General features: G+C 56.0%; 416 protein-coding genes, 2 pseudogenes and 1 riboswitch (2 of these 419 running past the window's edge). Of the genes and pseudogenes, 228 read left to right on the forward strand and 190 right to left on the reverse strand.

Going from position 1 to position 461,373, the window contains the following annotated elements; translation table 11 throughout:
• The 5 genes and pseudogenes from ACHZBS_RS16785 to ACHZBS_RS16805 all read left to right on the forward strand — a co-directional run.
• On the forward strand, positions 1-1,618 hold the 3' portion of the coding sequence (locus ACHZBS_RS16785) for a hypothetical protein (RefSeq protein WP_319407672.1). Its footprint begins 47 nt before the window's first position; 1,618 of the gene's 1,665 nt are visible here — the last part of the coding sequence; the start codon falls outside the window, past its left edge; it ends in the stop codon at positions 1,616-1,618.
• Positions 1,619-1,750: 132 nt separating this feature from the next.
• Positions 1,751-2,533 carry a DUF4198 domain-containing protein gene (locus ACHZBS_RS16790; protein WP_319407673.1) on the forward strand — a complete coding sequence of 261 codons (783 nt, stop codon included), beginning with the start codon at positions 1,751-1,753 and terminating at the stop codon, positions 2,531-2,533.
• Between the two features lie 193 nt (positions 2,534-2,726).
• The gene (locus ACHZBS_RS16795) at positions 2,727-3,362 is read left to right on the forward strand and encodes a hypothetical protein (RefSeq protein ID WP_319407674.1); all 636 of its coding nucleotides are present in this window, start codon (positions 2,727-2,729) and stop codon (positions 3,360-3,362) included.
• Between the two features lie 225 nt (positions 3,363-3,587).
• Positions 3,588-4,082, forward strand: a pseudogene (locus ACHZBS_RS16800) (NAD-dependent epimerase/dehydratase family protein); the annotation flags it as partial.
• A gap of 103 nt (positions 4,083-4,185) precedes the next feature.
• Positions 4,186-5,193 (forward strand): glycosyltransferase, encoded by a 1,008-nt coding sequence (locus tag ACHZBS_RS16805; RefSeq protein ID WP_319407675.1) that lies wholly within the window; start codon positions 4,186-4,188, stop codon positions 5,191-5,193.
• On the opposite strand, the gene ACHZBS_RS16810 is transcribed toward ACHZBS_RS16805, so the two are convergent.
• The 11 genes from ACHZBS_RS16810 to ACHZBS_RS16860 all read right to left on the reverse strand — a co-directional run bounded on the left by ACHZBS_RS16810 (position 5,103) and on the right by ACHZBS_RS16860 (position 13,619).
• Positions 5,103-5,822 carry an energy transducer TonB gene (locus ACHZBS_RS16810; RefSeq protein ID WP_319407676.1) on the reverse strand — a complete coding sequence of 240 codons (720 nt, stop codon included), beginning with the start codon at positions 5,820-5,822 and terminating at the stop codon, positions 5,103-5,105. The genes ACHZBS_RS16805 and ACHZBS_RS16810 overlap by 91 nt on opposite strands.
• Positions 5,823-5,827: 5 nt before the next feature.
• Entirely contained in the window at positions 5,828-6,235 is a 408-nt protein-coding gene (locus tag ACHZBS_RS16815) for a biopolymer transporter ExbD (protein WP_319407677.1), read from the reverse strand.
• A gap of 64 nt (positions 6,236-6,299) precedes the next feature.
• Positions 6,300-6,965, reverse strand: a complete 666-nt coding sequence (locus ACHZBS_RS16820) for a MotA/TolQ/ExbB proton channel family protein (RefSeq protein WP_319407678.1) — start codon at positions 6,963-6,965, stop codon at positions 6,300-6,302.
• Between the two features lie 88 nt (positions 6,966-7,053).
• Positions 7,054-8,832 carry a hypothetical protein gene (locus tag ACHZBS_RS16825; protein WP_319407679.1) on the reverse strand — a complete coding sequence of 593 codons (1,779 nt, stop codon included), beginning with the start codon at positions 8,830-8,832 and terminating at the stop codon, positions 7,054-7,056.
• Between the two features lie 305 nt (positions 8,833-9,137).
• Complete coding sequence (locus ACHZBS_RS16830; protein ID WP_319407680.1) at positions 9,138-9,452, reverse strand: IscA/HesB family protein; 315 nt, start codon at positions 9,450-9,452, stop codon at positions 9,138-9,140.
• Positions 9,453-9,518: 66 nt separating this feature from the next.
• The gene (locus ACHZBS_RS16835) at positions 9,519-10,007 is read right to left on the reverse strand and encodes a hypothetical protein (RefSeq protein WP_319407681.1); all 489 of its coding nucleotides are present in this window, start codon (positions 10,005-10,007) and stop codon (positions 9,519-9,521) included.
• Entirely contained in the window at positions 10,004-10,453 is a 450-nt protein-coding gene (locus ACHZBS_RS16840; protein ID WP_319407682.1) for a hydrogenase iron-sulfur subunit, read from the reverse strand. The genes ACHZBS_RS16835 and ACHZBS_RS16840 overlap by 4 nt, the downstream gene beginning before the upstream one ends.
• 23 nt (positions 10,454-10,476) lie before the next feature.
• Positions 10,477-10,908: a hydrogenase iron-sulfur subunit gene (locus ACHZBS_RS16845; protein ID WP_319407683.1), complete on the reverse strand. Its 432-nt coding sequence runs from the start codon at positions 10,906-10,908 to the stop codon at positions 10,477-10,479.
• A 26-nt stretch (positions 10,909-10,934) separates the two neighbouring features.
• A complete protein-coding gene (locus tag ACHZBS_RS16850; RefSeq protein WP_319407684.1) occupies positions 10,935-11,690 on the reverse strand; it encodes a DUF1573 domain-containing protein in 756 nt (251 codons plus the stop codon).
• Positions 11,691-11,724: 34 nt separating this feature from the next.
• Entirely contained in the window at positions 11,725-13,068 is a 1,344-nt protein-coding gene (locus tag ACHZBS_RS16855) for a heterodisulfide reductase-related iron-sulfur binding cluster (protein ID WP_319407685.1), read from the reverse strand.
• A gap of 413 nt (positions 13,069-13,481) precedes the next feature.
• A complete protein-coding gene (locus tag ACHZBS_RS16860) occupies positions 13,482-13,619 on the reverse strand; it encodes a hypothetical protein (RefSeq protein WP_319407686.1) in 138 nt (45 codons plus the stop codon).
• 144 nt (positions 13,620-13,763) lie between these two features.
• Here ACHZBS_RS16860 and ACHZBS_RS16865 point away from each other — a divergent pair, with 144 nt between their 5' ends.
• From ACHZBS_RS16865 to ACHZBS_RS16905, 9 genes are all read left to right on the forward strand, one after another.
• Positions 13,764-15,041: a double-cubane-cluster-containing anaerobic reductase gene (locus ACHZBS_RS16865; protein WP_319407687.1), complete on the forward strand. Its 1,278-nt coding sequence runs from the start codon at positions 13,764-13,766 to the stop codon at positions 15,039-15,041.
• The gene (locus ACHZBS_RS16870) at positions 15,038-15,802 is read left to right on the forward strand and encodes an acyl-CoA dehydratase activase (protein WP_319407688.1); all 765 of its coding nucleotides are present in this window, start codon (positions 15,038-15,040) and stop codon (positions 15,800-15,802) included. The genes ACHZBS_RS16865 and ACHZBS_RS16870 overlap by 4 nt, the downstream gene beginning before the upstream one ends.
• Positions 15,803-15,867: 65 nt before the next feature.
• Positions 15,868-16,647, forward strand: coding sequence for a phosphate ABC transporter substrate-binding protein (locus ACHZBS_RS16875; RefSeq protein ID WP_319407689.1), 780 nt, complete (start codon positions 15,868-15,870; stop codon positions 16,645-16,647).
• A complete protein-coding gene (locus tag ACHZBS_RS16880) occupies positions 16,644-17,492 on the forward strand; it encodes an ABC transporter permease subunit (protein ID WP_319407690.1) in 849 nt (282 codons plus the stop codon). The genes ACHZBS_RS16875 and ACHZBS_RS16880 overlap by 4 nt, the downstream gene beginning before the upstream one ends.
• Before the next feature lie 4 nt (positions 17,493-17,496).
• Positions 17,497-18,381, forward strand: coding sequence for an ABC transporter permease subunit (locus ACHZBS_RS16885; RefSeq protein ID WP_319407691.1), 885 nt, complete (start codon positions 17,497-17,499; stop codon positions 18,379-18,381).
• Positions 18,382-18,411: 30 nt separating this feature from the next.
• A complete protein-coding gene (locus tag ACHZBS_RS16890; protein WP_319407692.1) occupies positions 18,412-19,140 on the forward strand; it encodes an ATP-binding cassette domain-containing protein in 729 nt (242 codons plus the stop codon).
• Between the two features lie 268 nt (positions 19,141-19,408).
• The gene (locus ACHZBS_RS16895) at positions 19,409-20,257 is read left to right on the forward strand and encodes a C40 family peptidase (RefSeq protein ID WP_394708005.1); all 849 of its coding nucleotides are present in this window, start codon (positions 19,409-19,411) and stop codon (positions 20,255-20,257) included.
• 722 nt (positions 20,258-20,979) lie between these two features.
• Positions 20,980-22,212 carry an inorganic phosphate transporter gene (locus ACHZBS_RS16900; protein ID WP_319407694.1) on the forward strand — a complete coding sequence of 411 codons (1,233 nt, stop codon included), beginning with the start codon at positions 20,980-20,982 and terminating at the stop codon, positions 22,210-22,212.
• Positions 22,213-22,250: 38 nt separating this feature from the next.
• A complete protein-coding gene (locus ACHZBS_RS16905; protein WP_319409092.1) occupies positions 22,251-22,892 on the forward strand; it encodes a TIGR00153 family protein in 642 nt (213 codons plus the stop codon).
• A 527-nt stretch (positions 22,893-23,419) separates the two neighbouring features.
• On the opposite strand, the gene ACHZBS_RS16910 is transcribed toward ACHZBS_RS16905, so the two are convergent.
• From ACHZBS_RS16910 to ACHZBS_RS16970, 13 genes are all read right to left on the reverse strand, one after another.
• Positions 23,420-23,629 carry a TOBE domain-containing protein gene (locus ACHZBS_RS16910; RefSeq protein ID WP_319407695.1) on the reverse strand — a complete coding sequence of 70 codons (210 nt, stop codon included), beginning with the start codon at positions 23,627-23,629 and terminating at the stop codon, positions 23,420-23,422.
• Between the two features lie 75 nt (positions 23,630-23,704).
• The gene (locus tag ACHZBS_RS16915) at positions 23,705-24,571 is read right to left on the reverse strand and encodes an NAD(P)H-hydrate dehydratase (protein WP_319407696.1); all 867 of its coding nucleotides are present in this window, start codon (positions 24,569-24,571) and stop codon (positions 23,705-23,707) included.
• Complete coding sequence (locus ACHZBS_RS16920) at positions 24,556-25,122, reverse strand: DUF3343 domain-containing protein (protein WP_319407697.1); 567 nt, start codon at positions 25,120-25,122, stop codon at positions 24,556-24,558. The genes ACHZBS_RS16915 and ACHZBS_RS16920 overlap by 16 nt, the downstream gene beginning before the upstream one ends.
• 1 nt (position 25,123) lies before the next feature.
• The gene (locus ACHZBS_RS16925; protein ID WP_319407698.1) at positions 25,124-25,342 is read right to left on the reverse strand and encodes a sulfurtransferase TusA family protein; all 219 of its coding nucleotides are present in this window, start codon (positions 25,340-25,342) and stop codon (positions 25,124-25,126) included.
• Between the two features lie 43 nt (positions 25,343-25,385).
• Complete coding sequence (locus ACHZBS_RS16930; RefSeq protein WP_319407699.1) at positions 25,386-26,219, reverse strand: MBL fold metallo-hydrolase; 834 nt, start codon at positions 26,217-26,219, stop codon at positions 25,386-25,388.
• Positions 26,220-26,295: 76 nt separating this feature from the next.
• Positions 26,296-27,024: an amino acid ABC transporter ATP-binding protein gene (locus ACHZBS_RS16935; RefSeq protein WP_319407700.1), complete on the reverse strand. Its 729-nt coding sequence runs from the start codon at positions 27,022-27,024 to the stop codon at positions 26,296-26,298.
• Positions 26,978-27,679, reverse strand: a complete 702-nt coding sequence (locus ACHZBS_RS16940; protein WP_319407701.1) for an amino acid ABC transporter permease — start codon at positions 27,677-27,679, stop codon at positions 26,978-26,980. The genes ACHZBS_RS16935 and ACHZBS_RS16940 overlap by 47 nt, the downstream gene beginning before the upstream one ends.
• 3 nt (positions 27,680-27,682) lie before the next feature.
• Positions 27,683-28,411, reverse strand: coding sequence for an amino acid ABC transporter permease (locus tag ACHZBS_RS16945; protein WP_319407702.1), 729 nt, complete (start codon positions 28,409-28,411; stop codon positions 27,683-27,685).
• A gap of 87 nt (positions 28,412-28,498) precedes the next feature.
• Positions 28,499-29,404, reverse strand: coding sequence for an ABC transporter substrate-binding protein (locus ACHZBS_RS16950; protein WP_319407703.1), 906 nt, complete (start codon positions 29,402-29,404; stop codon positions 28,499-28,501).
• A gap of 33 nt (positions 29,405-29,437) precedes the next feature.
• Positions 29,438-30,523 (reverse strand): YedE family putative selenium transporter, encoded by a 1,086-nt coding sequence (yedE, locus tag ACHZBS_RS16955; RefSeq protein ID WP_324292408.1) that lies wholly within the window; start codon positions 30,521-30,523, stop codon positions 29,438-29,440.
• Between the two features lie 859 nt (positions 30,524-31,382).
• On the reverse strand, positions 31,383-31,547 hold the full coding sequence (locus ACHZBS_RS16960; RefSeq protein WP_394708045.1) for a hypothetical protein: 165 nt from the start codon (positions 31,545-31,547) through the stop codon (positions 31,383-31,385).
• Positions 31,478-31,708: a hypothetical protein gene (locus tag ACHZBS_RS16965; protein ID WP_319407704.1), complete on the reverse strand. Its 231-nt coding sequence runs from the start codon at positions 31,706-31,708 to the stop codon at positions 31,478-31,480. Before ACHZBS_RS16965 ends, ACHZBS_RS16960 begins: the two co-directional genes overlap by 70 nt.
• A 10-nt stretch (positions 31,709-31,718) precedes the next feature.
• Positions 31,719-32,153, reverse strand: coding sequence for an FAD-linked oxidase C-terminal domain-containing protein (locus tag ACHZBS_RS16970; protein ID WP_319407705.1), 435 nt, complete (start codon positions 32,151-32,153; stop codon positions 31,719-31,721).
• 481 nt (positions 32,154-32,634) lie between these two features.
• Here ACHZBS_RS16970 and ACHZBS_RS16975 point away from each other — a divergent pair, with 481 nt between their 5' ends.
• The 8 genes from ACHZBS_RS16975 (at position 32,635) to ACHZBS_RS17010 (ending at position 38,683) form a co-directional block, all read left to right on the forward strand.
• A complete protein-coding gene (locus tag ACHZBS_RS16975) occupies positions 32,635-33,723 on the forward strand; it encodes an iron ABC transporter permease (protein WP_319407706.1) in 1,089 nt (362 codons plus the stop codon).
• Complete coding sequence (locus tag ACHZBS_RS16980) at positions 33,720-34,472, forward strand: ABC transporter ATP-binding protein (protein ID WP_319407707.1); 753 nt, start codon at positions 33,720-33,722, stop codon at positions 34,470-34,472. The genes ACHZBS_RS16975 and ACHZBS_RS16980 overlap by 4 nt, the downstream gene beginning before the upstream one ends.
• A gap of 285 nt (positions 34,473-34,757) precedes the next feature.
• Positions 34,758-35,843 (forward strand): iron ABC transporter substrate-binding protein, encoded by a 1,086-nt coding sequence (locus ACHZBS_RS16985; RefSeq protein ID WP_319407708.1) that lies wholly within the window; start codon positions 34,758-34,760, stop codon positions 35,841-35,843.
• A gap of 40 nt (positions 35,844-35,883) precedes the next feature.
• Positions 35,884-36,435, forward strand: coding sequence for a tRNA (N6-threonylcarbamoyladenosine(37)-N6)-methyltransferase TrmO (gene tsaA, locus ACHZBS_RS16990; RefSeq protein ID WP_319407709.1), 552 nt, complete (start codon positions 35,884-35,886; stop codon positions 36,433-36,435).
• 96 nt (positions 36,436-36,531) lie between these two features.
• Complete coding sequence (locus tag ACHZBS_RS16995) at positions 36,532-36,864, forward strand: hypothetical protein (protein ID WP_319407710.1); 333 nt, start codon at positions 36,532-36,534, stop codon at positions 36,862-36,864.
• Entirely contained in the window at positions 36,846-37,256 is a 411-nt protein-coding gene (locus tag ACHZBS_RS17000; RefSeq protein WP_319407711.1) for a hypothetical protein, read from the forward strand. The genes ACHZBS_RS16995 and ACHZBS_RS17000 overlap by 19 nt, the downstream gene beginning before the upstream one ends.
• A 127-nt stretch (positions 37,257-37,383) precedes the next feature.
• Positions 37,384-38,001 carry an FmdE family protein gene (locus ACHZBS_RS17005; protein WP_319407712.1) on the forward strand — a complete coding sequence of 206 codons (618 nt, stop codon included), beginning with the start codon at positions 37,384-37,386 and terminating at the stop codon, positions 37,999-38,001.
• A gap of 46 nt (positions 38,002-38,047) precedes the next feature.
• Positions 38,048-38,683: a DUF3786 domain-containing protein gene (locus tag ACHZBS_RS17010; protein WP_319407713.1), complete on the forward strand. Its 636-nt coding sequence runs from the start codon at positions 38,048-38,050 to the stop codon at positions 38,681-38,683.
• Between the two features lie 101 nt (positions 38,684-38,784).
• On the opposite strand, the gene ACHZBS_RS17015 is transcribed toward ACHZBS_RS17010, so the two are convergent.
• Positions 38,785-39,225 (reverse strand): hypothetical protein, encoded by a 441-nt coding sequence (locus ACHZBS_RS17015; RefSeq protein WP_319407714.1) that lies wholly within the window; start codon positions 39,223-39,225, stop codon positions 38,785-38,787.
• Positions 39,226-39,741: 516 nt separating this feature from the next.
• Here ACHZBS_RS17015 and ACHZBS_RS17020 point away from each other — a divergent pair.
• Positions 39,742-40,692, forward strand: a complete 951-nt coding sequence (locus tag ACHZBS_RS17020; RefSeq protein WP_319407715.1) for a diguanylate cyclase — start codon at positions 39,742-39,744, stop codon at positions 40,690-40,692.
• A 168-nt stretch (positions 40,693-40,860) separates the two neighbouring features.
• Here the strand turns inward: ACHZBS_RS17020 and ACHZBS_RS17025 are convergent, their stop codons facing one another.
• On the reverse strand, positions 40,861-41,466 hold the full coding sequence (locus tag ACHZBS_RS17025; protein ID WP_394708006.1) for a superoxide dismutase: 606 nt from the start codon (positions 41,464-41,466) through the stop codon (positions 40,861-40,863).
• Positions 41,467-41,629: 163 nt separating this feature from the next.
• Here ACHZBS_RS17025 and ACHZBS_RS17030 point away from each other — a divergent pair, with 163 nt between their 5' ends.
• A complete protein-coding gene (locus ACHZBS_RS17030) occupies positions 41,630-42,586 on the forward strand; it encodes a hydrogen peroxide-inducible genes activator (RefSeq protein WP_319407716.1) in 957 nt (318 codons plus the stop codon).
• 162 nt (positions 42,587-42,748) lie between these two features.
• Positions 42,749-44,650, forward strand: coding sequence for an Nramp family divalent metal transporter (locus tag ACHZBS_RS17035; protein ID WP_319407717.1), 1,902 nt, complete (start codon positions 42,749-42,751; stop codon positions 44,648-44,650).
• 232 nt (positions 44,651-44,882) lie between these two features.
• On the opposite strand, the gene ACHZBS_RS17040 is transcribed toward ACHZBS_RS17035, so the two are convergent.
• The 5 genes from ACHZBS_RS17040 to ACHZBS_RS17060 all read right to left on the reverse strand — a co-directional run bounded on the left by ACHZBS_RS17040 (position 44,883) and on the right by ACHZBS_RS17060 (position 48,815).
• Positions 44,883-45,767: a sirohydrochlorin cobaltochelatase gene (locus ACHZBS_RS17040; RefSeq protein ID WP_319407718.1), complete on the reverse strand. Its 885-nt coding sequence runs from the start codon at positions 45,765-45,767 to the stop codon at positions 44,883-44,885.
• Positions 45,768-46,107: 340 nt separating this feature from the next.
• Positions 46,108-46,296, reverse strand: a riboswitch (cobalamin riboswitch).
• Between the two features lie 267 nt (positions 46,297-46,563).
• Positions 46,564-47,001 (reverse strand): rhodanese-like domain-containing protein, encoded by a 438-nt coding sequence (locus tag ACHZBS_RS17045; RefSeq protein ID WP_319407719.1) that lies wholly within the window; start codon positions 46,999-47,001, stop codon positions 46,564-46,566.
• Between the two features lie 97 nt (positions 47,002-47,098).
• Complete coding sequence (locus ACHZBS_RS17050) at positions 47,099-48,205, reverse strand: multiheme c-type cytochrome (RefSeq protein WP_394708007.1); 1,107 nt, start codon at positions 48,203-48,205, stop codon at positions 47,099-47,101.
• A gap of 18 nt (positions 48,206-48,223) precedes the next feature.
• Entirely contained in the window at positions 48,224-48,436 is a 213-nt protein-coding gene (locus ACHZBS_RS17055) for a hypothetical protein (protein ID WP_319407721.1), read from the reverse strand.
• On the reverse strand, positions 48,423-48,815 hold the full coding sequence (locus tag ACHZBS_RS17060; RefSeq protein WP_319407722.1) for a NifB/NifX family molybdenum-iron cluster-binding protein: 393 nt from the start codon (positions 48,813-48,815) through the stop codon (positions 48,423-48,425). The genes ACHZBS_RS17055 and ACHZBS_RS17060 overlap by 14 nt, the downstream gene beginning before the upstream one ends.
• Before the next feature lie 519 nt (positions 48,816-49,334).
• On the opposite strand from ACHZBS_RS17060, the gene ACHZBS_RS17065 reads away from it, so the two are divergent.
• Entirely contained in the window at positions 49,335-50,678 is a 1,344-nt protein-coding gene (locus ACHZBS_RS17065) for a sigma 54-interacting transcriptional regulator (RefSeq protein WP_319407723.1), read from the forward strand.
• A 57-nt stretch (positions 50,679-50,735) separates the two neighbouring features.
• Positions 50,736-51,470: an HAD family hydrolase gene (locus tag ACHZBS_RS17070; RefSeq protein ID WP_319407724.1), complete on the forward strand. Its 735-nt coding sequence runs from the start codon at positions 50,736-50,738 to the stop codon at positions 51,468-51,470.
• Between the two features lie 259 nt (positions 51,471-51,729).
• Here ACHZBS_RS17070 and ACHZBS_RS17075 read toward each other — a convergent pair whose 3' ends face one another.
• From ACHZBS_RS17075 to ACHZBS_RS17140, 14 genes are all read right to left on the reverse strand, one after another.
• Entirely contained in the window at positions 51,730-52,029 is a 300-nt protein-coding gene (locus ACHZBS_RS17075; protein ID WP_319407725.1) for a hypothetical protein, read from the reverse strand.
• A gap of 175 nt (positions 52,030-52,204) precedes the next feature.
• A complete protein-coding gene (locus ACHZBS_RS17080; protein WP_319407726.1) occupies positions 52,205-53,566 on the reverse strand; it encodes a sigma 54-interacting transcriptional regulator in 1,362 nt (453 codons plus the stop codon).
• A 509-nt stretch (positions 53,567-54,075) separates the two neighbouring features.
• Positions 54,076-55,635: a radical SAM protein gene (locus ACHZBS_RS17085; protein WP_319407727.1), complete on the reverse strand. Its 1,560-nt coding sequence runs from the start codon at positions 55,633-55,635 to the stop codon at positions 54,076-54,078.
• Positions 55,632-57,494, reverse strand: a complete 1,863-nt coding sequence (locus ACHZBS_RS17090; protein WP_319407728.1) for an ABC-F family ATP-binding cassette domain-containing protein — start codon at positions 57,492-57,494, stop codon at positions 55,632-55,634. Before ACHZBS_RS17090 ends, ACHZBS_RS17085 begins: the two co-directional genes overlap by 4 nt.
• 129 nt (positions 57,495-57,623) lie before the next feature.
• Positions 57,624-58,538: a M55 family metallopeptidase gene (locus tag ACHZBS_RS17095; RefSeq protein WP_319407729.1), complete on the reverse strand. Its 915-nt coding sequence runs from the start codon at positions 58,536-58,538 to the stop codon at positions 57,624-57,626.
• Positions 58,531-59,256, reverse strand: a complete 726-nt coding sequence (locus ACHZBS_RS17100) for a hypothetical protein (protein WP_319407730.1) — start codon at positions 59,254-59,256, stop codon at positions 58,531-58,533. Before ACHZBS_RS17100 ends, ACHZBS_RS17095 begins: the two co-directional genes overlap by 8 nt.
• A gap of 249 nt (positions 59,257-59,505) precedes the next feature.
• A complete protein-coding gene (locus ACHZBS_RS17105) occupies positions 59,506-60,165 on the reverse strand; it encodes a cytochrome b/b6 domain-containing protein (protein ID WP_319407731.1) in 660 nt (219 codons plus the stop codon).
• A gap of 2 nt (positions 60,166-60,167) precedes the next feature.
• Entirely contained in the window at positions 60,168-61,805 is a 1,638-nt protein-coding gene (locus ACHZBS_RS17110) for a tetrathionate reductase family octaheme c-type cytochrome (protein WP_319407732.1), read from the reverse strand.
• 34 nt (positions 61,806-61,839) lie between these two features.
• Entirely contained in the window at positions 61,840-62,991 is a 1,152-nt protein-coding gene (locus ACHZBS_RS17115) for a rhodanese-like domain-containing protein (protein ID WP_319407733.1), read from the reverse strand.
• Between the two features lie 80 nt (positions 62,992-63,071).
• Positions 63,072-63,416 (reverse strand): cytochrome c family protein, encoded by a 345-nt coding sequence (locus tag ACHZBS_RS17120; protein ID WP_319407734.1) that lies wholly within the window; start codon positions 63,414-63,416, stop codon positions 63,072-63,074.
• Between the two features lie 172 nt (positions 63,417-63,588).
• On the reverse strand, positions 63,589-63,936 hold the full coding sequence (locus ACHZBS_RS17125; protein WP_319407735.1) for a hypothetical protein: 348 nt from the start codon (positions 63,934-63,936) through the stop codon (positions 63,589-63,591).
• On the reverse strand, positions 63,930-64,061 hold the full coding sequence (locus tag ACHZBS_RS17130; protein ID WP_319407736.1) for a hypothetical protein: 132 nt from the start codon (positions 64,059-64,061) through the stop codon (positions 63,930-63,932). The genes ACHZBS_RS17125 and ACHZBS_RS17130 overlap by 7 nt, the downstream gene beginning before the upstream one ends.
• A gap of 77 nt (positions 64,062-64,138) precedes the next feature.
• Complete coding sequence (locus ACHZBS_RS17135) at positions 64,139-64,441, reverse strand: hypothetical protein (RefSeq protein WP_319407737.1); 303 nt, start codon at positions 64,439-64,441, stop codon at positions 64,139-64,141.
• Between the two features lie 87 nt (positions 64,442-64,528).
• Entirely contained in the window at positions 64,529-66,214 is a 1,686-nt protein-coding gene (locus tag ACHZBS_RS17140; protein WP_319407738.1) for a DUF3373 family protein, read from the reverse strand.
• A gap of 238 nt (positions 66,215-66,452) precedes the next feature.
• On the opposite strand from ACHZBS_RS17140, the gene ACHZBS_RS17145 reads away from it, so the two are divergent.
• From ACHZBS_RS17145 to ACHZBS_RS17195, 11 genes are all read left to right on the forward strand, one after another.
• Positions 66,453-67,820, forward strand: coding sequence for a sigma 54-interacting transcriptional regulator (locus ACHZBS_RS17145; RefSeq protein ID WP_319407739.1), 1,368 nt, complete (start codon positions 66,453-66,455; stop codon positions 67,818-67,820).
• Positions 67,821-68,034: 214 nt separating this feature from the next.
• The gene (locus ACHZBS_RS17150; RefSeq protein WP_319407740.1) at positions 68,035-68,427 is read left to right on the forward strand and encodes a helix-turn-helix domain-containing protein; all 393 of its coding nucleotides are present in this window, start codon (positions 68,035-68,037) and stop codon (positions 68,425-68,427) included.
• Positions 68,420-69,583, forward strand: a complete 1,164-nt coding sequence (locus tag ACHZBS_RS17155; RefSeq protein ID WP_319407741.1) for a homoserine O-acetyltransferase — start codon at positions 68,420-68,422, stop codon at positions 69,581-69,583. The genes ACHZBS_RS17150 and ACHZBS_RS17155 overlap by 8 nt, the downstream gene beginning before the upstream one ends.
• Positions 69,567-70,208 carry a methionine biosynthesis protein MetW gene (gene metW / locus ACHZBS_RS17160; protein WP_319407742.1) on the forward strand — a complete coding sequence of 214 codons (642 nt, stop codon included), beginning with the start codon at positions 69,567-69,569 and terminating at the stop codon, positions 70,206-70,208. The genes ACHZBS_RS17155 and metW overlap by 17 nt, the downstream gene beginning before the upstream one ends.
• A 144-nt stretch (positions 70,209-70,352) precedes the next feature.
• Entirely contained in the window at positions 70,353-70,823 is a 471-nt protein-coding gene (locus ACHZBS_RS17165; RefSeq protein ID WP_319407743.1) for an MOSC domain-containing protein, read from the forward strand.
• A 336-nt stretch (positions 70,824-71,159) separates the two neighbouring features.
• Positions 71,160-71,423: a phosphoribosyl-ATP diphosphatase gene (locus ACHZBS_RS17170; RefSeq protein ID WP_319407744.1), complete on the forward strand. Its 264-nt coding sequence runs from the start codon at positions 71,160-71,162 to the stop codon at positions 71,421-71,423.
• Positions 71,424-71,667: 244 nt separating this feature from the next.
• Positions 71,668-72,516, forward strand: a complete 849-nt coding sequence (gene hisG / locus ACHZBS_RS17175) for an ATP phosphoribosyltransferase (protein WP_319407745.1) — start codon at positions 71,668-71,670, stop codon at positions 72,514-72,516.
• 199 nt (positions 72,517-72,715) lie between these two features.
• On the forward strand, positions 72,716-73,132 hold the full coding sequence (locus ACHZBS_RS17180; RefSeq protein WP_319407746.1) for a rhodanese-like domain-containing protein: 417 nt from the start codon (positions 72,716-72,718) through the stop codon (positions 73,130-73,132).
• 22 nt (positions 73,133-73,154) lie between these two features.
• Positions 73,155-75,323: a thioredoxin domain-containing protein gene (locus ACHZBS_RS17185; protein ID WP_319407747.1), complete on the forward strand. Its 2,169-nt coding sequence runs from the start codon at positions 73,155-73,157 to the stop codon at positions 75,321-75,323.
• A 162-nt stretch (positions 75,324-75,485) separates the two neighbouring features.
• Positions 75,486-75,977, forward strand: a complete 492-nt coding sequence (locus tag ACHZBS_RS17190; protein ID WP_319407748.1) for a SoxR reducing system RseC family protein — start codon at positions 75,486-75,488, stop codon at positions 75,975-75,977.
• Positions 75,978-76,132: 155 nt separating this feature from the next.
• Entirely contained in the window at positions 76,133-78,949 is a 2,817-nt protein-coding gene (locus ACHZBS_RS17195; protein ID WP_319407749.1) for a PAS domain S-box protein, read from the forward strand.
• 164 nt (positions 78,950-79,113) lie between these two features.
• Here ACHZBS_RS17195 and mutY read toward each other — a convergent pair whose 3' ends face one another.
• Complete coding sequence (gene mutY, locus ACHZBS_RS17200) at positions 79,114-80,205, reverse strand: A/G-specific adenine glycosylase (protein ID WP_319407750.1); 1,092 nt, start codon at positions 80,203-80,205, stop codon at positions 79,114-79,116.
• 200 nt (positions 80,206-80,405) lie between these two features.
• Between mutY and ACHZBS_RS17205 the strand changes: the two genes are divergently transcribed.
• Entirely contained in the window at positions 80,406-82,067 is a 1,662-nt protein-coding gene (locus ACHZBS_RS17205; protein ID WP_319407751.1) for a HEAT repeat domain-containing protein, read from the forward strand.
• Between the two features lie 153 nt (positions 82,068-82,220).
• Here ACHZBS_RS17205 and ACHZBS_RS17210 read toward each other — a convergent pair whose 3' ends face one another.
• Positions 82,221-83,168, reverse strand: a complete 948-nt coding sequence (locus ACHZBS_RS17210; RefSeq protein WP_319407752.1) for a universal stress protein — start codon at positions 83,166-83,168, stop codon at positions 82,221-82,223.
• Positions 83,169-83,514: 346 nt separating this feature from the next.
• Here ACHZBS_RS17210 and rsxC point away from each other — a divergent pair, with 346 nt between their 5' ends.
• The 6 genes from rsxC to ACHZBS_RS17240 all read left to right on the forward strand — a co-directional run bounded on the left by rsxC (position 83,515) and on the right by ACHZBS_RS17240 (position 89,176).
• On the forward strand, positions 83,515-84,879 hold the full coding sequence (rsxC, locus tag ACHZBS_RS17215; protein ID WP_319407753.1) for an electron transport complex subunit RsxC: 1,365 nt from the start codon (positions 83,515-83,517) through the stop codon (positions 84,877-84,879).
• A 10-nt stretch (positions 84,880-84,889) separates the two neighbouring features.
• Complete coding sequence (locus ACHZBS_RS17220; protein WP_319407754.1) at positions 84,890-85,912, forward strand: RnfABCDGE type electron transport complex subunit D; 1,023 nt, start codon at positions 84,890-84,892, stop codon at positions 85,910-85,912.
• A gap of 215 nt (positions 85,913-86,127) precedes the next feature.
• Positions 86,128-86,817, forward strand: coding sequence for an FMN-binding protein (locus ACHZBS_RS17225; RefSeq protein ID WP_319407755.1), 690 nt, complete (start codon positions 86,128-86,130; stop codon positions 86,815-86,817).
• Positions 86,810-87,430: an electron transport complex subunit RsxE gene (rsxE, locus tag ACHZBS_RS17230; RefSeq protein ID WP_319407756.1), complete on the forward strand. Its 621-nt coding sequence runs from the start codon at positions 86,810-86,812 to the stop codon at positions 87,428-87,430. Before ACHZBS_RS17225 ends, rsxE begins: the two co-directional genes overlap by 8 nt.
• Positions 87,431-87,440: 10 nt before the next feature.
• Positions 87,441-88,277 (forward strand): Rnf-Nqr domain containing protein, encoded by an 837-nt coding sequence (locus ACHZBS_RS17235; protein WP_319407757.1) that lies wholly within the window; start codon positions 87,441-87,443, stop codon positions 88,275-88,277.
• The gene (locus ACHZBS_RS17240) at positions 88,265-89,176 is read left to right on the forward strand and encodes an RnfABCDGE type electron transport complex subunit B (RefSeq protein WP_319407758.1); all 912 of its coding nucleotides are present in this window, start codon (positions 88,265-88,267) and stop codon (positions 89,174-89,176) included. Before ACHZBS_RS17235 ends, ACHZBS_RS17240 begins: the two co-directional genes overlap by 13 nt.
• A gap of 168 nt (positions 89,177-89,344) precedes the next feature.
• Here the strand turns inward: ACHZBS_RS17240 and gdhA are convergent, their stop codons facing one another.
• The 7 genes from gdhA to ACHZBS_RS17275 form a co-directional block, all read right to left on the reverse strand.
• Positions 89,345-90,694, reverse strand: coding sequence for an NADP-specific glutamate dehydrogenase (gdhA, locus tag ACHZBS_RS17245; RefSeq protein WP_319407759.1), 1,350 nt, complete (start codon positions 90,692-90,694; stop codon positions 89,345-89,347).
• 131 nt (positions 90,695-90,825) lie between these two features.
• Positions 90,826-93,309 (reverse strand): PEP/pyruvate-binding domain-containing protein, encoded by a 2,484-nt coding sequence (locus ACHZBS_RS17250; RefSeq protein WP_319407760.1) that lies wholly within the window; start codon positions 93,307-93,309, stop codon positions 90,826-90,828.
• Positions 93,310-93,406: 97 nt separating this feature from the next.
• Complete coding sequence (locus ACHZBS_RS17255) at positions 93,407-93,796, reverse strand: response regulator (RefSeq protein WP_319407761.1); 390 nt, start codon at positions 93,794-93,796, stop codon at positions 93,407-93,409.
• A 190-nt stretch (positions 93,797-93,986) separates the two neighbouring features.
• Positions 93,987-95,570, reverse strand: coding sequence for an FMN-binding glutamate synthase family protein (locus tag ACHZBS_RS17260; protein ID WP_319407762.1), 1,584 nt, complete (start codon positions 95,568-95,570; stop codon positions 93,987-93,989).
• A gap of 284 nt (positions 95,571-95,854) precedes the next feature.
• The gene (locus ACHZBS_RS17265; protein ID WP_319407763.1) at positions 95,855-96,610 is read right to left on the reverse strand and encodes a GAF and ANTAR domain-containing protein; all 756 of its coding nucleotides are present in this window, start codon (positions 96,608-96,610) and stop codon (positions 95,855-95,857) included.
• 80 nt (positions 96,611-96,690) lie between these two features.
• Positions 96,691-97,836 (reverse strand): NAD(P)-dependent oxidoreductase, encoded by a 1,146-nt coding sequence (locus tag ACHZBS_RS17270; RefSeq protein WP_319407764.1) that lies wholly within the window; start codon positions 97,834-97,836, stop codon positions 96,691-96,693.
• 35 nt (positions 97,837-97,871) lie between these two features.
• On the reverse strand, positions 97,872-98,624 hold the full coding sequence (locus tag ACHZBS_RS17275) for a 16S rRNA (uracil(1498)-N(3))-methyltransferase (protein WP_319407765.1): 753 nt from the start codon (positions 98,622-98,624) through the stop codon (positions 97,872-97,874).
• 135 nt (positions 98,625-98,759) lie between these two features.
• Here ACHZBS_RS17275 and ACHZBS_RS17280 point away from each other — a divergent pair, with 135 nt between their 5' ends.
• Positions 98,760-99,410, forward strand: a complete 651-nt coding sequence (locus ACHZBS_RS17280; RefSeq protein ID WP_319407766.1) for a metallophosphoesterase — start codon at positions 98,760-98,762, stop codon at positions 99,408-99,410.
• A 138-nt stretch (positions 99,411-99,548) separates the two neighbouring features.
• On the opposite strand, the gene ACHZBS_RS17285 is transcribed toward ACHZBS_RS17280, so the two are convergent.
• On the reverse strand, positions 99,549-100,697 hold the full coding sequence (locus tag ACHZBS_RS17285; protein ID WP_319407767.1) for an HRDC domain-containing protein: 1,149 nt from the start codon (positions 100,695-100,697) through the stop codon (positions 99,549-99,551).
• Between the two features lie 135 nt (positions 100,698-100,832).
• On the opposite strand from ACHZBS_RS17285, the gene thrS reads away from it, so the two are divergent.
• The 3 genes from thrS (at position 100,833) to fdhF (ending at position 106,484) form a co-directional block, all read left to right on the forward strand.
• On the forward strand, positions 100,833-102,749 hold the full coding sequence (thrS, locus tag ACHZBS_RS17290) for a threonine--tRNA ligase (RefSeq protein ID WP_319407768.1): 1,917 nt from the start codon (positions 100,833-100,835) through the stop codon (positions 102,747-102,749).
• Between the two features lie 128 nt (positions 102,750-102,877).
• The gene (locus ACHZBS_RS17295) at positions 102,878-103,264 is read left to right on the forward strand and encodes a VanZ family protein (RefSeq protein ID WP_319407769.1); all 387 of its coding nucleotides are present in this window, start codon (positions 102,878-102,880) and stop codon (positions 103,262-103,264) included.
• 451 nt (positions 103,265-103,715) lie between these two features.
• A complete protein-coding gene (gene fdhF / locus ACHZBS_RS17300) occupies positions 103,716-106,484 on the forward strand; it encodes a formate dehydrogenase subunit alpha (RefSeq protein WP_394708008.1) in 2,769 nt (922 codons plus the stop codon).
• Positions 106,485-106,588: 104 nt separating this feature from the next.
• Here the strand turns inward: fdhF and ACHZBS_RS17305 are convergent, their stop codons facing one another.
• The 6 genes from ACHZBS_RS17305 to ACHZBS_RS17330 form a co-directional block, all read right to left on the reverse strand.
• Positions 106,589-107,911 (reverse strand): (Fe-S)-binding protein, encoded by a 1,323-nt coding sequence (locus tag ACHZBS_RS17305; protein ID WP_319407770.1) that lies wholly within the window; start codon positions 107,909-107,911, stop codon positions 106,589-106,591.
• A 163-nt stretch (positions 107,912-108,074) separates the two neighbouring features.
• Entirely contained in the window at positions 108,075-109,823 is a 1,749-nt protein-coding gene (locus ACHZBS_RS17310; RefSeq protein ID WP_319404994.1) for a transposase, read from the reverse strand.
• Between the two features lie 239 nt (positions 109,824-110,062).
• On the reverse strand, positions 110,063-111,706 hold the full coding sequence (locus ACHZBS_RS17315) for a hydrogenase iron-sulfur subunit (protein ID WP_319407771.1): 1,644 nt from the start codon (positions 111,704-111,706) through the stop codon (positions 110,063-110,065).
• Positions 111,706-113,001 (reverse strand): FAD-dependent oxidoreductase, encoded by a 1,296-nt coding sequence (locus ACHZBS_RS17320; RefSeq protein ID WP_324292409.1) that lies wholly within the window; start codon positions 112,999-113,001, stop codon positions 111,706-111,708. The genes ACHZBS_RS17315 and ACHZBS_RS17320 overlap by 1 nt, the downstream gene beginning before the upstream one ends.
• Positions 112,938-113,861, reverse strand: coding sequence for a methylenetetrahydrofolate reductase (locus ACHZBS_RS17325; RefSeq protein ID WP_319407773.1), 924 nt, complete (start codon positions 113,859-113,861; stop codon positions 112,938-112,940). Before ACHZBS_RS17325 ends, ACHZBS_RS17320 begins: the two co-directional genes overlap by 64 nt.
• 56 nt (positions 113,862-113,917) lie before the next feature.
• Positions 113,918-114,601 (reverse strand): methylenetetrahydrofolate reductase C-terminal domain-containing protein, encoded by a 684-nt coding sequence (locus ACHZBS_RS17330; protein WP_319407774.1) that lies wholly within the window; start codon positions 114,599-114,601, stop codon positions 113,918-113,920.
• Between the two features lie 458 nt (positions 114,602-115,059).
• Between ACHZBS_RS17330 and ACHZBS_RS17335 the strand changes: the two genes are divergently transcribed.
• Together ACHZBS_RS17335 and ACHZBS_RS17340 are read left to right on the forward strand one after the other, a co-directional pair.
• On the forward strand, positions 115,060-115,653 hold the full coding sequence (locus ACHZBS_RS17335; RefSeq protein WP_319407775.1) for a TetR/AcrR family transcriptional regulator: 594 nt from the start codon (positions 115,060-115,062) through the stop codon (positions 115,651-115,653).
• A gap of 73 nt (positions 115,654-115,726) precedes the next feature.
• The gene (locus tag ACHZBS_RS17340; RefSeq protein ID WP_319407776.1) at positions 115,727-117,544 is read left to right on the forward strand and encodes an acyl-CoA dehydrogenase; all 1,818 of its coding nucleotides are present in this window, start codon (positions 115,727-115,729) and stop codon (positions 117,542-117,544) included.
• 108 nt (positions 117,545-117,652) lie between these two features.
• On the opposite strand, the gene ACHZBS_RS17345 is transcribed toward ACHZBS_RS17340, so the two are convergent.
• Entirely contained in the window at positions 117,653-119,341 is a 1,689-nt protein-coding gene (locus tag ACHZBS_RS17345) for a long-chain fatty acid--CoA ligase (protein WP_319407777.1), read from the reverse strand.
• Between the two features lie 355 nt (positions 119,342-119,696).
• Between ACHZBS_RS17345 and ACHZBS_RS17350 the strand changes: the two genes are divergently transcribed.
• From ACHZBS_RS17350 to fusA, 6 genes are all read left to right on the forward strand, one after another.
• Positions 119,697-121,763, forward strand: coding sequence for a (Fe-S)-binding protein (locus ACHZBS_RS17350; protein WP_319407778.1), 2,067 nt, complete (start codon positions 119,697-119,699; stop codon positions 121,761-121,763).
• 27 nt (positions 121,764-121,790) lie between these two features.
• Positions 121,791-122,582, forward strand: a complete 792-nt coding sequence (locus ACHZBS_RS17355) for an electron transfer flavoprotein subunit beta/FixA family protein (protein ID WP_319407779.1) — start codon at positions 121,791-121,793, stop codon at positions 122,580-122,582.
• On the forward strand, positions 122,582-123,550 hold the full coding sequence (locus ACHZBS_RS17360; RefSeq protein ID WP_319407780.1) for an electron transfer flavoprotein subunit alpha/FixB family protein: 969 nt from the start codon (positions 122,582-122,584) through the stop codon (positions 123,548-123,550). Before ACHZBS_RS17355 ends, ACHZBS_RS17360 begins: the two co-directional genes overlap by 1 nt.
• A gap of 266 nt (positions 123,551-123,816) precedes the next feature.
• Entirely contained in the window at positions 123,817-124,704 is an 888-nt protein-coding gene (locus tag ACHZBS_RS17365) for a DegV family protein (RefSeq protein ID WP_319407781.1), read from the forward strand.
• 163 nt (positions 124,705-124,867) lie between these two features.
• A complete protein-coding gene (locus ACHZBS_RS17370; RefSeq protein ID WP_319407782.1) occupies positions 124,868-125,404 on the forward strand; it encodes a GerMN domain-containing protein in 537 nt (178 codons plus the stop codon).
• Positions 125,401-127,434: an elongation factor G gene (fusA, locus tag ACHZBS_RS17375; RefSeq protein WP_319407783.1), complete on the forward strand. Its 2,034-nt coding sequence runs from the start codon at positions 125,401-125,403 to the stop codon at positions 127,432-127,434. The genes ACHZBS_RS17370 and fusA overlap by 4 nt, the downstream gene beginning before the upstream one ends.
• Positions 127,435-127,572: 138 nt before the next feature.
• On the opposite strand, the gene ACHZBS_RS17380 is transcribed toward fusA, so the two are convergent.
• The 3 genes from ACHZBS_RS17380 to ACHZBS_RS17390 all read right to left on the reverse strand — a co-directional run bounded on the left by ACHZBS_RS17380 (position 127,573) and on the right by ACHZBS_RS17390 (position 131,370).
• Positions 127,573-128,976, reverse strand: a complete 1,404-nt coding sequence (locus ACHZBS_RS17380; protein WP_319407784.1) for a multiheme c-type cytochrome — start codon at positions 128,974-128,976, stop codon at positions 127,573-127,575.
• Positions 128,977-129,028: 52 nt separating this feature from the next.
• Positions 129,029-129,592, reverse strand: coding sequence for a NapC/NirT family cytochrome c (locus ACHZBS_RS17385; protein WP_319407785.1), 564 nt, complete (start codon positions 129,590-129,592; stop codon positions 129,029-129,031).
• A gap of 299 nt (positions 129,593-129,891) precedes the next feature.
• Positions 129,892-131,370, reverse strand: coding sequence for a M48 family metalloprotease (locus tag ACHZBS_RS17390; RefSeq protein ID WP_319407786.1), 1,479 nt, complete (start codon positions 131,368-131,370; stop codon positions 129,892-129,894).
• Between the two features lie 54 nt (positions 131,371-131,424).
• Here ACHZBS_RS17390 and ACHZBS_RS17395 point away from each other — a divergent pair, with 54 nt between their 5' ends.
• The 8 genes from ACHZBS_RS17395 (at position 131,425) to ACHZBS_RS17430 (ending at position 139,160) form a co-directional block, all read left to right on the forward strand.
• Positions 131,425-132,201 carry an AAA family ATPase gene (locus ACHZBS_RS17395; protein WP_319407787.1) on the forward strand — a complete coding sequence of 259 codons (777 nt, stop codon included), beginning with the start codon at positions 131,425-131,427 and terminating at the stop codon, positions 132,199-132,201.
• A gap of 77 nt (positions 132,202-132,278) precedes the next feature.
• Entirely contained in the window at positions 132,279-133,202 is a 924-nt protein-coding gene (locus ACHZBS_RS17400; protein ID WP_319407788.1) for a ParB/RepB/Spo0J family partition protein, read from the forward strand.
• Positions 133,203-133,334: 132 nt separating this feature from the next.
• A complete protein-coding gene (locus tag ACHZBS_RS17405) occupies positions 133,335-133,856 on the forward strand; it encodes an NYN domain-containing protein (protein ID WP_319407789.1) in 522 nt (173 codons plus the stop codon).
• 149 nt (positions 133,857-134,005) lie between these two features.
• On the forward strand, positions 134,006-134,449 hold the full coding sequence (locus tag ACHZBS_RS17410) for a DUF3842 family protein (RefSeq protein WP_319407790.1): 444 nt from the start codon (positions 134,006-134,008) through the stop codon (positions 134,447-134,449).
• Positions 134,450-134,647, forward strand: a complete 198-nt coding sequence (locus ACHZBS_RS17415; protein WP_319407791.1) for a hypothetical protein — start codon at positions 134,450-134,452, stop codon at positions 134,645-134,647.
• The gene (locus ACHZBS_RS17420; protein ID WP_319407792.1) at positions 134,640-134,834 is read left to right on the forward strand and encodes a CooT family nickel-binding protein; all 195 of its coding nucleotides are present in this window, start codon (positions 134,640-134,642) and stop codon (positions 134,832-134,834) included. Before ACHZBS_RS17415 ends, ACHZBS_RS17420 begins: the two co-directional genes overlap by 8 nt.
• A 19-nt stretch (positions 134,835-134,853) precedes the next feature.
• Positions 134,854-136,587: a 4-hydroxy-3-methylbut-2-enyl diphosphate reductase gene (gene ispH, locus ACHZBS_RS17425; protein ID WP_319407793.1), complete on the forward strand. Its 1,734-nt coding sequence runs from the start codon at positions 134,854-134,856 to the stop codon at positions 136,585-136,587.
• A 107-nt stretch (positions 136,588-136,694) separates the two neighbouring features.
• Complete coding sequence (locus ACHZBS_RS17430; RefSeq protein WP_319407794.1) at positions 136,695-139,160, forward strand: helix-turn-helix domain-containing protein; 2,466 nt, start codon at positions 136,695-136,697, stop codon at positions 139,158-139,160.
• Between the two features lie 136 nt (positions 139,161-139,296).
• Here the strand turns inward: ACHZBS_RS17430 and ACHZBS_RS17435 are convergent, their stop codons facing one another.
• Positions 139,297-141,462 (reverse strand): DEAD/DEAH box helicase, encoded by a 2,166-nt coding sequence (locus ACHZBS_RS17435; protein ID WP_319407795.1) that lies wholly within the window; start codon positions 141,460-141,462, stop codon positions 139,297-139,299.
• A 4-nt stretch (positions 141,463-141,466) separates the two neighbouring features.
• Positions 141,467-142,222, reverse strand: coding sequence for a carbon monoxide dehydrogenase accessory protein CooC (locus ACHZBS_RS17440; protein WP_319407796.1), 756 nt, complete (start codon positions 142,220-142,222; stop codon positions 141,467-141,469).
• 359 nt (positions 142,223-142,581) lie between these two features.
• Here ACHZBS_RS17440 and ACHZBS_RS17445 point away from each other — a divergent pair, with 359 nt between their 5' ends.
• A complete protein-coding gene (locus ACHZBS_RS17445; protein ID WP_319407797.1) occupies positions 142,582-144,546 on the forward strand; it encodes a peptidase U32 family protein in 1,965 nt (654 codons plus the stop codon).
• 105 nt (positions 144,547-144,651) lie between these two features.
• Here ACHZBS_RS17445 and ACHZBS_RS17450 read toward each other — a convergent pair whose 3' ends face one another.
• Genes ACHZBS_RS17450 through ACHZBS_RS17460 form a run of 3 tightly spaced genes read right to left on the reverse strand, consistent with a single transcriptional unit; the run spans position 144,652 to position 145,639 of the window.
• Entirely contained in the window at positions 144,652-145,188 is a 537-nt protein-coding gene (locus ACHZBS_RS17450) for a hypothetical protein (RefSeq protein WP_319407798.1), read from the reverse strand.
• A 23-nt stretch (positions 145,189-145,211) separates the two neighbouring features.
• Positions 145,212-145,484, reverse strand: a complete 273-nt coding sequence (locus ACHZBS_RS17455) for a YjbQ family protein (RefSeq protein ID WP_319407799.1) — start codon at positions 145,482-145,484, stop codon at positions 145,212-145,214.
• Positions 145,481-145,639, reverse strand: coding sequence for a hypothetical protein (locus ACHZBS_RS17460; RefSeq protein WP_319407800.1), 159 nt, complete (start codon positions 145,637-145,639; stop codon positions 145,481-145,483). Before ACHZBS_RS17460 ends, ACHZBS_RS17455 begins: the two co-directional genes overlap by 4 nt.
• Before the next feature lie 619 nt (positions 145,640-146,258).
• Here ACHZBS_RS17460 and ACHZBS_RS17465 point away from each other — a divergent pair.
• From ACHZBS_RS17465 to ACHZBS_RS17495, 7 genes are all read left to right on the forward strand, one after another.
• Entirely contained in the window at positions 146,259-148,769 is a 2,511-nt protein-coding gene (locus ACHZBS_RS17465; protein WP_319407801.1) for a DNA internalization-related competence protein ComEC/Rec2, read from the forward strand.
• Positions 148,770-148,948: 179 nt separating this feature from the next.
• Positions 148,949-149,401, forward strand: a complete 453-nt coding sequence (locus ACHZBS_RS17470) for a cyclic nucleotide-binding domain-containing protein (RefSeq protein WP_319407802.1) — start codon at positions 148,949-148,951, stop codon at positions 149,399-149,401.
• Positions 149,388-149,855, forward strand: coding sequence for a cyclic nucleotide-binding domain-containing protein (locus ACHZBS_RS17475; RefSeq protein WP_319407803.1), 468 nt, complete (start codon positions 149,388-149,390; stop codon positions 149,853-149,855). The genes ACHZBS_RS17470 and ACHZBS_RS17475 overlap by 14 nt, the downstream gene beginning before the upstream one ends.
• 204 nt (positions 149,856-150,059) lie before the next feature.
• Complete coding sequence (gene nuoE, locus ACHZBS_RS17480) at positions 150,060-150,581, forward strand: NADH-quinone oxidoreductase subunit NuoE (RefSeq protein WP_319407804.1); 522 nt, start codon at positions 150,060-150,062, stop codon at positions 150,579-150,581.
• Entirely contained in the window at positions 150,578-152,527 is a 1,950-nt protein-coding gene (locus ACHZBS_RS17485) for an NADH-ubiquinone oxidoreductase-F iron-sulfur binding region domain-containing protein (protein WP_319407805.1), read from the forward strand. Before nuoE ends, ACHZBS_RS17485 begins: the two co-directional genes overlap by 4 nt.
• Before the next feature lie 32 nt (positions 152,528-152,559).
• A complete protein-coding gene (locus tag ACHZBS_RS17490) occupies positions 152,560-153,216 on the forward strand; it encodes a 2Fe-2S iron-sulfur cluster-binding protein (protein ID WP_319407806.1) in 657 nt (218 codons plus the stop codon).
• Between the two features lie 3 nt (positions 153,217-153,219).
• Positions 153,220-153,597 (forward strand): response regulator, encoded by a 378-nt coding sequence (locus ACHZBS_RS17495; protein WP_319407807.1) that lies wholly within the window; start codon positions 153,220-153,222, stop codon positions 153,595-153,597.
• A 120-nt stretch (positions 153,598-153,717) separates the two neighbouring features.
• Here the strand turns inward: ACHZBS_RS17495 and ACHZBS_RS17500 are convergent, their stop codons facing one another.
• From ACHZBS_RS17500 to ACHZBS_RS17510, 3 genes are all read right to left on the reverse strand, one after another.
• Positions 153,718-154,167, reverse strand: coding sequence for a hypothetical protein (locus tag ACHZBS_RS17500; protein ID WP_319407808.1), 450 nt, complete (start codon positions 154,165-154,167; stop codon positions 153,718-153,720).
• Between the two features lie 116 nt (positions 154,168-154,283).
• Positions 154,284-155,393 carry a fructose 1,6-bisphosphatase gene (locus ACHZBS_RS17505; protein ID WP_319407809.1) on the reverse strand — a complete coding sequence of 370 codons (1,110 nt, stop codon included), beginning with the start codon at positions 155,391-155,393 and terminating at the stop codon, positions 154,284-154,286.
• 16 nt (positions 155,394-155,409) lie between these two features.
• Positions 155,410-156,579 carry a 6-phosphofructokinase gene (locus ACHZBS_RS17510; protein ID WP_319407810.1) on the reverse strand — a complete coding sequence of 390 codons (1,170 nt, stop codon included), beginning with the start codon at positions 156,577-156,579 and terminating at the stop codon, positions 155,410-155,412.
• A gap of 443 nt (positions 156,580-157,022) precedes the next feature.
• Here ACHZBS_RS17510 and ACHZBS_RS17515 point away from each other — a divergent pair, with 443 nt between their 5' ends.
• The 5 genes from ACHZBS_RS17515 (at position 157,023) to ACHZBS_RS17535 (ending at position 160,777) form a co-directional block, all read left to right on the forward strand.
• Positions 157,023-157,415 (forward strand): hypothetical protein, encoded by a 393-nt coding sequence (locus ACHZBS_RS17515; protein WP_319407811.1) that lies wholly within the window; start codon positions 157,023-157,025, stop codon positions 157,413-157,415.
• Between the two features lie 228 nt (positions 157,416-157,643).
• Positions 157,644-158,249, forward strand: a complete 606-nt coding sequence (locus tag ACHZBS_RS17520; protein ID WP_319407812.1) for a DUF922 domain-containing protein — start codon at positions 157,644-157,646, stop codon at positions 158,247-158,249.
• Between the two features lie 243 nt (positions 158,250-158,492).
• Entirely contained in the window at positions 158,493-158,822 is a 330-nt protein-coding gene (locus ACHZBS_RS17525; RefSeq protein WP_319407813.1) for a DHCW motif cupin fold protein, read from the forward strand.
• Positions 158,823-158,919: 97 nt separating this feature from the next.
• On the forward strand, positions 158,920-159,636 hold the full coding sequence (locus ACHZBS_RS17530; RefSeq protein ID WP_319407814.1) for a spermidine synthase: 717 nt from the start codon (positions 158,920-158,922) through the stop codon (positions 159,634-159,636).
• A gap of 145 nt (positions 159,637-159,781) precedes the next feature.
• The gene (locus ACHZBS_RS17535; RefSeq protein WP_319407815.1) at positions 159,782-160,777 is read left to right on the forward strand and encodes a uroporphyrinogen decarboxylase family protein; all 996 of its coding nucleotides are present in this window, start codon (positions 159,782-159,784) and stop codon (positions 160,775-160,777) included.
• A 260-nt stretch (positions 160,778-161,037) separates the two neighbouring features.
• On the opposite strand, the pseudogene ACHZBS_RS17540 reads toward ACHZBS_RS17535, so the two are convergent.
• Positions 161,038-162,147 (reverse strand): annotated as a pseudogene (locus ACHZBS_RS17540) (AMP-binding protein); the annotation flags it as partial.
• A gap of 660 nt (positions 162,148-162,807) precedes the next feature.
• Between ACHZBS_RS17540 and ACHZBS_RS17545 the strand changes: the two are divergent.
• Positions 162,808-164,544: a long-chain fatty acid--CoA ligase gene (locus tag ACHZBS_RS17545; RefSeq protein ID WP_319407816.1), complete on the forward strand. Its 1,737-nt coding sequence runs from the start codon at positions 162,808-162,810 to the stop codon at positions 164,542-164,544.
• Positions 164,545-164,734: 190 nt separating this feature from the next.
• Here the strand turns inward: ACHZBS_RS17545 and ACHZBS_RS17550 are convergent, their stop codons facing one another.
• Positions 164,735-165,133 (reverse strand): hypothetical protein, encoded by a 399-nt coding sequence (locus ACHZBS_RS17550; protein ID WP_319407817.1) that lies wholly within the window; start codon positions 165,131-165,133, stop codon positions 164,735-164,737.
• A gap of 916 nt (positions 165,134-166,049) precedes the next feature.
• Between ACHZBS_RS17550 and ACHZBS_RS17555 the strand changes: the two genes are divergently transcribed.
• Both ACHZBS_RS17555 and ACHZBS_RS17560 read left to right on the forward strand, forming a co-directional pair.
• Positions 166,050-167,456, forward strand: coding sequence for a sigma-54 dependent transcriptional regulator (locus ACHZBS_RS17555; RefSeq protein WP_319407818.1), 1,407 nt, complete (start codon positions 166,050-166,052; stop codon positions 167,454-167,456).
• A gap of 98 nt (positions 167,457-167,554) precedes the next feature.
• Positions 167,555-168,640, forward strand: coding sequence for a hypothetical protein (locus ACHZBS_RS17560; RefSeq protein WP_319407819.1), 1,086 nt, complete (start codon positions 167,555-167,557; stop codon positions 168,638-168,640).
• 183 nt (positions 168,641-168,823) lie between these two features.
• Here the strand turns inward: ACHZBS_RS17560 and ACHZBS_RS17565 are convergent, their stop codons facing one another.
• Positions 168,824-169,111 (reverse strand): Trp family transcriptional regulator, encoded by a 288-nt coding sequence (locus ACHZBS_RS17565; protein WP_319407820.1) that lies wholly within the window; start codon positions 169,109-169,111, stop codon positions 168,824-168,826.
• Positions 169,112-169,328: 217 nt separating this feature from the next.
• Between ACHZBS_RS17565 and ACHZBS_RS17570 the strand changes: the two genes are divergently transcribed.
• The 4 genes from ACHZBS_RS17570 to ACHZBS_RS17585 all read left to right on the forward strand — a co-directional run bounded on the left by ACHZBS_RS17570 (position 169,329) and on the right by ACHZBS_RS17585 (position 172,557).
• On the forward strand, positions 169,329-170,318 hold the full coding sequence (locus tag ACHZBS_RS17570; protein ID WP_319407821.1) for an ABC transporter substrate-binding protein: 990 nt from the start codon (positions 169,329-169,331) through the stop codon (positions 170,316-170,318).
• 96 nt (positions 170,319-170,414) lie between these two features.
• Complete coding sequence (locus ACHZBS_RS17575) at positions 170,415-171,311, forward strand: ABC transporter permease (RefSeq protein ID WP_319407822.1); 897 nt, start codon at positions 170,415-170,417, stop codon at positions 171,309-171,311.
• Entirely contained in the window at positions 171,308-172,105 is a 798-nt protein-coding gene (locus ACHZBS_RS17580; protein WP_319407823.1) for an ATP-binding cassette domain-containing protein, read from the forward strand. The genes ACHZBS_RS17575 and ACHZBS_RS17580 overlap by 4 nt, the downstream gene beginning before the upstream one ends.
• 284 nt (positions 172,106-172,389) lie before the next feature.
• A complete protein-coding gene (locus ACHZBS_RS17585) occupies positions 172,390-172,557 on the forward strand; it encodes a hypothetical protein (protein ID WP_319407824.1) in 168 nt (55 codons plus the stop codon).
• Between the two features lie 433 nt (positions 172,558-172,990).
• Here the strand turns inward: ACHZBS_RS17585 and ACHZBS_RS17590 are convergent, their stop codons facing one another.
• Positions 172,991-173,836: an amidohydrolase family protein gene (locus ACHZBS_RS17590; protein WP_319407825.1), complete on the reverse strand. Its 846-nt coding sequence runs from the start codon at positions 173,834-173,836 to the stop codon at positions 172,991-172,993.
• Between the two features lie 89 nt (positions 173,837-173,925).
• Positions 173,926-174,165, reverse strand: coding sequence for a hypothetical protein (locus ACHZBS_RS17595; RefSeq protein ID WP_319407826.1), 240 nt, complete (start codon positions 174,163-174,165; stop codon positions 173,926-173,928).
• 131 nt (positions 174,166-174,296) lie between these two features.
• On the opposite strand from ACHZBS_RS17595, the gene ACHZBS_RS17600 reads away from it, so the two are divergent.
• From ACHZBS_RS17600 to ACHZBS_RS17635, 8 genes are all read left to right on the forward strand, one after another.
• Complete coding sequence (locus ACHZBS_RS17600; protein ID WP_319407827.1) at positions 174,297-174,611, forward strand: zinc ribbon domain-containing protein; 315 nt, start codon at positions 174,297-174,299, stop codon at positions 174,609-174,611.
• A 192-nt stretch (positions 174,612-174,803) separates the two neighbouring features.
• Positions 174,804-176,135, forward strand: coding sequence for a M48 family metalloprotease (locus ACHZBS_RS17605; RefSeq protein ID WP_319407828.1), 1,332 nt, complete (start codon positions 174,804-174,806; stop codon positions 176,133-176,135).
• A gap of 242 nt (positions 176,136-176,377) precedes the next feature.
• Positions 176,378-176,869, forward strand: coding sequence for a tRNA (cytidine(34)-2'-O)-methyltransferase (locus tag ACHZBS_RS17610; RefSeq protein ID WP_319407829.1), 492 nt, complete (start codon positions 176,378-176,380; stop codon positions 176,867-176,869).
• 37 nt (positions 176,870-176,906) lie between these two features.
• Positions 176,907-177,845, forward strand: coding sequence for a multidrug resistance efflux transporter family protein (locus ACHZBS_RS17615; RefSeq protein ID WP_319407830.1), 939 nt, complete (start codon positions 176,907-176,909; stop codon positions 177,843-177,845).
• Between the two features lie 93 nt (positions 177,846-177,938).
• Entirely contained in the window at positions 177,939-178,664 is a 726-nt protein-coding gene (locus ACHZBS_RS17620) for a superoxide dismutase (RefSeq protein ID WP_319407831.1), read from the forward strand.
• Between the two features lie 118 nt (positions 178,665-178,782).
• The gene (gene thiM / locus ACHZBS_RS17625; protein WP_319407832.1) at positions 178,783-179,586 is read left to right on the forward strand and encodes a hydroxyethylthiazole kinase; all 804 of its coding nucleotides are present in this window, start codon (positions 178,783-178,785) and stop codon (positions 179,584-179,586) included.
• Between the two features lie 47 nt (positions 179,587-179,633).
• Positions 179,634-180,044 (forward strand): hypothetical protein, encoded by a 411-nt coding sequence (locus ACHZBS_RS17630; RefSeq protein WP_319407833.1) that lies wholly within the window; start codon positions 179,634-179,636, stop codon positions 180,042-180,044.
• Between the two features lie 16 nt (positions 180,045-180,060).
• Positions 180,061-180,813, forward strand: coding sequence for an aldolase/citrate lyase family protein (locus ACHZBS_RS17635; RefSeq protein ID WP_319407834.1), 753 nt, complete (start codon positions 180,061-180,063; stop codon positions 180,811-180,813).
• A 109-nt stretch (positions 180,814-180,922) separates the two neighbouring features.
• Here ACHZBS_RS17635 and ACHZBS_RS17640 read toward each other — a convergent pair whose 3' ends face one another.
• The 4 genes from ACHZBS_RS17640 to ACHZBS_RS17655 all read right to left on the reverse strand — a co-directional run bounded on the left by ACHZBS_RS17640 (position 180,923) and on the right by ACHZBS_RS17655 (position 187,726).
• Entirely contained in the window at positions 180,923-181,645 is a 723-nt protein-coding gene (locus ACHZBS_RS17640) for a hypothetical protein (RefSeq protein ID WP_319407835.1), read from the reverse strand.
• A 226-nt stretch (positions 181,646-181,871) separates the two neighbouring features.
• Positions 181,872-182,057: a hypothetical protein gene (locus ACHZBS_RS17645; RefSeq protein ID WP_319407836.1), complete on the reverse strand. Its 186-nt coding sequence runs from the start codon at positions 182,055-182,057 to the stop codon at positions 181,872-181,874.
• Between the two features lie 221 nt (positions 182,058-182,278).
• Positions 182,279-183,526: a glyceraldehyde 3-phosphate dehydrogenase NAD-binding domain-containing protein gene (locus ACHZBS_RS17650; protein ID WP_319407837.1), complete on the reverse strand. Its 1,248-nt coding sequence runs from the start codon at positions 183,524-183,526 to the stop codon at positions 182,279-182,281.
• Positions 183,527-183,541: 15 nt separating this feature from the next.
• Positions 183,542-187,726, reverse strand: coding sequence for a PEP/pyruvate-binding domain-containing protein (locus ACHZBS_RS17655; protein WP_319407838.1), 4,185 nt, complete (start codon positions 187,724-187,726; stop codon positions 183,542-183,544).
• Positions 187,727-187,983: 257 nt separating this feature from the next.
• On the opposite strand from ACHZBS_RS17655, the gene ACHZBS_RS17660 reads away from it, so the two are divergent.
• The 10 genes from ACHZBS_RS17660 to ACHZBS_RS17705 all read left to right on the forward strand — a co-directional run bounded on the left by ACHZBS_RS17660 (position 187,984) and on the right by ACHZBS_RS17705 (position 197,272).
• The gene (locus ACHZBS_RS17660; protein ID WP_319407839.1) at positions 187,984-190,230 is read left to right on the forward strand and encodes a hypothetical protein; all 2,247 of its coding nucleotides are present in this window, start codon (positions 187,984-187,986) and stop codon (positions 190,228-190,230) included.
• Positions 190,231-190,541: 311 nt separating this feature from the next.
• A complete protein-coding gene (locus ACHZBS_RS17665) occupies positions 190,542-191,396 on the forward strand; it encodes an ATP-binding protein (protein ID WP_319407840.1) in 855 nt (284 codons plus the stop codon).
• The gene (locus tag ACHZBS_RS17670; protein WP_319407841.1) at positions 191,393-192,268 is read left to right on the forward strand and encodes an ATP-binding protein; all 876 of its coding nucleotides are present in this window, start codon (positions 191,393-191,395) and stop codon (positions 192,266-192,268) included. The genes ACHZBS_RS17665 and ACHZBS_RS17670 overlap by 4 nt, the downstream gene beginning before the upstream one ends.
• Before the next feature lie 34 nt (positions 192,269-192,302).
• Entirely contained in the window at positions 192,303-192,692 is a 390-nt protein-coding gene (locus ACHZBS_RS17675) for a NifB/NifX family molybdenum-iron cluster-binding protein (RefSeq protein WP_319407842.1), read from the forward strand.
• A gap of 59 nt (positions 192,693-192,751) precedes the next feature.
• Complete coding sequence (locus ACHZBS_RS17680; protein ID WP_319407843.1) at positions 192,752-193,111, forward strand: NifB/NifX family molybdenum-iron cluster-binding protein; 360 nt, start codon at positions 192,752-192,754, stop codon at positions 193,109-193,111.
• 667 nt (positions 193,112-193,778) lie between these two features.
• Positions 193,779-193,916, forward strand: a complete 138-nt coding sequence (locus ACHZBS_RS17685) for a hypothetical protein (protein WP_319407844.1) — start codon at positions 193,779-193,781, stop codon at positions 193,914-193,916.
• Between the two features lie 49 nt (positions 193,917-193,965).
• Positions 193,966-194,841, forward strand: a complete 876-nt coding sequence (locus ACHZBS_RS17690; RefSeq protein ID WP_319407845.1) for a pirin family protein — start codon at positions 193,966-193,968, stop codon at positions 194,839-194,841.
• On the forward strand, positions 194,838-195,644 hold the full coding sequence (locus ACHZBS_RS17695; RefSeq protein ID WP_319407846.1) for an FRG domain-containing protein: 807 nt from the start codon (positions 194,838-194,840) through the stop codon (positions 195,642-195,644). The genes ACHZBS_RS17690 and ACHZBS_RS17695 overlap by 4 nt, the downstream gene beginning before the upstream one ends.
• Positions 195,645-195,681: 37 nt before the next feature.
• Positions 195,682-196,680, forward strand: a complete 999-nt coding sequence (locus ACHZBS_RS17700; protein WP_319407847.1) for a YhdH/YhfP family quinone oxidoreductase — start codon at positions 195,682-195,684, stop codon at positions 196,678-196,680.
• A 295-nt stretch (positions 196,681-196,975) separates the two neighbouring features.
• A complete protein-coding gene (locus tag ACHZBS_RS17705; RefSeq protein ID WP_319407848.1) occupies positions 196,976-197,272 on the forward strand; it encodes an antibiotic biosynthesis monooxygenase family protein in 297 nt (98 codons plus the stop codon).
• Between the two features lie 16 nt (positions 197,273-197,288).
• Here the strand turns inward: ACHZBS_RS17705 and ACHZBS_RS17710 are convergent, their stop codons facing one another.
• Positions 197,289-197,699, reverse strand: a complete 411-nt coding sequence (locus ACHZBS_RS17710; protein WP_319407849.1) for an STAS/SEC14 domain-containing protein — start codon at positions 197,697-197,699, stop codon at positions 197,289-197,291.
• Between the two features lie 187 nt (positions 197,700-197,886).
• On the opposite strand from ACHZBS_RS17710, the gene ACHZBS_RS17715 reads away from it, so the two are divergent.
• Positions 197,887-198,954: a TIGR00730 family Rossman fold protein gene (locus ACHZBS_RS17715; protein WP_319407850.1), complete on the forward strand. Its 1,068-nt coding sequence runs from the start codon at positions 197,887-197,889 to the stop codon at positions 198,952-198,954.
• Positions 198,955-198,959: 5 nt separating this feature from the next.
• Positions 198,960-199,316, forward strand: a complete 357-nt coding sequence (locus ACHZBS_RS17720) for a DUF2867 domain-containing protein (protein ID WP_319407851.1) — start codon at positions 198,960-198,962, stop codon at positions 199,314-199,316.
• Positions 199,317-199,339: 23 nt separating this feature from the next.
• On the opposite strand, the gene ACHZBS_RS17725 is transcribed toward ACHZBS_RS17720, so the two are convergent.
• The 6 genes from ACHZBS_RS17725 to ACHZBS_RS17750 form a co-directional block, all read right to left on the reverse strand.
• Positions 199,340-199,909 (reverse strand): GNAT family N-acetyltransferase, encoded by a 570-nt coding sequence (locus ACHZBS_RS17725; RefSeq protein WP_319407852.1) that lies wholly within the window; start codon positions 199,907-199,909, stop codon positions 199,340-199,342.
• A gap of 28 nt (positions 199,910-199,937) precedes the next feature.
• Positions 199,938-201,134 carry a histone deacetylase gene (locus ACHZBS_RS17730; protein WP_319407853.1) on the reverse strand — a complete coding sequence of 399 codons (1,197 nt, stop codon included), beginning with the start codon at positions 201,132-201,134 and terminating at the stop codon, positions 199,938-199,940.
• 309 nt (positions 201,135-201,443) lie between these two features.
• On the reverse strand, positions 201,444-202,607 hold the full coding sequence (locus ACHZBS_RS17735; RefSeq protein ID WP_319407854.1) for a multidrug effflux MFS transporter: 1,164 nt from the start codon (positions 202,605-202,607) through the stop codon (positions 201,444-201,446).
• Between the two features lie 215 nt (positions 202,608-202,822).
• A complete protein-coding gene (locus ACHZBS_RS17740) occupies positions 202,823-204,235 on the reverse strand; it encodes an efflux transporter outer membrane subunit (protein WP_319407855.1) in 1,413 nt (470 codons plus the stop codon).
• Position 204,236: 1 nt separating this feature from the next.
• Entirely contained in the window at positions 204,237-207,410 is a 3,174-nt protein-coding gene (locus ACHZBS_RS17745) for an efflux RND transporter permease subunit (RefSeq protein ID WP_319407856.1), read from the reverse strand.
• A 12-nt stretch (positions 207,411-207,422) separates the two neighbouring features.
• Positions 207,423-208,607: an efflux RND transporter periplasmic adaptor subunit gene (locus ACHZBS_RS17750; RefSeq protein WP_319407857.1), complete on the reverse strand. Its 1,185-nt coding sequence runs from the start codon at positions 208,605-208,607 to the stop codon at positions 207,423-207,425.
• 217 nt (positions 208,608-208,824) lie between these two features.
• On the opposite strand from ACHZBS_RS17750, the gene ACHZBS_RS17755 reads away from it, so the two are divergent.
• A complete protein-coding gene (locus tag ACHZBS_RS17755; RefSeq protein WP_319407858.1) occupies positions 208,825-209,469 on the forward strand; it encodes a CerR family C-terminal domain-containing protein in 645 nt (214 codons plus the stop codon).
• Here the strand turns inward: ACHZBS_RS17755 and ACHZBS_RS17760 are convergent.
• Complete coding sequence (locus ACHZBS_RS17760; protein ID WP_319407859.1) at positions 209,429-212,233, reverse strand: DUF1638 domain-containing protein; 2,805 nt, start codon at positions 212,231-212,233, stop codon at positions 209,429-209,431. The two genes, ACHZBS_RS17755 and ACHZBS_RS17760, sit on opposite strands and share 41 nt — an antisense overlap.
• Positions 212,234-212,459: 226 nt before the next feature.
• Between ACHZBS_RS17760 and ACHZBS_RS17765 the strand changes: the two genes are divergently transcribed.
• From ACHZBS_RS17765 to ACHZBS_RS17775, 3 genes are all read left to right on the forward strand, one after another.
• Positions 212,460-213,761: a helix-turn-helix domain-containing protein gene (locus tag ACHZBS_RS17765; protein WP_319407860.1), complete on the forward strand. Its 1,302-nt coding sequence runs from the start codon at positions 212,460-212,462 to the stop codon at positions 213,759-213,761.
• A gap of 12 nt (positions 213,762-213,773) precedes the next feature.
• The gene (locus tag ACHZBS_RS17770; protein ID WP_319407861.1) at positions 213,774-214,229 is read left to right on the forward strand and encodes a MaoC family dehydratase; all 456 of its coding nucleotides are present in this window, start codon (positions 213,774-213,776) and stop codon (positions 214,227-214,229) included.
• A gap of 68 nt (positions 214,230-214,297) precedes the next feature.
• A complete protein-coding gene (locus tag ACHZBS_RS17775) occupies positions 214,298-214,912 on the forward strand; it encodes a hypothetical protein (RefSeq protein ID WP_319407862.1) in 615 nt (204 codons plus the stop codon).
• Between the two features lie 75 nt (positions 214,913-214,987).
• On the opposite strand, the gene ACHZBS_RS17780 is transcribed toward ACHZBS_RS17775, so the two are convergent.
• The 3 genes from ACHZBS_RS17780 to ACHZBS_RS17790 form a co-directional block, all read right to left on the reverse strand.
• Positions 214,988-216,253, reverse strand: a complete 1,266-nt coding sequence (locus ACHZBS_RS17780) for an HDOD domain-containing protein (RefSeq protein WP_319407863.1) — start codon at positions 216,251-216,253, stop codon at positions 214,988-214,990.
• 41 nt (positions 216,254-216,294) lie between these two features.
• The gene (locus ACHZBS_RS17785) at positions 216,295-218,781 is read right to left on the reverse strand and encodes a glycogen/starch/alpha-glucan phosphorylase (RefSeq protein ID WP_319407864.1); all 2,487 of its coding nucleotides are present in this window, start codon (positions 218,779-218,781) and stop codon (positions 216,295-216,297) included.
• A gap of 271 nt (positions 218,782-219,052) precedes the next feature.
• Complete coding sequence (locus ACHZBS_RS17790) at positions 219,053-219,865, reverse strand: GIY-YIG nuclease family protein (protein WP_319407865.1); 813 nt, start codon at positions 219,863-219,865, stop codon at positions 219,053-219,055.
• 399 nt (positions 219,866-220,264) lie between these two features.
• On the opposite strand from ACHZBS_RS17790, the gene ACHZBS_RS17795 reads away from it, so the two are divergent.
• A complete protein-coding gene (locus ACHZBS_RS17795; RefSeq protein ID WP_319407866.1) occupies positions 220,265-220,621 on the forward strand; it encodes a VOC family protein in 357 nt (118 codons plus the stop codon).
• Between the two features lie 5 nt (positions 220,622-220,626).
• On the opposite strand, the gene ACHZBS_RS17800 is transcribed toward ACHZBS_RS17795, so the two are convergent.
• Positions 220,627-221,259, reverse strand: coding sequence for a hypothetical protein (locus tag ACHZBS_RS17800; RefSeq protein ID WP_319407867.1), 633 nt, complete (start codon positions 221,257-221,259; stop codon positions 220,627-220,629).
• Positions 221,260-221,446: 187 nt separating this feature from the next.
• Between ACHZBS_RS17800 and ACHZBS_RS17805 the strand changes: the two genes are divergently transcribed.
• The 4 genes from ACHZBS_RS17805 (at position 221,447) to ACHZBS_RS17820 (ending at position 225,191) form a co-directional block, all read left to right on the forward strand.
• Entirely contained in the window at positions 221,447-221,905 is a 459-nt protein-coding gene (locus tag ACHZBS_RS17805; RefSeq protein WP_319407868.1) for an Hsp20/alpha crystallin family protein, read from the forward strand.
• 27 nt (positions 221,906-221,932) lie between these two features.
• A complete protein-coding gene (locus ACHZBS_RS17810) occupies positions 221,933-222,337 on the forward strand; it encodes an Hsp20/alpha crystallin family protein (protein WP_319407869.1) in 405 nt (134 codons plus the stop codon).
• Positions 222,338-222,582: 245 nt separating this feature from the next.
• Positions 222,583-223,488: a MaoC/PaaZ C-terminal domain-containing protein gene (locus ACHZBS_RS17815; RefSeq protein WP_319407870.1), complete on the forward strand. Its 906-nt coding sequence runs from the start codon at positions 222,583-222,585 to the stop codon at positions 223,486-223,488.
• Positions 223,485-225,191 (forward strand): class I adenylate-forming enzyme family protein, encoded by a 1,707-nt coding sequence (locus ACHZBS_RS17820; protein WP_319407871.1) that lies wholly within the window; start codon positions 223,485-223,487, stop codon positions 225,189-225,191. Before ACHZBS_RS17815 ends, ACHZBS_RS17820 begins: the two co-directional genes overlap by 4 nt.
• A 52-nt stretch (positions 225,192-225,243) precedes the next feature.
• On the opposite strand, the gene ACHZBS_RS17825 is transcribed toward ACHZBS_RS17820, so the two are convergent.
• Together ACHZBS_RS17825 and ACHZBS_RS17830 are read right to left on the reverse strand one after the other, a co-directional pair.
• Positions 225,244-226,965 carry a methyl-accepting chemotaxis protein gene (locus tag ACHZBS_RS17825; RefSeq protein ID WP_319407872.1) on the reverse strand — a complete coding sequence of 574 codons (1,722 nt, stop codon included), beginning with the start codon at positions 226,963-226,965 and terminating at the stop codon, positions 225,244-225,246.
• A gap of 400 nt (positions 226,966-227,365) precedes the next feature.
• Positions 227,366-229,288 (reverse strand): aldehyde ferredoxin oxidoreductase family protein, encoded by a 1,923-nt coding sequence (locus ACHZBS_RS17830; RefSeq protein ID WP_319407873.1) that lies wholly within the window; start codon positions 229,286-229,288, stop codon positions 227,366-227,368.
• Between the two features lie 412 nt (positions 229,289-229,700).
• On the opposite strand from ACHZBS_RS17830, the gene ACHZBS_RS17835 reads away from it, so the two are divergent.
• The gene (locus ACHZBS_RS17835; RefSeq protein WP_319407874.1) at positions 229,701-230,462 is read left to right on the forward strand and encodes an SDR family oxidoreductase; all 762 of its coding nucleotides are present in this window, start codon (positions 229,701-229,703) and stop codon (positions 230,460-230,462) included.
• A gap of 256 nt (positions 230,463-230,718) precedes the next feature.
• Here ACHZBS_RS17835 and ACHZBS_RS17840 read toward each other — a convergent pair whose 3' ends face one another.
• Positions 230,719-232,044: a DUF362 domain-containing protein gene (locus tag ACHZBS_RS17840; protein ID WP_319407875.1), complete on the reverse strand. Its 1,326-nt coding sequence runs from the start codon at positions 232,042-232,044 to the stop codon at positions 230,719-230,721.
• A gap of 311 nt (positions 232,045-232,355) precedes the next feature.
• On the opposite strand from ACHZBS_RS17840, the gene ACHZBS_RS17845 reads away from it, so the two are divergent.
• Genes ACHZBS_RS17845 through ACHZBS_RS17865 form a run of 5 tightly spaced genes read left to right on the forward strand, consistent with a single transcriptional unit; the run spans position 232,356 to position 235,772 of the window.
• Complete coding sequence (locus tag ACHZBS_RS17845; protein ID WP_319407876.1) at positions 232,356-233,060, forward strand: histidine phosphatase family protein; 705 nt, start codon at positions 232,356-232,358, stop codon at positions 233,058-233,060.
• A 10-nt stretch (positions 233,061-233,070) separates the two neighbouring features.
• Complete coding sequence (locus tag ACHZBS_RS17850) at positions 233,071-233,280, forward strand: 4Fe-4S binding protein (RefSeq protein WP_319407877.1); 210 nt, start codon at positions 233,071-233,073, stop codon at positions 233,278-233,280.
• Positions 233,277-234,425: a 2-oxoacid:acceptor oxidoreductase subunit alpha gene (locus tag ACHZBS_RS17855; RefSeq protein WP_319407878.1), complete on the forward strand. Its 1,149-nt coding sequence runs from the start codon at positions 233,277-233,279 to the stop codon at positions 234,423-234,425. Before ACHZBS_RS17850 ends, ACHZBS_RS17855 begins: the two co-directional genes overlap by 4 nt.
• On the forward strand, positions 234,426-235,229 hold the full coding sequence (locus ACHZBS_RS17860; protein ID WP_319407879.1) for a 2-oxoacid:ferredoxin oxidoreductase subunit beta: 804 nt from the start codon (positions 234,426-234,428) through the stop codon (positions 235,227-235,229). It abuts the gene before it with no gap.
• Positions 235,230-235,772: a 2-oxoacid:acceptor oxidoreductase family protein gene (locus ACHZBS_RS17865; protein WP_319407880.1), complete on the forward strand. Its 543-nt coding sequence runs from the start codon at positions 235,230-235,232 to the stop codon at positions 235,770-235,772. It abuts the gene before it with no gap.
• Positions 235,773-235,975: 203 nt separating this feature from the next.
• Here the strand turns inward: ACHZBS_RS17865 and ACHZBS_RS17870 are convergent, their stop codons facing one another.
• The 3 genes from ACHZBS_RS17870 to ACHZBS_RS17880 all read right to left on the reverse strand — a co-directional run bounded on the left by ACHZBS_RS17870 (position 235,976) and on the right by ACHZBS_RS17880 (position 238,754).
• Positions 235,976-236,143: a hypothetical protein gene (locus ACHZBS_RS17870; RefSeq protein WP_319407881.1), complete on the reverse strand. Its 168-nt coding sequence runs from the start codon at positions 236,141-236,143 to the stop codon at positions 235,976-235,978.
• Positions 236,144-236,344: 201 nt separating this feature from the next.
• Positions 236,345-237,376, reverse strand: a complete 1,032-nt coding sequence (gene msrB, locus ACHZBS_RS17875) for a peptide-methionine (R)-S-oxide reductase MsrB (protein WP_394708046.1) — start codon at positions 237,374-237,376, stop codon at positions 236,345-236,347.
• A 259-nt stretch (positions 237,377-237,635) separates the two neighbouring features.
• Positions 237,636-238,754 carry a substrate-binding domain-containing protein gene (locus ACHZBS_RS17880; protein ID WP_319407883.1) on the reverse strand — a complete coding sequence of 373 codons (1,119 nt, stop codon included), beginning with the start codon at positions 238,752-238,754 and terminating at the stop codon, positions 237,636-237,638.
• A 185-nt stretch (positions 238,755-238,939) separates the two neighbouring features.
• Between ACHZBS_RS17880 and ACHZBS_RS17885 the strand changes: the two genes are divergently transcribed.
• The 9 genes from ACHZBS_RS17885 (at position 238,940) to ACHZBS_RS17925 (ending at position 246,479) form a co-directional block, all read left to right on the forward strand.
• Positions 238,940-239,665, forward strand: a complete 726-nt coding sequence (locus ACHZBS_RS17885) for a Rossmann-like domain-containing protein (RefSeq protein WP_319407884.1) — start codon at positions 238,940-238,942, stop codon at positions 239,663-239,665.
• A gap of 135 nt (positions 239,666-239,800) precedes the next feature.
• Positions 239,801-240,568 (forward strand): molybdate ABC transporter substrate-binding protein, encoded by a 768-nt coding sequence (gene modA / locus ACHZBS_RS17890; RefSeq protein WP_319407885.1) that lies wholly within the window; start codon positions 239,801-239,803, stop codon positions 240,566-240,568.
• Positions 240,519-241,376 carry an ABC transporter permease gene (locus ACHZBS_RS17895; protein ID WP_319407886.1) on the forward strand — a complete coding sequence of 286 codons (858 nt, stop codon included), beginning with the start codon at positions 240,519-240,521 and terminating at the stop codon, positions 241,374-241,376. The genes modA (ACHZBS_RS17890) and ACHZBS_RS17895 overlap by 50 nt, the downstream gene beginning before the upstream one ends.
• Positions 241,373-242,053 (forward strand): ABC transporter ATP-binding protein, encoded by a 681-nt coding sequence (locus ACHZBS_RS17900; RefSeq protein WP_319407887.1) that lies wholly within the window; start codon positions 241,373-241,375, stop codon positions 242,051-242,053. The genes ACHZBS_RS17895 and ACHZBS_RS17900 overlap by 4 nt, the downstream gene beginning before the upstream one ends.
• A gap of 28 nt (positions 242,054-242,081) precedes the next feature.
• Positions 242,082-242,975: a DUF169 domain-containing protein gene (locus ACHZBS_RS17905; RefSeq protein WP_319407888.1), complete on the forward strand. Its 894-nt coding sequence runs from the start codon at positions 242,082-242,084 to the stop codon at positions 242,973-242,975.
• A 180-nt stretch (positions 242,976-243,155) separates the two neighbouring features.
• A complete protein-coding gene (gene modA / locus ACHZBS_RS17910) occupies positions 243,156-243,956 on the forward strand; it encodes a molybdate ABC transporter substrate-binding protein (protein WP_319407889.1) in 801 nt (266 codons plus the stop codon).
• Positions 243,956-244,654 carry a molybdate ABC transporter permease subunit gene (gene modB / locus ACHZBS_RS17915; protein ID WP_319407890.1) on the forward strand — a complete coding sequence of 233 codons (699 nt, stop codon included), beginning with the start codon at positions 243,956-243,958 and terminating at the stop codon, positions 244,652-244,654. The genes modA (ACHZBS_RS17910) and modB overlap by 1 nt, the downstream gene beginning before the upstream one ends.
• Before the next feature lie 6 nt (positions 244,655-244,660).
• Positions 244,661-245,764 (forward strand): molybdenum ABC transporter ATP-binding protein, encoded by a 1,104-nt coding sequence (gene modC / locus ACHZBS_RS17920; RefSeq protein ID WP_319407891.1) that lies wholly within the window; start codon positions 244,661-244,663, stop codon positions 245,762-245,764.
• A 115-nt stretch (positions 245,765-245,879) separates the two neighbouring features.
• Positions 245,880-246,479, forward strand: coding sequence for a rhodanese-like domain-containing protein (locus ACHZBS_RS17925; protein ID WP_319407892.1), 600 nt, complete (start codon positions 245,880-245,882; stop codon positions 246,477-246,479).
• Between the two features lie 143 nt (positions 246,480-246,622).
• Here ACHZBS_RS17925 and ACHZBS_RS17930 read toward each other — a convergent pair whose 3' ends face one another.
• The 5 genes from ACHZBS_RS17930 to ACHZBS_RS17950 form a co-directional block, all read right to left on the reverse strand.
• A complete protein-coding gene (locus ACHZBS_RS17930; protein ID WP_319407893.1) occupies positions 246,623-247,720 on the reverse strand; it encodes an ATP-binding protein in 1,098 nt (365 codons plus the stop codon).
• Positions 247,721-247,733: 13 nt separating this feature from the next.
• Positions 247,734-248,444 carry a response regulator transcription factor gene (locus ACHZBS_RS17935; RefSeq protein ID WP_319407894.1) on the reverse strand — a complete coding sequence of 237 codons (711 nt, stop codon included), beginning with the start codon at positions 248,442-248,444 and terminating at the stop codon, positions 247,734-247,736.
• A 13-nt stretch (positions 248,445-248,457) separates the two neighbouring features.
• Positions 248,458-249,273: a DUF169 domain-containing protein gene (locus tag ACHZBS_RS17940; RefSeq protein ID WP_319407895.1), complete on the reverse strand. Its 816-nt coding sequence runs from the start codon at positions 249,271-249,273 to the stop codon at positions 248,458-248,460.
• 27 nt (positions 249,274-249,300) lie between these two features.
• Positions 249,301-249,891 (reverse strand): DNA-3-methyladenine glycosylase I, encoded by a 591-nt coding sequence (locus tag ACHZBS_RS17945; protein WP_319407896.1) that lies wholly within the window; start codon positions 249,889-249,891, stop codon positions 249,301-249,303.
• Positions 249,892-249,982: 91 nt separating this feature from the next.
• On the reverse strand, positions 249,983-250,531 hold the full coding sequence (locus ACHZBS_RS17950) for a GNAT family N-acetyltransferase (RefSeq protein WP_319407897.1): 549 nt from the start codon (positions 250,529-250,531) through the stop codon (positions 249,983-249,985).
• A 139-nt stretch (positions 250,532-250,670) separates the two neighbouring features.
• Between ACHZBS_RS17950 and ACHZBS_RS17955 the strand changes: the two genes are divergently transcribed.
• Both ACHZBS_RS17955 and mtgA read left to right on the forward strand, forming a co-directional pair.
• Positions 250,671-252,788 (forward strand): HDOD domain-containing protein, encoded by a 2,118-nt coding sequence (locus ACHZBS_RS17955; RefSeq protein WP_319407898.1) that lies wholly within the window; start codon positions 250,671-250,673, stop codon positions 252,786-252,788.
• Between the two features lie 93 nt (positions 252,789-252,881).
• Complete coding sequence (gene mtgA / locus ACHZBS_RS17960; protein ID WP_319407899.1) at positions 252,882-253,580, forward strand: monofunctional biosynthetic peptidoglycan transglycosylase; 699 nt, start codon at positions 252,882-252,884, stop codon at positions 253,578-253,580.
• Between the two features lie 25 nt (positions 253,581-253,605).
• On the opposite strand, the gene ACHZBS_RS17965 is transcribed toward mtgA, so the two are convergent.
• The 3 genes from ACHZBS_RS17965 to ACHZBS_RS17975 all read right to left on the reverse strand — a co-directional run bounded on the left by ACHZBS_RS17965 (position 253,606) and on the right by ACHZBS_RS17975 (position 255,993).
• Positions 253,606-253,998 carry a TM2 domain-containing protein gene (locus ACHZBS_RS17965; RefSeq protein WP_319407900.1) on the reverse strand — a complete coding sequence of 131 codons (393 nt, stop codon included), beginning with the start codon at positions 253,996-253,998 and terminating at the stop codon, positions 253,606-253,608.
• A 188-nt stretch (positions 253,999-254,186) separates the two neighbouring features.
• Positions 254,187-255,077 carry an alpha/beta fold hydrolase gene (locus tag ACHZBS_RS17970; RefSeq protein ID WP_319407901.1) on the reverse strand — a complete coding sequence of 297 codons (891 nt, stop codon included), beginning with the start codon at positions 255,075-255,077 and terminating at the stop codon, positions 254,187-254,189.
• A 97-nt stretch (positions 255,078-255,174) separates the two neighbouring features.
• Complete coding sequence (locus tag ACHZBS_RS17975) at positions 255,175-255,993, reverse strand: lipase family protein (protein WP_319407902.1); 819 nt, start codon at positions 255,991-255,993, stop codon at positions 255,175-255,177.
• 290 nt (positions 255,994-256,283) lie between these two features.
• Between ACHZBS_RS17975 and rmuC the strand changes: the two genes are divergently transcribed.
• Both rmuC and ACHZBS_RS17985 read left to right on the forward strand, forming a co-directional pair.
• Entirely contained in the window at positions 256,284-257,780 is a 1,497-nt protein-coding gene (gene rmuC, locus ACHZBS_RS17980; protein WP_319407903.1) for a DNA recombination protein RmuC, read from the forward strand.
• 37 nt (positions 257,781-257,817) lie between these two features.
• A complete protein-coding gene (locus ACHZBS_RS17985) occupies positions 257,818-258,141 on the forward strand; it encodes a cupin domain-containing protein (protein WP_319407904.1) in 324 nt (107 codons plus the stop codon).
• A gap of 123 nt (positions 258,142-258,264) precedes the next feature.
• Here the strand turns inward: ACHZBS_RS17985 and ACHZBS_RS17990 are convergent, their stop codons facing one another.
• Positions 258,265-259,485 (reverse strand): Fic family protein, encoded by a 1,221-nt coding sequence (locus ACHZBS_RS17990; RefSeq protein ID WP_319407905.1) that lies wholly within the window; start codon positions 259,483-259,485, stop codon positions 258,265-258,267.
• Between the two features lie 358 nt (positions 259,486-259,843).
• On the opposite strand from ACHZBS_RS17990, the gene ACHZBS_RS17995 reads away from it, so the two are divergent.
• Positions 259,844-259,978 carry a hypothetical protein gene (locus ACHZBS_RS17995; protein ID WP_319407906.1) on the forward strand — a complete coding sequence of 45 codons (135 nt, stop codon included), beginning with the start codon at positions 259,844-259,846 and terminating at the stop codon, positions 259,976-259,978.
• 323 nt (positions 259,979-260,301) lie between these two features.
• On the opposite strand, the gene ACHZBS_RS18000 is transcribed toward ACHZBS_RS17995, so the two are convergent.
• A complete protein-coding gene (locus tag ACHZBS_RS18000) occupies positions 260,302-261,516 on the reverse strand; it encodes an acetate kinase (RefSeq protein ID WP_319407907.1) in 1,215 nt (404 codons plus the stop codon).
• Positions 261,517-262,009: 493 nt separating this feature from the next.
• Here ACHZBS_RS18000 and ACHZBS_RS18005 point away from each other — a divergent pair, with 493 nt between their 5' ends.
• Both ACHZBS_RS18005 and ACHZBS_RS18010 read left to right on the forward strand, forming a co-directional pair.
• Positions 262,010-263,290, forward strand: a complete 1,281-nt coding sequence (locus ACHZBS_RS18005; protein WP_319407908.1) for a porin — start codon at positions 262,010-262,012, stop codon at positions 263,288-263,290.
• On the forward strand, positions 263,290-263,517 hold the full coding sequence (locus ACHZBS_RS18010) for a hypothetical protein (protein WP_319407909.1): 228 nt from the start codon (positions 263,290-263,292) through the stop codon (positions 263,515-263,517). Before ACHZBS_RS18005 ends, ACHZBS_RS18010 begins: the two co-directional genes overlap by 1 nt.
• Before the next feature lie 139 nt (positions 263,518-263,656).
• On the opposite strand, the gene ACHZBS_RS18015 is transcribed toward ACHZBS_RS18010, so the two are convergent.
• The gene (locus tag ACHZBS_RS18015; RefSeq protein ID WP_319407910.1) at positions 263,657-264,523 is read right to left on the reverse strand and encodes a YitT family protein; all 867 of its coding nucleotides are present in this window, start codon (positions 264,521-264,523) and stop codon (positions 263,657-263,659) included.
• Between the two features lie 152 nt (positions 264,524-264,675).
• Between ACHZBS_RS18015 and ACHZBS_RS18020 the strand changes: the two genes are divergently transcribed.
• From ACHZBS_RS18020 to ACHZBS_RS18030, 3 genes are all read left to right on the forward strand, one after another.
• Positions 264,676-265,620: a nitroreductase family protein gene (locus tag ACHZBS_RS18020; protein ID WP_319407911.1), complete on the forward strand. Its 945-nt coding sequence runs from the start codon at positions 264,676-264,678 to the stop codon at positions 265,618-265,620.
• A 157-nt stretch (positions 265,621-265,777) separates the two neighbouring features.
• The gene (locus ACHZBS_RS18025; protein ID WP_319407912.1) at positions 265,778-266,761 is read left to right on the forward strand and encodes a calcium/sodium antiporter; all 984 of its coding nucleotides are present in this window, start codon (positions 265,778-265,780) and stop codon (positions 266,759-266,761) included.
• Positions 266,762-266,947: 186 nt separating this feature from the next.
• Positions 266,948-268,018: an HD domain-containing phosphohydrolase gene (locus ACHZBS_RS18030; RefSeq protein ID WP_319407913.1), complete on the forward strand. Its 1,071-nt coding sequence runs from the start codon at positions 266,948-266,950 to the stop codon at positions 268,016-268,018.
• 90 nt (positions 268,019-268,108) lie between these two features.
• On the opposite strand, the gene ACHZBS_RS18035 is transcribed toward ACHZBS_RS18030, so the two are convergent.
• Positions 268,109-269,281, reverse strand: a complete 1,173-nt coding sequence (locus ACHZBS_RS18035) for an MFS transporter (protein WP_319407914.1) — start codon at positions 269,279-269,281, stop codon at positions 268,109-268,111.
• Between the two features lie 345 nt (positions 269,282-269,626).
• Here ACHZBS_RS18035 and ACHZBS_RS18040 point away from each other — a divergent pair, with 345 nt between their 5' ends.
• The 7 genes from ACHZBS_RS18040 to ACHZBS_RS18070 all read left to right on the forward strand — a co-directional run bounded on the left by ACHZBS_RS18040 (position 269,627) and on the right by ACHZBS_RS18070 (position 276,650).
• Positions 269,627-270,445 (forward strand): PstS family phosphate ABC transporter substrate-binding protein, encoded by an 819-nt coding sequence (locus tag ACHZBS_RS18040; RefSeq protein WP_319407915.1) that lies wholly within the window; start codon positions 269,627-269,629, stop codon positions 270,443-270,445.
• A 133-nt stretch (positions 270,446-270,578) separates the two neighbouring features.
• Complete coding sequence (gene pstC, locus ACHZBS_RS18045) at positions 270,579-271,472, forward strand: phosphate ABC transporter permease subunit PstC (RefSeq protein ID WP_319407916.1); 894 nt, start codon at positions 270,579-270,581, stop codon at positions 271,470-271,472.
• Positions 271,473-271,555: 83 nt separating this feature from the next.
• On the forward strand, positions 271,556-272,452 hold the full coding sequence (pstA, locus tag ACHZBS_RS18050; protein ID WP_319407917.1) for a phosphate ABC transporter permease PstA: 897 nt from the start codon (positions 271,556-271,558) through the stop codon (positions 272,450-272,452).
• A 154-nt stretch (positions 272,453-272,606) separates the two neighbouring features.
• Positions 272,607-273,368 carry a phosphate ABC transporter ATP-binding protein PstB gene (gene pstB, locus ACHZBS_RS18055; RefSeq protein ID WP_319409095.1) on the forward strand — a complete coding sequence of 254 codons (762 nt, stop codon included), beginning with the start codon at positions 272,607-272,609 and terminating at the stop codon, positions 273,366-273,368.
• Between the two features lie 76 nt (positions 273,369-273,444).
• Positions 273,445-274,104 (forward strand): phosphate signaling complex protein PhoU, encoded by a 660-nt coding sequence (gene phoU / locus ACHZBS_RS18060; RefSeq protein ID WP_319407918.1) that lies wholly within the window; start codon positions 273,445-273,447, stop codon positions 274,102-274,104.
• A gap of 72 nt (positions 274,105-274,176) precedes the next feature.
• Positions 274,177-274,866: a response regulator transcription factor gene (locus ACHZBS_RS18065; RefSeq protein WP_319407919.1), complete on the forward strand. Its 690-nt coding sequence runs from the start codon at positions 274,177-274,179 to the stop codon at positions 274,864-274,866.
• On the forward strand, positions 274,866-276,650 hold the full coding sequence (locus ACHZBS_RS18070; protein WP_319407920.1) for an ATP-binding protein: 1,785 nt from the start codon (positions 274,866-274,868) through the stop codon (positions 276,648-276,650). Before ACHZBS_RS18065 ends, ACHZBS_RS18070 begins: the two co-directional genes overlap by 1 nt.
• A 279-nt stretch (positions 276,651-276,929) precedes the next feature.
• Here the strand turns inward: ACHZBS_RS18070 and ACHZBS_RS18075 are convergent, their stop codons facing one another.
• The 4 genes from ACHZBS_RS18075 to ACHZBS_RS18090 form a co-directional block, all read right to left on the reverse strand.
• Positions 276,930-277,583: a hypothetical protein gene (locus tag ACHZBS_RS18075; RefSeq protein WP_319407921.1), complete on the reverse strand. Its 654-nt coding sequence runs from the start codon at positions 277,581-277,583 to the stop codon at positions 276,930-276,932.
• A complete protein-coding gene (locus ACHZBS_RS18080) occupies positions 277,573-278,556 on the reverse strand; it encodes an alpha-ketoacid dehydrogenase subunit beta (protein WP_319407922.1) in 984 nt (327 codons plus the stop codon). The genes ACHZBS_RS18075 and ACHZBS_RS18080 overlap by 11 nt, the downstream gene beginning before the upstream one ends.
• 33 nt (positions 278,557-278,589) lie before the next feature.
• Positions 278,590-279,552, reverse strand: a complete 963-nt coding sequence (locus tag ACHZBS_RS18085; RefSeq protein ID WP_319407923.1) for a thiamine pyrophosphate-dependent dehydrogenase E1 component subunit alpha — start codon at positions 279,550-279,552, stop codon at positions 278,590-278,592.
• Positions 279,553-279,719: 167 nt separating this feature from the next.
• Positions 279,720-280,001 (reverse strand): hypothetical protein, encoded by a 282-nt coding sequence (locus ACHZBS_RS18090; RefSeq protein WP_324292410.1) that lies wholly within the window; start codon positions 279,999-280,001, stop codon positions 279,720-279,722.
• 515 nt (positions 280,002-280,516) lie between these two features.
• Here ACHZBS_RS18090 and ACHZBS_RS18095 point away from each other — a divergent pair.
• A complete protein-coding gene (locus ACHZBS_RS18095; protein WP_319407925.1) occupies positions 280,517-281,533 on the forward strand; it encodes a D-cysteine desulfhydrase family protein in 1,017 nt (338 codons plus the stop codon).
• A 93-nt stretch (positions 281,534-281,626) separates the two neighbouring features.
• Here ACHZBS_RS18095 and ACHZBS_RS18100 read toward each other — a convergent pair whose 3' ends face one another.
• The gene (locus tag ACHZBS_RS18100) at positions 281,627-283,063 is read right to left on the reverse strand and encodes a glycoside hydrolase family 2 TIM barrel-domain containing protein (RefSeq protein WP_319407926.1); all 1,437 of its coding nucleotides are present in this window, start codon (positions 283,061-283,063) and stop codon (positions 281,627-281,629) included.
• Positions 283,064-283,310: 247 nt separating this feature from the next.
• Here ACHZBS_RS18100 and ACHZBS_RS18105 point away from each other — a divergent pair, with 247 nt between their 5' ends.
• The 4 genes from ACHZBS_RS18105 to ACHZBS_RS18120 all read left to right on the forward strand — a co-directional run bounded on the left by ACHZBS_RS18105 (position 283,311) and on the right by ACHZBS_RS18120 (position 288,833).
• Positions 283,311-285,905 carry a glycosyltransferase gene (locus ACHZBS_RS18105; protein WP_319407927.1) on the forward strand — a complete coding sequence of 865 codons (2,595 nt, stop codon included), beginning with the start codon at positions 283,311-283,313 and terminating at the stop codon, positions 285,903-285,905.
• Positions 285,906-285,961: 56 nt separating this feature from the next.
• Entirely contained in the window at positions 285,962-287,584 is a 1,623-nt protein-coding gene (locus ACHZBS_RS18110; RefSeq protein ID WP_319407928.1) for an acyl-CoA synthetase, read from the forward strand.
• A 12-nt stretch (positions 287,585-287,596) separates the two neighbouring features.
• Entirely contained in the window at positions 287,597-288,109 is a 513-nt protein-coding gene (locus tag ACHZBS_RS18115; RefSeq protein WP_319407929.1) for a cupin domain-containing protein, read from the forward strand.
• A 217-nt stretch (positions 288,110-288,326) separates the two neighbouring features.
• The gene (locus ACHZBS_RS18120; RefSeq protein WP_319407930.1) at positions 288,327-288,833 is read left to right on the forward strand and encodes a rubrerythrin family protein; all 507 of its coding nucleotides are present in this window, start codon (positions 288,327-288,329) and stop codon (positions 288,831-288,833) included.
• 163 nt (positions 288,834-288,996) lie between these two features.
• On the opposite strand, the gene ACHZBS_RS18125 is transcribed toward ACHZBS_RS18120, so the two are convergent.
• Positions 288,997-289,344 carry a DUF3024 domain-containing protein gene (locus ACHZBS_RS18125; protein WP_319407931.1) on the reverse strand — a complete coding sequence of 116 codons (348 nt, stop codon included), beginning with the start codon at positions 289,342-289,344 and terminating at the stop codon, positions 288,997-288,999.
• A 6-nt stretch (positions 289,345-289,350) separates the two neighbouring features.
• Positions 289,351-290,895 carry an SDR family oxidoreductase gene (locus ACHZBS_RS18130; RefSeq protein WP_319407932.1) on the reverse strand — a complete coding sequence of 515 codons (1,545 nt, stop codon included), beginning with the start codon at positions 290,893-290,895 and terminating at the stop codon, positions 289,351-289,353.
• Between the two features lie 397 nt (positions 290,896-291,292).
• On the opposite strand from ACHZBS_RS18130, the gene ACHZBS_RS18135 reads away from it, so the two are divergent.
• Positions 291,293-291,811: a hypothetical protein gene (locus ACHZBS_RS18135; RefSeq protein WP_319407933.1), complete on the forward strand. Its 519-nt coding sequence runs from the start codon at positions 291,293-291,295 to the stop codon at positions 291,809-291,811.
• Between the two features lie 181 nt (positions 291,812-291,992).
• Here the strand turns inward: ACHZBS_RS18135 and ACHZBS_RS18140 are convergent, their stop codons facing one another.
• Both ACHZBS_RS18140 and ACHZBS_RS18145 read right to left on the reverse strand, forming a co-directional pair.
• Positions 291,993-293,105: a YibE/F family protein gene (locus ACHZBS_RS18140; protein WP_319407934.1), complete on the reverse strand. Its 1,113-nt coding sequence runs from the start codon at positions 293,103-293,105 to the stop codon at positions 291,993-291,995.
• Positions 293,106-293,208: 103 nt separating this feature from the next.
• Positions 293,209-294,726 (reverse strand): alkaline phosphatase, encoded by a 1,518-nt coding sequence (locus tag ACHZBS_RS18145; RefSeq protein WP_319407935.1) that lies wholly within the window; start codon positions 294,724-294,726, stop codon positions 293,209-293,211.
• Between the two features lie 399 nt (positions 294,727-295,125).
• On the opposite strand from ACHZBS_RS18145, the gene ACHZBS_RS18150 reads away from it, so the two are divergent.
• The 4 genes from ACHZBS_RS18150 (at position 295,126) to ACHZBS_RS18165 (ending at position 298,149) form a co-directional block, all read left to right on the forward strand.
• The gene (locus ACHZBS_RS18150; RefSeq protein ID WP_319407936.1) at positions 295,126-295,581 is read left to right on the forward strand and encodes an arsenate reductase ArsC; all 456 of its coding nucleotides are present in this window, start codon (positions 295,126-295,128) and stop codon (positions 295,579-295,581) included.
• Positions 295,582-295,721: 140 nt separating this feature from the next.
• Positions 295,722-296,318, forward strand: coding sequence for a hypothetical protein (locus tag ACHZBS_RS18155; protein WP_319407937.1), 597 nt, complete (start codon positions 295,722-295,724; stop codon positions 296,316-296,318).
• 135 nt (positions 296,319-296,453) lie between these two features.
• Entirely contained in the window at positions 296,454-297,293 is an 840-nt protein-coding gene (ppk2, locus tag ACHZBS_RS18160; protein ID WP_319407938.1) for a polyphosphate kinase 2, read from the forward strand.
• Between the two features lie 562 nt (positions 297,294-297,855).
• Positions 297,856-298,149, forward strand: a complete 294-nt coding sequence (locus ACHZBS_RS18165; RefSeq protein WP_319407939.1) for a hypothetical protein — start codon at positions 297,856-297,858, stop codon at positions 298,147-298,149.
• A gap of 528 nt (positions 298,150-298,677) precedes the next feature.
• On the opposite strand, the gene ACHZBS_RS18170 is transcribed toward ACHZBS_RS18165, so the two are convergent.
• The 8 genes from ACHZBS_RS18170 to ACHZBS_RS18205 all read right to left on the reverse strand — a co-directional run bounded on the left by ACHZBS_RS18170 (position 298,678) and on the right by ACHZBS_RS18205 (position 307,873).
• Positions 298,678-299,448 (reverse strand): aminotransferase class III-fold pyridoxal phosphate-dependent enzyme, encoded by a 771-nt coding sequence (locus ACHZBS_RS18170; RefSeq protein WP_319407940.1) that lies wholly within the window; start codon positions 299,446-299,448, stop codon positions 298,678-298,680.
• Positions 299,409-300,545, reverse strand: coding sequence for a 2-aminoethylphosphonate--pyruvate transaminase (phnW, locus tag ACHZBS_RS18175; RefSeq protein WP_319407941.1), 1,137 nt, complete (start codon positions 300,543-300,545; stop codon positions 299,409-299,411). Before phnW ends, ACHZBS_RS18170 begins: the two co-directional genes overlap by 40 nt.
• A gap of 10 nt (positions 300,546-300,555) precedes the next feature.
• On the reverse strand, positions 300,556-301,932 hold the full coding sequence (locus ACHZBS_RS18180; RefSeq protein ID WP_319407942.1) for an aspartate aminotransferase family protein: 1,377 nt from the start codon (positions 301,930-301,932) through the stop codon (positions 300,556-300,558).
• Between the two features lie 2 nt (positions 301,933-301,934).
• Positions 301,935-302,813: a phosphonoacetaldehyde hydrolase gene (gene phnX, locus ACHZBS_RS18185; RefSeq protein WP_319407943.1), complete on the reverse strand. Its 879-nt coding sequence runs from the start codon at positions 302,811-302,813 to the stop codon at positions 301,935-301,937.
• Between the two features lie 26 nt (positions 302,814-302,839).
• Positions 302,840-304,642, reverse strand: coding sequence for a putative 2-aminoethylphosphonate ABC transporter permease subunit (locus ACHZBS_RS18190; protein WP_319407944.1), 1,803 nt, complete (start codon positions 304,640-304,642; stop codon positions 302,840-302,842).
• Positions 304,624-305,748 carry a putative 2-aminoethylphosphonate ABC transporter ATP-binding protein gene (locus ACHZBS_RS18195; protein ID WP_319407945.1) on the reverse strand — a complete coding sequence of 375 codons (1,125 nt, stop codon included), beginning with the start codon at positions 305,746-305,748 and terminating at the stop codon, positions 304,624-304,626. The genes ACHZBS_RS18190 and ACHZBS_RS18195 overlap by 19 nt, the downstream gene beginning before the upstream one ends.
• A 96-nt stretch (positions 305,749-305,844) precedes the next feature.
• Positions 305,845-306,879 carry a putative 2-aminoethylphosphonate ABC transporter substrate-binding protein gene (locus ACHZBS_RS18200; RefSeq protein ID WP_319407946.1) on the reverse strand — a complete coding sequence of 345 codons (1,035 nt, stop codon included), beginning with the start codon at positions 306,877-306,879 and terminating at the stop codon, positions 305,845-305,847.
• Between the two features lie 49 nt (positions 306,880-306,928).
• Positions 306,929-307,873 carry a LysR substrate-binding domain-containing protein gene (locus ACHZBS_RS18205; protein ID WP_319407947.1) on the reverse strand — a complete coding sequence of 315 codons (945 nt, stop codon included), beginning with the start codon at positions 307,871-307,873 and terminating at the stop codon, positions 306,929-306,931.
• A 314-nt stretch (positions 307,874-308,187) separates the two neighbouring features.
• Here ACHZBS_RS18205 and ACHZBS_RS18210 point away from each other — a divergent pair, with 314 nt between their 5' ends.
• The 3 genes from ACHZBS_RS18210 (at position 308,188) to ACHZBS_RS18220 (ending at position 309,325) form a co-directional block, all read left to right on the forward strand.
• Positions 308,188-308,373 (forward strand): hypothetical protein, encoded by a 186-nt coding sequence (locus ACHZBS_RS18210; protein ID WP_319407948.1) that lies wholly within the window; start codon positions 308,188-308,190, stop codon positions 308,371-308,373.
• Positions 308,374-308,503: 130 nt separating this feature from the next.
• Positions 308,504-308,626, forward strand: a complete 123-nt coding sequence (locus tag ACHZBS_RS18215; protein WP_319407949.1) for a hypothetical protein — start codon at positions 308,504-308,506, stop codon at positions 308,624-308,626.
• 225 nt (positions 308,627-308,851) lie between these two features.
• Positions 308,852-309,325, forward strand: coding sequence for a methylglyoxal synthase (locus ACHZBS_RS18220; protein ID WP_319407950.1), 474 nt, complete (start codon positions 308,852-308,854; stop codon positions 309,323-309,325).
• Positions 309,326-309,423: 98 nt separating this feature from the next.
• Here the strand turns inward: ACHZBS_RS18220 and ACHZBS_RS18225 are convergent, their stop codons facing one another.
• Complete coding sequence (locus tag ACHZBS_RS18225) at positions 309,424-310,086, reverse strand: hypothetical protein (protein ID WP_319407951.1); 663 nt, start codon at positions 310,084-310,086, stop codon at positions 309,424-309,426.
• Between the two features lie 350 nt (positions 310,087-310,436).
• Between ACHZBS_RS18225 and ACHZBS_RS18230 the strand changes: the two genes are divergently transcribed.
• From ACHZBS_RS18230 to ACHZBS_RS18245, 4 genes are all read left to right on the forward strand, one after another.
• On the forward strand, positions 310,437-312,614 hold the full coding sequence (locus ACHZBS_RS18230; RefSeq protein WP_319407952.1) for an RNA degradosome polyphosphate kinase: 2,178 nt from the start codon (positions 310,437-310,439) through the stop codon (positions 312,612-312,614).
• Entirely contained in the window at positions 312,611-313,102 is a 492-nt protein-coding gene (locus tag ACHZBS_RS18235; protein WP_319407953.1) for a histidine phosphatase family protein, read from the forward strand. Before ACHZBS_RS18230 ends, ACHZBS_RS18235 begins: the two co-directional genes overlap by 4 nt.
• Positions 313,103-313,232: 130 nt before the next feature.
• Positions 313,233-313,415: a hypothetical protein gene (locus ACHZBS_RS18240; RefSeq protein WP_319407954.1), complete on the forward strand. Its 183-nt coding sequence runs from the start codon at positions 313,233-313,235 to the stop codon at positions 313,413-313,415.
• A gap of 94 nt (positions 313,416-313,509) precedes the next feature.
• Positions 313,510-313,929 carry a helix-hairpin-helix domain-containing protein gene (locus tag ACHZBS_RS18245; protein ID WP_319407955.1) on the forward strand — a complete coding sequence of 140 codons (420 nt, stop codon included), beginning with the start codon at positions 313,510-313,512 and terminating at the stop codon, positions 313,927-313,929.
• 11 nt (positions 313,930-313,940) lie between these two features.
• Here the strand turns inward: ACHZBS_RS18245 and ACHZBS_RS18250 are convergent, their stop codons facing one another.
• The 6 genes from ACHZBS_RS18250 to ACHZBS_RS18275 all read right to left on the reverse strand — a co-directional run bounded on the left by ACHZBS_RS18250 (position 313,941) and on the right by ACHZBS_RS18275 (position 318,575).
• On the reverse strand, positions 313,941-314,366 hold the full coding sequence (locus tag ACHZBS_RS18250; RefSeq protein WP_319407956.1) for an NUDIX hydrolase: 426 nt from the start codon (positions 314,364-314,366) through the stop codon (positions 313,941-313,943).
• Complete coding sequence (locus tag ACHZBS_RS18255; protein WP_319407957.1) at positions 314,363-314,842, reverse strand: CYTH domain-containing protein; 480 nt, start codon at positions 314,840-314,842, stop codon at positions 314,363-314,365. Before ACHZBS_RS18255 ends, ACHZBS_RS18250 begins: the two co-directional genes overlap by 4 nt.
• Entirely contained in the window at positions 314,832-315,596 is a 765-nt protein-coding gene (locus ACHZBS_RS18260) for an AAA family ATPase (RefSeq protein WP_319407958.1), read from the reverse strand. The genes ACHZBS_RS18255 and ACHZBS_RS18260 overlap by 11 nt, the downstream gene beginning before the upstream one ends.
• 12 nt (positions 315,597-315,608) lie before the next feature.
• Positions 315,609-317,135: a CHAD domain-containing protein gene (locus ACHZBS_RS18265; protein ID WP_319407959.1), complete on the reverse strand. Its 1,527-nt coding sequence runs from the start codon at positions 317,133-317,135 to the stop codon at positions 315,609-315,611.
• Complete coding sequence (locus ACHZBS_RS18270) at positions 317,132-318,091, reverse strand: exopolyphosphatase (RefSeq protein ID WP_319407960.1); 960 nt, start codon at positions 318,089-318,091, stop codon at positions 317,132-317,134. Before ACHZBS_RS18270 ends, ACHZBS_RS18265 begins: the two co-directional genes overlap by 4 nt.
• A gap of 160 nt (positions 318,092-318,251) precedes the next feature.
• On the reverse strand, positions 318,252-318,575 hold the full coding sequence (locus ACHZBS_RS18275; RefSeq protein ID WP_319407961.1) for a hypothetical protein: 324 nt from the start codon (positions 318,573-318,575) through the stop codon (positions 318,252-318,254).
• Between the two features lie 385 nt (positions 318,576-318,960).
• On the opposite strand from ACHZBS_RS18275, the gene ACHZBS_RS18280 reads away from it, so the two are divergent.
• A complete protein-coding gene (locus tag ACHZBS_RS18280) occupies positions 318,961-319,119 on the forward strand; it encodes a hypothetical protein (RefSeq protein WP_319407962.1) in 159 nt (52 codons plus the stop codon).
• Between the two features lie 287 nt (positions 319,120-319,406).
• The gene (locus ACHZBS_RS18285; RefSeq protein ID WP_319407963.1) at positions 319,407-319,607 is read left to right on the forward strand and encodes a hypothetical protein; all 201 of its coding nucleotides are present in this window, start codon (positions 319,407-319,409) and stop codon (positions 319,605-319,607) included.
• Positions 319,608-319,645: 38 nt separating this feature from the next.
• On the opposite strand, the gene ACHZBS_RS18290 is transcribed toward ACHZBS_RS18285, so the two are convergent.
• Entirely contained in the window at positions 319,646-320,020 is a 375-nt protein-coding gene (locus tag ACHZBS_RS18290; RefSeq protein WP_319407964.1) for a hypothetical protein, read from the reverse strand.
• 406 nt (positions 320,021-320,426) lie between these two features.
• Here ACHZBS_RS18290 and ACHZBS_RS18295 point away from each other — a divergent pair, with 406 nt between their 5' ends.
• The 3 genes from ACHZBS_RS18295 to ACHZBS_RS18305 are packed head-to-tail and all read left to right on the forward strand — an operon-like array spanning position 320,427 to position 322,027.
• Complete coding sequence (locus ACHZBS_RS18295) at positions 320,427-321,071, forward strand: lysophospholipid acyltransferase family protein (protein WP_319407965.1); 645 nt, start codon at positions 320,427-320,429, stop codon at positions 321,069-321,071.
• Positions 321,072-321,087: 16 nt separating this feature from the next.
• A complete protein-coding gene (locus ACHZBS_RS18300) occupies positions 321,088-321,261 on the forward strand; it encodes a hypothetical protein (RefSeq protein ID WP_319407966.1) in 174 nt (57 codons plus the stop codon).
• A gap of 16 nt (positions 321,262-321,277) precedes the next feature.
• The gene (locus tag ACHZBS_RS18305; RefSeq protein WP_319407967.1) at positions 321,278-322,027 is read left to right on the forward strand and encodes a GNAT family N-acetyltransferase; all 750 of its coding nucleotides are present in this window, start codon (positions 321,278-321,280) and stop codon (positions 322,025-322,027) included.
• Here the strand turns inward: ACHZBS_RS18305 and ACHZBS_RS18310 are convergent.
• From ACHZBS_RS18310 to ACHZBS_RS18325, 4 genes are read right to left on the reverse strand one after another with little or no spacing between them, the layout of a single operon-like run.
• Positions 321,979-322,227, reverse strand: a complete 249-nt coding sequence (locus ACHZBS_RS18310; RefSeq protein WP_319407968.1) for a hypothetical protein — start codon at positions 322,225-322,227, stop codon at positions 321,979-321,981. The two genes, ACHZBS_RS18305 and ACHZBS_RS18310, sit on opposite strands and share 49 nt — an antisense overlap.
• Positions 322,209-322,382 (reverse strand): DUF2062 domain-containing protein, encoded by a 174-nt coding sequence (locus ACHZBS_RS18315; protein ID WP_394708009.1) that lies wholly within the window; start codon positions 322,380-322,382, stop codon positions 322,209-322,211. The genes ACHZBS_RS18310 and ACHZBS_RS18315 overlap by 19 nt, the downstream gene beginning before the upstream one ends.
• A gap of 24 nt (positions 322,383-322,406) precedes the next feature.
• Positions 322,407-324,146 (reverse strand): sigma 54-interacting transcriptional regulator, encoded by a 1,740-nt coding sequence (locus ACHZBS_RS18320; RefSeq protein WP_319407969.1) that lies wholly within the window; start codon positions 324,144-324,146, stop codon positions 322,407-322,409.
• Positions 324,143-325,723, reverse strand: coding sequence for a response regulator (locus ACHZBS_RS18325; RefSeq protein ID WP_319407970.1), 1,581 nt, complete (start codon positions 325,721-325,723; stop codon positions 324,143-324,145). The genes ACHZBS_RS18320 and ACHZBS_RS18325 overlap by 4 nt, the downstream gene beginning before the upstream one ends.
• Before the next feature lie 276 nt (positions 325,724-325,999).
• On the opposite strand from ACHZBS_RS18325, the gene ACHZBS_RS18330 reads away from it, so the two are divergent.
• The 6 genes from ACHZBS_RS18330 (at position 326,000) to ACHZBS_RS18355 (ending at position 331,620) form a co-directional block, all read left to right on the forward strand.
• Positions 326,000-326,731: a GntR family transcriptional regulator gene (locus tag ACHZBS_RS18330; RefSeq protein ID WP_319407971.1), complete on the forward strand. Its 732-nt coding sequence runs from the start codon at positions 326,000-326,002 to the stop codon at positions 326,729-326,731.
• Complete coding sequence (gene trpB, locus ACHZBS_RS18335) at positions 326,724-327,950, forward strand: tryptophan synthase subunit beta (RefSeq protein WP_319407972.1); 1,227 nt, start codon at positions 326,724-326,726, stop codon at positions 327,948-327,950. Before ACHZBS_RS18330 ends, trpB begins: the two co-directional genes overlap by 8 nt.
• On the forward strand, positions 327,943-328,713 hold the full coding sequence (gene trpA / locus ACHZBS_RS18340) for a tryptophan synthase subunit alpha (protein ID WP_319407973.1): 771 nt from the start codon (positions 327,943-327,945) through the stop codon (positions 328,711-328,713). Before trpB ends, trpA begins: the two co-directional genes overlap by 8 nt.
• 14 nt (positions 328,714-328,727) lie before the next feature.
• On the forward strand, positions 328,728-329,906 hold the full coding sequence (locus ACHZBS_RS18345; RefSeq protein ID WP_319407974.1) for an iron-containing alcohol dehydrogenase: 1,179 nt from the start codon (positions 328,728-328,730) through the stop codon (positions 329,904-329,906).
• Complete coding sequence (locus ACHZBS_RS18350; RefSeq protein ID WP_319407975.1) at positions 329,900-331,228, forward strand: TIGR03790 family protein; 1,329 nt, start codon at positions 329,900-329,902, stop codon at positions 331,226-331,228. Before ACHZBS_RS18345 ends, ACHZBS_RS18350 begins: the two co-directional genes overlap by 7 nt.
• A 215-nt stretch (positions 331,229-331,443) precedes the next feature.
• Entirely contained in the window at positions 331,444-331,620 is a 177-nt protein-coding gene (locus ACHZBS_RS18355; RefSeq protein ID WP_319407976.1) for a hypothetical protein, read from the forward strand.
• Positions 331,621-331,662: 42 nt separating this feature from the next.
• Here ACHZBS_RS18355 and ACHZBS_RS18360 read toward each other — a convergent pair whose 3' ends face one another.
• Complete coding sequence (locus tag ACHZBS_RS18360) at positions 331,663-331,893, reverse strand: KH domain-containing protein (RefSeq protein WP_319407977.1); 231 nt, start codon at positions 331,891-331,893, stop codon at positions 331,663-331,665.
• A 449-nt stretch (positions 331,894-332,342) separates the two neighbouring features.
• A complete protein-coding gene (locus ACHZBS_RS18365; protein ID WP_319407978.1) occupies positions 332,343-332,603 on the reverse strand; it encodes a hypothetical protein in 261 nt (86 codons plus the stop codon).
• Here ACHZBS_RS18365 and ACHZBS_RS18370 point away from each other — a divergent pair.
• From ACHZBS_RS18370 to ACHZBS_RS18390, 5 genes are all read left to right on the forward strand, one after another.
• Positions 332,591-333,973, forward strand: coding sequence for an efflux transporter outer membrane subunit (locus ACHZBS_RS18370; RefSeq protein WP_319407979.1), 1,383 nt, complete (start codon positions 332,591-332,593; stop codon positions 333,971-333,973). The two genes, ACHZBS_RS18365 and ACHZBS_RS18370, sit on opposite strands and share 13 nt — an antisense overlap.
• 7 nt (positions 333,974-333,980) lie before the next feature.
• Positions 333,981-335,249, forward strand: coding sequence for an efflux RND transporter periplasmic adaptor subunit (locus tag ACHZBS_RS18375; RefSeq protein WP_319407980.1), 1,269 nt, complete (start codon positions 333,981-333,983; stop codon positions 335,247-335,249).
• Positions 335,242-338,376, forward strand: a complete 3,135-nt coding sequence (locus ACHZBS_RS18380; protein WP_319407981.1) for an efflux RND transporter permease subunit — start codon at positions 335,242-335,244, stop codon at positions 338,374-338,376. Before ACHZBS_RS18375 ends, ACHZBS_RS18380 begins: the two co-directional genes overlap by 8 nt.
• Before the next feature lie 22 nt (positions 338,377-338,398).
• The gene (locus tag ACHZBS_RS18385) at positions 338,399-339,094 is read left to right on the forward strand and encodes a YkgJ family cysteine cluster protein (protein ID WP_319407982.1); all 696 of its coding nucleotides are present in this window, start codon (positions 338,399-338,401) and stop codon (positions 339,092-339,094) included.
• A 205-nt stretch (positions 339,095-339,299) separates the two neighbouring features.
• A complete protein-coding gene (locus ACHZBS_RS18390) occupies positions 339,300-339,698 on the forward strand; it encodes a DUF2914 domain-containing protein (RefSeq protein WP_319407983.1) in 399 nt (132 codons plus the stop codon).
• An 87-nt stretch (positions 339,699-339,785) separates the two neighbouring features.
• Here the strand turns inward: ACHZBS_RS18390 and ACHZBS_RS18395 are convergent, their stop codons facing one another.
• The 8 genes from ACHZBS_RS18395 to ACHZBS_RS18430 form a co-directional block, all read right to left on the reverse strand.
• Positions 339,786-340,622 carry a nitrilase-related carbon-nitrogen hydrolase gene (locus ACHZBS_RS18395; RefSeq protein WP_319407984.1) on the reverse strand — a complete coding sequence of 279 codons (837 nt, stop codon included), beginning with the start codon at positions 340,620-340,622 and terminating at the stop codon, positions 339,786-339,788.
• Positions 340,619-341,014, reverse strand: coding sequence for a secondary thiamine-phosphate synthase enzyme YjbQ (locus ACHZBS_RS18400; protein ID WP_319407985.1), 396 nt, complete (start codon positions 341,012-341,014; stop codon positions 340,619-340,621). The genes ACHZBS_RS18395 and ACHZBS_RS18400 overlap by 4 nt, the downstream gene beginning before the upstream one ends.
• A 180-nt stretch (positions 341,015-341,194) precedes the next feature.
• Positions 341,195-341,512, reverse strand: a complete 318-nt coding sequence (locus ACHZBS_RS18405; protein ID WP_319407986.1) for a TusE/DsrC/DsvC family sulfur relay protein — start codon at positions 341,510-341,512, stop codon at positions 341,195-341,197.
• A gap of 167 nt (positions 341,513-341,679) precedes the next feature.
• Positions 341,680-342,525, reverse strand: a complete 846-nt coding sequence (locus tag ACHZBS_RS18410; RefSeq protein ID WP_319407987.1) for an FAD/NAD(P)-binding protein — start codon at positions 342,523-342,525, stop codon at positions 341,680-341,682.
• Positions 342,526-342,540: 15 nt separating this feature from the next.
• Complete coding sequence (locus ACHZBS_RS18415; RefSeq protein WP_319407988.1) at positions 342,541-343,602, reverse strand: 4Fe-4S dicluster domain-containing protein; 1,062 nt, start codon at positions 343,600-343,602, stop codon at positions 342,541-342,543.
• 72 nt (positions 343,603-343,674) lie between these two features.
• Entirely contained in the window at positions 343,675-344,601 is a 927-nt protein-coding gene (locus ACHZBS_RS18420; RefSeq protein ID WP_319407989.1) for a 4Fe-4S dicluster domain-containing protein, read from the reverse strand.
• 22 nt (positions 344,602-344,623) lie between these two features.
• Positions 344,624-345,055: a hydrogenase iron-sulfur subunit gene (locus ACHZBS_RS18425; protein WP_319407990.1), complete on the reverse strand. Its 432-nt coding sequence runs from the start codon at positions 345,053-345,055 to the stop codon at positions 344,624-344,626.
• Positions 345,056-345,131: 76 nt separating this feature from the next.
• Positions 345,132-349,571, reverse strand: a complete 4,440-nt coding sequence (locus tag ACHZBS_RS18430) for an FAD-dependent oxidoreductase (RefSeq protein ID WP_319407991.1) — start codon at positions 349,569-349,571, stop codon at positions 345,132-345,134.
• Positions 349,572-350,070: 499 nt separating this feature from the next.
• On the opposite strand from ACHZBS_RS18430, the gene ACHZBS_RS18435 reads away from it, so the two are divergent.
• Genes ACHZBS_RS18435 through ACHZBS_RS18445 form a run of 3 tightly spaced genes read left to right on the forward strand, consistent with a single transcriptional unit; the run spans position 350,071 to position 353,598 of the window.
• Entirely contained in the window at positions 350,071-351,648 is a 1,578-nt protein-coding gene (locus ACHZBS_RS18435) for an ATP-binding protein (protein ID WP_319407992.1), read from the forward strand.
• A gap of 13 nt (positions 351,649-351,661) precedes the next feature.
• Positions 351,662-353,005 carry a sigma-54 dependent transcriptional regulator gene (locus ACHZBS_RS18440; protein WP_319407993.1) on the forward strand — a complete coding sequence of 448 codons (1,344 nt, stop codon included), beginning with the start codon at positions 351,662-351,664 and terminating at the stop codon, positions 353,003-353,005.
• The gene (locus ACHZBS_RS18445) at positions 353,002-353,598 is read left to right on the forward strand and encodes an archaemetzincin (RefSeq protein WP_319407994.1); all 597 of its coding nucleotides are present in this window, start codon (positions 353,002-353,004) and stop codon (positions 353,596-353,598) included. The genes ACHZBS_RS18440 and ACHZBS_RS18445 overlap by 4 nt, the downstream gene beginning before the upstream one ends.
• Before the next feature lie 25 nt (positions 353,599-353,623).
• On the opposite strand, the gene ACHZBS_RS18450 is transcribed toward ACHZBS_RS18445, so the two are convergent.
• Positions 353,624-354,568 carry a hypothetical protein gene (locus ACHZBS_RS18450; protein WP_319407995.1) on the reverse strand — a complete coding sequence of 315 codons (945 nt, stop codon included), beginning with the start codon at positions 354,566-354,568 and terminating at the stop codon, positions 353,624-353,626.
• A gap of 4 nt (positions 354,569-354,572) precedes the next feature.
• On the reverse strand, positions 354,573-355,574 hold the full coding sequence (locus tag ACHZBS_RS18455) for a glycine cleavage system protein H (RefSeq protein ID WP_319407996.1): 1,002 nt from the start codon (positions 355,572-355,574) through the stop codon (positions 354,573-354,575).
• Between the two features lie 466 nt (positions 355,575-356,040).
• Between ACHZBS_RS18455 and ACHZBS_RS18460 the strand changes: the two genes are divergently transcribed.
• The 4 genes from ACHZBS_RS18460 to ACHZBS_RS18475 all read left to right on the forward strand — a co-directional run bounded on the left by ACHZBS_RS18460 (position 356,041) and on the right by ACHZBS_RS18475 (position 361,238).
• Positions 356,041-356,508, forward strand: a complete 468-nt coding sequence (locus ACHZBS_RS18460) for a ferritin family protein (RefSeq protein ID WP_319407997.1) — start codon at positions 356,041-356,043, stop codon at positions 356,506-356,508.
• A 3-nt stretch (positions 356,509-356,511) separates the two neighbouring features.
• Entirely contained in the window at positions 356,512-357,441 is a 930-nt protein-coding gene (gene miaA / locus ACHZBS_RS18465; protein ID WP_319407998.1) for a tRNA (adenosine(37)-N6)-dimethylallyltransferase MiaA, read from the forward strand.
• A gap of 155 nt (positions 357,442-357,596) precedes the next feature.
• Positions 357,597-357,980, forward strand: a complete 384-nt coding sequence (locus ACHZBS_RS18470) for a response regulator (RefSeq protein ID WP_319407999.1) — start codon at positions 357,597-357,599, stop codon at positions 357,978-357,980.
• Positions 357,981-358,061: 81 nt separating this feature from the next.
• Positions 358,062-361,238, forward strand: coding sequence for an ATP-binding protein (locus ACHZBS_RS18475; RefSeq protein ID WP_319408000.1), 3,177 nt, complete (start codon positions 358,062-358,064; stop codon positions 361,236-361,238).
• Positions 361,239-361,247: 9 nt separating this feature from the next.
• Here ACHZBS_RS18475 and ACHZBS_RS18480 read toward each other — a convergent pair whose 3' ends face one another.
• The 10 genes from ACHZBS_RS18480 to ACHZBS_RS18525 all read right to left on the reverse strand — a co-directional run bounded on the left by ACHZBS_RS18480 (position 361,248) and on the right by ACHZBS_RS18525 (position 376,293).
• Positions 361,248-362,402, reverse strand: a complete 1,155-nt coding sequence (locus ACHZBS_RS18480; protein WP_319408001.1) for a hybrid sensor histidine kinase/response regulator — start codon at positions 362,400-362,402, stop codon at positions 361,248-361,250.
• A complete protein-coding gene (locus ACHZBS_RS18485; RefSeq protein ID WP_319408002.1) occupies positions 362,395-364,725 on the reverse strand; it encodes a PAS domain S-box protein in 2,331 nt (776 codons plus the stop codon). The genes ACHZBS_RS18480 and ACHZBS_RS18485 overlap by 8 nt, the downstream gene beginning before the upstream one ends.
• An 88-nt stretch (positions 364,726-364,813) precedes the next feature.
• Positions 364,814-365,686 (reverse strand): CoB--CoM heterodisulfide reductase iron-sulfur subunit B family protein, encoded by an 873-nt coding sequence (locus ACHZBS_RS18490; RefSeq protein ID WP_319408003.1) that lies wholly within the window; start codon positions 365,684-365,686, stop codon positions 364,814-364,816.
• On the reverse strand, positions 365,683-366,282 hold the full coding sequence (locus ACHZBS_RS18495; protein WP_319408004.1) for a 4Fe-4S dicluster domain-containing protein: 600 nt from the start codon (positions 366,280-366,282) through the stop codon (positions 365,683-365,685). Before ACHZBS_RS18495 ends, ACHZBS_RS18490 begins: the two co-directional genes overlap by 4 nt.
• Positions 366,283-366,336: 54 nt before the next feature.
• On the reverse strand, positions 366,337-369,747 hold the full coding sequence (locus tag ACHZBS_RS18500) for a response regulator (protein ID WP_319408005.1): 3,411 nt from the start codon (positions 369,745-369,747) through the stop codon (positions 366,337-366,339).
• A 41-nt stretch (positions 369,748-369,788) separates the two neighbouring features.
• On the reverse strand, positions 369,789-370,934 hold the full coding sequence (locus ACHZBS_RS18505; RefSeq protein WP_319408006.1) for a Coenzyme F420 hydrogenase/dehydrogenase, beta subunit C-terminal domain: 1,146 nt from the start codon (positions 370,932-370,934) through the stop codon (positions 369,789-369,791).
• A 41-nt stretch (positions 370,935-370,975) separates the two neighbouring features.
• Entirely contained in the window at positions 370,976-371,398 is a 423-nt protein-coding gene (locus tag ACHZBS_RS18510; RefSeq protein WP_319408007.1) for a hydrogenase iron-sulfur subunit, read from the reverse strand.
• Between the two features lie 114 nt (positions 371,399-371,512).
• Positions 371,513-374,920, reverse strand: coding sequence for an FAD-dependent oxidoreductase (locus ACHZBS_RS18515; RefSeq protein ID WP_319408008.1), 3,408 nt, complete (start codon positions 374,918-374,920; stop codon positions 371,513-371,515).
• Positions 374,921-374,962: 42 nt separating this feature from the next.
• Complete coding sequence (locus ACHZBS_RS18520; RefSeq protein WP_319408009.1) at positions 374,963-375,400, reverse strand: response regulator; 438 nt, start codon at positions 375,398-375,400, stop codon at positions 374,963-374,965.
• A gap of 395 nt (positions 375,401-375,795) precedes the next feature.
• Positions 375,796-376,293: an MFS transporter permease gene (locus ACHZBS_RS18525; protein ID WP_319408010.1), complete on the reverse strand. Its 498-nt coding sequence runs from the start codon at positions 376,291-376,293 to the stop codon at positions 375,796-375,798.
• 399 nt (positions 376,294-376,692) lie between these two features.
• Here ACHZBS_RS18525 and ACHZBS_RS18530 point away from each other — a divergent pair, with 399 nt between their 5' ends.
• Positions 376,693-377,637 (forward strand): glycine cleavage system protein H, encoded by a 945-nt coding sequence (locus ACHZBS_RS18530; protein ID WP_319408011.1) that lies wholly within the window; start codon positions 376,693-376,695, stop codon positions 377,635-377,637.
• Positions 377,638-377,647: 10 nt separating this feature from the next.
• Here ACHZBS_RS18530 and ACHZBS_RS18535 read toward each other — a convergent pair whose 3' ends face one another.
• Genes ACHZBS_RS18535 through ACHZBS_RS18545 form a run of 3 tightly spaced genes read right to left on the reverse strand, consistent with a single transcriptional unit; the run spans position 377,648 to position 381,170 of the window.
• On the reverse strand, positions 377,648-378,238 hold the full coding sequence (locus tag ACHZBS_RS18535; RefSeq protein WP_319408012.1) for an archaemetzincin family Zn-dependent metalloprotease: 591 nt from the start codon (positions 378,236-378,238) through the stop codon (positions 377,648-377,650).
• Positions 378,235-379,587 (reverse strand): sigma-54 dependent transcriptional regulator, encoded by a 1,353-nt coding sequence (locus ACHZBS_RS18540; RefSeq protein WP_319408013.1) that lies wholly within the window; start codon positions 379,585-379,587, stop codon positions 378,235-378,237. Before ACHZBS_RS18540 ends, ACHZBS_RS18535 begins: the two co-directional genes overlap by 4 nt.
• Before the next feature lie 53 nt (positions 379,588-379,640).
• A complete protein-coding gene (locus tag ACHZBS_RS18545; RefSeq protein ID WP_319408014.1) occupies positions 379,641-381,170 on the reverse strand; it encodes an ATP-binding protein in 1,530 nt (509 codons plus the stop codon).
• A gap of 521 nt (positions 381,171-381,691) precedes the next feature.
• On the opposite strand from ACHZBS_RS18545, the gene ACHZBS_RS18550 reads away from it, so the two are divergent.
• From ACHZBS_RS18550 to ACHZBS_RS18580, 7 genes are all read left to right on the forward strand, one after another.
• A complete protein-coding gene (locus ACHZBS_RS18550) occupies positions 381,692-382,165 on the forward strand; it encodes a thioesterase family protein (RefSeq protein ID WP_319408015.1) in 474 nt (157 codons plus the stop codon).
• An 87-nt stretch (positions 382,166-382,252) separates the two neighbouring features.
• On the forward strand, positions 382,253-382,585 hold the full coding sequence (locus ACHZBS_RS18555) for a hypothetical protein (protein WP_319408016.1): 333 nt from the start codon (positions 382,253-382,255) through the stop codon (positions 382,583-382,585).
• 21 nt (positions 382,586-382,606) lie between these two features.
• Entirely contained in the window at positions 382,607-383,344 is a 738-nt protein-coding gene (locus ACHZBS_RS18560) for a lysophospholipid acyltransferase family protein (protein ID WP_319408017.1), read from the forward strand.
• Between the two features lie 4 nt (positions 383,345-383,348).
• Positions 383,349-384,998 carry a ribonuclease J gene (locus ACHZBS_RS18565; RefSeq protein WP_319408018.1) on the forward strand — a complete coding sequence of 550 codons (1,650 nt, stop codon included), beginning with the start codon at positions 383,349-383,351 and terminating at the stop codon, positions 384,996-384,998.
• A gap of 2 nt (positions 384,999-385,000) precedes the next feature.
• Positions 385,001-387,172, forward strand: coding sequence for a DNA translocase FtsK 4TM domain-containing protein (locus tag ACHZBS_RS18570; RefSeq protein ID WP_319408019.1), 2,172 nt, complete (start codon positions 385,001-385,003; stop codon positions 387,170-387,172).
• A 438-nt stretch (positions 387,173-387,610) separates the two neighbouring features.
• Positions 387,611-388,234, forward strand: coding sequence for a class I SAM-dependent methyltransferase (locus ACHZBS_RS18575; protein WP_319408020.1), 624 nt, complete (start codon positions 387,611-387,613; stop codon positions 388,232-388,234).
• A gap of 149 nt (positions 388,235-388,383) precedes the next feature.
• Complete coding sequence (locus tag ACHZBS_RS18580) at positions 388,384-389,487, forward strand: PAS domain S-box protein (RefSeq protein WP_319408021.1); 1,104 nt, start codon at positions 388,384-388,386, stop codon at positions 389,485-389,487.
• A gap of 371 nt (positions 389,488-389,858) precedes the next feature.
• On the opposite strand, the gene ACHZBS_RS18585 is transcribed toward ACHZBS_RS18580, so the two are convergent.
• From ACHZBS_RS18585 to ACHZBS_RS18615, 7 genes are all read right to left on the reverse strand, one after another.
• Entirely contained in the window at positions 389,859-391,868 is a 2,010-nt protein-coding gene (locus tag ACHZBS_RS18585) for a PAS domain S-box protein (RefSeq protein WP_319408022.1), read from the reverse strand.
• A 40-nt stretch (positions 391,869-391,908) separates the two neighbouring features.
• Positions 391,909-393,078 (reverse strand): alcohol dehydrogenase-like regulatory protein ErcA, encoded by a 1,170-nt coding sequence (gene ercA, locus ACHZBS_RS18590; RefSeq protein WP_319408023.1) that lies wholly within the window; start codon positions 393,076-393,078, stop codon positions 391,909-391,911.
• A gap of 297 nt (positions 393,079-393,375) precedes the next feature.
• Positions 393,376-394,890, reverse strand: coding sequence for a DUF1302 family protein (locus ACHZBS_RS18595; protein ID WP_319408024.1), 1,515 nt, complete (start codon positions 394,888-394,890; stop codon positions 393,376-393,378).
• On the reverse strand, positions 394,872-395,684 hold the full coding sequence (locus tag ACHZBS_RS18600; protein WP_319408025.1) for an outer membrane lipoprotein-sorting protein: 813 nt from the start codon (positions 395,682-395,684) through the stop codon (positions 394,872-394,874). Before ACHZBS_RS18600 ends, ACHZBS_RS18595 begins: the two co-directional genes overlap by 19 nt.
• Before the next feature lie 3 nt (positions 395,685-395,687).
• The gene (locus ACHZBS_RS18605; protein WP_319408026.1) at positions 395,688-398,684 is read right to left on the reverse strand and encodes an MMPL family transporter; all 2,997 of its coding nucleotides are present in this window, start codon (positions 398,682-398,684) and stop codon (positions 395,688-395,690) included.
• A 125-nt stretch (positions 398,685-398,809) separates the two neighbouring features.
• Entirely contained in the window at positions 398,810-399,406 is a 597-nt protein-coding gene (locus tag ACHZBS_RS18610) for a TetR/AcrR family transcriptional regulator (protein WP_319408027.1), read from the reverse strand.
• A 172-nt stretch (positions 399,407-399,578) separates the two neighbouring features.
• A complete protein-coding gene (locus ACHZBS_RS18615; protein WP_319408028.1) occupies positions 399,579-401,942 on the reverse strand; it encodes an SLC13 family permease in 2,364 nt (787 codons plus the stop codon).
• A gap of 78 nt (positions 401,943-402,020) precedes the next feature.
• Between ACHZBS_RS18615 and ACHZBS_RS18620 the strand changes: the two genes are divergently transcribed.
• The 3 genes from ACHZBS_RS18620 to ACHZBS_RS18630 all read left to right on the forward strand — a co-directional run bounded on the left by ACHZBS_RS18620 (position 402,021) and on the right by ACHZBS_RS18630 (position 403,330).
• Positions 402,021-402,623: a zinc ribbon domain-containing protein gene (locus tag ACHZBS_RS18620; RefSeq protein ID WP_319408029.1), complete on the forward strand. Its 603-nt coding sequence runs from the start codon at positions 402,021-402,023 to the stop codon at positions 402,621-402,623.
• 118 nt (positions 402,624-402,741) lie between these two features.
• Entirely contained in the window at positions 402,742-402,927 is a 186-nt protein-coding gene (locus ACHZBS_RS18625; protein WP_319408030.1) for a hypothetical protein, read from the forward strand.
• A 178-nt stretch (positions 402,928-403,105) separates the two neighbouring features.
• Complete coding sequence (locus ACHZBS_RS18630) at positions 403,106-403,330, forward strand: hypothetical protein (protein WP_319408031.1); 225 nt, start codon at positions 403,106-403,108, stop codon at positions 403,328-403,330.
• Positions 403,331-403,358: 28 nt separating this feature from the next.
• Here ACHZBS_RS18630 and ACHZBS_RS18635 read toward each other — a convergent pair whose 3' ends face one another.
• Positions 403,359-403,556 carry a type II toxin-antitoxin system HicB family antitoxin gene (locus tag ACHZBS_RS18635; RefSeq protein ID WP_319408032.1) on the reverse strand — a complete coding sequence of 66 codons (198 nt, stop codon included), beginning with the start codon at positions 403,554-403,556 and terminating at the stop codon, positions 403,359-403,361.
• Positions 403,557-404,559: 1,003 nt separating this feature from the next.
• Here ACHZBS_RS18635 and ACHZBS_RS18640 point away from each other — a divergent pair.
• From ACHZBS_RS18640 to ACHZBS_RS18685, 10 genes are all read left to right on the forward strand, one after another.
• Complete coding sequence (locus ACHZBS_RS18640; protein WP_319408033.1) at positions 404,560-406,989, forward strand: CRISPR-associated endonuclease Cas3''; 2,430 nt, start codon at positions 404,560-404,562, stop codon at positions 406,987-406,989.
• A gap of 12 nt (positions 406,990-407,001) precedes the next feature.
• Complete coding sequence (cas5c, locus tag ACHZBS_RS18645; protein ID WP_319408034.1) at positions 407,002-407,706, forward strand: type I-C CRISPR-associated protein Cas5c; 705 nt, start codon at positions 407,002-407,004, stop codon at positions 407,704-407,706.
• On the forward strand, positions 407,703-409,661 hold the full coding sequence (cas8c, locus tag ACHZBS_RS18650; RefSeq protein ID WP_319408035.1) for a type I-C CRISPR-associated protein Cas8c/Csd1: 1,959 nt from the start codon (positions 407,703-407,705) through the stop codon (positions 409,659-409,661). The genes cas5c and cas8c overlap by 4 nt, the downstream gene beginning before the upstream one ends.
• Positions 409,651-410,490, forward strand: a complete 840-nt coding sequence (gene cas7c, locus ACHZBS_RS18655; RefSeq protein ID WP_319408036.1) for a type I-C CRISPR-associated protein Cas7/Csd2 — start codon at positions 409,651-409,653, stop codon at positions 410,488-410,490. Before cas8c ends, cas7c begins: the two co-directional genes overlap by 11 nt.
• Positions 410,491-410,505: 15 nt before the next feature.
• On the forward strand, positions 410,506-411,351 hold the full coding sequence (locus ACHZBS_RS18660; protein ID WP_319408037.1) for a Fic family protein: 846 nt from the start codon (positions 410,506-410,508) through the stop codon (positions 411,349-411,351).
• On the forward strand, positions 411,348-411,869 hold the full coding sequence (locus ACHZBS_RS18665) for a four helix bundle protein (protein ID WP_319408038.1): 522 nt from the start codon (positions 411,348-411,350) through the stop codon (positions 411,867-411,869). The genes ACHZBS_RS18660 and ACHZBS_RS18665 overlap by 4 nt, the downstream gene beginning before the upstream one ends.
• A gap of 96 nt (positions 411,870-411,965) precedes the next feature.
• Positions 411,966-412,610 carry a CRISPR-associated protein Cas4 gene (gene cas4 / locus ACHZBS_RS18670; RefSeq protein ID WP_319408039.1) on the forward strand — a complete coding sequence of 215 codons (645 nt, stop codon included), beginning with the start codon at positions 411,966-411,968 and terminating at the stop codon, positions 412,608-412,610.
• Positions 412,607-413,647 (forward strand): type I-C CRISPR-associated endonuclease Cas1c, encoded by a 1,041-nt coding sequence (gene cas1c / locus ACHZBS_RS18675; protein WP_319408040.1) that lies wholly within the window; start codon positions 412,607-412,609, stop codon positions 413,645-413,647. The genes cas4 and cas1c overlap by 4 nt, the downstream gene beginning before the upstream one ends.
• Positions 413,644-413,934: a CRISPR-associated endonuclease Cas2 gene (cas2, locus tag ACHZBS_RS18680; RefSeq protein WP_319408041.1), complete on the forward strand. Its 291-nt coding sequence runs from the start codon at positions 413,644-413,646 to the stop codon at positions 413,932-413,934. Before cas1c ends, cas2 begins: the two co-directional genes overlap by 4 nt.
• 542 nt (positions 413,935-414,476) lie before the next feature.
• Positions 414,477-415,253: an alpha/beta hydrolase gene (locus ACHZBS_RS18685; protein ID WP_319408042.1), complete on the forward strand. Its 777-nt coding sequence runs from the start codon at positions 414,477-414,479 to the stop codon at positions 415,251-415,253.
• Between the two features lie 239 nt (positions 415,254-415,492).
• Here ACHZBS_RS18685 and ACHZBS_RS18690 read toward each other — a convergent pair.
• Positions 415,493-416,628 (reverse strand): IS3 family transposase gene (locus ACHZBS_RS18690; RefSeq protein WP_319405970.1). Its coding sequence is split into 2 segments (ribosomal slippage): positions 415,493-416,349 and positions 416,349-416,628, totalling 1,137 coding nucleotides; the frame shifts between segments, so codons are not numbered across the junction.
• A 340-nt stretch (positions 416,629-416,968) separates the two neighbouring features.
• On the opposite strand from ACHZBS_RS18690, the gene ACHZBS_RS18695 reads away from it, so the two are divergent.
• The 10 genes from ACHZBS_RS18695 (at position 416,969) to ACHZBS_RS18740 (ending at position 428,154) form a co-directional block, all read left to right on the forward strand.
• Positions 416,969-418,840 (forward strand): PAS domain S-box protein, encoded by a 1,872-nt coding sequence (locus tag ACHZBS_RS18695; RefSeq protein ID WP_394708010.1) that lies wholly within the window; start codon positions 416,969-416,971, stop codon positions 418,838-418,840.
• A gap of 372 nt (positions 418,841-419,212) precedes the next feature.
• Positions 419,213-420,247, forward strand: a complete 1,035-nt coding sequence (gene iolC, locus ACHZBS_RS18700) for a 5-dehydro-2-deoxygluconokinase (protein WP_319408043.1) — start codon at positions 419,213-419,215, stop codon at positions 420,245-420,247.
• 71 nt (positions 420,248-420,318) lie between these two features.
• Positions 420,319-421,173, forward strand: coding sequence for an SDR family oxidoreductase (locus tag ACHZBS_RS18705; protein WP_319408044.1), 855 nt, complete (start codon positions 420,319-420,321; stop codon positions 421,171-421,173).
• Positions 421,174-421,218: 45 nt separating this feature from the next.
• Positions 421,219-422,322 carry a sn-glycerol-3-phosphate ABC transporter ATP-binding protein UgpC gene (locus tag ACHZBS_RS18710; protein WP_319408045.1) on the forward strand — a complete coding sequence of 368 codons (1,104 nt, stop codon included), beginning with the start codon at positions 421,219-421,221 and terminating at the stop codon, positions 422,320-422,322.
• Between the two features lie 158 nt (positions 422,323-422,480).
• Positions 422,481-423,785: a sugar ABC transporter substrate-binding protein gene (locus tag ACHZBS_RS18715; RefSeq protein WP_319408046.1), complete on the forward strand. Its 1,305-nt coding sequence runs from the start codon at positions 422,481-422,483 to the stop codon at positions 423,783-423,785.
• 79 nt (positions 423,786-423,864) lie between these two features.
• A complete protein-coding gene (locus tag ACHZBS_RS18720) occupies positions 423,865-424,758 on the forward strand; it encodes a sugar ABC transporter permease (protein WP_319408047.1) in 894 nt (297 codons plus the stop codon).
• A 37-nt stretch (positions 424,759-424,795) separates the two neighbouring features.
• Entirely contained in the window at positions 424,796-425,626 is an 831-nt protein-coding gene (locus ACHZBS_RS18725) for a carbohydrate ABC transporter permease (protein ID WP_319408048.1), read from the forward strand.
• Positions 425,627-425,649: 23 nt separating this feature from the next.
• Complete coding sequence (locus tag ACHZBS_RS18730; RefSeq protein WP_319408049.1) at positions 425,650-426,882, forward strand: lactate racemase domain-containing protein; 1,233 nt, start codon at positions 425,650-425,652, stop codon at positions 426,880-426,882.
• On the forward strand, positions 426,875-427,372 hold the full coding sequence (locus ACHZBS_RS18735; RefSeq protein ID WP_319408050.1) for a gluconokinase: 498 nt from the start codon (positions 426,875-426,877) through the stop codon (positions 427,370-427,372). Before ACHZBS_RS18730 ends, ACHZBS_RS18735 begins: the two co-directional genes overlap by 8 nt.
• 122 nt (positions 427,373-427,494) lie before the next feature.
• On the forward strand, positions 427,495-428,154 hold the full coding sequence (locus ACHZBS_RS18740) for an MBL fold metallo-hydrolase (RefSeq protein ID WP_319408051.1): 660 nt from the start codon (positions 427,495-427,497) through the stop codon (positions 428,152-428,154).
• Positions 428,155-428,257: 103 nt separating this feature from the next.
• Here ACHZBS_RS18740 and ACHZBS_RS18745 read toward each other — a convergent pair whose 3' ends face one another.
• The gene (locus ACHZBS_RS18745; protein ID WP_319408052.1) at positions 428,258-429,094 is read right to left on the reverse strand and encodes an enoyl-CoA hydratase/isomerase family protein; all 837 of its coding nucleotides are present in this window, start codon (positions 429,092-429,094) and stop codon (positions 428,258-428,260) included.
• 150 nt (positions 429,095-429,244) lie between these two features.
• Between ACHZBS_RS18745 and ACHZBS_RS18750 the strand changes: the two genes are divergently transcribed.
• Positions 429,245-430,453 carry an MFS transporter gene (locus ACHZBS_RS18750; protein WP_319408053.1) on the forward strand — a complete coding sequence of 403 codons (1,209 nt, stop codon included), beginning with the start codon at positions 429,245-429,247 and terminating at the stop codon, positions 430,451-430,453.
• 68 nt (positions 430,454-430,521) lie between these two features.
• Here the strand turns inward: ACHZBS_RS18750 and ACHZBS_RS18755 are convergent, their stop codons facing one another.
• Together ACHZBS_RS18755 and ACHZBS_RS18760 are read right to left on the reverse strand one after the other, a co-directional pair.
• Complete coding sequence (locus ACHZBS_RS18755; RefSeq protein WP_319408054.1) at positions 430,522-433,473, reverse strand: ATP-binding protein; 2,952 nt, start codon at positions 433,471-433,473, stop codon at positions 430,522-430,524.
• Between the two features lie 57 nt (positions 433,474-433,530).
• The gene (locus ACHZBS_RS18760; RefSeq protein ID WP_319408055.1) at positions 433,531-434,772 is read right to left on the reverse strand and encodes an ABC transporter substrate-binding protein; all 1,242 of its coding nucleotides are present in this window, start codon (positions 434,770-434,772) and stop codon (positions 433,531-433,533) included.
• 387 nt (positions 434,773-435,159) lie between these two features.
• Between ACHZBS_RS18760 and ACHZBS_RS18765 the strand changes: the two genes are divergently transcribed.
• On the forward strand, positions 435,160-435,921 hold the full coding sequence (locus ACHZBS_RS18765; RefSeq protein ID WP_319408056.1) for a sulfite exporter TauE/SafE family protein: 762 nt from the start codon (positions 435,160-435,162) through the stop codon (positions 435,919-435,921).
• A gap of 132 nt (positions 435,922-436,053) precedes the next feature.
• On the opposite strand, the gene ACHZBS_RS18770 is transcribed toward ACHZBS_RS18765, so the two are convergent.
• From ACHZBS_RS18770 to eno, 6 genes are all read right to left on the reverse strand, one after another.
• Positions 436,054-438,057, reverse strand: a complete 2,004-nt coding sequence (locus tag ACHZBS_RS18770; RefSeq protein ID WP_319408057.1) for a methyl-accepting chemotaxis protein — start codon at positions 438,055-438,057, stop codon at positions 436,054-436,056.
• Positions 438,058-438,089: 32 nt separating this feature from the next.
• Positions 438,090-438,311: a hypothetical protein gene (locus tag ACHZBS_RS18775; protein WP_319408058.1), complete on the reverse strand. Its 222-nt coding sequence runs from the start codon at positions 438,309-438,311 to the stop codon at positions 438,090-438,092.
• Between the two features lie 187 nt (positions 438,312-438,498).
• Positions 438,499-439,821 (reverse strand): PAS domain S-box protein, encoded by a 1,323-nt coding sequence (locus tag ACHZBS_RS18780; protein WP_319408059.1) that lies wholly within the window; start codon positions 439,819-439,821, stop codon positions 438,499-438,501.
• 327 nt (positions 439,822-440,148) lie between these two features.
• Positions 440,149-441,807, reverse strand: coding sequence for a CTP synthase (locus ACHZBS_RS18785; protein ID WP_319408060.1), 1,659 nt, complete (start codon positions 441,805-441,807; stop codon positions 440,149-440,151).
• Positions 441,808-441,951: 144 nt separating this feature from the next.
• On the reverse strand, positions 441,952-442,845 hold the full coding sequence (locus tag ACHZBS_RS18790; protein ID WP_319408061.1) for a hypothetical protein: 894 nt from the start codon (positions 442,843-442,845) through the stop codon (positions 441,952-441,954).
• Complete coding sequence (eno, locus tag ACHZBS_RS18795; RefSeq protein ID WP_319408062.1) at positions 442,835-444,112, reverse strand: phosphopyruvate hydratase; 1,278 nt, start codon at positions 444,110-444,112, stop codon at positions 442,835-442,837. The genes ACHZBS_RS18790 and eno overlap by 11 nt, the downstream gene beginning before the upstream one ends.
• A gap of 236 nt (positions 444,113-444,348) precedes the next feature.
• On the opposite strand from eno, the gene ACHZBS_RS18800 reads away from it, so the two are divergent.
• Both ACHZBS_RS18800 and ACHZBS_RS18805 read left to right on the forward strand, forming a co-directional pair.
• Positions 444,349-444,756: a hypothetical protein gene (locus ACHZBS_RS18800; RefSeq protein WP_319408063.1), complete on the forward strand. Its 408-nt coding sequence runs from the start codon at positions 444,349-444,351 to the stop codon at positions 444,754-444,756.
• A gap of 213 nt (positions 444,757-444,969) precedes the next feature.
• Positions 444,970-445,641 (forward strand): thiamine phosphate synthase, encoded by a 672-nt coding sequence (locus tag ACHZBS_RS18805; RefSeq protein ID WP_319408064.1) that lies wholly within the window; start codon positions 444,970-444,972, stop codon positions 445,639-445,641.
• Positions 445,642-445,710: 69 nt separating this feature from the next.
• On the opposite strand, the gene ACHZBS_RS18810 is transcribed toward ACHZBS_RS18805, so the two are convergent.
• A complete protein-coding gene (locus tag ACHZBS_RS18810) occupies positions 445,711-446,400 on the reverse strand; it encodes a Crp/Fnr family transcriptional regulator (RefSeq protein ID WP_319408065.1) in 690 nt (229 codons plus the stop codon).
• A 420-nt stretch (positions 446,401-446,820) separates the two neighbouring features.
• Between ACHZBS_RS18810 and hcp the strand changes: the two genes are divergently transcribed.
• The 3 genes from hcp (at position 446,821) to ACHZBS_RS18825 (ending at position 450,264) form a co-directional block, all read left to right on the forward strand.
• Positions 446,821-448,449: a hydroxylamine reductase gene (gene hcp / locus ACHZBS_RS18815; protein WP_319408066.1), complete on the forward strand. Its 1,629-nt coding sequence runs from the start codon at positions 446,821-446,823 to the stop codon at positions 448,447-448,449.
• Positions 448,450-448,718: 269 nt separating this feature from the next.
• Complete coding sequence (locus ACHZBS_RS18820; RefSeq protein WP_319408067.1) at positions 448,719-449,444, forward strand: HD domain-containing protein; 726 nt, start codon at positions 448,719-448,721, stop codon at positions 449,442-449,444.
• A gap of 82 nt (positions 449,445-449,526) precedes the next feature.
• Entirely contained in the window at positions 449,527-450,264 is a 738-nt protein-coding gene (locus tag ACHZBS_RS18825) for a 4Fe-4S binding protein (RefSeq protein ID WP_319408068.1), read from the forward strand.
• Between the two features lie 267 nt (positions 450,265-450,531).
• Here ACHZBS_RS18825 and ACHZBS_RS18830 read toward each other — a convergent pair whose 3' ends face one another.
• The 4 genes from ACHZBS_RS18830 to ACHZBS_RS18845 are packed head-to-tail and all read right to left on the reverse strand — an operon-like array spanning position 450,532 to position 455,243.
• The gene (locus ACHZBS_RS18830) at positions 450,532-451,746 is read right to left on the reverse strand and encodes an ABC transporter permease (RefSeq protein WP_319408069.1); all 1,215 of its coding nucleotides are present in this window, start codon (positions 451,744-451,746) and stop codon (positions 450,532-450,534) included.
• Positions 451,743-452,462, reverse strand: a complete 720-nt coding sequence (locus tag ACHZBS_RS18835) for an ABC transporter ATP-binding protein (protein WP_319408070.1) — start codon at positions 452,460-452,462, stop codon at positions 451,743-451,745. The genes ACHZBS_RS18830 and ACHZBS_RS18835 overlap by 4 nt, the downstream gene beginning before the upstream one ends.
• 4 nt (positions 452,463-452,466) lie before the next feature.
• On the reverse strand, positions 452,467-453,750 hold the full coding sequence (locus ACHZBS_RS18840; RefSeq protein ID WP_319408071.1) for an efflux RND transporter periplasmic adaptor subunit: 1,284 nt from the start codon (positions 453,748-453,750) through the stop codon (positions 452,467-452,469).
• A 5-nt stretch (positions 453,751-453,755) separates the two neighbouring features.
• Entirely contained in the window at positions 453,756-455,243 is a 1,488-nt protein-coding gene (locus ACHZBS_RS18845; protein WP_319408072.1) for an efflux transporter outer membrane subunit, read from the reverse strand.
• Between the two features lie 463 nt (positions 455,244-455,706).
• Between ACHZBS_RS18845 and ACHZBS_RS18850 the strand changes: the two genes are divergently transcribed.
• The 4 genes from ACHZBS_RS18850 to ACHZBS_RS18865 all read left to right on the forward strand — a co-directional run bounded on the left by ACHZBS_RS18850 (position 455,707) and on the right by ACHZBS_RS18865 (position 458,637).
• Positions 455,707-456,333: an RNA polymerase sigma factor gene (locus ACHZBS_RS18850; RefSeq protein ID WP_319408073.1), complete on the forward strand. Its 627-nt coding sequence runs from the start codon at positions 455,707-455,709 to the stop codon at positions 456,331-456,333.
• Positions 456,330-456,665: a hypothetical protein gene (locus ACHZBS_RS18855; protein ID WP_319408074.1), complete on the forward strand. Its 336-nt coding sequence runs from the start codon at positions 456,330-456,332 to the stop codon at positions 456,663-456,665. Before ACHZBS_RS18850 ends, ACHZBS_RS18855 begins: the two co-directional genes overlap by 4 nt.
• Positions 456,666-456,676: 11 nt before the next feature.
• Positions 456,677-457,342 (forward strand): hypothetical protein, encoded by a 666-nt coding sequence (locus ACHZBS_RS18860; RefSeq protein ID WP_319408075.1) that lies wholly within the window; start codon positions 456,677-456,679, stop codon positions 457,340-457,342.
• Positions 457,343-457,821: 479 nt separating this feature from the next.
• Positions 457,822-458,637, forward strand: a complete 816-nt coding sequence (locus ACHZBS_RS18865; protein WP_319408076.1) for a class I SAM-dependent methyltransferase — start codon at positions 457,822-457,824, stop codon at positions 458,635-458,637.
• Positions 458,638-458,713: 76 nt separating this feature from the next.
• On the opposite strand, the gene ACHZBS_RS18870 is transcribed toward ACHZBS_RS18865, so the two are convergent.
• Positions 458,714-461,373 carry the 3' portion of a CHASE2 domain-containing protein gene (locus tag ACHZBS_RS18870; RefSeq protein ID WP_319408077.1) on the reverse strand. 286 nt of this gene lie beyond the right edge of the window, so 2,660 of the gene's 2,946 nt are visible here — the last part of the coding sequence; its start codon lies off the right edge, out of view; the stop codon is at positions 458,714-458,716.

Here is a 461,373-nt window from a genome sequence, read left to right on the forward strand (position 1 = left end):
CCTGGTCGGTTCATGCCGATCCTGCCTTCCACTGGGCACGGAACCTGTGGCCACTGTGCCGCTGTTCAACGTGTGGACAATCTGGTGGAATGCGGACCGCGCGGCGGCAGGCTACCAAGGCTATTGGGACGCACCGATCTTTCACCCGGTCCGCCGGACTTTCGCCTTTTCCGAACCCATGCCGCTGACTGTGGCCGCGGCCCCGATCATTTGGATCACCGGCAATCGTATCCTGGCCTACAACTGCCTGCTGCTCGGCGCCCTGCTGTTCAACGGATGGATCACCTTCCGTTTGTTGCGCGGCATGCACTACCATTGGCTGGTTGCCTTGAGCGGCGGTGCGATGATGGAGTTGCTGCCGCTGGTTCATTCCTGGCTGGGGGTTCTGGAACTGGTTCCGCTTTTCGGTGTCCTCTGGTCGCTGCTGGCCCTGTACCGCATTAGCCGCCGGCCTACCGTGACGGGCGGTCTGGTGCTGGGAACGGCGCTGGCGTGCACTTACCTGATGTGTGCCTATTACGGTCTGATGATGTTTGTATTGTTGGCGGTCTGCGGACCTTGGCTGGTGTGGCGTCGCGCCGGCCGGCGGCGAATGTGGACGGCGCTGCTGCCAGGGGTGCTGGCCGGTGGGCTCCTCTGTTTTCCGGTCGTTTGGGGCCAGTATGCGGCAATCGGAGAAAAGGCGTTTCACCGGCCCGAAGCTTATCTGACGCGGCTTTCAGCCACCGTGGCGGACTATAACGCCGCCCCGTGGCGTCCGGCAGTCAACATCGGACTGCTGGCGGACGGAGACAGTCACCATGGCTTCAGGCTATGCCCGGGAACGATCAAGCTGATCCTTGCGGCTGCCGGACTCTTCTGGGGGCTGGCATCGTGGCGCCGTCGGGACTGGACTTTTTTCTGCCTGACCTTGATGGGCCTCGCCTTTTTGTTATCCCTGGGTCCCAGGGTGCAGGTTTGGGGGTGGAAACCCTATTTGCAGTTGGTCGACAGCGTGCCGGGTTTTGCACAGGTGCGCAATGTGTTCCGGGCGGCCGTTTTCGTGCAGGTGGCCGTGGTCTTGATGGCCGTCATGGCGTTGCAAGCTGGTGTGACGGTTACCGGTTACCTACACCATAGCCATTGGCGCCGGGGCCTGCGGGGGATTATTATCGCGGTTGGCATTCTCGCGGTTGTCGAAATATTGCCACCCGCCCAGCCGTTGTATGCCGTGCCGCCGCTCGCCCGCAATCGTGGTTGGATCGAATGGTTGCGCGACCAGACACCAGCCGAAAGCGTCGTGGTTTGCGTGCCCCTGCCGTTTATGCCTGATGTGGCATCGTACGAACGGGAGGCGTGTTGGATGTATTGGGGGACGTTCCACCGCCGCCGGATGGCCAATGGTTATTCCGGCTTCTTTCCTCCATCCTTTACTTCTTTGAAGATGCAAATGGCCGACTTCCCGGCGGCGGCAACCGTCGATCGACTGGCGGCCATCGGCGTGGATTATTGTGTCGTCAAAAGCGACACCTACCTTGGGCAGCAAACCCGGAACCGCCACGGATCCGACCGGCGCCTGATCCATGTGTTTCACGACCGCTTGGCGCAAATGGACATTTATCGTCTGATGCGGCCGTGAAGCTCTCCTTGGAGCACTGCCTGGTGCTGTCCATCCTTGATCGTGTCGCATTCCGATTCTGTTTGGCGGGGTATCGACAGAATCGTAATGACGTGCGCTAACGCATTACTAACGACTAACGGAGGTTGTAAAATGAAATGGGTTAAAAGTGCTTTTCAGATGGTTTTGGTTCTGGGTTATTGTTTGGTATTTTCCTCAAATGTGTCAGCCCATTCGCTTTGGCTGAATGTTACGGACTACTCACCTGAAATTTTTTCCCATCCCAAATATGCGCCTACACCCAGAGCAAAAACCGTGGTGTATTTTGGCTGGGGGCACCACTATCCTGTGGCCGATTTCTTGGATAACAAATATCTCGGAGACTGTTTTATAATCCAACCAAATGGCAGCAAGGAAAAATTGACACCTGGCGACAGTGGCTTTCGGGCCACGGAGCTTATCATGAAAAACGAGGGGGCAAGAATTGTCGCCGCCGCCCTCACACCCGGTTTTTACGGTGAGGTAAATGGTAAAAAAGACTTCTTCAAACTCTATTACGAACAATATGCCAAGGCCGTGATCAGTGTCGGAAAGGTTTCCGACGATGCGTTTTCAAAACCGGTGGGCCACAAGTTTGAAATCATTCCACTCACCAATCCCGATGAACTTCAATTGGGCGATTGGTTCAAGTTCAAGGTCTTGTTAGACGGCAAACCGGCCGAGCGCGCGGATATTACCGCTTGCTCGCTCTTTTCCTTCACCAACGAATCTTTCGAGGGCCGCACGGACAATAAGGGAGAGGCAAAGATTCGGGTTATTCGACATTATGGCCCATGGATTATAACAGCCAAAATGACGCAACCGCCCACCGAGGAATTGAAAAAGAAATGTAAAGAGCTTTCTTACACGGCAACGCTCACCTTTGCTGTGCCATAATCCGGGTTCGAAACCGATACGCTCGGAAAAATCGATAGAATAAGGCAACGATTCGATTTTACAATTAGTGTCGACTTAACGGGAAGTCACCCGAAAATGAAGGTGACTTCCTGTTAACTTCTATGATTCATGGACGATTTTTCGTTCATTCGCTAACTGAAATGAGTTCCGTAAAGCCAAACCCGAAACATTGATGGGACCAACCATGTGTCAACCGACGCACTTTGAGCAGCATATAAAATTCGAGAAATTTGCCGTCTTTTTTCTTTGTTTTTTGATGTCCATGTCAACATTTTTGCCGGATTGCCTTTCCCACGGTGTTTTTCTCAACGCCCATGTGGAAGGAGGCATGGTTTTTGTGGAAGGCGGTTTCAGTGACGGCACGTTATGCGAAAATGCGAAGATAGAGGTATTCGATCTTTCCGGAAATAAGCTTTTGGAAGGTAAAACCGGGGAAAATGGCGTCTTTTCTTTTACTCCGCCCCAAAAGATCGATCTGAAGGTGGTTCTCGATGCCGGAATGGGACATCGGGACGAATATACAATACTGGCCGATGAACTGCCGGCCATTGTCAATGAGCCAGTCGCCTCAACAGAAGCAATCCCTGTTTTTGCCGCAGATATCGCTGTTCAAATGAGTTCCGAAGAGATTGAAGCGATCGTTGACAAGGTCATTCAAGAAAGACTGCGACCCCTTACCCAACTTGTTGCAAAATTACAGCGTAACAAAGGGGTTTCGATCAATGAGATATTCGGCGGCATAGGGTACATCATTGGTCTTATGGGAATTACGATGTATTGTAAATCCCGGAAAGGTGGGGCGGCTTGAATCGTCTGCTGAATCTTCGCAGCTAATCGGAGAGTTGACAAGCGCCTATCCAGAAATGGCCATTTTGGCAGATATCTTTGTTGATCGAGAAATTTATGGCCCTATGATCAAGTGTCAACCTCCGAAGTCTATGGAGATCCGACGGTTCATCCACAATCGGAACGCTATGCCGGCAATGTAAATTGCATCGGCAGACGGTCGTGTTAAGACGAAGGCAAACGCTGCGCGGAAACGCTTTTCTTCGATTATCGCCGCCAACATGAACTTAGTATAAAAGTTGCGCGCGTATTCAATACTTATGGACCCAATATGCATTTCAACGATGGCAAGGTCATATCCAACTTCATCACTCAAGCACTTCAGAAAAAGCCCATTACGATCTTCGGTGATGGTTCTCAAACGCGTTCTTTCTGCTACATAGACGATATGATCGAAGCGATAACACGTCTCATGGCGACGGCAAACGATTGTACCGGGCCCATGAATCTGGGCAATCCGGTTGAACTTACAATCATCGAACTGGCTGAAAAGATCGTTAAATTGACCGGAACCCGGGCTGAAATCGTGTTTCGTCCACTGCCCATGGACGATCCCAGACAACGCTGTCCGGATATCTCCTTTGCCCAGCAGGTGTTAGACTGGCAACCCGTTACCGGCATTGAGGACGGTTTGAAAGAAACGATTCACTATTTTGACAAGCTATTGTCCCTCGCCACTTGAAGGCCGGAGATTTTTTGCAAATCGTAAATAACTGCCATCCCGGTCCTGTATATCCGGACGACTCGCCATCCAAGCGGCATTGCGGAATAAGGAACTATTCGTATTGAAACAAACCTGTGTAAAAACCGATCGAGAAACGCCAGTTAAGCTTTCCGTTATCATTCCCTGCTACAATGAAGAAGCCACGCTGAGTCGATGCGTTGACCGGGTTTTGGAAATCCGGGATGCCTCGCTGTCGATGGAGGTCATCATTGTGGACGACGCCTCTCAGGACAACAGCCTGAATATCGCCCGCGATCTTGCCGAATCCCATAAAGAAATCATCGTCGAGAAGCATCGCTCCAACAAAGGCAACGGTGCCGCCCTGAGAACCGGGTTCAAACACGCCACTGGCGATTTCGTGGCTGTACAGGATGCAGACCTGGAATACGATCCCATGGAATTGAAAACGATGCTGGTGCCGTTGCGAAATAACCGGGCCGATGTTGTTATCGGGTCGCGCTTTCTCGCTTCCAGCGCCCATCGCGTACTCTATTTCTGGCACTCCATCGGGAACCGTTTTCTCACTTTGGTGTCCAACCTGTTTACCGACCTGAACCTGACGGACATGGAATGCTGCTATAAAGTGTTCAGGCGGGAAATCATCCAGGGCATCGACCTGAAGGAAAACCGTTTTGGTTTTGAACCGGAAGTCGTTGCCAAAGTGGCGCAAATGCGTGTCCGCATATACGAAATCGGCATTACGTATTCCGGCAGGACGTATGAAGATGGCAAAAAGATCGGCGCAAGGGACGGTTTTCGGGCCCTATACTGCATTTTAAAGTACAATGCCCACAATGCGCCCCTGCCCATGCAGTTTCTCATTTTTCTTTTCATCGGCGGTGTTGCCGCGATATTCAATCTCATTTTGTTCCTTTCCCTCTACGATACAGGAATCCAAGCATCGATCAGCGCCCCGATTGCCTTTATTGTCGCCGCTATTGTTAATTATGTGCTTTGCGTTCTCATTTTATTCAAGCATCAGGTCAGTTCAAATACGATGGTCAATTCCAGGGGCAGATCGCCTTTGAACAGATTGCTCGGCGGCCGGGGAAACGGGGCGGCCCGCTGAATCGCATCCAAGGCGGCTACGTTCAGGGCCTTGCTGCGAGCCGATTTGGTGACAGTCAGATCCCGGACGTTGCCGTCGGTCAGCAGGATGAAACGGATCGTTACGCGACCCTCGATACTCCTGGACTTGGCGGAATCCGGGTAGCGTTTACGGCTTTCGATCTTCAGACGCACCATGTCCAGGTAGCTGGACGCGGTCATGAATTCACCGGTCGTTTCCTGAGCCTGGGGGCCGGGAACCCAGTCCGTGCTGTCCACACCGGGTGTCTGGGGCATGTCCGGGGCACTGATTTCTTCCATCAGGCTGTCCGGCAGGTTGCTCTCCACCGGCGCCATGGCCAGCGGCTTGAAGCGGGGCAGGGGGCGCTGGACCACGTTCAGTTTTTTTACCGGATCCGTGGGTGAGGGCATTTTGGGGCGCGGCCGGGGGCGGGGAATTTCCCGGGTTACCGGTCGGGCGATGTTCTGAAGGGTCATTTCAATATAGCTCAGGGTGCTCGAATGGTAAATTCCGGAGATATGGATAAAAATTCCGGTATGGGCCACCAGTGAGAAAATGATCAATGTCCTCAGAAGCCAGTTGGGTTCCGATGTCTGTTCCATCGATGACGGATGATGTTGCGGTTCCATGGCCGCTACAATTCCTTTTCCGTGGCCAGACAGAGCCTGCCGGCGCCGGCGGCCTTGGCAATGTCCATGACCTTGACGGCCTTGTTGAGGATCACCGCCCGGTCGGCCCGCACGACGACCAGTTCATCTTCTTTGTTTCCAATTTTTTCCTTGAGCCGATCGAACAGCCTTTCAAGAGAGATGGCTTCATCGCCAAGAAACGCCCGCCCCTGGGCATCCACGAAAACGGTGATGGTCTCTTCGGTCTGGGGGGCCGCGGCACTGGCCTGTGGCAGCTTGATCTTGATGCCCTCATCCACCATAAAGTTGGTGGTGAGCAGGAAATAGATCAGCAGCATGAAGATAATGTCGATGAGCGACGTCATGGGCATCTGTACTTGATAGCGCGCTTTGCGTTGGGCATGGACTAACAAGGTCAACTCCTTTTTAGATCGTGCTTATCCTGAAACGGTCTTGCTGCCTGCTTGTTGACGGACATTACGGATGTGCATGGGTGTGCGTGTGCGTATGGGCTTTTCCCGTGTGGACGTGGCCGTGGATCCGAAACCCGATGGACTTGAGAAAGGTCACGGTACCGTCCTGAAGCTGGGCTTCATAGCGGTCCACCCGGGCAACCAGATAGCTGTGGGCCACCATGGTGGGCAGGGCTACGGCCAGTCCCAGCGCCGTGGTGAGCATGGCCTCCCAGATGCCGCCGGCCAGTACGGCGGCATTGACCTTGCCCCCCATCTCCTGGATAACCATAAAGGCTTTGATCATGCCCAGTACGGTGCCGAGCAATCCCAGCAGGGGGGCGATGTTGCCGATGGTGGCCAGGGCCTGGAGGTAGCGGGAGAGGTTCCGGGTTTCCGCCTCGGTTGCATGCACCAGAACGGCCTCCAGGGTTTCCCGGTCCTGGTTCTTGACTTCCATGGCCTGGGTGAAAATTCTCCCCATGGGAGAGGTGTCCCGGCTGGCCACCTCATAGGCCTGGTGATCTTCTCCATTTCTCAGATGCGTGGAAATACCGGATACTAATCCATTGCCGCGTATCTTTACCCGGCTCAGCCGGACCAGGCGTTCCAGAAAAAGGGCCAGGGCCACCACGGAACACAGCAGAATGGGCCCCACCAGAACGCCCCCTTTGGCCAGAAAATCGAACATGGTATTACTCCTTGGTATCAGGTTGAAGGTAGAAGGTTGAAAAGCCCAAACCATTAAATCGAAGGCCAGCCGACCAAACGCAATACACTCAATAGGTTCCGGCCGCCTCCACGATATCCGGCGTGCCGTCGTAATTCAGGTCCCTGGACCTTGTGACCAGGGCTTCGGCTTCGTCGTATGCTTCCCACAGGTCGGGGTTGCCGTCGCCGTTGGTGTCCTCGGCCACGGCGGTCAGCCGGCTTTCGTCGTAGTCGTACCAGACGTCTGGCCGGCCGTCGCCGTCGCGGTCCTTTTCCGCCCGGACCGCCGATTCGCTGTCATCATAGATCCAGGCAAGGGTCAAGCGACCGGTGCCATCCGCATCTTCCTCGCTTCGGGTCAGCTTGCCCCGGTCGCTGTAGATCTCCTTGAGATCGAACAATCCGTCCCCGTTTTCGTCCACGCTCTTCTCCCTGAGGACGCCGTTGAGGTAGCAGTAGCGGCCATCGGGTGTGCCGTCCAGGCCCGTATCCAGTTCCATCACCATGGACCAGGGTGGCCGGTCGAACCATTGGGTGGTCTCGAAGCGCCCGTCGTTATCGCGATCCTGGATCAGCCGTTGGCGTTCGGCGTGCTGGTAATAGATTTTCAGGTCCACCTGACCGTCGCCGTTGCTGTCCCGTTCGGCCCGGACCAGGGCCTGATCCGCATAGTACTCCCAGGCATCGGGCTTGCCCGAAAAGTCCGTGTCGCTCTCCACGCGCGTTTTCTCACCTTTTTCGTTGAAGAAAATCGTTATATCCGCCTGGCCGTCCTTATTACTATCCTGGATCTGGGTAGAAATTTTTCCGTCTTTGAAAAAAGTCTGCGCTTCCATGAAACCGTCCCCATCACCGTCCGAGGTCACCTTTTCCACCACTCCCGTGCAGTAGTGGCGGACGCGGTCGATGTGCCCGGTGCAGCGGGTGTCTTCCTCCATTTTCAGGGGGTGGCCATCGTTGTCGAACACCACGAAGACATCGCTGGTGCCGTCATGATTGGTGTCTTTTTCCTCTCTGACCGGTTGACCGTCCGCATACCAGGTGGTGACGTCGAAGCGGCCGTCGAGGTCGGTGTCCCTTTTTTGAAGTGCCGGCAGGGCATTCTCGAAGTCAAGGACGGTGTCCGGGGTGCCGTCGCTGTTTTCGTCTTTTTCCTGGCGGACGATTTCGCCGTCGGCATAGTGGCGGAACGTTTCGAAGGTGCCGTCGGCGTCCAGGTCGTGACGGCTGACGCGCGGTTGCCCGGTGGCGTCAAAATTGACGATGCGTTCGATGCGACCGTCGCCGTCGCCGTCGGTTTGCTGCTCTACGAGAAGGTCGTTGCGGTAGGTCTGCCAGACGTTGACCCTGCCGTTACCGTCGGTATCGCGGGTGGAGCGGGCCAAACGGCCCTCCTCGAATTCGTGGCGGGTGTCGAAACGGCCGTCTCCGGTGGTATCCCGCTCCATGGTCACGGGGCGCTCATGATCGTCGAAGGTGACCACCTGCTCCAGTTTTCCGGTGCTATCGGACAGGCGTTCATGGCGGACCCGCTTCTCGGCTTCGAAAAAGTCACGGGCATCGATCGTCCCGTCGTGGTTGCGGTCGCTCTCAACGCGGACCAGCTTGCCCTCCTGGTAGAACTGGGTCTTGTCGAAATTACCATCCCCGTTGCTGTCGATCTCGAGGCGGATGAGGTTGCCTTTTTTATCGATGGTGGCGACCTGGTCGATATTACCGTCATTGTCGGTATCACGTTCGACCCGGCGATACTCGGGACCTTGGGCGAATCCCGGGGAGGTCGATATCAGCAGCGCCCCAATCAGAATCAATGCCATTGAATGGATGTCGAGATATTTCTGTCGCATGGTCCCTGAACGAAAAAAGCCGGGAAGAAAACGGACTTCTGCCCGTGTGCCTTCCTGGCTTAAAATGGTTAAATGCTGGATTGTCGATCAGTTGGGAGTTGGCACTTTCATAATGCCGATGGTAGCCCGTGATTGAAAGTGAAGAGACTATAGAAGGACAGGTCGGCTTTGTCAAGGTCCGCGTGCCCGCCGGATTCGTAAAAAGCAGTTCCACGGTGTGATCGCCGTCGGGCCACTTCTGCCATAAAGAAAAACAGCCCCCGATCTAAATCGGTCGGGGATTTTTTGTGCGCCTGGAAAACGCCTCAGGACGAGCAACAACCGCCGGCGGTTCCGCAACTTTCGCAGCCCCCGTCCAACTGAAGGCTGGAGAAGATCCTGAACCCCCTGTCGGCGTAGTCGATTTGTACCGGTTGCGCCTGATCAAGCAGCGTCTGGTCCATGACAAACTGAAATCCGCCCCTCTCGGCGACCGCATCCGAAGGCTTGGCCTCGTCCAGGGCCATGGCCAGTTGTCGGCCGCCGCATCCCTGGGTTAGAAAAATTCTTACAGGTTTGACATCCATGGTTTTGAAGTATTCGGCCACTGCCTGGACGGCGGATTCGGTGACGGTAAGCATGGCTTTCTCCTTTCGCAAAACTGATTAATCCCTGAATTCCAACATCCCTGATTCTCCAGTTTATTCCTATTTGCCCCCCACCAACCCACTGAAGATCATTCGCAGGTCGCGATCGCTCAGTGGCGGGATCCAATCTTCATCCGGCTCCCTGCCCGGCAGGCGGGATGGTTTTTCCGAAGGCACTTTTCTGCTTTCCGTCCGTTCTATGGTCATGCAGCGCTCGGCAATCATTTCAACGGGCAGATGTTCACGATTGTTTTCGATCCAGCGGGTGCAATCATCGTGGGTGCCGACAAACAACAGATACAGGTCCTCACCCTGCTTAAGGGTGATCAGACGGTATCCGGCGTTCAGGTCGTATTTGCGGCACCCTTTGATTCGCCCCTCGCCATTGCGGGTAAAGGTACACGTCTCTTCCGGCGGCAGTTTCCCGCGTTTGACTTCCTCGATGATGGTCTCCACCCGATCGACGGCCAGGCAGGCGCGGCGGCTTCCTTTTCTCAGCGTGGCCAGGCATTTTTCCAGTTTGGGATCGATGTGTATCCGTTCGATCATGATTTAATCCCCTCGGCGACTGTGGAAGTTGAATATTTGACGAACTCCGCCGCCGGTCCAAGTGTCCGGATTTTATCGGTCACGTCGTTGACGGCCCTGACGAATTTGGTGGACTCGGCGGATGATATCCACGAGAACTGAACCCGGTCCGGATCAACGCCCATGAAGGTGAGCAAGCTGGTCATCAGGGCGAATTTCCGGCGGGCGTAATAATTTCCCTCGATGTAGTGGCAATCGCCCGGGTGGCAGCCGGACACCCAGACTCCGTCGGCACCTTGCCTGAGAGCGGCCAGGATGAATTTCGGGCTCATGCGCCCGCTGCATGGCAGCCGGATGACACGGATGTTGGCCGGATACTGCATCCGGCCGACACCGGCCAGGTCGGCGGCGGCGTAGGTGCACCAATTGCAGAAAAAGGCGACGATTTTAGGCTCCCGGTCGGGCATTTTCCCTCCTCTGGCAAACGGACTCAGATGGTTGTCCATGCATTGACGACCGGTGTCGGCCCCAACGCCCGGATTTTTTCGGTCATCTCCGCGGCGATTTCGGCGAAGCGGGCACCCATGGCGGAGGATAAATTGAACATCTCGACCCGTTCCGGTTCGATTCCGGCCGAAGCCAGGGCTTTTTTAACGGCCTCGACCTTCTTCCGGGTCTTGAGGTTGCCTTCCACAAAATGGCATTCGCCTTCCAGGCATCCGGCGACAAGGACGCCGTCGGTGCCCTTTTCGACGGCTTTGAGCAGGTGCAGCATATCCACTCGGCCGCTGCAGGGCAGTTGAACCAGTTTCACGTTGGGCGGATAGTTCAGTCGCATGGAACCGGCCAGGTCTGCTGCGGCATACGCGCAGTACTTGCAGCAAAAAGCTAAAATCTGGGGTTGGAAAGGATCGGATTCCATTGGTGTCTTCCTTTCATCAATGAAACTCAATTGCTTTGGGCAGTGATGCGGCCGATGACAAAGAGGGTCAGTTGCGGCCGACGCGCGCTGTCAGTTTTCAATACAATCCTGCCCCGGTATTGGCCCGGTTGGGCCATGCGGTTGCGGACGACGATGGAATAGGACCCCTTGCGTTGTTCCATATATGCATCGATCTTATCGGCCAGGGGTGCATCCGGGATGATCTTTACGATGTGGAAAGGATATCGGGGGTCCGGAGAGATGGACGTTTCCGCCTGCAAATCCTCGCCGGCTTCTCCAAGCAAACTGATCCTGCTCGGTTCGATGCGGGCAAAAACGGCTACGGGACCGTTTAATCGTAACCGTATCCGCGGCTGAATTGCGTCGTTGGTGGTAACCGTGATGGTTTTATTAAAAAAACCGCCCCCATAACCATTCGTGTCGCCTTTTACCAAGATCTGGCCGCTTGTGCCGGGAGCAATGGCTTCCGGTCGCTGGGCCATCGTGCAACCGCAACTGGTGTGGACATCGCGAACCTTCAACCATGCGGTTCCCTGGTTTTCAATAATGAAAGCATGGGTGACCACTTCTCCTTCCAGGACTTCATCGAAGGTGAACGCTCTTTCCGCCACAACGGCTTTTGGGGCCTCGGCCATGGTCTGACTGACGGGTGGATCAGAAGCGACGGCAAGGTTGTTGTCCATAGGTGCGGCAGTAAAGATACAAAGTGTCGAAACAAAAATATAGATCCCGCACTTTTTCACTTCCGTCGCCAGAGTCATCTCTCATCCTTTTCTCTATATTGAGCGATAGTCCTTATTTTCTGTCTGCAAACGGGTTGGGCGTCCCCGGTTCACCGGGCAGCCATACGTCTTTCAGATCATCTCCCAGGTACTCGCGTTCGTTTTCGGCCAGGATGCCCAGGGACAGGGCGATGATCGTCCACATGTGAATCACATGATAGTTGCCATCATAGTGGTCGGCCAGTTCGTGAATCTGGGCATGGCAGTTGTGACAGGGCGTCAAGCAGTAATCCGCACCGGTGGCGATGATCTGATCGAATTTGATTTTGCCGTACTTGAAACGCGCCTCGGTATAGCCGGACTGCAGGTATCCGCCACCGCCTCCACAGCAGAAATTATTGGATTTGTTGGGAGTCATGTCCACAAAATTCTCTTCTCCCACGCAGGCCTTGACTACCTCGCGCATTTTAGCGGCCTGCTCGTCACCATAACTCTTGCGGATCTGGTTGCAGGGATCCTGGACGGTGAACTTGATCTTCAGATCCTTGTTCCAGGCGGAACTGACCTTCAGTTTCCCGGAATGGATCCACTCGTAGTAGTAAGCCACCATGGGGGCGATTTCCAATGGGGAGTTGAGGCCGTAGCGTTTATTGGCCTGCCAGACGGAAAAGGTGGAGTGGCCGCATTCGGTATTTAAATAGACTTTACAGCCGAGAGCTTCGGCCCGGTGCAGCGTATTGGAAGCGATTTTCTGCCAATTTTCATCATCGGCCAGGAACATACAATAGTTTTCGCCTCCCCAGCCCTGGTTGCTGTAAGTCCAATCGGCGCCGGCCAGATGCAGGATTTTCCACAAGGGTACCATCTCGTCCGGTTCGGTGACCGGCTCCCGGGAATTTTGGCTCACGAAGAAATGAGCTCCCTGTTTTTCCAGCGGCGCTTGAAGGTCTTCCCACCCCGGTTGGGTTTCGCGCACTTCTTCGAGCACATCCTCCACGACGAAGGTAAAATCCTCCGGCGGGGTGCCCATGGCGCTGCCGCTTTCATTGCGCAGGGCCATGTCGCAGGACCCCAGAATGCCCTTGGGCCGTTCCTCACGGGGCCACAGTTTGCGGGCCTCAAAAATCAGTCCGGAGATATTGATCTCCATGGGGCAGACGTAAGTGCAGCGGGTGCACATGGAGCACATCCATACCCAGGGGTGTTTGGTGATTTCTTCATCCATTCCCAGGGCCGCCAACCGCAGAAATTTGCGCGGATCCATCCCCTCAAGCCCGGTGGCCGGACAGCCGGAGGCGCAAGCCCCGCAGGTGAGGCACAGGTTCAGGTTGCCTCCTTCGGGAAGGAGTTCCTTTACTTTCTCGATGAACACGCTTTTTCGGTTGGGTTGGATTTTAATCGTTTTGGCTTCACTCATGGTTATTCCTCTCAAGCATCCTTTTGAAGTGGTTTGGACTCGATCTGCATCAATCAATTGCCATCAGGGGACCGCGCCAGGTCCCGACATTCCCATGGGCATGCCTGCGCTGCGGGCAAAGCTCGGATGAAATCGGCTCGGCAAGGCGCTTGCCCGAAAATCACTCGGCTTAAATTACAGAATGTCGCTCAGAAAGGCGGCCTTTCAGTCGTTTTCAATGCATACCGGCCCGGGCAGCAACCGGGCTCTGTCATGTGAAACCGAAAAACCGAAACATGGATGAAACCTTGGGATATGAGGTTAAGAATATCGGCTATCCATGCCTCAATCGCATGGGAAAATCAAATTTAAAATACCAATACGAACCTGCTTTCGCATAGAGATTAACAGTTTGATTAATTTATGATCTCAATTTATTCAGTCAGGCGGATGTGGACGATGGCCTCCCAGGCACTATTGGCGGGGAGCCGGTGCCGGTTCTCGTCACGCGTTGAGGCGGTTTTAAGCCGGGATCGGTGGAGATCGAACCGCTTGCCCCATTCGTTTCCCATATATAATTTGATCATGTACGCCGACAAGCATGGCATGCCGATGCCGACAGGGATGTAGCGATTTCTTGGCCAACCGGCAGTCGAGAATCGGCGATGCACTGCTGCGGCAGGCCCAACTTTTTTCACGATGAACTGGAGAAAATCATGAGCGAAGATTACCGGAAGATGTGGCAAGACCTCGGGTTGGATCTCGACGCCCACAATGCCCTTCTCAATGTCCTGGGCCAGGGTTACCAGCAGGTGTTTTTGTCTCAACAGGACCGACCGGAGGGCATGGGCTACTTCGACTTCGTGATGAGCGAAGTCCATGGCCTGCGCATCAAAGAGCTGCTGGATGAGAAAGCCGCCGGTCGCAAGATCATCGGGTCCTACTGTGTCTTTGTGCCCGAAGAAATTGTTCTGGCTGCCGATGCTACCCTGGTCGGATTGTGTTCCGGGGCCGATTTTGCCACCGAGGATGTGGAAAAACTGCTGCCCCGCAATACCTGTGCCCTGATCAAATCCTCATTCGGCTTTAAGATCGGCAAGGTCTGCCCTTATCTGGAAAGCGCGGACATGATTGTCGGTGAAAACACCTGCGACGGCAAGAAGAAGGCCTACGAATCCTTGGACGGTTTGATCGACAATCTTTTTATCATGGACCTGCCTCAGGTCAAATCGGAAAACGGCAGGGTTTTGCTCAAGGCCGAATACCAGCGCTTCAAGGCGTCCCTCGAGACGCTTACCGGCGTTACCGTCACCGCCGACGCTTTGAAATCGTCGATCTGCACGGTCAACGCCAAACGCGCAGCCCTCCATCGGCTATCCTCCCTGCGCAAGGCCGATCCGGCGCCGATTTCCGGTCTGGACGCCCTGTTGGCCAACCAGGTGTTCTTTTACGATAACCCGGCCCGATTCACCGACTCGGTGAATAAAATCTGCGATGAACTGGAGCAGCGCATCGCGTCCAAACAGGGCGTGTTCCCGGAAAAGACACCCCGGATTCTCGTTTCCGGCTGTCCCCAGGCGGTCCCCAACTGGAAACTGCCCATGATTGTCGAGGCCGCCGGCGCGGTGATCGTCGGCGAGGAGTCCTGCGTAGGCGAGCGGGGTACCCGCAACCTGACGGACGCATCCGGGGAGACCGTGGACGAGATGATTGAGGCCATTGTCGACCGCTATTTCAAGGTGGACTGCGCCATCTTCACGCCCAATCCGGAGCGCCTGGATCACATCCAACAGATGGTCGCCGATTACAAGGCCGATGGCGTGATATACTATGGCCTGCAGTTCTGCCAGCCCTATCTGATGGAGTCCATGCCGGTTGAAAAAGCCCTCGAGGAAAAGAATATTCCCTGCCTGCGCATCGAGACCGATTACAGCATGGAAGACGTCGGCCAGTTGACGACGCGGGTGGAGGCGTTTGTGGAGCAATTGCGGTGACCAGCCGTTTCGCCGGCATCGATATCGGCTCGCGTACCATCGAACTGGTGGTGGTGAACGATGGGGAAGAGATCGTCGACAGTTTTCAGACCGACACCGGGTTCGACCCCATGGCCGAAGCCAAACGGCTCGTCGATGATGTGGCCTTTGATCGCATCATGGCCACGGGCTACGGGCGCAATCTGTTCGAGATCGCCTTCGACGCGGCGACGGTCACCGAGATCAAGGCCCATGCCGTGGGGGTACGGGCGCTGTTTCCCGACATCCAGGCGATCATCGACATCGGCGGGCAGGACAGCAAGGCCATCGCCCTGTTCGAAAACGGCAGGGTCAAAAAGTTCGAGATGAACGACCGCTGCGCCGCCGGTACCGGCAAATTCCTGGAAATCATGGCCAGGACGCTGGGCTTTATCATCGAAGATTTCGGCAAAGAGGCCCTGCTGGCCGAAACCGGCCTCAATATCTCCAGCATGTGCACGGTCTTCGCCGAATCCGAAGTCACCTCCCTGATCGCCAAGGGAGAAAGCCGCCGGGAGATTGCCCGGGGACTGCACGCCAGCGTCGTCCGCCGGGTCGCCGGAATGGTCAACCGGGTCGCATCCCAAGGGGATATCGCCTTTACCGGCGGCGTGGCCAAGAACCCCTGCATGCAGGCCCTGCTTTCGCATAAGCTGAATCGCAGGGTACTTGTGCCTGACGATCCTCAGTTTGTCGGGGCATTTGGCGCGGCGTTGTTGGCCATGGAAAGCAACCATTCATAAGGAGTGAAAAGACAATGACAAAAAAATGGTTTCGATTGGCTGGCATTTTCCTAGGATTGTATTTCATGGCGTCGCTCTGTTTTGCCGGGGCCCTGGACACGTTTGACGGACAACGGGGAACCATCAAGATCGCCGGCGGCACGGCCCACATCCCGGTCATGCAGGAAGCGGCCAGGCGGATCATGACGTACAACAAAGATATTGTCATCACCATCGCGGGCGGCGGTTCCGGTGTGGGCATCAAGCAGGTGGGCGAAGGGCTCGTGGACATCGGCAACTCGGGGCGCAAACCCAAGCCGGAAGAGATCGACCGCTATCAGCTTTCCATGTTCAAATGGGCCATTGACGGCGTCGCTGTCGTGGTCAACCCGAAAAATCCCGTTCGATCGCTGACCAAGGACCAGTTGAAAGCCGTGTTCTCGGGCAGCGTCGACAACTGGGCCGCCCTGGGCGGCGCCGGTCATGCCATCACGCTGTACACGCGCGACGAGGCCAGCGGAACCCGCGAGGTGTTCTGGCAAAAAGCGCTGGACAAGGGGGACATCCACAGCCAAGCGCTGTTCACGCCTTCCAACGGGGCCATGAAAACCGCCGTCGCCAATGACCCCTTTGCCATCGGCTATGTCTCCGTCGGCCACATAGACCCGAGCGTCGCCCCGGTCGCCATCGACGGTGTAATGCCGACGCTCGAGGCCGTCAAAAGCGATCAGTACCGGATATCCCGGGGACTCTACAGCAATACCAAGGGGGAACCCACGGGGCTGACCCGCCTGTTCATCGACTATCTGTTTACCGCTGAAGGGCAGCAAATCGCGGCGGACAAGGGTTTCATTCCGGTGAAATGAGCGCTTTCAGGGAAAAGGTCGCCGAGCGGATTTTCATGCTGTGTGCCACCGCCAGCGCGGTCATGACCTCGTCGGTGCTTTTGTTCATGATCGTCCTGGGCCTGCCCGTTTTCCGTAAGGTATCGATTTTTGAGGTGTTTTCCGCCCCCTGGTCTCCCCACCAGGGGATTTACGGAATCGGGCCCATGGTTTCCGGCACCCTTTGGATCGCCTTTTCCGCCACCGTTATCGCCCTGCCCATGTCCCTGGGTACGGCCTTCGTGGTCACGAGCCTGGGCGGGCCGGGCCTGCGTCGATTTCTATGGGCGCTGGTGCGTTTCATGACCGGAATCCCTACCGTGATTTACGGCTTTGTCGGCATCTTCCTGATCGTTCCTTTAGTTCGAAATGGATTGGGTGGGCCGGGGATGAGCGTGATTGCGGCCGCCCTCATGCTGGCCGTCATGATCAGCCCCACCATGATTCTCTTTTTTTCAGACAGCCTGCAGGCGGTCGATCCGGCTTATTGCCAGGCGGCCAAAGCCCTCGGCGCCACCCGGATGCAGCGGCTGCTGTACGTCATGCTGCCCAAGGCCCTTGGCGGGATGACATCGGGGTTCATTCTTGCCTTGGGACGCGCCCTGGGAGATACGCTCATCGCCTTGATGCTGGCCGGGAACGCCATCGCCGCACCCGAAAGCCTGCTGGACCCGGCCAGGACGCTGACCGCGCATATCGCCCTGGTCAAGGCCGCCGATTACGACAGCCTCGAATTCCGGTCCATCTTCGCCTGCGGCATCGCCCTTTACCTGTTTACCACCGTCGCCGTAGTTTCCGTGCGGCTGCTGGATCGCAAAAAAAGCTGATGCCATGATCCGGGATTTTACCGAAAAATTGATTTTCGTGCTTTCCTGGGCCATGACGGCTGCCTTGTGCGCGGTTGTTCTGGTGTTTGTCGGGTATCTGTTCTACAACGCGCTGCCGAGCCTCGGCATAGAATTGATTTTCGGCACGGTGCCGCCCCTGGAGGCACTATTGGGTCGTGCGCGGGTCTTTGACGGGATTTTTGCTGCGCTTGCCGGCACCCTTCTTCTGGTGACATGGTCGACAGTCCTTGCCATACCCACCGGCGTGGCCGCGGGCATCTATCTTGCCGAATACGCAAGACCCGCCATCAAGGGGCTTTTCGGTTTTTTCTTCGATTTGCTGGCCGGCGTTCCATCCATTGTCATCGGCCTGTTCGGTTTCAGCATCGCCATTTTCCTGCACCAGCAGTTTCCCGGCAGGCTTGGCCCCTGCCTGCTCATCAGTGCGATGTCCCTGGCGTTTCTCGTCCTTCCCTACATCATCCGCAGCACTCAGGTCGCTCTGGAAAACCTGCCGCCAACTATCCGTAACACCGCTCCCGCTTTAGGGGCCACCAAACTCCAGAATATCGCCCATGTGCTGCTTCCGCGCGCGCTGGCCGGCATTGTTTCCGGGATCATGCTCGCCATCGGCCGATGTGCCGAGGACACGGCCGTGATCATGCTCACCGGTGTTGTTGCCATCGCCGGCGTGCCGCGCTCTCCCTTGTCGCCATACGAGGCCCTGCCTTTTTACATTTACTATATTTCCAGTCAGTATACCGACCCGGCCGAGCTTTCCAGGGGATATGGCGCCTGCCTCATTCTGCTGGCAACCTGTGCCATTCTCTTCATGCTGGCCTATTATATCCAGCGCAGCCTCACCTATCGGTCGCTTTACAGACTGTAGATCGGAATAAACTGTGCTATATCGGACGCGATGCAACCACAGGATAAAATAATCGTTGACGGAGTCAGCTTTTTCTATGGCCGGCACCCGGTTTTGAAGGACATCCGGGTGACTTTTGCCGAAAACGCCATCACGGCCGTCATGGGGCCTTCCGGACAAGGCAAATCCACGTTTCTGGGGCTTTTCAATCGTCTTTGGGATGACGTACCCGGCGTCCGGGTGGAAGGCGACATCCGGATTCGGCTGGGTGGTCGGTGGGTTTCTCCGTTTTCGGCGGATTTGCCCCTGCCGATTTTGCGCCGCAAGGTGGGAATGATTTTCCAGGAGCCCAACCCATTGCCGATGAGTATCGCCAGGAACATGGCGTTCCCTTTGAAACTGGCCGGCCTGCGCGACAAAGCCATCATTGCGGAAAAAATACAGAAGGCGCTGGCGCAGGCTTTTTTATGGGAGGAGGTGAAAGACCGTCTGGAAAAGAGCGCAATGGACCTCTCCGGCGGGCAGAAGCAGCGGCTTTGCATCGCCCGGGCATTGGTCCTGGAGCCTGAGGTGCTTTTGTGTGACGAACCCACCAGCTCATTGGACACGAAAGCCGCCGGGGTTATCGAAGATCTTCTCAAGCAACTCAAAAAGCAGTGCACGATCCTGGCGGTTTCCCACAACCCGAAACAGGTCGGCCGGATTGCCGACCGCATCCTGATGCTCCGGGATGGCCGAATGACACCGATGGCGCCAGGTGCCGTCGAATACGACGCCTGAGCATCATCATCCCACCCCCAATTTTGATGGATTCGCCAAAAGTCGAACGTGGCCTGTCGATGTCATCCCCGCGCAGTTATTCCGCAGTTCCTCCGTCCGATAAGCCAGATTATCTCATCAGGGGCAATGGCCACCCCATGGTTGAGGACGGCGGTGGTACCTGATTGGATGATCGTTTCCCGCCCACAGTCCCTAAAAAGGCAACAGCGGTTGAAGAGAAAATCGATTCCCATTAAATGCCGTCAACCAATATTTAAGAGGCAACCCGGTGGATAATCCAACAATTGAACAATCGGCGCCGACAGGGTACAATAAACGAATGAAAGCGTCATCCACTCGTCGACAAGTCCATTTGACGCGCCTGTTGCTGGTAGTCTTCCTGACCTGGGTTTGGGGTTGTTCCACTGTCAACAGCGGCACGCCATCGACGGAACCGTCCGGAACGGTCGGCAAAAGGGCGCATTTGCCGCGTCCGCCTATCCAGACCATCGGCTTCACCATTCAGGTGGGCGCTTTCGCCAGTGAGCGCAATGCTTCGGCCTATTCCCAGCTGTTGCAATCTCAGGGGTTGGACGCCTACCATTTCATCGATGCGGACGGTCTGTACAAAGTGCGCTTCGATCGTTTCCTCACCCCGGCAGCTGCCCTGAACCGCGCCCGAACGCTGCAATCCGACGGTATTATCGAAGTCTACTACATCGTGCGCGCCTTGCTGTACGAGGATATTGCCGGTGCGACACCGCAATTGCAGCATGATTTGATTCAGACGGCACAGCGCTTCATCGGCATCGAATACCACTGGGGCGGCACCACCGTGGAAACCGGGATGGATTGCAGCGGGTTGACCCAGACGGTCTACCGCCTTAACGGCATCGATCTGCCCCGCAGCGCCCGTGAGCAGTGTGCCGCCGGCGATCCGGTATCGCGTGACGATCTGGCCAAGGGAGACCTGGTTTTTTTCGATACCCGCCGCTGGGGAAAAATCAACCATGTCGGCATCTATTGCGGCAACAACATCTTCATTCACGCCCCCGGCAGCGGCAAGCGCATTCAGACGGCTTCATTGTCCGATGCCTATTACCGTAAGCACTTTGCCGCCGCCCGTCGCTATTTTTGATGGTGGAATGATTTATTGATGCCCCCTTATTGTCCATGCCTCGGATTTAATGCCGGGAGCAAAAAGCAAGCTTTTGCAACAATGAAAACAACGTTCCGATACCCCTTTTTAGCAACCGGATAGAACCCTTTAATCCTTTTGATATAGTGGTGTATCGATGTTTTTTCTAACATCATGAACTTGAATATAGCCTGAACTAAGCACAACGCAAGCTACCCGTGTGATTATCAGCCATGTATCTGGCGTCCGGGGAAATTACAAATATGATTTTATAATCTGTTGGGCGGAACAAAAAATAAAGTGACTGGAATTTGATATATCTGTATTAGTACTTACTCGACGTAAAGTTCCAATAATCTGCAAATCCTGAATCGATAATTTCATACAGATTGATCGACCTAATCACCGGTCAGGCTAAATTTCAGATACGGTATTGTAATCAAACGTTTTGGTGGGGTTAAAAACCGGTGATACATCGACCTAATCACAACCTATTCCAACATACAGATATGTTGGAGTTATCGGCATACAGCCGCTATCAGTTTTCCTCTGTGATATCAATTTCAAAGCCAATACATTCAGGAAAAGGCCAACCCTTCTTTCAAAAACTATTCATGTATTAATTAATCTATTCCAACATCGTCCAATGAATCGTTTCTTAAATTGCCCTTGCCTTCGCCAAATGGTATGTACCGTGTGACTCTGACCAATAAAAGTGCAACATGACTGCTGAATACCTGATTCTCATCATCGGCTTTGTTTTTGGATTTTACATGGCATGGAACATCGGTGCCAACGATGTTGCCAATTCCATGGCTCCGGCTGTGGGTGCCAAGGCGATCACCATTCGCCAGGCTGTATTGATTGCAGGCATTCTGAATATTGTCGGCGCAACGTTTATCGGTTCTCACGTCACCAACACCATTCGAAAAGGCATCGTTTCCACCGAGGTGATGTCGGATCCCCATGTCGTATTAGCGGGCGCACTTGCAGCGATGCTCGCAGCCGCGCTATGGGTCAGTTTTGCCACCTGGCGCTCCCTCCCGGTTTCAACAACCCATTCCATCGTCGGCGCCATGATCGGCTTTGGCATTACAGCGGGCGGCTTTTCTGCAATCAAATGGGAAAAACTGGGCGCCATCGTCATGAGTTGGATCATCTCGCCGGTATTCAGCCTCATTATCGGCTTTATTCTGTTCAAGGTGATAATCAAGGTCATTCTTTCACGCGATTTTGTGTTCGAACAGTCCATCCGGACATCGCCCTATTTCATCGGCAGCACCGTTTTTGTGGTGATTCTTTCGTTTGTTTTTAAAACCCCGCTCGGCAAAAAGCTGGCCATATCAACGCCAATGGCCCTGATCGCAGCATTTATTTCTGCAGTCCTGTTCGGATACCTTGGAAAGGTGCTGCTGCAGAAATTTCTTTCTCAAAAAGAAGGAAACGCCAACGGTGCCGAAGAGGTTTTCCGAAGGATTCAAATCGGTACCGCCTGCTATATTTCCCTGGCTCACGGTGCAAATGATGTGGCCAATGCCATCGGCCCCCTGGCTGTGATTTATTTTCTGGTCCAGACGGGAACGGTCGGCGCCCAGGTCCCTGTGCCGATCTTTTTATTATTGTTCGGTGGGGTTGGTATTGCCCTGGGCATCGGTATGGCAGGGAAAAGGGTAATGACAACCATCGGAACCAAAATTACGACGCTGACCAACTCCCGTGGATTCGCTGTCAGTTTTTCTGCAGCCACAACGGTTTTGGTGGCTTCAAAGTTGGGATTACCCGTTTCCACAACCCATGCAGCCGTGGGCGGGGTTATGGGGGTCGGTCTGGCGAGAGGCCTCGATGCCGTCAATTTCAGAATTATTTTTCAGATCATGATCTACTGGGTTCTGACGGTTCCGGCATCTGCCATAACCAGCATGATTGTCTATAAAATTATCCGTATTTTTTACTAGGGGAGATGGCCATGAGAATACCCTTATTGTCCATGTTCATGACGTCACCGTTTGAGGGGATGCAGGAGCATGCAGAAGTCATAAAGGATTGTTCGTGGGCATTTCAGGAAGCAGTGGAATGCCAGATCTCCAAAAAGTGTTCCCGATTTGACTCCCTCAGGGGAGACATCATCGAGATGGAAAGAGCCGCCGATGCCATCAAGAGGAGAATCCGGGGACACCTTCCAAGAGGCACACTCATGCCGATCGATAAATTCCAGCTGTTTCGATATCTGAGGGAGCAGGACAGTGTGCTGGACTCCATGGAGGAGGTGCTGGACTGGCTTTCGGTCAGACCCGATGCAGCAATTCCAGAAGCGCTTCACAAAGATATTTTCTTCCTGGTCGACACGGTGCTGGATCCGGTTGAAGAACTGAGCAGCATGGTATCGGAAGCCAGGAAATATTTTAATACCTATAAAGAAGAACAACGGGTTATCGTTAAAGAAATTATTCGAACGCTGCGTCTCCAGGAGCGTGAAGCCGATAGGATTGAACACACCATCAAGGCAAAAGTATTTAACATGGAAGTCGATCCAGTTACCGTTTTTCATGTGGTCAGATTGGCCGAGATTATCGGTTCAATCGCAGATCATGCAGAAAACGCAGGTGATATGATGCGGGCTATGGTGGCGAAATAGAATACAACTGCAAAAATGAGCCTGTAAGTCTACGGCAAAATGGCATCTTGCGCCCTTATGGCGCACCTACATCTTGTGGTCTGGCCAAACTTCGGGTGGGTGGTGATTACACATCAGGTAATGGAAATATCTGAAATACTGATTGCCTGGAGATACACTGAGAATATGCAAAGAAAAAATGAAGCCATAAAGCCTTTGGTTACATCCCACTAAATTGAGCGTTTCCCATTTTGTTGTTGCTGAAATGCAATAGGAATAGAATGGGTTATTTCAAAAACAGTTGACAAAATGGGAAACCCTCCGGGATTGCCGAGCTTACCCCATCTACGGCGTCAGATGTCGTCCCGCATAGCCTGCTATAGCGGAACGACACCTTCCTTGGATCTGCCGCAAGCTCGACAATCGCTCAACTTAGGCACTATTTTCAAATTGTGCAGCCACCCCACTACCACGGGTGAGACTCCCCATTGGTCAGCCGAAGTTAGAAAATAGGCCTTAAGGAGGACCGGGTGTAATCAAAGTGCAGCTTATGGCTTGACCGGAAGCACGTGAATGGCTTTGATGACCAGGAGCACCTCGTCACCGGGAGCCAGGTTTAGATCTTTTACCGATTCGGTGGTCAGTACCGACCCCATTTCCACCGGCCCGTCGACCCGGTACTTGACCAGGGACATGATTTCGTCACTCTTGATGGATTCGACCTTGGCCTTAATTTTATTTCTGGCGCCGTATTTCATTGCTTACCCCTCCTGTTGTTGATTCGTTATTCTTTTTATGTCCGATAATATATTCTTTCAACAGGTTGTGACCTGTTAGGCTCCGCAGGTGTCGAGCACTTGCTTCAGCGCCATCGGAATTTTGCGCACGATGGCCTCGATCTGGGTGGCGGGCGTGGGGCTGGCCAATTGTCCGGCCAGGCGGTTGGCCCGGGCGGCCAGGATGGCGGCCCGGTCGATGGGCATGCCGGCGGCCGCTAAAGCGGAGGCCAGTCCGGTCAGGGTATCGCCGGTACCGCCCATGGCTTCCATGGCCGGGCTGGCCGGGGTGTCTACGGTTTCGCGGATTCCCCGGGCATCGGCCAGACAGTCCCTGCGGCCTTTGACCAATAGCCATCGGGCCGCGTTGGCATTTGTGTAGGTCCGGTCGATCAACTCGGCCACCTTGTCTTCCTGATGCAGGATAAACCCGCGGGTGTAGAAAGGATGCGGCGCCTCTTCATCCGCCAGAAAGGCCAGCTCGCCCACATCCGGGGTGAACAGATCGTAGCTTTCGGCCTGCCCGCTCATCTTGGCCGCGTACATGAATCCGGCGTCGGCGATCAGGACAGGGCGGGGGAGTATCTTTTCAACGGTGAACAGCACACGGTTGTGCCAATCCACATCCGGTTGCAGGTAATGGAAGACCAGCACCGTCCAGGGAAACCCGGCCAACGCCTGTTCCAGGTGGGCATAAAGCCTGCGGCTGCCTTCGCCACGGCCGATGTCGCCTACCAGCCAGGCCTCCACCGGCGGCAGGTGCAGAACCGTCCCGGCTGCCAGGACCGCGCCCACCAGGGCCGGGGTCCCGCGATGGATTTCGATGGTGCGGTCGGCAACCGCCAGCCGGCCCTCTTCCAGGTGTACCGGTCCACTGACCAATGGAAAATCGGCGTCCGGAACCGTGCCTACGATGCAGAGCATTGGCGGCAGATCTCCTCATGGGCGAGTGCCAGGGCGTAACCGCAGAGGGTGTGGCCGATATCGCGTGGTTTCGGGGCTTCGCAAAGGGATTTGCCAACCATTGCCTGCGCCAGATAGGGGACGTCCGGACACCCGCCGCCGGAAACGTTCACGATGGTTTGAGAACGCTTTTCGATGCAGATTTTCATGTTGGCGGCCCGCACCATCAGCCAGGCCCCGTAGTCGACGGTCTGAAACAGATTCACCGGCGTCAGCAGCGGTCCGGTCACCGGCACCATCTCCAGCGGCGGCACGCCGGCCTCGTCCAGCAGGCGCATGATGTCGAGCCGCTCGATGAGGGGAAACTCGATCACCAGGTCGCAGCCGCGCCGGATTTCCGGCGGCGGTCCCATCACCCGCACCGGCCAGCCGGCCGCCTTCAGGCAGTTTTCGGCCTGAATCACCTCGCTGGTGTTCTCAAAGATCAGAATGCCGCGGTCAGCCCGGGGAGGTGTGGCGGTTTTTCCCGCGGCACCCCTATGGCCGTTTTTCAAAAACGAGAAAAAGCCCATTTTAACTTCTTACCACCGTGATCTTATAGCCGTCACCGTCGGGCTGGATCTCCTTGACGCTGCATCCCTGGCTGACGGCCGCACGGCTCACGTTTTCCTTGGACGTGTCGGTATCCACCAATACGACGATTTCATTCTCAGCGCCTTTTTTGATTTCGTCAAGGGTCAGCAGAACCGGTTGCGGACAGGAAAGCCCGCGGGCATCGACAATTTTCGACATTGTAAACCTCCTTATGCAGTCTTCATGTATATCGTTTGATATATCACGCCATATCGATCACGATCGAGTCCCCGGCGCACAGCTTGCGGATCCCGAATTCCTGATAAAAGCGGGTCAGGGCCGGTAAATCGGTACAGTGCATCGGATAGAGATGCGCAACCCGGTTGGCTTTGAAGAAATCGATCGTTCGTTCCAGTTGAAGCGTTTCTCCCATCAGGTGAAAGCCGCCCAAAACGGTGTGCAGTCGGTCCTGGCCCATGACCTTGCGGGCATGATCGACAATATTGCAGATACCGGCGTGCGAACATCCCGAAACGATCACCAGCCCTTTGGGGGTATCGATGACCAGGGCCGAATCGTCCAGGATGAAATCCGGAAACCGTTCGCCTTCCGCCACATGGTAGAAATTCGTCCTGAGGGCCTCGAAATCGTTGGTGCGCGGGATTTGCCCGAGGAAATAAATTCCCTTTGCGATGCGGTAAGGCGCTTCGGACAGGAGCAGATCGAACCGTGCCGCGACTTCTTCGCGGTGCCAGCCGATTCCGTTGTATTCCCCCGATGCCTTGTGCCGGTCGACGAAGACACCGGGATGGGCCAATAAGCGGAACTTGGCGCTCGACGTTTCGCAAAGCGCCTTCAGTCCGTCGGCATGGTCCCAGTGGCCATGGCTCAGCACGACCCGGTCGGTCGTCTTCAGGTCGATTCCCGAAAGGGCGGCATTGTGCAAAAAAACGTCCGTGGCCCCGGTGTCGAAGAGGATCCTGCGATCGGCTTCGATAAAGGCGCAAAAACCGTGCTGGGCCAGGAAGATCTTGTCCCGGTAACCCATTCGGGCCTGGTCCTCGCATAGGATGGTAATTTTGATGCTGTCGTTCATCGCCAAAACGCTCTTTGTGATTCGAGATCGCCTGCAGATCGTTGCCAATCGACGCCGCCCATCCGGCAAAAGCCGCCTATATCAGGATCCGATCGAGAAACTGGCGGGTTCTTTCATTTTTCGGCCGCTCGAAAAAGTCGCGTCCGGTGCCCGTTTCGACGACCTTGGCCGCGCTCATGAAAACGATGCGATCGGCCACTCCCCGGGCAAACCCCATCTCATGGGTGACCACGACCATGGTCATGCCCTCCTTGGCCAGATCGCTCATGACATCGAGGACCTCTTTGATCATCTCCGGATCCAGGGCCGAGGTCGGCTCGTCGAAGAGCATGATCTTCGGTTCCATCGCCAGGGCGCGAGCGATGGCCACCCGCTGTTTCTGGCCGCCGGACAACTCCTCCGGGTAGCGCGACGCCTTTTCCGGGATGCCGACGCGTTCGAGCAACGCCGTTGCCTTTTTTTCGGCCGCCGCGGGAGACGTTTTGCGCACCCGTATCGGCGCCAGGGTAATATTCCGCATCACCGTCATGTGGGGGTAGAGTTCGAAATGCTGGAATACCATGCCGATATCGGCGCGCAGTTTGTGGATATCGGTCCGCGGGTCGCCGACAGACACGCCGTCCACCAGGATTCTACCCTCCTGAAACCCTTCCAGGCCGTTGATGCACCTGAGCAGCGAACTTTTCCCCGAGCCGCTCGGCCCGCAGATGACGACCGTTTGGCCGCGTCCGATGGTTTCACTGACATCGTCGAGCGCTTTATGCGCCCTGTCGTACCACAGACTGACATGCTGAATCTCGATCAAGCGCAAACGTCCTTTGCCGACCCCTTTCCAGGCGTTGACTGGCCAGTGAACCGGCCGAACAGACCGCAAAATAAACCACACCGGCGAAAAGATAGAGTTCCACGGATCTCGCCTCCCTGGCGTCCACCAGGTTGACCCGTCGTAAAAATTCCCTCAGGCCGATCACATAGGCCAGTGACGTATCCTGAAAAATCACCACCGACTGGGTGACCAACGCCGGCACCATGTTGCGCAGGGCCTGGGGCAGGATCACATAACGGGCCGTCTGGACGTTGGTCAAACCGCTGGCCCTGGCCGCCATGGATTGCCCTTTGGGAATGGACTGGATCCCGGCGCGGATGATCTCCGCAAAGTAGGCTGCCTCGAAGACGATGAAGGAAACGATGGCGGCGGCAAAGGCCCCCATCGATTTGCCCGTGATGACCGGAAAGAGAAAATAGAGCCAGAAAATGACCAGGATCAAGGGGAGGCCCCGGAAGAAATGGATGTACAGCGTTGCCGGCCAATAGAGCCAGAACCGGGAAGAAAGCCGGGCCGAGGCCAGCAGGGTGCCGAGTATCAGGCCGCATGCGATGGTGATGGCTGCCAGCTGAACGGTCAGTCCCAAGCCCCCCATCATGAAATCGAAGTTGTCGACAATGACGCCCGTGTCCATGGCCTACCGTCCCCTGCCGATCATTCCGGGAATCCGGAAGCGTTTCTCGACAAATGCCATGCACGCGACAATGCCGATCGCAATGCATAGGTACACCGTGCTGGCCGCGGTGGTCGTTTCCAGGCCGCGCCAGGTGAAGGAATCGATATAATACGCCGTGTGGGTGACCTCCATCACGCCGATGGTCATCGTCAGGGCCGAATTCTTGAAACAGGTCAGAAATTCGGTGGTGAACGGGGGCAGGATGAGTCGAAGGGCGAACGGTGCGATCACGTAACGGTAAACTTGAAACGTCGTCAACCCGGTGGCGTAGGAGGCGCGGTACTGATCCCGCGGAATCGACAGCAGACCGGCACGAAACTGTTCCGCGACCCGGGACGCCGTGTAGGTGCCCAGGGCCACCACACCGGCCCAGAAAGCATAATTGGGCACATTGTCGTACAACCACGCCTGGGCTGGTTTGGGAAGCAGCAGCGGCGCGGCGAAGTACCAGAAAAAGAGCTGAACCAGAAACGGGGTGTTGCGAAAGACCTGCACATAGACGCCGCCGGCCAAACTGGCCGAACGCAGGGGCAGGACCCGGCAAATGCCGACCATCAGCCCCAGCGCAAGCGCGATGAGCCAGGCCAGCAGCGACAGGTGAACGGTCGTGGCAATCCCCTTGGCCAGCATGCCGCCATAGGGGTGGCGCCACAGAACGCTCCAGTCGAAGGTGTAATTCAAGATCCCCATGGCTACCCATAGGCCCCCTTGAATGTCGTTCCCGGTGGTTCGAACCGGGGTAGCCTCATGGGAGCCTGTTTTTTCCGTAAACCTTCTTTAATCCGGATAACTCAACGCCTTGAGCAGGGTTTTATACTCGGTGCTCATCGGCAGGGGGACTTCGCCGTCGGGGCCGAACCACTTGTCATAGATCCGCTCGAATTCGCCGCTTTTAATGCTCCGGATGAGGGTATCGTTGACGAAATCGCGCCACTCCCCTTGCCCTTCCGGCAGAATGATCCCGTAAGGCTCGTAGGTCAGGTATTTTCCGACGATTTTCCAGTCCCCGGGGGTTTGCGCCTTGGCCTTCATTCCGGCCAGGATGCTCGCATCGGTGAAATAGGCGTGGATCTTGCCCTGTTGCAGTGCCAGAAACCCCTTGTTGTGCTCTTCGAAGAGGATCTTCTCGCAAGCCGGCTGAATCAATCCCGATTCGATGGCCCTGTCCAGGCCCTTGATGTTGGCGGTGGAGCCGCTGCCCATACCGACGCGCTTGCCGGCCAAGTCCGGAAAGTCGGCTATCGGACTGTCCTTGGGCACCAGGAGCATTGTTCCGGTGAGAAAATAAGGCAGGCTGAAATCGACCACTTTCTCTCGTTCCAGAGTAATGGTCGTCGATCCGATGCCGATATCCACCGTGCCGTTGACAACCAGCGGGATGCGGGTTTTCGGGTTGATCGGCTGCTTGACAAGTTCGATCGGCTTGCCGAACCGGGCGCTCAAGGCATCGACGATATTCTGTCCGATATCGATTCCGAAACCCACCCATTGCCCTTTTTCGTCGATATACCCGAAGGGAACGGAGCCTTCGCGAAAGCCCATGACAACTTTGCCGCTTTTTTCAATTTTCTCTAGTATCTCCTGTGCGCTAGCCGGTCTGGCCAGCGCGATACCCATCACAACCGCCAAGGCGCCCAAAAACAGGAATGAAATCGATTTCCGCCGGTATTTTTCCATTTTCATTTCTTCTCCCTCGACTGCCGTTGAAATCAAATGCTATTTGGCGGTTTGACGCATCGTAAATCCAATGAAAAGACACACCGCCATGCCCACGACCACGGCTGCCACCCCGTGGGGGCCGACCCCCGCTGGCGAGCTGGCCAGTCCGAAATTGTGGGAGAACCCAGCCCCCACGATCATTCCCAGCACGAACACGGCCGCATCCCCATCGCCTTCGCCGGAGAGAAACAGCTGGCGTCCGGGGCAGCCGCCGGCCAGGGCAAAGGCCAGTCCGGCCAGGGTCATTCCGGCAAAGTTCCAGACCTGCATGGTATGGGCCACCGGTTGGCCGGCAAAGCCCGGGTGGAATTGCCCTAGGGCCAGGTTGACGATAAATGCAAAGACGACCAGGCTGAGGAATCCGGTCAGCAAATGAATCTGGCCGAACAAAACCAGATCGCGGATGGCCCCCATGGTGCAGAACCGGCTTCGCTGGGCCAGAAAGCCGATGCCCATGCCCACGATCAGGGCCAGAAACAGGGGTGCGTGCATAGCGCCGGGACCTTTCAGGCTGTAGAAGAGAATTCCGCTTTTCTCCTGGCCTTGGGCTTGCGGGAAAACGATCATGAGGGCGAGAAAGCCGAGCATGATCAGCGGCAGCATCCAGCCGACGGTGGTGTGGGTGGCCTGGGTGCGGCCCAAGTTGAACCCATTTTTTAGGAAAAGGGTGCCGATCCAGATGCCGAATGTCAGACCAAGCAGCCCGAAGATGGCGTTGCCGTCTCCACCGGCCAGCCGCAGGACTGCCCGCCACGGGCAACCCAGAAAGACCAGGGCGCCGATCATGGCAAAAACGCCGAGGACGAAGCGGACAATGGGTGCCGATCCCACCCGTGGCCGGAACTCCTTGAAGAGATACGCCGCGATCATCGAGCCAATGACGAACCCGATGATTTCGGGGCGGATATATTGTACCACCGCGGCCCGGTGGAGACCTATCGCGCCGGCAATGTCGCGTTCGAAGCAGGCGACGCAGATGCCCATATTTCCGGGATTGCCCAATTTTTGCAACAGCGCGGCCAGAATGCCGATAATCCCTCCCACGCTGACGATTCCCCACCGGCCGGCAAAAAAGTTTTTCATGATGTCCGCTTCCTCCTTTCCACGAGTTGCAGGCGGTTATATGATGTGAGCATTAACCCATTTTCACGAAATAGCACTGAAGTCTAATACATAATTTGGATAAGTTGCCATGGTGCCATTCAAATTTCCAATAAGATAGACGGTGGTTTTCTTTCTGCTCGTTAACGATTCAGAATTCAGGGTCGAACCGATCCGACAATGAGGTAGGGTAAAAGAATTTGAAAATTTGGCCGAAAATGGTTTCAGCCGTTCAGTTTTGGGGTTAAGATCTGTACGCTAAGTGGAATACTGGTTAACGGCAGTCGATTGATTGACCAATATCGTCAGGTAATTGCAGTGAATTGGAGCTCGGACTAAGCCCGAGCGACCCGAAGAGGTTCGGACCGGTCCGGCGAGCCATTCAGCCGGCAAATGGTTATTTGAACGTCGAACACTGAACATCGGTTCCGATCTGGTTCTGGTCTACAGTTGTGAGGGACAATGAAGCCCTCTCGGGAAGGCCCAGTCAGCCACCTGGAAGTAAATTTATCTTGATAGCAGGAGGATTTGAAAGTCCAACGAGGTGAAAGGTGTGTGCCCCGAATCTGCCCCACAGCTCCGAGAAGATGTCACTTATTGGGAGTGTGCCGATCTTGTCGATGCAAGCGCAGGCGAAACGGGTAAAGCGTTACAGACGAGCGATACCCGGCTCCCCGGGGTCTCAGTCGGCATCGCGTTGGACAACGGCTTTAGAGAAACCAGGCGACCTTCTCCTTCACGGTTCCCGTTTTCAGGGGCGGTTCCAGGCGTGAGAACTGCTCGAAACGAATTCACCCACGTCCCGCAACTTGGCGGCCAGCGTGCAGGCATCGTCGGCAGATTAATCCAGTTCTTCGATCAGTTTCGGGTAGATGTGACCCAGGGCCGGTCCGCAGGTGGCGCCGTCCACCACCACGGCATCTAAGTTGTCGCCCATCAGCGCATGGATATTGCCGCGGATATTTTCTCTCGCCCCCGCAACATTGCCGTGGAAGAAAAGAGGCAGGCCGCAGCAGCCCTGACCGGCAGACGCCCCTCGGCGCAGCTTTGGATCAGGTGAACCTTGGTCCGCGGGACGGTGGTTTCCTCACGCATCACGCGGTACACCGGGCACGAGGCCAGGCAGAGGCCGTACTTGCCGCACGGGTGGGTTACATCGGCGTTCATGGGCGCGTCCTCATACGAATTTCCCGGGGGTGAGAATGCCATTGGGGCCGATGCTGCGTTTGACTCGGGTCATGAATGCCCGCGACGCATCGTTCATGGCCATGGGCAAGTAGTTCTTTTTAGCCAGGCCGATGCCGTGTTTGCCCGACAAGGTGCCATGGTGCGCGCTTCGATCACCTCGGTCGACGCCAGAACCACTTCCAGGGAGAGCACATAATCGGCGGTGACGCCGTACTTGAGGCAGCGGGCGGTGACCGCTTCTCGCGGTTGGCAATGGCCATGATCGCCGCAACCTGGTCGGTTGAGGTGGCAACAGGACCCGGTCGGGCGTCGTTTCCTCCACAAAGGCGTCGTAAGCGTAGGCCAGCAGATTTACGGGGGCGTCGATAAAGCACCCCCGGTCGACCGTTTTTTTCAGACTCGTGTTGATGCTCGCGTTAATCAAGGCCAACTCATAAAAAGCTTTTCCCGGCCGCGCATGTTTGGCGATCGATAAGGAAACAGGGCTTTGTGGGAGCGGCGTCCCGTCGCGATGGTCCCTGAGCGAATCACGGCGGGAAGCCATTCCCACGAGGCACCCACTAATCCACATTTCAGGCGATCACCTTCAGCCGAAAACCGAAAACATACTGACTGCAGCACGTTCCGGGGTCAATGGATTTTCGTACGCCAAGGACCCTTCGCGTTCGCAGGCCCGTGGCGGGACGGCACGCATCGAAAAAAGGTTGACACGCAAAACCGGATTTGAAAATATGCTTTCAATAACCGGGCGGCTGAAGCCGTCCCCGCTTGTCGAGAAAAGAAGCCGGCCCCTTTGCGGGGCGATCACAGATATCGTTAACAACGCCACGAAGGCCACGTGAGCACCACCCACCGGTGTGCTCACGTGGCCTTTTTCGTCTGGTCAGACGCCATCGGAGATGCGGATGCTCAACCTGTCGATGAACGCAAAAGTGTCCGGTAGCCAGAATGATCAGCGATCCTTTCCGTCGATCGCGCGGCTGCCCGGTCCAATGACCGAATCGTTTCTGGGTTACGTTCGCGGAAAGCGCAACCGGCTGCTTCTGCTTGTAGGCACGACCGTATTATTGGCGGTAATTGCCGTTACCCAGGGCGCATACGACATTGACCTGGCCCATCTGTTAGCGGTTTTGACCGGATCCTCCGCCGGACCGGCCGATATCGTCATCTGGAAAATTCGGCTTCCACGGATCGTCTCTGCCATTGTGGTCGGCTGGGGACTCTCCCTGTCGGGCCTGGGCATCCAGTCTCTTCTGAAAAACCCGCTGGGTTCTCCGATCACCCTGGGGATTAGCCATGGTGCTGCTTTCGGTGCATCGGCCGCCATCGTTTTCCTGGGACAGAAGGTTTTCCCGGTAACGGTGTTTGCCTTTGCCGGCGCCATGGGGTCGACGGTCGTTATCATGATGCTGGCCGGGATCCGGCGCCTTTCCCCCGAAGCCATCATCCTGTCCGGCGTGGCATTGTCCTCCCTGTTTCTGTCGGCCACCGTGCTTGTCCAATACCTGGCTTCAGATACGCAACTGGCCGTTGTCGTCTTCTGGACCTTTGGTGACGTGGCTCGCTCCAGCTGGACCGAGATCGGTCTGTTGAGCGCGGTGGTTGTCGCTGCCACCCTTTTTCTGGTTCATCACCGCTGGGATCTGAACGCCATGGCCGTCGGTGAAGAAACCGCCAGAGGACTAGGGGTCAATGTGCAGCGTCTGCGGCTTTCCGGTATGCTAACGGTTGCCCTTATGGCGGCCCTGGCGACGGCGTTTTATGGCATCATCGCCTTTGTCGGTCTGATCGGCCCGCATATCGCCAAGCGCCTAGTGGGCGGCGACCATGGCCTTCTGATCCCATTTTCAGCCGTCATCGGCGCGTTGCTGCTGCTGGCCGCCGACACCCTCGGACGCGCCATGATCGGTTCCGGCGCCCTGCCGGTGGGTATTATCACCTCCTTCATGGGGGCGCCCATGTTTCTTTACCTGCTCATCCGGGGATATCGATGATCCTGTCGGTGGAGAACATCCGTTTTGCTTACAACAGCCACCCTGTGCTGGATGGGGTTACGTTTGCCGTCGAGAAAGGAAACCTGCTGGCCATCCTGGGCGTCAACGGGGCCGGCAAATCGACCCTGCTCAAGTGTCTCAACCGCGTTTTGCGCCCCCAGGGCGGATCGGTTCTCCTTGGCGGAAATAACCTTCTGCGGCTTCCCCAGGATGCCATCGCCAGACGGATAGGCTATGTTCCCCAGCAACACAGCCAGACGCGCCTGACGGTCTATGAGGCCGTTCTGCTGGGTCGGCGGCCGCATATGGGGATGACCGTCAGCAAAGCCGATTATACAGTGGTCGAAGAGACGCTGCAGCGTATGGGACTTTCCGATCTGGCCCTGCGCCCGGTGAGCGACCTGAGCGGCGGTGAAGTGCAGAAGGTGATGCTTGCCCGCGCCATGGCGCAATCCCCGAAAATCCTGCTGCTCGATGAACCCACCAGCAACCTCGACCTGAAAAACCAGATCGAGGTCATGGGCCTGATCCGCAGCGTGGTCGACCGCCAGGGGCTCATGGCCGTCGTTGCCATCCATGATCTGAACCTGGCGCTTCGCTTTGCCGATCTTTTCCTTTTTATCCGCAACCACCGGGTCCATGGCATTGCCACGAAAAATACGGTCGATGCGGCGATGATCGAACAGGTATACGGCCTCGAAGTGACTATGACCGAAGTGGCCGGACAGCAGGTGGTGGTGCCGGTGTGATCGATGAGGGATCAAGGATTCAAGGGGTGGGGGACTGTTTGTCGGTTGAATTGGTTTGATTGGTCCGATCGGTTAAAAAAAATACTGAACGATCAACATATAGTAAAAACACATCGAAATCGGGATCGGGATCGAAATAGATCGATAGGATAAGTGCTGAGTGCTGGGACTGAGAGGTAACACAGATATTGGACTCCCGAAGCAACCTTGTGGATAAGTATTCCCGGCCTTAAAAAGCTTTATTCGTTATCGTTTCGGATTGGATCCGTAACTGAGGAGAGAGGCATGCGATTAAAATTCTCAATGGTATTGCTGCTGACCCTGGGACTCTGCACATCGGCCCTGGCAGCCCCGATAACCGTAACCGACCTCGCCGGGCGCAAGGTAACGGTTCCGGCGCATCCGGCACGGATCGTCTGCGTCGGACCCGGTGCCCTTCGGCTGATCGTCTACCTCGAGGCCCAGGACACGGTGGTCGGGATCGAATCCATGGAAAAACGCTATGCCGCCGGCCGCCCTTACTGGCTGGCCCAGCCGCAGCTCAAGACGCTTCCGGTGATCGGTCCCGGCGGCCCGGGGGCGATCAACAAAAAACCGGACATGGAAGCGATGCTGCACGTAGCGCCCGATCTGATCTTTGCCACTTACATGGATGCCGTCCTGGCCGATGAGGTGGCCGATACCCTGGGCATTCCCGTAGTGGTGCTGAGTTACGGGGAACTGGCCGTGTTCGACACCCGGGTATACGATTCCCTCAAGCTGGCCGGGAAAATTCTGGGACGCGAAGCGCGCACCGATGCGGTGATTGATTTCATCGAAGCGCTGCGCACGGATCTCCACCGTCGCACGGTCGCGGTTCTTGATGGAGAGAGGCCCGGCGTGTTCGTGGGGGGCATCGGGCATCGGGGCACCCACGGCATTGAAAGCACCCAGCGGGACTACATCCCGCTGGACTGGAACCATGCCGTCAACGTGGCCCAGCAGGTCAAGGCCACCATCGGCAGCCATGTCATGGTGGACAAGGAGACGCTTCTGGGCCTCGATCCCGAGGTGATCTTCATCGACGACGGCGGCCTGGCCCTGGTGGCCGAGGATTACCGCAAGAAACCGGATTTCTACGACGCGTTGAAGGCGTTCCGGCAAAAAAAGGTTTTCACCCTGCTGCCGTTCAATTTCTACACCACCAACATCGGCACGGCCATGGCCGATGCCTACGCTATCGGCAAAACGATCTATCCGTCGCGTTTTGTCGACGTAGACCTGGCGGTAAAGGCCGACGAGATTTACACCTTTCTGGTGGGTAAACCGGTCTATTCGGCCATGCAGGCCGAATACGGACGGCTGGGACAGGTGGCCCCGTTCCTCGAATGATGGTTTTTAACTGCTTGTGAATATTATCGAGGAGAAAAAAGTGAGCGACACCATTAAAACCTTTCCTGAAATGGCGCTGCGGCCTGTGGGCGTGGTGCACAGTTCGATCAAAACGCCGATGCTGCTGGCCGGAAAGTCGGATCTTTCGCTGACCGAACGAATGGACATGATCAAGGCTCATCATCGTCAGGTCGAGGCGTGCATCTGCGAGCTGGTCATCGAGCCCCAGTGGGAGGAACTCCTGGACGGCATCGAGGGCTTTTCTCACGTGCTGGTGCTTTATTGGCCGCACCTGATCGATCCGGCCCGGCGAAACCTGAGAAAAGTCCATCCCATGGGGCGCAGGGATCTGCCCATGCAGGGCATTTTTGCCACCTGCAGTCCGGCGCGGCCCAATCCGGTGCTGGTGTCTGCGGTGCCGTTGGTGGCGCGCGCGGCAAACGTGCTTACCGTAAAAGGACTGGAAGCGGTGGACGGCAGTCCGATCATCGATCTGAAACCCTATTCGAAAAACTACCTTCAGGTGGACAACCTGAAAATGCCGGCGTGGATGGAACAGATTCACCGGGAGCTGGAGGACGATAACATTTGATACTGAATCGAATTGTTAAGTTACCCGCCCTTTGCGTGCTGTGGCGTTCCATGCCGGTCGTCCGGCCGCGTGAGAATCGGAAAGGAAGACCAAAAATTGTACAATAGCACGGATCCTAACCCTAACCCCGTAGCCAGGGAAATGGCTGCGGGCGGCCCCAACGCGTTTGCCTGTCCCCACGATCACAATTTTTTTTCCGATCAACAGCAGGCCAACGAACGGCGGACCTGGTGGGTGATCATGCTTACTGTTTCCACAATGGTGCTTGAAATCATTTCCGGGTTGATTTTCGGATCCATGTCGCTGCTCGCCGACGGCTGGCACATGGCCAGCCACGCGTCGGCCATGGCCATCATCATCACCATGGTCATCATGATCACGACCACAATCTGCGGGCGGCCTATTTCCATGTGCTGGCCGACGCCCTGACATCGATTCTGGCAATTGCGGCATTGAAGTTGGGGATGCTTTGGGGGTGGTCGTTTCTCGACCCTGTCATGGGCATTGTGGGTGCGCTGCTGATCTGCCACTGGGCCGTCGGGCTCATGCGGGAATTCGGGAGCGTCCTTTTGGATCGAAGCGGCAACAAGAACCTGGTAAGAAAAATCGAAGAAACGATCAACGATGTCAACGGCGTCAGAATCATCGACTTTCACCTTTGGCGGCTTGGACTGGGCCATTACAGTGCCATTATCTCCCTGGAGTCATCCAATGGACTGAATCCGGACTATTTCAAAAAGCGGATGCGGCATATCCGCGGATTGTCGCACCTGACCATCGAAGTGAATGCGGACTCGGCGCTTTGTGCTGAAAAGAAGTAAAAGCGGAGCGCCCGTCTACCTGTTGAGGGACAGTGAAGTGTCTGAACCGTTTTGCGCCACTGTGTCGGACAGACGGGATCGCTTATCGAAGAAAAAAAGACCGAACCGAAAAGGAAAGGGAAACACGATGAACGCACCACAGATCATGGAGAGCGACGATTTCAAGCGCTGCGCGGCCTTCCACGGCCACGTCTGCGGCGGGCTGGCCATCGGCTACGTGGCGGCCACCGCCGGACTGGCCTGGCTCAAGGAGAAGCGCGCCCTGGACGAGGAACTGGTGGCCATCGTGGAGACCGACGCCTGCTGCGTTGACGCCATCCAGGTGCTCACCGGCTGCACCTTCGGCAAGGGGAATCTGATTTACAGGGACTACGGCAAGATGGGCTTCACCTTCTTCAACCGCCGTACCGGCCAGGGGGTGCGGCTGGCCATGCGACCCGACACCTTTCGCGTGAATGAACGCCAGATCGAGCTGTTCAAAAAGACGCGCGACGGCAGCATTACCGAACTGGAAAAGGCCGAACTCAATGAACTCGGGGCGCAGCGGACCGCCGACGTGCTGAACACCCGCTCCGAAGACCTTTTTGCCATGACCCCGGTCACCGCCGGTATGCCCACCAAGGCGCGCATCGAACCGTCCACACTCTGCAGCCGCTGCGGCGAGCCGACCATGGCTTCGAAACTGGAAACGGTGGGCGAGACCCTGGTCTGCCGGGGATGTCTGGTACAATCACGGCAGACATGAAAAGCGGTTTTCAGACGCCAGTCTTACTTATGGCCGGGGAAAAAAGATGGAAACAGGGGCTCAGACCTCAGATGTTTTTGAAAAATATTATCGAAATTATCTCGGCCAGATTGCCGATCTCGATCTGGCATCCGTGGCTCCCCTTCTTGGGCTGGAATCAAGGGGTAAACGGTTCACCGCGCCTTTTTTCGGGCAGGCGGTTTTGATTGCCAAGGAGGGCTTTGTCGACGATTCAGGTGCGGCCCCGTCATACGGGGCCTGTGTCATCCTGGCCAGATACATCCTTGGCTGTCCGGCGCGAATCCATCGCGATGAAAATTGGTGCGCCTTCCGGGATTTTAAAAAAGCGTCCCCCTTCACCAATGTCAACTATTTCGCCAGCGATACGGAACGATCTGTCGTTACGGCGTTCGCCGGCGGCATCGATCCCCTGTTCAAGGCCGGCGCGAAACTGGGGGGTGTCCGCGAGGATGGCGTGTTTTCCTACGATCTGGTAATGCGCTTCACAGCCCTGCCACGGATTGGGCTGCCGCTGTTCAATGACGGCGACGAGGACTTCCCGGCTTTCGGAACAGCGCTCTTTCAGAAGCAGGCCGAGCATTATCTCGATCCCGAGAGTCTGGCCATGGCCAGCGCCGTGTCGGTGACCTACCCGTTGAACAGATGCAGAAGGAAAACCTGACGTTTTGAAAAGGCCGCTAACGCCTGTTTGTCCGTTGAGCCAAACAAAAAAGCCACGAATTCGCTGCACCTCCATTGTCCATATTCGGAGACCGCCTCGATTCAAGAATGATTATCAGCCGCAAACGATGACTGCCGCATCGAAAGGACTATCGTCGCGGCATTCGTGGGAAATGGTTTGTTAGTTTCTTGATGCATCAAATGGACGGCGGTATTATTATCTTGTAATAAATCCATATTCCGGCACGGAATATTCACGACAACCCGAAAAGCAAGGAGGGAACCATGGAAGGCGACCATAAACACGAACACCAGCATGCCCATGAGCACACACACCAGCACGAGCATCCCCACAAGCACGGCGACAAAAGCCACAGCCATGCCCACGAACACGCCCATGCCCACGAACACGACCATGAACACAGCCACCCCCACAGCCATGCGGGGGCAAAGGATAACCACGGCCACGATCACAGCGGCGAGCACGGGCCCCATGACCATGATCACCCCGGGCATGACAAGAAGCCGCACGATCATTCGCATGATTGAAACCGTCTTGAAGAAAAAAGCTTTTTACAGACAGGCGGTTTTCATTTAAGAAAGGATTATTCTGTCATTGGGAAGATGACGGATACCCACTTCAGCTAATACTTCAATCAGCAACATTTCAATTCGAGCCATGAAAGCCAAACCATCGACAAGCGGTCGGCCGGCATGGCTCTATTCATTTTAACCAGCCGGTTAACCCGCAAAGGGATGAATTTTTTGCCGATAGCGGAAACGGACCGCTTCGAGCCTCATCGCCATGTTCCCGGATGGCAAGGATCCGCTGGGGAAAAAATACCAGGAAGGGTGAAGCGCTTCCGGTTATGGCTTCCGCCTGCCAGGTCTGAACCCGGACCTGTGGATGCTATCCCTTATCCAATGGATGGGGTGACCTCGCTTCAATGGTTGTTATTCGATAATGGGTTTGATATATCTATTTTCCTGCACGAGTGAACCTTCACCTACTGACAGCGAAGGAATCGTGGGTACCCATTTTTCGGATAAGGCAACCTGATGGAAAGCAATCCCGAATTTTATCCCATACTCCTAGCTGAAGACGATCCCATTTCGCGGCGCTTATTCGAGAAAATTCTGGTTAAAGAGGGGTTTGCGGTGACCACGGTGGAAAACGGACGCAAAGCCCTTGATCTGTTCCGCCAGCAGTTTTTTCCCATCGTGTTGACGGATTGGCAGATGCCGGAAATGGAAGGGCCGGAATTGTGTCGGGCCATCCGGGAGGAGAATCCGAACCGCTATGTTTTCATCATCATGCTTACGTCCAAAGGCTCAAAGGACGACATTATTTCAGGGTTAAGTGCCGGCGCAGACGACTATCTCACCAAGCCGGCCCACTATGCCGAGCTGGTGGCCCGCATCAAAACCGGCATCCGCATCCTGGAGCTGGAAAAGTCTCTGAAGGCTGCCGTCGATGAGATCCACCTCCTGTCCATCACCGATCCGTTGACCGGTATTTACAACCGGGGTTATATCAACGAGCGGTTGCCCCAGGAGATCCGCCGGGCCAACCGTTACGGTCGTGATTTCTCCTTGATCATGTGTGACATCGATCATTTCAAAAAGGTCAACGATACATATGGCCATCTGGCCGGGGATGCGGTGCTCAAGGAATTCGTCCGGTGCCTCACCTCGGTCATCCGGCAGCAGGTGGACTGGGCGGGGCGGTACGGCGGAGAAGAGTTTCTCGTCGTCCTGCCGGAAACGGATCTGGATGGGGCCATGGTTCTGGCTGAGCGCCTCAGGAAAACCGTCCAAAGCTGTGAGACACAGCTCGATGGCTGCTCCATTCCTGTTACCGCCAGTTTCGGTGTTACCGGGTTTTTTCCACAAGGTCGAAAGGACGTGGTCAAGCCGGAAGCATTGCTTCAGCAGGCCGACACCATGCTTTACGAGGCCAAGGGCGCGGGGCGCAATCAGGTAGTCGGACGTCCCCTGGTGGAACCCTGACCCGCCCTGCCGCATTACTGGAATTTTACACGCCATTACCTGCGCGTCGGCCTTCACCCCGACCCGGCTCATCACTTTTTCCGAGTTGCCTGGTGAGCGGTTCCCACCCGCGATTCCGGTGCGCTGGGAGGTGCCCTATCGCGGAAGGTTACCGCTTGCTTTTAAGGGTTATTTGGCGGCGGTATAAATATCGTTCACCCGATCCCAGTTGACTACGTTGAAAAAGGCGCCGATGTAATCCGGCCGACGGTTCTGGTACTTCAGGTAATAGGCATGCTCCCAGACGTCGATTCCCAGGACCGGAATTTTTCCCTGGCTGACGGGGTTGTCCTGGTTGGGCGTTGCCACGACCTCGAGATTGCCCTGGTCCAGCACCAGCCATGTCCACCCGCTGCCGAAAAGCAGGGCGGCAGTGTTTGAAAACGTTTCCTTGAATTTCTCATAGCTGCCGAATCGTTTGGAAATGGCATCGGCCACAGGCCCGCCGAAAGCCATATCTTTTTTCAACATCGGCCACCAGAACGAATGGTTGGCATGCCCCCCGCCGTGATTGCGAACGGCCGTCCGGATGGTTTCGGGAACTGCATTGAGATCCTTCAAGAGGGTTTCGGCGCTTTTGTCCTGCAGTGTTTCATGTCCCTTAAGGGCTGCATTCAGTTTGTCTACGTAAGTCTGATGGTGCTTCGTGTGATGAATCTCCATGGTCCTGGCATCGAAATAGGGTTCCAGGGCGCTGTATGCGTAAGGAAGTGTGGGCAGTGTATGGCTCATCATTAATCCTCCAGGTTGTTATTTCTCATTGGGATACCCACCGGGTCGTTTATTCCTGTCGATTACGTTCCTATTAGGCCGATCCGATGTTGACAAATAATGGTGACGCCCATAACATAAATCAAATCGATAATTATTATATTAACATCAAAATTATTTATATAATATGATCACCCACACTCAATTGGAATACCTGGTGGCCGTGGACCGCCACGGGAGCTTTTCGGAAGCGGCCGCACGGTGTTTTGTTACTCAGCCGACCCTGAGCATGCAGATACAAAAACTTGAGGCGGAGTTGGGGGTAACCCTGTTCGATCGAGGCCGGAAACCCGTTTCGGCCACCCCCATCGGAAAGGCCGTCATTGACCGGGCGTACCGGACGCTACGGGAATTCCGTGGCATCGTCGAGGTCGTCCGCGAGCAGCGGGAAACGGTGTCGGGAGAACTGCGCCTGGGCATCATTCCCACCCTGGGGCCTTACCTGCTGCCCCGGTTCATACCGGATTTGCTCACATCCTATCCGCTGGTTCGGGTGACCATTCAGGAACGGCCTACCGCGGACATTGTCGAGGGGTTGCGCCGGGACAGGCTGGATGTGGGCATCGCCGCCACGCCGTTAGCAGATAAACGCATCCGGGAATCGCCCCTGTTTTACGAGCCCTTTTACGGCTATGTGTCGGCAAACCACCGGCTGGCCGATAAAAAGCGCCTGTCACCCGAGGACCTCGCGCCGGATGAGATGATTCTGCTGGACAGCGGCCACTGTCTTTACGGGCAGGTTTCCCAGTTGTGTGCCGGCTCGCAGAAAATACGCGATGAAGCGCTGCCACGGCTGCGATTTGCAGGTGGCAGCCTGGAGGGACTGATGCGTATTGTCGAATCGGGCCACGGGGTCACCCTGCTTCCCGAACTGGCGGCCATGAATCTGCCGCCGGCGTTCAAGGGGTTGTTGCGTCCATTCGAATCGCCGGTGCCGGTGCGGGAGGTGAGCCTTATTACCCACGGTGACGGCGTTAAGACCCGACTGCTGGAAATCCTTAGACGATCGATCCTGGATGGCGTTCCCGATGGCCTGAAAGTAAAAGGACGCGGCTGGCGTATTCTCGGCGCGAAACTGGCCTGACCGACGCCGTTCACGTTCCGGGAGCCCACACAATGGCCGAAACTGTTGGATGGTGGTGATGTTTGGCGATGCACCAGACATATTGTTGCCACTTACAAATAAATGGAAACGTTCAATTTGGGTTAATCGATCTCGTAAGAGAAAAGGGAATTTTTGGATAGAATGGAGACAAAACAGTTTGATCAAGCTGAATCGGAGCCTCATTTCCATGGGAAATCTCTTGAAGAGGTTCATCGTTCTGTCGAGACCCAACACCCCAGGTTGTTAAAGCGAATATTTGCTTTTGCAGGACCCGCTTATCTGGTCAGCGTCGGCTACATGGATCCGGGCAATTGGGCGACGGATCTGGAAGGGGGATCGCGCTTCGGCTATGCGCTGATCTGGGTCATCCTGATGTCGAATATGATGGCAGTGCTGTTGCAGACATTATCTGCGCGCCTCGGGATTGTTACCGGAAAGGATCTTGCCCAGGCATGTCGATCAGAATATTCAAAATCGGCCTCGTTCGCCCTCTGGATTTTGTGTGAGATTGCGATTGCGGCGTGCGACCTCGCCGAAGTGCTGGGCACCATTCTGGGCTTGAATCTTCTCTTCGGACTTCCCTTGCTCTGGGGAGCACTGGTAACTCTGTTTGATACCTTCCTGCTGCTCGCGATCCAGAGGCTAGGAATGCGCAAGATGGAGGCATTCGTTCTGTCGCTGATTACTGTCATTGCCGGTGGTTTCATCATCAATCTGTTTCTGGCGAAACCGGATTGGGGAGCGGCTGTGGCCGGACTTACGCCTTCCCTTCCCGTGGGCTCGTTGTACATTATTCTCGGGATCATCGGGGCGACCGTGATGCCCCACAATCTTTATCTGCATTCCGCGCTGGTGCAGACGCGCCGGGTGTCGCGGACCATCGATGCGAAAGCCCAGGCGTGCAAGTATAATTTCATCGATTCCGTGATCGCCTTAAATGCGGCCTTTTTTGTCAACGGAGCGATCCTTGTTCTTGCAGCCGCTGTTTTTTATCGTAACGGGATCGTCGTCACCGAGATTCAGCAGGCTTACAAGTTGCTTGAGCAACTTCTCGGGACGCATGCCGCCCCCATCGCCTTTGGGTTGGCGCTGCTGGCGGCAGGCCAAAGCTCGACCCTAACTGGTACGCTGGCGGGACAAATCGTGATGGAAGGTTTCGTGAAGATTCGGCTGAGACCCTACCTGCGACGCCTAATCACGCGTTCAATCGCACTTCTGCCTGCCGTTGTGGTCATTGCCGTCTCAGGGGATGAAGGGACTTACAAACTCCTGATTCTCAGCCAGGTGATTCTCAGTCTCCAACTACCCTTTGCCATTGTTCCGCTGGTCCATTTCACCAGCGATAGACTGAAAATGGGCTCCTTCTCCAGCAAATCATGGGTCAAGGTGTTGGCGTGGATCACTTCTGTCATCATCATCGCTTTGAACGGTAAATTGGTGTTTGATCAGATCATGGAATGGATCGACGGGGGTGCGCCCCTGTTGGTTTTGATGCTTACGATTGGCATGGCTGCAGCATTATCATTGTTTCTCTTGTATATCATTGTCCTTCCACTGATGCGTGGGCAAAAAAGCTGGAAAGAAGAGAAGCCTTCCGGCGCCGTGGCGGTCATCGAGGGAATCGAAACGCATCATTCAAAACATATTGCAGCGGCATTGGGCCGGGATGACGGCGACGCAACGATTGTCAGCCGCGCCCTATCGTTGGCCCAAGCAGAGGGCGCGCTGCTTACCCTGATCCATGTGACCGATTCCGCCCCGGCACAGGTCTACCGGAAAGATGTGTACGACGAACACACGCGTGAGGATGAACAATACCTGCTCGAAATTGCCGCTGAGGTCCGCGCTGCCGGGGTTGCGGTTGAAATCGCCCTTCCCCAGGGTGATCCTTCCAAAGAATTGATTAATTTTGCCGAGTCCCACGGAGTCGATATGCTGGTTATGGGATCCCACGGACACCGCTTGATCGGCGACCTGATATGGGGGCAAACAGTTGATCCGGTGCGTCATAAGGTGGGAATCCCGGTATTGGTGGTACGATAACGTAAACAATCTGCCATTAAAGCCGGAGCAGGTTTTCACGCTATGATTTATCAAACGAGCGGCATGGCATTGGGAAAATGATATTTTAGGTTTTCCACGCCAGGGGTTGCCATGAATTTTACGCAATCCCGGGACCCTAAAAAACGCAACAACAGGGTGGTCCGACAATTTCCTGTTGTTGCGCTGGTGTTTTACTCTTCTTTTTCTCCAGTTATGGCTGCCGATTCGATTTCTATTCAAAATGACTGAGTGGTCCGCGGATATGGTCGACCCAAATGTTTACAAAGTCGTCATATTCGGCAGTTCCCTTGAGAATGGGGAGGCAGTCGATGCCCGATTTGGAAAAGATCGATTTCCATGAGTCTGACTCCTCACCCGCCATATCGTTCTTGGCATGATCCCCAGCAACCGACATAAAAGGTATCAGGTAGGCCTTTTTGATTTTTTTCTGAAGCATCAGGCTTTTAATAAGCTCTACATCTGGATATCCCTCCACGGTACCGACGAAGATGTTTGAATCCTTGAGCTGGAGCTGGAACATCAAAGCGGCATAAAAGGCATTGGATGGATGGGGGGTTCCATGTCCCATCAAGACGACGGCGTCACTTTTTTTTCGGCTGATAGGTATCGTTTTCAAAATGATATCGACGATTCGTTCCATATCCGCTTGCGTGGACATCAACGGATACCCTAAAACGATTTTCTGGAATCCGCCCATTATTTTGAATGCCCCGACGATACGACGCAAATCGTGGTATTCTTCTCCACCGATGGTATGCAGGGATTGGACGGCCACGTGGGTAAAGTTTTCATCCTGCATCTTGGCCAACGCTACCGCCGGAGAATCCAGGTTCTTGCCCTGTTTGGCCAGTTTTTCGCGGATAATGTGCGACGTATATGCCCAATGCACAGGGATGTCGGGATAGGCGGCTTTAACTTTCTTATCGATATTTTCAAATGAGACCTGGGCGGACGCTTCGCTTGACCCAAAAGCAACCAAAAGAATACCGACCTTTTTGGGCGCTTTACTGCCATGGCTGGGGGAGGCAAGGCCATTTGCAGAAATCAAAAAGAAAAATAGAACCATCAAAATTCCACACCATTTTTTTGTTCTCACGGTATTCCTCCTATTGGTTATTCGTTAATTTCGGACTTCATTATCGCGTGTGCAAAACAGGAGAACTAGGGTCCCCGGATGTATTGGCATGGCCTACGAACGGAATAATCAGGCCGGATCAACCAAAGACCCTTAAAATAATCAGGCCGGATCAACCAAAGACCCTTAAAAAGGATAAAGCGGTGAAGGACTTCCTGCCCAGAAATCCTCCATCGCTTTATCAGTGCGGGTGCGGCATTAACCGGCATAAAAAAAGCCCTTCATGCAGATATTGGCATGAAGGGCTGCACCCAGCTTTCTTGGCCCTGTCGATATATTACCGAATCCCTTCTATCGTGGGTTTTACGGCATTTAAAAAGGCAGGTCTTCTGGCTTTCGGATCATTCTACTCTCTGCGCCTTCCCGTTTCGTTTAAACTCGAAACAGTGGCAATGCAAATTTCGTCCCCGATTACAGCGGCGGGACCGCTCCCGATTCTAACGGAATTCCCTATCAAGCCCTTCCGGGCACCTTTGGTCGGATTCCATATCCAAACTGTTCGTTTTTGTCAAATGCTAAAAACTTTTATCCCGCCAAATTATTTGCAATGCCTACTAAAAAATGGCCATGCTACAACATGTCGTGCATGGCCATTTTCGATTCATATTCGTGATTATCAATTTATCTGAAGTCCACCTTTTTCTTTTTAGGGTTAAAGACGAAACTTACCGAAAACGGCTGCCGGACCTTGGAGCGTGCGCCGATGGAAATACTGTTTCTGCGATAGCATCATTCGGGCGGGTTTCATCCCGCCGCTCTATTCGATGGGGTATTCGGCCTTTTCCCAGGCTTTCCAGCCGCCGGCCATGTTTTTTACGTTTTTATACCCCATGCGGCAAAGGGTACAGGCCGACAGACAGCCACGTCCGCCGGACTTGCAGTATATTACAAGGTTTCCGTTCTTGTCGGGAACCTTTTTCTCGATTTGAAACTCCAGGAGCCCCCGGGGGATATTCATGGCTCCGGGGACATGCCCCATTTTATATTCCTTGGGTTCCCGACAGTCTAAAAAAAGGTGTTCGCCCTTGTCGAGAAGTTCCTTGGCCTCGGCCACAGTGATTTCACAAACGTTTTTTTTGGCCTCTTGAACCATGTCGTCGGCCGACATATCCGTTTGCGGTGCGGTCGCGCATCCACCGACGATCAGTCCGAAGCCAAGAGCCAATGCTAAGGTCAATCCGGTCAATCGTTTCATTTTTTCCTCCTTTTATATTCAAATCGTCCTATGGTGGGCGGGCACGCCCCGTTCTCCTTTTATTCCCGGCAGTGCATTGCCTGGCGCTGCATCAAACCTATTCAGATACCTTCGCGGGAACCTGTTCCACCGCAACGATCACGGTTTTGTTTGCATTGAGATATTCCGGCTTGACGTCTTTTTCGAGCAGGAACAGTGTATCCTTGCCATGACAGGCATTGCATGAATGGTTTTGGGGCGTCTTGCGTTGGATGTTGTGGGGCGTTGCCAGCTTCCAGGTGGGAAGCTTGTCGAAATTCGCCAGACCGTTTTCCACGTAAAAATTGAAAGCGCCCTGATCTGCCGGAACATGGCGCAGGATAACAAATTTCTCCGGTCGTTTCTCCGACTGGAGGGGATTCAGTCCGATCTTGAATTCCAGGGTAGACCCCTTGGTTTTAAAAAACTTCAACCCCTGTTTGTCTCTGCCGAAATGGCAGGAGACACAGTTTTTGTAAGGCATGGAATGGCAGACCTGGCAACTGACCCGGTCCTTGTGCTGCCGGTGCTGTTTTCCGTTCTCCGAATCGTCCGTGTAGATTGTTTCATGGCAGCTCACGCACGTGGGCGCGTTTTCGACTTCATACCGATTGGCATAGTCCTTTCCGTCTCCGTGCATCTCTTCCGCCGAATGGCATTTGCCGCATTTGAAGTATTTCGTTTTATGGACGTCCGGTGGAATTCCTTTGTTTTTTCCCATGTACTCTTTTTCGATCCGACTGCCGTGGCAGGCGGTGCATACGGTATGCATGGGCGGCTTTTTCTGGAAGATATGGCCTTCCAGCAAGCCCCCTTCCACCGCCTCCGGGCGGCTGATGTGACATTGTCCGCAGCTGCTGTGGCAGGATGTACAGTGGGCCTCCCGGGCTGCGTCGACCTTGGCGTAGACCGCCTTGTCGTCGCTGGCGCGTGTGTCGATTATTTTCTTGAACGGAGAGAGGCTGATGTGGAGGCTGCTTTGATAATTTTCGGCAATATCCTCATGGCAGGTCCCACAGGTTTCCGACGAATCCGGAAAGGTGGGGTCCTTGACCAGCCCGACATGGGCCTTTTTCCAGTCCGGCTCAGCCGGGTCGCCGCCATGGCATTCTTCACACCCCATTTCGCCGTGGTTTTCATCTTCGGCAAATTCGCTGTCGACAAAAATCTTTTCGTGCGGCGCCAACGGCGTCACGTCTCCGCCTCAGCCCTCTCCTTTCGTTTCTTTTGAGGCGCCTGGCTTTTTGGTGTCGAGCCTGGAGATTTCACGGGTTATTTCGATGAGCTTTCGTGGGTTGGTATGGCAGGTAAAACAGTGGTTTTCGTTTTCGGCTGACCGAATAGCCGGTGGGCCGGACAAAAAAAGCAGGCAGCCCACCACCACAACCCCGATGGCGCTCAATTTAATGGTTTTCATGGTCTCGCTCCCTCGCGTTGGTGCCTTTTTTGTGTGAATCCGGGCTGAAACCTGGAATTTGAAACTGCATCTGGCCCAATCCTTTCTCCAGATAAGCCTTCAAAACCTGGTCGATTTCTCCGGTGATATCGCTGATCAGGTTGATTTTTGCGCCCATGAGCATGCTTTCCATCACATCGCTGATCCCGCCGCAGATGATGGTATCCACACCGGATTTGAGGAGTATCGTTACCCGCTCGGTCAATGCCAGTGCATCGAGGTAGATCTCTTTTCTGTCGATCTCCCGTTTCTCTTCAATATCCACGAGAAAAACCCGGGTGCAGGAATCGAATACGGGTGACACTTTATTTCTGAATATGGGTATGGCGATCCGGATCACGGCTACCCTTACCCCCTGGCGCGGGTGTATTTAAATATTCGCTGGACAATATGAAAACGAGTAGAACAGGGCGTTCGGCTGGCAGACGAGCACTGATTTCGGAAGGCCGATTGTCGGCGCTGCCGTGCTGATTCTTAATTAAAAAGGGTTTAAAGAGTCAAAATAGCAAGATCGGGGCCAGAATTCGAAGCCTGGGCAGATGGACCTCTAATGAATTGAAAAGACATTATAAAAAAAGGCTGGTGATTGGACGCCGCGCAGGCAGTCGGGGATAAAGGGAACAAAATGCACCTTATTCGCGTTGAGCCGGGGGCAGATCATCCCCGAACCGGAGCGTGTCAACGGGTGTTTACTGGCAGATGCTTTTTCCCGGGGCAGGATGAGCGATTGACACCGCCTCTCCAGGACGATTATGATGCATCATTAAATACACCGGTTGATGTGGATCGCGATTCTCTCCTACGGCAGGAAGCCTGCCGGGACGCAACACAGGCCCAAACGGATTCAGGAGGGCACGCCGTGAACTTTCCCAAAAAACAAATACAGGCACACCATCAGATCATTCTGGACAGCATCGCCGACGGGGTTTTCACGGTTGATATGGAGATGAGCATTACCTCGTTTAACCGCGCAGCGGAAGAAATTACAGGATTTTCGCGAAACGATGCAGTCGGCCTGCCATGCTTTGACGTTCTGAGGGCAAACGTCTGTGAGGAGAATTGTCTTCTGCGGCAGACCATCGAAACGGAGCAACCCGTGATCAACTTTCCGGTATACATCCTGCGGGCAGATAAGAAGTTGATTCCCATCAGTGTGACCACCGCCCTTTTAAAGGACGCCGGGGGCCGGACCATCGGCGGGGTCGAAACCTTCCGGGACCTGACAGCGGTCGATAAACTTCGGAAAGTCATCCGCAAACAGCATTCTTTCGAAGACATCGTCAGCAAAAACGCAAAAATGCAGGACCTGTTCTCCATTTTGCCCCAGGTGGCTGAAAGCAATTGCAGCGTGTTGATCGAAGGGGATAGCGGCACAGGCAAGGAGCTTGTTGCCAGGGCCATCCATAATAACAGCCCGGTAAGGGATGGCCCCTTCGTGGCCATCAACTGCGGCGCCCTGCCGGATAGCCTCTGCGAATCCGAACTATTCGGATACAAGGCCGGCGCCTTCACGGACGCCAAGAAAGATAAACCCGGCCGCTTCGCCCTGGCCCAGGACGGAACCCTTTTCCTGGATGAAATCGGTGACATCTCACCGGCGGTTCAGAGCCGTCTGCTCCGTGTCCTCGAAGAAAAAGTGTATGAACCGCTGGGTGCTACCAAGGCATGCGCAACCAATGCCAGGGTGATCACGGCGACCAATCAGAATCTTCAAAAACTGGTCAGTGAGGGAAAATTCAGGGACGATCTCTATTTCCGAATCGACATTGTCAAGCTTTCCCTGCCGCCACTTTCTAAAAGAAAGGAAGATATCCCGCTGTTGTTGGATCACTTTATCGACCAGTTCAATCACCTCAGCGGGAAGAAGATCGTCGGAATATCTCAAAAGGCAGTGGCGGCGCTTATGCTTCACGACTGGCCGGGAAACGTCCGTGAGCTTGAAAATGCCATCGAGCATGCCTTCGTCCTCTGCCTGGACGGAATGATCCGCCTGCACCATCTGCCGGCACGGGTGGTTCCGCAAGGCGGTATGCCGTTGGCTGCCACAGGATTGAGCCTGAGAGAAGCGGAAAAGCGTACCATCGTTCGAGCCCTGGAGAGGAACCAGTGGAAAAAGATGGTTACGGCCCGTGAACTCGACATCGACAAAAATACCTTGCGAAGAAAAATCAAACGCCTTGGTATAGTAGCGCCGCATTCTTAAGGGAGAGGGCGCGGTGCCGCCCACTTTTGTCTGGTATAATAAAAGGATTGTCCTATTTTGGCAGAACCTGACGGATCGATGGATATCGTGGGTTGCCTGGAGACCGAGATGAACACTGACGATCGACCCACCAGAAGCTTTCAAGCCATTATCTTTGACCTGGACGGCACGCTGCTGGACACCCTGGCGGATATCGGGGATTCGGTGAACTGCATGCTGGCGGAATACGGCTTTCCCGGTCACACCCCGGATGACTACACGCGTTTTATCGGCAACGGAATCAAGATGCTGGTCATTCGGGCGCTGCCTGTCGAAGGCTGTTCAGGGGAATTGGTCGATGCCTGTGTCCGCCGGGCAAGGGAAATTTACTGGGAGAACTGGAACAATAAAACCCGGTTATACGAAGGCATCATCGAACTCCTGGACGGCCTGAAAACAATGGGGTTGCCGTTGGCGGTGCTTTCCAACAAACCTCACGACTTTACCGTCCGGTATGTGGATGCGTATTTTGACAAACTGACGTTTAAAGTGGTCATGGGGCAGAACGATCATTTCCCGGTCAAACCCGATCCGGCGTCAGCCTTGGACATCGCGCGGCAGATCGGCCTGGCGCCGCAAACATTTCTTTTTGTGGGGGACAGCGCCGTGGATATGAAGACGGCTACGGCTGCCGGCATGCATGCCGTTGGTGTTGCATGGGGATTCAGGGGCCCTAAAGAACTCCTGGAAAACGGGTGCCAGACATTGGTGACCCACCCGCTGGAAATCCTATCGCTGTTGCAATTTCAATAACAGACGAATCAGATACTGATCGCTTTTTCACTCATCCATCCGCAACCGCCGATGTATTTTGATTGCAAACGGACATCCTGCCTGACGCATTTTGTTCCCAATTTTGACGGCTTCGTAAAAAGTCTGATATCTGCGTTACGCTTCATCCCCCGTCAATGCGACGTAAGGTAAGTACGCCTCATTCCGCGGGATTTGCAAGCCTTGATCTCGAACTTTTTACGAAGCCGTCGAGAAACCGATTTTTTCGATTTCCTCAATTTTAAGGATTCGGATTGCCGCTGACGACAAAGAGTCCCTCGTTGGTGGACTTAACCGTTACCTGACCATGGCGCACCATATCGGAAAGGAGCTTAACGACTTCATAGCTCTTGTTGCTGAAGGCGCTGGTAATTTGTCGAATCGTGCATGGCCGGTCTTTTACCATTGAGAAGATGACATCTTTTGTTTCCCGATCTAAATGTCTTTTTCTCATTTCCATTGGATTAAACCTCCCTGTGAGGATTAATAAATCAATCAGCGCCGGCATCAGGTCTGCGGGAAGTGCTATTTCATATGCCATTGGCTCTCGAATCTAAAAAGCAAAAAATGTGCCATCATTCGTCAGCAGCCCATTGCTTTCCCACCGTACCGGTGGTGCTGTTTAACCTTACGATTACAATTGGTTAAGAAAATAATGGGGAGGGAAACCGATTTGCAAAATAATCAGTTTTTTTACAGGATTGCATATTGCACGATTATTTATTTCGTCTGCGGCCATCCGTTTCAGGCACATGGATGCGATAGGTTCTGATCTTTCGGTAGAGTGTGCTGGGATTGATGCCGAGTTCCCGTGCGGCTTGATTCCGATTGCCATGATGTCGCAACAGGACCTCTGTAATCATAAATTTCTCCATCGCCTTGAGGCTCATGCGATTCGGTGAAGGGGTGCCTGCCGCTGTGGGGAGACGCAATTCCGGAGGAAGATGACGCAACTCAATGGTAATTCCCCTGCAAAGCACAAATGCCTGCTCCATGATATTTTCCAATTCACGTACATTACCTGGATAATCATGTTCCATCAGCCGCGCCATCACTTCTTCGGAAACACCGTTTATATCCTTTCCCTGCAATCGGTTGAATTTGTCCAGCAGGTGTTGAACCAGCAGGGGAATATCTTCCCGGCGATCACGCAAGGTCGGCAGTTTCAGATGAATTACCCGAATACGATAATACAAATCATTGCGAAAACTGCCGCGTTGAACCAGATCGGAAAGGTTCCTGTTTGTTGCCGCCACCACGCGGACATCGACAGGGATTGGGTGTTCAGCGCCCAACGGTTCGATAAGATTGTCCTGCAACACCCGCAGTAAACGAACTTGCATCGCCGGTGAGATGTCGCCAATTTCATCGAGGAGAATGGTGCCTTTATGGGCAAGGATAAAGCGGCCCGCTTTGTCTTTTTTGGCATCTGTAAAGGCACCGGCTTTGTGGCCGAACAATTCGCTTTCAAGCAGCGTGTCCGGCAGTGCGGCGCAATTGACCGGAATAAACCGATGATTCTTCCGAGGAGATAAATCATGAATGGCACGGGCAAAAAGCTCTTTTCCGGTACCGCTGGCGCCTTCAATCAGCACGCTGCTGCTGCTTCTGGATATCAGCGGAAGCACGTCGAACAATCGCCTCATTTCCGGGCCACGGCCGATAATGTCCCCAAACGTATATCTGCTATGCAGCTGTTTCTGCAGTTGTTCGATCTGACTGAGGTCCTGAAAGGATTCCACTCCGCCGATGATATCTCCGGCGTCATTTCTAAGGATGGCCGTTGAAATACGGATAGGCACCCTTTGCCCTTGGTGGTTTACGATGAAGGCATTGGCATTCACGACGGGTTGGCTGGTTTCAAAGGTTTGTTTCAGGGCACAGTTTTTTTTACAGATGTTTGCCTGGAAGATGTCTCGGCAGGGTTGGTGAAGGGCATTTTTGCGGTTGACACCCGTGGTTCTCTCCGCAGCACGGTTAAACGAGGTGATGCGCCAGTCCAGATTAATAGTAAATACGCCCTCGTTGATTGAATCGAGAATAACGTCCTGGCCGTCTCGTTTTCTTAAATATGCCATGCGATCAATCCTTCAGCGTTGGATCAAATCGTGCAATATGCATCTGCATAGCATATCTATTCTTGCATAATGCAATTGCGCAGTCAACACGAAGAGCCATGATCGGCCGCCGGCTCTTGAAATCCGTTACAACCGAAAAAGGGAATGCGGGATGTTTGCCCCGAACCACCGAATTAATTTTAAATGGTATGGCGAATTGAATCCATGCAGGCACGTTTGCCGGCTGGCAGCTTTTAAAAAATGGTTATACGGGAAATGTGAATCGAGGAATTGGTTGACTGACATCGAAAGATCGAAGAACAGGGGCTTGGAGTTCCCCTGGATTTCGTTTGTTCGCCATCTCACGGGAACCTGGAGAGGCGGAATCGATGTCGACAGCTTGGTATAAATTCAGCTTAAACGCCTGGATGGTTTTCCAGACCATCGCGCTGATACATTCATAAATTCTGATTTCGGATCGACCCAATGCGTGGGCGGCCTCAACGGCAATCCCTGCAATGACAAGCACATCAATCCCGGCATCGACAAATATGTGGGCGGATTGGTTGCAAATTAAAGAAAGGCGAGTGGTTGGAGGTGAAAAACGGCGGGTCGTTGTTCAGAATCGCTTTGATTGCGGCCGGTCGTTTAAACACCTTGGATAAAAACCGCCTCACCCGGTCCCTGCTCCAGCCCTGAGGATGGGTAAACTCCCGATACAATGACAAGTCCCCGTCATAGAAGTCGATCGTCTCCAAACCATGCGCTTCGCGGCCGTAGGCGGGAAGATTGAAGATGGCCAGGTTGAGAAAATCGATGGACGAGGCGTGGGCGAGGGTAAAGGCCAGCGTCCTGCCGGCGCTCTTCTCATTTTCCGCCGGTGTCCCGAAGAGCAGATACACGTAAGTGGCGATGCCCGCCCCGTGGATGGTTTTGAGCGCCTTGGATACCGTACCGATGTCGATCCCTTTGGAAAGGGCGTCCAGCACTGCCTGGTCCCCGGATTCCACTCCCAGCTTCAGCATCACACATCCGGATGTTTTCAATCCGCTGACAAAATCGGGGTCGGTGAGGTGGCGGGTGACCCTGGCAAAGCCATACCAGGGTAAGTCGGGCGGATGGTCGATCAGATGCCCCAGCAGCCGGGGCGAGAGGGCATTGTCCAAAAAATGGACCAGTCCGGCCGTGGTTTGTGCGGCCACCTGTCTCAGATCGTCCACCATCGCCTGCGGGGCGCCGGTGAGGTAAGGTGCATCTTCAGCGGTTTCCGGACAGAAGGCGCATTTTTTCCAGTAGCACCCCCGGGAGGTGCTGTAGGGCAGCACCCGCATCGGAGACAGATAACGGTCCATAGTATCCCAGGAATAATCATATCCGGTAACGGCCGTCCGGATTCCTTTTCTGCCCGTACACATCTCGATGAGGCGGTTTTCCCCGGGGCCGCAAACCATTTCGTCAATCAATCCACCAAAGGGGCTGCCGAGGTTCGGGATGTTCATCCAGGACGTCACCAGCCCGCCACCACAGACGATTGCTGCCCGGGGCAGCTGCTTGCGAATAAATCCGATCATGGCAAAGGCACACAGAGCCTGGCTCATGAAATTGATTGACAGACCGACGATGTCCGGCTCCCGCTGGTCGAAAAGGCCCGCCAACGTTTTAGAGAAAATGGAATGGAACGGGTCGGATTCGAATTGTTCGGCTGCCCGCACTAAATCCGCGCTACGAACCGGAGAAAGGGTTGGCGATCCATAGTTGGACAGGGAGAGGGCGGCATCGAATTCAAGGCCCGCCATGTGAAGGACCCGGTTGGTGTCCATGACGGCCCGTTTGTAGCGGTCCCGATTGCGATACAGGTCCAAGGCCCTCAGGGAATCGATGTTGGCCGCGCGGCCGGCCAGTGCCCGGCGGGACCAGGTATCCTCGGCCGCTATCGGCCGGTGGAGCAGCCCCAGGATGCCATCGATGCTGGCATCGTACACCCGGCAGTCGATCCCTTGGGCGTTCAGCGTCCAGGCCAGTTTAGCCAGGCCTGCCGGGGGCTCGCAGGGCTTGGTGACCGGCGGATGGATCAGCAGAATGGATTTCATCCTTCCAGCTCGGCAAGGCGTTTTTCAAATTTTTTTTCCAGTCGCTGACGCTGGTCGTCCATCTGCTCCATTTGGGCGAAACGGGTTTCGATGATTTCCTGGCAGGCGCGGATCTTTTGAGAGAGGGGGCCGATCCGAGCGCCATCGCCTTGTTCCGATGCCTCAACCATCTCCTGGTTCAGCCGGTCGAGCAGGGTTTCATTTTTTTCAATTGCATCTTCTGCTGCGGCGATGGCGTCTTCCATGGGTTTGAGCACCTTGGATTTTTCGGTGATGATTTCCGATCGCAGGCGCCTCAGTTCCTTTTTGGTAAGACGGGGAAGGTCGGGTGATCGGTCGACGTCCGAATCATCAGCCCGACGGGTCATTGCCACCGTGTCCCCCCAACCGCCCTTTTCCAGGAAATCCTGGTAATTGCCATCGAACATGCGGGCACCGGCGTCATCGAAGACAATCAACCGGTCGGCCAGGGCATGCAGGAACATCTCATTGTGGGTGACCATGATTACCGCGCCGTCGAAAAGGTCGATGGCGGCCAGCAGGGCGTCGCAGGCGTCCATGTCCAGATGGTTGGTGGGTTCGTCCAGCATCAGCAGGTTTACCGGGGTCACCAGCAGTTTGCCCAGCATCACCCGGCTTTTTTCACCCCCGGAGAGTACGCCGATTTTCTTCAGGGCGCTGTCGCCCTCGAACATCATGGCCCCGCAGATGTTGCGGGCTTTCTGGCGATCCACGTCCGGCTGGGCGTAGAGGATCTCCTCCTCCACGGTGCGGCTGTCCACCAGGCTCTGGATGTTGGTCTGCTCGAACACGCCGGACTCGACCTGGGGGTTATAATTGATCTGGCCCGCTCCCGGGGTCAGGCTGCCGGCCAGCACTTTGAGCAGGGTGGTCTTGCCCTTGCCGTTTTTACCCACGACGCAGATCCGCTCCCCGGCCAGAATGGAAAAACCCAGGTCTTCGAAAAGCGGGCGGCTTGCTCCCCAGGCAAAGGAGAGATTCTCCACGGTGGCCACCTGCTTTCCCTTGAAAGGCTTGCTGCGAAAGGAGAACTCCAGGTTCTTGGCCTGCTCCAGTTTGTCCTTTTTTTCCATTTTGGCCAGGGTTTTGACGCGGGATTGGACCATGTTGGCCAGCCGGGCCTTGGCCCGGAACCGGGAGATGAACAGGCGGATTTCTTTTTCCCGGCGCTCATCGTTTAGCCGGGTCTTTTCGTAGATCTCCTCATCCTGGGCGATGCGGTCGTAGTACTTTTCCGTGTTGCCTTCTATTTTTCTGGCCTTTTTACGGTGGATGCCCACGGTGTGGGTGACCAGCTTGTCCATGAACCCCCGATCATGGGTGATCAGGATCAGTTCATGGGGCCAGGAGAGCAGGAAATTTTCGATCCAGCGGATGGAGGTGATGTCCAGGTAGTTGGTGGGTTCGTCCAGCAGCAGCAGGTCCGGTTCCGAAACCAGCACTTTGGCCAGGTTGAGCCTCACCTGGAACCCACCTGAAAAATCATGGGGGCTTCTGACCATGTCGCCGTCGGAGAATCCCAGCCCGGCCAGGATTTTTTCCACCTTCCAGTGGTGATCCTTTTCCGATGCCATCAACCCTTTCATGCCTTCGGCCAGGACCGTGTTTTCGGTGAACTGAATGTGCTGCTGCACGTAGCCGATGCGATATCCCCTGGGCATGCTGATGGCACCCTCATCGTAGCCTTCTTCGCCGACGATGATGCGAAACAGGGTGGATTTGCCGTGGCCGTTGCGTCCCACCAGGCCCACCCGCTCCTTTGAATTGATCTTGAAGCTGACGCCGTCGAAAAGCACGCGGCCGCCAAAGCTTTTGTGAAGGTTTTCGATACTGATCATGGTTGTTCCCGTTGTAATGGCCCCGCATGCGACCGGCCTATTCCGGGCACGCTGGTCTTGCGTCGTGGTATAGAGGAAGGCGAAGCCGGTGTCAATGTCGACGGTTCCCTAAAGAATCCGACGTTTGCGTTACGCTTCATTCCTCGACGTTAACTGGCGGCGGACCCACAGCCGGCCCAGGCGGCCGGCCAGATTGTAGAGGGCAAGGCTCAACGGAAGGGTTTTTTCAACCATCGGCGGCAGGTAGCACAGGCGGATCAGGCTGCGGTAGAGGGTGTGAACGTCCGGCGCATCGATGCGAACGGCCGCTCCGTTTCGTTTAAAACCCCACGGATCGGCCATCCGGCGGGCGGCACGATGTCCGTCCCGGATGGTGATCTGGGCGTTAAAGGGACCTGCAGGGCGATAGGGCGCCACCGAGGTGTTGGCCAAAGATTCCACCGCTGCCCGCGCCAGATCGCCTCGCCATCGGTTCGCGTCAAGTGATTCCGGGGAGATGCTTTTGTCGATGGCAAAAGTCTGAATGCCAGGAATGCGTTCGCCTGCTTGGGCGCAGGCCACCGGGCAGCCGGAAAAGAACACGGCCGGGATGTCGTAAGGAGCCATGGATGCGGCAAACAACTCCACCTCTGCGAGGTGGCGGCCGTTGACAACCAGAGATGCCAGACGCGAGGTCAGCGTGTGGGGCAAAAATCCCCGCGTGCCCGCTGCCGCGTGCATGCCGATCATCATCGCGGCATCGGCATCACCGGGAGATCCGAGGCCTGGCACCGGGCCCCTTTGATAGCCGCAGTCGATGCGGGCACGGGGATCGATCATTTCCGGCAGCAGATTGAAGCCGGTGCGGTGGAAGTCTTTGACCGTTACCCGGTCGACGCCGGCCTCGAAAAGCGCCCTTACCACCGCGTCCACATCCCGGGACATGGCTGCACAGGCCTGCGCCCACGGTTGGGTGAGAAAAGAGGATGCCTGGTAACTGCCGCAGCCGCTGCTGCCCTCGATATCGGCGATGATGAAAATATGGCGGTAAGGGGGATTACCCAAGGGAGGTTGCGTAAACCGGGGCGGAGGCCGGCTCCAGGCCAAAGCAATAGCGGTCCCGGCGGTTTTCAAGATCCCGGATCAAAGCTTTCTTGAAACCGACCGGTCCATACTGGTCCATCAGCCGGTTGCGATAGTCGGCGATGTCCATGCTTTCCAACCGCATGCGCAGGGTCTTGAATAGTTTTGGGATACGCTGGCCGGGTATCTGCACATGGTGCAGGCCGGCACTGTAAGTCATCAGCATCCGGCCTTCCGGGATGCTCCGAACGATATCAGCGATCCCGCCTCTCACGGTCATGGGCCGGCCGCTTTTATCCAGGCCATTGGCCCGCATCATTCGGCCTTCAGGCATGATGATCACCATGGTATCCGGCTGCATGGTGGCCAGGACCTGGTTCCATGTGCGATCGTTTTTGCGGGTGATGGCGACCACATTTTTGGCCACCATCCGGAAAAAAAATCCCATGAGGGGGCGACGGGTGGCTTTGTCGGCTACGGGCATGAGGCCCATAAAGGCGATGCGTCTGATAAATTCGTTGGGAAATCCGCCGACGAACAGAGGCTCGTAAAGGCTGGTATGATTGAGAAAGGCCACCAGCCGGAGATGCCGCCACGGGTCGGCGGGGGGCTGATGGACCCAGTCGATATCGAATCGGTAAAATACCCGGCTGAGCCCTTTGATGGTCCGCAGCATGGCATAGATGCACGATTCTCGCATGTTGCGCCTCCGATAAGGAAAAATAGGAACCGTATCGACGGTACGCTATCGCACAACATCCTGAAAGTACATGATTAATCTGTATAATTACAAAAGTTTTACAAAACGATGGAGTAGTATCGGGCAGGCCCCGGGCCGGCCCGAACGGGCGCCGGGGCATGGGGGAGGATTTACCGTAAGGATGAAAATCGATTTCCAGTGCACGCGCAAACCCCACCCAGGCAGCGGGGAATGCGCGCGCTGCCGCCGTCAGGCGGCGGGTTGTTTCGTCCCTGCCTTCTCCCACTCCTGCACCTCACCCTCTTCCACATCTTCCCAGCCGGTGATCATGGCTTTGACGTGGGCGGTGACGGTGTGGCCGGTGGTGGTCATGTAGACATGGACAATGATGAAACATAAGATGGCGAAGGCCCCGGCCGTATGGATGAAGGCGAGGGTGTCCAGCGTAAGCCAGTCAATTCCCCAGGCTTTCCACGAGTTGTATCCCCAGTAGAGAAACCCCGATGCCATCTGCACGGGCAGCAGGAAGGCGGCCAGTGACAGGTAGACCAGGCGCTGAAGGGGGTTGTGCTTAGCTTCTTTGCGTTTGGGTACCGGGTGGCTTTCGCCCCTGAATATGCCGTAGCTGTAGTACAGGACCACCTGGAACATTTTTTTGGTGGTGGGGATGTACTGCTTCCACTCACCGGTGGTGAAGACCCAGAACATGAAAAAGGCGAAGGCAACGAGCCAGGTGAGGCCGACAGTGTTGTGAACCTCGACGGCCTCGTCGAAGCCCAGGAAATGGAAGCTGCCGTGGACCTCGAAGCCGGTCAGCAGCAGCACGAAGATCAGGACCATCTGCAGCCAGTGCCAGAAGCGTTCATAACGGGTGTACAGGTACATGGTGATCATTTTCTTGACAGACATGGCTATTTGCCCTCCTTTCTGCCGTTGGTAAACATCCGGGTCAGTCCGTGGATGGCAACCCCCAGCAGATGGCCCAGCACCAGGATCCATCCCAGTGAGTCCAGCAGTGAAGACTGATCCCGCCCGGGCATGTAGAATCCGGCCAGGCTGGCCAGGCGGCTGTTGTCGCGGGTGTGGCATTCGTTGCAGGCGACCACGTTTTCCTTGGGTGCCACCATGTGGGTGATGGGAAAGACGTAGGTGGTGTCGACGAAGTCGAACTCTCCTGAGAAGGGAATGCCCAAGGCGGCGTTGCCTACGGTCAGGGCATGGTTCCAATCCAGGGTTGTCCAGTAGCCGTCGGGTCCGGAGAGCATGGGCCCGAGCAGGGTCTTGTTGACCTTGTCGTAGGGCTGCCGACTGTGATGAACCTTGAAGGGAAAGATGCGGGCATTGGCGTCATCCCGGCTGCCCAAGGGATGGCTGACCTGAACGACCTGGCCCGGGTCGATGGGGTCCTTGGCGGTGACGCTGCTGATGGAACCGTTGTACCAGAAGTACTCCGGTTTGACATTTTTGGCCCATTTGAACTGCCCCTTGATGGACATGTAGTCGTGTTTGCCGAATTCGTCTTCCGTTTTGTAAGGCTTGCCGTCCTTGAGTTTGCCGGCCTGGGACCAGTCCCAGGACATCTTGGTGGGGTTGACCCGGGCAAATTCGGGGATATGGCAGCTCTGGCAGGCCACCTTGTCCGTGTGGTCGTTGGCCTTGGAATCGGATTTATGCGGCGTGCTGCTGTGGCAGGACTCGCAGGTGATCTTGGTGGTGAGGTCATCTTCAATCAGACTCTTGCGCTCCGTCGCCGCCGGTTTGGTGTAGACCCGGCCGGCAATGTTGTGCAGCGTGGTCGTGTGGCAGCGGGTGCATTCGAAGTTCTGGCCGTCGCTGCCCATGTGCACGTCCAGGGCTTTGTTGGGTTTGGTCAGCGAGGTGTCCAGGTCGCCGTGTTTGACCCCGTCGCCACCGCCGCCCTTAAAGTGGCAGGCGCCGCAGTTCTGGCGTTCGGGGCGGACCACCGCCTGCACGGCTGCCTGAATGTTGCCGCGGATTTCATTGGCGATCTCCTTTTCATCGGGGTCCTTGGATTCCTTGAATGCTTCCAGATCCTCGAAAGACTCTTCCCAGTTGATGGATTTCTGACCGTGGCAGTTGAGGCAGTTGACGACTTCGGTTTTGGTGCCCCAGCCGGGGTGGCAGTTCAGGCAGCCCTTGTCCTGCATGTGGTCGGTCGAAATGCAGAAGTTATTGATGGAATCGCCGCCTTTGCCGAAAACCCGGCCCTTGTCGTCGGTATAGGCCTTCCAGGTCCAGTGGATGGTCTTGTGAAACTGATCCGCCGCCTCGGTGTGGCAGGAGAGACAGGCCTGGGTGATTTCCGGACCGGATCGGAAGTCCTTTTGAAGCTCCTTGAGCCGGGAATGATCGGTGGTAATCCACAGCTTTTTTTCTTTGGTGGCCTGGTCCGCCATGGTAATGCCCGGCGCCTTATCCTCGGTCTCTTCGTTCGTCGCGCTAAAGGCCGCGGGCGTACAAAGAAGCGTGAGCATGAACAGGAGCAGGGTGCATGGCACGGTTAAATGGCGCCCTCTGGTTGACTTCATCGTTTCCCCCTTTTGGGTCCTGAAAATAATCGGTTTAGATCGGTTTTTTGAGGTCGAACGAGCCATCTTTGTTGAAGCTCATTTCACCGTCCAGGTAAAAGACGTTTTTCAGTTCCGGCCGGACATCCTGGACCATGTAAAACGATTCGCCGCTGCGCGCTCCCGTGCCGCAGATGAAGACGATGGGCCTGTCTGCGGGCAGGGTCTTGATCTTTTCCTCCAGATCGTCAACCGGGATGTTGACGGCCGTCTTCAGGCTGCCCTTTTTGAATTCATCCGCATCGCGAACATCCACCAGGTAGATCGATTCGGGATTCTCGGTGACGATCCGACGGAATTCGGCATGATCGATACTGCCCTCCTCAACGCCTCCCTTGATGGCGGCGGTTGCGGCAACGGTCGCCGTCGATGCTTTGCCCGCATAGGCCATCCAGGCCGGATAGCCGTCGGCAAAGACCTTGACGTTGGTGTAGCCCATGGTAATGGCTTTGGCGGCGCTCTTGTGGCTCAGCTTGCATTTAAGTCCGCCGCAGTAGAAGACCAACAGTTGATTCTTGTCTGAAGGCAACTGGTCCTTCTGATCGTCGAAATAGGTGTCCGGGATGCTGATTGCCGAGGGAATGTGCCCTTTGTCATATTTGGCTTTTTTGGGCCGGGAGTCCACCAGCACCATGTCGGCACCCTTGTCGATCTGGCTTTTCACCCACCCGGCCGATACCGCGGGGTAGTGCGCCTTATCCGCCATCCACACCGGGTAGCCGTCGGCAAAGACCTTGACGTTGGTGTACCCCAGTTTTTCCGCTTTCATGGCGGACTTGTGGCTCAATTTGCATTTCAGGCCGCCGCAGTAAAAGATCAGCAGGCTGTTTTTATCCGCAGGCAGTTTGTCGATCATCTTGTCGAACTGGCTGTCGGGGATGCTGACGGCCATGGGGATGTGTCCCTGGATGTACTTGGGCTTGTAGGGCCGGGCATCGATAAGCATGACGTTTTCCGCCATGGGAATGGTGATGTGCCCGGCGACAAAGGCCATGTCCACAATCTCGTGAAACGGTTCAAAGGCGGGTTCGGCCGATGCGTCGGCCGCTACCTGGACCGGTGCCGCAGGCTGCTGAGTGGCGCATCCGATAAGGGCGCTGATGATAAAGAGAATGGCGAACGCCGCGGATATGATTCGATGGGGCATTGTTTTTTTCCTCCTGCATGGGATTGCGGGTAACCCGATCGGGAGTCGGGTTACCCGCGGTGGTTAACAACCAGCCAGGCCTATTTGCATTTGGCAGGCGTGGGAGAGTCCGCTGCATGGTCGTGCAGGTAAGCATAAATGTCCATGAGGTCCGCTTCGGAAAGATTGTCCCACTCCGCTTTGCAGCCGAAATCGGTGAAATCCTTTTTTTCGAACACGCGGGTCCACTGGGCCTGGGTTTTGGCATCCGGGCTGATGGGCGGTTTGGGGGAGTTTACTTCGCCGCGTTCATTGCAGGCCTTGTAGACCTTGCGGTAAGTGTACTTGCCCTTGCGGTCGTTGCCTTTTTCCAGGGCAAAGGTGACGCCGACAGCGGAGAACAGAAAAATCAGAGCGGTTACGATGAAAAGTCCTTTTTTAAACATGTTGCCTCCTTCATTGGAATAAAACGTTTCAGGGTCGAATTGGTTTCGATATTCAATCCTGGTGTTGAAAAACGATGGCGTCTGGTCCAACCGCATAGCATTCGGATCGAATTCATCATTTTTCAACGGCAAGTACCTTGCCTGACACGGGCTCATGACGGTTTTCAAGCCCCTATAAAACCAGATGGCGGTTTGCACTGGCCAGCATCTGGGCGTTTTTTGCCTGGGTCGCGAAGTCATTCATCGTTACCCCCGGCACCTCTTCTTCCCGGCCATGCAGACCGTTGGCCCGGAAGCTGACATCGCAAATGCTCAATGTGGCCTTGCCCACCAGTTTTTTAAACTGCGGTCTGATCGTCAGCAGGACACCCTTTCCAGTGAAAAAAAGACTCACCTGTTTGCCTTTGGCAAAGGCGGCCGTGGTGAGGTTGACCACATGGTCCAGGTGCTTGTCGGTGCTGACCAGAATGGCCAGGGACGCCGTCGCGGATACGGCCGCACTATCCTGGGCAATCACCACCAGCAGATCACCTTGTCATTTTCGAAGATCTTGTCCACCAGCGCCGGCCAGTCTACCGGGTCTTCGTAAAGCATGACCACCGATGCGGTGTTGTCCATGGACATGGCCTCGGTAAATTTTTCCACCGTTTCGTCCGGCTCGGATCGTAAGATGTGAAGAATTTTCACCGGCAACCTTTTTGGGTACCTTTTAAGTTTTATGATTAAAACGGAATGACGATATCCGCGTGCTGGATCTTTTCCGCCGCCTGGGCGATGGTCACGTGGGTAAAGCCATACTTTTCGGCGTTTTCCGAGTTGTTGGAAAAACGCACCCCGCCGATCTCGTCCAGAAATGCCATGTTGTCGCGGTAGGCTTCATCCATGTCTTCAATTTCATGGTGCAGCACGAACATCTGGACCCTCATGCCCTCCAGCATTAGACCGACGCTGGTTCGCAGGCCTTCGTACTGCTGCTGGAGATCCTTGATGATAATCGCTGCCCGTTTCATACTTGGTTCGCTCATCTGTCCCGTGCGGCCACCCGCATCGTTTTTCAGGTTCGAAGTCAGAAACGGCCTACGCACAGGACGGGTTCAGGTTCCGGTCGACGGCTAGTAGCGGAAGGTCAGGGAGATGTAGCCGTCCCAGACTTCGTCGACCACCGGATTGAGGGCATTGAGTGAATTCAGCTCGGTGATCTTCATGGGTTCGCCCATGGGATTGCCGCTGCCCGTATACTCATAGTCGTAGTATCTCACGCCGATGGTAGCGAAGAAGTTATCGTTGAAGATCGGCTGATGCCAGTAGCCTTCATAGACGCTGCCGCGCACCGCCAGCTTGCTGCCCACCAGGGAGTCTTCGGCGCCGGTGAAGTTGAACCAGTACTGGGAACCGTAGTTGTACTCCAGGCCGAACTTGGCATCCCAGGGCATGGGGAAGACGGCGCCCAGATAGATCATGTAGCCGTCCCGGTCTTCCAGCTCGCCGTTTGAGTTGAGCAGACCTGCGCCCATGAACTTGTAAAAGGGGTTTTCCGATGTCCGGGAAGCCTGGGTGTGGCTCCAGGAACCGGACAGGAACAGGTCGATGTCTTTGTCGAACCGTTCGGAAAGGTTTGTCCGCAGGAGCAACGATGCGGCATCCCAGTCGCCGATTTCAGTCATCGGCTGCAGCCGGGAAATGTAGCCGCCGGCATTCTGGTCAAAGGTGAAGGTGCCGTCGCCGTTGTCGGTGACGATGAACGGCATGACGCTCAATCCGGTAAACCCGTCGGTGATGTCCCAGGCATGCGCCCAGTTCAGCACGGCACTGGTCGAGTCGTTGTCGAACAGGGTGGCGATCACGCCGAACATGTGCACATCGTCCACATCGGGCTGCTGGTTGCCCAACGAATAGGTGTTGCCCCAGTCGCCTTCGAAGCCCACCCCGTAGCACATCTTGAAGGCTGCGCCGGGAATGCCGGTGACATCTTCAAGCCCCAGGTTGTAGGAGGCGCCGTCGAACTGCCAGTTGATGATCGTGGCCAGCGGAGAGCCGCCTTCGAGGCTGTTGTTCAGGTACTCCAGGGGCGGCCCGTCGGTGGAGGGCCGGCGGCCCAGGGAGAAGTTGGTGGGCACGCGTCCCAGGTCCTTTTTATAATTGAAGTAGGCCCGTTCCAGGCGGATGGTGTCCCCGTGGGGCAGGCTGGAGGTGTTGCCGTCCAGAGTGACGTCGCCCAGACTGCCCTGGTTGAACTTGACCTCGGTGCTGTCGCCGAAGACCTTGTAGGCGGCCAGACGACCGGAGAAGCTGAGCTGGTCGTTGACCTTGGCACTCATGTTCAAGCGGAATTTGTTGGTCAGGATGATGTCGTTGGTGGCGTCGTATTTTTCGGGCACCATTACTCCTGGAGGCATCATTCCGATTATGGCAGGTAAATCTGCAGGAGAAATAGTAGCGCCGATCAAATTGCTTGTCAGCATGCTGGGAGCCACCTGAATATCTTTGTACTGCAGCGAATCGGCCCGGGTGCGCAACTCCACGCCGAAGGAGACCTTGTCGGTGGCCGTGTGCAGCTCGGCCTTGTTGAGGCGGTCGTCCATCTCTTCGATCGCCTCTTCCTTGTCCTGGCTTTTCCTTTCAATATCCTCCAGTTTTTTCTGGACGGCCTCCATTTCTTTTGACATCTGCTCCAGGCGCTGCTTCAACAGCTTCACGTCATCCTCCGCCGAAGCGATTCCGGGCAGGGATAGACCCAACAAGAATAAGATTCCCATCAGGGTGCCGATGGTGGTTCGCTTCCATCCTCTCTGTCTCATGTCTCCTCCTTGTGGAATGTGTTAACTATGTTCTCCATTTTTTAACTCCAACTTTTGAGCAACGGGTATGCCAGCGGTTCAAGTTAAATGGTAAAAAAATATAACCAATAGAATATAAAGAAAGAAATTACTTTTTGATGGTGCTTGCAAAATGAGCCGAAACCGTTTAAGTTAACACATGTTAAGTTAACGGGTTAGCATGTTGCCTTGACAAGGTTAACACGTGAACGGAGGCGTCATGGATATTGCCAAATACTGGAAAACCATCGTGGACACGCTTCAGGACGGCCTGATGGTGGTGGATCCGGAGGGTAGAATTATTGCAGCCAATCCGGCCGCGGAGCGGGTTACCGGCTATACGGCCGATGAACTGATCGGGAAGTCCTGCCGAATATTAAATTGTACCGGATGCAAAATCATCGGGAAGGGTGCCGGCACCCAGTGGTGCGGTCTTTTCAACCGGGGTGCCATCAAAGAGAAGAAGTGCCTGATCACCAACAAGGACCGCCATTCGGTGCACATCATCAAAAGTGCGTCGGTGCTGCGCAACGAAGCGGGCGAAATCATCGGTGCCGTCGAGACGCTTACCGACATTACCGAAAAGATCCGTCAGCAGCAGGAGATCAGCAATCTGCGCAAGACCTTTCATCTGGATGAGGGATACCACGGCATCCTGGGCAAGTCTCCGGCGATGATCGACCTGTTCGAGATGATCGAGAATGTAGCCCAGTCCGACACGCCGGTAATGATTCAAGGCGAGAGCGGCAGCGGCAAGGAACTGGTGGCCCGGGCCATCCACCGGGCCAGCGGCCGCAGCGACAAGCCCTACATCAAGGTCAACTGTGCGGCCCTGAACGAGAACCTGCTGGAAAGCGAACTCTTCGGTCACGTGAAAGGGGCATACACCGGTGCGGACCGCACCCGTGTGGGCCGGTTCGAAGCCGCTCATGAGGGCACTATTTTTCTGGACGAGATCGGCGACATCCCCCCTGCCATCCAGATCAAGCTGCTGCGTGTGCTGGAGGACCGCAAGATCGAACGGGTGGGGGATAATCGGCCCATCCCCGTGGATGTGAGGGTGATTACCGCCACCCACAAGAATCTGGACGTCCTGATTGAACAGGGTCAGTTCCGGGAGGATCTTTATTTCCGGATAAACGTCTTTCCTCTGTATTGCCCGACTTTATCCGAGCGTCGGGAGGACATTCCGTTGATCGCCCAGAGCTTCATACGGAGAAATGCGGTGAGCAGCGGCAAGAAAATCATCGGACTTACTCCTGATGCCCTAGAAACCCTGACCGATTATTCATGGCCGGGCAATGTGCGTGAGTTGCGAAATGCCATCGAGTACGCCTTTGTCCTTTGCCAGAGCGGGGGTATCGGCACTCAGCATCTGCCCCACAAGATCGTTCACGGCACCCTCGATCCAAAGGAAACCTGCGAACTGGACCCGGGGTGCGCCAAGGATCGGGACAGCCTGATTCAAGTGCTGCGGAAGGCCGACGGCAATCAGTCCAAAGCGGCCAAGATGCTGGGCGTCAGCCGGGTGACCGTCTGGAAGCGGATGAAAAAGCTCGGGATCGATATCAAACAGGATGTGGGTTGACCCCAGTCCGCTGGGTCCGGTAAAAACCGTTGACATTTATACCACGATGTGGCAGAGGTGGGTGGCTATGATTTTTTACCCGTAAATTCGACATGTTATTTACATTCTTTTTATCTGGTCGGGGACGGTTTGTTGATCGTGGCCTGGAGCGCCGCTATAGAATTGACCCATCGGTCGCAGCTATTGACGATTTTGGAATCAGAGACGCAAAGCCATGAAAGACAAAGAATTCAGCGCCGTTCGGAAGAGACTGGAAAAAACTCAGAAACAGATGGCTCAGCTTCTGGGAACCTCTATCAAGGCCATCCACAGCTATGAGCAGGGCTGGCGCACCATTCCCGTGCATGTGGAGCGTCAACTCTATTTTTTGCTCACCCGCAAATGGGGTGGTAAAAACGGTGTCAAACCCTGCTGGGATACTCGCACCTGTCCCCCGGAACAGCGCGAGCAGTGCCCGGCCTGGGAATTCTCCACCGGAGACCTGTGCTGGTTTATCAACGGCACGATCTGTGACGGAACGGTCCACGGCTCCTGGAAGGAGAAAATGAAGCTGTGCCGCACCTGTGATGTGTTTAAGGCAACCCTGGCCAAAATCGACGATGAGTGAATATATTCAGCATGACCAACAGGGATCGTCGGTGGGCCGGGTGGAAAAGCGGACGTATACTTTCGCCAGGCCGCCGGCAGCCATGCGATTGGAATGCGGTGCTACCCTCGGTCCGGTGACCCTCGCCTATGAAACCTGCGGCCGTCTCAACGAAGACCGGTCCAATGCCATTCTGATTCTGCATGCCCTCTCCGGTGACGCCCATGTTGCCGGGACTTACACCGACAGCGACGACAAACCGGGGTGGTGGGATTTCATGGTGGGGCCGGGAAAAGGGATCGATTCGGACCGCCATTTCGTGATCTGCACCAATATCCTGGGCAGCTGCATGGGGTCGACCGGCCCCGCCTCCATCGATCCGACGACCGGCAAGCCCTACGGACTGAGTTTTCCGGTGGTCACCATCGCAGACATGGTGGATGCCCAGAAGCAGCTCATGGACCATCTGGGTGTGCATCGGCTGCATGCGGTAATCGGCGGATCCGTGGGCGGCATGCAGGCGCTGGAGTGGAGCGTGCGTTACCCGGACAGGGTTGAATCCGCCGTCCTCCTGGCGACCACCACCCGGCACAGCGCATTGGCCATTGCCTTCAACGAGGTGGCCAGACAGGCCATCATGGCCGATCCCAAATGGAACGGGGGGGACTACCACGATGGGGAAAAGCCGGACCTGGGGCTGGCCGTGGCCCGGATGATCGGACATATTACCTATCTCTCCGACGAATCCATGCGGCTCAAGTTCGGCCGGCGGCTCCAGGACAAGGCGGATTTTTCCTTTAACTTCGACGCGGATTTCCAGGTGGAGAGCTACCTGCGCCATCAGGGCCGCAAGTTCGTGGACCGGTTCGATGCCAACGCCTTTCTCTATATCACCAAGGCGGCGGACTACTTCGACCTCGAGCGGCAATACGGTGAGGGGTCCGCAGTGGCCGCCTTTTCCGGCGCACGGGCCAGGTTTCTGGTGCTTTCATTTACGTCAGACTGGCTTTATCCGACCTACCAGTCCCGGACCATGGTCAAGGCCATGAAAAAAAACGGCCTGGATGTGAGCTTCTGCGAAATCGAGGCCCAGTGGGGACACGATGCCTTCCTGCTTCCCAGCGACCGTCTGTCCGCCATCATGAAAGGGTTTTTGGACGGTGACAACGATCAGTAATGCGGGCAACGGTATTCGCTATGACCTTCAGCTGGTGGCTTCCTGGATTCCCCAGGGGGCCCGGGTGCTGGGGCTGGGATGCGGAGACGGCGCCCTGCTTCACTATCTGAAAACCCGAAAGAATGCGGTCTGCACCGGCATCGACATCGACGAAGGCTGCGTGGCCCGCTGCATCCAACGGGGGTTGACCGTACTGCAGGGGGATATCAACGAAGAGGTCAGAGACTATCCGGACGATGCCTTTGATTTCGTGATCCTGGCCCAGACCCTGCAGCAGATTTACGACCCGGCGCCGCTGATCTACGAGATGCTGCGGATCAGCCGTCAGAGTGTCGTCAGTTTTCCCAATTTCAGCCACTGGCGGGTTCGGCTGATGCTGGCGTTAACCGGGCACGCGCCGGTGACGCCGCAGTTGCCCTATCAGTGGCACGATACCCCCAACATCCGGGTGATCACCCTGTCCGATTTCAGGCGATACGCCCGGCAGGTGGGATTTAGAATTTTGAAAGAGGTAGGGATCGACACAGACCGGCAGGATCGGTCCGGGAGGATTGTCCGCTTTTCGCCGGACCTGTTCGCCACGTACGGCCTGTTTCTGATCGCCAAGGAGGACGGTTCCATATAAAAGTCGATATCTGCGTTATGCTTCATCCCTCATTACTGCGGGGTACAACCCGTGCCTCCTTCCTCGGGACTCGCAAACCTTGATCTCTCACTTTATACAAAACCGTTAGCATTCCGATTTTTACACATTCATCAAGGAGACGTCGTGAAGATTGTATCCATTGCCGTCAGCCGGAAAAAAGGAACCCGAAAAACCCTCGTGGATCATGCCCGGGTGATTCAAAACCATGGTCTGGACGGGGATGCCCACGCCGGCCCCTGGCACCGTCAGGTAAGTTTCCTGTCCTCGGAAAGCATTCAGGAGGCCCGCGAGAAGGGACTCGAGGTGGACTTCGGAGATTTTGCAGAAAATGTGGCCACCGTGGGCATCGACTGGAAAAACCTGCCTGTCGGCACGCGGGTGAAGCTGGGAAAGACGGCTATCGTCGAAGTCTCCCAGATCGGCAAGACCTGCCATAAACCCTGCGCCATCTATTACCAGGCCGGCGACTGCATCATGCCCCGGGAGGGAGTTTTCGCCCGGGTGATCCAGGGGGGCGAGATTGCCTGCGGGGATCCCATCGAACTCCTGGAAGCATCGCCCGATGCTGTCGGGAATAATAATTCTACAAAATAGATGGAGATCCCGGCACGGACAAAATAATTACCACAATGTGGTATTTTTTTCTTGACATGGGGAGGCCATCCGGTTATCTTGTAATCAACACCCCATAAGTATTATTCAATCCCTCTACCCTTGGCGGCTCTGCTACACTACCCCACAACAGCAGAGCCGCCCTTCCTTTTGATGGCCCTCTTTTATTTCGATCTACCGCAGGTACCGGCAGGTTCAGCCGCAAGCCATTGTGGGATGGCGGTTTTTCTGTTAAGAGATGCCGAAAATGAAAACACCCAACATAACGCCGCTTTTGTTAACGCTGGTCCGCGGCGGCTGGAAGGAACGTTCCATTTGATGAAATCATTTGAAACCCTGTTTGCCGAACTCAAGGACAAGGCTGCACGCAAGGACCCCCATTCGGGAACCGTACGTCAACTGGAAAACGGTGTTCACGCCATCGGCAAGAAAGTGATCGAGGAAGCCTGTGAAGTCTGGATGGCCGCCGAGCATGAAGGCCGGGAGCGCACCGGCGAGGAAATATCCCAACTGCTCTACCACGTTCAGGTGATGATGATCGCCTGCGATCTGGAGTTGGAGGATGTCTACCGCCACCTATAGATTCCATCCACAAAAGGCATCTTTCGGTCCAGGCCGGCGTTCTCACTCCGGCGAAATCCTCGACGTAGCGATGCTACCCCTCCGGTTTCACCATCGCTGCGGCCTTGGCCTGAACCAAAATCAACCTTCTGTGAATGGAATCCGAATTTTTTACGACCGCTCATCTATCGCTAACACATTAAAGCCATAACAGGTAATAGTTGCCCCGCAGTGACCCGATGGCCTTAAAAGGAATCTTTTTGTCATGTTAAAAATCGCCCTGCCCAACAAGGGATCGCTCTCCGAAGACGCCGTGCAGCTGATCCGGGAGGCCGGCTACAACTGCCGCCGCTACAGCCGCGAACTGATCGTGTTCGACAAGGCCAACCAGGTGGAGTTTGTTTTCCTGCGCCCCCGTGACATCGCCATTTATGTGAGCAAAGGCATTCTGGACATGGGCGTGACCGGCCGTGACCTGGCCCTGGACAGCGGGGCGGATGTGGTGGAACTGCTGTCCTTGGGATTCGGCAGGTCCGATTTCCACTATGCCGTCCCTGCGGAGACGGATCTGGCGCCGGACCAGTTTGCTGGAATGCGCATCGCCACCTCTTATCCTCGACTGGTCATCGAAGACCTGAAACGCCGGGGCGTGGATGCGGAAATTATCCGACTGGACGGCGCCGTGGAGATCTCCATCCGTCTGGGGGTGGCCGATGCCATTGCCGACGTGGTTCAGACCGGAAGAACCCTCAAGGCGGCCGGACTCAAGGTGGTTGGGCTCCCGCTGCTGCACAGTGAGGCGATCCTGGCGGCCCGGACCCGCGACATCGAGCGGCAGGAACCCGTACACACCTTTCTGGACCGGATTCGCGGTATCGTGGTGGCCCGGGAGTACGTGATGGTTGAATACGACATCCCCGAAACCATGCTGGAGATGGCCTGTGTCGTCACCCCGGGCATCGAGTCTCCCACGGTCTCTCCATTAAGCAAAAAAGGGTGGGTGGCGGTCAAATCCATGTCCAAAAAGCAGGATGTGAACCAGATCATGGACAGCCTCTCCAAAATCGGGGCCAAAGGAATTATCGTTACCGACATCCGCACCTGCCGGATATAGGGCCGCCGGTACAAAATACCCCAGGGCCAAGACCGGCATGGGTTCCTATATTTTCAGCCCCGCTTCAGCCTTGATCGACCCTTTCATTGAAAAAATGGAATCGGTTCTTATTATTACCACATTGTGGTGGTTCGCGGTTGATGCGAAAATCACCGGCAATGGGTTAAGAGCCAACGGCTTATTTCAATAAAAGGATATCATGAAAAGACGACCATCGATATGGATTGCGGCCTTGCTGGTTTTACTGATCGGCGCGTCTGCGTGCATGGCATCGGCGGACAAGGCGGCTGTGCAGACGCTCTCACCCCGCCAGTTCAAGGCATTGCTGGATCGGCATCATGGCGACCCGGATGTCGTACTGCTGGATGTTCGTACGCCCAAAGAATTCGAGGATGGCCACATCCAGAGGGCATTGCTGCTGGATTATTATTCCGATGATTATGTGGACCGGCTCAAGGCCCTGGACAGGAATAAAACCTATTTGGTTTACTGCCGCAGCGGCAATCGCAGTGGAAAGAGTCTGGTCATTTTTGAAAAACTGGGTTTTCGACGTGTCTATAACCTGGATACCGGCGTGATCGGCTGGTCAGGAGAAAAGTATCCGCTGGTGCGATAGAAAAAGTGTTTGAAGTGGCGATATGACCCTGGAGAATAATATCCGAAAAATGGCCCGGTGGCGGGGTGATGACTATCGCCCCCGGACCCGTCACCTCGATGATCGGGGTCGGGCTATTTACACCAACCGGCTGTTCCTGGAGAGCAGCCCCTATCTTCTGCAGCATGCCCATAATCCCGTGGACTGGTTCCCATGGGGGGATGAGGCATTTGACACGGCGCGGCGGCTGGACCGGCCGGTACTCCTTTCCGTCGGATATTCCACCTGCCACTGGTGCCACGTCATGGAAGAGGAATCGTTCGAGGACGATGAGATTGCCCGGACCATCAACAACAACTACATTGCCGTGAAGGTGGATCGCGAAGAGCGGCCCGACGTGGACGCCATCTACATGAGTGCCGTCCAGGCCATCACCGGCCGGGGCGGGTGGCCCATGACGGTGTGGCTGACCCCGGATCGGGAGCCTTTTTACGGGGGTACCTATTTCCCTGCCCGGGACGGTGAACGCAGCTCACCGGTCGGATTTTTAACAATGCTTAAAAAGATTCGCGAGAGCTACGACGACAAACGGGATCTGGTTGCCCGATCCGCCGGCGAACTCGCCCGGACGGTGAGGCAGATGCTGGCGCCGGCCGCCGGTGGCTGCCTGCCCATTGACAGTGTGCTGGATCGTGCCGTCTTGTCCGGCAAAAACCGGTTCGATACGGTGCATGGCGGGGTCGCCGGGGCACCTAAATTCCCCAGTTCCTTTCCGGTTCGGCTGATGCTGCGGCACCATCGGCGCAGCGGTGACGCGGACTGCCTGAACATGGCCGTTCTGACCCTGGAAAAAATGGCTGCCGGCGGAATGAACGATCATGTGGGCGGTGGTTTTCACCGTTATTCCACGGATGCACAGTGGCAGGTTCCCCACTTCGAGAAAATGCTCTACGACAACGCACTGCTGGTGACGGCCTATATTGAAGGATGGCAGGCCACGGGAAACCATCGCTTCAGACAGGTGGCCCTAAAAACCCTGGATTATGTGGCCCGCGAGATGACCTCGCCGGCCGGGGCGTTTTTCTCCGCCACCGATGCGGACAGTTTGACGCCGTCCGGACACCGGGAGGAGGGTTGGTTTTTCACCTGGACCCTTGAAGAATTGAGCGATGCCCTCGGGGCCGATGACGCCCGGATTGCTGCGGCTGTCTATGGCGTTGACGACCGCGGTAGCTTCGAGGGGAGAAATATTTTATTCCTGCCGCGGGACCTTGACAGCGTGGCCGGTGAGCTGGGTCTTTCCACCAAGCGGCTGTCATCGGAGGTTGAACGAATCAATGCGGCGCTTTATGCCCGCCGTCAACAGCGTCCGGCACCGCTGCGGGACGACAAGATCATTGCCGCCTGGAACGGGTTGATGATCTCCGCATTCTCCCGCGCCGGGTTTGCCCTGGGCGATTCCGCCTGTCTCGACCGGGCCAGTCGGGCGGCTAACTTCATTCTGGACCAGATGGTGCTCGCCGGCAGGCTCAGGCGGAGCTTCAAAGACGGTGCTGCCTCCGGAAACGGGTTTCTTGATGACCACGCCTTTTTCACTGCCGGGCTGCTGGATCTGTTTGAAGCAACCGCGGACCTTCGCTGGCTGGAGCGGGCCGTAGACTTTGACCACATCCTGGCCGATCATTTTGAAGACCGTGAAAACGGAGGGTTTTTCATGACCGCCGACGATCACGAGGCGCTGATTGCCCGCGAGAAACCGGCCCTTGACGGGGCCCTTCCCTCGGGAAATGCCGTTGCCCTGATGAATCTGCTGCGATTGAACGCGTTGACCCTGGATCCATCCTATTTAAAACGGGCGGAGAAGGGATTCACCCCATTTTCATCCATCATGGCCGCCAATCCGTCGGCTTTTGGCGAGATGTTTCTGGCTGTGGAGGTTTTTCTGTATCCGCCCTGCCAGGTAATTGTCATCACCCCGGCAGGCGGTGATGATGCTGCGTTCACGGATCGTCTGCGGACTTCCTTCCTACCCGGCAGTCTGGTGATGATCGTGTCCGAGTCAAGTGCTGCCCATTTGTCACGGCGATTTCCCCTGTTCAGGGGAAAAACCGCTGCCGGAGGCAAAACGAACGCCTACGTGTGCCGGAACGGCGCCTGTCAGCTGCCGGTGACTACCGTGGGGGCGCTGATGCAACAATTGACGTCCCCGTAGGCGTGAGATATCTGGGTTGTGTTGCATTCCGCCTTACTGGGCGTATCTTAAAGCACGCCGCATTCGTTGGAATTGGCGGGAATTGATCTTGAACTTTATACAATGCCGACATCCTGGTTGACGGTTTAGATCGATAGCGGGTTAGGGCCGCGGAGGTGAACGATGGCGCAGACAATCGGTTTTGTGGTTGAAGAGGGTGACAATGGCCGGGTCATGGTGGTGGCTGAAAAAGGCCAGGGGTGCGGCAGCTGCAACTCTGTTTCCCAATGCCACGGCACGCGGGCCACCCGAAGCGAAAAGACACTGGCATTCAACCCGATCGGCGCGGCGGTGGGGGACCGGGTGCTGCTAACCGTAGCGTCCGGTGCTCTCCTGTCCCGCATGGCGGTGCTCTACCTGTTGCCCGTATTCGGAATGCTGACCGGCGCCTTCACGGGTGCGTTCATGTTCCACGGCGGGGATGGACCCAGCGGCGGCACCAGTATCGCCTTCGGTCTGGCGGGTTTCGTCCTTGGATTTATGCTTTCTGTTGCTATTTCTCGCTTCTGGTCGGCGGCCCGTCCGGTCTTGCCGGTCATTACCCGAATCGTCAACACCCGGTTGGCTTCCTCGTCTATCTGCCCGCCGGCGGGATGCGGCTGCAGCGGTAAGTAGTACCCATTTAAAAACGGCTTCTTCCGGCCCCCATCGGCGATTCAACCCCTTGGAATTCTGATCTGACCGTTAACCCGATTCCTGTTGTTGAAATCGGTTCCCATTTTTTCCCATATGGCAAAATAAAACTATTGCCCGGCCACCGGTTTGCCGATATGTACCGCGGATCAGTGATTCACACTCAGCGTGCCTTAGACGGAATCATCACGGACATGCCCTTAGCGACGCCCAAAAAGGATACTGAACAACTCCCGCCCCAGCCTGAAATCCGCCCAGGCCGAACCCTGTCCCGCGACCTGATCGTCAGCATCCTACTCGTGGTGGCCGCTGTGTTTGCCATGGTCGTCTCTTTTACATACAGTTACATGTCCCATAAGGCTGAGGTGCAGAGCGCCGAAACCCTGAAATCCTTCAGTGACTACCTGCAGGACTCTTTGGAACTTTCCCTCTGGAATATCGACGAGGAGGGCATTCAAAAAATCTGCAACTCGTTTTTCGAAAATTCCCTGGTGGAGAAACTGAAGGTGATGGACCACGAGGGAACCGTTTTTTTTGAAAAGCACCGTGAAGGCCTTGCCCGTGCAGCGGAGAAAAAAACTCCCATCATGCACGGTGAGATGGTGGTCGGCTATCTTGAAATCGCCCTGCATCGGCAAGGCTTCCAGGAGAATCAGCGCCAGTTGATGTGGTTCAGCCTGATCACCCTGGCTGCCGTTACGCTGGTGCTGCTGGTAACCCTGCGGATCGTATTGAAGGTATTTCTCATTTCTCCCCTGAGCCAACTGATCCGGCGCACCGAGCAGATATCTCAGGGGGAGTACGATTTTGTCGAGTTTGAAGCACCCCAGCAGGAAATTCGGACCATTGCCTCCCGTTTTAATAGCATGGCCGACCGGATCCGGCGCCGCGAACGCTCTTTGAAGGAGGTCAATCAACGCCTGGAAAAGGAGATTGTCGAACACAGGGATGCGGAATCCGCACTTTTAAGCTCCCAGCAGGAGCTGGATTCAATCATCCGATCCACACCCGATGTGATTTACCGATTGGATACCATGGGGCGATTTACTTTTGTCAGCGAAGCGATACGGCGCTATGGGGTGACGCCTGAAGAACTGATTGGACAGCCCTTCCTGGATTACATTCATACCGATGACTGGGAGATCGCCAGATATCGGATTAACGAGCGGCGCACCGGCAGTCGCAGCACCCAGCGCCTGGCCATCCATGCCTTTGGGGAGTACAGTAACCGGAACACGGATGATAACCAGCGGGAGACAAAGATCGACCCGGTTTTTCTGGTGGACGCCGAGGGCCTTTACGTTTCCGGTGAGTCCGGTGTTCAGGTTTTCGTGGGCACCCAGGGCATTGCGCGGGACATCACCGAACATCGAGAAATGGAGTCTGCCCGCAAGGAGAGTGAGGACCGACTCCTGCTGGCGCTGGATGTAAGTGGGGCCGGAATCTGGCAGTTGGATTTAAAAACGAATTTGTTCCGTGTTGACGAGCGCATCTATACCCTTTTGGGGTATAACGAGTCGGATCTGGTCGATGGATTGAGATTTATCCGTGAAAGGACCTCACCAGAGACCTGGAAAGAGATTGAACTGAAATTCAACCGGCATGTCGCCGGCCGTGCTCCGATGTTTGACCATGAGTTCAAACTGATATCCAGTCAGGGACAGTGGAAGTGGTTTCATACCAAAGCCAAGGTGGTGCGCTATGATAAGGATGGCCGCCCGGAAACCATGGTGGGAATCATTATCGACACCAGTGAACGAAAGGGGTACGAGGCCGAACGGGAACACCTGGAGCTGAAGCTTCAACAGGCCCAGAAGATGGAAGCCATCGGCACCTTGGCAGGAGGTATCGCCCATGATTTCAATAACATCCTTGGAGCGATACTGGGGTATTCCCAACTTACCCAAATGCACACGGCGGACAATGCCCGAGTGCAGGGTTATGTGGCAAACATTTTCAAGGCCAGTGAACGGGCCAAGGGCCTGGTGGAACAGATTCTCACCTTTACCCGGCAGGGCAAATCCCAGAAAGTGCCCTGCGATATTGCCATCGTGCTCAAGGAGGTGGTGAAACTGCTGCGCGCCTCCATCCCTTCCACTATCGAGATTGCCCAGACAATTCCCTCCAACCTGGGAACCGTCATGGCCGACCAGACCCAGATTCATCAGGTGCTGATGAACTTGTGCACCAATGCGGCCCATGCCATGGAGGCCCGGGGTGGGAAGTTGACTGTGATCCTGGAGAGCTGCCTGATGGATAAGGGTTCTGTGGCAACCGGTGATGATCTGTTATCCGGCCGCTACCTTCAGCTGTCGGTCAGAGACACGGGTGCCGGCATGGAAAAGGCGGTGGTAGACCGGATTTTTGAGCCCTACTTCACCACCAAGGCGGTGGGCGAGGGAACGGGAATGGGGCTGGCGACGGTGCACGGCATCGTCAACGACCATGGCGGACGTATTTTCGTCGAGAGCGTACCGGGCAAAGGATCGGTTTTCAGGGTTCTTTTTCCGGTGCTGGAAAACCCGGCGGAAGAAGTGTCCAGCCAGCCGGTCTCCTATCCCCGGGGGACCGAACGCATCCTTTTTGTAGACGACGAGGAACTATTGGTGGAAGTGGGTGTGGAGATGCTCAAAGATCTTGGATATGATGCCATTGGTTCCACCCGTGCTTCCCAGGCTCTGGAAACCTTCATGGCCCGGCCGGATGGGTTTGATCTGGTGATTACGGACATGACCATGCCCGGTATGACCGGCGATCAGCTGGCAGAACAGATTTTGCGCCTCCGACCCGACATCCCTGTTATCATCTGTACCGGCTTCAGCAAGCGGATCTCCTCGGAGCTGGCGTCATCATTAGGCATCCGTGCTCTTTTAATGAAACCGGTCACTGTCCATGAACTCTCCCGAACTATCCGTGATGTGCTGGACCAGCCGGATGATGGAAGAACCGCTTAGTGCCCCTGTTCGTAAATACGGTGACGCACCGAGATTGCCGAGGCGCCCGGATCGCAAGGCGGGAGAAGCGACAATAGCAGCGCTATTGGCGCGCCGAGCAACGCGGCGAGTCGGGATGCATCGGCGATCGAATGCCATCGTATTTATGAATAGGGGGCACTTCGTCAGGTCGATTGATTTTTCTGCGGCCCTAAAGCTGCCGCCAGGGCGTCCAGGAATTTGTGGTTGGATTTGTGCAGGGGGAGGCGCCTTAACGACCGAAGCGTTACCCACCGATGGTCCTGGGCGCTTTTCAAACGCACCCGGCCGGCTACATGCCGGCACAGATAGACATCACCGGTGAGCGTGAAATGGGTATAGGCATGCCGGATTCGGGTCAGCCGCCTATCCATAGTGATTCTTAAACCGGTGTCCGCCGCTATCATTGCTTTAAACGCCTCCCTGTTCGTCTGCCTTTCGTCGGCCGGGACAGCCGGGAATTCCCACAGTCCCCCTAAAAATCCATCTATCTGCCGCTGGACCACGAGCATTTTTCCCTTTTTCAAAATCACGCCGATGGCCAGATGCCGATGGGGTATTTTTCGGGCTGCATCCCGTTTCGGGTAGTGGGCCGTCTGGTCGTGCCGATTGGCCCGGCACAGGCTGGAAAGGGGACAGCACCGGCAATCGGGATTTTTCGGACGGCAGATCAGCGCACCCAGTTCCATTATGGCCTGGTTGAAGTCCGCCGGATGCTTCGTGCAGAGGAAAAGGGCCGCCGGTTCCTGGAAAATCTTGTGGGCCCCGCTGCGGTTCACGGGGGTATCTATCTCCAATAACCGGGACAGCACCCGCTTGACGTTGCCGTCCACCACGGGAACCGCCTGGCCGAAGGCGATGCTCAGGACGGCCGCGGCGATGTAGTCCCCCACGCCGGGCAAAGAACGGAACGTCGCCGGATCATCGGGTACACGGCCGTTGAATCGGGAAGCCACCACACCGGCTGCACGATGCAGGTTTCGGGCTCGGGAATAGTATCCCAGCCCCTCCCACAGTTTGAGTACCTCCTGAATGTCTGCGCCGGCCAGATGCTTGGTTGTGGGGAAGCGATCCATAAAGCGAAGGTAATAGGGTATGACAGTGGCCACCTGGGTCTGCTGAAGCATTACCTCCGAGACCCATATGGCATAAGGATCCGATGTCTCCCGCCAGGGCAGGCTGCGTCGATGGGTGGCATACCAGCCCAGCAGTTTTTTTCTCACGATTTCCGGTTTCATGGTTAATGGTCCTGTATGGTTACGCTTATGGTGCGGATGTAGCATAATTTTGCAGGTCCAGCCAGTTGTTGGATAAAGTATGGACCAAATGCGGCGATAATACCTTTACCGTGTCACATGCGCTACCACCCAAACGCCATTATTTTTAATGAATAGCTACATAACGCCTTAGTGTTGTTGTCAGAAAGGACGAACCGACCATGCCGGAAATAAATGCCAGGGATTTCATAGAAGAGCTGCGATTCGATATCCGGGAAAAGGATATGATCAAGGCCAAACTGGTGCTGTCCAAGATCGGTGCCGTCGACGACAGCGTCCGCAAGATGGCTCTTTTTGAGTTGAACCGAGCTGATGACGCCTTTACGATTCCGCTGATTGTCAATCTGGTGGCCGAACACCGGGACCTGGCCCGGAGCTATCCCCAGCTAAAGGAGATTCTGTACGCCAAATCCATGTACCATCCGGATATGCTTCTCGCCATGCTCACGCGGGAGGTCAAGCGGGAAAACCGGGTAGTGCTGGTGGAGGTGGCCGGTGAAATCCGTCTGGAGGAGGGGACCCCTCAGCTCATGGGCATCCTCAACGAAGATGAGGACGAGCTGGTCATCAAGGCGGTGATCGCGGCACTGGGAATGATCGGCGAGACGGCGGCTACCACCCCCATATCGGAATATCTATACTCGGGCAGCCTGGAGCTGACCATCGCCGCCATCTATGCCCTGGGGCAGTTGGCCACGCCGACTGCCTTCCAGCGGCTGGCGGAAAAACTGGGGGCTGATTCGGACCTGGACATCATGATCATGGATGTTTTCACCGCCGACCAAAGTCCTGCGGCTATCGAACGGCTAAATGAAGCACTATCCTCCCATTTCGCCCATCTGCGAAATGCCGCAAAACAGCGTATGCGGGACATGGGAGGCAAGGCCGTGCCCATCCTGATCAGCAACCTGCTCCACGACGATCCGGATCTTCTCATTCATACCCTCAATGTGCTGGGAGAGATTGCGGACGAGAGCGCTATCGTGCCTATCCGCAAGCTGCTGCACAACGAACCCAAAGACGCCAACGTGCGCTTTGCCGCATATGAGGCACTGGGACTGCTTCCGGTTGAAAAGGGAGCGGTGGCCCTGGCCCAGGGCCTGTCCGACCCGGTGGAAAATGTGCGGGCGGCCGCTGCGGCTGCGATCGACCGGAATTACAACACGATGCTGGCCGCCGGTTTGAAAAACCTGATCCGGGCCGGGGCTAAAGAGACGAGGCAGGTCACCGAAACGGTGCTCAATGCCGGCTGTGAGACGATTTTCCTAGGGCTTCTGGAGGAGGCGCCTTTTCAGACCTGCGCTGTGGATTTTCTGTGCCGGGAGGCCCACCCGGATGTCCGTGCCCATTTTGTCGGACTCATGGAGAAAAACGGCCACGATAGCCTGGCTGCCAGGGTCAGTGAGAAGGTTTGCAGCGGCGCTTCGCCGTCCCTGAAGGTCTTTGCTGTAGACGATTCAAAGATGATCCTGAATATTTACCGGGGTATTCTGCACCGCCTGGGCTGCGAACCGAAACTCTTCGAATTTCCTGCCGAAGCCTTGAAAGCTGTCAAATCCGAACCCCCGGAATTTATTTTCACGGACTTGAACATGCCCCACATCAATGGCCTTGAACTGATCCGGGAGGTTCGGCGCCAGTTCGATAAAACCACCCTGCCCATTGTCATGGTGACTACCCAGAACGAGACACAGGACAATGAGGCCGCTGTCGAGGCGGGTGTAAACGCTATTCTGCACAAGCCCTTTACTGCCGAGGATTTGGGCAAGGTGATGGCGGATTTGGGAAAATTGCCGGAAAGTCGGCTGGCCGGACTGAAATAAGGCTGAAACAGAACGGATCATCAACCCGCAACGCCTGTCGAAATGGCAGCCGGTCGAAGCGTATTCATCTAAAAAAAGGAAAACTCCAGACAGCCTCCGGCTGCTGTCCGGCCTGTGTTGAAAAGCAGATGAGAAAAATGTCGAAATCGATCCCTATATCACCCACACCGCCAACTCGTCGGCCAGTTTAAGTACCTGGTCGCTGACCCGTCCGATGAAGAACTCATCGATAAACGTGACCAGCCCCCGGCGGCCGACGACAATGCTTCCGGAATTATTTTCTTTGGCTTCCTTAACGATGTGGGTGGCCCGGTCCCGGTCCACGGCATGAATTCTAAGGGCGATTCGCTCCGAAGGAAATCCCTCGGCCAACAGCCGGGTGCGGGCCTCTTCCAATTGCTCGCCTATTTCCAGGTTCCCGGTTACAATCCGACTGGTGCAATTGTCTATCGCGAAATACGCATTGTCTCCGGGCCAGAATTTTTTTTCGCTGCCGATAATGCTGTACAGCTTCAGTTCGTGTCCCGACGCGCCGACCAGGGCGCCGACGCACACCACGCCCTTCATGGCCCCATGAGTGCCGTCAAAGGCAACCAACAGGTTTTTGGCATCGGGCTTGCCTCCCACCACCACGATGGGAATGTGCTTGATCTTGGCCACCAGTTTCATGGCCGTGCTTTTGATCAGCCAGTCTTTGAACCGGCTCCACCCGACTCGCCCCACGACAACGGCATGGTATCCATCGTAGGATTCCCTGATGATATCCTGGGTAATTCCCAGTTTTTTGGCAGGGGTCTTGACGGTGATGGCCGATTCGGGGAAGCCCTTTTGCTTGAAATAGACCATGGCACTGTCCATGGTGTTCGAGATTTCCATTTTCTGCTCGGTGGCCCATCGCTTCAGGCCGGTTACCCGGCTTTTGTAGTGAGGGTAAGCATCCAGATCGGAAAAAAGCTCGAACAATTGGACTTGCACATGGAAGAGCACGATGTGAGTTCGATCCGGCGGAAAAACGCCGGCGGCATAACGAATGGCCCGTAGCGACTGCTCGCTTCCGTCCACTGCAACAAGAATTTTATGGGGGGGGGGACTTTCCGGCACGCAAAACCTCCTGGATTACTTTTATAGATGGTCGGGAGAATAAGCTTATTTCTCATTATCTGTTCGAATAATATCCCTTCAACGGCCGCCCGTCAACATCGGAAACCATTCGCTATCATCGCCATCGGTGTGAACTCGGAGAGAACTCAGAACATCAACTGCCGGCGGGTCCTCAATATGGCCCGGGGGATATTTTGGGGCTTGACATTACCCACAGAAAAGAACATAAATTCAAAAAAAGGTGGAACGCTCGGTTTGCTGAAAGATTTCTGTTGCGGAAATCTTTTTTGTATTTGGGGATGATGAAAATGACATATACAAAAAAAATGAAATTCATGGCGCGATCATGGCACTGAAACTCCATGGCTTTGAAGGCCGCGGCACCTTTGCCCACGGGATCCATCCGCCGGATCGCAAGGCGCTGTCCAAGGATGCGCCGATTCGGGTGATGCCCACGCCGGATGCAGTAGTGTTGTCCCTTCACCAGAACATCGGCGGCCCGTGTGAACCGCTGGTCAAACCCCGCCAGACGGTAGCGTGGGGAGAAACCATCGGAAAGGGCACCACATTTGTTTCCACCACGCTGCATGCGTCGGTGCCCGGCATTGTCCAGCGGCCGATGCGGGTGACCCTGGCCAATGGCCGGCACATGGATACCTTGCCCATCCAAGCGCAAGGAGAGATCCCGTCGGGTCAGGCGCTGTGGGAAGACATTTTCGGCGGCGACTGGCCCAGCACGGGGCTGGATGGTTACGATCCGGCCCAGATCAGCCGCAATATCAATGATGCCGGACTGGTGGGCCTGGGCGGGGCGGCCTTTCCCACCCATGTGAAGATCATGCCCAGCGACAAGAAACCCATTCACACCCTGATCGTCAACGGCTGCGAGTGCGAGCCCTATCTCACGTCCGACTACCGGCTCATGGTGGAGGCACCGGCCCCAATCGTTACCGGCGCTCTGCTGGCGGCTCGCAGCCTGGGGGCCAAATGCATCGTCATCGGTGTCGAGGACAACAAGGCGCCGGCCATCGCGGCATTGAAAAAGGCGGCGGCAGGCACCGGCATTCAGGTGGCCGTATTAAAAACCAAATACCCCCAGGGCAGTGAAAAACATTTGATCCAGGCCGTGATCAATCGCCAGGTGCCCCTGGGCGGATTGCCATCGGATGTGGGGGTGGCCATCAGCAATGTGGGCACCATGGCTGCCGTGGCACGGGCCGTGATTCACAAAAAGCCCCTGACGCATCGGGTGATCAGCGTCACCGGCGGCGGCATCGTCAATCCGTCCAACGTGCTGGCCCCCATCGGCGTTTCCTTCGGCGCACTGGTCGATTTTTGCGGCGGCCTGAGGCCCGATGCCGCCCGTATGGTCGCTGGCGGTCCCATGATGGGATTCGCCTTTACCAATCTCGACACCCCGGTCACCAAAGGCACCAGTGGGCTTACGGTGATGAACGGGGATGAAGTGACGGCCGGCGAGGAGACGGTCTGTGTGCGCTGCGGTAAGTGCGTGGATGTATGCCCCATGCGGCTGGTCCCCACCAAAATTGCCATGGCCTCCCGGCATCAGAACATCTCCCTGTCGCGTCGATACAATATCATGGCCTGTTTCGAGTGCGGCTCCTGTGCCTACACCTGTCCGGCCCACATTCCCCTGGTTCAGTTAATCCGCGCCGGAAAGGCTCGGGTGGCGGCAGCGGACCGGGGCTGACAACGCGGCCATGGAAAATAATGCAAACATGCAGGGAAAAGAAGTGAATCCTGAAGTGAATTCTATTGAACAAACCGAACCGGCAGCGCCGGTGATCCATGTATCGCCGTCTCCCCATCTGGTTCAGACCTCATCCAGCACCCGACGGATGATGGTGGACGTGCTGATCGCCCTGGCGCCGGTGGTGGCCATGTCCCTTTTTGTGTTCCGGGGCTTCGCCCTGTTCCAGCTGGCCGTCTGCCTGGGTGGGAGTCTGCTGGCGGAACTGCTTTTCGTGAAGATGCGCGGGCGGCCGTCGACCCTGAAAGACTGCTCGGCCGTTGTTACCGGCATCATCCTGGCCATGTCCCTGCCCGGCACCGCACCCTGGTACGTGGGCGGGATCGCCGCCTTCGTGGCCATCGGCATCGGCAAGATCATTTTCGGCGGGCTGGGCATGAACCTGTTCAATCCGGCCATGGTCGGGCGGGCATTCGTCATGATTTCCTTTGCCGGCGCGCTGGCCGCATCGGGATTCGAAGACGCGCGCAGCGTCGTGGACGCCATTTCCCAGGCCACCCCCATGAACGCCTATAAGATGAACGGCGTGGTCGCACCGCTGGCCGACCTCTTCTGGGGAACCACCAACGGCAGTTTGGGTGAGACCAGTGCCGTGGCCTGCCTGCTGGGGGGACTTTATCTGCTCATCCGGCGCACCGCTTCTTGGGAGATCCCGGCGGGGATGCTCCTGGCCGTTCTGGTGGTCGGCGGAATGGCCGATTTTGCCGGCCCTGCGGACGGATGGACGGTGCTGCACCATATCCTGGGCGGATCGCTGCTTTTCGGGGCGTTTTTTATTGCCACGGATCCGGTTACCAGCCCCTTGACGCCCAAGGGTAAATTTATTTTCGGTCTGGGCATCGGCATGCTGATCATGCTGCTGCGCCTTTTTTCCGGCTACCCGGAAGGGGTGATGTTTGCGGTGCTGTTGATGAACGCCCTGACCCCGCTGATCAATCGGTGGACCATACCGACGCCCTTTGGTGGTCAATAATTGGAAACGGCATCTTGCGCGGCCCAGGCCGGCGTTCTCGTTGTATTGAGCACGCAGTGAAGCTTCAGCGCTATCCTCGACGTAGCGCTGCTACGCCTGCGGTTTCAATTTCGCTGCGGCCTTGGCCTGAACCACAAGCTACCGCTTCCAGGGTAAAGTATACCGACAAGTAACTACTTTTCTCCTGCGCATCTTGATGTAGGAATTTTAATGCTATGAATATCGACGATGAAAAAAATAAGTCCGCTGGCGGATGGCGATCGAGCAATCTCGTTCAGGCCTGGCTGGTTCTGGTATTGGCCGTGGGGTTCGGCGTTTCTCTGGCCGGTGTGCAACTGGTTCTGGGGCCGGTGATCGAGCGCAACAAAAACAATGAGACCCTGGAAAAGGTTCCCGAGCTGGTGCTGGGAAAGGCCTTAGCCGCCAAGATGGCCGGTGAAGACCAGACCCTGGAGATCGTTCCCCGGCAGGTGACCGTCAAAAAGCCGCAGCGGGATAAATTTTACAGTGTTTACGCGGCGCGCTACCAGGGTGTCCTGAAAGGGTGGGTGGTGAAAACCAAAGGCCAGGGGTATGCAGACGCCGTCGAGCTGCTGCTGGGGCTTTCCCCAGACCTGACGACCATCACCGGGTTGTTTGTCCTGGATCAGAAGGAGACTCCCGGACTGGGTAACAAGATTATTACCGACAAATGGCGGGGCCAGTTCATCGGCGCGCCGGCAGACCGTGCGTTGGTGGTGGTTAAAACCGGCGCCGATCAGCCCGGTGAAATCGATGCGGTGACCGGCGCCACGATTTCGTCCAAAAGGGTGACCGCCATGATCAATACGGCCATCGGCGATCTGCGAAAACCGCTGACCGCGGAGCCGGTCGCTTCCGAAAAGGGGGGCAGGGAAAATGGCTGACCAACCGACCGCCACGGAGCGGTTTATCCAAGGCATCCTGCCGGAGAACCCGGTTTATCGCCAGCTCTTGGGATTATGTTCCACCCTGGCGGTGACCAACAGCCTTATGGCGGCCGTCACCATGGCCGGGGCCGTCGGATTTGTCCTGCTTTGCGCCAACGTGATCATCAGCCTGATCCGCAACCTGCTTAAGCCGCATCTGCGCATCGTGGTCTTCACGTTGACCATCGCTACCTTCGTCACCATCGCGGACCGGGTGTTGGCGGCTTATCTCTACCAGATGAGCAAAACCCTGGGACCCTATATCCCGCTGATTATCGTCAACTGCATCATCATCTGCCGCTGCGAGGTGGTGGCCTCCAAGCAGAGCCCGGTCGTTGCCGCGGCCGATGCCATCGGCCAGAGTCTGGGCTTCGGTCTGGCACTGGTCAGCATTGCCGCCATCCGGGAGATTCTGGGTACCGGCTGTCTTTTCGGGCTGCGGGTCATGCCGGCGGTCTGGCCGGACTGGGTGATCATGGTGCTGCCTCCCGGCGCGTTTCTCACCTTCGGCCTGCTGCTGGGAACGGTCAACTGGATTAGCGCCCGTAAGGACGCCACAAAGAAAGCATAAAAGGCTCTCTATGAATTATCTCATCGATATCCTGTTCATCGCCTTAGGGGCGGCTCTGATCAACAACTTCGTCCTTTATTATTTCGTGGGTATCTGCCCGTTCATCGGCGTCTCCCGGCATGTGGGAATGGCGGTGGGCATGGGCGCGGCGGTAACCTTCGTCATCACCATCGCCGCTTTCATTTCCTGGGCCATCACCACTTTCGTGCTCATGCCCGGCGCACCGGTCACCCGGCTGGCGGCGAGCCTGTTCATGCCGGCCGACGCAGCCGCCCGGGTGGACCTGACGATTTTGAGCTACATCGTCTACATTTTTGCCATCAGCGCGTCCGTCCAGTTTGTAGAGATGTACGTGCGCCGGTTTTTTCCTCTGCTTTACAAGGCATTCGGCGTGTTTTTGCCATTGATCACCACCAACTGCGCTATTCTTTTTGCCTGCCTGACCATCATGAGCCATGTGGTGGGGGTCGACAACCCGGCGGATCGGTGGGACCTGGGGAGAGCCCTGGCGCTGGCTTTTTTCGGCGGCGTGGGGTTCACCATTGCCATCGTCGTCATGGCCGGCATCCGTGAAGAGCTGGAGATGTGCGATGTGCCCAAACCCTTCCGTGGGGCTGCCATCACCCTTGTGGTGGGAGGCATTCTGGCCATGGCCTTCATGGGGTTCACCGGCGTCGATTCGGGGCTGCGGGAGGTCATGACCGCAAAGCCGGCGGCAACGCAAACAACCACTGTTCCGGCATCGCAGCAAGCCAAGCGCCTTTCACAGGCGCCGAACATTCATGTGCCTTCAACACCGGTTGGGGGTGTTGCCAATCGTCGACGGGGGGAATCATGGCTTGGGTAATTTTAGGACTGGCGGCGACGACCATGCTCGCCATGGCACTGGTGTTGTCCTTCGTATTAGGATGGGCCAACCGGGCCTTCCATGTGGACGTGGACCCGCGGGTGGATGCCGCCATCGATGTGCTTCCCGGTGCCAACTGCGGCGGATGCGGGTATGTGGGCTGCGGTGAATATGCCGAGGCCATCGTGCTGGACGATGCAGCGGTAAACCTGTGTACCGTGGGCGGTAAAAGCTGCGCCGAAGCGCTGGCAGCAGTCATGGGTGTCGAGGTCGCCGTGGGCTATCCCTGGCGTCCGGTGATCCACTGCGGCGCCCACACCGGCGATCGGCTGGGGCGAAGCCCTTACATCGGTGAGCAGCGCTGCGGGCCGGCCAACCTGGTGACCGATGTCCAGGGATGCACGTATGGCTGTCTAGGGTTTGGGGACTGCACCCGGGCATGTAATTTTGACGCGATCCATATTGAAGATGGACTGGCCCGTGTGGATTACGACAAGTGCGTGGGCTGCGGTGCCTGTGCCAAGGTCTGCCCCCGCAACATCATCACCATGGCGCCCTTCAAAAGAGAGCGGATGCTGGTGGTGGAATGCTCCAACCACGATGCCGGAAAGGACGTCAAGGCGGTCTGCAAGGTGGGCTGTCTGGGTTGCCGGGCCTGTGAGCGGACATCGGGAATGTTTACCGTGCAGAATAACCTGTCCACCATCAATTACGACAACTACACTTTAGAAAATCTGGCGTCCGGCCTGACGGCAGCCAAAAAATGCCCCAGAAATCGGCTGGTCTTCGTGGGTATTCCGTCCGATAAAGACATTTTTGCCGTTGCCGGAGAAGAGCTGCCCGATGTGATTGAGCCCGATTTCAAGACCACGGTGGATGATACGGAGTGGAGAGGATAATTGCCGCCCACCGCTTTAAGGCGGCGGTCTGGAATTCCGCTGGGAGAGGCCTTGCAACATCCTCAGAAAGGCACTCCCAGCGGAAAACCGTCCGGTGCATTGTGCGAGCAGGCCATTCGACTTTGCCCACGGCGCACCCGTGAGACTCCGCGAAGGGCGGAAATCTCTTTATACCAGTCCCTGATCGAGCATGGCATTGACCACTTTTACAAAGCCGGCAATGTTGGCACCGATAAAATAGTTTCCCGGTTCTCCATATTCCGCTGAAGCATCTAAGCAGGTTTGGTGGATGCTTTTCATGATGATTTTTAGACGTTCTTCGACCTCTTCTCGGGGCCAGTTGAGCCGCATGCTGTTCTGGGCCATTTCGAGTCCGGAAACGGCAACTCCGCCGGCGTTGGCCGCTTTTCCCGGGGCATAGAGGATTTTCTGGTCCAGGAAATTGTCGATGGCAGCGGGGGTGCAGGGCATGTTGGCCCCTTCGCACACCAGCGTCACACCGTTGCGGATCAGATTACTGGCATCATTTTCGTTGATCTCGTTCTGGGTGGCGCAGGGGAATGCGGAATCTGCCGCATGGTCCCACAAGGGGTTGTGGCCCAGGGTGGAATCCGCTTCAGTATAGACCGCCGCCGAGTACTTATCGATATATTCCCGAATTCGGCCTCTTCTGAGGTTCTTAATGCGTTTGACGTAGTCCAGTTTGTTCCGGTCGATGCCTTCCTCGTCGAATATGTAGCCCGAAGAGTCCGAAAGGGTGACCACCTTGCCGCCCAGATCGATGATTTTTTCAACGGTGTATTGGGCTACGTTTCCTGAACCCGAAACCAGGCAGGTCTTGCCCTCAAGGGTATCATTGCGCGTGGCCAGCATTTCCGCTGCAAAATAGACGGCGCCGTAGCCGGTGGCTTCAGGTCGGATCAGGCTTCCACCCCACCCCAGGCTCTTGCCGGTGAGCACTCCGGTGAACTCGTTGCGCAGCTTTTTGTACATGCCGAAAAGAAAACCGATTTCCCTGGCACCCACACCGATATCGCCTGCCGGCACATCCGTATTGGGCCCGATGTGGCGGAAGAGTTCCGCCATGAAGTTTTGGCAGAACCGCATCACTTCATTGTCGGATTTACCTTTGGGGTCGAAGTCGGAACCTCCTTTTCCCCCACCCATGGACAAGGTCGTGAGTGCATTCTTGAATACCTGTTCGAAGGCCAGAAATTTGAGAATACTCAAATTGACGGAGGGGTGGAAACGAAGCCCTCCTTTATAGGGACCGATGGCGCTGTTCATTTCGATTCTGAATCCCCGGTTGACATGCACCATTCCCTGATCATCCATCCAGGGTACCCGAAACATGATCACGCGTTCGGGTTCCGTGATTCTTTCAAGAACAGCGTTGTGCCGATATTCAGGGTTTCGATCCAAAACCGGCTTGACCGACTCAATGACCTCGTGTACCGCTTGTTGAAATTCCTTTTCAGCGGGATCTCTGGCTTCGATCGTTTTCAGGATGTCTGACATAAATACCTCCTTTTAAAATGTTGATGAATGGAAACGCTCACTGAGTTTGCGAAAGAAATGTTGCCTGGTGAAACATGAACCGGAGAAACGCGGACGGCTTAGCAGCGATGGCTGCTGCTGGCCATGGCGGTTCAATCGGGTTTGATCATGACGCATCGGGACGCTTTCCCGTCAATTTTAATGGTCATGGGGCGATCCAGACGGACATGTCGCATAAAGGTCGTTTCCCGAATTACCGGAAGCCCATTGAGCCAGTGCCAATCCCAAAAATCCTCCGAGCCTTCGGTGACCGTGATGTAAAAAACGCCCTGTGATGTAATATTCTGAAAAAAATGAGATCCCTGGGATGGGTCGGCCTTCAATTTGTCATTTCTCAGTTCAATGATCGCCCCTACCCCTGAGATGTGCTGCCATTGAACCGGGATGCCCAGCCAGCGGTCGGAGGACCCCCATCGTCCGGGGCCTGCGAGCAGGTATCGGCGATTTGATTTGATCAAATCGGCGTTCATCTGGCCGATTTCGGCTGCCATCTGAACAGTCGCCTCCGCCTTGAAGGCATCCGGTTTTACATAGATGACGTCTGCGATTTCCTCATTTTTCCCATTTCCTAAAGCCTGTCGGGAACGGCAGACCGCCTTGCTGATATCCTCGGAATCGATCTGAACCTCGAAACGGTCATTGCCTGCCACCATGGGCCTGATTTGGAGGAAGTTGAAAACGGTCTTTTTCCCGGTAGGTGAACCCAGGTTAACCGAAAACTCAATTTCCACCGGGCACCCCATCCCTTTTTTCCCCAGGTCCTGCATGTCCATGAGCAATTCGGGCAGCGGGAAAGTTCCATATTTGAGAACCTGGGCGAAGGTCAGCACCTTGGTACCATTTACGGTACTGGTATCCCGGATGCGATGTTCATCGGGGACATAGGTACTGGCCAACGAAATGACGGGATATTCCTTCTGGGCATCATTCAGATCCCGTCTTTTCAAATTACCGTGTCGTTCGAAGTTCAGCGTCTCCGGATAGTTGCTGATCTGCAAAGCATAAAAATGGCGCTGGGAATTTTTCAGGATATCATCGACCATCGAGAACTGGGGAAGAATAGTCGGATACTTGGGGGAAAACCGAAGGGTTTTCTCCCCTTCGACCACCGTTTTTCCAAGTCCCAGGGCAATATGGACAATGCCTTCTTCAGGCATCATCGGCGCAATCGGATAGAAATTGTGAGATTGGGCCACCCCGGAGATAGCGGGGTAGAAAAAATCGCCGTAGGCGTCGCCGGCAAGTTCCTGGACGATCACGGCCATTGCCTCTTCCTGGGGGTTGTTGGACGTCGATCTGGCGAAGGCCCGGGGACCTTCGTAATACGTGGATGCGTAGACTATTTTTACCGCCGTCAAGAGGTGATCGAGCCGTCTGCTGAACGAAGAATGATTGTTGGGGATCATAACCGTCTTATACAACCCGGCATAGGGCTGGAATTGGGCATCCTCCAGCAGGCTGGAAGAACGTATGGAAAGGGGGGTGTTGACCTGTGACAGGTAGACTTTTAGGTCGCTGACCAGTCGATCCGGCAATTCGGCGCTGAGAAAACGTTCCTTTATCTTTTCATCGGGGACCGACTGGTTGGCCAACCCTTTCAGGTTGTTCATCTGAATGAACGCCTCGAAACTGTCCGTGCTGATAACCAGTGTCTTGGGAATCCTGATGTGGACGTCGGGATACTTTTCATAAATCCCCATGTTCTGGTGCAACAGTGCGGCCATAAAGGCCAGGCCGCGCGCTTTGCCGCCCAATGAGCCATGGCCGATTTTGACGAAATCCATTATTTCCGCGTCGAAGGATTTCTTGTTGAACTTGGCGACGACGCCCTTTTGCTGCCATTTACGCATGTCATTGATGCTGGAGATGATGTAGCCACGCAAGGATTCGGCATCATTGAAATCACTGGCCTTGACCTCTCTGAATTTAGACGCAAGGGCAATTTCGGACCGGCCCATGATCCAACTGGAAAAATGGTTTCGCCGGGCATGATACCATAAGGATTCATCGGGTATCCGTGGCAGCTGCGCCTGGAGCGATCGAAGATCTGCGGCCCTGGCGATTTCCGTTCCGTCAGGTTTGCGGAAGATGAAATCCCCGAAACCCAAATCGTTCATAAAAAAATCGTGCAGCTCGGACAGCAGGTGGGGGGAGTTCTTGTCGAGGAACACCGCTGGTATGCGCATGGCGAGGTTGCGGTTTCCCGGTTCGGAACTGAGCAGCACCATCGGCAGATCCGAAATGTCCTTTTTAATTTGGGAAAGCAGCAGAAAACCGGCGTTTTCAGTCAATGTGCCATTTTTTGGGATTCGGGTGTCGGAGATGATTCCAAGCAGATAGGATCGGTACCTGCCATAGAGCGTTAATGCATCTTCATAGGTGTTGGCCAATAGTATTTTAGGCCTGGAACGCATCCTCAGCAACCGATGTTCTTCATTCAGACCGACACCGAGAACGGCCTGGGTCTGCTTGACAACTTCTTTGTATATCAGCGGCAGGAACGATGAGTAGTAGACCGGTGAGTCTTCCACCAGAATCAATACTCTAACCTTGGCATTCAAGGTATCGTTGGACACATTCAGATGATCTTCGGTATTTTTAACCAGCGCCAGGAGCAGATCCGAATTGCCTGACCAGATGAAGACCTTGTCGATGCCGCTGCAATCTCTGTTCTCAGGCAGCGGAAAAAACGCCTCGGGGCGTATGGCTCAGCAGAATGACGGGCAGGGTTGGGTGGGCATGCTTGATCTTTTTGGATAGGGAAAAGGCATCCATCTCCTCCAGCTGGGGTGTGGTAATGACCAGGTCAAACTTTTTCCGCCCAAGAATCGAAAGGGCTTCCAATGCCGAGGCGGTTTGGGTGACTCGTGGCGGGTGGCTTAAGTTCAACCCACTGTATTCATTTATTATACGAGATGCAAGACTGCCATCTTCCTCCATGATGAAGGCATCGTATGGGCTTGACACCAAAAGGATTTCCTTCACCTTTATGGCCATCATTTCGTGGAACAGCTTGAAATGGGAATAGAATTCAGGGGGGATCGGGGTCTCAGTTACAATCATGCGGCCTCGTTTAAGGTATCGATTGACCCGATGTGGTTAATCATCCACGAAAAATTGGAAAAAGGTATAATTTATTTATATAACTGATACTAAAAAAATATGCAAAATATGAGTATGACTGATGAAATAAAAAAGGGGCGGTAGGGTACCGCCCCGTGTGGGCATTCGTGCTTTCTGTGAGCCAAGCCCATCAAGCATCGATGATCCGGAGGGCCTCCTCCCGGTAAGCATCCATCACATAGGGAATTCCCGTTACCTTTGCGCACTCGTCGGTCAGCGAAAAGATGTCGTTTCTGGAAATGTATTCCACCTTCCAGTTTCTAGCGCCGGCCATAATTTGTTGGAGGCCGACCTTGATCTTGTCCACCGCACTGAAGATGCCTACTGCCCCGAGGGGAAGATTGGCCACTTCAGAGCCGTATTTTTCCTTGAGCACTTCATAATTCATGAAGATCTCTTCCTTGGTCGATCCAAACGCGGATACCGTCGACGGGAGCCCGCCCTGTTCGCCCCGCAACCATCGCTCTGTGTTTTTTCCGACCATACCGGGAATCATCAGGGCCCGCCCCATGCAGACGGCCTTGCAATAGGGGGCACCGAGGGCCAGCGCCTTGAACACATGATCCTCCGATGAAAAGCCGCCGGCAAAGGCGATGTCCGGTACCGGTTTTCCCTGCTTGGCCAGGCGGTCGCACAGTTCGTACGCCATGGAATGCAGATAGATGGATGGAACACCCCATTCGCACATCATTCTCCAAGGGCTCATGCCCGTGCCGCCCGGCGCCCCGTCTATGGTCAGCAGATCGATCTTGGCATCACTGGACCAGCGGATGGCCATGGCCAGTTCCCGCATAGGATAGGCACCGGTCTTCAGGGTGACCCGCTTGGCGCCCATCTGGCGCAGCCGTTCCACTTCTTTCATGAACCCTGCCTGATCAATGAACCCCAATCGCGAGTGCCGTTCGAACTGTTTCAGGGGACCGGCCTTGAAGGCAGCCTGGAACGCCGGGCTTTCCGGATCCGGGGTCACTATATAGCCGCGTTTTTTCAGTTCAATGGCTCTCTCCAACGAGTTGACCTTGATTTCACCGCCGATGCATTTGGCCCCCTGGCCCCATTTCAGTTCGATGGTTTCGACCCCGAGCTTCTCAATGACGTATTCCGCCACGCCGTTGCGTGTGTCTTCCACGTTCATCTGGACCAGGATGTCACCGTACCCTTCATGATACCGACGGTACTCTTTGACCCGGCGATCCATTTCCGGCGATTTGGCCACTTTCCCGTTGGCGTTGAATTCAAGCTCCGGATCGATCCCGCATACGTTTTCCCCGCACACCAGGGTAATGCCGCTGATGGCCGCCCCAATGGCAAAATGCTTCCAGTTCTTACGGGCAATATCCGTGCTGCCGAGGGCTCCTGTGAAAATCGGTACCTTCATTTTCACCTTGCTGTCGACGCCGAAGGCAGTTTCCGTGTCCACATTGGGGAAGGTTGCCATATCCGGGTTCGGCTCGATTCCTTGTGCGCCCAAAGCATAGCCATTGATGTTCAGATGGGAATAGTCAACGGGATAATCCTTGTCGGCACCGGCGGTGATGCTGCCGAACGGTTGGGGATACAGCAGCTCCCGGCCTCGAAATGTGGCGCGGAACAGATCGCAGTTGCCTTTGCAACCGTCGATGCATCGGCTGCATATCCCCGACTGGGGGGCGACATTGCGGGAACGATTTTTTGTTTCAAGTGCCTCGTTTGCATTGGGTCTCTGAAGATTCATTTTTCCATTCCTCAACCGTTAAGAGTTCAACCGCAATTCGAACCATTCGAATCCCGGCCATCCATGTTTTTTTTGAGAAACCAATAAAAAAGGCGGCGTTTCCTCGCTGAGGAAGCGCCGCCTTATCAAATGCGCAAAAAGGCATCCTTCCCCTGATACAGGACAACGGACGCCTTTGTCGGTTGTATAGCCATTGCACACACCGTTGTGTGCAACGCCAATCATTCTTTGACTGACCGATATCAGCGGAAATGGTTAATGTCAATAATGAAGTTAAGTATAACTTATTTATTTTCTTTTTTCAGGGCGTGGGGAATGCTCGAGTAGTATCCCAAATCCTCTGACAGCAAGATTGCTTCGGCAACCTCGCGCATCGATTTGCGGCTATCCATGCTTCGCTTCTGGATCCACCGAAACGCGCTGTTGACATCCAGGCTCCGTCGGCGAATCAGGATTTCCTTGGCCCGTTCGATGAGCTTGCGCGTTTCCAATTCCTCCTGGATGATCTTGGCCTTGAGCATCAACTCCGTATTCATGATGGCCACTGCTGCCTGGTTGGCTACCGCCGTCAGCAGGTTGATCTCGGTATGGGAGAACGTATGCGGGATTGCGGTAAAGCAGTTAAGCACACCGATGATTTTCTCATTTTTTAGCTGGAGCGGAACTCCGACCATAGAGATCAACTTGAGCTTGCGGGCCATCTCCTTTTCTTTGAATCGTTTGCTGCAAAGCACGTTTTTGATGGTGATGGGGCGTTTGGTTGTGACCACAACCCCGACAACCCCTTCGTTGAGATTCAGGGAGCGGTCTTTGATGTATTCCGGATCGATGGACTGGGTAGCCTTGAGCCTTATTTTAGCCGGCTTTTCATTCTCATCGATGAGCCACAGGGAACATATTTCCACACCGGTGACCTTGGCCGTGACCATGACGATGAGTTTGAGCAGATCTTCCAGAAACAGATCCGAGGTAATGGCCCGGCTGATGTCCGTGAGGGCTTTGATATAACCCTCGTAGATGGTTGGGTCGACCTTTTCCATGGCTAAACGGTTACCTTGTCAACGATAAATTTTCAATGGTTGGTTTGCGGCCATACCCGATGGACATGCGATTGGAAAAATTATTCCCGTTTCCCGAGCCATCCCAGCGCCCCGGCATTGACGATGCTCGGAATGGCGTGGGGCGGATCGTCTTCGAGAAAGGGCAGGATGCCCGGCTGTTGCCAGAGCGGGTACCCGCTGAGGAGGCCGGCCACATTGCAGGCCGCCAGGGTGGCCATGCCTTCCCGAGTCCAGCGCGTGGCCGAGGCGATGTGTGGCACAATGACCACGTTGTCCAATTCGGCCAGGCCGGGGGCCGTCTCCGGTTCGTGTTCGAACACATCCAACCCGGCGCGAAAATCCGGATGGCGGCGACAGTGGTCGACCAGAGCCGCTTCATCGACCACCGGGCCGCGGCTGGTATTGATCAGGATGGCATCGGGTTTCATCAACGCCAACCGCCGGGCATCGATGAGGTGGTGGGTGGTTTCGTCCAGCACCGTGTGAATGCTTACACAGTCCGCCGTTTCCAGAAGCGAATCGACGGATGCGGCACGACGGCAGACCACGGGTGATTGGTGTTGGGTCACCCGAAAGCGATTGTAGCCGGCGACAAATGATTCCAGACCGGTGTTGGCGGCAAGGTCATGATAGATCACCTGCATGCCGTGGCCCTGAACCATCATTCGGGCGAAGGCCGAACCGATTCTGCCGGCGCCGATGATTCCCAGGGTTCTGCCTTGCAGCAGGGTCCCTAAAAAAAGGTCGGGAAGCCAGCCGGTGTAGCGACCGGCGCGCAGGTATCGCTCCGCCTCCCCCACCCGTCGTGCGGCGGCGAAGGTGAGGGCCACGGCCATCTCTGCGGTGGTTTCGGTGAGCACGCCCGGCGTGTTGCCTACCGGAATGCCCGCCCGGGTGGCCGCCTCCAGATCCACGTTGTTGTAGCCCACGGCATAATTGCTGTATGCGATGCCTCCGGCGGCTTTGAGCGCATCGAAAAGGGTTTCATTCCACGGTTCGGTCAGTTGTCCGATGCCACCGTCACATCGGCTGCCGATGGCCGCCTTGATGGTTTCGGTGTCCAGAACCGCTGTACTGTGGCAGACTTCGATGCGGCAATCGGCAGCGATGAGAATATCAAGCCATCGTCGGCCGGGAAGCGCTTTGGTGACGATGACGCGAAAGGTTCCTTCAGGATTATGGATCTGCCAGGGGGGCTGACTCATTTTTTTCTCCGGTTCAGGATCGTTTCCGTTAGCGGTCACTGGGTGATGCCCATATCTCCAAAGCGATACTGCACCAGGGTGCAGGCGGCCAGGGTGGCGGTCTCCGCCCGAAGAATACGGGGGCCCAGACCCGTAGTGAAAAATCCGTGCTCCCGGGCCCGCTGAATTTCGCCCGGCTCGAAGCCGCCCTCCGGGCCTATCACAACCGTTATTTTTTTTGGCTGGGGCGGAGCCGTTCCCGGAATTTCAAACGCCTGCGGTGCGCCTTCCCAGAAGATGATTTTGAGATCGCTGTCGGCCGATGCCGTCAGCATATCGTCGAAATTGCCTGCCGGCATTATTTGGGGAACCTGTCCGCGCCGGCACTGCTTGACCGCTTCAATGGCAATCTTCTCCCATCGCTCCAATTTCGTCACCATGCCTTTTTTGCCCGGCACGGGTACCGACCGGGCTGCATAAAAAGGCATCCAGCGATCGATACCCAGTTCAGTCAATTGACGGATCAGGTCGTCCATCTTGCGGTCCTTGAGAATTCCTTGGGCCATGGAGATCTGGACGGACGATTCGGACAGCATCGGAAACGACTCCTTGATAATGAATGAAACCCGCTTGGGGGAAGCCGAAACGATCTGCGCCAGGTATCCGTTTCCGGTGCCGTCAAAGAGTTCCACGATATCACCGGCGGACAGGCGAAGCACCCGGTAGATGTGGCCGGCATCCGAGCCGGAAATTTCCGGGTGCGGATGGTTGACCATTTCCGGTGCGATAAAAAATCGTCTCAGGGACATGGGATTGCTTTCCGCCTGCCGAATGAAAGGAATGACAACGATTCATTCTGATTTCATCAAATCCGTTTACCTGTCAAGGCAATTATTATAGATTAACCCATCGTCGATCGCTTCTGCGGAAAGGTGAACCGAAAGATGCTGATTTATGCTGCAGCCGATATCCACGGCCATGGAGAACGGATTCGAAGTATTGAAAAGCAGGTCACCATCCACCGGCCGGATTTGCTGGTCCTGGCCGGGGACATCTCAAGGCGCCGGCAGCCGGATGTCATGCTTGATGGATTGAGTCGATTGGATTTACCGGTGCTGCTCATCCGGGGAAACAGTGATTGCCGAGATATAGGGCGACGACTGCAATCGTTTCCGCGGCTCCGATCCATTCATCTGTCTGCGGCACGTTTTGGCGGCGTCGATTTTGTCGGCATCGGGGGCACCCTGCCGCTGCCCTTTCATTCCCGATTAGGCTTCAAAGAGACGGAAGCCGTGACCCGGGTATCCGCCATGTTACAGGACTACAGTGTGCTGGTGGTCCACCCCCCGCCTTACGGCATCAGGGATCGGGTGCTGGGTAAATTCCACGCGGGAAGCCGGGCCGTCAGACGGCTGGTGGACCGCTGTTCACCGGCGCTGGTCATCTGCGGGCATATTCACGAACAGGCCGGTGTGGAAAGCCTTGGGAAGACGATCGTGGTCAACTGCGCCATGGGGCGGTCCGGCGGCGGCGCACTGATTCGCTATGACGGCCGATCAGCGCCGGTTTGTCGGATGCTGCCGCCTGATCCATGACCCGCCGTGTATTCGAGGTTGAAAGCCCAATCCGCGGGTTGGATGACTGCGCAAGATCATTCCACCGAAAAAAAACCTTGCCGGTGCATGCTTAGGCCTGCTGATAGACAGGGGCCAATCAACGTCGATGGTATGGTTTCAGGGCAGGGCGGATAAGGTTTTCAGGACCTCCACGCCAAAGGCCTCCACCTGCCAGTTGCGGATACCCTCGACCTCTCGCAGACCCGGGATATCCGAAGGCTTGTGAACGGCAATAGCGGTCATCAGGGCTTTATTGAACAGCAATGTGGGATCGATATCCAACCGGTCGGCCAACTGATCGCGCCAGGTCTTGATGGCCCTGATCCGTTCGGGCACCGTGGGTGACACAGGTTTCCGCCGTTTCCGCGGATAGGTGGGCAGGTCCTTTGCATCCATGGCGTTGGCCTTTTTTACGATGGCAGCTAATGATTTGCCGTAAATACGGATCTGTTTGGTGCTCAGGCAGTGGGCCGACTCCATGGCCTGAGGGCTTTCGGGCATGTCGGTGGCGATTTTCAGCATGGCGGTATTGGAAAAAACCTTGAACAGGGGACGGTCCTTTTTTTCGGCCAGTTCCCGGCGATATTGCAACAGCCCCTCCAGTGCGGCCAGGTTGCGCCGCGGCAGGCGACCGGCGCCGCGGAACCGAAGGAACAACGGATCGCCGCCGTTTTCCATCGGTCTGACCTCGGACAGGTAATCGCACTCCTCCTTGACCCAGTTCAGACGCCCTTTTTCTTCCAATTCATCCATGAGCAGACGGGCCAGCGGGATCAGGTGATACACGTCTGATGCAGCGTATTCGATCATGCCGTCGGGCAGGGGGCGTTGAGACCAGTCTTTTTTCTGGTAGCGTTTGTCCAGTTGAATGCCGAACCTCTTGTTGACCACTGCCCCCAGGCTGGTCTCCCGTTCGCCCATGAACATGCTGGCCAGCTGAGTATCGAACAGGTTGTTGATCTCGATAGAAAAATCGCGGTAGAGGGAACGTACGTCATAGTCCGAACCATGCAACACCTTGCAGATGTCCTTGTTCATGAATATGGGGGCCAAGGGTGAAAGGTCGTTGACTTCAAGGGGATCGATGACCACATTCTCACCGTTGCCGGCCATCTGCACCAGGCAGACTTTTTCCTGGTAGTGAAACATGGAGTCCGCCTCAAGATCCACGGCAAGGATTTTCTCATGACTGATCCGGTCGACAAATTGTTTCAGTTCGACCGGCGATCGGATGAGGCGGAAGGAAGGATCGGTGACGGCATTCATATTTTTTGCTTGACCCGGAGAGGGTTTTTCCCTACTTTTCATAAGTTGTTTTTTTATCACTGAATTATTGGGGAACCGTTGATTTTCCATTGTTGACCTAATGCACAACCTTTTTACGGAAGGCAGATAAAAAAAATGATTCATATCACACTTCCCGATGGAAGTCGAAAACCCTTTGAGGATTATCCCACGGGGATGGTTGTGGCCAAGAGCATCTCCGAAGGCCTGGCCCGGGATTGCGTGGCCATGGAAATAGAAGGCAACCTGGTAGACCTGAACCGGACCATCATGCAGGATGCCGCCGTCCGGCTGATCACTACCCGGGATCCCGAAGCGCTGGAAATCATGCGCCATAGCGCCGCTCACGTCATGGCCCAGGCGGTGATGAATCTCTACCCCCAGGCCAAACTCACCATCGGGCCGGTGGTGGAGGACGGTTTTTATTACGACATCGATATGGAGCCACTCTCCGAGGAAGCCTTCCCCAAGATCGAAGCGGAAATGAACCGCATCATCAAAGCGAAGATTCCCGTCGAACGCCATGAGGTGTCCAAAGCCGATGCCCTGGAATTTTATAAGGAGGAACCCTACAAGACGGAGATGATTTCCGACCTGGCCGACGGTACCATCTCCTTCTACAAGCAGGGCGAGTTTACCGACCTGTGTCGGGGACCGCATGTGCCGCACACCGGGTTCGTGCGGGCGGTCAAACTGATGCGGGTATCCGGTGCCTACTGGCGGGCGGACCAATCCAAGGCTCAGCTTCAACGGATCTATGGCACTGCCTTTTTCGACAAAAAGCAGCTCAAGGCTTATCTCAACTTTCTCGAAGAGGCCAAAAAACGCAACCACCGCAAGATCGGTGCGGCCATGGACTTGTTCAGCTTTCATGACGATGCACCGGGTATGCCCTTTTTTCATCCCAAAGGCATGGATGTGTGGAACGCCCTGCTGGATTTCTGGCGCGACGCCCACCGGGAAGCCGGATACGTGGAGACCAAGACGCCCATCATCCTCCAGCGCACGTTGTGGGAGAAAAGCGGCCACTGGGAGAACTATCGTGAGAACATGTACACCACCGCGGTGGATGAACAGGCATACGCCATCAAGCCCATGAACTGTCCCGGCGGTATGCTGCTTTACAGCACCCGGCCGCACTCTTACCGGGAACTTCCCATCCGCGCGGCAGAGATCGGCTTGGTGCATCGGCACGAGCTGTCCGGCGTGCTCAACGGATTGTTCCGGGTCCGGGCCTTTCACCAGGACGATGCCCATCTTTTCATGATGCCGGAACAGATCCAGGATGAGATTATCGACCTGCTGAGGCTGGAGGAGCGGGTTTATAGTCAATTCGGTCTCGGTTTTCATCTGGAGCTCTCCACCCGGCCGGAAAAATCGATCGGTACCGACGAGCAGTGGGAACTGGCTACCGACGGACTTCGCTCAGCGCTGGATGCTTACGGCCAGGAATACCGTATCAACGAGGGAGACGGCGCCTTCTACGGCCCCAAGATCGACCTGCATATCAAGGATGCCCTGGGGAGGACTTGGCAGTGTGGCACCATTCAGCTGGACATGAGCCTTCCCGAGCGGTTCGACCTGACCTATGTGGGAAAAGACAATGAAAAACACCGGCCCATTATGCTCCACCGGACGGTGTTCGGTTCCATCGAGCGGTTTCTGGGAATTCTTATCGAACACTTCGAAGGCAAGTTCCCCCTCTGGCTGGCGCCGGTTCAGGCCGTTTTGTTGCCAATCAACGATGACCTGATCCCCTTTGCCCAGGATGTCGCCAAAACCATGACCACCTCGGGCCTTCGGGTTGAGGTGGATGACCGGACGGAAAGCCTCAACCGTAAAATTCGTGAAGCCCAGCTGGCCAAGACGCCGCTGATTCTGACTTGCGGTGCCAAAGAACAGGAGGCCGGCACCATATCCGTTCGCACGCTGGACGGCACGGTTCGCTACGGTATCCCCATGGCCCACTTTATGAAACAGGTGACGGCCCACGTGACTGGCAGACGGTTGAACCTGGATATGTTCGACGAATAGTCCAATGCACAACTGCCACTGCAGCCATCCCCGGAATCCCCGGAAGGCTGCAGCGGCTTTCCCAAGGCCTTTCCTGCTGCTCCATGAAAACCGCACCGAAAATTTTTTTTTTATACTGGATGCCGGTAGTGGCTTTATGCGCGGCGATAATTGTCCAATCCAGTTTTCCGTCGCCCGATTTCGGTCCCTCTTTTCCCCTGAAAGACAAAGTGTTGCACATGGCTGCTTACGGAGCGCTGGCATTGCTTCTTTACCGGGCATGCCGGGCGACCTGGCCGGGTCGACTATTCCCGGCACAGTTGCTGGTGCTCAGTGTCTGCTTTGCCACCCTTTTCGGCATCAGTGACGAAGTCCACCAAGCGTTCGTAGCGACGCGTCAGGCCGACGTGATGGACGGGGTCGCGGATTTTGCGGGCAGTATCGTGGGTGCCTTGGTATATCTGTTGATGACTTCGCGGGGGGACGGAGCTGGTTTTCGAAAACGGGTCGGCGATTGCGATAATCGCCCCAAATAAAATGAAAACTATTTGATAAAATATGTTTTATAAGTTTAGCGAACCCTTTTTTTGAACCGCGACAGCGAGCGCGTTCCCCGCCGCTTGCGAGAGGGGCGGCCAGGGAACTGAAGATCGATTTTTTATCCTTACGATAAAGCCTCCTCGCGGCTTGCTGCGGAGAGGCTTCAATTATTGCTGATTGGTATTCCCGGATTGACAATAGGGTCGATTTTCTATAGAAAAAATAGGCTGGTGCCTGATCCTAAATTGCATCTTTTGGCTCAGACCTGGGTTCTCGCGATGTTGAAATCCTCAACGCAGATTTAATGGGCCTTCGGTTTCAACATTCTTGCGGCATCGGACCGAACCCCAAGCTATCATTTTATGGATGGATACCAAGCGGATAACAGGCGATTGCATCGCATCCTGAGCCACCGCCAACGGACCCTTCCCTAAGGAGCATCTGAATATGGAACAGACGAACCTGATGGTGATCAACGGAAACGAGCTTCCCATTGAACCGGGGGATACGATCCTGGATGTGGCCCGGCGGGGCCACATCGATATTCCGACCTTGTGTCACTTGAAGGGAACTACGCCCACCGGCGCCTGTCGGATTTGCGTGGTTGAGGTCAAGGGGGCCCGGACACTGCTGCCGGCCTGTTCCACTCCCGCCTCTCCCAACATGGTGGTGCGCACCGAATCGCCGGAAGTGGTGGCATCGCGAAAAGAGATTCTGCGACTCATGCTCTCCTCGGGCAATCACAATTGTGCCGTTCGTGGACGGGACGACAGCGACTGGACCCAATTTCAGTTGGGGGTCGAAAAAGATGACGGCAGCGACGGATTGTGTCCGGTATGGGGAGACTGCCGGCTTCAGGATTTGGCCTACCGCTATCAGGTGACCGGCGAGGGCTTTCAGGGGACCCCGTCCCGCTATCCCATGGAGACGGTCAATCCCTTTATCGTTCGGGATTTTTCGCGCTGCATCCTGTGCGGGCGCTGCGTTCAGGCCTGCAACGAGGTGCAGGTGAACAATGCCATCAGCTTTGGCTACCGCGGTGCGGACACAAAAATCATCGCTGCCGGCGACCGGCCGCTGAAGGATTCCGATTGCGTCTTCTGCGGCGAGTGCGTGCAGGTCTGCCCGGTGGGTGCCCTGGTGGAAAAGGATGTGCGTTACCATGTTCGGCCCTGGGAAACCCAGAAAACGAAAACCACCTGCGGCTATTGCGGGGTGGGTTGCCAACTCTACCTTCACGTCAAGGAAAACCGGGTGGTGAAGGTCACCGGTGTGCCGGATGTTGCTCCCAATCACGGCAGCCTCTGTGTCAAGGGACGTTTTAGTTTCAATTTCATCGGCAGTGATGAGCGTTTGACGGACCCGTTGATCAAGGAAAACGGGGTGTTTCGCAAAGCCACATGGGACGAGGCGATCGACCTGGTGGCACAAAAGCTTAAAAATACCCGCGACACCCATGGCGGAGACAGCATCGGCCTGCTCACCTCGGCGCGCATTACCAATGAGGAGAACTATATCGCCCACAAATTTACCCGGGCGGTGCTTAAAACAAACAATATCGATCATTGCGCCCGTCTCTGACATAGCTCCACCGTGGCCGGTCTGGCCGCAGCTTTCGGAAGTGGCGCAATGACGAATACGATCGCCGATATCGAGGAGGCAGACGTTATTCTCGTGACCGGCTCAAATACCACGGAAAATCATCCCGTGCTTTCCACTTTTGTAAAACGGGCCGTTACCCGAAAGGGCGCCACCCTCATCGTAGTGGATCCACGCCGCATCAAGCTCACGGAATTTTCAGAGATGTGGCTACGGCCCAATCTGGGAACCGACGTGGCCTGGATCAACGGGATGATGAACGTCATTATCCAGGAGGACCTCCACGATAAAACGTTTGTCGAAGAACGCACGGAAAACTTCGAAGCCCTGAAAGCAGTCGTGGCTAAGTATACCCCGGAGCGCGTAGAGACTATTACCGGTATTCCGGCCCAGCAGCTCGTCGATGCAGCGCGGCTATACGCCAAGGCTCCCGCGGCCAGTATTCTTTATTGCATGGGGATCACCCAGCACACCACTGGTACGGACAACGTCAAATCCCTGGCCAATCTGGCCATGCTTTGCGGAAACATGGGCATCCGGGGCGGTGGAGTCAATCCCCTGCGGGGCCAGAATAACGTCCAGGGGGCCTGCGATATGGGGGGGCTTCCCAACGTCCTCACCGGCTATCAGACGGTGGACAACCTGGACGCCATTAAAAAAATGGAACGGGCCTGGAACGTCACCGGCCTGCCCACGAAACCGGGGCTTAAGGTTACCGAGATGGTGCCCAAAGCACACAGCGGAGAACTCAAGGTCCTTTACATCATCGGCGAGAACCCCCTGGTGTCCGATCCTGACCTGAACCATGCCGAAAAATGTTTCAGCAATTTGGAGTTTCTGGTGGTTCAGGATATCTTTCTCACCGAGACCGCCAGGATGGCGGACGTGGTGTTTCCCTCCAAGTGCTTTGCCGAGAAAGACGGTACGTTTTCCAATACGGAGCGGCGGGTGCAGCGGGTGAGAAAGGCGGTGGACCCGCCGGGATTGGCCAAGGATGACTGGAAGATCCTTTGCGAGATCGCCACACGCATGGGTTATCCAATGTCCTACAAGGACAGCGAAACCATTTTCAACGAACTGGCCGGCGTCACCCCCTCCTATGCGGGCATCAGTTATGCCCGTATCGAACACGAGGGTCTCCATTGGCCCTGTCCCACTCCGGAACATCCCGGAACGCCTATTTTACACGGCGCCCAGTTTACCCGCGGAAAAGGGATGTTTCATGCCCTCGAATGGATTGCCCCGGCGGAAGTGGCCGATGACGACTACCCCATGTACCTGACCACCGGCCGGGTTCTCTATCACTACCATACCGGTACCATGACCATGAAGACCGAGGGTTTGAACGAACGGGAGCCGGAGTCCTTTGTGGAGATCACGCGGGGCGATGCCCAGGGCATGGGTATTGAGAATGGTGATCGGGTCACCATTGCTTCCCGACGGGGAGAAATCAAAGCCATGGTCCGGATTTCCCGAAAAGCCGTGGCCGGAACCGTTTTCATTCCCTTTCATTTTGCCCTATCGGCAGCCAACAAGCTTACCAATGCAGCTCTTGACCCCATCTCCGGCATTCCGGAGTACAAGGTGTGTGCGGTGAAACTCTCCAAGGGAGTATAAAGGGGTGGGGATAAACTCCGTTCCTTTGGACCATACCTAATGAAAAAAGGCCGGTGCCCCGTTTTAGGGCTACCGGCCTTTTTGGTTTCGTTTCGAACAACGGTTTACATATTCGATGACTCGGGGTGGAACACATCCACATCCTTAAGGTCGTCACCCAGGTACTCGCGCTCGTTCGGACCGAGGATTCCCAGGGAGAGACAGAGCAGGGTCCACAGATGAACGGTCTGCCAGGGGTGATCCAACTGGTCACTCAGATCGTGGATCTGCGCGTGGCAGTTGTGGCAGGGGGTGATGGCGTAGGCCGCCTTGGTGGCCAGAATCTGGTCGGCCTTGAGCTTGCCGTAGGCTCGGCGTTCGTCCGGGAATCCGGATTGCAGGAAGCCACCGCCGCCACCGCAGCAGAAGTTGTTGGAGCGGTTGGGGTGCATGTCCACGAAATTCTCTTCGCCGACCACGGATTTGACCACGAAGCGCAGATCTTCAGCAACGGGGTCGCCAAAGGACTTTCGCACCAGCTGGCAGGGATCCTGAACGGTGAACTTGATCTTGCGCTCCTTGTTCCACGCGGAGCTGGGCTTGAGCTTGCCCTCGCGGATCCACTGAGCGTAATATTGAATGATGCTTTTGATTTCGAAGTTGGGTTCGAGGTTGAATTTTTTCAGTCCGGCCCGGACTGCAAAGAGTTCGTGCCCTCACTCCGTGTTGAGCCAGACCTTGCAGCCCAGATCCTCCACGGCTTTTTTCTTTACCTCGACAATATGTTTCCAGCTCTCATTGTCGCCCAGAAACATGCAGTAGTTTTCGGCGGCCCAGCCTTTGGTTCCATAGGTCCAGTCGGCCCCCACCAGGTGCAGGATCTTCCACAGCGGCACCATTTCGTCGGGTTCGGTGACCGGTTCGCGGGAGTTCTGATTCAGGAAAAATTCGGCGCCCTGCTTGTTGACGGGAGCCTTCATTTCCGCGAACTCGGGTTGGGCTTCCTGATACTCTTCGAGGACATCTTCCACGACAAACTGAAAGTCTTCTTCCGTGGCTCCCATGGCGCTGCAGGTGTCGTTGCGCAGGGCCATGTCGCAGGATCCCAGGATGCCCTTGGGACGCTGGTCACGGGGCCACTGGGCCCGGGTATTGAAGACCAGCTGGGGGATGTCGATTTTCATGGGGCAGACATAGACGCAGCGCTGACACATGCTGCACATCCAGACCCATTTGGTACTGAGCACTTCTTCATCCATGCCCAGAGCCGCCATCCTTAAAAATTTTCGGGGATCCATTCCCTCCAGACCCGTTGCCGGGCAGCCCGATGAACAGGCGCCGCAGGTCAGGCACAGGTTCAGGTTTCCCCCTTCCGGGAGAATCTCCTTTACCTTGTCGATGAAAACGGATCGTTTCTTTCCACCGAGCTTGATCGCTTCATCAGCCATACTGTTAGTTCCTCCGTTGTTGGTTAACCACCGACGATTCTATTTTTGATAAAAATGATCAGGTTAGTATTTATTTCCGAATCAGGCGTAAATTACAAGGAAAAAATTGAAATCAACCGCTTCCGCATGGGATCCGTCTATTGTTTGATGGACCCGTAAAAACTCACGCCGCCATATTTCGATAACTATCGGCGGCCTGAGTCGGATTGAGAAAAACAGATCCAAGATCTTCTATAAATCGTTGGATTCGCTCTTTGACAGCATGGATAAAGGTATCCACATGGCCAATATAGGCACCATTGGCCGCCCAGGCCTTTCTTCTGGCCTTGCGGGCGGCTCCTGCGCGAAGGATGTTTAAGCCGGTGGCCTTCATTCTGGCGTAAAACCGCACGGCCGGCATCCCCCGGACCCTGAGTTTCTTTACTCCGGTTCGTCGATCGAACTCACTCATGGTTGCTTCCACGCCGGCCCGCCAGCGATAGTCATCAATGAACGCTGCACTGGCTTCCAGCGCTCGCCGTTTTGCCAGACGGTAGCGCTTTTCGCTGTAGCGAAGATACGCCTTCTTCTTGCCGGGCTTTACCGGACATTGGGGCAACATGGGGCAGGCCAGACAGCGTTGCAGGTCAAAACCGGCGCCGAAGTTGGATCGTTTCGTTTTTGGTGACGTATTCTCTGGACGATATCCGGCAGGGCATTGGGTAACCAGGCCTTTTTTGTTGAAACGAAATTGGCTCAACAGATCTTCTTTACTGCGGCCCTTATGCGTCGGGGCAACCAGTTCAACCGTTGCTACTTGGGCAATCCGATCATTGGTGTCACTGCCGTAAAGCGTGTCGGCCAGCAATTTCTTGGGGCCAACACCCCGCACCCGGGTGTCAGCGATGGCTGGGGCCAACGCGTGGGCGTCGTGCTCACAGGCCGTTTGTACATTCACGTGGGTGATCAGATTCAACCGCTGCTGCTTCTCGGCGTTGTCTTCACCGCGGTCAAAAGTCTCCATGACCTGAACCTGATATCCCTGCCCCTTGTGTCCACTGTAGGTAGCATCCGGGTCCGAGGGGTTCTGTAACGAATCAGCCGGTATATCGGCGGGCTTTTTGACGGTCACCTTGCTGCCGTCAGTATCGCTGCTCAGGCTACACTGCTCGGCCAGCACCCGTTGCATCAGTTTGTAGCTGTGCATGGAACAAACCTGTGGCTGATCCTTGAACTGCTCGATGAGATCGAACAAGTCGGTGCTGACGGTTTTCAGTGTCTTCTCGGATCCTGATGGCTTGATCATGGAAAAGGCGGCCAGGGCTTTTTTCCCCCAATAGCGCGCGATGACCTTCTCATCGATGGCATCGAAAAGCATCCGATGATGGCGTTTGAGGTTGACCAGAAATTTAAAGATCGTCTGGCTGAAAATACTGATCCGTCCGAGCCTGCGCATATTGGATTTGATGTGCACCGAATCGATGCGCTGGTCTTTGGTATCGACACCGAACACCACGGCCAGTTTGTCGGCGATGGCATCAAACATGGTCTCGTCAAGATGATTATCGATCATCACCTGGCGCATTGAGTAAAGGGTCTTTTCACTGATGGTTTTGGCATCATCGCTCTCTTCCGGGATGTTAAGGGCGTAATGCCACTGGATATTGAATGCAAGCTGTTCGATGGCGGCCTTGTCGGTCAGATCCATGGTCTGCTGGAGAAGAAGCACACCCAGCACGGTGTATAGTTCCTTGCTGGGTCTTCCGATGCCATCCGTAAAATGCGGCAGCATCTGATCGACGGGAAGTTCCTCCAGCAGATGTTCCCGAAAAAGACCTGGCCAGTCCTCCTCAAGCATTTTACGCCGTTTTGGACTTAAATGACGCCACGGATCGAACAGTTGTCGTTGTTTGTGGTTCTTAATACGAATCATGTCTTCTCCATGTTAACGTGCTGTAAATATGATACATTTCATATCATATCAGGTTGGAGAAGGCAATGTCTGTTTTTGTATTTTAACAATATTTTCAGTTGGATAGGTTGATAAGAGTTTTTACCGGTCCATCATTGTTTGCGTTGCTTGATGACCCGGTGGGGGCAACGGTTCGTTGCCAAAAAAGAGCGCGCGTCGTTGCAGGTAGCAGCGGCGCGCGCTTAAGTGGATTCAGTATGTTATTTTGCTTTAAGACGTTCTTCCATTTCCATGACAATGGATGAAAAATCGGCACCCATGTTGGCCGCCGTGGTGGCAAAACAGATGCGCTCTTTTTCCACGCCGATGGCCTCAAGCATATTCTGAGCATTGGCAGCCCGCCAGCTGGCGTACAAACTGCCTTTTTCCGATTTGCAGTTGCCGTTGTGGCAGGCCATAACCACCACGCCGTCTGCACCCTCGGCCAGGGCATGCATGACATAATCGATATCTACCTTGCCGGCGCAAGGAACGGCTACGGTTTTAAGCCCCTTGGGCAGCGGCATGCCGAAGGATTCAGCCATCCGGGCGGCTTCCAGGCCGCTGTTCTGGCAGCAGAAGGCCACGATGGTGGGGGCATCATCGGTTTTTGCGGTTGCCGATTGGGTCACCTGGTCGATCATGGCGGCATCGTTAAAATCGCCGATCTGAATGGCGTCCATGGGGCATTCAGAGGCGCAGATGCCGCAACCCTGGCAGGCCACTTTGGAGATCACCGGTTTGTTGTCGGAAGTCCAGTAGATGGCACCGTGGGGACAGCAGCGGAAGCAGGTCAGGCAGAATGTACATTTACCGCTGTCCAGCACGGCCTTGGCGGCCGGGACACTGATGGTGCCGTTTCCCAGCAGGCTGCGTACCCGGAGGGCGGCATTTTCCGCATCCATCAGGGCGCCGTAACGTTTTTTTGCCCGGCGGCTGCCGCCGACCACGAAAATGCCTTCACGATTGGTGGAAACGGGGTAGCGGTGGACGTTGTCGGTCTGCAGGAAACCCATGGATCCCACGTCGATGCGAAGCATTTCAGCCAGGGCCGCATTGACCTGGTCGGCACCGATGGCCTCTTCGACGACGATGATATCCGGGGTCAGTTCCACCTGGCGTTGCAGAACCGGATCTTCGTAGGTGATGGACAAGGCACTGCCTTCTTGCTTTACACTGGGCATGGCGGTGAGTTTGACGTACATGGCACCCTTGTCCCGGCACTCCAAGTAGAGTCTCTCCAGTCCGTCCTCGGCTACCTTGAGATCACCGGCCAAGACATACGCGCTGCTGCCGTCCACGTTTTCGATGGCCAGAACACTTTTCAGGACCCGCTCCAGAACCAGCGGATTGCCATCCTGGGCCAGCCCCATGAGAAAGGCGACCGATTTGCCGGCAAAGGCAGCCGGATTTTCCTTCAGCGCCGCTTCTAACTGGCTTTGGCTGACTGCCGTGTCTGAAAGGGACAGGCCATAAGAATCGTTAAGCGGGCAGGAAACCAGTTCCGATGCCACCACGATGGCACCCACTGATTTCTCGACGATGTCATCATTGCCCGACAGCCAGACCCGAAAGTCACCAGGAACACCGGCAGCCCCATCGATGCGGGTGTCGGTCATGACCTCGATCATTTCCGATCCGTTGACGGCTTTCAACAAGGCCTTCAGTTCACCCGCTTCATTGCCATCGAGATCGGCGACAGAAGCACCAGGTGTCCCACCCAGGCCGGCACCCTGATCAATCAGCACCACCTTATAGCCATTGGCGGCGATTTCAGAGGCGGCCTTCACGCCGGTCATCCCTGCACCCACCACCAAAACATCGGTGGCCATCGTAATGGTTTCCATTTGTGTTTGTTGTGTCATTAGGCCCTCCCCAGATATTTCATCACTTCGCCGGCAGATTGCCCTGCATGGACGATGGATTCGGCAATGGTTTTTGGTCCCGATGCAGTGCCGGCGACAAAGATGCCTTCTTGGCCGGTGGCTGACCGGTTCAACTTGTCGGCGCAGGCAAAAAAACCATCACTGTTCAATGGCGCGCCAACCGCTTCGGCAAGCGTCGGATTGTCCGCAGCCGGCATGATGCCCACGGAGAGCACCACCAGGTCGAACTCTTCTTCCATCGCTTCACTGCTGCCTTCGGTGGCCATGAAACGCGTGCGGATGCGGTCATCCTCGGTTTTGTACATATCCACGGGGATGTTGCGCACAAATTTCATTTCGTCTTTGCACTGCTGATAAAAAACGGGGAAGTCGTTGCCCGTATTCTGGATATCCATGTAGAAAATGGTGACATCCAGCTCGGGGTCCTTGTGCTTCATGGCTTGGGCTGTCCTGAGAGCATAGGGGCAGCATACCTGGCTGCACCACAGATTGCCCAGGCGCTCGTCGCGACTGCCCACACACTGGATAAAGGCGACCTTTTTGGGCGGCTTGCCGTCGGATGGGCGCAGGACCTTACCATTGGCGCGTTTGCCCGTCTCGATGTCCAGACCGCTGATGACGTTTTCCAACTCACCGTAGCGATAGGTGGATTTGATGCGCGGATCAAAAGGGGTAAAGCCAGTGGCCACGACAATGGCATCCACTTCCAGGGCATCCGCCTTGCCGGTGGTTGCCGGATCCAAGCTGCCGTCAGCCCGGTAAAATTTAGCGTTATTCAGTGAATAGCCCTTGACGGCGGCGCAGCCGGTTGGATCGGCCGTGTAGCCGGCCCCACAGGCCTTGGCGTCTTTGGTGGTGCCTGTCTTTTTCAGGCTGACTTTGAAATTGCCGTTTTTATTAATACTGGTCACTTCAGTGGCCAGATGGACGGATATGGCCGGTTCGTTGACCACGTTTTTAAGCATGCTTTCCACGGCGCAGGCGCCGCACTGTTTGCATTCATCGGTGGCTTTACAGGAATATCGGATGGCGTGTCCGCCGAGGTAGTCGGCCTTTTCCACCAGCGCAACCTGTGCACCGAGGCCGGCAAGCTCCCAGGCTGCCGTCAGACCGGCGATCCCTCCCCCAATGACCATTATTCTTTTCGATTCAGTTCTCACTTGAAAACTCCTTTGGTGATCGTTGGTTGACAATGGATGGGCGGCACGGATCAGACCGTTGGCCTGGGCAGGACTTTCGCCCGCTCGGCAATTTCCGGCACCTTGTGCTCCCATTCGATGGCCATGAGATGAACGCCGGCAACGCCTTTCATCTCCTTGAACTCGTCGATCTGTTCGCAGGCGATCTTGATGCCCTCGTCGGCCACCTTTTTCTTGTCCACACCCTGAAGCCGTTTGATGATCGCGTTGGGGACATCCATACCGGGGACCTTGAGCTGCATGTAGCGCGCCATACCGACGCTCTTCATGGGCGTGACACCGGCCAGGATGTAGACTTTTTCGTCGAGCCCCATGTCCACGGCTTCTTTGACCCACTGGCGCATTCGCTCCATGTTATAGATGCACTGGGTCTGGATGAAATCTACACCGGCCTTGACTTTTTTAGCTAAACGATGAACGCGCCATTCATGGGGTTCGGCAAAGGGGTTAGCCGCCCCGCCAATGAAAATTTTGGGCGGTTCGTCGATGTCTGCACCGCCCATGAACTTCCCTTCGTCGCGCATTTTTTTCACCGCGCCGATGAGTTGGGTGGAGTCAATGTCAAACACCCCTTTGGCCTGGGGGTGGTCACCGAACTGCTGGTGGTCGCCGGACAGGCAGAGCAGGTTGCGAATGCCCAGGGCCGATGCGCCGAGAATGTCGGCCTGCATGGCCAGACGATTGCGGTCCCGGCAGACCATCTGGTAATTGGGTTCCAGACCCTCCTCAATGGCAATCAACGAAGCGGCCCAACTGGACATCCTCACCATGGCAGTCTGGTTATCGGTAATATTGACGGCATCGACCATGCCGACCAGGTGTTTGGCCTTTTCCCTCACCGCCGCCACGTTGGATCCACGGGGCGGTCCCAACTCTCCGGTGAAGGCAAAATGACCGGCACGCAGTATTTTTTCTAGATTGCTTCCTGATTTCATATTGGAATCCCTCTATTGGCTTGTTCCGTTTTCGTGGTTGTTTGCCGGCAATTCGGTTACTTTAAACCCAATGCGGCAAGGCGTTCCTTGTAGCCTGGCTGAACGATGGTTCTTGGCGTCTGATTCCGCCAGTCGTTGGGCGGGCAGATATCGAGGATGTTTTGCAGCCGGTTTTGTTTGGCCAGCCGTTCATGAATGCGGTGCCAGGCGCAGGGTTGATCGCTATTGATTTCACAGCTGCCCTTGTTGGTGCCGCCGCAGGGGCCGTTGAACAATCCCTTGGCGCACATGGTGACCGGGCAGATGCCGGCAGTCATACCCAACACACATGACCCGCAGGCTCGGCATTTTTCTTCATACCAGCCCACTTCACGGTTGACCCCGATAAAGCTGGTGTCGACACCGGGGAACACGGGGATTTCAGGGAATCGTTCGGCAATAAATTGAATGCCTGCTCCGCAGGCCATGGAGATGATGGCGTCGTATTCATCCACGATGCCGTCCAACTCTTCCAGAAACTCCATGTCACACTGCCGCTCCACGGTAATACCACCGGTTTCGATGGGGTTGCCATCCATGCGGCGGGCGATTTTCAGTTCGGAGTTAAGCACGCCGACCTCCTTTTCGCCGCCTGCCAGGCATACTGCCACGCAGGTGCCGCATCCCACGGTGAGGACTTTTTTGAAGTCCTTGACCATGGCCCTGACCTCTTCAAAGGGCTTTCGTTCCGCAACAATCATTTGACATTCCTCCTGTTTACCTTGGCATGGGGTCGCTGCCATGAAAGGTGATACACCGCACGCATGCTTTAAGGGGTGGCGTGCAATGGTTGATGTGAGCTAAAGAGCGAAATTAACCTGAGCGGATCAATTATGTCAATATGGAAAGGATGCATTCTTGCATCCGGGGGTCAAAATCCCTTTATTGCCTGTCCGCAGCAAAGTCAAAATGAAATGAATGTTCACTCATTCATTTATATGACCGAATCAAACAAACGTGTTATCGTCGGCATACCTCAGACAAAAGACATTAAATTATCCGAATTTAGGGACAGATAGGGTTTAACCTGTAGTTGCTGGTTTTTCGGCCTTTTTGATGTTAAAGCTTGACAGGGCGATTTTGGCTTTGATAAATGAATGAATATTCATTCATAAACAGCCGTTGCCAGGAGGTCGCCATCAGCACTAAAAAGAAAAATATGGATAAATACCAACGTATCCTGGAGGCGGCTATTTCCGTATTTGCCGATCAGGGGTTCTTTCAGTCGACGATTGCCCAGATTGCTAAAGAGGCTGGGGTGGCGGATGGAACCATCTATCTCTATTTCAAGAATAAGGACGACATCCTGGTTCAGTTCTACCAGTACAAGACCCGTCAGATTTTCGAGCGGTTTCGGGATGCGGTAAGCCAGTCGACAACCGCCGAAGAAAAGCTGCGGTGTTTAATTCGCGTCCATCTCCAAGAGTTTCAGAAAGACCGCAACATGGCCATCGTTTATCAGGCGGAAACCCACCAGAACCGGCGGCTCGGGAACGAACAGATCAAAGAGATGTCCAAGATGTACCGGGATATAATATCCGAGGTGGTCGAACTGGGCCAGGATGAGGGAACCATTCGCAAGGACCTATATATGGGCCTGGTAAAGCGATTTATTAACGGTGCTGTGGATGAGGTGATCAACTCCTGGGTTCATTCAGGGGGGCAATACGATTTGGTCACCATGGCCGATCCATTGGTTGACCTTTTCATTCAGGGCATCGGCGGTACCCGTGACGCAGAATTAACGGCTTGAATACATAACCGGATATCGCCGTGCGCACTCGCTTCGACGGCGGATCCACCAGTCAATAAGGAGAGGATAAACCATGGCACAGGTAATCGCTGACAGAAGAGATGTTGATTTCGTGCTTCATGAACAGCTGAACGTAGGTGCGTTGAGTGAGCATGAAAAGTACGCAGAATTCAACAAGAAAACCGTAGATTTGATTATCAGTGAGGCCCGTAACCTTGCGATAAAGGAAATTCTTCCCACTTTCAAGGAGGGTGACGAGCAGGGATGTCGCCTCGAGAACGGCCAGGTATTCGTTCCGGAAAGTTTCAAGCGCGCCTACGACCTGTTCGTCGAAGGCGAATGGCTGGCCATGCCCGAGGATCCCGAATACGGTGGGCAGGGGATGCCCAGGACTATTTCTTTGGCTGCCGCCGACTATTTCAACGGCGCCAATTATGCCTTCATGATGTATCCGGGGTTGACTCACGGGGCGGCCCTGTTGGTGGAAGCGTTCGGCACGGAACGTCAGAAGAAACTGTTTCTAAAGAATATGTTTACCGGAAAATGGACCGGTACCATGTTGCTCACCGAACCTGAAGCCGGATCGGATGTGGGCAACCTGACCACCAGCGCCGTGAAAAACGAAGACGGGACTTATAGCATTACCGGAAACAAGATATTCATCTCGGCCGGCGAGCATGACTTGGTGGAAAATATCGTTCATCCGGTATTGGCACGAATCGAAGGAGCTCCAGCAGGCACCAAGGGTATCTCTCTTTTTCTGGTTCCCAAGTACCGGGTCAATGATGACGGCAGCCTGGGTGAATTCAACGACGTGATCTGCACCGGCATCGAGCATAAGATGGGCATTAACGGAAACGCCACTTGCTCGTTGACCTTAGGCGGCAAAGGCCAGTGCGTGGGTGAATTGCTGGGTGAGGCGAACAAGGGCATGCGGGCCATGTTCCTGATGATGAACGAAGCACGTCTGCTGGTGGGAATGCAGGGATTCTGCTGCGCCAGCGCTTCTTTCATGAATGCGGTCAATTATGCCAGAGAGCGGGTACAGGGCAAGAATCTTCTGCAAATGATGGATCCTAACGCACCGTCTGTCCCCATCATCCAGCATCCGGACGTGCGCCGAATGCTCATCTCTATGAAGTCGTATGTTGAGGGTATGCGCAGCCTGCTGTATTACGCCGGGTACCTGTCCGATCAGGTGGCTGTTAGCGATGACGAGGCGGAAAAAGCCAGGCTGCAGGGAATGCTGGATCTGCTCATCCCCATCTGCAAGGGGTACGTTACCGACAAAGCCTTTGAGGTCTGCAGCACGGGTGTGCAGGTTTACGGCGGATATGGTTTCATCAAAGAGTACCCCCAGGAGCAGCTTTTGCGGGACTGCCGCATCACCCTGATCTATGAAGGCACCAACGGCATTCAGGCCATGGACTTGCTGGGCCGAAAGTTGGGCATGAACAAGGGTAAACCGATTATGGACCTGATGGTTGAGATCCAAAAGACCATCGCTCAAGCCAAGGCCATCGACAATCTGAAGGATTATGCGGTAAGAGTGGAAAAGGCCTTGAACCGATTGGGCGAAATAGCCATGCACCTGGGCGCCACCGCCATGTCTCCCAAGGTAATGAGTGCCTTTGCTTTCGCCCATCCGTTCATGGAGGCCTCCGGTGATGTGGTGATGGCCTGGATGCTTCTATGGCGAGGGGTTGTCGCTGCCACCCAACTGGAAAAAGGGGCCAAGAAAAAAGATCAGGCTTACTATGAAGGGCAGGTGAAAAGCGTGCAGTATTTCACGCAGGCGGTACTTCCCATCACCATGGGCAAAATGGACGCCATCATGAACACCAGCGAGGCGGCCGTAGAAATCGCCGAAGATGCCTTTGGCGGCAAATAAGCCTGTAACTAAAAGAAATATAATTGAAAAAAAAGGGGGGTGCATTGAAATGCACCCCCCTTTTTTGGGTTCGATGACCGCAGCGTTCAAACCGACACGGCCCACCGTCTATTGCTTTTTTTGTTGCTCCATGGCTCTGAGATCTTTTTTGAGAACCTTGCCAACATTGGTTTTGGGCAGTTCTTTGCGAAATTCGATTTCCGTGGGCCATTTGTATTTGGCTAACTTGTCTTCGCAGTATTTCAGCAGTTCTTCGGTGGTGGCTGTCTGACCTTCCTTCAAGACGACGAACACCTTGACCGCTTCGCCGCGTTTGGGATGAGGAATGCCGATGACCGTGGCTTCCATCACCTTGGGATGTTCGAAGAAAACCTCTTCGATATCCCGGGGATAAACGTTGAAACCGCCAGAGATGATCATATCTTTCTTGCGATCAACGATGTAGAAATAGCCGTCTTCATCCATTTTGGCAATATCGCCGGTGTGCAGCCATCCGTCGGTAAGGGTCTCGGCGGTGGCGTCGGGCCGGTTCCAGTAGCCCTTCATGACCTGGGGGCCCCTGACCAGAAGCTCGCCGATTTCGCCGACGGGAACGTCGGTGATGCCGTCGTTGAGATCCACAATTCGGCTTTCGGTGTCAGAAATGGGAATACCCACGCTGCCTATTTTGCGATTGCCCTTAAATGGATTAATGTGGGTTACCGGGCAAGATTCGGTCATCCCAAAACCCTCGACGATAACCGCACCGGTTTTCTTTTCGAATTCGCTGATCACCTCCACCGGCAACGGGGCACTGCCGGAAAAACAACCTTTGATGGAAGTGAGGTCCGTTTTTGCGATATCAGGGTGTTCGAGCATGCCGATGTACATCGTCGGTACCAGTGGCGCAAAGGTGGGCTTGAATTTGCCGATGGCCTCCAACAGTTGGGGGGGTTGGGGTTTGGGTACCAGGATGTTTCCCCATCCCTTAAAAATGGCAAGGTTCATGGCGGTGGAGAGGCCGAAGACGTGGAAAAAAGGAAGGGCGCCGAGCATGATCTCATCGCTGCCGAAGGCGGGGAACCAGGCCGATACGTGCTGGGTTTGTTTGCTCAAGTTGCCATGAGTGAGCATGACGCCCTTGGAAACGCCTGTGGTGCCTCCGGTATACTGGTACATGGCCACGTCCTCAAAATCCAGCGCCACCTGCGGCGGGGTGGGCGCGTACTTCGTGATAAGGGTTTTCCATTTGTACAAATTATCCGCCGGTTTGACATCGGCGGCCAATCCTTTTTTTTTGCCCACCAGCGGGAAAAGCAGGCTTTTGGGAAAAGGAAGATAGTCGCCGATACTGGTGTAAACAATTTGTTTAATTTTAGTTTTTGGCCGAAGATCGATCATCCGGTTGCCGAGCAGATCCAATGTGATCAGCACTTTGGATCCGGAATCGTTGAACTGATGTTCCAACTCACGATCGGAATACAAGGGGTTGTTCATGACGGTGATGGCACCGATGCGCAGGGTGGCATAGTAAGCCACCACACAGGGGATCATATTGGGCAGCAGGATGGCCACACCGTCCCCTTTCCTCACCCCGAAATCGGTCAGGCACGTGGCAAATCGATCCACCATATCATTCAGTTTGGCAAAGCTGACCCGATATCCTTGAAACGTCAGGGCCATTTTTTCCGGGAATTTATTGGCCGACCGCTTCAGGCAATCCGGCAGGCAGATGTTTTCATATGGGACATGTTCAGGAACGCCTTCCTCATAGTGCTTCAACCACGGTTTTGCCAGATAGGGACTGTCTGTACTCACATGAACCTCCTTTTTCCTTGTTTTTCAGTGGTGTTCATAATAAATGAGGCCTTCATGCCTGTCGGGTGGGGATTATACTGTTGACTCGTATATTAGTATCTATTCAAAGAATCCGCTTTTGTCAAGAAATCCTGATGGTTAATTGTCAATTTGCCAACAGCTGCCTGGATATGTGAAAACCGCGAAAAGGTATTCGCTGAAAGACCACCCCAACTGCTATCAGGGAAGGATTTATGGGCATAGCAACCAAAATTTTTTCTTGACAGGATTGGAATCAATGGGTAAAAACTGAATGAATACTCATTCATTTTTTATTTATCTTAATACGAAACCGAAGGGAGAACAAGGGTAAAATATGGAAAACGCGTTGATCGCTCCGGCCAAGTATTTTTTTCTTTTTATTCCCACGGTGGTTTTTTCGATCTTGATTCCTATAGCGGGAATAGCGGTATTTACTTATATCATGGCCATTCGTATGGCGCCATTGGTGAAAGCGGCACCGGATAGCCGATTGGACCGCATTCCCCAACGTATCCTCAATGTGCTGAAAATCTGGCTGGCCCAATATCGCCAGCCTCGGTACCTGATGGCTGGCGTCGTGCATATCATGATTTTCGCCGGGTTTCTCATTCTCAGTATCCGATCCAGTTCCCTGGTGGTCATGGGCATCTCAGATAGCTTCGTCATGCCGGGATTCGGCGGACTGCTGGGCGACATTTACAGTATACTGAAAGATTACGCCGCCACCGTTGTCTTGGTCGCCTGTGCCATTGCCGCTTACCGCCGGGCCGTGGTCAAGCCGGCGCGGTATGCCGTGCCCGCCAAATACGGCAAGGATCATACGGCCGAAGCGCTTTTCGTGCTGGGTCTGATCTCGACGCTGATGATCTCCGAAAGCCTGTTTGAGGCCAGTTCAGTGGCCGCCAATGTTCAGCGGGGATTCCACGCCGAATTTCTCGCTCCGATCAGCCTCGCCTGGCTGTTCAAGTCCGCCCTGCTGTCGACATCGGTGGAGACGCTGCAGATCATTCATATCGTCGCCTATTACATTCACGATCTGACTTTTTTCTTTTTCCTTTGCTTTCTGCCCTTGGGTAAACACTTCCACGTCATCACTTCACTGTTCAACGTTTTCTTCATGCGCATTGACCGGGGCAACATCAAGCCGGTAAGATACGGCATCAAGTCTGAAGATCTGGATGACCTCGAATCTTTCGGTGTCAAGCGCCTGGAGGACTTTACCTGGAAGCACATCCTGGACTTTTATTCGTGCGCCGACTGTGGCCGCTGCTCGGACAACTGCCCGGCCAATGCCGTGGGCCGGCCCCTGTCGCCACGCTTTATCTCCATCAAGGGGCGCGACCTGGCCTTCAAGAATTACCCCATCTATCCATACGGCAGTTCCTTTAAGAAAAGCGAAAACCTGATCGGCACCACCTACGAAGAGGATGAAATCTGGTCCTGCACCACCTGCGGTGCCTGCGAACAGGAGTGCCCGCTTGGCATCGAATACATCGATAAAATTGTCGATCTGCGCCGTGGGATGGTGGACGAGGGTATGGTGCCCCAGAGCCTTCAAAAGCCTCTCAGTGCTCTGGAGAAGCGCGGTAACCCCTGGGGCAAGATGGAAAAGAAACGCGCCGACTGGATCAAGGATTTGCCTGACGATGTGGTGGTCAAGGATCTGGCCAAGGAATCGGCCGATGCCCTCTACTTTGTTGATAGCATCACCTCATACGATGACCGTATGCAGTCGATCGGCAAGGCTACGGCGACGATTCTTTCCAGGGCAGGTTCGGATTTCGGCATCCTGGGCAAGGAGGAGAAAGACAGCGGCAACGAGATCCGACGATTCGGCGAAGAGATGTTGTTTCAGACCATGAAGGAGTCCAATACCGATGCCATCCTGAACAGCGGCGTGAAGCACATCATCACCGCCGATCCCCATGCCTACAATGCCCTGAAAAATGATTACCAGGGACTGCCGCCGATTGAACATATCAGTCAGTTCATCGCCCGCAATGTCAAATCGGGCAACATCCGGCTGACCGGGGCCAACGGCGACGGAAAGGTATATACCTATCACGATCCCTGCTACCTGGGCCGCCACAATGACGTATACGACGACCCGCGGTCGGCTCTGGATGCCATTACCGGATTGAAACGGGTGGAGATGGAGCGTTGCCGTGATCGCTCCTTCTGCTGCGGCGGCGGCGGTCTGATGCTTTTCTACGAACCCGAGGAAGAGCAGCGCATGGGGGTTCTGCGCGTGGAGATGGCCGCAAAAGCAGGTGCCAATGTTATCGTTACAGCCTGTCCCTTCTGCCTGGTCAACATGGAAGACGCCATCAAGGTGGCCGGCCTGGAAGGCAAAATGGAGGCCATCGATCTATCTGAATTAATTGCCCAACACATGCAATAAGCAAAATTATAATCAGGGAGGAAAAACATGGAAATTCTGGTTTGTGTAAAACGAGTTCCCGATACCGCTGAAAATGAGATCGAGGTGAACGGGTCCGGCAGCGATATCGAGCGTGACGACCTGGTGTACTCGGTCAACGAGTGGGACAACTATGCAGTCGAAGAGGCCATTCAGATCCGCGACAAGGTGGGCGGCAGTGTTACGGTGATCACTGTGGGCGACGACGAATCCGAAGAGGTGCTTCGCCGGGAAATGGCCATGGGCGCCGATAACGGTTTGCTGCTGTGTGACGATGCCTTCGACGGTGCTGACGGCAAAGGCATTGCCACCCTGCTTAAAGCCGCCGTTCAAAAGGGTAAATACGACCTGATCCTCAGCGGCGCCCAGGCTGATGACGGGGCGGCCCAGGTAGGCGGAATGCTGGCTGCCATGCTGGACTACCCCTATGCATCACTGGTAAACAAGATCGAGGTGATTGATGACGGCAAACTCAAAGTGGGCCGCGAAATAGAAGGCGGCAACCAGGAACTGAACGAGATCCAGCTGCCTTGTGTCCTGTCTATCCAGACCGGCATCAACGAGCCCCGCTACGTGGGTATTCGCGGCATCCGCAAGGTGGCTTCGGTGGAGATCCCCCAGCATGGCGCCGCCGGTCTGGGCGTTGATGCCGCCACTGTGGGCGCTGCCGGCGCCAAAGTCAAACGCGTGGATTACTTCGTGCCTGAGATGGGTGAGGGAGCTGAAATGCTCGAAGGCAGTACCGAAGAGATCATTGCGAAACTGATTGAACTCTTGAAGGCCAAAGGAGGATTGAAATAATGGCTGATATCTATGCATACATTACACACAAGGGTGGAGTGGCCGATGATTCGGCCCTGGAACTGGTCACTGCGGCAAAGAAGATAGACGCCGCTGCAGCCGTCACCGCCATCGTCACCGGTTCGGGCGCCGAGCTTGACGCCGTAGCCAATGCCGTGGCCGCCTCCTATGCCAAGGTCATCAAAGTCAATCATGATGCGCTGGCGTACCCCAACGCCGAGGTGATCCGCAAACTGCTGGTCAACATTCTGCCGGCCGATGCTATTGTTCTGGTTCCCAATGACACGTTCGGCATGGATTTGGGTCCCGGGCTGTCCATCAAACTGGATTCGACCTTTGTTGCCGATGTGGTGGATATCGAGGGTGTGGATGGTGGCCTGCTGAAGGTGATCCGCCAGGAGTACAGCGGTATGGTCAGCACCCATGTGACCGCTGATATTTCCGGCGGTGCGGTGATCAACCTGCGTCCCGGCGCCTTTGCCCCCGATGAAAGTAAATCAGCGGGAGGCAGTGTTGAAGATAAATCCGCGGATTGCGGCGACCTGACCGCCAAGCGGATCTTCCTGGAAGTGGTTGAAGCCGAAGTCGGCGACGTGGACATTACCAAATCTGACGTGCTGGTTTCCGTGGGCCGCGGTATCGAAGACGAAGAGAATATCGAAATTGCCCAGGAACTGGCCGATGCCATGGGAGCCGTGGTTTCCTGCTCCCGACCCATCGTGGATGCCAAGTGGCTGGAGAAATCCCGTCAGGTGGGCACATCCGGGCAGACGGTCAAGCCCAAGGTCTACATGGCCTGCGGCATCAGCGGCAGCTTCCAGCATTTGGGTGGCATCAAGGGGTCGCCATTTATTGTGGCCATCAACAAGAATGTCAAGGCTCCCATCTTCCAGGTTGCCGACGTGGGCATTGAGGCAGACATCCTTGAATTTCTGCCCGAACTGACCGAGGCCATCAAGGAATTATAGAAATACCATTACTGAAATACCTGGCGGGTTCCTGGTTTCTATGCCGGGAATCCGCTGTTTTTTTTGGACGTGATTGTGTTTCCAGGCGCCAACCTCCCGAAACGGGGCTGTCTTCCATACTGCTTAATACCCTTCTTTTTTTGAGCGATATCCGCATTGACAAACAAAAATCTTTCAAGTGTACACTGTTTACATGTGCTTGACATGTTCCGGAACAACAGATACAAATAATCCTAATTGACTTTATATAGAGGGGATACGGAGTGATGACGGAAAAAAAAACTGCTTTTATGGTGGATTCGGGATGTGAGCCAACGCAGGCATTCATGCAAAAGTACAATCTTGAATTTGTCGGCATCAATATTGTATTGGACGGTACTATCTATATCGATGGGGAGCAGTTGATTCAAGAGCAGTTCTACGCAAAAGTCGACGGCGTAAAGAATTTTGCCACCACGCCTCCCACCCAATCGGATATGATCAAGAAATACATGGACATCAAGGCTAAAGGGTACGAGCGCGTCATCGACATTCACATGTCATCCAAGCTTTCACAGGTGGTCGCAAATAGCAATGCCGCCAAGGGCTTCGTCCCCGGTCTGGAAGTTCATGTGTTTGACACGCAGTCTGTATCCGCCGGAGGGTATTTCGTTGCCGAAAAGATTATCGAAATGGTCACGGCAGGGCGGCCGGTAACCGAGGTCGAAGCGGCGCTGCCGGAAATTACGCGATCTGCGCAGGTGCTGATTTCCGCATCGACACTGAAATTCTTTGTCAAGAACGGCAGAATAGGCAAGGCCAAGGGGTTGGTCGGCAGCCTTTTGCGAATGAAGCCTGTTTTAATCATCGACGATGGATTGGTTGCCCCTTTTTCCACGGAGAAAGGGATGGAAAAGGCCATTGATCGAATGGCGGATGCTTCGTTGGAATTCCTCTCGTCACGCACCCACAACGTTAAAATTTACAAGGCCTTTGGATCCGATAACAATAAACCATATATGGATCTGGCCTTCGAACGTCTCTTGGCCAAACTCCCCATGATTCCAATCAAAGATTATCAGGTGATCAGTGGCAGAGGGTGGCCTACGGTAACCTGTCACAGTGGGCCTGAGGTGTTCGCCCTTTCGGTTTACGGTGAATGCGATCCCATTTGAACGAAAATACGCAGAAGGTGGCCGGATTCACCGGGGCCATTTTCATACAGCCGTGTTGTTCTTGACATGTCCGGGTCCTTGGCATACATCAATCTTTTCGCCGGATCATGACAACGTTCTTTTTTCTTCGGTCGGATGACCAGACGCAACAGGACCCCCATTCATGAATGTGATCCACAGCCGCATAACCGCTCGGCGATGGGCGGGCTGGTTGGTGATTGCCGCACTGGTGGTTAATGCTGCCATAATGGTTTCCGATTCCGTTGCCGGAGAAGCGGATAAGCAGGAGGTTCATCTCTATTTCACCGATGCGAAGCGGCCATTTCTTGTTGCCGAAACGCGTGTGATGGTCAACCCCGGCGATCCGACGGCATTCAGCAGGCAGCTGATAGTGGAACTGATAAAGGGCTCCGTGCGTGGAAATCTGGCCACAATACCCAAAGGGACGCAGCTGAGATCCTTTTTTCTGCTTGAAGATGGGATGGCGGTGGTGGATTTTTCCACTCACTTCCGGGAAAATCACCCCGGGAGTTGCCGACTTGAGCAATTGACATTATTTTCTATAGTTAATTCTTTGATCCTTAACGTTCCAGAGGTTGACCGGGTAAAAATTCTCATTGACGGAGCAGAGGCACAGACGCTTGCAGGCCACTTGCCTCTTGAATTTCCTTTAACCGCAGACATGCTGCTGACACGATGAAGAAAACTGACAAACTCCACAATATTAGGAACATCGGAATCATCGCTCACATCGATGCCGGCAAGACAACGGTTACCGAACGGATCCTTTACTATACGGGGAGATCCCACAAAATAGGAGAGGTCCATGACGGTGAGGCCGTAATGGACTGGATGGTCGACGAGCAGGAGCGGGGCATTACCATTACCTCTGCAGTCACCACCTGCAAGTGGCATGATCGGGATATCCAGGTCATTGACACACCGGGTCATGTGGACTTTACCATTGAGGTGGAGCGTTCCCTGCGTGTGTTGGATGGGGCCGTCGGTGTCTTTTGCGCGGTAGGTGGTGTGGAGCCTCAGTCGGAGACGGTCTGGCGCCAGGCCGACCGTTACAAGGTGCCCAAGATTGCCTTCATCAATAAACTGGACCGTATCGGCGCCGATTTTTTTGGTACTGTCCAGATGATGCGCGACCGTCTCAAGGCCACGCCCCTGGTCCTCCAGATTCCGATGGGCGCTGAAGACAACTTCTCCGGTGTGGTTGATCTGATCCGCATGCAGCAGATCCGATGGGACGACGATACGCTTGGGGCCAGCTATAGTACCGGGGATATCGATGCGGATCTCAGGGAAGATGCGGAAATGTTCCGCGACCAGTTGCTGGAAACCCTTGCCGAGGTGGACGACGGGATCATGGAAGCCTATCTGGCCGAAACACCCATCGACACGGAGACGATTCTGGATGCTGTGCGAAGAGCCACCGTCGCGCTGAAGCTGGTGCCGGTGCTGTGTGGCAGTGCTTTGAAAAACAAAGGCATACAGCCGCTGTTAGATGCCATTGTTCAGTTCCTTCCCAGCCCGGCAGAGGTGCCGGCCATCAAGGGCGTTCATCCGGAAACCGGAGAAACCATCCTATGCCGCCCGGATGAAAAAGCGCCTCTGGCCGCCCTGATTTTCAAGGTCTCCATGATGGAAGGCCGAAAGTTATCCTATGTCCGGGTTTACAGCGGGAAGCTTTCCGCTGGCACCGACGTATACAATCCCAGCCGCAACAAGAAAGAGAAGCTGTCCCGCATTCTTATGATGCATGCCAATAAACGGGAGCGGATAGACACGGTGGGCCCGGGGGCCATCGTCGGAGTCGTGGGACTCAAGGACTCCTCCACCGGCGAAACCCTGTGTCAGCAGGAACATCCGGTGCTGCTGGAAAAAATGGATTTTTACGAACCGGTAATCTCCGTGGCCGTTGAACCCAAAACCCACAGCGATCAGGAGAAGCTCCAGCAGGTACTGGAAAAGTTTATGGCCGAAGACCCCACCTTGCGTGTCCGGGAAGACGAAGACACCGGCCAGACGATTCTTTCCGGCATGGGAGAACTGCACCTGGAGATCATCACCAGCCGCATGCAGCGAGAATTTAATACCCGGGTCAACGTGGGTAAACCCCAGGTTGTCTATCGGGAAACCATCGAATCCGCCGCTGCGGGGAGTGCGGTTTTCGATAAGGAGGTCGCCGGGAACCGCCATTTTGGCGAAGTTTCCCTGCGGCTGGAGCCGCTGCCTCGAGGTGAAGGCAAACGGTTCGAATCATCTCTGACCGAGGAAAAACTGGCACCCGGACTGGTAAAGGCGGTGGAAAAAGGGGTGATGGAATCTTTAGAGAGCGGCATTCTCATGGGATATCCGGTGGTGGACGTCAAAGCGGTGCTCACCGGCGCCGGATCACGGGAAACCAACGGCTCGGAACTGGCCTTTACCGTGGCCGCCTCCATGGCGGTGAGAGAGGCCCTTTCCCAGGGGAATTCATTTTTGCTGGATCCCATCATGGCCGTGGAAGTCCTCGTTCCCGAGGATTTCATGGGAGATGTGATCGGGGACCTGAACGCCAGAGGTGGAAAAATCGAATCCATCCAACCCAAGCTGGGAGTCCAGACCATCAAGGCGACAGTACCCCTTGCAAACATGTTCGGTTACTCCACCAACCTGCGCTCCGCCACCCAGGGTCGGGGTACTTTTTCCATGCAGTTTTCCCGGTTTGACCGGAACTGACCGGTGTGACTCCTGGCCGGGATTTAAACCGCGGCCACGGTTTTTCCCCGCTGCTTGATGCGGCTGGGAAAAGTCAAAAATAGAAAAGCCGTCCCTCAAAAAGGGGACGGCTTTTCAGGTACAGCAGGTTGATGGCCGTCACTGGGTCTTGCCGAAGATCTTAACCGGCCGGGTGGTGTCTCCGGTCGCGTTGGGGTAGTTGGGATAGATATAGGCTTTTTGTCCGGTTTCGATCAAGTGATTCGCTTCTTCCATGAAGGAGTTGAGGCGGGCTTTGCATTCGTAGAAGCCGTGCCACCAGGCGTAGTCCGGGGCCATCATCATGGTGCCCATGCGCGCTCGCCGGCCCTCATGGTGCCAGAGTTCGTAGAACTGAAGTTCCAGGTGCTCGTCGAAATATTTGGTTTTGTCCAGCAGGCCCTTGCCGTACAGGGTGTCCAGCGTCGCTTTGGCCGGCTTGAAGTACACCTCGTTATATTCCTCCACCGCCTTGTCGAAGCCCTGGTAGAAGTCTTCGATCCACGAATCGCCGTGGCAGGCGCGGCAGACATTCTTCATCTTCCCCCGCTCCACCTGCCAGTCGTTGCCGGCAGGGAACGGCTTGAAATCCGCCGGACGGATGGTCAGCGGGGCCTGGGTCTCCCAGGAAATTCTTTCGGTGACATCATGGGTGCCCATGACCTTGCCGGATCCGCTCATATGGCAGGCCGCGCAGGTGGGCGCCCGGTAGTCGGTACCCGGCGTCCAGGTGCCGGGGGATGCGTTGAAATTGAATTCGTCCCTAAAGGCGTTGTATAGCGTGCCGTGCTTGGACTCCTGGTATATTTCGATCTGAGGATGGTCTGGCCCCAGGTGGCAGGAATCGCAGGCTTCGGGTTTGCGGGCTTCGGCCACGGCGAAACGGTGGCGGGTGTGGCAGGAGGTGCACGACCCTTTGCTGCCGTCCAGGTTCAGCCGGCCCACGCCCACATTGGGCCAGGTGCTGGGATCCAGCTTGCCTTCGTTGTCGATGGCCACCACGGTGCCGTGGCAGTGGTAGCATCCGACCTTGCGCTCGTTGTCGGAGTTCATGCCCATGTTCAGCCAGGGGTCCAGCTTCCACACAATCTCGATGGTGTTGGCATGCTTGCTTTTGCTGTACTGGGTCACCTCGTCCGGATGGCACCGGGAACAATCTTTGGGGGTAACCACAGCGGCAATGGGGGCCTTGTACTTCTCCTGACCGTAGGGCAGGTCACTGCGGCTGTAAACCTTGTCGTGCCCCTTGGCCACATCCTGGTCCCCTGGCTGAGCCAGATGACAGTCCAGACAGGTGATGTTGGCGCTGGCGTGCCGGCTGCGTGCCCAGTCGTCGAATATGCCCGGATTGATGGCCTTGTGGCATTCGATGCAGGCCACCGCCTCGGGCGGGACGCTGCGCTCGATGCGGTACTCTTTGGCCTTGGCGAAGTTGGGTTGGGCCCAAGCCGTTGTAGAGGCTCCGACAACCACCAGACTGGCAGTCAGCAGGCCTGATAGGATGAACAGACAATGTCGCCGCATGGGTTTACTCCTTTCGGTTATAAGACCTGAAACGGTCGTTAACGCCGGGTAATTACAGGTCCCTCAGCCCTTTGGCCTGGTAGGGCAGCTTGCGGTATTGCTTGTACATGATGGTCACCTGGTCGTTGTGAACTAGGTCCCAGTGGCAATCCACGCACTTTTTTTCGTATCCCGGTCGGGGGTAGAGCACGGTGCGGTGGGCCAGCATGGCCCCGCGCTTGTCGGGCATGGCCAGCAGGTTGCGGTGGCATTTCTGGCACTGGGCATTGTCAAAGGACGCGTAGGCCGCCTGCCGGTTTTTCTGACGGTCGTATTCATCGATAGTGAAATGCTTGATCACATCTTTGAGGCCATGAACCGTCTTGGCGAAAAAGAAGTCGAAGGTCTTGTGGGGAGCGGGCAGGTGGCAGTCCATACAGTCGGCCACGAACCCCTGGGCGTTGTTCACATGGGTGGAAGACCGCCAGGCCACCACCGCCGGTTGGATCTCATGGCAGGATGCGCAGAAATCCGGCGTGGAGGTTCTTACCATGGTGTAGTAGGTCATGCTGAACAGGGGAAAGGCGATGACGATGCCGACACCAACCAGAACGGCCGCGATTATCCATTTTTTCATACCACTTCCTTTGGGTTAAGTGGATGCCACTCTTCCTGGACGAAGAATATCGATGAAGGAAGTCCCTGCTGCCGATAAACCGATGAACAGGCGCTAAGGGCTTGAAAGAAAATGAAAAAAAGTCGACAGCCGTTAGATTACGATAGATGAAGAAAAGATAAAAAAGGTAGAGTTTCTTAAACAGTTAATATGAATCATGAGGCCTGTCAACGCTTTTTCTGTTACGTCGTGGCATCGTCAGAAACGGCCAATAGCGCTGGGAAGGGGAACTGAATTGCATCGAAATCCATGGTCAGAAGTCACTCGACGCCTGGCTTTTTCTCTTTTTTGGGATCCATGGCTTTGAGTTGAAGCTCCACCCGTTGTTTCTGGGAGTCGTCGACGGCCAGCTTCAAGGCCCGGTTGAGGTGAAAACCGGCGTTTTTCAAGTCTCCCTTCTGTCGATAAAAGCGGCCTAGGTTATAGTGGGCGCTGAACATGTCCCCCAACCGACCGCTGCTTTCCCCCAAATAATAATAGGCCTGGGTAAAGTCCTCATTGTAGCGCACCACATTTTCAAAGGTATCTCTGGCCTCCGCAATTCGACCCAGTTCCATCTGGGTTCGGCCCAGATACAGTTTTCCCTCGGGATCTTTTTCGGAACTGCTGGCAGACAGGGCTTCCATGGCTTTTTCATACTGACCGTCATGGAAATAGATTTCGCCCAGATCCCGGAGCATCGAGGTGGCCAAGGCATTTCCCTCGATAGCCCGTTTCATATGCTCGGCCGCTTCGTGCCATTGATCAACCCGGGTCAATGCCAGCGCATATCCATAATGGGCGAGTGGGTTGTCCGGCGAGGCGTCAAGGGTTGACTTGAACCGGTTCAGGGCTGCTTTTTCATCGGTGTAGAGGGCCACCAAACGGGTGTGCGCCAGATCAAATCCGCCGACTTCACCACGCTTTTGGACCGTGTTCGACCGGTTCTGGTGCAGCCAGTTGTCGATGTAGCTCATGCGGGCCTCGGACGCCGGGTGGGTGGTCAGATAACTGGGGATCTGTTCGGACCCGTACCACTGCTTGCTGCGGATCTTCTTCAATGATGTCAGCAACCCCTCTCCGCTGTAGCCGGCCAGGGTCAAGTATTCCAGGCCCAGCTGATCCGCCTGCATTTCATCTTCACGACTGTAGGCCAGGGTGGCCGTCTGGCCGGCGGCTACCGATCCCACGGTTACGGCGCTGGCTGCAGCAGCTGCACCGCCGGCACCCAGCAACACCCCGGCCACCATGCCGGCCAGGGTGGCCATGCCGATCTTCTTGGAGCTTTCGATGCGATCGGAAATGTGGCGGCAGACCACGTGGGTAATTTCATGGCCGATAATGCCGGCCAGCTCCTCTTCGGAGTCCAGAGCGGCAAACAGGCCGCTGTTGAAGAATATGTGGCCCGCAGGGGTGGCAAAGGCGTTGTAGACATCTTCATGGAGTACATGAAACTGATACTCGAATGGCTGGGGTGGGACGACAGCCAGGATGCGTTTGCCCACCCGGTTGACATAATCAACGATAATCGGATCTTCGATAAGCGGGAACTGGGCCCTGACCACTGCCATAAACTCCTTGGAAAGCTCCCGTTCTTCCTGAATGGTGATACAATTCCCTTCGGGAACCATGACCACGATGGTGGAAATGAGAAATGCGGCCATCGTTGCAATGGCAAATATTTTATTTTTTATCGGCATGTTAGTGATTTTTCCCTTTTTAACGGCACCGGCTGTTTCCATTGCATCTTCGCTTACCATGGCACATTCTAATATACTTTTCAAACAGCATGTTTTGTGTTAAAGCTGTGCGCCATGGCACAGATCATATGCATCGCTAACCAGAAAGGCGGCGTGGGAAAGACCACAACGGCAGTCAACCTGTCGGCGGCGCTGGCCGTTTCTGAAAAACGGACACTGCTGGTGGACTGCGATCCCCAGGCCAATGCGACCACCGGTGTGGGGCTGGATAAATCCCAATTGGTAAAAACCCTCTATCATGGGATGATCGGAGATGCCGGAGCGGATGCGGTGATTGTCGACAGCCAGATCGAATCCCTCAAAGTCATGCCCTCTCGGGTGGAACTGATCGGCTTCGATGTGGAGATGATGGACCGGCCCCATCGGGAACATGCCCTGCGGCGCCTGCTGGCCTCCGTAACCGATGATTTCGATTACATTTTAATCGACTGTCCCCCGTCGTTGAGTCTCCTCACCGTAAACGCCATGACGGCTGCCGACGCCCTGCTTATTCCTCTTCAATGCGAGTTTTATGCGCTGGAGGGACTCAGCCAGCTGGTTCAGACCTTTCAACGGATAAAAGGCGGTTTGAACCCGGGACTCAAAATTGCCGGTATTCTGCTGACCATGTTTGACCGCCGCACCAATTTGAGTCATCAGGTGGCCGAGGATGCGGAAAATCATTTTAAGAATCTGGTGTTCAAGACAACGATTCCCCGTAATGTCCGTCTGGGCGAAGCACCCAGTTTCGGACAGCCCATATTGCTTTACGATGCCATGTCTCCAGGGGCTGTCAGCTATTTTGCCCTCGCCATGGAGATCATGGCCGCCAATCATGCCGGCCGCGCCTGACAGGCTTTCCGGTAACGCTGAGTCGCCGGGACCATTGCCGTTGGTCCGGGCCAGCCATACACAATTCAGGACACCGCATGCCAGAAAAAACAAAGCAAAGCACCGTCGGTTCAGGCGCTAAGAAGAAACGGAAAATGGCCTTGGGCAGGGGGCTCGATGCGCTGATTCCGAATCTGGGTACGGTGGAAGGCATTTCCGGGTCATCATCACCGTCGCGAAAAGATTATTTTCTATGTGAAATCGACATGATTCGGCCGAATCACTATCAGCCGCGCCGTCATTTTGCAATGGATGAACTGGAAGAACTGGCTGACTCCATCCGCAGCCAGGGCATCATCCAACCCCTGCTGGTGCGTGCCGACGATGTGGGCTACGAACTGGTGGCCGGTGAACGGCGTCTTCGGGCGGCATCGCTTGCCGGACTTAATCGGGTGCCGGTGGTGGTAAAGGATGTCTCCGATGCCGAGATGCTTGAAATTTCCATCGTAGAGAACATCCAACGGGAAAACCTCAACCCCATGGAGGAGGCTGAGGCCTACCATCGGCTGATCACCGAATTTGACCTGACCCAGGATAAGGCCGCCGAGCGGGTGGGGAAAAGCCGCAGCGCCGTGGCCAACTTCCTGCGGCTGCGCCAACTTCCCGACCCGATCAAGGACAGCATCATGGACGGTGCATTGAGCATGGGGCACGCCCGGGCACTCCTGGGGGCCGACACCCCGTCCAAACAGCAGGCCGCCTGGCGGGAGGTGGTGGCTAAAAAACTGTCGGTGCGCGACACAGAAGCCTTGATTAAACGGATCAATGCGGAAAAGAAGCCGGGCCGCACCCCGGAATTAACTGCCGATCAGCGCTATTTCAAGGATATCTCCGAAGATCTGTCCCGCCATTTCGGCACCCGGGTCCGTATTCAGCGCAAGGGAAAGAAGGGGCGGGTAGAAATCGATTTTTTCAGTGACGACGACCTGGACCGGCTGCTGGGTTTGCTCCGGACAAGTTAGCTCCCATGGGTGTTCTCACGCGCCATGCAAACATCCTCGATGATTGAACCCACGCCTCGGCGTGGATTCGTTTTTTATGGGGCGGACTTGTTAATTCTATCGGCTTTGGGTAGATAAATCCGTACAGGTATCATGGCTATTCACATCATCATTGACGGTTACAACCTGATCCGCCAATCTCCGGAACTGGGCGGCCTGGATATACAGGACCTGCAGCTGGGCCGCGATGCCCTGGTGGACATGCTGGCGGCTTACAAAAAAGTGAAACCTCATAAAATCACGGTGGTCTTCGACGGCACCGCCGAGCCCGTCCTTTACGGTTCCCGGGATCGGGCCAAGGGCATTGCCATACGCTATTCGCAGGGGGGGGAGAGCGCTGATGATGTGATTCGGCGGATGGCCCGCCGGGAAAAGGCCAAAGCCCTGGTGGTCAGCAGCGACCGGGAAGTCATGACCGCTGCCGAGTCGGCCGGTGCCACGGTATTGGATTCAGCTGCCTTTGAGGAAAAGATTGCCATGGCCCGGTACCTGGCGGTAAAAGGCGGTGAAGAGACCGTTTTCTCCGGATGGGCGCCTACTACGCGAAAAAAAGGGCCCAGCCGGCGGCTGCCCAAGCGTAAGCGCAAGGCGCGGGCGCGAATGGAAAAACTTTAAAATTCAAAACCGTGTTTTGGAACAGCGTTACCGGTCGTCCCCATATTTGCACGGGGCTTCCTGCTTCCGATCTTGCCAGAATTACTAATTTGGATCCTATTTGAACGTCCTTCGGGATACATGGTGAATAAAATCGTTGAGGATTTGTAATGATTAAAACGTATTCACGAAAATCGGTCTGCGTCATCGACGGTCAGGGCGGCGGCATCGGCAGCACCATCATCAAGAAAATTAAAGACCACTTCGGCGAATCCGTGGAGATTATCGCCCTGGGGACCAATGCCATCGCCACCGCCCAGATGCTCAAGGCCAGGGCGAACCGGGGGGCCTCGGGGGAAAACGCGATCGTGCAGACAGTCGCCCGGGCGGACGTGGTGGTCGGCACGCTGGGCATCATGCTTGCTCACGCCATGATGGGTGAGGTGACCCCGAAAATGGCCGAGGCCGTTTCCGGCTGCGCGGCCACCAAGCTTATTCTGCCCCTATCCCAGGAAAATGTCGATTTGATCGGGGTGTCGGAGGATCCACTGCCCCACTTGGTGGAGACATTGGTGATCGATCACCTGAAACCGCTCATTCATGCCTGTCCATAAATGGCATCCGGGAGCCCGTATCAGCGTTCCGGCGGCCTTGAAATCCTCAACCCGGCGCTGCTTCTCTATGTCTGCGGTTTTAAGAATCCTGCGGCCTTGATCCGGGCCTCGATGACCCTTTTTGGGGTGGGAACTATAGTCAGGCGGCTCTATTTTTCTGCGGGGACCGCTTATGGAAAGGAGGATATCCATGTGTGAAGCCAACGCTTACCTGCTTGGTGATGGAGGTGAAACGCTGATTATGGAATCGGTGGACGAGGTGTCCCCGGAAGGAGATGGCCTGAAGCTGGTCAATATCTTCGGTGAGCAGAAATTTATCCGGGCCGCCGTCCATTCCCTCTCCCTGGTGGACCACAAGGTGTTTCTCAAGGAACTGGACCGCTGACGGTAACGCCGGATTAAAGATGAAGATCGAGATCGCCAAGACCGCCGGTTTCTGCATGGGTGTGAGGCGGGCCGTGGAACTGGCCCTGGATGCCCCGGGCAGACACGCCGCGCCCATCTACACCTATGGCCCCCTGATCCACAATCCCCAGGTGCTCGCCCTGTTTGCGGAAAAGGGCATCACGGTCCTGAACACGATTCCGGAACGGGGATCCGGCACGGTTTTGATTCGGGCCCATGGGGTGCCCCCCGAAGATAAACAGCAGCTCAAGGATGCCGGATTTCGGGTGGTGGACGCAACCTGTCCGCGCGTCATCCGGGTGCAGACCATCATCCGCGTGCATGCCCGCAAGGGTTTTGCCACTATAATTGTCGGCGACCGCGACCACCCTGAGGTGGTGGGTTTGGTGGGATATGCCGGTGATTCGGGCGTCGTGGTCAGTTCCATGGAAGAACTCGACGCCCTGCCTGCCTTCGATCAGGCTATCATCGTGGCCCAGACCACCCAGAACATGCGTTTTTACGATCAGGTGAAGGCATGGGCAGCCGCGAGATTTCCCCATTACAAGACCTTCGATACGATCTGCGATTCAACGGAGAAACGCCAGGCGGAGGTCAAGGAGCTGGCCGATCGCGTGGATTCCGTTATCGTTGTGGGGGGCAGGCAGAGCGGCAACACCCAACGGCTGGCCCAGATTGCCGCCGAAAGTGGGAAACCGGCCTATCACGTGGAAACCGAAGCCGAACTGGACGCCTGCTGCCTGGATCACGTCGGCCGGGTGGGGATCACCGCCGGCGCGTCTACGCCCAACTGGATCATCAAACGGGTCTACCGGGAACTGGAGCGGCTGCCGGCCAGAAAACAGGCTGGTGTCGTCAGGTTGTTTTACCGCCTGATTCAAACCTCGCTGCTGACCAATGTCTATGTGGCCGTGGGAGCCGGATGCCTCTGCTTTGCCTGTACCCGGCTGTTGGGGATCGCTCCCGCCGGCGCCCCGGTGGCGGTGGCCATGCTTTATGTGCTTTCCATGCACTTGCTCAATCACCTTACCGGCATGGCTGAAGACCAATACAACGATCCGGAACGGGCCCGGTTTTACGAGCGCTACCGTTTCCTGTTATCGCTCCTGGCCATTGCCGCCGGCGGCTTTGGGATCATTTCCGCATCGGCCATGGGGGGCGTCGCCTTTGCGATGCTGCTGGTGATGAGCCTGCTGGGTCTCTCCTACAATCTTTATCTGATACCCAAGCGCTTCGGGATGAGATTTCGACGGCTCAAGGATATTCCCGGTTCCAAAACGTTCCTGATCGCCGCCGCCTGGGGGGTGGTGGTGGCATTGCTGCCCGGCATCACCCGTAAAGGGACGTTTACCTTCTCCGTATTAGTGGTGTTCGCCTGGGCATCCGCCCTGGTGTTTGCCCGTACCGCGTTTTTCGACCTGTTGGACGTTCAGGGCGACCGGATCATGGGCAAGGAAACCCTGCCCATCCTGTTGGGAGACCGCAAGACCTTCGTCCTGTTGAAAGGGATTCTGGCCGGTTGCATGGTTCTGTCCGCCGTTCTGGCGGCCGTTGGGTTGGTTTCCGGACTCGGTTTTCTCCTGTCCCTTTGTCCCGCAGCCATGCTGATGTTGATCGGTGCGTACGAAAAGGGACATATGCTGCCCGGTATGCGTCTGGAGTTTCTGGTGGAGAGCCTGTTTCTGCTGTCCGGGGTCATTACGCTTTTATGGATGGCTGCGAAGGTGCCCTGACAGGTAAACCGAACCGGTAGGCAGCTTAAGGGCGTTGACGGATTCACCGACGCGGTTGCAGATCATCGGCCAAAATGCCAACTGTCCAGTGAAGGCAGGATATCGCAATGACCACCGCAAACCCCGAACTGCAGCTCGCCGGTGAATTTGTCCGGGACACCGGCTGTCATATCTTCCTGACCGGCAAAGCCGGAACCGGCAAGACGACCTTTCTGCAAAGCCTCAAAAAAAACAGCCTCAAGCGTCTGGCGGTCACTGCGCCAACCGGCGTTGCCGCCATCAACGCCGGCGGCGTTACCCTGCACTCGTTTTTTCAGCTTCCCTTCGGGCCGTTTGTGCCGGGCAGTGAAACCAACCGCTCCCAGTATCGGTTCAGCAATGACAAGATCGGCATCATCAAGAGCCTCGACCTGCTGATCATCGATGAGATCAGCATGGTGCGGGCCGATCTGCTGGATGGGGTGGACAGCGTCCTGCGCCGCTTTCGGCGCAACGACCGGCCTTTCGGCGGAGTGCAGCTGCTGATGATCGGCGATCTCTTCCAATTGCCGCCGGTGGTCAGGGAAGACGATTGGCGGTTGCTCAACCCGTACTATGCCTCCCCCTATTTTTTCAACAGCAAGGCCCTGGGCCGGGCCGACATGGTGACCATTGAGCTGCAGCATATTTATCGCCAGACGGACAGCCGTTTCATCAAGCTGCTCAACCGGGTTCGCAACAACCGGCTGGACCCTGCCGTTCTCCGGGAGCTCAATGCCCGCTATCTGCCTGATTTTGTCCCTGACGTAGCCGACGGGTATATCACGCTCAGCACCCATAATCGCAGCGCCGACAGCATCAATGCTTCCAGGCTGGGGGCGCTGCCGAAAAAGGTCCACCGCTTCGAAGCCGACGTCACCGGCGACTTTCCCGAGCATACCTACCCGACCGCCGCCATTCTCAAGCTGAAGGCGGGGGCCCAGGTGATGTTCGTGCGCAACGACCTCTCGCCTGAACGACGCTACTTCAACGGAAAAATCGGCACGATTTCGCGTATCAGCGGCAGTGACATTCGCATCCAGTGCCCCGAGGATGCCGAGGAGATCGTGGTCGAACCGGCCACTTGGGAGAACATCGACTATACGCTTGACCAAAAGACGATGGAAATTACTGAAAAAACGGTCGGCACATTCAGGCAATATCCCCTCCGGCTGGCCTGGGCCATCACCATCCACAAGAGTCAGGGCCTCACCTTCGACAAGGCTATTATCGACGCCCAGGCCGCTTTTGCCTATGGGCAGGTCTATGTGGCCTTGAGCCGCTGCCGGACGCTTGATGGTATGGTGCTCTCCCGCCCGCTCAGGTCAACGGCGATCAAAACCGATCCCGCCGTGTGCCGTTTCATCGACCAGTCAACGCATCAGCGTCCTTCCGCGGATCAACTTGAGGCAGCCAAAATTCATTACCAGCAGCAGTTGCTGATGGAATGCTTCGATTTTCAGCGTCTGCGTGCGCTGCTGGGCCGGTTGGCCGGATTGGTGCTGGGCAATCCCGGGGTGGTCCGGATCTCCGGCGTGGACGACATACGCGGGGTGCTGGAAAAGACCGAGGACCAAATATGTACTGTCGGCGACAACTTTCAACGGCAGTTGCAGGGGCGCTTCCCGGTCTCCTCCCTTCCGGCGAATGATGCTGGCGTGGTCGATCGGATCACAAAGGCAGCGGTCTATTTTCATGAAAAAATCGCTGCGGGCCCCGTCCCATGCATTGCCGACCTGCAAGTGGATACGGATAATACGGCGCTTAAAAAAAAGATAACCCAGGTGCTTAAATTCCTGCGGGAAGAGATCGATGTCAAGCTGGCCGCCGTGCAATCCTGTGAGCGGGGGTTTTCGGCCTCGCTTTACTTTAGGGCCATATCGGCAGCTGCCATCGACACCGGGAAGGAAAATGAGAAGGGTACTGCGTTAACCTATTCCGAGGCTGATATCTCCCACCCCGCGCTGTTTCAGATCCTTAAAGACTGGCGCGCGCGCAAGGCGGAGGAGGAAGGGATTGCCCATTACCGGGTCCTGCATCAGAAGACGTTGATCCAGATTGCCGTCAACCTGCCCGACACCCTGCCGGCCCTGAAAGGAACCAAAGGGGTCGGAAAACGGCTGGCGGAAAGGTACGGAGAGGAGCTGGTTGCCCTGGTTGGCCGATACCGCCGCCAGCACCAAATCGAAACGGTACCCCTCCCCGCAACCACGCCGGCCGGGCCGCCACCCAAGAAACCCAAAACGGCGCGGATCGATACCAAAAAGGTCAGTCTCGAGCTGTTCGAGAAAGGGCTGACGCTTGCGGATATTGCTGAAAAGCGGGGTTTGGTGCTTGCCACTATCGAAAGCCATATGGCCTATTGGGTGGCGGCGGGAAAGGTTGAGATTGATTTGCTGCTTTCACCCGAGAAACGGGAGGCTATCGAACGGCAACTGTCAAGGATGCAAGGAAAACCCTTTGGCGAAATCAAGCAGGTCCTGGGCACCGACGTCTCCTACGGCGAAATCAAGTTGGTGAAGGCACACCTCCAGGGGCGGGCGGGTGATAATTGAGTACATTTGTGGGTGTATCAGGAACCTCCGCGGCTCGTCCCCCGGAGCGTTGGGTTGGGTGCTTCGTTTGCAAGGCTTGCCAGTTTTGGCTATAAAAACTGTAAATTCAGATATATAAAATCTTCTGACCCCAAGGCTACAGGTCCTCTTCACCCTCATCCGTTCCTTCCACCACCGGCTCTTTCATGATCAGGCCGATGGCTTCGCGGGCCGTGGCAGCGGCTTCGGGAAACACATCCACCAGATTGGCGGCATGGCGCAGGTTGTCGGCGGTGCGCATCATCAGCATGGCCAGGTTGCCTTCGGCCATCCCGTATTCCTTGATGACATTTTCCCATGGATATCCAGAGGCCCAGGCATGGGTCATGGCGGCGGGCCGCAGGTAGAACTGGCGCACGTCGAATCCCCGGGACTGCATATGACGCGCGAATCCGGTCAGTTTTTTCTGGATACGGGTGACCGTTTTCTTGAGACGGTTGGGTACCAGGCGCCCCTCCATGCGGTCATCGGTTTCCCTTTCGTTGACCATGCAGGCAAACACCCCGGCCATCTGGGCTGCGTCCCCGTCCGGCAGCAGCCCCTGGCGCAGGCATTCGGCAACGATCAGCGGTTGGTCCACTCGCAGTTGTGACGCCCAGAGACCGTCGTCGGTGAGCCGGTCGTCACTGTTCACAAATCCGGTCTCTTTGAGGAAATCCAGGTGCCGGAGAAAATCTTCCCACAAGACCTCGTGAACATCTGCCATGCGGCTTTTCTGGCGGCTGTCCTCGGCTTTGGTGATGAGAAGCCAGGTGGCGAAGGATCGCTTGAGCAGTTCTTCGATCTGGGCCGGGGTGTGGGAAAGCAGCAGGTTGAGAACCATGGAGAAGTTGATGCGGATGCGGCTGACCACCTTTCCCGGCCGGGAAGCGAGCAGGCGGGCCACCAGCCGCAGATCCATGTAGCGGCCGGGCACGGCCAGGCCGAAGCCGATCTTGTCCATACCCCGGCGGCCGGCCCTGCCGGTCATCTGGTGAAGCTGGGTGGCGTCCAGGGGGATGAATTCGGTGCCGTTGAACCGGTCCGAGTTGAAGAACACCATAGTTCGGGCCGGAAAATTGACCCCGGCGGCGACGGTGGAGGTGGCGAAGACGGCGGTTAGCAGGCCCTCGCTCATCAGGCGTTCGATCACCAGCTTCCATCCGGGAAGATGACCGCTGTGGTGGGCGCCTACGCCGGCTTGCTCCAGGTGAATGCGCTGGCGATGCTGAGCCAGATGCGGCGAGCTTTCGGTGAGGGTCCGAACCCGGTTGGCAATCTGCGCCTTCCTTTCGTCGGTCAGGGGGACGGCCCCATGACACAAATTCAGGGCGGCGTCGCAGTCGCTGCGGGATTTTAAAAAGAAGATGGCCGGCAGCAGGTCATAGGTTTTAAGCACCCTGAGAATGTCGCCGAAAGGGGGAAGACCTCCGCGCCGGGGCGGTTCCGGCTGCTTTTTATCGCCGATGAGACTTTCAACCCTCTTATGAAGTTTCCTGGCCCCCCGTCCGCCCTTGACGGTCAGGGGCAGCAAGGTGCCCGACGGGTGCAGCACCATTGGATAGAGCGGGACGGGCCGCTGGGTTTCGGCCACCACCCGGCAGGGACGGCCGCGAATGGTCGTCAGCCAGTCGGCGATGGCGTCCGCATTGCCCACTGTTGCCGACAGCATGAGCAGAGGGATGCGCGGAGGCAGATAGATCATGGTTTCTTCCCAGACCACGCCGCGCTCCTCGTCCCCCAGAAAATGGGCTTCGTCGAGCACCACCAGGTCCGTGTTCAGCGAGATGCCCTGGTGCATGGCATCGTAAAGCTGGTTCCTCAGGATTTCGGTGGTGCCGACGATAATGGGTGCATCGGGGTTCTCTTTGCGGTCTCCGGTGAGGATGCCCAAATTTTCAGGGCCGAAGATCTCGGAGAATTCGATAAGTTTTGAGTTGGTGAGGGCCTTGAGCGGCGAGGCGTACCATGCCCGCCCGCCCCGTTCGAATGTGCGCCGGATGGTCTGGACGGCGATCCAGGTTTTGCCGGCGCCGGTGGGCGCGGTCACCAGACAGTCCGACTCGGCCATGACCGCCACGGCCTCGGTCTGGAACCGGTCCGGCTTGAAGGGCTTGTCCCTCGGAATGCCGATGCCGGAAAAGACGGCTTTGAGTTGGGGGTCGGCGCCCGGGGAGATCCGCATCCGGCGGTCCGCCCGGCGGTCCGGACGATTGCCCGTTGGCTTTCGTTTTGACGGGTATCGTCGGCGCCCCTGGGGGGCGCCCTTGGCGGGTTTGTTCATCAGGCTACAGCTTGTCGATGATACCGGCCACGACCTGCCTGGCCGTGGTGGCGGTGTCATAGGGAGCGGCGCCGGAAAGATCGGCTTCGATGAGCGTGTCATCGTAGGGCAGAAACCCCAGAAATTCAAAGTCGGGCAGGTGCTTCCGTAAAAATTCTTCATCCTTGGGGCTGCGAATCTTGTTGCCCACCACGGCGACGTGGTCCAGCCGGATTTCGGCGGCCAGACGGCGGATGTGCTCGGCCGTGTCGATGCTGCGGCGACCCGGCTCCACCACCACGATCAATTTGTCCACGGCCTGGGCCGTGGCCCGGCCCAGGTGCTCGATGCCCGCTTCCATGTCCATGATCACCACTTCGTTTCGTCCCAGCACCACATGGGTTACCAGGGCCTTCAGCAGCGTTGACTCCGGGCACAGGCAACCCGACCCGCCCTTTTTTACGCTGCCCAGGCGCATGAGTTTGATGTTGTCCAGCCGGACGGAAAGGGTGTCGGGGATGTCGTCCACCTTGGGGTTGAGCTTGAAGAACCCGCCGATGGTGCCCGGCTGGGCGCCGGTGCGTTCGTAGATCAGGTCTTTCATTTCGGCGATGGGGGTGACCTTGTCGGCGTCGGCAATGCCCAGTGCCGCCGCCAGGTTGGCGTCCGGGTCTGCATCGATGGCCAGGACCTTTGTGCCCCGGTCGCTCAGCGTCCGTGCCAGAAGAGAAGCAAATGTCGTTTTGCCCACGCCACCTTTGCCGCTGACTGCCAGTTTCATGTATCCGTCCTTTCGTTCACCCGCAGGTGCTTTCTCGGTTGCCCAACATGGCGGATAATATAAGACAGGTTAGCTGATCAGCAAGGGGCCACCGTGTCAGGGAAAAGATGCTACAGGGTGTCAGCTCAAGGTACAATGGTAAAAGATGGCCCGCTCTGCTCACAGGCCAGAGCTTGACCGGTTTCAGTATTGAAGCTATACGCTACTACATATCCAGCGGGTTCTTCACGATGGCCATCTGATCCCTGACCCTGGATGCAGTGGCGGCGATGAAGCGGATGTTTCGAAATTCGGAGCATGCTTGATGCCGGTTCCGAAACCTTATAGCAATCCAGAGCCACAGATAGTATACAGAGAATATGAACACAGATCACCAACCAGCCATTCTGGCCCCGGCGGGAAACCGCGCCGCTTTTCTGGCGGCCCTGGCCGCCGGTGCCGACGCGGTCTACTGCGGCCTCAAAAGCCTGTCGGCACGCATGGAGGCCAAGAATTTTTCCCTCGATGAACTGGCCCAGCTGGTCCGGTTGGCCCATGACCGGGAGGTGAAGGTATACGTGACCGTCAACGCCCTGCTCAAGCCGGACGAACTGGATCGGGCCGGCCAGTTGATTGACAGTCTGCAGCGCCATGTACATCCCGATGCCCTTATCGTCCAGGACCTGGGTGTTGTCGCCCTGGCCCGCCAGGCCGGTTTCGACGGCGAAATTCATCTATCCACCCTGGCCAACGTCAGCTTCCCCAAAGCCCTGGGGTTTGTTGCCCGAACCCTGGCGGTCGACCGGGTGGTGGTTCCCAGGGAACTGTCCATCGATGAGATCAGGGCGATGGCCGGTGCCTGCCCCAAAACCCTTGACCTGGAGACCTTCATTCACGGGGCCCTTTGCTACGGGGTGTCCGGCCGCTGCTACTGGAGCAGTTACATGGGCGGTAAAAGCGGGTTGCGCGGCCGTTGTGTGCAGCCCTGCCGCCGCCACTACCGGCAGGGGGGAAAGGTTGCGCGCGCCTTCTCATGCCAGGATTTTTCCGTGGACGTGCTGGTCAAGATTCTGGGGCAGGTGAAAAAAGTGCTTGCCTGGAAGATCGAGGGCCGCAAAAAGGGGCCGCACTATGTCTATTACACCGTGACCGCCTACCGGATGCTGCGGGACCAGGGCAATGACGCCAAGGTTAAGCGCAACGCGCTGGACCTGCTGGCCCAGAGCCTGGGACGGGAGGCCACCCACTACCAGTTTTTGCCCCAGCGGCCGCAAAAGCCCATCGATACCCGGCGCCAGACCGCCTCGGGCCTGTTCATGGGCAAGGTGCAGGGGCCGCCCAAAAACCCCTGGGTGGTGGTACGGCAGGCCCTGCTGCCCGGAGACGTGTTGCGGGTGGGGTACGAGGACGAAGCCGGCCACACCATCTGCCGGGTGACCCGCTCTGTTCCCAAAAAGGGGCGCTACCCGCTGAACCTCGGAGGGAAAAAAGCACCGACACCCGGTGCGCCGGTATTTCTCACCGACCGTCGGGAAAAGGCCCTGGAAGAGATGATGGCCGACGTGGAGGCGTCAGCCGGGCCGCTGGCACCGGTAGATTCTTCCTGTTTCAGCGCGGTGCTGCCCGAACCCCTGGAAAAAACCCGCCGTCCTGTTGACGTGCATGTGAGCCGGACGCCGTCCCGGGCGTCGGATCGCAACATCGCGGGCATCTGGCTCTCGGAAACGGCAGCGGCGAACATCGGCAAATCGGCGGGCACCGGTCTGTGGATCTGGCTGCCGCCGGTGATCTGGCCGGACGATGAGGAACGGGTGACCGGCCTGCTGAGACAGTGCCTTGAAAACGGGGCGCGCCAGTTTGTAATCAACGCTCCCTGGCAGATGGCGCTGTTCAACCGGCCCGAGGGCCTGAGCCTGTGGGCGGGGCCATTCTGCAATGCGGCCAATGCCCTCTGCCTGGAAACGCTCAAGACCATGGGGTTTAGCGGATCCTTCGTCAGCCCGGAACTGGGAGAGGCAGACATCCTCACCCTGTGCCGTCAGAGCCCGCTGCCCCTGGGAATCGTCCTTTCCGGTCACTGGCCCTTGTGCATCTCCCGTACCCTTGCCGACGACATGCGGCTGCGGCAGCCCTTCGACAGCCCCCGGGGTGAGCAGGCCTGGGTGGATCAGCACGGTCCGGACTACTGGACCTTTCCCAACTGGCGGCTGGACATCACCGAAAAACGAACGATCCTCCAGCAAGCCGGCATCCAGATGTTCGCCCACCTGGAGGAACCGGTGCCGCCGGCGGTAACCCTTAAAAACCGTCCCGGGCTCTGGAACTGGAAGATCGGGCTGCAATAATCAGAGGACCGAAGACCGACATCTTAGGACTGAGTTCCAAGGACTGAAAGACGGATTCCGAATCTTGGCATCATTGTTCAGACGGTGAGAATATCGTGGCTTTGATTATAAATTGCTTAAAACCAGACTAATGATTTGTTTCTGAAGGTCAAATTCTTTCGGGCTTAAAACGTCAACCAGAATATTGCCCTTAATCGAAACCATTCGTTGAAAACGAGTATCGCTTACCCAAAAAGTTTCATCACCGATACCTGGTACAATATCCGCCGTGGAAATGGTTTCATAGTTGTTTTGCATCTTGTTGAAATCGATGCGGGCTTGCCCAGGGTCGTTGTATACATAAATGATATAGTTGATACCTTTCAGAAAATTCGATTTTGACCGTATTGCACAAGTGCAGGGTTTTATTTTAAAAGTTTTTTTCTTGATGTCATCAGGCGAAACCATAATATCGATATTACTTTTCTGAAGGTCATCAGTAGAAACACCTAAAATAATGGCAGCCTTTTCAAGCGTAATGCGGTTACAACGGCTTTTATTGTCTGTTTCTGCTGCAAAACTTTGTGGGAGAGTAAAAAGAATACAATTGAAAAAAAAGAGAATAGAAATCGTTGTGAGTCGTAATATTTTTCTTAATGTCATAAGCGCTCCAATCGTATCGCCTTTTAAACTCCCAACAAAATTACCTCAACCTTTCGGCTGCGGGATCGGTTATCGTGGTTGATCGCCACCACCTGTTGCCAGGTTTCAAGCATCAGCCTGGCCCGGCGAATGGGTAACGCGATGGACGGTCCCAAAAGAGCCGCCTGAACATGGCTACGGCCGTTGCCATCATGCCACGCCAATTCGTGTGCGTAGGCCAGGTCTCCGGATGCCAATCGATTGATGGCCTCCTTGAGGTCCTGGACAACCCCCGGTTCAAACTCAATTGTGGTCAAAGAGCCCTGCTGCCAAAGATGCAGGCAGCGGCTTGGCCGTTTTCAATGCCTGACCGGCCGATGATGCGGTTCAGATTGTCGGTAATGTCCTGAATGTCGGGACCCGTGTTCAGATCAACTTCGATCGTGGCGAAATGGCAGATCACTGAAGCCATGGTTTCTCCTTTTTTCTTAGGTGATATGACGGAGGTGAGCTTCAGAATTCGAAATTTGAAAAAGTATAAGCCAACGCATTGTTCGATTCAAGGCAAGATCGAAAGGCACCACTCCAGAAAAACTGGAAGAATACCTTGACCTGACATCCAAGAATGATGGTATTTGCAATTTTACCGATTCGGTCATCATTCGATTATATCTGTAATCCGACCAAAATTGAAGTATGGTGTTATTACCTGTACCAACTACTCAAATGAATGGTTTAATTGGCTTACACGTTGTTATCACATTTGAAAATTGAACACCGATTTTTGGATGCCCCCAAACTTGGAATTCTATCATGGGTTGATGGTGCAGATTCTGGCCGGTCTGATTCCCAATCAACCTATCTCGACGCACACCCACCAACAGCCGGTCCGGATTTTTGAGTCTCCTGGTCTGATTTCGGCTTTTATGCCGAAACTCTACCGTTGATCCCTGCACGAATATCAATTATGGCTACTGAATGGTTTTCATCATCAAATACGGACTCGGCGAGGGCCGGGAACTGAACGTCGTCAACGGCTGTCCGGGGCCGGCAAGCCATCGAAGTCACCTTGTCCGGGTTATTTCCAGCCAGTGATCCCAATCACTGACATTTCCGAGGCATGGTACTACCGCCCAGCCATCCCGGTTACCCTGTCGCTGATGGCCGGTATCGCTATTGGCCAGGGTTTGCCCGGTTTCGTCTTCCCAGCCCTGTTTATCGTGCTTGCGGCAGCCGTTCGGCTGGCCATCCGTCTGCGGCGGGGCCAGCCGGCGCGATGGTCTCCACTGCTGACAGTCATGGCCGCAGGCTACCTGGCCATGGTGCCGTGGATGTCTCCCGCCCATGGATCCAACCCCATCGTTCATTATCTGGATACCGGATATTGGCGAATCCACGGAACCGTGGTTGATGCGCCTATTGTCCGCTATGGCCGGACTCGTCTCACCCTTGAAGTAAACAGGCTCTCCCAAGAAGATGAATCACAGCCGGTCCATGGCCGCATTCGGCTGACAGTCATGGGGGAAGCCAACCTGGATCCGGGCGAACAGGTGACCTTCCCGGCCAAAATCCGGCCGTTTCGCAATTTCAAAAACCCGGGCGGCTTCGATTATTGCCGGCACATGGCGTTTGAAGGTGTTCACGGCAGCGCCTGGGTAAAGGCGGAGAAAATACAGCGAAGCGGAAAGCGCGCCCGGTTTCCGGCCAATCGGATGATCCATGAGGCCCGCCATCGGCTGGCCCAAATGATCGATGCCGCCGGCAGCCAAGACGTTGCGGATGAAAAGGCCGTGCTCAAGGCTCTTGTTTTCGGGGATCGGTCGGGAATCGACGATGGGCTGCGGGAACGGTTCAACCGGGCCGGCGTGGGCCACCTGCTGGCCATCTCCGGGCTTCACGTGGGCATCGTGGCTACCCTGGCCTTCGGTTTTTTTCGCTGGATTTTCTCTTTTTTTCCGCCTCTGCTGTGGCGGGGATGGGGCCGGCAGTGGGCGGCGGCGGCGACGGTGGTGCCCGTCCTGGCATACGGCTTGCTGGCCGGCATGTCGCCGTCCACCCAGCGGGCCGAGTTCATGGTGGCGGTCTTTCTGGCCGCCCTGATTCTGGGGCGGACCCAAGACGTCCTGAATACCCTTGCCGTGGCGGCCCTGGTGATTCTGGCTGTTTTCCCCCCGGCCCTGTTTTCCATATCCTTTCAACTCTCCTTTGCCGCCGTGCTGGCCATTGTGTATGGTCTCGAGAAGATCGCCTCCGTTCAGGAACAGACCCGTTCGCCGGCCAAACGGGCCGGCAGGCGCCTGATGGGCTTTGTTCTGGTCTCCACCCTGGCCATTGCCGGCACTGCTCCCGTGGTCCTGCTCCATTTCAACCAGACCTCGGTGGTGGGCATCGCGGCCAACCTGTTTCTCGTGCCCGTGGTGGGATTTGTGGCGGTGCCTGTAGGGTTGGTGTCGGCCTTTGTTTCACTTTTTTTCGAATCCGTCGCTGTTTTTGGGTTCTGGTTGGGTATCAAGACCCTTCACCTGGGGCTGATGGGGGTGAACTTTTTTTCGGGACTTTCCTTTGCCGCCTTGAAAACCGTGACTCCGACCCTGGTGGAGATCTTTCTATACTATTTGGCAGGTTGGGCATTGCTGAACCTGCGCAAAACGACCATCGCCCCGTGGGTGCTGGCGACAGCGCTTTGCCTGGCCGCCGGCGATGGGCTCTACTGGTCTTATCAGCGCTTCTGGCATCGGGATCTTAAGGTTACGGCCATCGATGTGGGCCAGGGTGCGTCCACGCTCATGGAGATTCCCGGCGGCGAGGTCCTGCTGTTTGACGGCGGCGGTTATTCCGACAACCGGTTGTTCGACATGGGCCAGCGGGTCGTGGCACCGCTGTTGTGGCGCAAGAAAATTGCCACTGTCGACATCCTCGTTTTGTCCCATCCCAACGCCGATCACCTCAATGGTCTGATATACATCGCCCGGCATTTCAACGTCCGGGAACTGTGGACCAACGAAGATACGAGCACCACCAGGGGTTATGGGGCATTGATGGCGGCCTGCCGGGAGGGGGATGTCGTAGTGCGAAAGGTAAACGCAGGTTCAGGAAAAACAGCTATCGGACAGGTAACGCTTACGGTCCTTCACCCGTCGGTGGATTTTTTCAGCCGACCGGATGAAACCGATCAGGAACGCTGCAACAACGGATCGCTGGTGGTCAAGGCAACCTTCGGGAAAACCGCCTTCCTGCTTACCGGAGATATCGAAGCCCCGGCGGAAAGCCAACTGGTGCAGCGGGCGGGGAGGGAGCTTGCCAGCACGGTTCTTTTTTCCCCCCACCACGGCTCGCGGACGTCCAGTTCCCAAGGCCTGATCGCTTCAGTGGGACCGGATGTGGTGGTGATCAGCGCCGGCGCCGGCAACCGCTTCGGGTTCCCCCATGCCGAAGTGATGGATCGCTACCGGCCTGCTGGCTGCAGGGTCCTGTGCACTGCCGTCCACGGAGCCATTTCCTTGCGTTCGGACAGCCAGGAGGTGGTTGTCAGACCGTTTGTGGATGTGGAATGGCCTGTCGTGGATAAAATTGAGTGTCAAACATCAAACGGTCAGCACTGAACAACGAAGGATGAAATCGCTTCCCTCTGCCAGTTATAAATCGACAGAATATCTTTTTCAAAATTGTTCTTTTACTTTTACCTTTACAGCCGGTTTTTTTGCATACTATAAAATGAGATAAAGTTCATTTTGTGTCGAATCGGGCAGATCGATCCAAACATCGCCGAAATGAGGTCGCCATGTACATCCGACAGACAGATCTGTTCTGGGGGCTGAACCAGAATGTGGTCAACCGGGTTATGGCCATCGCCGAACGGGAGGCGTTTGCGCAGGGGGATGTCCTGTTTCACAGCGGCGATGCGGCCAGGCACCTGTTTATCCTTGCCCAGGGAGAAGTGAAGATAACGATCGATGAAACCGGGAGGAAGGTCTACACGGGAAATCGTGTAGGCGAGGCCTTCGGTTGGGGCAGTCTCATCGACCGTGCCAATTACGGCGGCGATGCCATCTGCGCGACACCGGTGGTGGTGCTGAAACTGGATCGGGATCGCCTGCTCAGGCTGCTCGACGGTGACGCGGAAAGTGGCTACCTGTTTTTCAAGCATCTGTCCCGGGCACTGGGTGGGCGGTTGATCCAGGCATACCAACAGATGGCTGACAACGATGTGGGAGGAAACCATGGCAAACCCTGAGATCCAGTCCACCTTGCAATCGTGCGGGTTCCTGAAGAACATCTCCAAGGCGCATCTAGACACCATTTCGGGTTTCTGCGACATCGATCATTACAAGGCCGGAACCTATGTTTTCCGGCAAGGTGACTTCGGGGAAGACCTGTTCATCATCGTTGATGGATACGTTTTCCTGGAGCGCGCCATGGATATCGGCAGCCACAAGGGATCGGTGGTGATCGATGCGCTGGGAAAGGGTCGGACCCTGGGGTGCTGGTCCACGCTGTTGGACGAGCCCCATGTGCTCTTGTCTTCGGCCAGCTGCCAGAAGGATTCCACCGTGATTCGCCTCAAGGGGCGCCAGCTGCGAAAATGCATGGAGGAGGACACCTCCTTTGGTTTTTTCATGCTTGAACGCCTCTGCTTTCTCTTGCGGGAGCGCATCCAGGCTGCCTATGGTGCCATGGACAAAATTTGACGGGTTCGTAACAAGTCCGATATCTGCGTTACGCTTCATCCCTCGTTACTGCGGCGTACCGCATGTACGCCTCATTCCTCGGGATTTGCAAGCCTTGATCTCGAACTCGTTACGAACCCGTCGGAAATGGGATTTTTGCAAGTTCATCAAATTTGACTTTCAACGGTTGATACAAACCAACAACGCCATTGCCGAAACATGACCATGAAGCTTCCACTCACCGCTGAAGACAGATCGCACCTGAAAACTCTTCAACCGCAGATCGCCGCCTCTCCCGTTGGCAGGGGCCAACTGATCCCGCTGCTCCAGATGGCTCAGAAGACCTTGGGCTATCTGCCCGACGAAGCGCTTTCTCTAGTGGCCGACCATCTTTCCGTTACCCGCTCCGAAGTATATGGGGTGGCTTCCTTCTATAATCAGTTCAGGTTCAACCCGCCGGGGAAAAATCCGGTGAAGGTGTGCATGGGAACGGCATGTCATGTGCGCGGCGGTGAGATCATTCTGGAGAACTTCGAGCGTAAACTGGAGATCCGGGAAGGAGAGACCACCGAGGACCGCGAATTCAGCATCGAGCGGGTGGCTTGCGTGGGGTGCTGTGCGCTGGCACCGGTAGCCATAGTGGGCGAGACCCTTCACGGGCACATGGCGCCCAGCAAGGTTGAGGGACTGGTCCTGCGGGTCCGCGTCGAAAAGGAAAAGGCGGAAAGGGAGGCGTCCAACTCATGACCGGGGATGCCGAAAATCGGATTATCGAAGCCTATCAGACTATTGCCGACGAGGCCCGGGCCCGACGGGAGCAGTTTGACCAAAGTTCACTTCCCAAGATTCATATCGGCATGGCCACCTGCGGCATTGCCTCGGGTGCCCTGGAGACGAAGGCGGCCTTCGAAACGGCCCTGGCCGATCGGGGAATCGAGGCCCATGTGCACACGGTGGGCTGCGTAGGTCATTGCTACGCCGAGCCGGTGGTGGTCATCGACTACCCGGATTCGGGTTTTCCGCCCATTCTCTATCCGGAGGTGACCCCGGGCAAGGCCAAAATGTTGGTCAAGCTGTTTCTGGAGGAGGGAGACCCCCGGTTCGAGCACATCATGGGCGCTACCGTGGAAAACGAGATGATCCCCTCGGTGATGGAGTTCGCCCGCTTCAACCGGGAGAAACGGGTGATCATGGATCGCTGCGGACGAATCGACCCCGAGCAGATCTATGAATATATCGCCGACGGCGGCTACGGCGCCCTGGCCATAGCCCTGTGCCGGACACCTGAGGCGGTGATTGCCGAGATCGAAACGGCCGGGCTACGGGGGCGGGGCGGGGCCGGGTTTCCCACGGCCAGGAAATGGCGGGCGGCGCGGGCGGCAGCAGGCAGTGACAAATTGATTGTCTGCAACGCCGATGAAGGCGATCCCGGTGCCTACATGGATCGCACCCTGCTGGAAAGCAATCCCCACCAGGTCATCGAAGGCATGATCATCGCCGCCATGGCCGTGGGTGCCGCCCGGGGCCTGTTTTATGTAAGGGCCGAATACCCACTGGCGGTGCGGATTCTGACCGCCGCCGTCGAGCAGGCCCGGGAAATGGGTTTTCTGGGAACGGATATTCTGGGCAGCGGACTGGATTTCGACATCGACTTGTTCCAAGGGTCCGGTGCTTTTGTCTGCGGTGAAGAGACTGCCCTGATCCGGTCGGTGGAGGGCTACCGGGGGATGCCGAGGCACCGACCCCCCTATCCGGTCGAGCGGGGGCTCGACGGCCGGCCCACGGTGATCAACAATGTCAAGACCCTGGCCACGGTTCCGCCGATCTTAGACAAGGGGGCCGACTGGTTCCGGAACATCGGTACAGCGGACAGCCCGGGTACGGCGGTTTTTTCTGTAGTGGGCAACGTGACCCATCCGGGACTGGTGGAGATTCCCATGGGGGTGACGCTGCGGGAATTGATTTTCGATATCTGCGGCGGTATTCCCAATAAAAAACAGTTCAAGGCGGTGCAGATCGGCGGACCGTCGGGGGGCTGCCTGTCCGCCGAATTTCTCGATACGCCGGTGGATTTCGATGCCCTGACCCGGGCCGGCGCCATGATGGGCTCCGGCGGGATGGTGGTGATGGACGAAGACTGCTGCATGGTGGACGTCGCACGATATTTTCTGGATTTCACCCAGAAGGAGTCCTGCGGCAAATGCACCTTCTGCCGGATCGGCACCCGCCACCTGCTGGACATTCTGCGCCGGATCACCCGCGGTGAAGGGCGCGAGGGAGATCTGGAGCTGCTGGAGACCCTGAGCCGGGCAGTCAAGCAGGGTTCCTTGTGCGGGCTGGGAAAAACCGCCCCCAACCCGGTGCTCACTTCCCTGGCCTACTTCAGGGACGAATACGAAGCCCATATCAAGGAGGGCCGCTGCCCGGGCCGCACCTGCCGGACGCTGACCGCCTTTTATATCGACCTGGACAAATGCGCCCGGGGATGCGATGCCTGCGTGGGATGCTGCCCGGTGGAGGCGGTGTTTACCACCAGCAACCGCAAGAAAGGCATTGACCAGCAGCTGTGCGTCAAATGCGGCGAGTGCATGGTGGCCTGCCCGCCGGACTACGATGCGGTGGTGAAAGTTTCGCCGGCGGCCCTGGCGCCCATTATCGAGCGGCCGGTAGAAAAGGAAAAAACTGAAAGCTGAAAGATAGCGTTAGGATGCAAGAAGAACCTTCTATGACGATTACCCTGACCGCGGACGACCGAACCATCCAGGCCCGGGAGGGCAGCAGCGTGCTGTCGGCCTGTCTGTTGGCCGGCATTTACATCCCTCACTTGTGCTGGTTGGAAGCGGACGCCCCGGCCGATGCCCCGGCTGCATGCCGTCTATGCTTCGTCGAGATCGACGGTTTTCGCGAGCCTGTGGCCGCCTGCGCGGTGACCGTGGAAAACGGCATGACCATCCGCACCGGCACCGAAGCGGTCCGCAGTCTTCAGAAAACGGCCCTCAAACTCCTGCTTTCGGTTCACCGGGTGGACTGCAAACACTGCCCGGCCAACAAGGCCTGCCAGCTGCAGAATATTGCCAAATTTCTGGGTACCGGCCTGGCATGCAAACCCTTCGAACGGGTACTCAAGGAGCCGGAGGTGGACTCCCGCCATCCGGTATGGGATTACTACCCCAACCGGTGCGTGTTGTGCGGCATTTGTGTGCGGGTATGCCCGCAGCATCACCCGCATTCCCTGTTGAGTTTTGCCCGCCGGGGCTTCGAAACAGTGGTCGGTTATTTCGATGTGGACCCGGTCGCTGCTGCGGACTGCGTGTCGTGCCGGGCATGCCTGGAATCCTGTCCCACCGGGGCGCTGGTGCAGCGGACGGCCGGGAAGGGATAACCCATGGCCAGAATTCTTGTGATCGATGATGATGATGCCATCCGCTTCTCCTTGAAACTGGCCCTTGAGGACGCGGATCACCATGTTGAGGACGCCGCCAACGGCGAGGAGGGCATGACCCGGTTCCGGACGAACCCGGCTGACCTGGTGATCACCGATATCTTCATGCCCGAGAAAGAGGGCCTGGAGACCATCGACGAGATCAAGCGGAGTCGTCCGCAGACCAAAATTATCGCCATGTCCGGAGGCGGGAGGATGGATCCGGAGGATTACCTGGAGATCGCCACGCGGGTGGGGGCGGATCGCTCCCTTTTCAAGCCGTTCGATATCCAGTTATTGATTGCCATGGTGGACGACCTGTTAAGGCCTCGGGAAAATTAATTGGCTTGATAAGGCGCGAGATTCGGCCCGGATGCCAGGCGTGTCGATGGCGTCCAGCCGGCGGACCGGGGCCATCGGTGCAGCGTCCTCGCCGGGCTGAAAGACAGGTTGGCTCGGGCGTTAATGGTTTGTCTGACGGGGCCTGTTTTTTCTGGTGCTTTCCAGATGGTTGAAAAATTTGTCTACGTCCAAGAAACCCTCGGGGGAGATGGGAAACGACGCCATGGTTTCGATCATGGCGTTGCGGATTTTGGTAAACTCGCCTTCCAGTTCAACGTAGGGCTTTGCCCGATCATCTTCGAGGATCCTCATCAGTGCGCCGATGCGGGTCATCAGCGAGAAAAATTTGGAGCCCATGTTGTCGAACTCCCGGGCGATGGCCACGCCGAACCGGTTCACCGCATTGTCCGCAAAATGGACGGTCTGCACCTGCCCGGTCTCCTCGTCCACGATTTCCAGCCCCTGGCCCGGCGTATGCTTCAGCGGCATTTGATTCAGCGCTGCCGCATTGCCCACTTTAAGGGCATAAAGCAGTTCATCGGGTTCAACGGGCATATTCCATTGGGCCATGACAACAGACTCCGGGTTTCGGGACGTTCGATTTAAGATGATTTTTTAACCGATTTATTTCCATCATACCCGCTTGGCCCTTGCCTTGCAACAGCCAATGATGGATCCATCCGCCATCAGTCAGGCGGATGCCTGATTTCGAAGCGTTCATCCAGATCCCTCAAAATGTTGACAAGGCCCCCGTAGTGAATGGTTTCAAAGGGCTGCATGGCGTTGCCGAAGAATCCCTGCCGTCTGATTTCTAATGTCTTTTCCGCAAGCCGGGTGCGGACATGATCCCACAGGGGATGTTCGAAGACATCCACCGGTGGAGTCAGACGCCCCTCCCGCAATCCGAAGGCGGCGCAGGAGACGATCGGGGGGCCGTCGAAGAAAGAAACCTTGGTGTTCAGGGGCACCGGCATCAACGGACCATGGTGGCAGCCGCGCATGAATCCGCCCACATAGGGACCGATCTGAAAGGGTGCCACCACTTCGCCGGCGGAGGGGAAGGCGTCCTGGATCCGGACGATGGCCACCGGGTCGTCCTTGCCTATGATTTTGCCGGCAATGTTGGACATGCGTGCGGTACTCGATGCAACCGCCTGTTCACCGGTGCTTCTCGATTCGATTCGCCGAATGGCATATCGGTTCTGGTCTCTCAACAGGGCCGCCATGTTGTAAATATCTTCGGGGGCGTTCAGCTCGATTTCGCGGTCATATTCTTTGTAAAGAACATCCATGATCACCAGCCGGAATCCCTGCCGCATCCGCGGGGAAAGAATCAGTCCGGGGCAGTGCATGGGGTCGGCAAAGGCCAGGAAAAAGGGAAGATTGAAGGCACCGGGCAGGGCCTTGTCGATGGAGAAGATTAAAAATGCCTCGTTGGGGCGCTCCTCGACGCTCATCTCCGCCAACGCCGGCCCCAATCCTTTAATCGCACCGGTCATTCCCGCGTCACGGATGTCCTGGCCGACGCCATAAAGCCCCAGTTCGCTGGCCGTGGACGCCCCTTTTTCAAATGCATCCCAAAGGACATCGCGGATCTTCGGGCTATCCGGGCCGTTTTCGTGGGTGCACAGGATGGTGATGTCATCCCCGGTGAAATTCACCCAGCAGTCGATGAGAAAGCTGTCCGTTTTCTCTTCTACGGACGCCCGTACGGCGGACACGAGCTGCTCGCTGGGCTGAAGATGCCCGCCGACAGCCCCGAGATCCACTCGCACCGCGGTCAGTGTAGTTTTCATGGCACTCTCCTTTTTTTCAATACAGGAACATGGGTTTTCCTTGGGCGCTGCGGATGCGGGGGCGGTAGGTGTCGGCATCGTACAGCTCGTCTACATCCACCCGTTTGGCGCCGCCGGTGACAACGGAAATATCGACGGCCGTGTATCGCCCCCCGGAAAGGGCCACCAGTTTGCCGAAGGATTTCTTGCGGATCAGGTCCACGGCCATACCGGCATAGTTCAAGGCCACCATCAGGTCCAGCGAATCGGGGGACCCGCTGCGCATGAGATAGAGCAACGGCTGGAAAATAATCCCGATGCCCGTGATCTTCTTGATGGCCTCGGCCGTGACGGCTCCGATGCCCCCCAATTTGCGGTGGCCGAAGGCGTCCGCTTCGCCGGAAAGAGACATTTCGCCGCCTTGCATGACCGCCCCTTCGCTGATGGTCATCATGGCATACCGACTGGGGTTGTTTTTCCGGTCTGCGACCAGGAACGTGCAGAGGGTGTCGATGTTGAAAGGCACCTCCGAAATGACGCAGCGCTCCACACCGGCCAGATAGGCCGACACCAGCGAGGTCTCCCCACAATACCGGCCGAAGAGTTCCACCACGGCGATGCGCTCGTGAGAGCCGCTGGAGGTGCGCAGGGCATGGATAAAGTTGACGCTGCGGGTGATGGCCGTGGAAAAACCGATGCAGTAGTCCGTGCCCGTCACATCGTTGTCCATGGTTTTGGGGATGGCGACCACCGGGAATCCCTCCCGGTGAAGCCGCAGGGCAAATGAGAGCGTATCGTCACCGCCGATGGCCACCAGCACGCCGATGCCCAGGTTGGACAGGTTGCCTAATACATGACCGGTAAGATCGCGTTTTTCCTTTTTCGAGGCAAACCGGTCCTTTAGAAAATCCGGGGCATCCTTATGGCTCACGGCCGCCGGATTGGTTCGGGAGGTATGCAAAATGGTGCCGCCGGATCGGTCGATCGTCCGTACGCAGGCCGGGTCCAGAGGAATGATGTTCTGCACGCGCGAATCGGGATCGTCCGGAGAGAAGGCCACCAACCCGTCCCATCCCCGGCGGATCCCCAGCACCGTCATGCCGAACTGATGGGCGCTGACGACCAGTTGTTTGATGCATGGATTGAGTCCCGGTACGTCTCCACCGCCGGTTAAGATGCCGATCGTGTTTCCGGGGGAAGCCTTCATCTTCATCCTCCTTTTCATGCGGGTTGGATACGGCATCCGGATTAACCTGTCCGGAAGGTCAAACGGGCTGTCGGTTCGAAATTTCGGGACCTGAGTTGCACATGGGACCGGCGGGGAAAGGCAGCGGGCGCAGCAGAGCCATTGACCTTACGGGTAGCAACGGGTGTGCCATGGCAATCATGTCTGTTTACTCCAATAACTCGTTGTATTTTCATTGAATTGAAAAAAGCTGCCTATGGGGCGGAATCCATTGAGCCATAATGTCGTTGTCGGTTTTTACAGGTTGGAAGATATGCTGACAGGGTAATGGCCGTTTTCCGGGAAAATGCCCGAGGATGAATTGACAATGCCTTTTGATGATTGACTTTAAAAAGACAATCCATCAGTCTATCCGAAAATTTGACAGAGGAAACGCCGTCTGTAATGAAAGGATACCCCTCACCATGAAAAAAATGATGGTCTGTTTTTCGGCCGGTTGCCTGGGTGCACTGGCCAACAGTCTCGTGGTCTGGCAGTTCGGTGAATTGGGTATCACCCGATGGGCCGGTGTGTCCATCGCACCTTCCCTGACGCCCGGGTGGCTCTACCCGCGGATCGTCTGGGGCGGCATCTGGGGGTTGCTGCTCGTATTGCCCGTGTTGAAATCCCGGTTTCTGCTCAAGGGCACCCTGTTGAGCCTTCTGCTGACTGCGGTTCAGCTGTTTTTCATTTTTCCCTACCAGGCCAACAAGGGAGTGGCCGGATTGAGCCTGGGCATGTGGACCCCGGCCTTCGTTCTCGTGTACAACTGGGTGTGGGGTGTGGTCGCGGCGGCGGCAATAAAGTTTTCTAAATAAAACAAATCGATAGGATTAGGGTCGGGGCAGAACAAGTGAACATTCAACGCCCGCCATCGACGGCCGAGCGGGAAGCGATGGCTATAATCGACCTGATTTACTGGTGATTCACGTGGATCATTTTGCTGACCTGGCAGCCGTGCCGGCTCCCTCCTTTCTGTTCGCCGGCTTTCCGTTGAAAATCAGGCATGCCGACGGCTCGCCGGTTCGTGACGTGGCCAGCGTAGGATGATTACGGGCGGCAGGCTTTGCTCCGCAGCCATTGCTGCGGCAGCCGCCATTCTGGTCTTTTCGATAGTGGTGCTGCCGCATGCCATGGCAGAACCGGAAATCCTGATCCAGAAGCGGTACTATCCGGCAGCTGGGCAAACGTCAGCGCAAATCAGGCAAAGCCTTGACCGGAATACTCCCGTCCGAGAAAATGGCCAACCCTTCGATGCCTACACCCAATGGGACATCGACTGGCAGTTCTGGTGGGCATACGATGCAGACGGCACCTGCCGGATTACTGCGGTCACCACGGCAGTTCGTATTCGGCAGACATTCCCGCACCTGGATAACGCAGATGATGTGCCGGCGCCTCTGGCAGACCGATGGGAACAATACATGACCGCCCTTATCGAGCACGAAAAAGGGCATGTGACCTTGGGCGTCGATGCAGCCCGAAACATAGAGCGTCAGCTTTCACAGATGGGTGATCGACCATCCTGTGATCAACTGGAATCAGAGGCCAATGTATTGGCCCGGGACATCATCGCCCGGTTTGCCCTCCTCGAAATTCAATACGATGCAGACACCAATTATGGCGAGCGGGACGGTGTACGGTTTCCATGAGTTTTCGACGCTCATGCCGGATTGTCCGATTCCTGGTTCTTACCCGGCTGATGAAAATAGCCACCACTTTATTCTTGCCTCCGCTGTCAGGATTAGCAATGATGTGGATAACAATACTGCAGCGAGGAACCAGAAGTGGAACGCGCCCAGGATAGGTATGTTTGAATTACAAAAGACCCGTTCTTCGTCGGTCTGGTTTTTGCCGCCGACAATCTGCGTCGTCACTATTTAGGGAGAGGTGTCATGAAAATCGTCGATATTCCGTTTGGCGTTACGGACTGGTCGGAAATTGAACGAACCGAACACAAAGGCGATACGGGTTTTGCTTATTGGCAGACCAGAAATTTCGGAAGTCTTCGGGTGCGCAAGGTTGAATATACTCCGGGCTATCTTGCCGATCATTGGTGCAGCAAGGGCCATATTTTGCTGTGCCTTGAAGGAGAATTGCACACGGAGTTGGAGGATGGCCGCAAGTTTGTGCTTACGCCCGGCATGAGCTATCAAGTCGCTGACAAGGCTGAGCCTCATCGCTCGTCCACGACAGTAGGTGCGAAGCTTTTTGTGGTGGATTGAAAACGGTATCTGCTGCCAGCCTCGGAAACGGTTTTTTTGAACTTGAACCGGGTTTGCCTTTCACGTTGCCTGCCCTGAAAAGACCCTCGAATCATTTATGAAACCCAATTTTGAAGAACTCGATTTCCAGAAAACCCACATGGGCGAGCTGGTCCTTCAGCGCCGGCGCATGCTTTCCTTGGATGGCCGCGAAGTGTATGAGGTAAAGCTCGGCGATGACTATCTCATGTCGAGCCTGTTCCATGATTCCGAAGTGGCATTGGCGGACCTTGGCCTGGGCGCATTGGACGGGGCGGGCTGGGATGTGGTGGTCGGCGGCCTCGGGTTGGGCTACACGGCGGCCGCTGCCTTACAATTTAAACAGGTCACACGCCTGGTCATCGTCGAGGCCCTGGCACCGGTTATCGAATGGCACCGTCGGGGTTTGGTTCCCAACGGAAAAGCGCTAACCCTGGATGATCGCTGTGTATACCACCAGGCCGACTTTTTTGCCCTGGTCCGCGGTGACGGTTTTGACCCGGAGGTGAAAGGCACCCGGTTTGACGCCATTCTACTGGACATCGATCACACCCCTGAATGCTGGCTGCACCGCAGCCACGGGGAACTGTATTCTTCGATGGGCTTGAACCGGCTGAAATCCTTTTTAAAGCCCCATGGCATCTTCGCCCTCTGGTCAAACGATCCGCCGGATGACGCATTTGTTCACCGTCTTTCAAGTGTTTTTGCCGGTGCCGAGGGCTTCCCCGTTCAATTTGACAACCCCCTGCTGCAGACTGGGGCCACCAATGGGGTTTACCTGGCGGTTTGCAGTTAAATGGGTGAGTGGGCGCCATGTTCATGCAGCCGTGGGGCGACGGGTTGCTTTGGCGCTTGACAGGTGGAATCAGTTTCCCATAGACAACTCATTGAATGCATCCGATTTCTCTCGATGCTTTGAAAAAAAGCAACCGGAGATGATAGTGGGTGAAATTACCCAGAGACAGAGATTTTTAGGGACTCTTTTAGGCGGTGATACGGACAGGTTTCCGTATTTCGACCTTGAACCCGACGAAGACACACTCAGGCGATGGCACCGGGAGGGATTTCCCCGTAAAAAGTCCGTTGCGAAGTATTTCAATCTGGAGTCGCACCATTCCGTCGGTCTAATGCTGCATAGCTACCCCTTTTACCAAAAAGCGTCCAGCCTTCTCTACGACCCGTCCGCTTTCAAACGCCATTACGATCCTGCTCAACGATCACGGTATGTGAGGGGTTTTGAAAAGAAATGCGAACGCCTTCGTCAGGAAGGCCGAGTCCTTTATGTGGATGCCTCGGGGGGTGGCCTCTTGCAGATGTTGGGTGTGGGAGACTGGGACTCTCTGCGCGCTGCTTGTTTCGCCCTCATTAAAAGGCCGCAGATGGTGGAGGACCTTGTTAGACGGACCACCGATTTCTACTGTGACTGCCTGAAGCGGGTGCTTTCGAAAGTGTCGGTCGATTATGCCGCATTTTATGAACCGATTGCCTCCACTCGTGCACCCGTTATTTCGCCTGCGATGTTTGAGCGTTTCGCCATTCCCGGGTATAAGCAAGTCATTGCTCTTTTAAAGTATTATAATGTTCCTCTTCGTATTCTCTGCACCACCGGAGGTGACTTGACGCCGCTTTTACCCGGTCTCATCGATGCCGGCATCAACGGCCTCTGGATAAGCAACATCCACAGTGCCGGCATGGAATACATCAAGCTTCGTCGTCAATTCGGATCTGAAGTCGCCCTGATCGGCGGGATTGATTCAACGGCCTTGACCCGGGATAAGGCGGCCGTGCATGGAGTTGTGGAAGAAACGGTGCCCGTTCTGCTTGAAAGCGGTCATTACCTTCCTTGTTTAGATGACAGGCCGCGCAGCAACGTTCCGTTCGCCCATTATCTCTTGTATCGCCGCCTTCTTGAAGAAATTACCCAAAAGGGGCGTTGACCCTAAGTGGTCGTATTTACGAACAGGGGCTTTAAGATTAGAAACGCCCGGGAAAACAAATCCGGCCCTCTGCTATGCAAAACAATCCAGGAAAAAACTGGATGAAGATGCCCGCCAAGCGGTTGCGGAGTAAAAACTCCGGACCATTCGATAAGGACAACACATCAGCAAACTTTCTAATTCGTCGAATTTATTCCTGAAGATGGCTATATTTTCCCACAAAAAGGTCCTCTCGGACCCTTTCGACGGTGGGGATAAAATCAGGCCGCGGTGCAGAGCCTCTCGAATTGACTGGTGGCCGGCCGCCGTTCACCCCGGATGTTGAGAGGAGCTGGCATGACGATTTCGCCGATGGTCAGGCCGTCCCGGGGAACCGGCCTCAGGGTCACCGAATCCACCACGTCCATGTATTGGGTACTGATATAGGGCAAGCCCTGGCGCGACTTGAATTTGGCCCGCTCGTCGGCCGGCAGGTCGTCCCACTCCGGCTTCCAGGCGCAGACGCTGTGGGGTCCGAACACTTCGGTCAGGCCGTAGGTATGGGTGATGTTGGCCCCCATGGCTTCGACATTTTGGATGATTCTGGGTGCCGGGGGCGCCCCGGCCGTCATGATTTCCAGCTTGCGTTTGAACTTGAGGTCCTTGGCGCCGGGATAGCTGGACATCATGATCAGCACGGTCGGTGCGGCGCACATGTGGGAGACATTCTCGGATTCGATGAGTTCGAACACCTTGTCCGGCACCACCGCCCACAGGCATACGTGGGTGCCGCCTACGGCGGTGACGGCCCAGGTAAAACACCAGCCGTTGCAGTGAAACATGGGCAGGGTCCAGAGGTAGGTCGAACGGGAATCCAGATGGGCTTCGATGATTTCGCCGATGGCGTTTAGATAGGCGCCCCGATGGTGATACATGACCCCCTTGGGGCGGCCGGTGGTGCCGCTGGGGTAGTTGATGGTGGCGACCTCCCCCTTGTCCGTGACGGCGATTTCCACCGGGTCGGGGATGCCGCTCGCCAGAAACGATTTATAATCGGTGCCGGGAAGCGGTGCTTCCGGGCTCGTGTCGCAGATATTGACGAAGAATTGCACCTGCTTCAGCGTGTCGAGGACCGGCTGAACGGTTGGCGCAAACTCGTTGTCCGCGAACAAGGCCTTGGCATCCGAGTGTTCGATGATATAGCCCACCTCGTTGGCGGAGAGGCGGATGTTGATGCTGACCAAGGCCTCGCCGATTATGGGCACGGCATAGTGGGCTTCGAGCAGGGGCGGCGTGTTCGGGCAGATAAAGGCGACCTTGTCCCCCTTGCCGATGCCGTTTTGTTTCAACGCATTGGCCAACCGATGGACCCGTTCCTGAAACTCCCGATAGGTCCGGCGGGTCCGGCCTTAGACGACCGCCGTTTTTTCCGGGTAGAGTGTCGTGCTGTGTTCCAGGAATTTGACCGGGCTCAACACATCGTAATTCACGCTGGGTTCGTTCATGCTGCCGTCCTCCTTTGATCGGGCCGCCGATCCGCTGCGGTTTTGAAACGGCACTCACGCGGCATGCATTTTCTCTTAACAATGCCCGTATTCGTGGCCACTATTTGTGCGTATTTGGGAATGACTGCCTATTAACTGCCGCATATTTTGTAATAATAAATCAAGCATCCTGCTTTCTACAAGGGCTTCTTTACGCAACTTTCTCTGCACCGCGGCCGGTATTGGTGCCGTGCAACCGATCGATGCGCCCTGACAGCTCTTTGATGTCACGGTAGGTAGGCATGTCCGGCATCTTTAAATCCAGTGTCTGGCCGGAGCGTTCCAGCGAATCGATGCTTTGCCGGCAAATGCCGACGCTGGCAAAGGAATATCATCTTTAACCGCTCTTGACAGGCGGGGCGGCAATGGTATGATAATAAAAATACCTTCAATAATTTCAGAATGTTCCTTTTTCCCTGATGACGATTTCGGCTTACCATACGGAACTGGGCAACGCCCGTGACGGGCAACCAGTCGATTTAACCCCAAACTTCAGGAGAAGACGCGATGACATCAGCTCCCTGGCCCACTCAGAACTGGCCCGAAGGTGTTCCCCACGAGATCGGCGGATACGATATGCCCCTGTTTCAGGTTTTGGACGACGCGGCACGGGATTATCCGAACCAGGACTACACTATCTTCAACGATGCATCCCGTACCTTCGTCCAAGTCAAGGACACGGCCGACCGGATTGCCCATTTCCTGCACGCAAAGGGCATACGAAAGGGTGATCGTGTGGCCATTTTCCTGCCGAATCTGCCGCACTACCCGGCCATTTTCTTCGGCATCCTCAAAGCAGGTGCGGTCTGCGTGACCTGCAACCCGCTTTACACGCCCGTTGAACTCAACTATCAACTTAAGGATGCCGGGGCCAGGGTCCTGTTCTGTATGGACCATCCTCAGTTTTATCCCACGACTGAAAAGGCCATTCAGGGCACCGAGGTGGAAACGGTGGTGGTCTGCAACGTTAAATCCTACCTGCCCTGGCTGAAGGGATTCCTGGGAGGTCTGCTGGGCAAGATCCCCCATGCCGAGCGGCATGCTCCCGGGCATTTGATGTTCGACGATATCGTGGCCGGCGCCCAACCCGCTCCACCGGTGGTGGACATCGATCCGACCGAAGACCTGGCGCTGATCATATATACCGGCGGCACCACCGGCGTGCCCAAGGGGGCGGCGCTGACCCATTCCAATTTCATGTATGATCTCACGGCTATGAGCGCATGGCTCAGACTTGTCCACGAGGATGGCCAACCGGCGGAAGCGGTCCGCAAAGGCGGTTACCACTGTTATCTGGGAGTGTTGCCCTGGTACCATAGCTTTGGCATGACCTGTGCGATGCTGTCGGCTTGTGCATCGGGCAGCCGCCTGATCTGCGTACCGGATCCCCGGGCCGGCGATCCGCCGTTTACAGAGGTACTCAAGCTGGTCCAAAAGCATCGTCCCACACTGATGCCGGCGGTACCGACGATTTTCGTGGCTTTTGCGAATCATCCCCTGCTGGACCAGTACGATCTGACCTCAATCATGGGATGTTTTTCGGGCGGTGCGCCGCTTCCCCCGGAGGTGTGCAAGCAGTTCGAGGAGAAGACGGGCGCGGTGATCTTCGAGGGGTATGGACTGAGCGAAACGGCTCCGGTGGCAACGGTCAATCCCACCTTTGCCGCCACGCGGAAGATCGGATCCATCGGTTTCCCCATGCCCGGCACCGACATCAAAATTTTGGACGCCGAGACCAGCCGGACCGAATTGCCACAGGGAGATGATGGGGAGGTGGCCATCTGCGGCCCCCAGGTGATGCAGGGTTACTGGAACAAACCGGATGAAACGGCCGAGGTGTTCCGGGAGATCGACGGTCGCCGGTTTTTTCTTACGGGAGATATCGGTCATGTGGACGAAGACGGCTACGTAACCATTACCGACCGAAAAAAAGATATGATCCTGGTGGGGGGCTTCAACGTTTATCCGCGGGAAGTGGAAGATATTCTCTTCACCCATCCCAAGGTGGCTATCGCGGCCGTGGTGGGTGTGCCGGACCCCAAGAGCGGCGAGACGGTCAAGGCCTTCATCCAGATCAAACCCGGCGAGACCTGCACCGAGGAGGAGCTTCGCGATTTCTGCAAAACCAACATGGCCGGGTATAAACGACCCAAGAGGATCGAATTCCGCGACACGATTCCGGTGTCCAATGTGGGCAAGGTGCTGCGACGCGTGCTGCGGGACGAGGAGCGGGGCAACGCTTGAATGCAGCCGCCCGCCATCCGGCTATATTCCTTCAGGAAAAGAAAACACGCAATGTCTCGGTTAAGCCCACGTCCGGTTGTTGAAACACCATTACAGGGCACCGGTTGCTGCGATCGACTTTAAAAAAAACAGAGGGACCTGTTGGGGGGTCCCTCTGTTTTGTTGCTAATTGTGGCAGTCGGTGTTCGATCTAATGATCGCCCCCCCCGGGCCACCGATCTTCAATGACCTTGTATTGGTGTACGTCTACCGTTCTCTGTCCCCCTTCATCCATTACGGTCCCTTTGATCTCGACCTTCTGGCCGACTAAAGACTGGACTTTCTTCCCCGCGTCCTTATCGGTCACGTTAAAAACCTTGCCGCGGTGATCGATGAACTGGTTTTTGCTGTTGATCGTACCCGAAAGGGTCACCCGACCGTCGGAATTCATGGCGCCCCCGGAAGTCGATCCGTAAACGCCGGTCTGGTACCTGGCCTCGCGCTCCGCTCCGAACCCGCCGGGCCAATCGGCGTAACTGGTACCAAAAAGAACCAATGTTGCCACTACTCCCACCCCAACGACAAACCCTATATGTTTACTAATCTTCATGAAAAATCTCCTTTGTTGCTGACCCTGTACTCGGTTTTCAGTGCAGGATTTGTTTTATCAACCGTAGCCGCACAGATCATTCTGATCGGCCATACGCCACATCGAAGTCTGCGCCAGGCCGTCTGGCCGGACGCCAGCTGCTGCACCGAACCAAAGCATAAAGCAGGCCAGATTGGGAAAAATATAGATATAAGTCGCCATAACAGACGATTATGCAAAGCCCGCGTCAAACGGTATGGCTTATGTGCAGGCTAACCCATACATAATATAGGCGGCGGACCTTGGGTTGACTCGCAACTCCCCCAATTTTATTGAAACGATTGAATGCTTTTCCCTTCACCCCATGGGTGCCGTCGGACCGAAAGCTGCCCAATCGGCCGATGAACCGGAAGCGCGGTCAGCGCTGAGAAAGAGGCCTGTATCCCATATGCGTATCCCGATTCAGGCTGCCGAGGCAGACCGTCTGCATCGGAGATGACCCGCAACGATTGAAGGGCTTTGCCTGCATCGACTAAAACCTACGTTGTCGTAACAGACGTATCGCAGGGGCCGGACGGCTGGGCGCGATAGCCGCAAACCAACGCATAACACAGCCATGGGCCATCTCCTGTCATGGCAAATGGCATTATAAGGCGTTGCCGGATCGGCCTTGCACCCGGTAAATGGACAGCGATGAATTCATCTTACGAGTTGAGCGACTTGACATGTTCCCTGTATATTACAATTATACTGAAATCGAGCCACCATGCACGTGACCCATTTCAACCGTCTCACGGCGGGTTATCTGCCATCGCTGAAACGTATACCCTTCTTCCCATAACCGGATTGGCCGGCTTCAGGGGCCGGACCGCCAGATTGAACGGCTGGCGGCTTTTGATCCGGGGCGTGCAACACCCGAATCGGACGGGAACTTGCCATGAATCGTGCGAACAGACAACCCCATGCGGCTTCCCTGCTGACCATCGATGTCGACCCGAGCATTCTGCGGGTGATGGAAATGCGTCTGGGATCCCACGGTTATCTTTTGTTGTCGGCCCCGGACGGCCGTACAGCGTTGGAACTGGCCACCACTGCCGACGTGGACCTGGCGGTCATCGGTCATAAACGCAATGATGAAGACGGTGTATTGCTGATGGAAAAACTGCGTCGGCTTCATCCGGGTCTGCCGGTCATCATTCTCACGGCCTATGGGACCATTGACAATGCAGTGGATGCCATGAAACGAGGGGCCTGCCATTACCTCACCAAGCCTTTCGACGGTGGGGAGTTGATCCGGCAAATCGAAGGCTGTCTGGAAAAACGGTATCCGGTTGACCCGGTATTTCCATCCGAGGCCGGGCTGGAGCAGATGGGCGCCTTCGATCAGTTTATCGCCAAAAGCAGCATCATGAAGGCGGTGCTGAACAAGGTCGCCCAAATTGCCAATACCGATTCCAACGTATACATAGAAGGGGAGAGCGGAACCGGCAAGGAATTGATCGCCCGCTGCCTGCATGCGGCCAGTCCGCGAAAGGATGGCCCGTTCGTGGCGATCAATTGTGCGGCCATTCCCGAAAACCTGTTGGAGAGCGAACTTTTTGGTCATGAAAAAGGGGCCTTTACGGGTGCGGATCGCCAGCGCGACGGGTTGTTCGTCCGCGCCCACGGGGGTTGCTTCTTTTTGGACGAGCTTTCCGAATTGCCCATGTCCATGCAGGTCAAACTGCTGCGGGTATTGGAAGAGCGTGAATTCTATCCGTTGGGCAGCACCCGCAACGTGAAGGTTGATGTCAGAATCATTGCCGCCGCCAATCGTAATTTGGAAAAGCGGATGAGCGAAGGGCGTTTTCGCGAAGATCTTTTTTATCGCATTCACGTGATTCCGATCTGGCTGCCGCCGCTTCGCAAGCGCAAGGCGGATATTCTTCCGCTTGCACGGAAATTTCTGGCCGAATTCAGCAAAGCGGGTGGCAAGTCAGTCAAATCGATCTCTCCGGGCGCGGTTCAGAAGCTGTTGGCTGCCGATTGGCCGGGCAACGTTCGGGAACTGAAAAACGTCATGGAGTATGCGGTGGCGATGGCTCCGGGTGACAGCGTGACACCTGACCTGATCACCGGCCCCATGCCGCCCGAAGCGGATGATCCGCCACCCCTTCGTGATGCCAGAGACAGCTTCGAAAAGGACTATCTCATTGAACTGCTTGAACTCAATGGCGGCAATGTCAGTCAGGCAGCCAGAATGGCCGGCAAGTATCGCGCCGATTTTTACGTGCTGCTGCGCAAGCACGGACTGAATCCCATGGATTTTCGGGGCAGGAAAGACTCCGCGCGGGATTATGCATGAAACCGTCGGAATTGCAACTTTTTACGAGTTCCCCAAGATAGAAGGCTCGGCTTGAGTCATCGGGTCGTTTTACGATGGAATGGCAGGAGAAAAAACGGATGGCTGATTTCAAGATGGTTATCAACCCTTTTGCCGCGATCGTTGCCAGCATGTTGATTGCATGCGTAGCCGTTGCCGCCGGGACGGATGATTGCGGGGACCTGAAATATCGGGACCTGGCCGGATTGCTGGGTTCTTCAGTCCCGGCGACGGAATTTGTGGCCCTGACCGACTTCAAAGACGATTATGAGAAGGTCGCCCATCAGGCCAGCATCGACTATCTGAATGCCAATCCGCAACTGGTTCAACGCATCCGGGACGACTTGGGGTGCCAGGACGTTCAATGGCGCCTGGAGGGGCTTTCCCACCGACTCCTCTATGCACCTGAACAGCGCGAAAACGTCGCCGAACTGTTTACCGGCTACTGTCAAGAGGCCATCGCGGACCTGCTGGACCGCACCGGCTTGCCCAATCCCTACTGTTCCATCTCCACCGTGGTGAAAGAACTCCCGAACGATATGCATGACCGGGGCGTCAAGGCCGTCATCGTGAACGATCTCGCCCGGGAGTATGAGGCGCGCTACCAATTCAGCGGGTCATCCGACAAGCACATCGACATCGATCTTTCCGGGCGGATTCCGTTAAACGAAGTCGGGTCTTACGCCAGCTACCTGCAATACTCGGAAAAGACCCGCAGCTGGCAGTTTACCCGGGACCGGCGGACGGTGTGGAAATGTGCGTCGGCCAACCCCTATACCGTGTTGATGACGCCCCTGGAGGAGACCCTGCATATCGCCCTGCGGAAACATACCGAGAGAGCGATCCTGGAAACGATTGAAGGGCAACCGGGCGTTTTGCCCCTCGATCAGGTTAAAGCGATCGTGGAGGAATGGCTCGCCGTGGAAGAAGCCGTTGTGGGCGGGCTGGTCCACAAACTTGCCCCGGATGTGGTGATCCGGCGCATCCCAGATCTGCCCGTGCATTGGATCCGGGACGACCTTGCAACCAAGGCTCGTTTTCAGAAGTATCGTCTCCTGCCTGAAGGGATCGCCTGGGTGGAAACCCACGGGCTTAAAGGCAGCATTTGCCTTTACGCCCAGGACCCGATGGCCGTTCGTGCCCGCTTAAGCAAAAACCCCGGATGACGACACGCAGAATCGCATGCCGGCACGATCATCTCTTCGGCGCATTGATTCGGGGATACCCCCGGTTTGCCTGCAAACGGCTGCCGCTGCGCAATCCTCCCGTTATTTCATGGTGGGACCAAAGCTGATGACTGTCGATCCGCATCAGCCGAAGATGCCCATCGATGGCTGCGAATGTCAGTGCTAACGGCTGTTTTTGGCTTCGTACAATTCATCGAGTACTTTTTTCAGGTAGCTTCCCCTGGTTTTGAGCAGTTTGGAGCCGCGGGTGATTTTGCAGAGGCTGATGTTGTGATCGGCGGCAATTTTGCGCTGGGTTTTGCCTTCGTAGAGGTCCTTGAGCAGTTGCCAGCGCAGGGTAAGGGTATCGATTTCGCTGGGGGTAAAGATCTCCCGGAACAGCACTTCCATTTCTTTGCGATCCTCTGTCCGGGCGAAGACGTCAATCAGTTCCCGTGTGACAGTTTTCATGGAGATGGCCCTTTTGTTGCGGCAGGATGCCGTCGGGTTCATTAAATTGCATGCAAGGGCCTCGGCAAGAAATCATTGCACCATCATTTCCTGCTGAAACCTCAGGGGAAAAAGAGCTTGATTTTGACCGCCTGCCTATATACGTAAGGGGCGATCGCAAGCGTTTCTGTAAGACAGAACATAAAGAAAATCCTGCGGAAAGGAAAGGAAAAAGTACATGAAAAAGCTTTGCTGCGCAGTGACCGCCTTGCTTGCGGTCACTGCAATGACGTATCCTGCACCGGTTGCTGGGTCTGATCCGATCCTCATCGGTATTTCCAAAATTGTTGCCCACCCGGCGCTGGATGCCATTGAAAAGGGAATCCAGGAAGTGGTGAAAGCCCAGTATCCCGATGCACGGTTTGATCCTCAGAATGCCAACGGGGAAATGTCCACCGCCTCATCTATCGCCCAGAAGTTCAAGTCGGAAAATGTGACCCTGGCTGTCGGTATCGCCACCCCTACGGCCCAGGCCCTGGTCAACGCGCTCAAGGATCGCCCGGTGATTTTCAGCGCGGTCACCGATCCGGTGGGTGCGGGGTTGATCGCCTCAACGGAAAAAGGTGAGAAAAATGTGACCGGCATTTCCGACATGACCCCGGTGAAAGCTCAGATCGAACTGCTCAACCGCATCAAGCCCATTAAGACGCTTGGCCACGTTTATGCCAGCAGTGAGGCCAATGCCGTCAGCCTGGCCACTATCGCCCGGCAGGTGTGCAAGGAGATGGGCATCAAGTTTGTTGAAACTACCGTATCCAATTCCGCCGAGGTGAAGCAGGCCGTTCAGACCATTGCCGGCCGGGTGGACGGCATCTACATCTCCAACGACAACACCGTGGTGTCGGCCCTGGCCGCTGTGACCAGTGTGGCCAAAAAGTACAACATCCCGGTGATGTCGGCCGATCCCAGCAGCGCCGAAACGACCCCGGTGCTGGCCGCCTGGGGGTTCGACTACTACAAGATGGGCAAGGCCACCGGCCGCCTCGTGGTCCGCATCCTCAAAGGGGAAAAACCCGAAACCATCCCGACCATCTACATGACTGAGGCATCCGACGTGGATCTGTTGATCAACCTGGATGTGGCCGACGAACTGGGGTTGACCTTTCCGGAAGATGTCATCGCCAGCGCCAATACCATCATCGAGGATGGGGAGCTGATTAAAAAGTAGGTTGCAGGATCAAAGACTCGAACCTGAAAGAAGGCGGAAGGCCTTGAGGATAATGGCTTTCCGCCTTTTGTGCCACCATGAAAAGACCGATTCGTCATGCTTGAAGGTATTTTTGTCGAAGGGCTGATTTATGCCATCATGGCCCTGGGGGTGTTTTTCACCTTCCGTATTCTCGATTTTCCTGACCTGACCGTGGACGGAAGCTTCCCCATGGGCGCGGTAATCATGGCCACCGCGCTGACCGGCGGGATCAACCCGCTGGCGGGACTGCTCCTGGCTTTTTCCGGCGGAGTGCTGGCCGGATTCGTCACCGCGGCCATCCACAACCGGCTCAAGGTTCCCCACCTGCTGGCCGGCATTCTCACCATGACCATGCTCTATTCGGTGAATATCCGCATCCTGGGCAACCGGGCCAATCTGCCTCTTCTGCGCGTGGATACGATCATCACCCACGTCAGTGTTGCCACCCAGGGCCTGATTCCCGCCGACTGGGCTTCGCTGATCTTTTTCGCCATGGTCGTGCTGGCCATCAAGTTCGCCCTGGATCTGTTTTTCCACACGGACATGGGACTGGTGTTCGGCGCCCTGGGCAACAACGAGCAGATGGTCAAGGTCCAGGGGGTCAATCCGGCCACCCTCAAGCTCATCGGCGTGGGGCTGTCCAACGGGCTGGTGGCTCTTTCCGGGGCCTTCGCCGCCCAGTACCAGGGCTTTGCCGATGTGAACCTGGGGCAGGGGATCGTGGTGTCCGGGCTGGCTTCGGTGATGCTGGGCGAGTTTATCATCAAGTCCAACCGCATCGGCATGCTGACCCTGCGGGTGATTTTAGGCGCGATTCTGTTCAAGGCGATCATGTATCTGGGCCGTTTTTACGGCTACTATGTCAACATGACCCCCAACGACCTGAAGCTGATCGCCGGTGTCCTGATCATCGCCTCCCTGGCCGTGACCAACTACCGCCGCATTCGCGGAAAGGGAGGGACTGCTACATGATCCGGCTCCAGAACCTCACCTGCACCTTTCACGCCGGCACCCCCAATGCCAAGACGGTGATCCGGGACTTGAACCTGACGGTGGACGCCGGTGAATTCGTCACCATCATCGGCAGCAACGGGGCGGGCAAGACCACCCTGTTCAACCTCATTTCCGGCAACCTTTTGCCCACATCCGGCAGGGTCTTCATCGACGGGGAGGATGTCACCGCCCAACCGGAGTACAAGCGGGCCAGAACCCTGGGGCGGATTTTCCAGGATCCGCTGGCAGGCACCGCCTCCAACATGGCCCTGGAAGACAATATGATGATCACCTGCAAAAAGGGGTTCAAGTGGCCGGTGATCAGCCTCAACCGGAAGATGCGGGCCTATTTTTGCGAACAGCTGGTGAACCTGAAGATGGGGCTGGAATCGCGGATGAAAGAGAACATCAGCACCCTGTCCGGCGGCCAGCGTCAGGCTTTGACCCTGCTGATGATGGTGCTTTCCAATCCGGCGATCGCCCTGCTGGACGAGCACACCGCTGCCCTGGATCCGCGCAACGCCGCCATCGTGATGGACCTGACCACCCGGTTCATTACCGAACACCGTCTGACCACCCTGATGATCACCCACAACATGAACCATGCCATTGCTTACGGCAGTCGATTGCTCATGATGGATGCCGGTGAGATTATCATCGATGTCTCCGGTGCAGATAAAGCCAGGCTTACCGTCCCGAAGTTGCTGGAGATGTTCTCCAGCGTCCGCCGCAAAGCATTTGAGAACGACGAGGTGCTGCTGGCGGCGGGGTGACGGGTAGCGGAAACCTGCATCAGATGAGACCCTGAACTTTTTTTCACAAAATTACGGAATTTTATTCATCATCTCCCGCCTGCCATAAAACAAAACATTTTATTTTCATCCTGATTTTATTGAATTTTCTTATAACCTTAAAATTTGGTACAGTGCTTGCCTTTAAAATTTTTAAGGCCGAAACCCTATCTTTCACTGGTGACGGATTCCTGTTTAAACGGCCATTGGCAAAACGTTTGAAATTGAAACGGTGAAATAGAAAACAAATATAGCGAGGATGAAAAATGATTGATAGAATAGATCATCATCCAACTCCAAAAGGCTATGGCGATTATGAAGAACGAAGTGGAAAAGATAGGCGAAAGATTCATACCATGCTCGACCCGGATATAGACAAAAGGAAAGGCGATAGGCGCAAAAGAAAATATCGGAGAGCCGCTCAAGAGCGGTGATGCGTTTGATTTTTTTGAAGAATGAATTACCCTGATAGTGGAGGACGCCCCTGCAGCAATTCGACGACCATCGATGGATAGAGGTTGCTTCAATGCAAAAAAACAATCGATCATTCATTGAAAGAAGGACAGGGAAAGACCGAAGACGGCTTTTTTCAATTAAAGGACTGTTCTTCAGGAAACAAGACAGGCGCAGAACTCAGGAAAGAAGATCTGGTACCGAAAACCGGAGAAACTGGGTCCGTGTCAGCAAATGGTCCAGTGTCCCCCTGAAGGGTTTGAAAATATCGAAATATCTTCTGAGATAGTCCCATCTGAACAGCAGTACTCTCCCCCAACGACGCCCCGAAAACTATTCAAGGCGTTAACCCTCTGAAGCATCTTCCTTCATTGTCCATTTTACGGGTATTGGTCAGCTTGCCGGGTTGAGTCCTCAGTCTTCAATCTTCAGCAGGCCGGCGGCGTTCTTCCCGCAGACCACGTCCATTTCCTCCCGACTCAACCCGCCTTCATGCATCTCCTTGAAATAGCGGGCCGGTTTGAGCAGGGGATAGTCCGTGCCCAGCAGGACCTTGTCGATGCCCACCAGGTCCCTTGCATAGCGGTAAATGCGGCTGTCGTAGAGAAACGGGGATGCGGCGGTGTCGTAGTAGACGTTTTTCAGGGTCTCTTTAACTGCTTTTTTTAGTAGGTTATAAAAGAAGATCCCTCCGCCCCAGTGGGCCAGCACGATGGTATTGTCCGGAAAACGGGCCATGGTTTCGTAGATCTGGACCATGGTGTTGGGGGTCTTGCCCGGGTAGAGGTGGCCCACCTCTTCGTTGGTGTGCAGCAGCACCGGCACATCATGTTCCCGGCACATGGCCATGATGGGGTCCAGGCTCAGCTGGCATTCACCGTCGATGCCGCAGCCATAGAAAGCCAGTTCCCCCACACCGCTCAGACCGGCGTCCAGGCAGCGCTGCACCTCTTCGGCCGCATCCGGGTTCAGGCTGTCCACGCAGCACAGGCCCCGTAACCGGTGCGGATAACGGTCCACCGCTTCGATGACATAGTCGTTGTTCTGCCGGCAGGTGTCGGGTGTACGCCAGGGAAACCCGAAGACTACCGACATATCCACCTCCTGGTCGTCCATCATGTCGATGATGTCCGACGCGGACACCAGTTTGGATTTGGGGGATTCGTAGAGCATCTTGAATTCGGGTTCGGCATCGAAAAATCGATTCCGGTGATCCCGGATTTCAGCGGGGAACGTGTGGACGTGAAAATCGATGATCATGGGCGTACTCCTTGATGGGTCCTGTCGGCAAGAGGTGCTTACCGATCGGATCGGTTCTTGCAATGTTTATTAGGGATACTCGGTTATATTTATTCATGATCCAGATTGTATGACCGCAGGGCCTGGCAGGTATCGCACCATTTTTCGGAAATTCCGATGATTTCCTTTTTCAAGGTCTGGTGCTGTACCTTGCAGGTGTCTGGGACATCGCCGCCGCGAATCAGCCGGCTGGAGTTTTCCACCAGCTGAATCAGTTCGGTGGCGATCACGGCGTTGATCTTGACCAGGTCCTTGAGCATATCGGCGATAGGCAGGTGGCTGTCGGTCATGGGCGACTCCATGCAAAGCGTTTTCCATATTGACTATGGGTCTTTTTCTTATACAATACAACCCGTGCTTGCAACACCCAAGAGTTGGCCGCCCCTGCTCAGTTATGAACAGGTGACATTTCAGGGATATCATGTTTTTAATCGCCGGTGTTCAACCCAAAACCAGACGGGTGGACGATAATCCCCAACGATGCCCCGTCTGCGGGCTGGCACAGGCCTATACCACTCGGGTGGACCACTACCTGAGCCTGTTTTTCATTCCCCTGATCCGGGTCAGGCAGGGAGAGCCGTTTTTAATGTGCGAAGGCTGCCAGCGGCCGGTGGATAACAGCCGGGCCCCGGTTCAGGAGGTGCCATTATCGGGATCTTCGTCTGTTTGTGTGGCCTGCAAGAGAGAATTCGACAGTTCATTCAACTATTGTCCGCACTGCGGGCAACGGGCCTGATCGTGGCCATTCATAAACGGCATCTTTTTGGCCCAGGCCGGTGTTCTCACGATGTTTAAATCCTCGACACTGCGCTGCTGCGCCTGCGGTTTCAACATCGCTGCGGCTTGGGCCTGAACCAAAATCTACCGTTTATGAACGACCACCAACGATGATCTAAAACCACAAAAATATTTGAGACCTGAGGTGCATATGCGTGTTTCCGGAAGGGCGATCAACGGACTGAACCGTCGTGAATTTCTGATCATGACCGGCATGGCTGCCACCGGGTTGGCCATGGGCTGTGCCACCAATCCCGTTACGGGAAAATCCCAGTTCATGATCATGGATGAAAAGCAGGAGATCGCCGTTGACCGGCAGCAGTCTCCCCACCAGTTTTCATCCGATTACGGAACCGTTCAGGACCGGGCCTTGCAAGTCTATGTACAAACCTCCGGCATGCGGCTGACCCCCAACACCCATCGTAGCCATATGCCCTATAACTTTCATTGCGTGAATGCCAATTATGTAAATGCCTACGCTTTTCCCGGCGGCAGCATTGCCTGCACGCGGGGAATCCTGCTGGAGCTGGAAAATGAGGCCGAGCTGGCCGCCCTGCTGGGGCACGAACTGGGCCACGTCAATGCCCGGCATACCGCCGAGATCATGTCCAAAGCCCAGCTGACCAATATGGCTGTGGGAGGGCTGGCCATCCTCACCAGCGTCGCGGTCGGTTCCGGTGCCGGCAACCTTGCCGGCCAACTGGGGCAGCTGGGCTCCGGCGCATTGCTGGCTTCATATAGTCGTGACAACGAGCGCCAGGCGGACAGCCTGGGTATGAAATACATGGCCCGGTCCGGTTACGGCCCCCAGGGTATGGTGGGGCTTATGGAGATGCTCAACAGCATGAACCAGCACAAAGCAGGCGTCACGGATCTTCTCTTTGCCACCCACCCCATGTCTTCGGAACGCTACCAGACTGCGGTGAATCAGGCCACCAACGATTACCGGCAGTACAACGGCCAGCCTCTGTATCGGGAGCGCTTCATGGACAACACCGCCGGCCTGAGAAAAATCAAAGGCGCCATCAAGAAGATGCAGGAAGGTGAGGAGGCGATGGGCAAAGAACAGTTCAGCCAGGCGGAAGGGCTGTTCAAACAGGCCCTGGACGAAGTGCCCAGCGACTATGTGGGGCTGCTGCTCATGGCCAAGTGCCAGCTGGTTCAGAAAAAAGACAGCGAGGCGGAGCGCTATGCCGACCGGGCCAAGCAGGTCTATCCCGACGAAGCTCAAGCCTATCACATCAGCGGCATCACCAAGATCCGCAACAAGAAATACGACGCCGCCTACGAGGATTTCAGCATCTACGAGCGGCGCCTGCCCGGCAATCCCAATACGGTGTTTTTCCAAGGGCTGTCATTGGAGGGTATGGAGAAAGTCCAGCCGGCGGCTCAGGCCTATAATAGTTATCTGAAGCAGGTCCAGCAGGGAAAACAGGCTCAATACGCCTATCAGCGGCTTAAGGAGTGGGGCTACATCAAGTAGTGCCGATCCCTAAATATCATCTTGCGGCCCAGCTCCGCGTTCTCGCCATTTGGAGCACGTAGTGAAGCTTCAGCGCTATCCTCGACGTAGCGCTGCTACGCCTGCGGTTACCAAAATAGCTGCGGCCTTGATCTGAACCACAAGCTGACATTTATGGACCAACACTGCCCCAAAACGGCTTTTGAACCCAAATTTGAATTTTGAGACGACTTCTACTGGTGGGTTTATCAAACAGTGACGATATGGACGATACCGCCTTATGCTCAGATACCGGACCGGAACGCCACGTGGTGCTGGTGGCCCCCGAAATCCACTGGAACACCGGAAACATCGGTCGCACCTGTCTGGGTGCCGGGGCCCGGCTGCACCTGATCCATCCTCTGGGTTTCTCACTGGACAGCCGCCAGGTGAAGCGGGCCGGCCTGGATTACTGGCGCCGGGTATCTCCCGGCATCTGGAATAGTTTCGATGCGTTCTGTGAGTCGCTCAATCCCGTGGACGGTGAAGTGGCGCTGTTCTCCAAAAAAGGCACACGGCTTTTCTGGGAGATGCCGGCCCGACGGCGGATGTTTCTGGTGTTCGGATCCGAGACCGGGGGACTCCCTGAAGCGATTTTCTCCCGCTACCCCCGGGCCTGCTACCGGATTCCCATCAATGGTGAGATTCGTTCGCTGAACCTTTCCACCGCAGCCGGTATCGCCCTGTATGAGAGTATTCGAAGCGGGAAAGGATAAGTGTGGATACCGGAATGACCGAGGCAGGCGATAAACGATGGTGAGGCTTATTCTGATCGGCCTGCTGTCCGGTTTTTTCTTCAGTTCCACGTTTGTGCTCAACCGGATGATGAGTCTGGGAGGCGGTCACTGGGTGTGGAGCGCCAGCCTCCGCTATGCCTATATGATTCTTCTGCTGACGGCCTGGTTGCTGGTGTTTCGGGGAACGGCAGCCTTGGCCCGTACTCTGGGCCTGTTTTTCAACCACCTGGCTTTCTGGGTGGCGGTGGGCAGCATCGGCTTCGGGGCTTTTTACGCCCTGATCTGTTTCAGCGCCGATTATGCCCCCGGTTGGATCGTTGCCGCCACCTGGCAGTTTACCATTATTGCCACGCTGGTGGTGCTGACGGTTTTCGGCCGACGCTTTCCCCGACGGATCTGGCTGTTTTCCACCATCGTTTTTGCCGGTGTGTTTTTGGTGAATATCAGCCAGGCGGGGGCGGTCGATCCAGGGAAACTGGTCAACGGCGCCCTGCCCGTGTTGATTGCCGCTTTCTGCTACCCCATCGGCAACCAGTTGGTATGGGAAGCCAAGACCGGCCACAGCCGTTTGCCTGACATCAGCAGATCGGAACTGGAACACCCTTTTGTCAAGGTGCTGCTCATGTCACTGGGCAGCGTTCCCTTCTGGTGCCTGCTGGTGGCTGTGATTGCACCGCCGCCGCCTTCTGTCGGGCAGATCGTGAACACGGCCCTGGTGGCCCTGTTTTCAGGCGTAATGGCTACGAGCCTGTTTCTTTTTGCGAGGAACGAATCGAAAACCGGCAGTCAACTGGCCGCCGTGGACGCCACCCAATCCAGCGAGGTGATCTTTGCCTTGGCCGGGGAGATCCTGATCATCGGTGCCGCCCTGCCCAATGCCCTCGGCGTGCTGGGGATACTGGTCACCGGTTTGGGGCTGGTCCTTTTTGTCCGGTTTCAGGAAACGCTGCCCTGAAATCCGGTCATTGCGGTCCAACTTGTTGATGAATCCGTCAATCTCTAAGTCTTTAACAACCGTCTCTGCGGACAACCGAAAAGGAGAAAAATCATGACAACCTTTCCCGCTATTAACAAACGCCTTATTGTCCGTTTATCGGTTCTGGCTGGCTGTGCCTTGACCGCCCTGTTTCTGGTACAGTGCAGCGGCGGCGGTGGCTCGGCCATTTTCGTTTTGGAACCGCTGCCTTATCGTCAGGACGCCCTGGCCCCTACTATCAGTGCGGAAACCATGGGGTTTCATTACAACAAACATTACGCCGGCTATGTGAAAAAGGCCAATGAGCTGACCAAAGGGATGGTTTTTGCCGGCAAGACCGCCGAAGCGGTGATCCAGATGACGGCGGGTGATGCGTCCAAAGCAGCCGTCTTCAACAACGCCGCACAGGCATGGAACCATGCCTATTTCTTCAAATGCCTGAAGCCGGGCGGCGGGGGCGCACCGGAGGGCCTGCTGGCGGAAATGATCGATGAAGCCTTCGGTGGTTTCATGGATTTCAAGGAGCTCTTCATCACCGCCGCCAAGGACCAGTTCGGCAGCGGCTGGGTATGGCTGGTACTGGATGAGGGAAAGCTGGCGGTAGTCACCGGCGCCAATGCGGATACTCCCCTCGCCCATGGTCTGATTCCGCTGTTTACCGTGGACGTATGGGAACATGCCTACTATCTGGACTATCAGAACCGGCGGGTGGATTTTGTCAAGTCCGTACTGGACAACCTGGCCAATTGGGATTTTGTGGCCGGGCAGCTGGAGAAAGTTCAACCGCCCAAAAAGTGAGTCTGTGAAAAGCCGGCCGCCGCCAGACATCTTTTCCAGTGGGTCCGGCCCGCCGACTCCATCGCCGGTCAAATCCGGCGGTGGACCGATCCTGCAGTCTGAGAAAAGGATTCCCGTTATGGATATGAAAGCCACGACTGTGGACTGTCTCGAAACCATCAGAACCACCGCACCCCTGGTGCACAACATCACCAACTTCGTAGTGATGAATCCGTCGGCCAACATCCTCTTGGCGTTGGGGGCATCCCCGGTGATGGCCCACAGCCGCAAAGAGGCGGCGGACATGGCCGCCATGGCCGGTGCGCTGGTGCTGAACATCGGCACCCTGGCGGAAAAATGGATCGAGGCCATGCTGCTGGCCGCCAAAGCGGCCAACCAACGGGGCATTCCGGTAATACTGGACCCGGTCGGTGCCGGTGCCACCAGCTACCGCACCCGCACCGTCAAACACATCCTCGATGAAGTTAAGATTTCCGTCATCCGGGGCAATGCATCGGAGGTGCTTTCCCTGGCCGTTGACGACGTGATGACCAGAGGCGTGGATTCATCTTTGTCCCTGTCCGACGAAATCGTGGATGCCGCCGGTACTATCGCTCGTCAACACGGCTGTATCGTGGCCATCTCCGGGGAGAATGATGTTATCACCGACGGCGGTCGGGTGTTTCGGGTGGCCAACGGCGTGCCCCTGATGACCCGGGTGACCGGGCTGGGGTGCGGGCTCTCGGCGGTCGTCGGTGCTTTCTGTGCCGCGGCCCGCCATGACCTGCTGACTGCCGCCGCCGCTGCATTCGGCTTCTACGGGCTATGCGGGGAGTTGGCGTTTGAAACCAGCGACCGGCCGGGAAGTTTTTTCGTAGCATTTCTGGACAGCCTGTATACGGCCGGCAGCGCTGAAATTGATGAACGGTTGAAAATCGAATGACAATAGACAGTTAACCGGCGTTGCGAAACTTGCAGGAGGCATGATTGATGAAGTCGTGCAGAGAATGTAACCATCAGGTGAGTGACCAGGCGGTCGCCTGCCCGGGCTGCGGGGCACCGTATCCGGCTCGTGAACATTGGGATGGCTACGGTTTTGAGTACAAAAGCCAGGCCGCTTTTTTAGGACTTCCCCTGCTGCACATCTCTTTCAAATACCGGCCCAATCGTACGCCTGTGATCGCCAAAGGAGTGATCGCCGTGGGGCAGTTCGGCGCCGGGATTATCAATATCTCCCAATTTGGCATCGGCGTGATCAGCCTGAGTCAGTTCACCATCGCCGGCTATGCCCTGGCCCAGTTTGGCCTGGCTTATTCCTGCATCGCCCAGTTCGGGATATACGTGGATCGGGGGTATGGCCAGGTTATGGTTCAACTGGCCGATCTGCTGGGACGGTTTTAGAAAGGCATCCGTCGATATGAAATCCAATTTCCGAAAACGGCTGCTTCAGGGCGATCGGCTGACGGGCACGATTGTCAGCCTGCCTTGCCCTCCAATCGCCGAACTGCTTTCCCGATCCGGTTTTGACTGGCTTTTCATCGATGGCGAGCACGGCCCCTTGTCCGTGGGCGACATTCAACTGCTGCTGCAGGCGGCGCAGCCTCAGTGTCCCTGCGTGGTTCGTGTGGCGGCAAATCATGAAGTATACATTAAACAGGCCCTGGACACGGGGGCGGACGGCATCATCGCCCCGCTGGTCAACGATGCGGAAACGGCGGGCCGGGTGGTGGCGTGGGCCAGGTATCCGCCGCTGGGCAAAAGAAGCGTGGGGATCGCCCGGGCACAGGGATACGGCTTTGCCTTTGCCGATTATGTGAACCATGCCAATACGGATGTCGCCGTAATCATCCAGGTGGAGCATATCGACGCGGTCGCCAACATCGCATCGATCCTCGATGTGACCGGCATTGACGGGGTGTTCATCGGCCCCTACGATCTTTCCGCCAGCATGGGAAAACCGGGAGATATCAACGATGCCGCTGTCCGGCACCAGATCGAGACGGTTCGTCAGGCGTGTCTGGAACGCCGGATCGCTTTAGGGATTTTCGGGATGGATGCTGCCGCGGTGCAGCCCTTTATCAAGCAGGGCTATACGCTGACTGCCGTGGGGATGGATACCCTGCTAGTGGGTCAATCGGCCCGGTTTATCTTGTCTGAATTGAAACCGTGATGCGGCATCTATTGCCGGGCGCTGTCGTGTTTGGGGAATATCATGGAAGGTGTTGACCGCATGGGTCTCGTCGGGGCTGCCATGCGAAATTGCTTTTCTTCCCTAGTGTTCACCGGCACTCAGCAGTCCGGATTGCGACTCCCAAGTCAAAGGCAAGCCGCTCGTAATCGTCTGCAAACCGGTTCCAGTCCGGCAGTGTGTGTCCCCTGGCGGTTTCCATCAATGCCAATACGCGGGTGACTGTTCGTTTGAGTCGGATGCAGACCGGCACGCGGGTGGCTGCATTAATGTCTTCCAGCATGGGTTCCATCTGCATCAGACGGGCTCTGGACAGGTAGTAGACCGCCGAAACACTTTCCGGGACCAGCTGGTACAGGGTTTGAGCTGCTTCAAAAAACCGGACCAGGGTCTGTTCGGCCGCTTCGCCGGATTGCAGTTCCCGCAGACGGCTTAGGGATTCGCAAAGATTCTGCTGAAATTGAAGCTGAACGCCGGCATCGTTCCAGGACCCTTTTAAGGCCAGCCCTTCGACCAGTTCGTCGGCGGCACAGGCAAAATTAACGGCGGGTTCCCTGCCCATTTTGGCCAGGCGAAAGCAGGCGTCACCTTTGATCAGGTGAAGCTGGGCGCACCCCTCGGATGCCTTCTTGCAAGCGATTGCCTGGGCGGCGATCCATTCATGGTCGCCGCGTGCCGCTCGCTTCCGGAATTGACTCAACTGAAGACTCGCACAACCGGAAAATATCAGGACCAGCGCCAGGCAACAGGCCCGTGTCGCGTACCTCCGCTTCAAGGCGGATCGATGAACCGGTAAACGGGTTTGCGGCGTCATATGCCCAAAGCCTCCTTTTTCATCTTTTCTGAGGCGCTCATCAGGGGCTGGAAGATCCGATGCCGCCGCAAGCGAAACGAATCTTCAGGTATCGGGGTCGCGCTATGGTTGTTAACCGGATTTTTCGGGCGGGTGGATCGGGTGCATCGGAAGTGGAGAACCCGTGATACGGGCCTGTCCGACTGTTGAAAAAGAATTGCCCGTGCTAAGGTGAATACCCATTCCGCTAAAGCCGTGGCTTCCGCCGCCGCTCCCGATGAATGGAAAACAGTTTTTCGCTGATCGCGTCGAATATGAATTCACTGGGGGCAATGCCTCTGGATTTGCAATAGTCTTCGACACGGTCGTACAAGGCTTTGGGAATATCCGTGCAGATGCAGTCATCCCCCGTCGCTTCTAATTTTTCACTCATCTTTTTGACCTTTCAGGGGCTTCCCGATTCTGCGCATTCGATTCGTGTATCGTATGTTTGATAATATAGGGTTCCGCGTGCGACATCGTCAAGTTCAAAGATTGACGGAAATTGTCTGCATTCGAGCACTTTTTCATTTTTCCGGAGAGATACGCCTATTGTCGTGCTTATGGACCCTCCACAGACCCGGCAGCCGAATAAGATTACCGGTGCACCCGTGGTTACATGTTTTCGGCAATGGTTATCGTTCGGTCGCCAAGCATATTCACGTAACTGCCCATCTCGTTGTCGTACCAGCCGTAAATGACGGCCTGGGTGACCGGTGCGCGAACCACCGTATCCGTGAGGCTGTTCAGCACGGACTGGGAAAAGCCGGGGATACCGGCCAGGTCCAAACTCAGGTCTGCCGTGCGGGTATGGGTTTCATCGCCCTCGATTACCGCCGCTGCCTGGGGAGAGCCGAGAATATCCCCGGAAACATTCTGTTTCTCGGTGTATTTCAGATAACCTTTGGGATCCAGCTGCGCTGCCTGCTCGTAGACACTGTTGATCCCGTCGCGGCGAACCGGTTCTTCGGAAGGGGTTTCTTGAATACTGAGTACCAGGATGATCAGGGACCCCGAACTGACGGGTACCCGCACCGACTCGGCAATGAATCCGATGTGCTCCATTTCGGGGATCACCAGCCTCAATGCCTTTGCCGCACCGGTTGAGGTGAGGATAATGTTGTTTAAAATCGACCGGTTTTTTCTTAGGTCGGTCTTTCCGGCTTTGGGCAGGCGATCCAGGACCTGCTGGGAGCCGGTAGCGGCGTGGATCGTGGCCATGGAGGCCGACAGGACCCGCTTGGCACCGAATGCGTTGATCAGGGGTTTCATCATGTGGGCCAGGCAGGTGGTTGTGCACGAGGCGTTGGAAACGATCCGGTGGCGCCGGGGGTCGTAGTCGTTGGCGTTGATCCCCATTACCGTCGTGACCGTATCGTCGGGCATGGCGGCGCCTTCTTCCTTTATCTTGAAGGGGGCGGATACCACCACTTTTTCGGCGCCGGCTTCCAGGTGCCCCCGGACCGACCCGTTGGGATGGTCGGCGGGAAGTGTAGGGTCCAGGAACTGACCGGTGGTGTCTACCACCAGGCGCACGCCGTGAGTTTTCCAATCGATGGCCTGGGGGGGGCGTGCGGTACGCAAAAGCCTCACGGTGATGCCGTCCACAACCATGGTTCCGGCGCTGTCGTCGATGTCGGAAATTACCGGCTTGGCCTGGTATCCGTGAAGAAAGGTATGCAGGGCCCCATACGTGGAGTCCCGTTCCAGGTAGTGGGCAATGTCCGACAGGCCCGTGCCGGCCTGGCGACCGATATTGACCACGATCTCTTTAAAGTATCGTCGTCCCACATGATGCCACACTGTGAGTTTGCCGATTCGGCCGAGGCCGTTGATACCGATTTTCATCTGTCCTTCGTTCATGGTATTTCCTCCTGATCAGGCTTCCCGGATTTTCATGGTTCCTTGATAAACCGAACCCTCCCGACCGTCAATGCTAATGTGGTCTCCCGACCGGATGATCACCTCGTTGAACAGGGCGGTTTTTTCCTTTTCGTTGCATACCAGGGTGCCGCATCCCACCACGCAGGTTTTGCCCAGCCGGTGGGCCACCACCGATGCATGGCTGGTCAGCCCGCCCCTGGCGGTGAGTACCCCGTCGCTGGCATAAATCTCCTTGATGTCGTCGGGAACCGTGTCTCCGCGAATCAGGATGAGGGCTGTGGCCGGTTCCGTTTCCCGCCAGTGGTCGATTTCCTCCAAGGTAAAGACGGCCCGGCCGACCATGGCTCCGCCGGCAACGCCGATGCCGTGCCCCAGGTAGCGATTTCCCGGATCGGCCTCCACGTCGAAGGCAAGGACGGTTTTACGCTCCCGGATGGCCATGTCCCGGGTTTGAAGCAGATAGATGTCATTGGCTGAAGCGCCTTCGAATGTAAATTCCATTTCCTGCGGGCTCCAGCCTTTTTTATAAATGAGCTGGGCCGCCCATTTGCGGATGGCCGCATAAATCGCCGGGTAGTGGGTCTCCAAGGTGATGTCCGTGTCCCGCATCTCTATTTCCTGCTGTTTGACCGAAATGGGCAGGGTCCTCACCAGGCCCGCCACCACGTCTTCGCCCTGGTTTTCCAGGGTGAAATCGCCCCATGGGCTCAAGGTGTCCCCGGACCAGCGGGGATTGTGGGTGAAAAAAACGCCGGAGCCCGCCTGGGGAGAGATGTTGCCAAAGACCATTTCCTGGACGGTGACGGCGGTGCCCCAGTCGTCCGAAATGCCCATGATCTTCCGGTAGGTCTGCGCCCGGGGGGATTCCCAGGAGGAGAAAACCGCGTTGATGGTCATAAAGAGCTGATCCATGGGGTCTTCGAGCATTTCCACGCCGGCGTCCTGGATCCGGGCTTTGTAGGCCAAGGCCACCCTCTTCATCTGTCCGCCGGTGAATCCTTTTTTCAATGGGATGCCCAGCCGCGATTTAAATTCGGCGATGATGGCGTCAAAATCGTCGCGTTCCAGCCCGAAGGCCATGCCGTAGCATTGCAAAAACCGACGATAGTTGTCCCAGGCGAACCAGGGGTTGTCCATCTTGTGGGCCAGGCCTGCGGCAATTTCCTCATTGATCCCTACATTCAGAAAGGTTTCCATCATGCCGGGTTGAGAAATGGAAGCACCGCTGCGTACCGAGAAGAGCAGGGGGTTGGACGGTTCTCCGAATCGTTTCCCGCTTATTTTCTGAAGCTGACTGATGTGCCGCTTAACCTGCTGCCGGAAGTTCTTCTTGACCGGAGCAAAACCATCGATCAGTTCCCGGCAGCGGAAAGCTTCGGTGGTGATGATGAAACCCGGGGGCACCGGCAGTCCCAGGTTCTTCAGCTTGAGCAGGTTCAGCCCCTTGTTGCCCATATAGATGATTCCGACGGCGCTGTTGTTGACTTGTTCCAGGCCGGTAATGATCCGCTGGGGGTCATAGTTGAGCAGCAGGTGGAGCTTGTCCTTGGGGAGCATATTGGACTGGTGAAACAAGGTGTTGAGTATCCGGGTTAAAAACAGGTCCAGCTGCTGTAGGCCCAGGGAGGTGGCGATGCGGTCTCGAAAAAAGATTTCGGAGATGCGGTGCTTGAGTTTTTCCGCATCCACGGCGTGCTCTTGCGGAAGGAATTTTTCCAGGATCCGGTCCATGGGCATATGGGAGAGAATGCGCGTCAGATTCTGCCCGTGAATGTTGTTAAAATAGTCGTTGATGATATTTTTGACGGCAACGGCGAATCCCTTGAAAATATCCAGGTACTGGGTAAAGGTGAATCCTCTCACCTCCAGGGCGTGGGCCAGCAGATCGAGCTGACGCTCCAGCTCCACCGAATAGATGCCGTCCAGGCGAAGGGCCTTGTCAAACAGGGTCAGCCGCTCATAAATGTCGTGAAACGTGGCCCGGGTGATCAGGCCCAGATTGATCTGGTCCACCAGCTCTTCGAACAGCACGTTGATCAGGGATTCGACGCGGAAGGTGAGTCCCAGTGCATCGAACTTGCGTTCGTGGTAGCTGCCGTACATGGAGGGGATATCGATGGTAATGTGACGTTTTTTGTATATGTCCGCTTTTATTTCGTAGGTCTCGTCGGAGAGAATGATCGCCTTGAGGCGCTCCAGGTAGTCCATCAGCATGAACAGCCGCCGCTTCAGGTCGGGCTCGTCCAGGGCGGCGCGCAATCTTTCCAGGTCCGGAAAAGACTCCCTGTCCAACTGCTCCAGGTGGTGCCGGAGGGATTTATAGTCCAGCTGATACTTGTGATAAAGCAGTTTGTAAAAGGCGGCGAGGAGCACCACCCGTTCGGTGTCGACGGCATGCGGTTCAGGTGATTCAGCCAGCAGCGCATGGATGCGCTCGTTTTCCTCTACGAGCAGTTCTTCGGGAATCGCCATGCCCCGGTTGTTCAGATGGGCGAACAGGGTGTTGACCCCGTCGATGTATTCCCCATGGGTTTCGATCTGTTCGAAGATGCTGGGGGGGACAAAGGGCTGAAGCGGCGCCTTGTCTCTTGTTTTCCAGAAGTGCAGAACCGCCTCCATGAACCGGATGATGCGGTTGGAACTCTCCACATGGCTTTGTTTTCGCAAAAAATGGATGAGTATGTCCCGCCGGTGGGTGATTTCATCCAGCCGGGTGGAGATATCACGCAGGGTGCCCTCTGCACCGATGTCGTTAAAATAGGATGGAAAGAGGCGGGTCAGCTGTTTCCCAAGATTATAGACCGGCCCGATCTCACTGTTGAGAAAACGGGTGATGTCCCTGGGGAACAGGTCCGTGTCTTTGATGAAGATTCCGGACAACGAGAGTTTGATGATCAGGCTGGAGAGCAGTCGCGAGGACCATTTGGGCTTGCATTCAATCAGTTCCAGCCAGGTTCGGATGTTCTGCAGGTGAGCTGAATTGACCTGGATCTGCCAGTCGTTGCCCACGCCGCCCAGCATGGGGGTCTGGAATCCCAGGTCCACCACCCGATCGATAAAAAAGTTCACCTGGTCGATATCATCGGTCTTGTAGACCCCCTGACCCATGTTGAGAACGCAGGTGAGGGTCGTCGCCGGAAACTGCTCCGTCCGGGTTTTCAGGATATACATGGTTTTTTCGATCAGATCACCGATGTGCCGGTAGCTCTCATTTTCGATCAGCCAGCCGACGGTACGGTTGATGTCGCGCAAGGCCTCTTCATGGATCAGGTTCAGGCCGGCAATACTCATGATATGAAACAGAAATATCACCTTCCACTGGTTGCCCTGCCCGGCGTCGTTGCCTGCTTCCATCAGCATCTGGGGCATCTTGCGGTATCGTTCGACGATGGCACTGAAATCCGTCAGAGTGAGCAGTTGGTCGAATACCGACGGGGCTTCGCACTCCGGCAGGTTTTCTATCTGGTGCAGATGGTCTTTCAGGGTGTGCAGCACCTCATGGGAAATTTCTGAAAAACAGGCGCGGACAGGCTCCGGATTTCGGATTTGGCCCGCCGCCGCTTGAAAAGAATCCCACGGGTCCTTGACCTCGCACCAGAAATTATAGGTGACGTTGCAGGTGCGGATCAAAAGCCGGTTGAGCACCCGGTAGTCGGTGATGGCGCTGCGGCCTCGATCTCCCAACAGCCGAATGATGCGCTTGATCGGGTAGAAACTTTTGACAAAGAGAAAAAAACGGTCGTCCGGGCAGTCGTGGATCCAGTTGAAAGCCGTGTTGAGTACCGGCAGAAAATCGGGAAGCCGGTCACGCGAATTGCCGATGATCTGCTGAAGATACAACAACAGGTTGTCCACCGCATCGGTGCGGACGCCATCATCTACATTGGCATCGATGACTTCGCTGAATATCCCTACCATGGCGCCCGCCGCTTCCACACCCCGGGGGTGGGATTGAAACAGATGGAAGTAATCCAGTGCATATCCCCTGGCCTCCCCTACGATAAACTGCCAATTGCGATAGGGATGACTCAGTTCCCGAAGGAAGGTGTTCACGCCTTCCATCAACCCGAAATAGCGGGACATGACCGCCTGGATGCATTCATACCGGGCATCGATGGTCACATCCACATAGGTGCTGGCCAGGTTGGCTTCAAGGGCTTTTGACTTGATCATTGTCATCGTTGAAGAAGATCCCCTCATGGTTCCGGTTGTCTGTTTAAAACCAAACTAACAGAGCGATGCCTGTATTTCAAGCGGAGCCTTTTCCGGTTTTCGATTTCCGTTTTGAGAAAAATGTGATATTCAAAAAATACCCTCTGGATTCATAGGGTTGACCCGCCTCCGGTGTTCCGGCCGAGTACGACGGCAACCACCACGCCGGCATGAATGCACCAGGGGCCTCCAATTTGCCTTTTCACCCCACACAGGTCATGGTCATGGATGAAAAAGAAATATTCCTGGATGATGCCGCGGAGCAGCTTTTTTCCCAGCTCGATGGACTCGAAGAACACAAAAAAGGACGGTCGGCTGCGGAAATGATGGCCGAGAGTCTGGCCGAAGAGCAGAAACAGCAGGATGTCTGGCGGATCTTGCTCTGTGAAATTGTTCATCATATTGCCGGCTATTTTCAACGTATGGATCTGGACGCCCGACAAACCGAAGAGCGTCAGACCTTCGATCAACTGGCGGAGACCCTGGCCAAACTATCCCAGTTGCCCCAGCAGGCAGGGCGGATTCTGGTCCGCTATCGAGGCCTTTCCGCAGATTCGGACATCCCCGAACGGTTGGACTACGAAATCCTTTTCGGGAACATGGTCGTGGACCTGGATTTTGTTCCCACGATGATTAAACGCCACGGGTCCCTGCTTTCCCACCTGATGGGCCAGTTGCTGGACGCTTTCGGAATCTTCTCTGACCGGGGCATCAACAACCTGTATCTGAACCTGCCCAAAGGCGATCCCGATTCTCTGGACCGGTTGCGTCGCAGTCTTCATATTCTTTGTCGGCTTTACCGGGCACACGAGAATCAGCGTGACATTGTCCTGGGAGCCGGAAAAGAGAATTTGGTGCCCATGGTATCCGATGAGAAGGGGTGCCTCAGTACCAATCTGACCCTGATGGCCGGCGTCAACCGATTGGGCGCAAAAACCATGCGCAACCTCGTCACCAAAGTAGATGCCTGGATGCAGAAAAAGGAGGCGTCCGACGAAGGCTGTCAGTTTACCAGCGTATACAATGCCATTTTCGGCCTGCCCAAACTCAGTGCCCAACTGATTCCTCCACCCCTGGAGATCAACAACCTGGATTGGCTCATGCGGGGGGAGAGTGAAGAAAATTTCACCCGGGAAAAAGCCAAGGTGGCAAGGATTATCGCCAGCGTGGAGGCCTCACCCGAAAAAGCCGCCAAGGTGATAAAAAGCGTCTACGGTGACGACTACCAGAAGATTAATTCTCACCATCTGGAGGAGAGGCTGGGGCTCTCCTCTAATCTGCTGCAGGCTATTGACAACAAGCCTAAAAGCGAAGATGCACGCCAAGAGGTGTTGACCAATCTGAAACAGCGCCTGGACACCGTGAGAGACGATGTGTTTGACAACCTGTATTTCACCCGCTCCGAAGACAGCAAGGTGGGTGCGCGCGGGTCTATCTTGGGCGCGGTCCACCGGCAGCTGTATAAAATGGTCTCTTTTTTCAAAGGGAGGTCCTCCACCCGTAAAAAGATGACTTCCTTGGTTCACGGCACCATCCAGTTTGAAGAGCGGGATTTTGAGGTCCTGGCCGAGGACTTTGACATCGATATGGATGAAGCCCGCCAGTTGGTTGATGTGTTGAAAAAGTGTTTCAACGAAAAGGGCCGCTTCCTGAAATCGTCCTTTATCGACGCCCTGCCCCGGTTCGCCCGCTACGAGAAAAAGATTTTCGAGTTCCTGTGGCGGCATCTCAAGGATGTGGTGGCACCGGAAGACCGTACCGTTTTCCTCAATGCCCTGCAGCTGCTTTCCGCCAGGATGAACCAGCCCAAACGGGCTCTCAAGATCCTGCTGGAGGATTTTCTCAAGGATCCTGGCGATATTCAATTTTCAGATGCCAAAGCCCTGGTGCTGGCCAACCTCATCCTCCACGAATATGACAAGAGCCTGGCCGACATCGAAATTACACCGGAGGATATCCTTTTCAACCAGCGCGGCATTAACAAAGAGGTGGCACGGTATGCCGCCTGGCGCATGGATCGAGACCAGGAAGCCTTCTTCGACAAGGTCCGGACGATTCATCAAGCGCTTTGCGAAGCCCTGGAGTTTGGCATGACACGCAGGCACCGCCTGTCCGCCAAGGATCTTTTAGGTTTGGAACGGGAGGTCTATATCTTTTTTTCCATGATCGAAACGGTCGTGGGGCGATCGGTGCTGCGCAGTGCCGTCACCGAATACGGCAGCCCGGAGTCGGACCTTTACTTTCTGAAAGAGAGCGACCGGCTCATGTCCCACTTGCTGCAGAATCTGCGGATTGCCATCCGTGGACTGGCGAATATCGGCAGTATGGAGAGCTTGCCGTCTCTGGAAGCCCTAAAAACGAGGGAGGAGGTCTTTCAACGCCTCAAAAAAACCAAGGCGCACCGTGATCAGTCGCGGCTTATTTCGGAATGGGTGGACGAGGCGGTCAAGATTATCAAGTTCCGATCCTGATGTCGATCCAACCTAAATGGTCAAATCCTTCGCCTGGCTGTCAGTCCGTCCACCCAACGAGGTTCCATCATCGTTAGAACTAACCTAATAATATTTTTTAAGATTATTTGCAATTCAACATAGCCGGCGATTTCCCCGTTTGATTCACTATCCCTTCTTAATTTGAGCATTCGCAAAAAAACCGCTTGACGTTTTATGAGCTTATACTTAATTTAGAACCCGATAAATACTTGTTTGCGTGCTGAAATACCCGTATGCAGACGGGGTGACGACAATGTATGCAGACCTGTTGATCCTGGAGGTTAGACCCAATGATTATCAGCATCGCCAGCGGGAAAGGGGGCACCGGAAAGACAACCGTGGCTACTAATCTTGCGGTATCCGTAGAAGAGCCTGTCCAGCTCCTGGACTGTGACGTGGAAGAACCCAATGCCCACCTGTTTTTGCGACCCACCATCGAAGAAACCACCACCGTCACTACCCCGGTTCCTGAAATTGACCTGGAAAAGTGCAACCAATGCAAAAAATGCATGGAAATATGTCGGTTCAGGGCCATTGCCGTTCTCGGCGATACGGTGCTTACTTTTCCAGAGCTTTGCCATAGCTGCGGGGGATGCATGGCGGTATGCCCGGAGGGAGCCATTACCGAAAAGGGACGGGAACTGGGCGTTTTGGAAGTAGGCCGCATGAATGGCCTATCCTTTGTCCACGGCCGGTTGCGGGTGGGGGAAGCCATGTCGCCACCGCTGATCCGGGCTGTCCGGGACCGCACCTGGACCGACGGCCTGACGCTGATCGATGCCCCGCCGGGTACCTCATGTCCGGTGATCGCAGCAATAAAGGATACGGACTTCGTTCTGCTGGTTACCGAACCGACCCCCTTCGGTCTTCATGACCTGACGCTGGCCGTGGAGGCGGTGAAAATACTGAAGATTCCCATGGGGCTGGTGATCAATCGCGCCGATATGGGAGACGACATGGTTAGGGCCTATGCCCGAGCCGAAGGGCTTCCCATCCTCATGGAGATTCCCTTTGACCGGAAGATCGCCGAAAGCTATTCCCGCGGAGAAATGTTCTCCCTGGTCCTCCCCGAATGGAAAGCCCGATTCCGGGAACTGGTTGAAAAGATAGAAACGCTGACGGGAAAGGGGGCCGGCGGAAAATGAAAGAACTCGTTATTCTGAGCGGTAAAGGGGGCACCGGCAAGACCAGCCTGACGGCAGCGTTTGCCACCCTGGCTACCGGCTGCATGCTGTGTGATGCAGATGTCGACGCGGCGGATCTGCATCTGTTGATGCAGCCCGACATTCGAAAACGGACCGATTTTCAGGGTGGCGGGGTGGCGGTGATCGACCCGCAGCGCTGTACCGGATGTGGTACCTGCATCGACATGTGCCGGTGGTCGGCCATCGGGCCGGATTTTGTCGTCGATGACATCGGATGCGAAGGCTGCGGGGTGTGCGTGGATTTCTGCCCGGAGCAGGCCATCGATTTTCCGGTTAAAACCTGCGGTCAGTGGTTTATTTCCGATACCCGCTTCGGGCCCATGGTTCATGCCCGATTGGGCATCGCCGAGGAGAATTCAGGGAAGCTAGTTGCTTTGGTGCGTCAGCAGGCCAAACAATTGGCTGAAGCGAAAGGCATTGACCTGATCATCACCGATGGCCCTCCGGGTGTGGGTTGTCCGGTAATCGCCTCGGTCGGCGGCGCCACCAGCGCACTGATCGTTACCGAGCCCACCGTTTCCGGCATCCACGACATGGCCCGGGCCATTGAGTTATGCCAGTATTTCAAAGTACCGGTGATGGTGTGCATCAACAAGTTCGATCTGAACCTGGACAACAGTGCCACCATTGAAGAAATGGCCCATGACGGGGGATTGCCGGTCGTGGGTCGGATTCCCTTCGATCCGGCGTTTACTCAGGCCATGGTGCAGGGAAAAACGCTTTTGGAATATGATGGCAGCGGGATGGCCGGTGAACATCTACGACAGGTGTGGGCCGCCATAATGCATACACCGGCCATGACGGCTGAATAATAGACAGCAGAAATAGAAAGGAGTTAAGCATACCATGGAAAAAGGAAGAATCGCCATTCCCTCGATGGAAGCGGGAGGGCTTGATGGAAAAAGGTCCGGTCATTTTGGCCATTGTGATACTTTTACCCTGGTGGATGTGAAAGACGGAGCCATCGAAAAGGTTTCCACCATTCCCAACCAGAGCCACGTTCAGGGCGGCTGCATGGTTCCGGTGAACCTGCTGGCGGACAATCAAGTCAATGCCCTGGTTGTGGGCGGTATTGGCATGCGGCCGCTGATGGGGTTCCGCCAGGCAGGCATCGACGTCTACCACGACGATCAGCGTCCGGACATCCGTCCGGTAGTGGAAGACCTTATTGCCGGACGGCTGACCATGATTTCTGACGATCAGGTTTGCGGCGGTGGCGGCGGTGGTGGACACTGATGAGTGAATTTGCCATCGGCAATGCAACCCGGCAAGCTTAAAAATACGGAGGGAAATAGATGAAAATTGCTGTTACATCCACGGGAAAAGATTTAGAGTCACCCATGGATCCGCGTTTTGGCCGGGCGGCCTATATCCTCATTGTTGATACCGATACCTTGGATTTCGAGGTGCTGGATAACGCCGAGAATGTCAACGCCTTCAAGGGCGCAGGCATTCAGGCCGCCACGATGATCAGTGAAAAACACGCCGACGTTCTGCTTACCGGGTATTGCGGCCCCAATGCATTCAAAGCGTTGGATGCCGCGCGGGTAAAAGTAGGCGGCGATGTGAGCGGAACGGTTCGCGAAGCGATTGCAGCTTTTGCAGAAGGCAAAGTCAAACTGGCTTCCGAACCCAATGCCGAGGGGCATTGGTAAGCCCTGCCACCATGATAACCCTCCGGAGGCACCGGTCGCATTTATCCGACAGAGGCGGATGCCTTCGGTAAAAAAGAAGGTGATAGCTATTCCCGGATTGGATGGGACCGGAACCGATTCTGCTGGTCCTATGACAGGTGGTGTCCGTGGCCGTTGCACCGGTAAAAGCGAAATAGCCGGTGTCGGCGAGTGCAGAGACCGGCATTTCGGATGCGGTCGCGGATTTTGGCAGGGCCGACCTCGGGGATCATGGCCGGAGGGAGATGGGTTTTGTCAGATTTGGCAGCCGCCTTGTGGCCATGCCCCGATCCTGCAGCCGGCAGTGTGAAACCGCGTTTCACAGCTGGAAAAGCAGATCGTGGCCATTACGCATCGCCTTGATGCGCGCAACGCGCGTATCGAATCGCTCAACGCAGAGACGATGACGATGGCGCATTATAATTACAACTCATGATCAGCGCTTAGCGAGACACGGCTTTCCGCCATAATGACGACAGTCCGCCACGGCATACCTGACGCAAGGGTTTGACCCTTTGGGTCAATATCCGAGGGAACAAGAAAGTCGTGTTTTTAAGACGTCCGCCGCACCGGCCGCACGTCTGCGGTACATTTTCCCCACCCGCACGTTTTCCCGCATTATAGACAACCATTTGACGACAGCGCTTCTTTGCACTATTTTACCGGCATCGACCGAAAACAGATCCATGTCCACCGGTTTCTCTACCCCGAGTTTCCATCGGATGAATTTACCCTTGGCTGGCATGTCCACTGCCTTTACGATCAGAGCAAGGGCGATATCAATTGAAACGGACTGGCCGTCCACCCGACGGTCCGGACCAAAGGAGATGCGTGCAATGAGTGTCCTGCGAAAGCCACGACGGGTGATCCGAAGCCAACCGGTGATCGAAGGCGCCGGCGTTCATCTTAACCGGGCCTTCGGCCACAGCGAGGCTCCCGGGTTCGATCCGTTTCTCTTGCTGGACGATTTCCGGTCTTCGCGTGCCGATCATTACCTCAAGGGGTTTCCCTGGCACCCCCACCGAGGCATGGAGACCATTACCTATATGCTCGATGGGGCCGTGGTGCACGGCGACAGTATGGGCAACACCGGAACCATCGGCCCTGGAGACGTGCAGTGGATGACCGCCGGCAGCGGTATCATTCATCAGGAAATGCCCAAGGGAAACGCGGCGGGCAAAATGGGAGGATTTCAGTTGTGGGCCAATCTTCCGGCCACTCACAAAATGATGGCCCCGCGCTATCAGGAGATTCCGGCCCATCGGATTCCCGACGTTCTCTTCGATGGCGGGATTCGCGTCCGGGTGGTGTGCGGCGGGGTGGGCGATGTGAAGGGGCCGGTTACCGATATTGTCATCGATCCCCAGTATCTGGACGTATCCATGCCGCCGCATACCCGCTTCAGCCATTTCGTCAACCCAGGTTACACGGTTTTTGCCTATGTCGTGGAGGGCCGGGGCGGTTTTGCCGAGACGGTTGCCACGCCGCCGCAGGAAAACGGAAATGTGGTGGTATTTGAGGACGGCGACCGCATCGCCGCGACCACCGCAGACGATGCCTTCCGGTTCCTGCTGATCTCCGGCAAGCCCATCGGGGAGCCAGTGGCCTGGCAGGGGCCCATTGTGATGAATACCCGGGAGGAGTTGCAACTGGCATTTCGGGAGTATCGGGACGGGTCATTCATCAAGCACGGGGCCGGGAGTCCGCGATGACCCATCCATTCAAACGAAGCAATGACATCACCGTGGAAAGCTGGTGCGAGCTGTGCGAACGCCTCTACGACAACTCATGGCAGGACTCGCTCTTGCGGTTTCGCTCCAATTATGCTTTTCGGGGGCTTTCGGACTCCGGCTACGACCTGAAGACCAGTTTTACGCGGCGGTGCGGTGCCCACTCGCACCTGGAGTACCATCTGCTGCGTAATTTCAGCAAGTATGCCGAGATGCCCTGGACCGGGGAAAACGCCTCGAACTGGCGCTGGCTAACGGTAGCCCAGCACCACGGGTTGCCCACCCGGCTGCTGGACTGGACCTATTCGCCGTTTGTGGCGGCCCATTTCGCCACGGCGGACACGGATCGCTTCGACGGTGACGGTGTCATCTGGTTTGCCGACTACGTGAAGATCAACAAGATGCTTCCCCGTCCCCTGTCCGACGAACTGGTCAACGTCGGGGCCAATGCCTTCACCCTGGAGATGCTCGAACACGCGTTAGGGGATATCAAGGGTTTCGACGCCCTGGGCGATGACCTGGTGCTCTTTTTCGAGCCGCCGTCCATCGACGCCCGCATCGTCAACCAGTTCGCCTTTTTCTCGGTTATGTCCGACCCCACCGCGCAGCTGGATCTGTGGCTGGAGAAGCATCCGGATATTTACGGCCGAATTATCATTCCCAAGGCGCTCAAGTGGGAGATCCGTGACAAACTCGACCAGGCCAATATTACCGAACGCACCTTGTTCCCGGGGCTGGACGGCCTGGCATTGTGGCTCAAGCGGCAGTATACCCCCCGGACCTGAATGACAATAAATCGTATAGCCAAAGGAGACCTGCACGATGATATCTGAAACATTCAATGCATTGGTCGTGGAAGCCGGAGAAGACAAAACCTATGTCCGGCAGATCAAAAAAAGGAGGATCGACGACCTTCCCGAGGGAGATGTGCTCATCCGCGTGAACTACTCCTCCCTGAACTACAAGGATGCCCTGTCGGCCACCGGCAACAAAGGGGTTACTCGAAGCTATCCCCACACGCCGGGCATCGACGCCGCCGGTACGGTTGTCGATAGCAGGGTCGGCATGTTCAAGAAAGGGGATCCGGTTCTGGTGACCGGGTACGACCTGGGCATGAACACATCGGGCGGGTTCGGCCAGTACGTACGGGTACCGGTCGGCTGGGTGGTCCCGCTGCCCCGGGGCCTCACCTTGAAGGAGAGCATGATTTTCGGCACGGCCGGTTTCACCGCCGGCATGGGCATCCTTTTCCTCACCGAACGGGTCAAACCCGAAGACGGCCCGGTGCTGGTCACCGGCGCCACCGGCGGGGTGGGCAGCGTCTCCGTGGCCGTGCTGGCCAAGCTGGGATATACGGTGGCGGCCGTCACCGGTAAAACGGCCGAGGCGGCATTTCTCAACGGCATCGGTGCGTCGCAGATCGTTGCCCGGGCCGATGCCGCCGACACCAGCGGTAGGCCGCTGCTCAAGACGCAGTGGGCCGGGGTGGTGGACACGGTGGGCGGGGAGATCCTGGCCACGGCCATTAAATCCACCAATCCCTGGGGGACCGTCACCTGCTGCGGCAACGTGGCCTCGCCCGATCTGCCGCTGACCGTCTTTCCCTTCATCCTGCGCGGCATCCGGCTGATCGGCATCGACTCGCAGAACTGCCCCATGGATGTCCGGTTGAAGGTATGGGGAAAATTATCCGGGCCATGGAAAATAGACGGTCTCGCGAGTCTCTCCAAAGAGGTTGCCCTCGACGGACTGGGCGACAATATCGACCTGATTCTCAAAGGCCGGCAGAAGGGCCGGGTGGTGGTCAACCTGGGCGAATGATCCGCCGATGCAGGATCTCCCCATCCTACCGTTTACCCTTGCCGGCGTCACCAGCGTGGCGCCGGCAAGGACCATCGAAGCCGTTTCTTAATCTCATTGACCCGCAATATCCGTTTGACATTCCATCCATATCGTCATTTAATGAAACATATTTCCGTCGCACCGGCACCCGAATACCTATCCTTTGATGGCTTTTACCGCCGCTTCCCGCACAATTGCCGGAAAATTTTCTGTCTGCCATTCGCAGCGGGCAATCGCCCACATCTTCAGTCTACAGAGAAAAAAGGAGGAGCCCATGAGCGTCAAAATACTGATTACACGGACGATACCCGGCAACAAGGGCAGAGACATGCTCCAGTTGTTTAGAGAGATGCGTTCGCTGGCCACGGCCCAGCCCGGCTATATATCGGGCGAAACCATGAAAAGCAACGACCGGCCCGATGTATTTCTGGTCATCAGCACCTGGGAATCTGCAGGGGATTGGGAAAAGTGGCTGCTGAGCAAGGAACGTCAGGCAATTCAGGATAAGATGGATGCGTTGCTCGGCGGCAAGACTCACTATGAGATGTTTCACTACGGCTTGCGGGGGTGATGGCAGCCTCCGATGATTATGCGTCCGTGCCGTTCGCCGGTCGTGTTTCTGTTCTTACCCGGTCAATGTCGCTCTGGATCCATCGGCTTGCTTCATTTACCTGCGCCATGTCGAAAAAGTTCATGCGGATGCCGCTGAACAGGCTGAAAATCCCTACCCAGGTGTCCTTCCAGAACCGGTCGCACACGACGGCCACCTTCTCGATGGCGTGGTCGTAAAGCCTTAAAAATCGAAGATCGTCATAAAAATCTTCTGCGCTGTTAAGCGAGGGATAGTGGCGCATCACGAGCACCAGGCGAACGTGGCCCTGGGCCGCCACAGCCAGGTCCATATCCCGGCAGATGACCTTGAACCGGGCCGAGCGGATTTCCGATCGGATGTCCAGGGTCAGTACGTTTCCCGCACCGGTAAACGCTGAAAGCTGCATGGCCCGCCTCCTTTGTTTTGTTGTTATCCCATTATAATCATGTTTGGCGGTGTTGAAACATCCATAGCCATTTCCCGGTCCGATGGACCGCGGCCATCAGCGACATAAAACCCTGCGCTTGCGAATCTTTAAAAAACGGTTACAATAATACTTTTCCAGTTAACCTCTATCATAAGGATTATGGATAATGCCGGATAGCAGCAACAAAGGCTTCTCGAAACCCGTAAAACTTCATTTTACGCGCACCAACGGTCCGGTGGACGATACCATCGACGGGCTGATGGCCCTGGTGGGCGATGTCGCCCACCCGGATATTGTGAGGGAAATCATCCTGGCCGGCCTGAAGGCCGGGCAGGAGAACGGTGGCCGCGCCGATCTGAAGCTGATGAACTCTTCCATGAAGGAGATGCGCTTTACCGCCAAAGTCTTCGGCCCCTATCGAAAGGTCCGTAAGGTGACGGTGTTCGGATCGGCCCGGACCCGGCCGGATGCACCCTTGTACCGCATGGCAACGGATTTGGGGAAAAAGCTGGCCGAAGCCGGATTCATGGTGATTACCGGCGGTGGTCCCGGGATCATGCAGGCGACCAACGAAGGGGCCGGCCCGGAACACTCTTTCGGCGTCAATATCCGACTGCCTTTCGAACAGAAGCCCAACCCCGTGCTGGTTGGCAATCCCCGCCACATTACCTACAAATACTTTTTCAACCGCAAAGTGGCCTTTCTGAAAGAGGCCGACGCGGTGGTCCTGTTCCCCGGCGGGTTCGGTACTCTGGACGAGGCCATGGAGTCCATCACCCTGCTGCAGACCGGCAAACTCTATCCGTTGCCCCTGTTTCTCATCGACGAACCCCAAGGGACCTACTGGGACCGGTTGTTGAGTTTCTTGGATAACGAACTGTCCCTGCACGGGTACATTTCCCATGACGATTTTGGCCTCATCGAACGGGTGACCCGCCCCGAGGATGCCGTGGAGCGGATTCGCCATTTTTACTCGCGGTATCACAGCCTGCGGTACGTGGAAGACCGGTTGGTCATCCGCATGTCCACTCCTTTGGATCAGCGGCATGTGGACACGCTTAAAAACGATTTCGCGGGCCTGTTAACACCCGGGGGGGATATGCATCTGTCCGGTCCTTTTGACGAGGAGATGAACGAGCCGGAACTGACCCATCTGCCCCGGCTGGTGGTGGATTTCAACAAGCGGGATTTCGGGCGGCTGCGGCAGCTGGTGGATGCCATTAACGATTTTTAGGAGGTTTGCCAGGGCGGCGTCATCTCCCGGACCTGCGCGTAGGCGATGGCCTGGACTTCTGGCGGGTCATTGCCATGGAACTGCCCCATCGTCTGTTGCTGCTGGCGGAGATGAAGACGCCGGGGGACGCTTTGCTGGAATTTTTGATCGCCCCGGACGGACCGGGCAAGGTGGAGCTAAAAATGATTTCGCGGTTTCTGCCCCGGGGACTGGCCGGAATCCTCTACTGGTATGCCTTGCTGCCCACCCACCGGTGGATTTTTGAAGGCATGCTGCGTGCTGTTGCCGCAAAGACCGGTATGCCGGTGGTGAGTGGTCCTGAAAAAGCCTCAATGACAGCAGCCCTCGAATGCCGCCTGTAGCGCCCATCTCAAAAATAGTATAATCATACTGCTTTCGGCGGGGTGGGGAAGATATTGAGCAGCCTGCATTGGCTCAGTCGTCGGTGTACCCGGAACCCCAGTTTGGTATGCATGCGGAAGGATGCGTGCCAGTTGCTGTACATACCCGCAATCATATGGCTGCCGCCCTGCTCGCGAACGGCCTTCATCAGGGATCCCAGAAGGGCTGAACCCATGCCGCGTCCGGCAAATCGCGGATGTACGAAAATATAAACCAGGTAGGACCATCCGGGGGGAAGCTTCAGGGTATACCAGAGCGCGAGACTGAAATCGGAGAAGGTGACCCAGGCAAAGGCGCAGATGCGCTCGTCGTGCTCCACCACGAGACAGCGATCGCCTTTGCGCAGAGACGCCTCCATGAAGTCGGTCTCCTTCACAAATCCCTGCAGGGCGTTGATCGCCATCAGATCGCCCTTGCCGGCCCATCGCATGTGAAGCTCCGCCGGCAGACGGCCGGCCTGAATTGGTTCCTGCAGGTCCCTGACCAGTTCGAGCCATTCTTCACATGTCTGCATCTTTCGGGCGAGTTGTCTGATGGATTCCCTGAACGGCATGGCCGCGTCTGATGCCTCCCTTTTTAGGTCAATCCCTGAAAAACGCCATCCATCGGGCCAGGTCCCCTTTGAGCCGGTCCATGATCGGAAAATGATCCGCCACGGGTTCACCGGCTGCCGACATGGCCAGGGTTTTCCAGTATTTCCGGTGCACGTGTTTTACGCGCCAGATGACATAAGCGGTTTTTCGGGGATCGGCGGATGCAATGAAGCTGCGGATATCGGTCGTCCGCCGACCGTTCATTTCCCTGAGGACTTCGCGTACGGAATCTTTGAGCGCTTCCAGGTTATATCCGCCTTCCAGCGTCATCACCAGTTTTCCCTGGCAGCATTGGGTGGCGATATCCAGAAGGATGCGGGTCAAGCCGGCGAAACCTGCCGGGGTCATCTTCATTCCCCCGAGAGGATCGTTGAAATGGATATCGAAACCGGCGCTCACCAGGATTAGATCCGGTTTGAATTCCAAGGCGATGGGTTTTAGCAGGCGTTCAAAAAGCACCAGATAATCTCCGTCGCCGAAGCCGGGGAGGAGCGGGACGTTAACGGTATAGCCTTTCCCCCTGCCTTTGCCGATCTCGCGCAGGCGTCCGCTGTGGGGATAGGTAAACGCCTGGTGGGTGGAGAAAAAGAGCACCGACGGGTCGTCTTCGAAGCAGTGCTGGGTGCCGTTGCCGTGATGCAGGTCCCAATCCACAACCAGGATGCGCGCCAGACCCAGTTTGCTTTGGGCATAATGGGCGGCGATGGCCACATTGTTGTAAAGGCAGAATCCCTTGGCCGCCGCCCGTTCGGCATGGTGTCCGGGAGGGCGGACCAGGGCGAAGGCATTCTCCACCCGACCAGCATGGACTTCTTCAATCGCCCGGCAAAGTCCCCCTGCCGCCAGTTGGGCCGCTTCGTTGGACAAAGGCGATGTGCTGGTGTCCTCGTCCAGGTAGGTGGCCTGCTTTCCTGATGTGCTTTCCAGCCGATTGATATAGTCCTCTGAATGCACCCGTGCCAGATCATCCCTCGCGATCAGGCACGGTGAAATGTTCTGAAAGCAGCCGGATAGTTCAGGCTCCTCGAGCAAGGCGTAAAGCACATCCAATCGTTCGGGGCATTCCGGTTCATCCGGGCCCATGCAATGTCCGGCGTAGCGGGGATCGATAACGATTCCTGTCCGTTTTCCCGTCGGCAGCCCATTTTCTTTTTCGTCTTTTGCAGCTGCATCAAAATCGGTCATGGTGTCAGGGGTTCAATCTGGAAAAAGGTGAACCGCGAACGGGGAATCGATTTTCATCCTTACGGTGAAGATTCCCAGCGGCTTGCCGCGGAGAGGATTCAATAATTGCGCGATGATCCTGACGCGTCGGTCACGAAGCAGGGTTAAGATATTGTTGAGGCGGCAATAATGTCAATGGCCTCGACCGCTTTTCAGGTGCCGGATCGGACCCAAGGCTTTCAGACAATAGATAGGGTTTGGCAGGGGTGGTGAAAAACCATGACCCGTTCCCGCCGTTCGCTCCAGGGGCTGTGGGGATCGCCGAGAAGATCAGCGGATCAGGAAAAAGTGCTTGCACCGCATCCAGAAAATCAGGGTCAATCCTCCGACGATGGCACCCATTGCTCCGATAACAACTATCTTGTCCGTCCACTGCAAAGAGACAATCCCCATGGACAGGGATCCGATCATCATAAAGGTGAATACGAGCATGGATGATGCCGCTCCTACGTCATGATCGACCTGCTCCAGAATCAGGTTGTTGGTGGGTGGACGGCACAGCCCGAAAAAAAAGGATATCATCCCCATGGGCAGCGTCAGGCTCCAGGGCGAATGGTGTGGTGCAATCGCCATCCAGAGGCCGGCTGCCGTGATGCCGGCAAAGGATACGGTGACGATTTTTTCCATACGAAGATGAAGGGATAATCTTCCAAAAAACAGGGAACCGGACATGGTGGCCAGGGCATTGGCGCCGAAAAAATAGCCGAATTCCCGTTCACTGAGTCCGAATCGGGAGATATAGATTTCAGATGATCCGGCAATAAAGGCAAAAAAAGGAAAGACCATCAATGACATGGCGACCATGAGGACCGTATATCGACCGTTACCCATCAGGCGGGCATAGATTCGAATCACCCGGGCCGGGCTCACCCTGCTGAAAACTTTCAGTGGTTCGGGCATTCCGTGAACGCCGATAAATGCCACCAGCCCCATCAGGGCCTGCACGACGAATACCCATTGCCAACTGAACCAGTAAATGATCCAACCGCCGATGATGGGGGCCAGCATGGGGGCAAGGGCCATAATGACGGCAATGTGGGCCATGATGCGCGCCCGTGAGCCTGCATTGAAAAGATCCTTGCACATGGCCAGGCTCAAGGCCGATGCTGAGGCGGCCCCGGCGGCCTGGAGTACCCGGGCCACGATCATCATTCGGATTCCGGTGGATGCGGCGCACAACAGGCTGGCACCGATATAGATGCCGATGCCGACCATCAGCGGGCGCCTGCGGCCGTATCGATCGGAGACCGGCCCGTACACCAGCAAAAAAATGCAGTAAGAGACGAAAAAACAGATCAGCGTCAGATTGACCACCATCAATGGCTGTTCCCACTGCTCTCGCAGCAGGGGAATCGCCGGCAGGTACATGTCCGTGGACAGAGGGGGAAATGCTGCCAGCAATGCGATTAACGCTATGATTCGATGATGCTTCAATGGTTTTCCTGTTTGCCGGGGGAGTGACAGTGACCTGTTTCGATGGCGAATACGGGCAAGGAAAACAAATACTGCCGGTTGATCACGCTTTTGATGGGAGCCGGCACCGGTGCTGCATTACTCGGGTTTATCAGGATGGCAATGACAGGAACCGTCGACCGGCCGGTGTCGATCCGGCGGAGCTTTCGTTGCCGGATTGCTTCCACAGTTAGGGTTTACTCGGCACCGCCGCCCAATACCGCATAAAGCCGAACCTGATTGGCCAGCTTTGCCAGACGCAGATAGACAAGGCCCTGCTGCGCGGCATAGAGGGAACGCTGGGCGTCCAGGACACCCAGGTAGCTGTCAATACCCTTGGTGTAGCGGGTCGTGGAGAGACGGAAGGTTTCTGCTGCAGACTTGACCAGGGATTGTTGGGCTGCCATTCGTTCGTCTATCGTGCCTTGAACGGCAAGGGCGTCGGCTACTTCCCGGAAGGCGGTCTGGATCGCCTTCTCGTATTGAACGAATACGATCTCCTTTTCCGATTTGGTGACATCCAGCGCAGCCCACAGCCGGGCATCGAAAACCGGCATCGCGGCTTGGGGCGCGAACAGCCAGGTGCCCGAACCGGAAGCGAAGAGGCCGGACAATTCGCTGCTTGCCGTTCCAACAGCCGTCGTGAGCGAAATCCGGGGAAACAGCGAGGCCCGGGCTGCGCCGATATTGGCATTGGCCGCTTTGAGAAGATTTTCGGCCTGCAGGATGTCTGGTCGGCTGAAAAGTACATCCGAGGAAATGCCCGCAGACACGCTTTTGAAGGGTTCAAGATCGGCCAGATCCGGCAGGAGCATCTTATCCGATACTGCCGTCGGCATCCCGACCAGAAAATTCAAGGCGTTTTGATCCTGTGCCACCCGCTGCGTATAAAGGGCCATGTCTCCCCGGGCGATATCGACCTGCGTCTGGGCGCGATGGAGGTCCAGTTCGGATGCGAGCCCGGCCTCCATGCGCCGTTTGATCAATTGGAACGCGGCTTGCTGTACCTCCAGCGAAGTCTGCGCCAAATTCAGATTCTCCCGATCTGCAGCCAGGGTCAGGTAGGCGTCGGCTACTGCGGAAACGATCAGAATCTGTGCCCCGCGGCGGGCCTGTTCCGTCGCCAGATATGCTTCCAGCGCCTGATCCTTCAGGCTGCGGATGCGGCCGAAAAAATCGATCTCCCAGGAGAAAATACCCAGATTGACATCGTATTGCTCGGCAGTCCGGCTCTGTCCGGTACTGGAAAGATCAGCCGGCACTCGCTGTTTACTTGCGTTGGCGGTCGCATCTACTGCCGGATAAATGGCCGATCGCTGGATGCCGTAGATCGCCCTTGCCCGTTGTACGTTCAGAGCGGCAAGCCGCAGATCGCGGTTGTGATCGAGGGCCGTCTCAATCACCTCTTGAAAGCCGGGATCGGTGAAAAACTCGCGCCATGGAATGTCGGTGACCGTGGGGGTGCCGTCCATGGACGGATTTTTCCGGTAGGCCGGCCCGGTGGGCCAGGTGGCGGGTACCGGGGCGTCGGGCTGAGTGTAGGGCGGAGCCATGGAACAGCCTCCCACAACCATGATCAAACCCACTAAAAAAAACAGGTTTCTATGCATGTCATTGATTCCCCGATATGGTTTTCTCGGCCCGATGGGCCTGTTCACGCTTGCGATGCCGGCCGAGCGCCCGATAGATCAGTACATAAAAGAGCGGCGCAAAGAGGGTCACCAGGAAGGTGGAGGTCACAACGCCGCCCACCACGCCGATTCCGATGGCCCGTTGAGCCCCCGCCCCGGCCCCGCTGGCCAGCGCCAGGGGAAGCACGCCGAAGCCGAAGGCCAGGGAAGTCATCACAATGGGACGCAGCCGCAGTTTGGCCCCTTCCAGCGTGGCATCGATCAGTCTCATCCCTTCGTCCACCCGGGCCCGGGCAAACTGAACGATCAGAATGGCGTTCTTGGTGGTCAGCCCCAGGATGGTCAGCAGGCCGATCTGGAAATAGACATCGTTGGGCAATCCCATCAGGGTTGTGGCGATAATGCCGCCGATGGCTCCCAACGGCAGGGTCAGCAGGATCGATATGGGAATCGGCCAGCTTTCGTACAAGGCTGCCAGGCACAGGAAGATCACCAGGATGGAAAAGGCGTACAGCAGGGGCGCCTGGGACCCGGACATGCGCTCCTGATAGGACAGACCGGTCCAGTCAAAGCCGAAGGCCGGAGGCAATTTCTTTATGGCTTCCTCCATGGCCTGCATGGCCTCGCCGGAGCTTTTGCCGTGCGCCGCCTCGCCCCAGATGTTGATGGACGGAAATCCGTTGAAACGCTCCAGCTTGGGAGATCCGGACGTCCAGTGACCGGATGCGAAGGACGCAAAGGGGACCATCTGGCCGCCAGTATTGCGCACATAGAGTTTTTCCAGGTCGCCGGGAAGTCGGCGGAAGGGCGCGTCCGCCTGCACAAATACCCGCTTGACCCGTCCCGCCTGGATGAAGTCGTTGACATAGGCGCTGCCGAATGCCGCCGAGATGGTGTTGTGAATGCCCGTAATGGGCAGCCCCAGGGCGCCGGCTTTTTCCCAATCCACGTTGATCCGGTATTGGGGGACGTCTTCCAACCCGTTGGGACGCACGCTGGCCAGTCGTGGATCCCTTGCGGCGATCCCCAAAAGCTGGTTTCGGGCTTTGATCAGTTCGGCATGGCCCACGCCTCCGCGGTCCAGCAACTCGAAATCAAAGCCGCTGGCATGGCCCAGTTCGATAACGGCCGGCGGCGGAAAAGCGAAGACCATGGCATCGCGGTACGTGGAAAAGACGCCCATGGCCCTTCCGACGACGGCTTTGACCTTAAGGTCCGGCCGGTGGCGCAGATCCCAGTCCCTGAGCCGGACGAACGCCAGGCCGACATTCTGGCCCGCCCCGGAAAAGCTGAATCCGGCAACGGTCATCAATGCTTCCACCGATTCTTTTTCCTGGTTCAGAAAATGCTTCTTGACCTTGTCCAGTACCGCCTTGGTTTGTTCCAGGGTCGAGTTGGCCGGCAGCATGGCCTGAACATAGAGCATTCCCTGATCTTCCTCAGGAAGATAGGCGGTCGGCATCTTTCTGAACAGATAGCCCATGGCCACGACAATCAGGAGAAAAAGCACCAGGTAGCGCAGTTTCTTTGAGAGCGAATGCCCGACCAGGGAGAGGTATAGATTCCTGGCCCGGTAAAACAGGCGGTCAAACCATCTGAAAAAGGGACGCATAAAAAAAACGGCACTGTCGGCCGGTTCATGACCGGCCGGCACCGGTTTGAGTAGGGATGCGCAAAGCACCGGGGTCAGAATCAGGGCCACCAGCACCGACAGGAGCATGGCGGCGATGATGGTTACGGAAAACTGGCGGTAGATCACGCCCGTGGAGCCGGGGAAGAAGGCCATGGGTCCGAATACCGCCGAAAGCACCAGGCCGATGCCGATCAGGGCGCTGGTGATCTGTTCCATGGACTTGGCCGTGGCCTGCTTGGGCTCCAGTCCCTCCTCGCTCATGATCCGCTCCACGTTTTCCACCACCACGATGGCGTCATCCACCAACAGACCGATGGCCAGCACCATGGCGAACATCGTCAGCATGTTGATGGAAAACCCGAACAGCCCCAGTACCGCGAAGGTGCCCAGAATCACCACCGGCACGGCGATGGTCGGGATCAGGGTAGCCCGCATGTTGCCCATGAACAGATACATCACCAGGAACACCAGCACCACCGCCTCGGCCAGGGTCTTGAACACCTCCTCGATGGCGACCTGGACAAAGGGGGTGGTATCATAGGGATAGACCACTTTCATGCCTGTCGGGAAGTAGCGGCTCATTTCCGCCAGCTTGTCCCTGACGGCCTGGGCGGTTGAAAGCGCGTTGGCCCCGGCGGCCTGACGGATAGCCAAGCCACCGGCTGGCTTGCCGTTATAGTAGGCCTCGACATTGTACTGTTCGGTTCCCAGCTCCGTTCGTCCCACATCCGCGATCCGGACCACCGATCCGTCGGTATTGGTGCGTAGCAGGATGGCGGAAAATTCCTCCGGGGTCTTGAGCAGGCTCTGGACGATGATGGAGGCGTTCAGGCGCTGGCCGTCCACGGCCGGCGCCCCGCCGAACTGACCGGCGGAGATCTCCACGTTGTAAGCCCGAAGCGCGCCGACCACGTCGGCAATGGTCAAATGATATTCGGTCAGGCGATCGGGGTTAAGCCAGACCCGCATGGCGTACTGGGATCCGAAGGTGTTAACTTCGCCCACGCCGGGGACCCGGGCCAAGACCTTTTCCAGGTTGGATTGGGCGTAATCCCGCAGATCGTTTCCATCCATGCTGCCGTCTTCGGAAACCAAACCCACGATCAGCAGGTAGTTGCGGGTGGACTTGCTGACCTTGACACCCTGGCGCTGAACCACCTCGGGCAGGCTGGCCATGGCCAGTTGGAGTTTGTTCTGCACCTTGGCCCATGCCAGATCCGGATCGGTTCCCGGGGCGAAGGTCAACTCGACCCGGGAGGAGCCGGAGGAATCACTGGTGGCCGACAGGTACAGCATATCGTCGAAGCCCGTCATCTTCTGTTCGATGATCTGGGTGACGCTGTTTTCAACTGTCTCCGCCGACGCTCCCGGGTAGTTGGAATCGATGGCGATGGACGGCGGCGCGATCGGCGGGTACTGGGAAATGGGCAGGTTGTAGATCGCCAGACCACCGGCCACCATCAGGACAATGGCGATGACCCAGGCAAAGACGGGACGGTCCAGAAAGAATTTTGATAACATCACACGCCTCCGTCAATTCGATTGTTGATCCACCGGGGCAACGGATTTTGCCTCACCCGCCGGCGCAGCGGATTCCAACGCAACCACCTTCACCGCCGCACCCGGCCTTACTTTCTGAATCCCTTCGACGATTACCCGATCCCCTCGGCCAAGTCCGGATGTGACCAGCCACTGGTCACCGATGGCACGGTCAAGCACCAGCATGCGCTGTTGGACTGTGTCGGCGGCATCCACGATGAGGGCTGTCGGATTACCCTTGGGGTCACGGGACACGGCCTGCTGGGGGATCAAAATGGCAGCTTCATTGACCCCTTCCTTCATTACCGCCCGTACGAACATGCCGGGCAGCAGGATGCCTTGGGGATTGGGGAAAACCGCCCGCAGGATAACCGAGCCGGTGGTTGGATCCACGGTCACGTCCCGGAACTGAAGGGACCCTTGCAGCGGATAGGCCGGGCCTTCTTCCATCACCAGGGTTACCGCCTGCTGGTTCTTGCTGGCTTGATTGAGGCGGCCGTCTTCCAGGCGCCGCTTCAGGCGCAGCAGGTCGGTGGTCGACTGGGGCACATCCACGTAGATGGGGTCCAACTGTTGAATGGTTGCCAGGGCCACGGGCTGATAGGCGGTGACGATCGCGCCCTCGGTCACATTGGATCGGCCGATACGGCCGGAAATGGGGGCGGTGATACGGGTATAGGCCAGGTTGATACGCGCCGTCTCCACGGCAGCTTTCCAATACCGGACGTCGGCCTCGGCCTGTTTCAGGGCCGCCGCTGCATCATCGTAATCCTGCTGGCTGACCGCTTTATCGGCCAGCAATTCCAGATACCGATCGGTTCTTGACTGGATGGCCGGCAGATTGGCCTCGGACCGGCCGAGGGCGGCGTCCGCATTATTGAGGGCGGCCTGAAACGATGCCGGATCAATCTGATAGAGCATGTCGCCGGCCTTTACATCGGCGCCTTCGACAAACCGCCGCTTCTGAATCAGGCCGCTGACCTGGGGTCTGATTTCGGCAACGCGATAGGCCGATATGCGTCCAGGCAATTCAAATGTCAACATGATCGGTTGCGGCTGTACCGTTGTTGTAGCCACTTCCGGGGTACGCGGCGCCGGGGCTTCCTGTTTCTGGTTCTGGCAGCCGACCGTCAATAGAACAAAGAATGAGACAGCCGCCAACCACATTTTTAAATTCATTTGATTTGCTGGTCGCATGGATTTTTTGCCTCCAGATCACGTTGTCTTGCTCTTTACGATTTGAAAAAACGGTAAATAATTCTTCATCTTAGATCAAATTATGATTTAAACCGAAATAAATAGCAGGGATGCATGAATATTTCAATCATAAGCTTTAAACTTGTATTTAAGATAAAAGGTGGAGTAACTTTCAAAACAACCTTTCAGGAGCAATTTCATGACCAGACGAGAAGACGGCAAGGAAACCCGGCGAAGACTGTTGCGTGCAGCCTGCGAGGTATTTGCTCAACATGGATATCGCCAAACCAGGGTGGCGGATATCTGCCATCGGGCGGGAGCCAACGTGGCCTCCGTGAATTATTACTTCAGAGATAAAAAGAGTTTGTACAAAGAAGCCTGGCGGCACACCCTCCAGCACTTTAATGAATCGATCTTTTCCAAATCCGATGCCGACTCCGACCAAGAACGGTTGCGGGCCCATATCCGGACACTGATCCGGAATTTTGCCGCCGACGGTGATCTGGGACGGTTCAGCCGCCTCTATCTGATGGAAATGGTCCACCCCACCGGACTGATCCAGGATGCCTGGCATGACACCATCGAGCCCAACAGGCGTAAGCTGCATTTGATTATCCGTGGCATATTAGGAGCGGATGCCGATGATCTGGACGTCCGGTTTTGCGAACTGAGCATTGTCAATCAGTGCCGCATGTTCGTCACCGTCAAGCGCGACGATCTCGAATACATGCTGGGTGCGCCACTGAGTCCGGAGTTGATCGAACGGCTGGCCGGTCATATCGCTGATTTTTCATTGGCCGGGATCAGGGCGCTGGGTCGGGAACCCGGTCGGGCGGGCCAGTGAGCCGTGCCTTGAGGATCCGACCGATAAAGATCGGATGGCCGCCGGCATCCACGGGCAGTTGATCCTCGGTTTCCACGGTAACGGATCGGGTGCTGGTGCCGGCTTCCCTGGCCAGGGTTCTCACCAGACCGACCAATTCGTCTTTGGCAAAGGCATCCGCCACCTCGAATTCCTTGAATCGTCTGAAGCCGGCCAGTCCTTCGATAAGAAATTCGCCGCTGCCTCCGGGGATGATGCGTACCTGGCGTTCGATGACCACGTTGCTGGTGATGGCCCCGATGGCGTTGGCCACGTCGGCATGCTCGGGCAGCACCGCCCGGGCACCGATCATGGCGGCAGCCCGGGGAAGGAAAAAGGCGATGGGCGCACCGATGCCGATGACTGGCCGCTTGAAATCGATGTGCATGCGATAGTGGCTGTTGCCGCCCGAAAAGACGTTGTTCATCAGGGCTTGGCAGACCGGGCAGCTGTGCAGGGCTTCGGGGTTGACCTCATCGTCCAGCTGGCGTTTTAATATCTCCAGGGCCAGATTGCGTGACACCGTTTCCAGCAGGTCTTTACGCAGTGTGGCTTCATTCGTTTTATCCAAGGCGGCGATCATTCGGAAAAACTGTCCGGCCGCCGCCGTGCTCCAGCGTTGAAATTCACCGGCGATATGGAGCAGGTCGGTCGGGGTCAGGCCGCAGCGCTGGACGACAAAATTCTCTTCCAGCCGTTCCAGGGGAAGATGCCGGTCGGTGAGAACGCCGGTTTTGCGGGCCAGTTCATCAATGGAACGCGGTCGTTTCTCAAGCAGGGACAGAACCGTTTTCTCCATTTCCGTCAGGTGGAGAGCGGTCGCTGTTCCGGTGACGGCCAGAATCTGCATATTGCGGGTGGACGTTTCGAAACTGCGCAACCGGGTGCTCAGATAATCGATGGCCTCATCGGCACCGACAAAACTGGATCCGAGCCAGGCGATGGGGGCCACCCGACGGGGGCCGATGGAAAAGATGCCCTTCTCCCGGTTGATCAGGCTGTCCCCCCCCAGGCCGGCGGTGCGGATGTCCAGGGCCCGCACGTGGGTTCGGCGGCCGGCCACGGTGGATCCGGTGCTGCAGACGCGCACGCTGCCGTGCTCCACTGCCGCCGTATCCGTGGTGGTGCCGCCCACATCCACGACAAGGGCATCTTCAAGACCGGTGAGATGCCTGGCGCCGGCCACACTGGCCGCCGGACCGGAGAAGATGGTTTCCACCGGCCGCGCTTTGGCCATCTCCGCCCGCATCAGGGTCCCGTCTCCCTTGACCACGACGATGGGCGCGTGGATCTCCATTTTTTTCAACGCGTTTTCCAGGTTGGCGATGAGTTTGCCCAGACGGGGGACAATCCGGGCATTCAGTACGGCTGTGGTCGCCCGGATCTTGAAATCGAGAATGCTGGACAGTTCATGGCCGCAGGTGACGAACAGGCCCGTTTCCGAGCCGATGACGCCCTTGACGGCCATCTCGTGGTCCGGATTAATGGCGCCGGCAAAACCGGATACGGCAAAAGCGTTGACCCGGTCTTTCTCCACCATGCGTTTGAGGATCTGCCGCACCTGGTCCGTATCGACGGGTTCGATTTCCTCTCCTGTGATGGACAGACGGCCGGGGATCAGCGATTTGGGCTCATGGGGGTAGTCTGCCGGATCGTAAATGCCGTAGGGGGGCATGAGCAGAAGGCCCACCTTCTGGCCGTCGCCCTCTACGATGGCATTGGTGGCCAGGGTGGTGGACAGGGCCACCATTTCCACCTGCTTCAGCTGGTTCGGATCCAGTTTCTCCAGCGCCTGGCCGATACCGATGGTAAAATCCCAGCGGGTAGTGAGCGCCTTGCCCTTGCATCGCGTCGCTCCGGTCCTGAAATCGTAGATGACGGCATCCGTATAAGTGCCGCCGGCATCGATGCCCAATCCGATGGCGGCGGTTTGCGGCAAGGATGGGCGGTCGTCGGCAAAAAGGGTGGTGCCGGTGTCATCGGCGGGTCTGTCCCCCCACAAGGGGTGGGATGAGAGGGTGCCCGTCACGGCATCGAATTCGATCGTATGGTGGGGTTCGACAAAAAGAATGTCGTCCGTGGTCCGGGTGCTGACCAGCATTTTTTTGATCAGAACCGGGCTTCCGGAGATTTTTTCATACCTCCACCCATAGGCATCGGCCATCTCCCTGGCGTGGTTCTCGTACGTCGATCCACTCCTGGCACCGGTATCGATATAAGCGGCCCGCTGATAATTTTTCTGCCATGAGTTGAGAAAGGCGATCGTCCGGTCCGCCGCCTGATCGCCGTACCGGTGGGCAATATCGTCATGGTGCACCCGTTTGTCGCCATACCAGGCCTGCAGCTTGCGCTGAGAGACCGGTACGGCCTTCTCCTCTTGCCATCCGGCGGAAATATAGTAAGTCCCGGGGAATTTATTGAACTCCCTGCGGTATGCCTCGGACCCGCCAAGGAACATGGCGATGCAGTCGTGCACTTTAGGGATGCTCAGGGGAATATCGCGGGACTGGATGCCGACGGTTCCTCTGCCGCAGACGCCGTAGCCGATGACGATGCGGTCGGCCATGCCCGCTGCCGACACGTCGTCAATGGCCTCCTGGAGTTTTTGTTTAAGCAATGCCGGCCGTTCGTGAAGACCGGCTTCCAGAAATTTGAAATCGACAGACAACCCCAGCTGCCGGGCGGCGTGTTTCATGTCCACCCCCAGCACCGCACATCCGATGACGACTATTTTATTTCGTTTCACTGCCTCTCCTTGTTGCAATCAATATCAACCACTGCCGCATGTATTGGCTGGCCGGATTTTTGGCAACCTTTTTTCAAACAGTAATGTGCCTTTTTAAAGGTGCAATGCTTATCAAAATGCCCGGGAACTTTTTTTATCTTTCGAAGAACCCATCCGATAGTGTATCGTGCTCACCATCAATGCGTTGTCAACCCGCTTACCCGCAATCCGATCAGGGGTCGAATCCATGTTTAAAAAGAAAATCCGCGTCTCCTCGGGCGTCAGCCAGCTCGACCGGCAGTTGGGGGGACTGTTTATCGGCGACAACGTGGTCTGGTACGATAATGCCGGCAGCCTGGCATCGACCTTCAGCCTCAATTTTATCCAGGAATCCCAGCGTCAGAACAAACCCTTGATCTACATCACCTTTGACCGGTCCCCCAAAACCCTGCTGGAGGATCTGGGTCCGCTGGCGGAGAATCAGCATCTGACCATTCTGGACTGTTTTACCCACGGCAAGGGGGACGGCAGCGAGGTGTTCAGCAAATTCTATGAGAAAGACGGCGCCCAGTGGCCGCACAAGATGGTTCGCGTCAATGCCCCCGGAGATCCGGAAGTCGTCTCCGATGCCGTCTACAGCCTCCACGGAACCATGAAAGGGGATGTCCGGTTCGTCTTCGATTCCCTCACCGGTATGCAGGATTTATGGGGCGGGGAGGAGGCGATCGGGAAATTTTACTCGCACGCCTGTCCGCGCCTTTACGAGTTGGACACCATCGCCTATTGGATCATGGAAAAGGGCGCCCACTCGGATCGCCTCCGGGCCAGCATCAACCAGATTGCCCAGGTGGCCATCGACCTGACCGTCAACCGGGGAAAGTCGGCCCTGACCATCCTCAAGGCGGATAAACGCAGACCCGATGCCTTAAACAGTCCCCTGATATACTGGAACGACGGGCTGGACGTGGCCTTTGAAACGGAAACGGGCAAAGGCGGAAATATTGACCTGGGCGGCCGCATAAAGCAGATTCGAAAGCGTCAGGCCATGCCCCAGAAGGAGTTGGCCGCATTGGTGGGGGTGACCCCCAGCACCATCTCCCAGATTGAAACCGGCACCATCTACCCTTCTTTGCCGGCGCTTTTTAAAATCGCCCAGGTGCTGAACGTATCGGTGGCGGCCTTTTTCCAGGACAGATCCGACGCAATCGGTCAGGTGGTGTTTTCCGGCGGCGGGACCCGGATCAGCCTTCCCGACCTGCCGAAACCGGATGCAGCGGGATACCGGCTCTCCCCCGCGGATTTCGATGCCGACGCGGAACCTTACCTGATAGAGATTCCCGCCGGTAAAAAGCTCTCCGCCCATTTTTTCATCCATAAAGGACAGGAAATGGGGTATCTCCTCGACGGCAGCATCGAACTTAAAATCGGCAACCGCTTGTACGCGGCCACGCCGGGGGATGTGATCTACCTCACCCGTGAAATCCCTTCCCAATGGAAAAATACGGGCAAGGAAACGGCGCGGCTGTTGTGGGTGAAGATCAGGAAATAACGGAGTTTTCTCATGAATGACATCCGCCGCCGAACCGTCGCCGGATTGAAGGCCGGCGACACCTTCACCATTACCCGGACCTTCACCGAAAAGGATGTTGACGCGTTTACCGAAGTGACCCGGGACCATAACCCCATCCACTCGAGCAATCCATTCGTTGCCCTCAAGGGGTTTAACGACCGGATCTGCCACGGGCTGCTTGTGGGCGGCATGATCACCGAGGTGGGCGGCCAGATCGGATGGCTGGCTTCGGGCATGAATTTCCGTTTTAAAAAACCGGTCTATTTTAACGATACCATCACTTGCCGCTTCACGATTACAAGTGTGGATGAGAAGAACCGGGCCGAGGCCGAGGCCGTTTTCACCAACCAATACCAGGAGACCGTATTAGAGGCCAGCCTCTTCGGCGTCCTGCCCAATGCCCGGGAACGGCAGGTGCTTCAGGATTTGCTGGGTCGAGACGCCTGACTTCCGTTCGATCTTTCCACCCGCGGACGGTCACATTATGACAACCCTTTGGCAAGAGGAGTTGACGAATGGCGACATACGATGAAGTGAGAGACAGACTGGACACCGGTGACATCGTTCTGTTTTCAGGGAAAGGTCTGATCAGCATGGGATTGAAGATCGGGTCCCTGTGCACGTGGTCCCACGTGGCCATGGTGGTAAGGGCTAAAGAGCCGGACGTGGCATTGCTGTACCAGACCACACCGGTGTGCAAGGCCAAGGATTTTTTTGAAGGGGTACTGAAGAACGGCGTGCAGGTCAATGTGATGAGCGAGGCGGTGAACAGCTACAACGGCAAAGTGGCCGTCCGGCACCTGAGTGTCGTCCGCACGCCTGAAATGCTCAACGCCCTTTCCCGGTTTCGCCAGGAGGTGAAAAACCGTCCCTATGAATCGCACATCATCCAGATGGTCAAGGCCGTGTGGGACGGGCCGCTGGGCCATGTGGAAGAGGACCTGTCCAGCCTGTTCTGCAGCGAGCTGGTGGCCGAAGCCTACCAGCGCATGGGATTGCTTCCGTCCAATGAATGCGGTGGCAGCCCCTGTTCGGAATACACCCCGAAGGATTTTTCCACCGAAGGCGGGGGTCTCGAGCTGCTTCTGGGGGCAACCCTCGGCAAGGAGATTGTGATCCGGGAGGGGTAACCGGATATTCCCGATGACAGAAATTTATTGAGGGGGCGTACACCCTGCTGCCAGGAGACTTGTTTAAAGGTGTGCTTACCCGGGGTTTCCGGCATGCACCGCGGTCAACTGGTCCGCCCATTCCACTGCATCTTTAAAGGCCGCGGTCACCTTGTCGCGGTTAAGGTTGAGTTTCTGCATCATGACGTCGGCATCCTCCCAGCGGGCTTCTTCGACGCACTGGGCCAGCTGGACCAGGGGCAGGTATTCGTTGTTGGCCTCCCGGCGCAGGGCATCCTTGAGCTTATTCTCAAGGGGCAGAAAGGTGACGATTTCCTCCATGGGGGTGCCCAGCATGGTGTCCAGCAGGGAAAACAGGCCCAGCAGGTGCAGACTCTCCGGATCGAACCCCCAGAAATCGTGGTGCTGTGCCACCAGTTCCAGGAATTTTCCCCGCTGGGCGGAGAGCTGAATCAGGTCCGGCGCCGCCGTCTCGCTCATGTCGTTGAGCAGGATCACACGCAGCCAGTTTTTCAGTTTCGGCCATCCCAGTAGCCGGATGGCATGCTGGATGGATTTGATTTTCTGAGAAAGACCGAAAGCCGTCGAATTCAGGTAGGTCAGCAGGCGGAAGCTGATGGCGACATCGGATTGAATGGTTTCCGCCAAGGCATCGATGTCCGGGTCCCGCTGTTCGATATTCTGCAGGAGCTTCAGGCGCGACACGGCGTTGGAGGTCATTTTGTGCACGGTGATGGTGTCCGGCTGCTTGAAAAAGGCCCCTTCGAAAAGGGTGACACCCGCTTCCCGGCACATTGCGAACCCGGCGGCATCATCAACCCGCCGGGCCAAAAGCCGGGCATCCACATCGTGGATGGTTGACAGCAGGGTCGCCACCTCCGCTTTCTGCCTGCCGATCACCGGTACGGCAATGATATCCGCCAGCTCATAAAGTCGATCAAACTGCGGCTCGCCGCTGAATCCGCGAACGGCGATGAGATAGCCGTCAGATTTTAGGCGCTCTAGCATCTGCGGGATATCGGGGCGCAGAAACACCCGCTCATCCACCTGTACGGCGGCATTCACCGGGGGCAGGGCATAGGGCATGTCATCCAGGATGCTCATTTCATCGAAATTGAGCATGATTTTCTGGCCCTGCCTGAGGATCTGCTGGAGTCCCATATATGCGCTTGCCGCCACAGTGATGGCCATGTTTTCCGGCTCGCCGTCCGTCCTCGGCGACGCTCCTTCACCCACACAAAACAATTCATATCCCCACAGTCGACGGTTTTCATCAAATATGGGCTGCCGGGCGATGGATACCGAAGCGGCGTGGGCTGTGGGTTGTTGATCGTCGGTCATGTAACAGGCCTCCTTGCTGGAACCTCGCCAATCGTTCTTGTTTATTTTTCCACCGCCGGAAGCGGTTTCAATCCCCAGATGTTGTCGGCATATTCCATAACGGACCGGTCGCTGGAGAATTTGCCCATCCGGGCGGTGTTGAGGATCGATTTTCTGGCCCATTCGTCCTTGTCCAGGAAGAGCTTGCCCACGGCCTCCTGGGTGGTTACATAAGCCCGGTAGTCGGCCAGCAGCATATAGAAATCACCCCGGTGAAGCAACGATTCCATAATGGGTGAAAAGAGATAGGGGTCTTCCGGCGAAAAATCCCCCCGGCTGATGCTGTCAAGGGCCAGACGCAGTTCGGAATCGCTGTCGTAGTAAGTCCGCGGGTCGTACCCCCCGCTGCGAAGGGACGTCACCTGGTCCGCCGTAAGGCCGAAGATGAAGATGTTTTCCTGGCCCACTTCTTCCATGATTTCGACATTGGCACCGTCCAGGGTCCCGATGGTCAAGGCGCCGTTCAACGACATCTTCATGTTGCCTGTTCCCGAGGCCTCCATGCCGGCGGTGGAGATCTGTTCGGACAGGTCCGCCGCGGGGATGATCTTTTCAGCCTGGGAGACGCAATAATTGGGTAAAAACACCACCCGCAGCTTTCCCTGGACCAACGGGTCGCTGTTGGTTTTCGCAGCCACCGCATTGATCAGCTTGATGATGCGTTTAGCCTGGTGGTAAGCCGGAGCGGCCTTGCCGGCAAAGATAACGGTGCGCGGCACCATCGGCGCGGCGGGGTTCGCCCGGATGCGATGGTACAAAGTGATCACGTGGAGGACGTTGAGCAACTGACGCTTGTACTCATGGATGCGTTTGACCTGCACGGAAAACAGCGTTTCCGGGTCAACCCCCACACCGATTTTTCGAAGGATATAACGTGCCAGCCGTTTTTTGTTATCCCGCTTGGTTTGGATCCAGCGTTGGCGAAACGCGGCATCCTCGGCCAAAGGTTCCAGTTCCCGCAGCCGGTAGAGGTCGGTGATCCATTCGGGGCCGATGGTGTCATTGATCAACCTGGCCAACGGCGGGTTGGCCTGGGCCAGCCAGCGGCGGGGGGTGATGCCGTTGGTGACATTGGCGAGGCGGCCGGGAAAAAGGGTGTCGAAATCTTTGAAGAGGGCTTTCTTGATAATATTGCTGTGGAGCTCGGCCACGCCATTGACGGTGTGGCTGCCCACGATGGCCAGATGGGCCATGCGGACCCGCTGCTGTCCGCCTTCGACAATCAGCGACACACGCTGGGCAAGGCCGTTGTCCTCCTTGTTCTTGTTGGCGACCATGGCCAGGAAGCGGCGGTTGATTTCAAATATGATTTCCATGTGCCGGGGCAGGATCCGCCGGATAAGGTCAACGGGCCAGGTTTCCAGGGCTTCGGGAAGTACCGTGTGGTTGGTGTAAGCGAATGTTTTTTCGCAGACAGGCCAGGCCTTGTCCCATACCAGCCCCTCCTCGTCCATGAGCAGGCGCATGAGTTCAGGGATGGCGATGGCCGGGTGGGTGTCGTTGAGCTGGATCGCCACGAAGTCGGGCAGTTCGGAAAAATCCCGGTCCAGTTTTTTGAATCGTCGAAGAATATCGGCCAGGGTGGCGGCCACGAAGAAGTACTGCTGTTTCAGGCGCAGTTCCCGGCCCTGCTCCATCTCGTCGCTCGGATAAAGCACGCCGGAGATATTTTCGCTGAGCACCTTGGCTTCGACGGCGCCGATATAGTCGCCCTGGTTGAATTCATCCAGGTTGAATTCCCGGCTTGACTGGGCCCGCCACAGACGCATGTTGGTGACGAAATCATCTCCGTAGCCGGGGACAAGGATGTCGCAGGCCATGGCCATGACCGTTTCTCCGTCGACCCAGCGGTGGCACTGGCGGCCGGCGTCATCGGTGTAGGTTTCGGTGCGGCCGTAAAAGTGTACGGGTCTCAAATATTCTCCCCGGAGGATTTCCCAGGGCGTCCCCTTGCGGGACCAGTTGTCGCACTGTTCCCGCTGCCATCCGTTTTCGATCGTCTGATGGAATATGCCGTAGTCGTAACGGATGCCGTAGCCGTAGCCGGGAAGGTCCAGACAGGCCAGGGAATCCATGTAACAGGAGGCCAGGCGCCCTAGACCGCCGTTTCCCAGACCTGCATCCCACTCCTGCTCTTCCAGCTCATCCAGATCGAAGCCCATTTCTTCTACCGTTTGACGAACTTCGTCCACCATCTTGAGGCTGATCAGGTAGTTCATGAGAAAGCGACCCGGCAGAAACTCCAGGGATAGGAAATAGACCCGTTTGGCCAGGGTGTCATACTGCGAGCGCTGCGTGCGGATCCACCGGTCGATGAGGCGATCGCGGATGCTGTAGGCCAATCCCATGAAACAGGCATGGCGGTTGGGCTTTGCCGGGTCTCTGCCCATGGTGAAGCGGATGTGCCGTTGGATTTCATCTTTCAGTGTGAGAGTTGAATTCGGGCTGCTAAAGCTGGCGTTGCTGTCTTCCGGGTACAGGCTATCCATGGGGCTAACCTCCTGGGAAATTAAGAAAACCAAGGCCGGTATCGTTTATTCAACAAACGAAAGATTGACATCGTCTACCCTGATAAGGATGACTGGAGAGCGATTCAGACAGGAAAACGGCGCCAACCGGTGCAGCGCCTGTTTTCCTTCGGAGTGGTCATGAGAATGGTCGAACCGGGAAGACGTTTTTCAATTTACCCCAATGGGCCGGTCAAATCAACGCCAATTCCACTTTTTATACTATCGAAGGGAACCCGAACCGGGTCGTTGCTTACTTTTCGTTGTAGCCGAACGCGACTGACCGCAGCACTGCTTTCCAATGCTCGGCTCTGGAAACCACATAGTCCCTGCTTGCCTTCAAATCGCAGACTTCCAGAATCGAAAACTGGAAGTTGAACTGATAGTCACCCACCTCGCGGCTCAGCAGCCGCTGCAGGGTTTTGATTTCCCCATGGCCGCTGATGGCAAAAGAGACCCACTGATGCCAGATCGTGTCTCCCCCCTGGGCGCTGCCGACAAAATGTTTGCCGGTATGGTTGTCCGTGACCAGATAGACCCCGCTCACATCGCTCAACGCGGCTTTCCACTGAGGCAGATTCTTCCTGACGACGGTGCGCAGCAACCGGTAGGATAGATTTACCGCATTGTACCCAGGGAAGTCGGCTACCCGCATGCGTTTTTCACGAATTTCGGACACCAGCAACTTATCAATATATTTGGTGCCAATCAGGTGTGAGGCGATGAAGCGCTTGCGGAACTGGACCACAACGCGACCGGTGAGGTGCTCGAGGCCAGCCATTTCTTTGGTACCGTATTCGAACCAGTTGTTATCCCCCTCTTTGCGGTGCTTGACGCCAAGTACCTGATAGATACCGGCAAAAAGCCATTTGTCCTCCTCCAGATGAATCAGGGAGATGATCTCATCGCATCGAAAATTCTGTTGGTTTTGATGCTCCTGCCACGCCTTGAACCGGCCTTCGAAGAATGCCTCCAGGGGTGAGTCATCTCTGCCTGCCGCGCAGTGGATTTTGTAACTGTTCAAAAATACACCGGCGATCTTGAGCAGATCGATGAGTTTGATCATTTTACGACTCCAATCGTACGATGTTGATCGTAAACACCCCGTGAAACCGCTTCTCCGGGTGTGCAATGGGCCTCGATGGCCATCGTGGTCTTCCGGGCGCCATGTCTGAACCGCCAATAGAGTGTCGCATGTTTACCTAAAAACGGCAAACCGATGCCATCGGGCGGTCGTTTTTTTTCCTGTGCCAGGCAACGGAGAAAGGCAAAATCCGCTGCCGACGTGGTTCGATAGAAAAAATGCTGTTAGCCCGGCTAATTCAGTAAGCACTAAGCGTGCCAAAACAGTCCTAAACATGTTGGTCATCGGCATGCGCCGGTTGACACCAAGCCTCCGGCTGGCATAGGCTGGGCCAATAAATTTCCGGATGAACAGACACACGCCCACGCCTGAGAGACGCCAATGAAATTCATGACCATCCATCGCACCAACACAATTTTGTACTGCAACCAATGGGACGCCACGGTCAGGTTTTACCGCGACGTGATCAACCTGCCGGTGCTTCTGCAAAAAGCCTGGTTCGTGGAGTTCCAGCTCACCGATCATGGCTGCATGAGCGTCGCCGATGCGTCACGCGCCTCTGTCAACAGCGCTGGCGGGGCCGGGATTACCCTGTCGTGGCAAGTGGAAGACATTGATGCCGTCCATGACCGTTTGGCCTCAGGCGGCATCGCCGTTGGCCCGATCAAGGGCAAGTGGGGTGCGCGGGCCTTCTTCCTGTTCGATCCCGAGGGCAACCGGATCGAGCTTTGGGCATGAAAAGCCTATCGTTCAAACTGCACATCCATCTGATTCAGATTCTCCGGGTCAAAATCCTCGATACCCCGGGTTCGCTCCAGAAAGGCGCCGATAGCTTTTTCCGCAGAGGCATAAGTCTCCATCACCGATGACAGCCTGGCGACAACCGGATCATCTTCTCCCAACTGGTCGATCATTTTTTCCAGCAGCTGCGTGCCTTTTTTAAAATGCTGCTGTATGCCGGAAAATGCAGCTTTGCGCATTTCATATTTTTTTTGTTCATTGTCGATCACCGGCAGCAGCCTTCGCACCGAAAACTCCACAAGCGCATCGCGCGGTGCGTTGAAGGCCCTTGAAATCTCATCCAGCAGGGAGAGGGAGCTTCTGCTGATTACATAGGTTTTCTGGACCCGGTGCTCCGCCCCCACCCTGGAATTCTGGACTTCCTTGGCGATGGCATTGAGGGACGCACTGTCCTGGGCCAAGTGGTCGAAAAGGGATTTTTGTTTGATGCCCAGCTGTGCGGCAACGATGCTGATGGCCTCGATACAGCCGGAGGAGAGTTTGAATGTCGCCCGCACCGATTGTCTGCCCCGAAGACCCGAACTGGTAATGAAGGTTAACGAACCGTTTTCATCTGTATTGTTTTTCCGAGCCATTTAGAATCTCCACATGTGTCGTCATAATTAATTACCTTATTTTATATTATATGAAAAATAATGCAATAATATAATTATGCCATAATATTGACAACGCTAAAACAGTTAGTATTGTTTGAACGAAACAGACAGGCACTTTAAAACGGGATTGCGTTCCGGAACTTTAAAAAAAAAAGGAGGTTCGGCTATGATTTACAGAACACTTTTCGGTGCACCCAGTCGGCGTTTCAGTTCTTCCTTTTCAGATCTGGAGGGAATGCGGCGTCAGATGGAACGCCTCTTTGAGACTTACGGTGACCAGCCCCTCAGTCGCGCCGGAGCGGGTGTGTTTCCGGCGGTTAACATCACCGAAGATGCGGACGCCTATTACGTCAGTGCGGAACTGCCCGGTGTGAATTCAGGGGACCTGGATCTCAGTGTAACCGCCAACCAGGTGACCCTGGCGGGAGAACGCAAGATTTCCGAAGAGGCGGCAGATGCCAGGTATCACCGCAGGGAGCGTGAAGCCGGACGGTTTTCACGAGCGGTTGCCCTGCCCGGCGATATCGATCCGGACGATGTCAAGGCGAGGCTGGTGGACGGCGTACTGACCGTGACCATCGCCAAAGCGGAAAAGGCAAAACCCAGGCAGATCGCGGTACAATAAAATGGACGATGAAAGGAGGGACCGATCATGGCAGACACCAAAGAAATGAAAGTCATGGAAAAACAAGCAGTGGCCATACCTGCCGAGCAGACCAAGCCGGGCCCGGTGTTCACGCCCAACGTGGATATCTTCGAGACAGAACAGGCCATCACCCTGTTGGTGGATATGCCCGGTGTGAAAACGGATGACCTGAATGTGGATCTCAGGGACGATACCCTGACCCTGACGGGAGATGTGAGCCCGGACGTGGGAGCACCCGGAGAGAAGATCTTTGTGGAATATGAAACCGGACGCTACTACCGCCAGTTCTCCCTCTCCGAGGTTATCGCCCAGGAAAAGATCGATGCCAAGCTCAGAGACGGGGTATTGCGGCTGACCCTGCCCAAGGTGGAGAAGGCAACGCCGCGGCGTATAGCGGTTCAAGCCGGTTAAATGGTTCCCTCTTGCCGGAAGTCCCGGGGACTTCCGGCAAGATCGTTAACCCAGGCAACCGATTTTTTCTCCATGTACGGTTTTCGCCGCATCCACCGCCGGAGGACACCCCACCTTTTTTTTGCCTTTCCCGGAACGACTTGTTTTTTCAATCCCTGCTGATTCAGTATCCATTTCATTGACGCTAAAACTTTGTTTCTATATTGTGGGCATTAGCCGAAAAACCCTTTTTATCGGAGATACCCGTGAACATCGATTCTGCATTTGTCGGAACGGAACTCCTGCCCCATCAAACCATTGTGGAGGCTAGGCAAACAACCAACTACGCCGCTGCCATCGGCGAACACGCCGCCTGTTATTTTGACGATACCCGCCGGGGGGGGATTTTTGCCCATCCCGTGTTTCCCGTGGCCGTGACCTGGCCGATCACCCTGCACATGGACCGATACCTTCGAAACAGCCGGTTTCCCCTGGAATTGATGGCCATGCAGGTCCATTACACTGAACACATTGCCCTGCATCATCCTATCCGGCCGGGCCAGACCCTGACGGTGGCGGGTACCGTGGCGGCTATTCTGCCCCACCGGGCCGGCACCCGTGTGGTCATGCGCTATGCGGCGGCGGACGAAGGCGGACAGCCGGTATTTACCGAACACATCGGTGCCCTGCTGCGGGGGGTCAGGTGCAGCGATGACGGACGACGCCTTCCCGGACTGCCCGATGAACCGCCACCGGACCCTTCCGACGACCCGGTGTGGCAGCAAAACATATACATCGATCCTTTGCTGCCATACGTTTACGACGGGTGCAGTGATATCGTCTTTCCCATCCACACCTCACCGGCATTTGCCCGTGACGTGGGACTTCCCGGCATCATTCTTCAGGGCACCGCTACCCTGGCCCTGGCGGTCAGGACAGTGCTCGACCGGGAATCCGCTGTCCATCCGTCAGCGGTTGCTGAAGTGGCCTGCCGCTTCACCGGCATGGTTTTTCCCGGAAGCCCAATTACCGTGCGTTTGCGCAGGCGATCCGTGGCGGGCGATCGGGTGACATTGATCTTCGACGTCATCGATGCCAGGAATCAGCCCGTGCTGCGCAAGGGCCAGCTCGTCTACCGCACGACAACAAAAGCCAAAGGGGAAAATCCATGAGCGATCACTTCGTACGCCTTCCACGCCTCAGCGATTACGTGGATCATTGGGCCGCCCAATTGCCCCACCACGCGGCCATGATCCAGCACGAAGACGGCAAGACCATTTCCTATGCACGGTTCAGGACCCTTATCGACTTTTTTGCGCTGCGCCTGCTGTCCATGGGCATTCAACCGGGTGACCGCGTGGCCAGCCTTTTGGTCCTGGTCCCTGAACACATGGCCCTGATGTATGCCTGTTTCCGCATCGGGGCCATTTTCGCCCCCCTGGACGTGCGTCTCAAGGACGGGGAAGTGGTTCGGGACATCAACAAGATTGAACCGCGCGCCTTCTTTTTCCTGGGCGATACGCCGGTCCGCGATTTTCGTACGGCGGCGGCGGCCGTCCGGGAAGGTTGCCCGACGGTTACATGTCTGGTTCAGTTCTCCGCCGATCCCCAACCCGGCGACATCCTCGAGGGTGCCGCGGGTATCACCCGGTTAATGGATAAAAAAATCCTGCTGGCGCTGAAAATAAAAGACCTGTTCACCCGGCACCTCAAAAAAAAATATGCCGGGGTGGGGGCTGATAATCCGGCCCTGATCATTTTTACCACCGGCACGACCGGTGCGCCCAAACCGGCGGTGCTGACCCACCGGAACGTCATCGTTCAAAACGAAGTGTTGGCCCGGGGGTTCGGCGCCGTTCCCGGCGGCGACATGCGGATTCTGATCAACCTGCCGCCCAGCCATGTGGGCTGCGTCACCGAGTGTTTCATGACCTGTATGGCCGTAGCCGGCACCGCCGTGATGCTGCGCATCTTCGACCCCAAAGGTTCACTGGAAGCCATCCAGGACCATCGGGTCAATGCGTTGGGTATGATTCCCACCCAGTACCGAATGCTCTGGGCGCTTCCCGATTACGACCGGTACGATCTTTCCAGTTTGAAAAATGCCGTTTACGCGGGATCGGCGGGAGACCTGCCCTTTCTCCGGCGGCTGCAGACCATGGCTCCCCGGATTTTTACCGGCATCGGTATGACCGAAAACGCCGGCTTCGCCACGATGACGCCGCCTGACATCCCCGCCGAGGAAATGGCCGGCCAGGTGGGCCGAGCCTTTCCGGATCTGGCTGAAGTGACCATCCGGGAGCCCATGCAACCGGACGGCAGGGCCGGGGCCGAACTGCCGACCGGCAAGATCGGTGAGATTTGCTACCACCCCCCCATCGTCTTCGCCGGCTATTTCAACATGCCCGAAGAAACCGCCGAAGCTGTCTCACGGGAGGGCATCCTGTATACCGGCGACCTGGGCCGGTTTGAGGAAAAGGGGGATTATCGGGCGTTGGTTCTGAGCGGGCGGAGAAAATTCATGATCAAACAGAAGGGCTACAATGTCTTTCCCGATGAAGTGGAGGACCACATTGCCCGGATGGTCGGCGTGGCGTCAGCCGAAGTGGTGGGAATGCCCCATGATTTTTTCGATGAGGGCATTGTGGCCTTTGTTCAACCCGAAGCCGGAAAAACCGTCACCCCGGAACAGGTCATGAGCCATTGTAAGGAAATCGCATCCTACAAGCGCCCTCAACATGTGGTCATCTGGCCGGCCAATGAAACCTTCCCGCTTACCCGTACCGCCAAGGTAGACAAGCTGGTCCTCAAGGAGCGGGCGGCGGATGTGATTGCGGCGCTGAGACGCGACGGGGGGTGGGATCGGCAGGCATAACGGTTGAAATCTTCTTCCGGCCACGCCTGGCCGGAAGAAGATGTTACTGCGGTCAGACCTTGAAGCTTCCTACAATGGTATGCAGTTCCGCAGCCATGCGTTTGAGGTCGTCGCCGCTGACTTTGACCTGGTCGCTGCTGTTGGCGATTTCGCTGGAACTCTGATTGACCACGGCAATATCGCGGGTGATCTCGGCAGCCACCGTGGAACTCTGGTTGACGTTCTCGTTGACTTCCTGGATCCCCTGGGATGCCTGGGCAATGTTGCTGGCGATTTCTTTGGTCGCAACGGACTGCTCCTCCACGGCCGTGGCGATGGTGCCGACGATCTCGTTGATGTTGTTGATAACCTCCGAGATTTCGTTGATCCCCTTGACGGTTCCGTCGGTGCTGCCCTGAATGTTGGCGATCTTCTCCTTGATTTCGAGGGTGGCCGCCGAGGTCTGCTTGGCCAGTTCCTTGATCTCATTGGCCACCACGGCAAAGCCCTTTCCCGCTTCTCCCGCCCGGGCGGCCTCGATGGTGGCATTGAGAGCCAGCAGGTTGACCTGTTCGGAAATTTCCGTAATGGTTTCGACCACCTTGCCGATGCCTTGAGCCGCCTGTCCCAACCCTTCCATCTGGCCGGAGGTTTCCCCGGCCTTGTGGACGGCCTGATCGGATATGGCCCGGGCCTTTTCGGCATTCTGGGCGATCTCATTGATGGTGGCGGTCATCTCTTCGGCGGCGGTGGCCACCATGGAGGTGTTGGTGGAGGATTGTTCCATGGCGGCGGCCACGTTGTTCAGATTGGCGCTCATCTCTTCGGCGGCGGTGGCCACGTTATTGGCCCGGCTGGAAGTCTCGCCGGCACCGTGAGACATCTGAAGGGCGATTTCGGACAGTTCCGTTGAGGAGCGGTCCACATCCGTGGAATTGACGGCAATTTTTTTAATCATGCCCTGCAGTTTTTCCAGGAAGGTGTTGAACCAGCCGGCCAGTTCGGCAATTTCATCCCTGGAGTTAATTTTGATGCGTTTGGTCAGATCCCCCTCACCCTCGGCGATGTCCTGGAAACTGACGATCATTTCCTTTAGCGCCCGGACGATGCCGAAGGCGATGAACAGGCATAGGGCGATGATGGCGGCAAAGATGATTCCCGAGACCAGGACCATGGTGGTGGTCCGTTTGGAAACCATGGATCCGATCTCTTCGGCCATCTGCGCCTGATAGGCGTCGATGTTATCCAGGTAGACGCCGGTGCCGATCCACATCTGCGTTCCGGGGATCATTTCCGCGTAGGATAGTTTCGACTGGTCGCCGGCACCCGGTTTGGGCCAGATGTACTGGACGAAACCGCCCCCTGCCGTGGCTGCATCACGCAACTCCTGGATCACTTTTTTGCCGTTTTTATCCGTCACACCGCCAAGGTCCTTGCCTACACTTTCCTTTTTTACCGGAAAGGCGACGGCAACCGTTTCCTCATATACAAAAAAGTAGCCGGACCGATCTTTTTCATAGATGATTTTGTCGACCAGATTGCGAATGATGGTTTTGATCTGTTCATGGTCCTTGACGCCGCTGGTTGCCGCCTCGGCCATCAGCGCGGCAGAATGGGTGGCCAATTGGATTCTGGCCTTCTGGTCTTCCAGCATCACTTGGCCGGCTTTTTCAATGCCCAGGTCCTTGGTTCCGTTGCTGCTGCGCACGGAAAACATGACCATGGTAGCGAACAGCACCAGGATAGAGACGTTGATGATATACATTCTACCTTTCACGGACAGCCGGTTCAGCATGGCTCTACCTCCATAAGGTTAAAGATAATGGCACGTTGTGGTACCGATTGATTGTTATTATTGGTCGTTCTTTGGAAAACTTTAGGTGTTTGTCGTTTTTAATCAGCGAAGGGGATGGACATCAGGAAAAGGCAAGCGTTTTGCGTTGGCAATACGGGTGTATTGGCCGTGGCTGGACAATTTAAAATCATGCCTTCATGCTCAGGCCGAACCGCAGTATCAGCGATCTGCCGGTTTTTGAAACGGAGCAGGGATTGTGGATGCTTACAGGGATTGCGTCGGTTCTTTTTTAAGCACAGGCGGATTGAAGAACCTCGCAGCAAGCTGCGAGGAATCTTCGACCGTAAGGAATGCTGTCTATCTTTTGATTCGCTCGCTAACCCCGTCGCAAGCGACGGGGTTAGCGAGCGCTGTTGCGGTTCACAAAATCCAATCCCAATCGTTTGAGGGTTTTTACTTTTGGAATTCCATGCATATCCCACCCTCTGAGTTTATAGTATTTGGGAAGCATCTGTTTGATGGGAACCACCGATTTTTTCCCCACCCCCGGCAGGGTTTCGTCGGTAAATCGTTTGGGCAGGGTGTCCGATGCCCTACCGATTCCTTCGCGCAGGTTGAACAGCCGTTCCAGCGTGTAACCCCGTTCTCCGACCCGCGAAAACCGGCCGAAATCCATACGCATGCCTGTGGCTTGTTTGATGGCCTTGGCGTGGGGCAGCAGGGGAACGTGGAACCTCATGAAGACGGGCGGTATCTTCAACAGGGCGTCCACCACGGGCCAGGAGAGGGTCATCAGCCAGGTAATGGTCTTGGCCACCCAGCTGAACCGTGCAAGGGAAAAGGCGATTTTAGGCACGAAGGTCCAGGAGGTGAACAGGCAGTTGCCACCGGCGCTGATGGCGGCCAGCAGGTTCTGGTCGAGGATGACCCAGCCGGGCTTGGAGCGCAGGTGCAGCGGATTGAGGGTGACCGGCCCGGTAACCTCCAGGTAGATTAGATAGCCGCCGTCCAGATGGCACGCCCCGCGGTTGGCCGTGGCGTAGCCCAGTCCATGGCCCACGGAGGCGCGTGGTTCGTAGGCGGCGATTTCCAGGCCCTTGACATGGGCGGCAAACTCCTGCCCGCCGAATTTTTCTGAAAGGAATCTCACCCCTTCGGCCAGGTCGGCGCCGACGCCACGGCGATGGGCGATGTCCTGGAGAATAGCGGAGATGTTCTCCTTTTTTCCGAACCGGACCCCGCTGTCCCACATGCCTTTCTCGTCCAGTTCGGCGGCGAATCCGAGCACGTTGCCCACGGTGATGGTGTCTATCCCGAGAAGATCCAGTTCGTAGTTCCAGCGGATGATGGCTTCCAGGTCGTTGATCAGAAGATTGGAGCCCATCAGGCAGAGGATTTCGTATTCGGGGCCTTTGATGTTTTTGCCGTCCAGCTCCACCACCCGCCCGCAGCGGATGGGGCAGGAGACGCAGCCGTCGTTTTTGACGAGATACTCCTCGGCCAGACGCTGGCCGGAGATCATTCCGGCATCTTCATAGCTGCCGCGGGAGAAGTTTTTCGTGGGCAGGGCGTTTCCGGCGGAAAGGGCGGTAAGGAAAACGGCGGTACCGTAGCGCGGTGCCGTCACGCCGGTGGCCGGGTGCCCTTGAAGCATTTTCGTCCATTTGCGGACGGTTTTCTTAAAGCGGGCTTTATCCCGGATGGGTATCTTGCACTTGCCTCGGGCGATGATGCCCTTTAGATTTTTGGAGCCCATGACAGCGCCCATGCCGGTACGGCCGTGGCTGCGCTCCTGGGAAACCACGGTGGCGAATTTAACCTGGTTTTCGCCGGCCGGGCCGATGGCCAGGGTACCTCCTTTACCCATGGCCGCCTGGGACCGTTGCGTGTCCAGCCCCCAGATCTCCCGGGCACTGCGAATACTCACCCGGTCCTCGTCCACTTCGATGAAGACCGGCGCGGCAGCCTTGCCCCGAATGATCATGCCGTCCCAGCCGGCCCGTTTGAGCCGGATGCCGAAGTTGCCGCCGCTGTTGGAGTGGCCCACGGCGCCGGTGAGGGGACTTTTGGCGGAAATATCGTACCGGCTGGTGGACGGCGCTCCGGTGCCGGTGAGGGGCGAGGTCATGATGATCAGGATATTGTCCGGAGAAAGGGGGTCGATGCCGGGTTCGAGTTCATCCCACATGATCTTGGTGGACAGGAATCGGCCCCCGAGAAACCGTTCCCGGTCTGCATCCGAAATGGGGTACTCGCCGATGGTTCCCGTTGAGAGGTCCATGTCCAGAACTTTTCCCATGTATCCGTCGAATCGGCTGGTCAAGGGTATCTCTATCTCCTCTTGTTTTACTTGATACTGTTATATAAATTACGTTCGATTGACTTTTCATAGAGAATCCTTTGTTTGAAGTCAAGAATATTTGAATTAAATTATAAAATCGAACATAATTCATACATTGAATTTAATTAAGAAAGATCCCGCTCGACCTGTTCCATTTTCAACGCCGCCATTGCCGGGACCTGAACACAGCCCCACAGGACATGTGCATGACGACTGTTTTTGAGATATTTTTTACTATCGAACCATGATGAAGTTGTAAAAAATGCCCAGTTATGTCATTCCCGCGATGGGGAATCTATAAGCATTCGATGACAGTGGATCCCCGCCTGCACAGGGATCGCCATAAAGAGACCCTTTCGAATTTTTACGAATCCATCAACGAATGGAGGAAACCATGAACAACCTGTCCTACGGACTTGATGGCAAGGTGGCAATTGTCACCGGTGGCAGCCGGGGCATCGGTCTGGATCTGGCAAAGAACTTGTTGGCTCAGGGCGCCAAGGTGGTCATTTGCGGCCGCAAGCAGGAGGGGCTGAATGCGGCGGCGGCTGCCTTGGACGGCGATGATCGTGTGCTGGCCGTCCCGGCGCACGTTGCCAAGGAAGCTGAGGTGGACCGGCTCTTCGACCAGACCCTGGAGCGCTTCGGCAGGGTCGACGTTCTGGTGAACAACGTGGGCATGAACCTGATTACCGGGGTGGTGGATGCCGACCCGTCCCTGTTCAACAAGATTGTCGAATCCAACCTGACCGGCACCTGGCTTTGTTCCCGCAAAGCGGCGCAGCTCATGCGTGAGCAGAAGGCGGGAAAAATCGTCAGCATCACGTCCATTGCCGCCCGCCGTGCGGCGCCATTAATGGGCATCTACGGCATCGCCAAGGCGGCCATCGAGATGATGACCAAAACCCTGGCCCAGGAACTGGCGCCCTTCAACGTTCAGGTCAATGCGGTGGCCCCGTGCATGGTGCGAACCGGCTTCTCCCAGCCGTTCTGGTCCAACGACGACCTGCTCAAGGAGATCGTCAGGACTATTCCCCTGGGACGAATCGCCGAGACGACCGATGTGGTCCATCCGGTGCTGTTCCTGTGCTCGGAGGGGGCGGGATTCATTACCGGCCAGACCTTGATGGTGGACGGCGGGGCCAGCGCGGTTTGATCATAAGCGAAATAGAAATCCTGCGAATATCCAATATCGAACAAGGAACCGCCGAATGCCGAAGGGCGGTATTTTATCTTTTTTAGGTATAGACCTCGTGCAGCGAATCATTCACTGGACATTCGGGACTGGACATTGGACATTTTGCGGTTCGCATTTTCATTGACAAAACAGCCTCAACCTGACCGTGTCCTTTCACCTTTCACCTTTCACCTTTCACCTTTCACCTTTCACCTTTCACCTTTCACCGTGGAAACTACTCCACCCTGAAGAATTGTTCCTCGAATTCCGGCCGGTTCTGGTAGCGGGCCATGAAAAATCCGGGCAATTGGTCGATATTGTCGAAAAGGCCCGGATCGGCATCGATGCCGGCCCGATGCAGCGCCTTGACGATATCTGACGGCCGGGGCGGGCACCCCTTGACAGCGATCATTTCGTTGATCTCCGGGTTGTTTTTGTGTTTCTGGTACATGCATTTGCCCAGCAGGATGGTCTTGTTCATTCCCGGCGTCGGATTCATCCGTTTGCCGGTGAGTACTTCCAGCCGGTCCCACGGCTGCCCTTTCCAGGCCAAGCGAATGGCCGTGAGGGTCAAGCCGTTGAGCTGGCTGCAATAGGTGCACATGGTGTCGTCATACTTGCGGTAAAACACACCTTTGATGCCCTGTTTGGCCAGTGACAGGGGCAGCTCGCCGGTTTCGTCGCTGGCGTAAGGAAAGTCAAAGCGGTGGCTGCTGGCCAGTTCCTCGATTCGCTCACCCACCACCTCAACGTCGGATAGATCCGTGGGGCGACCCCGGTTGGCGGCGGCATTGGCCAGGTGGGGAACCTGGATCGGTTCATAGCCAAGGAGCCTGGCCCCCACCATGTCGGCGGAAAGGATGTCCGTTGAGGCCACCAGGATATCGCTCCTTCGCATGCTGCCGTCGGGGCCGGGTCCTCGCTCCAACGAGTAGATGCCGTCGATGAGGGTAAAGACCGGGGGCAGACGGTCGGCCAGCCGGGCCACCATGAAGTCCAGGTTTTTGACCGGATCCGCATTGTGGCAGCGTTTCCGGGAAGGGATGTCGATGGTGCCCTTCAGGTTTTTGATTCCCAGGCTGACCACGGTCTGGTTGTGGGCTTTCATAGCCGGCAGATCCACCACCAGATCGCTGTGGAGGATATCCGTATTGAAGTTCAGTGAAACGCCATCCCCCAGGTCCACCGCTTCGAACGGCCGCTGGAAGACGTTGATGAGCTTGACTCCGAAGCGCCGTTCCAGGGTTTTGTAGCCCAGTGTCTCAAAGGCGTGGGCAGGCGTCTCCTTGTCTTTGGGGTTTTGTGTGACCATGCCTTCGCCGATGGTAATATCGTTCACGCCTCTTTCTTTAAGAAGGACGACCATATCTTCCACCACCCGCGAGGTGGTGATGACGCCCCATTTGGGGAAGGCCACGGATTTGGTCCAGAAAACGATATTGGGCTTGATGAACACTCGCATACCGGCCTTTACCTGCTCCAGGCCGCGGCAACGGTCCACCGCCTGTTTTACCGATTCCAGGGGTTTCTGATAGCGAACAATCGCAACGATAGATGACATCTTGTCTGCTCCTTGGGGCTTTTGGTGGATGGGTTAACGAATCGGCGCCATTTTATTTCCCCTTTGCGGGATGTACAAGGGAAAATGAATAATTGTTCATTATCCTTGACGATTACGATCGAGTTGGGATAGGTTTCTGTGGAATTTAAAATATGAATACCGGCCGGGTGCGGCTCAGGCTTTCGACCCGATGACGATGTGCTCACCAGCGAAGCGGACTGCTTTTCATTGCCTTCCCACACCTCCGACTGTTTTCCCGCCGATGCCGCACCAGGCAAACCGGTAACTATGATAACGAAAAGAGTGTGCAGATGATTGAAATTTACTTTGTTCGGCACGGCCAGGCGTCGTTCGGTCAGCCGGCGTACGATCGCCTGTCTGCGGTTGGAGAACGGCAGGCAGAGCTTTTAGGCCGGCATTTTTATAAAAATGGCACCCGGTTTGATGCCGTTTATTCCGGTGCGCTGAGGCGGCATGTTCAGACGGCCACCATTGCCATGAACCAAATGAATGGGAACGGATCCCGCAATCTGATTATTGACGCTGATTTTAACGAGTTCGACAGCTCCGACCAGATGATGAACCGCCTCTTCACCGTCATTCAGGAAGACCCCGCCCTGTCCGACCAGATGAAGCAGATCCAAACCGACCATGGTGCCATCGGACGGATCTTCGATATCGCCGAAAAGACGGACATGATGCCGGTCGATGATGCGGCACGCAATCGCCTGGCGCAGCAGTTCAGGGAAAGGATCGCCGGCGCCATCGACAACCTGGTGCGCAAAGAGGGCGATAGCAGAAAGGTGGCGGTGTTCACCTCCGGCGGACCGACGGCCGTGGCCCTGCGGCAGACCTTGGAAACAACCAGGGAGCAGACGATCCGCCTGGGGTGGGAACTGCGCAATACCTCCATCACCGTGCTGCGTTATGATCGGGAACGGTTGTGGCTGGTGCTCTTCAATTGCGTGGCCCATTTGGAGTCCCAGAACGACCCGAACCTGATTACCTATATTTAGGGGAAGATTCATGGCGAAAGCGAGATTGAAGGAACACCGGATCAACCGGGACTGGTGCAAGGGGTGCGGGATCTGCGTGGCGTTTTGTCCGAAGGCGGTGCTGGAGCTGGATGATGAGGACAAGGCGGTGGCGGTGCGGGTGCAAGACTGCATCGCCTGTCGGCTGTGCGAGCTGCGCTGCCCGGATTTGGCCATCGAGGTGGAGACGGAGAAACCATGAGCAGACAGATCAAATTCATCCAAGGCAACGAGGCCTGCGTGGAAGGGGCCCTTTACGCGGGGCTGGAGTTTTTCGCCGGCTACCCGATCACGCCGTCGACGGAGATCGCCGAGCACCTGTCCAGACGGCTGCCGCAGCGCGGGGGCAAGTTCATCCAGATGGAGGACGAGATCGCGTCGATGTGCGCGATCATCGGGGCGAGTCTGACCGGGCGCAAGGTGCTCACGGCGACCTCGGGACCGGGGTTTTCGCTCAAGCAGGAAGCGCTGGGGTACGCGGTGATGGCCGAGATTCCCTGCGTGATCGTGAACGTGCAGCGGGGCGGACCGTCCACGGGGGTGCCGACGCACGTGAGCCAGGGGGACGTGATGCAGGCGCGCTGGGGCACGCACGGGGACCACAGCATCGTGGCGCTGACGGCGTCGAACCACCAGGACGTGTTCGCCATGACCGTGGAGGCGTTCAACATCGCCGAGACCTTTCGGACGCCGGTGATCCTTTTGTTCGACGAGGTGGTGGGGCACATGCGCGAACGGCTGGAGATTCCCGAACCGGGGGAGATTCCGCTGGTGGAGCGGTTGCGCACGGCGGTGCAGGGGGGGGTGGACTATCATCCCTACCTGCCGCGCGAGGACGGGCGGCTGCCGATGAGCGACTTCGGGGACGTGCACCGCTACAACGTGACCGGGCTGGTGCACGACATGTGGGGGTTTCCGTCGGACAACCCCAAGATCGTGCACGGGCTGTTGCGGCACCTGGTGGACAAAATCGAGAACAACGCCAACCAGATGGCGCGCTACAAGACGTTTTACCTGGAGGATGCGGAGACGGTGCTGGTCAGCTTCGGCAGCGCGGCGCGCAGTGCCCTGCACATCGTGGAGAGCCTGCGTCCGCGGGGGGAAAAGATCGGGCTGCTGGAGCTGCAGACGCTGTGGCCGTTTCCGGCGGATGTGATTCAAGCGTACTGCAACCCCGCCAAGTACACGGTGGTGGTGGAGATGAACATGGGCCAGGTGTGCCAGATGGTCAAGACGAGCGTGCGGCATCCGGAGCGGGTGTTTCTGGCCAACCGGATCGACGGCGCGTTCATCACGCCCACGGACATCAAGAACATACTGCGCCTGATCAAGGGCAAGGGGGTATAGATGGCAGTCAAGGATTATATCCGCCAGCGGTTTTTTCCGCACCTGTGGTGTTCGGGGTGCGGCCACGGGATCGTGCTCAACGGGCTGATCCGTGCGGTGGAGAAGCTGGGGATGAGCCGCAATGAGATCGTGATGGTGTCGGGGATCGGCTGTTCGTCGCGCATCTCGGGATACATGGATTTTCACACCTTGCACACGATCCACGGGCGGGCGCTGGCCTTTGCCACGGGGGTGAAGCTGAGCAAGCCGGATCTGAACGTGATCGTGCCCATGGGGGACGGGGACGCCCTGTCCATCGGAGGCAACCACTTCATCCACGCGGCGCGGCGCAACATCGACATCACGGCGATCGTGATGAACAACCGCATCTACGGCATGACCGGGGGGCAGTACAGCCCGCTGACCGGACCGGGGATGATGGCCACGACGGCGCCGTATTCGAACATCGACCAGGGGTTCGACGTGGTGGAGATGGCCAAGGCGGCGGGAGCGACGTTCGTGGCGCGGACCACGACGTACCATGTGCAGCAGATGGCCGATATCATCCGGGAGGCGATCCTTCACGAGGGGTTTTCGGTGGTGGAGGTGATGAGCCAGTGTCCGACCTACTTCGGGCGCAAGAACAAGCAGGGCGGGGCGGTGGACATGATGAAGCGCATGAAGGAGAGTACGACGCCGATCGGATCGAAGGCCAAGGCGGAGCATCCGGAGCTGATCGAGCGGGGCGTCTTCGTCCAGCTGGACAAGCCGGAGTACTGCAGCGAGTATAACCGGATCATCGAACGGGCCATGGGGGGAAGATAGATGGAGCGATGCAGGATGGTGTTTTCGGGATCGGGCGGCCAGGGGGTGATCACGGCCGCGATCATCCTGGCGGAGGCGGCGGTGCTGCACGAGAATCTGACGGCGGTGCAGACCCAGGCTTACGGGGCGGCGGCGCGGGGGGGCGCCACGCGCTCGGACGTGATCGTATCGGACTCCCAGATCAACTTTCCCAAGGTGATCCAGCCGAACGTGCTGGTGTGCCTGACGCAGGAGGCATACAACAAGTTTTACGACATCATCCGTCCGGGGGGACTGCTGATCATGGACACGCGCTACGTGAAACCGCAGCTGAAGGTGGACGCGGTGCAGCGTCAGCTGCCGATGTACCAGACGGTGATGGACCGGATCGGCAAGCCGATCGTGTTCAACATCTGCATGCTGGGTGCGGTGGTGGGACTGACGGGTCTGGTGCGTGCGGAATCGATCATGAAGGTGCTGGAGCAGCGCATTCCGTCGGGGTTTATCGAGATGAACCGCCAGGCCCTGGAGCTGGGGCTGGAAATGGGCCGGGGTGTGAAGTGACTGTGAAAAAAATGAACATCGAACTTTCAACGTTGAACATTGAACGTCGAATGATGAAATCGCTTCGCTCGACCGGATCCTAAAAAAAGACAGGATACATTATTCGACGTTCGGCGTTGGATGTTCGATGTTGGACATTGGGTTGTTAATTTAAGGGTGCTGACGTTACAAACAAGAAGATAGAGAACACCCGACAGGGATCTTTACTCTCTTGTCCCCGTATAGGTGCCTGCCTTTTTCAGGGCAGACACCATTTGGTCGCGCGTGATCACGGTGGGGTCGAAAGTCACCGTGTTGATCTCACGAAATCCGCTGAAACCGCTGGTTACCGATTTTACGCCGTTCAGCCTTTCCAGGGCTGATTTTCCCACATCGTATCATTGCACGTAAAAGACAACCTGTTCGACCGGAGGATCATCGGCTTCAGCCGAGCCACAGAAAAAGACGCCGAAGAGCAACATTGCCGTCAGGATCAAGGGTATGGCTTTTCTCATGGCGGGCCTCCCCGGCCCTCTCTCGAAGAAGAGAGGGCCATTTGAGGAAAGAGGTTTTTTCGGATGGCCTGGCCTGTCCTATTTCTCAAAAAGGTGCCGGTAGCTGCCATAACCCGCTTTTTCAAGCTCGCCGGCGGGGATGAATTTCAAGGACGCCGAATTGATGCAGTAGCGCAGTCCCGTGGGCTTGGGGCCGTCATCGAACAGATGCCCCAGATGGGAGTCTCCATGTTTGCTGCGCACCTCGGTGCGCACCATGAAAAAGCTCCTATCTTGTTTTTCGACCACGTTGTCCGCCTGCAGGGGGCGGGTGAAGCTGGGCCACCCGGTTCCCGAATCGAACTTGTCCGTGGAGCTGAACAGGGGCTCGCCGGATACCACATCTACATAGATGCCGGGTTCGTGGTTGTCCCAATATTCGTTTTTGAACGGCGGTTCGGTGCCGTTTTCACGGGCCACCTGGTACTGCAGCGGGGTGAGGGTCCGCTTGAGCTGTTCATCCGTGGGGACCTCGGCTGCCCTCTCTTTTTTTGGGTTGTCCATCGTCTTGGAAGACATCTTTTGCTCCATCTTCTTCGCCTCGCCGGCCCAGGTCATCTCCAGGAATTTGTCTCTGCCGGAGCCGGAACGATACCAGTTATATCGAATCGGATTCTTTTTATAATAGTCCTGATGGTAGTCCTCAGCTTCATAAAATGGGCCTAAAGGCAGGATGTCGGTCACTATTGGCCGGTCGAACCGGCCCGAAGCGGCCAGCGCCTTTTTCGAGGCTTCGGCTATTTGGCGTTCCTCATCGTTGGCGTAGAAAATGACGCTGCGGTACTGATCGCCCCGATCCACGAACTGTCCCCCGGCATCGGTCGGGTCCACGTGATGCCAGAACACATCCAGCAGCTGGCGGTAAGAGATCTTGTCCGGTTCGTAGATGACTTTGACGGCCTCCACGTGGCCAGTACCGCCGGCCGAAACCTGTTTGTAGGTAGGGTTTTCCACCCGGCCGCCGGTGTAGCCCGATACGACTTGGATGACTCCGTTTGCCTTTTCAAAATCTGATTCCGTGCACCAGAAACAGCCGCCGGCAAAGACGGCCGACCGTTCGTTCTCAACCATTTTATCCATGGGTTTCTCCATCTTTTCGTCCATGCTTCTGACCTGCTGGTAGCCGAAAAAGATCGCGATCAGAACCAAGGCGGCAACAATTGTATTTTTCATTTCACACCTCCTGTTGATCTGTCCGTTTCAATGCGTTTCCGTTCAAATCGTTCCTGGACAGACAATAAGACACCCGGTTAAGGGATGTGTAATGGTAAGGTAAAGATTGGGTAAAGAATTTCAAGCAGGAGAGGCCGAAAGATAATTTTCCATAGGATTACAACACGGCGATGGTCGTGCCGGTCACGGAACCCTCGTAGCCCGGAATGGCGTCGATTTCCCTGCGCAGAGCGGCCGATTGGAGGACGTCAAGAAGAATCCTGACCGTTGGATGGCTGGTTATGTCGGTGGGAATGACTAAATCGCAGCGGGCGGCCGTGATAGGGACGAAGCTCAGGTTGAATGCTTCGGCAATGGCCCGCAGGCCCAGGGCCGCGTCCGCCACGTTGCAGGCAATGCGATAGGCGCCTTCACGATGGGTGGTCACTTCATTTTCATAACCCTCGACGGCACTGCCCGCGATTCCTGCCTGCTGCAACTGGTCGTCAAGCAGCACCCGCAGGGCTGCCCCTTGCTCCCGGTTGACAAAACGAACCATGGGCTGGGCCAGGTCGGCCACGCTGCGGATGCCAAGGGGGTTGTGCCTGGCCACCATCAGCCCCTCCTCCAAGAGTGAGAATCCCATCACGCGACTGCGCATGCCGACCAGTTTTTGACTGGCCACGACCACGTTGGTTTCCGTCTTGCCCGTGTTGTGCAGGTGGGTTCCGGCCACATGCGTCACCCCCTCGGCCAGGCCGTTCAATGCGCGGTGGCTGGAGGCGAACCGGCAGTGGACCCGTGCCTCCGGCGCCAAACGGGTGACGTGGTGGCCGAGAATGTCGAAGGCCGGATCGCATCCCATCAGGATGATCGTTTTTTCCAGACGATCGGATGACGAGAGAATGTACGCGCTTTTTTTGTCCGGGTTGAGCAGACCGTCAGCCGATCGTAAGCCGAAGGGGATGGATTCGGCGCCCTGCAGCGGGAGGCCAACCAGTCGGTTGCGAACCCGGCCCAAGGCCAGACGCGTCGATGACCCCCCGGTGTCGTCGACAAGATGCACGGGTTCCGTTTCCGGTGGGGCGTGCTCGACGAACAACTCCTCCACCCGGCAGCCGAAGATGCGGGCCAGCCGCAGCGCGATGGCCGTGTTGGGCAGGTAGCGTCCCGACTCGATATCGTAGATCGCCTGCCGACGGACATCGATCCTGTCGGCCAGTTCCTGCTGGGACCAGCCTTTACCCAGGCGGAATTCTTTGACCTTGCAAGTGATGGCATCGTCTTTTCGGGCCATTGATGGCTCCCGGCCGTGATTCGGCCATTTGACGAAAAAGGCGGCAAAAAGATATTGACCAATTCTATATCATATGTAATGAGTCCACGTCAAATAGCGTTTAAAAACGTCATTTACTATTTGGCAAAGCAGATGACGGATATCGTATTATTGCCTTTTTTATCATGTCTGGGAGCGGGGCGCGCATGACAACCGTTTACGATGAGCTGAAAAGGAAAGCGAACCTGATGATGGCCGATCATGACCTGATGGGTGAAACGGTTCACGTCAAGGCCCGGGCATTGAGTGTGGAAGAGGCCATCGGCAACCCGGAGGCAGACGATTTTCCGATTCAGAAAGGCAAGGAACGTCTGATGCAGGCGGAGATCCGGGGCGTACTGGGACAGGCCTTCACCGACCGCTTCGGCGATTACGAGGGGACACTGGAAGGTATTTTGGCGCTACCGTTGACCGACAATTACCGCCGGGCGGTTTTTGTGGCTGCATTGAATGCCGCTCTGCGACATCTCGACCGAATCGGCGGTACGGTGCATTGCCGGGACGAGGAGCCGGGGCAGTGCGCCGAGGCCTTACGAGATCATATTCACAGTCGCTACGGGAAGGTGAAGATTGTCCAGATCGGGCTTCAACCCCGCATGGTGGAGACCCTGACAGCCCGTTTTCCCCTGAGGGTTTTGGACATGGACCCCGATAATATCGGCAGTCGAAAATACGGCCCCGTCATCGAATCTCCCGATAACACGCCCACGGCGATCGCCTGGGCCGATTTGCTGCTGGTGACCGGCACTACGATTGTCAACGGCAGCCTGCCGGCTTTTCTGGGGAGCAAGCCGGTGATTTTTTACGGCACCACCATCGCCGGCGCGGCGCATCTGATGGGCTGGGAGCGGTTCTGTGCCCGCAGCACCTGAAAGCGACCTGAAGCCAATGGGGGATCGGCATCTTGCCCTGATGTCACTGACATTACCCCCCGATTTAAGGCGGCTGGAAACCGCCCCACGCATGGAAACTGAGCGCGATAGGTTAATCCTCGGTCGGAGAGAGAAGTGAGAAAACGATGGGTGCTTCTGCTGTCAGGTGGTGTGGCCTTTCTTTTTGGGATCGGATTTTTCCAGCCAGTGACTGCCGGGGATCTGCACATTTTTGTGGGCGCCGGCCTGCGACAGCCCGTTGACCAGATGGTCAAGGCCTTTGAGGACCAGACCGGCCATCGGGTGTTCATCGACTACGGCGGCAGCGGCCAGCTGCTGGCGCGCATCGAGGCTGCCGGCAGGGGAGACCTGTTTGTTCCTGGGGCACTGTTTTACATTGAAAAGCTGGAGAAGGCCGGCAAGATCCGATCATTCCGCCCGATTGTCCAGCACACCCCGGTTGTCGGGGTAAACGTCAACCAAGCACAGCGGATCACCACGTTCGACGATCTGGCCAAACCGGGCATTCGCTTGGCCATGGGCGATCCAAAGGCCATGGCCTTCGGCCGCACGGCGATGGCGATCTGCGAGCGGTCGGGCATGCGGGATGCAATTCTAAAAAATGTCACCGTGTACGGGGCCACGGTCAAACAGCTGGCCATGTATGTCAGCCAGGGGGCGGTGGATGCCGCCATCATCGGTCGCGCGGATGCCTTCCAAAACCGCGAAACGATCGTTATCCTGCCCATCCCGCCCGACTACTTCCAGGCCGAAATCATTGCCGCAGCGGTGCTCCGGTCGGCAACCGACCCTGAACTGGCCGGGCAGTTGGCTGACCACTTGAATTCCGAAAGTGGCGTGGCCGTATTCCAGCGGTATGGTTTCCTGCCGCTGGACAAGTGATCCGGGGTCTATGCGCTGCATCTGCCTGTTGCCCGCGGGGTTGCTGATTCTTCTAATCGTCGGCGTGCTGGCCGGGCTTCTGATTCATCTACCCCTGTCTCAGGCCCTGGTCGCACTAGCCTCGGCGGAAATTCGGTTTGCCCTGAGCCTGACCCTTTTAACCTCGGGCGCGGCAACGCTTATCGCCGTCATTCTGGGGGTGCCGGCCGGCCATTTTCTGGCCCGCCAGACCTTCAAGGGCAAGATGGTGGTGGATACCCTGATCGATCTGCCCATGACCATGACCCCGTTGGTGGCTGGCGTGGGGCTCCTTTTTCTGCTGGGCAACGATACGGTCCGAAATACGCTGGATCGGCTGGGGATCGAACTGCTTTTTACCCCCTGGGGTGCGATTCTGGCACAAGTGTTGATCGTTGCCCCCATCATGACCCGGACCAGCCGGGCGGCCTTTGCGGCCATCGATGGTCGCTATGAACAGGCCGCCCAGACCCTGGGGCTGAAGCCTGGCCAGGTGTTCCTGCGCGTTTCCCTGCCCCTGGCCCGCTCGGTGATTCTCAGCGGGGTGGTGCTCTGCTGGGCGCGTGCGGTGGGGGAATTCGGCGCCACACTGATGGTGGCCGGAGCAACCCGTTTCAGAACCGAGACCCTGCCCATTGCGGTTTACCTGAACATCTCCAGCGGCGAGTTGGGTATCGCCTTGGTCTGTGCCTGGCTGCTGATCATGACCGGGTTCCTGGTGCTGCTGGCCATGCGATGGATCGGCACGCCCCTTGCGGCCGATTCGGCCGTGTTGAGGTTTGGCCCATGACAACGATCCGCTTAGAAAAAGTCTCCACCGGCGTGCTGAAGGAAATCGATCTGACGATCGCCGAAGGCGAACTGTTTGTACTGCTGGGACCGTCGGGGGCTGGAAAGAGTACATTATTGCAAGTTATCGCCGGCCTTCTCCCCTGCACGGGGCGCATTTTTTTCAATGGCGACTGCATCGATCGTCTATCGCCCCATCAGCGACGCGTCGGTTATCTTTTTCAGGACCTGCTACTTTTCCCGCATCTGACTGTCCGCAAGAACTTGCAGCTGGCCATGGCCCACCTGAAACCGGGCCGTCGGGCCGCACAGGAGAAGATCCGAGGCCTTCTAGATCGTTTCGGTATTCTGCCGCTGGCCGATCGCTATCCGGCGCAGATGAGCGGCGGTGAGAAGCAGCGCGCGGCTCTGGCGCGGGCCATCGCCACCGATCCGCGGATTTTGCTCCTCGACGAACCCTTCAGCAGTTTGGATCCGCAAAATGCAGAGCGGCTTCGGCCCGAGTTGAAAGCTCATCAGCGTCATTTTAGGATCACGACCCTTTTTGTTACCCACAACTGGGAGGAAGCACGCCAGCTGGCCGATCGGATTGGTATCATTCGCGCCGGTCGGCTGGCCGACTATCCGCATCCGGTGGATATTAAAAAACCGGAGGAAACGGCAGCTGTTCATTTTTAACCTTATTTTCTGAAGGAGGAAGATCATAATGGAAACGAAGACGATTGAGACGGAACCTGCTTGCGATCTGGACTTCGACCTGTGCCTCGATGATGTGGCCCTTGCGAAAACGATCCTGGCCAGCGCCGACCAAAACGGAGGAAAAGTCAGTGACGCGGGGATCGTGTTTGCCCTGAGAAATATCCTGAAGATGAAATATTACCCCGTCGCGGTAAAATATTTTTTTGAAAAAGGAGAACTTAAAGATTTCAAAAACAATGCAGAATACAAAACATCCCTGCACCCGGTTACGTTTTGCGCCTATGTGGCGGCAAGCCGGCAGAGAGGCGACATCCTCCTTGGGACGGCCGATAAGCTCGGATGCTCCAATGCAAAATATGTCATGAAATTGAAGGAGATCGATGATGCCGAGATAAAAAGCCATCTTAAATACACCAAGGACTGGGATCAGGCGGAACGATTCGTAAAGACAAAAAAAAGACTGCCCAAAAAGCCGCTGGCCTTTGCTACCGCACCGCTCCACAAGGCCCCCTTCACACCCGATTTGATCCACGGCATGTGTGATACCCTTCAGTCCTATCATCTGGCAAATGACTGGGACGCTGCTTTCGATAACCATCCTTTTGAGATGACGATGACAATGAACTCCTCCATCTGCCACGGCTGTGTGCAGTGTTTTGTGATGAACAAATTCAATGTTACCCAGATGTGCAGCAGCAGTTATACTGCCGGAAAAACCGAGCAGGGCGAGATCAACTGGATTATGCCCTATGTGCAGATGGAACCCACCATCCACTGGATGCTCGAGCGCACCGTCCGCGATGGCGGCGTTTCGTTTCCCAGAACCGGGGAGACCTATCCCGGCTTCGACATCTGTAAACTCTGCCCCTTCCTGACGTTTAAAAAGCCCAAAAAAAGCTGACCCGTTCATACCCAACTGAGCGTTTCAATTTTTTAAGTGTTTGAAACCATTATGGTAAACAATAAAAACCGGTTATTCTATCTGTAAAAATTGGAAACGCTCAGTTGGGGTTGTAGTAACGATTCTTGCTCGCCATCGTAAAAACACATCACACCATCATTTCAATAAAGAGAGAAAAAAATGATATCAACAATATTCATGCGTCGTCTGATTGCCGTCCTGATGATAACGTGTGTCGGGGTGGGTGCGGATGTTTTTATCGGGCAGACGGTTGCCGCCCAAACCGAGGTGGTCGTGTTCGCCGCCGCCTCGACCACCAATGCGCTCACCGAAATCGGGGAACTGTATGCCGCGCGGGGACTGGGGCATATTGAAACCTCCTTCGCCTCGTCGTCCACCCTGGCCAAGCAGATCGCGAGCGGAGCGCCGGCCGATGTCTATCTGTCTGCCAATAAAAAGTGGATGGATTTTCTCGCGGAGAAGAATGCCGTCGACGTGGCCACCCGCTTCGATCTGCTGGGCAACCGGATCGTGCTGATCGCCCCGCTGGACAGCCCCATGGGCGCTATCGACATCAAACCCGGGTTGAACCTGGCCGATCGGCTGGGCAAGGATGGGCGGCTTTCCATGGGCGATCCCGAGCATGTGCCGGCCGGCATGTACGGTAAAAAGGCCATGGAAAACCTGGGAATCTGGGAATACGTCAAGGACCGTCTGGCGCCGATGAAGGATGTGCGTGCGGCCCTGGTGCTGGTGGAGCGTGCCGAGACACCCCTGGGGCAGGTGTATGCCACCGATGCCGCCATCTCTAAAAAGGTCCGCGTCGTAGGCACCTTCCCCACCGACAGCCATCCGCCGATCGTCTACCCGGTGGCGGCGGTGACCGGCGGCCACGCCGATGCGGCAAAACCTTTCATGGGTTTTCTCAAATCGCCCGAGGCCCGAGCGGTGTTTGAGAAGTACGGCTTTGACGTGCGTTAATGGCCTTTCTGCATCTGACCGACGTTGAACTGGAGGCCCTGCGGCTGAGCCTGTGGGTCTCCGGCTGGGCCGTGGCCACCAGTCTGCCCCTGGGCATTCTGGCGGCATGGGTGCTGGCCCGGCTGCGTTTTCCGGGAAAAAATCTGCTCGACGGCCTGATCCACCTGCCGCTGGTCCTGCCACCGGTGGTTACCGGATACCTGCTGCTGGTTCTGCTGGGGCGCAACGGCGCGATCGGCGCGGTGCTTTACAAGACCCTGGGGATAGTGCTGGCCTTCAACTGGAAGGGGGCCGTACTGGCGGCCGCCGTGATGGCGTTTCCGCTGCTGGTGCGCGCCATGCGGCTCTCCCTGGAGAGTGTGGACCGGGGGCTGGAGGCGGCCGCCCGCACCCTGGGAGCCGGGCCGCTGCGTGTCTTCTTCACGGTGACCCTGCCGCTGATGGTGCCGGGCATCATTACCGGCCTGATTCTCGCCTTTGCCCGCAGCCTGGGTGAATTCGGCGCCACGATCACCTTCGTATCGAATATCCGCGGCCAGACCCAGACCCTGCCGCTGGCGCTTTACACGCTGACCCAGGTACCGGACGGCGAGACGGGGGCCATGCGGTTGTGCATCCTTTCGGTGCTGATTGCCATGGCGGCGCTGGTCTGTTCGGAAGTGCTCGCCCGGCGGTTCGCGGCGCGAATGCAAGGGTGAACCGACATGGAGATCGACGTCAAACGCCGGCAGGGCAATTTTCTGGTGGAGGCCACTTTCAAAGGAGCTGAATCGGGGGTAACCGCTCTGTTCGGCCCGTCGGGTGCGGGCAAGACCTCGATCGTCAACATGGTGGCCGGCCTGATGCAGCCCGACACCGGCCGAATCGCCGTCAACGGCCTGTGCCTCTTCGATGCGGCGAGGCGTATCGATCTGCCGCCGGAGCGTCGCCGCATCGGCTACGTTTTCCAGGACGGGCGTCTTTTGCCCCACCTCTCTGTGCGTGCCAACCTGACCTACGGCATGCGCCTGACGCCGGCAGCGCGCCGTTTCGTCGGCTTGGATGCCGTGGTCGAACTGCTGGGCATCGGCCATCTGCTGAGTCGCCGTCCGGTGAAACTCTCCGGTGGCGAGAAGCAGCGCGTGGCCATCGGCCGTGCCCTGCTCACCAGCCCTGCCATGCTGCTCATGGACGAGCCGCTGGCCTCCCTGGACGCCTCACGCAAGGCCGACGTCATGCCTTTCATCATCCGTCTTTCGCGCGAGTTCGCCATTCCGATTCTTTACGTCAGTCACGCCCTGGACGAAATACTCAACCTGACCGACCGGCTGGTGATCATGGCCGACGGCAAGGTGGCGGCCTGCGGCGACCTGGCGGAACTTCTCTCCCGGCCCGACCTGCAGGGGCGCCTGGGCAGCGAGGAAACCGGTGCGGTGATTGCGACGGTGGTCGACGAACCGACGGATGCATCCGGCCTGACCGCTTTGCGGTTCGGCGACCATATCCTCAAGGTGGCCCCCGTGACGGCGCCCCGCGGCACGCCGGTGCGCGTCCGCATTCCCGCCCGCCACGTGGCCGTCGCCTTGGAACCGCCCGCCCGGAGCAGCTTCCAGAATGTCTTTGCCGGCCGGGTCGACGCCATTCTGGGTGCGGGCGAAGCCTTCGTGGACGTACGCCTGGACATCGGCGCGCCCCTGTGGGCGAGGATCACCCGCCACTCCTTCCGGCAGCTGGATCTGAAATCCGGTCAATCGGTTTTTGCGCTGATCAAGAGCGTGGCGGTGTCGCTGGGGGGCGGGGGCGCTGGCGGCTGCAAGGATTGTCGTTGATTGTAAACAAATTGTTGAAATTCCTATTTTAATATCTTAGGAAATGCAAAACTACCACCTATTGCCCATCGGGGGCAATATAACAACTTTAGGGAAGCTTGGAAAAGGAGGTCAAATGTCGAACAATAGATTTAAATTTAAAACGTGGATTGCCTTTTTGATGGTGGTTCTTTTTTGCACAAGTTGCGCGATAGTCATGGCAGAAGGACAAGCTCCCCGTGATCCTAAAAAGCAGACCAGCATAGGAAAGTACATTACCTCAAAAGAAGCTTACGAAAAGTGGAAAGCCGCCCCGGATAAGATTAAAATCATCGACTGTCGCACCACGGAGGAGTACGCTTTTGTCGGTCATGCCCCCATGGCTTTCAACATCCCATCCAAACTCTGGACAGGCAAGTGGGACCCTGAAAAAAAGCAGTACGTCATGCCCGACAACCCGGACTTCGAAGTCCAAGCCAAGGCAAAATTCAAGCCCGATGAAGCGCTGGCGGTAATGTGCCGTTCCGGACATCGAAGTTCCGCATCAATTGAACGGTTGGCGAAAATCGGTTTCACCAATGTTTACAATATTACGGACGGCTTTGAAGGCGATATGATTAAAGACGAAGAGAGTTATTTCAACGGGAAACGCATGATCAATGGGTGGAAAAACTCCGGCGCTCCCTGGACCTATACGCTGGATCCAGAAAGGGTTTACATCATACCTGCACAGTGATCGGCCATAACGCCAAAGGGGCTTGCCTTGGGGCAGGCCCCACCGCCTTCTATAAGCGTTGACGCCGACGTAAAACATTCGATATCTGCGTTACGCTTCACCCCTTGTCACTGTGGCGTACCGTCATTGCGCCGCATTCCTGATCATCTTCCAGATAACGGTTCTTCCTGATTTTGTCCACGCGGCAGCGAAAACCCGATGTGTACACGTCCGTTATCCAGTTCCGCATGCACGTTACCCCCATGGGCGTCCACCAGTTCCTTGACGATGGCAAGACCGATGCCGGCGCCGCCGTGGTGCCGCGAGCGGGATTTTTCGCCGCGGTAGAAGCGTTCGAACAGGTAGGGCAGGTCGTCGGGAAGCAGTTCGGTGGCATCGTTGATGTACGCCACGGTCACATCCCGGCCGTCCGAGGCGATATGGATTTTAATTGCCGTTGCCGGTGGGGCATACTGAACGGCATTGTCGGTCAGGTTGCGCAAAACCCGGGATAGGCGGTCCGGATCGGCGTGGATGGTTGTTGGCGCCCGGGCGGCGTCGATGTCGATGGTGAGTGATTTTTTCTGGATGGCCGGGGAAAAGGCCTCCAGGGTATTCCGGACCATCCTGTTGAGATCGACGTTGCGCGGCCGAAGCCGGCCACCGGCGGCATCGGCCCGGGCCAGGGCCAGGACATCCTCCACCAGTTGCACCAGCCGCAGGGTTTCGTCCTGGAGCAGGGCGAGTGTTTCAGGGGCCGGCGGCAGCACGCCGTCGTTGAGCGCTTCCAGGTAACCGCGGATGTTGGTCAACGGGGTGCGCAACTCATGGGCCACGTCGATCATCAGCGTTCGCCGCAGCCGTTCGATCTTTTCCAGCTTTTCTGCCATATGATTGAAGGCCCGGGCCAGCTGGCCGACTTCGTCTGCGGTGGTTATCGGCACGCGGGCTGAGAATTCGCCGCCGGCGATCTCCCCGGTCACGGCGTTCATGCGGGTCAGCGGGCCCAGAATACGCCGATTCATCACATAGCTGAGTCCAACTGCCAGACTGATGGCCCCTGCAAAGGCCCATATCAGGTAGCGATGAATGGAATCCAAAAACATGGCGTGGGCCGGTTCGGGGGAGATATGGTATTTTTCCATGAGGGTGACGAAGTAGCCGGCGGCCAGGGTGTCGATGGCCAGCCATACCACCACCACGGCAAACCCCACCACGATGAGGTTCACCGTTATCAGCTTGACCATCAGGTAGCGCTTCATTGGGCGTTTTTCCTCATTGCGGCTGCCGGTCCGCAAACCGGTAGCCGATCCCGCGGGCAGTGATGATATAGCGCGGCTCGGCGGGTACCGGTTCGATTTTCTGGCGAAGCTTGCCGATGTGAACGTCCACCACCCGGTCGATGACTACCGCCTCGCCCATGGGATAGAGGCGGTCCAGCAGTTCGTCCCGGGTGAAGGTGCGCCCCGGAGAAGCCATGAGTGCCTCCATCAGCGCATACTCATGGGGCGTGAGGGAAACCGGTTGATTGTCCACGGAGAGCCGGCGCTTTTCCAGGTCCATACAAATCGGGCCGTGGATTAGCATTCGTTCCTCTTTGATTGGCGCAGGCGACGTGCGCCGCAGCACGGCTTTTACCCGGGCCACCAGTTCTCGGGGACTGAAAGGTTTGACCACATAGTCGTCGGCGCCTAAGGTGAGTCCGGCCACCCGGTCGATCTCCTCGCCCCGGGCCGTGAGCATGATCACCGGCACCTCCGAAGTTTGACGCAAACGGCGGCAGACCTCCCAGCCGTCGACCTTCGGAATCATCAGGTCGAGAATCACCATGTCGGGTTGGTATTTCCTGGCTATCGCCAGGGCTATTTCCCCGTCCCCGGCGGTCACCGGCGAAAATCCTTCCCGCTCAAGGTACAGGGCGATGAGAGATGCGGTGTTCTCGTCATCTTCGACGATCAGGATCGTTTTTTTATGCGATTGGTTCATGACTCCATTCGGGCTATTTATTGCCGACCAGGCTTTTCCAGACGCTTCGCTCCAGAAACGATCCCTTCACGCTGCCTTCCATCTCCTGGAACAGGGCATAGGGCACCGCAAAGCTCATCAGGTTGTCGCCCAGCATCTTTTTTACATACACCCGGGCAGACAGATCGGTGAGTCCCACGACCGCCCGGGGCCGGTCCGACTGCGCTTCCCGGTAGGGATAGATGCCGATGGTCTGGCAGCCGGCGGCGTAGGGGATGATGACGTTTTCGTTGTTCCCGCGGCCGTAGTTGGCCAGCACCACCAGGGCGGACAGCTGGTCCGGGTCCACAAAAAAGATAATTGACCGGGGTGTTTCCCCATTTTTTATGGCATTCAGCGGTTTGAAGACCACATACCTGGCCGGGATGTCGATCATGGGAAGGCTGTCGATGTATTTCTGCACCAGCTGCGGCGACTTGAAGTAGCCTTCACCGTGGAGGAAATGGTCGTGAGCTTCCTTGCGCATGAAGGGCTTGACCTTTTCGGCCGCCTGGCGGCCGGTTTCCGAGTCCGCGTTGCCCGATGAGAGAAAATGGCGAAAGCATTCCTTGCCGCCGGGAAAATTTTCGTACTGGTCGCCGAAACCCATACCCACGCCGCCGCCGAAACAGCCGAAGGTTTCCCGGGAGCAGACGCCGGTCTTGCCCTTGGCGGCCCCGGATGCCAGCCACATGATGCAGCCCCAGTTGCCCGGCTTGAATTCCGTGGCATCCGACGGTTTTTCATCGGCCCAGAGCAGGGCCACGGGATTGGTTTTCAATGCGATGGCATCTTGAATCGTGCTGTTCATGGGGTGTCTCCGGCTACGGTAACGATTTTACATCTGAACTCCTGAGTTCAACTCCCGATATCGGAAGCAGGTCACCAGGTGGTCGTTGACCACTCCCGCCGCCTGTAAAAAAGAATAGCAGATGGTGCTGCCCACAAATGTGAATCCCTGCTGCTTCAGATCCTTGCTGACGGTATCGGACAAGTCCGTTTTGGCCGGCACCGATTCCAGGGTTTTCCACCGGTTTTGAACCACCCGGCCCCCGGTGAAAGCCCAGATGTAATCGTCGAAGCTGCCGTGGATATCCTGCAGGCGCAGAAACGCCCCGGCATTTTTGACGGCAGCCCGGATTTTGAGCCGGTTGCGGATGATGGCCGGGTTGGCCATCGCGTCGGCCATGGCTTTTTCAGACATCCCGGCTACCCGTTGCGCGTCGAAACCATAGAATACCTGATGGAACGCCTCCCGCTTGTGAAGCACCGTTTTCCACGACAGGCCGGCCTGGAAGGCATCCAGCACAATGAATTCAAACCACTTGCGATCGTCATGGACCGGAACGCCCCACTCTGCGTCGTGATAGCGGATCATCAGCGGATCATCGCCGGGCCACCCGCAGCGTTGGTGATCATGTTCTTTCATTGCCATCCCGAATCAATCATCAGAAAGTTGATTAAATGGTTTTGGCTCCATCTGTGGACGGACACCATTTATCATGCAACGCCTGTTTTTGTCATGGGGGTATTGCGGCGGCACTTTTCAGCGGCCGCCAAAGGATCAGATCGGTCTGCCGGTCATTGCCCAGCACGAAAGACTGGGTTCCCCTCTGCAAAAATCCCCATTTGCGGTAAAACCCGATGGCCCGGGCATTTCTGCCCCAGACGCCCAGCCAGATGCCGTCGCATTGCCGTCTGGTCGCTTCATCCATGCATGCGGTCATCAGTGCTGCCCCCACGCCATTGCCGATCCATTGTTTGCGGGCATACAGGCGCGCCAGGTGGATGGGTTTCCTTGCCTTGACAAAATGGGGTGCCGATGCTTCCACCAGCCGGGCGTATCCCACCGTCATCGCTTCGGCTTCCGCGATCAGAAAAACAGATGACGGCTCAGCCAGTTCTGCGGCCTGAATGTCGGGGCTGAATGATTTTTCCAGGTAGGCAGCCATGTCCGCAGGGTGATTGTCAGCGGCGAAGCTGTCGAAAAAAGTCTCCCGGCCCACTGTTGACAGGTGTTCATTGTCTTCGACGCCTGCCTGGCGTATGGTAATGCACTTGTGCTGCATGGTCATTGCCCCTTGGGTGTTGAGTTCGATTGGACGCCATCGGCCTTCCGTTTTGGTTTTCTCTTTTCATATATCACACTTAAGTTTCGTGGAAAACGGTCGAACTAAAGGTGGACCCCTGAACCCAGTGAGGCGAAAAATGAATTTTAACGGAGATCTGAGTAAATACCATCCGGCCGACGCGATCATGTTTCTGTCCCAGTTGAGCCTGAACGGGATTCTTTCCATCGGCGAAAATAAACGTTTGATCACGCTCAGTTTCAACAACGGATTCATCATCGATGCCTATTCCGCCAACGGGGACGCGAAAATTCTGCAGGGGTTGATTTTCAACCGACGCGTCACTGCCGAACAGGTCAAGCGCATCCGGCAGATAAGGATGGAAACGGGGATGTCGATCCGTTCGATTCTTACGCAGATTGACCTGTTTCCCCTGTCGTCGGTGAGGGATATCCTGCTGACCGGAATGAAAGAGGTGCTGCTGGAGATGTTTCTGCTCGATGCGGGCGCCTTTAATTTCACGGATACACCGGTCGAGGCGGACGGCGCTGAAACGAAGATGGACGCCCGTATGCTGGCCCTTTCCATTGCCGTCCAGTCTGATGAATACCGCGACTTCCTGAAGGGAATCATTTCCCTTGATCGTGAATTCTCAATTTCCGCCAGCGATGTTCAGGCCGAAGCCCTGCCCACCGATGAGCAGGTGGTCCTGCGGCTGATGTCCACCTGCCGGACCCTTCGCCAGGTTCTCGAAAAAGCGCCTTTCGACAGCGGTACTGTGATAGCGATCATCAAGGACCGGATGGAAAAAGGGACGATCAATCTCCTGCCAACCGATGCAGTCGAGTTGCCCGCATCATCGGTGTCCAGCGGTGACCCCCTGTTCGGATCGTTCCGTCAGGCCATCAAAAAGTTGATGTTGAGCGACGACCCGTTGAAGCGCATCGAGGCCCTGGTGGCCTTCTGCAAGGACTTTTACGACGGCATACTGATTCTCACCGCCAAAGAAGGCCAGGTGGTTCACTGCAAACAGATGCGCAGGGTCAACGGGCAAGGCCTCGAGCAGCGGTCCGCCAAGGGTTCGTTAGGGGCACTGGACGAAGAACCCGTCCTGGCTGCGGTTCACCGGTCCGGTGTCGGCTTTTTCGGGAACCGGTTTCCATCGAATCTACTGGACAGGCTGTCCGGGGCACCCGCATCCGGCGAATGTGCGCTGATTCCGGTGGTCAATAAGGGGCAGGTGGCGGTTTTTATCTATGTTTTCAGCGAAAACGGCTTTGCGGGTCTGTCCCCCCAGCATTATCTGGAACTTCTATCCTGGATGGTGACACCCCGGAAAAAAAGTATTGCCGGTCTGCCTGCGCAACCCGCGGCGGCTGCCCAAACGGTTTCCGGACGGGCGGAATCCCTGCCCGGCCAGTTCAGCCCGGCCCAGTTGGTATCCAAGATTCACGAATTGCCGCCGCTTCCCACGATCGTGACCCGTGCGCTCGATATGCTCTCCGATCCCGGCGTGGATATCAAAGATGTCGAAAAAGTGATCGGCAAGGATCAATCCCTCGTATCCAAACTGATCAAAATAAGCAATTCAGCCCTTTATGGCGGATTGAACCGCGTCGAGTCCCTTCAGCAGGCGTTGACACGGCTGGGCGCGAAGACGACCAAGAGCCTTGTCCTGTCCGCTTCCATGCAGACTTACTTTATCAAGAGCAACCCCGGCATGCAGACCTGGGGGCAGTTCTTATGGCAGCACGCTGCCGAGTGCGGCCTGGCTGCCCGACGGATTGCCGTATCGGCCGGATATGACGATCCTGAAAAAGCCTTCGTGGGAGGCGTGCTGCACGATATCGGCAAACTGGTTCTCCTGCTGGTGAGTGCGGACGGCTACCAGCGGATACAGAATCTGAAGAAGCGGGAAGGGCTTGCCGACCATGCGGCAGAGCGGAAAGTCATCGGTACCGACCACATGGAGATCGGTGAACTGCTGATGGAAAAATGGAAAATGCCGGAGTCGGCAAGATTGTGCGTGAAATTTCACCATCACGTTGAAAATGCGGGTGCGGCTGCGCCTCTGGCCGCCATCACCGCTTATGCCAACCACCTGAGCCATCTTCACGGCGCCCCGCTCCAATGGTTCATCCCGGATGCGGAGGCCGTTTCAGACGAATTGGCCAGGACACTGAAATTGTCCCAGGATGCCAACGCAACACTGGTTGAATCGGTGATTGCCGACTTTCAGCAGGCAGGCATGCTTTAAGGGCTACGGCTCTCCTGTCGACCCGCACCTCTGGTCCTAATCGGGTTGATTGCACCCTTCGTCATGCGCTATGTAAGGTGCCAAGGAGACGGTATGCCCGACGCTTTTCCGACAAACCGACGATCCGGTTGGTCCGTTTTCAACCTGCTGTGGAAGACGGCTGTATTTATCGCCCTCGTCACCGGGGTGATTGTCCTGGTGTTGCGCTGGGTTCCCCCGCCGACGAGTGCCTTCATGCTGCAGCAGCGCCTGTCCGGCATTGGCGTCGACTACCGCTGGACTCCCATGGACCGGATTTCCCCCCATGCGGCCCTGGCGGTGATCGCTTCGGAAGATCAGAATTTCTTCGACCACTGGGGCGTCGATCTGAAGGCCATTGCCGAAGCCTTCAAGGACAACCGCACCCGCATTCGCCCCCGGGGGGCCAGTACCATTAGCCAGCAGGTGGTCAAGAACCTGTTCCTGTGGCCGGGGCGCAGCTATGTGAGAAAAGGGATTGAAGTCTACTTTACCCTGCTGATGGAAATCCTGTGGCCCAAAACCCGGATCCTGGAAGTTTATCTCAATATTGCGGAAATGGGCACCGGTGTATTCGGTGTGGAGGCGGCCGGCCAGCGGTTTTTTCATAAACCGGCCGCCCGGCTGAATCAACGGGAGGCTGCCACTCTGGCGGCCGTCCTCCCCAGCCCCAAGCGCATGCTGGCCGATCGGCCGTCGGACTATGTGATCCGGCGGACCTGGCAGATCATCGAGCAGATGCATGCCCTGGGGGGCATCGATTTGTTAAAATAGAACGGCTGCTGAGAATGGGTTTTTCCTATGACCCGTTGATTACCGTGATCTGATCGTTCAGCGTCCAGAAATCATAAAGGTATCCCAGCCCGAAGATGCCGCCGGTCAGCAGATAAACGATGCCGGTCAGCCATTTGCCCATGTACATGCGGTGAATGCCCAGCAATCCCAGGAAGGTCAGCAGCACCCAGGCCACCGTGTAGTCGATGTGGCCGCTGCGGAATCGGATGCTGGCCTGCCGGTCCATGGAAGGGATGAGAAACAGGTCGACGAGCCAGCCGATGCCCAGGAGGCCGAGGGTAAAAAAATAGATGGTGCCCGATATGGGCTTGCCGAAGTAAAACCGGTGGGCCCCGGTAAATCCGAAGATCCAGAGGATGTAACCGACTGATTTGAGATGGGTGTCGTTGTCGTTCATGCTGTTCCTTTCTTCGATTCGGCAAAGACTGACGACCGGCCTCACCAAACCGCGTTTTCATAACCGTGCCGATTGAAGATTTTTCGCAGCAAGGTGCGAGGAATCTTCGACCGTAAGGAATTCAATCTATTTTGTATTCGCTCGCTAACCTCGCCACAAGCGGCGGGGTTAGCGAGCGCTGTTGCGGTTCAAGATCGGCCGTTGAGAAAAGCCTGAATAATGGTCATCACCCTGGCCGTTGTTTCTGGCGTCAATATGTCTCCGGCCAGCACGTGTCGGCCCAAATCCTTGTTTCCCCTGAAGAGCACCAGCCGTTTGTGGGGAGATGCAAAGGTCAGGTAGCGCATGATGGCCAGGGTGACGTTGATCACCCGGTCCCAGGGATTGACCATCATCAGTACCGGCATGGTGGCGTTGCCCAAATCGAGCCTCCAGGACAGCCTAACCAGCTGCATCATGGTGGCGATGGCCTTGACCGGATAGCGTACCGTCCAGAATTTGGCGTGCCGGGCATTGACCACACTGAAGCTTCGCCAGCCGCCGAAAAAGCTTTCGAATAACCGCAGTGCCGGCGGCCAGAGAGCGGCAGCGGCGACCGGGTTTTTGGGAAAGAAGTTGGGCGATAGCAGAATCAGGCGATGAATCATTGCCGATACCGACGGTTGGGCCGCCAGCCAGACCGCCAGGGTGCCGCCGGTGGATGTGCCTACCAGGATGATTTTCCGGCCCAGCCGCCGGCCGATGGCCATGGCCTCCATTCCGTCATTCTGCCAGTCCCGGACCTTGGCCGTGGCCATGGCATACCCATCCCGCCCGTGGCCGGTGAGGCGGGTGTAAAACAGGTTAGCGCCCATGGCTGCAGCCAGGTGGTCGCACAGGGGCCAGATCTCCATGCGGCTGGCGGAAAAGCCGTGGATATAGACAATGGCAAGGTCGCGCTGATGCCGCTTGTCGTCGTGCCAGACGATTTTCTTCTCACAGTCCTCCCTGATTCCGGATACCCGGGATTCCGATTCAGCAAGATAGCTGTCGAGCATTTCCAATCGTTCGGGTATCCTATCGTCTGAAAAAATTGTCACGGAGGACTATTTCTCCTTTTGATCTTATTGGGAAATGTGAAGGAGATTTACCAGAGAACAGCCGGCGGGGTCAACGATTCCTGTATCTGGAGGGGACCTAATTGTCGAAGGCGATCGGCAGTTGTGCCGTATAGTTCAACGGGGCATGGCCGGACAGGAAGGAAGGCGCCTGGGCCATGGTGCGACGGGGCAGGGAACTTTGGCTGTTCCTGACGATGGTTCCGGCATGGGTAAATCGGGTCCAGCGTCCTGCGGGAGGCAGTTCGGTAACGATATCCCGAGGGTTGAACACATTGAATATTGGAATGTGGGCCAGGGTTTCGGCAAATGCGGCATCACCCATGCGGGGGGCGCCGAAGGTGTATACGGCGTGCGGTGGCCGTAGCGATGCCGCCAAGGTGGCCAAGGCACCCCCCAGACTGTGACCGGTGTAAAACAAAGGCTTTTTTACGGTATGCAGTGCGGCCGCGATGGTGCCCCAAAGCTCCATTAAAACGGTTTTGAATCCCCGGTGAACGTGGCCGCCGGCAGGCCAGGGGCAAAGGGCCATGTCCAGATTAACCAGCCAGTTGGACAGTCGGCCGCTGGTTCCCCGGAATACCAGTGCGGCAAAGCCTCCGCCACCGGAATCATGGGTTTCCACCAGGGCGCCTTGAATTGTCGACCCGCTGAAAAATTGCCGTTCAACCAGACCCACACGAGCCAGGAAGTCGCTTCGCGAGGCATGGTCATGCATATCGACCCCTTCGCTGGCATCTCTTCGATAGATCAAGCGGGAAAGTTCGGAGAGCCACCAGGCATTGACCGGGTTGAAACCGTCGGCATCCACCGCAAAGGCCATCGGGCGATCTTCCATGAAAAAATCATCGGACGCACCCGGTCTGAATACCGCCTGCCAGGAGTGGTTGTAAGCCATTGGTTCTGACACCTGCTTTTCGACTGTTATACGGGCAGTTCACCCGGCCCGTGGATTCGGGTGAAGAAACATTAACCTAATCAGAGGGGAAAGAAGGGTCAATAGAAAGGTTAGCCGTTTGTTAAAAATTCGTTAATCTTCCGTTAGCCCCTCATGTTTTTACAACATCGGCTGTACGCGGGAAATTACCATGCAAGGGTGGATTTGTGGTCACAACTGGCGTATAACCGAATGGTTTCAAAACCCTATCGACCGGACTGTGTTCCGGTGCGAAACTTTCAGGATAAATAATGACGGAACTTCAAATCGCCTATCTGATTGGCGGGGGGGCAGGATTGCTGCTGGGCACCGTGATCGCCCTTCTCGTTTTCCGCTTCCGGAACAGGGCCGAGCGGGCAACCCTTGCGCGTCTGGCAGAGATGGAAAAGGCGGCCCTGGAAGAGAAGCTGGCAACGATCCGGCAGCAGTTGGCGACGGTAAAAAATGATTTGGTCGAGGTCGAGGCCAAACTGGACCACCGCCGCGAGGCCATGGCCGAACTGGAAGCGCAAAAGGCTGCCTTGACCCAGAACGTCACCCGGATTCCCGTGCTGGAAGACGCCTTGGAAAAGAGCCGGCAGGCACAGGCGCAACGCGATGTCGAGAACCTTTCCCTGGAAAAAAGGTTGTCGGAGCTGTCCACCCGGTTGGATGCTGAGCGCCGGCAAGCCGAAGAGAAGCTCGTGCTGCTCAACGATGCCCGGGATCGGATGACCGTTGAGTTCAAGCTGCTGGCGGAGCGGATCCTGGAAGAGAAGGGCAGGACCTTTGCCGACCACAACAGGACCCAGATGGATAATCTGATCAACCCTCTGCGCGAGCAGTTGGGCGATTTCAAGAAGCGGGTGGAGGATGTTTATGACAAAGAGTCACGTGATCGTGCGGCCCTGCTCAACGAGATCGGTCACCTGAAAAACCTCAACGAGCGAATCGGCAAAGACGCCCTGAACCTGACCCACGCCCTCAAGGGGGATGTCAAAACCCTGGGCGGCTGGGGAGAAGTGATCCTGGAGCGGATTCTGGAAGCGTCGGGACTGGAAAAGGGGCGGGCCTACGAGACCCAGGTGAGCCTGATCGGAGGCAGCGGCAGCCGCTACCAACCGGACGTCATTGTCCGGCTGCCCGAGGGCAGGGATGTCATCGTAGATGCCAAGGTGTCGCTCAAGGATTATGAACGCTACCACGCGTCCAGCGACGAGACGGTTCGGGCCGCGGCCATTAAAGCCCACCTCGCTTCCCTGCGGACACACTTCAAAGGTTTGAGCGAGAAGCACTACGAGGATCTGGAAGGAATCCGGACCCTGGATTTCGTGCTCATGTTCGTGCCCATCGAGGCCGCCTTTTTTGCAGCCGTGGAGCATGACCGAGCGCTGTTTACCGAGGCCTTCGAGAAGAACGTGATCCTGGTTTCGCCGTCCACCCTGCTGGTGACCTTAAGAACCATCCATAACATCTGGCGCTATGCAGACCAGAACGAAAACGCCCTGGAAATAGCCCGGCAGGCCGGCGGGCTTTACGATAAATTCATCGGCTTCATCGAGGCCCTGGAAGAGGTGGGTCATCAGTTGGACCGGGCCCGCGAGGCCTATCGTACGGCCAGGGACCGGCTGTCCACGGGACGGGGCAATCTGGTGCGGCGCGCCGAACAACTCAAAACCCTGGGCGTGAAAGCCAACAAGGTGCTTCCCGAATCCTATGCGGTCGAGTTGGAACCTGGGGAGAGTGGACTTCTCGAAGAAGATGAGTGATGTTTCATCCAAACTCCGCACAATCGAAGGAGACAGCATGTTAAAAAAAGAAAGTGAACTGACCTACCGCAAGCTTCTCGACGGTGTGAACATGGCCACCATGGTTCACGGTGAGAAAACCCTCATGGCCCGGTTCAAGCTGGAAAAAGGATGCACCATCCCCGACCACAACCACCCGCATGAGCAGACCGGCCTTTTGCTCTCCGGGCACATGGTCTTCACGATCGATGGGAGGAATCATGACGTGATGCCCGGGGACAGCTGGTGCATCGGTTCCAATGTTCCCCATTCCGTCCGGGTTCTCGAAGACGCAATGGCCGTGGAGGTGTTTTCGCCGGTGAGAGAAGATTACCTTGTGTGATCAGTTTTCAGGGGCACCAAGGATTCTGCCTGCTTCCAGGCACGGGGGTAGATCTTTTTTGCTGCAATGAGATGCTTTGTAGGGCAAGGGAGGTGAATGGATTGGGTGGAATTGTCCTTCCGGTCAATGCTCTCCCAATATTTCAGGACCAAACAGGTCAGGGAAATAGTACCTCAGGACCTTGGCCGGAAACCCGATCATCAAAGGTGCCCGGTGGGACGCGGAAACAGCCAGGCCTTCTTTGACCAGCTGGCTGACGATTCGCCTTGCATGGCGGTCACTTTGGCTGTCCATGCCCATGATGGACTGAGCTTTGCCCCTGGGCACCGTGCCTTCAAGAAACAATGCTTTCAGGAGCCTGCCGGCACGCGTATCCAGCGGAGAAAGTGCTCCCCGGGATTTGTCGCGATCGCTCAAATATCCGTCAATCCTGGCATCGATGCGGTTCAGTGCCAGGATTTGATCCGTGAATCGGATTTGATCGAGGCAGACTTCAAGGAAATACATGCAATAATCGGCAAAGTATGCCTGATCGAAACCTTTTCCAGAGTCGTCCGGAGAATCGGCGGATTGCAGGTTGGTCATATACCATTGTTTATCGCGGGAAAATCCTCTGGATAGAGACCACAGGTTTCCCCGGTTGATACCAATGCTGGCCATGTACAATCCTGAGAAAAGGCGGCACACTCGGCCATTGCCGTCCCGGAATGGGTGCATCCAGGTCATGCGGTGATGACTGGCCGCAGCCGCGATCAGGCGTTCGTCACCATGGTAACCGAAAGGATCATATACATGGCTGAATGCTTCATACGTGGCAGGCAGGTTTTCCGCATCGGGGCCATGTGTGGTAAGCCCACCGTCCAAGGAAACAGCGCCCTGTCGCATTTTGCCGGGCATGACCGATAAATTGGTAAACCCCCCGTTGCTGTGGGTGAATTGGTGCTGTTTGGGCAGTTGCTCGTATATGGTTCGATGGATAAGGCTCACGAATTCGAAGCTGCATATATTTTCCGGAGGGTCAGTCGACAACTTCTGCATCAACGTTCTTTCGGTGTTCACATGGGCGGCACACAACTCCTGAACGTATCGTTTTTCCTCGTCTCGAGAATAGTCTTTTTCCAATGCAGCTTCAATGTCGCAAATGGTGGTTTTATGTCCCTCGATGAGGTTGGAGTGGTAGCTGTTGAGAAAGCGCAGACGGTCTCCAAGCGCCTGAGCGGTTTCTTTAGCAATTCGGCCCTCCAGGGTCGCGGCGGCGACGATCACCTCCTGGGCCATGTCTTTGAGTTCGCCAAGCCGTTGCGCGGGCAGGGCGGGTTGGAAAGATATTATTCCATGGTCCATTCAAATTTCCTATGTCCGGTTTAATGTCCGGTTTAACAATCTATAATCTTGTTAAAAACAAAGTGGCACCATGAATTATTTGGCCAAATGAAAAAGTTGTTGTAAGTCCGGTAAATATAAAATGATTATACTTTTAATATATGGTAGATACAACCGTTTTATGAAATTTTTTGTCCGGTTTAATAACAAAACGGCCTCAACCCGGCCTTTATGTATAGAATACCGACACCATGCACCCAACCCGCAAGATCATGTATTTGCGCATGCCCGCCTCTTTTGCAGCGGTGGAGTATGACCGCGTGTTGTTTACCGAGGCCTTCGAGAAAAACGTGATCCCGGTTTCGCCGAAGGAGACAACATGTTAAAAAAAGAAAGTGAACCGACCTACCGCAAGCTTTTCGACGGTGTGAACATGGCCACCATGGTTCACGGTGGGGGCCCGGTTCAAGCTGGAAAAAGGATGCACCATCCCCGACCACAACCTCCCGCATGAGCAGACCGGCCTTTTGCTCTCCGGGCACATGGTCTTCACGATCGATGGGACGAATCAAGGCGCGATGCCCGGGGACAGCTGGAGCATCGGTTCCGACGTTTCCATTCCGTCCGGGCAGTGGAAGATTTGATAGCCGTGGAAGTGTTTTCTCCGGTGAGAGAGGATTATCCGAGTTGAGAGGGATAGGATTCCAGGATTCTAGGAGCCAGGTGAACCGCGACAAGCAGATTGGGCGGCTGAACAACGCGTTTATGAGCCTCGACCGTCGAAAGCGTGCTTCGTGCCTCCAGTTTTTTTTCCTTCGTCCTCCTGACCCTTTCCCGTCAGCCTTCCCCCTTCACGACCTCGAGGGTCTGGCGGGCGATTTCAAGTTCTTCGTTGGTGGGGATGACATAGGCCTTGACCGGGCTTCCGGCGGCGGTGATTTCTCCGCGGTGCTTTTCGGGGTCGCGATTCCTGGACGGATCCAGTGTCAGGCCGACGGTTGCCATGCCCCTGCAGCAGGCTTCGCGGATGGCCGGATCGTTTTCACCGACGCCGGCGGTGAAAACCAGCGCATCCAGCCGGCCGAGCTGAAGAAAGTAAGCTCCGATATACTGCCGGCAGCGGTAGACGAACATATCTATAGCCAATCGGGCCCTGGCATCTCCATTATCGGCTGCCGCATGGATATCGCGCAGATCGTTCATTCCACAGATGCCTTTTAGGCCGCTCTTTTTTTGAAGGACGGCATCCAATTGATGCAGGGACATCCCTTTGCGGTCGGAAATGTGCAGGATGACACCCGGGTCCATATCCCCTCCACGGGTTCCCATGATCAATCCGCCCAGCGGCGTCATGCCCATGGAGGTGTCCACGCTGATTCCCTGCTCAATAGCACAGAGACTGGCACCGCTTCCCAGATGGGCCGTGATCAGGTTAACCGTTTCCAACGGTTTGCCAAGAAGAATTGCCGCCTCCCTGGCCACATACCGGTGTGAGGTGCCCTGGAATCCGTATCGGCGTATGCCCAATTTTTCATAATAGGACCAGGGCAGGGCATAGTGATAGGCGAATCCTGGGATGGTCTGATGGAAGGCGGTATCGAAAACTGCCACCTGGGGCGCATGGGGAAACAACTCCCGGGCCACCTCGATGCCCATGAGGTTGGCGGGGTTGTGAAGGGGGGCCAGGGCGATCATCTTTTCGATGGCCACCATCACCGTTAGATCCACGTGCGTTGGCTCGTGAAAAAAATTGCCGCCGTGAACGACCCGGTGCCCCACCGCAGCGACTTCAGTGGGATTGAAAACCGCCCCCGCTCCAGTCTCCATGAGCAGTCGAACGGCTTCGTGCATGGCAATTCGGTGGTCGGCAATGGGTTTCTCAAGCTTGATTTGCTGACCGTCTTGCCCATGGACGCGATCTTTGTGGATAATTTTGCCCGTGTGTTCTCCAATTCGTTCCACTATTCCTGATGCCAGCAGGTGCTCGCCTTGCATTTCCAGCAGTTGGTATTTCAAAGAGGAACTCCCGCAGTTAACGACCAGAATTTTCATTCATTGTCCCTTTCTGTACTCTTGAACCGCTAAATCCATCGACTTTCCGTTGTATCCCGTGGGCTCGTTCATTTCTCCTTGACGAGAACCTTATCTTAAGCACCGGTACTTTACCCTAAAAAAAGTGGCGCAACAAACCAAAACGGGGATACCCAAAGCCTTTTGCATGATGCCGTCTTTTCCGGGCACAGCCCGCCATGGCAGTAAATGCCGCCTTATCCGTATTTGCATGCACCCATTTTTGGTGATATGAATACAGGCAACTAATCGTTGATTAAATCGACACCCGTCTCTTGCAATTAAGTGCATTGACCGTTCACAGCTATTCCTTGCAGCCAACCGATTCAGGGCATGGGGTTGTGGGGCATCTCACCGGCTTCGCCGATCCCTATCCAGTGACGTGACGCTCAATTCGGTCGTTACCCGATATTTCCTTTCTTGGATCGGAAAATTACATATCAATGGCAACCCTCAAGAGATGAAGGAGGTTATTATGGGAGAAGGAAAATTGAGGCGGCTTCTACCGGTATGCCTGATTGCGGTCATTGTCTGCGTGTTGAGTCCTTTTTCAGCCGATGGGGCGGATAAAGATACCCTGGACCGTCTTGAGAAAATCATCAAACAGCAGCAGGCCCAGATCGAAGCCCAGCAGAAAGCCCTCGAACAGTTGCAGGGCCAGGTGGAGGCGCTGAGGGGCCAGACGGCTGCGGCCACGGTCAAGGCGGCCACCGACAGCCCGGCGGCGGTCAAAGCCGGAAACCCCAAAGGCAGTGTCAAAATATACGGCCAGGTGAACAAGGCGGTGCTGTATAGCAACGACGGCGACGACGGCAACTTCTACCTGGTGGACAATGACAACTCCTCCACCCGCGTGGGGCTGGAGGGAACCATCACACCCAACGACTACTATACCATCGGCACGCGCATCGAAGTGGAGTACCAGACCAACCCCAGCAACCTGGTCAACCAGGAGGACCGAAGATTGGATGATGCGACGTTTGAAAAGCGCCACCTGGATCTGTGGGTGGACGGTAACACGATCGGCAAATTTTCCCTGGGGTGGGGAAGTACGGCATCGGATTATTCCTCGGAAGTGGACCTGTCCGGCACCAGTGTGGTGGGATACTCCGATATCGCCAGCATGGCCGGGGGACAGCTATTTTACGATAATAACACAGGCAGGCTGTCCGGAACCCGGATCGGTAGCGTTTTCAGCAACATGGACGGTCTGAGCCGCCAGGAACGCATCCGCTACGACACCCCCGACTTCAACGGGTTCGTCGGATCCACCTCCTATATCTCCGATGGTGGCGGGGATTTCGCCGTGCGCTACAGCGCCCAGATCGATGCGTTCAAACTGGCCGCGGCCGTGGCCTACGCCAATCCCGGCGGCACCTCGGACACGATTGACGATCAACTGAACGGCTCGGTCTCCGTGCTGCATGACTCCGGCTTCAACGGCACCTTTGCCATGGGCACCCGTGATAACAAGGGCGACGGTCGGGATGACGGCGCGTTTTTCTACACCAAGTTCGGCTACCGGGGCCGCTGGTGCCCGCTGGGGGTGACCTCCCTGTCTGCCGACTACGGCCGCTATTCGGACATCAGCACCAACGGCGATGATGCGGATGTCATGGGCTTCCAGATGGTGCAGGACCTTCAGGAGTGGGGCACCGAGGCCTACCTGGGCTACCGTTTCCACAAGCTGGACCGAAACGGTACGGATTATGATGACATCAATGCCATCATGACGGGCATGCGGGTGAAATTCTAATGGCACCCAAATGGAAATGGATTTTTCTGGTGTCGGCTGTTTTTCTGGTATTCGTGGTCGCCGGCTGCGCGTCGACGCCCCAACCGTTTGTATACCACGACGACCGGGAGGAAAAGCCCGGCTCCGGCCTTCTCTCCGGTGACGAGGGTGGTTTTGTTATCTATGGTCAATCGCCCGAGAAAACCGACTCAACGAAAGAGCAGCCGCCGAAAGATGATCCTCAGTAGAAACCTTTAGCAAAAAAATGCTGCCGATGCCTTCTCTTGCACGATGGCCATCGGCAGCGCTTTTTTGCCTTGCATCCAAGGAAGCACCTCCGCATTTTTCGCTATCAGCTATCAGCTATCAGCTATCAGCTATCAGCTATCAATAAACCTTGCGCCGGGAAAATCCCCTGCCCAGCACGTTAAAGGTGTTTTCCGTGATAATGAAGGCCTCCGGATCGATGGACAGGGCCGCTTCCTCCACCCGTTTTAACTGGTAGTTGTGGACCACGGTGAGGATGACTTTTTTGGCCTTGCCCGTATACGCTCCGCTGCCCTCCAGAAAGGTGACACCTCTGCTGAGGCGGGTATGGATTTCCTTGGCAATACGGTCGTTGAGATCGGAGATGATGAATACCATCTTGCGCTGATTGGAGAAAGCCAATACGTAATCCAGCGTCTGAGACGAAATGAAGCTCATGAAAAGGGAATAGAGAACCAGATCCGCATCCAGTGCGCCAAAGCTGAAGGCGAACAGCACCACGTTGAAGGCAAAGTAGAAGGTGCCCAGGCGGAGGCTGAATTTCTGGTTCAGGATAATGCCGATGATGTCCAGCCCACCGGCCGAACCCAATGAATGCAGAACCAGACCCGACCCTGTGCCCATGAGCACGCCACCGGCCAGGACGGCCAGGATGGGCTCTTTGATGGGCAGGGTGAATCCGATCAGATCGATCGTCAGAGAAAGGGCGGCCACGCCATACAGACTATAGAAAAAGAACCGTCGGCTGATGTGGACCCATCCCACCAGAAAGATGGGGATGTTGACAAAAAGATACCACAAACCCGGTGACAGAAGTCCGCTGACATAGTAAAAGAGCAGGGTCAGACCCGAAATACCGCCGGTAATGAACCCGTGGGGAATGGCGATGGACTTCAATCCGATGCCGAACACCAAGGATCCTGCCGAAATCAGGAACAGGTTCCACAGTACGGACGAGATAACTTGGTGGTACAGGAGCTTTTTCATCTGGCGATTCCTTTATTCCGGGAAGCATGCCGGCCGTTACCTGAAGCACTTGTTTTTTCAATCATGTTCGCTGCTGTTTCCCTTGGGAAAATTTGTAAAAGCGACAAATTTAATGCTGCCATGCTGCATGTCAAGCATCAAACCCAAAAAAAATGACAGACACCCAAAAACAATATTCGGACCGTGAAGTGACAGCGACCATCGACCCCGAGCGATGCATCGGCTGCGGGATGTGCATACCGGTATGCCCCAAAGAGACGCTGGTCATCTACGACGGTAAGGCAATGGTCCAGGGGATCGAATCCCTCAACTGCGACCACTGTGCGGCGGCATGTCCGGAAAATGCCATCCGGGTGGCGGCGGTGGATCCCGGGCTGTCTCAATTCCAAACCTTTTCGGCCGATACCCGATGGCTTCCCCATGGCCGTTTTGATACCGCTACTCTGGTCAATCTCATGGGCTCACGGCGTTCCTGTCGGAATTTTTCCGATCGTCAGGTGGGTCGGCCGCTCCTGGAGGACCTGGTGAAGGTGGGAATTACCGCACCGTCGGGATCCAACTGCCAGCCATGGACCTTTACCATACTGCCGGACCGGGAGGCCGTCAACGGGCTGGGACGTCGGGTAGGCGGATTCTTCAGGAAAACCAACCGGATGGCGGAAAAGCGATGGCTCCGAACCGCATTGAAGCTGCTCGGCAAACCGGAACTGGACACCTATTTCCGCCTGCATTATCCCGCCGTGGAGATGGGGCTGGCGGCCTGGGAGCGGGGTGAGCGCGATCTGTTGTTTCACGGGGCAACCGCTGTCATCGTGGTGGCCGCTGACAATGACGCGTCCTGCCCGTTCGAAGATGCCCTGCTGGCTACCGGAAACATGCTGCTGGCCGCCCATGCCATGGGGTTAGGCACCTGTCTGGTCGGATTTGTCATTGAAGCCATGCGGCGGGATCGATCGATCGTTCGCATGCTGGGTATTCCGGACCACGAAACCCCCCATGCCGTGATCGCTATCGGCTGGCCCGAGGAAACGTATCATCAGGTGGCGGGGCGAAAACCGGTCGCGATCCGCTATGCGGGTTCCTGCCTTGCTCATTAAATGATTCCGATCAAAAACTATCCCGATAGGCCGGACATTGCATTGATCCGATAACGATGTCATATTGATGCATCGTTTTGCCCGGTGCCTGCGCTGCCAGGCATGACCGTACAGAAAACAGGCTGCTTGACCATTGGCCTCAGGAAGGCAGATTTTTTTGACCGTCCCCCATCTGATCGCATTCACGGCAGGCCTTCTGCTGCTCTACTATGGTGCCGGCTGGCTGGTCCGAGGCGCATCCGAGCTGGCCCGCGGCATGGGGCTGACGCCGATGGTCATCGGGCTCACCGTGGTGGCATTCGGTACCTCGGCGCCCGAACTGGTGGTCAGCCTGGTCTCCGCCGCCAAGGGCAAGAGTATGATCGCTCTGGGCAACGTGGTGGGAAGCAATATCTGCAATATCGCCCTGGTGCTGGGACTTACCGCCGTGTTTCAGCCGGTGAAGACCAGCCGGATTGTCATCACCCGGGACATCCCGCTCATGCTGGCCATTTCCGCCTTATTGTTGCTGCTCTCCTTCAATTCGGTCATCGGCAGGGTCGAGGGCGTTACCCTTTTCTGCGGTATCCTCGCCTATACCTGGTTTAACTACAAGGTGGCCGTACGCGTTGATCGCACCCTGCCTGTTTCTGCTGGTGCGAACCCTGATGTGCCGCCACTGGCTGGCGGGCTGATGGGGAGACGGTGGGGTCAGTGTCTGATGATCCTCGGCGGAACCGCAGCGGTGGTCGTCGGTGCGGATATGCTCGTGGATGCAGCGGTGAGCGTCATGTCCGCCCTGGGGGTCAACGAAAAGTTCGTGGGACTCACCGTGGTGGCTCTGGGCACCTCGGTGCCTGAACTGGCCACCTCCGTTGTGGCCGCCTTGAAAAAGGAGATGGACATCTCCCTGGGGAACCTGGTGGGCAGCAACGTGTTCAACATCCTCAGCGTCGTTGGCGCCACGGCCATTGTAAAACCCATTGCCATCTCAGGTGGTTTCATCGAAAGCGGCCTGGTGTGGGACTATCTGGTGATGATGGTCATCAGCGCGCTGCCCTGGGTGCTGATGAGACAGGACTTGACAATTACCCGCAGAAAAGGTCTGATTCTACTTGGATGCTACGCGGCCTATGTGTCTTTCCTCATTCTAAAATCCTAAATGGTCCTGAATGGGATGAAACTCTCCACCAATCTGCTGATCAACGCGGCCTTCTCCCTTCTGATGATGTGCAGATGTAAGCTACGGTAATGTAATAACAGAACTCAAAATACCCGGACCGTTATAGCTGTTTTCCCCTTGTTTGCCGTGGGGTGTGTTTCAAAACGGTCTTCCCGGAGGAATTCGATGATATCCATTGCCACCGATAGTTCGCCATCCCCCCTGGTTTTGGTGGTGGATGATGATGACGATATTCGTGATATTCTTTCCTACGGCATTGAAGCCTCCGGGTGTCGGTGCCTCACCGCGGAGAGTGCGGAAGCGGCCTTGACGATCTTGAATTCGAATCCGGTGGAGGTTGTCATCTCCGATGTCCAGATGAAGGGAATGAGCGGTCTCGACCTGTGTCGTCAGATCAAGGATAATTTTCAAGCCGATGTGGTCATCATTACCGGTCTGGTGAATAATTTTGCCTATGAGGAGATCATCGCCCAGGGGGCCAGCGATTTCATCGAAAAGCCCATCCGCCTGGCGGAGATCGTGGCCCGGCTTAAACGGGTGCTGCTCGAACGCCAGACCCGGGAGAAGCTTAAACAGACTGCCGAAGAGCTGCGAAGCAACGCGGTTCGTTTCCAGAAGGCCATGGAGGGGTCGGTCCAGGCCATTGCCCTGGCCGTTGAAATGCGCGATCCGTATACATCGGGCCACCAGAATCGGGTGGCCGACCTGGCCTGCGCCATTGGCCAGGAGATGGGGCTTTCGGAGGATCGGATATATGGCCTGCAAATGGCCAGCGTCGTTCACGACCTGGGAAAGCTCACCATCCCCGGGGAGATCCTCTGCAAGCCGGGAAGGCTCAGCGGTCCCGAATACGCAATGATCCAGACCCACGTGCAGTCGGGGTACGACATCCTGAAAAAAATCGATTTTCCTTGGCCTTTGGCGGATATTGTGCTCCAGCATCACGAACGGATGGACGGTTCAGGTTATCCCAACGGTCTTTCCGGGGATGCGATCATGATGGAGGCCAGGATTCTCAGCGTGTCCGATGTATTCGAAACCATCGGGTCCCACCGACCCTACCGCCCCTCTTTGGGAATGAAAAAAGCCATGGGGGAACTCACCGGCAACAGCGGGATTCTGTATGATCCCGATGTGGTTTCCGCCTGCCTGGACCTGGTGGAGAGCGAACGCTTTCAATTCAAGAGCGCCAAGGGTGCTTCGGTGTTTGTGACCACTCAGATGCAATCCCTGTAGCCAGGCGTTCAGGTTGATAGACCTACGCCTTTAAGGTTGGCGTCAGTTGTCTATTTCAGTTTTTTAAAATCCGTCGTCCGTCATCTGACATCAGCCCGGTGTCTTCTGTTTTGCGACCGGAAACATGAGAATCAGGGGAACGGTGACAAGCGGGATGAAGGCGACGGCCCACAATACGGTGGCAACCGAATAAAGATCGGCCAGCCGACCCACCACCGGAGCCACTGCACCGCCCAGACCATAGGCCAGCCCCATCATCAGGCTGGAGACCATGGAACGTCCACCCGGTGCCAGTTCCTGGGCCAGGGTGACCCCTAACGGCAGTGTGGCCAGCACAAAAAAACCGGCCATGAATACACCGGCGTAGATCCATGAACCCGACAGTGAAAGCATCATCAGCAGGGCCGGTGTCATCAGCAGATGGGAAGCCAGGAAAATCGGCCGGGATCCCGTCCGGTCGGTAAAATAGCCGGCCAGCAGGCCGCTGACGGTGCCGGCCAGAGTGAACACGGTAATCATGAGGCCGCCGGAAACCAGTGAGTATCCGCGACTGACCAGAAGGACGGGCATGAAGGTCATGAACGACTGGCCGACCACCGCTCGCAGTACCATCACCATCCAGATGAGAAAGATCGATTTCCATACGGTGCCGAACTGTTTCTTCAACGTGCCTATCAATCCCAAGGACGCCATGCCTTCACTTTCGGGGGACGGCACTGCCGCCCACAGGTAGACGATCGCCGCCAGCCCGAGGACCATGGTGGCCGGCATGGCACCGAGGCCAAAGGCGGCCACAATGGCGGTGATGAAAAAAGGGCCCACGGCAAAGGCCAGGGTGCCGCCGGTGTTGAACACGGACATGGAAAAGCCTTTCCGGTTGCCTGAATAGAGCGGAATCATGCCGGCCACGCAGGGGTGAAACATCGAGGACCCCACGGATCCTAAGGCGATGAACAGCATCAGCATCCAGTAGCTGCCCGCAATGCCGGAAAGAGGGATGAAAACTACGGCCATGAGCAGACCGCCGAGGATGATGGCGCGCCCCTGATAGCGGTCCGCCAGGTAGCCTGCCACCGGTTGGACGATGAAAGAGAGAAACCGGTTGACGCCGGCGATGAGCCCCACCTGGGCCAGGGTCAGATTCAGTTTGGCCATGAAAGCGGGAAACAGGGGCGTGGTGAAGGCGCTGTAAAAATCGCCGGTGAAATGGACCAGGGTCAGGGCGAAAATGATTTTCAGGTTGGTTTGATTTTGGGGTTTCATGGGTTCGTTTGGTTTCATGGGTTGGCGGTATGGTGTTTTTCTGACAGACAATTATCCGCGTCCGCATTGGAAAAAGCCGGCATAGTAGGCAACCCTGATGCGGTGGTCAAGACTGAATGCCTTTGGTAGGCCGATTTTTTCCATCCGGCTAAAAAATCGAAGACTCATCGAAAACTAATTTTGTACTAACCGTTTGCTAACATTTGGGCTTTAAATTGCGTTCTCAAGAAATCGTTGGGATCCGGTGAAGGCGGGGGATGATAACAAAAACCTAACCCGATCCTAACATAAATCTAACATAAGGCGCTTAGCCTTGACCCAAGAATCAAACGGAGGAGAGAACCTATGAAGAAGTTGTTTGGCACCATTGCATCAGTCGCCGCTGTATTGACCCTTTGTGCGGCCACCGCCACGGCAGGCAACCTGGTGATCAAGGGATCCACCACGGTGCTGCCCATTTCCCAGATCGCTGTCGAAGACTACATGAAAGCCCATCCGGATGTGAACATCTCCCTATCCGGCGGCGGTTCCAGCAACGGCATCAAAGCCATCATCGACGGCTCCACCGACATCGCCAATGCCTCGCGCTTCATCAAAGACAAGGAAGTGGCCATGGCTCAGGAAAAGGGCGTCTACCCGGTTCCTTTTGCCGTAGCCTATGATTCCATTATTCCGATTGTCCACCCCAGCAACACCCTTACCGCCATCACTCTGGCCCAGCTCAAGGACATCTACATGGGCAAGATCACCAACTTTAAGGAGATCGGCGGACCGGATCTCAAGATCGTGATCTGCTCACGCGACACCTCCTCCGGCACCTATGAAACCTGGGAAGGCAAAGTGATGAAAAAAGAGCGTGTGACCCCGGCCGCCCAGATGATGGCTTCCAACGGTGCCGTCGCCCAGGCTGTTTCCAGCAACAAGAACGCCATGGGCTACATCGGCATCGGTTACCTCAACGACACCGTCAAACCCCTGAAGGTGGACGGCGTGGAGGGCACCAAGGAGAGCACCCTCAACGGCACTTTTCCGATCAGCCGCCCCCTGTTCATGTTTACCAACGGCTGGCCCAAAGGCGATACCCTAAATTTCGTCAACTACATGCTTCATCCCGATAAGGGGCAGAAGGCCGTGGAAAAGGCCGGCTACGTGCCCCTATATTAATCGTCCCATCCGCTTTGTCACGCGCTCCTTTTGAACACACAGTCCGCCGGGTTATTTACCGGCGGACTGTGGCTTCTCGGGCGCTGAAAGAAGCACAACCCTTTTCACGGCAACCGACAGGCAGGTAACTCCCATGGCCAACCGCCGCCAAACCACCGAGAAATCAATGCAGGCGATGTTTTTCATCATCGCCTCGGCATCCATTGGCATCCTGTTTTTGATCATGATCTTTTTGTTCAAGGAGGGTCTGCCTATTTTCAAAACGGTTTCGGTGAAGGATTTCATCTTCGGCAGATATTGGTATCCGACGTCGGATCCGGCCGACTTCGGCATCTTTCCCCTGATTGTCGCCTCGCTGCTGGTCACCGGCGTGTCCGGCGTGTTTTCAATCCCTCTGGGCGTGATGACGGCCATATACCTCTCCGAAATTGCCCGACCCCGGGTGGGAGAAGTTGTCAAGCCGGTGGTGGAGTTGCTGGCGGCCCTGCCGTCAGTGGTCATCGGCTTTTTCGGCATGGTGCTGGTGGCGCCCTTTCTCCAGCAGGTGTTTGGCATTCCGACGGGACTCAACCTGTTCAATGCGTCACTGATGTTGGCTTTCATGTCCATCCCCACCATCTGCAGCATTTCCGAGGACGCCATCCACAGCGTGCCCGTTGCCTTGCGCGAGGCGTCGGTGGCCTTGGGTGCCACCCAGTTGCAGACCATCGTGCGGGTGGTGGTGCCGGCATCCATCTCGGGGATCAGTACAGCGGTGATTCTGGGATTGTCGCGGGCCGTGGGCGAGACCATGGTCGTGTTGATGGTCGCCGGCGGCGCCGCCATGCTCCCGCAATCCATTTTCGATCCGGTGCGGCCCATGCCGGCCAGCATCGCGGCCGAGATGGCCGAAGCGCCGGTGGGAGGTGAGCATTACTATGCCCTGTTTGCCACCGGGATCGTCCTTTTTGTATTTACCATGGTCTTTAATATCATCGCCGACTTCATCGCCCAACGCTACCGGCAGGTGGGGGAAGCGTCCCTGTAATGACCTTGCATATAGACACCAGACTTACTGAAAATAAGCAGCCACCTGAATCGGCTGCCGAATCAAAGGCAAAAGCAAAAACCATGTCGAGTGACGATCAATCCTTCTTTGAAGGCAGTGCGGCCTACGACCGGCGGCGCAAACTCAAGCAGTCGGTCTTTTTCAACCTGTTTCGTGCAGCAGCCGCCATCAATGGTCTCGCTCTGCTGATTATCATTTATTTCATGGTGGCCAACGGTTGGCGCGCCATCAGCTGGGAATTCCTCACTCAGCCGCCTATGGAATCCATGACCAAGGGAGGTATTCTGCCCTGCATCGTGGGCACCGTCTGCCTGAGTTTCGGCGCCATTCTCGCGGCACTGCCCATCGGCATCGCCTCGGCTATCTACCTGAACGAATATGCCCGTCCGGGCAAGGTGGTACGGCTCATCCGACTGGGCATCAACAACCTGGCGGGCGTGCCGTCGGTGGTGTTCGGGCTTTTCGGACTAGCCTTTTTCGTGGTCATCCTCAAGATGGGGGTGAGCATTGCCGCCGGCGCCCTGACCCTGGGGGCCATGTCTTTGCCGGTGATCATCGGTTCCACTGAAGAGGCCCTCAAATCAGTTCCCGACACCTATCGGGAAGCCTCATTGGGACTGGGGGCCACCAAGTGGCAGACCATCTGGCGGGTGGTCCTGCCCTCGGCATTACCGGGAATCCTCACCGGTGCCATACTAGGGATCAGCCGGGCCGCCGGCGAGACGGCACCGATCATGTTTACCGGGGCGGTCTTTTTTACCCCCAAACTGCCCACGTCGATTTTCAACGAGGTCATGGCGCTGCCTTACCATATTTATGTGCTGGCCACTGCCGGAACCGAAATCGAAAAGACGCGGCATCTGCAGTACGGAACGGCCATCGTGCTGATCGCGCTGGTATTGGGGATGAACATGCTGGCGATCCTCTGGCGGGCCCGTCTGAGAAAGCGGCTGAAATAGGATGAACCGGTTGGTTTGTTGTATTGGTTGCTTGGTTTTATTGGTTAACGAATCAAACCCAGGAGATCAAGGCAACCCATCAACCAATGGAACCAATTAAACCGTTTTGTATAGGATGCACCCGATGAATGCGCCTGCACAACAGGAAAAACAGATGGAACCGGAATATAAAATGTCCTCTGAAAACCTTGATTTCTACTACGGGGATTTCAAGGCCCTGCACAGTGTTTCCATGTACTTCAAACCTCGCGAGGTCACGGCCTTGATCGGCCCCTCCGGATGCGGCAAAAGCACCTATCTGCGATGCCTCAACCGCATGAACGACCTGATTCCCATCAGCCGTGTGGAAGGCAAGGTTACCCTGGACGGCGAAGACATCTACGCCCCCAACCTGGATGTGGTCATGCTGCGTCGCAAGGTGGGGATGGTGTTTCAGAAGCCCAATCCGTTTCCCAAGACCATCTTCGACAACGTGGCTTATGGTTTGTGGGTCAACGGGATCAAGGACAAGGCCTTTGTCCAGGAGCGGGTGGAGGAGAGCCTGAGGCATGCTGCCATCTGGGATGAGGTCAAAGACCGGCTTCAGGATACCGCCCTGGGACTGTCAGGCGGTCAGCAGCAGCGCCTGTGCATCGCCCGAGCCCTGGCCGTCAAGCCGGAGGTCGTGCTCATGGACGAACCCGCATCGGCCCTGGACCCCATCGCCACCCAGAAAATCGAGGAGCTGATTCACGAGCTCAAGGAGACCTACACGATCATTATTGTCACCCACAACATGCAGCAGGCCGCGCGGGTGTCGGATGTCACCGCCTTTTTTTATGTGGGCAAGCTGATCGAGGTGGGGGACACGGACACGATTTTTACCCGGCCGAAGAAAAAACAGACCGAGGATTACATTACCGGCCGGTTCGGCTGATACCCACAACACCGCCCCAATGGCCGGCGAGCAGGCCAAGGCGCCAAGACCATCCATCCAACAAGGAACCCAAACGGTGAAGCACTTTCAAAGAGAACTCGATACCATCAAGAAAATGATCCTGTCCCTGGGAGCGCTCGTGGAACAACGGGTGCACCGGATCAGGCAGGCCATCGAAGACCGCGACGTCGATCTGGCCAAAGAGATCATGCACCTCGATCACGAGATCGATGAGATGGAGGTGGAGGTTGAAGAGGCGTGCCTGAAGATCATCGCCCTGCACCAGCCGGTGGCTGCGGATCTTCGGTTTCTGGTCGCCGTCATCAAGATTAACAACGACCTGGAGCGCATCGGCGATCAGGTGGTCAACATAGCCCAGCGTGTGGTGCGCATCGCCAAGCGCCCGGTGGCTCCCTATCACTTTGATTATTCGGTGATGGGGGAAAAGGCTGAAGCCATGCTGCGCATGAGTCTGGACAGCCTGGTGAATCAGGACCTTGACCTGGCCATCAAGGTGCTTCATCTGGACGACGAGGTGGACAAAATCAAGGATGAAGCCTATGATCGCATCAAGCAGGCCATGGCCGACGGGTTGACCGAGGATATCGGCTATATGATCAACCTGCTGCTCATCTCCCGGCACATCGAGCGGCTGGCCGACCACGCCACCAACATCGCGGAAGAGGTGGTTTATATGATCGAAGGCGATATCGTGCGCCACGGCAAGTTGACTTAAAACCAGCGGTCGGATGACTGACGACCGATGTCAGCAAACCAGATAAGCCGCCCCATCAAAGGCAAATGAAAAATGAGTAAAGAGAAGATACTGGTAGTGGACGATGAGGAGGATATCCTTGAACTGGTCCGCTACAATCTGGCCCGCGAGGGGTATGCGGTGACCTGTGCCGCCTCGGGTGAGGCGGCCCTCAAATCGGCCGCGTCGGATCCGGTTGACCTGATCATTCTGGATCTGATGCTGCCGGGCATCGATGGCCTGGAAGTGGCCCGGCGACTCAAACAAAATTCCGGCACCAAGGACACGCCCATTGTCATGCTTACTGCCAAGGGCGAGGAGGCGGACATCGTCACCGGTCTGGAACTGGGCGCCGACGACTATGTGACCAAACCCTTTTCCCCGCGTATCCTTATCGCCCGCATGAAGGCGGTGATCCGACGGCGAAGTGGAATCGCCGAACCGGAGAGCGAGGTCTTGACCATTCGCGAACTCTCCATCCATACCGGTCGCCGCCACGTCACCGCCGCCGGTAAATCGCTGGATCTGACCTATACGGAATTTCAGGTGCTCCATTTTCTCGCCCGTCGGCCGGGCTGGGTCTTTACCCGCTCTCAGATCGTGGATGCGGTGCGCGGCGACGACTACCCGGTTACCGACCGCAGCGTGGATGTCCAGATCGTGGGGCTCAGAAAGAAGCTGGGGGCGCTGGGGAAATATATCGAGACGGTGCGGGGGGTGGGCTACCGGTTCATGGAAAGCTGATGAAGAATAAAAAACGCCTTATCTATCAACTATTCCCGTCTTATCTGGCGATTACGCTGGTTTCACTGCTTGCGGTGAGCTGGTATGCGTTGAGCTTTACCCGGCAGTTTTACCTGGAACGCACCCGGGTGGATCTGGAAATCAACGGACGGCTTTTGGAAAAACAGGTGATCCGCCTGCTCAATCCCCTGGATGCGCAGGCGATGGATCGGTTTTGCAAGGATGCCGCCGGTCAGACGGTCACTCGGGTTACCGTGATCCTTCCCGGCGGCCGTGTGGTGGGCGACTCCGTAGAGATGCCGGCCAAGATGGCCAACCACCTGGACCGGGAGGAGATTCGGGATGCCTATCTGGGCAAGGTAGGGGTGAGCATCCGTCACAGCGATACGCTGAAGCAGGACATGATGTATGTGGCCCTGCCTTTGTACGCGGATAAAGTTCTATCCGGTGTACTGCGGACATCCATTCCCGTTACCGCCATCGATGCGCGCCTGGGGACCGTCAGATGGCGAATCAGCTTTGGCGCGCTGTTGATCGCCCTGCTGGCATCGGGGGGAAGCTGGTATGCGTCACGAAAAATCACCCGTCCGCTGGAGAAAATGCGGGATGGCGCACGGCGTTTTGCCACCGGCGTTCTTACTCACCGGCTGCCCCTTTATGACATCTATGAGTTTTCAGCCCTGGCCGAAACCATGAACCAGATGGCCGAGCAGCTTCAGCAGCGGCTGGAGGAGATCACCAGCCAGCACAATAAAACCGAAGCGGTGCTTTCGAGCATGCATGAAGGCGTGATTGCCACTGATTTGGAGCAGCGGGTGATCAGCATCAACCAGGCTGCCGCAAGTATGTTTGCCGTTCCCCTGAAAAGTATCCAGGGTCGAAGCGTCCTGGAGATCATCCGCAACCACGAATTTGATTTGCTCATGAACCAAAGCCTGTCCACCGGTGAGAGTCTTGAATCGGATATTGTCTACCACCAGAACGGCGAACGCACCTTCAACGTCCACTGCACCCCTTTGCTGGATGCCATGCAAAGGCGCATGGGCGGTCTGTTGGTGATCAGCGATGTGACCCAGCTTCGCCGGCTCGAAAACATGCGGCGTGATTTTGCCGCATCCGTTTCTCACGAAATCAAGACACCGCTGACGGCCATCAAGGGCTTTGTCGAGACATTGTGCACAGGCGATGTGGATGATCGGGAGGAAACCCGGCGATTCTTGACCATCATCGACAAGCACGTCAACCGATTGGCGACGATTATCGACGACCTGATGCAGCTGTCACGCATCGAACGCGACGATGAAATCCAGCAGATCGGTCTGGAGTGCTGCCGTATTCAGGACGTGATCCACACGGCCATCAGCCTTTGCACCGAAAGCATCCAGGAGAAGGGAATCGATGTTCAGCTCTCCTGCGAACCGGGTCTGAATGGCTGCTTCGACGCCACTCTGCTCGAACAAGCCGTCGTTAACCTGCTGGACAATGCGATCAAGTACAGCCCGGAGAAAAGCGTGATCCACATCGACGCCCTGACTGTGGGCGGTGACATCCAGATCCGCTTTAAGGACCAGGGCATGGGCATCGCCCACAAGCATCTTCCCCGGCTTTTTGAACGATTCTACCGGGTGGACAAGGCGCGCAGCCGCAAGCTTGGCGGCACCGGCCTGGGCCTGGCCATCGTCAAACATATCGCGCAAGCCCACGGCGGCAGCGTTTCCGTCGAAAGCGAACCGGGAAAGGGCAGCACTTTTACCCTGCATCTGCCGGTTAAGCAGCAATCGTAATAATTTACGGAGCATGAATAATCCACGCCCTATCTAAGTCCTCAATTTTGTCTGTAGGCCCCACGAAAACGTCGCTATGGTAGATTATTTCCAAAAAATTCAAGATCTTAAAAGACGAACTTATCAATCTATTACTACTCAGGCAAAAGTTTATATACGCCATTGAAAGCACAACCCCAATGGGAACAAATCGTTATCCATCTTGATAGCAGTAACCACGCGTTTCAAAAAACGTTTAGGATGACCTATCTATTACTAAAAATATTTCTTCATCGCCTTTTAAAAATTTGAGCTGGCAAAAACTTTATGTGAGTTTTGATTTATGATTTCAATACAATCAGCTGCATGGGTCATCGCTATTAAGTGACCTCCATCTTTTATTTTTTTGCACGCTCCGAAACATGATATTACTTTGTCGTTTTCTCCATGTATACGTTTAATTATACTTTGGTCCCCCTTATAACCTTGCCAATTAGAAACCGCATGACACATAGCTCTAATGAATTCGGTTTCTGAGGAATGAAACATAGTTAAAAATTCATTTCTAAATTTTCCGGCAAGCGCTTGTATAACTTTTATAGGGGTGATCTCAGATAGAGGAGACAAGAATCTGAGTAAAGGATTGATTTCATTTTTTGAAACTGCACTTCCGAACAAATAAACATTTCTTATGCCTAACTTATCTGCAATCTCAAGTGAAACAATACCACCAAGTGAGGAACCTGCGACCGAATCTGATCGCATAATTCCGTATCGCCTTATAACACTTTCTGCTACCTCGGAAATGGTTTTTTCACCATTGTATCTTGGCCAATTAATGAACTTCGCATTTGGTATTTTTCGCCAAGGGCCAGAATACATGTTTGAAGTAGCACCCATTCCCGGAAGAATATAAATCATTTTATAATCACTAACACTTCCCTCATTTTGCAACGATTTCTTTTACCACCGAAATAAGATTTTTCTCACTGGGGATGTAAAAACGTTCCAGAGGCGGACTGGCCGGGACCGGGATGTCAGGACCGGTCACCCGCCGCAGCGGCGCTTTTAAGCTATCAAAAGCCTCTTCCATCACTACCGCTGAGACTTCACCGGCAAAGCCGCCGGTTCGAGTGGCCTCATGCAATACAACCAGGCGACCGGTCTTGCGCACAGAATCAAGGAGGGTCTTTTTATCCATAGGCACAAGTGTGCGCAGATCTACGATCTCCGTGTCAATACCCTCCTGGGCCAACTGTTCAGCCGCCTTCAAAGCCAAACCCACCATCTTGGACCATGTAACCAAGGTAACATCTGTACCCTGACGTTTAACGTCGGCCTGTCCTATGGGAATGAGATACTCCTCCTCTGGAACCGGCCCAGGTACAAAGTAAAGCATCATATCTTCTATAAAAACAACGGGATTTGGATCCCGAATGGCGGATTTGAGAAGCCCTTTGGCATCAGCCGGCGTGGCGGGCATGATGACCTTCAGCCCCGGGCAGTGCGCCACCCACGCTTCAAGGTTATGCGAATGCTGACAGCCTGCTCCGAATCCGGCACCGCTTTTGATACGCACAACGAGCGGGAAAGACGATTTCCCTCCCGATAGGTACCGCAGCTTGGCTGCGTGATTGACGATCATATCCGATGCAAGGGTAAAGAAAGGATTGAACATAATTTCAACCACCGGTCTCAACCCAGCTACAGCCGCACCAACCGCTAATCCTGCGATCGCCGACTCTGAAACGGGAGTGTCCTTCACCCGCCCTGCACCGAAATCTTGCAATAAGCCAGCAGTGGGAAGCATCGGGCTGCTATGGATGCCTATCCCGACTCCCTCTCCGGCCAAGAACACATTGACGTCCCGCTGCATTTCTTCTCTAAGGGCCTGATTGATGGCCTGTCCCATTCCAAATGACTGCATGCTTTAATTCCTTTCATTATGGAATGTTCTCGATTATGCGAATAGATCCTCAAGAGCCTCGGACGGCTCGGGATAAGGGCTTTCCTCCGCAAAGCGGATCGCATGCTGCACAATGGCATCGATGCGGTTTTCCAGTTCCTGAAGCTCATCCTCGCTGATCAGTCCTTGGGCCAGCATTTCACCGCGAAGTTTAGGGATGGGGCACATTGCCTGCCATGCCGCGATCTCTTCCTTGGGCTGATAGATCTGTAGATCCGCTTCGCCATGGCCTCGCCAGCGGTAAGTTTTGTATTCGATCAGCGTGGGCCCACTTCCTCCAACAGCGCGCGCGCGGGCCGCCATGGCTGATTCGTACACTGCCAGCGCGTCGTTGCCATCAACCACAACACCAGGCATGGCATAACCGGCTGCCCGGTCGGCGATGTTAGGCGCTTTGGTGTGCTCTTCATAGCGCTGAGCACCGGCGTAAAGATTGTTCTCGCACACAAAGATTACCGGAAGCGTCCAGACACTCGCCAGATTCAAGGCTTCGTGAACAGACCCCTCGTTGGCGGCTCCATCTCCTATAAAACAGACGGTTACCCATTTTTCCGCTCGGTACTGTTGGGCAAAGGCAACGCCAACAGCAATGGGCGGTCCGCCACCGACAACGGTGGTTGTACAGAGCGCATTGACCTCAGGTACTGCCATGTGCAGCGTTCCACTTTTTCCTTTATTGCACCCCGTTCGTTTACCGAATATTTCAGCCATTAGGGCTTTGGGATCAGCGCCCTTGGCCAATAAATGGCTGTGGCTGCGGTGATTGGTGATGATCACATCTTCCGGTTGAAGCGCCGCACATACGCCCGCACCGACGGCCTCCTGCCCGGTACACAGGATCATCATTCCTGGAATCTTATGCTCGATCTTGCACAGTTCCGTCAATTTCTCCTCGAACCTGCGGGAAAGAAGCAATGACCGGAGCATTTCCATCTTCTTTTGATTGGGAATCTGCATAGTTCTCTCCTGACGGTGTTAATTTGACAGGATGATTTTGATAAACGAGGGGATAATTTTTAAATTATGATATTGTATTGATGATAACACTACGTATACAAGTTTGTCACTCAATAAAAGGCGCCATCAAGAACCCATCAAAGTGGTTCCGGGAGTTATTAGTGAATTTATATCCCCAGATAACTCACTCGCTGGGTCCACTTCTGCACCTTCATATGTTCCTTAAAATAATCGAGAAATATCGTTTCCAATGTCGACATGGATTTGCCTTGAAGGTGCATCATGGAAATCCGATTCATGATCTGCGGTTGATCCGTCGTAATCGGCATGATCTCGTCGTTGTCGATCAGATCCGCCACCCAATATCCGTCTACAATGCCAATCCCCATATGACTTTTCAGCCACAGTATGGAGGTGCGCATATCCTGTGCCCTGAATTTAATATTCAAATTGGTTGGTAATGGACCACCAGGGAAATGAATAGGCCGACTGCGATATCTGCAATCGGCCTATTTTAGATTAGTTGTCTTTCATACCATCGGTTTCCAAATCGGACCCTTGGTAAATGTTGGAATAAATGCCTTTTTAATAGATGGCCCAAATATTCAGGACCAAATAAGTACGCTATGGCTATCCAATAAAAATGGACCACACCGAAACATAGGGTTTCTTGCCTTATCCAACTTCTCGAAATTTTTATGACATTTACAAATTAGTAATGCCAGCCCACAAAAATTCACTCCACCGAAATAACATAACTCTCCAATAAACATCTACTCAACGCCACTATAGGGTGCCTGATAAAAGCTTGACCCTGAATATTTCGATAGCAGTTGTGTTTAAAGATGCCAGGAAAAGCATATTCAGCGAGCCCTTGTCTTTTCGGGCCCATCTATGTAAAAAGAAAAGGTGTTTGTTTCGCATTTTGATTTATTCCAGTCACCCCATTTTCAGGAACGAATTCATGATACCAACGGATATCTTTCCCCCACGCATTCGACTGGCCAGCATTCCTACTCCCCTGCAGAAGATGGAACGGCTCAGCCGGCAGGTTGGGGTGGAGATCTTCTTTAAACGGGACGATTTTACCGGCAGCGAGCTGTCCGGCAACAAGGTCAGGAAGCTTGAGTTTCTCCTGGCCGATGCACTATCCAAAGATGCCGACACGGTGATTACCTGCGGCGGCGCCCAGTCCAACCACTGCCGGGCCACGGCCCTGGCGGCAGTCAGGGCCGGCCTTTCCTCATTGCTGCTGCTGCGCACGGACGACCCCGCCAACCCGCCGACGGTTTCCGGAAATATCCTGCTGGATCGTCTGGCGGGATCCGAAATTGTTTGGATTACGCCGGAGCAGTATCGGGCACGCGAGGAAATATTTGAACGTGAGGCCCAACGGTTGCGCAACGAGGGGCGAGAACCTTTCATCATTCCCGAAGGCGGGTCGACAGCGCTGGGCGCCTGGGGCTATGTGGCCGAAATGCAGGAACTGGTAAGGGACCTCAATCATCTGGATGGCGGCGACGCGAAGCCCACCACGGTCGTCTGCGCCACCGGCTCCGGCGGCACCACCGCCGGCCTGGCTCTGGGTGCCCGGTTGTCGGACGCTGCTATCCGGGTGGCGGGAGTGAATGTATGCGACGACCGGGATTATTTCGTAGCTGTGATCGACGACATCTGCCGAAAATTCAATGATACCTGGCTGCCGGGAAATTCCGCCGGTATTCCCCCATACGAAATTGTGGACGGCTATGTGGGGCGAGGCTACGCGCTGTCACGACCCGAGGAACTGGTCGCCATCCGTGACCTGGTGCGTCTGGAAGGGGTGGTGCTGGATCCGGTATACACCGGCAAGGCCTATTTCGGCATGATCGCGGAACTGGCGAAAAATCCGAAAAGGTTCGGTGACCGGGTCGTCTTCATTCATACGGGAGGTCTTTTCGGCCTGTTTCCCATCGCGGAGCAGTTTGCCGGACTTGTCTGACGGGGTGCTGAAAATGGTTTTGCGCCAAAACAGCGCAAGCAATTGCAGAACCCTCCCCGGTCGAACCCTCTCTATTCAATCCGTACGGTGCCTTCAACTGTCCGACAACAGGGTCGCCAGGGCGGTGTCCGTCGCCGGCATCGATTCAGGATCCACCTGGAAGGGGAAATTGGCCGTGCCCACATGGCCGTTCTGATCCAGGACATAGACGAAGAGCCGGTATTCGCCGGCTTTCTGCGGCGCCAGGAGGCTCAGCTCCGGCTGGCTGCCGTCGATCACCACGTCCAGTTCCCCGGGACGGGGTTCGTAGGACCCGCCAATGCCCAACTCGGTCGGCTCTTCCATCAGTTCCCAGACAAACCGCAACCCATCGTTGTCCGGATCGGCAGCCGCCACCCGGGCAATGAACGACTCGCCCGGAGTGAGCGTGACATCGCCGCTGGCTACCCGGTTGTTGATGGTGATACGATTCACCATGGGCGCCCGATTGGACGGCCAGCCGCCCGACCAGTTGAAGCGCATCGCGTCCACCGTGGCGCAGGCGGTCACAGGGAGATCGATCCCGGGCAGTTTTTCGATGAACATGCTGTACCAGGTAGGTGTGCGTTCCTGCTTCTGACCCCAAAGGAACACATAGGAGCCGATGCAGCGATCACTGTTGGCCAGGATGTTTTGTTCGTAGCGTCGCAGGTGGAAGTCCACCTTCTGTTCGCTGCTGGGTTCGATGGGACGTCCCCAGACGGTCTGTTTGGCCTCCCAGTGGCCGTCGACCCCCCATTCGGTGATCAGGTACGGGCCTTCGAAGTCCGAGTCCTCGATCATGATACGCACGCTGGACAGAGAGGCGTAGGCGTTGATGCCCACGGCATCCAGGTCCGGAGCATACGCGGCGATGTTGTTAGGCGTATCTTCGTCGTAGGAGATTACGGTAATCACAGGGTGGTCGGGATCCTGGCTTTTGATCTGACAGGCCAGTTCATTGACGAACTGCCAGGCCTCGGGGGTGTCAGCCCCCTCGAGGTTGATTTCGTTGCCCAGGGACCACATCAGCAGGGACGGATGGTTTCTATGAAGATCTAGGAGCTGCTGGACTTCGTCGATCTTGCGCATTTTGTAGGCGGGGTCCAGGTAGTCCGATGCCACGTGGGAGAGCCAGATCCCCAAGGTGACGGTCATCCCGCAGCCCCGGGCATGCTCCAGAAGGTCGCCGGCATCGTGGGCCCCCCAGGTCCTGACCGAATTGGCGCCCGCCTCGGCGGCCAGGCCAAGGTGCTGCCGTCCTCCGATACCCTTGATGAAATAGGGCTGGCCGCCGCGGTAAATCCGGTAAGCGCCGTCCACTTTGCGAATGGTAACGGGAACGGGCGAATCGTCGGCGCTCATCTGGATGGGAAGCGCCAATCCAACCGGATTAGGCGTGTCCGGATCCGATGCGCGGCATGAGCTGCCGATACCCCAGGAAATGAGCAGTGCCAGAACGATAATTGCAGAAAGGAATTGTTTTTTGGGGACAAGGCGCATAAAAATCATCTTAAGGTCTCGTTCATAAACCATTATCAGGTTGAATGACAACGAAAAAAAAGATCTTTCCGCTTGCCGATCGGACCGGTGGCCCGGCCTGACGGCCGGCTCACCGGATGGAATCCTGATTCTATGTTTTATATCGTCCGCTGCGGGGAAAACTTTAGCTGACCGCGCAATGGATAACGGAGGACTGAGACTGTCCGTAAAACAGGATAATGCCTCCGGAAATCCGGACATGGTGGAGTGACTTCGGATGAAATTGTCGAGCATTGTGATCACCCTGGCGATCGCCATTTTAGCCATCAGTCTGTGGGCCCTGGCCAATCGACCCGAACAGGAGCCGCCCTGGCCGGAACGCATCCAGGGCTTCTCGTTTTCGCCTTTTATGGAGGGCCAGAGCCCCCTGGAAAAAATCTACCCGACTCTCGATCAGATCGAGGCCGACATGGCACTATTGGAAGGCAAGACCCATGCCATTCGCTCCTACACAGTGGAGGACGTTCTGGTGCAGATTCCCGAACTGGCCAAGAAACACCATCTCAACGTGGCCTTCGGCGTCTGGATCGACAAGGATGTGGAGCGCAACCATGAGCACATGAAGCTCTTTCTGGAGACGGCCGCCCGAAGCACTAACATCGTGCGGGTCATGGTGGGCAACGAGGTGATGCTGCGCGGTGAACTGACCGTTGAGGAACTCGCCGAATACCTGGACCAGGCACGGCAGGAACTGGAGATTCCCGTCAGCACGGCCGAGCCTTGGCATGTCTGGGTCAAGCACCCCGAGCTGGCCGAGCATGTGGACTACATCGCGGTGCACATGCTGCCCTACTGGGAAGGGATCCATATCGACCTGGCCGTGGATTATGTGGTTGAAAAAGTAAACGAAATCAAGAAGATGTTTCCGAACAAGCCCGTGGTGATCGCCGAGGTGGGGTGGCCCAGCAACGGTCGCACGCGCCAGTCGGCGGTGGCCTCGCCGGCCAACCAGGCGGTGTTCCTGCGGCGATTCCTGGAGCGCGCCCAGCAGGAAAAATACATTTATTACGTTATGGAGGCCTTCGATCAGCCCTGGAAGCGGGATACCGAGGGGTCCGTAGGGGCCTACTGGGGCGTCTACAATGTGGCCCGCCAGGAGAAATTCCCCTTTACCCAACCCATCGTGCCCATCGCCAACTGGACCCTGCTGGCCGGCTTGTCGGTCTTCATCGCCGTGATCACCTTCGCCATCCTGCTCATCGACAGCCAGACCCTGGGGAACCGCGGACGCAGCTTCCTGGCTGTGCTGGTCTTCGCCGCCGCCTCGGCGGCGGTGTGGGTCGTCTACGATTACCTCCACCAGTACCTCACGGTGAGGACCGTCATCGTGGGACTGGTGATGATCAGCGGCATGATCGGGGTGATCGTGGTGCTGCTCACCGAAGCCCACGAGTGGGCCGAGGCGCGCTGGATCATCCGCCTGCGGCGGCCCTTCCAGCCCGTGGCTCTCGCCGATGATCAGCTGCCCATGGTCTCCATTCACGTGCCGGCCTACAACGAGCCGCCGGCCATGGTCATCGAAACCCTCGACGCCCTGGCGGCTCTGGACTATCCGCGCTTCGAGGTGCTGGTGGTGGACAACAACACGCAGGATCCGAAGGTCTGGGAGCCCGTGGAAGCCCACTGCCGCACCCTGGGTCCGCATTTCCGCTTCTTCCACGTGGCGCCGCTGTCCGGCTTCAAGGCCGGGGCATTGAATTATGCAATTTCACAGACCGATCCGTCGGCCGAGATCATCGCGGTGATCGACAGCGACTACGCCGTGGCGCCCAACTGGCTGAGGGAACTGGTGCCCCAGTTCAAGGAGCCCAAAATCGGCATCGTCCAGGCGCCCCAGGATTACCGTGACGGTTCCGTAAATGCCTTCAAGGCCATGTGCTACAGCGAATACCGGGGGTTCTTTTTCATCGGCATGGTCACGCGCAACGAACGCAACGCCATTATCCAGCACGGCACCATGACCCTGATCCGCCGGACGATCCTGGAAAGCATCGGCGGCTGGAGCGAGTGGTGCATCACCGAGGATGCCGAACTGGGCCTCAAAGTCTTCGAGCAGGGTTCCGAGGCCGCCTACATCCCACGCTCATACGGTCGCGGCCTGATGCCCGATACCTTCATCGACTACAAGAAGCAGCGCCATCGCTGGGCCTACGGCGCCATGCAGATCCTGAGGCGGCACGCCTCTTTTCTGACGGCCAAGCGAAGCAGCAGCCTCCGCCACGGCCAGCGCTACCATTTTATTGCCGGCTGGCTCCCCTGGCTGGCCGACGGCGCCAACCTCTTTTTCAACATGGCGGCGCTGCTCTGGTCGATGGCCATGATCATCGATCCCAAGCACGTTGATCCGCCCCTGGTGGTCTTCTCCCTTCTGCCGCTGGCCCTCTTCGTTTTCAAGATCGGCAAACTGATCTACCTCTATCGTACGCGCGTCAATGCCACCCTTGTCCAGACCGTGGCGGCTGCTGTGGCCGGGCTGGCGCTCTCCCATACCATTGCCAAAGCCGTGCTGTCGGGACTTGTCACCCGCGACAAGCCCTTTTTCCGGACGCCCAAAATGGCCGACGCATCGGCCCTGGCAGGAGCGCTGGCCAGCTCTTCCGAGGAGATCCTCATGCTCGCCGCCATGCTCTGTGCGGCATCGGCGATCGGATTGGTGCAGAAAATGGACACCCTGGACATGAACCTGTGGGTGATCGTCCTCGTGGTCCAGTCGCTACCTTACGCCGCCACCCTGCTGGTGGCCATGGTCAGCGGATTTCCACGCCTGCCGGGCCGCTGGATATCCTGGAGCCCGCGCCAGGAGCCGTCCTGAACCTCCCGGCAGACAGATGAGAAGGGAACCGCCCGACACGTGCAAGGAGAACCGTCATGCTCAAACCCGGCAAGGACTATCGGACGCTGTGCGACAACTTTCAATGGGAAGTTCCGGAATTCTACAATATCGGAGTGGACATCTGCGACAAGTGGGCCGGCCCGGGGGACCGCCTGGCCCTGATCTATGAAAACGACACGGGAGACACGCAGCGCTATACCTTCCGGGACCTGAAGCAGCGCTCCAATCGGCTGGCCAACGGCCTGAAGGCCATGGGCATCGCCAAGGGAGACCGGGTGGGCATTCTTCTTCCCCAGCGGCCGGAAACGGCCATCAGCCACATCGCCGTTTACAAGCTGGGGGGTATCGCCATACCGCTGTTCACCCTCTTCGGCACCGATGCCCTGGCCTATCGCCTGGGAAACAGCCAGGCCCGGGGAGTGATCACCGATGCGGCCAACCTGCCTAAAATCCTTTCCATCCGCGATACCCTGCCTCAACTGCGGGTCATCATCGTCACCGAAGGGGGTGCGCCCGAGGGAGTTGCGGACTTTCAGGATCTGCTGTCCCGGGGCAGCGATGCCTTCACACCGGTGCAGACCCTGGCCGACGACCCGGCCCTGATCATCTACACCTCGGGCACCACGGGTCCGCCCAAGGGAGCGCTGCACGCCCATCGCGTGCTCTTGGGCCACCTGCCCGGCGTCGAATTCCCCCACAACTTCTTTCCCTGCAAGGACGACCGGTTCTGGACGCCGGCGGACTGGGCCTGGATAGGGGGGCTCATCGATGTACTCTTTCCCAGTTGGCACCACGGCATTCCCGTCGTTGCGCACCGGGCCCGAAAATTCGATCCGGAGGAGGCCTTCCACCTGCTGGCCAGACATCGCATCCGCAACGCCTTCATGCCACCTACGGCCTTAAAGCTCATGCGCCAGGTGTCGGAATCTTCTGTGCCTCATGATTTTAAAATGAGAACCATCGGCAGCGGCGGCGAGACGCTGGGCGAAGAACTGCTGGAATGGGGTCGCCGGGTTTTGGGTGTGACCATCAACGAGTTTTACGGGCAGACCGAATGCAATCTGGTGGTGGGCAACTGCTTCGAAGTGATGCCCATTCGGGCTGGATCCATGGGCCGGCCCATACCCGGACATACAGTGGCGGTGGTGGATGAAGATGGCCATTCGGTTCCGGCGGGAAGCGTAGGCGAAATTGCCGTGCGAAGCCCCGATCCGGTGATGTTCCTTGAGTACTGGAAAAATAAGGAGGCTACCCGGAGGAAAATCATCAACGGGTGGAGCCTCACCGGCGACCTCGCCCGCATGGACGACGACGGATACCTCTGGTTCGTGGGCCGCAAGGACGACCTGATCACCAGCGCCGGGTACCGCATTGGCCCGGCGGAAATCGAAGACTGCATCATGAAGCATCCGGCCGTGAGCATGGTCGCCGTCATCGGCCGGCCGGATCCGCTGCGCACCGAGATCGTCAAGGCCTTCATCGTGCTGCGCGATGGCCAGGCGCCGTCGCCAGAGACGGCGCGGGAAATTCAACAGTTCGTCAAGGAGCGCCTGGCGGCCCACGAGTATCCCCGGGAAATCGAATTCACCGACAGCCTGCCCATGACCGCCACCGGAAAGATCATGCGCCGGGAGCTAAAAGCCCGGGAACCAAAATGAAAGGGGGTATTCATGCCAACGGTGTTTCACACCAGGGAACTCAAATTCGAAGCCAAGAAAGCCTACCTGCCTGAATTTTCCTGGCAGACCAGCCCCCGGCTGGCCAAGCTGGCGGGGGCCCGGCAGCTGGATTTCGACATCCGCTCTCTGGATCCGGATCGTTTCTCCTTTCCCTACCATTTCCACCGGGCAGCCGAGGAGTTGTTCCTGATCCTTTCCGGTGAAGGCACCCTGCGAACACCGGAAGGATTCCAAAAGATCGCCGCCGGGGATCTGGTTTTTTTCGAGCAGGGAGACACCGGTGCCCATCAATTGTACAACCACGGCGATGCCCCCTGCGTCTATCTGGACATCAGAACCACGGTGGGCATCGACGTATGCGAGTATCCCGACTCCGGAAAGATTTCCATTTTGCCCCTGCTGGAGGTGTTCGAGAGCCGTTCACGGGTACGCTACTTCCAGGGGGAGGAGAACGTGAAAGAAAAATGGCCCGGGGAGATATTGCGGAAACCATTGGAGAAATGAATACGGTATCGACAATTTAATGATATTGTTTTCCAATTCCATTAAACGGGATAGAAAGAGGGGTCAAGGATTCAACAGGACTCCACCAGAAGTAAAATAGCGCGGTTCGCCCGGCTACGCCCAAATTAGTAGGATCGCTGGTATTCACAAGATCGTTGACAAAATTATCCTCGACCTCTCAAATCCTTGACCCCTTTCTTAAATTATGGAGGTTTTAATGAAGCCCAAGACCCAAGACAACATTTACAAAGCGTTCATCGGTGAGGCGAAAGCGTACTTTCGGTTGTTAGCCTATGCGGAAAAAGCCCGAGAGGAAAACGTTCCCCAGATCGCCCTGTTGTTCCGGGCTATCGCCGAGGCCGAACGGGTGCATGCCACCCGGCAGATGAACCTGGTCAAAGATCTGATCGTCAACGATACGGATACGAACCTGGAGAAGTCCTTCCAACGGGAAAAATCCATCAGTGAAAATGAATATCCTGAATTCCTGAAGATTGCCGAAGAAGAGGGGGAGACGGTCGCCGCATTGGCCTTCAGTCATGCCCGGGATGCTGAGGGATTCCACGCCAAATTGTATGAACGGGCCATCATGAATGTTATCAAAGATGAGGTGAAGGAATATTATGTCTGCCAGGTGTGCGGCTACGTGACCGACAAGAAAATTCCCAAGAAGTGTCCGGTATGCGGCGCGCCCGAGGAAAAATTCAAGACGATCGACGGCTGAGCGGTTCGCCTGCCCGGCGTGCTCGTTCGGGCGGTCATGGTGTCAATAGCCAATGGAATGATGCTGCGGCGTACGGTCGGCGCTGCCGTGGTGGCGGTTCGACGGGCCGGATCGGTGCACACCCTCGACTCCATCAACCATTTTTTTACCATCGGTGAAATGATCATCCCCAAAAGCAACCATGCGAATCCTGTTCGATGACGTCCAGGATTTTTTCCAGCGAGGCCGACGATGGGAACGGCTGATAGGCGTGCCATTTCCCATCTGCCCGCATCCAATACACTTTCCAGATTTTCTGGCTTTTTACGTAGGTTGCTTTGGCGATTGGCCCCTCTATTTTTTGGGTTGGGTCATTCCATTGCGGCCGTATATCAAAAAGCTCAAAGCTCTGGCCGGATATTCTAAATGAAATATCCACTTGACTGCGTTGGTGCGCTGCCGGGCGCCTGCTTTCAACATATTGCCCGACAAGCTTCTCGATCCGTTTAATTTCAAATTCACTGATAGCCATAATTTATCACCAATCAATCGGAAAATAGTCCTTTAAAAATTTTCCGCACCAGTGTCTGCCGGTATTGATACCATTAAAAAAGGGATCGCATACCCGTGCGGCACCATCAACAATATCCAAAGGCGGCTGAAAGTCGTGAAGATCCTGTTTGCGTTTGGACAGTTGCGCCGGGTCTTCATCGGTTACCCAGCCGGTGTCTACGGCATTCATAAAAATACCGTGGCTGGCAAGCTCACTGGCCGACGTATGGGTCAACATATTGAGGGCCGCTTTGGCCATATTGGTATGGGGATGACGCTCTCCTTTTTTGAAACGCATAAACTTGCCTTCCATCGCTGAGACATTAACAATATGCTTTTGCCCCGTATGGTTTTTTTTCATTAAGGGCGCCAGTTTATTGCATAACACAAAGGGCGCGACGGCATTGATAAGCTGTATTTCAAGCATTTCCGAGGTCTTGATTTCGCCGAGTTTGAGCCGCCAGCTGTTGGTAGTCCGTAAATCAACCTGCTGCCGATCCGCGTCCAATTTTCCATTGGGAAAGACAGCATCCGCAGGTAAGGGGTTGTCGTAAGCGTAGGGTATTTGAGATAGTTGTGCCGATTTTCTTAATCCTATTCCCGGTAGTTTGCCTTGCCAGGTAACCGGGACAGGCGGTTCTGATTTCAGATGGGGAACGGCCAGAGCATTTAATTGGTCGGTACATATTTGATAGTTCATCATCAGCTTTCGGGAACGCTCGGGAAGCTCATGCAACGCTTTGGTCTCATTGTCCATCAAATGGGCATAAAATCCTGGCGGCCGGCGGACGGTTTGGGCAGCATTATTGATTAAAATATCCAATTTATCAAATGTTTGTTCAATATGACGGCAAAAAAGCTCAACACTGGGTGTATGTCTTAAATCCAGACCATAAATGTGTAATCTGTCTCCCCATTCGTTAAAATCTTTTTCCTTGGAGTACCTTGATGCTGAATCTACAGGAAAACGGGTCGTTGCGATAACCGTAGCACCGGCCTTTAACATCATTAATGTTGCCTGATAACCAATTTTCAAACGGGATCCGGTAATCAGAGCCACCTGTCCCCTCAGATCGGCGGTCTGGAAACGTTTTTGGTAGTTCAGTTCTGCGCAAACGGGGCACATCGTGTCATAGAAAAAGTGCAGCCGGGTGAATTCCGCTTTGCAAACGTAACAATTTCGCGGCGACTGCAATACCAACTGCGTCTTTGTCGATTCAATGGGTTGTGAAAGCTGTAACGGTGCCGAAAATACTGCCTCCTCTCTGGCCAGACGAATCCCGGTTGCCGCTCGGGCCTTTCGTTCCGCAGAAACCATTTGTTCTCTTTTAATTTTCCGCATGGCTTTATTGCGTCGTTTCAGCTGATGACAGTCCGGTCTGGATAATTGGCCCGCAATTTTTATTAGCGCTATTTGTTTTTCTCTTGGCAGCGCCACAAAATCTTCGCCATTATTTACCATATGCGTGAGTATGCGAATACAACGATCTATATCTGTTGTTGCATAGGGCTGGCTGTTTTCTATATCCACTTTTACTTCCTTGATGATTTTTTATAAATGATTAAAAATAGTTATTATCCGTCCGGGCTTTTCTAACCCTGTTTGTACGGGCCGATTATTATCCCTACGAAGCAGCATTTGTCAAATGACGAGAGATCATACGCTATATTGTCCAAGCGGTTATCGTTCTCCAAAGGTAAAGAGGAGAGGGTTAAGAAACACCAACCTTATTAAAGCGTTGGCATTAATATTGCGTTTCCCTACAAGGATGAATCGAGGTCTATCGGATAATGGATGCGACAAGTGAAGGTGATCTGACTTGCCATTGCTTTCATGGTTTTGACGCGGGCTGGATGGCCGGGATCATAAGTAATGGTTTCGAAAAATCCTATTGAACCTTTTCCGAATTAACTAGTTGAGGTCGTTTATGTTTTCATTTTTCCGTTATAAAAGAGACGGCTTGCCCTATGGTTTGATCACCAACCATGAATTTATGGTTCAAGACATTTTCAGTTATTTTGAAAAAGGACACTTTGTTCGACAGAAAACCCGAAATGCCCGCAAAGCCATCAAGGCCGCCCTTCGGTTTGCCAGGAAAAAAAAGACCTTTCCCAGCAATAAGACGACAGACGCGCTGAATGCTTTAGAACAAATAAAGGATGAAATAGAATACACCCATAAAGTCATTTCAACCGCTTTTGAGGAGGCGGAGAGCATCATTCAGATGATAATGAAGGAAAAAGTCGGGGAAGTCTTCCCCTTGGTCGAGAAAGCACGAGAACAGTTCAAAAACCATGATATAGAAGGTGGAATGGAGCTACTGAAAGACGTTCAGGAAAAACTGAAAAACAGATTTCTTCCAATAAGCAGAAAGGAAGCCCTCGCAGGTTTTGACAGTGACATTAAAAAACTCAAGCATGAACTGATGGAAAGAAAAAACGGATAGTCAACAATTAGAAAAAACGGTTTCGAAATTTCAGATTTTACGATGCTTTAAATCCATTCATGGATGAGCCGGTCTTAATGTGGCATCTTTTTTATTCAACGAATGCTCAAATACGTAACAAAAACAATTAACAGGGTATTGAAAAACGATTGGGCTTGCCGGTAAGCGGTAAGCCTTTTTTTCATCCGATCCGTCGATAGAGCACACCGGCCACCAAGGCGGTGAACGGCGCCACGGTGACCAAACCGAAACTCCCGACAAGAATGTTAAGCACCTCTGCGGCCACAAAGGGTGCATTCAGGATATTCGCAGCCGGCAGCCCCTTTGCCAAAAAGAGCAGGAACATGGCGATGTGGCTGCTTGAGTAAGCCAGCAAAAGGGTCGTCGTCATGGTCCCGATTACCGCCCGGCCTACCCTCAGGCCGGAGCGGACATGCTCGACAAAACTGATTTCCGGCCGTTTGCTTTTGATCTCGTCCATGCTGGCGGCGATATCCATGGCAAGGTCCATGACGGCCCCGGAGGAGGCGATGAACACGCTGGCGACAAAGATTCCGGTAAGGTTAAGATTGTAGTATCCCGAGTAAAGCAGCGTCTCCGCAAAGGGCCGCACCGCCCCGTTCAAGTTGAAGGCCTGGGCAAAGCCAATCGCGAGACCGCAGGTCAGCAGCACTCCCATCATCGAACCGATAAAAGTGGCCGTCCCCCGTCGGCTCAACCCCCCGACCGAAAAGGTGATGACGGCGGTGAGCAGCGCCACCACACCCAAACCGGTACCGATGGGCGTATACCCGCGCAGCAGCAAAGGAAAATACAGCTTCCAGAGCACCATGGCCGCAAAGACAAAGCTCAGCATGGCCTTGAGTCCCGTCACCCCGGCCACGGCGATCAACAGCAGCGCGAAAAGGCCGATCAGCACCAGCTGCATTCGCAACCGGTAATGGCCGCGGGCCAGTGCATTTCCGGGTTTCCCGCCGACAAGGCCGTATTCCACGAGAATGACATCTCCCTGCTCGTAGAATTCATCGAACTCCATTTTGCCGGTGAGCATGTTGACGACGGATAGCTCCTGACCCGTGTGGGTACCGTTGAGCAGCTGAACGGCGAGCAACTGTTCTTCCGTCTTGACGATCAGGTTTTGCCGGACATGGGTGTTGTCGGCTGCAGTGACCACAGCTTTGGCGTGAAGGCCAATCGGTGCACCCTGGATATGCGCCACGTCGACAAACGCCAGCACGACGCAGATGATCGAGATAACAATCGAAAAGAGCCATTCGCGCCTCAAAGCGGTCATACTGCCTCCTGTATCCTGCTATAGAAAAGAATAAAAAACGGCGCCGCTAATGAGAAGCGGCGCCGTTATGTCAATCAGAGAACTGCCAAATTGAGCACGCGGCCTATTTCTCCACCGGAAGCTGCTGGCGAATATCCATGGCCTTGGCCAGTTTCTTCGCGATGTCGGTGTTGTCATAGAAGCCCGCAAAACGCCAAGCCTCCCGCCCTTGGGCGAAAACCGGCACCGGAACGCCGGTATGGGAGTACGACGTCCAGCCGATGCTGGCCCGCTCGTTGAGAATGTGGGTGATGGTCACGATGATGGGTTCGTATCCACCGTAAAGATAGGCGTTTTCTGCATCGCTGTTGTCGTTGGTGGCGCACATGGATTTATCGTAGGCATCTTCGAGCTTTTCTTTTTGATAGGCGTTGAGGTCATCATAACTCAAACCGAAGACGCTCACCATGAGACCGAGCATGTCCGGATTGTTTTCCAGGTTGTTGGTCAAGGTGTAATCGTAGCCGGCTGCGTAAGTGGCTTTGTGTTCGAGCCACTGATTGGCGGCAAAGAAAGTGAAGCTGTTGGTCTGGCCCAGCAGTTCTTCGTAATAGGCCTTGTAGCCGGTGGTGGCGTGGCCGATGGTCATACCGCCGGTCTCATGATCGCCGGTAACCACGATTAACGTCTCGAGAGGGTGTTTTTTATAAAACGCCATGGCCTTGCCGACGGCATTGTCGAAGTCGAGCATGTCGCCGATGGCGGCCATGGCATCGTTGGCATGGCAGGCCCAGTCGATTTTGCCGCCCTCGACCATGATGAAGAAACCGTCTTTGCGGGAATGGCCCCATCGACGGCCCTTGCCCCACGACCTTTCCTCATAAAGGTTGGCGATGGCCACTTCGGTCATCTCGGCCAGGGAAAGGTTCGTGGCGGGTTTGTCGATTGCATAGGGCATGGCTTCAGAATCCTGAAGCCACGGGTTGACGCAGATGACGTTGTCTTTAGGTTCATCCTTAAGGGCCAAAATGGATTCTCGATTATTTAGCACGGTGTATCCGTAAGCTGCGAGTTCATCTGTGTTCATGGCTTTCAATCCGCCGCCGCCGAAAAACTCGTACCCGGTATTGGCCAACTGGATGTCGATATCGCCATAGGAGTTGCGACTCGGCACACTGGCATAATAAGCTGCCGGCGTTGCATGATCCAGGGACACGCTGGAAAGAACACCCACCTTCATTCCAGACTCATGGGCCAGTTGGGCAATGCTCTTGTAGCTGTTGTCCATGGTCTCGTTCATGCCGATTGTTCCGCTCATGGTTTTGAGGCCGCAGGCAAAAGCCGTCGCCGAAGATGCCGAATCTGTCATCAGGGCATGGGCATCGTAGGTCGTCTGCATGCCCGCAACTGGCATTTTGCTCATGTTCAGGCGGTTTTCAGGTTTGAGCAGGTCCGTAGCCAGGGTCGCAGAGCCGTGGTTGTAGGTGGTCAGGTAGGCTTCGGTTGCTTGGATCTGAGAGGCCGACATGCCGTCACCCAGGAAGAAAAACACATACTTCGGCTGTACGGCCATGGCTGTTGTGGCGACAAACAGCAGCACGGCAGCCAAAACCATGGACCCCATGTACTTTCTACACTTCATTTTTCATCCCCCTTTAAAAAAAAGTTAAAATCGAAAACACTTGGTCATTTTCTGCTTCACCATACCTCCCGCGAATTCCGGCACCACCTCCTTTTGCCATTCTTGCCATGTGGTAATCAGATGTGATTCGTGGATAGCGTTGCCGTGTTAGGGTGACGTGAGTGTTTTTTTAATCTTTGGTTAGAAGCGGGTTAACCCAATCGGGGAAGGCAGAAACGGTTGATAGAAAAAACGTTCGAACCATTCATGATAAATGGCCGTTGTTCGGCTTGACCGGTTGGCTTTATGATGCATTGCTAATGTAATTCTAACAATTGATCTTTATTGTCATCGCAGGGAAAAAAATACATTCAAAAAATACATTCAAAAAATTCGCATTTGATGCGACGGGAGAGAAAAATGGCAAGTAAAATCAAGGTTCTTTTCATCTGCCAGCACAACAGCGGCCGCAGTCAGATCGCCGAAGCCTATCTCAGGGAAATATACGGAGAACACTTTGAAATCGAGAGTGCGGGCTTGGAACCGGCCGAAGTTATTAATCCTCTGGTGGTTGCGGTTATGCAGGAAGTGGGTCTGGATCTGTCGAAAAAGAAACCCCAAAGCATTTTCGAACTTTTTAAGCAGGGCAAGGTCTACGGGCATGTGGTCACCGTATGCCATGACTCCGAATCCAAATGCCCCCTCTTTCCCGGCATCACCAAGCGCTGGCACTGGCCGTTTCCCGATCCTGCGGCTGTCAAGGGCACCCATGCCGAAAAGCTTGCCGCGGTTCGCAACATTCGGGATGCCATCAAGGCATGGCTGCTCAACCCACCGGAAGATACAATCGACTTCAAGCGGTTGATTCAGAAATAGACGGGTTCAGATAGAGTGAGGGGTGGATGCTTCCACCTACTCTCTCCGGTCGACACTTGAATAAGGCGGGCTCAACCATTAGATTGTGTCGGCAGACTTTTTTATTGTCTCCAGCGACCGACAATCGGTAGAATATGACCATGGATAAATACAGCGTTTTCCCGGATAAGCCCCTTGAACCTTCAGGCGTAGTGTCGAGGCGCTTTTTAAGCATAGGCCTCGAAACCTTCCTGGCAGCCTGCCGGTATGTGTATGAACTGCCCTATGGCTACAACGCGGACCGCGATGATCTGATGAGCCTCTTCAAGGAGAACAAAGGCACCTGCACCACCAAGCATGCCGTGATCGCCACCCTGGCGGCTGAACTCAATCTGCCGGTGGAGAAGAACATCGGTATCTATGCAATGACCGAATCGATCGTCACGGGCACCGATTCGATCCTTGAAAAGTTCGGATTGCCATATGTGCCGATGATCCACTGCTTTCTGACCGATGGCGACCACCAGGTTGATTTGACCGAAGGCAACGCCAACGGCAAAAACCGATCCATCGACGACTTCCTGCATACCGAAACGGTCATCCCGAACATCTCCGCCAAAGACGAATACCTGAAGTACCGGAATGCGCTGAAGAATTTCATTTTAAAGCAGACCGAACTGCAGGCTGTCGATATCAAATCGATTCTACATGCCAGGGAGGAGGGGCTTGCGCTGCTCAAGGCAAATCTGAAAAGGTGACACCGTGAACGGCGAAAAAGGGATTTTCCTATACGGTACGGAGATCAATATAGGGCATCTTGTCTGCATTTGATCCAGGGTAAATCGATCATTATTTTTTAGGTTCAGAATTTCCAGTCTTATGAGGAGTTGTCAATGGGAACGAAAAAGAACGAAAAAACAAAGCGCGACGCCAAAAGCGGGGCCGATAAGCAGGGAAAACTCAGCCGCAAGGATTACGAAGAAAAACTGGCAATGCTTCAGGTGGAACTGGTAAAGCTTCAAGCTTGGGTCCGGAACAAAGGGCTGCGGGTTGTCGTTATTTTCGAGGGACGGGATGCAGCCGGCAAAGGGGGCGTTATCAAGAAAATCACCGAACGGGTCAGCCCCCGCGTTTTTCGCACCGTGGCGTTGCCGGCACCCAGCGATCGCGAGAAAACCCAAATTTATTTCCAACGCTACGTCAACCAACTTCCGGCTGCGGGTGAGGTGGTGCTATTCGATCGCAGCTGGTACAACCGGTTAGGCGTAGAGTACGTAATGGGTTTTTGCACCAACAAGGAATACAAACAATTCAAAAGGAACTGTGCCGGGTTCGAACGGGCTCTGGTCGAAGACGGGATCACCCTGATCAAGTACTGGCTGACGGTGAGCAGCAAAGAGCAGGAACGGCGGTTTCACCGGAGGATCGAGGATCCGGTCAGGCAGTGGAAGTTAAGCCCGATGGATCTTGAATCGCGTCGCCGCTGGTACGATTATTCACGTGCAAGGGATGCCATGATGGCGGCTACTGATACCGATTATGCCCCCTGGTATATCGTCCCCTCGGATGACAAACGGCGGGCCCGTTTAAATTGCATCAGTCATTTGTTGAACCACATCCCTTATGAAGATATTCCCCACGAAAAGATCAAGCTCCCCCAGCGGGATAAGACCAACGCCTATGAGGACTTGGTGCCGCTGGCGTCCAGGCGGCATGTGCCTGAAAAATATTAAGAAACAGATGGCAGGTGGAATAATATCTGACGGGAACCGGGGCAAATGATTATGCTTTGCTTCGGAAAATCTTCCGCCGGGTCTGCCCAAGCCGAGAGGCTGGGGAGAGGTTGAAAAAACAGCCGAGGTATTTCGAGAACCTAAAGGACACTGCCTTTACGCAATGATTTTGCCTTATAGACAGGTTTTTAAAGTTTCCGGTTGATTCTATCCCGCAACCTGCTGGCGCATGGTGAAGATCACCACCCGCCCTGCCAGCAGGATCTGATTCTTGCCCGTGGCCAGATTTTATCCTTTGCGATGGTTTTTTCTTCTCGCAGAGCTTTCCGAAGTCGGTAATCCGGATATTATCACCGGATGCCGGGATGACTTTCCGGGGGCTGTGAAGATATTCCCATGTATCATAAGCAGAAAAAAGGAGTCTTATCTTTGTCGACAACGACTCCCGTCATTTTGTAAAATTCTTATCCTAATACAATTCTAACAATTGACCTGTAATCAATGGCCTGAATATGGTGACTGCGACGGGATGCCGGGACCCGGCATTTAATGAGGCCCTCCCATGGGAAAAAGAAAAGTGCCGAAGATGACTGGTAAACAAGACCTTGAGAAATCAGCATGCTATCTTGCTGACCAATACCAGGCTGGTTTATTGCCGGAGACCGAAAGCAAAGGCTGGCCAGTGGTTTGGAGGGATCTAACCAAAGAATTACGGAGCAGGTGCCCTGGTTTTTTGGAATTGGAATACGCGATAGCACTCAGCCAGGGCTTCCTTAATGCTGAGCAATGCGAAAAATACACAGAGACAAATGGCGATGAGTCTAAAAACGGTATTGATGTGCCAAAATTTTTATAACGGTCGAGTCTGTCTTATATTTTAATTGGAATCCAGTTGGACAGACTCGGCATGGAGCCGCGGAAAGAAAAAATTAATCATCTACCCTTCTCTTGGGCAGGTCTGGAAACGGGTCTGCCTTTTTGGCACCAAGGAGATACCGGGCCGCCACCGGCGGCCCGGCGAGGGGAGGGTTGGGAGGATATTGGGTTCTCTGGTCCCTGACAAGGTCAGCAGGGTGCGCGTCCTAAAGCCGGACACTACCAACTGAACCTTACGCGAAGATTGCGCCAATATTACCGGATGGTAATCCGACCCCTCCAAGTGGGAGAACGTAAAATAAACCGGGCCACCTGATGGTGGCCCGGCTAGGAGGAGGAGCTGAATGGGCTGGTTTTTCGATGATGCCCAAGCGACGGATGGCATACTATGCAATCTTTGTTATGGAATGATTAGTTGAATGTTATAATTCAGTTTGATCTGATCCCAAAAAAAGGAAACCGGGCCGTATTTTGGGAAGTCCGGCATGCTGTGGAACCTGGACCGGCTTTAAAAAGCAGCTTCCCCATCATCCACCCACTCCATGAAACCGCTGAAAATTGTCTGGCTTATTAGGAGTTCAATTTGATCGCTGTTTTCGTTTTCCGCGAGGAACCCTGGTACCGTTACCATATTCAGGCTGGCCAGGGCTGCTGCCGATGCCAGGGCATGGGGCGTGAAACTCTGACCGAAGCCGAAGATACTGTCCTGGAATTCGCGTGCCAACGGTTCCACGAATATGGTGGCAGCCATGGGAAAATAGGCGTCCAGAGCCTTGCCTATGATCAGAATGTCGGGCACCATGCCGTCGTGGTAGACGGCCAGCAAACGTCCCGTACGCCCCGTGTCGGTCATGGTTTCATCGACGATCAGAAACAGGTCATATTTGTCGCACCGTTCCCGGAGACCTTTCAGATAGCCTTTGGGGGCGGGGATCAAGCCGTTGCTGCCGGCCACCGGTTCGAAAATCATGGACGCCACCCTGCCACGACCGCCTTCATGTTCGATCAGGAAAGCGAGGTAGTCGAGATGGCGATCTACCTCTTCTAACCACCGCCGAACAAGGGGTGGTCGGCGGTGGCTTCGGGGGCAAACACCACCCCGGGATCGGTGAAAGGCCCCTGAAACCATCGGCGCGGGGCGCCGCTCACCGAGCAGGCGCCGGCCGGTAGTGCCTTGCCAGGACTTGCAGCGGTGGATGATCTTATGGGGGAAGAGGTACTGGCGTGGTGCGTCGACGCCTATCGATCCCTCCTTGAAAATACGATTGTACTGGGCCATGCGTCCCCTACCGCATCGATCAACATACACATATCCTCGGCATGGATGTCGCCGATATTGCCGATTCGAAACGTATCATGGTCGGTCACTTTTCCCGGATAAATGACAAACCCTTTTGCTTTCAAGGCATCGTAAAACTGATTAAAATGCCATGCATTGTGGGAGGGACTCAAAAAAGCGGTAATGATGGGTGATTGCAGCTCCGCTGGAAGAAGCGGATGGAAACCCAGGCGTTGCATGCCCTCGACCAGGATGCGATGATTCCCGCAGTACCTTGAATATCGCGCGGCGACACCTCCTTCTGCTTCCAATTCAATCAGCGCCTGGGAAAATGCACGTACCACGTGGGTGGGGGAGGTAAAGCGCCATTTACCATGGTGAGCCTCCATGGTCCGCCACTGGTCGTACAGATCCAGGCTCAGTGAGCGCGCCTGTCCCTGCGTTCTCTCGAGCACAGCCTCCTTGGCGATGACAAACCCGAAACCCGGCACCCCCTGAACGCATTTGTTGGCGCTGCTGACCAGATAGTCCACACCTACTTTCTCAACATCCAGGGGGATGCCGCCGAAGCTGCTCATGGCGTCCACGATGAAATGCCTGCCGTGGGCCTTAACAATGCTGCCGATAGCCTCCACCGGGTTGAGCATTCCCGTGGTGGTCTCGCAGTGCACGACGGCCACATGGGTGATCGTGGGATCCGTTTTCAGCGAGGCCTTTAGGCGGTCCGGATCGGGCGGCGCCAGTTCGCCGTTGTCCTGGACCGCGTGGTTGATGCCGCAGCGCCGGGCGATGTCGGCGATTCGCCGGCCATAGGCTCCGGTGGCTAGCACCAGCAGCTTGCCTGCATCGGAGACTGCGGTGGTGATTGTCGCTTCGACACAGAACGTGCCGCTGCCCTGCATGAGCACGGCAGTGTAATTGCCGGCACCGCCGGCCAGCTCCACCAGCCGCTGACGAATCTGCTGGACGATGGCATTGTATTCATCGTCCCAGGTGCACCAGTCCCGGAACATGGCGGATTTGACTGTCTTGGTGGTGCTCAATGGGCCGGGGGTGAGCAACAAATAGGGATTGTCGGGCATCAGTTCAGGGTTCATCGTTCTCAATCTAAGATTTAAGGTTTTTAAATGCGTTTTCGATAATGTCGAGGGCACGATCCAGTTCGGCCGCTTCAATGGTCAATGGTGGTGTCAGGGTCACAAAGCTGCCATGGGACACCTTGAAGCTGAGTCCCATTTCAAGGCACGCGTATAGAATCCGATCTGCTTCGTCGATTGCCGGGGTTTTCTCGATGCGGTCCAAAACGAGATCTACGCCGAACAACAGCCCCCGTCCACGGACATCGCCGATGAGGTCTACAGTTTTTTTGAGATCCGCCAGTCTCTCCACCGCCCGGCACCCCAATTTTTCGGATCGTTCCACCAGGCCTTCGGCAAGAATCACGTCGATGGCGGCCAGCGCTGCTGAACATCCTACCGGGTTCTTCTCATGGGTGTAATGTCCCAATGCCTTATCCGGTGCCACATCCAGATCCGTGCGTGCGACCATGGCCGCCAGGGGAAAGATCCCGCCGCCAAGCCCTTTGCCCAGGATGAGAATGTCCGGCACCACCGCTTCGTGCTCGAAGGCGAACATCCGACCCGTGCGACCCAGGCATACGGCGGTCTCATCGAAGATCAACAGGGCACCGTGGCGGTCGCAGGCGTTCCGTATCCGCTTCCAGTAGCCTTGCGGCGGTGGATTCACCGCCGTGCAGCGGATCGGTTCGGCGATGACGGCTGCCACGTCTCCTTCTTTTTCCAGAACGTATTCGATGTATCGGGCGCATTTGAGGTCGCAGGCATGGCAGCCGCCGCCGGAGTCCCACAGGCAGCGGTAGGGGTCGGCCGGCGGCACATGCTCGCATCCGGGCAACAGGGGGCCGATGCCCTGCCTGAAGAGCGCTTCGCCGCCCACGGAGATGGCATCCAGGGATGCCCCGTGAAAGGAATCCCACATGGAAATGGTTTTGAATCGGCCTGTTGCCGTGCGCGCCAGCTTCAGGGCCATGCCGACGGCACTGGTACCGCCGGGGGCCAGCAGCACTTTGCCCAACGGATCCGGCGTGATGTCGACCAGCTTTTCCGCCAGCTCGATGGCTGGCGCGTTGGTGTATCGGCGCGGGCAAAAGGGCATGCCATCCAGCTGATGCTTCACCGCCGCCACCACCCGGGGATGGGCATAGCCGATCTGGTGGGCGCTGTTGCCGTGAAAGTCTATGATGGATCGTCCCTGAAGATCCGTAAGGGTCGCGCCCCGACTTTGGGTAAGTACATTCAGGCACGGTGTGGAAAGGCTCTGGCGCAGAAACACACGGGCATCCCTGTTCAGCCAGCCTTGCGTTACCCTGTCGACCTGGCGGGACTGCCATCTTCGGCGGTGGGTGGACAGATTGCTGTCCCCTTCACTCAAAATTTCAGGGAGAGATAGTGGTTGCTTGGCCATCGTTAACGCTTTCCAGAGCGCATCGGTGATGACGATTCAAATTTCAGCAGCGGATGGTCTCCCTGGCCCAGCCGCCGGCCGATCTCGTCCACTACTTCCAGGCATTCCCAGATGCCTTTGACCACATAGTGGGCACCGGCTTCACGGAAGCGGGTGCCGATGGCGTCCAGTCGATTATTCAAATCTTCGGGCGCAAGTGCGTCGACCAAATCCTCGGGGAGCCCCAGCTCGTTGCCCGACTGGGTCAATCCGATGGTCCACATGCCGGCATTGCATCCCTCCTGGATATCGCTGATGGTGTCCCCGATCTTGATCATGGATTCAAACGGGTAGGTCTGCAATTGGATGGCGTTTTGATAGCACATCCAGGGGAAAGGTCGACCCGCCGGAATATCCGAGGAACAGACAATGGCATCCGGGGCGTAGCCTTTTTGGGCGGCTGCAGGAACCATCTTGTCCATCATGGGCGCCGTGTAGCCGGTGCATGAGCCGATTTTGATTCGGCGTTGACGCATGCCGTCGACAAAAGAAAGCAGGCCGGGGATGGGATCGGCGTGTCTGGCGATGCTGGCGACCATCATGGGTTCGGTTACGGCGTAAATCGCATCCACATCGTTTTCATCGGGCGTTTTGGCGAACTTTTTCTCCCACTGGGCCGCAACAGCCGGCAGTCGGCACATACTGCGGATGTGCTGCCGCTTCTCGAGGCCCATGAACTGCCGGGCATCCGCTATCGAGACGGCAATGTCGAACGTCTCAAACACATCGACAAACACGGCTGCCGGCCCCATGCAACCGTAATCGACGGCCGTTCCGGCCCAGTCGAGGACTACCGCCTGCAAGGGACCGGTATAGGGTGTACGGGGAATACATAGGGTCATAGATATCTCCTTTCAGTTGGAATCAATTATTGACCTGTCCATGCCTGGCTGCGGGTTTTCAATCGTCGGGTGAGAAAGCCATAGCCGATACGAACCGCCAGGTTGGTCAGCAGGATCAGAACGGACATGGCGCAAGCCGGTGCCACATCCCCGGCATCGTCCATGTTGGCCACCGCCACGGAGGCCAGGGGGATATCCGCCGAGTAAAGAAAGATCACCGCCGATACCGTGGCCATCGAATTGACAAAATAGTACATGCCGATTTCAAGGATGGCCGGAATGCACACGGGAACGGTCACCCGGGCAAACGTTTTGGTGAAGGGGACACCCATGGATTCGGAGAGCGTTTCAAACTCCTGGTCGAGCTGTTTGAGCGCCGTGGTGGCAGTCAGGAAACTGACCGAAAAGAAGTGTACGATGTTGCTGATTACCAGGATGCCCATGGACGCGTATATGAAATTCAGGGGGTTGGGTATGAATATGCCGCTGAGGTTCCATCCCAGGGCATTGAAGAAAAAGATGTAAGCCAGGCCGATGACCAGGCCGGGCAGGGCCAGCGGAAGAATGGACAGGAAATAAGCCGTCTGGCGCAGGCTGTTCATCTGGCGGCTCTTTTCGATAAGATAGGCGGCGAAAAAAGCGATGGCGGTTCCGAAAACAGCGGAATAGAGGCTCATGCGAATGCTGTTGAAAAAGGCGGCGTACCCGCCCCCACCGGTACCGCTGAATTTATAGTGCCAGAATCCCAAGTCCAGGGTATAGGGCCACACCTTGACCAGGGAGGCGTAGACCGCCGTGAGATAGAACCCGGTTATCAGGAAGGCAACCAACGCACAATACCCCGCATATAGGCCGTCGCACACCGGCTGTGGACGGGGTACCAGCGGAACGGATCGGGCGGCGATGAGGGCCACCTGTTTTCTCTGAAATATGCGGTCGATGATGAAGGCGACTACGGTGGGGATCAGCAGCACCACGCTCACCACGGCGCCCATGGCAAAGTTCTGCTGTCCGATAACCTGTTTGTAGATATCCGTGGCCAGAATATTGTAATTTCCTCCCACCACTTTGGGCGCACCGAAATCGGTGAAGGCCAGGATAAAACAGACGAACACCGTGCTGATCAGGCCGTAGCGGATGCTTGGCAACGTTACCGTAAAAAAGGTCCTGACCCGTCCGGCCCCGAGGGATTCGGCTGCTTCGTAAAGGCGGGCATCGGTCATGCCCAACGCAATGCAAAGCATGAGTACCGCCTGCGGAAAAGTGAAGAGCACTTCCGCGATGATGATGCCCGCCGGACCGTACAGGTTGATTTCGACGCCGGGCAGGGCGCCGAAAAATCCCAGGGTGATCAATCCTTTGCGGCCGAACAGATAGACCAGGGCAATGCCGTTGAGCAGGGTGGGCGCGAAAAGCGGCATCATGGAGATGGCTTTGAAAAAACCTTTTCCGGCAATGGGGGTGCGGGTCAGGGCATAGGCGAATAAAAAACCCAGAGAAACGGAAATGCAGGTGGTGAGCACCGATACAAACAGGCTGTTGAAAAGGGAATTGGAGAGCGACGGGGTGCTGAAATAGGTGCGATACAGGGCAAGCCCCACAAAGCGCCCGTCGGCATCGGCGAAGCTTTTGGATAGGAGCTGAAACAGGGGCAGCACAACAACCACCAACAGCCAGATACAAACCAGGAGGATCAGCAGCCGCCGGATCCAAAGCTCCTTGTCCAGAGTTGCCCAGTAGGTTTGCGACGGAAGGTTGGTATGGGCGGTAATCGTGGTTGACATGGCATCGTTGAGAACAGTTGGACTGTTCAATTTCTGGATGAGCACTGACTATCCTTTTCCGACGCATACACCCGCAGGCGATCGACCGGCAGGTGAATGGGCAGCATGGACCGTGGCGTGATACCCATACGCCGGACGGTCTCCGACGGCACATCCGCCGTGATGGTGGACGGTTCCCCGCTGGAAACCTGGCGCTTCAGGTCGATGCGAAAGAGAGACCCGCGGTATTCCATCGCTTCTACACGGGTTTGCAGGAGGTTGGACATCGACGGGTCATTTCTGAGCATGACATCCTCAGGACGAATGGCGAGGGTCACCCGGCTACCGGCGGGCAGCTGTCCGGTTCCGTTCTCACCGGTGACGCTCAAGCGGGTCTCACCGATGTCATACCTGCCGTTTTCAATTTTTCTGGCGTCTTCAATGAAATTCATGGCGCCGATGAAACCGGCGACAAAAGGGGTTGCCGGTTTGTCGTAAACCTGACGCGGGGTGCCGTCTTGAACCAGGCGCCCCTGATCGATGACCAGGATGCGGTCCGCCATGGTCAGGGCCTCTTCCTGATCATGGGTGACCATGATGGTGGTGATGCCCAGCCGTTGCTGTAGCTGCCGGATCTCGCCCCGCAGCATCACCCTGACCTTGGCATCCAAGGCGGACAGGGGTTCGTCCAGCAGCAGAAGATCCGGGGAAACGGCGATGGCCCGGGCCAGGGCCACTCTCTGCTGCTGTCCGCCGGAGAGGTTGGCGGGATGTTTGCGGCCCATGCCGCGAAGCCCAACTAGGTCAAGGAGTTCGTCCACCCGCTGCACAATGGCCTCGCGGGACAGTTTCTGGCTTTTGAGCCCGTAGGCGATGTTCTGCCGGGCGGTAAGGTTCGGGAACAGGGCATAGGATTGGAAGACGATGCCGATGTTGCGCCTGGATACCGGAAGCGCAGAGACATCCCGGCCTTCGATGAACACCTTTCCGCGGCTCTGTTTTTCCAGGCCGGCCACCACCCGCAGCAGGGTGGTCTTGCCGCAGCCGCTGGGCCCGAGAACACAGATGAACTCGCCGTGCCGGGCCTGGAAAGTGACCTCTGCCAAGGCCGTAAAGCGGCCGAAATCTTTGGATACCGCGTCCACTGTGAGATAAATGTCAGCGTCGTTCATTCCATTTCTCCGATATTTCCCCCCGACCCTTGGAGAAGGGTCGGGGGGAAAGCATACAACCCGCTTGATGCATGGAAACAGGTGCCGCCGATTGATTTATTTGGCGTCGCTTTTGCCGTCGTAGCGTTTGGTCCACTCAGCTAGGATGCGTGCGCGGTTTTTGGCGGCCCAGTTAAAATCGTTTTCGATGAGCTGTCCTTCCGGATCTGCAGGAAAACCGTCGGGAATGGCCACGCCGGTGGCGTAGGCCGTCACCGGGTAGACCTGGGCATAGGCTTTCATGACCTGCTCGCTGATGGCCCAATCCAGGAAGGTTCTCGCAGCTGGTTTAATAGTAGCTTTCTTGATCAGGCAGTTGGCCTCGACGTCCCAGCCGGAGCCTTCTGCCGGAAATACGGTAAGGACCGGCTCGCCCTTCTGCTTCTGCATGAACCCGCGATAGGCAAACGAGATGCCGATGGCCACTTCTCCGGCCCCGGCCAGTTTGCAGGGTTTGGAACCGGAGTGGGTGTAGCGGGCGATATTGTCATGCAGTTTGTCGAGGTAGGCCCATCCCTTTTCTTCGCCCATGGTCTGCAGAATGGCGGAAACCGTCAGAAAACCGGTGCCGGAAGAGGCCGGGTTGGGCATGGCCAACTGACCGCGGTACACCGGGTTCAAAAGGTCGTCGAGGGATTGGGGGATCGGCAGCTTCAGGCTGGCACATTCGACGGTATTTACGCACAAACCGGTCATCCATGCCTTGATGCCGACCCAGTGGGGGGGATTGTTGGCATCGCGCATCTTGGGGCGAACCTTCTCCAATCCTTTGGGCGCGTAGGGCGTGACCATGCCGGCCTGGTCGCAGAGCATCAGGCTGGTGGCGGCGGTGCCCCAGACCACGTCCGCCTGGGGGTTGTCCTTCTCGGCAAGCAGTTTGGCGGTGACAATGCCGGTCGAGTCGCGCACGATCTTGATTTCGATATCCGGATGGGCTTTTTTAAAAATTTCCAGATAGACGGGGATTTCATCATCTTCCAGTGCCGTATAAACCAGCAGCTCCTCGGCAACGGCCGCACCAGCGGACAGAAGAACCAAAAGCACAAGCAGTCCTCCCATGACAGTTTTCAGCGGCTTACTCATTTTTCTCATCACTTTTTCTCCTTTACATCGTATCAGTTGAAACAGACTATTCTGCTGATCAGCGGAATAGTGATTTAAAAGCAATCGGCGGCCGGCGAAAACCGTTGGCCGGTGCGTCCGATGATCGCTTTCGATGGAGAGATTGAATTTCCCGCACCACCTCGAAAAAAGCCTGAACCGGCCGCAAGTGTTCGAACTCGGGCAGACAGACAAAAAATTGCCGGGCTGACAGATCGATGTCCGTCAGCCGGATTCCGGTCAGGCGGGCGTCGTAAATGAATTCGTCCTCCAGGGCGATGCCGAAACCGATGCCGGCGGCTACCGCTTCCTTCATGGTCTCCCACGAATTCAGTTCCATGACGATCCGGGGATGGACCCCTCGGTCTTTCAGGCGGCGTTGAAAAATCTGCCGGGTCTTGGACGTATGGTGCCGGGCCACCATGGGCTGATCGTTCAACTGTGAGGCGGTGATGCCAGGCAGGGATACCCATGGATGGTTCCGGGCCACAAAAAGGACGATGGAATGGTCACTGAAGGCATAATTGATCAGCCTTTGATCAGGCTCGGCGCCGGTCACTTCGGCAAGATCCAGCCGGAACCCCAGTACATCTTCAATGAGGTTGGCAGAATCCCCGATTGTGGCTTTCACCTGGACTCCCGGATACCGTTCCATGAATACGGACAAGAGATCCATGACCAGAAAGTGGCAGCTCAATCCGATCTTGAGATGACCGCTCCTCAGGTTGCTGACCGAAGAAAGGGATGCTTCGAAATCATCGATCAATCCGAGGATCATTCGGGCTTTGAGTACCAGATCCTTTCCCAAGGCACTGAATTCGAGGTTCCGCCCGCATCGCCGGAACAGTGTGACGCCATAGTGCGCCTGTAGTTTCCTGAGTTGGATGGAAACGGCCGGCTGAGTGAGACCGAGGCAGTTGGCCGCACCCGAGAAAGAACCGGTTTGTTCAAGGGCTTCCAGAGCTTTGAGTTGGTGTAGGTTCAAAAATGATCGATCATTAGACAGATGAACGTGGCCGGATATTCCCGAGTGAAGGACGAGCGCCAATTTATGCCGAAAACATTGGCGTTTGATTAGGAAACGGTTAGATTTCCATTAACGCCATTTAGCTTAGGTTGATGGAGGCAAAACAAAAATTATACCTGACGGGATCAATGGATGGAAAAAGCCCAGAGCTATAAATGGATGCCTGGCTTTGGAAAAGGGGTTGACAGACATTTTAAAAATGTATATACATTGCATATACAATGTATAGTCGGTTGGTGAACAACCGGTTGCTTCCTGGAAAGCGGAAAGAAATGGCGAAAAAAAAACAAGGAAAGAAAAAAGGCAAAAAGGATAGCCAACTGGTTATCCGTATCAGCGGCGAAGAGCGGGATCGGTTTGTCTCGCTCTGTGAGCATATGGATACCAGTGCTGCGCGTGAAATCCGAAAATTTATCGGACGGTTTTTAAAAGAGAACCCAATGCCAGAACCATCCTGAATCCATTTTCCATTTAACCAGGGAAGCCCGGAAAAGCCTCTGCCTGATTGATGAACGCCGGATCTGTCAGAAGCTTTCGATAACAAAAACGTGTAATATGCACACCACCCACAATCAGGAGGACATAAAAATGGCAAAATCATCGAAAAAAGTAGGATCAATCAAAAAGGAAATGAAAGCCAGAAAAGCCAAGGTCGCCAAGCAGCAAGGCAAAATTAAAAAGCTGAAAAAAGCCTTGAAGAAAATGGCATAATTCAATCTGACATCGGTTCATCCGTATTTTACCGATTACCTTATAAAAGGCGATACGTGTTGTTTGCGTAGCGCCTTTTTTGGTTTTCCTGCAATCCGCACCGCTCGATCTGTCATTTTCTCATAGACGGCTAATGAATAACAAATATTATATGATTATTCTAGAACATCCACCGCAGCACGGCTTTCCTGATACTACGATGGGTCAATTGGATGGGAGTTGCCAATGAACAGAGTGAAAAACATTGCATTAGTCGCTCATGACAATCGAAAGCGTGACCTGATTGAATGGGTTGAGTGGAATTACAAGGTTCTGCTGGGGCATAATCTGATTTGCACGGGCACGACCGGTCGGAAGATGGAGGAAACGCTTAAAAGGAAAATCACTGACGAGAAGGCATTCCTCGAACTCAAAGCGATCACACTTCTTAAATCGGGTCCGTTAGGGGGAGACCAACAACTTGGATCCCTGATCACCGAAGGGAAAGTGGATATTCTGATTTTTTTCTGGGACCCTATGCAGCCGCATCCCCATGACGTAGATGTAAAAGCGCTGTTAAGAATCGCCGTGGTCTACAATATCCCCATCGCGTGCAATCGCTCTTCGGCGGATTTCATCATATCTTCTCATTTGGTTGAAGAAGGTTATGAACCGGTTCTAAAGGACTATAGTGCGTATCTAAATCGGGAAATCGAGTGAATTGGACATTGACCGGGAGAGACCAAAACTACCGGTCTTAAGATGGGTGGGTAGCCTGGCAGATGGGCAGTGGCTGAGGATGCGGTTCAAACTGATTTTCAACCGGCTGTGCGGACCACGGTGGTCATGGGTGATCCCGGAGGTCCGCTGGGGCCTTTGAAACGAAAGAAGATACCTTCAGGCAGGGCGAACCAGTAGTCGCTTTTCCAGAAGGGAGCCAGCATGCCCGGAAGGGTGAGCCGGATCCGCAGCAGTGCCTTTTGGTTTCCTTCCGATTCGATGGATTCCACACCTTTTTTGATAGCCCTGATTTTGTGTGCGGTCAGGGTATCCATCCGGATAGTCCAGAAGACCCTTTCGGAATCAACGGACCTAACCAGTTCGCGCAAGGAAAGGGATGTGGCCTGGTACCAAGGACTTTCGTCTATATCGAGCTGTTTGTCCACCGGCTCTCCCTTGAACATTCCCCGAACGATGATGGTTTGGTCAATCCGTTCGGCCGAAAAATGGGTTTGCCCGTTGTCGGCAGTTACCTGCCAGCTGTGAGTGTCATAGTCGGGTCCCGTGGTGGTCACATGGCTTTCGACGGGAGAAGAATAGGTGAGGATGAAAGTTGCCCCTTTCCTGAGACGCCACGCCACCTCCTTGACGGACTCGCCGGTTTCTTCCCGGTAGTAATAAACTTCGTCGGGAATCCTTGGCGTGGACAGTGAGGCCACCGCGGCGGATGTCCAGAAAAGAGCCGCCAGGAGGCACGCCATCCATTTTGCCGACACTGGCAGTTGAGGTGATCTTTCCTTTTTCATGACATGGCAGGTAGCATATTCAAGCGGCCTTCTGAAACGGTTTTTTAACCTTTTTTCAAGCCTAACGATATTCTAACAATAATCAAATAAAATAGAAAATTACGGATGAACGCGGATAATTGACTTAACCATCCGGAATATAATAAAATATAGTTTCTTCGGCTGCTTGCCGAGTTAATCCTGCGTAGGCGGCAGGGTGTGTTCTCCGTACCGGTAGATGATCCGGGTCCCTATGGAAGGGGTGCTTCCGCTGGATCGGTGCCCCATAGGATGTTACCGTATCAGGTGAATGGAAAAAGGAAATCGTGGATAAGGAACCTGCAGCATTGACGGATCATTGGCAGGACATCGACATCAGCAGTGATGTAGGAAAAGACAAACCCGGCCGATTTATCAACCGGGAATTGTCCTGGCTCGAGTTCAATCGCCGGGTATACGAAGAGGCCATGAACACGTCCCATCCATTGCTTGAAAGGCTTCGGTTCCTCTCCATATCCGCCAGCAATCTCGATGAATTTTACATGGTTCGCGTGGCCGGCCTGAAAGGCCAGGTGGCATCCCGCGTGAGAGGTCTCAACCCGGATAAACTGACACCGGCCCAGCAACTGCGGGCTATTGCCATCAAGGTTGGTGAACTGGCGGCCGATCAGCACGCCTGCCTCGAGCTGCTGCTGGAAAATCTGAAAAAGGAGGGTATCCGGCTGGTGGGACCGGATGATCTCTCCGCAGATGAACGGCGCTGGCTGGCCACCATGTTTCGTCAGAACATTTTTCCGATTCTCAGCCCCATTGCCGTGGACCCGGCCCATCCCTTTCCTTTCATCCCCAATCTCGGGTTTGGGCTCGTTCTCGAACTTGAAGGGGAGAAGGGCGATGAGAATATGGTCGCACTGGTCATCATGCCGGCGCAGCTCAACCGGTTCATCCGGTTGCCGGGGAAAACCATCCGGTTCATCGCTCTGGAAAAAGTGGTCCTGATATTCCTCGATCTCCTGTTTCCTTCTTTTACCCTGCTTTCCAGCGGGACGTTCAGGGTCATCCGCGACAGCGAAATGGAAATCGACGAGGAAGCCGAGGATCTGGTGCGGACGTTTGAAAGCGCGCTGAAGCGACGGCGCAGGGGGAGCGTCGTCCGCCTGACCGTGGATGACGAGATTTCGAGCGACCTGCTTTATTTTATCCAGGCCCAGCTGGATGTCTCCAAGCATGATGTGTTCTGTTTCAAAGGGATGATCGGATTATCGGATATCCGTGAACTGGTTGTCGACGATCGACCCGGCCTTCTTTTCCCGGCCTATGAAGCGCGGTTTCCGGAGCGCATCAGGGATTACGGCGGGGATTGCCTGGCGGCCATTCAGGCCAAAGATATCCTTGTTCATCACCCTTACGAGAGTTTTGATGTGGTCGTTCAATTTCTCCGGCAGGCCAGCCAGGACAAGGATGTCGTGGCAATCCGCCAAACCCTGTACCGGACAAGTGAAGATTCTCCTATCGTTCAGGCACTGGTCGAGGCAGCCGAAGCGGGTAAAAGCGTAACTGCCATGGTGGAGTTGAAAGCCCGTTTCGATGAGGAAGCCAATATCGGTATTGCCCGCAAACTGGAGCGCAGCGGTGCCCAGGTGGTCTTCGGCTTCATGGAATACAAAACCCACGCCAAGCTGTCCCTTGTTGTCAGAAGGGAGGGTGGACGGTTAAGGTCGTATGCCCATTTGGGAACCGGCAATTATCACCCGGTGACGGCTAAAATCTATACCGACCTTTCCTTTTTCACCTGTGATCCCGATATCTGCGATGATGTCCTCCAGATTTTCAACTTCATGACCGGCTATGCCAAGCCCCCGAATCTCAAAAAAGTGATTATCTCCCCGTTATTTATGCGGTCCTTTATTATGTCGAAAATAGAAGATGAGATCGGTCATGCCGAAGAAGGAAGACCGGCCGGCATCTGGGTGAAGGTGAACGCGCTGGTTGATCCGGAAATCATCGATGCCCTTTACCGGGCATCGGGGGCAGGGGTTAAAATTAAAATTGTGGCCAGGGGGATATGCAACCTGAGACCGCGCGTGCCCGGTCTGTCGGAAAACATCGAGGTCAAATCCATTGTCGGTCGATTCCTGGAGCATTCCCGGATTGCCTGTTTCGGCAACGGCTACGAATTACCTTCCCCCAAAGCCAAGGTGTATATTTCTTCTGCCGACTGGATGCCCCGCAACATCGACCGGCGCATCGAATCGCTGGTCACCATCGACAACCCCACGGTTCATCAGCAGGTGCTGGATCAAATTATGGTAGCCAACTTTCGTGACAACGAACAGAGCTGGACGCTTCAGGTGGACGGATCCTACCAGCGCTGTACCTCCCAGCCGGAGCCGTTTAATGCACACCAGTTTTTTATGACATACCCCAGCCTCTCCGGCCGGGGATCCGCTTTGAGCACCGGCGGCCGATCGAAAAAGAAAAAGAAGGGCAGGGGGAAGAAATGAAAATCCTGCTGATTGTCCGGCATGCCAAATCCAGCTGGAAAGACCACGATCTCGCTGATCATCAGCGTCCCTTGAACAATCGCGGCAAGAAGGCTGCCCCGGAAATGGGCAGGCGCCTGCTGAAAAGGGGGGTGCAGCCGGACATCATTATCAGCAGCGATGCCAGACGCGCCATGGACACGGCAGTTTCAATGGCTAAAATCATGGGCGTGTCCTCAAAAGCGATCCGACAAAACCCGGATCTTTACCACGCCGCGCCGGATCGGATACTGGCGGTCGTTCATCAGCTCGAAGACGAATGGAAGCAGGTGATGGTGGTCGGCCACAATCCCGGTCTTACAGAAATGGCCAACCGGTTCACTCGCCGACCAATAGCCAACATTCCTACTGCCGGCGTTGTCGAACTCAGGTTCCAGACACGATCCTGGAGGAACATCGACCAGGACAATCTGGCGTTCAGTTCGTTTGATTATCCAAAAAACAGATAGCATCTAAAAATATGGACCCCCTTTGCTCCTTGATTAGGGTGTATAGATGGTTAATGTCTCTCATTGTTAATTTGATCTCATCAGCCGGCTCCTTCGGTTTGGGATTTATAATTGTAAAGGAGATACTATCATGGATAAAAAGCTCAAAAAGACATCCCTGTGCAAATGGGGAAAGGACGACGTGAAAAACAACTGGGATGAACTATACGACATCTTGAGCAGGTCAAAATTTGTCTGCGGGAAATGCCTTCGTTCCTCCAAATTGAAAGGCACCTTGTGCAAACCGGAAAAACTCGTTCAAGCGGGCAGTTGACATTCGTCTATCATTTCATGACTAAACGGTTGTTCCATCAACGGTTTGTCGCTTCATTCAAATTCATCCACTCTCTCCATGAAAGGAACAATCCATGCCTACTTCCCTGAACCTCGTAAAAGGAATCGGCCCAGCCACCGCAGTAAAATTGGCTGCCGCCGGCGTTACCACGGCTGAAGACCTCGCCGCCGCCAACACTGAGCAGTTGGCCGCTGTGCCCGGTTTCGGTGAATTCAGGGCCAAACAGGTCATCGCGAATGCCCGTCAGCTGGTGACTGCGGATTCACCAGAACCGGTTGTAAGCAGCGAGGCAAAACCGACCGTCGGCAAAAAAGGAGCAGAAAAAGGCAAAAAGGGCAAGACGTCAAAAAAGAGCGAATCGAAAAAGAAGGTCGAGAGAAAAAAGGGGAAGAAGGACAAGCTGAAAAAAGATAAAGGCAAAGAAGAGAAGGGTAAAAAGGAAAAGGGTAAGAAAACCGGCGAGAAAAAGAAAACCAAGAAGAAAAAGAAATAGTCGGCACGACTTTACCGGGTGCGGGCAGCGTCCTGGGTTAAGCGGTCTGGCAGTGTTAGAATCAGCGCGCCGAGGTCGGGATGTTTTACCCGGACGGCGGCATGTCTGAAAAATGTCCATATTCGTCGCCGTTCAGCGTCTTCCGGCCAATGATCAAGGACTCGGGTGACTGCCATGGCAAAGACTTCAACCTCACACCGACCACCCCATTTTTCAAAATGATACGTGCCGATCATCGGCGTCAACAACCGGCCTTGGATGCCGGCTTCCTCATAGGCCTCGTTCAACGCGGTTTCGGTGGAGGAGAACCCGGGATCGATCAACCCCTTGGGAATGGTCAGATGCTTTCCGCTGCTAGTGGAGATCAGCAGCACTTCCAGCACATCGTCTGCGATTCGATAGGGAACAACCCCGGCCTGGGCGAAAATCTCCATCATGGGGTTTCATCGCCGGGGATGCCGTGAACGGCAAGCTGTCTGTTCTTGTATCGGCTGTCTTCCGTGACGTCTGCACCGAACCAGTCCGGCGGTGCGAATTGCCTGCTGGCATCGACCGAGGAAAATTCAACTTCCACCAGAACCAGTCCCGCCAGATCATCTTCAAACCGATCCAGTTCGGCGGTATGATTTCCAACCGGCAGGGTATACCGGGTTTTGATCACCCTGCGGCCGTCGGTATAAGGCCACAACTGCCTGAACTGGTGTTCGGACAATTCGATTTCGATTTCCATTCTCGACAAACCTTCTCCCGCCTTTATTGTTTGGAAGAAACGCGCCTGCTTCTGCCTGATCCGAAGTTCAACGCCGCCTTCGGCGGCAATTAAATATCCTTGGTGAATCACCACGCCGGTCAGGTGGGCCAATGAAGAAGGCAGGCGGTCGACCAGAAACTTCCGTTCGATTTCAATCCCCATCGGATAAATCCTTCAGCAAACGGGTCTCCACTTCCTTCCAGAGCTTCGTGAATGCCAATGCTCCAGAAGATGCAGGCCGAATTTGCGTCAATGGTGCCCGGTAAAATCCCATCTTCTCCACATCGGCACTATAGGGGATGTAGGTGTTCATCGGGTTGACCTTGGCTGCGATGATTTCCCTGATCGTTCGGCGGTGCATTTGTTTGCGGGGCTCCACCATGGACAAAAAGGGATGCAGCTTGCCGGTATCCAGCCCGGCATCCTTGAAAAATTCGATCAGTTTCCGATAGGTCATCATCGAAAGGGTGGTTGGAATCAGGGGCACCAGGATCAGGTCTGCCGCCTCGAACACATTTTCGCTGACCAGGGTGATATTGGGCGGGCAGTCCAGAAAAATAAAGTCATAACTGCTTTTCAATTCACCCAATAACTTTTTGAGCCGGTGCCGGGATTTGGAAAAACCATTCAGCAGGATATCCAGGTTGCGGTAGGAAAGATCGGCCGGGAGCAGATCCAGTCCGGGAAAATCCGTGCCGCGAATCGCTTTGTCTATCCGTTTTCCGCCTTTGAGGAATTTCCGGCTGGTATACTTGGGTTTCGGCTGGATGCGAAAGTAGAAGGTGGATGACCCCTGGGGGTCGAGATCGCACAGGAGGGTCGGCACCTGTTCACCGGCTGCCAGATAGGCAAGATTGACGCATGCCGCCGTCTTGCCGACGCCGCCTTTGATGCTGTAAAGGGCAATGATTTTCACGATGGGTTCCGGTCAGGTAAAAAGCGTCACGAACCGCTTGTGGTTGTCGGGTGACTTGAACGCCGCGAATACGTTTAAAAATTGGGAACGGACCTGTCGGTGAGCCATGGATAGCTGCGTTATTAATCCGCCGGTGGCTGCCGACAGCATCACGACCTGCTGTGTCTGCGGCCCTGCACTTTGCAGATGGCTGATCAGGAAATCCTGTTGGACGGACAGATCGTTGAAGTCGCCCAGGTTGTCCTGGAGTTGCTTGAGCTGTTTGATGAGCGCAGCCATGGCTTCCTCGGGAAACAGGGATGAAAAAAACTCCAGCAGATAGCGGAGTTTTTTGCAATCGATGCGTATTTCATGGAGTTCTTCATCCGGTGTGTCCTCTGAGATCCGACTTCCTTGCTTGATGATTCGACGGTAGCGTTTGTAAATGGCGGCCTTGGCTAATTCTCCGATGGGGCGATCGCCTTCGGGGCCTTCGGTTCCGGTCCTCGAACCGGCCTGGACAAAGGTATCCAGGTCCGCAAGAGCGGTTGAAAACGAATCCCGGGACATGGTTTTGACCATTCGGTCCTTTGCCTGCCGCCGTTTTCGCTGCAGCATTCGGAAGAGCTGAATGATGCCGGGTTGCAGGACCGGTGGAACCCGGTCAATGTAGGCCGATTCCTTCAGCAGATACACATCCAGGTCCCTGACATTGCCGGTGACGGCGCCAATTCCTTTCAGCCGCTGCTGGAGCCTGGCGGTCGTTTCAGCGTCGAGGACGCCTTTCATCTGGCTCAACAGGGATCGGGCACGCCTGACCGATACCCTGAAGTCGTGAAGGAACTCACTGTCGATATCCTCGCGAACACCGGGGATATTCAGATGCATCACCGAAGTCAGGTTTTTCAGGATGCACCGGATGGCTTCGGCGGCCCGCATTTCCGGTTGCAGGGAAACCTTGATTTTGGATGAGTAGCCTCCGGGAGAATGGCCTTTTCGTTCCAGTAACGTCAGAAAAGGGGACTGCTCTGCGGGTTTCAGCCCCAACTGCTTTAGACGGTCAGCGATTCGTTTAACGGGCTTGGGGTAACCCCTCACCGGAATTACCCGGCATTGGTGAACCGCCTGTACGCCGCCATTCACCGTATAGGTTTCCAGTGCCAGGCGAGCGACGGTTTTTTCGTCGTTGTTGAGAAGATCACAATGAATCCATTGCCTGGTAACTACCCCGAACGGCAATAGCGCCCGCATCTCCAATACATCTTTTAGATATTTGGAGAGATCGGTTTCAGGGAAATCCCAATGGAATCGCAGCGGCTTTTTCTCCTCCGCGGTAAGTGCGCTGACCTTTTGCCCGGTGTGGATGTCGATAAGGGAATAGCGGCCCTGGGCGTCGAGCAGCAGCCATCCCTTGTTGAATAGGCGCCAGTCAAAGGAGTCCAGGATCTCGAACGCTTCGTTGCCGATGGTTTCGCGGGTGACGCCGAACCAGCTGGCCAGCTCAGGTATGATGAGATCAATGGTCGCCGCATCATCGATGCCGAAGCAGTGATCATTCATGGTTTATCCGTCTTTCCCGGCGATGGCGTCGACTGTATTTTTGTCCCATCCGACTTCTGCTTTTTCCTGGAATGGATATGCTCCCGGTACATGATCCGGACCATCCCGTCCGCCAGACCGATCTGCGGTACTGCAATGGACTGAATCCCACCCCATTTCATTACCGACATATAGATCTTGAGGGCGGGCATGATTACATCGGCCCGGTCGGGTTTCAGTCCGAGTTTGGTAATCCGTTCGTCATAGGAGAAAAATTTCACATGATCCCTGACCTTTTTGATCTTGCCATAGGTGATGGTCCGACCGTCTGTGCATTTGGCCATTTTAATGATCTTATTGATGTTGCCGCCGCTGCCGACAGCATCGATGCCGGAAAGATGGCGGGTATGATCGCGAATCCACGATTTCATATCCTTCCACTGAGACCTGTGAACCAGGTCTTCAAGAAGGCGAATCGTTCCGATGCCGAACGAGCGTGAAACGGTTTTTCCATTTGAGAAAATGGTGATCTCCGTGCTGCCGCCACCGACGTCAACAAACAGCCAGACGCTGTCATCGGATAGACGGCTCCATGGGTTGTTGGCGAAAATGGTCCTGGCTTCCTCCTTGCCGTCGATAATCTGGATATCCACGCCGGTTTGCGCCAAAATATGCTTTCTGATTTTTTCACCATTGCCGGATTCGCGCATGGCGGATGTAGCGCAGGCGCGAAAACCCAGCGGGCGGTAGGCGGCGACAAGCGCCTTGAAACCGAGGATCGTATTGAGCAGCCGGTCGGCTTTGTCCTTGGAAATTTTCCCGAGTATAAACGCATCCTCGCCTAGCCGGATGGGCATGCGGATCAATGATATCTTACGAAAATAGGGCCCGTTATCAGTTTCGAAAACTTCGGACAGCAGCAGCCGAACTGCATTGGAGCCGATGTCGATCGCTGCAAATCGTCTACCTTTGATCATGAAAGCGAAGGCCTTTCGGTTGGTATGCCAAGAATTGCATGCGGCCAAAAGGAAAACACATGCAAATGGAAGAGGCAATAGATAATTTGACGTCAACCGTAGAAATGCGGCAAGGTAGAAAATCGGTTCTATTTTTTGACAGGTTGGTCTCCGGATGCGTTCAATGAACGGTGTCCATGGGCTGGTCCCTCAGCAGATCCGGATGTTCTTGGTCGATAGACCCCCAATGGGCCATGTAAAGGCGGTAGGTTTTACTGTTGGGGCGTCGGGGTTTCACCGTGTACCGCAGATAATTGATCAGTTGCTTCAAGTGTCTTGAATAGGTCTGGCCGCAAAACAACGCATTGCCGGTGTGCCGATGCGTCCGGATGAACATGCGGTCGGCCCGGGTGGCTTCATCAATTGCCAATGAAATCACTTCCCAGATCTCCCTGCCTTTTACCGTCTCCACAAATTCTTCAATGCTGCAATTTTTGGATATCATGCTTGGCTCCTTCAAATGGCATTGCCACCTGGTTGGAAATCGGTTCGATACCCGCTGTATGGTTCGACTGACGACATCCATTGCTACCGGTAAGACGCGCTGAAGGTAGCGCCGAATTGTTAGCCAAATGTTAGGAAAATGATTTTCCAAAGGCAAATCGATCACTTTTTGGCCAACCCATTCAATTCATTGCAATTATTTTTTAAATAAAAAATATGTAATTAAATCTGTATAATAGAATAGGGATTGTGTTTCAGGCCGCTCCAGTTAACTATTTGGCCACTCTGCATCCAGAGCGCTTCAAAAAGTACCATGTCCTAATTATATACTAACATAAGCATGTCATCCTGCGGTCTAACTCAATCAGGAATGGATTGCATCAGACATGGATATTCAATACCCTATTGCAGGCGTGATCGTATTGGTTGGCGCCGTTGCCTTTTTAAAGACCTTCGACTTTCTTGCAGCCCAGAGCGTGAAACGGCTGCTGGAGATTGGGGAGGCCAGCCGTGCCGATAAAATCTGTGGATCGGACACCCCGTGAATGAATTCGTAGCCTAATGAAAATTTAAATCATTCCTAATCAGAATCCAATCTTTCTGACGCAAATTGTTTTCACTGGACGGGGCTTACCTCTCCGGACCTGGATTGGCCGGAACCGTAAATATAACGCCTCTCTCCTTCCACGTGAACAGCTCTGCGTTCACGCCTGCTCACCACGGACACCCCGACGACCGGCAGGGCTGTCAATTTTCGCTGTTGATCCTTGATCGATGGTCCATGGCTGATTGTATTCGTGGTGGTATTTAATCGTTCGGAGGAGTATTGAAAATGGATAGACTTCAGGAGTTGATCGGGGCACTGTCGGATAAAGACGTTCTTTTAAGAAGTTATGCAGCCAAGTACAGCCATCTGTGTAAAATCTGCGCCAAACCCGCCGATTCGTTCCGAACGCCCTTTGCAGAACTCGAATACAGCATCTCCTCCATATGCCAGGCGTGTCAGGACTACTATTTTCTGATTGACGAATAATCCTAAAACGTTAAATCAGATTGCCAGATATGGTGGGTCTATGCTGAATCCCCGCCACCGCCTTTCTCAGCGCTGATTTTTTGAACGATAGACTTGGCCTGCTTGCCGTGAATAAAAAGATGCAGGCCGAACATGCAGTGCCAGCAGTGGGCTTCGAATTGGTCGAAGACAAAGTGACGGGCCCTCAATCCTCCACGAAGTCTGCCAACGCCAGAAACCACTTTTAAATGGTCTTCCACGGATGCGTGGAACATCTGAATCTGCTCTTCTCCGGGATTCGGGGAAAGCAGGACCGCCTTTTTCATATCGATCGCGCCCGCACCCTGTGGTTCATCACCTCGGAACAGACTCTGAAAGATGGCTGTAATCCCGCGATTCACGATCGCGTTATTTTCAAGCACCATGAAGAACAACCAGTTGCGCATTTCCTCGCCAACGTTTAATCTGAATATAGCACCGTCCGTACACGAATCGGGGAGGGTGTATATTACCCCCGTGGGATCACGCCCGCATCATGGCGTTACCCCCATGTATCATTCCAATGCCCAACATGAACCACTCAACATGGAGGCGACTGAATAATAATGACTGACCGTCATCCGATGCCGCTGAACAGCTACGAAACGCTGACTGACCTTGAGCATCACCTCAACCGACGGTTGCCCCGAATACTGGGGGATTTGACGAGCGGTCCGATGGGGCGGTTGCTGGCTGTCGACGAGATTAACAGCATCTACACACATCTTCTGAAGACCGTGGGAATCGAAGCACCTTTAAGCAACATCCTGCGCCTGTTGGACATCACCGATCGGATTGCTTGTGACGATCCTGCCAGAATTCTGGAACAGGGGGCCGTTGGTGGTAGGGGCCAACCATCCCTTCGGCGGCATCGAAGGGATCATTCTGGGGGATTTGTTTCAGCGGGTCCGCCCGGATACCAAGGTTCTGGGAAATTACCTGCTTGAACGCATCGCACCGATACGGGACGCGATTATTCCCGTCGATCCTTTCGGCCGCAAGTCCTCAATATCGTCCAATGCAAAGATTTTAAGGAATCGCCTGCGATGGTTGAAAGCGGGCAACTGCCTGATCGTTTTTCCCGCCGGAGAGGTTTCTCATTACTGCCGCCGGCATCATCGCATCACCGATCCGTCATGGAGTTCTCATGTGGCGTCGCTTGTGCGCATGACCGGGGCGCAGGTCCTTCCCGTCTTCTTCCCGGGACGCAACAGCATGTTGTTCAACCTCCTGGGGCTGGTTCACCCGCACCTGCGGACCGTCATGCTGGCACCGGAGCTGGTTGCCAGAAAAGGCTCGCATATCAGTCTTTTCGTGGGCCAGCCCATTAGAAACGCACGAATGAAATCTTTCTCGCAGGATCAGGACCTGATCCGCTTTTCTGGCCAACCACATGGAGAACAACGATCATCCCACCTTCACCCTGAAAAAGCGTTCCAAAAATGAACAACAAGCACATGCAATGATTGCGCCTGCCGTCAAGACTCTCTTGGCGGCCGAGGTGGCCGCCCTTCCCGAAAGCAACCGGCTGGTCGTCTGCAAGCAGATGACTGTTTTTTCGCCGGGAGCCGGCAGATGCCCACCTTCTCCGGGAGATCGGCAGGCTGAGAGAGAAAACCTTTCGGGACGTGGGTGAGGGGACCGGGAAATCCATGGATATGGATCTGTTCGACAGCTATTACCGCCACTTGGTCCTGTGGGACGCAGCGCGATCCGAGGTGGTAGGGGCCTATCGTATGGGGGACACCCGTGAGATTTTTGACCGCTTCGGCCGTAAAGGGTTGTACACCCATACTCTGTTCCGGTTCAAGGGCGGCATGTTGCGCTATCTGGCCGACTCGCTGGAACTGGGGCGGTCCTTCATCCGCTCGGAATACCAGCGTCAGCCCAACTGCCTGGCCCTGCTGTGGAAGGGAATCGGCGCCTATCTGGTGCGGCACCCAGGGTACCGGATCCTTTTCGGGCCGGTGAGCATCAGCGACAGCTGCCACCGGGTATCCAAGCACATCATGGTCCAATTTCTCAAACAGCGCTGCACCTCCAATAAACTCAGCGCTTACGTAAGCCCGCGCTGCCCCCTGCGCCCATTGACCAACCGTCAGTGGTTTGAAATGGCAACCAGACTGCCGGCCGGGACCCTGGACGACGTTTCAATGATAGTAGCCGAGATCGAAGAGGACGGTAAACGGGTGCCGGTGCTGATCAAACACTACCTGAAACTCAACGGACAGTTCATCGCTTTCAATGTGGATCGTGATTTTGCCGATGCCATTGACGGCTTGGTTGTGGTGGACCTGATGCAAACGGAGATCAAGCTGCTGGAGCGGTTCATGGGGGCGGATGGCTGCCGATGCTACAGTGAATACTGGTCGGGGGACAGAGGACTGCGCGCGGAGTGTTGAGGGCTGAGGAGAGCGCCGCTGGGGATCTTGGGGCCCGGCATCGGGTGACAGACATCGGTCGCCCCCAATAATCCCACGGCCGCTTTGCGATGGTGGCGGATGATCCTGAAAGCGATAATATAGCCGTCAACCGCCAGGGGAATGCCCAGGAGCATGCCGCCGACGGACAGGTCGACCCGGATTAGCGGCGACTGCTCCATCCCCGCCGGGATGCTATCATGATGGACGAGACGAAATGCACGCCGAAAAAGGGAGTCATGCCGATCAGCAGGCCCAGGGCAAAGCCGAGGGCGATTTCGTCCGGGGTTCCTTGGTTTTTTGAAGATTGATGTCTGTCATCTGTTTTTCTCCACAACCTTGTCGGAAAATGGCGGGGAACCTATCGAAGTATGCCATGCTTTTTCATCTTGCGCCACAAGGTGGTGCGCTCCATTCCCAGTTCACGAGCGGCGTTGCCGCGATGACCGCCGGTTATTTCCAATGCCGCCAGGATTCGTCGGGCTTCCCGGCTGTCCGTTTCTTCGGGGGGTGCCGCCGATTTGGGGGCGGCACCGGGCTGTTGAACCTGGGTGACATAATCGGGCAGGTGGTCCGGTTGGATGATGGCTTCGCGACAGATGATCAGGGCATGTTCCACGATATTTTCCAGTTCGCGGACGTTGCCCGGATAATCGTAGTTGAGAAGGATCTGCATGGCGGTTTTGGAAATAGCCGGCGGGGCCACCGCCCGGGCGGCGCAGAGGCTGCGGACAATGTGGCGGATGAGCAGGGGCAGGTCGCCCCTCCGGTTCTTTAACAGCGGCAACTCGATGCGCATGACGTTGAGCCGGTAGAACAGGTCTTCGCGGAACAACCCCCGGTCTACAAGCGTTTTGAGCTGCCGGTTGGTGGCCGAGATGATGCGCACATCTACCTTGCGGGTGCGGCGGGAACCCAGGGGATAGAATTCCCGGTCTTCCAGCACCCGGAGCAGCTTGGCCTGCAGGGAGAGCGGCAGGTCCCCGATTTCGTCCAAAAAAATGGTGCCGCCCTCGGCGTCGGAGAACCGTCCCGGTTTGTCCCGGTCGGCCCCGGTAAACGCCCCTTTGACGTACCCGAAGATTTCCGATTCGATGAGATTTTCCGGAATGGCGGCGCAGTTGACTTTCACCAGGGGTTGGGCTGCCCGCTGGCTGGCCGAATGGATTACCTTGACCAGCAGGTCTTTGCCGGTGCCTGTGGCCCCTTCCACCAACACGGTGGCTGGGCTGGGGGCCACTACCGCTACCATCTCAAAAATTTTCTGCATGGCCGGATCTTTGCCGATCATGTCGTGGAAAGTATAGCGGTTGCTGATGGCCCGGTTCAACTGATGGGCAAGGGTCATGTCGTGAAAGGTTGCCAGGCCGCCCACGATGACATTTTTCTCATTTCTAAGGGCCATGTAGTTGGCACGGATGGGAATGGTGACACCATCCCTGTCGGTCATGCGGCCTTGGTGGCTGCTGTGGATCTTCCCCGATGCAATTGAGTTTTTCAGCAAACAGACGTCCGGGGCGCGCTCGCCGGAGAAGATCATGGCGCAGGACTGGCCCAGAACCTGATGCCGGTCATAGCCGGAGATGGTTTCCGCCGCCCGGTTGAAAAAATTGATCAGCCCCCCCCGGTTCACGGTGAAGATACCCACGTCCAGATTGTCCAGGATGATTTTGAGACTTCTCTCCTCGTAGTGCAGCCGGTCGATGAGCTGGGTGATGGGCGAATGGTCCTGCAGGATGGTCATACATCCGGCGATCTCACCCCGAGGGTTGTAAATGGGAGTGGCCATGCGCGTGATCAGGTGGCGCTGGTTCTCCTCATCGGTGACCTCCATATCCGGGTCCCGGTGCCCGGTGGTATCCGGATGGAGTATTACGCATTCGACCGTGCAGGGCACCCCGGTGAACACCTCACGGCAGTCGCGGTCGACGACTTCCGGCTCCCGCAGTCCCAGCAGGGCCTGGGCGCTGAGATTAATGGCTGTGATCCGCCGGTTGACATCGGCCACGAATGCACCAATGTTCAATTCATCCATGACATCCAGCCAGTGGTCGCAGCGAATGCCCAGATGGTGATGGACCGGTTTCATGGCCATAGTCATGCCGCACCTCCGGGAGGATTGAAAATAGGTGCCTGGACGGGCAGTCTGATTTCGAAGGTGGATCCATGACCCGATTGGCTGGCGGCCGTCAGGCTGCCGCCATGCCGGTCGATGATGCCGTAAGTGGTGGACAGACCCAGGCCGATGCCGTGGCCTTCCTGCTTGGTCGTGTAAAACGGCTCGAAGATATGCGCCATATCTTCCGCGCGAATGCCGATACCGGTATCGGTCACCTGGATGACTACGGTCTTGGCGTTTTCTTCCGATGTGGCATTGAGCGTAAGGGTGCCGCCGTCGGACATGGCATCCACGGCATTGAAAATCAGGTTGAGCAAACATTGCTGGAGCTGGCTGGCATCACCGCTGACTTCAGGAAGATGGTCCGCGATGCGGGTGACCAGAGAGATGTTGCCCAGTTCGAGCCGGTGCCGGGCCAGCACGAGGCTGCGATCCAGTATCTCATTGATCGACACCGGTCCGACCGACACTGGTGACCGGCGGGAAAAGGTGAGCAGGCTGGAAACGATTTTCGAGCAGCGGTCGGTCTCGGTTTCCACCAACGCCAGGTAGCGGGCGAACTGCGCATGCCTGTCTGCGGGCAGGGGGCCTTTTTTGAATGCGCGCAGCATCAACCGGATGTAGTTGAGAATACCGGAGAGCGGGTTGTTGATCTCATGGGCTACACTGGCGGCCAGGCGTCCCAGAGACATCATCTTATCCTGATGCAGCAGGCGGGCCTGATCGGCCATCTCCTGCTCCAGGCGATGGATGCGCCGCAGGTCGCGGAAAAAGCAGACCAGACCGGCGGATTGCGCTTCTTCCATCAGTACGGTGGCCGACAGCTGAACCGGTACCGGTTTCTTATGGTAATCCTGCAGGCAGGTTTCGTAGAGCATCAGCCGGTTGGGTCCACCGTGGCCGGAGGCGGCCAGATCATCCTGGAAACGGTGGTATTCCGCTGGGCTGAAAAAGTGCTCCAGGGCGGCCTGGTGAAGCACCTCGGTCCGACCGAACCCCAGCATCCGCTCCATGCTGCGGTTGAAGGCGATAACCTTGCCGCTGCCGTCGCAGCCCAGGATGCCGTCCATGGAGCTTTCGATGAGCCGATCCTGAAAGGCGACCGTCTCCTCCAACTGGCGGGTGGTGAGGGAGAGTCCTTTTTCCAGATGCCGGGTGTAGTCCTTGAGCTGCTGACGGGTGGTATAGCGGTGACGGGCGCGCTCCAGGGCAACCATCATGGCCTCGGTGTGGATCGGCTTGGTGATAAAATCCGAGGCGTCCAGCTGCAGGGCGCGGATGGCGGTTTCCATTTCTCCGAATGCGGTGGCGACGATGACTTCGGTGTCCGGATAGCGTTGCTTGATCGTCTCCAGCACCTGGATGCCGTTCATGCCGGGCATGCGGATGTCGGTGATGACAATGCGGGGGGCGAATTGCTCGCAGAGGGCCAAGCCCTCGATGCCATCGGCCGCGGTTTCGACCACGTAGCCGGCGTCCATGAGGGTCAGGGCGGTGACATCCCGAATATCTTTTTCATCGTCGACGATCAAAACGGGCCATTGGTCGGCGGTTGTCATGGCGGTCTGCTTTCGCTGGTTCCTATAAACAGAAAGGGCCATCATAGGCAATCCCTTTCGGATCGTCAATATATCCGTGGTTTGGATTCCTGCCGCAGACCACCACGGACTGTTGTCAACAATTTGAATTCAAATCGGTGGGTGATTGCGAGGAATAGATTATGTGCCAAATTGTCTTGACAACTTTACAAATAAATGCAACTTTAACCCCAACCATCATAACTGATAAGCTCAACGTAAAAAGCTGAAAACCATTACCCAAAATCCGGCTGCGCCATGCTCAACACCCAATCGCCCATTCCTTTGTACCGCCAACTGGCCGACATCCTGGCGGAGGGCATCCGGTCCGGCGGCTATCCGGTGGGGTCCAGGATTCCGTCCGAGCCGCAGCTGGCCAAGGATTACGGCATCGGCCGACCCACGGTGCGCCAGGCTATCGATGTTCTGGTGCGCAAACGGCTGTTGTTGCGGCGGCGGGGATCGGGGACCTTCGTTCGCCAACCGGAACAGGAGGTCGATCTATTTTCCCTGGCCGGAACCAGTTCGGCGTTTACCAAAAAGGGCATCCGCGTCGAGGTTCAGCTGCTCAAAAAAACCAAACTGATTAAGGTGGCAGATGACCGGGAGAATCCCTTTGCCGGGGGAACGGCCTTTTTTCTTTCCCGACTGAACCGGGTGGACGGTGCTCCGGTTCTGCTGGAGGAGATTTTTCTCCACCCGGTGCTATTCAAGGGAATCGAACGGATGGAACTGGCCGGGCGATCCCTTTCCCAGGTGGTGGAGTCCAGTTTCTATATGCGTCCCACCGGAGGCCGACAATCCTTCCGTATCGTCTATCCCGACCCTGCCAAAAGGACGGTCATGGAAATGGCGGACAACTCGCCGGTACTGAAAGTCCATCGCTACCTGAATTTTAAACAGGCGGATAACGCCGTTTTCTCGAAATTGTTCTGCAACACCGACACGTTTGTCTTTTCTCAGCAGATTGGAGGCTTGAGCCATGCTTAAACGAGGCTATTACGGCAACTTCGGGGGAGCGTTTCTGCCCGAGATACTGGTTGCCACCTTCGATGAACTGGAAGAGGTGTATAACGACGCCAGGAATGATCCCATTTTCTGGCATGACTACGAACAGCTCATGTCCAGCTACTCCTGCCGTCCCACGCCGATCACCTATGCCCAGAACCTGACCCGCCATTTCGGCGGAGCCCGGATTTTCATCAAGCGTGAGGACCTCAACCATACCGGCGCCCACAAAGCCAACAACGTCATGGGGCAGGGCCTGCTGGTCAAACGCATGGGCAAGACCCGGGTGATCGCCGAAACCGGGGCCGGCCAGCACGGGGTGGCCACGGCCACCATGGCCGCCCGGTTTGGATTCGACTGCACCATTTACATGGGTGAGGTGGACGTCGAGCGTCAGCGGCCCAACGTCTTCTGGATGGAGCAGCTGGGGGCCACGGTGGTGCCGGTGACCGACGGTTCGCGGATTTTGAAGGACGCCATCAACGAGGCCTTCCGGGACTGGGTAACGAATATGGATTCCACCCACTACGTGCTGGGCACCGCCTGCGGGCCCCACCCCTTCCCGGAAATGGTATCCTGGTTTCAATCGATTATCGGCAAGGAGGCCCGCCGGCAGATGCTGGAAAGGGAAGAGCGGCTGCCCTCGCGGGTATTTGCCTGCGTGGGCGGCGGGTCCAACGCCATGGGTATCTTCAGCGGCTTTTTCGACGATGATGTCGACCTGGTGGGGGTTGAGGCGGCCGGCCGGGGGCTGGATTCCGGCCAGCATGCCTCGCGGCTCTGCTCCAACGATGCCAGCGTGGGCGTGGCCCAGGGATACAAAACCTATTTCCTGCAGAATAAAGATGGCCAGATGCGAGAGACCCACTCCATCGCTGCCGGTCTGGACTACGTCGGCGTTTCGCCGATTCTGTCGGACCTGAAGGAAACGGGGCGTGTGCGCTTCGAAGGGGCCACGGACCGGGAGGTGATCGCGGCGCTGCGTCTGACCATGCAGAAGGAGGGGGTGATCCCGGCGCTGGAATCGGCGCATGCCTTTGCCCGGGCGTTTAAGGAGGCGCCGACATTGTCACCGGAAGAGATTATCTTGATCAATCAGTCCGGCCGGGGGGACAAGGACATCTTCACCATTGCCGATGCCTTCGACGATCCCCAATGGAAACAATTCATCATTGAAAAGGCCAAACAATACCATGCTTGAAGCGTATCTTCGTTCACGGTTGAAACAGAAACAGATTCTGCTCATGACCCACATCGTCATCGGCTATCCCACCCTGGAGGCCTCCCTGGAGGTCGTGCACAGCATGGTCGAGGCCGGAGTGGACCTGATGGAACTGCAGGTTCCCTTCTCCGAACCCATCGCCGACGGACCGGTGATCTTAAAAGCCAATCAGCAGGCCCTGGCCAACGGGGTGACGGTGGGACAGTGCCTGGATTTCGGCCGCCGGGTGGCCCGGCAGTTTCCGATTCCCTTTTTGTACATGACCTACTACAATATTCTCTTCAAATATGGCGTGGATCGTTTTGCCGACCACATGCAGGCCACGGGCCTCAAAGGTGCCATCGTGCCGGATTTGCCTCCGGAAGAGGCCGCCGATTATTTGGATGCCATGGGCCGCAGGGAACTGTCCCCCATCTTCATTTACTCGCCCACCACCTCCGACGCGCGCATGCAGACAATCGCCCGGGTGGCCGACGGGTTTGTCTATTGCGTGGCCCGAAAAGGGGTCACCGGTGACCGGACGGCATTTTCCCGGCAGATCGGCGATTACCTGGCTCGCTGCCGGACGGCCACGCAATTGCCCCTGGCGCTGGGGTTTGGGGTTAAAAACAAGACGGATGTCGATTTTTTAGCGGGTAAAGCGGATATCGCCGTTATTGGCTCCCAGACGCTGCGAGTCCTTGAAAACGAGGGCGTCGAGGCGATGGGCAGGTTCATTCGACAGATTGTCAACGCACCATGACACGGAGAGCGACGATGATTTCAGCATTCACCTTTGCCGCCATGCCCAGGCTGATCGCTGGTCCGGGCACAATCGGCAGACTTGGAAAACTCGCAGCACCTTTCGGTAGAAACGCGCTGTTGGTGACCGGGTCCAAAGCGCTTGAGCGATCCGGGCACCTTTCCCCTATCCTGGAGGATCTGAAATCGGAGGGTATGCACGTTTTTCGATACCGCATTGCCGGCGAACCGTCTCCCGTCATGGTGGATCAGGCAGTAAGTGATTTTAAGCGCAAGGCCGTTGATGTGGTCTTGGCCGTCGGCGGCGGCAGTGTGCTGGATGCAGGTAAAGCGATTGCCGCCATGCTCAAGGAAAACGGATCGGTCGTCGATTTTCTGGAAGGGGTCGGCAATCGAACCCCCTCGGGTCAATCCGTGCCGGTGGTGGCTGTGCCCACCACCTCGGGGACCGGCAGCGAGGCCACCAAAAATGCGGTGATTTCCCGGGTGGGAAGCGGAGGATTCAAGAAATCCCTGAGGCACGATAACTATATCCCCCGGTTGGCCATTCTGGACCCAACATTATGCACCTCAGCCCCAGCTTCGGTGACAGCGGCCTGCGGGATGGATGCGCTGACCCAACTGATCGAATCGTATGTCTCTACCCATGCGTCACCGCTGACGGACATAATGGCCATAGACGGAATGCGTTACCTGATTCCGGAACTGCCCGATGCCTGTGGAAAGGGTGCTTCCGATCTCGGCTGCCGCGGTGCCGTTGCCTACGGGGCGTTCCTCTCCGGCGTCACCCTGGCCAATGCGGGATTGGGGGTCGTGCACGGTGTGGCCGGACCCCTGGGCGGCCTATTATCCATCCCCCACGGCGTCGCCTGCGCCAATTTGCTGCCTTTTGCCGTCAGGGCCACCGTCGACAACCTGTCCGGCATTAACACAGCGCCATCCAACGCGGCCATCGATAAGTTTGCCCGCATCGGCAGACTATTCGGCGCCAAACCCGACAACCGTCTGGGTGGCTGTCTTCATTTGGTGGATTGCCTGTACCAATGGCTCGATCAATTGGACATTCCACGGCTGGGGCGGTTCGGTCTGACCGCTGCCCACGTCGATTTTCTGGTGCGCGCTGCATCCAACAAAAATAATCCATGGCCGCTGTCAGATAGTCAGATTGGCCAAATGATTCAGGATCGGTGCTGAATGATAGTGCGTGGCTGCCTTTCAACATGAAGCGGATGGTTTATCACCGGCTGGTGCTCATCATCCTGTGGCCGGTTGTGTTCATCCCATTGATGCCATGGGTCAGCATGGCCCTGGAGCCTGGTGAAATCCTTATCCTTGCCAACAAAAACACCGGTGAGGGTGTTGAACTGGCTCGCTATTACGCCAAGAAACGAAACATACCGGACGCCAACCTTCTCTTATTGAGCCTGCCTGATGATGAGATGTGCCGTCGGGATCTTTATGAAAAGCAGATTGCCGTCCCGGTTCGTGCATTTTTAGAAGCGATCAAACCCTCCCGGCGCATCCGCTGCCTTGTGCTGATGTATGGTATGCCGCTGAAAGTGGGACCATCAGAACATTTTGAAGCGGAAAACGACAAAGCATCAGAGGCCAGGGAAGGTGCACTCAAAAAACGGATGGAAGACCGCCATGGAGAAGACGAAGCAGCATCCCCGTCAGTCCTTGCCGAGGAATTGAAAGATGTCAGAAAGCGTTTGGATCGGTTAAAGATAACCACTGACCAGCGGGCCTCGGTGGATTCGGAACTTTCCGTTGTCAGGCATACTGACGCGCCGGTTGGCGGGTGGGTCGAAAACCCTTTTTATTTGGGCTTCAGAAGCCGATCCCCAGCTGTTTCCCAAGAAGCCGTCCTGATGGTCAGCCGGCTGGACGGCCCTACCCCGGCCAGTGTAAAAAGGATCATCGACGATTCCATCAGCGTTGAAAAAACAGGTCTTTCCGGTACTGCTTATTTTGATGCCCGTTGGCCAATGGGCCAATCACCCGCAGCATCCGCCTATCAGATCTACGACCGGTCCATCCACCGGGCAGCGCAACGGGTGGAAAAATCCGGCAGAATGCCGGTGGTCATCGACGAAGCCGATGCCCTGTTTCAGCCGGGCCAGTGCCCGGATGCAGCACTGTACTGCGGCTGGTACAGCCTGGCAACCTATGTGGACGCATTCAGCTGGCAACGGGGTGCCGTCGGTTTTCATATCGCCAGCAGCGAATGTACCACCTTGAAAAAAGAAAGCAGCCAGGTCTGGTGCAAGCGCATGATCGAAAAGGGGGTCTGCGCTACCATCGGACCCGTTGGCGAACCTTATGTGCAGGCCTTTCCTTTGCCGGAGCTGTTTTTCGGATTCCTGACCGAAGGGATACTATCACTTGCCGAATGCTATATGGTCAGCCTTCCCTTCCTTTCCTGGAAGATGGTGCTGGTGGGAGATCCCCTTTACCGCCCTTTTAAAAAAAGCCAACAGCCTTCCCCATCTTTTTTCCCTGCCTGTGCAAATTGAGGTTGGTTTGGTCGCATCATGCTCGAAAAATGCCTGTCTGCCAACTATTTGGCGGTGCTTTTCGAATTTGAATAGAATAAAATTATAAATAAATCAATTAATTATAAATATTATGAACCATGGTATGCCCTTTGCATATTTATTTGCGCATACAAGCATGGTGGCACGACGGCGAACAAGCTCCGACAACAATGCCGAGAAGGGGGAAGCGATACATGTTAACCAAGTTGATGGCCACAAGCCATGAGGACTTTCCCCGATTGAAAAAACAAAAGCCCTTTTCCCTTGAAGAGGAAAGGGCAAATGTTTTTTCAATCGGGAAAGATGAGATCGGGCTTTTAGATATCGTTATTTTAGATGCAATTGCGAAAAGTGAAACCTGTAACCACTGATTTTACGAATGCCCCCGATTGGATCAGGGCACATCAAGGCTGCTATTCAATGATTTCAAGAACCGTGCGTTTTTTAACCTTTGAAGAAACGGCACTCAGAATGGTTCGCATGGCCTGGGCGGTCCGGCCCTGCTTACCGATGACCTTCCCCAGATCTTCCTTGGCCACTGTGAGTTCCAAAACGGTGGTTTGATTCCCTTCCACTTCCGCTACGGAAACCTGCTCGGGTTTGTCCACCAATGACCGCGCTATGTAGGTGACTAATTCTTTCATCGTATCTCCCTTTTAGTGAATCCTGCAGTTGCGTTCAGTTGCGTTCTCGCGCCTTTTCAATAGGGCAAAAAAATCCACTCGCGGTGCAACGCGTGGATCTGTCCTTGTCGATTAGTCATCTTGAATCAAAGAATAATGTGCAGTCGAAGCCATTATATATGAGTTCAAGCAAATCACAATACTAAAAATATTCGTAAATACCACCTTAATAAATTAGGTGGTATTTTAAACGCGGTTGCCGTGAAAATTCATACCCCGGCCAAATGAATGACAGGAAAACTGTCGGACAGCCGATCGGTCCTATGGATGGAGCCAATATTCTGAGCGGTTTGCGCTTGTTTCAGGCAATCCAGGGTGATAAATCAATACTTCGTACTTGTGGCAGGCGTTATCACGATTATCTTGTAGACAGTTTACTAAAGCCGTTAACCGAACAGTCGTAAAATGATTTAATCAAAAAAATATCCAAATGAATTATTCCCTTGTTGCCGTGAACCTCTTTTTTTAAGGTGTTCCCCGGACTCAGGCGGGGTTGCGTCGGTAATACCAGTATGGATCACCGCGCCGGTAATGCCGGAAAAAAAGGACCGGAAACCTGTGAACGAATTGGCAGGCAAGCGAATTTTACCGAGGTGAACCCCGTCAACCCATGAAGAATTATTACCCATACCGGCTTTTTTTACTTTTGGGAATCTCAGTGCTGTTTTCATGCAGCCCCTTCAAGCCGATGGTGATGCCGGATGCGGCGGGTGAACTTCCCGGCACCTATGCCTTGTACGGCGTAGAAATAGACCTGACATCGCCATGGTGGGAATCCGTGGGTTCCCCGGAACTCAGCCGGTTGATTAATACCGCCCTATCTGGCAGCTTTACACTTAAAGAGGCCTGGGCCCGGTTGCAGCAGGCCAGGTCGCTGGCCGTTCAGGCCGGTGCAGCGCGTTACCCGGATCTGGTTGCGACCGGTTCGGCCGACTATACCCGGCGCCGATCGGAATCCCTATCCGGCGGTTCGGAAGGAGACGGTAATTACGCGTTGGGTCTGGCCAGCAATTACGAGCTGGACCTGTGGGGCAGGATCCGAAGCCAGCAGGAGGCGGCGCTACTCACCGTAAATGCAACTCAAGCCGACCTTCAGACGGCCAGTATCACGGTGGCTGCCGAAGTGGCTGACCGCTGGGTGCGGATTGTATCCCAACGGCTTCAGAAGCAGCTTCTGGAAAAGCAGCTGGAGAACAATTTAACCTTTTTAGATCTGATTGAACTGCGTTTTCGAAAAGCCATGGTTTCCGCCCTGGATGTTTACCAGCAGAAGCAGGTGGTGGAGGGTGTCCGGGCGAGAATCCCGCTGGTGGAGGCCGAAACCCAGTTGTTGATGCATGAACTGTCCGTACTGCTGGGGCGGCCGCCCCGGACGGATCTCGATTTAACGCAGACCGACATGCCGGTCATCGGCAGTTTTCCGGCGGTAGGCCTGCCTGCCGATCTTCTGGCCAATCGGCCCGATGTGAGGGCGGCCGGCTTGCGGTTAAGGGCTGCCGAATGGCAAGTGGCTGCGGCTCGGGCCAACCGCCTGCCGGCCCTTCGCTTGACTGCCGGTGCCCAATACGGCCCCAGTGACTTGGATCTGCTTTTCGATACCTGGTTGCTGAGTCTGGCTGCCAACCTGACGGCACCCATTTTTGACGGCGGCCGTCGGGCGGCAGAGGTGGACCGGACCTTGGCACAGGCGGATGAAGGTCTCTGGGGATATCGCCAGGCCGTCTTGACTGCCATTAAAGAGGTCGAGGACGCCCTGGAAAGCGAGACACGACAGCGGGAACATATCAGAGGGCTTGAATCGGTAATGGCGGCGGCCCGGAAAGGGCTTGAAGAAGCCATCCAGCGGTATCGTCGGGGGTTGAGCGATTACCTGCCGGTGCTTACCCAACTGATCGCCGTCCAGGATCTCGAAAGGGATCTGATCCGGCAGCAGGAGACGCTCATTCGATATCGCATCGGTTTGCACCGTGCGCTTGGCGGTGGGTGGGTCGGGAGTGCCGATTTACCGGGGGCATCCGTGAAAGATGGGCGCCGAGGATAAGATGAAAATGGACAAAAATATGAATGGTCATCCTGAAAAGACCGAGGCAACCCGTGCCGACGGCAAATCCTGGGTGAGGACCCTGATTGTCTGTGCCCTGATCATAACGATTGGCATCGCCGGTGCCAGCTATATCAAAAAGACGGCCCCGCGAGCCCAGAAGCGGCCGCCGGAACGCACCGTTGCCCTGGTGAAAACCCTGCCACTTTTTCCGGATACCCACCAAGTTGCCGTGACGGGTATGGGATCGGTGATCCCGGCAAAGGAAATCACCTTGAAAACAAGAGTCCCCGGAGAGATTCAAGCCATTCATCCGGAGTTTGTTGAGGGCGGATTTATCCGTGCCGGTGAAAAGGTGGTGAAGATCGATGCCGAGGATTACGAGCTGGCCATTGCCCGCAAGGAAAGTGCCGTAGTCAACGCAGACTATGCGCTTAAGGTGGAGATGGGATACCAGGATGTGGCCCGGCAGGAATGGTCGCTACTCTATCCGGAGCGAACGGCCAATGCCCAGGAAGCGGAACTGGCCCTACGACAACCCCATCTGGCCAAAGCCCGATCCGATCTGGCGGCTGCCCGTGCAGAACTCGAACAGGCGCGATTAAACCTGTATCGAACCGATATTTTGGCACCATTCAATGCCATTGTCCGCAGCACCCACGTGAATGTGGGTTCCCAGGTGTCCACCCAGGATGCACTGGCCCAACTGGTGGGCACCGATGAATACTGGATTCAGGTGTCGCTCCCCGTGGAGCGCCTGGCATGGATACAGATTCCCCGGACCAATTCGGAAAAAGGCGCCTCCGTCACGATTTCCTACCGGGGAAGCCACCGGCAGGGGACAGTGGCCAGATTGCTCAGTGACCTGGAGACGGACGGTCGCATGGCCCGGGTCCTGGTTTCCGTCAAAGATCCGCTGGGGTTGAAATCAAAGAACCGGGACGACGCGCCTCCCATGCTGATCGGTGAGTACGTCCGGGTGGTCATCCAGGGACAGCGGTTGACGGATGTCTATCGCATCCCCAGAAGTGCCCTGCGGGACAACAGCACCATCTGGATACTTGCCGATGACGATACCCTGAAAGTCATGCCGGTGGAGACCCTGTGGCGCGATGCCGATCATGTGCTGATGAAAAACGGCATTGTTCCCGGTCAGCGGCTCATTGTTTCTGACCTTTCCGCCCCCGTGGACGGGTTGCCGTTGCAAGACAGCGATGCCGGGCCATCGGGGGAATCCTTGTCAACACCTCAACGCAACGTAAAATCAGATGGATAACCTGAATCTGAATCCTGTTTCCGATGGGGATCGCCGTCAATCCGGTCCCATCTCATGGATGGCCGGGCATTCAGTCGCGGCCAACCTGCTGATGGTGGTTTTTCTGGTAGGCGGCCTGATTTTCGCCGGGCAGATCAAAAAAGAAGTTTTTCCCGATTTCGAACTGGATTATGTGACGGTCTCCATGGCCTACCCCGGTGCCAGTCCCGAGGAGGTGGAGCGCGGCATTATCCTGGCCATTGAAGAGGCAATTCAGGGCCTTGATAATATTAAGCAAATTACCGCGGTGGCCAACGAAGGCGCCGGTAGGGTGACCGCTGAGGTGATCGAGGGAAAGAATATCCAGCGGGTGGCCCAGGATATCCAGAATGCGGTGGACCGGATCACCTCTTTTCCCGACGAGGCCGAGGACGCTCGGGTAACGATTGCCCAGCGCAAACGTTATGTCGTCTCTCTGGCCCTCTTCGGCGACCAGGGGGAACCTATTCTCCGGGAGACAGCGGAGATGGTCCGTGATCGTCTGCTGCAGGACCCGGGCATCACCCAGGTGGAACTTTCCGGAATCAGGGATTATGAAATCAGCATCTCCGTTCCTCAGGCCAAATTGAGGGCCTACGGATTGACGCTGGAGCAAATTGCTCAGATCATCCGGCGGGCGGCCGTGGAAGTCCCCGGTGGATCCATTAAAACGGACAGTGGAGATGTGCTGGTGCGCATGACCGAACGAAGGGATTTCGGGCCTGAATTCGGCCGAATCCCCATCATCACCACCAACGACGGCACCCAGGTGCTGCTGGCGGACATCGCCGAGGTGGTGGACGGATTCGAGGACACGGACAGCTTTGCCACCTACAACGGTCATCGGGCCATCCTGATCGACGTCTATCGTATCGGTGATCAGACCCCATTGGATGTTTCCGAACGTGTCCGTGAAAAAATGGCCGAGATACGACCGAACCTGCCGCCGGGCATTGATCTGGTGGCCCGCAACGACCGCAGCGACATCTATCGTCAGCGCATGGATCTGATGCTGCGCAACGGCTATTTCGGGCTTGCTCTGGTGTTCATTCTACTGTCCATCTTCCTGGAGCCGCGGTTGGCTTTCTGGGTCAGCCTGGGAATTCCCATCTCCATCCTCGGCTCGCTGTTTTTCCTGCCGGCTGCGGGGGTGAGTATCAATGTCATGTCCATGTTTGCCTTTATCATCACCCTTGGCATCGTGGTGGATGATGCCATTGTAGCCGGCGAAAACATTTACCACCACCGCCAGTCGGGAAAGCCATGGCTTCAGGCGGCGGTGAACGGAACTCGTGAAATCTCCATGCCGGTAATCTTCAGCGTGCTGACCAACATCGTGGCCTTCATGCCGTTGTTTTTCGTATCCGGCATCATGGGCAAGGTGTTCCGTCAGATTCCCGTAGTGGTGGTGGCCGTGTTCGCCGTCTCCCTCATTGAGAGCCTGTTGATCCTGCCGGCCCATATCGGCCATCGTAAACCCCGCTCGGAAACCGGTCTCTTCGGCTGGGTGCTTCGCCAACAGCAGCGCTTCAGCGACTGGTTTTCCTTTTTGGTTCGAGCCCGTTATGGCCCCTTTCTCGATCTGGCCCTGCGCCATCGCTATATCGCCATCAGCATCGGTGCCGTGGTGCTGATGCTTACCCTCAGTTACGTGAAAAGCGGGCGTATGGGGTTCGAATTGTTTCCCAAGATCGAATCTGACTATGCTTTGGTTACGGCGGTGTTGCCCTATGGCACCGCGGTTCAGAAAACGGAAGCGATTCAGCAAATCCTTGTGGAGACGGCCAAACAATTGACCGCCGAAAATGGCGGCAAAGAACTGGTTGAAGGCATCTTTTCCACCATCAATGGTAACCGTGCGGAGGTGCGCATCTATTTGACACCACCTGGCGTCAGACCCCTTTCTACGGCTCGGTTGACATCGCTTTGGCGGGATCGGGTCGGGCATTTAACCGGATTGGAGTCACTCAAATTCGAGTCTGATGCAGGTGGACCGGGGCGCGGGGCAGCTATCGCCGTCGAGCTGAGTCACCGCAATGTGGAAGCCTTGGCCCTGGCTAGTGCCGAAGTGGCCGAATCCCTTGGATTTTTCCCCAATGTAACGGATATCGACGATGGCTTCTCACCGGGGAAAAAGCAGATCGATTTCAAAATCCGGCCTGAAGCGCGCAGTCTGGGCCTCAGGGCTCAGGAGGTGGCCAGACTGCTCCGTAATGCCTATTACGGTGCTGAAGCCCTCCGTCAGCAACGGGGGCGCAACGAAGTGAAGGTCATGGTTCGTCTGCCCAAAAATGAGCGGATGTCCGAGCACAACCTGGAGGAAATGATCCTGCGCACGCCGGCCGGCAAGGAGATGCCCTTGCTGGAAGCAGTGGACATCAAGCGGGGCAGGGCCTATACATCCATTGACCGTCGCAACGGACGGCGGGTGGTGACGGTGACCGCTGACGTCCAGCCGCGCAGCCAGGCCGACCAGGTGCTCCGCTCCCTCACCCGGGAGACCTTGCCGGCTCTCCAGGAAAAATACCCGGGGTTGACCTACAGCTTCGAAGGCAACCAGGCCGAGCGGCGCGAAAGCATGGAGAGCCTGATGCGGGGGCTGATGATGGCCCTGCTGGTGATCTACGCCATGCTGGCGATCCCCTTCAACAGCTTCATCCAGCCGGTCATTATCATGATGTCCATCCCTTTCGGCATCGTGGGGGCGGTAATCGGACACTTGATCATGGGATACAGCCTGAGTGTGATGAGCATGTTCGGCGTGGTAGCGCTGTCCGGTGTCGTGATCAACGATTCCCTGGTGCTCATGGATTTTGCCAACCGCAAGCGTCAGGAAGGTGAAGGATGCCACGACGCCATTCACCATGCGGGCATTCACCGCTTCCGCCCCATCCTGTTGACCACCCTGACCACCTTCGGCGGTCTGGCACCCATTATTTTCGAGACCTCCCGCCAGGCGCGTTTTCTCATCCCCATGGCGCTTTCACTGGGCTTCGGCATCCTCTTCGCCACGGGAATCACGCTGATCCTGGTGCCTTGTTTATACATGGTGGTGGAGGATCTGCGCCAAGTGACGGGCGTATCCACGACCTGCGATGCAAATCCTTAGAAAAAGATCCGGTGGCAATGGAATGAATCATGAAGCGACTCCGTATCCTTGCCAACGCTGCGGCACCTGCTGTGAAAAGGGGGGGCCGTCTCTGCACCTGGAAGACCGACCCTTGGTGGATGACGGCCGCATACCGGCCCGATGCCTGTTCACCATCCGGCGGGGCGAACTGGCTCGTGACAACGTCAAGGGCACCCTGGCGCCATTGACCGATGAGATCATCAAAATCAAGGGGCACCCCGGCAGGTGGACTTGTCTGTTTTATGATCGGGCGACCCGGGGGTGCGGCATCTATGACCACCGCCCGCTCGAGTGCCGGGCGTTAAACTGCCGGGACACCCGGCGGATCGAAGGGATATACGAAACTTCCCGGCTGACGCGACAGGATCTGCTGTCAGGCGTCAACGGCCTCTGGGAACTGATCGAAGACCATGAGCAGCACTGCAGTTATGAAGACCTCCAAGCGCTGGTGGGAGAAGGAACCCGTAAGGGGCGTTTGAAACAGGAGATAAAGATCCTGGAAATTCTCGGATTTGATGCCCACGTCCGTCAGCTGACGGTGGAAAGAGGGAGGGTGGACAACCGGATGCTGGATTTTATCTTCGGGCGCCCGCTTGCCGAAACCATCACGATGTTTGGGATTAACTTGGTGAAGAAAAACAGGGCGTATACGTTGGCCCCGACGCCGGCATTCTCTATAAAGCAGCAGGTGTTTTGACGATTTGCCAACCCACAACCAACCTGCTATAAACCCGTTCCATCGAGATTCCTTGAACCGCTCTTATCTGACTTCATTTTTCCGAAGTCAGGTTTTCGTTCAAACCGGTTAGAGCCCGGCAGCGACGCTGAATTCCGACTGACATTCGTTTTCACATGAAACCAGAACGATAATTGCTCAATTTTTCTAACAAAAGGAGGGACAGATGAACATCCGGCGCTTTTTCACCCTGACTTTTTCCCTGATACTGGTTCTGGTCTTCGTCACCGGGGCCATGGCTCAGGAGATCACCGTGGCCCAGGCCGTGGTCTGCCGGGAGATCGTGGATCGGATGCCCGTGGGATCCGGTGACGTGATCCCTGTGGGGACTGAACGGGTTTTTTGCTTTACCCAGATCGGCGGTGCCCAGGGGGAAACGGAAATTACCCACAACTGGTACTACCAAGGTGCTCTGAAGGCGTCGGTCGTATTGCCGGTTCGCAACAGTCCGTGGCGGACCTGGAGTTCTAAAACCCTGCTGCCGGAATGGACGGGCGAGTGGATGGTGGAAGTGCTTTCCAAAGAGGGTACACCATTGGAGAGCATTATCTTCTTCGTTCAGTAGCCGACTCCAGGTTGCGGGCAGGTTTATACTACCGGGTTGGGGACGGTATGCCGCCGGGAAAAAATGACTGCCAATGGCCTGCGGTCCCTATTCGTGAAGGTCCGTCAACAGCGGCGTCTGGCGGTAAAGCCCGGGCCGGCGGTTGGGTAAAAAATACCGCATCCGATGGCTGCGGACATGGTTGATCTGATCGGCCGTCAAGTCGGCCACCATTATTCCCGAGTCTCCTGACAGGCGGGCGTCGATGATTTCTCCTGAAGGGGAAAAGGCCACGGCATTGCCAGGGAAGACCAGTCCATTTTCGTTGTTTCCGGTCTGGTTGCAGGCGACCACAAAGAGGCCGTTGTCAAATGCCCGGGCGGGCAGGTGGCGCATCCACGATTGATGCTTGTCCATCGCCTGGCCACGCGGGGAGGCATGGGGGATAAAGATCATGTCGGCTTCGGCTTCTGCCATGCGTGTGGAAAGCTCGGGGAAATGGGCATCATAGCAAAGCTGGATGCCGAACCGAACCCCAGACCAGTGGAACACCGGCAGGGTTTCACCCGGGCTGAAATGATCCGCTTCCGGCGGGGCCAGGTGGAGCTTCCGGTAGAGGCCGGTCCGACCCTTCGGAGTGATCGCCATATGACTGGCAAAAATCCTTCCATCCTCAGCCTTTTCAGCAAACCCCACAAGCAATGCGATTTGCTGGTCAACGGATAGACGGACCAGCGCTTCAATCTCCGATCCCTTGGCAGAAATGGCATGATCGGCGATTTCCGCCCGGTTGCTGTAACCGGTGAGATTCAGCTCAGGGAAGCAGACCAAGGCGGCTCCCTTTTTCCCGGCCAGCAGGGTCCAGTAGCGGGTCCGCGCCAGATTGTGTTTGACCCGGCCTACCGGACACCGGCAGACCACCGCCGCGATACGGATATCTTTCATGATTCCCGCATCAGCCGGATGTCCAGCTTGCGGGTCCGGGGTCCGTCAAACTCACAGAAGAAGATGCCCTGCCACGTACCCAGAACCAGCCGGCCGTTTTCAACGGCAATGGTTTCCGACGATCCGACGATTGATGTTTTCAGGTGGGCGGGGGAGTTGCCTTCCATGTGGCGGTAGGCTTCTTTCCACGGTACGATTTTGTTGAGTACCATCAGAATATCCCCGGCCACAGCCGGATCGGCGCTTTCATTGATGGTGACGGCCGCTGTGGTGTGGGGGACGAAGACCATGCAAAGGCCGCTGTTCATTCCGTTCTCGGCAACCTGCTGTTGAACCCGGGCGGTGACGTCGATCATTTCCGTCTGCGAGTGGGTTTTTACGGTAAGGCGCATAGGGCCTCCACAGGAATATAGGTTGTCTTATACCCAAGGCTACTGGGGGCATCATCAGGATGGCCAGAGATAATTTTTTAACCTGTCCTAAGCCGCTTTAATCTTCTACCTTATCACCTAAATTAAAAAAGGCCCCGCCTTTTTTAAGCGGAGCCTTTTTATAATTGAGGTTCGGTGTGCTTAGACACATCCGGTGGGTTTGGGAAGCCCCGCCATCTTACAGGCTCCCTTTCCGGGTCCGGACGGGAACAACTCGTAAATGTGCTTCAGTTTGAAGCCGGTCACCTTGGAGAGCACGCGGACCATGGGGGCGATGCCGTTCTTTTCATAGTATTCGCGAAGCACGGCTACCACCTTCTGGTGCTCGTCGTTCAGTTCATCGATGCCTTCTTCTTTTTTAACATACTGAACCCACTCTTGGGACCAGTTGGTGTAGTCATCGATAAAACCGTCTTCATCTACCGTGAAGCTTTTTCCACCAAATTCGACTGTCGGCATGTTACTCAATCCTCCTTTACAAATTTGTTAGTATTTCCGGCACACTGCCGTTTAAGTTCTCTTCTAGAATCTAAACTTAGTAACGGATTAAGTCTTTTATGTCAATACGAAATCCAAAAATTAGCGAAGTGAAAAAAACTGCAAATCGCCGGACCGCTGATGACCGGCTAATATTCCCTCGGAGTTTTGTTGATCTGGTCCAGGGTGAAGACCGGGCCGTCCTTGCAAACCAGTTCCTTGCCTATGCCGCAGCGACCGCACATGCCGAAACCGCATTTCATGCGGTTTTCCAGGCTCATGATGATGTGGTCGTGGGCGTAGCCCAGCTTTTCCAGCACCGGTTGGGTGAATTTGATCATAATGGGCGGGCCGCATACGATGGCGTAGGTATCGTCACCGCCTTGAGGGGCTTTTTGTTCGGTGATGGGGGGCACGAAGCCCACGTTGTACTTCCAGTCGGGGTCGGTGGTGGCATCCACGGTGATGTGCATGTTGATGTCGTCCCGCTTTTCCCACTCCACCAACTCGTTTTTGTAAAGCAGCATGCCAGGCGACCGGGCGCCGTAAACCACGTCGATATTGCCGAATTTTTTCCGGTTGGCCGGATCCAGCATGTAGACAACGGACGAACGCAGGGTCGTGAAGGCAAACCCCCCGCCCACGATGAGGATGTTCTTGCCCTCCAGGCGCTTCCAGGGGTAACAGTTGCCCAGCGGTCCCCGCAGCCCCATGATGTCTCCCGCCTTCATGTTGTGAAGGTGGGTGGTGACCACCCCGGCACGGTTGACCGTAAACTTGACGAATCCTTTTTCAACGGGCGATGAGGCGATACCGATGGGGATTTCTCCTTTGCCGGGGATGGACAATTCGGCAAACTGTCCGGCCTGATAAGCGAACTTCTGTTCGTCGCCATCGTTGAGGAAAACGAATTTAAAGGTCTTCAGGCTCTTGTCTTCGGCCTCGACAGTGATGTCGTCAATCCGGACCGGATAGGGTAAATATGGATTTTGCACGTGTTCCTCCCTCTATCAACCCTGCACGGCGCAGGCGTCTGCAGGTTTGAAGCTGTTCATCAGTTCGCATACCCGGCGGATATCGATATTAACCGGGCACTGGCGAACGCACCGGCCGCAGCCTACGCACATAATGCCCGCTTCGTATTTGTCCACAAAGTATTTTAGCTTGTGCATGAAGCGCTGGCGGACCCGCTGGGTCTTCGTATCCCGGGGGTTGTGCCCGGTGGTATGGACGGTGAAGATGGGAAACATGCAGCTGTCCCAGTTTTTCATGCGCACGCCGGAGTTTCCATGAACCTCGTCCTGGATATCGAAGCACCAGCAGGTGGGGCAGGAGAAGGTGCAGGTACCGCAGTTCAGGCAGGCAAAAGCGATATCATCCCAAAAAGGTGCGCCGTGAAGTTCCAGCAGATCGGTGCCGTCCAGGTTGTCGGTCTTGATGGAAGAAACCATCCGGCCTTCCGCCTTCGCTTTGCCTGATTCAAAGGCCTCCTGGTCATCGGATGCGACCTTCCAGCCGGCGGCGTCTGCAAAGGCCGTTCCCTTGTCCGTGAGGATCTTGGCCAGGTAGGCGTCTCCCCGGTCCATCACCAGCATGTCCAACCCCTCCTCATGGTAAGGCCCGCAACCGGCAGTGGTGCAGAAGCAGGTAGACAGGGGGGCGTCGCAGGCCATGCCGATGAAGGTGGTGGCCTGGTAGGCGTCAAGCCAATAGGGATCCTTCACGTCCGGCGTGTCGAAGTTCAGCTTGACCAGCAGGGTTGATTTGGCATCGCAGGGTCGGATGCCGATCACGGCGCGGGGAGCGGTGTCCCTGGCCACCTCTTTCATGAGGTGGTGGTCGTCCCTGGACTCGTCAAGGGAGTATTCGAGCATCGCTTCGGATTGGGGAAACAGCAGCGCCTTGGGCGACAGGCGGGTGTTGACCATGTCAAACGCCGGCATTTCACCCTTTTCCAGTGCCTTGAACTGGTGGTAGTCCTTCTCCTTGACCGGCCCAAACAGCCGGTAGGCATCGGCGGCGGCCTTCAATCCCTCAGCCCACTTTTTCTTGTCGATTCTAACGAGCGTCATAGCGTTAACCCTTACAACCTAAAAAGAATTTGCAGATGGGGAAACGGTATTCCCCACCACTCCAGTCTTTATCTATTTGATAAAGGCCCCCGGATCGTTGGATTGGTAAACATCCAGTGCCGGCCGCTGCTCCAGGGAAAGTCCGGCTTCCCATCCGAACTGTTCCTGGCAGTCTTTTTCCAGTTTGCGCGTGAGCAGGCGCATATTGATCCCCACCGGGCACGCGCGCTCGCAGGCACCGCAATCGGTGCAGCGGCCGGCGCAGTGGTAGGCCCGCAGGAAATGGAACGTTCGCACGTCCACCGGGTCCTGGCCTTTGCCCACCCACTGCGGCTTGGACTCGTCGACGAAACAGGTGGGGCAGTAGCACAGCGGACAGGCGTTGCGGCAGGCGTAGCAGCGGATGCACGGTGAGAGCAGTTCGTCGAAAAACTGCCATTTTTCATCGATGCCCATCTCCTCGATCTTTTGGATGTCCGCGTAGCGATCGATGCCCGTCTGCTCGGGTACCGGATCGGCTACCATTTCGTCATGGATGACCGGGTTGCGGTGAATGCAAAGGGCGCAGTTCTGCTGCAGCACGTCGTTCTTGTCGAAGAGCGTCTCGGCATCGGCGGTCTTGACTTTGATGGTGGTTTCGGTTTCCGAAACCTCCAGGATCTCGCCGGACACCATACCGCCAATCTTGCGTTTGTCGATCATCCCCGTGCACGGAACGCCGACGATGTGCAGTTGATCACGCTTGATTTTGTTTTCGATAATGTGGGTAACAATATTCCTGGAATCGCATCCTTTGGCGAAAACGGCGATCTTCTCTTTTCGATTGGTCAGGTAGTTCGCCAGGTTGATGCCGCAGTTGCTGTCCCATATCAGCGATTGGACATCTTCAGGTTTAGTGACAAAGCATGGTTCGTTCATCATGGGCAGGGTTCCCTTGCGGAAGCCGATGATCATTTCCACGTCACATTCCTTAAGAAGGCGACCGGCGATGTCCCTCATTTTCTCGGTGTATCCTAACATATCACGCTACCTTCGCCTGGGGTTTCACAAAGTGTTGGTTGGGGCCCAGAGCGCGAACCGCTTCTGTCACCTGGGTCACGACATCGATGAACTTGGTGGCTTCGGCCGAAGACACCCATGACATGTGCAACCGATCGCGTTCGATACCCATGTATTCCATTAGGTTGCTAAAAAGGGCAAATTTTCGTCGGGCGTAGTAATTACCTTCCAGGTAATGGCAGTCGCCGGGATGTCACCCGGACACCCACACCCCGTCAGCGCCGTTTCGCAGTGCAGCCAGGGCGAACTTCGGGCTCATGCGACCGGTACAGGGGATCCGGATAACCCGGATATTGGGTGGATACTGCATCCGGCTGACGCCGGCCAGATCCGCTGCGCCATAGCTGCACCAGTTGCACAGAAAGGCCACAATTTTCGGTTCCCATTCAGACATTTCGTTTCTCCTTCATTCAGGCCCGGCCGGCAACGGCTGGCGGTCTCCGCCTGCTCCGATGCCGGCCCGTTTTCAATTAGATGGCATCCAGCATGGCAAAAATCTGGTTGTTGTCGAATCCCTTGAGATGAATGGCGCCGGACCGGCACGAGGCGACGCACAGGCCGCATCCCTTGCACAGGGCCGGGTTGATGGTTGCCCTGCCGGCGAACATACGTGCATCCTCGGGGATGAAGCCGGGGGCGGAGTAAGGGCAGATGGATATGCATACCCCGCAGCTGGAGCACATCAGGGGATCGACCGAGGCGACTTCACCGCTGGTAAAGATGTTTTCCTGGGCGAGCAGGGTGACGGCCCGCGATGCTGCTGCCTTTCCCTGGGAAATAGCCTCATCGATGGATTTGGGGTAATGAGCCAGCCCGCAGAGGAAAACGCCGTCCGTGGCAAATTCGCACGGCCCGAGCTTGGCGTGCTTCTCGACGAAAAAGCCGTCGTCGTTGAGCGGGATTTTGAAAAACTGGGAAAGCTGTTCGTCGGCATATGGCACAATGGCCGAGGCCAGGGTCAACAGGTCCGTGGTGATTTCCAGGGGCCGGCCCAAGACATGGTCGGTGACGCGCACCGCCAGTCGATTTCCATCGGGCATCACCTGGGGTTTGTTCTCCAGATCATAGCGGATGAAGATCACGCCGGCCTCACGGGCTTTTTTGTAAAGCGTTTCCCGCTCGCCGTAGGTACGGATGTCACGGTAGAGAATATAGACACCGGCTTCGGGGTTGCGGGTCTTGATGGCCAGGGCGCTTTCAATGGAATGGGTGCAGCAGACCCGCGAACAATAGGGCCGCTGGGGCTCGCGCGATCCCACGCACTGAATGAACACCGCCGTGTTCAACGCGTCGAGCATGGGATCGCCGGTCAGCATTTTGCGGTCCAACTCCAGGCTGGTCAGCACCCGCGGGTCTTGGCCGTAAAGGTATTCTTCGGGCTGGAGTTCACTGGCTCCGGTGGCCACCACGGTAACGCCATGTTCTATGGCGGTGTCACCGGCACTGTTTTTAAGGACGGTCTTGAAGTTGCCCACAAATCCATCCACGCTGGTCAACTGGGTATTCAGGTGCACCTGAAGACGCTTTTCAGCGTTTACCCGGGCCACCAGTTCGGCCAGATGGGCTTGAATGTCCTCCCCCCGCCAGGTCCGGTACAGGCTGTTGGCCTGCCCGCCCAATTGAGCGGTGCGTTCCACCAGATGGGTGTCATACCCCTGCCTGGCCAGGCTCAGAGCAGCAGTCATGCCTGCGATGCCGCCGCCGATGACCAGGGTGGACTGGCCGACGGTGAGTTCAGTTTCGGAGAGCGGCTCTTTGAGAGCGACCTTGTTGATGGCCATGCGCACGAGGTCCATGGCCTTCTGGGTGGCGATGTCGGGGTTGTTTTTGTGGACCCAGGAATCCTGGTTGCGGATGTTGACCATTTCGAACAGGTATTTGTTCAGGCCGGCATTGATCAGTGTCTGCTGGAACAGCGGCTCATGGGTTTTGGGGGTGCAGGCTGCGACCACCACCCGGTTGAGGCGCTTTTCCCGGATGATCTCGGTCATGCTGTCCTGGGTGTCCTGGGAACAGGTGTACATGTTGTCGGTCACGTATTCCACAAAGGGCAGGGTGGCCGCATAATCGCGTACCGCCGGCACGTCAACCACACCGGCAATATTGATGCCGCAATTGCAGACAAAGACCCCCACCCGGGGCCGGTCGCCGGCCACATTGGTTTCGGGAACCACTTCGGCCGTACGGGTCTGGGTGTTTCTTGCCGAACAGAGCAATTCACCCGCGGCGGCTGCCGAGGCGCTGGCATCCACGACGGCCTGGGGAATATCCTTGGGTCCCTGGAAGGCGCCGCAGACATAAACGCCGGCGCGGCTGGTGGTCACCGGGGCAAAGGTGGACGTCTGGCAGAAGTTGCCCGGCGTGAGGCCTACCCCCAGCGATTCGGCCATGGCAATCACGTCGGGGGAGGTTTCCAGTCCCACGGAAAGAACCACCATGTCGAATACTTCCGTTTGCATCTCGCCACTTTCGGTCACATAACGGATCGACAGGTCATCGCTGTCCGGTATGGCATCGATGGTATGGACCTTGGACCGCAGGAAACGGACGCCCTGGGATTTGGCCCCTTCGTAATAGCGTTCGAAGTCCTTCCCGTAAGTGCGCATGTCCATGAAAAAGACCGCGCAATCCAACGCCTCGCCGGCGTGTTCCTTGGCGATGACGGCCTCTTTGATGGCATACATGCAGCAAACCGACGAGCAGTATTCATTCTTGCAGCGGTTCTGGTCACGGGATCCGACGCACTGGAACCAGGCAATCTTCTTGGGGTCTTTGTGATCCGAGGGCCGGGCCACGTGTCCTTCGGTGGGGCCCGAGGCGCTCAACAACCGTTCGAACTGCATGGAGGTGATTACATTGGGATGCTTGCCGTATCCGTAAAAATCCAGCTTGGAGGGATCGTAAGGCGTAAAACCGGGGGCCAGAATGACCGAGCCCACTTCAATATTCAGCAGCTCGCGCTGCTCCTGGTGGGATTCCAGCGTGACTGCCCCCGCGCCGCATGCCTCCACACACTGGTAGCATTCGCAGCAGTAGCCGCAGTTCAGGCAGCGGTGGGCTTCGGCCTGGCCGGCTTCCTCGGTCAGGCCCTGTTCGACTTCGTTGAAATTGCCCCGGCGGGCTTCGGGCTTAAGTTCACGCATCTTGGCACGCGCCGCCGCCGGTTCGTCGGCGGGTATCGGACGGTAAACCGGATCGTCACGCTCGATGGGCTCGCGGCCGGCCGCCATATCGGCGCCGTCCAGATATCGCTCGATGGATACGGCCGCCTCCTTGCCGGCGGCGATGGCCCCGATGGCCACCCAGGGTCCGGTTTGCAGGTCGCCGCCGGCAAAAACGCCTTTTCTGCCGGTAGCATAGGTGATGGGGTCCACCTCGGTGGTGCTCCATCGGGTGAATTCCAGGTCATCGACCGCTTCGATAGCGGACAGGTCCGGTCGTTGGCCGATGGCCGGGATCAGCTGGTCGATGTCGAGATCGTATTCGCTGCCCGGAACCGGTACGGGACGACGGCGGCCCGAGGAATCCGGTTCGCCCAGTTCCATGCGGATGCAGCGCAGTCCGGTCACCTTGCCGTCGGTGGCCAGGATCTCCTGGGGGGCGGACAGGTAAGTCAGGGAGACGCCTTCCGTTTCCGCGGCCTGAATCTCCTCTTCCCAGGCCGGCATTTCCGCCCGGGTGCGGCGATAGATGATCTGGACGCTTTCGGCACCTAAACGAACCGCCGAGCGGGCCACATCAATGGCTACGTTGCCGCCGCCGATGATGGCCACGTGCCTGCCCACCGGTGCGCTGCCGGACAGGTTGACCTCTCTTAAAAAATCGACGCCCTGGCGAACGCCCTCGGCCTGTTCGCCGGGCACCCCCAGGGTGATGCCCTTATGGGCACCCAGGGCCAGGTAGACTGCCTTGAAGCCCTGTTCGAAAAGGGTATCTACGGTCAGGTCGTCGCCCAGCGGGGTGTTGGTCTTCAATTCAACGCCCAGGTTGGTGATCAGTTCGATTTCCCGGTCCAGAATCTCGGGCGGCAGCCGATGGTCCGGAATGCCCACGCGCAGCATGCCGCCGGCTTTGGGCAGAGCCTCGAAAATAGTGGACAGGATGCCCTTGCGGGCCAGTTGATAGGCCGCGGACAGGCCCGCCGGTCCCGAACCGATGATGGCCACGCGTTCATCGCGCGGGGCGGCTTTGGGAATTTCGATGTCCCGGGGATCGAAGTGATCGGCGGCCAGGCGTTTCAAGTCGCGGATGGCCACCGGCTGATCCACTTCGCAGCGGCGGCAGGCGTCTTCGCAGCCGTGGGGGCAGATGCGCCCCAGCACGCCGGGCAGGGGCAGATCTTCCATGATGATCTGCAGGGCTTCTTTGTATTTGCCCTGGCCGACCATCTGCACATAACCCTGAACATTGAGCCCGGCCGGGCAAGCCAGGCGGCAGGGGGCTTTGTCGGCCTTCTGGATCGCAAATGCACCGGGAATGGCCTGGGCGTATCGCTTGTAGGTTGCCTTGCGGTTATTCAGCCCCTGATTGTATTCGTCAGGCAGGACCACCGGGCAGACTTGCGCACAATCCCCGCAGGAGGTGCATTTGGCCGGGTCGATAAAGCGGGGACCTTTATCGATGGAGACGCTGAAATTGCCTTCGGTCCCCTGAATGTCTTTGACTTCTGCGCAGGTGATCAGGTTGATATTCAGATGCCGGCCGAACTCGACCAGTTTTGGGGAGATAATTCACATGGCACAGTCATTGGTGGGAAACGTTTTGTCGAGTTCGCTCATCACTCCGCCAATGGCCGGGGATTTTTCAACTACATGAACAAGGTATCCCGAATCGGCCAAATCCAACGCAGCCTGCATTCCGGAGATGCCGCCCCCAACAACCAGAACAGAACCAATTGCGTCCTTTGTCATTGTTTCGTTCTCCTGATCGCGCTTGAAACGCAATGTATAAAAATTTTAAGGCCTCTAAACGATTAAGTAAAAATAATAGGTTAGGTGTATTTTCAATAAAAAACTTACCTATATGGACAGGAACGCCTTGTCAATAAAATTCGCAGGCACCGTGTCGCATGACCCTGTCAAATTATGCGAATATGCCCAAAAATTCGGTTTGAATCAAGGGAAAATTTTTTACGGCGACCTTCATAGGGAACTTTCGATGTTATATGGAACCTTTTATGTGCGTCTGGTGGCGCGCTCAGCACCGGACAACCGGCCGGTTGCCGCTGTTTCTGGACCCTGTTCAGGCCGGGCAGGGGGATGGAATCTGCTAACGACTCGGGACGGCTGTGGACCGTGGCTAAAATCACCTTGATTCGTCGTTTGTCGCCATGTTAACTATTCAGCTCACACTCCCGCCGGTCTATCTTTGACCTGCTTCCACCCATGCCGGAAACAGGAGATGTAGCCGATGACAAACGAGAATCCCCCGGTCGTCAATATCGCCCTGATCGGCGGTGGCGAATACTGCAGAGAAGTTCTGAAGATGACCACCGTCGACTTTCTGCAGGATGAGGTTCATTCCAGAATTGTTGCCGTGGCGGATCCTGACAGTCATGCCTCCGGGGTGAAGCTGGCACGTCAACGGGGCCTGACAATCGTCTCGGATTATCGGCAACTTTACGATCCCGTTTTCGATGTGCATCTGTTAATCCTGCTCAACCCCGATCACAACCTGCTTCGTCAGATACTCGAAACCAAACCCGATCATCTGCGTGTACTCGCCCACCACGCCTTCGATCTGTTCTGGAAAGCGTTCAAATCCAGGGAAAAGCTGCTCCAGGAACGATCCCAGGAGATGCAGACCATTCTTAACGGGATTCAAGACCTGATTCTGGTGATTACGCCGGAACAGGAAATCGTGGATGCCAACGAGGCCTTTTTGAGACAGATGGGCTACCACAAAGAGGAGGTGGTCGGTAAAAAATGTTTCGAAATCTACCACCAGACCCACCAGTCGTGCTATGGCGACAAGAGCGGGTGTCCGCTCAATACCGTGATCCGGAACCGGGAAACCGCCAAGACGATTCGCACCCGTACCGACCCTTTCGGCAAAAAACATTACATCGAGGTGACCATTCACCCGCTTTGGGAAAATAGCGGAAAAATTTCCCGATTTCTGGAGATCAGCCACGATATTACCGAACGCAAGCTGCAGGAGAAGGAAAGTCGACGGCGTTTGGAGCAGATGGTTGAAGAGCGTACCCGCCAATTGCAGGAAACCCACGACAAACTGTTGCACCAGGATAAGATGGCCTCTTTGGGCAAGCTGTCCGCCTCGGTGGTGCATGAGATCAATAACCCGATTGCCGGTATTTTAAATCTCATCCTGTTGATGAAACGGATTTTGAAGGAAGATGGCGATGACCCCCGGGGGCAGGATTCCTTCGATCGCTACCTGACGCTGATGGAGGCTGAAACCCGTCGGATCAGCCGAATCGTGTCCAATCTGTTGACGTTCTCGCGGCAATCCAAAATGGAAATGGGCGAGCAGGATGTAAACCGGCTGATCGAAAAAACCCTTGTGCTCAACGACAACCTGCTGAAGATCCACCACGTCAAGATCCGAAAGGAACTGGCTCCCGAACTGCCCCGGGTGGTCGGATCCGCCGATCAATTACAGCAGGTGTTCATGAACATGGTGTCCAATGCCGCCGAAGCGATGGAGAACAAGGGGGGCGGTATGCTGTCCGTGAAGACTTGGTGCAACAGCGGTGCCGACGCGATCAATATTTCATTTGCTGATACCGGGGTCGGAATCCCACAGGATCATTTGAACAAGCTGTTCGAACCTTTTTACACGACGAAAAAAAAAGGCAAGGGGGTCGGGTTGGGGCTCAGTGTTGTGTACGGCATCATCAAGGCGCATAGCGGCACCATAACGGTTGATACCCTTCCGGGCAAGGGTGCGACGTTTACGATACAGCTTCCTCTGTCACATGAAGAGCAGCGGACGGAAGCGGCCGATGCCGCGCACAAACGAAACTGAATGTGGAGGGAACATGAGCAAAACCCGGATCATGGTCGTGGACGACGAACTGATCATTCGAGAATCACTGGCCGGGTGGTTGGAACGTGACGGCCATTACGTGGAAACCGCTGCCAGCGGCGAACAGGCGCTGGAGAAGCTCGCCGATGCACCATACGATATTATGCTGGTGGACATCAAGATGGAGGGGATGAGCGGGCTGGACCTTCTCAAGAGGGTCAACGATCGCGACCTCGATACGGCAATGGTGATGATTACGGCCTACGGTTCAATTTCGACGGCCATCGAAGCCATGAAGCGCGGGGCAGTCGAATATCTGCTGAAACCCTTCGATCCGGAAGAGATCGGGGTGCTGATCGAGAAAATCATCGCCCAGCAGGCGCAGGCCAAGGAGAACCTCTACCTGCGCGAACAGGTCAAGGAACGCACCCGTTTCGAAAGCATGATCGGCCAATCCCCGGCGATGCAGGCGGTCTTCGACCTGATCAAGGATGTGGCCGCAGCGGACACCACCATCCTGATTACCGGCGAGACCGGCACCGGCAAAGGGTTGGCCGCCAAGGCGATCCATACTTGCAGCGGCCGCTGCCAGGGGCCCTTTGTGGCCGTCAACTGCGGCGCCATACCCGAACACCTGATGGAGAGCGAGTTGTTCGGCCACCAGAAAGGAGCGTTCACCGACGCCCGGGAAACCAAAAAAGGCCGTCTGGAACTGGCCAACGGCGGTACCCTGTTTCTGGATGAAATCGGGGAGATCAGCATGCGCATGCAGATCGATCTGTTGCGGGTGCTGGAGGACGGTGTCTTTTATCGGGTGGGAGGGACTCAACCCCTGGAAGCCGATTTCCGGGTGGTTGCGGCCACCAACCGCGATCTGAAAAAAGCCATTGACGACGGCGCCTTTCGGGAAGATCTGTTTTACCGCCTCAACGTCATCTCCTTTGCCATGCCGTCCCTGCGTCAACGCAAGGAAGACATCCCTTTGCTTTGCGATCATTTTTTGCTTCGCTTTGCCCAGGAAACCAACAAGCCGATTCGAAAAATTGCCCGGGAGGCCATGGATGAAATGATGCTCCATGACTGGCCGGGGAATATCCGTGAACTGGAAAATGCCATCGAGAGAGCCGTGGTGGTCGGCAAAGGTGCCCAGGTGATGCCCGGCGATCTGCCCATTGTCTGCACGCAGGAGTGCGTCCTGCCATCCGACCATACCCTCAAGGGGATAGAGAAGAACCATATCCTGCAGGTGCTCACGGAAAATGCCTGGAACATTTCGCTGTGTGCGAAAATCCTGGGGATCGATCGATCGACGCTGTACAGCAAGATCAAGCGCTACGAGCTTCAGAGCCCATCTTGACCGACAACTCCAAAGCGACCGTCCTGATTGCTCCCATCGGCGAGTTCGATGCCGATATTCTATCTGCCGTCGAAAAAATGGTTCCTCAGGTCTTCGGCCTGCCTTGCTTTATCGAGCCGGTGATTGACGATATCGGTTTTGCCTGGAACGAAGCCCGTGGACAGTTTCACTCCACCGCGATTCTTGGGAAATTGTCCGAAAAGGCTCCTCCCGATGTCCTCAAGATCATTGCGCTGACCCACCGCGATCTTTTCATTCCGATCCTTACCCATGTTTATGGAGAGGCGCAATTGGGCGGGCGCAGCGCGATCGTTTCCACCTTTCGCCTGGACAGCGGCATTTCTCCGGTCGGGCAGCGCGTCGTGTATCTGGAACGCATTGCCAAGGAGGCCGCCCACGAACTGGGGCACACCTTCGACCTTCGCCACTGCGAGGATCACCAGTGTCTGATGCACTACTGCCGACGTATCGCCGACGTGGATCTAAAAACGATACGGCTTTGCCGCTATTGCAAGGTGCTGCTGAACGATCAATTGAAAACCGTTTCGTTGAGGGGAGGCAGGACGAAAGGCGAGGATCCGCCTTCGGCCTGAAAGGCGAGTGGAACCAGCGGGGTCCTCAGCCGGTCTTTATTTCGACCTGCGCCATGTCGGTCCTTAGAAATTGCCGGGCCATTTCCTCCCAGCAATTCGGCGGCAATTGCCCGAGGATGTCATCCGAAAGGGTCCCGCCGTCCGCCGCCAGCGGTCCTATCCGGGCCTCTATCCCCCGGACCAACTGGGCGATTTCACTTTTGATGAAGGCCGTTGCCTCGGTTCCCATCTCAAGGGTGCGCAGATCTTCACGCAGGTTGTCCGGCTGAACCATCAGCAGCCAGCCGTTCCCGTAAGGATCGGCCGGCAACGTCGTTGGTGCCTCTTTTATTTTGGGGTTGAATGCGGTGACCACACCGCTGACCGGTGCCGCCAGGCCGGTATTCAGGGTGCCGCGATTCATGCGGATACCGATCCGGCCCTGGGTCAACGGTTTGCCCATCAGCGGCAGGTCGATGCGATCCAACGGTCCCAGCAGTCGCGCGGCAAAGGCGTCGAGGCCGATGCGTACCTGGCCGCCTGACGCCATTCCCACCCACGCGTGCCCCCGGTGAAGATAAACGCCCTGGGGAATCTTGATCCCCTGTACGTCCTCCATGTCAACCGGTTTGAGCACCGCGTGGACTGCGTACTGATCCTGGAAATACTGGTCGAACTCACAATTGCTGCACAGATAGTCGTTGGTGCAGGCGCGAAATCCGATCCTGCGCTTGAGATGATGCAGGCAGGGACGCCGATGGGCGGGCAGGCCCTTGAGTTTGTCAGCCCAGTATTCGATCCGTCCGCGACGGCCGGAAACGGTCGACCCGGATGCCGACCGATTCCGATTTTCCTCCGCCAGGTGCCGCAGGACTCTGTCGAACCGACAGCCGGTGCAATCGAAGGCCTGGTGGCACATTTTGGTCTTAACCACACCGGCCTGCATCCAGATGCAGGGACCCGATGATCGGGTGCGCTGTTGGTTGGCCATGGTATCAACCCGTCTTTAAAAAGGCTTGTGTCAGTTTCTTCCAGTCCAAGCCGGGCAGGTTGCCGTAGACATCCGGCCCGAAGGTGCCGCCGTCAGCGGCCAGGGGCCCGGCAACCTGGGTAACCATCTCCTCCAGGATGCCTACCTCGCCGTTGATCCAGTCAACACCCGCCTCATCGCTCATCAACCGCTTGGCCGCCGACTTGACGTCCGGGGTTCGAACCAGAAACAACCATCCGTCCCCATAGGGTTCACGGTTGGCCAGTCCGGGATTCTCCATCACGCGGGTATTGACCTCCACGATGACGCCATCGACCGGTGCACGAACATCTGCCAGATGATCCCGCCGTTTCAATCCCCAGCCGATTTCGTTGTGATTGAGTTCCTTGCCCATCAGGGGAAGTTCAAAGCCGTCGGCCTGACCGAAGACCTTCAGGGAAAAATCATCCAACCCGATACGCAGATAGCCGCCGCTTTCAATGCGGGCCCACGTGTGGCCATTGTGGAAATGGTAGTGTCGGGGAACGTCGAACCCCTTGACCGTATCCACCCAGGTTGGCGCGCTTTTGGTTTTGGCAGACAGAATATCTTCGAAATATTGGTCGAAATCGCATTTGTCGCATCGAAAATCATACGCGCAGGCGCGGTTGGCTATCCGGCGGGTCAAACTGTGCCGGCAGATGCGATCCAGGGCCGGCTGACGGCGCATGGCATCCTGCCAGCTGATCTGTTTGCCCTTGGACACCTTGGCCTGCATGGCGTGATCATATTTACAGGTGGTGCAGTCGTAATAGTTATTGCAGCTTTTAAATTTGACCGCGCCGGACTGCATCCACAGGCAGGGATTATCGGCCTGGGCTGTTTTGTCCGGTTTGATGATCCATGCCTGACCACCGAGCACGGAACCAATTCCGGATTCCTGCGCCACTTGATGGTTTTTCCCGCGATGATAAGACGATCCGTAACCGATGCGGCTTCTTGGATGCCCGGTACCGTTTTCAGTCATTTTTCCTCTCCTTTGCTGGTGTTATTTGTATGCCTTATTTCTGTCAAAGGCTTTTCTTGATTCGGATCAACCCGGTGTGGTAGAAAAAGCAACCACACGGGCGACTTGCGTTGTTGCCAAGTGTACAGCAATGGTTGTGCCATTTTTATAATATATTGATTTCATAATGAATTAATAATTTCGAGGTATAGTTGCCCCCGGGATGCGGACACATGTGTAGGAAAATCCAACAAAATAGCCGGCCTGGAAATCGTCTGCCCTGCAAATTAGCGGATTAAGCAATTGATATCGGAAGGTTGCCAGTGTGTCGGTTTTTTCTACACCCGGTGTCGGCGTTTCCTACAGTTGGTAAATATGATATTGACTCGGCCTACCCGGACAGTGTTAGCTGGTGCCCATCGTGGCCTGAACGGGCGTATGGACGACGCCCGCCCTCATATCACAAGAGAAGAAAGGATAACGACCGATGGATTTTGAAAACCTGGATGCGATCATCTCCTTTGCCATTGAAAAGGAAAAGGAAGCCGCGGAATTTTACGAAGAAAACAGCGAATCCGAAATGATGTCCGGTAAGCGGCAGATGCTCAAGGAGTTTGCCGCCGAAGAGCGTAAACACCAGAAGATGCTTGAAGCCTATCTTGCCACAGGTATCGCGGAGAATATTGAAGGATACCGGTTCGAATGGATTTCCGACATCAAGCGCAGCGATTATGTAGATGCCATGGAATACAAGCCGGGCATGGCGTACAATGAGCTGCTTATGCTGGCCATGAAGCGTGAGGAGGCGGCACTCAAGCTTTACAACCAACTGCTGCGCAAAGCGGACAACGATGACGCCAAAAAACTTTTCAAAATGCTTTGCCAGGAGGAGGCCAAGCATAAACTCGCCCTGGAAACCCTGTACGACGATTACATGGCCAAGATGGGCGACTGATCGTTGATTCAGTGTTCGCCCCGAAACAAAATCATCGTTATCTGCGGCCCCACCGGTGCCGGCAAGACCGGTTTGGCCATCAACCTGGCCCGGCAGTTCAACGGTGAAATCGTCGGGGCAGATTCCATGCAGATTTATCGCGGCATGGACATCGGCACCGCCAAACCCACCCCGGCTGAGCAGGCGGCGGCCCCTCACCACATGATCGACATTGTCGACCCGGACCAGAATTTTGATGCCGCCGCTTATGCTAAACTGGCCGCAGATATCATCTGCAGGATCATTGGGCGGGGCCGCACCGTCTTTGTCGTGGGGGGGACCGGGTTTTACCTCAAGGCACTGATTCACGGCCTTTTTGAAAAAGGGCCGTCGGACCCGGTGATTCGCCGGCGTTTAAATAAAGAAGCGGAATCGGAGGGAACCGCTGTCCTGGCCCGGCGCCTGCAAATGATTGACAGCAACGCGGCCGCAAGGATCCACCCCAATGACACCTATCGCATCATCCGGGCACTGGAGGTTTACGAAGTCACCGGTGAACCGTTAACGGTCTTTCACCAGCGCCACGGGTTCCGGGAAGAGCATTTCCATTCCCTTGAATTCGGCCTCTCCTGGCCCCGGCCGGTTCTTTACGAACGCATCAACCGGCGGGTGGACGCCATGATGGCGCAGGGCTTTCTGGATGAGGTGAAGCAGTTGATGGACCGTGGCTACGGCGCTGGCCTCAAATCCATGCAGAGCCTGGGATACCGGCACCTGGCTGCAGTGCTCAGCGGCGATACCCGCCTGACTGAGGCGGTGGCGATCTTAAAACGGGATCACCGCCGCTACGCGAAACGCCAGTTGACCTGGTTCGGTGCCCGCCGATCGGTCCACTGGTTGACCCCGGATCAAACGGAATCGGCTGGCGACCGGATCCGCGCATTCCTTAAATGACCGGCTGACAATGTCTGGAAGACACGGTCTTTTATGGGGTAATGCCTGTTCCCGTTTGGTATTTATAACCATTCCCTAAAGACTCGATCGAAAAGCCCGATGATAGAAGATGATAGAATAGTGGTGCAAAGCGGTTCCTGTAATCTGGAGGAGACATGTCATCTCAAACCCGTGTATTGGTTGTCGACGATGAACCGTCCATCCGCAACAGTCTGGTTGAATTTCTGGAAGATTGCCAGTTTGACGTGTCGTCGGCGGAAAGTGGCGAATGTGCGCTGGACCTGATTGCCCGTGTACCCATCGACGTGGCCCTGGTGGATATCCGACTGCCTAACCTGGATGGCGACTCCCTGATCCTCCAGGCCCACCTGCTCCGTCCCCGGATGCGGTTTCTCATCCACACCGGGTCGGTGGATTACCAGCTGCCGGTTGAATTGAAATCGTGCGGAGTGACCCAGGAACATGTTTTCGCCAAGCCACAGATGGATTTGACGGTTTTTAAAAACGCCATCTGCAAACTGATGTCCACGGAAGATTAATCGGCCGAGATCGAGCCAACCGACAACCTCCTTTTTCAGGAATGCAACCCGTCCGCGGACCCCTCTTAGCCGGAGAGCGCATTGACCACGACCACCCTGCCTAAAACCATCGACGCCGTAATGGTCTGCCCGGTGACGGGACTGCCCGTTAAATCCCGGTCGGAGTGGACGGATCGTCAGTTTGGCAGCCGCTATCGGCTGACCACCCGGGTGGTGGGCGATCGCATCCTCTTGAATCAGCCCGCCGGCCATGCCGATCTGAAAGACATCATCAAATCCCTGCGAATGACGGATGCCGTTGTCCGGGAGCATATCAACCCACTGGCCGGCTACGTTTACATCTCCGACTACTCCGGCATGCGGGGCATCTCCCGCGAGGCCCGCAAGCACTATATCCGCCATATGGAGCAGCGGGAGAATATGCTGGGCCTGATCTATTTCGGCGTCAGCCCGCTGTTCCGTGTGATGATCAAACTGGCCAAGCGGTTGAGCCTCGTCAAGTTCAACGTCCAGATCGCCCGGGATTACCACGCCGCCATGTCGGCGGCAATGCGGCTGACCGGTATCGATCCGGTGCGTATGCCGCCAGGCGAATCCGCACACCGACTCCGGGATGCCGGGTGTACCGAACACTACGAAAACGGTCGTCACATCCTGCGCTGCGACCGTTGGCGCTTGAAGCTGGACGGTTATTCCCTGGTGGTGGAAGTGATCGATCGAAGCATCTATCACGCGATTTCCTCGGGAACATTGAGAGCGCATCACGTGGCGCCCGTCAACCGACTGCGGGAACGTATTCGCCGTACGGTCGGCCTGGAAGATGGCTTTTGCGCCATCGTCACCGGTACTGCCGATGCCCACGCCAGTGGCCGCAACGCCCGGAAACAGTATATGGCATCGCTGAAACAGTGGCATCGACAATACCCGATGGCCCTCTACGTTTTTTACAATGCCAACTGGTTTATCCGCACCGCGGCCATGCTGGCCATCCCCTATCTGCCGTTCAAGGTAAAAGTCGCCCGGGATATAGCGGGAGCACTTGCCCTGGTGGATCGGTATGCCGGACCCCTGGCTCCTGAATACAAAGACAGTCTGCTGCAGGATGAAACCGTGGCCGAGGACCCCCTTCATGTGGTTCACCAGCTGCTCCAGTTCATCGGTGACATCGACTGGGAACGGCCAGGTGCCCCGACGGCGGACCTTGTCAACGAGGCTCATCCCTTCCGTCCGGTGTTCGATGCCATCGCTCTGATCAAGGGGGAACTGGATGGATTGTTCGATGAACGCGGCAAGGCCGAAAAGGCGCTCCGGGAAAGCCAGCAGCGTTTCGATGAAGTACTGAAACACTCCCGGGATATCCTTTTTAAGCGGGACCTTCAAAACGGAAGATATGAGTACGTCAGCGATGCCATCACCGACCTGCTGGGCGTCACCCCCGACGAGGTCCGGCGGATGGGCTTTGGCGGAATTCAGACCCTGGTCCACCCGGAAGACCTTTCCCGTTTTCTGGACTTCAACCGGAAGATGCTGAAAATTGCCGACCTGACGAATGCCGACCCTGTGATCGAATACCGCCTGCGGGACCGTCAGGGACGGTATCGCTGGTTCAGTGACAGCCATGCCCTTGTCAGGGATGCGGAGGGCAAGCCGGCCTTCGTCATCGGCAGCAACCGGGACATCACCGACCAGAAAGCCGCTGAGCGGGACCTCAAGCAGGCTTACGAGCGTTTTATCACCGTGCTGGACAGCATCAGTGCCCACATTTATGTCGCTGATCTGGATACCTTCGAGATATTGTTCATGAACCGGGCCATGCGTGATGATTTCGGCGACTATCAACCGGGAGACCGGTGCTTCGAAATCTTTCGCAAGGCCACCGATGTATGCCCGCACTGCAGCAACGACAAACTCCTGGATGCTCATGGCCAGCCGACGGGCATTCAGACCTGGGAAGGTGTACATCCGGTTAACCAACGCTGGTATCTGAACCACGATCAGGCCATCCGGTGGGTGGACGGCCGGCTGGTTCGGCTTCAGATTTCCATGGACATCACCCGGATCAAAGCCCTGGAGACGGAGCGTCAGGAAATCGCCGACCGGCTGCGTCACACCCGCAAGCTGGAGGCGGTGAGCACCATGGCCGGCGGGGTGGCCCATAATTTCAACAACCTGCTCATGGTGGTGCTGGGCAACCTCGAGCTGATGCGCATGCATGCAGAGGCGGGGAGCAGCCTGAGCCGCAGGATCGACGCTGCTGAAAAATCCGCTCAGCGTGCCGCCGATCTGAGTACCCTCATGCTCACCTATGTGGGGCAGACCCGGATCAGCCCGCATCCCGTCGACCTGAACGCCATCCTGTCCGAGATGGTAGATGTGCTTAAAACCAGCGTGGCTGAACAGGCAACCCTGATAACGGCACCGGCCTCGCCCGCTGCATGGATCCTTGCCGATGGGTCCAAGGTTTGTCAGGTGATCACCAATCTGGTCACCAACGCGGTGGAAGCGTCAGGCGATCAGCCTCTCGAGATCCATTTCAGCGTGGGGAGGCAGACCTGTGACTCCGCCCAACTCTTCCGGCTGGCGCCCAATGAAAACCTGCCCGAAGGGGATTATGTCTGGCTGCGGGTGTCCGATAACGGGCGGGGGATGGATCAGGAGACGTTGGAAAAGGTTTTCGATCCCTTCTTCACCACCAAATTTACCGGTCGCGGGCTGGGTATGGCCGCCGTCATGGGGATAATGCGGGCCCACCGGGGCGGTGTCCGCATCGACAGCCGGCCCGATGCGGGAACCGCCGTTACCGTCTATTTCCCCGAACGAAAACAGGCCGAACCGGCTGTGTCCGCAGGTCCGGCCACTCCGGTTCGGGCTCATGCGCCGAACAGGGGGACGGCCCTGCTGGTGGACGACGAACCCCTGGTGCTGGAACTGGGTGAACAGATGCTTGCCTTTCTGGGTTTCGATGTGCTGACGGCCACCGACGGGCTGGAGGCGCTGAAGGTGTTCGCGGCCAACCGGGAACGGATCCGCCTGACCGTACTGGATGTCAACATGCCCCGGATGGGCGGCCGGGAAACCCTGGCGCGGCTGCGCGGCATAAATCCATCCCTGCCGATACTGGCGGCCAGCGGCTTCACCGAGGCCCAGACCCGGGAAAAGCTGGGTGATGCCCGGGTGGAAGGCTGCATCAAAAAACCTTTCCGTGTGGACCAGCTGCGGGACAAGATCGATGCGATCTTACGCCCACCGGCCGAATGACCGGCCGGGTCAATGCCCTGTCCCCCCGTTTTCCGGGGGTGTTCGGGGAATACTCACCGTGAACGCCGAACCTTCTCCGGGCTTGCTGGATACCGCGATGGTACCGCCGTGCTGACCGACGATTTGATTGGCGATAAACAACCCCAGACCGGTTCCCTTTCTTCCCTTGGTGGAGTAAAACAGGGCGAAAATCCGGTCACAGGTATCCCGATCCATGCCGATACCGTCATCGGCAATGATAAATACAATTTCATCGCCCCTGCCGGCCATGGAAAAACCGATCCGATGCGTCTGGCTGCCGCGGTCTTTCAGGCAGGCATCCGCAGCATTTTCCAATATGTTGACCAGTGCGGCGTGAAGGTAGTCAGCATCCACCGAAAAGGTGCCCGCGCTTTTGTCGAAACTGCAGTCAAAGCGGATACCGTATCCGTCTAGTCCCGGACGAATCACCCGGGCCACGTCTTCGGCAAATGCCGTCGCCGCTACATCCGTTCGATTCAGCGTCCGCTCCTTGGCGTAATACAGGATATCCAGGACCATCTTGCGGATTCGTCCGGCGGTTTCCCCGGCGGCCCTGCATCCTTGTTCCACGCGGTTCAAGTCCTTTTTTTTCAACCCCGATGACACCAGATAGAGACCGCCGTCCAGGCTGGTGAGCAGCCCTTTCATCCCGTGGGAGATGGACCCGATCATCAGGCCCAGGGAAGCCAGATGATCCTGGAGTTCGGTTTTCTCCTTCACCAGCTGCTCCAGGCTCCGGGTGTAGTCCTGCAGCTTCCGGCGCATGGCGATTTTTTCCCGGGCCCGGCGCAGGGCGATTTCCAGTGCGTCCACATTGATGGGTTTGGTGATAAAATCGGTAGCTTCGTATTTCAGGCTGCGGATAGCCAGATTCATATCGCCGTGCCCGGTGATCATGACAACCTCGGTTTCCGGATTTTCGTGTTTGATTCTGCGCAGCAGTTCGATGCCATCGCCCCCCGGCATTTTGATATCGGTGACCACGATCTGAGGATTTTCGTCCATAAAAACCGCAAATGCCTGCATGGCATTTTCCGCTTCCACGGTGCGGTAGCCCATGTCCTGCAGGGAGATGGCCAACACTTCCCGGATATCCGGCTCGTCGTCGACGATCAAGATGGTCTGGCCTCTGGCGTTATCCATGGGAAGCCTCCGTTTTACCGGCAGTGGAAGCGGTTGCGGAAACCATTTCATCGATCAGCGGAAATCGCAGAACGAAGCAGGTGCCCTGGGGTGTGTTCGGTACCGCTTCGATGGTGCCCCCGCACTCTTTGACGATGCCGTAGCTGATGGAAAGCCCCAGCCCGGTGCCCTTGCCCACCTCCTTGGTAGTGAAAAAAGGCTCGAAGATCTTTTCCACGATGTTGCTCGGGATGCCCGTGCCCGTGTCGCAGACCCGGCAGAGCACCCACCGGCCGTCGGTACCTGTCCACAGGCGGATGGTCTTTTCGTTTTCGCTATTGTCCGTCTGCCGGTCTCCCCACTTGGTTTCGATGGCATCCCTGGCATTGAGCAGCAGATTGATGAACACCTGCTCCAGCCGGCTGGGGTCGGCATTGATGCGCGGCAGCGGTTCCTGGATTTCCCATTCCACCTGGATGCCCCGTACCTTGAGCTGCTGGCTGAAAATTTCGAAGGCGCTTTTCAACACGTCGTTGAGCTGAACGGATACCATCTCCATGTCTGATTTTCTGGCGAACTGGCGCATGTGGTTGATGATACGGGTGGCGCGGTCAACGTTGCTGTCCACCTTGACCAGCATGGTGGAGAGGATATCCGCCTTGATGGCTTCCGACGCATTCAGTTTTTTGATGAAAAAACTGCTCACCGTCTTGATGACGGAAAGGGGCTGGTTGAGTTCGTGGGCCACACCGGTGGCCATCTCCCCTAAAGTGGCCATTTTGCTGGCCTGGATGAGCTGCTGTTCGGTCTCCAGGCGTTTGGTGATGTCGCTGGTGGTTACCAGCAGCACCTTCTGACCGGAGTATTCCGACGGCGAGATGCGGATGTTGACGAACAGCCCCTTGCCGTCGCGATGCAGATGCCGGGCCTGGTTGATGATCGAGCAGGTGGCGATTTTGAACGCGTAGTGATCCTGTTCGTCTTTATGGAACAGCGTCATGAACGATTTGCCGATCATCTCTTCCACCGGGTATCCGTAGACGGCCGTGACGCTTTTGTTACAGTCCATGATCTGCAGGGTATTCACATCCAGCACGAAAACCGGGTTGGGGATGTTGCTGAAGATGGCATGATACTTCTTCTCGGACTTTTGCAGGTCCACCTCCAACTGCCGGCGATGGGTGATGTCCAGAGATATTTCCATGGCGGCAACGACCTCGCCGGCCATATTTTTAATGGGCGATGTCCGCACCAGCCAGTGTTTGACCGAGCCGTCCTTGTCCACACCGCTCTCTTCGGCCTGGTGGGACAGGCCGTCGGCAAAAGTCATTTCCACCGGGCAGGAAACGCACTTTTCTGTCCTGCCTTTGTAGGCATGGAAGCAATAATCGCCTAGATTGGGGCCGAAACGGTGGGCGAACTCCCGGTTGAAGCGAAGCAGGCGGTAGTTGCGGTCCTGAACGGTGATCAGGCAGGGAACCCGTTCGAACAGGTTCTGGTATTCGTCGCGCTGCTTGTTCAGCTCATTCTGACTGGAGGCGATGTCATCGGCCATCTGGTTGATGGCCGATGCCAGCTGGCCCAGTTCATCGGCTTTTTTCACCTGAACCTTGCTTGTATAATCCCCCCGGGCGATGAGACGGGTGCCGTCGATGAGGCGTTTGATGGGCTGGTTGACGAAACGCAGCACAAAAACGAAAATGATCGCCGCAGTGATGAGAAAAACGAAAACAGCCAGGGCGATGATGCCCCGCTCCTCCATCAGAATTTCGTGGTCCGTGTTCTCCAGGGAAATGACCACGTCCAATGCACCGAGAATTTTCTTTCCTTCGGGGTGAACGTGGCAGGCGCCGGTGCTGCAGCCCGGTTCGTTGGAGATGGGGCTGATGATTCCGATAAGCCGATAACCGCGCGCGGAGGGGAAGATACGGGTTCTTTCTTCCAGCGGCACCGACGACTTCGGCGGATCGGTCTGATGGCAGATGTGGCAGGCTTCGTCTTTGATGTTGGTGATCTGCTCCACCTCATCGGGGTTGTTGGAGTATTTTATTTCTCCTTGCTTGTTATAGATGCGGATGTTCTTGATTTCCGGCTGGCGGCCGATGTTGTTGATGATCTGATTGATTTCGTCCCGGGAGTTGAGCATCATGGCATAGTGCGTACCCAGCCGGATCGTCGTGGAAAGCCGGTCGGTGCTTGCCACCATGTTTTTCATCATCTTCTCTTTTTGATGCCGGATATTGAAAAACGCCCAGGTGGCGATGGTGAACAGCAGGACGATCCCTACGGTCAGGATCAGTTTGGAGGCCAGGCTGTTTTGCAGCTTATCGATCAGGCGGGACATGGAAACCCCTTCGGGCAATGCAGAACGCCAAAGCCTGAATGCCAAGTCAAGGATGGGGATTTGACCCAGGCCATTTGGTCTTGGATAGTCACGATGGTCCGATTTTCTCTCGAAAATCATCCAGAACGGCCAAATTTAAATCGAGGCCGAGTTCATCGTCCTTGAGCCCCATGGCCAGTCCCAGCAACTGGGGCAGATAGAGCACACTGATGGACAGATCTTCTCCGGCCATCCTGGATGCCTTGGGCTGCCAGGCATCCAGGTTCATCTGACACATGGGGCAGACGGTGACGATGAGGTCCGCCCCCCTGGCCGCCTTCAGGATGGCGGCGACCCGTTCGAGTCCCGTATCCGGCTGGGTGCTTACCAGGGCTGCCCCGCAGCATCGGGCGCCCATCTCCCAGACGTGGACGCCGGCGCCGGTTGCCTCGATCAGGGGTTCCATGGAGACCGGCCGCTCCGGATCGTCGAACTCCGGGTAGGGCCGCAGGCACTGGCAGCCATAGTAGGGGGCGACGGTCAGACCGGACAGGGAACGGGTTACCAGCGGCGCCAGATGCCGCGCGCCCAAGTCCACGGCCAGCACATCCAGCAGATGGCGAACCCGCACGCTGCCGGCGACATTTAGATTCACCGCCGCCAGCGCCTCGTTGATCATCGCCCGCTGTCTGGCATCGCTGCGCAGCGCCTCGTGGGCTTTTTTCAGGTTGAGGTAGCATGCGCTGCACGGCACCAGGATTTGGCCGTCGGCGGCCGTCCGCTCGGCCAGGGCCAGGTTCCGGGCGCTCAATGAGAGGGACAGCAGATGGCTGATGGGGGCCGCCGCACTGGCGCCGCAGCAGGTCCAGTCGTCAATTTCCGTCAGATCGACGCCGGCGGCGGCCATCACTGCACGCGCGGCCAGGTCATATTCACGGGCCGAGGCGGTGAGGCTGCATCCCGGGTAGTACATGTAGTTCATCCGTGGACCTCCTTCTTATGGGGTTGGGTCGGTGTCCGCTCGAGGTCCGCCACCTTCTCGAACAGGGCGGTCAGGGGTGTTGCGGCGGACCGGCCCGGACCCATCTCCACCTTGCCCTTGCCCATCAGTTTCAGGCCCAGCGGTGCGAAGCGAAAGGGAGCCACCGGGCTTTTCATGGCCATGAAGTAGCGGGTCATGAAGGCCATCTCCCGGATGCGGCCGTATCGCTGCACCGTTTGGATGAATTTCTCATAAAACAGACGGCTGCTGCGGTGCCGTGCTTCGCGTCGGGCAAAGGCGATGCCCTTGAGCGCCTCCATGGCCTCGGTCAGGGGAAGCCCGCGGGGGCAGCGCAGGGTGCAGGTGTAGCAGTCCGAGCAGAGGATGAAGGATCGGCTTGCCATGACGTCGGCAAGGCGCCCCATGATCACCAGCCGCCACATCTTGCGTGGGGTCAGATCCATTTCAAGGGCGTTGGGACACGATCCGGTGCAGGTGCCGCACTGGATGCAGGCGCTGACCATGGATCGGACGCGGTCCAGGGCGAGAATGTCGTCATCGGTGGTCGGCAACGGCGTTGCGGGGTGTGGATTCATGGACATGGTCCTTTGGGTATAAATGATTTGGTAGGGGCACGGCGCGCCGTGCCCCTACATCGTCGCAAACGCTCCTTCTATGGCGCCAAACAGGCTCCGATGGGTGAATCCCTCTACGATGGCGGCACTGTTTGGGCACACTGTGGCGCAGTCGCCGCATCCCTGGCACATGGCCGGGTTGACCAGGACCCGCTGTCCGGTTTCGTCCAGAAAACGGGCGTCGTAGGGGCAGGTTTCGATGCAGCGCAGGCACAGGGTACAGAGGCTGTGGCGCACGATGGCCGTGGTTCGGGCGGCCGGCAGCCGATCTGCCGTCAGGATGGCCAGGGCACGGCCGGCGGCGGCCTCGGCGGTGGCCACGGCTTCGGGAATGGACCGGGGTGACAGGACGATGCCGCAGCCGAAAACCCCGGCTTTCAATGCTTCCACGGGCCGCCATTTGGAATCGGCTTCCAGGAAAAAACCGTCCCGGTCCCGTTCGGCGCCGTAGGCCAGCGCCAGTGTTTCGGGCAGGCGGGGCTGGATGCCGGTGGCCAGTACCAGCAGGTCGGCGGCAATCTCCACCGGTGCGTCCAGAATGGGGTCATGGAGCCGCACCGATACCGGTGCCGTTTCATTGGCGGTGATGCGGACTTCCGGTTTGCGGTCCGGCCGGTATTGAAAAAACAGAATTCCCTGACGGCGGGCCTCGGTGTACCAGGCTTCGCTGAGGCCGCAGGTCATCATGTCCCGGTAGAGGATGTAAATCTGGAGATCGGGTTTGCGGGTTTTAAGCCAGAGGGCCTGTTTCAGGGCGGTGGGGCAGCAGACGCGGCTGCAGTAGTTGCGCGGTTCTTCCCGCGACCCCACGCACTGGATCATGGCCACGGCGGTCATCGCATCGGTGTCCAGCCGGTTTTCATGGAGGCGCGTTTCCAGCTCGCTCTGGGTGACCACCGCGTCGCTGGTTCCATAGCCGTAGGCCTCGGTGGACGCCTCGCTGCCGCCGGTGGCCAGGATGACGGCCCCGTGTTCGACGGTGGTGGTGGGTTTTTCGGTTGTTTCGATGGTCGAGAAAAAGTGCCCGGCCTGGCCGAAGGCGCCAACCACGCGGCTGTCGGTCATCACCTCGATCTTGGGATGTTTTTCGACCTGGCCGATGGCTTCCTCCAGAAAAGGGGCAATGGGCGCGCCGTCGATGGTCCGATCAAGCCAGACCAGATTGCCGCCCAGTTTTTTGGATGCCTCCACCAGGGTGACGGCCACGCCGTGGTCGGCGATGGCCAGGGCCGCGCTCATGCCGGCGATGCCGCCGCCCACCACCAGTGCCCGGTTGACCACAGTCAGGCCGTCAACGCTTCCCAGCGACGCCTGCTTCAGCCGGGAGATGCCGGCCATGATCGCGGTGACGGTCGCCGGGGAGGCCGCTCCCTGACCGTCGTCCATGACCACCGATTCGATCAGTGCCGGGTCCAGGGCAAAGGATGTGGCCAGGCCGCGGACTTTTTTGCCATAGGCGATCGTACGGCAGGCTCCCACCAGGAGCCGGTTGATGCCGGTGGTATCGATTTCCGTCAACGCCTGCCAGCCGTCGGCCGTGCAGATGCTGTCCAGGATAACCACCCGGGCCACTGACGGATCCTGTTTCAGCCGTGCCGACACGGTTTGCAGGTCCGAATCGCTTTCCGGTGCGGTTGCGCAGTGGCAGAGCACCGCCAGGATGCAGGGCGGTTCGCGGGACACATCCCGGTACGCATCGGTAACGGCGGATTTTTCGGCCAGGCCTCCCCCGGTGCGGTGAATGGTTCGGGAGGCGTTGACGGCAGCCGAGGAGGCGCGGATCACCGATTCGGCAATATCGGTTGGGCCGGTAAGGGTTCCTCCGGCAAAGATCCCGGCCCGCCGGGTGCGGGTATCGGAAAAGGGCACGGTCTTGACGAAGCCGAACCCGTCGGTTTCGACGTCCAGCGCCTCGGCCATCGATGCCGTCCGGGCGTTGGGCCGCTGGCCGATGGAAAGCACCACCAGATCGAAACTGGCTTCGTGGATTTCTCCCGATGCGGCCGTCCACCGGATGGCCACATCGTCGCTGCCCGAAGCGGGGGAGATGGAGTGGACCCGGCCCCGTTCCAGCCTGACGCCCTGGGCAGATTCGGTGTGTTGTCCATAGCGCTCGAAGGATTTCCCGAAGGTGCGCATGTCCATGTAGATGATGGTGGCCTGAAAATCGTCGCCGGCGATCGCCCGGGCCACGGAGGCCTCCTTGAGGGCGAACATACAGCAGATGGTGCTGCAGAAATCGGCACCGGACTGAAGATCCCGGGAACCCACACACTGGATCCAGGCCGCCCGTTTCACCGGGCGTTTGTCCGATGGGCGAAGTAATTGTCCGCGATCAGGACCGGTTCCGCTGAGCATGCGCTCGAACTCCAGGCTGGTGACCACATTGGGCACGATTCCGTACCCCATGGGGTTTTTCCCCACGGACGGGTCAAAGCACGTGGTTCCGGTGGCCAGGACGATGGCCCCCACCGTCTGTTTGTGGTAGCCGGTTTCCTGAAAGGCCGCATACACGGCTGCGACCTTGGGGATCAGGGCTTCGGGTTCGAAGGGTTTGATCAGGTAGTCCATGGCCCCGATTTTCATGGCGTCCACGGCGGTTTCCACGGTGGCGTAGGCGGTCATCATCAGCACCTGAAGGGCCGGTTGTACAAGCTTGGCTTTTTCCAGCACTTCCACGCCGTCCATCCCCGGCATTTTGATGTCCAGCAGCATGAGATGAAAGGGGGCCGCGGCGAGTTTTTCCAGCGCATCGGGGCCCGATTCCGCCATTTCAACGCGGTATCCTTCTTCGTCGCCCAGCCAGGCATCCAACGACTGTCGAATGATGGATTCGTCGTCCACCACCAGGATGCGAAAGGCCTGCCGGCCCACGGCAGACAGGCGAATGGCTCCGGTGGGGCAGATGGGCTCGCAGGCGCCGCAGCGGGTGCAGGCAGCCGGGTCGATGGTATAGGTATTGGGAATGTTGTGGGGGACCGGCAGATAGACCGCTTTGCGCGGGGTCAGACCGGCGTTGAAGGCGTCGGGGACCGTCACCGGGCAGACGTCGCTGCATCGGCCGCATCCAGTGCACCGGTCGGGATCGATAGGGTTGAAGGGCTGGTTCAGGGTGACCTCAAATTTGCCCGGATCGCCCGTTACCGAGACCAGAGACGTACCCAGAAGGATGTCGATATTTTCGTGAAAGAGCCCTTTTCTCAGACAGGTCTGGATGCCGGCATCCCGGTCTACCATGGGCAGCATCCGGCACATGCCGCAACGGTCAGAGGGAAACTGGTAGTCCAGCTGGCTCAGGATGCCGCCCATATGCGGCGCCCGGTCGGTCAGGGTCACCCGGTATCCCATTTGGGCCAGGTCGATGGACGCCCGGATGCCGCTGATTCCGGCGCCTGCAACGAGGGCGCTGCCGATTTTCCGATCCATTTTTTTCCCTCCCGAAAATTTCAAATTTCAAATTTGAAATCTTAAATTCCCACTACCTCTCCATATTCCTCTTTTTCGAAACCGCACATGGGCGGCCGTTGGGACAGATCCAGACCGGCTTCGTAGCCGAAGGCACCTTGGGTGTGGTGGGCCACCCAACTGAACAGGTTGGACAGGGGAATGTCGTTGGGGCAGGCATTGGTGCATTGGCCGCAGCCTACGCAGGCGGTGCTGATGTGCGCCATGCGGGTCAGGTGAAAAAAGAGGGTGTCCGTGGGCATCTTGACGCCGCCCTTGCGACGGGCCCACTGAAGGTATTGAAACGGCTCGTGGCGAAAGGTGTCGGTGGTAAAGACACAGGTGGTGCAATAGCATACCGGACAGGCCGCGCGGCAGTTATAGCAGTTGACGCAATCGGCCAGGTAGGTGGACAGGCCCTGGAGGCTGCCGGTGGCTTCCGATACCGCGGAAAACATCTTTTCCCGAAATTGTTTGCGTTTTGCCACGGTGCTGTCGATGGCGGTTTTGCGCTGGGGTGGCGCCGCCTCCGCCGGCGGAAGATCCAGACCCATGAGCACGGTTTCCCCCATTTCCGTGCGTGCGCGGGCGGTCAGTCCTCCGGCTGAATCGATGCCGAAAAGCTCCACGACGATATCGGCGCCATTGGGGATCGGATGCTCGCAGGCCAGACAGGCGGCGGTGCAAGGCAAGGCTTCATCATCCGCGGGGTCGGAGAAGGCCGAGGCGCAAAAGGCCCGGGTGGCCGCATCCGATGATTCGTGCTGGTCTGCAAAGGCCCTGAAATCCGTATTGGACAGGGCACCCGGACAGTCCAGACCGATGATCACCACGTCGTCCCGCTTGCCCTGGTTGAGCTTGACCAGCTCATTGAAGGCGCGAATCTCGCAGGGGCGCAGGACGGCGGCCAATTTTCCGCCTGCCGGCAGCCGGGTCAGGCGGGTCAGCTGCTGGGCGCCGTTCACCGGAAATGACGGCGACAGCGGGTCGGCGTATGCCAGTCGTGCCGGGTCCGATACCAGCGTGGGCATGATCCGGTTCTTCACCGCCAGGCGCGATGGGACGAGCATGGCTTCGATTCCCGCTTTTTCCATTACCGCGGCCAAAAAGGAACGAATGCCTGAAAGCTGGTCTTTATTTTCGATGTCGATGCGAATTGCCTGTGTCATGATTCCCTCCGGTTACAAGCCAGTGAGATCGAACGGTAGCTTCATATTACCATCTTCAAGTCGGGAAGCGCCGGCCCCAGTTCCCGGGTCCGGGCCACCAGATCGTTCATGATGCCAGCGAACTGGATGCCGTCGCTGGCGCCGATCCAGGTCAGCCGCAGGCGCTGGCTGTCGATGCCGAACCGGGGCAGGATCTCCTTGAGCAGTTTCACCCGGCGGCGGGCCTTGTAATTGCCGTTGATGTAATGACAGTCGCCGGGGTGGCAGCCGCTGATCAGCACACCGTCCGCCCCCTCCAGAAAGGCCTTGATCACGTACTGGGGATCGACCATTCCGGTGCACATCACCCGGATCAATCGGATGTTCTTGGGGTAGGAGAGCCGGGAGGTGCCAGCCAGGTCGGCGGCCGTGTAGGTGCACCAGTTGCAGACGAAGGCGATAATAGAAGGTTCGAAGTTATCCATAAAATCTCCAATTTTTAGTGTTAAGTTTTAAGTGTTAAGTTGTTGGTCGGGACTGATTATATGATCGACAGAATGCCTTCACTTAAAACTTAACACTTTCTACTTGAAACTCACTCAGCCCACGGCTGAGAGCGCATTCATAATCCCATCCAGTTCGGCAAAAATCTGCCGACCCTGGAAATGCCGAACCTGGGCGGCATTGGACGGGCAGGCCGTGCTGCAGCTGCCGCATCCTTTGCACAGGGCGCCGTTGACCACGCTGACCTGGCGTCGGGCGTCGAACTCGATGGCGCCATAGGCACACAGGTCGATGCAGGTCTGGCACCCCGAACAGATTTCCGGGTCGATCCAGCTGATGGCCGACGGTACCTCAACCACGCCCCGGGTGGCCAAAGAGAGGGATTTGGCCGCCGCACCGGAGGCTTGGGCCACGGTGTCCGGAATGTCTTTGGGACCCTGGCAGGCGCCGGCCAGAAAAACGCCGTCTGTGGCCGTGTTCAGGGGGCCCAGCTTGGGATGTTCCTCCAGAAAGAACCCGTCCGCCCCCGGGTTGACGCCGAAGATGCGTCCCACCTCCGGTGTGTCGGTGCGGGCTTCCATGGCGCTGCACAGCACCACCATGTCCACGGGCACCCGCACCCGTTCGCCGAGCAGGGTATCTTCGGCGATGGCGATCAGCTTTCCGGCCTCCGCCTCCGATTCGCTGCGGTCGGTAATTTCGGCCACCTTGCCGCGGATGAAAACCGTGCCTTCCTCCTGGCAGCGGCGGTAGAACTCCTCATAGCCTTTGCCGAAGCAGCGCTGGTCAATGTAAAAATCGTAGACCTGGGCATGATGGCCCACCTTCTCCTTGATCAGGTGGCTGTACTTGAGTGCGTACATGCAGCAGACCCGGGAGCAGTAGGGATGGTAATTGACGTCCCGGCTGCCCACACAGTGGACCAGGGCCACGCTTTGAGGTGGATCGGCGAAGCCGCCGGCATCGTTGCGCATGAGAATGCGTCCGCCGGTGGGGCCGGTGGCATTGCTCAGCCGTTCGAACTCCAGACTGGTGAAAACGTTGGCATAGCGGCCGTAGCCGAAGGGTTTCATGGGGGTGGGGTCGAGCAGGTCATATCCCGTGGCCAGGATGATACTGCCCACCTGAATGGTTTCCTGGATAGCCGTCATGGTGTGGTCGATGGCCTTGGCCTCGCAGACCGATACGCAGGCCATGCACTCGCTGCACACTCCGCAGTTCAGGCATCGGGAGACTTCCTGCCGGGCATCGGCCTCGCTCATGCACGGATCGACCTCGGCGAAGGTGGCTGCCCGGTCCGCATCCCGGTTGTGTTCGGGCTTCACCCGAGGCAGCGGCTTGATCGTTTCGGGAATGGCGGCCCAGTCGCTTCCCGGCGGGGTCCGAAGGGCCAGTGTCCGGGCGAATTCTTCCAGGTCCGCACCGTCGAGGAACTGCTGGATGGCGGCCGCCGCCTTGTGTCCGGCGGCCACGGCTTCGATCACCGTGGCCGGTCCGCTGACGGCATCGCCGGCGGCAAACACATGGGGGATGGATGTCTGCATGGTCTCAGGAGTTACGGCCACGGTGCCGCGCCGGGTCAGGTTGAGGGCGGGTATCTTTTCCGCCCAGGCCGCGTCGGTCTGCTGGCCGATGGCCGGGATCACCGCATCGCAGTCGATCACGAAATCGGATCCTTCCACGGGCAACGGCCGGCGCCGCCCGGTGTTGTCCGGGGGGCCCAGTTCGGTGCGAATGCATTGAAATCCGACCACCCGGCCGTCCGTGGTCAGAATGGCTACCGGGGCTGCGAGGGTGGCGATGTCGATGCCTTCATCCCTGGCCCCCCGGATCTCTTCGGCATAGGCCGGCATCTCCTTCTCGGAGCGCCGGTAGACCACTGTTACCGTTCGGGCGCCCAACCGCCTGGCCACCCGGGCTGCGTCGATGGCTACGTTGCCGCCGCCCACCACAACGACCTCCCGGCCGGGCTGCTGCCGGCCGCCCAGGTTGACCGACCGCAAAAAGGCGATGGCGTCGATTACGCCGTGGGCGGCGTCTTCGCCGGGAATACCCAGCCTGAGGGAGGCATGGGCGCCGATGGCCAGAAAAACCGCGCCATATCCCTGGTCTGCCAGGTCCGTCAGATCGACATCCGTGCCGAAACGGGTGCCGGTGCGGGCGTCGATGCCATGGCGCAGCAGGTAATCGATCTCACGGTCCAGGATATCCGGGGGCAGCCGATAGTCGGGAATACCCACGCGAAGCATGCCGCCGAGCACGGGCAGGGCTTCGAAAAGCGTGACCTGGAAGCCCTGCAGGCGCAGATCGTAGGCCACGGTCAACCCGGCGGGGCCGGAGCCTACCACGGCTACGCGCTCGGGCCGGTCGGCGATGGCCGGGATCGGCAGGTCCTCGGGTCCGACCTGATCGGCGGCAAATCGTTTCAGGTCACGGATGGCCAGCGGCGCATCTACCTCCCGGCGTCGGCACACCGATTCGCAGGGATGCGGGCAGACCCGTCCCAGCACGCCCGGAAGGGGCAGCCGCTTCAGGATTAACTCCACGGCTTCCCGGTATTTGCCCTGGCCGATGAGTTGAATGTAGCCCTGGACGTTGATCCCGGCCGGGCAGGTGGTGGTGCAGGGCGCCCGGTCTTTTTTATCGATGGTGAAGGTGATGGGTACCGCTTGGGGAAAGGCTCGGTAGATGGCCTTGCGGTCGGCCAGGCCCTCGTCCCATTCGCTGGGCAGGGAGACCGGGCACACCTTGGCGCATTCGCCGCAGCCGGTGCAGACGCCTTCTTTAATGTAGCGCGGCTTGCGGGTGACGGTGACCTGGTAGTTGCCGATGTAGCCGGATACATCGGTCACCTCGCTGTAGGTGAGCAGCCGGATGTTTCGATTCTGGGCCACTTCCACCATTTTGGGCGTGCCGATGCAGGCCGCGCAGTCCAGGGTCGGAAAGGTCTTGTCGAACTGGAGCATATGGCCGCCCACGGTGGTTTGCCGCTCCACCAGGTAGGCCGTGAGGCCGGCGTTGCCGATGTCCAGTGCGGCCTGCATGCCGGCGATACCGCCGCCCACGATCATGACATCGGGGTGGACGTTCACGGTGCGCGTTTCCAGCATCTGGTGAAAGTTTACCCGGTTGATGGCACCGGCGGCCAGCGTTTTGGCTTTGCGGGTGGCTTCATCCGTATCGGTGGTAACCCATGAGACTTGTTCACGCACCGATGCCATCTGGAACATGTACGGATTCAACCCTGCCCGCTGGCAGGCGCCCTGAAACGTTTTTTCGTGGAGCCGGGGCGAGCAGGAGGCCACCACCACCCGGTTGAGGCCGAACGTCCGGATGTCGTTTTCAATCATTTCCTGGCCAGGGTCGGAGCACATGAATTTGTAATCGCGGGAAACGACTACGTTCTTCAATCCGCGGGCGAAGTCGGCCACTTCCTGCACCCTGACCCGGTGAGCGATGTTGATTCCGCAATGGCAGATGTAGAATCCGATCTTGATGGTCATCGACGTTCCCCTAATCCCATGGTTCCTGAATGCATCAATTAACTATTCCGGATCACCCAAATTTGTTGAACAGGCTGCACACAGCCGGTTGACAACGGTCAGCAGTTCATCCGCTTCCGGTGGTTTCTGGAGATAGGCCTCGGGTTCGGGAATATGGCGGCCGGTTGGTGACCGTTTGGCCCCGGGGCACCGATAAAAGGTCCTGCTGTCCAGCGTGGAGAGCATTACTACCGGAATATGGCACAGGCGGTCATTGGTCCGGATGCTCTGGTAGAGCCGGATCCCCGCTTCGCCGGGCAGCATGGCGTTGATGATGATCAGATCCGGACATGCATCCGCTGCCTTTTTTAGACCCTCGGCAAGGGTTGCCGCGCAGACCGGACAAAAGCCGTTGGCCGTGAGCAGATTGGATAGAAAGATGCTCGTATCCGGTTCGTCTTCCACCACGAGAATCGTTTTGGCGGGCCTATCCGGAGTCACCGATACCTCCCGCTGTCGTTATTCAAACGGATCGCCTGTGAAAATAACCTATTGCCGCACCTTATGGTTCACCAAAGGGATGATCTCTTTAAGCGGCCTTTCCCGCCCTGGTAAAGTGCCCTTGCACAGGGCTTCGGGATTGTGCCTCGTAGTTGAGATGCCTGTTCAAAAGCATGGAGTGTGCCATCCAGCGAAAAATGAGATAACTATTCAGTATGAATGTCAAAAATTATTTTGTCCTCCTCAAAACACTACAGCCGGACATGTTGCGTTGCATGGCAAGCAACATTTTTTGCATCAGCGTGGGTAGAATGAATTAATTTATCTTACAATAAGATACGACATTTTTGGAGAGATCGGGGAATGCTGCATATTGTTGCGCAACGGTTGTTGCATCAAGGGGCCGGGCAACGGTCCGGAATCGGGTAGGTTCGATCCTCCAGGCGAAGGGACAACCCGTCCGGCCTCTCTTCCAGATAGGGGGACATGGCCAGCAGGGCCCGGTCGGTGAACTTGATGCGTTCGTCGCCCCTTGCTTGGTAAAGCTGGTCGGAGCGGACGAACAGCCGGGTCGGATCCAGCGCGATGGTTTCTCCGGTATTGAGCACCAGCTGCATCGGGTCTTCGGTAATGACCAGGAAAACGAAAAGCGGGGTGTCGTCGTAAGTAAAGTAGACTTTTTCGAGGACGTCGCCACGCGTCTGGGTGACATAGTAGCCATCCCTGTCCCGACGGATGGAGCGGTTGAAGTGATCGATGATGCGCTTGTGCTCGAAACGGCCGTGACGATTCTGCCAACGGCCCCGACCGTCCATCCAGAAGACGGCATTTTCTTTGGGAATGACCACTTCCGGCAACCGGTCATCCGTTGTTGACGGGTCGGTGTTTATCATTGGCGTCAGATGGTGGTTTCTATCGGCGTCTGTTCATGCCCATACTGATAAGCTTTTCGATAATTATCCCAATCCAAAGGGTTTTTCAAGGAAAAGGGCGGTGTATATTTCGGCAACACCGGCCTTGCCTTGCGATGCAAAACGCTACGCTTCCTTAACACAATGGATTTATAGTAAAAATTATTAATTCCATTGACGGGGAGGCTATGGATAGTAGCCTTTTTCATCGTTGTTGGTGGCAGGCTTCATGGAGGACCATGTTCCTGACAATGGCGAGGATTATTTTATTAATTTTAATTTCAATAGGTTAATATTGTTTTTCCCGCCTCGGAAGCCGCCTGGCAGACTCCTTGCTTTTTACCGGAGGTGGATAGTCCACAAACAAAGGAGGGCAATGCCATGAACGCCACGAAAAAGAGAAAGCCGGTTTCACCGAAAAAACGGGTGGTCTGTTTTAATATTCTCGAGGACCGCTGCATCTGGATGAAGGCCGGTGTCATTAATTACCGCATCTGCGACAATGCCTTTGACTGCAATGCATGTGCGTTTAACAAAGCCATTCGGCAGGCTATGAAGATCGATCCCATGGTCGACAGCCAGACCGTTGCCCCCACATGGGTCGCGCATCTTGTCGAACGGTACGACGGTGCCAATCGCCCCTGCCGCCATGCACTGACCGGTCGGATCGCCGCACCGAAAACCTGTCCATACAATTACGAGTGCTATCATTGCGCCTTTGACCAGATGCTGGACGAGGTGGACCTGGCTGCCGACCTGGGAACACCGGTCTGCAGGGAGGTCTCCGGATTTAAAATCGCCGATGACTATTACTATCACATGGGACACGGGTGGGCCCGTTTTGAGCATGGGGGGCGTGTCAGGATAGGCCTCGACGATTTTGCGGCGCGTGTTTTCGGTGACTTGAACAGTATCGACCTCCCCCCGCTAGGCGCCGGGGTGCTGCAGGACCGGGTCGGGTGGACCTTCGGGAGGGCCGATTACCGGGCAGCGGTGTTATCGCCCGTTTCCGGAACCGTTCTGGCGGTCAATCATCCCGCTCGGGAGCATCCGCAGCTCGTCAATGAAGACCCTTATGGCAGCGGATGGCTTTTCATCGTTGAGCCGGAACTTCCCAAGCGAAATCTGAAACGATTGTTCTTCGGCAAAGAGAGTGTCCAGTGGATAGACCAGGAGAGCCGTAAATTGCTCGGTCTGATGGGACCTTCCTACGAAAGCCTGGCCGCCACGGGTGGAACTGCCGTGAGAGATATTTTCGGCAACGTTGACGAACTTGAGTGGGATACGCTGGTGACTCAGTTTCTGCATACCCAAAGAAACCCGTGACGACATCCCGTCAGGTTGGTGTGGTGGTGATACCCTCCTGCTGCAGTTTACGGCGCAGAGCCGTGCGGCAGTGACGGCAGAAATTAAAACCGGTTTGATCGAGCGTGTCCACGCTGCCGGAAAAATACATGAGGCAGCGGTCATCGTCGCAGTGCAGCAGATTCAGCAGATGCCCCAACTCGTGCAGCGCGATTTTGGCGGCCCGCTCCAGAACCCGGTCGTAAGGCGGCGAGGATCCGTCCATATGGCTTTCCAGGCGAAAAAGGGAGACCAGCGCCACCCGTCCGTTTTGGCGGGCCTCCCCAAAAACGTGCGTGAAAATAGGGGTGAACAGATCCACATCAAAAAGGGCGATGACCTTGAAGTAGTCCTCCAGGCGCATGCTCTCAACGGTTTGAATGAGGGTGGCGGCGTTGTATTGCATGCGTCTTTTATCCAGGGCGTCGGGGGGAATCTTTTCTGGGGGGAGTGTTTCAACCGCCAGGTTCAGGTATCCGGAAACATGCGCGGCGATGACCTTGGCGGCGATGGTCGAGGCACCCGCAAAGGGAATCACGGCGACTGCGGATTTCGCCCGGTTCGGGTTGGCGGAACCACTCATCGGCTACCGTTATTTCCACCAGCGGGTTTCAACTGATATCGCTTGATTTTCTTATGCAGGGTGACGCGGTTGATTTCCAGAGTTTTGGCCGCCCGGGTGACATTCCATTCATGGCGGTCAAGAATTCGGCAGATATGATCTTTTTCCATCTCGCGAAGGGACGGCCCCGGAGGCGTGGTCACTGGGGGCGGCCGTAGAAAGGCGAAATCCGAATCGTTCAAAATGCGTGATTTGGACAACACCACGGCCCGTTCGATGGCGTTTTCCAATTCCCTCACATTGCCCGGCCAGTCGTAGGTCTCAAGAACCCTGGATGCAAGGGGCGAAATGCGATCCACCCGTTTGGTGGTCTCGTGGCAGAATTTTTTCAGAAAATGCGCCGCCAGCAGGCGGATATCCTCTCTGCGCTCCCGCAAGGGGGGAATATCGATCTGAACGACATGGATCCGGTAGTAGAAATCCTCCCGAAAGTCCCCGGCATGGATCTGCGCTTCCAGGTCACGGCTGGTTGCCGTGATCAGCCTGAAATCCACTGCCACCGGCTGGCGGCTGCCCACCCGGGTAATCTTTTTTTCTTCCAGCACGCGCAGCAGGTCCACCTGCATCTTCTGACTGATTTCGCCGACCTCATCCAGAAAGAGCGTTCCGCCGTTGACGACTTCAAAAAATCCCTTGCGCTCCTGTATTGCGCCGGTGTAGGCGCCTTTTTGGTGTCCGAACAGCTCGCTTTCCAGCAGGGTGTCGGGTATGGCCCCGCAGTTGATGGCAATAAACGGGAGATTGGCTCTCGGACTCTTGGCATGAATGGCCTTGGCGATGAGTTCCTTGCCGGTGCCGGTCTCTCCCGCAAGGAGCACGGATGCATCGGTGCCGGCTACCTCGGTGATCATTTCAAAAATAGCCGTCATGGCCGGTGACTGCCCGATGATATTGTCAAATCGCGTAATCTTCTCCAGGCGACCCTTCAGATAGTTGTATTCAGACTGTCTTTTTTGCTGCTGAACCACCTTTTCCATTACCAGGGAGAGTTGATCCGGCTTGAAGGGCTTCAGCAGGTAGTCGGTCGCGCCGATTCGCATGGCCTGAACTGCGGATTCGATGGATCCGTAAGCCGTGATGATGATGACCATGGTTTCTGGGTACGCCGCTTTTACCGCTGCCAGCAGTTCGATCCCATCCATTCCCGGCATTTTAATGTCTACGAAAAGCAGGTCGAAGGGGGTTTCTCCGAGTTTTCCCAATGCCTCGTTGCCGGAGGCGGCCATTGCCACCTTGTGTCCGCTTTTCTGAAACCAGTGAAAAAAGGATTCCCGGATAATTCTTTCGTCATCGACAATCATGATGTGCATAGGGTCCTCCAGGGTTGAACGGATGTCCTTGCGGGCCGCCCCTGACCGCCAGTTCAGCGCGCCGCGGACGCCAGCGGAAGCTGGATGGTAAACGTCGTGCCTTTGCCGACGTCGCTGCAGACCTTGATCTCCCCCCGATGGTTTTTAACAACGCCGTAAACGATGGACAGGCCCATGCCGGTTCCCTCGCCCATGGCTTTGGTGGTGAAGAAAGGGTCAAAAATGTGGTCCAGATGCTTTCGGGGAATCCCGTGGCCGGTGTCCCGAATTTCCACTTCGGCCAACCGCTGATCGGTGATGCCGGTCGACCTGATTTCCAATCGGCCGCCGGGACCCATGGCCTCGATGGCATTGAAAACCAGATTGAGAAAACACTGCTGCAGCCGATTGGTGTCCCCGTGGACGAAAAGCGGTTCCCGGGCCAGATCCAGCCGGAAAGACAGGTCCTGCAGTTCGATTCGGTGGCGGATCAGATCGACTACGCTTGAAATCACCTCATTGAGATTGATGTCCTTGAAGGCAATGTGGGTTTCCCGCGAAAAGGAGAGCAGGCCGCTGATAATCTTGCCGCAGCGTTCCAGTTCATCGGCCATGATCCCCGAAAATGCCCGCAGCTCGCTGATTTCGTCGTCGGTGAGCTGGTCGGTAACCAACATTTTTTTCATGAGGTGGCTGAAGGTTAACAGCCCCTGAATGGGGTTGTTGATTTCATGCACACAACTGGCCACCAGCTTGCCCAGCGAAATCAGGCGGTCTTCCTGAATGAGCTTGTTCAAGTCCGATTTCAGTTCCCGTTCGCGTTTTTCCCAACGCGAGGTGATTTCCTGCGCGATATCCATCCAGATTTCGATGACCCGAACGGTCTGGCCTTTTGAATTCCGTACCGGATAGGTCACGATGTCATGGAATGCCGATGCCTTTCCTCCCATGGGCACCGAATGAATTCCCTTGGCCGACCGGCCGGTTCGCAGGGTTTCCAACATCGGGCAGACCATGCCGTTGCTCAGGGTGTCACAGGGGGCATCCAATCCGTGAATGAGGCGATAGCAAGGGGTGCCGATTACCTCGTCGCGGGTTTTGCCAACAGTGGTCAGGTAAGCGTCGTTGACCGCTTCGATGGTAAAATCGGTGTTGATGACCACGATGCATTGCTGGTTCTGTTGGATCAGAAAATCGCGTACCGCCTTTTCGAAAACGATCTGCTGTTCGGCAGATCTGAGCTTCTGATCCACCGTAAACAGATTCCTCAGCAGCCGGCCGATATTGTGTTCGACAATCCCGACACGGGCGGGGCGGAGTTGAATCAGCTCGACGAGAACATCCCGGTTGTTGGTCAGTTCGATGATGCCGTCAAGGTCCTTTAACTTGAATAGATCCTTAAAGTCGGTTGTGGTGTATATCCCCAGTTGCTGCGCCATGCAGAATCCTTCGGCCTCGGGGTTGATGTCACATACGCCGATGATGTCGATCTGCAGGTAGGGCAGGTTGCCGAGACTGACCAGTTTAAGAAAGAATTTGCAGGCCCGGCCACCGCCGACGATGGCCAGTTTAAGTGTCACTTTCCCGCTAGGCCGTTGGTTCATCGTTCCAATCCTTGGTTAACCTTAAGGGGCGGACGTGTGATAAATGAGCATTTTGAGCCAAATGTTTACGCCGTAGGGCCAAGCGCAATAGATATCAACAGCCTGCGAAAGGGGCGGACGCTATTTCGATCGTCGGGGCGACTGTGCGACTCTGCTTCGGGGAGAAGAAATACCGGGCCGAAAAAGGTTCAAATTTTTTTCGGACAAGACTACCGGCCCGGGTTGAGATAAGAACACACAGGATGTTCGGCGCAAAAGGGAATTGAGCCCCGGGAGTTGTTGGCATATGCTGAATTTTATTGCCCTTGGGGGTAAATGTCAAGCATCCCCGTTTTCACCTCATCGGGTCGAAAATTCAACAACATCGTTTCTCTGTTCCGGTTGTCAACGGCCTGATGCATCACCTCGCGCATCGAGGATGGTTTATTTTTCTTCCAGGATTCTGGTATAGTCCCCGCTGATGACAGTATCCGTGATTCTCGTATTCGGCAGGACCTTTATAAATCAAGGGAGAGGGTTAAATGATGGGCATTGAAAAGGAAGCGGATCGGGGCTTCTATGACAGACTTCGCCGGCTCTATGAGGAGCGGCTGCCTTTTAACCGGGTGCTGGGCATCACCGTCACCTCGGTGACTTCAGATGGCGGGAGCATGGCGTTTCCCATGCGAGAGGATCTCATCGGCAATGTGTTTCACCGCACCCTTCACGGCGGGGTCATTTCTTCCGTACTCGACGCCGTGGGCGGCCTCACGGCGTCGGCCAGCCTGTTACCACGTGTTGCCGGCCTGTCCGAGGAGGAGGTCAAGGGGATGTTCGCCCAGGTGGGGACCATCGACCTGCGGGTGGATTACCTGCGGCCCGGCCGGGGCAATCGGTTCTCGGCCACCGGGCGGATCATGCGCTCCGGCCGCAAGGTCGCCGTGGTCCGCATGGAAATGCACAACGAGGAAAAGCTGCTGGTGGCCGTGGGGACCGGGACATACATGGTGGGATAAGTCCACCCCCTACCGGTTGTTGTTCAGGTTCCGGGTTGAACATATATATTGAGATTTAAACTGTTTTGTGCTAGGGACGATTCCACGATGAAGCAATATGTGATTGACGAAATCCGCCCGCAGGATTACGAAAAAGTAAAAAACTACCTGGATGAAACCTTCGGCGATTCAGGCGTGGACGGCCTGTATTGGATGCCCGTTGATAAGACACTGCTTTCCGGGGTGCAGCAGACGCACACCGCCTGCGCGCCCTTTTTCGCGGCCCTGGAACTGGGGCCGGACCGTCTGGCCGCCGAGTTGCTGGTTCGAACCCGCAGCCGGGTGCGCTGTGACTGTATCCACTATGCCGATGAGCGGCAGCGTAACTGGCTTGTCCGGACCGTGGATGCCATTTTTGAAAAACTGGAAATCATCACCTGATCGGACGGAACGTCACTGGCCATGCTAAAATCCATCGTATACCGGATACAGACGCTGATTATCGTTCTGTGGACCCTCCTGGTGACAGCGGTTGTCGCGAGCACGGTCATTGTCTGCTCATTTTTCAGCCGGACGGGCAACGGTCCCCATCTGCTCGCCCGGTTCTGGGCCAATTCCATCCTGTGGGTCAGCCGGGTGAAGGTCACCGTCATCGGCGCCGAGAAACTCGACCCCGACCGGTCCTACATTTACATGCCCAACCACCAGAGCAACGCCGACATTCCGCTTTTGCTGGGGCGCCTGCCGGTTCAGTTCCGCTGGCTGGCCAAGGCTGAACTGTTCAAAATTCCCATTTTCGGCCGGGCCATGCGCGGGGTGGGGTACATCAGCATCGACCGCTCCAACCGCAAGTCGGCCTTCGAAAGCCTGGAGCGGGCCGCCCGCACCATCCGCAGCGGCACCAGCGTACTGATTTTCCCCGAGGGAACCCGCAGCCGGGACGGCCGGATCCTGCCGTTCAAGAAGGGCGGTTTTGTGCTTTCCGTGGATTCGGGGGTGCCCATCGTACCCATCATCATCCGGGGGACCCGGGATATCATCCCCAAGGGGCACTTCCTGATCCGTCCGGCGCCGGTGACCCTGGAGATATTGGATCCGGTGGAGACGGCCGGCTACACCCGCAAAACCAAGGACGCGCTGCTGGAGCGCATTCGGACCATCCTGGTCGACAATCTTGAAAAAGAGAGGCGGGGATCGTAGGGCCATGCTGAAACTTATCCCGTTGGGCGGCCTCGGTGAAATCGGCCTGAACATGATGGCGGTGGAGTATGGCGATACGATTTTCGTCATCGATGCCGGTCTCATGTTTCCCGAAGCCCACATGCTGGGGGTGGATTACGTGATCCCGGACATGGATTACCTGCGCCAGAACCGGGATCGGGTATCGGGAATCGTCCTCACCCATGCCCACGAAGATCATATCGGGGCCCTGCCTTTTCTGCTCAAAGAGATCAACGTACCGGTTTTCGGAACGCCTTTCACTTTAGGCATCGCACGCCACAAGCTGGAAGAGCACGAGCTGATTGCCACGGCGTCCCTGCACGAGGTGCTGCCACGGGAGCACATCAGGATCGGGCCGTTCGAGGTGGAGTTCATCCGGGTCAACCACAGTGTCGTGGACGGGGTGGGCCTGGCCATCCGCACGCCGGTGGGCATGGTGGTCCACACCGGGGACTTCAAGATGAGCCAGACCATCGTGGAAGGCATGCTCACCGACGTGAACCGTTTCGCCCAGTGCGGGGAAGAGGGCGTGCTGGCCCTGCTGTCCGACTCCACCAACGTGGAGAAGGAGGGCCACACCATTTCCGCGCAGGAGATCGGCGCCGAACTGTCACGGATCACGGATGCGGCCACCGGACGCATCATCGTGGCCCTGTTCGCCTCCAACATCGCCCGTATTCAGCAGATCGTCAACATCGCCAAAGTCCGCGGCCGCAAGATCGTTATCAACGGCCGCAGCATCGAGGTGAGTGTTGCCATTGCCCGTGACCTGGGCTATCTGGACATCCCCGAAGGCATGGAGATCGACATCGATGATCTGAACATGTACCCGGACGACGAGATCATCATGGTCACTACCGGCAGCCAGGGCGAGCCCATGTCCGCCCTGGCGCGCATGGCTGCGGGTACCCACAAGCAGATCAAGATCCACAAAGAGGACACGGTCATTCTCTCCTCCAAATTCATTCCGGGCAACGAAAAAGCCATCGCCAACATCATCAACAACCTCTACCGGCGTGGCGCCGATGTGGTCTACGAGAAGATTTCGAACATCCACGTGTCCGGCCATGCCTTCCGGGAAGAGCTCAAGATGATGATCAACCTGACCAAACCCAGGTTCTTCATGCCCGTGCACGGCGAGTACCGCCACCTGGTGCTGCACAAACGCCTGGCCCGGGAGGTGGGCATCCCCGACGACAACCTGATTCTGGCTCAGAACGGCCAGATTATCGAGCTGGATGAAAAGGGGTTCCGGATTCGTGACAGCATCTGCTCCGGGCGGGTGCTCATCGATGGCAAGGGCATCGGCGATGTGGGGCGCAGCGTGCTCAAGGAGCGGCGTCTGCTCTCCGAGGAGGGGCTGGTGGTGGTCAACATGGCCTTTGACGAAGAGACCGGCATCGTGGTTTACGGACCCGATATCGTATCCCGGGGATTTGTCTTCGAAACGGAGACGGGGTACCTGCTCCAGGATGCCCAATGCGTGGTCCTGGAGATCGTGGAGGATGTCACCCCGGATGTGCCCAATCGGGTCAACCGGATCCGCAGTCGCATCCAGACCGCCTTGCGGCAGTATTTTTTTTATACCATCGGACGCCGGCCGGTGATTCTCCCCTTTCTGGTGGAAGTTTGAGAATGAAAAAAGAAATAATAGGCATTCTTTTTTTCTTCATGGTGGTGTTCAGCCTGATCAGCCTGCTTTCGTTCGATCCGGGTGACCCCTGCCTGTTCTTCAATGCCGGCGGCAGTGGCAAGATCCAGAACCTTTTCGGCGTCTTCGGCGCCAATTTCGCCGGCAGCCTCGTGGGGTTGTTCGGCATCGGCGCTTTCTGGATTCCCTTTCTTTTCCTGTTGAGCAGCATTCTTTTCTTCGGCAAGGACACCGGTCAGGCCCTGTTGCCGCTGGCCGCCGGCGGCCTCCTGCTGATCGTCACCACGGGCAGCCTGCTGGCCTTGAAGCAGGATCACTATCTGCTTTTCGGCAGCCGATTCACTGCGGGCGGCATCGTCGGTATCCCCCTCAAGTCTTTTGCCGTGCGGTATTCCAATCCGGCCGGCGGATCGTTAATCCTGATGCTGGTGTGGCTCATCGGCTTTATCATGGCCACGGGGTTTTCCGTGGTGGCCTTCTATCGCCGGTGCAAATCGGCCAACTCCGCACTCTTCGACCGTATTGCCACGGTCCTGATCAAGTGGAAGGAGCGCCGCCAGAAAAGTTTCAAGCGCCGCCAGAACCTGAAGGCCGAGAAGAAAAAGAAAAAAGAGAAGATCGAGATCAAGACCCCCGACCCCAGTCCGGTACCGGTCAAGCCGGTGCCCAAGCAAGCCGTGTTCGAATTCATGAAGAGCGCTTCGAGTTTTTCCCTGCCGTCGGTCAACTTCCTCGATGACCCCAAGGCGCGGCCCCAGTCCACCAGTGAAGAGAACCTGCGCATGCAGTCCCGGCTGCTGGAAAAGAAGTTGGAGGATTTCGGCGTCAACGGCAAAGTCATGGCCGTCACCCCGGGGCCGGTGATCACCACCTTCGAATACGAGCCGGCTCCCGGCGTCAAGATCAACCGCATCGTCAGCCTTACCGACGACCTGGCCCTGGCCCTGCGGGCCATCAGCATCCGCATCGTGGCGCCCATTCCGGGAAAGGCCGTCATCGGTGTGGAGATCCCCAATACCGATCGGGAAACGGTTCGCTTCAAGGAGATGATCCTGTCGCCTTCCTTCGAACAGGCCAAAAGCACGCTTACCCTGTGCCTGGGCAAGGACATCGTGGGCAACCCGGTTTCCGCCGGACTGGAGAAGATGCCCCACCTGCTGATCGCCGGCGCCACCGGGACGGGCAAGAGCGTGGCCCTGAACACCATGATCTGCAGCCTTTTGTACAAGCTGACCCCGGACCGGGTGAAGCTGATCATGATCGACCCCAAGCGCATCGAGCTGTCCATGTATGACGGCATCCCCCACCTGATCACCCCTGTGGTCACCGACGTCAAGAAAGCCACCAACGCCCTGTTCTGGGCCGTACGCGAGATGGAGCATCGCTACGAACTGCTCTCGGAGAAGAAGACCCGCAACATCGACCAGTATAACAGAAAGATCGACAAAGAGCCGGCCGCCCCTCCCGTCGAAGGCGAGGAGGCTCCCACGGAACCGGCCAAACCGCTGCCCTATATCGTCATCATTATCGACGAACTGGCCGATCTCATGATGGTGGCCTCCCGGGACGTGGAGGTGGCGCTGACCCGCCTGGCCCAGATGGCCCGGGCCGCCGGCATCCACCTGATCCTGGCCACCCAGCGGCCGTCGGTGGACGTGCTTACCGGCATCATCAAGGCCAACTTTCCCACGCGCCTGACCTTTCAGGTTTCGTCCAAGACCGACTCGCGCACCATCATCGATAGCAACGGCGCCGAGAGCCTGCTGGGCAACGGGGACATGCTCTTCCTGCCCCCGGGAACCGCACGGCTCCAGCGCATCCATGGGGCCTATATTTCCGAGGCGGAGCTGACCCGCGTGGTCGAATTCCTGAAAAAACAGCAGACTCCCGATTACGACAGGAGCGTCGTCCAGGCCCCGGTCAAGGAAGCCGAAGCCGACGGCGAGAAGGAGTACGATGAACGCTACGACGATGCCGTGGCCCTGGTGACCCAGGCCGGCCAGGCGTCCATCTCCATGGTCCAGCGGCACCTGCGTATCGGTTACAACCGTGCGGCCCGAATTATCGAAATGATGGAGCAGGAGGGCATCATCGGCCCTCAGGACGGTGTGAAGCCGCGGCAGGTGTTGGTCAAGAACTACGACGACATCTCATAGTATTCCATCATAAACGGCGCCTTGCGGCCCAGCTCTGCGTTCTCGAATTTTTGAGCACGTAGTGAAGCTTCAGCGCTATCCTCGACGTAGCGCTGCTGTGCCTCCGGTTTCAAATTTCCACATGCTGTCAACGGCGGAGCACTCCAGTGACTTTGTTGGAAACGGTTCGCGGTAGAGATGTGTTACAGCTTCACCATTTCCGCCTCGACCCCGAAGCGCTCCGATATCCACAGCATATGGAAATATCCTGCGGCCTTGATCTGAACCGCAATTCACCATTTATGATAGAACACGGTTTCGTACATGGAACTGAAGGCAGGAATGAATTTCGAATTGTGGGATGCGTAGGAGCGGCTTCCAGCCGCGATAGGAATGCGTGAGTTCGTTCCAAACGAACGAAAAAACGAACCAACCCATCAAACCAATTAAACGAATCAGATGACCCTCGACCAGACACTCATTGACAGTATTAAAGGCTTCCTCGACCCGGAAGAGGGCAGGGGGCTGTTCGACATCGCCCTGGAGGCGTCGCGGTTGGGTCCCTGCCTGGAGATCGGCAGTTACTGCGGCAAGTCCGCCGTTTATCTCGGCAGCGCCTGCCGCGAAAACGGGACGATCCTGTTTTCCATCGACCACCACCGGGGCTCCGAGGAGCAGCAGCCCGGAGAGGAGTATTTCGACCCCGCCCTGTTCGATTTTAAAACATTTTCCATGGACACCCTTCCCCTGTTCCGGCGAACGCTGGCCCTGGCCGGACTGGAAGAGACGGTGGTGCCCATCGTCAGCCGTTCGGACATCGCCGCGCGCGGCTGGGCTGCGCCGCTGTCGCTGGTGTTCATCGACGGCGGCCACGCCTTCGACACCGCCCGAACGGATTACGACTGCTGGGCCGGCCACATCCTGCCCGGCGGCTACCTGCTGATCCACGACATCTTCGAAAATCCCGAGGAGGGCGGCCAGGCGCCCTGGGAGGTTTACCAGTTGGCTGTTGCCTCCGGCCGTTTCGAGGAGTTGCCCCGCATCAGGACCCTGGGGGTGTTGAAGAGAAATTCAGATTTTTAGACCGAGATCGCTCATTGAAAATTGTGTGTGCAGGGTTTTTTGTTGATATTGAATGCCATCCATATGATAAAAATTCATATATAGTATACTCGTTCGGGCAAGCATGAACCTATCAGCGACAGACCTCCCATCCTGAATAGGTGATGATTATGCACTCAAAACCATCGTATGCAGAATTAGAAAAAAAAATAAAAGATCTGGAAGATCATTTAGGACAGAGAAAACAGTTTTTGGACGATGTATTGAATCATATTCCAGACCTGATTTTTGTCAAAGACGAAAAGCATCGATGGGTATTGTTAAATGACGCTTTTTGTTTGGCCCTGGGAAGCAATCGAGAAGACCTGATCGGTAAAACCGACTATGATTTTCATCCAAAAGAGCAGGCTGATATCTTCTGGGAAAAGGACAATCTGGTTTTAACAACAGAGGGCACCAATGTAAATGAAGAAGTCTATTCGACTGCCGGGGGAGATCTGCACACCCTGTTGACCAGCAAAGCCGCTTTCAGGGATAGCCAGGGTAAGACCTTCATCGTTGGTATCGCACACGACATTACTGAACAAAGGCGCGCGGAACATGCTCTGGCCGATTCGGAACGTCGCCTTGCCGACATTATCGAATTCCTTCCCGATCCAACATGGGTTATCGATATCGACGGCCGGGTGATCGCATGGAACCGAGCCATTGAAAAGATGACTGGGGTTAAAAAGAAGGCCATCCTCGGCAAAGGTCACTATGCGCATTCAGTACCGTTTTACGGAAAAGCCAGACCTACGCTTATCGATCTGGTGTTGCGGCGCGATAGAAATTGGGAAAAAGATTATCTGTCCCTCAACGAAGAGGACGGTCAGTTGGTAGCCTGTGTGTCCTTCAATCCTTCGATGGGTAGCGGCGGGCGCTATCTTGAGGGTACCGCCGCCAGGCTCTGCGATGCCGATGGAAATGCTGTCGGAGCCATTGAATCAATAAGGGATATTACCGGTGTAAAACGCTCCGAGCAGGAACGCGAGCGCCTGATATCCGAGCTGCAACATGCGGTTGAAAAGGTCCGTACACTCAGCGGGCTGTTGCCGATCTGCGCCTCCTGTAAAAAGATTCGTGACGACAAGGGGTACTGGAATCAAATTGAATCATACCTTTGCAAGCATACCGATGCCGATTTCAGCCATGGCTTGTGTCCGGAATGCATGGACAAGATATATGGCGAACAGGACTGGTATAAACGACGCAGAAAAAAAATCATCGAATAGTCATTCCTGCTGATGTTAGCTGTCCATCCCGACCACATATTGCAGCCGATCTTTCTCCACCACACCATTTGGCGTTTCCAATTATTTGTCGATGAGGATGAAGCGCTTTCCTGGCTGGGATACAACGGGCAGGAATCCGACATACTTCAAAAATTCATGAATAGGAATCGCCTCTGAGTTCTGCTGTTTTTCCGTGATGCCAAGCGCCCCTATTCATAAATACGACGGCATTCGATCGCCGATGCATCCCGACCCGCCGCGTTGCTCGGTGCTCCAATAGCGCTGCCATTGTCGCTTCTCTTGCCTTGCGATCCCTGTGCCTGTGCCTCGGCAATCTCGGTGCGGCGTCATCGTATCTACGAACAGCGGCACTAAGATTCGACCTCGTCCAGCACCTCTCGAACTTTAGCTGCCAAGCTATGAACCGAGAAGGGCTTCTGGAGGAAATGCATATTTTCTTCAAGGATACCGCGATGCATGATAACATCGGCCGTATAGCCGGACATGAATAGCACCTTGATACCTGGAAGGACTTTTTCTATGTGTGTTTTCAAATCGTTACCGTTCATTTCCGGCATTACTACATCTGTGATCATCAGGTGTATCGGGTTGGGGTGCCGCTCAGTCAATTCAATGGCCGCAAAAGGTGTCCGGGCAGATAGAATGGTGTAGCCGAATTTTTTAAGTACGTCTGAACAAAACCGTAATATGGATTCTTCGTCTTCGACCACCAGAACCGTCTCGCTTCCTGTTGCGACCGTCTGAATATTGGATTTTTCCATTGGTCGAATCGTTTCATCGGTAGCCGGCAGGTAGACCTTGAAGCTGGTTCCCTCTCCCGGTTCACTATAAACGTCAATAAACCCATCATTTTGCTTCACAATTCCATATACTGTCGATAGACCCAGCCCGGTGCCTGCTCCGATTCCTTTTGTGGTATAAAAGGGATCGAAAATTTGTTCCAGCGTCTGCCTGTCCATGCCGGTACCATTATCGCTGACCGCCAGCATCATGTATTGACCCGGGGCACAACCAATTTTTGTTTCGCAATAGTCCTTATCAAGGACTACATTCCGCGTCCCAATGGTGATCTTGCCTACATTGGCAATGGCATCCCGTGCATTGACACAAAGATTGGCGAGGATCTGGTCGATCTGGGCGGGATCGATCTTAACCGGCCAGGGATTGGCCCCCGGCGTCCAGGCAAGATCGATATCCTCGCCGATAAGACGCCTGAGCATGGTGATCATCCCCGATATGGTTTCGTTCAAATCGATGACCTTTGGTACCGCTGTCTGCCTGCGGGCAAAAGCAAGCAGTTGCCGGGTGAGATTCGCCGAGCGTTTTGCCGCCTGGTCAATTTCCTTAAGATTGCTGTACACCGGTGAAGTCGGGTCCAGGTCCTTCATCGCCAATTCCGCATAACCCAGAATCACCCCGAGCATATTGTTGAAATCGTGGGCGATACCTCCCGCCAAACGACCCACCGACTCCATTTTCTGGGCCTGTTTGAGTTGATTCTCTAATTTTTTCTGCTCGCTGATATCTATTAGATTTACCGTCATCCCCGAGACTTTTCCCTTATGTCCCTTGATCAACGCAGCGCTGACGATGACATCGATGGTGCCACCCTTTTTCGTCAGTCTTTTATTCAAAAATTTTACCGGTTTGCCAGAGCGGTATATTTCTTCGATTTTCGCAGCGGTTGTCTCTTTCTGGTCTTCGGGGACAAAGGGAATCCGGCGACCTTTTACCTCATCCAGCGACCAACCGAAGGTTTCGGTAAACGCCGGGTTCAGGTCCTGCGTGAAACCTTGTGCGTCATACACGACGACTGGATTGGGGTTGGCTTTGAAAATAGCCTTTAATCGCCCCTCACTCTCCCGAAGTGACGCCTCGGCGAGTTTTTTTTCTGTCAGGTCGAGAGATAGTGCATAAAATCCGGAAACGTCTCCCTGAGAATGGATGTCCGGTATATAGGTGACTTCGAGCCATTGCGTGTCACCTTTTCTTCCCTTGAAGGGGGTCTGGTAGGTTACCTCTTTTCCACGAAGTGCATCTTGGATATGGTGCTTCGCCCTGGCATAATTTTCCTGTCCGATAACCGTCTCAATGGTTTTTCCTACCATGTCGTTTCGGGTTAATCCAAAAGCCTTTTCATATCGGCTGTTGACGAAGACAAAGCGCTGATCCGTATTCACATAAGATATCCTTGCCGGCAAATTATCGACCAACAGTCTCAATCGCCGCTCGTTTTCAATGTGGATTTTAAGCTGTTTTTTGAGTTGCGGATAATAGCTCTTTCGGGTGGATTCCAGGCTCAGGCCCAAGAATTTTTCCCGTGTCGATGCATATCGCTTTTCTTTTTCAGCGTCAGTCATTTTTTTGTCATTACCCCATCATGGTCCACCGGGCGTGCCCCTATTCGTAGATCGCTTTATAGATCTTTTCGATATCCTCCGGATCAGCGGTGCGCGGGTTGGTGGCCAGGCAAGGGTCTTTATGTGCATAACCTGCCAACCGCGGCAAATCGGACAAGGAAACGTTCAGGTCGACCAGGTGCTGGGTTATGCCCACCTGTTTTCGAAGAGAAGCGACCCCTTCAGCCAGTATAGACGCCCTTCGAGATGGCTCGTGAGCATGGATATCCAGGCCCATTGCATTGGCCAGCTGATCATATTTCTCGCCGGCTGCGGAATAATTATAGAGAACGACTTTTTCCAGGAGCATGGCATTGCACTCGCCATGAGGCAAGTCCAGGGCTCCCCCGAGGCTGTGCGCCATGGCGTGGACCAGCCCCAGGCTCGCGTTGGAAAAGGATAGGCCCGCCTTCAGGCTCGCCATCATCATGTTATCACGAAAAACCATATCTTCAGGATTCCGGAAGGCCTTGATCAAATTGTCCATGACCAACCGTACCGACGACAGTGCGGCCATATCGGTAAGTGGTGAAGAAGCCGTCGACACATAGGCCTCGAAGGCATGGCACAACGCATCCATACCGGTTTCAGCCGTTAATTCCGGTGGCATCGTGACGGTGGTCGTTGGGTCAACCAGAGCAATATCGGGGATAACCATCTTGCTGACAATGGCGATCTTTACCTGACGCGCGGTATCCGTGATGATGGCAAACTGGGAGACATCTGCAGAGGTCCCCGCCGTGGTTGGGATAAAAATCAGCGGCGGACCCGGATTGGGCACCTCGTCGACACCTTCGAAGGTGCATATGCTTTCGGCGTTGCCGGCAACGACGCCAATGCCCTTGGCACAGTCCATGGGACTGCCCCCACCAACCGCTATGATCAGATCACATCCTTCCTTTCTGTAAAGCGCAGCACCGGCCTCGACTTCATAGTCTTTGGGATTGGGGGTAACGTCGCTGAAGGTGATATAGGGGATGTTCGAATCTTCAAGGCAAGCCCCAACTTTTAATGCCCAGCCTGCATCCTGGACGCCGGGATCGGTAACCACGAGAACCTTCGTGGCGCCAAGATTCAGTGCATGGCGACCGGCCAGCTGCAATGCGCCTTCGCCGTAGACGATTTCCGGCGTCAAAAACTTTCGGAGATTGAGAAAGATTTCAGAATCCATGACATTTTTCCATTTTTTACAACGCTGCCGATAGCGAAAGCGATCATAATGCTGTTGAGCGCTTTCTCGCAGGGTTAACATTCAATCGGCGTTATATGCTTGGCCAGAAACTTCAATATTGGAAAGATTAATTTATCATAGTGGCGAATATTGATAATTGGCAAGGTATTTGTGGGTTGATTACCATCGGGGTAAAAAACCGGCAATGCGGCGATTTAGGTCAATCAAGTGGTGGAGATCCATCGGCAATCTGGCCGGCAGACCGCTTTCCCCCGGCAGTGTCTGTGCGCGACGTCTTTAAAAAACCAATTTGAGTTTGGCGTAGACGTAATCTCGATCGGCATATTGGCCAAAAACGGTGGTATCCGCATCGCCATCGAAGGCGACGGCGCCGATGCTCGTCTGGGCCCAGGACACGGGTTTGTATCCGATTTCGAAATGGTGCCGCTGGTCGTTGTCTTCGAAGAGCACCATATACCGGTACCAGATCTCTACCTTTGAATCCATGCACGCGTAGCGTACATAAGCGGTCATGCCGGTTTGGGATTCGGAGGAGACCATTTGCGGGTCGTGGTCGAAGATATAGCCCCCTAAAAATTGAAAATTCAGGAAAAGGTTACGAATGAGCAGATCGTTTTTGTCCATCCCGACCACATATTGCAGCTGATCTTTCTCCACCACACCATTTGGCGTTTCCAACAGCAGCGTGGGATCGTTCTGCCAGTCCAGGGCGAACCAGGCGCCATCGGTCTGGTAGGCCGCCTCGGCGCGCAACACGACGGACCCAAACGATCGTTCGATATCGGCACCATACAGGGTCATGCGCGGATAGGTGGCATTCACGGATCGAGGTACGATGGGAAGACCGTAAAAAGGATCCGGGCCCAGCCGATTGACAGCATAGGTCGGATGGGGGTCGTAGCCTTGAAATGCATAAAGGGAAATGTCCGCCTTTAACAGCGAGAGCATGAGACGGCCGCCGAGTCCGGCGTCGAGCGACCAATCCTCCGGTTCGTTCTCGTCATCGATCGTGATGCCGCCGTCCACGAGTTTGCGAAGCAGCGCCGGTTCAAAATAGTCGCCCGGTTCGGGGGTGTCGCTGGCTTCAAAATAGGGCGACCAGAAGCCCTCGAAGCGTAGCTTTTTGTTGACCTGCATATCTATAAAAGCCCCGACCCGACCGGTTTTGCGATCGTTCAGGTCGTTGAAGTACAAGGCGGTGAGATCTTCCGGCGAGACGCGATCGATCGGTCTGACTTCGTCTCCCTTGCCCCAGTAGAGCATTTTCTTGCCGACGGCGATATCCGCATACGCCATGCCCGGGGGCCGAAGCTGAGCGGTTGCATAGAGTTCGCGAAGGTCCGCGCGTGTTTTGGCCTTTTCTTCCAAGTCCTGGTAATCCAACCTGAACCGACCATCGACGCCGATGGCACCGACTTCTCCCCATCCCTTCAGGTCCAACCGATTGCTGGTGTGCCAGTCGTCATCGTAGTCATTGGGTGCCCAGATGCTGCCGACCAGTTCTCCCTCGTAACGCACCGGAAGGCCCTTGTCGGTGTCGTCGGAATCGGTCCGGGGGATGGCCCCGGCGCTCGACTCATTCAGGAGATCTTTCATAAAGGCATCTTCGTTTCCCTCTTCCTCCGGTTTTATATCGGTTGGCGCCGATCGGCCGGCAACGGGCTTGTTTCCGGTTCCGGAGGGCGATTCCGATGCCCAAAGGCATGCGGGGGTCATCATATTCAGCCCGACAATCAGAAGCAGTAAATAGAGGATCATCCCCATTTTGCCACCTAAAATTCTTCTTTCCATGCCGCCCCCATTTTCTCTTTGTCAAAATCCAGCCCGTCGATACCACTGTCCACCTCGGCCTGGACGACCTCCAGGATGGTGGTGTGGTCTTCCAGCAAATCCTTGGCCACGGTTTTAAATGGAAGGTGAATGACGCCCACGGGGCGTACATCTCCGGCGACGATGACCCGCTGAAGTTTGTTGTCCCGGTTGTATACCTTTATCTGCAGGGGGATGAAGGTCTTCTGGTCAAACCAGGCGATCCGTTTCGGAAAGCGTGCGCCTTCCGCTTTGGCCACGGCAGTCACCTTGAAACAGGCCTGTCCGGCGAGGGTGGCGTCGCTGCCACGCTTGTAGGTGTAATCGTCGAGCTTGATGCCCCCCAGGTCTTCATTGGTCAGGTCGGTGTCTTCGAAGTTGTTTTGCCGATCCTGGGAGGCGATCTGGCGGGGGCGCCCGATGGCCGGCACGAAAAGATACTGGTCGTTGTCGGGGCCATGGGTCTCTATGGTCAGGAACGTCAGCCCCCGCTTCAACGAATCGGTGAAGCGGAAGAGGAAGCGGCTGAGATCGCCATCGGTCAGTTCTTTGATGATTACATTGCGCGTATCGCTGACCGTATCGCCGGACTTGAGGGTCATTCGGGCAACCACCACCAGATCTTTCCGCGGTCGATTGAAATTGTCCGCGATGTCGAAAATCCGGCGTCCGTCCGGTTCGGTCGCGGCCGGGTCATAGGGGCCGATTTCAGCCGCATGGGCTGATAAACAACCTACCAGAACGAACAGGACGGCCAGCACCATGTTTCTTTTCATACGTCACTCCTTATGTCTTGTTGAAGTTGGATCGGATCTGTCGGTCAGCGACAGGATCGCCGGCAGCAGGGTCAGGGAGCCGGCCGACGATGTCAGCATGGTCAGGGCGATAAGGAACCCGAGATTCACCAGGGGTACAAACGCGGAAAGCATCAGGACCGAAAAACCGGCCGCGACGGCCGACGCGTTGATACAGATCGACCCGCCGGTGGTCTCGGCGGTGTGAACGACCGCTTCTTGATGGCCTTCGCCGGCGTCGCGTAACAGCCGATAGCGGTTCAGATAGTGCAGCCCGTAATCGATACCGATGCCGATGGCCACACAGGCCGAGATGGCCGTGGCGGCATCCAGGGGGATATCCAATAGCCCCATGACACCAAAATTGATGCATATGGCCACGGTCAGCGGCAGGATCGAGAGGAACCCGTAAATGAACGATCGCATGATCAGGGCCACCAGCACCAGGACGATGACCACCGAAACGGCAATGGAACGCAACTGGCCGTTGACGATCAAATGCTCCGCTTCGACGTAGAGCGCCCCGATACCGGTGGTATGCACCCGAACCCCCATTTGGCCCAGGCGTTGGCCGACAGGACCTTTCAGCAGTTCATCGATGGATCGCAGTATCTGCCGGGTGACCTGGCTGGATGCGGTTTTGACCTGTAACATCAAGGCCGCCTGCCGCTTGTCGCCATCGATAAAGGCGCGGGTGTCGCTGCGCTGGTATTTGTCGATATAGGAGGCCAGGTGGGCTTTCAGTGCTTCGGTGGTTCGCTCGCCGGCCAGATCCGCCACGGTCGGAATCCGGTAATAGGCGGGATCGTTGAAATAGAAGGCCTGGTTCATTTTGCGAATCAGGTCGAGGATGGACAAGGTTTTGCCCACCTCCGGATGACGCTGTTGAATGGTGTCGCCCAGGCGCTCCATGGCGTCCAGTAGCAGGGGGTTGAGCACGCCGTTGGCTTCAGATGCAGAAAAGATGACACGGATATCCACGGTGCCGGCAAAATTCCTGTTGATAAACGTGTCGGCCTGGTGGATGGGCGTATCTGCTTTGAAAAATGCGATATTGTTCATCTCCACGCGAAGGCCGGCCAGGCCGGTCACCGATCCCAGCAACACCAACACGCTCACCATGAGAACTCCCCTGGGATGCTTGGACGAGAAGCGGCCAACCCCGCAGATGGCGCGTTTAGCCAGTCTGCCGTCGAAAACTGCGCTGTGGCTGCGTTGCCGTTCAGGGGCCCGGACCCCAAAGCGTATCAGCAGGGACGGAATCAGGACCAACGAAACCAGCAGTGCAAAGAAAACGCCCAGTGCGGTAAACATGCCGAAATCGCGCAGCGGCACAATGTCGTTGAAGACCAGCGAAGCGAATCCGGCCACCGTCGTCAAACCGGCCATGACCACACCGCGACCCGTGCCGTCCAGGGTGTCGGCCATCGCCTCTCTCCGGTGAGCCGTTCCGGCATGGCGATGGACAAAATAGTAGACCAGATGGATGCCGTACGCCGACCCCACGGCAACCAGGAGAACGGGCATGGCGGTGCCGACCACCGACAAGGGCACATCCAACAACGCCATTGCACCAAGGCACCAGATCACGGCCAGCAGGATCGTAAACATGGGATAGAGCACACCGGCCGGGTTTCGGAAGGTGAAGAAAAGGAATAGGGTAACCACCCCGAACACCAGCGGAAACAGTCGCACGATATCCTGGCGCATGTTGTTTGCCACGGCTTGGTCCACCACCGAATAGCCGGCCATATGAATGGGGTAGCGGCCATCGCCAAACAGATCATGCACGTCGGTCTTGATGGCGTCCAGGAGCAGTTCGCGGTTGGGTTGGTCCAGATTCGGCGTGGTGCGTACGACGACCAGCACGCTTTTTTCGTCCTGGCTGTAAATACCTTCCTGGAAAAATGACCAGGCGTGCAGGCGCTGCCGGATGTGGGCCATGGCGTCGGCCGTGATTTTCCGCGGGATCAGGTCGCCCACACGGATCTGTTTGGGGGCCGCGGCCAAAGCCTCTGACATGGCCCGGGCAGCCTCCGGCGTCAGATATTGCGCCAGGGCATCCCGGAAAGAACTGGAAATATCCGCCGGTTTGGCAGTGGACGTCCTGAATGCCAAAATGGCATCCGCATGAATGGCACCCGTTTCCAGCAGCGTGTCCGCAAAACGGCTCAAATCCGGACCCGCCTCGAGACCGAATGGGGCCATGGCTGTTGCAATGCCCGTGTAATCGGTGAATTCCGGCCAGACCGTATCGGTTTCGGTCAGAGAAATCACATCGTCGACCCAGGACCCATGAACATGGCCGCGCCGGTCGGTAGTCTGTCTGGCAAAGGCAACCAGTTCTCCGGCCAGGGATGGATTGGACCTTGCCATGGTAGACAATCGGTCGGCCAGTTCTTTGCAAAAGGTATCTGGATCTTCTACGGTCAGCAATGACGGCAAACTGTCGTTGAGGGTCTCTGCCAGTTCATCCGGTGCCGTCAGCCAGTCGGATAGCATCCGGGGGGTAAACTCAGGATCGGAAGAGAGGCTTTGCAGCAGCCCGGCCAACGCCAGCGACTGTTCTGCGGATAGCCCAAAGCGATCGGACAGCTGCCGGGCCGGTATGCGCAGGTTGAGCGACCGGCACCGCGTCCCGAACTCGCGGACGCGGTCGAGCAGATCGATCTGGTAGATGCCTTCTGGAGATGTAATTGCGATAGCGATGCCGCCGGCATTTCCGAAAAGCTCCTCGGCATCCAGATAGTGGCTTTTAGCTGCGTTGTGTTCCGGGAGCATGAACATCAGGTCGTTTTGAATGACGATTTTTGGAATGGCCCAGAGCGCGATTCCCGAGAGGGCCATGACGAGCAAAATAATGACCCGGAACCGGGAAGCCAGCGGCATGATCAAGGCCGGTAGACCGACGGATCGCGAACTTTTCTTTTGATGCGGACCGACCGGATGGTGGTCGATGTGCCGCTTTAATCGTGGTTTCACATTCACTCCGGATGGACCCCACGAAGTGACTGACTCATCAGTCATGCCATGAGGTCAAAAAAAGCCGCCACGGATTTGAGCAGTGGCCGGCCGGTTGATTTTCCTGGTCGATTGACAACCTGTCGTTATTTGGACAGGCCGTTGAGCATAAAGTCGGTCATTCTCCGGCTTAATTTGTCGATATCAAAATGATTTTTTACTCTCATAAAATAAAAGAGGCTGCTGTCAAATAGACCGATTAAAAAGGTGGCCGCTGTCTCCGCATCTTCAAAGGCCAGGTACCCCTTGTTTTTGCCGAGCGACAGGTGCTTTCCAATCCTTTCGATAAATTCGGAATAGATATTTTCATAAATCCCATTGAACTGTCCGCTATTACTGTTTCCTTCCACAAAAAGGAGCCTGGCCATTTTGTAATTGGCGGTGAAAAGGGTGATCAACTCACGGATAAATGCGAACAGCTTTTGCCGGATCGCTTCAATGGACGTACCGGTAAACAGGTCGGCGGCATTATCCAGCAGACTTAAAAACAGCACTTTGAATTCCGAGCATATGTGGTGGAAGATCTGTTCCTTCGACTGGAAGTGGAGATAAAAGGTTCCCTGCGCGACACCGGCTTTAGCGACGATATCCGAGATCCGGGTTTTCTGAAACCCGTTTTCGTGAAATACATCGATGGCCGCGGATAAAATCTGCTGTTTGGTTCGTTCCCGTTTCTCGTTCATTTCAGCATCCGGTTTCTGAATCGTTGAACCCGTGAAAAATGACTGACCAGTCATTCATAGAATTCCCGTGATGGCCTGTCAAGTGGAAAGTTGTCCATCCCCGCATGGGCCGGATCACTCAGTTTTCAGTCCTCGGCCGTCGGGTCTCCGCACTCAGTCATCCGACCGCTGCCTACAGCGGCCAGAAGATCGGCAGCACGATCATCAGCACGACCAGCACCACGAGGGTCAGGGGCACGCCGACCTTGACGTAGTCGATAAACCGATACCCGCCGGGGCCCATGACCAGTACGTTGGCCGGATGGGAAATGGGTGACGTGAAACTGGATGACGCCGCCATGGCGATGCCCATCATCAGGGCGTAGGGTGAGATGCCCAGGCTGGCGGCGGTTTTCAGGGCGATGGGCACCATCAATACCACCAGGGCTGCGGTGGGGATGATGCTGGTGGCGATGAAGGTGATGGCCAGCATTCCGAACAGCACCGCATAGGGTCCGAAGGGACCCAGGGTTCCCACCACCCCCTCGGCCAGGAGGCGTGCGGCGCCGGTGTTGTCCAGGGCGGTGCCCAGAGGCAGCATGCCGGCAATGAGAAAAACGGCTTTCCATTCGATGTAGCGGTAGGCCTCCTCCATGGTCAGGCAGCGGGTCAGCACCATGAATGCCGCGCCGATGACCACCGCAATGTAAATGGGCATCCAGCCCATGATTACCGGGATCAGTACGGCGACCATGATCGTCAGGGCCGCCTTGGCTTTTTCTTCCCGGGGGGCTTCCTGAGCCGCCTCGGTGAGCACCAGAAAATCCGGTTCACGGCCCAGCAGGTTCAGTTTGTCCCACGGGCCATACAGCAACAGGGCGTCGCCGAAGTGCAGGGCCATGTCTCGCAGGTCTTCCCGATAGGCGGTGCCTTTGCGCCAGATGGCCAGGACGGTCAGGCCGTATTTCTCCCGGAAATTCATCCGGCGCAGGGTCATGCCGGAGAGCACGCTGTGGGGCGAGAGCATTACTTCGACCAGTCCCACCTGGTCATCTTCCAGCATGGACGGGTCCGGTGAATGGGTGGAATCTTCTACGAACATGCCTTGGAGGCCCTGCATGAGAAGAATGGAAATCATGTCGGCCGTTCCGGAAACAATCAGCCGGTCATCGGCTTCGAAACGGTCGTCCGAGGTGGGGATCATGGCCGTTCCGTCCCGGCGGACGAGGCACAGGATCTGGACATCCACGGCATCACCCAGGCGGCTTTCGCTGAGGGTCAGCCCGATCAGCTTCGACGCGACGGGGACACGCAGCTGGCGCAGGCGCTGGTCCAGGTTGGCGTGTTGCGCCACATCGCCGGCGGTGAGGATTACCGCCGGCAGAAAGTGTTCATCGTCTTCCAGTTCGGCCAGTTTTCCGGACGGGCCATGCACAATGATGGTGTCGCCGGATTTCAGGGGTTGAAATTTCAGATCTTCATCTATCTGCCGCCCGCCTCGGTCGATGGCCAGCACATTAAGGCCGAAGCGGTTGCGAAATCCGATTTCCGAAAGGGTATGACCCTCATAGGCGCCCCCGGGATTAAGGCCGAGCCGTGCCACCTGCATGCCGTGGGTGAACAGGGTGTCCAGTCCGATGGCATCGATCTCGGTGAGCAGCTGCCCCCAATGGTTCATTTCCTGGATCTGGTCCAGGCTCCCTTCCACGATCAGCAGGTCATCGTTGTGGATGACTTCGGTGATGGGAGGCGCCAGCAGCGTTGCCCCGCCGCGGGTGATACCGACCACAGTGAGCCCCAGGGCGGCTCCCAGTCGGCTTTTGGCCAGGGTCTTGCCCACCAGGGCCGAGCCGTCGGGGATCTTGATCTGAAACAGATGCTCCTGCAGCCGGTAATGTGATCGGAAATCGGGGAGGCGCCCGGCGGCGGTCTCCCTGGCCATGTCGCGTTTGGGGAGAAGGCGCGTGCCGATCAGCGTGACGAAGGCGATGCCGCAGGTCATCACGATAAGACCCACGGGCGAGAAGTCAAAGAGCTTGAACGGCTCCAGACCGTTCTCCCGCAGCGCTTCGCTGACCAGGATGTTGGGCGGCGTGCCGATCATGGTGGTCAGCCCGCCCAGCAGCGATCCGTAGGCTAGGGGCATCAGCAGGGTGGACGGCGAGCGGTCGGTCTTGCGGGCGATGTCCATGACCACGGGCAGCATGAGTGCAGCCACGGCCACGTTGTTCATGAAGGCCGACAGCACACCGGCGACGATCATGATGATTACCACCAGCATCGATTCCCTGCCACCGGCGACCTTGAGCAGCTGCCGGCCGAGGATATTGGCGATGCCGGTGCGCGTCAGGCCGCCGCTGAGGATGAAGACCGCCCAGATGGTCACTACCGCCGGGTTGCTGAATCCGGCCAGGGCCTCCTTGGGGCTGACGATGTCGGTGATCGCCAGCACGCCCATAACCAGCATGGCCAGTACTTCAAGGGGCGCCCATTCGGTGACCAGAAGGACGATGACTGCGACCAGGATCGCCAGTACCGTCATGATTTCAGGAGTCATCTGCGGTATCCCTTTCCGTTGTATCGGTTTGGGTTAATTTGCCCGGCAACCCGGTGGTCGGCCGGGCGATGGAGCCACATGCAGGCATCAGAGGCGGCCGTTTCGAGAGGTGATGCAATAAACTATAAACAATTACCCGCAAATTTCAACAAGGCCGATGAGATCGCCGGGTGGTCGGCACCGGTCACCCTGTGGCAGACCGCTAACGGGCTACTGTTTTTCTCATCCGTTACCGTCCTGCCGCCGATCGGTTGTGGCGCAATTCAGCAGCCTATTGATCCGGCCACACAAATGGGGTACCTAATGGTCATTTTTCTGGCCCACCCATCCAGTCTTTCTCTAAGAGCGTCGATCATGAAAAAATGTCCCTTCTGCGCGGAAGAAATTCAAGACGAAGCCATAAAGTGCAAACACTGCGGCGAGTTTTTAGATGCCTCCAGAAAGCCGCGCGCTGCAGAGGAAAAGGTCGAATGGTATTTCCGGAAATCCTTTATTATCCTCGCCGTCTGCTGTGTGGGGCCGCTGGCGCTGCCCCTGATCTGGTGGCATCCGGAGGCGACGCGGGCATGGAAGATCGGGCTCACCATCGCCATTCTTGTACTCAGCTGGATTCTGTTTCAGCTGTCGATCGAATCGTTGCGTATCCTCAAGGAGTATTACCAGCTGCTCGACAGCCTTTGAAAGGATTGACGGGAAAAGAATACGAAAATGGTATTGACCCGACTATGGGTTCACCGTTTACAGGGGGCATTGTCATGGCCACGACGATAATCAAAAATAAAAGCCAAGGAGAAAGACAATGCAAAGCAAGTTAAACAAAGATGAGTGGGTCGCCATGTTCCGGGAGATCGGACTGACCGAAAAGACGATGATGAAGTGGCACCGGCTGTTCGAAAGTCGCCATCCGGAAAGTCATGCTGATTTTTTGGCCTGGCTGGGCATTTCACCCGATGAGATAGCCAGCATCCGCGCAAATTTCCGCTAAGTGCGCCCACCCGGTGGCCGCTGTTGCGGCCGCCGGTGTTCCGCCAGAATCATCTGCGCCGGCCTGCCTTGGATGCGATCAAGATGCGTTCGGAGAAAATAACAACTCAATGTTCGTGTCTTTCGTAGGTGCGGCTTCCAGCCCCGATTGATGGTGAACTCACCGCAGAGGCGCAAAGATGGCAACGGTAATTGGGGTTGAAGAATTGGCTGCCAGTGGATTAGAGGCGCTTGCGAAATTCAGCTCTATCTGGCATCCTCACGATACCGCCCATGGTGAACGCATTGATTGGATTGTTTCGAGGAATGGTCAGAAATCGTCGGCCATCCGACATGACGACGTGTTTCTTGCCCTGCCGTACCACGGAAAAACCGGCTTTTTCCAGAGCCCTGATCGCGTGTAATGTTGAACCCCGGCTATTTTCGGCATAATCAGACGGCCACGTCGATTTCACGCATATCCGCGTCCTTGACTGATTCGTAAACGGCAACAAGGTAATCCGTTATCGCCTCTTTGATATTCTCGATGGCTTCGGCTTCCGTATCCCCTTTTGACCAGCAACCGGGCAAGCCGGGGCAATGGACGCTGTATCCCTCATCGGATTTATTTAATACGACCTTGTATTTCATAGTGACCTCTTTTCCCTGACATTCGCTTTACCATTCACAGTTACGATCATGGGGATGGGTTTCAAGAATAAAAGTATCAAGATCAGGTTAGTCGGCTGTAGGCTGCAGGTTGAAGGTGATCAGTTAACCAATCCAACCAATCCAACTTTTTTTCATCACCTGTGACCTGATCTGTCACAACGGCGTGATATAAAACGCTGAAGGCGGAGGCCGGAAGACGGATGCCCAACGGTGAGGATTCGAATCCGGCAATCGCGATATTATCGAAATAAAACCCTTGATTGTTTTTTGGGCATAATCTAACAACGGTGACATTCAATCCGCGAACAATTTTTCGAACATCGAACAGTGAACATCGAACGTCCAACGTCCAATGATGTGATCGCTTCGCTCTGTCGTTTGATAAAAAGCACGCATTTTTCGGTTGCCGCCTGTGAAAGATGGGTTGAACATAGAAACCGACAGCATTCCTTATTCGACGTTCATTGGACGGATTTTTCGCCCTCGCATCCATTTGGGGGCATACGGCCGGGTGAGGGGATGATACGATCCAATACCCTTTTCCCCCTGATCCCGGGTATGTTCCATCCAGTTCGATTTTTTGGTTCCAAGATCTGCCAGTTCGATAATTTATCGCTCCATAGATCCTTGTTCCAGTTGGAGCGGCTTCCAGCCGCGTTTTGTTTTGTTCACCGCAGAGGCGCGGAGGTCGCAAAGGATGAATTCTGGGGATTGGAGATTCTGGAATGATGGCATTTCAGGGAAAAAGTGGGCAGACAGTGATTTACAGGTCAGGTTGCGTCGCAGGCACGCCCTGACAAAATGCTGAGCTTTTCTGTGAGCCGGTGAGGGGGGCGACTATCTTTTTGAAGGGAAAAAGAGGGCTCGAAAAATACATATTACTTTGACCTCATGTGACAAAATATTGTGGCATATTCACAGATAAAAACATTAGGCTTAGGAGCTCTTTTAATTTACATCAAGGCTCGGGAGAGGCTCGCGGATGAATATTGAATTCATTGCCCACCTACGCGAATCAGATAAAAAAGTACAAACTCTTTGTAATCATCTAAATGAAGTCTCCATCATCTGCAGTCGATTGACCAGCAAAATTAGTTTGCCTCAAGCAGGGCGCTTACTAGGATTGTTACATGATTTAGGCAAATATAGTCATGATTTTCAGGCCTACATAAAATCATCGAGCGGTATGTTCAACCCGGATATTGATGATGAATATGTTGATGCCAAAGGATTAAAGGGCAGGATCGATCACTCCACGGCCGGAGCGCAATGGGTGTGGCAGAGCCTTGGCCGTAACAGCAGGCAAGGTGGGCTTATAGGTCAAATCCTGGCGACCTGTCTGGCCTCGCACCATGGCGGCTTGCTTGATTGCTTAAGGGTCGATGGAACAAACGGGTTTCAAAAACGAATCTCAAAAGCGGATGAGGAAACCCATCTTCGTGAATGCCTTAACTCCTGTGACAAGGAAATCATGCGCACATTGACCGGCCTTGTCTCTGACTCTTTTTTGAGGGATTCCTGGGCAAAGATTGTTGCCATCGTGGATCCGCAAAGAAAAGAAGCCGATCGTCTCAAGCATTTTCGCCTTGGTTTTTTAACTAGATTTCTTTTCAGTTGCCTGATTGATGCCGACCGCATCAACAGCGCTGATTTTGAGAACCCCGGCAATGGAAAATTCCGCTCATTTGGCCCACCGGACTGGCAGCCTGCCATTGACCGGCTGGAGTCGCACCTTGCCGATCTTTCGGAGCGCAATCTGGTGGATGTGATTCGCAATCGGGTTTCAATCCAGTGCCGGAGACGGGCTGCTGATCCACGGGGTATTTATACGCTCACCGTGCCAACCGGCGGCGGAAAGACATTTGCCTCTATACGATACGCACTACACCATGCCAAAGAACATCGGTTGGACCATATTTATTACATCATCCCTTATACATCCATCATCGAACAGAACGCCAAGGTCATTCGGGAAGTACTGGAAAAGACAGATGATGACTTTCCCTGGGTCCTGGAGCACCATTCCAACCTGGAACCGGAGTCCCAGAGCTGGCACGCAAAGCTTTCTGCGGAGAACTGGGATGCCCCGATCATTTTTACAACAACGGTGCAATTTTTGGAGGTGCTGTTCGGCGGTGGCACCAGAGGGACCAGGCGGCTGCATAACCTGGCCAGATCCGTTATCATCTTTGACGAGATCCAGAGCCTGCCGGTGAAGTGTGTGCATCTTTTTTGCAACGGAATTAAGTTCATAGTGGAACATGCCGGCAGTACAGCCATTCTCTGCACCGCGACTCAGCCCCTGTTGAACGGTGTCAATCCCGAATATGGCGCCTTGAATGTGCCTGCCGAAAATGAGCTTGTTCATGATGTTGCTGGCCTTTTCCATGAGTTGAAAAGGGTAGAGATTGTAAATTTGCTGCGGCCTGGAGGGGGGAGTGAGGAAGAAATCGCCAGCCTAGCGATTACCCAGTTGCGCGAGAAGGGTAATTGCCTGGTGGTGGTCAACACCAAAGCCTGGGCCCGAAAGCTTTTTACCTGCTGTCTGCCACACCTGGATGCGGAAGTCCTTGTCCATCTCAGCACCAGCCTGTGCCCGGCTCATCGCAAAGCAATTCTGGCCAAAAGCAATAAGCGGCTGGAATCAGGTCTGCCAATCCTTTGCATCTCCACGCAGCTCATCGAGGCAGGGGTGGATGTTGACTTCAACGCGGTGGTCCGCTTCCTTGCCGGCCTGGATTCCATCGCCCAGGCCGCGGGCCGCTGCAATCGCAACGGCCGTCGTGAAACCTGCCAGGTTTTTGTGGTCAATCCCTGCGGTGAAGCCATCGCCATGCTGGATGATATCAGGATCGGGCGGGACAAGGCCCAGCGGGTTCTCGGGGAATCGGAGCATGATGATTTCCTGAGCCCGCAAGCCATGGCCCGCTATTTCTCGTACTATTTTTTTGAGCGGGCGGAGCTGATGAGATATCCCCTCACCGAAAATCAGGCGGGCCGCCGGGATACCCTACTGAGCCTGCTCAGCGACAACCTCTGCAATGTCGGCCGGGCGAAAGACCCGCGCAAGGCGATGTTCAGTTTGCAGCAATCCTTTAAAACCGCCGGCCGAGCATTCGTGGCCATTGATGCGCCAACCCGGGCGGTGATCGTCCCCTATGGCGATGGCAAGGACATTATCGCACGCCTCTGCGCTGAGTTCGCGCCGGCCACCGCCCATGGCCTGCTCAGGAAAGCCCAGAATTATTCGGTTAATCTCTTTCCCAATGTGTGGGACAAGCTCATTGAGGAGCATGCAGTTTATCCCGTGCAGGAAGGTGAAGGCATCTTTTACCTGGATGAACGGTATTACAGCGAAAATTTCGGAGTCTCCACCGAAGTGGTCGCTGAAATGAGCGCCCAGATCGTATAAGGAGGAAATTGGATGAACAACAGCATCAGTTTCAGGTTGTGGGGCCGGTATGCCCTGTTCACCGATCCGGTGACCAAGACAGGCGGTGAGAAGTGCTCCTATCATGTGCCGACCTATGAGGCGGTCAAGGGTGTCTTGAAGTCCATCTACTGGAAGCCGACGATCATCTGGTATGTCGATAGGGTCCGGGTGATGAAAACGCTTCGGACCCAGACCAAGGGGACCAAGCCGCTGGCCTGGAGCGGCGGAAATTCGCTTGCCATATACACCTTTCTTCACGAAGTGGAGTACCAGGTCCAGTCCCACTTCGAGTGGAATGAGCACCGGCCCGGGTTGGCCCGCGATCGCATAGACGGCAAGCATTACAGCATCGCCAAGCGCATGCTGGAAAAGGGCGGACGGCAGGATATATTTTTGGGTGTCCGTGACTGTCAGGGCTACGCGGCGCCGTGCCGGTTCGGCGAGGGCGAGGGGGCCTATGACAGGATTGATGAATTTAGTTTCGGCCTGATGTTTCATAGCTTTGACTACCCGGACGAGACCGGGAAAAACGAGCTGGCCAGCCGATTCTGGCAGGCCACCATGCACAAAGGAGTTCTTCAGTTTCCCCGACCGGAAGAGTGCGAGAAGAGAAGATTCATCCGCCCCATGACGGCAAAGCCCTTTGGGCTGGATGAAAATCTCCTGTCGGTTGAACGCGAGGAGGTTGCGCTATGAGTTGGATGGCGAAACTGTATCAAACCTATAACAATATTGCGAAACTTCAAAATTATAATGAGCATAACATATTATGGCCGATAGCCCATTTCGTCAAAAATGCCCATCTTGAGATAGTCATTGATATAGAAGGAACATATCTTAAAGGAAGAACCAAGACTTTACAAGGTGAAGAAGGCCCTACTTTGATCCCCGCATCAGAAGCATCAGCAGGCAGATCGGGTAGTAAAATCGCTCCTCATCCACTTTGTGATGAAATAGGTTATTGTGCTTTTGACTACCCTAATGCAGATCAGGAAAAAGTTGCTGCTTATATGACGCAGTTGGAGGATTGGGCAAATTCAAGTTGGTCTCATCCAAAGGTCATGGCCGTTTTAAAATATCTCCTAAAGAAAAATCTTTGGAAAGATTTGTCTGGAGAAATTGAATTCCCCGTGAAAATTGAAAAATTAGGTGGCAACAGCCAAAAAATAGAGACAAGTAAGGTGTTTATCCGTTGGCGTATTGAAAAACCTGGGGAATTAGATAGCACGACTTGGATGGATAATGATTTGATAAACGCCTGGATAGACTATGATCGTGATCGTAATAGTAAAGAAGGTTTCTGTTATATTCTGGGAAAGAATGAAAGAAGAGCATCAAATCACCCGCGTTTCCTGAGATGGCCGGGCGATGGTGCGAAACTTATTTCTTCTAATGATCATAGTGGCTTTACCTTTCGCGGACGGTTTACTGATTCAAAGACAATGATAGATCGAAATGGTGCCCAAGCAGTTTGTGTTGGCTTTGATGTCACACAAAAGGCGCATAATGCTCTCAGGTGGCTTCTATCCGGACAAAAATGTTTCCATAATGATGAGCAGGTTTTCGTTTGTTGGGCAGTTTCATGTAAAGATTCTCCGGATCCATTTAAAGCGTCGTGGGAGCTGTTTCTGGCAGATCCTGAGTTCAATGATACGCCGGCGGACGAACCCGAGGATCCCCGTATCGACCACGCTATCGATATAGGCGGTTCTTTTGCGATAAAGCTCAGGAAATATCTGGCGGGTTACCATGCCACCCTGGATGTTAACGAGCAGATCATCATCATGGGACTGGATTCGGCGACTCCGGGACGCATGGGCATCATCTATTACCGCGAACTTTTGGCCAGCGAGTTTCTGGATCGAATCGAGGCTTGGCACCGGCAGTTTGCCTGGCCGCAGCGCCACACCCAGGTACTCTCTGACCCCAAAGGTAAAAAGAAGCCTGTCCGAGAGACGATCTGGCCTGTTTCCAGCCCGGCGCCCAGGCTTATTGCCGAAGCAGCTTATGGAGATATTTTGAAAAGCAATGACACATTGAAAAAAAGTGTCATTGAGCGAATATTGCCCTGCATCGTCGATGGCAGACCCTTTCCGCGTGACATTTTGGCGTCGGCGGTGCGCAGGGCCGCCAACCGCAATATAGGTGAAAAGTGGGAATGGGAAAGAAATTTGGCGGTGGCCTGCGCCCTCTATAAAGGCTTTTATCTGCGGCATCCCCAGGAAAATGAAAGGAGAGAATACAGTATGTCGCTGGAAGAAGATTGGACGTCAAGGGATTATCTATATGGCCGCCTGCTCGCATTGGCGGAAAGGATTGAAGAAACGGCGCTACGGATTGGGGGCGAGGAAAGACCCACTACCGCTGCCAGGTTGATGCAGCGATTTGCCGACCGCCCCTTCTCGACCTGGCGCAATATTGAACTCGCCCTGCAGCCTTACATGCAGAGATTGCAGGCTAACAGGGCAGGCTTTCTATTCAATCGCAAAAAGGAATTGGACGCGGTGCAGGCGTTGTTTTCCCATAGTGATTTTGTCAGCGACAAAACGTTATCGGGCGAGTTTCTGCTTGGCTATCATTGCCAAAAGCAGGCCTGGGTAGATAAGACAGCTGATGTGAAGGATGAAAAGGAGGAGAAACATGAGTCTTGAAAATAAAATAGATTTTGCGATTATTATATCGGTAAAAAATGCCAACCCGAATGGTGACCCATTGAATGGCAACAGACCCAGGGTGGATTATGACGGATTGGGGGAAATTTCGGATGTATGTTTGAAGAGAAAAATACGAAACCGCCTTTTGGCTGACGGCCAGTCGATTTTTGTTCAGTCAGATGATAATAAAATTGATGGGATGGCGAGTTTGAAGGCCAGAGCGGAGTCCGATGAATACGGTTTGGGAAAAGATGCCTTTAACAGCAAGAAAACCAAGCCCGAAGAGGCAGCACGCCTGGCCTGTGAAAAATGGTTGGATGTGCGAAGTTTCGGCCAACTTTTCGCTTTCAAGGGCACGGGCGCCGATGGTGTGTCGATACCGATCCGTGGGCCTGTCACAATCCAATCGGCATTCAGCGTTGAACCGGTCAGTGTCACCAGCACCCAGATTACCAAAAGTGTCAGCGGTGAAGGTGACGGTACCAAGAAAGGCTCTGATACTATGGGAATGAAACACCGGGTGGACAAGGCAATCTATGTCGCCTTTGGCGCCATGACCCCGCAACTTGCCGAGCGAACCGGCTTTGATAACAAGGATGCCGAGACCCTGAAAAAAGTTCTGCCCCGGCTTTTTGAAGGGGACGCTTCATCGGCCCGGCCGGAAGGCAGTATGATAGTGGAAAAAGCGGTTTGGTGGCAGCATAACAGCAAGTCGGGCCAGTACTCTTCCGCCAGGGTTCATAGGACATTACAGGTAAATCCGGACGGCAGTTTTGAATTGAATAATTTGGATGGCTTGGATCCGGAAGTAATTGATGGTTTTTAAACCGTGAGGGGAATCATGCTCGACTTTCTTAGGGGACTCGACAAGGACCTTCGCAAAGCCCTGCTGACCCAGCTTCGCAACCTGTGGACCCACACCTCCACGGCCATCGAGGGTAACACCCTTACGCTCGGTGAAACTGCCTTTGTCCTGGAAGAGGGCCTGACCATAGCCGGCAAGCCGCTGAAGGATCATCAAGAGGTGGTGGGACACGCCCGGGCCATCGATCTGGTGTATGACTGCCTTCAAAAAGGGCGTCCATTCGGCGAAGCGGATCTGTTCGCCCTGCATCAGGCGGTGCAGACGGAGGTGGTAGTCGATTTTTACAAGCCGGTCGGCGACTGGAAAAAAGAACCCAACTCTTCAGTCAGTGTTGTTGACGAAAAACAGGTGATTTTTGAATATGCCCCACCTGATGATGTCCCCCCGTTGATGGTCGATTGGTTCAGGCTGTATGGCGAGCTAAGTTCAGCGATAAGCCCCGGCGACCGGCAGCTTGCGCTGACGGCTTATGTGAAGCTCCACATCAGTTTTGTACGCATTCATCCTTTTTTTGACGGGAATGGCCGTCTGGCCCGGTTGGTGGCCAACCTTCCGGTTCTCATGGCCGGTCTGCCGCCGATCATCATCCCCAGGGAACAGCGCAAAGCATACATCGACGCGTTGTCAGCGTATCATTATGCCGTGGGCCAGATCCGGGCCGGAAACGAATTGCTGCCGAAAGCGGAAAAGCTGGAACCGTTTACAGCGTTTTGCCGTCAGGCGTGGCAGGCATCCCTGGACTTGGTCCAAGAGGCTCGGGAAAAGCAGAGGGCCAGATCCAACAAATTGCCTTCTGGATCTGATTGCGAGGCATCACCATGACCTACGCCCGCTTTGAAGACCTGCCTGTCTGGAAAGAGGCCATCCGTTTATGCAACGGGGTCTACGATATGACGGAAAGCCGGGAATGGAAAGGCAGTCGCAGCCTAAGAGACCAGATCGAGCGAGCCGCATTGTCGGTATCCAACAATATCGCCGAAGGGTTCGAACGCGGTACGACCAATGAGTTGCTGGCGTTTCTCTATATTGCCCGCGGTTCGGCGGGAGAAGTCCGTTCCATGCTCTGTTTTATCGAACAGCGGAAGGCGTTCGCCAATTTCAAATCTCAAATTTCAAATTTGAAATTAATGGCCGAGAGCTGTTCTCGACAATTACGTGCATGGGCAGATCATCTGCAGAACTCCGAAATAAAAGGCCAGCGTCATTTAACAGAAAAATCGAAACAGCACTATCATGCTCAAAAAGGCGCTGAGGAATTTGAAAAAAAGCTCCTGGAAAATTTGCCTCTGGATCATCCCATGCGTAAATACAAGCTTGGAAAAGAGAAATCGGGGCGATAAGGATGCCCACACCTCTAAGACGTTGACATTGTTTTCAAATCGGTTGCCCAAGTTCACAAAAATAAGCGCCAAATTCTTTTATCGTCAAAGGTTCTTATGTTCGCCGAATCCGATCTCCTGCCCTTATCCGCCCTCCAGCACATCTGCTTTTGCGAGCGGCAGTGCGCCCTGATTCATGTGGAACAGGTGTGGCTGGAAAACCGTTTCACGGCCGAGGGGCGCGTCCTGCACGACAGGGTGGACTCGGGCAAGAGTGAATCGCGGCGGGATGTGCGCATCGCCTATGCCGTGTCGCTGCAATCGCTTCGGCTGGGCCTGGTGGGCAAGGCCGATGTGGTGGAGTTTCACCGGGAGAGAAACGCCGCCGGGAAAACTGTTTGGCGGTCCTTTCCCGTGGAATACAAACGGGGGCGGCCGAAGAAGGACAACTGCGACACGATCCAGCTTTGCGCCCAGGCCCTCTGTCTGGAGGAGATGCTGGGGCATCGGATCGGCAACGGGGCGCTGTTTTACGGGAAGACCCGGCGGCGCCAGGATGTGGTTTTTAGTGATGAACTGCGTGAGGAGACGGAGCAGGTGGCCCGGCGGCTTCATGCACTCTTCGACGCGCGGGCTACACCCAAACCGGTATTCGATAAGCGCTGCCCGAACTGTTCTTTCTTTTCATACTGCCTGCCGGAAACGCTTAGCGGTAAAAAATCCGCCAGCCGGTACCTTGACGCCATCCGCGAGGGAAAATGAAAAAGCATCTCAATACCCTGTTCGTGACCACCCAGGGCGCGTATTTGAATAAGGAAGGCGAAACCGTCGTCGTCTCTGTTGATCGTGAGAAGAAGCTTCAGCTTCCTGTCCATACATTGGACGGCATCGTCTGTTTTGGTAATATCATGTGTAGCCCCTATCTTATGGGCTTTTGCGCGGAGCGTGATGTGGCAATTAGTTTTCTTACCGAGTATGGACGATTTCTGGCACGGGTCCAGGGGCCGGTGTCCGGTAATGTGCTGCTTCGCCGGGAGCAGTATCGGCGGGCGGACAGCGACGAGGCGTCGGCCGCCATCGCCCATGCCTTGCTGGTCGGCAAACTGGCCAACACCCGGACGGTGCTGCAGCGGGCGGTCAGGGACCACGGCGACAAGGTGGATGCGGCCGGGATCAATGCTGCCTCGGACCATCTTGCGGCATTGCTCAAGAGTATGCGTTCGGATATGCCGCTGGATTCCCTGCGGGGCATGGAAGGGGACGCGGCGCGGGTCTATTTCAGCGTTTTCGATCACCTCATCGTCAACAAGGGCAACGGGTTTTCGTTCAATGGCCGCAACCGGCGCCCACCGCTGGACCCGATCAACTGCCTGCTGTCGTTCATCTATACCCTGCTGCTGCACGACGTGCGCTCGGCGCTGGAATCGGTGGGGCTGGATTCGGCCGTGGGATATCTGCATCGGGACCGGCCGGGTCGGCCCGGTCTGGCACTGGACATGATGGAGGAGTTCAGGCCTGTGATCGCGGACCGGCTGGTGCTCTCGCTGATCAACCGGGGGCAGGCCGCTGAAAAGGACTTTATCGTTCAGGAAACAGGCGCCGTGTTCATGAGCGACGATCTTCGCAAAACAGTCCTGGTGGCCTATCAGAAACGCAAGCAGGATGAGATTTTTCACCCGTTTCTTGAGGAAAAGGTAGCCGTCGGTTTGCTCTTCAGCACCCAGGCCCTGCTTCTGGCCAGATATCTGCGCGGTGACCTGGATGCTTATCCGCCCTTTGTCTGGAGGGAATGCCCATGATGGTGCTCGTGAGCTACGATGTGTCGACCATGGACGTGGAGGGGCCCGGCCGCCTGCGAAGGGTGGCCAAAATCTGCAAGAACTACGGCCAGCAGGTGCAATACTCGGTCTTCGAATGTATTGTTGATCCGGCCCAGTGGGTTGTTTTCAAACAGAAACTGATCGATCAGATCGAGGAAGAAACCGACAGCCTGCGGTTTTACTTTCTCGGCGCCAACTGGCGAAACCGCATCGAACATATCGGCGCCAAACAGAGCTTCGACCAGGAGGGACCGCTGATTGTATAAACCCCGGTGGTAGATCATCTGCGAACCCCAAGCGCACATGATTTGCCAGGGATGTTCGCAGTGTGTCTTATGTGCTTGATAAAAAAATGGAAAAGGGGGTGGTGATAATTTTCAGTGAGAACTTTAACGCCATTTTTAAGGATTACCGCGTTATCCTTGAAATTTACCATAATAAAACAGAGCGTTAAAGCGCAGCAGTCGCCCCCCGCGCGGGGGCGTGGATTGAAACAGAATCGGTCCATTTTTTACCTTGGTCCTTCTCGTCGCCCCCCGCGCGGGGGCGTGGATTGAAACTCGTTTTGGTCCATTTTGCTAACTCCATGTAATTAAATACCTCTCGAACTGAATTTGATTTTGCTTGATTTCCGCTGAAAAATTGTGTTGGCTGGACAAACAGTTAAATATTGAGCATATCCCAAAAACTAAAAGTGTAAATTTTTCGGTTCATTTTCCATTGTTCGGACGTAATACGCCAATACGTGGAAAATTTTCCACGTATTGCTACTATTGGGCGACACTCATTTGTCTCGGGAGGGCGCAAGGTGGCTGATACGATCTTAATGATTCACGGAATGTGGGGTGGACCATGGTATTGGTCGAACTACCGGCGTGTGTTCGAGGCGCACGGCTACCGATGCGTAGCGACGACTTTGCCATATCACGACATGGACCCTCAAGGTGTGCCGGATTCTCGTCTCGGAACGGCCAGTTTGTTGGATTACGCTGAAGCACTAGAACTAGAAATCCGACAGATGGACGAGAAGCCGATCGTGATGGGGCACTCCATGGGAGGTCTGTTGGCTCAGATACTGGGCGCACGCGGACTGGCAAAATCTCTTGTCTTGCTCACCCCCGCATCGCCTTCAGGCATACTGGCCCTCAAGCCTTCCGTGATCAGAAGCTTCTGGAGCGTTATGACGAAGTGGGGCTTCTGGAGGAAGCCGATGCGCCAGACATTCGGCGAGGCGGTCTATTCGATGCTGCATTTGTTGCCGAAAGACGAACAGAAACAGGCCTACGATAAATTCGTCTATGAGTCCGGGAGAGCGGCTTTCGAAATCGGTTACTGGCTTTTCGATGCACGAGGCGCATCGAAGGTCGATGACTCCAAGGTGACCTGCCCCGTCTTGGTGGTAGCTGGTGCTCAGGACCGGATAACGCCGGCATCGGTCGTCCGCAAAGTGGCGCAAAAATATAAGGCGGTATCGACCTACAAGGAATTCGAAAATCACGCCCACTGGGTCGTGGCCGAACCTCTGTGGCAAGAGGTTGCAGAGTATATCGGCGGCTGGCTCACCAGACCGCAAGCGGAAAACTAAGATTCGGGCATTACTGCCCAGCAGCACAATTGAGGATACGGTCTGCTATCGGCTTCGGTGCTTCCATCCTGTTTCTCATCGCGAACGTACCAACACAAATTGTCAAAGAGCGATAAGGCCGGGTCAACCTTGGCTTTTTCCATTTAAGAAGGGTGCCACGGAGGTGGACCCCATCGGCTGGACAGCCTGAGGGGTAGAATAAGCTATGAGCCGAGAGCTTTTTAAAAGATAAAAAGGCATCAGGCAGCCTCGGCGAAAGGATGGGGCAGACCGTAATAAACCTCATCCGGGGTTCTGTCGTCAAGGGCCGAATGGCCCCGTTCGTGATTGTAATAATCGAGCCACCGGCCCAGACCCTGCCGCAGCGCCTTACCGGTGTCGAATGCGTGCAAGTAAATGTATTGGTGTTTGAGGGTCCACCACAGCCGCTCGACGAATATATTGTCCTGGCAACGACCCCGACCATCCATACTGATGGCGACCTTGTTATCGATGAGAACCTTGGTGAACGCGTTGCTGGTAAATTGAGCCCCTTGGTCGGTATTGAAGATTTCCGGTGGCTCATAGCGGCTCAACGCCTCTTTAAGGGCATCGATACAAAAGGCGCTGTCCAGGGTGTTGGATATCCGCCAGGCGAGCACCTTGCGGCTGTGCCAGTCCATGATCGCCACCAGATACATGTACCCACTGGCCATGGGGATGAAAGTGATGTCGCTGGCCCAAACCTGATTGGTGCGACTGATGGTCATACCCCTTAGCAGATAAGGATATACCTTATGCTGGGGATGGGGGCGGCTGGTCCGCGGTTTGGGATACACCGCCTCGATACCCATTAATCGCATCAGCCGCTGAACCCGTTTGCGATTGGCTGTTATGCCCTGACGATCCAGCTGGCGGCTGATCGTTCGGCTGCCCGAGGATGGATTGGTAAGATACAGTTCGTCGATCTTGCGCATCAGTTCCAGCTCTTCTTGGCTTATGGGTATGGGTTGGTAGTAATAGGATGACCGGCTAAGATCGATTAGTTCACACTGCCGGGAAACGCTCAGCTGCCGATCCAACGGATCGATCATGGATTTACGCTGTTTGCGATTCAGCTGCTGAGCTTGCGTGCTAAAAAATCGTTTTCCACCTTGAGTTGACCGATCTGGCGGTACAGTTCGGCGGTTTGGGCATCGGCCTGTTTTCTGGATCGGTGGCTTTTATCGAAGATATCGGCTGCACCGTCGAGCATCTGCCGCTTCCAGGTGGAAATCATGGTGGGGTGAACACCAAATCGACTGGCCAACTGTGCTGCGGTTTCTTCGTTCTGAATGGCAGCCAGAGCGACCTTGGCTTTGAACTGTGGACTGTGTGATTTGCGCTTGTTACCCATCGTCAGATCCTCCTCATTTTTGGTCTGACTCATAGCTTAGCACATTGTCCAGTTTTTGGGGTCCACCGCCCACTACATAGGCTTCAGATGCCTATAAAGTTTCCCCCCGCGCGGGGGCGTGGATTGAAACATTTTTGTAGTTTTGAATAATAACAGCGCTCATCGTATTGGGATGGGCAGCAATGCTGGCCTTTCTTGAATTTCACCGGGAAAAGGGATATTTGCTTCAAAACAGGTCAAAACACTAATCGATGGACTGCATCCGATTTAGCAAAAGACGGAGAACTACATGGGAAGCGACCTACGCCCTTCATCTATAGATGACGACCAGGAATGCAGGATGGCCAGATTTTGCCTGGATCATGCATCGGTATGTGTCTTAAGGCTGGACCAGGAAGGGTACATCCTATACGCCAACCGTAAAGCCTGCGAGTCCCTCGACTATTCACAGGCAGAACTCCTGGGAATGTCGGTCTTTGACATTGATCCCGTTATAGATCGGGGAATGTGGCCGCACGCGTGGAAAACGTTATGCGATGACGGCTCTGCTACCTTCGAGAGCCGACATCGTCGGAAGGATGGCACGAATTTTCCGGTTGAAGTGACCGCAACCCTGATGGAATTCGAGGGCCATCGCTATTCCATGGCCCTCATCAAAAACATCACGGACCAAAAGCGTGTTTTTGAATCGTTGCGCACTACCCAGTTTATTTTCGACACGGCCCCACTCGGTATTTTCCTGATCAGAGACGGCGGCGATATCACCAACGTCAACGATCATGCCTGCCGATACCTCGGGTACACCAAGGAAGAGCTTTGCCAGATGAACGTCCTGGAGATTGATCGGGGCTTTTCTCCCCAGGAAGTCGAGCAGGTATGGCTCCGGCAGCAACAGGCCAAAGGCATGTACACTTTTGAGACCGTCCACAGGAGAAAAGATGGCACCGATGTTCCCGTCGAAATTAGCGGAATCCTATTGGAGTTCGACAACGTACCCTATAGCGTCTCTTTTGTTAAAGACATTTCCGAGCGAAAAGAAGCCGAAAAGCAACATGTCAAAATGGAAGCCCAAATGCTTCAAAACCAGAAAATGGAATCGTTGGGAACACTGGCCGGTGGTATAGCACACGATTTTAACAATATTCTGGGCGCTATTTTAGGGTATTCCGAACTGGCGCAACTCGCATGCCAGGCGGATTCAAAACTCAGGAATTATGTCAATCAGATTACCAAGGCAGGTCATCGTGCAAAGGAACTGGTTCAACAAATTCTTTTATTCAGCCGTCAGGGCCATTCGGAAAAGGGACCGATGGATGTCAGCCGGGTTGTCGAGGAGGCTCTAAAACTCATCAAAGCTTCCTTGCCCGCGAATATTGAAATCCTGGAAAACATTTCACGTAATCTTGCTCCGGTATTTGCGAGTGAAATTCACATCCACCAAATAGTCATGAACCTGTGCACCAATGCCTACCACGCAATGAAATCCGCCGGTGGTATGCTGAATGTGAGCCTGACGGCCGTCACCATTCAAGATCATGATGTAAATAGCTTTCCTGAGATGAATCCGGGGCACTATCTTAAGCTTTCCATTGCTGATAATGGTTGCGGCATTCCACCGGAAATGATCAGTCGAATTTTCGACCCCTATTTCACCACAAAACCCACCGGAGAAGGCACCGGCCTGGGACTCTCCACCATACACGGAATTGTTAAGGACCACGGTGGTAATATTAAGGTTTATAGCGAGGTGGGAATCGGCACGGCTTTCCATGTATTTCTTCCCACAGCCGATGCTACGGCCGAAACCGCTGTTGAGAAAGCGGATCAACTCCCTTCCGGCAGTGGGTCCACCCTTTTTGTGGATGATGAAAAATCGCTGCTCGACCTCGGCCAGGATTTATTGGGGCGTCTTGGCTACCGGGTAGAAACCAGGGCAAGTGCCATAGACGCTATTGAAGCCTTCCGAGCCGACCCCAAGAAGTTCGACCTTGTCATCAGTGATATGACCATGCCGAAGATGACCGGTGATGAAATGGCTCGACAAATAAGGATAATCCGGCCCGATATCCCGATAATACTTTGCAGCGGATTCAGCGAACCAATCCACACTCAGGCAACGGGAGCCATTGGCATAAGCGCCGTGCTCATGAAGCCAGTTATCTATTCCGACTTGGCCCATACCGTTCATCGGGTGCTGAAAATAGAATCGTGAATCAGCATCATGAGAATAGCAGAGGACCTATGTGCCATCTGATATTGAGATGCCTGAAAGCTGTCGCAGGCGCCATTTGCAACCGGTTATCCTGATGATCACGTGCGACATCCGAGCTTTCGGTTCCACCCGGAAAAACATCACCACCGGTCGCCGGAACCAGAAAATTACACATTGAAAAATATGCTGACAGCAATTAAAGTCAGTTCAGTTTCCCTGCATGGCACGTTTTGATGAATTGAATTAATAATTAATAACTTACCTGCCCTTAAACATTGCGACGCCGCTGGCACAGAGATTGCGGTATCACATAAATAACTCTAGAAACGCACCGCCATTCACTGCACCATTGATATCATCAGAAGGGGTTAAATGGATCCCAAGCCACCTGATAGCGCCCGGCATGTCTATGACACGTTCCATATGGGGCGGTCGTGTATGGACATGTATAGCAACGATGTGGGGGCTGAATTTGCCCAGATAAAAAGTTTTGCCGCCTACGTCGGCGGATCGCCCACGAACATGAGTGTCGGTTGCCGCCGGCTGGGGCTGAACGCGGCTCTGCTGACCGCTTTCGGAGAAGACCCGGTCGGGGACTTCGTCGTTCATTTTTTAACCACCGAGGGCGTGGACATTCGCTTCAGTCCCCGCAAAAAGGACCGGCACACCAGCCTGGTCGTGCTGGGCATCGAACCGCCGGACAAGTTCCCATTGGTTTTTTACAGGGATAACTGCGCCGATATCGCGCTGGAAATCAGCGATGTACTGGCAGCCCCCATTGCCAGCAGTCGCGTGTTCCAGTTTGCCGGAACCAACCTGAGCCGGGATCCCAGCCGAAGCGCCACATTGACAGCGGCAGAGCTTGCCCGCAAGGCAGGCACCGATGTGGTTCTGGACCTCGATTTCAGGCCGGATCAATGGCACGACCCCCGCGCCTATGGCGTCACGATCCGGTCCGTACTGCCGTGCGTGGATATCGTGATGGGCACCGAGGACGAAATAAATGCCACCTTGCTGACCGACCCGCATGCCATTCGATTGACCCACGCTCAGGTGTCCGATGCCAGGGTGGCCGGGAATACCGCCCGGCATGCCCACGCCCTTTTAGACCACGGCCCTCGCCTGGTGTTGGAAAAGCGCGGTGGGCAAGGCGCCCGAATTCATTGCCGGGATCAACCGGTTGAGGATGTGCCGGGGTTTACGGTTCATGTTCAAAATATCCTGGGTGCCGGTGATGCATTCGGCGCGGGATTCCTGTACGGGTATGTGAAGGATTGGGATCTGCGCAGGGCAGTGCGGCTGGGAAACGCCTGCGGGGCGATGGTGGTAGCCCGGCATGGATGCTCGATCGCCATGCCCGGTTTGTCCGAAGTGCTCGCTTTTGCCGATGGACAGGGCGGGCTTTGACGCCGGTCGGTCACCGCGCCGGGAATCGTCTTTTCAGATCGCCTTATCACGAAAAGGATGGTTGAGATAAGATGCATAGGGATTTATCGGAGCGTTTCGATCTGTCCGGAAAGGTGGCCGCGGTCACGGGTGCGGGCGGTGCGCTGTGCGGCGCCATGGCCCACGCGCTGGGTGCAGCAGGTGTCAAGGTGGCCGTTATCGATATCGACGGGGAAAAAGCAGAGGCCCGGTCGCAGGCGATCATCGATTCAAAAGGAACCGCGCGCGCGTTTCGTTGCGATGTGGTCGACGGCGCCGAGCTGAAAGACTGCTACGAGGCGGTTTGCGGATTATGGGGACCGCCTGAGTTGTTGATCAACGGTGCCGGCGGCAACGATCCCCGAGGCGGAACCTCCGAATCGTTTCACAGCGCCGGCGGATCTTCGGAACCGGCCGCCGGCTCTTTTTTCGACCTGGATGCCGCCGGTTTCCGTCAGGTCTTCGACCTCAATTTCATGGGGACATTTTTGACGACGCAGGCCTTTTCTGCAGGAATGGTCGCTAACGGCAGGGGATCGATTGTCAACATCTCTTCCATGAGTGCCTTTACCCCCCTTACCAAAGTGGCCGCCTATTCCGCAGCCAAGGCGGCGGTAAGCAATTTCACCCGATGGCTGGCCGTTCATTTTGCGCACACGGGGGTTCGCGTGAACGCGCTGGCGCCCGGTTTTTTCATGACCGAACAGCTCAAGTTCCTGCACGTCGACAAGAACACCGGCGAACTCTTGCCGCGCGGTCGGCAAGTGATCGCCCACACCCCCATGGGCCGTTACGGGCAGCCGGACGACCTCATCGGCCCGCTGGTCTGGCTGCTGTCGGCCGCGTCCAGCTTTGTGACCGGCGCGGTGATCCCCATCGACGGCGGATTTTCTTCCTATTCGATATGAGCGGCGGCGGCAGGATATCGGAAAAACAGAAGAGAGGCGGATGACGTGGCCCGGGTAATCCTGAAAAACATCGTCAAGCGGTTCAAGTCGGTCACGGCTGTCGATGACCTGAGCATCGAGATACAGGACAAGGAATTCGCTGTACTGGTGGGGCCTTCCGGGTGCGGAAAGACTACGGCGCTGCGGATGATCGCCGGTCTCGAGTCGGTGACATCCGGAGAGATCACCATCGGTGACCGCCTGGTAAACGACGTCCCCCCGAAAGACCGGGACATTGCTATGGTTTTCCAGAACTACGCCCTCTATCCGCACATGAACGTCCGCGACAACCTGGGGTTCGGGTTGAAAATGCGCAAGTTTCCCAAACCGGAAATCGACCAGCGCGTACAGGAAGCTGCCGATATTTTAGGCATTCATGAACTGTTGGACCGCAAACCCAAGCAGCTTTCGGGCGGACAGCGCCAACGGGTGGCCGTGGGCAGGGCCATTGTGCGCAAGCCCGACGTGTTCCTGTTCGATGAGCCCCTTTCCAATCTTGACGCCAAGCTGCGTGTGGCCATGCGGGCCGAGATCAGCAAGCTCCACCGGCGTCTGGGGGCCACCATTATATATGTCACCCACGATCAGGTGGAGGCCATGACCATGGCCAGTCGCATTTTTATTATGCAAAACGGTGCATTGCAGCAATCCGGGGTTCCCCTTCACGTTTACAAACAGCCGGCCAACCGGTTCGTCGCCGGCTTTATCGGCTCGCCGGCCATGAATTTTATGCCGGCCACGCTGGTCGAAGAGCAGGGGGCCTATTATGTCCATTCCAACCATTTTAAGGTCCGGCTGCCCGATGCATTCTACCCGGGCGTGAAAGCGTATGCCGGACGGCCGGTTATTTTCGGTGTGCGTCCCGAGGATATGGCGGAGCAACAGCGGGAGCTTTCCGAAACCCGGGCAAACACGATCCCGACGCGCGTCGAGGTGGTGGAAACACTCGGCGCCGAAACCTTCGTCCACCTGACCTGCGGATCCCATCCAATGGTGGCCCGGGTGACGGTACCGGATCGCCCGTTAATCGTCGGGCAGGAGTTGGAGATCGCCCTTAACATGTCCAATGTCCATTTATTCGACAAAGACACGTCCCGGACCATTGTGTGACGACGGCCAACGCGGTTGCGGGTCCGCGCTGAAGAAACGGCAGGAAGACGATGCCGGCGGCCGCGGGAGATTTAATCTGCTGGGAACGCCCCGCTGTTGGGCGAGCGTCGACAGACAGCAACCATCGATCCAAAATCATCAACGGGAGGAGGAAGCACATGCAAAAAAAAATGACATTCGTTTTGATCGGCGTTTTCTTGTGCGTGGGAATGGTCTTGCCTGCGATTGCCGGCAGTGTCGACTGGATGCAGTCCAAGGGCACCGAGATCCGTTTTCTGATGAACAAACATCCGTTTACCTCATTCATCGAGCCCAGGGTGGCTGACTTCGAGAAGATGACCGGCATCAAGGTGACCCTCGAAGTGTTTCCGGAGGACCAGTTCCGCAACAAACGCATGATCGAACTCAACGCCGGCGGCACGGTGGACGGCTACATGATCATGCCGGGCCAGGCCAAGCTTCATTACTGGAAGGCGGGATGGCTCAAGCCCCTGGATGCTTACATCGCCGATCCGGGCCTGACCGCGGCCGATTGGGATCTCAAAGACTTTTTCGCCGGCCCCATGAAGGGATCGTCCATTGACGGCCAGCAGATCGGCATCGTGATCAACGCCGAAGCGTCCCTCCTGTCCTATCGCAAGGATCTGTTCGACCGGTTTAAGGTCAAGGTCCCTGACACCATGCAGGAACTGGAGCAGGCGGCCAAATTTTTCACCGGCAAGGAAGTTGACGGGAAAAAAATGGTCGGCATTACGCTCAGGGGAAAGGGGGCGGCAGCCACCTCCCAATGGGTCGATTTTCTCTACAGTTTCGGCGGATCATGGACGACCGCGCAGGGAAAGTCGAACCTGGACGCTCCCGAAAGCATCGCGGCCTTCAAATTTTACGGCGACCTGTTGAGAAACTACGGCCCTCAGGGTGGCACCATGCTGCACTGGGCCGAGAGCACGTCCATCTTCATGGAAGGCAAAGCCGCCATGATTTTCGACGCCAACGTATTCAAATCGCTGTACGAGAACCCGAAGGAATCCAAGGTGGCCGGAAAGGTCGGCTATTCCACCATCCCGGCCGGTCCGGCCGGCAAACTCCCCCATGTTTCCAACTGGAGCCTGGCGGTCAGCGGCACCAGCACGCCCGAGCGCCAGAAAGCGGCCTGGCTGTTCGTCCAGTGGGCCACCAACAAGGAAAACGTCCTGGGTGCCCTCATGGCCGGTGTGCCGGCCGGGCGCGCATCCGCATGGAATTCGGCGGAATACAAGTCCACGGACGCCAATCCGGACTGGACGGCCGGCTCGTTGAAGTCCTTTGAGATCGGCCAGCCGCAGTGGAACCCGCCCGTGTTGAACGTTCCCGAAATCCGGGATATCACCGGCCTGGTGATCGTGGACGCCATCGAAGGAAAGGATGTGGCGGCGTCGGCCAAAAAAGCCGCCGAACTGATGAACAAGAAAATGGAACTATAGCTGCCAAAAGACCCGGAGCCGTCCGCGTTCACGATGCGGACAGGCCCGGGTCCCAGCGGCAAGGAGTGAAAACAACGCGGTGAAGCAAGTCCTCGGCACCTTTTCCCGGTTCATCGATCGCCGCCAGGCCCTCGTTTACCCGGCACCGGCAGTGATCGCCCTGTTTCTGATCGTGGTGGTTCCCATCGGGTATAATCTCTACCTGGCCTTTACCAAATGGACCATCGGACTGGGAGATCCCCGATTCATCGGCGTTGATAACTTTATCGAATTGTTCGGGGATGATCGGGTTTTAAACGGGTTGAAGGTGATGATCTATTTCAGCGGTTTGAGCCTTTCCATCGAACTGATCCTGGGGCTTCTCATCGCGCTCTATTTCCACCGCCAGTTCAAAGGCAGCGAAATCGTTCAGGCCATTTACATTTTCCCGTTTGCGGCCACGCCGGTGGCCGTCGCCCTGATTTGGCGAATCATGCTCAACCCCGAAATCGGGGTCATGAACTACCTGCTCGAGAGTGTCGGCCTGCCCGGCAGCCTCTGGGTCAGCAGCGCCCGGACGGTGATTCCGGCACTGGCGATGGTGGACGTGTGGAAATGGACCCCGATGATCACCCTGATCGTTCTCGCCGGCCTCAAGTCGCTGCCCCACGATCCCTATGAGGCGGCCCGCATCGACGGGGCCAACACGCTGCAGATCTTCTGGTATATCACCTTGCCCCTGATCCGGCCGGTGCTGATCGCGGCGCTGATGCTACGGTCCCTGGACAATCTCAAGGAGTTCGATATTATTTACACCATCACCCAGGGCGGGCCGGGGATTGCGTCCGAAACCCTGTATCTGTACTCTTACAATGTGGGATTCAGCTTCTTCAAGGCTGGCTATGGGTCGGCCCTGATGGTCGTGGTCTTCCTGATCGTGCTGGTGTTCAATGTGGTGATGAACCGTATGCGCATCAGCGCACAGGATATCTGACCAAAGGCAACCCTGCACCTGCGGATGGGGACGTTTTATGGGAAACGGCGGACGGATGACAAAGCGCTTCAAATCGATACTGTTCTACACCGGCGCCGTCGCCTTGTGCCTGCCGCCGGTCTTTGTGTTTGTCTGGATGATCCTGACCGGGTTGAAGACCGGTGTACAGAATATCTCCTATCCGCCCCGGTTCATTTTTTCGCCCACGCTGGAAAACTTCCGGGCCGTTTTCCAGCAGTACAACTTTTTCAAATATCTGATGAACAGCCTGATCGTTGCCGGCCTGGCCACGGGAATTTCTCTGCTGCTGGGCCTGCCGGCGGCCTATTCCATCGCCAAATACCGCCAGGGCCGAATCGGAATCCTCATCCTGGTGGCTCGCATGACGCCGTTTGTGAGCTACCTGCTTCCCTGGTACATTATCTTTCGCTACCTGAATCTCATCGACACCTATACCGCCCTGACCATTACCCATCTGATCATTACCCTGCCCATGGTCATCTGGCTGATGATCTCGTTTTTCGAGAGCGTGCCGGCCGAACTGGAAGACGCGGCCATGATCGACGGCTGCACGGGACTGCAAAGCTTTCTGATCATCGTGCTGCCGCTCGTGCGCAACGGCATCGCCACCTCTGCCATCATCTCCTTTATTTTCTCCTGGAACCAGTTTCTGTTCTCGCTGATCCTGTCCGGCCCCAACACCAAGACCGTACCGGTCGCCGTGTATAATTTCATCTCCTATGGCAAGATCGACTGGGCCGGCATCGGCGCGGCGGCCACCCTGATCGTCCTGCCGGTCTCCGTGTTTGCCTTTTTCGTGCGCAAAAGCATTGTCCAGGGGCTGACCATGGGTGCGCTCAAAGACTGAGGCCGGCGGGGAAAGGGTGCGACGTGGACTTTACCGAAGAGAAAATCAGGGCGGTTATCGAAGACGGGATGCCGGCCCGACGGGTTGAGAACAAGCGCATCCTGGTGCTGACCCCCGACGCGACCCGGACCTGCCCGTTGGGGACGATGGTCCGGGCCATTAACGACACCATCGGCAGGCGGGCCGCCAAGCTGGACTTCCTCGTGGCCTTGGGCACGCACCCGATCCTCTCCGAAGCACAGGTTCTGGCCCTCTATGGCATCAACCGGCAATGCCGGCGCGACCGCTTCGGACGATCGGATTTTTTCTGCCACCGCTGGGACCTGCCCGACACGCTGGTGCCGATTGGCCGCCTGTCCGAGAAAGAGATCGTCGACATTTCCGGCGGGCGATTGAGCGAAACGGTCTCCATCGACATCAACCGGAAGATTCACGACTATGACCGCATTGTGATTCTCGGGCCGGTGTTTCCCCATGAAGTCGCCGGCTTTTCCGGTGGCGCCAAGTACCTGTTCCCCGGCATATCCGGCGGCGAGTTGCTGCATTTCTTCCACTGGCTGGGGGCGGTGATCACCACCCGGGAGATTATCGGCCGCAAGGACACGCCGGTCCGGCGGGTGATTCATCGCGCGATGGAGCAGGTCAAGCGGCCCATCGACTACCTGTCGATGGTGGTTCATCCCGAGAGCGGGCTGCACGGGCTTTTTTGCGGGGATGTGGAGACGGCCTGGTCCGAGGCGGCGGATCTGTCTTCGACAATTCACATCGTGACCAAAAAGAAACCCTATGGGATCGTACTGGGCCGCGCGCCTGAGATGTACGACGAAATCTGGACGGCCGGCAAAGTGATGTACAAGCTGGAGCAGGTGGTGGCCAAGGCCGGCCGGCTGATCATCTATGCGCCCCACATTCATCGTTTTTCGAAAACCTGGGGGCCCCATATCGAGAAGATAGGATACCACGTCCGGGATTATTTTCTATCCCGCATGGAGCGCTTCGACGATATTCCCCGGGGGGTTCTGGCGCATTCCACCCATGTCCGGGGCACCGGCGAATACAGAAATGGCATCGAAACGCCGGACGTGGAGGTGATGCTGGCCACCGCCATTTCCAGGGAACGCTGTGAACGGGTCAATCTGGGTTACCTGAATCCGGCGGAAATCGAAATCGCGGACTACACCGGCAGGGAGGAAGAAGGCATTCTATATGTGCCAAACGCCGGTGAGACCCTCTACCGGCTGGAAGACCATGCATAGCCACGCCACGGTCGTCATCCTTATGGGTCCCATGGGGTGCGGCAAGACAACCGTCGGCCGGCTGCTCGCGCAGCGGCTCCACTGGCCGTTCTTCGACGGGGACGATTTTCACCCTGAAGAAAATGTGGAGAAGATGCGGGCGGGGATTGCCCTGAACGACGAAGACCGCCGGTTGTGGCTGGAAAATTTGCGCGACCACATCCACGGGTGCCTGCGGGAAAACAAAAGCGCCATTCTGGCCTGCTCCGCCCTCAAGCAATCGTATCGCGATACGCTGGGCGTCGATCAGTCTGCCGTGAGGACGGTCTATTTAAAGGGCTCATTCGAACTGCTGCGCCGACGGATTGACCGGCGGCACCACCCTTATATGAAGAAAGACCTGTTGAAGAGCCAACTGGACATTTTGGAAGAACCCGAAGATGGCCTGACGGTGGACATTCAGGAGACTCCGGAAGCCATCGTCGGTATCATCGTTGACCAGTTGTCTTAACCCGGAGGCTCCGGCCATCTGGCTGTTAAGGGCCGGAACCGTTAATCGACGGGTGGCCGCGCCACCTCGGCAAGCCGGTTGGATGCGTCCGGAACTTAAGATTCACAAACGGGAGGATGAAAATGGAAACCCGCTTATTGGACAGGATCAAATGGCTGGGGCATGACGGCTTTGAGATAGCGGCCGACGGGGTTACCCTGATGATCGATCCCTTTCAGGTCGAGGGGGACCGGCCGGCGGATATCATTCTGGTCACCCATCCGCATTTTGATCATTGCTCAATCGATGATATCGCCAGGATCAGGAAGCCTTCGACGGTGATTGTCACCGAGCCCGAATCCGCTGAAAAACTGTCGGCCGCAAACCTGGCCGGGGACATCCGGATCGTCAAACCCGGAGACAGCTTGACCGTATCCGGCATCCTGATCGAAGCGGTGGCCGCCTACAACATGGACAAGCACTTTCATCCCAAGGAAAAGAACTGGCTGGGATTCATCGTCACCCTTGACGGCCTGCGGGTCTACCATGCCGGGGATACGGACCTGATTCCGGAAATGAACGGCCTGCGTGCAGACATTGCCTTGCTGCCTGTTTCCGGAACCTATGTCATGACCGCCGACGAGGCCGCGGCCGCCGCCAAGCGGATCAAGCCCAGAACAGCCATACCGATGCACTACGATTCCATCGTGGGCACCACGTCGGATGCCCTGGCCTTTAAAGCGGCCTTGGCCGATACGTGCGAGATTGTCATCCCATATAAAGTGGATATCAGAAAGGTTTAAAATAGCAATCGACTTACGCCGTCGAAGGAGCGACACGGTTTGTGACTTTTTTGATTCCCCCTTTTTCCGGATCAGGGAAAATAGTGGATTGAATGCCCCCAACCTATTCGGCCATACCTTCAGGGGACGGATCCGGAAAATCCGGTGTCTGTCCGGTCAAAAAAGCCCCGATGCCGTGCAGGCACTCGCCGGAAGCAATCAGGTCCACCGCCGTGTGCTGTTCCAGGTCGAGCGTGGCCTGCAGGGAGAGATTGCGGCCGGCACGGATCACCGTCAGCGCACTCTGCACAGCCCGCGGGCCGTTGCGCATGATCACCTCCGCCATCCGCACCGCTTCATCAACGGCTTTTCCCGGGGCGCTGATCCGATTCACCAGGCCCATCCGCAGGGCTTCCTCGGCCCCGACCCGGCGGGCGCTCAGGATGAGGTCCGCCGCCGCTGCCGACCCGATCAGATGCGTCAGGGTTGCCCCTCCCCCCCAATCCGGCATCAACCCCAGCCGGACCTCGGAAAAACATATTTCCGCATCGGGGTCCATCACGCGCAGATCACAGCGAACGGCCAGTTCGGCCCCTCCGCCGAAAGCGTTCCCGTTGATCGCCGCAATGATGGGGACGGGCAGGGCCACGAAGCGGTCCACGGCCGAACGCAAGGCTTCAATCGATCGGGTAATCGGTTCCTTTTCGCGACGCTCCATGGCGCGGGCCATCTCAGCCACCATGGGATTGTCCGGGTTGACGTCAAATCCGCAACAGAAAGCCTTTGACCCGGACCCGGTGAGGATCACGGTTCTCGGCAGGGGGGCAACGGCAAGCTCCCGGGCGGCATCTTCCAGCTGTTCGAACATGGCCCGGTTGAAGGCATTCAGCCGTCCCGGCCGCCGGAGCATCACCATGGCCATCCGTCCTTTTTTTTCCACCGCAATGCCATCCTGACCCATAGCTGCAATCTCCTTTTCATTCCATCGTCCGGGAAAGCGTTCAGATCGGTTTAATTTTATTTGCATTCCGTTGCACTTCCGTCTAAGCCTTCATCGCATCCTCTTGATTGATATAGCGTAAAAGCCATTTTCTTTAAAGAAGGTTCCCCTATGCGCACTGGAAACGGGAAGTCGCGAAACCGATTCAACGCCCTGCCGCCGGGCATCTGGGCCCTGGGGGGGGTCTCCCTGCTGATGGACATCTCTTCGGAGCTGATTCACAGTCTGCTGCCGGTTTTCATGGCCACTACCCTGGGGGTGTCCATGACGGCCATCGGCATCATCGAGGGGATTGCCGAAGCTTCCGCCGCGATCACCAAGGTTTTCTCGGGTACGATCAGCGACTATCTTGGCAAACGCAAGCTGCTTGCCGTCATCGGCTACGGGCTTGGCGCGGTTACCAAACCCGTGTTCCCGTTGGCTGCCACCATCGGCTGGGTTTTTGGGGCGCGGTTCGTCGACCGGATCGGCAAGGGAATTCGCGGCGCACCCCGTGATGCGCTGGTTGCCGACATCGTCCCCGGTGATCAACGGGGGGCGGCCTACGGCCTCCGCCAAGCCCTTGATTCCGTCGGCGCATTCCTGGGCCCGCTGTGCGCCGTGGCCCTGATGGCATGGTTCGCCAACAATATCCGGGCGGTGCTGTGGGTGGCGGTGATTCCGGCATTCATGGCCGTGGGGTTGCTGGTATTCGGGGTCCGGGAGCCCGATAAGGCCAAGACCGGCGCCGGCCTGCGCAACCCGGTTTCGCTTAATATTGCCAGGCGTCTGCCGGCTCGCTATTGGCTGATCGTGCTGCTGGGTGCGGTATTTACCCTGGCCCGGTTCAGCGAGGCGTTTCTGGTGCTGCGGGCACAATCGGTCGGGCTTGCCCTCGGTTACGTGCCGTTGATGATGGTCGTCATGAATGTCGTCTACGCCGCTTCAGCCTATCCCGCGGGTATTCTTGCCGATCGGGTGAATTCCCGGCCGCTGCTTATCCTGGGGCTTGCCGTACTGGTGGTTGCCGATGTCGTATTGGCTGCCGCCGCATCTCCACTGGTGACGTTTATCGGCGCCGCCCTCTGGGGACTGCACATGGGGCTCACGCAGGGGCTGTTTGCCAAACTGGTGGCCGATACGGCTCCCTCCGCGCTGCGCGGCACGGCCTTCGGCATTTTCAACCTGGTTACCGGTATTGCGCTGCTGATGGCCAGCGTCATCGCCGGCGTGTTGTGGAGTGTCTGGGGTGCCTCGGCAACGTTCATCGCCGGTGCTGCGTTTGCGGCTTTCGCCTTGATGGGAGTGACCCTGTATCGACGGACGTCTCAACCGGTTTGAGGCAATAACGCTTTTTTACCTTGAAATGAGCGATATGGCCGAATTTCAACGGCGCGTGCGTATCGCCATTACTTTTTTCCAACCGGGTTTTTATTTTCACCCAGCACCTTTCGGACCAACAGGGCCATCTCCGCTGCGACCAGCGGTTTGTAGGCCAATGCTTTTACTCCGATTTCAGCGGCTTCCTTTTCCGTAAATTTGCTGCTGAAGCCGGTGCACAGGATGACCGGCAGGTCCGGGCGGGTCTGCAGCATGCGGGCGGCCAGTTTGTCACCGGTCATTTTCGGCATGGTCATGTCGCTGATGACCAGATCGATCTCACCCGGGGCCTGGTTGAACCGCTTCAAGGCTTCCAGGCTATCGCTGCAGACCAATACGGTATAGCCCAGTCGCTGCAAAATCTGTTGACCCACTTCGACCAGAATCGTTTCGTCATCCACCAGCAGAATGGTTTCGTTGCCGGTCGGTAAATCACTTTTTTCCTGTCGCTCCAAAATGGCTTGGTCCCTGATCGCCGGCAGGAAGACATCGAAGGTGGTGCCTGAATCGGGTTTGCTGTGAACATAAATTCTCCCGCCGTAGCTTTGCACGATGCCGTGAACCACGGATAGCCCCAGTCCGGTACCCTTTCCCCGGTCTTTGGTGGTGAAGTAGGGATTGAAAATCTTTTCCTTGATTTCAGGGGCAATACCGTGACCGGTGTCCTGGATGGTGAGCCTGATGTAATCACCCGCATCGAGCCCCGGATAGTGGTGATGATCGGCGGCGGTCAGATGGATTTGCTCCAGGCCGACCGTCATTCGTCCACCGGTTTCCTCCATGGATTGGGCGGCATTGGTGCACAAATTCATTACGATCTGATGAATCTGGGTCGGATCGGCCATCACGTTATCCGTCCGGGTGCTGATGTTTTGCTTTATTTCGATCGTTGTGGGCAGGGAGGAGCGCAGCATCTTCATCGCTTCTTTGATCAGCGGGGCGACCTGCAGGGGTTCGGGTTTTCGTTCCGCCTGGCGGCTGAAGGCCAGGATCTGACGCACCAGATCGCCGGCACGCATGGCGGCGGTATAGATCTGCTGCAGGTTGTGATGCAGGTGGGATTTTTCATCCGTATCCATGAGGGCTAACTGCGCATACCCCACCACCGCCGACAGGATGTTGTTGAAGTCGTGGGCGATGCCGCCGGCCAGGGTGCCGATGGCTTCCATTTTTTGCGCCTGCTCCAGGGCGTCCTTCAGATTTCTGGTCTCCTGCTCGGCGAGTTTGCGCCGGGTTATATCCATCAGTACGCCGTAGAAGACGATCGCGTCGCCGACTTCATGGGGAATGGCATTTCCGGAGAACCAGATTTTCTTCCCACCCGGTTTGATGAACCGGCCTTCATAGTGCCAGGGGATGACCCTGTTCACCGACTCATGGATGGAAGCGATAAAGCGATCTTTCTCGTCATCGGGAAGATGGGCGCGGAAATCGTTGAAAAAGGTCTGCGGGTCTGCTTTCAGATGGAATATTTCGGATGCCTTTTCGCTGACGAAATCATGAGTATACGCCTGACTCCGAATGGCCGTAAATTGATAAACCACACCGGGGACATTGGCGGTGACCGCTTTGAGTCTTTTTTCACTTTCCCGTATTTTCTGCTCCTGGGCATAGCTCTCCGTGACATCCCGGAAGACCAGCACCACCCCTACGATGCGTCCATCGGTGCCGCAAATGGGCGCGCCGCTGTCGGCGATCTGGATTTCCTTTCCATTTTTGGCGATGAGTACGGTGTGATTGGCCAATCCGACAACGTGGCCATCAGCCAGGACTTTCTCAGCCGGATTGGCCACTTGTTCGCGGGTTTGGCCGTTGACGATGCAAAACACCTCCGGCAATGGCCGACCGACTGCCTCCGCTGAAGACCAGCCGGTCATTCGCTCGGCGGATGGATTCATTCGCGTGACCACGCCCTTGTCGTCGGTGGCAATGACGGCATCCCCGATCGAGTCCAGGGTTACCTTCAGATTGCTTTCGCTGGCCCTGACGTCCTCCCGGCTCTTTTTCAGGTCTTCGACAAAGTGAATGATATCGCCGGCGAGCATTGCCCCTAAAAGCCCCAATCCGCATAGGATAGTGATCAGCAGCCCCCAGCTTAAACCCTTATTGAGCCGGTTGTCGTTGGATATGTCCTCATCAATCCTGGCGGATAGCTTTTCACTGACGTCGAGCAGACCGTCGCCGGCGGTGATCAGGTTCCCATTGAGTGTGATGAGGGTTGAGAAGTGCTCGATAATCACCTTCTCATGGATAACCAGGTCGGACAGTTTCCGGTCAAGGGAGTCGATGATGGTGTTGATGGTCGGCTCGTTGCCCATGAGGATAGCCATATACTGCAATTGGGATTTATGCTTTTCCAGCGCTTTGGTCATGGCCTGCTTTTTGAGTTGGTATCCTGGCAGGTCCCAATCCAGCAGGAGTTCCAGCAATATGAGTTGCTGTTGAATATGCAACCCTACCAGGTCATAGGCCGTGTCTTTGATTCTGGTTTTGAATGGATCGAGGGGATCGCCGTGATAGATTCGTAAGCCTTCTTCTTTTCGGTACGGCGTGATAATGCGTTCCTCGACCTCCATTGAAAAGGAGAGTCCGATATTTTGAAGCTTGGTTTTTTCCTCTTTCAGGCGGAGGGCCGGGTCATGGATCAGGGCTATGATCCGATCAAACTCCGCCAGACTTTTTTCCAGGGCCTGCATCTCCTTCTGCCATTGACGGTTTACCTGCGGAGCTGCCTTTAAGTCGAGGCGGACGATTTTCAGATTCTCGATCATTTTATTCCAGGTGGCCGGGTCGCCGTTTTGGATGAAGATTCTGCTGAGAAGCCGGATCTGTTCCATTCTTCCCGATATCTGCTGGATCTGGGCCAGCAGGAGTTGATTGTCGTGACTTTTTTTTGAATAATACTGGCTGAGGAGGAAACTTAACAGGCAGGCGCTGGCTCCCAGGATGATGATCGAGATAACTTTTCGGTTTGCGCTCATTGAGATGACCGTTCGGGTATGGGTGTCTTCACGTTTACTCAATCGTGTGGGATAGGATCAGTTGTCGGTTTTTAAGGTGCTGATCGACCGTCTGGACTGCACCTCGTTTTCCGGCAGCCATGTCTTGCTCGCCGGAATTTCAATCACTGATTCGATAACGGCAATCGGGTATTCGGGACGATAGACGATGCGGCCGAAGAACGTCGGGCAGTTCATCTGCCCATCGATTGCCCGGATAACGCTGTCGCCGCGCAGTCCGACGAACGGCATCCCTTTGAGCGCGTCGGCCACGGCGGCCGGTTTTGCCGATCCGGCATTCAGGACGGCCTGGCGCCAGGCGAGCAGGGAGTCGTAGCAGCAGATCGTAAACCCCAACGGATAGGTGTTGTACTGCCGGACGAACTCGCGGACGAATCGTTTGGTCTGGGGGTGCTTGTCGGCCAGGTAGTTGAACGGGCCGCGGGATACATTCCATATGCCTTCGGGCAGCATGTGTTCCGCATCTTCTGAAATCAGGGAAAACCACCCAAACGCAGCCATCTTGTTAAACAGGCCGCTGGTTTTGGCCTGCCGGATGAAGTGCCGCAAATCCTCTCCCCAGGTGGCCACGATCAGGGCATCCGGTCTGGCATCGATCAGGTGTTTGATATTTTTAGTGAAATCCTTGGTCCCCAGCGGGTGCCAGACCTCGGCGGCCCACTCGACGGGAGCACCGATGTTTTCGAAATGCTCCTTGAAAAATCCAAATATATCATGTCCCCAGACATAATCCGGGCCGATCCAGGCGTAGCGTTGCCAGGGCATCAATGTCGCAAAGATGCTGAATCCGACCGACTCCATTCGCGTGTTGGGCTCGAACATGAAAACAAACGGGTGACCGTTTTCCACAACTACGGATTGTGAGTTGCCGATGGATATCAGATATGGGATCTGCTGCGCTTTGCAGGCGGAAGAGGCTTTCAACAGGCACAGACTCGACGCGCCGCCGAAAACGGCCACGATTTTTTCATCACGCACCAGGTCGATGACATGCCGGTAGTGCCGGTCCGGATCGTTGCCCCCATCCCGCCGGATCAATTGTACGGGCCTTCCCCAAAACCCTCCTTCGGCATTGAAATCCGATATGGCCATCCGGGCGGCCATGAAGGCATTTTCGGTGTATGCTTTGGAAACCTCGGAAAAATCGCCGACGAATCCGATTTTGATCGGCACCGGTCCCGCGGTGCTTGCCCGACACATAAGAAGAACCGCTATGAAGCCTGCAATAATGGTTTTCCATGCAATCCTATGCAGTTTCATTGATTCCCCCTTCTTGGAGTGGGCCAAATCGGTCGATATTGTCGCAGGCGAAAAATGACTTCTTTTATTCAAATGAGTTGGAGAATGGCGATTCAGGAGACAACCGGCAGCATTTCGGCAGAAGGGGCGTCAATTCATTTGAAGCTTGATCATTACCATTCTATCTGCGCATTAATGGTACGTCATGTTATCCAGTTCAGTCAACTGGTTGCGTGGTCTCTGGTTGCGTGGTTTCATCACGGATATTTTCACCATCCGGTCTTTGGTCGATAAGCGCAGCGGGAGACCGGGGCAGGCGGTTTCTCGCCGACCGTTCTCTTTTTGGGGATGCATTGAAACGCCCACCGTCATTACCTCCCTGCTGTGCGTGGAGCTATGGAAAGGCTTGTGAACCCGATCGACCCGACCCCGCTCATCACCTTACTCATCCATGCCGGCATCATTGCCTTCGCGGCCCTGGTCCACGGCACCATCGGCATCGGTTTTCCCATGATCGCCACCCCCCTTCTGGCCCTGATTTCAGATGTGCGGACGGCCATCCTTCTTCTGGTGCTCCCGACCGTGCTCCTCAATGTGGCCAACATTCTCAGGGGCGGCCGGTGGACTCACAGTATTGCGGTTTACTGGCCCCTGGCCGCCTACGGCATGATCGGGAGCCTGATCGGCACCCGGCTGCTGATCTTTTTCTCACCGGAGCCTTTTCTGCCCCTGATGGCGGCCATGCTGATCATTTATCTTAATGCGGACCGTTTCGGCGCCGGTTTTGCCTGGGTTCCCCGCCATCCCCGCATCGCCTTTGCCGTTTTCGGCCTGTCGGCCGGCATCCTTGCCGGCACGGTAAATGTCATGCTGCCGGCGCTGATCGTTTTTGCCCTGGAAATGCGCATGTCCAAAACGGTGATGATCCAGGTCTTCAACTTCTGTTTCCTGTTCGGCAAATTGACCCAGGGGGCGGTGTTCGCCCAGGCCGGACTGATGACGACCGATGTCCTGATGGCATCGGCTCCGCTGGCCGGACTGGGGCTGGCGGTGATGCTGCTTGGCATGCGCATCCGTGACCGGATCTCCACTGAGGTCTACCGGCGATGGCTGCGGTTTCTGCTGATGGTGCTGGCCGTCATGCTGATGGTCCAGTTTTTTCGAAGATGAGGGGCGGCCATGGGCATATTTGCGTTTTCGCGGTCGAAAAATCGGCCGCAGGTTGTTGTTCAGAAAAATAAATTTTTTGAATAACAAAGCAGCGGAAACCGGTATCACCGGTTTCCGCTGCCCGCCAATGGATCAGATTTTGAACTGATCAACCAGATGCTTGAGATTTTCTGAAAGCTTGGAAAGCTCCTGGGCACTGAGGTTGACCTGGCTGCTGCTGGTGGACATCTCATTCATGGATACACTGACACCGGCGATGTCCCGGGAAATTTCACCGGACACCGACGAACTCTGGTTGACGTTTTCATTGACTTCCTGAATGCCCTGGGAAGCCTGGGCCACGTTGGTGGCGATCTCTTTGGTGGCAGCCGATTGCTGCTCGACGGCCGATGCGATATTGGACACCACATCGTTGACGTCGGTGATCACCTTGGTGATTTCAGTGATCTGGCCCACGGTCATGGAGGTGGTCCCCTGAATCGCCCCGATTTTTTCCTTGATGTCCTGGGTGGCGGCGGCGGTCTGCTTGGCCAGTTCCTTGATTTCGTTGGCGACCACGGCAAACCCCTTGCCGGCCTCGCCGGCGCGGGCCGCCTCGATGGTGGCATTCAGGGCCAGCAGGTTGACCTGCTCGGAGATGTCGGTGATGGTCTCGATGACCTTGCCGATGGAATTGGCGGCAACCCCCAATTGATCCATGTTGGCCGATGCGCTGGACGCCTTGTGCGCCGCCTCGTCGGAGATTCCCCTGGCTTTTTCGGCATTTTTGGCAATTTCGTCGATGGTGGAGGACATCTCCTCGGACGCCGTGGCCACCATGTTGGTGTTGGTGGCCGACTGCTCCATGGCCGCGGCCACGGTGTTCATGTTGGCGCTCATCTCCTCGGCGGCGACGGATACGGTGTTGGACTTGTCGGATACATTGGTGATGCCCTGGGTCATCTGTTCGGATATGGCGGAAAGTTCCGTTGATGACGAGGAGAGCGTATCGACGCCCCCGGCGATATCCCGGATGATGCCCTGGAGTTTTTCGATAAACACGTTGAACCATTTGGCCAGTTCGCCGACCTCGTCCCGGCTGCTGGCTTCGAGCCGCATGGTCAGGTCGCCTTCACCCTGGGCGATGTCTTTAAGGCCGGCAACGGCGGCGTTGATCGGTCGCACGATGGAGCGGGCGGCAAAAAAGATTACCACGGCCGTCAGCAGGCCGGCGATCAGGGCCACCAGGATGTTGGAATTGCGGATGGAAACAGAGGCGGCAAGGAACTCATCCTGGTTCTGGGTGGCGCTGATGGACCAGCCGTTGACACCCACCGGGGCAAAGCCCGCTATTTTTTTGACCCCTTTGAAGATGTATTCTTCGACCCCGGTCTCACCGGCCATCATGGGCTTGTTGATCGAGGCCATGTCACCGATGGTGGTGACATCGAGCTTCATGATATGTTCGGTTTTCGGATGGGCCAGGATCAGGCCTTTTTGATCGATCATGTAACCGTAACCGGTTTCACCTATTTTGCGGCTTGAAATCACTTCCGTAAAAAATTCGGCCTTGATAACCAGACCGAACGTTCCAATAAATTTCCCACCGCTGGTCGTTATTGGAACACAGACAACAGCGATAGGTTTGCCGGTGCTTTGCGAAATTACGATCTCACTTAAAACCGCGTTGCCCTCTTGTTCGGCCGCTTTGAAATAATCACGATCGCCAATACTGACACCTTTGTATTCCTTGCCGCCTTCAAGCACGCCTGTAAAGAGTTCACCTCTGACATCAGTAAGAAAAAGCCCCTGATAATGCTTGCCTATCTTGTGAAATTGCCGGGCCAGATCGGCAAAGATGTCTCCAATTGAAGACTGATTGGCCTCGATACCGGTTTTATCAACGGCCTCAATCAGGTTGACAATCCTTTCCTGGCTGGCAATAGCCGCAGCCTTGTTCATTTCAGACTCAATAACAGTTCGGGTCAATCTTGCCAAATCCGAGGCGATGTCCTGGGCCTGGACCTTGGAACCGTTCATCAGCGCGGTCTGGGCCTTCGAAAACGAAAGATACCCGACAACGATTAAAGGAATCAACACGGCAGCCAGGCCGCCGAGAATCAGTTTGGAAGATATGGATTGCAGGTTGATTTTCATTTAAGCGCTCCTTGTCGATCGAATGAAAGAGATTAAAAGGTTTTGTGACAAAAAATATTCAAGCCGCGAACGATCTGACTGGCTTCCTGCTCCGCCTGGTAGACTTTGACCAGATCCGCCATGACATATTCCGGAAGATCCGAGAGCAAGAGGATCTCAAGCCTGCCGTTGATCATTGCCAGATACTTGTTCAGCGCCTGAAGGGCACCCTGAATGGTTTCTCCGGTATCGTTGGGCAAATCATTAAATTGCAAATTGTCTCCTCTCATCTGCATTGCGATCTCCGATCCAATTAAATTTGGTTTGAATAGGTTCCGGGCAGAGAAAAACTATACTGGCCAGACGCTATTCTATATCGACGGATCAGACGGGTACTTGACAACAAACAATGTGGGGTTAAATGGGGGGTAAAAACACCCTATTTGTGTGTTATGGATGAGACTATTCAGCCAGGGAGGTCAGATAGGTATACAGATTGACTTTTTTGTTGGTCAGCCCCAGTTTTTCGCGGATGTTTTTTCGATGCCATTGCACCGAGCTCGGTGACAGTCCCAGCAGGTGGGCCATTTCTTTGGAGTTTTTACCGTTACGGATAAAATCGGCAATGCGAATCTCCGTAGGCGTAAGGTCGATATATTTGGAGAAAACGGTTTTGGGGAGTCGAGAGACGATGTCGTTCAGATTGGTATCGATGATGTTCAAGTAGGCTTTGGCATCCGTGCTGATCTGGCATTTGCCCAGTTCTTCGATATACGGAAAGACGAACCGTTTCAGATTGACCAGCATATTTTCTTCCACAGCCCGTTTTTCAACTTCCCGATGATCAAGGGAGGCTTTCAACGCCTGGTTGACTTTTTCAAGATATCGGCTCTTTTCATCCAGTTCCGTTTTCCGCTCTTTTATGGTTTGAATCATTTTTTTCCGCGCGGTGATATCCCGAAGGATGGCCAGCGCATGAGGAGAATCGGCAATCTTGAATCGGGTCAGACTGACCTCCGCGTCAAATTGCGATCCGTCTGTTCTGAGAAAACGCCATTCGAACAACTGGGGTACGTTCTGAAACACGACCGATATTCTTCTGTTGACCTCATCTTCGGACGATGCCCCGCCAGGTTGCATTTTGGGGGAAAGTCCCATGGGAGACCGCCCGAGAATAGCCTTTCGGGACATGTTAAAAAGATCCAGGGCTTTACGGTTGCAATCGACGACCCTGGCATCCTTTAAAATAAAGATCGCATCATTGGCGGATTCGAAAAGCTGGCGGTAGCGCGCTTCGCTGGCGCGAATCCCTTGCTCGGCCAGTCGGCGCTGGGTAATGTCCTGCAGGGTTTCGATGGCACCGATAATATCGCCATGGGCATTTTTCAGCGGCGCCGCGGTAAAAAACAGCCATTTTCCGTTTTCTCCGAGTTTCGGGAAGAAATCTTCGCCTTCATAACCCTCTTTGGCGAGTTGAGAACTTTTGTATCTGCCGCCGTAAAGCGCAGACAGATCGATGGCGGTCGCACGCCTGACGATGAGGTCGGCCATCAATTCCCGGCGTTCGGAATAAAACGCTTCGCGGTGTTTATCGGTGCCGATCATGTCGGCTGCCGGAATATCCGTCAGCAACTCGCAGGCCCGATTCCAGTGGGTTATCTTGCTGTTTGAATCGACCACAAAGGTGGGGATGGGATTGCCCTCCAGGATCTGGTTCAATTTCCCGGCTTCGTTCTCGTGCGGGTTGTTTTCCTTATCGATTAACTTGTCTGAATTTGGCGGCATGTTAACCCTTGCCCATTCAAAATTATTATCGATTCAGGTGGATATCCACGGTCCATCGACCCAAGTTATTTCTTATGATAGAAATATCGTCCGCCCTTAACGGCTATTCGGTAGTTGAGGGCTTTTCTTGACTATTGAAGATTGATGAGATTTTTAGTGTCCCTATTCATAAATACGATGGCATTCGACCGCCGATGCAGCCCGAACCGCCGCGTTGCTCGGTGCGCCAATAGCTCTACTATTGTCGCTTTGTTTCTCCTGCTCCTGAAAAAGATAGAATACCGTTCGCGCCGGTTCTCATGCTCCTTTCGACAACGGGGTGTGGTTTTACTTCTTTTCAATCTCCCGTTTGCCCGAGTATTTCAGGGCTGCGGCGATGAAGCTGCGGAACAGGGGGTGGGGGGTCATGGGTCTGGATTTGAATTCCGGATGGAACTGGCATCCCAGGTACCAGGGGTGGTCGGCGATTTCCACAATCTCCACCAGCTCGCCGGACGGGGCCATGCCGGAGATCCGGAGGCCGGCCTTTTTCAACGGTTCCAGGTAGGCGTTGTTGAATTCATAGCGGTGACGGTGGCGTTCGGAAATGGTATCCCTGCCATATGCGCGGTAGGCGACGGTCTCCTTTTCCAGCTTGCAGGGGTAAGCCCCCAGGCGCATGGTGCCTCCTTTCTCCGAATGGATGTCGCGCCGCTGGATGGTGCCGGATTTGTCGTCGAACCATTCCTCCATGAGATAGATCACCGGATGGGGCGTACTCAGATCGAATTCCGTGCTGTTGGCCTTGTCCAGTCCGGCCAGGTGCCGGGCGAATTCAATGACGGCGATCTGCATGCCCAGGCAGATGCCGAAATAGGGAATCTCGTTTTCCCGGGCATACCGGGCTGCACAGATCTTGCCCTCCACGCCCCGTGAGCCGAAGCCGCCGGGAACCAATATCCCGTCGACCCCTTCCAGGCTCAGGCTGCAGGAGTCGGCATCGATGGTTTCCGAGTCCACGAATTTCAGGTTGACCTTGGCCCGGTTGGGGATTCCGCCATGGATCAGGGCTTCGTTGAGGCTCTTGTAAGATTCGGTGAGATCCACATACTTGCCGACGATTGCGATGGTGACTTCGTAGACAGGATCGTTCATCCGCCGGATCAGGTCCTCCCAGTTCTCCAGGCGGGGGGCGCGGGTCCAGATGTTAAGCAGTTCCACGATCTTGTTATCCAGCCCCTCCTCGTGAAAACACAGGGGGACTTCATAGATGCAGCTCACATCCTTGGCCGTGATCACCGCATCCGCATCCACATTGCAGAACATGGCGATTTTGCCTTTGATGTCGGGGGTAAGCATGCGGTCGGTGCGGCACAGAAGGATATCCGGCTGGATGCCGATACTGCGCAACTCCTTGACGCTGTGCTGGGTGGGCTTGGTCTTCACCTCCCCGGCCGTGCCGATATAGGGCACCAGGGTCAGGTGGATATAGATGACGTTGTCCTTGCCCGCATCGTTGTGAAACTGGCGGATGGCTTCCAGAAAGGGGAGGCTTTCGATGTCGCCGATGGTGCCGCCGATTTCAACGATGACCACATCCACGTTTTTCGCTGCTTTGCGGATGCTGTTCTTGATCTCGTCGGTGATATGGGGGATGACCTGCACCGTGCCGCCCAGGTATTCTCCCTGGCGTTCCTTGGTGATGACGCTGTGGTAGATTTTCCCGGTGGTGAAATTGTTGTCCCTGCCCAGTTTGGCGTTGGTGAACCGTTCGTAATGCCCCAGGTCCAGATCGGTTTCGGTGCCGTCATCGGTGACGAATACCTCCCCATGCTGAAAAGGATTCATGGTCCCCGGGTCCACGTTGATATAGGGGTCCAGCTTCTGGATGGTGACCGTCAGTCCGCGGCTTTCCAGCAGGGCGCCGATGGATGCCGATGCCAGGCCCTTGCCCAGGGAGGAGAGGACCCCTCCGGTAACGAAAATGTACTTGGTGTCATAACCCATAAAAAACCTCAGCCGTTATTTTTTGACGGTTTCGTAAAACGTCAGATCCCTGCGCTGCGCAATGGTGAAACTTCCCCGCAATCTGCTTCGGGGAAGTTTCAATTGCGACTGCCTGTACCATATTTGACCGGTTTGGAAAACCGGCTATTCAAATTTTTTCTGAAAGTCCTGTACCGCCTGCTGCACCGCCTCCACCGCTTCCTGCTTTTGCCCCTGGGGCGTATCGGCATTATGCAGGGCAACCGATGCCTTCAATGCTTCCAGGTCCATCAATTCCGACGGGATGGATGGATTGAGGCGAAGATCGGTAACACGGATCTCCCGGGCGAGGCGGCCGTTGACCGTAAAATCCACCTGATACGGAAACCAGCCGCTTTGAACCTTCTGCCAGTTCCGGTAAAAAATCTCCAGGCGTCTGCCGGCGTCCGTCGACCCCTGGTCCACCAGAAGCAGGCGAATGGGAAGAAAGGTCTCCTTGTCGATGGCCAGTTGGGATGCCGATTCATCGGGATAGCGTGCGCCCAGGACGAACACCACCGTTTCCTTAATCCGCCCCAAACTGGATATGGCCGTCTCGACGCCCAGCCGGTTGAGGGTTCGCATCAGGCGCGGCCGGGTTCGGCTTCGCAGCAGCTGCTGGTAAAGATCGAACGGGCTTTCGCCCAGGGTCATCCGACCGTCGATCACCGTGATCGAGCTGTCGGCAAACACCAGGTGAGTTCGCTGGATCTGGTCGGAAACGATGTCCGACCGAAACCGTTCCGGCATCACATAGGTGGCGGTTTCATCATAAACGGTCGGCGCCGCTTCCGGCGATTGCGGATAGATCAGTAGTTTCTGATTGGTTTGAAGGGCGGCGATGCTGCCCATGGCTTTGGCGCTGAGTTCGAGGACATGGGGGCCTTCGAGAACATAGGCGACAGCCCGATACGGGGCTGCCGCCATGGCGAGCGTTACCGATATGGCGGCAATGAAGAAGGCGGCCCGTACCGGTGTCAACGATCTCTTTTTCCTCAGGGCGGTAGGGTTAATCGCCAATGAAGATCTCCTTGGCAAATTGCGCACCCTTGCCCAGTTTTTCTTCGATGCGGATCAGCTGGTTGTATTTTGCGATGCGGTCGGACCGCGAGAGCGAACCGGTTTTGATCTGGCCGCTGTTTACCGCCACGGCCAGGTCGGCGATAAACGCGTCTTCGGTTTCACCGCTGCGGTGGGAGATCACGGTGGTGTACCCGGCCTGCTTGGCCATTTCGATGGCATCGAGGGTTTCGGTAACCGTGCCGATCTGGTTCAGTTTGATCAGAATGGAATTGGCGATGCCGTCTTCGATGCCCTTGGCAAAAATGGCGGGATTGGTGACGAAAATATCGTCGCCCACGATCTGGATGTATTCGTCCAGCCGTTCGGTCAGCACGGCCCAGTTTTCCCAGTCCTGCTCGGCCAGGCCGTCCTCGATGGACAGGATCGGGTATTTTTCTACCAGATCTTCGAAATAATCGACCATTTCCACGGCGGACAAAGATTTGTTCTCGCCCTTGAGGACATATTTTTTCTTCTCGTACAGTTCGCTGGCGGCCACGTCCAGGGCCAGGCCCATATCCTTACCGGGAGTGTAGCCGGCGGCCTTGATGGCTTCCATGATAAAGCTCAGGGCCTCTTCATTGGATTTGAGATCCGGTGCAAAGCCGCCTTCGTCACCCACGGCCGTGCTCAGCCCCTTGGCCTTGAGAATTTTTTTCAGGGCGTGAAACGTCTCGGCGCCCATCTGGATGGCCTGAACTATGGTCGTCGCACCGAAGGGGACGATCATGAACTCCTGGATGTCCAGGTTGTTGGCGGCGTGGGCCCCGCCGTTGATGACATTCATCATGGGCACCGGCAGGATTCTGGCGTTGACACCGCCCAGGTATCGGAAAAGGGGCAGGCCGAAAGCCGAGGCCGACGCCCGGGCTGCCGCCATGGAGACGCCCAGGATGGCGTTGGCGCCCAGCTTGGATTTGTTGGCCGTGCCGTCCAGGGCCAGCATGCAGGCATCCAGGGTCAACTGGTCGGAGGCGTCCATCCCACGGATTTCATCGGCGATGGTGGTGTTGACATTTTGTACGGCGGTGACCACTCCCTTGCCGCCGTAGCGCTTGGCGCGGGTGTTGCGCAGCTCCAGGGCCTCGCGCGTGCCCGTGGATGCGCCGGAGGGAACCGCCGCCCGGCCGGTGGCACCGCAGGCCAGCATCATCTCCACCTCCACAGTGGGGTTGCCTCTGGAATCCAGGATTTCTCTCGCCGTTACATCGATAATTTCCGTCATGATTTCATCCCCCGATTGTCTGTTTGGAATGGTCGACACCGGCTGCGCCGATGACGCGCAATACGGTTTCAACACCCTTGAATGATAATGGTTTGCAGGAATATCGGGCCCGGAAAGCGCGGGCCGGTTGCCGCTTGACAATTCACCGACAAATGTTACTCTCCTTGCCGGGGGATGTCAAGAAATTGGCCGCAAACGGCCGGCCCCAAAACCATGCAAAGCAGGGATTGACCATCATGAAATCAAACGATTTGTATTCCACCGCCCATCTGTTTGTGGCGGCTGTCCGGGTTTTGGAGCACCGGGAGGGTGCGCCGCCTGCTATCGAGTCGGTCTGCCGGCTGCTCGACTATTCGGACGAAAAGGGCAGTTACCTGCTCAACCGGTTCAAGGAGCAGGGCATCGTCGATACGGTGATAAGCGGATTCAATGATCGGATCGTCGTGGGCAACCACCTGGCCATCGAGGAACTGCCGCGGGACACCGAAGAGAGCCGCCTGGAGCAGGAGCTGAAAAAATTTAAAAAAGGCAAGGATGTCATGAAAGAGAAGGTGGCGTCCATCAAGGCCCAGCACGATCAGAAGAAACAGGACCTGTTTGCCGAAATCGAAAAGAAATTGAAGCAGAAGATGGATAAAAAATAAACATCGAACGTCCAACATTCGAACGTTAAATAAGGTATTCCGCCTACTTCAAACTTGCGGAGCGAAGCGACTTCATCATTCGATGTTCAACGTTGGATGTTCGATGTTCGACGTTTCAAAAATGTTCAACTCATCAACTGTGCTGCGCTCCGTCTCGCTTTTTTTTCTCAGGAAATGAAAAATCTTAGGCAAACGTCGTGTCTGGAAAAATCAATGTTGAGGCACGATATGCACCTGATCATCATCACTCCCCCTGACGATATCCTCGATGAACCCGAAGTGGTCTGCCGGATTGTGCAACAGTCCTCGGCCACCGTGCACCTTCGAAAGCCCGGACAAAGCGACAGGCAAATCGCCGACTACCTGAAACAGGTCCCCGCTGCCTTTCACCGGCGGATCATGGTCCACGACCATCCGGATCTGCTCTTCCACTTCGACCTCAGGGGCATTCATTTCAGTGAAAAGGAAAGAATGCGCAGCCTGCCAGACGTCCGGCAATTCAGGCTGGCGATGCCGGGGTGCCGCCTGTCTTCCGCCTTTCATCGGATCGCGGACATCCCCGAACCGGACGGCCTGTTCGACTATATATTGCTCAGTCCCGTCTTCGACAGTATCTCCAAGCAAAACTACCGAGCTGCGTTTGAGCACGCGGATTTAAAACGCTTTCTGTCCCGGACCGACGACACCGTCTTTGCCCTGGGGGGGCTCGATGCTCAGCGGGCAGTCACGGCCGCGTCTCTCGGGTTCAAGGGTATTGCCGTACTCGGCGCCATATGGGGGTCGTCCTCTCCTGCAATAGTGGCCGGGCAGTTGTCAGCGGTCTGTCGCGGCATCGACACCCGCCTGGTTCACGAGAGACACGGCCCCTCAGGCTTTCGGAAATAGATTGATCCGGTTCGATTCCCGGGTGACAGAATCCCTTGTCGACACTTTAAATTGGGCGTCCGAGATAGTTCACTCCGCGAGTTTTCCCGCTGCCGAAAGATCTTCCAGCCCCAGGGGGTCCAGGAGATGGATCTGTTTTCCGTCGACCCGAATCAGGTGCTGGGCGGACATTTTGGCAAAAATTCGTGACAGGGTCTCCGGAATGGTGCCCAGCAGGCTGGCCAGCTGTCCCTTGGAAATATCCAGGGTGACGTGGTCGGGGTTCTCCTGCTCCCTGGACAGGTAGGTCAGGTAGGATGCCAGGCGGGAGGGGACTTCTTTCAAAGAGAGATTCTCGATCTGGATGGTGAACTGCCGCAGGCGCATGGAGAGCTCGCCAAGCATGTTCATGGACAGGGACGGGTTCGCGGTAATCAGGCGCACAAAGGCATTTCTGGGCAGAAAGAGGATCCGGCTCTTGACCAGTGCCTGGGCGTTGGCCGGGAACCGGGAGCCGGAGAAGACCGGCACTTCGCCAAAGGGGTTGCCGGGACCGTAGATGTGCAGGATCTGCTCTTTGCCGTCCAGGGATGTCTTGAAGATTTTCACCTGACCGTCGGCGACGATATAGAACCCGTCCGCCGTCTCGCCCTCCGTGAAAATCGATTCGTTCCGATGGTAGTGTCGGTCGATGGCGATGGTGCCGATTTCGTCGAGTTGCTGTTCCGACAATCCCTTGAAAAGCGGGGTGATCGATAGAATCCGGCTGATTTTTTTCATCAGTCACCGTCCTGCTCGGGTTTTCCGGTTGCAATGCAGAAATTCGCCACTATGATTAAAAGCATCGACGACCTGCCGTTATGAAATCCTGATGCATTGCCTACGAACTGCCTTTCTTTTTTTGACCTGTTGCTGACATTTTCGGAAAAACGTTTGTTTTCAAAATGATAAGTTTGCTTGGATTCTTGATATAAGTCAAGGTGCATTGCCCGGCCCTGACCTATGTACAAGGACGATCAACGTGCGGCAAGTGCCGTCCAAAAAAAAATTGAAATTTTGACACAGGTCAAAGGCAAAGCCAAACGAAAGGGGTAGAAGAGGATTAACGCGGTAAAAATGGGTTCGGCCGCAATGACCCATTCACCAATGACGGCAACGATAGGGATCTCTAAGACAACCCACCATCAAGGAGGCAACACCATGTTTTGTTTTCAATGTGAGCAGACAGCCAAAGGCGAAGGATGCACAAAAATCGGCGTATGCGGCAAACAGCCCGACGTCGCGGCCCTTCAGGACCTTCTCATTTATGCGGTTAAAGGAATCGCCCAGGTGGCGGTGGAAGGGGCCAGGGTCGATGTCAGCGACCCGGCCGTCAACCAGTTCACCAATGAAGCCATTTTCTCCACCCTGACCAATGTGGATTTCGACCCGGCCCGGTTCGTCACCCTGGTCAAGGACGCCGTGACGCATCGTGACGCGCTCAAAGCCAAGGTCAAGGCCGCCGGCGGCAATGTGGCCTTCGCCGACGGCCCCGCCACCTTCGTGCCGGCAGCGGACCAGGCCGGCATGGTGGCCCAGGGTGAGAAGGTGGGCGTCAAATCCGATCCGACCGTCAACCCGGACATCCTCTCCCTGCGGGAACTGATCATTTACGGGATCAAGGGCCTGGCAGCCTATGCCGACCATGCCCACATCCTGGGCCAGGAAGACCAAAAGATCTCCGCTTATATTTACGAGGCGATGGCCGCCACCCTGGATAACCGCCTGGGCATCGACGATTATGTGGGCCTGGCCCTGAAATGCGGTGAGGTGAACCTGCGGGCCATGGAGCTTCTGGATGCCGGCAACACCGGTACCTACGGCCACCCCGTTCCCACCGCCGTGCCCCTGGGCGCCAAGAAGGGCAAGGCGATTCTCGTCTCCGGCCACGACCTCAAGGACCTGGAGATTATTCTGAAACAGACCCAGGGCAAAGGGATCAACGTGTATACCCACGGTGAGATGCTGCCCTGCCACGGCTACCCGGAACTGAAGAAGTACGGCCATTTCTACGGCCACTACGGCACCGCCTGGCAGAATCAGGCCAAAGAATTCGCCGCCTTCCCCGGCGCCATCGTCATGACCACCAACTGCATCCAAAAGCCCCGGGAGTCTTACCAGGCGAACATATTTACCACCGGGCTGGTCGGATGGCCCGGCGTCACCCACATCGTCGACAAGGACTTTACCCCGGCCATCAAAAAAGCCCTGGAACTGCCCGGTTTTGCGGCAGACGTCCCCGGCAAGCAGGTCATGGTCGGTTTTGCCAGAAACGCGGTCATGGGCGTGGCCCCCACGGTCATCGAGGCGGTCAAGAACAAGGCCATCCGCCACTTTTTTCTGGTGGGTGGCTGCGACGGTGCCAAGCCGGGCCGCGACTACTACACCGAGTTCGTCGAGAAAGTGCCCAAGGACTGCGTGGTACTGACCCTGGCCTGCGGCAAGTTCCGCTTTTTCGACAAGGACCTGGGCGACATCGGCGGTATCCCCCGCTTGCTGGACGTGGGCCAGTGCAACGACGCCTACTCGGCGATCCAGATTGCCGTGGCCCTGGCCGGCGCCTTCGAGTGCGGGGTCAACGACCTGCCGCTGTCCATGATCCTTTCCTGGTATGAGCAGAAGGCCTGCGTGATCCTGCTCTCCCTGCTGCACCTGGGCATCAAGAACATCCGCCTGGGGCCCAGCCTGCCGGCCTTCATCACCCCCAACGTGCTGGACGTGCTGGTGAAAAACTTCAACATTATGCCCATTGGCACACCGGATGAAGACTTGAAAGCCATCCTGGGATAGATCGTGTCCGTCCAGAAACGGCATCTTGCACCCGATTTCAGTGTTGGGCGGCGGTTTCGAATCCTCGAAATATTTCATATATTCCTCCGGTTCGAATCCGCCGTCCGCCTCGAAATCCGGAACAATCCACCATCTCTGGACGAACACGGATGCCACCAAGAAACGATCCCAACCCTGCGAATACGTATACGCAGCCTTGATTTTAGAGGATGCGCGGCTGCCGGATAACCGGCAGCCGCGCATCCTAAAGACAACCACGGAGAACGATTATGAAATGCCCCGGACAGGACACCCTCTACTGGAAACCCGGCGCCATCTACGAGGTGCCGTGCCCCCAATGCGGTGCCAACGTTGAGTTCTTCAAGGACGATACGGCCCGCAAATGCCCCACATGCCAGCACCGGTTCGTCAACCCGGACATGGATTTCGGCTGTGCGGCCTACTGCCAGTATGCCGAACAATGCATCGGTACCCTGCCGGAAGAATTTTTGCTCCAAAAGGAAGACCTGCTCAAGGACCGGGTGGCCATCGAGATGAAACGCTATTTCCGGAGGGACTTCAAACGCATCGGCCATGCCACCCGGGTGGCCCGCTATGCCGAACGCATCGGTCGGGGCGAGGGAAGCAACCCGGCGGTGGTCTTGTGTGCGGCCTACCTGCACGACATCGGCATCGTCGAGGCGGAGAAGAAACACGGCAGCAGCGAGGCCTGTTTCCAGGAGCAGGAGGGGCCGGCCGTGGCCCGCGAGATCCTGGAAAAATTGGGGGCCAAACCGCCATTGGTGGAAGAGGTGTGCGACATCGTCGGCCACCATCATCATCCGCGGGAGCAAGAGACCTTGAACTTCAAAGTACTCTACGATGCGGACTGGATTGCCAACCTGGAAGACCGCAAAAAGGAAAACGACTTGCAACCGGAGAAGATCGAAACGATCATCGCCGAGAAATTTCTCACGGAAAGCGGCCGGTCTGAGGCCCGCAAAACATTGCTTTGATGACTACCGACTTATTTGCATGGCGTCGAACCCATATATGAATGTCCCCGGGCAACCGGCGGTAAAAGAGGAAGCGAAAATCATGAAAGTGACCCGAAAGATCATTGAAATCGATGAAGAACGCTGTGACGGATGCGGCAACTGCGTGATTTCCTGCGCCGAGGGTGCCTTGAAAATCATTGATGGCAAAGCCAGGGTGATCTCCGACAACCTGTGCGACGGCCTGGGCGCCTGCCTCGGCGAGTGCCCCCAGGACGCTCTGAAGATCATCGAACGTGAAGCCGAAGATTTCGACGAAGCGGCGGTGGAAGCACACCTGGAGGCGCACCAGGGACAAGAAGAAAAGCAGACCATGCCCTGCGGCTGCCCATCCACCCAGATCCAGAGTTTTGCGCCCGCAGCCGGCTGCCAGAATGCCAACACGCCAAAAACATTTGAAAAGACTGATTCCGCACTGACCCACTGGCCGGTTCAGATCCGCCTCATCCCGCCCACGGCACCCTTCCTCAAAGGCGCCGACCTGCTGGTCGTGGCCGATTGCGTGCCCGTGGCTTTTCCCAGCCTGCATCGGGATTTTCTGGAAGGAAAGACCGTTATGCTGGGGTGCCCCAAATTCGACGATGTTCAGGAATATGTGGACAAATTTGCCGATATTTTTAAAACCGCCGGCGTGAAAAGCGTCACCACCCTGATCATGGAAGTGCCCTGTTGTTCCGGCCTGCCCATGATCGTGAAAAAGGGCATGGAAAAAGCCGGCGTGAACCTGCCCAACCGGCAGGTGGTTGTCAGCACGCGAGGAGAGCTTCTTGAGGAACGCTGAACCGACCGGCACCGGGCATTCGGGAAAAAGCGGAATAGGATTTCCACAAAGATCAATTTGGAGAGGAAAAAGTAACCCCAGGTTTGCCTTGTGAACGTGTTAAGTTTGAAGTGTTAAGTGGCGGATCGGATCTATTTTTTATAGAAAACGATAGAATACCTTTGCTTAACACTTTTTACTTAAAACTTAACACTGATCCGTTGACCATCTTATCGCGGCTGGAAGCCGCTCCTACAAACTGCTGGATGCCGTTGTGCCATGCCAGAATCACTCATAACGCAAGGCGACTATCGGATCGAGCCGCGCAGCGCGTCTGGCGGGAAAGTATCCGAAAACGACCCCCACAGCACCGGAAAACAGGAAGGCACCGGCTACGATGCCGGGTTTGAAAATAAAGGGTACGCCAATCAGGCGTGCCCCGACACCGGCGGCGCCAAGTCCCAAAACAATGCCGATTATCCCGCCGAAGGAAGACAGCACCACCGATTCCACCAGAAACTGCATCAACACGTCCCGTGCCAGTGCGCCGATGGCCAACCGGGTGCCGATCTCGCGGGTGCGCTCGGTGACGGACACCATCATGATATTCATGATCCCGATGCCCCCCACCAGCAGACTCACGCCGGCTACGGCGGCCAGCAATGCGGTCAGAACCGTCGTTGTTCCGGTCAGGGTGTCGATAATTTCCTTCATGTCCCGGACGTGGAAATCATCGTCAGCGTTGGGTTTAATGCCGCGGCGCTCACGCATCAGGCGTTCGATATCGGCCTTGACGGTTTCGGTGGAGACACCGTCATATGCGGAAACCATGATGGCGCTGACGTCGGTGTTGCCTTTCATCCGCCGCTGCAGGGTCCGCAGCGGGATAATGACGATATCGTCCTGGTCGGTGCCAAAGCTGGACTGCCCCTTTTCCTTTAACGTGCCGATCACCTTGAACGCAATTTTTCCCAGACGGATGGCCGAACCGGCAGCGGCATCGTTTTCAAAGAGTTGTTTTTTCACCGTTTGACCCAGCAGGCAGACGGCTTTTCCGGACTTCACTTCTCCAGGGGTAAAGGACCGGCCTTCCTCCAACTGCCAGCCCTGGATGTCCAGGAACGCAGGGGTCGTTCCCGTCACCGACGTGGACCAGTTGGCGCTGCCGCTGATCGCCTGGCTCGCGACAGTCGCCGTCGGCGCCACGGCCTTGAGGCCGGCCACGGTGTGCTCGATGGCGTCGGCGTCCTCGACCTTGAAGGGCGCCGCACTGGCGCGCGCCCCCCCCGGGCCGCGCATTCCCTGCCCCGGACGGACGTGAAGCATGTTGCTTCCCAGCTTGGAAATGTCGCCGGTAACTTTTGCCGTCGCCCCGCTGCCAAGGGTGACCATGGCAATGACCGCGGCGACGCCGATGACGATGCCCAGAACCGTCAGCGACGATCGCAGCACGTTCCGTCGGATGGCGCGCTGGGCTAGCAGATAGGTTTCCCAGAACATCATGCCCCCTCCATTGTATGGGTAGGGTCGACCAGGTGGCCATCCAGAAAGTGTATCCGCCGGTCGGCGTATGCCGCCATCTCCGTCTCGTGGGTTACCATGACGATGGTGAGGCCCTGTTCCCGGTTGAATCCGGCGAGCATCTCCATGATTTCCCGGCTGCGCAAGGTATCCAGGTTGCCGGTGGGTTCGTCGGCCAGAAGCAGCCGGGGTTCGCTGACGATGGCCCTGGCGATGGCCACCCGCTGCTGCTGCCCACCTGACAATTCTCCCGGTGTGTGGTGGCACCAGTTTTCCAACCCGACCGTGGCCAGCGCTTCCCGGGCCATTTTTCGGCGTTCGCGTACAGGCACCTTGCGGTAGATCAGGGGAAGTTCGACGTTTTCGAGGGCCGAGGTGCGGCTGAGCAGATTGAATCCCTGGAAAATGAATCCCAGACAGTGGCGGCGCAGGATGGCCCGCTGGTCCTGTGACAAGTTGCCTACGGCTACGCCGTCGAAGAGATAAGACCCACTGCTGGGTGTATCCAGGCAGCCCAGAATATTCATGCAGGTGGACTTGCCGGACCCGCTGGGCCCCATCACGGCCACGAATTCCCCCTGGCGGATGCTGAAATCGATCCCGTCAAGCGCCCGAATGGCCGCCTGTCCTTTCCCGTAACGTTTGGTAACCTCTTTAAATTCAATCAGATCTCGTGCCGTCTGGCCTCTCGTCTGCATTGGATCACCCATCATTGCTCACCGCACTGACCACCACACCCATTCCCGGCTGCAGGTCGCCGGATGTGATGACGGTCCGCACCCCGTCGGTGGCTCCCCGCGAAACCGCTACGGGGGAGGGGAGATTGTCTTTCAGCACCCATACATGGGGCTGGTTCCGGCCAGGTGTCTCGGCGGCCTTTCCGGATGGGCTTCTTCGCGGTGGACCCGGCAGGAGCGACCCGATTACGCCTCTGGATTTCTTTTTCTTTTGATCGCGTTGAGGCGTGAACCGTAAGGCCGTGTTGGGCACCAGCACCGCGTTGTCGATCCTGAGCACGGTGACCTCTGCGGTGGCGGTCATCCCGGGCCTCAGGATAAGATCGGGATTCTCCACTTTCAGGACCGCTTTGTAGGTTACCACGCCGTCCGTGGTTTCCGCGCCGTATCTTACCTGGGTAATGCGGGCGTTGAAGCTTTGCTCCGGGTAGGCATCTACGGTAAAAACCGCCGTCTGCCCTTCCTTCACCTGACCGACGTCGGCTTCGTCCACATCCACCTGAAGCTCCATCTGGCGAAGGTCTTCGGCCAGCGTGAAGAGCACCGGCGACTGCAGGGAGGCCGCAACGGTCTGGCCGGGTTCGACATCGCGGCTGAGCACTATCCCGTTGATCGGCGAATAGAGCACGGTTTTTTCAAGGTCGGTTTCATCCGCTTTCAGTGAAGCGGCCGCTTTGTCGATGGCGGCCGATGCACTGACGATGGCTGCCTGGGCCCGTTCCAGATCCGCCTCGGCCTTTTCAAGATCTTCCAATGACGGCATCTTTCCATTGGTCAGTTCCCGGGTTTTGCGATAGCGCTGCAGCGTTTTTTCCTTCTCTTTGCGTGTGGCCACGGCTTCCAGGTAACCGGCTTCGGCGGAAGCCACTTCCGCCTTTGACTTTCCTACGGCAGCCGCGAATTTGGCACTGTCGAGGCGGGCGAGGGGTTGACCGGCCGTCACGACGTCGTTGTAGTCCACCGACACGGTTTTGATAATGCCGGACAGTTCGCTGCCCACATCCACTTGGTTGGTGGCCGCCAGGTTGCCGGTCGCCGTGACGGTAACCACCATGTTTCCCCGCGTGACCGGCTCCGTTTTGTATTGTACGGTTGTCGCGGTACTCCTGAGGCTCCAGATGACAACCAGGGCCGTCGCGACGATGACCATTGCCCCATAGACGAAAACGCGTTTTCTCCGTTTGCGGCCATCGACCGGTTCATCGAGTCCCAGCATGCTTGCGATGGGAATTTGTGTTTCGTTTTCCATATCTATTAACCCCTGTCGTCCGATGAATCAGAAAATGATGGTTGTTCGAAAGACTGCCAGCCGCCCCCCAGGGCCTTATACAACCGAACCAGATTGGACAGAACCGCCCCCCGGCTTTGGGCCAGTTGATCTTCAAAGGAGAGCAGCGAACGCTGGGCGTCCAGCACGTCGCTGAACCCGATGAGGCCGGTGGTGTATTGGTTTACGGCCACATCCGAAGCCGAGCGTGCGGAATTTGTGGCTGCGGCCAATGATTCGTATTTCTGCTGTTCCTGGACGTAGGCCACCAATGCGTTCTCCACCTCTTCGACGGCATTGAGGACGCTGGCCTCGTAGCTCAAAAGGGCCTGCTGTTGGAGCTCGCCCTGCACCCGGACGTTGGCGCGAAGGGCACCGCCGTCGAAAATCGGCCAGTTGAACGCCGGTCCAAAGGAGCTGGTTCGGCTGGTTGAAGAGAACAGGTTGCCGATGGACAGGGCTTCCCACCCGATGGAACCGTTCAGGGTGAATGTCGGGTAGCGGGCTGCCTCGGCTTCGCCTACACGGGCGGTCTGGGCGGCCAGTTCCCGCTCGGCCCTGCGGACATCGGGGCGCCGTCGTAACAGGTCGGCCGGGACACCCACGGCCAGTTTGAGGGTTGCCCTGGGGATCGATCGGATTTCGGCGACCATCCGGCGAAGATTTTCCGACGGCTGGCCGGTCAGCACGACCAGACGATTGATGGCCTCGGCGAGACCCATTTTCAAATCGGGGACCTTGGCGCGGGAACTTTCCAGGTTGTAGCGGGCCTGGTCCACAGCCAGCGCGTCGCCCATACCCGCCTGAAACAAGGTTTGTAAGATCTCCCATGTCTCCTGCTGCGCGTCGATATTCTTCGCCGATACGGCAAGGCGCGCCTGATAGGTCCTCACATCGATGTAGTTGAGCGCCACTTCGGCGAGCAGCGTCACCATGACGTCGTTAAAATCCTCGACCCCGGCCTCGATGTCCGCCTGAGCCGCCTCCACCGAACGCCTCACCCCGCCGAAAAGGTCAATCTCCCAACCGGCATCGAACCCTGCCGAATATAATTCGGAAGATGCTGCCGAGCCGGTTTCCCCGCTGCTTCGGCGTGACTTTGCCGAAGCGGTCGCATCCACTCCCGGCAACTGCGACGCAGCGCTTTTTGCCCGGCGGGCCCGGGCTTCCCGGACGCGTGAACGCGCCGACTTGACGTCCAGGTTGCTTGTCGCCGCCCTGTCGATCAGGCGATTGAGTACCGGGTCGTCCAGGGTATGCCACCAGGCGGCAGCCGTATCCGGATCCATTTTTCCAATCGTATCCGCGTCCACCGCAACGGTGTCCCACTGAGCGGGGGTCTTGATGTCCGGCCTGACGTAATCGGGACCGACAGCGGCGCAACCGGCAACGGTGAGCAGCACCAGGGACAGGGTCGCCCACTGCCGATAGCGGTTTCTGCTCGATCCGGCATTCTTTTCTGTTTTTCGTTCCATCCGTCCTCTCCGCAATGTGGCGCAGGCCAGGGTTGATGGAATCGTAAAAAGTCGAAATCTCAGATTAATTGTCATCCCCGCGAATGCGGGGATCCATAAGATTTGTATAGTTATAGATTCCCGCCCTCGCAGGAATGACACATCGGAGACTTTTTACGAGGCCCTCAAGGGTCGGCCTGGGTTGTTTGCCCGGCTTTCAGAGGATAAGTCGCCCGAGGGAGCCGGTAAGTTACAAACATTTCAGTTCGGGTTCATTTTAATGCTGTTCCTTTCAGAAAAAACGCCGCCAGGACCGTTCTTTTTCCAAAAAACCGGAAACGGCGTAACCTTTCTCCCGGTCTGGACGACTTTACAGATAACGTGCGGATCGGTTTAACCATGAAGCCGGTGCGCCCACCGGGTTTTGCCGCAGGACGGGTTCAATCTTATTGGCAAAGCATCGTTTTCAGGGTATCCAGAGGACATGACCGCCAACCCTGCGAAACACGAGAAACCGTCCACAACCGTTGATGACGCCGCTGTCATCGATCGTGTCATCGCCGGCGACACCAATGCCTTTGAGCTGTTGATGATCAAATATGAAGCCGCGGTCCTCAACCGGGTCAGACGCCACATCCCCGATGAAGCACGCCAGGATGTCCTGCAGGATGTTTTTATCCGGGCCTACCGGTCGCTGGATACCTGCAGGAATAAAGATGGCTTCGGGGCGTGGCTGGCTTCCATTGCCGTGAGAACCTGTTACGATTTCTGGAGAAAACGGTACCGATGCAAAGAGACCGCCGTCAGCACCTTGTCGATGGCGCAGCAGGACTGGATCGATAAGATGTCGGCCCGGCAGGGCAGTGACGACTACCAACGCCGGCTGGCAAGAAAGGAGGCCAGGGAGGTCCTGGATTGGGCGCTCTCCAGGCTGAGCCCGGAAGATCGCATGGTGCTGGAACTGGTCCACCTCCAGGAGATGACCACCAAGGAGGCCGCCCAATTGCTGGACTGGAGTGTCGTCAACGTAAAGGTCAGAGCCCACCGTTCCCGCAAGAAGCTGAAGGAACTTATCGAAGGGCTCATGGATGAGCACAGGAGGGACCGATGACCCATGATCGAAAACGATATGCAATCCTGGAACGGGTGTTCAGGGACGTCTACCGGAAATCCCCTGATCAGGGGACGGGTTCCATGGATCCGGTTTGGCGCGCCAATGTATTGCGCCGCATCCGCAAGTCGGAACCCAACCTGGGGGAATTCAGTCCGCTGATGTGGCTGTTCCAGCGGTACCTGTGGCGCCTGGCTCCGGTTGCCGGTGTTTTTATTGTGTTAATGGGTGTGTGGATTTTCCTGAGCGGCATCAGTCCGGATATGGAAATCGCTGCGCTGGCAATGGACAACCCGGTCAGTTACAGTCTGATACAACCCTTTGAATTATAGGGGAGGGGCCGATGAACAAGTGGAAAGCCATTGCCGGAATTCTTCTTATTTTCATTCTCGGCGGTCTTGTCGGTTCACTGGGGACCGGAATGGTCGTCAAACAGCGCATTAAAGGGTTTGCCGACCCCAAAAGGCCCCCTCCGCCAATTCATTTTCTCCAGCGTCAGCTCCGGCGGATGTCCCTGTCTGCCGACCAGGAAGCGAAAATAACTCCGATTCTCGACCGCATGCAGGCCGGATTTCTGGCCCTGCTGGAAAAATCCCGACCGGAGTTTGACCGTCTGTTTGACACCCATGTTCAGGAAATCCGCGAGAAACTGGATCCGAGCCAGCAAGAACAGCTGGATGCCACGGTGCAAAAAATAAAAGCGCACCTCAAGCGCATGCATTCGCCGGGATCCATGAAAAAGGACGGCGAATCGCTGTTTTCAGTGCTGAAAACCGAACTCGATCTGACCCCCGAACAGGCCAAGACGAGCCAGGCGATTATCCACGCCACGCAGAAGCGGATGGAGACGATTCGCCAGCGGTTCGGCCGGCAGAAGGATCTGATCAAAGATCGGTTTGCCGATGATATGGAAAAGGAATATCAGAACGCCGAGGCAGCCCTTTCCAAGGTTCTGACAGCCGGACAGATGGATATCCTGAAGAGGAAAGCCGACCTGAAGGATTTTTGATGCATTCCGCTGAAAACGCTCATGCCGGAGCGTCATCCACAGGGGCGCCATGCGGGAACCCTGATGGCGTTTTACTTGAGGCGCCCGAAGGAAAAAAAGGCGAAACTAATTGCAGTAAATTAAACCTCGGGCTAAGCCCGAGCGACCCGAAGGGGTTCGGACCGGTCCGGCGAGCCATTCAGCCGGCAAATGGTTATTTGAACGTCGAACAGTGAACATCGAACGTTCAACGTCGAATGCGGAGATCGCTTCGCTCCGTCAATCTGTTAAAAGAAGCACCGGTCATCGGTGCGGTCTGTGAAATAGGGTTTAATCGCATTAAAAACGATAGAATGCCTTATTCGAAGTTCGATGTTGGACGTTGGATGTTCGGCGTTCATGGGTTTGGGTTTTGCCCCCATCGGAGGGGACTTCATTAAACCACCCGCTAAGCGGGTGGTCGGTGATTAATCGGAGATTTAAAAATATCGGGAGGGTTAGTGGGCACCGAAGATTTTAAAAATAAGGTCAAGCGTAATGTCGCTGAAAATTTTGATCAGAGTATCCGGATGTATCAGGAATTCGAAGAAAAGCACGGCTTTTTCAAAGCCCTTGCCTTGAAGATGGCTGAAACCATTGATATCGAGGCCCGCACCTCGGTTCTGGACGTGGGCTGCGGTTATGGAATTTCCGCCAGGGCTTTGAACGATCGATTTGGCTGCAGCGTACTGGGGGTGGATTTGTCTCCCAAAATGATCGCCGCCGGTCATTCGTTGTCCGATGGGGATGACATCCGACTTCTCGTGGGCGACGGGGAAAATTTGTCCCACGTCGTGGGGGATCGACGCTTTGATTATGTGTTATACAATGCCTCGATATTTATTTTCCCCGACGTTTCGAAAACCATTGCCGAGTCCTATAAATGCCTTCGCACCGGCGGTAAAATCGCTTTTTCGTTCTATCCTCAACTGGTGGGAGAAGGAAACGAAGATCTGTTTGCGGTGGCTTTTCGCCGATTGGGTGCGCCTCTGCCGCGATTCCGCGTGATTTCCGATTATTCCAAAGCCTCCGATGCCCTGGAACATCACTGCACGAATATTTGCCATCATCGCTGGGTGCGTCCCCTCGACACCCGGTTTCTTCAGGATTTTTTTTGCATACCCGCCCAATCCGCGTCACTCTTCCCCAATCGCGAGTATGGGGCCCGCAGCGATCTCGTGAGAAGCCTTTTCGCCACCCTATCGGATATGACGGACAAAGGGCGTATCGTCTGGCGCATGGCTGAAGGTACGAAGTCAGGTTCGTCTGTTCGGTAAAGATCGAGGCGGGCGGCCAGGGATGCCCGACCCGCAGCGATTCGACATCATGCGTCCGCCACCGTGAATCGCTTCATTATTTGCGGTCCAGTTCTCGACGCACGGCCATGCCGATCTTCTCCATGGTGTACGGCTTGCGGATATGTTCACCGGCGCCCATGTCCTGCATGGCCTTGACGCGGTCGGAGGGGGCATAGCCGCTGGCAATAATGGCTTTCTGGCCCGGATGGATGTCCAGGATGCGCCGGTAGGTTTCCAGGCCGTCGATTCCGGGCGGCATGACCATATCGAGTACCAGAAGATCGACCGCGTGGGTCTGCATATAGGCCACCGCCTCCATGCCCCCCGGTGCAGACGCGACCTGGTATCCGAGTTTACTCAGCATTCTGACTGCGATATCGAGCTGGTCGTGGATGTCGTCCACGACCAGTATCCGTTCCGTACCGGTATAATCCTGGAGAACGATTCGACGCTGGGTTCGGTTGTCCTCCTCCCGGGTGGCCGGTAGAAAAATGTCGAACCGGGTGCCGTCTCCCTCCCTGCTTTGAATGTCCACATAGCCGGCGTGGTCCTTGATCGTGTTCCAGACCACCGTCATGCCCAGGCCAGAACCGCTGCTGCCCATCCGTTTTTTGCTGTAGAACGGTTCAAAAATTCGGTGAAGCTCCTCCGGCGGGATACCGACCCCCTCATCGGTGATGCGAAGCATGACATATTCACCTTCCGGGATTCTCTCGTATCGGTTGATCGCCGTGTCCAGGTACCGGTTCAAGGATCGCACACATATGACTCCACCCGCCGGCATGGCTTCGGCCGCATTGCCGACCAGGTTCATCATTACTTTTGAGATGTGCACGGATGAGCCTTTCATGTTCATCAGATCATCGGCCAACTCGGTGGTGACGCGAATATTGGGATGATTTTCGGATAATTTTCTGAACTCCGGGGCCATCAGGTAACTGCTTACCACGTTGTTTAAATTGACGATTTCGAAATTCTTGACGCCCCGGCGGGCGATCATCAGCATGTCCTGGACAATCTCTGCCGCCCGCTGGCCGGAGCGCTGGATGGTTTTGAGGCTGTCTCTCATCGGGCTGTCCGGAGGCAGATCCAACAGGAGCAGCTCCGGGTAGCTGACCAGCCCGCTGAGGATGTTGTTCAGATCGTGGGCGACTCCTGCAGCCAGGCTGCCCATGGCCTCCATTTTTTTGGACTGCTCCAGTTGGTCTTCGAGGGTTTTGCGCTGGTTGATATCTCTGGCGATGCCCTGGGTGCCCGAAAACGATTCTGCATCCGGTGATGCTTTCGCGTAAATCCCCTCCGCCGATACGCTGAAATACCTGAATTTACCGCCTTCTCGGCTGTCCGTCGGGGAGAGCATCAGCCGCACCTCCAGATCGGTGGTGGAACGCTTACCCGTGCGCCGTTCATTGATCCGGTGGGTGGCGATATTCCTGTCTTCGGGAGCGACAAGATCAAGAATGGATTTTCCGATCAGTTCCTCGGGCTGCTTCTTGTACTTGGCTATCGCAGGGCTGATAAAGGTGATTCGACCCGATGGATCGAGCCGGAACACGATGTCCGGGATGGTCTTGATAATGGCGTTCATGTTCTTTTCACTGCTTCTCATCAATATCAACGCATCCTGCATGCCAAGGCGGGCTTTTCGCTGCCTTGTCCAGTATTTGAAAAGCATGAGAAAAAGACCGCTGCTGATGATCACAGCACTGGGTAACAGGGGCGACAGAAGCAGTTGCCGGCTGTTAAAGAGCAGTTGTGCAATTCCCCACAGCACGGCGATGCCGATCGCACCGATTATCGTGGTGGTCAAAAATTCGAGGCGGGCGATGCACAAACTGAATAACACGGCCACCATCATTGACAAGATGATTTCGGCAACAACGATCGTCAGGTGACGACGGATATATTTTCCCGACAGGATCGTTTCGATTGCCTGGGCATGTACTTCGACGGCTGTAAACAGGCCATCGGCCGGTGTCTGGTATACCTGTGCCAGGCCGGATGCACCCAGGCCTACCAGCACCACCCGGCCTCTGACTTCAGATTCGGCAACCTGACCGTTCAACACCCGGTCCGCCGGAATATGGTGCAGGTTCGACCGTTTGGCGGCAAAGCGGATACGCAGGTTTCCATTGTCATCGATGGGTATTGAATGGTCGCCCACGATCAGGCTGCTCTGATCCCCTAAACGCTGTTTCAGCATAACCGGTTGCTCGTTGTCGGCGGCCAGCAGGGCGGCCAGTGCGAGGTTGGGGTAGATGGATTGGCCATAGCGCATCACCAGGGGCAGACGACGGAGTCGGCCGTCGCCGTCGGGCTGGCCGTTTAGAAATCCTGAGTGAGGCACTGCCCGCGCCAGCTGATCGATGTTGCAGACGACGCCCTGCGCCTCGTGCAGGGTAAGCGACCCGGTATTGCCGGACGGTTTTTGGATGTCGACCATCTCAAGCGGGTGGAGGCGGCAGCTGGCGGCGTGTCGATGGTTCTCTTCAAAATCAAATTCGTAGCCTAAAACAAACGGACCGCGGGACAGGGCGGCGGCCAATATCGCATCGTTGTCCGGCAATGCGGTCGGGGCATTTCCTTCGACCTGCGGGAGGCCGAGTTCACGCTTCAGTTCTTCCTGGAGGGTTTTCAGGGAAGTTCGATCCGGTTCAGCCATGATGAAATCCAAAGCAATGGAGCGGGGAGCCATTCCGGCAATCCTGTTCAACA

Origin of the sequence: uncultured Desulfosarcina sp. (genome assembly GCF_963664155.2) — a bacterium.
Classification (GTDB): Bacteria; Desulfobacterota; Desulfobacteria; order Desulfobacterales; family Desulfosarcinaceae; genus Desulfosarcina.

Coding starts and splice junctions, on each gene's coding strand:
- ACHZBS_RS16790 (WP_319407673.1), top strand. CDS start 1,751: ATGAAATGGGTTAAAAGTGCTTTTCAGATGGTTTTGGTTCTGGGTTAT.
- ACHZBS_RS16795 (WP_319407674.1), top strand. CDS start 2,727: ATGGGACCAACCATGTGTCAACCGACGCACTTTGAGCAGCATATAAAA.
- ACHZBS_RS16810 (WP_319407676.1), bottom strand. CDS start 5,822: ATGGAACCGCAACATCATCCGTCATCGATGGAACAGACATCGGAACCC.
- ACHZBS_RS16820 (WP_319407678.1), bottom strand. CDS start 6,965: ATGTTCGATTTTCTGGCCAAAGGGGGCGTTCTGGTGGGGCCCATTCTG.
- ACHZBS_RS16825 (WP_319407679.1), bottom strand. CDS start 8,832: ATGCGACAGAAATATCTCGACATCCATTCAATGGCATTGATTCTGATT.
- ACHZBS_RS16830 (WP_319407680.1), bottom strand. CDS start 9,452: ATGCTTACCGTCACCGAATCCGCCGTCCAGGCAGTGGCCGAATACTTC.
- ACHZBS_RS16835 (WP_319407681.1), bottom strand. CDS start 10,007: ATGATCGAACGGATACACATCGATCCCAAACTGGAAAAATGCCTGGCC.
- ACHZBS_RS16840 (WP_319407682.1), bottom strand. CDS start 10,453: ATGCCCGACCGGGAGCCTAAAATCGTCGCCTTTTTCTGCAATTGGTGC.
- ACHZBS_RS16845 (WP_319407683.1), bottom strand. CDS start 10,908: ATGGAATCCGATCCTTTCCAACCCCAGATTTTAGCTTTTTGCTGCAAG.
- ACHZBS_RS16850 (WP_319407684.1), bottom strand. CDS start 11,690: ATGACTCTGGCGACGGAAGTGAAAAAGTGCGGGATCTATATTTTTGTT.
- ACHZBS_RS16855 (WP_319407685.1), bottom strand. CDS start 13,068: ATGAGTGAAGCCAAAACGATTAAAATCCAACCCAACCGAAAAAGCGTG.
- ACHZBS_RS16860 (WP_319407686.1), bottom strand. CDS start 13,619: ATGGGAAACGAATGGGGCAAGCGGTTCGATCTCCACCGATCCCGGCTT.
- ACHZBS_RS16865 (WP_319407687.1), top strand. CDS start 13,764: ATGAGCGAAGATTACCGGAAGATGTGGCAAGACCTCGGGTTGGATCTC.
- ACHZBS_RS16875 (WP_319407689.1), top strand. CDS start 15,868: ATGGCGTCGCTCTGTTTTGCCGGGGCCCTGGACACGTTTGACGGACAA.
- ACHZBS_RS16880 (WP_319407690.1), top strand. CDS start 16,644: ATGAGCGCTTTCAGGGAAAAGGTCGCCGAGCGGATTTTCATGCTGTGT.
- ACHZBS_RS16885 (WP_319407691.1), top strand. CDS start 17,497: ATGATCCGGGATTTTACCGAAAAATTGATTTTCGTGCTTTCCTGGGCC.
- ACHZBS_RS16890 (WP_319407692.1), top strand. CDS start 18,412: ATGCAACCACAGGATAAAATAATCGTTGACGGAGTCAGCTTTTTCTAT.
- ACHZBS_RS16900 (WP_319407694.1), top strand. CDS start 20,980: ATGACTGCTGAATACCTGATTCTCATCATCGGCTTTGTTTTTGGATTT.
- ACHZBS_RS16905 (WP_319409092.1), top strand. CDS start 22,251: ATGACGTCACCGTTTGAGGGGATGCAGGAGCATGCAGAAGTCATAAAG.
- ACHZBS_RS16910 (WP_319407695.1), bottom strand. CDS start 23,629: ATGAAATACGGCGCCAGAAATAAAATTAAGGCCAAGGTCGAATCCATC.
- ACHZBS_RS16915 (WP_319407696.1), bottom strand. CDS start 24,571: ATGCTCTGCATCGTAGGCACGGTTCCGGACGCCGATTTTCCATTGGTC.
- ACHZBS_RS16920 (WP_319407697.1), bottom strand. CDS start 25,122: ATGGGCTTTTTCTCGTTTTTGAAAAACGGCCATAGGGGTGCCGCGGGA.
- ACHZBS_RS16925 (WP_319407698.1), bottom strand. CDS start 25,342: ATGTCGAAAATTGTCGATGCCCGCGGGCTTTCCTGTCCGCAACCGGTT.
- ACHZBS_RS16930 (WP_319407699.1), bottom strand. CDS start 26,219: ATGAACGACAGCATCAAAATTACCATCCTATGCGAGGACCAGGCCCGA.
- ACHZBS_RS16940 (WP_319407701.1), bottom strand. CDS start 27,679: ATGGACACGGGCGTCATTGTCGACAACTTCGATTTCATGATGGGGGGC.
- ACHZBS_RS16945 (WP_319407702.1), bottom strand. CDS start 28,411: ATGGGGATCTTGAATTACACCTTCGACTGGAGCGTTCTGTGGCGCCAC.
- ACHZBS_RS16950 (WP_319407703.1), bottom strand. CDS start 29,404: ATGAAAATGGAAAAATACCGGCGGAAATCGATTTCATTCCTGTTTTTG.
- yedE (WP_324292408.1), bottom strand. CDS start 30,523: ATGAAAAACTTTTTTGCCGGCCGGTGGGGAATCGTCAGCGTGGGAGGG.
- ACHZBS_RS16965 (WP_319407704.1), bottom strand. CDS start 31,708: ATGAACGCCGATGTAACCCACCCGTGCGGCAAGTACGGCCTCTGCCTG.
- ACHZBS_RS16975 (WP_319407706.1), top strand. CDS start 32,635: ATGCTCAACCTGTCGATGAACGCAAAAGTGTCCGGTAGCCAGAATGAT.
- ACHZBS_RS16980 (WP_319407707.1), top strand. CDS start 33,720: ATGATCCTGTCGGTGGAGAACATCCGTTTTGCTTACAACAGCCACCCT.
- ACHZBS_RS16985 (WP_319407708.1), top strand. CDS start 34,758: ATGCGATTAAAATTCTCAATGGTATTGCTGCTGACCCTGGGACTCTGC.
- ACHZBS_RS17005 (WP_319407712.1), top strand. CDS start 37,384: ATGAACGCACCACAGATCATGGAGAGCGACGATTTCAAGCGCTGCGCG.
- ACHZBS_RS17010 (WP_319407713.1), top strand. CDS start 38,048: ATGGAAACAGGGGCTCAGACCTCAGATGTTTTTGAAAAATATTATCGA.
- ACHZBS_RS17015 (WP_319407714.1), bottom strand. CDS start 39,225: ATGCGAATGATCGTGCGGCTTCTTGTCATGCCCGGGGTGATCATGGTC.
- ACHZBS_RS17020 (WP_319407715.1), top strand. CDS start 39,742: ATGGAAAGCAATCCCGAATTTTATCCCATACTCCTAGCTGAAGACGAT.
- ACHZBS_RS17025 (WP_394708006.1), bottom strand. CDS start 41,466: ATGATGAGCCATACACTGCCCACACTTCCTTACGCATACAGCGCCCTG.
- ACHZBS_RS17030 (WP_319407716.1), top strand. CDS start 41,630: ATGATCACCCACACTCAATTGGAATACCTGGTGGCCGTGGACCGCCAC.
- ACHZBS_RS17035 (WP_319407717.1), top strand. CDS start 42,749: ATGGAGACAAAACAGTTTGATCAAGCTGAATCGGAGCCTCATTTCCAT.
- ACHZBS_RS17045 (WP_319407719.1), bottom strand. CDS start 47,001: ATGAAACGATTGACCGGATTGACCTTAGCATTGGCTCTTGGCTTCGGA.
- ACHZBS_RS17055 (WP_319407721.1), bottom strand. CDS start 48,436: ATGAAAACCATTAAATTGAGCGCCATCGGGGTTGTGGTGGTGGGCTGC.
- ACHZBS_RS17075 (WP_319407725.1), bottom strand. CDS start 52,029: ATGGCATATGAAATAGCACTTCCCGCAGACCTGATGCCGGCGCTGATT.
- ACHZBS_RS17080 (WP_319407726.1), bottom strand. CDS start 53,566: ATGGCATATTTAAGAAAACGAGACGGCCAGGACGTTATTCTCGATTCA.
- ACHZBS_RS17085 (WP_319407727.1), bottom strand. CDS start 55,635: ATGAAATCCATTCTGCTGATCCATCCGCCGGTCACCAAGCCCTGCGAG.
- ACHZBS_RS17090 (WP_319407728.1), bottom strand. CDS start 57,494: ATGATCAGTATCGAAAACCTTCACAAAAGCTTTGGCGGCCGCGTGCTT.
- ACHZBS_RS17100 (WP_319407730.1), bottom strand. CDS start 59,256: ATGCGAGAATCGTGCATCTATGCCATGCTGCGGACCATCAAAGGGCTC.
- ACHZBS_RS17105 (WP_319407731.1), bottom strand. CDS start 60,165: ATGTCTGTCAAGAAAATGATCACCATGTACCTGTACACCCGTTATGAA.
- ACHZBS_RS17110 (WP_319407732.1), bottom strand. CDS start 61,805: ATGAAGTCAACCAGAGGGCGCCATTTAACCGTGCCATGCACCCTGCTC.
- ACHZBS_RS17115 (WP_319407733.1), bottom strand. CDS start 62,991: ATGCCCCATCGAATCATATCCGCGGCGTTCGCCATTCTCTTTATCATC.
- ACHZBS_RS17120 (WP_319407734.1), bottom strand. CDS start 63,416: ATGTTTAAAAAAGGACTTTTCATCGTAACCGCTCTGATTTTTCTGTTC.
- ACHZBS_RS17135 (WP_319407737.1), bottom strand. CDS start 64,441: ATGAGCGAACCAAGTATGAAACGGGCAGCGATTATCATCAAGGATCTC.
- ACHZBS_RS17140 (WP_319407738.1), bottom strand. CDS start 66,214: ATGAGACAGAGAGGATGGAAGCGAACCACCATCGGCACCCTGATGGGA.
- ACHZBS_RS17145 (WP_319407739.1), top strand. CDS start 66,453: ATGGATATTGCCAAATACTGGAAAACCATCGTGGACACGCTTCAGGAC.
- ACHZBS_RS17150 (WP_319407740.1), top strand. CDS start 68,035: ATGAAAGACAAAGAATTCAGCGCCGTTCGGAAGAGACTGGAAAAAACT.
- ACHZBS_RS17155 (WP_319407741.1), top strand. CDS start 68,420: ATGAGTGAATATATTCAGCATGACCAACAGGGATCGTCGGTGGGCCGG.
- ACHZBS_RS17170 (WP_319407744.1), top strand. CDS start 71,160: ATGAAATCATTTGAAACCCTGTTTGCCGAACTCAAGGACAAGGCTGCA.
- hisG (WP_319407745.1), top strand. CDS start 71,668: ATGTTAAAAATCGCCCTGCCCAACAAGGGATCGCTCTCCGAAGACGCC.
- ACHZBS_RS17180 (WP_319407746.1), top strand. CDS start 72,716: ATGAAAAGACGACCATCGATATGGATTGCGGCCTTGCTGGTTTTACTG.
- ACHZBS_RS17185 (WP_319407747.1), top strand. CDS start 73,155: ATGACCCTGGAGAATAATATCCGAAAAATGGCCCGGTGGCGGGGTGAT.
- ACHZBS_RS17190 (WP_319407748.1), top strand. CDS start 75,486: ATGGCGCAGACAATCGGTTTTGTGGTTGAAGAGGGTGACAATGGCCGG.
- ACHZBS_RS17195 (WP_319407749.1), top strand. CDS start 76,133: ATGTACCGCGGATCAGTGATTCACACTCAGCGTGCCTTAGACGGAATC.
- mutY (WP_319407750.1), bottom strand. CDS start 80,205: ATGAAACCGGAAATCGTGAGAAAAAAACTGCTGGGCTGGTATGCCACC.
- ACHZBS_RS17205 (WP_319407751.1), top strand. CDS start 80,406: ATGCCGGAAATAAATGCCAGGGATTTCATAGAAGAGCTGCGATTCGAT.
- rsxC (WP_319407753.1), top strand. CDS start 83,515: ATGGCACTGAAACTCCATGGCTTTGAAGGCCGCGGCACCTTTGCCCAC.
- ACHZBS_RS17220 (WP_319407754.1), top strand. CDS start 84,890: ATGGAAAATAATGCAAACATGCAGGGAAAAGAAGTGAATCCTGAAGTG.
- ACHZBS_RS17225 (WP_319407755.1), top strand. CDS start 86,128: ATGAATATCGACGATGAAAAAAATAAGTCCGCTGGCGGATGGCGATCG.
- rsxE (WP_319407756.1), top strand. CDS start 86,810: ATGGCTGACCAACCGACCGCCACGGAGCGGTTTATCCAAGGCATCCTG.
- ACHZBS_RS17235 (WP_319407757.1), top strand. CDS start 87,441: ATGAATTATCTCATCGATATCCTGTTCATCGCCTTAGGGGCGGCTCTG.
- ACHZBS_RS17240 (WP_319407758.1), top strand. CDS start 88,265: ATGGCTTGGGTAATTTTAGGACTGGCGGCGACGACCATGCTCGCCATG.
- gdhA (WP_319407759.1), bottom strand. CDS start 90,694: ATGTCAGACATCCTGAAAACGATCGAAGCCAGAGATCCCGCTGAAAAG.
- ACHZBS_RS17255 (WP_319407761.1), bottom strand. CDS start 93,796: ATGATTGTAACTGAGACCCCGATCCCCCCTGAATTCTATTCCCATTTC.
- ACHZBS_RS17260 (WP_319407762.1), bottom strand. CDS start 95,570: ATGAATCTTCAGAGACCCAATGCAAACGAGGCACTTGAAACAAAAAAT.
- ACHZBS_RS17265 (WP_319407763.1), bottom strand. CDS start 96,610: ATGGAAAAGGTCGACCCAACCATCTACGAGGGTTATATCAAAGCCCTC.
- ACHZBS_RS17270 (WP_319407764.1), bottom strand. CDS start 97,836: ATGAGTCAGCCCCCCTGGCAGATCCATAATCCTGAAGGAACCTTTCGC.
- ACHZBS_RS17275 (WP_319407765.1), bottom strand. CDS start 98,624: ATGTCCCTGAGACGATTTTTTATCGCACCGGAAATGGTCAACCATCCG.
- ACHZBS_RS17280 (WP_319407766.1), top strand. CDS start 98,760: ATGCTGATTTATGCTGCAGCCGATATCCACGGCCATGGAGAACGGATT.
- ACHZBS_RS17285 (WP_319407767.1), bottom strand. CDS start 100,697: ATGAATGCCGTCACCGATCCTTCCTTCCGCCTCATCCGATCGCCGGTC.
- thrS (WP_319407768.1), top strand. CDS start 100,833: ATGATTCATATCACACTTCCCGATGGAAGTCGAAAACCCTTTGAGGAT.
- ACHZBS_RS17310 (WP_319404994.1), bottom strand. CDS start 109,823: ATGATTCGTATTAAGAACCACAAACAACGACAACTGTTCGATCCGTGG.
- ACHZBS_RS17315 (WP_319407771.1), bottom strand. CDS start 111,706: ATGACACAACAAACACAAATGGAAACCATTACGATGGCCACCGATGTT.
- ACHZBS_RS17320 (WP_324292409.1), bottom strand. CDS start 113,001: ATGGGAGCACAAGGTGCCGGAAATTGCCGAGCGGGCGAAAGTCCTGCC.
- ACHZBS_RS17325 (WP_319407773.1), bottom strand. CDS start 113,861: ATGAAATCAGGAAGCAATCTAGAAAAAATACTGCGTGCCGGTCATTTT.
- ACHZBS_RS17330 (WP_319407774.1), bottom strand. CDS start 114,601: ATGATTGTTGCGGAACGAAAGCCCTTTGAAGAGGTCAGGGCCATGGTC.
- ACHZBS_RS17335 (WP_319407775.1), top strand. CDS start 115,060: ATGGATAAATACCAACGTATCCTGGAGGCGGCTATTTCCGTATTTGCC.
- ACHZBS_RS17340 (WP_319407776.1), top strand. CDS start 115,727: ATGGCACAGGTAATCGCTGACAGAAGAGATGTTGATTTCGTGCTTCAT.
- ACHZBS_RS17350 (WP_319407778.1), top strand. CDS start 119,697: ATGGAAAACGCGTTGATCGCTCCGGCCAAGTATTTTTTTCTTTTTATT.
- ACHZBS_RS17355 (WP_319407779.1), top strand. CDS start 121,791: ATGGAAATTCTGGTTTGTGTAAAACGAGTTCCCGATACCGCTGAAAAT.
- ACHZBS_RS17360 (WP_319407780.1), top strand. CDS start 122,582: ATGGCTGATATCTATGCATACATTACACACAAGGGTGGAGTGGCCGAT.
- ACHZBS_RS17365 (WP_319407781.1), top strand. CDS start 123,817: ATGACGGAAAAAAAAACTGCTTTTATGGTGGATTCGGGATGTGAGCCA.
- ACHZBS_RS17370 (WP_319407782.1), top strand. CDS start 124,868: ATGAATGTGATCCACAGCCGCATAACCGCTCGGCGATGGGCGGGCTGG.
- fusA (WP_319407783.1), top strand. CDS start 125,401: ATGAAGAAAACTGACAAACTCCACAATATTAGGAACATCGGAATCATC.
- ACHZBS_RS17380 (WP_319407784.1), bottom strand. CDS start 128,976: ATGCGGCGACATTGTCTGTTCATCCTATCAGGCCTGCTGACTGCCAGT.
- ACHZBS_RS17385 (WP_319407785.1), bottom strand. CDS start 129,592: ATGAAAAAATGGATAATCGCGGCCGTTCTGGTTGGTGTCGGCATCGTC.
- ACHZBS_RS17390 (WP_319407786.1), bottom strand. CDS start 131,370: ATGGTAAGCGAAGATGCAATGGAAACAGCCGGTGCCGTTAAAAAGGGA.
- ACHZBS_RS17395 (WP_319407787.1), top strand. CDS start 131,425: ATGGCACAGATCATATGCATCGCTAACCAGAAAGGCGGCGTGGGAAAG.
- ACHZBS_RS17400 (WP_319407788.1), top strand. CDS start 132,279: ATGCCAGAAAAAACAAAGCAAAGCACCGTCGGTTCAGGCGCTAAGAAG.
- ACHZBS_RS17405 (WP_319407789.1), top strand. CDS start 133,335: ATGGCTATTCACATCATCATTGACGGTTACAACCTGATCCGCCAATCT.
- ACHZBS_RS17410 (WP_319407790.1), top strand. CDS start 134,006: ATGATTAAAACGTATTCACGAAAATCGGTCTGCGTCATCGACGGTCAG.
- ACHZBS_RS17415 (WP_319407791.1), top strand. CDS start 134,450: ATGGCATCCGGGAGCCCGTATCAGCGTTCCGGCGGCCTTGAAATCCTC.
- ACHZBS_RS17420 (WP_319407792.1), top strand. CDS start 134,640: ATGTGTGAAGCCAACGCTTACCTGCTTGGTGATGGAGGTGAAACGCTG.
- ispH (WP_319407793.1), top strand. CDS start 134,854: ATGAAGATCGAGATCGCCAAGACCGCCGGTTTCTGCATGGGTGTGAGG.
- ACHZBS_RS17430 (WP_319407794.1), top strand. CDS start 136,695: ATGACCACCGCAAACCCCGAACTGCAGCTCGCCGGTGAATTTGTCCGG.
- ACHZBS_RS17435 (WP_319407795.1), bottom strand. CDS start 141,462: ATGAACAAACCCGCCAAGGGCGCCCCCCAGGGGCGCCGACGATACCCG.
- ACHZBS_RS17440 (WP_319407796.1), bottom strand. CDS start 142,222: ATGAAACTGGCAGTCAGCGGCAAAGGTGGCGTGGGCAAAACGACATTT.
- ACHZBS_RS17445 (WP_319407797.1), top strand. CDS start 142,582: ATGAACACAGATCACCAACCAGCCATTCTGGCCCCGGCGGGAAACCGC.
- ACHZBS_RS17450 (WP_319407798.1), bottom strand. CDS start 145,188: ATGACATTAAGAAAAATATTACGACTCACAACGATTTCTATTCTCTTT.
- ACHZBS_RS17460 (WP_319407800.1), bottom strand. CDS start 145,639: ATGGCTTCAGTGATCTGCCATTTCGCCACGATCGAAGTTGATCTGAAC.
- ACHZBS_RS17470 (WP_319407802.1), top strand. CDS start 148,949: ATGTACATCCGACAGACAGATCTGTTCTGGGGGCTGAACCAGAATGTG.
- ACHZBS_RS17475 (WP_319407803.1), top strand. CDS start 149,388: ATGGCAAACCCTGAGATCCAGTCCACCTTGCAATCGTGCGGGTTCCTG.
- nuoE (WP_319407804.1), top strand. CDS start 150,060: ATGAAGCTTCCACTCACCGCTGAAGACAGATCGCACCTGAAAACTCTT.
- ACHZBS_RS17485 (WP_319407805.1), top strand. CDS start 150,578: ATGACCGGGGATGCCGAAAATCGGATTATCGAAGCCTATCAGACTATT.
- ACHZBS_RS17490 (WP_319407806.1), top strand. CDS start 152,560: ATGACGATTACCCTGACCGCGGACGACCGAACCATCCAGGCCCGGGAG.
- ACHZBS_RS17495 (WP_319407807.1), top strand. CDS start 153,220: ATGGCCAGAATTCTTGTGATCGATGATGATGATGCCATCCGCTTCTCC.
- ACHZBS_RS17500 (WP_319407808.1), bottom strand. CDS start 154,167: ATGGCCCAATGGAATATGCCCGTTGAACCCGATGAACTGCTTTATGCC.
- ACHZBS_RS17505 (WP_319407809.1), bottom strand. CDS start 155,393: ATGAAAACTACACTGACCGCGGTGCGAGTGGATCTCGGGGCTGTCGGC.
- ACHZBS_RS17510 (WP_319407810.1), bottom strand. CDS start 156,579: ATGAAGGCTTCCCCCGGAAACACGATCGGCATCTTAACCGGCGGTGGA.
- ACHZBS_RS17515 (WP_319407811.1), top strand. CDS start 157,023: ATGAAAAAAATGATGGTCTGTTTTTCGGCCGGTTGCCTGGGTGCACTG.
- ACHZBS_RS17520 (WP_319407812.1), top strand. CDS start 157,644: ATGATTACGGGCGGCAGGCTTTGCTCCGCAGCCATTGCTGCGGCAGCC.
- ACHZBS_RS17525 (WP_319407813.1), top strand. CDS start 158,493: ATGAAAATCGTCGATATTCCGTTTGGCGTTACGGACTGGTCGGAAATT.
- ACHZBS_RS17530 (WP_319407814.1), top strand. CDS start 158,920: ATGAAACCCAATTTTGAAGAACTCGATTTCCAGAAAACCCACATGGGC.
- ACHZBS_RS17545 (WP_319407816.1), top strand. CDS start 162,808: ATGACATCAGCTCCCTGGCCCACTCAGAACTGGCCCGAAGGTGTTCCC.
- ACHZBS_RS17550 (WP_319407817.1), bottom strand. CDS start 165,133: ATGAAGATTAGTAAACATATAGGGTTTGTCGTTGGGGTGGGAGTAGTG.
- ACHZBS_RS17555 (WP_319407818.1), top strand. CDS start 166,050: ATGAATCGTGCGAACAGACAACCCCATGCGGCTTCCCTGCTGACCATC.
- ACHZBS_RS17560 (WP_319407819.1), top strand. CDS start 167,555: ATGGCTGATTTCAAGATGGTTATCAACCCTTTTGCCGCGATCGTTGCC.
- ACHZBS_RS17565 (WP_319407820.1), bottom strand. CDS start 169,111: ATGAAAACTGTCACACGGGAACTGATTGACGTCTTCGCCCGGACAGAG.
- ACHZBS_RS17570 (WP_319407821.1), top strand. CDS start 169,329: ATGAAAAAGCTTTGCTGCGCAGTGACCGCCTTGCTTGCGGTCACTGCA.
- ACHZBS_RS17575 (WP_319407822.1), top strand. CDS start 170,415: ATGCTTGAAGGTATTTTTGTCGAAGGGCTGATTTATGCCATCATGGCC.
- ACHZBS_RS17580 (WP_319407823.1), top strand. CDS start 171,308: ATGATCCGGCTCCAGAACCTCACCTGCACCTTTCACGCCGGCACCCCC.
- ACHZBS_RS17585 (WP_319407824.1), top strand. CDS start 172,390: ATGATTGATAGAATAGATCATCATCCAACTCCAAAAGGCTATGGCGAT.
- ACHZBS_RS17590 (WP_319407825.1), bottom strand. CDS start 173,836: ATGATCATCGATTTTCACGTCCACACGTTCCCCGCTGAAATCCGGGAT.
- ACHZBS_RS17595 (WP_319407826.1), bottom strand. CDS start 174,165: ATGACCGACAGCCACCTGCCTATCGCCGATATGCTCAAGGACCTGGTC.
- ACHZBS_RS17600 (WP_319407827.1), top strand. CDS start 174,297: ATGTTTTTAATCGCCGGTGTTCAACCCAAAACCAGACGGGTGGACGAT.
- ACHZBS_RS17605 (WP_319407828.1), top strand. CDS start 174,804: ATGCGTGTTTCCGGAAGGGCGATCAACGGACTGAACCGTCGTGAATTT.
- ACHZBS_RS17610 (WP_319407829.1), top strand. CDS start 176,378: ATGGACGATACCGCCTTATGCTCAGATACCGGACCGGAACGCCACGTG.
- ACHZBS_RS17615 (WP_319407830.1), top strand. CDS start 176,907: ATGGTGAGGCTTATTCTGATCGGCCTGCTGTCCGGTTTTTTCTTCAGT.
- ACHZBS_RS17620 (WP_319407831.1), top strand. CDS start 177,939: ATGACAACCTTTCCCGCTATTAACAAACGCCTTATTGTCCGTTTATCG.
- thiM (WP_319407832.1), top strand. CDS start 178,783: ATGGATATGAAAGCCACGACTGTGGACTGTCTCGAAACCATCAGAACC.
- ACHZBS_RS17630 (WP_319407833.1), top strand. CDS start 179,634: ATGAAGTCGTGCAGAGAATGTAACCATCAGGTGAGTGACCAGGCGGTC.
- ACHZBS_RS17635 (WP_319407834.1), top strand. CDS start 180,061: ATGAAATCCAATTTCCGAAAACGGCTGCTTCAGGGCGATCGGCTGACG.
- ACHZBS_RS17640 (WP_319407835.1), bottom strand. CDS start 181,645: ATGACGCCGCAAACCCGTTTACCGGTTCATCGATCCGCCTTGAAGCGG.
- ACHZBS_RS17645 (WP_319407836.1), bottom strand. CDS start 182,057: ATGAGTGAAAAATTAGAAGCGACGGGGGATGACTGCATCTGCACGGAT.
- ACHZBS_RS17650 (WP_319407837.1), bottom strand. CDS start 183,526: ATGAACGAAGGACAGATGAAAATCGGTATCAACGGCCTCGGCCGAATC.
- ACHZBS_RS17655 (WP_319407838.1), bottom strand. CDS start 187,726: ATGACAATGATCAAGTCAAAAGCCCTTGAAGCCAACCTGGCCAGCACC.
- ACHZBS_RS17660 (WP_319407839.1), top strand. CDS start 187,984: ATGGATGAAAAAGAAATATTCCTGGATGATGCCGCGGAGCAGCTTTTT.
- ACHZBS_RS17665 (WP_319407840.1), top strand. CDS start 190,542: ATGATTATCAGCATCGCCAGCGGGAAAGGGGGCACCGGAAAGACAACC.
- ACHZBS_RS17670 (WP_319407841.1), top strand. CDS start 191,393: ATGAAAGAACTCGTTATTCTGAGCGGTAAAGGGGGCACCGGCAAGACC.
- ACHZBS_RS17675 (WP_319407842.1), top strand. CDS start 192,303: ATGGAAAAAGGAAGAATCGCCATTCCCTCGATGGAAGCGGGAGGGCTT.
- ACHZBS_RS17680 (WP_319407843.1), top strand. CDS start 192,752: ATGAAAATTGCTGTTACATCCACGGGAAAAGATTTAGAGTCACCCATG.
- ACHZBS_RS17690 (WP_319407845.1), top strand. CDS start 193,966: ATGAGTGTCCTGCGAAAGCCACGACGGGTGATCCGAAGCCAACCGGTG.
- ACHZBS_RS17695 (WP_319407846.1), top strand. CDS start 194,838: ATGACCCATCCATTCAAACGAAGCAATGACATCACCGTGGAAAGCTGG.
- ACHZBS_RS17700 (WP_319407847.1), top strand. CDS start 195,682: ATGATATCTGAAACATTCAATGCATTGGTCGTGGAAGCCGGAGAAGAC.
- ACHZBS_RS17705 (WP_319407848.1), top strand. CDS start 196,976: ATGAGCGTCAAAATACTGATTACACGGACGATACCCGGCAACAAGGGC.
- ACHZBS_RS17710 (WP_319407849.1), bottom strand. CDS start 197,699: ATGCAGCTTTCAGCGTTTACCGGTGCGGGAAACGTACTGACCCTGGAC.
- ACHZBS_RS17715 (WP_319407850.1), top strand. CDS start 197,887: ATGCCGGATAGCAGCAACAAAGGCTTCTCGAAACCCGTAAAACTTCAT.
- ACHZBS_RS17725 (WP_319407852.1), bottom strand. CDS start 199,909: ATGCCGTTCAGGGAATCCATCAGACAACTCGCCCGAAAGATGCAGACA.
- ACHZBS_RS17730 (WP_319407853.1), bottom strand. CDS start 201,134: ATGACCGATTTTGATGCAGCTGCAAAAGACGAAAAAGAAAATGGGCTG.
- ACHZBS_RS17740 (WP_319407855.1), bottom strand. CDS start 204,235: ATGCATAGAAACCTGTTTTTTTTAGTGGGTTTGATCATGGTTGTGGGA.
- ACHZBS_RS17745 (WP_319407856.1), bottom strand. CDS start 207,410: ATGTTATCAAAATTCTTTCTGGACCGTCCCGTCTTTGCCTGGGTCATC.
- ACHZBS_RS17750 (WP_319407857.1), bottom strand. CDS start 208,607: ATGAATTTAAAAATGTGGTTGGCGGCTGTCTCATTCTTTGTTCTATTG.
- ACHZBS_RS17755 (WP_319407858.1), top strand. CDS start 208,825: ATGACCAGACGAGAAGACGGCAAGGAAACCCGGCGAAGACTGTTGCGT.
- ACHZBS_RS17765 (WP_319407860.1), top strand. CDS start 212,460: ATGTTTAAAAAGAAAATCCGCGTCTCCTCGGGCGTCAGCCAGCTCGAC.
- ACHZBS_RS17770 (WP_319407861.1), top strand. CDS start 213,774: ATGAATGACATCCGCCGCCGAACCGTCGCCGGATTGAAGGCCGGCGAC.
- ACHZBS_RS17775 (WP_319407862.1), top strand. CDS start 214,298: ATGGCGACATACGATGAAGTGAGAGACAGACTGGACACCGGTGACATC.
- ACHZBS_RS17780 (WP_319407863.1), bottom strand. CDS start 216,253: ATGACCGACGATCAACAACCCACAGCCCACGCCGCTTCGGTATCCATC.
- ACHZBS_RS17785 (WP_319407864.1), bottom strand. CDS start 218,781: ATGGATAGCCTGTACCCGGAAGACAGCAACGCCAGCTTTAGCAGCCCG.
- ACHZBS_RS17790 (WP_319407865.1), bottom strand. CDS start 219,865: ATGATCAAACTCATCGATCTGCTCAAGATCGCCGGTGTATTTTTGAAC.
- ACHZBS_RS17795 (WP_319407866.1), top strand. CDS start 220,265: ATGAAATTCATGACCATCCATCGCACCAACACAATTTTGTACTGCAAC.
- ACHZBS_RS17800 (WP_319407867.1), bottom strand. CDS start 221,259: ATGGCTCGGAAAAACAATACAGATGAAAACGGTTCGTTAACCTTCATT.
- ACHZBS_RS17805 (WP_319407868.1), top strand. CDS start 221,447: ATGATTTACAGAACACTTTTCGGTGCACCCAGTCGGCGTTTCAGTTCT.
- ACHZBS_RS17810 (WP_319407869.1), top strand. CDS start 221,933: ATGGCAGACACCAAAGAAATGAAAGTCATGGAAAAACAAGCAGTGGCC.
- ACHZBS_RS17820 (WP_319407871.1), top strand. CDS start 223,485: ATGAGCGATCACTTCGTACGCCTTCCACGCCTCAGCGATTACGTGGAT.
- ACHZBS_RS17825 (WP_319407872.1), bottom strand. CDS start 226,965: ATGCTGAACCGGCTGTCCGTGAAAGGTAGAATGTATATCATCAACGTC.
- ACHZBS_RS17835 (WP_319407874.1), top strand. CDS start 229,701: ATGAACAACCTGTCCTACGGACTTGATGGCAAGGTGGCAATTGTCACC.
- ACHZBS_RS17840 (WP_319407875.1), bottom strand. CDS start 232,044: ATGTCATCTATCGTTGCGATTGTTCGCTATCAGAAACCCCTGGAATCG.
- ACHZBS_RS17845 (WP_319407876.1), top strand. CDS start 232,356: ATGATTGAAATTTACTTTGTTCGGCACGGCCAGGCGTCGTTCGGTCAG.
- ACHZBS_RS17850 (WP_319407877.1), top strand. CDS start 233,071: ATGGCGAAAGCGAGATTGAAGGAACACCGGATCAACCGGGACTGGTGC.
- ACHZBS_RS17855 (WP_319407878.1), top strand. CDS start 233,277: ATGAGCAGACAGATCAAATTCATCCAAGGCAACGAGGCCTGCGTGGAA.
- ACHZBS_RS17860 (WP_319407879.1), top strand. CDS start 234,426: ATGGCAGTCAAGGATTATATCCGCCAGCGGTTTTTTCCGCACCTGTGG.
- ACHZBS_RS17865 (WP_319407880.1), top strand. CDS start 235,230: ATGGAGCGATGCAGGATGGTGTTTTCGGGATCGGGCGGCCAGGGGGTG.
- msrB (WP_394708046.1), bottom strand. CDS start 237,376: ATGGTTGAGAACGAACGGTCGGCCGTCTTTGCCGGCGGCTGTTTCTGG.
- ACHZBS_RS17880 (WP_319407883.1), bottom strand. CDS start 238,754: ATGGCCCGAAAAGACGATGCCATCACTTGCAAGGTCAAAGAATTCCGC.
- ACHZBS_RS17885 (WP_319407884.1), top strand. CDS start 238,940: ATGACAACCGTTTACGATGAGCTGAAAAGGAAAGCGAACCTGATGATG.
- ACHZBS_RS17900 (WP_319407887.1), top strand. CDS start 241,373: ATGACAACGATCCGCTTAGAAAAAGTCTCCACCGGCGTGCTGAAGGAA.
- ACHZBS_RS17905 (WP_319407888.1), top strand. CDS start 242,082: ATGGAAACGAAGACGATTGAGACGGAACCTGCTTGCGATCTGGACTTC.
- modA (WP_319407889.1), top strand. CDS start 243,156: ATGATATCAACAATATTCATGCGTCGTCTGATTGCCGTCCTGATGATA.
- modB (WP_319407890.1), top strand. CDS start 243,956: ATGGCCTTTCTGCATCTGACCGACGTTGAACTGGAGGCCCTGCGGCTG.
- modC (WP_319407891.1), top strand. CDS start 244,661: ATGGAGATCGACGTCAAACGCCGGCAGGGCAATTTTCTGGTGGAGGCC.
- ACHZBS_RS17925 (WP_319407892.1), top strand. CDS start 245,880: ATGTCGAACAATAGATTTAAATTTAAAACGTGGATTGCCTTTTTGATG.
- ACHZBS_RS17930 (WP_319407893.1), bottom strand. CDS start 247,720: ATGAAGCGCTACCTGATGGTCAAGCTGATAACGGTGAACCTCATCGTG.
- ACHZBS_RS17935 (WP_319407894.1), bottom strand. CDS start 248,444: ATGAACCAATCGCATAAAAAAACGATCCTGATCGTCGAAGATGACGAG.
- ACHZBS_RS17940 (WP_319407895.1), bottom strand. CDS start 249,273: ATGAACAGCACGATTCAAGATGCCATCGCATTGAAAACCAATCCCGTG.
- ACHZBS_RS17945 (WP_319407896.1), bottom strand. CDS start 249,891: ATGAAAGAACATGATCACCAACGCTGCGGGTGGCCCGGCGATGATCCG.
- ACHZBS_RS17950 (WP_319407897.1), bottom strand. CDS start 250,531: ATGCAGCACAAGTGCATTACCATACGCCAGGCAGGCGTCGAAGACAAT.
- ACHZBS_RS17955 (WP_319407898.1), top strand. CDS start 250,671: ATGAATTTTAACGGAGATCTGAGTAAATACCATCCGGCCGACGCGATC.
- mtgA (WP_319407899.1), top strand. CDS start 252,882: ATGCCCGACGCTTTTCCGACAAACCGACGATCCGGTTGGTCCGTTTTC.
- ACHZBS_RS17965 (WP_319407900.1), bottom strand. CDS start 253,998: ATGAACGACAACGACACCCATCTCAAATCAGTCGGTTACATCCTCTGG.
- ACHZBS_RS17975 (WP_319407902.1), bottom strand. CDS start 255,993: ATGGCTTACAACCACTCCTGGCAGGCGGTATTCAGACCGGGTGCGTCC.
- rmuC (WP_319407903.1), top strand. CDS start 256,284: ATGACGGAACTTCAAATCGCCTATCTGATTGGCGGGGGGGCAGGATTG.
- ACHZBS_RS17985 (WP_319407904.1), top strand. CDS start 257,818: ATGTTAAAAAAAGAAAGTGAACTGACCTACCGCAAGCTTCTCGACGGT.
- ACHZBS_RS17990 (WP_319407905.1), bottom strand. CDS start 259,485: ATGGACCATGGAATAATATCTTTCCAACCCGCCCTGCCCGCGCAACGG.
- ACHZBS_RS17995 (WP_319407906.1), top strand. CDS start 259,844: ATGTTAAAAAAAGAAAGTGAACCGACCTACCGCAAGCTTTTCGACGGT.
- ACHZBS_RS18000 (WP_319407907.1), bottom strand. CDS start 261,516: ATGAAAATTCTGGTCGTTAACTGCGGGAGTTCCTCTTTGAAATACCAA.
- ACHZBS_RS18005 (WP_319407908.1), top strand. CDS start 262,010: ATGGGAGAAGGAAAATTGAGGCGGCTTCTACCGGTATGCCTGATTGCG.
- ACHZBS_RS18010 (WP_319407909.1), top strand. CDS start 263,290: ATGGCACCCAAATGGAAATGGATTTTTCTGGTGTCGGCTGTTTTTCTG.
- ACHZBS_RS18015 (WP_319407910.1), bottom strand. CDS start 264,523: ATGAAAAAGCTCCTGTACCACCAAGTTATCTCGTCCGTACTGTGGAAC.
- ACHZBS_RS18020 (WP_319407911.1), top strand. CDS start 264,676: ATGACAGACACCCAAAAACAATATTCGGACCGTGAAGTGACAGCGACC.
- ACHZBS_RS18030 (WP_319407913.1), top strand. CDS start 266,948: ATGATATCCATTGCCACCGATAGTTCGCCATCCCCCCTGGTTTTGGTG.
- ACHZBS_RS18035 (WP_319407914.1), bottom strand. CDS start 269,281: ATGAAACCCCAAAATCAAACCAACCTGAAAATCATTTTCGCCCTGACC.
- ACHZBS_RS18040 (WP_319407915.1), top strand. CDS start 269,627: ATGAAGAAGTTGTTTGGCACCATTGCATCAGTCGCCGCTGTATTGACC.
- pstC (WP_319407916.1), top strand. CDS start 270,579: ATGGCCAACCGCCGCCAAACCACCGAGAAATCAATGCAGGCGATGTTT.
- pstA (WP_319407917.1), top strand. CDS start 271,556: ATGTCGAGTGACGATCAATCCTTCTTTGAAGGCAGTGCGGCCTACGAC.
- pstB (WP_319409095.1), top strand. CDS start 272,607: ATGGAACCGGAATATAAAATGTCCTCTGAAAACCTTGATTTCTACTAC.
- ACHZBS_RS18065 (WP_319407919.1), top strand. CDS start 274,177: ATGAGTAAAGAGAAGATACTGGTAGTGGACGATGAGGAGGATATCCTT.
- ACHZBS_RS18070 (WP_319407920.1), top strand. CDS start 274,866: ATGAAGAATAAAAAACGCCTTATCTATCAACTATTCCCGTCTTATCTG.
- ACHZBS_RS18080 (WP_319407922.1), bottom strand. CDS start 278,556: ATGCAGTCATTTGGAATGGGACAGGCCATCAATCAGGCCCTTAGAGAA.
- ACHZBS_RS18085 (WP_319407923.1), bottom strand. CDS start 279,552: ATGCAGATTCCCAATCAAAAGAAGATGGAAATGCTCCGGTCATTGCTT.
- ACHZBS_RS18095 (WP_319407925.1), top strand. CDS start 280,517: ATGATACCAACGGATATCTTTCCCCCACGCATTCGACTGGCCAGCATT.
- ACHZBS_RS18100 (WP_319407926.1), bottom strand. CDS start 283,063: ATGATTTTTATGCGCCTTGTCCCCAAAAAACAATTCCTTTCTGCAATT.
- ACHZBS_RS18105 (WP_319407927.1), top strand. CDS start 283,311: ATGAAATTGTCGAGCATTGTGATCACCCTGGCGATCGCCATTTTAGCC.
- ACHZBS_RS18110 (WP_319407928.1), top strand. CDS start 285,962: ATGCTCAAACCCGGCAAGGACTATCGGACGCTGTGCGACAACTTTCAA.
- ACHZBS_RS18115 (WP_319407929.1), top strand. CDS start 287,597: ATGCCAACGGTGTTTCACACCAGGGAACTCAAATTCGAAGCCAAGAAA.
- ACHZBS_RS18120 (WP_319407930.1), top strand. CDS start 288,327: ATGAAGCCCAAGACCCAAGACAACATTTACAAAGCGTTCATCGGTGAG.
- ACHZBS_RS18125 (WP_319407931.1), bottom strand. CDS start 289,344: ATGGCTATCAGTGAATTTGAAATTAAACGGATCGAGAAGCTTGTCGGG.
- ACHZBS_RS18135 (WP_319407933.1), top strand. CDS start 291,293: ATGTTTTCATTTTTCCGTTATAAAAGAGACGGCTTGCCCTATGGTTTG.
- ACHZBS_RS18140 (WP_319407934.1), bottom strand. CDS start 293,105: ATGACCGCTTTGAGGCGCGAATGGCTCTTTTCGATTGTTATCTCGATC.
- ACHZBS_RS18145 (WP_319407935.1), bottom strand. CDS start 294,726: ATGAAGTGTAGAAAGTACATGGGGTCCATGGTTTTGGCTGCCGTGCTG.
- ACHZBS_RS18150 (WP_319407936.1), top strand. CDS start 295,126: ATGGCAAGTAAAATCAAGGTTCTTTTCATCTGCCAGCACAACAGCGGC.
- ACHZBS_RS18155 (WP_319407937.1), top strand. CDS start 295,722: ATGGATAAATACAGCGTTTTCCCGGATAAGCCCCTTGAACCTTCAGGC.
- ppk2 (WP_319407938.1), top strand. CDS start 296,454: ATGGGAACGAAAAAGAACGAAAAAACAAAGCGCGACGCCAAAAGCGGG.
- ACHZBS_RS18165 (WP_319407939.1), top strand. CDS start 297,856: ATGGGAAAAAGAAAAGTGCCGAAGATGACTGGTAAACAAGACCTTGAG.
- ACHZBS_RS18170 (WP_319407940.1), bottom strand. CDS start 299,448: ATGGCCCAGTACAATCGTATTTTCAAGGAGGGATCGATAGGCGTCGAC.
- phnW (WP_319407941.1), bottom strand. CDS start 300,545: ATGAACCCTGAACTGATGCCCGACAATCCCTATTTGTTGCTCACCCCC.
- ACHZBS_RS18180 (WP_319407942.1), bottom strand. CDS start 301,932: ATGGCCAAGCAACCACTATCTCTCCCTGAAATTTTGAGTGAAGGGGAC.
- phnX (WP_319407943.1), bottom strand. CDS start 302,813: ATGACCCTATGTATTCCCCGTACACCCTATACCGGTCCCTTGCAGGCG.
- ACHZBS_RS18195 (WP_319407945.1), bottom strand. CDS start 305,748: ATGAACGACGCTGACATTTATCTCACAGTGGACGCGGTATCCAAAGAT.
- ACHZBS_RS18200 (WP_319407946.1), bottom strand. CDS start 306,879: ATGAGAAAAATGAGTAAGCCGCTGAAAACTGTCATGGGAGGACTGCTT.
- ACHZBS_RS18210 (WP_319407948.1), top strand. CDS start 308,188: ATGGCGAAAAAAAAACAAGGAAAGAAAAAAGGCAAAAAGGATAGCCAA.
- ACHZBS_RS18215 (WP_319407949.1), top strand. CDS start 308,504: ATGGCAAAATCATCGAAAAAAGTAGGATCAATCAAAAAGGAAATGAAA.
- ACHZBS_RS18220 (WP_319407950.1), top strand. CDS start 308,852: ATGAACAGAGTGAAAAACATTGCATTAGTCGCTCATGACAATCGAAAG.
- ACHZBS_RS18225 (WP_319407951.1), bottom strand. CDS start 310,086: ATGGCGTGCCTCCTGGCGGCTCTTTTCTGGACATCCGCCGCGGTGGCC.
- ACHZBS_RS18235 (WP_319407953.1), top strand. CDS start 312,611: ATGAAAATCCTGCTGATTGTCCGGCATGCCAAATCCAGCTGGAAAGAC.
- ACHZBS_RS18240 (WP_319407954.1), top strand. CDS start 313,233: ATGGATAAAAAGCTCAAAAAGACATCCCTGTGCAAATGGGGAAAGGAC.
- ACHZBS_RS18245 (WP_319407955.1), top strand. CDS start 313,510: ATGCCTACTTCCCTGAACCTCGTAAAAGGAATCGGCCCAGCCACCGCA.
- ACHZBS_RS18250 (WP_319407956.1), bottom strand. CDS start 314,366: ATGATGGAGATTTTCGCCCAGGCCGGGGTTGTTCCCTATCGAATCGCA.
- ACHZBS_RS18255 (WP_319407957.1), bottom strand. CDS start 314,842: ATGGGGATTGAAATCGAACGGAAGTTTCTGGTCGACCGCCTGCCTTCT.
- ACHZBS_RS18265 (WP_319407959.1), bottom strand. CDS start 317,135: ATGAATGATCACTGCTTCGGCATCGATGATGCGGCGACCATTGATCTC.
- ACHZBS_RS18270 (WP_319407960.1), bottom strand. CDS start 318,091: ATGATCAAAGGTAGACGATTTGCAGCGATCGACATCGGCTCCAATGCA.
- ACHZBS_RS18275 (WP_319407961.1), bottom strand. CDS start 318,575: ATGATATCCAAAAATTGCAGCATTGAAGAATTTGTGGAGACGGTAAAA.
- ACHZBS_RS18280 (WP_319407962.1), top strand. CDS start 318,961: ATGGATATTCAATACCCTATTGCAGGCGTGATCGTATTGGTTGGCGCC.
- ACHZBS_RS18285 (WP_319407963.1), top strand. CDS start 319,407: ATGGATAGACTTCAGGAGTTGATCGGGGCACTGTCGGATAAAGACGTT.
- ACHZBS_RS18300 (WP_319407966.1), top strand. CDS start 321,088: ATGATTGCGCCTGCCGTCAAGACTCTCTTGGCGGCCGAGGTGGCCGCC.
- ACHZBS_RS18305 (WP_319407967.1), top strand. CDS start 321,278: ATGGATATGGATCTGTTCGACAGCTATTACCGCCACTTGGTCCTGTGG.
- ACHZBS_RS18310 (WP_319407968.1), bottom strand. CDS start 322,227: ATGGAGCAGTCGCCGCTAATCCGGGTCGACCTGTCCGTCGGCGGCATG.
- ACHZBS_RS18320 (WP_319407969.1), bottom strand. CDS start 324,146: ATGACTATGGCCATGAAACCGGTCCATCACCATCTGGGCATTCGCTGC.
- ACHZBS_RS18325 (WP_319407970.1), bottom strand. CDS start 325,723: ATGACAACCGCCGACCAATGGCCCGTTTTGATCGTCGACGATGAAAAA.
- ACHZBS_RS18330 (WP_319407971.1), top strand. CDS start 326,000: ATGCTCAACACCCAATCGCCCATTCCTTTGTACCGCCAACTGGCCGAC.
- trpB (WP_319407972.1), top strand. CDS start 326,724: ATGCTTAAACGAGGCTATTACGGCAACTTCGGGGGAGCGTTTCTGCCC.
- trpA (WP_319407973.1), top strand. CDS start 327,943: ATGCTTGAAGCGTATCTTCGTTCACGGTTGAAACAGAAACAGATTCTG.
- ACHZBS_RS18345 (WP_319407974.1), top strand. CDS start 328,728: ATGATTTCAGCATTCACCTTTGCCGCCATGCCCAGGCTGATCGCTGGT.
- ACHZBS_RS18355 (WP_319407976.1), top strand. CDS start 331,444: ATGTTAACCAAGTTGATGGCCACAAGCCATGAGGACTTTCCCCGATTG.
- ACHZBS_RS18360 (WP_319407977.1), bottom strand. CDS start 331,893: ATGAAAGAATTAGTCACCTACATAGCGCGGTCATTGGTGGACAAACCC.
- ACHZBS_RS18365 (WP_319407978.1), bottom strand. CDS start 332,603: ATGAAAACAGCACTGAGATTCCCAAAAGTAAAAAAAGCCGGTATGGGT.
- ACHZBS_RS18375 (WP_319407980.1), top strand. CDS start 333,981: ATGGACAAAAATATGAATGGTCATCCTGAAAAGACCGAGGCAACCCGT.
- ACHZBS_RS18380 (WP_319407981.1), top strand. CDS start 335,242: ATGGATAACCTGAATCTGAATCCTGTTTCCGATGGGGATCGCCGTCAA.
- ACHZBS_RS18385 (WP_319407982.1), top strand. CDS start 338,399: ATGAATCATGAAGCGACTCCGTATCCTTGCCAACGCTGCGGCACCTGC.
- ACHZBS_RS18390 (WP_319407983.1), top strand. CDS start 339,300: ATGAACATCCGGCGCTTTTTCACCCTGACTTTTTCCCTGATACTGGTT.
- ACHZBS_RS18395 (WP_319407984.1), bottom strand. CDS start 340,622: ATGAAAGATATCCGTATCGCGGCGGTGGTCTGCCGGTGTCCGGTAGGC.
- ACHZBS_RS18400 (WP_319407985.1), bottom strand. CDS start 341,014: ATGCGCCTTACCGTAAAAACCCACTCGCAGACGGAAATGATCGACGTC.
- ACHZBS_RS18405 (WP_319407986.1), bottom strand. CDS start 341,512: ATGCCGACAGTCGAATTTGGTGGAAAAAGCTTCACGGTAGATGAAGAC.
- ACHZBS_RS18415 (WP_319407988.1), bottom strand. CDS start 343,602: ATGACGCTCGTTAGAATCGACAAGAAAAAGTGGGCTGAGGGATTGAAG.
- ACHZBS_RS18420 (WP_319407989.1), bottom strand. CDS start 344,601: ATGAGGGACATCGCCGGTCGCCTTCTTAAGGAATGTGACGTGGAAATG.
- ACHZBS_RS18435 (WP_319407992.1), top strand. CDS start 350,071: ATGACAAACGAGAATCCCCCGGTCGTCAATATCGCCCTGATCGGCGGT.
- ACHZBS_RS18440 (WP_319407993.1), top strand. CDS start 351,662: ATGAGCAAAACCCGGATCATGGTCGTGGACGACGAACTGATCATTCGA.
- ACHZBS_RS18450 (WP_319407995.1), bottom strand. CDS start 354,568: ATGGCCAACCAACAGCGCACCCGATCATCGGGTCCCTGCATCTGGATG.
- ACHZBS_RS18455 (WP_319407996.1), bottom strand. CDS start 355,574: ATGACTGAAAACGGTACCGGGCATCCAAGAAGCCGCATCGGTTACGGA.
- ACHZBS_RS18460 (WP_319407997.1), top strand. CDS start 356,041: ATGGATTTTGAAAACCTGGATGCGATCATCTCCTTTGCCATTGAAAAG.
- ACHZBS_RS18470 (WP_319407999.1), top strand. CDS start 357,597: ATGTCATCTCAAACCCGTGTATTGGTTGTCGACGATGAACCGTCCATC.
- ACHZBS_RS18480 (WP_319408001.1), bottom strand. CDS start 362,402: ATGGATAACGCCAGAGGCCAGACCATCTTGATCGTCGACGACGAGCCG.
- ACHZBS_RS18485 (WP_319408002.1), bottom strand. CDS start 364,725: ATGTCCCGCCTGATCGATAAGCTGCAAAACAGCCTGGCCTCCAAACTG.
- ACHZBS_RS18490 (WP_319408003.1), bottom strand. CDS start 365,686: ATGAACTACATGTACTACCCGGGATGCAGCCTCACCGCCTCGGCCCGT.
- ACHZBS_RS18495 (WP_319408004.1), bottom strand. CDS start 366,282: ATGAATCCACACCCCGCAACGCCGTTGCCGACCACCGATGACGACATT.
- ACHZBS_RS18500 (WP_319408005.1), bottom strand. CDS start 369,747: ATGGATCGGAAAATCGGCAGCGCCCTCGTTGCAGGCGCCGGAATCAGC.
- ACHZBS_RS18505 (WP_319408006.1), bottom strand. CDS start 370,934: ATGACACAGGCAATTCGCATCGACATCGAAAATAAAGACCAGCTTTCA.
- ACHZBS_RS18510 (WP_319408007.1), bottom strand. CDS start 371,398: ATGGATAACTTCGAACCTTCTATTATCGCCTTCGTCTGCAACTGGTGC.
- ACHZBS_RS18515 (WP_319408008.1), bottom strand. CDS start 374,920: ATGACCATCAAGATCGGATTCTACATCTGCCATTGCGGAATCAACATC.
- ACHZBS_RS18525 (WP_319408010.1), bottom strand. CDS start 376,293: ATGATAAACACCGACCCGTCAACAACGGATGACCGGTTGCCGGAAGTG.
- ACHZBS_RS18530 (WP_319408011.1), top strand. CDS start 376,693: ATGAACGCCACGAAAAAGAGAAAGCCGGTTTCACCGAAAAAACGGGTG.
- ACHZBS_RS18535 (WP_319408012.1), bottom strand. CDS start 378,238: ATGAGTGGTTCCGCCAACCCGAACCGGGCGAAATCCGCAGTCGCCGTG.
- ACHZBS_RS18540 (WP_319408013.1), bottom strand. CDS start 379,587: ATGCACATCATGATTGTCGATGACGAAAGAATTATCCGGGAATCCTTT.
- ACHZBS_RS18545 (WP_319408014.1), bottom strand. CDS start 381,170: ATGAACCAACGGCCTAGCGGGAAAGTGACACTTAAACTGGCCATCGTC.
- ACHZBS_RS18550 (WP_319408015.1), top strand. CDS start 381,692: ATGATGGGCATTGAAAAGGAAGCGGATCGGGGCTTCTATGACAGACTT.
- ACHZBS_RS18555 (WP_319408016.1), top strand. CDS start 382,253: ATGAAGCAATATGTGATTGACGAAATCCGCCCGCAGGATTACGAAAAA.
- ACHZBS_RS18560 (WP_319408017.1), top strand. CDS start 382,607: ATGCTAAAATCCATCGTATACCGGATACAGACGCTGATTATCGTTCTG.
- ACHZBS_RS18565 (WP_319408018.1), top strand. CDS start 383,349: ATGCTGAAACTTATCCCGTTGGGCGGCCTCGGTGAAATCGGCCTGAAC.
- ACHZBS_RS18570 (WP_319408019.1), top strand. CDS start 385,001: ATGAAAAAAGAAATAATAGGCATTCTTTTTTTCTTCATGGTGGTGTTC.
- ACHZBS_RS18575 (WP_319408020.1), top strand. CDS start 387,611: ATGACCCTCGACCAGACACTCATTGACAGTATTAAAGGCTTCCTCGAC.
- ACHZBS_RS18580 (WP_319408021.1), top strand. CDS start 388,384: ATGCACTCAAAACCATCGTATGCAGAATTAGAAAAAAAAATAAAAGAT.
- ACHZBS_RS18585 (WP_319408022.1), bottom strand. CDS start 391,868: ATGACTGACGCTGAAAAAGAAAAGCGATATGCATCGACACGGGAAAAA.
- ercA (WP_319408023.1), bottom strand. CDS start 393,078: ATGGATTCTGAAATCTTTCTCAATCTCCGAAAGTTTTTGACGCCGGAA.
- ACHZBS_RS18595 (WP_319408024.1), bottom strand. CDS start 394,890: ATGGAAAGAAGAATTTTAGGTGGCAAAATGGGGATGATCCTCTATTTA.
- ACHZBS_RS18600 (WP_319408025.1), bottom strand. CDS start 395,684: ATGAAAAGAAACATGGTGCTGGCCGTCCTGTTCGTTCTGGTAGGTTGT.
- ACHZBS_RS18610 (WP_319408027.1), bottom strand. CDS start 399,406: ATGAACGAGAAACGGGAACGAACCAAACAGCAGATTTTATCCGCGGCC.
- ACHZBS_RS18615 (WP_319408028.1), bottom strand. CDS start 401,942: ATGACTCCTGAAATCATGACGGTACTGGCGATCCTGGTCGCAGTCATC.
- ACHZBS_RS18620 (WP_319408029.1), top strand. CDS start 402,021: ATGCAGGCATCAGAGGCGGCCGTTTCGAGAGGTGATGCAATAAACTAT.
- ACHZBS_RS18625 (WP_319408030.1), top strand. CDS start 402,742: ATGCAAAGCAAGTTAAACAAAGATGAGTGGGTCGCCATGTTCCGGGAG.
- ACHZBS_RS18630 (WP_319408031.1), top strand. CDS start 403,106: ATGGCAACGGTAATTGGGGTTGAAGAATTGGCTGCCAGTGGATTAGAG.
- ACHZBS_RS18635 (WP_319408032.1), bottom strand. CDS start 403,556: ATGAAATACAAGGTCGTATTAAATAAATCCGATGAGGGATACAGCGTC.
- ACHZBS_RS18640 (WP_319408033.1), top strand. CDS start 404,560: ATGAATATTGAATTCATTGCCCACCTACGCGAATCAGATAAAAAAGTA.
- cas5c (WP_319408034.1), top strand. CDS start 407,002: ATGAACAACAGCATCAGTTTCAGGTTGTGGGGCCGGTATGCCCTGTTC.
- cas8c (WP_319408035.1), top strand. CDS start 407,703: ATGAGTTGGATGGCGAAACTGTATCAAACCTATAACAATATTGCGAAA.
- cas7c (WP_319408036.1), top strand. CDS start 409,651: ATGAGTCTTGAAAATAAAATAGATTTTGCGATTATTATATCGGTAAAA.
- ACHZBS_RS18660 (WP_319408037.1), top strand. CDS start 410,506: ATGCTCGACTTTCTTAGGGGACTCGACAAGGACCTTCGCAAAGCCCTG.
- ACHZBS_RS18665 (WP_319408038.1), top strand. CDS start 411,348: ATGACCTACGCCCGCTTTGAAGACCTGCCTGTCTGGAAAGAGGCCATC.
- cas4 (WP_319408039.1), top strand. CDS start 411,966: ATGTTCGCCGAATCCGATCTCCTGCCCTTATCCGCCCTCCAGCACATC.
- cas1c (WP_319408040.1), top strand. CDS start 412,607: ATGAAAAAGCATCTCAATACCCTGTTCGTGACCACCCAGGGCGCGTAT.
- cas2 (WP_319408041.1), top strand. CDS start 413,644: ATGATGGTGCTCGTGAGCTACGATGTGTCGACCATGGACGTGGAGGGG.
- ACHZBS_RS18695 (WP_394708010.1), top strand. CDS start 416,969: ATGGCCAGATTTTGCCTGGATCATGCATCGGTATGTGTCTTAAGGCTG.
- iolC (WP_319408043.1), top strand. CDS start 419,213: ATGGATCCCAAGCCACCTGATAGCGCCCGGCATGTCTATGACACGTTC.
- ACHZBS_RS18705 (WP_319408044.1), top strand. CDS start 420,319: ATGCATAGGGATTTATCGGAGCGTTTCGATCTGTCCGGAAAGGTGGCC.
- ACHZBS_RS18715 (WP_319408046.1), top strand. CDS start 422,481: ATGCAAAAAAAAATGACATTCGTTTTGATCGGCGTTTTCTTGTGCGTG.
- ACHZBS_RS18725 (WP_319408048.1), top strand. CDS start 424,796: ATGGGAAACGGCGGACGGATGACAAAGCGCTTCAAATCGATACTGTTC.
- ACHZBS_RS18735 (WP_319408050.1), top strand. CDS start 426,875: ATGCATAGCCACGCCACGGTCGTCATCCTTATGGGTCCCATGGGGTGC.
- ACHZBS_RS18740 (WP_319408051.1), top strand. CDS start 427,495: ATGGAAACCCGCTTATTGGACAGGATCAAATGGCTGGGGCATGACGGC.
- ACHZBS_RS18745 (WP_319408052.1), bottom strand. CDS start 429,094: ATGGGTCAGGATGGCATTGCGGTGGAAAAAAAAGGACGGATGGCCATG.
- ACHZBS_RS18750 (WP_319408053.1), top strand. CDS start 429,245: ATGCGCACTGGAAACGGGAAGTCGCGAAACCGATTCAACGCCCTGCCG.
- ACHZBS_RS18755 (WP_319408054.1), bottom strand. CDS start 433,473: ATGAGCGCAAACCGAAAAGTTATCTCGATCATCATCCTGGGAGCCAGC.
- ACHZBS_RS18760 (WP_319408055.1), bottom strand. CDS start 434,772: ATGAAACTGCATAGGATTGCATGGAAAACCATTATTGCAGGCTTCATA.
- ACHZBS_RS18770 (WP_319408057.1), bottom strand. CDS start 438,057: ATGAAAATCAACCTGCAATCCATATCTTCCAAACTGATTCTCGGCGGC.
- ACHZBS_RS18780 (WP_319408059.1), bottom strand. CDS start 439,821: ATGCCGCCAAATTCAGACAAGTTAATCGATAAGGAAAACAACCCGCAC.
- ACHZBS_RS18785 (WP_319408060.1), bottom strand. CDS start 441,807: ATGGGTTATGACACCAAGTACATTTTCGTTACCGGAGGGGTCCTCTCC.
- eno (WP_319408062.1), bottom strand. CDS start 444,112: ATGACGGAAATTATCGATGTAACGGCGAGAGAAATCCTGGATTCCAGA.
- ACHZBS_RS18800 (WP_319408063.1), top strand. CDS start 444,349: ATGAAATCAAACGATTTGTATTCCACCGCCCATCTGTTTGTGGCGGCT.
- ACHZBS_RS18805 (WP_319408064.1), top strand. CDS start 444,970: ATGTTGAGGCACGATATGCACCTGATCATCATCACTCCCCCTGACGAT.
- ACHZBS_RS18810 (WP_319408065.1), bottom strand. CDS start 446,400: ATGAAAAAAATCAGCCGGATTCTATCGATCACCCCGCTTTTCAAGGGA.
- hcp (WP_319408066.1), top strand. CDS start 446,821: ATGTTTTGTTTTCAATGTGAGCAGACAGCCAAAGGCGAAGGATGCACA.
- ACHZBS_RS18820 (WP_319408067.1), top strand. CDS start 448,719: ATGAAATGCCCCGGACAGGACACCCTCTACTGGAAACCCGGCGCCATC.
- ACHZBS_RS18825 (WP_319408068.1), top strand. CDS start 449,527: ATGAAAGTGACCCGAAAGATCATTGAAATCGATGAAGAACGCTGTGAC.
- ACHZBS_RS18830 (WP_319408069.1), bottom strand. CDS start 451,746: ATGATGTTCTGGGAAACCTATCTGCTAGCCCAGCGCGCCATCCGACGG.
- ACHZBS_RS18835 (WP_319408070.1), bottom strand. CDS start 452,462: ATGCAGACGAGAGGCCAGACGGCACGAGATCTGATTGAATTTAAAGAG.
- ACHZBS_RS18840 (WP_319408071.1), bottom strand. CDS start 453,750: ATGGAAAACGAAACACAAATTCCCATCGCAAGCATGCTGGGACTCGAT.
- ACHZBS_RS18845 (WP_319408072.1), bottom strand. CDS start 455,243: ATGGAACGAAAAACAGAAAAGAATGCCGGATCGAGCAGAAACCGCTAT.
- ACHZBS_RS18850 (WP_319408073.1), top strand. CDS start 455,707: ATGACCGCCAACCCTGCGAAACACGAGAAACCGTCCACAACCGTTGAT.
- ACHZBS_RS18855 (WP_319408074.1), top strand. CDS start 456,330: ATGACCCATGATCGAAAACGATATGCAATCCTGGAACGGGTGTTCAGG.
- ACHZBS_RS18860 (WP_319408075.1), top strand. CDS start 456,677: ATGAACAAGTGGAAAGCCATTGCCGGAATTCTTCTTATTTTCATTCTC.